The organism is Chryseobacterium oranimense (assembly GCF_900129755.1).
In the GTDB taxonomy this organism is placed as follows: domain Bacteria; phylum Bacteroidota; class Bacteroidia; order Flavobacteriales; family Weeksellaceae; genus Chryseobacterium; species Chryseobacterium oranimense.
Genome location: NZ_FQWT01000002.1, coordinates 115344 through 576716 on the forward strand (window position 1 = coordinate 115344; position 461373 = coordinate 576716).

The following is a 461373-nucleotide window of genomic DNA, read 5'->3' on the forward strand; positions in this document are numbered from 1 at the left end:
ACCGATTATCAATGAACATATTTCCTGGTTTGTGTATGAGAATGAAAAGCCTATTGCCATGTGGATGAATCTTCCGGACGTGAACCAATGGTTCAAATACCTCAACGGTAAATTCGGAGTTCTGGAAAAGCTGAAATTTTTATGGATAAAACAATTCGTCAGGAATGAGAAAATGGTAGGACTGGTATTTGGTGTTGTCCCGGAATGGCAAAAAAAGGGAATTGACGGTTATATGATCTGGGAAGGCACTCAGCATCTGAGAAAACATACGGATTTTAAAACAACAGAACTTCAGTGGATTGGTGATTTCAATCCCAAAATGATCAAAATAGCGGAAAGCCTCGATACCACTGTGACCAGGAAGCTGGTGACTTACCGGTATTTATTTGACCGTAACAAGGAATTTGAAAGACATCCTATTCTTTAAAATAAAAAATCCTGCTGTTTCACAGCAGGATTCCTTTCATTGGTACTCTATTAGAATAGCTCACCGGCTACTTTTTTAATATTATCACTTTTCCCCATGGAGTAAAAGTGCAGTACAGGAACTCCAAAATCTAAAAGTTCTCTGCATTGGGCAATGGCCCATTCTATCCCGATCTGCTTTACAGCTTCATTATTTTTTGCATTTTCCACCTCGGTGATGAGTTCTTCGGGAAGGTCAATTTTGAACACCTGCGGCAGAATTTTAAGGTGTTTTTTCGTGGCAATAGGTTTGATTCCCGGAATAATAGGAACTGTAATTCCCATTTCTCTTGCCTTTTTAACGAATTCTATAAACCTTTTATTGTCAAAAAACATTTGTGTGACAATATAATCTGCTCCGGCGTCTACTTTTTGCTTCAGCCATTTCAGGTCATAATTCATGGAAGGGGCTTCCATATGTTTTTCCGGGTAACCGGCTACCCCAATGCAGAATTTGTTAAGTTCATCACAGACTGTTTCATCATTGTGAAGGTATTTTCCTCTTCCCAGATCATTAATCTGATGCACAAGATCCATCGCACTGGCATGACCTCCCGGCGTAGGCTCAAAGTACTGATGTCCTTTCATCGCATCACCTCTTAAAGCCATGATATTGTCTATTCCGAGATACATACAGTCTACCAGAAGATATTCGGTCTCTTCTTTGGTAAATCCTCCGCAAAGTAAGTGCGGAACAGTATCTACATTATATTTATGCTGGATGGCGGCACAGATCCCTAAGGTTCCGGGGCGCATTCTGGTGATGCGGCGTTCCATCAGTCCGTTACCCTTATCAATGTAAATATATTCTTCCCTGGAAGTCGTCACATCTATAAAGGGCGGTTTAAACTCCATCAGCGGATCTATATTGGTATAAAGATCTTCAATCCCGATTCCTTTCTGAGGCGGAACTACCTCCAAGGAGAATAAAGTTTTCCCATTTGCGTTTTTTATGTGTTCAGTGATCTTCATTTTATAGTTTAATTATTATTTTAGCTTTAATAGTAGTTGATATTTTAATCTGCCAGATTAGGAGACAACCACTTTCTTGCTTCCTGAATGCTACAGCCTCTTCTTTCTGCATAATCTTTAAGCTGATCTTCTGTGATTTTCCCCAGACCGAAATATTTGGCATGAGGGCTTCCGAAATAGTATCCGGAAACTGATGCTGTAGGGAACATAGCCAGGCTTTCAGTAAGGAAAACCCCTGTATTTTCTTCTACCTGTAAAAGGTCCCAGATGGTTTTCTTTTCCAAATGGTCCGGACATGCAGGATATCCCGGTGCAGGACGGATTCCCTTGTATTTTTCCGCGATCAGTTCTTCATTGCTTAAATTTTCCTGATTGGCGTAGCCCCAGTATTCTGTTCTTACTTTTTTGTGTAAAAATTCTGCATAAGCTTCTGCAAATCTGTCGGCAAGGGCTTTGACCATGATAGCGTTGTAATCGTCATTGGCTTTTTCGTATTCTTCTGCAAGCTCATCTGTTCCGAAGCCGGTAGTCACACAGAAAGCTCCTACATAATCTGTTTTCCCTGAATTTTGCGGAGCGATAAAGTCACTTAACGCCAGATATTCTTTTCCTTTGGATCGTTGAGCCTGTTGTCTCAGCGTCAGGAATTTTGCCTGTTCCTGATTATTTTCGTCAAAGATTATAATATCATCCGTTTCATTGGAATTGGCTTTGAAAATACCAAAGACCGCTTTTGCCTTCAACAGTTTTTCGTCAAGGATTCTTTTCAGGATAACCTGAGCATCTTTAAATAATTCTTTAGCCTGAACTCCTACCACCTCATCTTCTAAAATATTCGGGTATTTCCCGTGGAGATCCCAGCTTCTGAAAAATGGCGACCAGTCGATAAAAGGAAGTAATTCTCTCAAATCCTGATCTTCAATTACGGTCACCCCTAAATTATTGGGTGTAAAAATCTCTTCGTTTACCCAGTCGATAGAAAAGTGATTCTGCCTTGCCTCTTCAATGGAAACATAGTCTTTATCAACCTGCCTGTTCAGGAATTTTTCGCGGAAATCGGAGTATTCATCTTTCAGTTCCGAAACATAATCCTTGTTTCTGTCCCCTAATAATGAACTCACTACATTTACCGCTCTTGAAGCATCATTAACGTGAACGACAGCATTTTTATATTTTAAATCAATCTTTACGGCGGTATGTGCTTTTGAAGTGGTCGCACCACCGATCAATAATGGAAAATTGAGGTTTTGTCTTTCCAGCTCGGAAGCAATGTACACCATCTCATCAAGACTTGGGGTAATCAGTCCGCTTAATCCGATGACATCCACTTTTTCTTCAATAGCAGTCTGAATAATTTTTTCTGCCGGAACCATTACTCCAAGATCTACAATCTCATAATTGTTACAGCCTAGTACAACACTTACAATATTTTTTCCGATATCGTGGACATCACCCTTTACCGTAGCCATCAGAATTTTTCCGTTGGCAGGCCTTGAGCCATCTTTTTCTGCTTCAATAAAAGGCTGCAGGTAAGCAACGGCTTTCTTCATTACCCTTGCAGACTTTACAACCTGGGGAAGGAACATTTTTCCGCTTCCGAATAAATCTCCTACCACTCCCATTCCGGTCATCAGGTTAATTTCAATGACGTGGAGAGGTTTTTCTGCCTGTTGTCTGGCTTCTTCCACATCTTCTTCGATAAAACGGTCAATTCCTTTTACCAGGGCATGGGTTATTCTCTCCTGTAAAGGCCTTGTTCTCCATTCCAGGTCTTCAACGATTTCTTTTTTTACGGATTTATGCTTTTCAGAGTAGTCAAGAAGTCTTTCCGTAGCATCATCTCTTTTATCAAGGATCACATCCTCTACAAGTTCCAGAAGCTCTTTATTGATCTCATCGTATACTTCCAGCATGGACGGGTTTACAATCCCGATATTCATTCCCGCCTGAATAGCATGGTAAAGGAATACGGAGTGCATCGCTTCTCTCACCGTATCATTTCCACGGAACGAAAAAGAAACATTACTTACACCACCACTCACAGAAGCATAAGGAAGATTCTGTCTCACCCATCTTGTAGCCTCAATGAAATCAATGGCATTTCTTCTGTGTTCCTCCATTCCCGTTGCTACAGGGAAAATATTAAGGTCGAAAATAATATCTTCAGCTGGAAAACCGACCTGATTAACCAGGATATCATAGGACCGTTTTGAAATTTCAGTTCTGCGTTCAAAATTATCCGCCTGACCCGTTTCGTCAAATGCCATTACGATCACGGCAGCACCATATCTTTTAACAGCTCTTGCCTGTTTGATGAATTCTTCTTCGCCTCCTTTCAGACTGATGGAATTGACCACGCATTTCCCCTGTGCCACCTGAAGTCCGGCTTCAAGTATCTCCCATTTGGAAGAGTCTATCATGATAGGAATTCTTGAAATATCCGGTTCTGAAGCAATTAAATTCAGAAATTTAATCATGGATGCTTTTCCATCGATCAATCCATCATCGAAGTTGACGTCAAGAATCTGTGCTCCCCCTTCTACCTGGTGGCGTGCAATATCGAGTGCTTCAGAGAATTTCTCCTCTTTTATAAGTCTTAAAAATTTTTTAGATCCGGCAACATTGGTTCTTTCGCCAACGTTGATGAAATTACTCTCCGGGGTTATAATAAGGGGCTCGAGGCCGGATAATCTTAAATACTTCATTATTTGTTTATTCTTCTAAAATATAATAGGCATTGTTCGCATTCTGCCGGAGCAGATCCACATGTTTGCCTAAAGCAGTGAAAATTGGAAATCTTTTGTAGGCTAAATGATGTTCTTTTGCAAATTCTTCGATCTCTTCTGTGATCTCATTATAATACATATAGCTATAATTTGGAAAAAGATGATGGGCGACATGGAAATTAAAGTTTCCTAAAATATTTCTCACGAACCAGTTGTTTTCTTTCAAATCATTGGTTACCTCAAACTGGTGGCGAAGCCAGCTGAACGGAAGCCCGTTTTTTTCATCCAGTTTTGGAAAAGCATTATCAGGAAGCGGATGAAGAGGCAGCAGAACAAACAGCGCAAAAATACTTGCCGCTATTACCTGAAGAAACCATGCTCCCAAAGCCAATCCTATGGATACTTTAAAAAACAGGACAGGAACTGCAATCTGGTAAAAGAAATAGAAGAGTTTGTAGCCTACCATTTTTACTTTTTCAATAAAGGGAATCGAGCCCTGAGTCTTTAAAATCACTCTTTCATTATCAAAAAAATCCCTGAAATCCCTGATAAACATCCAATTAAAAAGATAAAGAGGATATACCAGAAAGAAAAACCTGTGCTGAAACTTCTGAACACCTTTTGCCTTAATCCAAGGAATAATTAAAAGCAGGCCACTCTGCTCTATATCCGTATCCCAGCCATCTACATTAGGATAGGCATGATGGCTGGCAATATGTCTTTTTTTCCAGATGTATGAATTGGCCCCTACAAGATCAAACATATGCAGCACAAGCGAATTCAGCTTCTTACTTTTATAAATGTTGTTATGGGCCGCTTCATGGATCAGGTTTAAATAAATCAGCACCAGGGAAATTCCCATTAAAATAAAACTTCCGATGTACATCCAGGATTTGTCTGCATTGAACAAAGCGAAGAAATACAGCGCAAAATAGACCAAAGGCAGAATAACTGCTTTGATCTGAATATAAATATCTCTGTTTTCGGGAATTTTGTCTATACGCTGATTCACTTTATGTCTTAGTTCATTAAAAAGTTTTATATCATCTGAATTTTTTAAGTAACTAGGCTTTTCCATAATGTTAAATTTTGTGACTTACTTAAAGTTAACATTTATAATCAAGCACTTACTTGAAATTTTAATAAAAAAAATCTATTAAATCATGCAAATTTCTTCAATTTCCTTGGGGAATATCCCGCTACCAGATCTGCTATAGCCTTGATGTGATCGGGAGTTGTTCCGCAGCATCCGCCTATGATATTGATCAATCCTTTTTCTACATATTCTTTAATCTGCCTTGCCATATCTTCCGGTGTTTCATCATATTTCCCGAAAGCGTTGGGAAGTCCTGCATTAGGATAAGCAGATACATAGAATTCTGCATTATGGGCTAAGGTTTCCAGATATGGCGTTAGCTGATCGGCACCGAGGGCACAGTTGAAGCCCACACTCAATAGATCCAGATGTGAAACTGAAATGAGGAATGCTTCCGCAGTCTGCCCGCTCAGGGTCCTTCCTGAAGCATCCGTAATCGTGCCTGAAACCATAATCGGAATCTTTATATTTCTCTCTTCCTGAATTTCATCAATGGCAAACAAAGCAGCTTTTGCATTCAATGTATCGAAGATCGTTTCTACCAGAAGGATATCCGAACCTCCATCCAGCAAAGCTTCACACTGCTGTTTGTAAGCAACTCTCAGCTCTTCAAAAGTAATAGCTCTGTACCCGGGATCATTAACATCCGGACTTAAGCTTGCCGTTCTGTTGGTAGGTCCTATTGAGCCTGCAACAAATCTTGGTTTATCCGGGTTTTGAGCGGTATACTCATCACATGCTTTTCTGGCAATCTTCGCAGACTCAAAGTTCAGCTCATACACCAGGTCTTCCATGTGGTAATCTGCCATTGCAATAGTGGTTCCGGAGAAGGTATTGGTTTCTATAATATCTGCTCCGGCTTCCAGGTATTTCTTATGAACTTCCTCAATGGCCTGAGGCTGCGTAAGAGAAAGGAGGTCATTATTGCCTTTTACCGGATGTTCCCAGTCTTTGAAACGTTCGCCACGGTAATCTTCTTCTTCAAACTTGTAACGCTGAAGCATGGTTCCCATGGCTCCGTCAAGAATTAAAATTCTCTCGGATATTGCCTTGTATAATTGTTCTGAATTTTTCATTGTATAAATTTTAGCTAAAGGTTAGCCCGTTTCTATTGAATTAATCTAGAGCCTGTCTTAAATCTGCAATAATATCATCAACATGTTCAAGACCTACAGAGCAACGTACCAGTCCTGCGGTAATACCTACTTCATTTCTTTCCTCATCGGTCAGTTTAGAATGAGTAGTAGATGCAGGATGGGTTACAATAGTTCTGGTATCTCCAAGGTTGGCAGAAAGTGAACATAATTTTATTTTATCCAGAAAGTTTCTTCCACCGTCTATTCCTCCTTTGATTTCGAAGGCAACAATATTCCCGCCCAGTTTCATTTGCTTTTTAGCGATTTCATAACTTGGATGGGAGGCAAGGAACGGATATTTCACCAGCTCTACATTGGGGTGATTTTCTAAAAACTCTGCTACTTTCAAAGCATTTTCGCAATGTTTTTCAACACGGATCGCAAGCGTTTCAAGACTTTTTGATAATACCCATGCATTGAAAGGTGACATTGCAGGCCCCGTATTTCTTGCGAAAAGGTAAATTTCTCTGATTAAATCTGCTTTACCGACCGCTACCCCGCCCAGTACTCTTCCCTGGCCGTCAATAAGTTTCGTTGCAGAATGAACAACAATATCTGCACCATATTTGATGGGCTGCTGAAGATAAGGTGTTGCAAAACAGTTATCTACAATAAAGATAAGGTTATGCTTTTTGGCAATCTGTCCGAAAAATTCAAGATCCAGAATTTCAATGGCCGGATTGGTAGGAGTTTCCAGGTATAGGATTTTTGTATTAGGCTTAATATATTGCTCAACATTTTCAGCATCCCCAGCCTTAAAATAGGTAGTTTCTATATTCCATTTCGGAAAATATTTGGTAAATAAAGTATGGGTAGATCCAAATACCGACTGGCAGCTTACGATGTGATCACCGGCATCCAATAAAGCAGCAAAAGTTGAATAAATAGCTGCCATTCCTGTGGCAAAAGCATATCCGGCTTCTGCTCCTTCCATTTTTGCAATTTTATCCGTGAATTCAGTTACGTTCGGGTTTGAAAAACGGCTGTACAGGTTCTTAGGTTTTTCTTCTGCAAAACTTGCCCGCATATCTTCCGCATCCTGAAAAATAAAGCTGGAAGTAAGGTATAAAGGGGTTGTATGTTCATCAAACTGGGTTCTTTCAGTCTGGGTTCTTATTGCTGATGTTTCAAAATTTTCCATATAGTTTTAATTTGATAATTTAACAGTGTATAAGTTTAACAATGTAACAATGAGATTATTGGTAAACCAGTACATTGTTAAATTGTTATATTAAATTATTATTTCGTTTCACTTACTCTCAGAATATCTCCGAAAACTCCTCTTGCTGTTACCTGGGCTCCTGCTCCCGCTCCCATAATCACAATAGGGTTTTCACCATAACTTTCTGTATAAATTTCAAAAATAGAATCTGAGCCTTTCAACTGTCCTAAAGCTGAGCTTCCCGGTACGGAAACCAGTTTTACATCAAGCTGTCCTTTATCTTTCTGAAGATCACCGTGAAGATCACCTACATAACGAAGCACATGCCCCGGCTCCTGATTTTCTTTAATTGTCTGATATTCTTCATCCAGCTCATGTAATCTTGAAAGAAATTCTGATTTTGAAACAGAAAGTAAAGTTTCAGGAACCAGATTCTGAATGTTGATATCATCAAATTCATTGATTAAATCCAGCTCTCTCGCCAGAATTAATAATTTTCTGGCTACATCATTCCCTGATAAATCTTCCCGTGGGTCCGGTTCTGTATAGCCTTTTTCCAAAGCTTCATTGACAATTGTGGAAAACTTATCATCTCTCAAAGAAAAATTATTGAAAACGTAACTCAATGTTCCAGAGAATACCCCTTTTATTCTTGTAATATTTTCTCCTGAAAGGTGTAAAAGTTTTATGGTATCAATCAGCGGAAGCCCTGCTCCAACATTGGTTTCATACAGATAGCGTCTGTTATTTTTATTCAACGTATATCTTAGTTTACGATATTCTTCAATAGGAAGAGTATTAAAAATTTTGTTGGATGAAACCAGGTCAAAGCCATTTTCAGCAAGCGCATGATAATTCTTTACAAAATCTTTGCTCGCTGTATTGTCAACTACGATAAGGTTTTCCAGCTGATTTTCTTTGGAAAAGCTGATCAGTTCCTCAACATTTGACGGGTGTTCTGCCGTTAAAACCTCATCGCTCCAATTGGTATCGAATCCTTTTTTATTGAAGGCAATTTTTCTTGAGTTAGCTACTGCAACTACTTTAAGATCGATTTTCTTACGTCTTCTGATTTCTTCGGAAGACTGTAAGACCTGTTCTATTAATGTTTTTCCTACATTTCCATGACCTATGATTGCTAAATGAACCGTTTTAGGCTTTTTGAAAATTTCAGATTCAATGATATTTTTCGTTTTCTCGTCCTGAGAAGATGTAACCACAATATTGACTCTTTTTTCTGCCGCTACCTGGTTTAAAAGTAGAGGGAATACATTATTTCTTGCCAGCTCTGCAAGGACTTTATTAAGATCTTCCGCTACAAATCCAAGTACGGAAACATTATTAATGCTATAAATCTGTGAAACTTTGCCTGACTTTCTTTCGGCTTCAAACTCATCGATCAGGCAGGTAACTGCTTTTTCTGCATCCGCTTCATTTACAAGGATAGATATCCCATTTTCAATAGCCTGCTGCGAGATCACTCCCACACTTATACGCGCCAGAGTAAGCGCCTTAAAAATCCTTCCATCGATCCCAATTTCCCCCAGGAAATCTTCTCCTTCAAATTTGATAATTGATCTGTTCTTTAAAAACTTTATTTCGTTAGCATTTCTCATTCTACAAAATATTTTTTATGATTGTATTTAATTGTTCATATTCCATCAGGAAGGCATCATGCCCGTGAATTGACTGTATTTCATGATAGAAAACCTCTTTCTTTTTCTCTTTAAGCTGCTCAAAGCACATTCGGATTTCTGATGCCGGGAAAAACAGGTCTGTATCAACAGCGATAAGATGCATTCGGGCATCGATTTTTTCCAGCCGGTGTTCTTCCGTATTAATACTCATCAGCAAATGATTCATCAGTTTATAAGCTTTTAAACTAAATCTTTCGTTTAATGCGTCTCCATGATAAATGAGCCAGTCTTCAGATTCTAATCTCTGATTTTCAAGGTCATATCTATTTTGAAATCTGTTATTTAAAGATTGAGGTGTTCTATAACACAGCATCGCATGGATTCTCGCTTTTTGCAGAGGCTCATCATTTCCGTTTAAGAGGAATTTCTGAACCAGACATTGTGCATGAAGCCAGTCGTGAGTTTTGAAATCGCAGGCAATAGGGATAAAGATTTCTGCCAGTTGTGGTTGCCTGACAAGCATTTCCCATGCAATTCCTCCTCCGAGGGAGCCTCCGATAATGGCGTATAAATTTTTGATATGCAAAGTTTCAAGACCTTTCAGGAATATTTCAGCAATGTCTGAAGGCGTGAAATCTTCGTATTCGTCAATTAAAAAGTCATCAAATCCGTTTCCGGGGATATTGAAACACAGAACTGTATATTTTTTTGTATCAATGACCTGATTTTCTCCGATCAGCTGTTTCCACCATCCTTTTTCTCCGGAAACATTTGAATTTCCGGTTAAAGCATGATTGACCAGTATAATGGGAGCTGAAAACAAGTCTTGCCCGAAGATCTGATAAGTCAACGGGATATGGTATTCCTTTTGGGAATTAGTTTGATACGAAAGATTAATATAGTTTAGTTCTGTTTTCAATTCTATTATTTTAATACAATTGAAAATGCCACAGGAAATGGCTGAAAAGAACTTCAGTGAGTTATCTGTCCAAAATAAATTGGTAGAACGTAGCACCTTCTCTGCTTGCACAAAGGGTTGCTAAGGTTTCATAGGGTCTAATCCCTCAACCTTTCTTGATAACATTTTCAATATTTGAATGAACGCACTGCAAAGATATGTTTTTTCTTTTAATTTTTTCAAAAAAAATATTTAATATCAAAAAATCCAGTAATAACAAGTGATTCAAGGCTATATTAATAATTATTCAGATGGAAGGAATTGGAATTATTTTTCAAAAAAACTAACTTCGTACTTGAAATTGATGAAATATGACTGTTGAAAAAGAAAGATTACAAGATTCTAAATGGAAAAACTGGGGGCCATACGTCAGTAACCGGCAATGGGGGAATGTACGTGAAGATTACAGCCCGAATGGAAATGCCTGGAATTATGCCAACCACAACAATGCGGAAAGCTATGCCTACCGCTGGGGTGAAGAAGGGATCGCAGGGATTTCCGATGTAAAACAGCTCTTCTGTTTTGCCTTTTCCTTTTGGAATAAAAAAGATAAGATTATAAAAGAACGTTTTTTTGGATTAAGCAATCCTCAGGGGAACCACGGGGAGGATATCAAAGAAATTTTTTATTATTTAGATAATACACCCACTCATAGTTATATGAAAATGGTGTATAAATACCCGATCAATGCATTTCCTTACGATGATCTTGTTGCCGAGAACGGCAGACGAAGCAAAAAGGAACCTGAATATGAGCTGTTTGATACGGGAATTTTTGACCATGATGAATATTTTGATATTTTCATTGAATACTGTAAGGGCGACCATAATGATATTCTTGCAAGGGTAAGTGTTCATAACAGGAGTAAAGAGGATGCTCCCATCGTTATTGCCCCGACTGCCTGGTTCAGAAATAACTGGAAATGGGGATACAATACGTATAAAGGACAGATGAATGCTGCGTATGACGGATGCATAGATGTTAACCATGACAGTATTTCAATCAAGAAAATTTATTCAAGAAACAGGACTGCCCAAAGTGCTTTCTGTGAAAATGAAACCAACACGCCTAAACTATATGGAGCTCCTTATCCGGGTAATACCTATTTTAAGGACGGAATCAATGACTATATCATTTATGGAAGCAATACGGTAAATCCTGAAAAAAAAGGTACCAAAGCATCTTTTATCATTGATGAAATAATTGGCGCGGGACAATCCAAAGTTTTTGATTTCAGGCTGTGTCCAGATGAAACGGATGAACCTTTTGTCGATTTTGATGAAATTTTCAGCACAAGAATTGCCGAAGCTGATGAATTCTACAACGAAGTTCAGAGCGAAACTACGAATGAGGATGAAAGAAATGTGCAGAGACAGGCATTTGCAGGCCTTCTGTGGAATAAGCAGTTTTATCATTACAATGTAGGAAAATGGCTGAAGGGTGATCCGAACCATGAAGCTCCGAGAAATTTTAATGAATATGTAAGAAATACGGAGTGGAACCACCTTCACAATAAGGATATTATTTCCATGCCTGATAAATGGGAATATCCATGGTATGCAACGTGGGATCTGGCATTTCATTGTGTTCCTTTTTCTATCATTGATGCAGAATTTGCAAAAGGACAGCTTCTGCTTTTAACCAAGGAATGGTATATGCACCCGAACGGACAGCTTCCCGCTTATGAATGGAACCTGAGCGACGTAAACCCGCCGGTACACGCATGGTCCTGTTTCCGGGTTTTCAAAATTGATGAAAAACAAAACGGGAAGCCTGATCTTTTATTCCTTGAAAAAGTATTCCAGAAGCTTCTCCTGAATTTTACCTGGTGGGTAAACCGTAAGGATAAAAACGGTAAGAATATTTTTGGCGGCGGTTTCCTTGGTCTGGATAATATTGGAGCTTTCGACCGTAATATGGAGCTGAAAGACGGCCAGCACCTTGAGCAGGCAGACGGAACAAGCTGGATGGCGATGTATGCTCTCAATATGATGCGGATTGCCATGGAACTTGCTCAATACTATCAGGTATATGAAGATATGGCCATTAAGTTTTTTGAGCATTACTTATATATTGCAGAAGCCATGGAAAACTTGGGAGACGGTAAAGAAGGCTTATGGAATGAGGAGGATGGATTCTTCTACGATGTTTTGCAGCTCGGCAACGGAGACAGTGTTTCTTTGAAACTGAGAAGCATTGTCGGATTGATTCCTATGTTTGCGGTAGAAATCGTAGATCATCATCTGTTAGATAAAATGCCGAATTTCCAGGCAAGAATGGAATGGGTATTAAAAAACAAACCTGAGCTTACGAAGCTGGTTTCTCACTGGGACGAGGAAGGGCAAGGCAGAAAGCACCTGATGAGCATTTTACGAAAGAACAGGCTGACAAAGGTTTTGAGAAGGATGCTTGATGAGAATGAGTTCCTAAGTTCTTATGGTATACGCGCCATGTCCAAAGTATACGAGGAAAATCCGTTTGTATTTTCTGTACACGGTACGGAAAATGTAGTTTATTATACCCCTGCGGAGAGTGACAGCAGGATGTTTGGAGGTAACAGTAACTGGCGGGGACCGATCTGGTTTCCGATCAATTTCCTGATCGTGGAAAGTTTACAGCGTTTTCACTTTTACTATGGTAACAGCTTAAAAGTTGAACTTCCGACCGGAAGCGGTGAGAAGAAGAACCTGGATGAAGTGGCACAGAATATCAGCAGAAGGCTATGTTCCTTATTTCTGAAGGATGAAGATGGACAAAGGCCTTTCAATGGAGGCAATGCCAAGTTTAATTATGACGAACATTTTAAGGATTATATCACTTTCTTTGAATATTTTCACGGAGACAACGGCCGCGGTGTAGGAGCTTCCCATCAGACGGGATGGACGGCTACGGTTGCGAAGCTTATGAAACCAAGACTAACAGTATAAATAAAGAGTCCGGCCCGAATGGGCCGGACTCTTTTAATTTCTTATAGTTCATTAAACTTTTTCTCCGTTAACAAGAACTTCGTATCCTATTTCTACGTTCGGTTCTAAAGTTTTTGATACGGAACAATATTTTTCAAAGGATAATTCTGCTGCTTTTAGTGCTTTTTTAGGATCTATATTTCCTTCCAGAAGAAATTTCACCTTGATCGATTTAAAAGGTTTTGCATCCTCCACCTGGACTCTTTCCCCTTCTACTTCTGCCTGAAAACCTGTGATTTCCTGGCGCTGTTTTTTCAGAATTGAGACTACATCTATCCCGCTGCATCCGGCTACGGCCATCAATACGCTTTCCATAGGAGAAACCCCTTTAGCTCCCGGCTGAGAGGTATTGTCCAAAAGTATTGAGTTCCCCTGGGAATTGGTACATTCAAATAAAAAATCGTCGTTTATTCTGTTCAGTGTAATTTTCATTGCTTATTGCTTATTGCTTATTGCTTATTGCTTATTGCTTATTGCTTATTCAAAATTATAAAATTCCTCTCGCTTTTATCTCAAGATATTTATTGATAACGTCAATATTTAAATTTTCAGGAAGTGTATAGACAGTATAAATTCCATACTTCCGGAGTTCCTGAATGATCAGTTTCTTTTCGAATTCAAATTTTTCAGCGATAACCTCATCGTAAATTTCCTGCATATTATCAGGGTTTTTATGAATAAGGGTCTGTAATTCTGAATTTTTAAAAAATATAACCACCAGCATATGATTCTTGGCAATGCCTCGAAGATATTTCAATTGACGGTTTAATCCATCCAGGGTTTCAAAATTGGTAAAAAGTAAAATAAGGCTCCTCTGATTCAGAGAATATTTTACATCCTGATACAGGCGGTTAAAATCACTTTCAAAAAAGTCGGTTTTAATATTGTACAATGCCTCGGAAATCTTTTTCAGTTGGCCTGATTTGTTTTCAGCAGCGACTTTATTTTCGGTCTTTTTGGAAAACGTCATCATTCCGGCACGGTCGCCTTTCTTCAAAATAATATGAGACAAGGCCATAGCTGCATTAATGGAGTAATCAAGCAGACTCAATCCGTTGAAAGGCATTTTCATCGTCCTTCCCTTATCAATCAGAATAAAAATACGCTGCGATTTTTCATCCTGAAACTGATTGACCATCAATCTGTTGGTTTTGGAAGTCGCTTTCCAGTTGATCGTTCGGATATCATCGCCGGGAACATAGTCTTTGATTTGTTCAAACTCCATGGTATGTCCCAGTTTTCTGATCTTTTTAATACCTCCCAGCATAAATTCGCTCTGTAGTGCCATCAGCTCGTATTTCCTGAGATGAACAAAAGATGGATAGGCAGGCAACATCGCATCTTTCTGGAAATTAAATCTTCTGGCTACAAATCCTAACGGTGAAGAAGCATACACATTCAGGTTTCCAAAACTGTACTCTCCTCTTTCTTTAGGTTCCAAACTGTATTGGAAATAAGTATTTTTGCCCGGTTCAATGATTTTTGTGATCAGGAAATCTCTCTTCTGGAACTGAAAGGGTATTTCATCAATGATCTTTGTACTGATGTTGAAGCTGTAATTATTTTTAATATCAATTTTTACAAAATTTTCATCCCCGTTGGACAGTTTTTCCGGAAGTATCCTCTGGGCAAGCAAAGCATTCTTTTGGTTAAACAGCAAAAGATAGTCTACCATTACCGCAAGAAAACACAATAACACCAAAATGTGGGCAACCCACATCAGGACCGGAAAGAAAAATGCAAGGACATACACAATTCCCACTCCGATGAGCGAAAAGAAAAATCGTGTATTGATGTATAGGTTTTTCATATTTTTAAGGTAGCAGATGGTAGATCGTAGGTGATAGGTTTGGGGTTAAACTGGTTGAAGTGAATTTATTAAACCATTCAGCATTTTTGAAATCTCTATAATATTGTTATTTAATTTTTGATAATTTTCTTCATTTAAATAATTAAGATTTTTGGAAATCATTAACTGAATTTCTACTTCAGCACAGCTTCCTCTGGCTATTTTCAGAAATTGCAAATAGTCTGGTTTGCTTCTTCGGGAGTTGCCTTCAGCAATATTTGATGGTATAGAAACCGAAGCTCTTCTGATCTGCGAAATAAGCCCATACATTTCATCTTTCGGAAAAGAACCTGTACTTCTATAAATATCCGTAACAAAATCAATAGATCTCTGCCAAACCAAAAGTTCCTTAAAATTAGCCATAAAGTCTCATCATTTTAATAAAAAACAATTGTAAGTACATCATTCTGCATTTAGCACCTGCAACCTTTTACCTAATATCTGCAACTATCTGGGAATCTCTATCCCCTCCAGGATCTGTCGTATAATTTCATCTGCAGTAAGGCCTTCCATTTCTCTTTCCGGAGAAACGATTACCCTGTGTCTTAGTACTGCATAACTTGCTTCTTTGATGTCCTCAGGGGTTACAAAATCTCGTCCTCTAAGCGCAGCGAAAGACTTGGAAGCTGTAAGCAGAGCCAGTGAAGCTCTTGGGGACGCCCCCAGGTATAAAAACTGGTTTTCCCGTGTATTGACAATAATTTTAGCAATATATTCCATGAGCTGAGATTCTACAATGATCTCTTTCACCAAATGCTGGTAGTTTTTCAGCTGTTCCGCCGTAATTACACGGTTTACGCCTTCTGTCTTATCTTCTTTTTTACTTTCGTGCTGGTTTCTTATGATGGCGATCTCCTGTTCAAGATTAGGATATCCAACATTTATTTTGAAAAGAAAACGGTCAAGCTGTGCTTCAGGAAGCCTGTAAGTTCCTTCATGCTCTATAGGGTTCTGGGTAGCCACTACCAGGAACGGTTCGTCCATAATGTAGCGGGTTCCGTCCATCGTGATCTGTCTTTCCTCCATTACCTCAAATAATGCAGCCTGTGTTTTAGCAGGCGATCTGTTGATCTCATCAATGAGTATGAAGCTGGAAAAGATGGGTCCTTTTTTAAATTCAAATTCGGAATTTTTTACACTGAAAACAGAGGTTCCCAAAATATCCGAAGGCATAAGATCCGGCGTAAACTGAATCCTGCTGAATCCTACGTCAATGGTTTTAGCCAGAAGCTTAGCCGTAACGGTTTTGGCTACACCGGGAACACCTTCTATCAGGACATGGCCGTTCGATAAAAGAGCGGCAATAAGATGTTCCACCATGCTTTCCTGCCCTACAATTACTTTGGCTATTTCTGCTTTTACTTTTTCCAGGCTGGCACGGAGTTCAATCATATCAATTCTGGATTGAAACTGGTCTTCTTTTTTATTTAAATCGATCGAGCTTTGATTTTCTACATTTTCGTTTTCAAGGTTTTCCATAATTTTTGTCTTTGGTTTTTATGGGAGCCGGTTTTCTTCTCCGGTTTTTATTAAACTTAATATGACCGGCTTATATCCGATCCTTTGCTAAATTGTCCTACTGGAACTCTTATTTATGCAGTCTGTTTCCTAACTGAACTTTACAAAAAACATTGTTACATTGTTATATTTATATCAATATTTCATCAAGAAGCTTATTCATCCTTACGAGGTCTTCTTTCATTACACTTGCATAGGGATCCTGCCCTTTTTTGATCAGTGCTATTGCCTCATCAATCATTTCTATTGGTTTTCCTGTTTTCAGATGCAGTTTATTGGCAAATTCCGCATCCAGATTGCGGGTATCAATCAACAGATCCATTCTTATTTTATTCAGGAAATACTGAGCCTTTTTAGCCATCATATCATGGAAATTTCCTTCCTGAAGATAAAGATTTCCAATGCTTTTCACAAAATCTACCGAAGTATTCCTCAGCGGTTCCAAAACAGGCACTATCCGCTGTTTTCTTTTTGCATTAAAGAAAATAAACAGGACCAGACCTCCTAAAAATACCCACCAGGCATATTTGAGGGCAGGGTTTGAGAGGATAAATCTCATAAAGAACCGCGAAACCTTAGTATCATTTTCTACAAACCAGATGGTTTCTCTGTCTTTAAGATACGAAAAAATATCCTGGGCATATTTTAAGCTGCCCGGTTTCAAAAGATAGTAATTGGTAAGGAAAAGCGGTTCGCTGTGTACATAGATCGTTCCTTTCCCAAATTTTGTTTTAATAAAATTCGCCTGGTCTGAATTATCTTTTTCAACTGTTTTTCCTAAAACCTCCACCTGCGGTTTAATGTATGAAAATCCCCTGCCTGAGGGAAATTTATCCAGCTTAATAAAATCATTCTGGTATTGTTTATCCGTAAGTTTCAGCATATTTTCCTCAGCAAAAGAAATATCCGAGCTATGGTAACCGATACTGTCTGAGATATCTTTTGGAGTATTGCTTATCAGGATCATGGCATCCGAACCGTTTGACACCTGTTCCAGAATTTTTTTCCAGGACTGATTATCCAGGTCTTTTTCTATAACAATAATGTTATGAGGATCCTTTTTCCTTTTGCTATAATAGTCGTAAGGTGTCTCTTCGGTTCTTTTCAGATTATTTTTAAACAGATGTTTGGCTTCGTTATTAAAAACAAACAGTCCGAAAGGAGACTTTTCGTTAATATTAAAATTCTTACGCCAGCTGACCGTTTCTTTTTTATTGACTTCAAGCAACGCCAGAATAACCATCACAACGATGAATATCACAGCATATATTTTGAAGGTTTTTTTCATGGTTATTTCGGTGGTTTAATTATGGTTTAAATGCCTGGTATTGATTTTTAAATGTCTGGTAAGCCTGTTCATCAATACTGAACTCTCCGTACCAAACATAATCGAAGATATAAGACAGCTCAGAAAATTCTTTTTTCAGATGCTCTGCTTTAAGTTCCATCAGATAATCCTTATTGGTCTTTTCAGGGTTCCAGCTGATCTGCTTTTTGTCGCTCAGCTTTTTCAGAACAAAAAGGAACTGATAACGCACCGCTGAACGGAAATCTCCTTGCCTTTCAAATTTTGAAATGCTTTCCGGAAAATTGATCTCGTGGATATTTTCATGAAGTTCTTCCGCATTAATCTCTACTTTTCTGTTTTTCTTACCGAAGAAAAGGTTTCCCTCTTTGCCCATCAGATAATTAATGATAAAATATAAAAGGAACCCTACCAGGACAATGGCAAACAGACGAATAAGGATGGTGGTAATCTTAGCAGAATTGGTAAAGGCCGTTTCACCAAAAATACTTTGCAGGATTTTGTCTATCCTTCTCATCAGCTTTTGGAAGAAAGACTCTCTCGGCTTCGAAACCGAATAATCAAATTCATTTCCTTTATATCTTGACTGAAGATTTTCTTTAAATGTCTTGGGATACAGCGTATTTTCCGAAACCGGCTTCCGGATCAGCACAGAATCTGCACGAAGCATGTTCCGGTAATGTCCTGTCACTAGGGAGTCAACAATATAGTCTTCTACCGTTGCAGGCTCATTCTCATCCTGTGCACGAACAGGACAAACAGAGAAAAAAAGCAGCAGAAAAAGAAGAATTTTATTCATTGATGCCTATGGTTTCTATTTCTTCAAGTTCAACTTTCTGGTGAAGATCCGTCCTGCTGTCATAATACATCAGCCCTGCATTGATGTACATCAGGTTGGAAAGCAATAATGAAGCAAGCATTGAAAATCCATAAAATATAAAGAAAATGACTCCGGCAACTCCGGCAAAAGGATTCTCTTCAAAGTTTCCGTTTGGAGTGGTTGTCAGAAGTGATCCGTAAAAAAAGAACATTGGAATCAATGTAAAAACCGAAGTAATCATATACATAATAATGAACATGATAATGGATGCTCCCCAGTATTTCCAGTAAGGGGATTTTTCGTTTCCGTTAGGATAAGAAAACTGGGATCTTATGGAATAACTTAAGCTTTCTATAAAGCCTCTTTTTGTATTAAAATAATCATACATCAGAAATGCCGAGACATTGAATGCCGTAGGGTAAAAAAGCAGCATCAGGAAGAAGCCAATGATGATGAACATCAGCAAATAGGAAAAGCCTAAAAGGATCATCATAACAGGCAATACAAGAAAGAGCATTCCTATACCCATTTTGGCAATTCTTCCGGCGTTTTTTTTGAAATCTCCCAGGATCTCATCCGTTTTTACCTTTTGAGCACCTTCAGTAATTCTTTTCAGATAAAAAACCGGATACAGGTAATTAATGATCATCAGAAGAGCAAAAAGTATAAAAATAAGTATTGCAGAAACAATGAGCATTCCGGCATTTTCTGAAAAATATCTTTCAAAATAATAGCTTTCTCCCCCTACATTGGAACCGATAAGCTGTCCGAAAATTTCTCTGAATCCGAAAATCACTACCGCAATTGTTAGCGTTAGCAGTAATCCGTTGATAAGGATATAGTTTTTAAAATAATTTTTTCCGTATAATTTGAAAAAATTAAAGCTGTCACTGATGAAAGCTCCGAATTCTCTTTTTTTATAAAACTGCATGATTGGTCTGGTTATTAATTCTTTTATAAACCACCGAAGGATAAACGAAATAGTAAAATCCTATAATGGCCAGTGAACTGAATATGATAGCTAAATTTACCACCAGCGGCATTTTCAAAGCATGTCTTGTCACATAGCCTTCGATAATTCCTGCACAAATGGTAAATGGTATGGTACTGAGAAAAATTTTAAAAGAGTCCTTGAACCCTGTTTTGAAAGAATTAAATCTTGAAAATGTTCTGGGAAACAGAATGCTCGCTCCAAGGATTAGTCCGCACATAGCTTCCACAACCATTGCGAAGATCTCGAAAACCCCATGAAGCCAGATTCCTCTTGCGCTGTCTTTCAAAGCCCCGTAATCGTAGAAAAAATATTGAAAAGATCCCAGCATGACACTGTTGGAAAGCAGGGCAAACAAAGTTCCCACCCCTCCGGTTATGCCATAGATATACAGTTTCGCCCCCACTCCGATATTATTGAAAATAATCCCGATGGTACTTCCCCAGGTGGAGCCGCTCTGATAGATTCCGACAGCATTTCCCTTTTTAATATTCTCTATTGTCTCATTTACATAATCTTCCCCAAGAATGATCTTGGCAAAATCTTTATCATAAGCCCCGGAAAGCACTCCTATTGAAGTAAACAGAATAAAAAAGAGAAAAGCATACATAAGATATCTCCTGTACTGATAGATCAGCAGGGGAACTTCTGTTCTGAAAAAATAAAACAGCCTGTTCTCTTCTACTCTTTTCGTTTTATAGATCTTCTGAAATATCTGTGAAGACAAATGGTTCAGATATACTGTTGTATTGCTTTTAGGATAATAGGTCTGTGCAAATGAAAGATCGTTGATCAGGTTGATGTACAACGAAGACAGGTCATCAGGATTTTTTTTTATTTTCCCTTGAATAACCTGTTCAATTCCCAACCATTTTTCTTTATTTTGTTTAATGAAATAAACTTCTCTCATAATTGTAAGGCTAAAATAATAAAAATTATGTCTCAAATTGCGATAAATACCTCACAAAATGTAAATATTAACTTTACTATTGCAAGTGTTGGAGAAAGAATGCTCGCCTTCATTATCGATCTGTTGATAAAGGTTGCCTATGCCGTGATTATATTCTATCTTTTCTTCAATGTTTTTGATCTGGGGTATTTATTAGCCGGGCTTGATCAATGGTCCGTCATGGCTGTTTATATTGTGCTTACATTCCCCGTTTACATTTATCCGGTCGTCCTGGAAAGCCTCATGGAAGGGCAGACTCCTGGAAAAAAGCTCATGAAAATCAGGGTAGTGAAAATTGATGGCTACCAGGCCAGTTTTGGTGATTACCTGATCCGTTGGATGTTCAGGCTGATTGATACTTCATTCGCCGGTGTCGTAGGTCTTATTTCTATGATTGTTTCCAAAAATAATCAACGTCTGGGAGATATTGCTTCCGGCACTGCTGTAATTTCTTTAAAAAACAATATCAATATTTCCCATACCATTTTGGAAAATATTCATGAAAGCTATGTCCCATCGTTTCCTCAGGTCATTGCCTTAAGCGATAATGATATGCGGATCATCAAGGATAATTATACCAAAGCCCTGAAAGTTGACGACCGCCAGATCATCAGCAGACTTTCTGACAAGATTAAAAGCATTCTCAAGCTTGAAATAGACCCTGCAAAAATGACGGAGAGACAGTTTATTAATGTAGTGATCAAGGATTATAATTATTATACAGGGAAAGATAATTAATGAAGTATTGTTGTCAATGGTCAAATTTTACTTCGCAAATAAACACTTAATTTAACGTTCAGAAATCGTTTTTCAATTTTTTCGGATTAAAAATTGACTGCGAAAAAGATATACTATTGACAATTCACAATCAGCCATTACCTATTACTCATCATTTATTACTTATAATAACTCGTCGGTGTAGTTTTTGTATCTTTAAAAACAAAGGTTTGAATTATGAAATTTGAAAACAATAAATCAGGAAACGGCGGCGTGATTACGCTGAACAATGAGATTAAAGAAGTAGGAAGACTTACATACACCATTTTTCCGGAAGATAATAAGTTTATCATTTCTTTTGTCCTGGTACATCCGGAATTTGAAGGCAGGGGAATGGGTAAATACCTGGTTGAGGAAGCCATAAAATTTGCCAGAGAAAATAACTGGAAAGTATATCCTCACTGCTCTTATGCAAGAGCGGTAATGACAAGAATGAATGATGTAGATGATATTTTTCTAAAGAACTAAAACTTCTTTCACCAGAATCTCTTCAATATCATCCGGGTAATCTACTCTTAAGTGATGATCTGCCGCAACCCATTGCATAATCTCCTGAAGATTCAGCACTTTAGAATTTGGGATTCCCATAAGATTTAGGGCACTCGCATTGCATTCCTGCTCATATTGATTATGAATAGGAATCACAAACAGCTTTTTATCTAAGAAAAGTGCTTCTGCAGGAGTTTCAAAGCCGGCATTGCATAAAATACCGTCACAGCTTTCAAAGTATTGCAGATAACGCATTTCATCAATAGGGAAAATTTCTACATTTTTTATTTTAACCTGAACTTTGCTGTACTTTGAAAAAACTTTCCATTCTACAGGAATCTGTTTCAGGACCTTGATGATATTTTCGTCTGCAAAGCTGGGAAGATATACAAGATAGTGCCCTTTTTTATCCGGATTAAGATTTCGGATTTTATGCCTGATCACTGGTTTTTTGATCTGTGGATGGTAATTTTCAAAATGGAACCCGATTTTCCTTTCACTGGGAACATAGTATTTGAGAATCAGCTCACCAAAAAAATCTTTCTTTTCAGGCTTTGGTGTTTCAGGGAAACTCATCGATGCCTGATGGCTCAGTTCAATCATCGGCAGTTTTTTGAGTTTTCCTGCCCAGCCGGTAAGAGGTTCATAATCATTGATGATCAGATCGTACTGTGAGAGTTCCAGTTCCCTGATGTTTTTTACCGCTTCAAGAAATTTGTTTTCAGTAAATGTTTTACGGTAAGATAAACCGCCTGTTTTGTTATAAAGAAGGGAAATACCCCTGTATTGAAAGTTAATGTCAAAACCGGCCTTTAATTGTGACTGGTGACCGCTGATCAATGTATCGACCGAAGCATATTTTTTGAGTATAGGAATAATTTCCTGCGCTCTGGCAACATGTCCGTTTCCTGTTCCCTGAAATGCATACAATACTTTCATTTAAGAAAAATTAGTTACTATTTTCAGAAGTTCGGAACTGTCCATATCCTGAATTTCTTCTGCTTCGTCGTCTTTAAGAGAATCTTTATGATCATCATAATAAAATATTTTCCATTCGTTATTATGATACTCAAGAGCGGAAAGATTTTCGATCCAGTCCCCGGAATTAAGATAAGTACACGATCCTTTTTTAGTAACAACTTCCCGGATCTGAGGCTGGTGGATATGTCCACAGATCACATAATCATAATGATTATCAATAGCCAGTTCTGAAGCAGTCAGCTCAAAGTCCCCGATGTACTTTACCGCTTTTTTTACATTATTTTTGATCTTTTTGGAAAATGAATACTTTTCTCTACCCATTTTCTCTAAAAACCAGTTTACAATGTTGTTAATGACAATCAGAAGATCATACCCTTTCCCACCAAGTTTTGCAATCCATTTAGAGTGCTGAACGGATGCATCAAAAACATCTCCATGAAATATCCAGGTCTTTTTTTGATCAATATCAAGACAGATCTTGTTACAAACTTTTAGTTTACCCAATTCAAAATCGGTAAACTTACGGAACATTTCATCGTGATTCCCTGTAATGTAATAAACCTGTGTGTTTTTAGTAGCAAATGAAAGGATCTTTTTGATCACTTTCAAATGAGGTTTAGGGAAGTAAGACTTTTTAAACTGCCAGATATCAATAATATCACCGTTTAAAACCAGTGTTTTAGGCTGGATAGAATTGAGATACCGTAACAGCTCTTTAGCCTTACATCCATAAGTTCCCAAATGAACATCCGATATGACAACCAATTCAACGTTTCTTTTCATAGTTTTATGCAAAGAAACTAATTGAAAGTTAACTGTATATGAATGCTATATTATTTTTTTACAGAGAATTCATCAATTCATCCGTGATCTCCATATTATGATAAACATTCTGTACATCATCATCATCTTCGAAACGCTCAAGCATTTTCATATTGGCTTTGAACTGCTCTTCACTAACTTCTTTGGTATTGTTTGGAATTCTTTGAAGTTCAGCGCTTTTTGCTTCAATTTTCAATTCGTCTAATTTATGCGACAATGAACCGAAATCCTCAAAAGCTGTAGTAATCATTACTTCCTCTTCATCCTTTTCCACATCTTCAGCACCACCGTCGATCATTTCCATTTCAAAATCATCCCAATCCATCTTGATCTGGGCCAAATCGATTGTAAAAATTCCTTTTCTGTCGAAGATGAAGGCTAATTCCCCATTTTTACCAAGGTTACCGTCAAATTTATTGAAGATAGCTCTTACGTTGGCAACAGTTCTGGTTGTGTTGTTGGTAGTACATTCAACAAAGAAAGCAACACCACCCTGTCCATATCCTTCGTAGGTAACTTCTTCGTAGTTCTCCGCATCCGCACCACTTGCTTTTTTGATAGCTCTTTCCACATTATCTTTAGGCATATTAGCCCCTTTGGCATTCTGAATACATCTTCTTAAAGCCGGGTTGGCTTCAGGATCTGCACCTCCCGCTTTTACTGCCAGTGCTATGTCTTTACCGATTTTGGAGAAAGTTTTGGCCATTTTATCCCATCTGGCCATTTTAGAAGCTTTTCTATATTCAAATGCTCTTCCCATTTTAATTTTTAAATTTCAACAAAATTAATTAAAAGTCAACAAAAAAAAAATACCCCCGAATAATCGGAGGTATTTATTATTTAGAAAAATTAATTATTTTTTCTTTTTAACTACTTTTTTCTTAGCCGGAGCTTTTTTAGTAGCTTTTTTTACTGGAGCATCTTCGTAATCTTTTTTCTTGATTGCGTTCCACTCGTTAGCATCTTCGATAGCAGTTACGATAACTTTTCTATCTGCTTGTCTTTCAGCATCAGAAGCTTTTTCAGAAACTGTAGCTTTAGTTTCACCAACTCCGATTGACTTAAGAGCATTTACATCAACTCCTCTAGCTTCTAAAGCAGCAACTACTGAAGCAGCTCTTTGTCTAGAAAGTTTCAAGTTGTAATCAGCAGAACCTTTAGCATCAGTTTGACCTTCAACTAGGTAGTTACCACCGTCAGTTTTGATAATCTTCGCAGCGTTATCTAGTTTAGCGCTAGATTCTGGTCTGATAGTCGCTTTGTTGAAATCGAAGAAGATACCTTTAAGAGCTTCTGTAGTTTCAATAGCAGTTTGTTTCTTAGGCTTAGGACATCCGTTGTATTCTGGAAGACCTGGAACTGTAGGACAAGCGTCATCTTTATCTAAGATTCCGTCACCGTCTGTATCTGGCCAAGGACAACCGTTGTTTTCAGCAGGACCTGCTACTGTAGGACAAGCATCATCTTTGTCGATAACACCGTCACCATCTGTATCTGGCCAAGGACAACCGTTGTTTTCAACTGGACCAGCTACTTCTGGACATTGATCGTCTTTATCTGGAACTCCGTCACCGTCAGTATCAGGACATCCTTGGAATTCTGGTAGACCTGGAGTATCTGGACAAAGGTCATCTTTATCTAGGATACCATCCTTATCTCTATCTCTGTTACCAAATCTGAATAAGATTGATGCAGAAGCTTGCCAGAAGTTAGCATAGTTTGCTTTATCTCCAGGAGTTGATACATAATCTCCCTGAATACCAAGACCGAAGTTTTTAGTTACCCAGAAGTTAGCACCTGCACCTGTAGAAACTGTAAAGTGATTAGCTTTACCATTTTCATTACCACCGTCTCCGTTAGTAATAAGCTCTCCTCTGTAATCATATCTAGGGAAAGAAAGGGCAGTGTAGTCATGTCTCAGGTAGTTAGCACCAACTCTTAAATATGGATCGAACCAAGATTCTTCATCCCATAAAAGACCAGCTGCTTTAGCCTGGAAACCAAGACCTGTCATTAGGAAAAATTCTTTTCCCATGTTAAATCTCTTGTTATCTACATTACCTACGGAAGTCTGCCAGTCGATAACTAAACCTTTACCGATGTTTCTAGCAACTGTTAATTTAGATAATGGAGGTGTAATAGAGAAGTTGTTCACATTGAACATTGTCTTCGTTAAATTATTAGCAGAGAACGTATTACTAAAGTTGTTTCTCTGTGCCTTGTGATTTTCCGCATGAGCACCAACTCCGATCAACCACGGATTATTGGTAGTCTGGGCAAAGACAGTAGAGGCAACCGTAAGCGCCAATGCTGAAATTCCTAATTTTAGATTTTTCATAGAATTAAATGATTAAATAATTGATAATGCAAAATAAATATAATTTTTCTTTATATACAAAGTTTTTTGAATGATTTTTAACTTTTCTTTAATATTCTGTCCAGGTTACGTTTATTTTCTCTATCTTTTATCGCTTCCCTTTTATCAAAGAGTTTTTTACCTCTACCAAGCGCAATGAGCACCTTTGCTTTACCCTTGTCTGTGATATATAATTTAAGAGGTATAATTGTGTTTCCAGCATCCTTTAACTTTTTTTCAAGTTTCTGCAATTCTTTTTTGTGCAACAGCAATTTCCGTTCCCTTTTTGTTTTGTGATTGTAAAAAGTTCCTAATTTGTACTCGTCAATCATCATATTAATAATGTACAATTCCCCATCAATAAACTGACAGAAGGATTCTGTAATAGATGCTTTGGACGAGCGTAAAGATTTTATTTCTGTACCCGTTAATACCATCCCTGCTTCAAATTCTTCAAGGATTTCGTATTCAAAACGGGCTCTTCTGTTTAATATATTTACTGTTTTTTCGATCTTCATTGTAAAAAATTCGTGATTAAAATGGATTGGAATATACTCCAATCTTTACTTAGCAGCCTTTCCGGACTGGTCTTTGTTTATTTCGTTAATGAAATATAGAAAAAATACCCCATATTTAAAAACTTGACTATTACATTATTACGAAATACCCAAATTCTTTTCGTATTTTTGCGCCAAATTTACAAAACTATATGTTAACAGTATCTAACTTATCTTTACAATTCGGGAAAAGAGTTCTTTTTGACGAGGTAAATATTATGTTTACCAAGGGAAACTGCTACGGGATTATCGGAGCAAACGGTGCGGGGAAATCTACATTCCTTAAAATATTAACAGGAAAGCAGGATCCTACTACAGGGCATGTATCTTTGGAGCCGGGGAAAAGAATGTCAGTATTGGAGCAGGATCACTTTGCTTACGATCAGTTTACTGTTCTTGAGGCTGTTTTAAGAGGAAACAAAAAATTATTTGAAATAAAAGAGGAAATGGATTCTTTATATGCTAAAGAAGACTTTTCCGATGAAGATGGAATCAAGGCAGGAGAATTAGGTGTAATTTATGATGAAATGGGTGGATGGACTGCTGAATCTGATGCACAGACCATGCTATCCAATGTAGGTATTAAAGATGATATGCACTGGCAGATGATGAGTGAACTTGAGAACAAGGACAAAGTAAAGGTTCTTTTGGCTCAGGCTCTTTTTGGAAATCCAGATGTACTGATTCTGGATGAGCCTACGAATGACCTTGACATTGACACAATTTCATGGTTGGAAGACTTCCTTGCTGATTATGAAAACACAGTAATTGTTGTTTCTCACGACCGTCACTTCCTGGATACCGTTTGTACGCATATCGGGGATTTAGATTATGCTAAACTTAACCTTTATACAGGGAACTACTCTTTCTGGTATCAGGCTTCACAGTTAGCGACAAGACAAAGAGCACAGGCGAATAAAAAAGCAGAAGAAAAGAAGAAAGAACTTCAGGACTTCATTGCAAGATTCAGCTCCAACGTTGCGAAAGCGAAACAGGCTACTGCAAGAAAGAAAATGATCGATAAACTGAACATTGATGATATCAAGCCTTCTTCAAGAAGATATCCGGCTATTATTTTCGAAATGGAAAGAGAAGCAGGAGATCAGATTCTTGATGTAAAAGGTCTTGAAAAAACAAAAGACGGGGAATTGTTATTCTCAAACATCGACTTAAATCTTAAGAAAGGAGATAAAGTTGCCGTTCTTTCCAAAAACTCTCTTGCTATTACTGAATTTTTCGAAATTCTTGCAGGAAATGTTGAAGCTGATAAAGGAACAGTGGCCTGGGGAGTTACTACCAACCAGTCTTACATGCCTTTGGATAACACCAATTTCTTCCAGGAAGATTTAAGCCTGGTTGACTGGTTGAGACAATTCACTAAAAACGACGAAGAGCGTCACGAGGAATTCGTAAGAGGATTCCTGGGAAGAATGCTTTTCTCAGGTGATGAAGCTCTGAAATCATGTAAAGTGCTTTCCGGAGGTGAAAAAATGAGATGTATGTTCAGCAGAATGATGCTTCAGAAAGCAAACGTTCTTTTGCTGGATGAACCTACCAACCACTTAGACCTTGAAAGTATCACAACATTGAACAATTCATTGTCTAACTTTAAAGGAAACCTTCTGTTAGCATCTCATGACCACGAAATGCTTTCAACAGTCTGTAACCGAATCATTGAGCTGACTCCAGCTGGAATCATCGACAGAGAAATGACTTACGATGAATATCTTGCTGATAAAAAAGTGAAAGAACTTAGAGAAAAAATGTACTCATAATTTCTTAGACAACATTAAAATTCATTATAAAAAAAATTCCTCAAAGTAGCTTTGAGGAATTTTTATTTTATTAAATAGTTATTTTATTTCGTAAGCTTTGTTTTAGGAAGAGCCACTGTTCCGGGATCTTTCCATAATCCGTCTTTTTCAGCTCTCTTCTTGATAGCCTGAGCTCTTTTTTCACTATCCGGATGGGAATTGAACATTTTTTCAAAACCGGTCTGTGTACTACCTTCAGAAAGTAATGCCAGTTTTTTGAATGCTGAATAAGCTCCTACTACATTATAATTATTCGCTTTCATGAAATCATAAGAGTAAGTATCCGCTTCAGATTCCTGCTTTTTGCTGTGAGAAGCATCCAGGAATTCGTTAGCCATTTTTCCCACCTGACTGTCATTTAAGGCCGCTACAGTTCCTGACGCTGACGATGCTGCATCCAGGGCTGCTGCTTTTAAATAAGCAGATTTAATCGCATCTTTAGTATCCTGATTTTTCACGTGACCGATCTCATGCCCGATTACTGCTAAAAGCTCATCATCCGTCATGATATCCATTAACGAAGAAAAAACGCGGACACTTCCGTCTGCACATGCAAAAGCATTGATATCCTTTACTTTGTAAACCTTGTAATTCAGGACCAGCCCATCCTGAGACTTGTGCTTTCCGAAAAGTTTGTTAAGTCTTACAGTATAAGGATCCTTTGGCCCTGCTACCGGATTGTTTTTATCCATCCAGTCAACAGATTCTTTTGAAAGTTTTACGGCATCTTCGTTGGTAAAAGTAAGCGCTTTTGCTCCTTTCGAAACAACACCGGCAGCTTTTCCAAGATTGATTTTCTGTGCCGATACAGCATTCATAGCCCCTAAGAATAGAAGGCAGAGTGTAATTTTTTTCATGATTATTTTTAATTTGGACCGCGAAGATAGATATTTTTTTTCAACAATCAGGAAGTCAAGTTCATCCTTAATCATTTCAAAATGCTATTTTTTTTCCTTATTTTTGTGAAATGAGTCAGAAATGGATTTATAAGCCCGAACCCGATGAGGAAGTTGTGGACAGATTAAGTTCGTCACTTGGTTTTGGTACTTTTGAATCTAAACTCCTCGTTCTAAGAGGAATTGACAATTATCAAAAGGCCAGAGAATTCTTCAAACCGAACCTCAACGATATACACAACCCGTTCTTAATGGCAGATATGCAGAAAGCTGTAGAGCGCATTGCCACAGCCATTGAAAACGGTGAAAAAATACTGGTTTATGGAGATTACGATGTAGACGGAACCACAGCCGTTGCCCTCATGTACCTTTACCTCAGCAAAATTGTTGAGAAAAAATATTTAGATTACTACATCCCCGACAGGAATTCTGAAGGATACGGAATTTCTACCGAAGGTATTGATTTTGCCAAAGAAAACGGTTTTTCCCTGATTATCGCTCTAGACTGCGGTATCAAAGCAACCGACATGGTAAAATATGCCCAGGACAAGAATATTGATTTTATTATCTGTGACCACCACCTTCCGGGTGACGAGATCCCGAATGCAGTAGCTGTTCTGGATCCGAAAAGAAATGACTGCAGATATCCTTTTAAAGAACTTTCAGGATGTGGTGTGGGCTTTAAGCTGTGCCAGGGACTGAACACCATCTATAAAATTCCTGAATCCGAATTATTTGAACTTACGGATCTTCTGGCAATTTCCATTGCTGCAGATATTGTTTCGATGACCGGCGAAAACAGGGTTCTGGCCAAAATGGGCTTGAAAGTCCTCAGAAAAACCAGAAACCTGGGGTTAAGACTATTAATTCCTGAAGATAAGCTTTCTCACTTTGAAATTTCAAATATCGTTTTTGAGATTGCTCCAAAAATTAATGCTGCCGGAAGAATTTCACAGGGAAAAGCTGCAGTGGAACTTATGGTTTCGGACAACCTGAAACATGCCAACCAGATCGTTAGCGACATTATGAATCTTAATGACGAAAGGCGCGAACTGGATATGAATTCCACACTTTCTGCGTTGAACCAGATCGTTGAATCCCAGCAGCAGACAAAATACTCCACCATTGTTTACCATCCTGAATGGAACAAAGGAGTAATCGGGATTGTAGCTTCAAGGCTTATTGAAACCTATTATAAGCCGACACTTGTATTTACAGACGGAAACAATGGGGAAATGGTAGCTTCTGCAAGATCCGTTTCGGATTTTGACGTGCATGAAGCCCTGGACATGTGTTCTGAGTTTTTCCTGAAGTTCGGCGGGCATCATGCTGCGGCCGGGCTTTCCATGGAAAAGGATAAATTTGAAGCTTTCAAAATAAAATTTGAGAAAATCGTCTCCGAAAAAATCCAGGAACACCAGCAGGAACCTTCCATCACGATTGATTCCGAGATTAAAATTGATGAGATCAACCGGGAATTTATCAATTTCCACAGAAAACTGGCACCATTTGGTCCTCATAATATGAAACCTATTCTTACATTAACTGACCAGAAACTCTCCGGCTATGTAAAAACAATGGGAAAAGACAACAATCACCTGAAATTTTACATCAAGCAGGAATCCACCGGCAGAAATATAGAATGTGTCGGTTTTAAACTCGGACAGTATGTGGAAGATTTTAAAAATAAAAACTTTGATCTTGCCTTTACTTTAGAAGAAAACCATTGGAAAGGCAATGTAACGCACTACTTAAATATAAAGGATGTAAAATTTAGGGATTAATTACTGCTACCTGCAACCTATCATCTACTACCTAGCAATCAATGAAAAAAATCGGTTTATTTTTTGGTTCCTTTAATCCTATACATATCGGACATTTAATTCTGGCTAATTATATTCTGGAAAATTCCGATATGGATGAATTGTGGTTTGTAGTAAGTCCACAGAATCCATTTAAGGATAAAAAGTCTCTTCTAAAAGATCACAACAGGCTGGATATGGTACAGCTTGCCGTGAAAAGCTATCCGAATATGAGGGCTTCAAATGTAGAGTTTTCACTTCCTAAGCCGAGCTATACGATTGATACGCTTACCTATCTTCATGAAAAATATCCGGATTATTCCTTCAGCCTGATTATGGGTGAAGATAATTTAAGCAGTCTTCACAAATGGAAAAACTCTGATCTTCTGATTAAAAATCATCACATCATTGTATACCCAAGGGTTTTTGAAGGGGAAAAGAAAGATTCCGAATACCTGCAACATGAAAATATTTCTATGATAAAAGCTCCCGTAATTGAACTTTCTGCCACAGAGATCAGAAATATGATCAGAGACGGAAAAAATGTACGTCCGATGCTTCCACCGGAAGTTTTTGATTATTTGGATGGAAGCAGTTTTTATAAGTAATTTTGTCAATAAGAAGTTAGAGTCTATAAATTAGATTCTATATGTCCACTTCCTTTCATTTATATCTTAAAATATGGAATTCATCGAAAAATTTTTCTCAAAATATCCTCAGGAAAAGGTCATCAAATGGTTTAAGCTCATTTGTCTGGCTGAGGCTGTTTCGTGGTTTTTCCTATTTACAGCGATGACCTGGATACGTATTGATCCGGAAGGGGTTCTCCCGATTGTTTACATCAGTACTATCGGTAGTATTCACGGATTCTTCTTTACACTATACCTGATATTTCTTCCTGCCATAAGAAAAATATATGAATGGGATGATGAAGACAGCGTTTTTGCTTTAATTGCTGCATTTTTCCCGTTTGCCACTATTTGGATAGATAAACAATTAGCCCGATTCGACAGAGAATAACATAATATAACATAACATCAAAAAGGACCATTCTGGTCCTTTTTTTATTGAAGTGACATCCCGTATAAATATCTTATACCATCACCATCTTTTATTAAACTTTACTTACTTCTTTTAAATTTTGACCAAATTTTAATCTTCGGTGTAACAAAATCTACTATTGAATTGTCTAATTAGAGAAAGTTAAAGATAAACTGAAATTTTAAATTAAAATTTTATTAACTGATAATCAATAACTTAAATTCAATTTAAAAACATTTTAAGTACTTTGTATTGCATGATACTGTTTTTATTATATATCTTTGCTATGTTAAATAATAACAAATACAAGCTATTAAACAACTAAAATAAAATAATCATGAAAACTCAAATCTTTATTGCCGCCTTATTTTTCAGCGGACTGGCAGCTGCCCAGCAGTCAAAAGATACCCTGAAAGTAAAAAACATTGAAGCTGTCAATATCAAGAAACAGGTTTTCAAAAAGCAGAGTGACCGTTTCATTTACGATGTAGCTTCTTCCCCGATCGCAAAGGGAACGAATACCTTCAATCTCCTGAAACAAACTCCTATGATTTCAAGCATCGACGGAAAATCGTTGAAGATTATGGGAAAATCTGATGTGGTGGTTTACATCAACAACAAAAAAACCAATATGGATGCTGAAGCTCTTATAGAAATGCTGAAAGGAACTCCATCTGAGGATATCCAGAAAATTGAAGTGATTACTACGCCGGGAAGTGAATTCCAGGTAGAATCCAATGAAGGCGTCATCAATATCGTAATGAAAAAGAAAAAAAATGACGGCTACAACGGAACTCTGAAAATGAACAATGAACAGGCTTACTACAACAATCCTTCCGCAGGAGTTTCGTTTAATTTCAGAAAAAACAAATGGTCTGTAAACTCCAACTTTAATACAGGAAGCTGGACAGACAGAGAAAGATATACACTTTCCAACGGAGATTCCACATTCAGAAATGAGTCTCTTGGTTACAATGATGATCCTAATAAAAATCTCGGCGGAAGCGTAAATATTGATTATGAGATCAATAAAAATCACAGCTTAGGATTTACCTACAATATGAGGTATAATAAGAGTTTCAATTCTATTCTTGATGTAACGAACTGGCAGAATGGTACTCTTGTCAACAGAACCATCAACAACGAGAATGCCCAGACAAGAAACCACTCTTTTAATCTGAACTATGAAATAAAAACAGATTCTATCGGCAGCAAAATTACTTCCAACATTTCTTATTTATGGTTCAACAGGGATAAGATGAGCATCAACGAAAGCTTCCCATTAAATAATGATCCTAAGAACGAATACAGTGCTTTACAGCAGTCGGTACCCCAGATCATTAATAATTATGCTGCAAATATTGACTATCTGAAGAAGACTTCCAAAGGCAGCACATGGCTGATGGGACTGAGCTATAACCATACGAATACAGATAATGATACCAGACAGGACGATATTGTAGATAATGTGATTATTAATGACGTCAACCAAACGAATCACTTTATTTATAAGGAAAGAATCCTGGGGGCTTATCTTACTTATGAAAGAAAACTGAGCGAAAAGTTTTCCGGGAAAGTGGGCGCCCGCTATGAAATGACCAGAAGCAGCGGCGAAATTCTGGATAAAACAAGTTTTGACAGAAATTATAATAACCTTCTTCCCTATCTTAATTTGAATTACGCCATCAACTCAGATCATAATCTTAGCTACAGCTTCTCCAGCAGGATCAGAAGACCGAGATTCTGGGAACTGAACCCTTCAAGAACCTATTTTACTCCTAATAACTATACTCAGAATAACCCTTTCGTACTGGCTTCCAAGTTTTACAATCAGGAAATCAGCTATATGTACAAAAATGCATTTTTTGCCAATCTGAGCTTTAATTATGTAGAAGATGCTTCCAACCAGATACCGCTTCAGGGAACAGTAACCAAACCTGAAAAAGATGCCAATGGAAATCCTGTGATGGTTACCACCAAATTCTTAAGATATATCAGAACCAATTATGGAAATAACAAACAGCTGGGACTGACCCTGGGAATGAACAAATCCTGGTTCAAAGAGATCTGGACAACCAATTATTCTGTGAATTTAGGATACAGCATCTATAAAGGAACCGTATCTGAGGACCCTACTTCAGTTCCGGTTCCCGGACAGACAGAGGTGGTCAATCCTTATGTCATTGATTTCAAAAACTTTAATATATCCGGTAATATCAACAACACCATTCGTCTGTCTTCCAATAAAGACTGGTTCCTGGGACTTAATTATTACTACGGAAGCAAGGTAAAGATTGAAAGCGGAACTCTTGGGGTAAGACAGAGCTTTGATGTAAGCTTAAAGAAAATTATGGGCAACTGGACGTTTGTAGCGGAAGTATACGATCTGTTCAACCAGAATTTCAACAGCATTCAGGGCGTACAGCCGAACGGAAGCTATAACAATGTGGTGAACTTCGAATATCCAAGAATCCTGAACATCGGGGTAACCTACAACTTCGGAAACCAGAAGCTTAAAAAGGCCAGAGAAATGAAATCAGCAAATGATGCCATAAAATCAAGAACCTAAGCCATTATAAAAATTTACACCCACAGCCACACTTAAATAAGAAGAATCATGAAAAAGATCATCATATTGGCCGCAGCCATCTCAGGAAGCGTAGTTTTCGCTCAGGAGAAAAAATCCGACACTATAAAAACAAAATCCATAGAAGGAGTTACTATTACCAAGCAGGTTTTTAAAAAGCAAAGCGACCGTTTTGTATACGATGTTGCGGCTTCTCCGGTAGCCAAAGGAAATACCACTTTTGACCTGCTGAAACAGACACCGCTTCTTTCTTCAACAGATGATAAAACATTAAAGATTGCCGGGAAAAATAATGCCCTGATCTACATCAACGGAAGAAAAACCAATATGGATGCTGAATCACTGGTTCAGTTCCTGAAAAATACACCGGCAGAAAATATCCAGAAAATTGAAGTGATTACGGTTCCCGGAAGTGAGTATCAGGTAGAATCTTCGGATGGGATCATCAACATCGTTTTAAAGAAAAAAATGAGCGACGGCCTGAGCGGAAATATGAGAATGTCCAATTCACAAAACAAATATAATGCAAGCTCCGCAGCCTTTTCCGTCAATTACAGGAAAGATAAACTGGGAATCAGCGCCAATCTTAACGGCGGTGAAAGTATAGAGGCACAAACCTATACGTTAAGAAACGGAAACAGCCTTTCTTCCAACGAGTCCAAAGGAGACATCAATGATCCGAATAAAAATTTAGGCGGTTACCTCAACATTGATTATCAGCTTACAGACAACAGCAACCTGGCACTAACATGGAATACCTGGGCCAACAGAAGCTATAATTCTACCGTAGATCTGTATAATACCATCCGTTCCTATGATGCAGACAGCAAAGATTATATTTATAATTACAGCAATTCAAAGAATAATGAGAATTCACGTTCTTACAACAACTCATTGAACCTGAACTATGAGCTTAAAACAGATTCTTTGGGAAGTAAATTAAATCTTAACGCAGCCTATCTGAATTATAAAAGATTCCAGTATACCGACAACAGGACTCTTCTTCCGGATACTTCCGGAAATTATACTCTGCCGGGCAGGCAGGTGATTCAGGACCTTCCTCAGATTATTAATAACTTTTCGGGAATGGCTGATTATATTCAAAAGTTTAAAAATGATTTCACGGTATCTGTAGGTGGTAATTATAACAAAACCAAAACAGACAACGATACTAAAAACTACACCTATGAATTCGATAAAAAAGGTCAACCGATAAAACAAAAACCGGAACCGAATCATTTTATTTATGATGAAAGTATTTATGGCGTTTATTTAACACTTGAAAAAAAGTTCTCCGATAAATTGTCAGGAAAAGTAGGAACCCGATATGAAATCACACACAGTTTAGGAACTTCAGATAATGCTCCAACTGCCGATCTGCAAAGGATAGAGAGAAATTATAACAATCTTTTACCTTATCTGAGCCTGAATTATGCTATCAATGATAAAAACAATATTTCCTATGCCTTTTCAAGCAGGATGAGAAGACCGAGCTTCTGGGAGATCAACCCGGTAAGGAATATCCTGACTGAGAATAATTATACGCAAAACAACCCTTTTGTAAAAGCATCATCCACTTACAATCAGGAGCTTACGTATATGTATAAAAATTCATATTTCCTGATTTTAAATCATTCCTATTTTAAAGATGTAATTACACAGGTTCCTTTGCAGAGAGACATTCTGAAACCGAGAATTGATGCCCAGGGAAATCCTGTCACTGGTCCAGATGGAAACCCGATTATGGATCCTCACACCCAGTTGAGATACATCCGTACCAATTTTGGAGACAAACAGGAGATGTCTGCAATGGTAGGAATACAGAAATCCCTTTTCAAACAATACTGGACGACCAACTTCAATATCGGTGCACAGCATAATATCAACAACGGAAGTTTAAGTATAGATCCTACTTCGGGAGATGTTTTCCCTACTTATGAAAACAAAAGAAGGTCAACGAGCATTGTTATCCAAACCAACAACACTATCCGTCTGGATAAAAAGAAAACATGGTTTGCCGGAGTTAATTACTTCTTTGTAGATAAGCAGCAAATTGAGCTTGGGGTATTAAGAAACCTTATGAGCCTTGATCTAAGCCTAAAAAAAATCTGGAACGACTGGACATTTGCCCTGAATGTAAATGATGTTTTAAAAACCAATATTATTGAAATTGAAGATTACCAGGACAACGGAAACTATAACTATATCCATCAGAACAGATATAATAGAGGCATGACATTAAGCATTACCTACAATTTCGGAAACCAGAAAGTGAAAAAGGTAAGAGACATCGAAGGTGCTTCTGACGCCATTAAAAGCAGAACAAGATAGAACTATCATTCTTCATATTCAATTATTTTTTGTGGTAAAGCCCGCCGGAATTTCCGGCGGGTTTTTCCTATCTTTATGAGTATGAATAAAGAGCCCCTAATCAATAAACAGCTCGATAAAAAATAAACGCCTTGATAATCTCAAAGCGTTTATATGTAGTATGATTTTAAATCAGCTTCATCAACCAATTTGAAAAATTAATTTTTCTTTGCTTTCTGAAATCTAACGGAGGGAAAATGAATCTCTGCATTAAAAAAAATTCTCGCAGATTGATCTGAGATCGCAGATTTTTTAATTTCTAGTATTTTATTATTCAGACTTTACGATTTCTGTTCTTTCTGAAATTCCGTTGGCATTGAAGGCTTCGATCTGGAAATAGTAGGCATCAGTTCTATCCGCTCCGGTGAAGAAATACTCATTTTTTCCATACACCATGATGCTTCCGTATAATTTATCCGGAGATTTACCCCAATAGATCACATACCCGTCTGCATCCTGGTTTTGCTGCCATTTCATCCAGATGCTTCTTCTTTCCCCATATTTTTTAGGATCGGCTCTCAAAGGGACAAATCCTTCTACCTTTTCAGGCTTTTCTCCCGCTCCTTTTCCAAACACTCTGAAACCGCTTAATGCAAATTTTCCGGTAGGCATTTTAAGGTTTTCCATTTTCAGGAAACGGGCTTTGGCAGGCTTTTCAAGTTCTACGTAATCGTGCGGGACATCCTTTGTATTTTTGCTTTTATCAACAATCACAGTCCATTTTTTTCCGTCATTTGAGCCGTAGATCTTATACTGATGCATTTTGCCCAAGGTTTTCCCCATAAATTCAGCATCCTGATCCGCATAATTGATCTGGATAGCGTTGATGGTAGAAACTTCACCAAGATCTGTCTGGAACCATTCTCCTGAATTGCCTGTTTTTGCGCTCCAATAGGTCTTAATATCCTCATCCACCGCTAAATTCGGCTGATATCCTCCTAATGTAGAGGAAACCTGAACCGGCTTGTTGTAATTTAGCAGCATCCAGCCTGCAAAAAGACCTTTTGAGAAATCTTTTCCCTGTGCATACTGCGGAAGGAAAGTCGGATAATCCCCGTAGGCCGTATTGGTATACATTACATCATCTTTATCAAATCCTGCCGGCCAGATCCCGAGCCTTCTTTCAAAATTGTTTTTAGTGGAAATGAAAATGGTTGAAACATGCCACCAGTTTTTGTAATTGTCTTCAAAAGTGGCTCCGTGCCCTGCTCCTCTTGCAAAACCTCCGGGTTTATAAGAAAAAGGATTGTGCTGCTGGTACTCGAAACCTTCCAGAGGATTTTTGCTGACATATACTCCATCAGAATATCCGCTGAATTCTGTAGCCGGAGCTCCATACTGCATATAATATTTTCCATTGTGCTTGGTCATCCAGGCCCCCTCTACAAACGGCTGAAGAAAAACATTATCATTGTATTCCCCGAACCTTTCCCAGCCGTGGTCTTCAGGCTTTAGTTTTATAATTGGTTTTACGAAACCTTCCGACTGCAGGTTTTTAACCTTTACTTCGGTTCCCAACAACGGCCATTCATTACTGGACCCCCAGTACAGATACAATTTATTTTTATCCTCATCATAATGGAATGCAGGATCCCATGCACCAACTTTTAAAGTATCCACAGCTATTTTCCAGTCATCTTTAGTAGGATTGGTACTTTTCCAGATCGGGAAATCCTGCTCCCAGGTTGATCCGTAAACATACAGGGTATCTTTCATGGCCCAAACTGCCGGAGCATTCAGGTCATGGATGTATTTGTTGTCTCTAAGGAACTTCCTTTTCACAAATTTCCAGTCCAGCATATCATCGCTGTACCAGTATCCTTCCTGGTTGGTGGAGAAAAGGAATAATTTATTTTTAAAATTTACGATTACCGGATCAGCGGTAGCCCGATGTTTCCCCTGTTTTGAAAAAACTTCGAAAGGAGTATAGCCGTAATCAATATTAATAGGGTTACAAAATGTCTTTTGCTGGGCACCGACGAATATCCCAAGCAAAACAGCGAATGTTAAAAAGTACTGCTGTATCTTCATAGTTTTTGCTTAAGTCACAAATTTAGGTAACTTTTTTGTCTTTTGTCTCAATTTGAAGAAATGAAACCTTCCAAAAAAGATTCCGGCCCTGTTTCAGGGCCGGAATCTTATTCCAAATAATGGACGGGTATTATTTTTTCGGAAGGAAAACTTCTGCAAGCATACATCTTGCGCTACCTCCCCCATTCACTTCAATGGTATTCAGGTCTGAATAGATGATTTCACAGTATTTTTCTATCGCGGCAACTTGTTCAGAAGTTAAAGACTGATAAGCCGTTTGGCTCATCACTAAAAACTTCCGGCCTTCTTTATTCTGAACCTGAAGCATGTTTCCGGCAAACTGCTGCATCTGATCTTCTGAAATTTCAATAATTTCTTTTTCTGAACTTTTGATGGTTTCAATTACTTTTTCTCTTTCGAGTTCATCATCGATACAGTCCAGACAGATCACCACAAACTGGTCTGCGACACACATCATAACATTGGTGTGATAAATGGGAAGCCTTTCTGTTCCCACAGTCTGGTAAGAATGGAAAACAATTGGCGTAAAACCATATTTTTTACAAAATTCCCTGAATAAATTTTCGTCAAGTCTTAAAGAAACAGAACCATAAGCAATCTTATTGTCGTGGTCAAAGATCATACTTCCGGTTCCTTCCAGGAAATGTCCCTGGGTTTCAGAGAATGACCAGTCATCGATTTCATCTACTTCAAATCCCTGGTTTTCGATACTTTCAATAATATCCTCTCTTCTTTCCACTCTTCTGTTGGAAGCGAACATCGGGTATAAAACTACTTTCCCGTCTTTATGGAAGCTTACCCAGTTATTCGGAAAAATGGAATCCGGCGTATGGGGATCCAGCGTATCTTTTATAGTGATAACATTTATGCCTTTGCTTCTGAGTTTTCCAACAAAGGTGTTGAATTCTGCCAAAGCTTTCGACTGAATGTCAGAACCTGTCTGTTCTACCTGAAAGTAATTGTTTTCTGCCGTTTCTGCATTATAACCGAATGCAATCGGCTCTATCATAAGTACTGTATCTGTTGTCTGCATTTTTTATAAGTTTGAGGATTCTAGTGTATTAGAGTTTGAGAGTCTGAACAAAGATTCACAAATTATTCTCTCCTTTATTAATCTGAGAGAATGAGCACCACTTTTCCGACTGTCTCATCATATTAACTAACATCCCTATTATTTGGTTATATTGTTTGTGTAAATTATCATATTGTTGTTCATTGATATAATTACAGGCAAAAGCAAACTGAAGCCATGTTTGGGTTTCTCTTGCTTCTCCCTCTGAATCTGTAAGTTTAGCTATGAAGGATTTTTCATATTTCCTTTTCCCCCAGGCCTCGCTAATATTTGCTGTTACAGATCTTGATAATCTTCTTATCTGATCTGTAAGCGAATAAAGTTCTTCTTTTGGATAAGATTTTGAAAGTTCATAGATCAGCTGTGCTGTTTCAAATGATTTTTGAAAAACTTTTAGGTCCTGATGAAATTTAATCGTTGACATACACTAATATTTTTTTAAAATTAAAAAAATATTCAAATACATCAACACTCTAACTCTCAAACCCTACCACTCAATTATTCTCTTACAAGCGGCATTGTAGAGCATCTCAACAAACCGCCCATTTTAGAAATTTCACGATAAGGAATTTCTTCTACCGTCATTCCCCATTCGTTTCTCAGGTGGTTGTTCATTCTTGTAAATGTTTTGTCTGATACTACCACTTCAGGGGAAATGGAAAAAATATTCGGGAACATTTCAAACATTTCCTCATCATTGAGATGGAAACAGTTTTCTTCCCCGAAAATATCAACGATCAGGCGGTAATCGCTTTCGTCAACAAATCCGTTTTTATAAATCAGGCATTTATCCTTTCCTACCGGATTGAAGGTACAGTCCAGATGCAGGATACCTTCGAACGGAACTTTATCGTTCTTTTTTAATTCAAGATCGATGATTCTTTTCTTCGGAAAATATTCTTTCAGAATTTCAATGGCGTATTCGTTGGTTCTTGCTGTTTTATAGTTTCTGTAATCTTCGCTGAAGCATGTCCCAATGAAAAGGAAATCGTCCCATACAATTACGTCTCCCCCTTCAATGTGGGCAGTTTCCGGAAGGTTAATTATTTTTCTCCATGCTACTTTTTCAAAAACTTTTTTATACGCGTCCTGCTCGTCAGCCCTGTCTGCGATTACATTTGAAATGATCATTTTATCGTCAATCACAAAAGCTACATCTCTTGAAAAAACCTGATTGTAGTCTTTAATGATGCTTGGCCGAAGCACTTCTACGTCATATTTTTTCAATATCGCTTCAAAGGCATTCATTTCGTTGATAATATCCTCTTCTTTGGGATACATATTGTGTTCGATGGAGTAATACGATTTGGCATCGTAACTTTCCTCCAGTGTTGGGACGGGTCCCATTGAATTAGGCTGGCCTAGAACAACAGATTTCAGCCTTCCCGTTTCGTTTTTAATGTTTAGTTTCATAAAGATTTATGCAATACTACAAATATAAGTAAAGGTCTCTATCTGGAAAACTTTTGCTTTGTTTTATGCATAAATTTGAATTTAGGGATGTTTATTTTCAACCCTCTGTTCTATATTTCAGGATAAAATTTCACATTTAGCCATAAAATCATATTGAATTTTCTTTTATCACCGATTCACAACTAGCTATCTTACACATATATAAGTCAAAAAAAATATCATATTTTTTAAAATAAATTCATATCTTAGTGATATAATTTTTCGGAATTATAAAAACTAAACTATTTATTAACACCAAAAATCAAAATCATGAACAAGAAAAATCCTGTGCTTAAAAACGCACAAAAATTAGGAAGAAACGAGCAAAAATCAATCGTAGGAGGTGTTGGTCCTATTAAACCAAGATACTGCTGCGAATGGAACGATGACGGAAGCTGCAGAATCTGGACCTGCGGAAACTGCGTTTGTCCTTAGTTAGAAAAATAAAAATCCCAAAGCAAGCTTTGGGATTTTGTTTATGATAAAACAGAATATTATCTGTTTGTAATATCGATGTAATCTCTTTTCTGAGCACCCTGGTAAACCTGTCTTGGTCTTCCGATAGGATCTCCTTTCAGTCTCATTTCTTTCCACTGAGAAATCCATCCCGGAAGTCTTCCTAATGCAAACATTACTGTGAACATTTCTGTAGGAATTCCCAGTGCTCTGTAGATAATACCAGAATAGAAGTCTACGTTTGGATATAGCTTTCTTTCTACGAAGTACTCATCTTCAAGAGCCACTCTTTCTAACTGCATGGCAACGTCAAGAGCTTTATCCTGGATACCTAATGCATTAAGGATATCGTCAGCAGCTTTCTTGATGATTTTCGCTCTAGGATCAAAGTTTTTGTATACTCTGTGTCCAAAGCCCATCAAACGGAAGCTGTCATTTTTATCTTTTGCTTTAGCCACCCATTTGTTAACATCTCCTCCATCTTTTTCAATCAGTTCAAGCATTTCGATCACAGCTTGGTTAGCACCACCGTGAAGTGGTCCCCAAAGTGCGGAAACACCAGCAGAAATAGAAGCGAAAAGACCTGTGTGAGCAGATCCTACCATTCTTACAGTAGAAGTAGAACAGTTTTGCTCGTGGTCAGCGTGAAGGATTAATAATTTATCTAAAGCATCTACTACTACCGGATTTACTTCAAATTCTTCGTTTGGTAGTCTGAATGCCATTTTGTAGAAGTTTTCCACATAGTTCAGGCTGTTGTCTCCGTGGTTAAGCGGAAGCCCCTGAGTTTTTCTGTAGGTCCATGCACAAAGGTGAGAGAACTTAGCAATCATCAATTCTGCAGCGTGGTCCATTTCTTCTTTAGAGTTTACGTTAACGGCTTTAGGATTGAAAGCAGTCAAAGCGGAAGTTAAAGAAGATAAAACTCCCATAGGATGAGCAGAACGAGGAAAAACATCAATGATCTTTTTCATCTCATCTGCTATAAAGTTATATTTTTTAATGTTATTGTTGAAAGAACTGAATTGGTCTTGAGTAGGCAATTCACCATGTAGTAAAAGGTACATTACTTCTGTGAAGTTGGATTTTTCAGCAATCTGCTCGATTGGATAACCTCTGTAGAATAATTCTCCTTTATCTCCGTCTAAGTAAGTGATGTCGCTAATGGTAGCTCCAGTATTTTTGTACCCTAAATCCAGAGTGATTAAACCTGTCTGGTCTCTTAATTTTGAAATATCAATTCCTCTGTCTCCGATAGTACTATCCACGATTGGATATTCATATGAATTACCGTCGTAATTCAATATTACTTTGTTGTCTGACATTATTTATTTTTTTTCTAAATATACTACTTATTACAAAATACGGCAAACAAAAATTATCGCTTGCCGTTATTTATAATTTCAATTATCTTTTGATTTTAAATGCGTCTAAACCTGGGAAAAAAGCTGTATCTCCCAACGCTTCTTCAATTCTTAACAGCTGGTTGTATTTCGCCATTCTGTCTGATCTTGAAGCAGATCCTGTTTTGATCTGTCCGCAGTTCATCGCTACTGCCAGGTCAGCAATTGTAGAGTCTTCAGTTTCTCCTGATCTGTGAGACATTACTGAAGTGAATTTGTTATTCTGAGCCATCTGTACAGCATCCATTGTTTCGGAAAGGGAACCGATCTGGTTTACTTTGACAAGGATTGAGTTGGCGATACCTTCTTTTACTCCTCTTGAAAGTCTTTCTACATTGGTTACGAATAAATCGTCACCTACAAGCTGTACTCTGTCACCGATCTTATCTGTAAGCATTTTCCAACCTTCCCAGTCATTTTCCTGCATTCCGTCTTCGATGGAGATGATCGGATATTTAGCTGCTAATTCAGCAAGGTAAGAAACCTGCTCGCTGCTGGAGAACTGAGCTGCATCCGGAGTCTGGAATTTTCTGTAATCGTAAATTCCGTCTTTGTAAAATTCTGAAGCCGCACAGTCAAGAGCCAGCATAATATCGTCACCAGGCTTGTATCCTGCTTTTTCGATAGCCTGAAGTAAGGTATCCAAAGCGTCTTCCGTTCCTTTGAAAGTAGGTGCAAAACCTCCTTCATCCCCTACTGCTGTTGAAAGACCTCTTGAGTGAAGAATAGATTTCAGGTTATGGAAAATTTCTGTTCCTTTTCTCAAAGCGTGAGAGAAAGAATCTGCTTTTACCGGCATAATCATAAATTCCTGGAATGCAATAGGCGCATCAGAGTGAGATCCACCATTGATTACGTTCATCATAGGAACAGGAAGTGTATTGGCATTAACACCACCTACATATTTGTATAAAGGCATTCCCAATTCAGCTGCTGCTGCTCTGGCTACAGCTAAAGAAACACCCAAAATTGCATTAGCACCAAGATTTCCTTTGTTTGGAGTTCCATCTAGATCGATCATAATCTGATCAATAAAGTTCTGCTCAAAAACCGGCTGCCCGATTAAGTTTTCTGCAATTATTTCTTTTACATTTTCAACAGCTTTCAGGACCCCTTTTCCCATATAATCCGAACCACCGTCACGTAATTCTACTGCTTCATGTTCACCCGTAGATGCTCCTGAAGGAACTGCAGCACGCCCCATGGCTCCGCTTTCTGTAAATACATCTACTTCAATGGTAGGATTACCTCTGGAATCCAAAATTTGTCTTGCTTCTATGAAAGAAATTGCACTCATATTGTTTAGTTTTAAACCTTCTGCAAAAGCTTCAGGCTGTTTTATTAATAATTATACTTGATCACAAATTTAATGAAAAAACTAACCTGATGAAAAAACTGGGCTTTAATATTTGGTAATAAATAAAAATTCTCCGGTGTTTTTTATGACATTGGAGAATTATAGTTTAATTTTCAATTTAAATAGCATTTTACTTGGCCAAATAATCTTTTTTGCTTGGATTTACAGCAAATATTTCTGTTCATTTTTACAACTTCAGACTTTTATACCGTAGCCTTAAAAACAATATGAGTTCCGGGACCGTCTTTTAAAATTTGGCATTCCCCTTTCTGTTCCTCCATTCTTCTTTTCATATTCCGAAGTCCGTTTCCTTCGTGATGTTCTTCCGGAATCCCATCGCCGTCATCCGATATTTTCATAATAAAAGTATTTTTTTCCTGTAAGAACGAAATTTTTAGTTTATTTGCTTGACTGTGTTTATAAGCATTATTAACAGCTTCTTTTAAGCACAAGAACATATTTCGCCTTAACTCTGTAGAAATTGGAGTTTCTGGTAGTATATCCTCACTTTCTGACCAGACTTTTATTCTTGTTTTTTTCAGAAAGTTGCTGGTATATTGTATGGCATAATCTATAAAACTACCCAGGGTATCGTTTCCTGAGTTCAGGCTCCAGAGCATTTCTCGCATGGAAAGGTTCATTTCTTCCGAGGTTTTCAGAAGTTCATCTATATCATTTTGCAGGTCGTCATCATCTGCTTTTTGTTTTAAAAATTCTGCCTGAAGTTTTAATGCAGAAATGCCTGCTCCAAGGTCGTCATGCATGTCATGGGAAATTCTCTCGCGCTCCTGTTCTAGGAGTTTTTGTTTTTCGAGCTCTTTCTGGAGAAGCTGGTTTTGGTATTCGGCTTCTTTGAGCTGTTGCTCTTTAATGTATAAAAGTTGCTTTCTGTTGTATACTATAACAACGAAAACAATGAAAAGAATAATCAAAATTAGTATGCAAAAAAATATTGCATATGTCAGTTTAACTTCATACGGTAGGTTTTTCATTTTCCTCAGGTGTGTTTGTTGATTTCAGAAGAGCTACAAAAACTAAAATATAAAATACAATATTCACAATATAAAATATACTTCGAAGCATTTTTTGAAATTCTTCATCAATCTTTTCAAAAAGATACATAGGGATTGACCTTAATATAAAAAAAGAACTCCAGAGGATAAGTCCAACGGAAATCCAAAACTCAGGATGTGCAGTAATTTTCCGATTATCAACATTTACAATCCTGTAAGCCATCCAAAATAAAGCTGAACAGATATAAAATAAAGCGAGAATAATACCTATTCTATAATCATATTCAAAATTCAAAAAGTTAGTAAAAATACCAACACATGCTAAAGCTAAACAAAATAGGCAAAAAAAAATGGACCTACTTTTCTTAGTAAAGCACCTAATATAAAAGAAATAAAAAAAGCATAGACAAAACAGGGAATAACAATTGTAAATTATTCCATTAGTTGACAAATCAAGATATGACCTTCCAATAAAGGAAATTAATTCGATAACATTAGTAATAAGCAGATATGCAAAAAGGTATTTTTGGATGGTATTTTTATGTATACCACCCAAAAATATACTGTATAGAAATAATGAAATAATTTCTACCTGGTAAATAATTGCCAGAGCCTCCATACTTACGGATACAGGTGCCCCATATTATAATAAAGTTTTCCAGCAGCAGACGGTTTGTAGACAGGACTAATAACATTCGCATCATTAGTCTCTAAAATTAAATTTGGCCGAATATTTCCATGATAATCACTACCACTTACAATAATTTTAGAAGAGTTGTCAAAATTCTTAAAATTTTTCTTTATCCTATCCATTGAAAAAATAATATATTTTGAAAACTGATTAATATTGTATGTAGTAATAAAATCGTTTTCAAATCTTCTGATTGAATCAATAATATTAGGATAGTTTGCCATTGCTACTTTATCTAATCTTCCCCCAGCCCAAACATATAGATTATTGTTTGTTCCAAAGTCTAAAAGATTTCCCAGATAATATTCATTTTTAAACAATAGAGCGATACTAATTCTAGCACCGTCATTTATAAAATAAATATATAGATACTTTTTAAATCCTAAGTTTTCAGTAATTATATCTTCTAAATTCTCAACTAGAAATTCATCAGGAAAAGTTTGAAAATTTTCTATTTTAGCTGAAACCTGGGCTTCTTTCTCATCCTCAGGAATTGGCCAATCAAAAAAAGCTTTTGCCTTCGCAATGGCATAATGCTCAATTCTTAAATCCCCCATTACTAGAGATTTAAGATTATCATACTCTAGCGTTTTGATTTTTCGCATCAATTCAATCTCCAAATCATCACGAGATGGTTTTTCTTGTACTTGTTTTCCCATAGTTTTTTAGTTTTTAAAATGGTTAAATTTATTGATTGCTTCTACTTTATTACTGACGTGCAGCTTTCGGTAGATGTTTCCTACATGTTTTTTTACGGTATCAATGCTGATGAATTTTTTATCGGCAATTTCTTTGTAGAGGAGTCCTTGTGAAAGAAGTTCGAGAATTTCTTTTTCGCGGTCAGTGAGCTCGTCAAAACCTTTAATTTCGGGAAGCTTTTTTTCGAAGTGACTCAAAACTTTTCGGGCAATGGAAAGGCTCATAGGAGCTCCGCCATTGTATACATCACGGATGGAAGAAAGGATCTTGTCCATACTTTCCCCTTTGATGAGATATCCCATGGCACCTGCTTTTAAGGAATTGAATATTTTCTCGTCGTCTTCAAAGCTGGTACACATGATGAACTGTGTTTCAGGCATTTCTTTCCTGAGCTTTTCAATGATTTCAATACCCAGCATATCCTGCAGCTGAATATCCATCATGACTACATCCGGAGAAATTTCCGAGAGATTTTTCAAAGCATCGTTTCCATCAAAGAACTGGGCAACTACTTTCATGTCATCCTGATAATTGATAACTTTCTTCAACGCATTGTTGTAGTTTTTTTCGTCTTCTACTATGGCGATGGAAATGCTCATTGTTTTTTTGTTTAAGACAAATTTCAGCAGAAAACAAGACGAAATCAATTACACTTTTGTGTAATTTAGGGGCTTGAGTTCAGGGTTATTGGTTTGTTTTTTGTTTCTATTAATTTACTTAAATTTTTGTTACAATAAAACAACAATTAATATCCCATCTATTAAAAAATAAATATCATGAGAAAAAGCCTTTTAGTCGCAATTTCAGCTGTGGCATTACTGTTAACAAGCTGCAAAAAAAGTGAAAGTGGAAACAAAAGCATTATTAAAACCGACAGTTCTGAAACTGTAATCACAGATAATAATGGAAAAATTGATTCTGTAACCCAAAGCTCTTCAACTACTGAAGTGAATGGGCAGAAGACAGAAAAGACAGATTTTGTTTATAAAGCTACAGACGGATCATTAGTGAAAGTAGTATTCAAAAATGACCCTAAGGAAAGTAACGTTGCCATCACGAGCAATAAAAAAACGTTTACATTACCAAAAACTGAAACAAAAGATGGAGAAATTATTTATAAAAAAGATGATATGACCGCAAGGGTAAAAGGGGATAGCATTCATCTGGAGCAAGGGAATAATGTGATTGAACTGAAGAGAACGAAGATTTAACCAGGTTTCTGGGATCCGTATTGATTCGGAGTTGAAATAATAAAAAAGCCATCCAAAATTTGGATGGCTTTTCATTTATATCTGAATGAATATTATTCTTCAGTTTTCTCTTCAGCAGAGTCAGTTGCTGCAGCCTTAGGCTCTTCAACTTTCTCTTCTGCTTTTGGAGCTTCAGCTACTACTGCTTCAGCTTTTTTAGCAGTTGTAGATCTTCTGCTTCTTCTTGTAGCTTTTTTCTCCTCTGCATTCGGGTTGTAAAGCTCGTTGAAATCTACCAACTCGATAAGAGCAGTATCAGCCGCATCACCTGGTCTGAAACCAGTTTTGATGATTCTTGTATAACCACCGTTTCTTTCAGCGATTTTCGGAGCTACAGTTCTGAATAATTCAGCAACCGCAAATTTATTTTGAAGGTAAGAGAATACTATTCTTCTGTTGTGTGTAGTATCTTCTTTTGCTTTTGTTAATAGAGGCTCAACATATACTCTTAAAGCTTTAGCTTTAGCTACAGTAGTGTTGATTCTTTTATGCTCAATTAGAGAACAAGCCATATTAGAAAGTAAAGCACTTCTGTGAGAAGCCGTTCTTCCTAAGTGATTGAATTTTTTACCGTGTCTCATTATTAATTATTTATCAGCGTCTAACTTATATTTTGCAACGTCGAAACCGAAGTTAAGACCTTTTGAATGCACTAATTCTTCTAGTTCTGTCAAAGATTTTTTACCAAAATTTCTGAATTTCATCAAATCAGACTTACTGTAAGAAACCAATTCTCCAAGAGTTTCTACTTCAGCTGCTTTCAGACAGTTAAGGGCTCTTACGGAAAGATCCATATCTGCTAATTTAGACTTAAGTAATTGTCTTGTATGAAGAGTTTCCTCGTCATATTGGATAGATGCTTTTACAGCTTCAGTTTCAAGAGTGATTCTCTCATCGGAGAACAACATGAAGTGATAAATTAATATCTTAGAAGCTTCAGTTAAAGCATTTTGAGGACTGATGGAACCATCAGTTTCTATATCTAATACAAGTTTTTCGTAGTCTGTTTTTTGCTCTACACGATAATTTTCAATGCTGTATTGTACTTTCTTGATTGGCGTGAAAATAGAGTCGATAGCAATAGTACCTACAGGTGCATTGTTTGACTTATTCTGTTCTGAAGGAACATATCCTCTACCTTTTTCAATATTGAAAGTAATTTCGAAAGTTACATCACTGTTCAGGTTGCAGATCAAAAGATCAGGGTTAAGAACCTCAAATCCGTTGATAGACTTTCCTAAATCACCAGCAGTAATAACCGTCTGACCCGAAACTTTAGCAACTACCTGCTCGTTAGCCTGTCCTTCTGCTGAAGCTTTTAATCTTACCTGCTTAAGGTTAAGAATAATTTCGGTAACATCTTCGATTACTCCTGGAATGGTTGAAAATTCGTGCTCTACACCTTCTATTTTGATAGATGAAATAGCATATCCTTCCAGAGAAGAAAGCAACACTCTTCTCAAAGCATTACCGATTGTAAGCCCGAAACCTGGTTCTAGAGGTCTGAATTCGAATTGACCTTTAAATTCATCAGAGTTAAGTAAAATTACTTTATCGGGTTTTATGAATTGTAAAATTGCCATATTATTGGGTTGAGCAAAAATTTGATTAAAAAATTATTTAGAGTAAAGTTCGACGATAAGCTGTTCCTTGATTTCCTCCGGAATCTGGATTCTGTCAGGAGCAGAAACGAAAGTACCTTCTTTCTTCTCATCGTTGAATTGTAACCACTCATAATTTGCTTTAGAAGCTAATGCATTTGAAACCACTTCAAGAGACTTAGACTTTTCTCTTACAGCGATTACATCACCTGCTTTAAGCAAATAAGATGGAATGTTTACCAGTTCTCCGTTCACAGTGATGTGTCTGTGAGAAACCAATTGTCTAGCAGCAGATCTTGTTTTAGCAAAACCTAATCTGTATACTACGTTATCCAATCTAGATTCGCAAAGTTGTAATAGTACTTCACCGGTTACTCCTTTGCTTCTGTGTGCTTTTTCAAATAAGTTAGCAAACTGTCTTTCTAAAATACCGTAAGTATATTTAGCTTTTTGTTTTTCAGCTAGCTGAATTGCATATTCTGATTTTTTAGCACCTCTTCTTTTGTTAGGACCATGTTGTCCTGGCGGTTGGTTTTTTCTTTTCTCGAAGTTTTTATCATCTCCGTAGATTGCAGCACCAAACTTTCTAGCAATCTTAGTTTTAGGTCCAATATATCTTGCCATAATGGGTAAATTCTAAAAATTAAACTCTTCTTCTTTTTGGTGGTCTACAACCGTTGTGTGGCATAGGAGTCACATCTACGATTTCGCTAACTTCAATTCCTGAATTGTGGATAGTTCTGATTGCAGATTCTCTACCTGCACCAGGACCTTTCACATACACCTTCACTCTTCTTAATCCAGCTTCATGAGCTACAGCAGAGCAATTTTCAGCTGCCATTTGAGCAGCAAATGGAGTATTCTTTTTAGAACCTCTGAAACCCATTTTACCGGCAGACGCCCAAGAGATAACTTCTCCGTTTTTATTTGTTAAAGAAATGATGATGTTATTGAAAGAAGCTTGAATATGTGCTTCACCAATAGCTTCAACTTTTACTTTTCTTTTTTTAACTACTTTAGTTTGTTTTGCCATAATTCCTAACGATTATTTACTAGCTTTTTTCTTGTTAGCAACAGTTTTTCTCTTTCCTTTACGGGTTCTAGAGTTGTTTTTCGTTCTCTGGCCTCTTAAAGGTAGTCCTAGTCTGTGACGTATTCCTCGTTGGCATCCTATGTCCATCAATCTCTTGATGTTCAATTGCACTTCAGATCTTAATTCTCCTTCTACTTTAATGTTTTCAGAGATATATGTTCTGATTGCAGCCAATTCATCGTCATTCCATTCGTTGACTTTCTTGTCTTCGCTGATACCGGCAGCTTTAAGGATTTCGGAAGAAGTACTTCTTCCAACTCCGTAGATGTAAGTTAAACCGATAACACCTCTTTTGTTTTTTGGTAAATCAATACCTGCAATTCTCGCCATAATTTAATGTTAGCCTTGTCTTTGTTTAAATTTTGGGTTCTTCTTGTTGATTACGAACAGTACACCTTTTCTGCGTACGATCTTGCAATCAGCACTTCTTTTTTTAATTGATGCTCTAACTTTCATTTGAAATATTTATTTTTTTTACTGACCAATGGAATCTTGCGATTTCATTCTGATAGTATTTATTTTCAACAAGAGCCAAACGGAACATACATCCCATTTGGCATTTGTTTTTAATATCTAAATGTGATTCTCCCTTTGGTTAAATCATAGGGAGACATTTCTAGTTTTACCTTATCTCCAGGTAAAAGTTTAATATAATGCATTCTCATTTTACCTGAAATATGAGCAATAAGTATATGCCCATTCTCCAGCTCTACACGGAACTGGGCGTTCGAAAGTGCTTCCGTTATAACGCCGTCTTGTTCAATATGTTTTTGTTTTGCCATAAATTAATATCCAGTCGTTCTTGACAATTTAGACTGCATTAAGCCATCATAATGATGGTTCAGCAGATATGTATTAATCTGTTGAACGGTATCTAAAATTACGCCCACCATAATCAATAATGATGTTCCCCCGAAAAATAGGGCAAACGCATCTGTCTGAACAAAGCTTCCATGCACTATTGCTGGAAGGACTGCAAAGATAGACAAAAATATTGCACCTGGCAAGGTAATTTTTGACAAAATATCATCTAAATAATCAGCTGTTTCTTTACCGGGTCTTACTTTCGGTACTAAACCTCCATTTCTCTTCAAATCATCAGCCATTTGGTTTACCGGAATTGTAATTGCAGTATAGAAAAATGAGAAGATAATAATTAATAGCGCGAACAATACGTTGTACTGCCAGCTAAAAACATTCTTGAAACCTGCAAGAAAAGTATTGGACTCATCGAATTTGGTCAATAACCCTGGTACGAACATCAATGCCTGGGCAAAGATAATCGGCATTACACCAGCAGCATTCACTTTCAATGGAATCCATTGTCTTGCTCCCTGCATAAGATTTCTGTTTACACCTCCTCTTGCTTGAGCTCTGCTTACATACTGAATAGGGATTTTTCTGACAGCTACAGATAATACTACAGCTAAAAGAACTACCAGCATCCAGAATATTACTTCAACAAGGATCATGATAGATCCCATTCCTCCTTTTCCGTTCTGCACTGCCATTTCCTGTACGAATGCTTCAGGTAATCTTGAAAGGATCCCCACCATAATAAGGATGGAGATACCGTTTCCGATACCTTTGTCGGTGATTTTCTCACCCAACCACATTGCGAATACTGAACCGGCAACCAGGATAACAATACTTGGAAGCCAGAACATGATGGAATTCGGCTCTACATAATATGCAGATGAGAACTGAGCATATGGTAAGAATAATTGAGTAATAGAAGTTAAATAAGAAGGTGCCTGTACTAAACAAACTCCGATAGTTAACCATCTTGTAATTTGATTCAATGTATTTCTACCTGACTCTCCATCCTTCTGAAGTTTCTGAAGATAAGGAATAGCCATCCCCATCAACTGAACAATAATAGAAGCAGAAATATAAGGCATGATTCCCAACGCCATTACGGAAGCGTGGCTGAAAGCTCCCCCCGTAAACGACGAAAGCAAGCCAAGGAGACCTGCTCCTTGCTTGTTACCGCCTTGATTTTTATAATGCTCTAAGAGATCTCCCACTTCAGCAAGGTTAATTGCAGGAAGCGAGATATAAGATGCGAATCTATACACAAGGATAATACCTAACGTAAAGAGAATTTTGTCTCTTAATTCCTTTAGGCTCCAAATATTTTTAAGGGTTTGTATAAATTCTTTCATTAGTAAGTATTATAAGGTAATTGCTTTTCCACCTGCTTTAGCAATAAGCTCTTCAGCAGATTTAGTGAACTTGTCAGCAGAGATTGAAACCGCAGATTTCAATTCTCCTCTACCCATAATTTTCACTAATTCGTTTTTAGAAACTAAACCGTTTTCTACTAAAACTTCTTTCGTGATGTCTCCGGTGATGGATTTGTTCTCGATTAATGTTTGGATAGTATCAAGGTTTACTCCTCTAAACTCTTTTCTGTTTACGTTTTTGAAACCGAATTTAGGTAATCTCCTTTGTAAAGGCATCTGTCCACCTTCGAAACCGATTTTCTGAGAATAACCAGCTCTAGCTTTCTGACCTTTATGTCCTTTCGTAGCAGTACCTCCTTTTCCTGTACCTTGTCCTCTACCAATTCTTTTTGAATTGAAAGTAGAACCTGCAGCAGGCTTTATATTGTTTAAATTCATTTTTTTATTGATTTAAAGATTAAATAATTTAAAGATTAAAAAATTCCGGCTAAGATAGAAAGAAAATTTTAATCTTTTAATCTTTGAATTTTTAATTATTTCTGAACTTCAAGTAAGTGACTAACTGCAGCTATCATCCCTAAAATGGAAGGTGTAGCTTCGTGCTCTACAACTTGGTGAAGTTTCTTAAATCCTAATGCTTCAAGCGTTCTCTTTTGGGTTTTTGTTCTTCCAATAGCGCTTCTTACTTGTTTTACTTTAATTGTTGCCATTGTTCTAATATTAACCGTTAAACACTTTACTTAGAGAAACTCCTCTCATTCTAGCGATCTCTTCAGGTCTTCTGATATCCAATAACGCTTTGAAAGTAGCTTTCACCACGTTGTGAGGGTTAGAAGATCCTTTAGATTTTGAAAGGATATCGTGAATACCAGCAGACTCAAGTACCGCTCTTACCGCACCACCGGCGATAAGTCCTGTACCGTGAGAAGCAGGTCTTAAGAAGATATCTGCACCACCGTATCTAGCAGTAGTTTGGTGAGGAATTGTGTGGTTCATTACAGGAACTTTCACAAGGTTTTTCTTAGCGTCTTCAACAGCTTTAGCGATTGCAGAAGCTACTTCTTTAGATTTTCCAAGACCGTGACCGATTACTCCGTCTTCGTTACCTACTACTACGATAGCAGAAAATCCGAAAGCTCTACCTCCTTTGGTTACTTTTGTTACTCTGTTAACAGCTACGAGACGATCTTTTAATTCTAATCCTCCCGGTTTTACTCTTTCTATATTATCTAGTCCTAACATATTTTCCGAAATTTTTATGATTAGAATTTAAGTCCACCTTCTCTAGCACCGTCAGCAAGAGCTTTCACTCTACCGTGGTACACGAATCCGTTTCTGTCAAATACAATACTTTCGATTCCTGCAGCGATAGCTTTAGCAGCGATAGCTTTACCTACAGCAGCAGAAACTTCAGTCTTGGTACCATTAGCGTCAACACCTTTTTCTCTTGAAGAAGCGGAAACTAAAGTTGTACCATTTTTATCATCGATTAACTGAGCGTAAATTTCCTTATTACTTTTATATACAGATAATCTTGGCAATTCAGAAGAACCGGAGATTTTCCCTCTCACTCTTCTTTTGATTCTTATTCTTTTTTCTAATTTACTTAATGCCATAATACTTATAATTTATTAAGCAGATTTACCAGCTTTACGTCTAACAATTTCTCCTACGAATCTTACACCTTTTCCTTTGTATGGCTCAGGCTTTCTGAAAGAACGGATCTTTGCAGCTACCATTCCTAGAAGTTGGTTGTCGTGAGACGTTAAAGTAATAATTGGGTTTTTACCTTTTTCAGTCAATGTATCTACTTTTACTTCGCTTGGAAGTTCCAATACGATACCGTGAGAGAATCCTAAAGCTAACTCAAGTTTTTGACCTGCGTGTGAAGCTCTGTATCCTACCCCTACTAGTTCCAGTTTCTTTTCGAAACCTGTATTAACACCAGTGATCATGTTGTTGATCAACGCTCTGTAAAGACCGTGAAGTGCTTTGTGTTGTTTAGAATCAGATGGTCTGTTAACGTTAAGTTCGCCATCTTTTTGTTCTAAAGTAATTCCTGCCGTAAGTTCCTGAGAAAGTTCTCCTTTAGGCCCTTTTACAGTTACAATACTGTTATTTTCAGTGATCGTAACTCCAGCTGGAATTGTTATAATTGCTTTACCAATTCTTGACATTTTCCTCTGATTAAAAATTAATAAACATAGCAGATTACTTCACCGCCTACTTTTTCTTCTCTAGCTTTCTTGTCAGTCATTACTCCTTTAGAAGTAGAGATAACAGCTATACCTAACCCGTTCAGTACTCTTGGAAGTTCAGCAGAACCTTTGTACTGTCTCAAACCTGGTCTAGAAGCTCTTTGAATAGACTTGATAGCCGGTTTGTTAGTTTGCTTGTCATACTTTAAAGCGATTTTGATCGTACCTTGAACAGCGTTATCTTCAAACTTGTAGTTTAAGATATACCCTTGATCAAATAAGATCTTAGTAATCTCCTTTTTGATTTTCGATGCAGGAATTTCCACCACTTTGTGGCCTGCGCTTTGTGCGTTCCTTACTCTTGTTAGGAAATCTGAAATTGGATCTGTTACCATTTTTCTATTTTAAATTATTGGTTAAAGACAATCAGTATTGCAAAGACTTGAAGAATAAAATATCAGACTTCAGAATTTCTTAGGTCTGATATTTTTTATCTTTAGTATCTGAACAACTTAATTGTCCCGATTAATTAGTAATTATTACCAACTGGCTTTTCTTACTCCCGGGATAAGACCGTTGTTTGCCATTTCTCTGAAAGTTACTCTGGAAATACCAAACGTTCTCATGTATCCTCTAGGTCTACCTGTTAGTTTACATCTGTTGTGTAATCTTACAGGAGAAGCATTTTTAGGTAATTTCTGAAGTGCTTCATAATCACCAGCTTCTTTTAAAGCTTTTCTTTTATCAGCGTATTTAGCAACTAGTGCTTCTCTTTTGCGCTCACGCGCTTTCATTGATTCTTTAGCCATTTCTTAGTTCTTTTTAAATGGTAAACCGAAGTGAGTTAATAAAGCTTTCGCTTCTTTATCTGTTTTCGCAGTTGTTACGAAAGTGATGTCCATCCCCTGGATTTTTTTCACTTTGTCAATTACGATTTCAGGGAAGATAATCTGCTCAGTAATACCTAAGTTGTAATTACCTCTACCATCGAACCCGTCTGCCTTGATACCAGAGAAATCTCTGATACGTGGTAAAGCAGAAGAAGTAAGTCTGTCTAAGAATTCGTACATTCTTTCAGCTCTCAACGTTACTTTTGCACCTACAGGCATTCCTTTTCTCAATTTGAAAGCAGCTTCGTCTTTCTTAGAGATCGTACCTACTGCTTTCTGACCTGTAATCATTGTTAATTCTTCTACAGCGTAATCAATGATTTTCTTGTCTGCAGTGGCATCACCTAATCCCTGAGAGATAACGATTTTTTCCAATCTAGGTACCTGCATTACAGATTTGTACCCAAATTCTTCCATCATTGCAGGAACAATTTTCTCGTTGTATATTTTTTTGGGTCTTGCTATAAATTCCATGTGTTAATTCAAATTATAAAGTTTCACCCGTTTTTTTGTTGATTCTTACTTTCTTATCTCCTTCGATTTTGTAACCGATTTTGATAGCTTTTCCGTCTTTACCAACTAAAGCTACGTTTGAGATATGAATAGAAGCTTCTTTTTCAGTGATTCCACCTTGAGGGTTGGAAGCTGAAGGTTTAACGTGTTTTTTAACGATGTTAAGTCCTGCAACGATAACTCTTGGGTCTTTTCCTTCTTTTTTGATCACTTCAATAACTTCACCTGTTTTACCTTTGATATCTTTCTTACCAGTAGTAATGATGACGTTATCTCCTCTTTTTATTTTTAACTTTGACATTTTCTTTTAAAAATTTTTAAAATTAAAGTACTTCAGGAGCTAATGAAATGATTTTCATATATTCTTTGTCTCTCAACTCACGAGCAACCGGTCCGAAAACACGTGTTCCTCTCATTTCTCCTGCTGCGTTTAGTAATACACAAGCATTGTCTTCGAATTTGATGTATGAACCATCTTTTCTTCTTACTGCTTTTTTAGTTCTTACTACTACAGCTTTAGATACCTGACCTTTTTTAGCGTTCCCTGATGGTGTAGAATCTTTGATAGTAACAACGATTTTATCACCAACTGAAGCATATCTTCTTCTGGTTCCTCCCAGAACTCTGATAACCAATACTTCTTTAGCACCTGTGTTATCAGCAACTTTTAATCTTGATTCTGTTTGTAACATTATTACTTAGCTTTTTCAATGATTCTTACTAATCTCCATCTCTTGTTCTTGCTCAAAGGTCTAGTTTCCTGGATAAGAACTGTATCACCTTCTGTGCATTCGTTGTTCTCGTCGTGTGCAGTATATTTTTTCGTTTTTAGAACGAATTTACCGTACATCGGGTGTTTTACTCTCGTAGTCTCACTTACAACAATGGTCTTTTCCATTTTATTGCTGGAAACTATTCCGATTCTTTCTTTTCTTAAGTTTCTTTCCATAATGTATGAAAATCTTATTGTTGTTTAGTGGTTAACTCAGTGTTTAATCTCGCGATTGTTCTTCTCAAATCTCTGATTTGGATCGGGTTTTCAATTGGACTGATCTTGTGAGCCAATTTCAGTTTTGAATATTGAGCTTTCAATTCAGCAAGTTTTGCTTGAATATCACCCGCGCTTAAATTTTTAATATCAGCTTGTTTCATTATATCAAAGATTAAAGAGGTTTAACAAAATCGTTAGCAACTACGAATTTAGTAACTACCGGTAATTTCTGAGCTGCAAGTCTTAAAGCTTCCTTAGCTACTTCGTAAGGTACACCTCCAACTTCGAACATAATTTTACCTGGTTTTACTACGGCTACCCAATATTCCACGGCACCTTTACCTTTACCCATACGTACTTCGGCTGGTTTCTTAGTAATTGGTTTATCCGGGAAGATTTTGATCCATAGCTGACCTTCTCTCTTCATATATCTTGTCGCAGCGATACGGGCAGCTTCAATTTGTCTTGCAGTGATCCAAGCACCTTCTATAGCTTTGATTCCAAATGTTCCGTAAGCCAGTTGATTACCTCTCTGAGCAATCCCCTTCATCTTCATCTTATGAACTCTACGGAATTTGGTTCTTTTTGGTTGTAACATAATTTCTAAATTTTAGATTTTAGATTTTAGATTTTAGATTTTTTATATTTTAAAAAAGTAACGGTAATTTAAAATTCAAAATTTCTAACCTAAAATTTTTAATTATTATTGTTATTATTGTTATTTTTTCTAGGTCTTCTGTTGTCTCTGTCTCCTCTGTTTCCGCCTCCTGAAGGACCTCCTTTTTTCTGTTGTCCCACTAGTGGAGCAAGTTCTCTTTTACCGTAAACTTCCCCTTTCATGATCCAAACTTTTACTCCTAATCTACCGTAAGTAGTGTGAGCTTCTGCCCAGTGATAATCGATATCAGCTCTGAAAGTAGACAATGGGATTCTTCCTTCTTTGAAAGATTCGCTTCTTGCCATTTCAGCTCCGTTCAATCTACCAGAGATTTGAACTTTGATACCTTCAGCACCCATTCTCATTGTACTTGCCATCGCCATTTTAACAGCTCTTCTGTAAGAAATTCTGTTTTCGATCTGCTTAGAGATGCTGTCAGCCACTAATACTGCGTCAAGTTCAGGTCTTTTGATTTCGAAAATGTTGATTTGAATATCCTTACCAGTAAGTTTCTTCAATTCTTCTTTCAATTTATCAACTTCCTGACCTCCTTTACCGATGATAAGTCCCGGTCTGGCAGTAGTGATTGTCACTGTTACTAATTTTAGTGTTCTTTCAATATAAATTTTTGAAATACCACCTTTAGATAATCTAGCCTCAAGGTATCTTCTGATTTTGTAGTCTTCCGCGATTCTGTCTCCATAATCGTTTCCGCCAAACCAGTTAGAATCCCATCCTCTGATGATACCTAGTCTGTTACCAATTGGATTTGTCTTCTGTCCCATACCTTGATTAATTTTCTTTATTACCTAAGATTAATGTAACGTGGTTAGATCTTTTTCTGATTCTGTACCCTCTTCCTTGCGGAGCTGGTCTTAGTCTCTTCAATTGTCTTGCACTATCCACGAAGATTTCTTTAATGATAAGGTTTGCTTCTTCGATATCAGCACCCTCATTTTTCACCTGCCAGTTTGCCATAGCAGAAAGAAGTAATTTCTCTAATTTGTTAGAGGCTTCTTTTTTAGAATATTTTAGGATATAAAGAGCTTTATCTACCTGCTCTCCTCTAATGATATCAGCAACTAATCTCATTTTTCTTGGAGATGATGGGCAGTCATTTAATGAAGCCTTTACAACGTCTTTGTTAGCTTCTTTTCTTGCGATTGCGCTATCTTGTTTTCTTGATCCCATGATTATCTGCTTCCTTTGTTTTTGTTACCACCATGACCTCTGAAAGATCTTGTTGGAGAAAATTCGCCTAACTTGTGACCTACCATGTTTTCTGTAACATATACAGGGATAAAAGATTTCCCGTTGTGTACAGCGATAGTTTGTCCTACGAAGTCCGGAGAGATCATCGATGCTCTAGACCAAGTTTTGATAACTGTCTTCTTACCAGACTCTATATTTGCCTGAACCTTCTTATCTAAAGTATGATGAATGAACGGTCCTTTTTTAAGTGATCTTGCCATAATTATTTTCTTTTAGATACGATGTAACGGTTAGACACTTTGTTTTTCTTTCTAGTTTTGTAACCTTTAGCTGGTTTACCGTTTCTAGATCTTGGGTGACCTCCAGAAGAACGTCCTTCACCACCTCCCATTGGGTGATCTACAGGGTTCATTACAACGGCTCTTGTTCTTGGTCTTCTACCTAACCATCTGCTTCTACCAGCCTTACCTGATACAGTTAACTGGTGGTCAGAGTTAGAAACTGATCCAATCATTGCAAAACATTCAGTAAGGATCATTCTTGATTCTCCTGAAGGCAATTTGATGATTGCGTATTTTCCGTCTCTTGAAGTTAATTGAGCTGAAGAACCAGCACTTCTTGCTAAAATTGCACCTTGTCCAGGCTTCATTTCAACACAAGAGATTACAGTACCCAATGGAATGTTTTTCAATTTCATTGCGTTACCTACGTTTGGTTCAACGCTTTCTCCTGAAACTACTTTCTGATCTACTTTGATACCGTTTGGAGCGATGATATATCTCTTCTCTCCGTCAGCATACTCTAATAAAGCGATAAATGCAGTTCTGTTTGGATCGTATTCTACAGTTTTAACGGTAGCTTCAACGTCATGCTTGTTTCTTTTGAAGTCGATAATTCTGTATTTCTTTTTGTGTCCACCTCCGGTGTAACGCATGGTCATTTTACCAGTTTGGTTACGTCCACCTGACTTTTTAATACCAACTGTAAGAGATTTCTCTGGTTTGTTGGTAGTAATTTCCTCAAAATTGTTTACAATTCTGAATCTCTGTCCTGGGGTGATAGGTTTTAATTTTCTAACAGACATTACTATTATTTATAATTATAATTAATTTACAGCAAAAATATCGATTACTTCCCCTTCAGCAAGAGTGATAACCGCTTTTTTCAATTTGTTTGTCTTTCCTACTTGAAGACCTTTTTTAGTGTATTTCGAAGAAACTTTAGGCGCATAAATCATGGTTCTAACGTCTGCTACTTTCACACCGTAAGCTTCTTCCACAGCTTTTTTAATCTGGATTTTATTCGCCTTAGGTTCAACTAAGAAAGAATAAGCACCTCTTAAATCTGTAAGATAGTTAGCCTTTTCTGAAATAACTGGTTTAATAATAAGTGACATGATTTATTTCTTTAAATTTTCCTGGAATTTTTCAACTGCACCTTCGAAGAATACGATCTCACCTGCATTGATCAAATCATAAGAAGAAATTTCGTTATAATTCAATACTTTAGTTTTAGGTAAGTTTCTTGAAGATAAATACACATTCTTGTTTGTTTCAGGAATGATGAATAAAGACTTTTTCCCGTTTAGTTCCAAAGCATCCAATACAGTGATGAATTCTTTAGTCTTAGGAGCGTCAAAACTCAAATTCTCTAAAACTTTAATGCTGTTGTCTCTCAATTTCTGAGAAAGAACAGATTTTTTAGCTAATCTCTTAAGAGCTTTGTTCAATTTGAATCTGTAATCTCTTGGTTTTGGTCCGAATACTCTACCTCCACCTCTGAAAGTTGGAGATTTGATATCACCATATCTAGCAGAACCAGATCCTTTTTGCTTCTTAAGTTTTTTAGTAGAAGCAGTAATTTCGCTTCTTTCTTTTGCTTTATGAGTTCCTTGTCTTTGTGCAGCAAGGTACTGTTTAACTTCTAAGTAAACCGCGTGCTGATTTGGCTCAATTCCGAATACTGTTTCGTCTAGAGTTACTTTTCTTCCGGTCTCTTTTCCTGATGTATTTAATACTACTAGTTCCATTTTCTGATAATTACATAAGAATTTTTAGCTCCCGGAACAGCACCTTTTACTACTAAAAGATTTTGTTCTTGATCCACTTTTAATACTTGAAGGTTTTGTACAGTTACCTGCTTACCTCCCATTCTACCCGCCATTCTCATTCCTTTGAATACTCTTGAAGGATCCGATCCAGCACCGATAGAACCTGGAGCTCTAAGTCTGTTGTGCTGACCATGAGTAGCTTGCATTACACCTCCAAAGCCATGTCTTTTAACAACACCCTGGAAACCTTTACCTTTTGAAGTTCCTGTTACGTCAACATATTCACCTTCAGCGAATAGATCAACTTTTACTTCTTCTCCTACTTTCACCTCGTCTACGAATTCTCTGTAGAATTCTACCAACTTAGCTTTTGGAGCAGAACCAGCCTTTTTGAAATGGCCAGCTAACGCTTTACCTACGTTCTTTTCACTCTTGTCATCGAAACCTAACTGAACTGACTTGTAGCCGTCCTTTTCAATGGTTCTGACCTGTAAAACCGAGCATGGACCAGCCTGAATAACTGTACAAGGAATGTTTTTTCCTTCTTCGTTAAACAAAGACGTCATACCGATTTTTTTACCAATAATACCTGACATTGTTTATGTTATAATAAAATTTATCCTTTATTTATCGTCATTTTCCGGAGGTCTGAAGTAATTTCTACTTTTGATATAGGCATACTACGCCCCTAAAATGAGTGTGCAAATTTATGAATAATTTTATAACTGGCAAATATTTACAGCAAAATATTTTGATTTTTAATCAATTAGCAATTCCAGAAAAAAAACTATCCGAAATTTTGAAAATATTCTTTGAAGTTCAAAAGAAAATCATTAATATATTTTTTTCTGATATCTGATTTTCTTACTACCAGATAATGTTTCCTTTTCAAACCATTATTCCCGAGTTTTTTAAACTTCAATTCATCAGATAGCTTGAATGAATGTAATGCCCATTTCGGCATACAGGTAATCCCTATATTAGCCTGTACCATTTCCAAAGTAACTTCAGTTAAGGGAACCGCAGAAATTTTCGCCGGAGCTATTCCGTTCGGATTTAGAAATTCCTCATAAACAGAAACCGTTTTTAACGGAAAAGAATGAATGATTAAGTGAGCATCCAGAAAATCATCAGCAATCAGGTATTCCGAATTATTCAGATGATTCTCCTGATGAATAACCGCAAAAATTTCATCCTCAAAAATCTCAATGCTTACCAATTCTTTACTGACGGAAGGTTTTGAAGTGACGACTGCAATGTCAATTTCATTGGAGATCACTTTCTCAACGGGTTTATGAGTCGCTTCCAGCACCAGATCCACCTCAATTTCAGGATACAGCACTTTCATTTTCTGAATAAATAATGGCAGCCCCTGATAGAATGAATAACATTCTGTGCTGATTTTTATTGTACCCGCCGCCCCGGCTCTTATCTGTTGAATAGCATTTAGACCACTCCCAATACTATCGATTACCGTACATGCAGTTTTGTAAAGTACATTCCCCTCTTCAGTTAATTCCCATTTGTTCCGCGTTCTGTAAAATACCTTGAAACCAAGCTGAATTTCCAGATCCTTAAGCTGATGACTTAATGCTGACTGTGTCAAAAAAAGCTTTTCAGAAGAACCGGCAATACTCCCCTCTTCCGCAATTGTTTTAATAAGTCTTAAAAACTTGATTTCCATAATGCAAAGTTAGCAATATAACAAAAAACAATACCTGAAAATATTTCATTGATAACTGCAAAGCATTCAACTTCAATCTTAGGAGAGAAAGAAGCCTGAGCATAATTTTGCCCTATAAACAATTTAAAATTATGCAAGAACAAATTGAATTCTACCGGAAAAAATTATCGTATGAAATAGATCCTTCAGATTTATATGAGTTATTTCAAAACAGTACAGATTATATAGCAGTAGACACCCGAAAACCAATCGGCTATAATAAAGAACACATCCCATCTGCCATTAATCTTCCTCATCGGGAAATGACAGAAGAGAATACCCAGCATCTTGACAGGTCAAAAACATACGTCTGCTATTGTGACGGAATCGGCTGCAATGCTTCTACAAAAGGAGCTTTAAAAATGACTCTGTTAGGATTTAAAGTCCTTGAATTAATGGGAGGAATTGAATGGTGGAAGTTTGATGGCTATGCCACAGAAGGAACTACCCCCACAAATGGCTCCACATTCGTATGTGCCTGTTAAATTATTAATAAAAAATATGAAAATAAGATTTGCAGAGGAAAAAGACCTGAGCTCCATTATTGAACTGTGTAAAGCCCATGCACAGTATGAAAGAAGTTCCTTCAAAGAAGAAAACAAGAAGGAACTGCTTTCTGAACACCTCCTCAATCCTGACTCAAATATAAAATGCCTGGTTGCTGAATCCGACACTGAAATAATAGGATATGCAACATTCTTCAAACAGTTTTCAACCTGGGATGCCGGTTATTATATGTATGTTGACTGTCTATTCTTAACAGAAAACGCGAGGGGAAACGGAACAGGAAAGCAAATAATGGAATTAATAAGGGCCCACTCAAAAGAAGAAGACTGCTCGGTAATTCAATGGCAGACCCCGAGTTTTAATACAGGAGCCATTAAATTCTACACCCGGCTTGGAGCGGAAAGCAAAAATAAAGAAAGATTTTTCTGGAAAGTATAAATCAACTACTTAATTTAAAATAGGGACTTTCTGAAACCAGACTGTCTCTATTTTGAATATTTGAATAAGTTAAAGTACACCTTATTTTACAATGACTGTAACTCCCCTTTCCTCCAATGCAGATTGATCTTCCTCACTAATCCCGTTATCCGTAATCAGATAATCCACCTTGTCCAAAGGAGCGATTTTTCCAAAACCTTTTTTATTCAGTTTTGAAGAATCCCCAAGAATAACCACTTTTTCAGAACATTCTATCATAAGCTGATTAAGGTGAGCCTCCGCAGCATTGGAGGTACTGATTCCGAATTCAGTATCAATCCCATCCACACCCAGGAAAAGCTTATTGCACGAAAACTGCTTGAGGATCCCCTCAGAAATGGAACCTACAATTGAAGTTGAGCTCTTTCGCACTTCACCTCCTAATTGTATGATATTAATATTAGGATTATTGCACAGCTCTATGGCTACTCTTAAAGATGAAGTCAGAACCGTAAGCGGACCAAAGTTCACCAGCATCCTGGCAAGATAATGCATCGTCGTTCCGGAAGCCAGAATAATACAGTCATTCTCGCGGATCAGTTCCAGAGCTCCTTTTGCTATACTCTGTTTCGCTTCTACATTGATGTTTTCCTTCTCATCCACATTTCTTTCATAGGCATACCTTACATGCTTGCTTGCTCCTCCATGGTTACGGAAAAGCAATCCCAGGCTTTCGAGATAATTCAGATCCTTTCGGACCGTAACTGACGAAACATTGAATTTCTCGCACAGATCCTGTACAAGAACATGACCTTTTTCATCCAGTTCTTTTAATATATCATTATGCCTTGGTATTAACTTTTCCATTCTGATTCTTTCATCAAAAATACCATTTTTTTTCGAGACCGATAAAATTTCATTTATTTTCTTTTTAGTTTCATTTTTAATTTATACATTTGAAAACGAAACATAAACGAAACATTTATGAAACGAAACGAAGAAATAAGTAAATTAACAAGTATTCAGGAATGGGACTTCATCGTGATTGGTGGCGGCGCCAGCGGTCTAGGATCTGCACTGGATGCAACCAGCAGAGGATTTAAAACCCTTCTTCTGGAATCACACGATTTCGCAAAAGCAACATCCAGCCGAAGCACCAAACTGGTACACGGCGGTGTAAGATATCTTGCCCAGGGAGATGTAGGCCTTGTAAAAGAGGCATTGAAAGAAAGAGGGCTTCTTGCTCAAAATGCAGCACATGTAGTAAAAAACCAGTCATTCATTATCCCCAACTATACATGGTGGGGAGGAATTTACTATAAAATAGGTCTTTCTATTTATGATTTCCTTGCAGGGAAACTAAGCCTTGGTAAAACAAAATACATCAGCAAGGCTAAAACCGTTGAAAAGCTTCCGACCATTGAGCAGCACAATCTCGCAAGTGGTGTAGTGTACCAGGACGGGCAATTCGACGATGCACGGTTAGCCATTAATTTAACCCAGACTCTTATAGAAAAAGGAGGCAGTGCCATTAATTATATGAAAGTAACCGGGCTCCTGAAAAATGATTCCGGGAAAATAAACGGGGTAAAAGCTGAAGACCAGTTCTCCGGCCAGCAGTATGAGCTTCGTGCAAAAGCTGTGATCAATGCAACAGGGGTATTCACCAATGATATTCTGAATATGAATAACCCTAAGCATGGCAAATTCGTTGTTCCAAGTCAGGGTATCCACCTGGTTCTGGATAAATCTTTCCTTAAAAGTGACGATGCCATCATGATTCCCAAAACTTCTGACGGCAGGGTTCTTTTTGTCGTTCCATGGCATGACAGGGCATTAGTGGGAACAACAGACACCCTTCTTGAAAATCCAAGCTTTGAACCTCATGCTTTGGAATCCGAAATCAGTTTCGTTTTAAATACAGCCAGACAGTATTTAGCTAAAAAACCCACAAGAGAAGATGTAAAATCCATGTTCGCAGGCTTACGTCCCCTTGCCGCTCCAAAAGAAGGAGGTAAAAGTACCAAGGAAGTTTCCCGAAGCCATAAAGTCATTACTTCCGATACCGGATTAGTTTCCATCATTGGAGGAAAATGGACTACTTACCGTAAAATGGCTCAGGACACTATTGATAAAGCAGTAGAGATCCTTCATTTGAACGGAGGACCTTCTCAAACGGAAAACCTTTCCATTCACGGTAATATGAAAGCAGAACTTGTAGACCGTACCAATCATCTTTATGTTTATGGGTCAGATATTCCGGCTATAAAATCATTGCAGAGCAGTGATCCACAATATTCCCAAAAGATCCATCCTGATCATGCGTTCACCATTGCAGAAGCAGTTTGGGCTATAAGACATGAGATGGCAGAAACTATAGAAGATATCCTCGCCCGAAGAGTACGTCTGTTATTCTTAGACGCAAGAGCTGCAATTGACAGCGCACACAGCATCGCACAACTCATCGCCAAAGAAAAAGGACATTCCCAGGAATGGGCCGATGCACAGGAAAAAGAATTTATTGAACTGGCAAAAGGATATTTGCTAACACCTTACACTCCCAAAACTATTACTCATAACTAAAATTTGCAGTATGAAGGAAAAACTGATTCTCGCTCTGGACCAGGGGACCACATCCTCCAGAGCCATTTTATTCAACCACAGCGGAGCTATAGAATATGTCTCCCAGAAAAACTTTGAACAGATCTTCCCTACTCCCGGGTGGGTAGAGCATGATCCCAACGAAATATGGTCATCCCAGATATCTGTAGCCGCAGAGGTTATCGCTAAAGCTGGCATTTCCGGATTGGAAGTAGCTGCCATTGGTATCACCAATCAACGTGAAACAACCATTGTTTGGGATAAAGAAACCGGCGAGCCTGTTTATAATGCTATTGTATGGCAGGACAGAAGGACATCTAAATATTGTGATGAACTGAAGGATCAGGGCTACGCTGAAGTTATCAAAGAAAAAACAGGACTTGTTCTGGATGCTTACTTTTCGGCAACCAAGTTAAAATGGATTCTGGATAACGTAGAAGGCGCGAGAGAAAAAGCAGCAGAAGGAAAAATCTGCTTCGGAACTGTTGATACATGGCTGGTGTGGAAACTTACCCGTGGAAAAATGTTCATTACCGATGTTTCCAATGCCAGCAGAACCATGCTTCTCAACATTCACACCCTGGAATGGGATCAGGAGCTTCTGGATTTATTTGACATTCCAAGATCTGTACTTCCTGAAGTAAAACAAAGCAGTGAGATCTATGGAGAAACAGCAACCACTTTATTTTCTACCAAAATTCCAATTGCAGGAATTGCAGGGGACCAGCAGGCAGCCTTATTCGGGCAGATGTGCATCACTCCGGGAATGGTAAAAAATACTTACGGAACAGGCTGCTTTCTTTTAATGAATACAGGAAAAGAAGCTGTTTCTTCCAAAAATAACCTTCTGACTACTGTTGCATGGAAGATTAACGGAGAAGTAAATTATGCCCTGGAAGGAAGCGTATTTGTAGGCGGAGCAGCTATCCAATGGCTGAGAGATGGCCTTAAGCTTATCCATTCATCAGAAGAAGTGAATGATCTTGCCGCAAGTGTTGAAGATAACGGCGGGGTTTATTTTGTGCCAGCATTAACAGGACTTGGCGCTCCTTACTGGGATCAGTATGCCAGAGGAACTATTGTAGGTGTAACCCGCGGAACCACTAACGGACATATCGCAAGAGCCACTCTGGAAGGAATTGCATTCCAGGTATATGACATTGTAAAATCTATGGAAGCAGATTCCGGAAGACCAAGTCTTGAACTGAGAGTAGACGGAGGTGCTTCTGCCAGTGACCTTCTGATGCAGATACAGTCAGATCTTTTCGGATTTAAAATCACGCGACCAAAAACTCTTGAGACCACAGCTTTAGGAGCAGCTTATCTTGCAGGTTTAGCTGTCGGATACTGGAAAGATATCAACGAGATCCAGTCTCAGTGGGTTGTGGATGAGGATTTCCACCCAAAAGTAGACAAAGAAAAAGCAGATAAGATGATCCATTTCTGGAACAAGGCAGTAAAGCGTTCACAAAGCTGGATCGAAGATTAAATTCTAACTTAAAAAAACTACTTATGACCCCATTTACCGCAGAACTTATAGGAACCATGCTTCTTATATTATTAGGCAACGGCGTTGTAGCCAATGTTGTCTTAAAAGATACTAAAGGAAACAACTCAGGATGGATCGTCATTACGACGGCCTGGGCTTTGGCTGTTTTCGTAGGCGTTACCGTGGCAGGCCCGGCAAGTGGGGCCCATCTGAATCCGGCTGTGACCATCGGACTTGCTGCTGCAGGAAAATTTTCCTGGGACCTTGTTCCCACTTACATTGCAGCACAGATGCTTGGCGGAATGCTTGGTGCTTTCCTGGTATGGCTATTTAACAAAGACCATTTCGCCATTACAGAAGATGAAGGGGCCAAACTCGCATGTTTCAGTACCGGGCCGGCAATCAGAAATACATTTTCAAACCTGATCAGTGAGATCATTGGTACATTTGTACTCGTGTTTGTCATATTTCACTTCTCAGATCCAAGCATTTCTCTGAATGCTGATCCGACTGCCAAAGTGGGACTGGGTTCTGTAGGAGCGCTTCCGGTTACTCTACTGGTTTGGGCTATCGGTTTATCTCTTGGCGGAACTACGGGTTATGCCATTAATCCTGCAAGAGACCTGGCACCAAGAATCATGCATGCCATACTTCCTGTAAAAGGCAGCAGTGGCTGGGGTTATGCCTGGATTCCGGTAGCAGGTCCGATTCTAGGTGCTGTAATCGCCGCCGTTCTTTTTGGAATAATACATTAAAAATACCCGATGAAAATTTTAAAAATTGTATGCCTGATGATTTTGGGCACAGGAAAGCTATTCTCTCAGGAGAACCAGGAAGCTAAGGAAAACAACAGGCTGGATTTCACGGTCAATCTTCAGAACAACCACCTTTGGAGAGGATTGATTATCACAGACAAACCAGTGGTAATGGGAAATCTTTCTTATGCTTTGGACGCTGAAAAGAAATGGAAGATTGGTATCTGGGGTGCATCGGCATTAGCTGACGACAAAGACGGCACTCATTACAAAGAGATCAACTATTACATCCAATACTCCCATAACCGTTTTTATATCGGGCTGTGGGACCTGTATAATTCGAGGAACATTAATACGGCTGTAGCTGCGGATGATATTTTCAGTTATTCGCAAAGGAGAACTGCTCACATCATCGACCTTAGAACCAATTATACTTTCGGACCGTCGTTCCCGCTTAACATTGAAGCTGATATTATGCTGTATGGTGGCGCCAACGCCGGTGAAGTAGTATTGGAACCTGATGGAAGCTATAAAAAGAATAAGTATTCAACCTATGTTCAGGCAAGTTACCCGGTGATTGCAGGACAGAAAGTAAATCTGGATGCTTTTGTTGGGGCAGGATTTGCCCTCAACGACAGCCGCTTTCTCTATGGAAACGGAACCAATAATTTTGATATTGTGAATGTAGGGCTAAAAGCCAGCAAGACCTTAAAAATTACAGATCATTACAGCCTGCCGGTTGCTATGATGGCTATGTGGAATCCTTCCAATAAATATGCAAGGATCCAGCTTGCCGCTACTGTATTTTAATCCAGTTTTAAATGAATTACAGAAAGACCACTTCAAACGAAGTGGTCTTTCATTTAAACCATTAAGGTAATACGAAGTTTTAAGACCATTAAAAATAGCTAGAGTTTGAGATAATGCTTAAAAGAATTGGATTTTCCTCTTAATCTTAATATCAAAAATCTTATGGAAATTCTTTCTGCGCATCCAATCACCGGGTTTTTACGGTTCAGTTATTGCAGAAATCTTATTACTTTTGAAAAAAAATACATGAAAAATATTTTCAGCTTAGTGATCTTCTGCATCAGTATTTTGTCTTTTGCGCAGACAAAAACTCCTTTTACCGGATACAGAAGTTTTGATATTGTACAGGGATACAGCGGATCCGGAACTCCTCATTATTATCTTGAGGCAAAGAAAAACGGAGATGTACATTTCGGGTATGTTCAGGTAAACCAGGCAGACCAGACTGAAACAACAGAGGAAATGAATGCCGGGAAATACAATCCAAAAGTAATGAAGGTAACCTTCAAAAAATACAAAGAAATTTTTTACGTGAAATTTGACAAGAATAAGATCTACCTGACCGATAAGGATGGGAATATTCAGAAATCCGAAGACTGCTGCTCCAGTATGGAAAGTGCAACACAAGATACCTGTACCTGCGAAAGCGAACTCTATCAACGATGAAAGTACTAAAAATTCTGCTCACTCTCTTTATTGTAGCCTCATGCAGCGGGACAGAGAAGCATCCTTATACTTTCTATTACTGGAAAACCCATCTTAAGCTTGATCAGGAAGAAAAAAAGGTACTGGATCAGGCATCGGTTCCTTATCTGTACACCCGATTTTTTGACATAGACAAATCCAGCGGAAAATTCCAGCCGGTAGCTGCCATTACCCTGGACAAGAGTTTTAAAACCGATAAACAAATTGTGCCGACTGTTTTCATTACCAATCAGTCTATGTATCATATTTCAGCTGAGGAAATCAGGTTCCTTGCAAAAAATGTTCATGATCTGGTTCAAAAAAAAGCCACGGAATACCATTTAAAGATAAGTAATGAAATTCAGATCGACTGTGACTGGACAGCCGGAACACGGGACGATTATTTTAAATTCCTGAAGGAGCTGAAGAAGGTTTCAGGAAAAGAAATTACCTGTACCCTGCGGCTTCATCAGGTTAAGGATAAAAATGAAACGGGGATTCCGCCAGTAGAAAAAGTTTACCTGATGTGCTACTCTACTTCATCCCCACTTAAAAAATCCAGCAAAAACTCTATCCTGGATGTAAATGTTTTAAAAAGCTATCTTTCCAGACTGGAGGATTATCCGATAAAAAACATGGAGGTGGCTTTACCGATTTATTCCTGGGGAATTGTGACGAATCATCTTGAAAAGCATAAATTAATTAATGCCTTATCCAGAAAAGACCTGGAAAATCCAGGATTTAAAAGAATCTCGGATGATGAAGTTGAAGTCATCAAAGACGGTTTTTATTTCGGAAGCTTTCTCAGCAAAGGTTTTAGAATCAGGGTTGAAGAAATATCTGATGATCAGCTGCAGGATGTTACCCGTTTCCTTGAGAAAAAAATACCACATTTTAATATAATTTATTATCAATTAGATAGTAAATTTGTAAGTAACAGAGTTTTTTAAAGTCATGTTCATGGCTGGCTGATCAGCTTCGAGAATTTAATTTTTACTGAATTCAGTTATAAAACTAAAAACACCCATCAACTATATGAAAAAATACATTCTTTCATTGGCGGTTCTATCGCTTTTCTATACAAAGTCTGACGCCTGCGCGTGGTCGGACCCTGATTATGAATATTTCAACCTGTTTACCCAGAGCATCATTAAGGATAAATCTTACCTTCCTTTTCTGCTTACCTATTCCAACAGGTTCTATGGTGACTATAAGGGAATGCAGATTCCGGATGATAATATAGAAACCTGGAAAAAGTTTTTCAATAATCAACTGAATTATGCGGAAACAGAGAATCTGGTTTACAAGATCAGTATGAATGACCTGAATGCATTGAAAAATGGAGCACCAACCAATCCATTACTGCAGAAACTGGGCGCCGGATTCTATCAGAAATACAGAGAAGGCATTGATTATTTAATTGAGGCTAAATATCTGGAGCCTTATATGAGCATCAACTATGTGGAAAGTAAGGACTCATTTTATAGTAATGGTCCTTCAAACAATGTGAATGCCACTTCCATAGATTACGCTAAAACAGTGAATGCATTAACTTCTCTGTATAATGCGGCAAGAAACCCGGAAATCAAACAACGTTACGGATATCAACTGGTAAGATTCAACCACTATACGAGAAATTACGATGCGGCTCTTGAAGCTTTCAAAACCTATATAGAACCTATTAAGCAGAAAGGTACGGTTTATTTCATGGCACTGGACCAGCTTGCGGGTGCCCAGAGAGGAAAAGCAATGAATGCTGATGCCAACTGGAACTTTTTCCAGGTATTTATGCACAGCAAGGACCGTAAGGAATCTGCTTTTGTCTCAATGAAGCTGTCGGACACGGCTTCTTTCAGCAATATTATGAAGCGGGCCGGTACCAATGATGAGAAAAATATGGCTTATTTCTTACTGGGCTATGAAGGCTTTAATAATCCTATTCCTATTATGGAAAAGATGTACGACATCAACCCGGATTCTGAGATCCTGAAAGTAATGGCGGTAAGAAGCATCAACGAACTGGAAAGAAGCTATCTTCCGATCTATTATTACACATCGGATGCTACGGACAATGTCTATATACAGAGAGGAAATACGGATGATCACGATAAAACTTCCACATTTTCGAAATCCGGACCTGCAGAAGTAAAAAGAGAAGAGAAGCTTTCGTTCTGGCAAAAGATCGTAAGATTCTTTAAAAATCTTTTCGGAGGATCGAAATCTGAAAGCAATGGCGGAGATAAAAATGATCAAAGCGATGACGAATTGCTGAACAATCCTGACAGGATTCCTTTCTATACCAAAACCGGCTATGGATATGATGAAAAGACTCAGGACTACCTGAACGACCTCGAAAAATTTACAGAGAAAACCAAAAAAGTATCTAAGGATGAATACTGGCAGATTGCCGATGCCTATCTGAAGTTTCTGAAAAAAGACTATAAAGCAAGTTCTGAAGTTCTGGAAGACATTAAAACAACAAACCCGGAATACCTGGAAGAGATCAAAAGGATGAAGGTCCTGAATGATATAGTTTCGCATCCTAAGATTGACGCGGAATATGAAGATCATTTAATGAAAGATTATGCCGATTATTTCGTTAAAAAAGAAGTAAAAAAAGACAGCACGAATACGGATTACGATTATTATGGTGAAACTCCGTCTACAGTAGACTTCCTGAAAGACGTCCTTGCCAACCGCTACTTCCTCCAAGGTGAGGACGGAAAATCGTTCCTGATGAACAATAAGCTTTCGGATCTTCAGTATAACCCGAATTCAAGCCTGGTAAAAAGCGTTGAAGACTTCTACAAAAAACCCAATAAAACCCAATTTGAGCAGCAAATCATCGCTAAAAACATGGATAATGTAGGAAATATTGATGCTTTCTTCAGCATGATCTATGGAGACAGGGCTATGAAACTGGCAGATTTTGAAAAAGCTAAATCGTATTACGAAAAAGCCCAGGGCTTTGCAGGAATTCCACGAATGAATTATGACTGGACCGATAAAGGGGAGAAAATCACTCCGAAACAATATGCAGCAGGTGAATATAACGGATTCAGAGATATTTCGAATCTTGTTTTCGGGCATAATGTATGGGAAAGTTTCGGAAGTCCGGAAACTGAAAGTATGGAGGCCGAAGATTATTCTGTATTCCCTTTCATTAAAAGCAGGATGAATAAATTGGAACTGGCAGATGCCCTGATCCAGCTTAAAAAGATCAGCAATGGAACGGATGAAAAAGCCGCCGCAGCCAGCCAGCTGATCGGAAACCTGCTGTACAACACTTCAAGCCTGGGATATTACCGCCAGCTTTTCGTGATGGATATTGATAACAGCAACGGAGGAAAGTATGATTTCTGGAATACGGACCGAAAAAATCCTTACAAATATTATTACAAGAATTTCCTTGATACAACTTATATTGAACCTGATAATTTTGATCTGGCCATTAATTATTATCAAAAAGCCTTAAAGCTTTCAAAGAATAAGGAACAGAGAGCCAGGGTTCTTTTCCAGATGGCCAGCGCAGAACAAGGGAAGTATTATCAGTATGAAGCTAAAAATGCATCTCAGATAAGCTACTCGGATCCTCAGTACTCTGAAAAGGAACAGGCTCATCAGGCTGAACTGGACAATATCAGAAACCAGAAATACAGAACCTATTTTGCCCAGCTGAAATCTCAGTATGCAGATACTGAAACAATGAAGGGGCTGGCCGGAAGCTGCAGCTATTTCGGATATTTTCTGAGAAAATAATCAGGCATTTATTTATATATAAAAAGGAATCTTTACGATTCCTTTTTTTCTTGCTGTTTCTGAAGCCACTCTTCGTGTTTATGCTTAAAAAATTCATGCTTGTAATCCTGATTTCTCTGAGCTGCATCTATAGAATGTGAAGTGTGGATATCTGCGTCTTCTTTGGCAAATTTAGCCAGCTGCTCATAGTAGCAGTGAAGCTGATCGAGCTCTTTTTCAGTAAGGTCCTCAATATCTACAATCCTGTTGCTTGCTTTTTCATGGGCTGCAATAAGTTCATTAAGCTTGATCTGAATTGCTTTTGAATCCTTATTCTGAGCTTTCTGAATTAAGAAAACCATTAAAAAAGTAATGATTGTAGTTCCGGTATTTATGACCAGCTGCCAGGTTTCGGAGTAGTTGAAAACAGGTCCTGAAGCTGCCCAGACAATAACGATGAGCACGGCTCCGATAAATGCGTGTGAACTTCCTGTAAATTTGGTTGCCCAATCTGAAAATCTCTCAAAAAGATTACTATTTTTATGGCTCATGACGTCGATTCTTTTAATGGCTAAATGTATTGAATTAACTTGAATTGAGGGATAAAATTTAGAAAGAACAACAGGAAGAATGATTTTCTTCCTGACGTTGCTTAAAAACAAAAACATTAAGACAGAAGTCCTGCCTTAATGTTTTCTAATTAAAATTTGATATGAATGTTCTTTTTATTATTTCTTCCCGAAAGTAATTTCTTCAGATAGTTTATACATCTGCATGGAAGGCAGATCTTTTCCGAACCAGATAGGTTTTATTCCCGGAGGCATTCCGGTATTCACCCAGGGATTATTCCAGTTATTCCACTGGTATAGATTATTGATGGTATTAAATCTCATTGCTTCAGTGGCAGCCTTTAGTTCTTCTTCTGAAAGTTCCGTATCGGAAGCACAGGATACTATGGCTGTTCCAAAAACCACTGCATAAGCTATTGCTCTTATATTTTTCATGATGAATAATTAATTTTCCCGATTAGAATTTATAATTAACCTGTACGGCAAAGTTTCTCGGCTGGATCTGATCGATGTATCCTCCTCTGAAATAAGAGCTGTACCCTACCGAATCGAAGATGTTATTAAAGAATACCCTTAATCCCAAACCATTTTTCAGGGTATATCCTGCCTGGGCATCTACTGTTGTATATTCCGGCATGTTAAACGGTTTCGTTCCCGGACTTATACTATTGGCATGACCTGCAGTGAAAGTTTTCTGAGTCCATTCATCAACGGGTCTTTTTCCTACGTAATAAATTCCGGCTCCTATATCAAGACCTGTTAAGGCTCCTGTATTAAATTTATAATTCAGCCAGCCGTTTGCTGTATGTTTAGGGGCATTCATTGGTGCTGAACCGTTCACGTATGCAGGACTGTTCTGATACTGAGCATCCAGATAAGCCCACCCTGACATTACCTGTAAGTTTGGAAGGATTCTACCGATTAATTCTACTTCAATTCCTTTTCTCCTTAGCTCTCCGGCAAGACCGTACATAGTCTGCTTATTGATCACGACAGGGTTATAATTTTCATCAAGGATGGTAAAAGACAGATGGTCTGTTTTAATGTCAAACAATGTGATATTAAATCTCAAACGTTCATTGAACCAGTCGGATTTAATACCTGCCTCCCACTGTTTGGTTGTGGAAGCTCCTACATTTCCTCCTGCTAAAAGAACATTATTGGCTGATCTCAACGAAGTGGTTGTAGTGTAAGACCCAAAAACATTAACGTTTTCTACAGGGAACAGCATCAGTCCGAATGAAGGGTTCCATGCATCGCTTACATTATCGCCTGCACCGTTTACTCTGCTATAACGAACACCGGCATGTGCTTTTACATATTTCCCGAAAGACATTACATCCTGTGCCATTGCTCCGAAAGTAGGTGTTCTTACCACTCCGGGCTCTTTAGACTGATCGTATACTACGTTTACCGGTAATGTGTTTGAAATTCCCTTCATCACATCAAATGAATCCAGTGGGTTATTGGCATTGATAAGATTAGCCTGAGAAATAGAATTTTTGTAGGCATTAAAAGCATAGGTAGTCACTTCGCTTTCCTTCCAGTCTACTCCTACCTGAAACGTATGCCTGATGAACCCGGTCTGAATATTTTCTCCAATGAAGTCTGCCTGGAACACTCTGTTCGCATCAATACTTCTGCTTTTTCCTATTGTTCTGTAACGTTCGGTCCAGGGAGTGTTTTTAGCATGGGCTATAGATGATGCCTCACTGTTTACTTCTCTTTCTCCGGAAATATAGGCTGCTCTTAACTTCAACTTATCGGTAAGCTTTCTTTCTACCAGAGTAGAGAAGTTGAATGACTGTACTTTTGTGAAATCTGAAGTGTATCCCAGAAAAGCTCCTTTAGGCATTGTGTAAAGAGCCTCTACATTTCCTTCTGCAAGATTGATTGTTCCTCTGTCCGGAGTTCTTTTGTCATGAAGATAATCCATTTCAACAACAATCTGTGTTTTATCGTCAGGACGATAAGCTACGGATGGGTTGATATAAATTCTTTCCCCTTCCACATGAGACCTGAAAGAGTTGTTGTTCTGATAGGCACCATTAAATCTTACAGCAACTTTCCCCTGGGAATCCAAAACTCTCTGTAAATCTACAGTCGGTCTGTAAAAATCCCAGCTTCCATATCTGAAACCGACATTACTTTTATTGACAAACTGAGGCTTTTTCGTTACCACGTTGATGACTCCACCTGCTGAACCCAGCCCATTTCCTATGCCCTGCGTAACCGCCGCTGAACCTTTCAGGACCTGGATGCTTTCAACTCCCTGCATATCGGTGATCATTCCGGCTGTACGGAAATCGGAATCCATCTGAACACCATTTTTCAGAACAGGTACTCCACGGTACCCCCGGATAGACATACTTTCGTTTCCACCACCGTAGCTTGAAAACAATGTAACCCCCGGCACGTTTTTAGCCACATCTGTTATCGTAAGGCTTCCCAATTCTTCGATTGCTTTATGAGAGATCACGGAGATACTCTGGATCTGGTCTCTGGTCTTCAAGGGTAATCTGGTAATGGCTTCAAGCCCCGCAGGCTGTTTCTTTTTTTCACCAAATAACTCTACTTCATCAATTTCTTTTGATTTTTTAATAGAATCATTCACTTGCTGTGCGTTTACAAAAACCCCACCCAATACAAGCAGAGAAAAGGATACTACTTTATTCATCTGATAATTTTTTACAAAATTATTATTTTTATTAATTCTAAATAAATAAAGCAGACTGACATATCTCACCTGCCATGATTCAGCATTATCAGATTATAAATGAGTTTTAAAGTGAAGTGAGGATCCCTTAATAATCGGCAGAACTCATTATAGGTACCAAAGCAAATCCGGTTTAAAGGTATAAGGGAGAAAATAATATTACGATGTATTTTTTATACTGTGTTGGCCGTATCGGACATTTCAATTTTTATAAACAAAAAAAATCCGTTCCTAAAAAGGAACGGATTCTATAATCATTGCAAAGTATGCAGTTATCACACTTTAATTTCAACGTCTACACCGCTTGGTAACTCTAATTTCATTAGAGCATCAACAGTTTTAGAAGAAGAAGAGTAGATATCCATCAGTCTCTTGTGAGCTGAAAGCTGGAACTGCTCTCTTGCTTTCTTGTTTACGTGCGGAGATCTCAACACTGTGAAGATTCTCTTATTCGTTGGCAATGGAATTGGCCCGTTTACAACAGCACCAGTAGCCTTTACCGTTTTTACGATTTTCTCAGCAGACTTGTCTACCAAGTTGTAATCGTAAGATTTTAGTTTTATTCTGATTCTTTGTGACATTTCTTTAATTTAAAAATTAACCTTTTGCTTTAGCAATGATTTCTTCAGCAACGTTTTGTGGAGTTTGTGCGTATTTCTCTAATTCCATAGAAGAAGTAGCTCTTCCTGATGAAAGTGTTCTTAGAGTTGTTACATATCCAAACATTTCAGAAAGTGGAACAGAACCTTTGATTACAACAGCTCCGTTTTTCTCTTCCTGACCGCTGATCGTACCTCTTCTCTTGTTAAGGTCACCGATGATGTTACCCATATACTCTTCCGGAGTTACAACCTCCAGTTTCATAATAGGCTCCATGATCACTGGCTTAGCAGCTTTACCTGCTTCTTTGAAACCAAGCTTAGCAGCCATTTCGAAAGAAAGAGCGTCAGAATCCACTGCGTGGAAAGATCCGTCTTTAAGAGTAACTTTAATACCTTCAACTTCGAAACCAGCTAATGGCCCGTTCTTCATTGCAGCTTTAAATCCTTTTTCAATTGCAGGAACGAATTCTCTAGGAACGTTACCACCTTTGATCTCATTGATGAATTCTAAACCAACTTTACCTTCGTCTGCAGGTCCTAGTTCAAATACAATGTCAGCAAATTTACCTTTACCTCCAGATTGCTTTTTGTAAACCTCTCTGTGGTTGGCAACTCTTGTTAAGTTTTCTTTGTACTCTACCTGAGGTTGTCCCTGGTTTACTTCAACTTTGAATTCTCTCTTCATACGGTCAACAATGATATCCAAGTGAAGCTCACCCATACCAGAGATAATCGTTTGTCCAGAAGCTTCGTCAGTTCTTACAGTAAATGTAGGATCTTCTTCAGCCAATTTAGCTAGAGCGTTACCCATTTTATCCTGGTCAGCTTTAGTTTTAGGCTCAACAGCGATACCAATTACCGGATCAGGGAATACCATCGATTCTAGAACGATTGGGTGTTTCTCATCACACATAGTATCACCTGTTTTGATAGACTTGAATCCTACAGCAGCACCAATATCACCAGCTTCAATATATTCTACCGGGTTTTGCTTGTTAGCGTGCATCTGATAGATTCTTGAGATTCTTTCTTTATCTCCAGAACGAGTGTTCAGGATATAAGAACCAGCATCAAGTCTTCCAGAGTAAGCTCTGAAGAATGCTAATCTTCCCACGAACGGGTCAGTAGCAATCTTAAATGCTAATGCAGAGAAAGGCTCATCTACAGATGGTTTTCTTGTAATCTCAGCATCTGTTCTTGGGTCAGTACCTTTGATATCATCTTTATCCAATGGAGAAGGCAAGTATTTACATACTGCATCCAACATAAACTGTACTCCTTTATTTTTGAATGAAGAACCACAAGTCATTGGGATAATAGATAAATCGATAGTTGCAGCTCTCAATGCAGCATTGATTTCTTCTTCTGTAATTGAATCCGGATCTTCAAAGAATTTCTCCATCAAAGTTTCGTCATATTCAGAAACAGCTTCAACTAATTTCTCTCTATATTCAAGAACTTCATCTTTCATGTCTTCAGGAATTGGAACTACCTCGAAAGTAGCACCTTGTCCAGCTTCATCCCAGATGATCGCTCTGTTTTTAATTAAGTCTACAACTCCTTTGAAATCTTCTTCAGCACCGATTGGTAAAACGATTGGAACTGCATTAGATCCTAACATTTCTTTTACTTGTTTTACAACGTTCAAGAAGTCAGCACCCTGTCTGTCCATTTTGTTTACGAATCCCATTCTCGCAACTTTGTAGTTGTCAGCAAGTCTCCAGTTTGTTTCAGACTGAGGCTCTACTCCATCTACTGCAGAGAAAAGGAATACCAATCCATCCAATACTCTTAAAGATCTGTTTACTTCTACAGTGAAGTCAACGTGTCCCGGTGTATCGATGATGTTGAAGTGGTAAGGTTTAGTTTCAGCAACAGGTTTTCCTTGATCCGTTGGAAAGTTCCAAGAACAAGTAGTTGCAGCAGAAGTAATAGTAATACCTCTTTCTGCTTCCTGCTCCATCCAGTCCATTGTAGAAGCACCATCGTGAACTTCTCCAATTTTGTGGTTTACCCCTGTATAGAATAAAATTCTTTCTGTAGTGGTAGTCTTACCTGCATCAATATGCGCAGCAATACCAATATTTCTTGTAAATTTAAGATCTCTTCCCATTTCAGATTAGAATTTAAAGTGTGAAAACGCTTTGTTAGCTTCCGCCATTTTGTGAGTATCACTCTTTTTCTTGTAAGCAGCACCTTCTTCTCTTGAAGCAGCTACAACTTCGTTAGCTAATTTCAAAGCCATTGACTTATCATTTCTAGCTTTTGAATATTTGATTAACCATTTCATCGCCATAGAAATTTTTCTGTCAGCTCTGATTGGCATTGGGATTTGGAAGTTAGCTCCACCTACTCTTCTAGAACGTACTTCTACGTGAGGCATTACATTAGTAAGTGCATCTTTCCAGATTTCTAGTGCAGTTTTTTCGTTGTCTCCTTTTTTAGTTTCTACGATATCTAATGCATCATAGAAAATTTTAAATGCGATTGACTTCTTACCGTCAAGCATCAGGTTATTTACGAATCTGGTTACCAATTGATCATTAAACTTCGGATCTGGTAACAACGCTCTTTTTTTAGCTTTTGTCTTTCTCATTGTCTTGTACCTTATTTAATGATTATTTTTTCTTTCCTTTTGCTGGTGCAGCAGCTGCCTGACCTGGTTTAGGTCTCTTAGCTCCATACTTTGATCTTCTCTGTGTTCTTCCATTTACACCTGCAGTGTCTAATGCACCTCTTACGATGTGGTAACGTACTCCCGGTAGGTCTTTCACCCTTCCGCCTCTTACCAATACTATCGAGTGCTCTTGAAGATTATGTCCTTCGCCCGGGATGTAGGCGTTGACTTCTTTCCCGTTAGAAAGTCTTACCCTTGCTACTTTTCTAAGTGCAGAGTTAGGTTTCTTAGGAGTGGTAGTATATACTCTCGTACATACACCTCGTCTTTGTGGACAAGAATCAAGGGCAGCCGATTTGCTCTTCTTGGCAAGCGTGGCTCTTCCTTTTCTTACTAATTGTTGAATAGTAGGCATTTAATTGCTTTTTATTTTAGGGTGCAAAAATAGGAATATTTTTTTAATCTACAAATACTTATATAAAAATTAAAATCAAACACTTACATAAAAATGTGGAGGCATTTGAGGAACAGAATAACAGACTGCCGATGTATAGTGAAAAAATATAAAAAAGTTTTCTTTAACAGCAGTTTATTAAATAATTGTAAAATCAAGTATGTCTATGGCTCATTGTACATTATATTAATGTTATTAATTAACCATGTGATAATTCCAAACTATTATAAAAAATTTCCTCATAGTTATCTTCTATGGATTTTAAAGGTTTTTCGGCACAATATTTTCTAATTTTGTTTACATAAAAAAATAAACATATGAAAAATGCAAGCATTATTGGCCTGAAAGAAGCCGATTGTAAAAATATCTCAGAAAAGTTAAATATTTTATTAGCCAACTATTCAGTATTTTACCAAAACACAAGAGGTTCACACTGGAATATTAAAGGAGATCAGTTTTTTACGCTTCATCCTAAATTTGAAGAATTGTACAATAGCCTTGTATTGAAGATAGACGAGATTGCAGAAAGGATTCTTACATTAGGCGCAACTCCTGCCCACAATTATTCAGATTATCTGAAAGTAGCTACGATCAAGGAAAGCAAAGAGGTAACGGACGCCAACAAAAGCGTTGAACTTATCCTGAACTCCTTCAAAGTAGTAATTGATCTGCAAAGAGAACTTCTGGACATCACAGATGCTGCAGGAGATGAAGGAACCAATTCCCAGATGAGCGACTATATTACTGAACAGGAAAAAGAAGTATGGATGTACAACTCTTATTTAGGCAAGTAACAGACAAAAATCATCCGATTAATAAAAAAATCGTCTTACATTTAGGCGATTTTTATTTTAAATAACTATATTTGCGTTAAAATTACACATATCATGTACGGCGTTCGATTAAATTCCATTCTGGATAACGATTTCTATAAAATAACAATGCAAAATGCAGTGGTAAAACTTTTTCCAAGCTCCATTGTAAAATATGAATTCATCAACAGGGGAAAGCACCAGTTTCCGGAAGGTTTTGATGTAGCCCTGAAAGAAGCTGTTAATAAAATGGCAGAATTAAAGCTTACCAAGGAAGAAAAAAAATTCATGGCAAGAACCTGCCCTTATATAGACCTTCCCTATCTGGATTTTTTAGAGGGCTATCATTACGACCCGTCCGAAGTAAAAATTCATCAGGAAGGCAGCGATCTTTCCGTAACCGTTGAAGGGCTTTGGTACAGAACTATTCTCTGGGAAGTCCCTCTTCTTGCTTTAATCAGTGAGCTTCATTATGAAATGAATCATATGGAAAGGGATTCCAATGAAGTTGTTATGAGCAAAACCCTGGAAAAAGCAGACTCTCTTGCAAGACTCGGAGTAAATTTCGCTGAATTCGGTACCAGAAGGAGACATTCTTATAAGGTACAGAATCTGGTTATGGAAGCTTTAACGCAAAATAAGGAATCCACTTTCATAGGAAGCTCCAATGTTCATTTTGCGATGAAGTACGGAGTAAAACCTATTGGCACTCATGCACACGAATGGTTTATGTTCCACGCAGCTGAATATGGATTTAAAATGGCCAACGAAATGGCCCTTGAACATTGGGTGGATGTATACAGAGGTGATCTTGGAGTTGCCCTGTCCGACACTTATACTACCGATGTTTTCTTCCAGCAGTTTGATAAAAAATTCGCCAAGTTGTTTGACGGTGTGCGCCACGACAGTGGTGATCCTCTGGAATTTGCAGACAAAACAATAGCTCACTATAAAAATAACGGAATCAACCCTTTATTTAAATACATTATCTTTTCCGATGCCTTAAATCTTGAAAAAGTAGAAGAAATCACCAATTATTGTAAAGGAAAGATTGGAGTTTCATTCGGAATCGGAACCAACCTTACTAATGATGTAGGCCTGAAACCAATGAATATAGTAATGAAACTTATCGGCGTACAGGCACCGAATAAAGAATGGATTCCAACGGTAAAACTATCCGACGAGCATGGAAAATACACCGGTGATCCTAAAATGATTGAGCTGGCAAAAGAATTTTTAAGAATAAAAGATTAGATATTAGATTTTAAAACATACATTATGAGATTAAAAATTTATTTATCCCTTACCCTTTTGGCGGGAATTTTATCTTTCGCCCAGGTAAAAAAAGAAGAAAAGACAACATTCAACCAGGAACTGGCCACTTCACTCGGAGCAGATAAATATGGTATGAAAGCCTATACTATGGTTATGCTCACCACGGGCTCTGCAAAAGTAGATGACAAGGCCAAAATGGGCGAACTGATGAAAGGCCATCTTGCTAATATCGGAAAGCTTGCCGATGAAGGAAAAATAATTGTGGCCGGACCATTTTTAGAAAAGAATAAAGAAAACTACCGCGGCATGTTTATTTTCAATACAAAATCTAAAGAAGAAGCTGAACAATGGGTAAAAACTGATCCTGCAGTACAGGCCGGTGTGTTCGGTTATGAAATTTTTCCATGGTATGGATCTGCTGCGCTGCCTTTGTATCTGAAACATCATAAGGAAATTTCTAAAGAAAATCCATAGAGATGGGATTTTACAGCAATTTTTCAGAAAAAGACCTGATTGAATCATACACTAATCAGATTGATTATCAAGGGAAAGCTGATAAAGAAATTATAGCTGAAATTTTAAGCAGAGGCTCTTTAGAAAAGTTTCAGGCTAAAATTAATATTCAAAAGTCAATTTTAAATGAACAAAACAGGGTGATAAGAGAAATTCATGGTTACTACATGAACAAATTATCAAAACAGGAGTGCTTACAATTAATACATTCTGATTTACTCACTGATAAAACTATTAACTTTCTGGTAGAGACAAAGTACAGTCAAATACACAAAAATGTTGAAAATTTAAAAGTTGATTCTGAAACAGTAATTAAAGCTATCCTGGGGACTTTTGTCTCTTCAGCAGTCAGCTCAGTTATTATTTTCATTCTTCTTTATAATTTTAATTTTTTAATTGCTTTTAATTTATTTTTATTGATCCCTGTTTATGTCATCAACTATTGGATCATAAGATTATTTACGGGTAAAACAAGGGTGAATCTGGCTGTATTTATTGCCTCATTTGCAGCTACAGTACTTAATTGTATTTACTTCTTTTTAATTGTTGCATAATTTGTACCTTAACTCAAGAAAATATTAATTTAAACTTAAAAAAATCACTATGCTGCAGTATAGTGATTTTTCATTACATTACCCCCTCATTTGCAGACCTATGCGGTCCGGCTAATCCTAATACAATAAATGATAATGGGTATCAATAAATTTCTCTTAGTAACGGTGTACATTAAAGTTCTTTTTTCTTGCTCTGCACCAAGGCAGTCTGTAGGGAGACAAAAAGAAGATTATGCTCAAAAAACCTCTGATCCTTTCTATCAGGAAATTCAGAAAACAGGCTTAGAAGCTTCTCAAAAAAATAATGTACCCGGAGTAGCAGTTGCTTTCATTGAAAATGGAAAGATTGCATGGATACAAGGCCTGGGATACGCAGATCTGGAAAGCAAAACGCCTGTTACAGCGAAAACTATCTTTAATATTGGCTCCATCTCAAAGGTAGTATCTGCTTGGGGGTTCATGCAATTGGTGGAAAAAGGATATATACGGCTGGATGATCCAGTCAACCCGTCGTTAACCCGATGGAAGCTTCCTTCCTCCTCATATGACATATCCAAAGTTACCCTGCGTCGCATACTCAGCCATACAGCGGGGCTTTCTGTGCACGGATATGGAGGTTCTGAACAGGGAACCCCTTTACTCACCCTTGAAGAATCTCTTGACGGAAAAACCAAAAGGAACAGAGAAAGCGTACGCCTTATCAGTGAACCAGGAACAAAATGGGAATATTCAGGTGGCGGCTACACCCTAGCCCAGCTTTTACTGGAAGAAAAAACTAAAGAGAAATTTGCAGACTATATGACAAAAAATATCTTCAACCCTCTTGGATTAAATCATACCAATTACCAATGGACAGATGAAATGAAAGCAGCGTCCGCATCCGCTTATGATACTTTAGGGAAGCCGATAAAGAACAGAATATTTACAGAGCAGGCCGCCGCCGGATTACAAACAACAATATCAGACCTGGCCCATTTCGCTGAGTTATCTCTTACAGCTGATCCTAAGTTTTTAAATCAAGTATTGAAGCCTGAAACCATACAATTAATGGAACAGCCTGTATTGCCATCATCTGATGAAGGAGAAAGCGGTCTGGGATACCGGTTTATGAATTATGAAGGCTTCCGTACAATGGGACACACGGGTGAAAATGCAGGATGGAGCGTTGCTCTGTTTTTGCATTCCTCCACAAAAAGCGGTCTAATCGTACTTTGTAACGGATCCAATGGTGATCGTGTATGGTACCCTGTTTATCAGGCCTGGATAAAAAAAGTAAAAACTATACAGGGAAACATTAAATAAGAAAAAAGCCTAATACTGTGTAATCAAATGATCCCTTTCCAGATTTATTGGTAATGAATTTCATTTTCATTATTTCCTGATATATAACATTATAGTGATTTATTTTTCATATATTTAAATATTCATTTTCAGTACTATACAAACAAAAACTAACTAAAAAATTAATTCCATGAAAAAAACAAACTTAACAAAAATTTCAAGAAATGAATTGAGAGATGTATTCGGCGGGTATTTATATCCGGCACAATGTCCCGGTGGATGCCATGGCGAAGCTATGATCAGATGTCCCGACGGCTCAACCACTATGACCAATTATATATGCATGGGTGGAAGATGCGAAGTGAATACAGGATTCTGTAAGCCTTTGGTTTTAGATCCGGGAACCGTTGATCCGGGACCAGTCCTACTTCCATAATCAGAGTTTAAGATATAAACTTACAGTGAGTCTTTTCGGCTCACTTTTTTACTATATTTAAACAAACAACAATGAAAATGAAAAGGTGTTTATAATTTCAATAAAAGCCCTACTATACAACACAATTACAATCATGAAAAAAAATTTAAGCATATTTCTATTATTTTGTTTATCACTTTTCTGTGCAGGCCAGAATAAGAAATATGCTCATAAAAATCCGAAAAAGCTACTATTATTAAAAAACAATATTCCGTTTCAGATTCATTTAATAGATATTGAATATTACAAATAATAAGATCAAATTTCAACAAAATTGTCTGACCTCAAATAATTGATCATGCCGGAAATTTTAACGGTTTCCCGTAAAAGAAATCAATTTTTCTTTTCGTAATTTTGAAACATGGAGATGACCTATTTAATTATTGGATGTATTGCCGGCGGAATTCTTGGAGCCGTTATTTTGTATTTTGCCTTAAAATCGTCTACGGTTTCAAGAAGTTCATATGATGAACTGAATAATCTGCACATCAAAAACCATTCAGATCTTGAAAATCTCAACCTGAAAGTTCAGGAGCTGAACCAAAGTATCACGAAAGAAAAAGAACTGAACCAGCAGCAAACTGATCTGCTGAATGACCTGAAAAATGAATATGCCAAAATTTCTGCCGAATATGCTTCCCTGAACTCACAGTTTCTGGAGCAAAAACAGCTTAATGCCAAACAGACTACTCAAATCGAAAATCTGATTTCCGAGAAGCAGCATATTTTTGCTAAAAACTCCGAGCTTTCCGCTAAAAACGACAGCATGCAGCAGTCTCTTGATACCCAGAAGGAGGAAATTGCCAAAATTCAGGAAGAATCAAAACTGCAGTTTGAAAATCTGGCCAATAAAATTTTAGAAGAAAAGACGGAAAAGTTTACCACTTTAAATCAAAATAACTTAAAAACCATTCTTGAGCCTTTCCAGGAAAAGATTGCCGATCTTAAAAACAGGGTAAACGAAGCCTACGAGAAGGAAAACAAGGAACGTTTTTCCCTTGCTGAAAAAGTAAAGGAGCTTGCTGAACTGAACCAGCAGATATCCGAAGATGCCAAAAAACTGACCAGAGCTTTAAAAGGAGAAAGTAAAACACAAGGAAACTGGGGTGAAATGATCCTTGAAAGCATCCTTGAAAAATCAGGATTAGTAAAAGGAAGAGAATATTTCCTTGAGCATGAACTTCGTGATGAGGACAATAAAGCCCTTTTCTCCGAATTTTCCGGTAAAAAAATGCGTCCGGATGCCGTGGTAAAGTACCCTGATGAAAGAAATGTCATCATTGATTCCAAAGTTTCCCTTACTGCCTTCACAGAATTGGTGGATGAAAACGACCAGGATGTTTACGCCATGAAGCTTAACCAGCATTTAGGCTCTATCAAGAACCACATCCTCCAGCTGAGCCAGAAGGCCTATGACGACTATGGGAAATCACTGGATTTCGTCATGATGTTTATTCCTAGCGAACCAGCTTATATTGCAGCTATGCAGGCAGATCAGAACCTTTGGAATTTTGCCTACGAAAGAAGAATCCTTCTGCTGAACCCAAGTAACCTGATCACTTCCCTGAAACTTATTGCAGATCTATGGAAACGTGAATACCAGAACAGAAACTCCATGGAAATTGCCGACCGCGGAGCAAAGCTCTATGATAAATTTGTCGGGTTTGTGGAGAACCTTGAGAAAGTAGGAAAAAACCTTGATCAGGCTAAAAATGTATACAATGATGCCTACAAACAGCTTTCTACCGGAAATGACAACCTTGTGATCCAAACCCAGAAACTGAAATCTCTGGGAATTAAAAACAAAAAAGACCTGCCACAAAGCCTTATTGATAATAGTAACTTTTTGGAAACGGAAAACTAAAGCATGCCTAATCACAATTTTTGCATAATTTTGCAGCATGTTGATAGAAAGTTTTCAAAACGATAAAATAAAAAATGTCACCAAGCTTCTGGCAGACAACAGATTCCGCAAAAAAGCCAAAGTTTTTGTTGTTGAAGGACAGCAGGAAAATGAAAGAGCTTTACAGTATGACTTTGAACCTGTAGAGTTTTTTATCTGCGAAAACATCTTCAAAGGACAGCTTCCGGAAGGCAGAATTCATTATGTAAGTGAAAAAGTATACGAAAAAATAGCCTACAGGGGAAGCTCTGAAGGAATTATTGGCATTTATAATACTAAAGAAAATCTTCTTTCATCTTTTGTCCCTAAAGAAAATTCAACCGTCATTATTGTGGAAGGAGTAGAAAAGCCCGGTAATCTTGGGGCAATCCTGAGAAGCTGCGAGGCTTTTGGGATTGATGCCCTGATCGTTGCCAACGGAAAAGCAGACTTTTATAACCCTAATGTGATCAGATCAAGCGTCGGATGTCTGTTCGGAATGGAAGTTTATGATGCTGAAAATGAAGAAACCCTTGAATTTCTACAGAAAAATAAGTTCAATATCTACACAACACTGATGGATGAGACTGCTGAAGATCTTTATAAAAGAGATTTTAGCCAACGTTCCGCCGTATTATTCGGGACCGAGCATTCCGGTTTAAGCGATTTCTGGATCGGGAAAGGAAAAAACACCCTGATTCCTATGGCGGGAAGCATTGACTCTTTAAACCTGAGTAATGCCGTAGCCATTACATGCTATGAGTCACTGAAACAAAAGAAAGGATAATATTCAGAGGAAGGAAGCCTGATGCCGGAAGAGAGAAGTTATTATAATTCATTAAAAGAGCATTAGTAACATCTATCTTCAAATCTTCCGTCTCCTAACAATAAAGCATAAAAAAACCGTCTCACAGGGTGAAACGGTTCTTTTATTGTTAAGCTTATGCTAGAATTATTTCTTAGCAGCGTCTTTAACTTCTTTAGCAGCGTCTTTTGCAGCACCTTTAGCAGCATCAGCAGCACCTTTAGCAGCGTCAGCAGCAGCTTCAGTTGTAGCTTTAGCAGCATCAGCACCAGCAGCAGTTGTAGCAGCAGCAGCATCTTTAGTAGCGTCAACAGCAACGTTAGCAGCTGAATCAATTACTTTAGCAGCAGAATCAGTAACTACAGCAGCAGAATCAGCTACGTTAGCAGCAGCAGAATCAGTAGCTCCTTCAGTAGAAGTAGTTTCAGTTTTTTTACAAGCAACTAGAGAGATTGCAGCGATAGCAGCTACGAATAATGACTTTTTCATAATAAATTAAATTTAATTTTGTTAATATTGTTTTTATAAATTTTCTTCTGTTCTGTTATTTGAACAAGACAAAGGTAGAGCAGATACAAAAGTTGTTTATGAAAAATAATTGTAATACATTTGTAAAATTGTTTTACAAAAAAACAATACTGATAATCAACAATTTAATTATTTTATAAAAATTGACAGATTTAGATCTATTGCATTTTGAACAGTTAAAAAAAGATGTTCAAACAGAATATTTAAAAAAATCTACTCCCTCTCATGATGAAATTTCAAAATGGAAGGGAATAGATATTATATATTTCCAGGAAGACCTCCGCAAAAAGGCCAAAGGCAACATCAGCGAAAAATCTTTTTACACTTATTTTAAAACTTCTCCGGTGACTAAATTACCGCGCATTGATATGCTCAATTTACTGAGTGTTTATGCGGGATACGAGTCCTGGTACGATTTCAAGAAACAGCATCTTTTTGCAGGCGAACTGCTTCAGGAAAATGAAGATCTTGAGCCGGAAGAAGTAAAAGAACTGGAAAAAACAGTCTCTCTATCTCCTGAACTTCCAAAAACTGAGATTTCTACTAAAAAAATTGAATATCAGGTTCAGGAAAATGATGATTTACAAAAATCAACAACTGATAATCAATTAATTAAAGAAAATCCAAAAATATCAGCTCATACAGAAATACAACCAGCAGCACCAAGGAAAAATATCCTTAAAAAAAATGCCTGGGCCATTATTACCACCATTTTAATTGCCGTTACCGGAGTGCTTGGTTTTAAAGATGAAATTTTTTCAAAAACCTATAAATATTGTTTTACCGATAAAGACCGCGGTGTTTCGGTGATCAATACCCTGGAGATAAGGATCATCAAGGAAAATGAATCTCCACTCTTATATAAAATAAAACCTGGTGAATGTTTTTATTATTCTACCAAAGATAAAAACATCAAAATGCAGATCAGCGCTCCTTTCTATGAATACCTGGAAGTGAACAGAAATCTGGAAAACGCTCCTGAAGAGGAAATGATAGAGCTGAAACCTGACGATTATAAAATGGCTGCCTATTATTTCTCCATTAAAGATGTAAAAGGCGGTAATTCTGCTGAACAGGTGGCTCTTATCAAGCAGAAAAGAAATCAGCTGGAAAGTCTTATCAGTAACAATGCGGTTATTTATCAGGTATATGATAATAATACATACGGTATAGAAAGACTTGACAAGCAGAAGTATATTACACTCGTTACAACTCCAACCACATCTTTGAAAAATCTTAGTGTTATTGAGATGAAAAAGGACAATAAAGGAAAAATAGTCTCCATTAAATTTAAAATCGCGTCTACAGATGAAAAAAATAAATAAATTCCTAATCTTCGCAGTACTTTTTTTAGCATTTGTTTCCTGTAATAATAAAAATAAAGAAGTAAGCGATCTGGATATGCTCAGAAACAGCAATAATATAAAAAGCTATCCGGCTGTACAGATGGACAGCATGCAGGCTATCAATTCCATTACGAAGCAGAAAGTACAGGAACTCCTGGATCTTTCTACCCTATACCTTTCCGGCAACAGAAATACAGAAGTAGACACTTTTATCTATTCCCAGATGGAAAGTTATTTCCACAAGCCCGATTCTACAACGTTTAAAAAGCTATTCCATGAGCTGGACAGCCTTAAAGTAAAATCGGTAAAAGTAAACAACCTGAGTGTTTATAAAGAATTCTATAAAAAGGATACTCTTGATTACGCCAAGTTCAATCTTGAATACTTTGACGCGAAAAATAAATCGCTGGGGACCTTTGAGAAAAATGCCCAGTATATCCTGCTTTCTACCCCGATGATTAAAAAAGAATTTAAGTTTTACTTCTTAGATTTCTATTCCGATCCGTTAAAGAAAGACAGTACTTCTGTAGGCGTAACCAAATAATCTAAAGGAATATCATTTTCCCAGGCATCATCGATTGTTTCATCAGGGCTAAAGTAATTGACTCCAATTTTTTTGGATGCAGCGGAAATACTTTGGAAAAAGGCATCGTAAAAACCTTTTCCATAGCCTATCCTGTTTCCTTTATGATCGCAGTAAAGTAATGGAGTAATCACAAAGTCAAAATGCACTTCCTGTGAGTCTTCGTTGGAAAGAGGTTCTGAGATGCCCCAGCTGCTGGTCTCAAAGACCGTATCTTTATTGATCTCCACTGAAATCAGGGTATTTTCAACAACCTTTGGTACGAAAACACGGATATCCGCCTTCAAAAAAGCATCAATAAAAGTTCCTGTGTCAATTTCCTTAAACTTTTTTATAGGCATAAAAATATGAGCCTTCTGCCCTTTTTCAGGTTTAAAATAAGCCAGGAAATTAGTCAGGATCTTTTCAGATAACAGGAAAGCCTCATCAGATGACAAGGCTTTTCTTTTTTGCATATATTCTTTTCGAAGTTCAGCTTTAAACATAGCTTATCCGTTTTCAGGCTGCAATATTTTATATAGTTTATCAGACAAACGAACTCTGAACGGAAGTTCAAAAGTAATCTGATCCCCCACTTTTGCAGTTTCGCAAGGACCTCCGTTGGCATAAATTTCTGTAATGGTAACTTCCTGCTCACCGGTTGTAGGTCCAGAAATCAGGACTTTATCACCTACTGAAATCTCTTTGTTTTCAATTAAAAACTGGGCAATCTTTGATTTTGAATAATAGTGTTCCGCCTTTCCGATCAGTGTCTTTTTAATTTTGATTTTCTGGCGAATATCTTTTGTTTCTGCCTTTGCTACTTTTCCTAAAGGCTGGGCAGATAAATCTCCTGATTTTTTAAATTTCAAAGTTTCGGATTTTCCTTTTCTGAAAACTTTATTTCCGACCTGCAATCCCTTTCTCAGTTTTAACTGCTCTTCCAAAGGTAAATGTATTATTTCCAGACATTCTGTGGAGCAGCAGTTTTCCATAGCTGCTTTACATTCATCACATTGAATGAACAGTAAATGACAGGCATCATTGGCACAATTGGTATGGTTATCACAAGGCTTTCCACACTGGTGGCACTGAGAAATAATATCATCAGTAATTCGTTCTCCCAAACGGTGGTCAAACACAAAATTCTTCCCTATAAATTTACTTTTTATACCTTCTTCTTTGATCTGGCGAGTATATTCAATGATTCCGCCTTCCAGCTGGTAAACATTTTTGAAACCCTGATGCTTGAAGTAAGCGCTGGCTTTTTCACAACGGATTCCTCCTGTGCAATACATCAAAAGGTTTTTATCTTCTTTAAAATCCTGCAGCTGCTCGTTTATAATCGGTAAACTTTCCCTGAAATTTTCCACATCAGGAGTAATAGCTCCTTCAAAATGCCCTACTTCACTTTCATAATGATTTCTGAAATCCACTACAATCGTATTAGGATCTTCAAGCATATTATTAAATTCCTGTGCCTTTAAATGGATTCCTTTATTGGTCACATCAAAAGAATCGTCATTCAATCCGTCAGCAACAATTTTGTGTCTAACTTTTATGGTCAGTTTCAAAAAAGAATGATTGTCTTGCTCAACCGCTACATTCAGGCGAATACCCCTCATAAAATCATATACTTCCAGCGTATCCCGAAAAGCCTCAAACTGATCTGCAGGAACGCTCATCTGAGCATTAATTCCTTCATGGGCAACATAGATACGGCCAAGCGCATCAAGGGCATTCCAGGCTATAAATAATTCGTCGCGAAATTTTTTGGGATCTTCAATTTTGGCATACGCATAGAAAGACAATGTAAGGCGTTCCTTACCGGCTTCATCAATAAGTTGAGCTCTTTCTTCTGCGCTTAAGGTGTTATACAGTTGCATGCTATAAACGTTTTAAGTGAGAAAAATATTTCTGCAAATATAATCATTTTTCAAATGAGTCCGTGTATGAGCAATGTCATGGTTCGATGAGCTGGCCGATCCCTGCAATAATCATTCATAGTACTTAAAAAAATTTCGTATCTTATTGCAATCATTTGACGCTGTGCATTTGTAAAAATGTCAGTTTTTCTTTAATAATATTTTAAGTTTTGTTAATGCGTGTATTTAAGATTATGACATAATGTATAAAATGACACAATAGCCGTTAAATTTTAGTTAAAATTGAAACGCAGCATGCTAATTGCATACTTATTTAGCATTAAATTTGTTTACGATAAAACAAAAAATCAATAAATAAAAAGAAAGATATACAATGAAGAGTACTTTAAAAAAACTATTACCATTTGCAGTAGTGGGAGTTGTCTCAGGAGCTACTACCGTTGGGACAATACAATATTTCGGTCAACATTCCAATAACGGCGACCAGTCTTATTTTACAGCCGCCGCACCTAATGCATCATTCGTAGGAATGAATACGGGAGCTGTAGGTGACGATTTCGTAAAAGCATCGAAAACAACAGTACCGGCTGTGGTTACCATTAAAAATTACCAGAGCAGATCAACAAGCAGAGCTTCAGAGCAGGATCTTTTTGATTTCTTCTTCGGAGATCCGTTCGGAGGAGGAAGAGGCCAGCAGAGACAGAAGCAGCAGGCACCGGACAACATGCCATCAGGAATGGGTTCGGGGGTGATCATTTCTCCGGACGGATACATCATATCTAACAACCACGTTGTAGCAGGAGCCAACAAACTGGAAGTTGTTTTAAGCAACAAGAAATCCTATATCGCAACGCTGGTAGGAACCGATCCAAATACCGATATCTCTTTATTGAAGATTGAAGAAAAAGGACTTCCGTATTTAAATTTTGCCAATTCAGACAATATTGAAGTAGGACAATGGGTGCTTGCCGTAGGAAACCCGCTTGGATTAAATTCAACGGTTACTGCGGGAATTGTTTCAGCCAAAGGCAGAGGAATCGGAATCCTTGGAGGTCAGGGAAAAGCAACCAACCCAATTGAAAGTTTCATCCAGACCGATGCAGCCATCAACCCTGGTAACTCAGGAGGTGCACTGGTTAACGTTAACGGAGACCTTATCGGGATCAACTCTGCGATCCAGTCTACCACAGGGTATTATCAGGGATACGGATTCGCCGTTCCTTCCAATCTGGCAAGAAAGATTGTTGAGGACATCAAGAAGTTCGGAATTGTACAGAGAGGATTCTTAGGCGTATCATCATTAGATCTTTCCAACGATCAGCAGGTAGCTGCCTACAACCAGCAGTTTAAAACCAGCATCAAAGCAGGATCAGGGGTATACGTAACCGGATTCGGTGATAACAGCGGTGCAGAAGATGCAGGACTGAAAAAAGGCGATATCATCACTAAAATAGACTCTTATGATATTACTGATTTCGCTGACCTTTCCATGTCCATCGGAAGCAAACGTCCTGGTGATAAAGTTCAGGTAACTTATTTAAGAAACGGTAAAGAAAATACCACTACAGTAACCCTGAAAGATCAGAAAGGAGGAACTTCCACTAGAACAAAAGCTGATCTTAGCGTGGCTGAAAAAATAGGGGCAGAATTCGATCCGCTTAGTGAAAAATTCAAAACAGAATACGGATTGAACAGCGGTGTTGTTGCTAAAAATGTAAGCGAAGGAAGCGAGATGGCCAAGATCGGAATTGTAGACAATTATATCATTATAGAAGTGAACGGCAAACCGGTTAATTCGCAGAAAGATGTAGAGAAAATCCTTGATAAATACCAGGGTAATGTACAGGTGAAATTTGTAGATGATTACGGAAGAATTTATACGAAAGGATTTAAGATGCCTTAATAAACACTAACAATAGTCTTTTATATTATAAAAAAACGCTGCAGAATCTGCAGCGTTTTTTTTATTTGGATTTGTTCATTTTCTCGGCAATCCTCCTTTTACTTTTCCGTTCATAAATAACCGCTACAATTTTTCCCCCAATCCACGAAAATGGGAAAAAGGTCAGGAAAATAGAGATCTTATAAAACGTTGGATGGTATGGAAATACAATAACATCCAGCATGGCTATGAAAAGCATAATGAATCCGATAAGAATAGCATAGGCCACCTTAGCATACTTTACAATAAGCGCTGTAGCAACTCCTCCTATCGTAGTCCCAAGACCAGAAATAAACAGCAGAAATCCGAAAAACGCATTATCGCCTCTCATGCTGTAAAGAAATCTCTGCCAGTGCTCAAAAGGGGCAAAAGCTTCGAAAGTGATCCATTGCGGAAAAACCCTTATACCAAGAGTAATAGTAAGCCCAGCTATGGCAAGACCTACAAGAACCGCAATTGTATTTCTTATAAAATTCATTAATCCTGATGTGCAATCATGGAAATTTCGATATCAACATTCTTCGGCAGGCAGGAAACCTGTACTGTTTCACGGGCCGGATAGCTGTCTGCATCAAGATATGAAGCATAAATATCATTCATTACTGCGAAATCGTCCATACTTTTAAGGAAGATAGTAGCTTTCACCACATTTTTGAAGGTTAACCCCGCTTCTGTAAGAATCGCCTCAAGGTTTTTCATTACCTGATGTGTTTCCTTCTCAATTCCCTCTACCAGTTTACCAGTTGCAGGGTCTACAGGGATCTGTCCGGAAATATATAAAACTCCGTTTGCCAGATTAGCTTGTGAATAAGGCCCGATTGCAGCAGGTGCATTAACTGTGTTAATTATTTGTTTCATAAGTGGATATTTATTTTTTTCCAATTTCATATGTAATCACTATCTGTTGTAAAATTTCGTCAACAGCGATTCATTAGAATTTATTTTGGTTGCAAATATAAAATTTATATTTACAATTGTCAATCTGATATTAGAAAGGTGCGCCAGGCTGTGTAAAACTTCTGTCCTTGTATTTCAAAGCATCACTCAGGATATTAGCTTTAATACCGATAAAGAAGTCATATACCTTATACTGCCCGAAAGGCACCCAGTTGAAATTGATCGTGAAACTTCGCTGATCTCTGGAGAACCCGATTCTTGTGTAGGCAAGATCTTTGGTTACCAGGTCAAAATGCGTGCTTCCGTTGATATTCCAGTAAGGAGTAAGTTTAATACTTCCATCCAGACCTATAGAAGCAATCTTTGTACCCAATGCAGACAATCCTTTTGAATAAGCATAGTTGGCATTGATATTTAAAGTCCAGGCCTGATCGAAATGGGCATAATTATCATCATCAAAATAATAATTTTCATTCCTTATTTCTCCTTTTGCAGGATATTTTTTAGAATAGTCAGTTTTTTCGCCAAAGAGCTCGCTGCTTAAAGGATAGGATAGCTGTACATTGAATCCCTGCACACTGAAGTGGCCAAACTGTTCTGTTCTTATTCCCTGTGTGGCACCCGGTTCAAAAACAATTTTATAAGGTTCCAGTGAAAGACTGGTATTAACGTTTAATTTATTATTAAAGAAAGAAGACTGTCCGTTGATGCTGAACACAGACCAAGGATGGTCCTTAGCTGCGAAATTGTAATTCCCTGAAAGGTTAAGGGATTCGAAGATCTTTATTTTCTTTACGCCGGTAGAATCACTTTTGGATTTTACTTTCATTTCAATATTGTTCCCGATATTAAAACCTAGCGCTCCTACCACACCGCTTGACGGACTTCCTACAATTCCTTTTTCAAAAATAGAATAAGGGGTCAGCGCTCCTTCTGCGTTATAATAATTTCTGTAATATCCAAACCCGGGACTCGAGAAGTCCGGTGAATAAGTGAAGCTAAGACTTGGCGTCATCATGTGTCTTACTGCTTCTACTGCAGAGCCTTTTTTAAATTTCAGCATCCCGTAAAGGGTCGTCTGGAGACTGGCAGATGTTGAGAACGTAGAGTATCCTGCAATGTTTTTCTGGATTTCATCCACGTCCGCATTTTTCACAGGATCATAATATTTCTTTAGAGTTTTTGTAGTTAAAGCATTATCAACAGTTGCGTTTAAACTGAAAGTAAAATATTTGGCCACCGTTGTATTGGTTCCCAGGGCAATATTATTTTTAAGTCCAGTTTGCATCTTGTCCCACATCGCTTTTGTAAAAAGTTCATTTTCCTGTGTCGTTACAAAGTTGGTCAGGTTAAAACCTGTATTCACCGTAATATTTTCAAGAAGCCCTTGTCTTACTCCCGTTTTCGATTTAAACAGATAAAACTGGTTGATGGCTACATTCAATTGAGGAAGACGAAGATCCGCAAGCCCGGTCGCAAAATTTTGGGAGTATGATGCCGTTCCCGTAATTGTTGCAGGAAGCTTTAAGAATCTTTTCGTAACCGTTACCGCTGAACTCTGCTGCGTATTCAGAACGTTCTGGTTGAAAATATAATTATTGTTAAGCGGGTTGTTATAAAATTTGGTACTTACGACATCCACAGAAGCACTGAAAGTCAGGAAAGGGTTTGCCTTGGTATCCTGCGTGTGGGTCCATGCAATTCTGTAGGTACTGTTTTTCGTATAATCATCCAATCCTTTAATCCCTCTTACCATTGTTCCCACATCTGCTGTAAATGTTCCGGAATAGCGGTATTTCTTCAGATAATTCATCTGCGGCCTCAGGTTCCAGCTTCCTTTGGTATAAATATCGGCAAGTATTTTAAGATCAAAATGCTCCCCTATTGGCTGGTAATATCCTAATCCGTTGAGGAAGAACCCCACATCTTCCCTTTCCCCAAAACTTGGAATAAGGATACCTGCTGCCCTCTTCTCCGAAAACGGAAGAATGGCAAACGGAAGGATAAGAGGCGTAGGAACCCTCTCTATATACATTTGAATAGGTCCGGTAACAATCTGTGACTTGTTTTTGGTTTTGATCAGCTTGATGTTAGATGCCCTCATAAAGTAATCCGAAGCCGTATCTTTCTTCTTGATATAGTATTCGTCCGTAGTATAATCCGCATTCCTCATGGCGAAAACGGAATCATTATACTTCTTTGTTTTCTGTGCTGTGATGACCCCTTCACTTTCTTCTGTCCTTGCATTGAAAGCTATCGCCTGCTTGGTTTTGGTATTGTAGCTGAACTCATTGGTTTCATACTTTTTACCGGCCTGAGTTGTAATTACAGGTTCAATAATTTTGCCTAAGGAGTCCTGCTTCCCTCGTGCATAGATGAGATTTTTATTGTCATCGATAGAAATATAATCTGCATCGATCTGCATGTCCTGGTATTTTACCTGGGCATTTTTATTCAGGAACGTCATTTTCTTTGGAACATCTCTTCGCTGGTCATCTGCTTTTGTGCGGAGAACATCATCTAAAGCTTCCTTTTTTACTACAATGGTATCCTTTTTGGAAATAGTATCATTAACCGCATTTTTAGGCAATTTTTCAGGCGTTTTCTGTGCTAAAAAATTGTTAAAAATTAGGATAATTAAAATTTGTAATATATTTTTGAGGACGGTTTTGGCCAATTTTATTCTATAATTATGGCTCAAAATTAGTATAATTTTTAAAACTGTAAGATGTACAAACAAAAATTTAAAATAATTTTATCATTTCTCCTCATCCTTCCCAGCATTTTAATTTTTTCGCAAAAGAAATTTACGATTGTTTTGGATGCCGGCCATGGGGGGAGTGATCACGGAGCGAACAGGACTTATTCGGACATCGGAAGAGTTGCCGAAAAAGATGTTACGCTTGCCGTTACTTTAAAAGTAGGGGCAATGTTGGAAAAAAACAGAGATTTCAAAGTTATATATACCCGTAAGTACGACGAATATCCTTCTCTTTCGGACAGAACCAATCTGGCCAACAGGAGCAAAGCCGATCTTTTTGTCTCGATCCACTGTAATTCTTCACAAAGACCAACAGCCTACGGAACGGAAACTTATGTACAGGGACCTAACCAGAATGATGAAAATCTCGAAGTGGCCAAAAGAGAGAATGATGTAATCTTTCTTGATGAAAAAGACAGACAAACCTTCGGGTCCTACAATCCAAGCTCTCCGGAATCTCTCATCGCACTGAAACTGCAGCAGAACAAATATCTGGAATCCAGCCTACTGCTTGGCGGACTGGTAGAAGGTAACTTCGTTAATAAAGACAAAAGATTTTCAAGGGGAGTATTCCAGAAGAACCTTCACGTACTGCGTATGAATGCAATGCCGTCAGTACTTATTGAAACGGGGTTCATCAACCATCCTGAAGAAAGCCATTATCTGGCCTCCGAAAAAGGACAGAGTGAAATTGCGGAAAGTATTTATAATGCCATTATCGATTATAAAAAAGCAATTGACAGGAAAACAGGAGGATCTTCCATTGCCACAAGAAAACCGGAACCTGAAAAACCGGCTGAAACTCCTTTAAAAAATGATTTCAGAATTTTACTGTTGAGCTCCCCTAACAAATATAATGACGGAGATCCTGCTTTAAAAGGCTTAAATTATATTCTGCCTATCAAAGACAATGGTCAGTATAAATATTACTACGGAGTAACCAATATGGCTTCTATAAAAGACATCAACCTTAAAACAGCTAAAGATGCAGGATTCAGGAATGCTTATGCGGTAGGATTTATGCCGAATCAAAAGCTGCTGACCGGATATTATACCATAGAAGTTTATACGGGCGAAAAACTGAATGGCAATTCGTTTATTCTTCAGACATTGAAAGATGTAGAAAGAAATAAAGACAATGGAGTGTTCTATTACACCTATGGCAAGGTATATACATTAGAAGATGCTGTAAAGCTTCAAAAAGACCTTGAATCCAAAGGAATCAAGAATACCATTATCCAAAAAGTTTTTAAATAACGTTAAAAATAATTTTGAAGTTAAAAAGTTAATTATTACTTTTGCAACCTCAAAATTTGGCCTATTCGTCTAGTGGTTAGGACTCAAGATTTTCATTCTTGCAACAGGGGTTCGATTCCCCTATAGGCTACCAAATTTGAATATCATGCCGGATTTAAAAATACAAGAAGCAAAGCTTCTTTTTAAGAAAATCCACTCTAACCCAAAAAGTTACGATTTACAAATCAATGAAGACGGGATTACAGGCAGGGATGATAAAATAAGTTTCAGACTTTACAGGACTGGAGAAAGGTTTGCCTTTGAGGTAACAATTGATGGGCTTTCCTTTACCAATACTACGGGAGAATGGAACAACGCGATGGTTATGCTAAGCAGCACAATCAAGAAAATAGAACGAGAACAAGAGAATTTAAAAATAGAACAAGCAATAGATAAACTCAGAAAATACCTGTCCGAAGAAAATTGAAAAATTTTAAAAAATAATTTGGCAGATTAAAAAAAAGTTTATAGTTTTGCACTCACATTTGAACGATATGGCAAATCATAAATCAGCATTAAAGAGAATTAGACAAAACGAAGTTAGAAAAGTTCGTAACAGATATTATCACAAGACTGCAAGAACTGCTCTTAAAGTTTTGAGAAATGAAGAAAACAAAGCTGCTGCTACAGAGCAACTGCCAAAAGTTATCGCTTTATTGGATAAATTAGCTAAAAGAAACATTATCCACAAAAACAAAGCGGCTAACTTGAAAAGCAAATTAACAAAACACGTTAATAAATTAGCGTAAAAGTATAGTTGGCCCGTTCGTCTATCGGTTAGGACCTCAGATTTTCATTCTGGTAAGAGGGGTTCGATTCCCCTACGGGCTACTAATTTAATCACTGCTAACCAAGTGGTTAATAATAAGAGTTGTAAACTTATAAAAACAAAAATCTAACACACTATCTGATAGTGGAAGATAGAGGGCCCGTTCGTCTATCGGTTAGGACCTCAGATTTTCATTCTGGTAAGAGGGGTTCGATTCCCCTACGGGCTACTAAACAGGAAAAATGATTCATATCGTTTTTCCTGTTCTCTTTTTAGCCATTGTTCTTTATTAAAGTCTATTTCAGAACCCCGGAACACAAAATGACTTTCAGTCACTGTATTTACAATCCCTTTTATTAAATTGCATTCCGATAATTCATTAAATCAGACTAGATCCATTGAACGGTTTGCAAAAATTAACTGATACCATTTCCAAGCACGTTAAACTCACCAATGAGGAACAGGTGCTTTTCGGCACTTTATGGTCAGCAAAGACTTTGGAAAAAGGCGATTATCTTCTTTGAAACGGGGAAATCTGCCGTACGGATAATTATATTGTGTCCGGAACGCTGAAGGCATTCTGCATTAATGCCAATACCGGTAATGAGGAGATTCTGTACTTTGCCATTGACGAATGGTGGGCAACGGATATGGAGAGCTTCCGTAAACAGGAGCCTTCCATGTACAATATCCAGGCTTTGGAAAAAACTGAAATTTTACAGATCAATTTTCATGCTTTTCAAAACATGCTGAAGCAAATTCCTTCCCTCGAAAGATACTTCCGTATCATTTTAGAGGGCTATCTTGGAGCACTGCAGAAAAGAATAATCTATTCCCATATTTATGATGCAGAATACCGCTACCTGGATTTTTTGCAGAACTATCCCCTAATTGCAGCCAAAATACCACAGTATCTTATTGCCTCCTATCTGGGCATCTCACCAGAATTTCTGAGCAGGATCCGGAAGAAAAATAAAATCCATTGAACTAGATCAATATCTTCCATTTTTTTAGTTCAGAGCTTTGTATTCATAAATTAAAGAGATGAACAAGCTACTTATCATTAATGCAAGCATTAGAAGTGAAAGATCATACAGCAGAAAACTGACACAGTTATTTGTTGACAACTGGAGGGGTAAACATCCTTACGATCATTTCACCTTCAGAGAAACGGGGCTGGAAATCATTAATCCGATCAATGAAAAATGGATTGCCGGAGCATTTGCAAAACCGGAAAACCGCTCTGAGGAAGACCAGCATGCCTTACAACTAAGCAACGAGCTGGTCAGGGAATTAAAAGAAAACAATATTTATGTCATCGGAAGCCCTATGTACAACTGGTCTGTTCCAAGCGGATTAAAAGCATATATTGATCAGATAATGAGAATCAATGTAACCTGGAGATTCCGGTCCGGAAAACCTGATGGAGACTATGTTGGATTGCTTGAAAATAAGAAACTCTTCATTCTTTCCAGCAGAGGTGATACAGGTTACGGCGAAGGTGAAAAAAATGAGCATATGAATTTCCAGACGACTTATTTAAAGTTTATTTTCGGAATCATGGGAGTTAAAGATGTTACTGTAATTTCACTGGATAACGAAGAGTTCGGAGGAGAAATATTTGAACGGTCAAAACAGAAAATCTTCCAGGCTATCAACGCTATTGAATAATATTCTGTCAAAAAGCTGAAAGAGATTTTTTATTAAGATCTCTTTTATTATCCTCCCATTTTAATTTTTAATTAAATTTTAGGATACATTCTGGAAAAGCTATACCTTTGCATTCATCAGATGATAAGATGTATTTATGCAAATTCAAAGAAGAACATTAGCCCAGGAAGTTGCGGAACGATTGATTGAAGGGATAATCAACGATCAGTATCCCATTGGTGAAAAGCTCCCGATTGAACCGGAACTGATGAAAATTTACGGTGTAGGGCGTTCCAGCATCCGTGAAGCCATAAAAATATTATCTATAAAAGGGGTATTAAGCGTCCAGCAAGGTGTGGGAACATTCGTAACTTCTAAAAATGTGCAGGAATCACTAGAAACCAAGATCGACAAAGCGGAAATAGAGGAAGTATATGAAGTACGTTCTGTTCTGGATTCTAAGATTGCAGCGAGGGCAGCTATTCATCGCAGCGAAGAAGATTTAAAAAAGATGAAAATGTATCTCGATCTCCGGGAAAAACTGGCTGGAGAAAACCAGGCACTGGAATGCTATCAGGCTGATATTAATTTTCACATATCCATTGCTGAAGCATGTGGCAATGCACTGCTGAAAGAAATATATAAAATAACCAGCAAACATATTCTCCGAAGTTTTGAGAGCAGCCATAACAACAATACAGACTCTTTCAAAATTTCACAAAAAATACATATGGACCTTTATCAATGTATAGAAAATAAAGATCCCGAAAACGCAGCCCGTATTGCACAGCTCATTGTAGATAAAGTACACTAAAAATAATTTTTTAACAAAATTCATCAGATGACATGATGAATTTGAAAATAGCAATTCATGGAAAATATTCAGAAACAAGCAATTGATACTACTAAAATTGTCTACCCGATCCTGTTTATGATCAGCTTTTCTCATTTTTTAAATGACCTGATCCAGTCTACCATTCCTTCACTATATCCAATTTTAAAGGGTGAATTCGGTCTGTCGTTTGCGCAAATTGGTATTATTACATTGGTATTTCAGCTTACGGCTTCCATTTTACAGCCATTTGTAGGAATTTATACTGATAAAAGGCCCAATCCAAGATCTTTGGCTATAGGAATGGGACTGTCGATGGCAGGACTTCTCCTTTTGGCATCTGCCCATCAATATTATATGATCCTGGTTGCGGTAGCATTAATCGGTATGGGATCTTCTGTTTTTCATCCTGAAGCTTCCCGGGTGGCTCAGCTGGCATCGGGCGGTCAGAAAGGACTTGCCCAATCCATTTTTCAGGTAGGAGGAAATTCAGGAAGTGCTATCGGTCCTTTGCTGGTCGCATTAGTTGTACTTCCATTAGGACAAGGTTACGTGGGACTTTTTGCCATTGCAGCTTTTATAGGTATTTTGTTATTATGGAGAATCGGAAACTGGTATGCGGAAAGGCTCTCATTAAAAAAATCCGCTAAACATCCGAATGATATTATTGAAATTCAGCTGTCCAGAAAAAAAATTATATTTTCTGTCACAATTCTGCTGGCTCTGGTATTTTCCAAATACATCTACCTGGCATCAATGACCAACTACTTTACTTTTTTTCTTATTGATAAATTTCACATTTCTGTAAAGGATTCCCAGTTATATTTATTTATGTTTCTTGCGGCAGTTGCTGTAGGTACAATCCTTGGCGGAAAGCTGGGTGACAAATACGGCAGAAAGAAAATTATCTGGATTTCCATTTTGGGAGCTGCACCTTTTACACTCTGCCTTCCCTATCTTCCTTTGGTATGGACCATAGTATTTGCAGTTTTAATTGGTTTAATCATCGCATCTGCATTTTCTGCCATCCTTGTGTATGCTACGGATCTTATGCCTAACAAAATTGGATTGGTGGCAGGTTTATTTTTCGGATTTATGTTTGGAATGGGCGGTATTGGTTCTGCTGTCCTGGGAGCATTAGCAGATGACACCAGCATTGAATATGTATTTAAAATCTGTGCGTTTTTACCTCTTATGGGTATAATAACTGCGTTTTTACCTAATATTAAAGGAAAGAAAAAATAGTTATCCGGCTTAGCAAGACTTATTAGAATAAAAAAGTTCCTGACGATTATATTGAATTAAGAAATCTTACATAATTCACACTAAATAGAAATAATATTGCTTGCATATACTTTTATGTTTAAATTTGGATAAAACATTAACCAAAACTTTATTACAATATGAAATCTATTTTCCTTTCAAAAGACCTTCTTTTTCAGGCTGCCTTATTTATGTCTTTTTTATTTCAATCGAGTAACGTACAGGCACAAAGCAGAATTTATGCGAATGACCAGCTTTCCAATGTATATGGTGTATGCCTTGGATGCGCCGTACAGAATCCTCTGAATGCCGTGGGAGATAATGAAGAAAACTATTCCACCATGGTTATGGGTACCGTTTTATTGGGAGGCGTTGAACAGACCCTGAGGTTCCCGGAAGTGAGAATCAACACTAAATTGGTGATCGGTATCGGCACCAATAACATTCCTCTTACAGTTCAGCTTTTAAGCGGTATTTACATAGAAACAATGAGCGGCACAACAGCCAATAATGACAGTCAGATGATTACCGGTAATCTGCTGAAGCTAACCGATAATCCTTCCAGAGCAACGATAGAACTTATTCCTGCCAGCTCTTATAACGCAGTTAAAATAAGACTTAGCGGAGGTGTACTTAGCTTAGGCGGCGGATTCAGAATTTATTATGCTTACCAGGATCCACTGAGCAGCATAATGGCTCACAGCCAGAACGGTCAGGTTACTCTAGGAGGAAATGTTGCGTTAGAAGGTTCAGAAGTAACATTGTTCAATACTTACGGAAAAGAAGTCTTTCGTTCTATATTAAAGTCAAACACTTTTGAACCCAGACAGCCTGAAGGTGTTTATATCATGAATGTACACACTAAAGAAGGAAAAACATATTCCAGAAAAATTTCAATCAAATAATTAAATGAAAAATAAATTCATAATCATAAATATCAATAAATTATTAACAATTCACATAAATATGAAATAAAATATACAACATAATCATTTTATTTATAAATTTATAAAAAACTAAAACCCAAAATTTTATACATATGAAAACTCATTTATTACCGGTGCAACGCACGATGAAAGCAGCAGTTCTGGCATCATTTCTAGTTTTAACAAGCACGATGACTTTTGCACAGATTGTGAAGACCTATGCAAGCAGCCAAACCAATCAGGTATTTGGAGTATGCTTAGGTTGTGGAGTATTGAATCCTCAAAATGCAGTAGGAAGCAACGAAAATGACTACTCAACTATGCAGGTTTCAGTAGGCCTTTTGGCAAGAACGGAACAGACCTTAATCTTTCCAACGACCAATATTGCCAACAATACCAACAAGCTTGTGATTGGAATTGGTTCAAATGGCACTCCAATATCTGCCCAACTATTGGGAGGAGTATCCATTGAAACATTTAACGGTGATGTTTCCAACAACGATTATCAAACTCTTAACAGTGGATTGATCAACCTTGGAGCCGGAGACCCAAGCAAAGGTGAGATTGAGCTTACCATGAACATTCCTTTTGACCGTGTTAAAATCAATGTGAACTCAGGATTATTGAATATAGGCGGTGAGCTTAGAGTATATTATGCTTATCAGTACAAAGATCCGTATATTAATTTCATGGCTCACAATGAGAACGGACAGTTTACTCTTGACAAAAATATTACTGCAGCAGGTTCGGAGGTTACTTTAACCAATGCTTCAGGAAAAGAGGTATTCCGTTCCAAGCTGACATCAAATACATTTGAAACAAAACAGCCACAGGGAGTATACATCATGAACCTTACCACAAAAGAAGGAAAAACATATTCTAAAAAGGTGGTTATCAAATAATAAAAGAAACATAACAGATCAGATCAAGCAGGCTTTCAGTCTATCGAATTTTAAAACATTCTGATAATGCCTAAAAAAATCGGCGGCCCGTTCGGGCCGCCGATTCATTGAAATATAAAGATGTGATAAGGTTTTATTTCTTGATCAACTTTTGCTGATATACAGCTTTATCTGTTACAGCTTTTAAAATATAAATACCTTTTGGAAGTGCACTAACATTGATCTGCCCATTGTTCAACTGCGCATTGACAATTTTTCCTGAAGCATCATATATAGTCACGTTCAAGATCTTTTCTTGGGTTTTAAGAGTCAGAATATCTGTTACCGGATTCGGATAAATGCTGAATTCAATTTTCTTCACTTCTGCTGTAGCCAAAGTAGAAGTTGTGCTGGTAACCGTAAGCACTTTTTCAACTACTTTCCCGTTTGAATTGAAACTGATCTTAATATCAGCTGTTCCGGAAGCTAGCGGAGTCAAAACAAGTTCATCATTGGCATTGATCACAACAGAAACAGCCGCCGGGTTGGAATTCGATTTAATCGATTTTACAATGGCAGATGAAAGATTGTCTTCGTCAGAAACTACCGTTTTCAGGTCAATCACAGAGGCATTACTTACGTTAACCTGTGACGGGAACGTACTGCTTACAACCGGAAGAGTATTATCCGGGAATACAGCCATAGCCGGAAACCAGTAATAATCATTAAGGGTTTTCGTATTCGTAAGTGTTCCGTTAACATCAAAAGTATGGATCCAGTTTTTTTGATAATGCGCACCATAACCGCTTTCAGTTGTATTCAGGATCAGCTCATCAGTAGTTGGATTTACACGGAGTCCCGCTCCGTAAGGAATTTGTTTGTAAGTACCTGTCTGCCCCGGAATCGTTGCAAAAGTTTCGTTAAATACTTTAGTAGTTACATCAAATTTTACAATTTGGGTCCCCGAAACAAAGCTGTTAACCGAATTGATCCAGTATAAAACATTCTGTTTGCTGCTCGCTGAAAAGCTTCCCGCATTCCATGCTCCCCACGAACCTAAATATTTGGTCGTTGGGATATTATAAGAAGTGGTTGCAAAAGTCGTAGGATGAATATTCACCACTTTCTGATCCTGAATGGCCCAGATACTTCCATCTTTAGCCTGTACAATAGAATGGAAAACTGCGGGAATCGTGCTGATCAGAGTATCCGTAGCAGGATCGATTACTAAAATTCCAGCAGACTGCTTTACTGCAAATACATATTTTGAAGAACGGATCATATTTCCGATCTGCCCGGCATACTGACCGCCTCCGCCTGTTCCGGCAATTAAACTTCCAACCTGTAAATTGGCAATATCAAATACATAAACACCGTTGGAAGCTCCGATGTACCCTTTATTTTCGTTTACTCCTACAAATGATCTTCCGTCTCCGCCACCAATATTATTAAATCCTGCAATTTTCTGCATCGTATGCGCATTGGCTACAACCAACCTTCCACCAGGCGTATATTGTGTGTCACCGCCATCTGCAGCCTGTTTCGAGATAAAATAAAACTTATCACCATAGATTGTCCCGTATTGAGTAGTAGCACCAAAGGCATGGTTGTTATTCGTATTGCTGTAAACACGGTAATTAACCTGCCCGTTATTATCAATAAAATTGACAGAACCGTTGGTATGCCCGTACCATTCTTCATTCACCATAAAATAGCCGTTGGTAAAATTGGCAGCGGAAACATAAGCCGAAACCGGTGTTAATGTAGAAGAAACAGGAAAAGAATTCATTCCTGGATTAAAATTCCACACATCCCATGAACCGTTCTGAAGCACACGGGAAGTCGCTCCTACCCCTGAATATCCGAAATCAGTATCTGTAGGATCTTTTACCCAATAAGACCAGTAGCTGTTGTACCATCCGGATCCCCAATGATCCGCAGCATCTGCTGCAGTATAATCATCAAAATCATAGGCCGAGGTATTTAGAACACCGCTTACAGGATAAAGAGGATAGGTTGTATTGCCGTTTTTGTAAAGAGCATTGGTATTCTGCCCGTTCAGGTCAAAACCGAATCCTCCGATTGCCGTCCCGAACTGGGTTCCGGGATAAAGTAAAGTAAAAAATCGGTGATCGGCCTGGGCAATTGCTCTCAGCATATCTTCACCGGTTGCATTTCCGTTCCATCGGAATCCCCATACCAGGGCATCAGGATTTTTACTGTCGTTCCACTGAACTACGAAAGCCGCTTCATTCGTTCCGCTTCCCACCCAATACTGAATATCGGAAAAGTTGATATTGGTGGTTACTGTTGTATTCAGCTGGTTGCTGCTGATCCCCTGAATATCATTTCTGGGTACTCCCTGTACTGTCACCTGGGCATTCGTAAAGAACGCAAAAAGGAACAGCATGGTTAAAAGGTAAAACTTTTTCATTTTTTCGAATTATATATTAAAATTTATTTTACTTAAGATGAAGGTCATAAGCTCCCGCCACTTCTGTAGAAACCTCTCCAAGCCATCCTGCTTCCTGATTAATACCGGTGTATACCTTGATGAAATCGATGCCGGGTAGCTTTACATAGTTCCCGTTTCTATCTACTGCCCAGGAAATATCGATATTGGAAGCTTCATCATTGTTCGGTGCATTGTCTGCATACCCATAATCGTAAGATGTTCCCACCCAATAAGCCCCCGTTCCGCTCTGGTCGTAAAAATTATCCTTCAGCCTGGTTCCCGTAAGGCTGTAAGAAGCACCGGAAAGCCATAAAGGATAATAGCTTTGCGTATGGAAGGTATTTTTAGTTTTAAATCCTGAATTCCCAAAATTATCCTGCCATTTGATGTACTCCACATCAGTCTGCCAAAACTCACTTCCGGGAACGGGGGGCTTATTTTCATTGGGTTTGAAGTAAGTTATCGTATAATTTTTTGTTGTAGAATTTTTAAAGTATTCGCTGCCTGCAATTTCATACCATTCATCTTCGTCCGGTTTGCCGTTTTTATTCTTATCGTAGCCTACCATGATAATGCCGGGTTCACATGATCCTGACCGGGTGATATTGGCACTGTTTCCCCAAAAAGCATTTCCAAGGATTTTAAAATCTCTTCCTTCAAGGTTGGGAATGGTATGATCGAAGCCAAATGTAACATAGCCTCCGAAACCTCCCAGCGTAATCATGGTAGAATTTTCGCCTACTAAAGATTCTTTGGCTTTTTTGATCATATCAGCCTCTGTATTTCCGTTTACGTATTCAGGGATCTCATTGATGAACTGTCCCGTCGCCGGACGGAAATCGAAAACATTGGATATGTATTTGCTGTAAGGGGTCAGCTCTTTATTAACGATGATAGATGATTGGTAAGTTTTCACAGCGCCTTTCAACTCCACTTTCAATGTCAGGGGATACGTTTTCGCATGAGAACTTACGAAATCCAGCTGAAGATGATTGGAAATAACAGAATCATTAATGCTCCAGGTCAGTTTTCCTTCAATTTTAGGGTCTACATTCAAAAGTTTGAGCCTGTCAACCGTATAAGATTCTTTAAGAACTTCCGCAGGGAAAATCACTTCTTCTGCTACTTCATCAGTATCGCTCTTACAAGCTGCAACGCCAAGCAGAATTGAACAGAGCAATATGTTTTTTAAAATAGGTCTGGTTTTTCTTTCCATTTTTTCTGATCTGATTATTTATATAAAAAAGCAAAATGAGCAGGGATATTTCCGCCTTCCGTTTTCCATTTGAATTTGCCGGTTTTATCAAAGCAGTAAACATATCCGGTAGTGACGTAGTTTTTGGCATCCGTCAGATAGATATCTTCGGTGTAAGGATTTACAGCAATTCCGTAAGGGGCTTTAATCTCATCAGCGTATTGCTGGTCTATGATTTTATTCGCAATAACCTGCTCTGTCTTGACATCAATGATTCCAAAGGTTTTGACATAAGTATGTGTATTGTAATTAAATTCATTCCCGTAATAATACAGCTTGTCCTTTACGATGGTCATTCCGCTCACTGCAACATGGAAATCTTTTTTCACTGTTCCTGTAGTAGCATCCACCAGAAACAGGCTGGATGGGATATTGTAATAATCTCCTCTGGAACTCACATACAGATCTCCGTAGTTATCTTTCTTGATACGGTGAAGATTGATAGCTACATCAATTTTTTTTGTTTCCGTGAATGTATTAAGGTTGATGACAGAAACAGTTTTATCATAATTCGGGAACCTGTACCCTCCGGAATTGGCGACAAAAAGCTGATCTCCCATCACTTCTATTTCTTCCGGCTGATAACCTACCACGACCTGTCTTTCAATAGCAAGTGAAGCAGTATCAATTTCCACCACTTTTCCGGGTGGAGAGTTGGGATTCAGTTCTACAGGGCCTGCATAGCTGCTGGCATAGACTTTATTGCCTTTAAAAGCCAGATAACGGCAGTTCTGCAGTTGTATGGTTTTGATTCTTTTGGCTGTTTTTGCCTCCAGTACTTCAATTTTATTTGAAACATTGACAACGACATACATTTTGCTTCCGTAGATCATGATATGATTTCCTACGTCTCCCAGCTCCTTTACCACATTCGGATTGGTTTCTCCATAAATATTCTTGCGGTAAGTTCCCGTAGCGTAATCGAAATAATCGAGCGTACATTTGTTGCTGCCCATATTTCCTTCGTTCAGAAGATAAAACCCTTTTATAGGGGTATCTTCACCGCTACTTACGTCTTTCGTTTCCGAAGGAACCACATAATCGTCTGTCCGGCATGAGAACAGAATCAAAAGAGCAAATGCCAGCAGGCAAAAGTTTAGTTTTTTCATAATGTAAAGCTTACAATAAGTTTAAAATTTCTTCCGGGCATCGGATAATTCCTGACCACGTCATAATATTGATCAAGCACGTTATTGACCTCAAAACTGGCCTTAAACTGATGGGAATGCCAGTTGAATTTTTTCTGAACAGATAAATCGTGGGTATACCATGGCTGCAGATAATTGGCCCGGATATTATTCAGCTGTGCATCATAACGTTCTCCGGTATACACAAAACTGTAATTGAAACTCCAGTCTTTATAATCTGCCATCATGGTAAAGGTTGCAGCATGCCACGGCACATAGGAAATCTGATCACCGTAGTAATCATCTTTTTTATCGGTATAGTCTCCGGCACGCTGATAGGTATAGCTCACTAAAGGTTTCAGCTTTATTTTATGAATATCAAATTCAGCCTGAACATTCACATCTGCTCCAATGATTTTTACTTCACCTAAATTCGTCATCATCCATCTGAACAGATTGGTGGTAGGAACAGCGATAATTTTATTCTCTACTTCGTTATAATAACCATCCACTTTTACATAAATTCCTTTAAACACTTTATGATCATATAGCTTCTGATAGGTAAAGCCTACATCATACTGGTTGGTGTATTCCGGTTTCAGCATTATATTACCGATCATCGTGTAATAGAGATCATTGAAAGTCGGCATCCTGAAAACCCTTTTGTAGAAGGCCCGAATAGTAAGATCTTTGGACTCAAAAGGCTGATAACTCAGGAAGGCTGAAGGTGTCCATTCGGTTTTATCAGGAGATTTTGCATTCTTTTTTACTTCTTCATGTACGAAAGTTCCCAGAACACTTCCCAAAAATTTAAACCGGTTCCACTGATAGGTTGAAGCAAAGGCAATGAGTGAAGTATAGCGGGTAGGATATGAAAAATCCCTGAGACTGGCATTCAGATTATTATACTGAAAATCAAAGCTTGCACTTATATCCCAGTTTTTATTAATGGAATAAAGATTCGAATTGGAAAAATACAGTTCCCTCTGAACATAAGAATTATCTATGGGCAGGACGGTTGTTGCCACATTCACCGTATCTAAAAACCGGGTGTAGTCATAGGCAAATTTAGCCTTGAACTGGGTTTCAAATTTTGGGAACAGCTTTTTACGGAAACCGGCCTGGACAAAATAATTTTCATCCAGCATCTGCTGACCTTTCGGCCCAAAGTTATTATTAACAATAGCAGTGGGAACTCCACGATCTGAAATATAGCCGTAGCCGCGAACACTCCAGCTTCCGTCATTAATAGTCCCGTTTAAAGCAGTTTCAAAACGTTTTGCACGGATGTAAGAATCGTATCTTCTGGCAATGGTATCATTGGCAACAGATCCGTCAGAATTTTTCTTTTCGTATTTATATTTATACAATCCGTCACTCTGTACAAACTCCGAACTGAAACTTGCCGAAACTTTATCTGAAATCTTCTGTTCCAGACGAAACGAAGGATTAAATAAACTGATGGAGCCTAATTTTAATTTTAGCGTTAAGTTGGTCTTATGATCTCCTTTAAAAATGGGGGTTTTAGGCTGAAGATAGATAGATCCGGAAGATCCGAAATCCTTTGCAGGCTGAAAAATTTCACTTTTCTGGCCGTTGTACAGGGAAACCGATTCCATATCATCCAGTGAAAATTTTCCAAGATCCACAATTCCGTTCTGAACATTTCCCAGTTGGATCCCATCATAGAAAACGCCCACATGCTGGCTGCCCATGCTACGGATATTCACTGTCTTCAGGCCGCCCATCCCACCATAATCTTTGATCTGAACACCTGAAAAATACCGTAAAGCATCAGCTACCGACTGGCTGTTCAGTCTTTCCAGCTGTTCGCCGGAAAGGATCTGGGCAGGAAGAATTTCTTTAAAATCTTTTTTGTAAATCTGAATCGGAAGAATGGTTTTTGTCCGGATACTGTCGCCGGATTGTGAGAACAGAAGCTGAAATGCTGCCACAAATAATGTGATAACACTTTTCTGAAACTGTGAAGCAGTAAGTTTTCTGACCATTAGCTCGTTTAGAATAATGTAGACGCTAATGGATATAAGATAGCAAAGATAAAGCACAGCTGTCACTGCACAGAATCCTTGTTGTCCTAAGCTTTATTCCACGAAAGCATCAAACGTTCATCCTCCGGCAGGTCTTCTGACTTACTCCGTTTTTGAAATCCTTCCCATTAAAAAACAGTGGATATACTCTTCAAAAACTTTGATGTGGAGCTTACAGCAGCGGGTCTGTTCCGGATTTTCACCGGATTCCCTTTTAAGTGCTTTTTACAGCGCACCAGATTGCGGCAAAGATAGAAAATTCTTCATAGAATCAAAATCGATTTAACAAAATGATTTTCAGCAACAAAACCCAGCAACTTCAGAATTTCAGTCGCCGGGTTGATTGGCTAACGGTGGCTGAGGCTCCCGAAGCCACCATTGCTTAAATTCCAAAATTGATAAAGACACTGAACCTTGATTTCGCTTCAATATCACCACCGGCCAGATGGGAATAAACAGGCAACATTACTTCACTTCCCAGGCTGATTTTTTTATAGGATGCCTCAAAACCGAGTTTTCCATATAAAGCGCTACCTGCCGTATTGGGCAAAGCTTCATTAAACTGTTTGTTCTGATCATAAACTTCGCCCTGAAGTCCAGTTTTAGCAGAAAAAATAGTGTTTTTGTTTCCTGCAAGCTGGTAAAAGCCTGTTGCTGCATAATTCCACTGGTTTCCGAACCGGTAATTTTTTCTGTTTTCAGTTTTTATGGTGTAATCTGTATTGACCAGTACTGCCAGCTTATTCTTTTGAAATTTATAATTTAAAGCGGCCTGATAATCCCAGCTTCCAGTTCCGAGCTGAAAACTTGGATTGACGCCGGAAGCTCCCTTCTCATCAAATCTCCCTAAAGGAATTTTCACTCCTAAACCGCCATTAAGCTGATGAAAACTATCCTTGGAACTGATGATCCGGTAAATTCCCATCAGGTTCAGATCTCCGATCCCGTTAATATTGATGTCGCCCTGTATTGTTTTCTTTTCATGAAAATGGAACGGCAGGCTGGCATATACACTCAGTTTTTCCGTCAATGGAATTTTCCCCCAAACCTGCAGGGTATTAAAATACTGATCCTGTGTAAGGTCTTTTACAAAAAGGTTTTCTTTGGCTTTATAATGCTGTGCAAAATATTTGACCCCGATAAACTGGGGATTCAGTAAAGACTCAAAACCGGAGGAACCGTTTCCTGCTGCACACCCGCAGGCATCACAGTCATCCGGCAGAATTCTGTTAATATCATGTTCCATATAAAGTCTGTCATTAATGGTTTTAGCCTGACAGACAACCGATACAGCTAAACTTAGTATAAAAATTATTTTTTTCAGGTTCATGAGGTTCATTCTGCAAATTTTGGATTAGAAATAAAGTTTTTATCGGATAAGGATTTCAGAAAAGCAATGATAAACTGCTTTTCCTGGGGATTCATCGCAATTCCGACATGCCCGTTCTTTTTCAGCTGCGGATCAAGGTTGGGATTATCTTCTACTTGATCCGAATAGAAATTAAGAACTGCTTCGAGTGTATAAAATCTTCCATCATGCATGTATGGAGCTGTATATTCTATATTTCTCAGGCTCGGCACACGGAATTTCATCCAGTCATTCTGATCGAGGGTTACACGGTAACGTCCGGCATCCTTAAACTGAATGTTGTAATACATTCCTGTATTCCTGAAACTTTCATCGGTGAATAACTCCCCGCTGTGGCAGGAGGCACATTTCTGCTGAAAGAGAGCCATTCCCTTGGATTCTTCAGAAGTAAACGCTTCCCTTCCCTGTCTAACCCTGTCGTATTTGGAATCTGCGGAGATCATACTCACCATGAACTGTGACAGGGCTTTCAGTACTCTTTCCCCTGTTATATTTTCATCACCATAAGCCGCTGCGAAAAGCTTTTTATACTTTTGATCTGCTTTCAGTTTTGGAATTATTTCAGGCATTGAACTGTCCATTTCATTTACATCTGTGATTGGGCTGATGGGCTGTTCATTCAGGTTATGGATCACTCCGTCCCACATATACCTTTTGAGGAATGCCATATTTTGAATGGGCGGTGCATTACGGATTCCAATCCTGTCATCCACTCCGTGACTTACGGTATGCCCGTGATGCGTAAAAGCATTTTCCTGAATATGGCAGAAACCACATGAGATGGTATTGTTCCTGGAAAGTCTTCCTTCATAGAACAGTTTCCGGCCGAGTTCTACTCCATTTTTGGTTACGGGATTACCGGAGGCGTCAAAAGTCATTTCAGGGAAATAGGAGGGAAAACTGAGGGAATAGGCCTCATCTTTTTCCAGAGGCTCGATCACCTCATCTGAACAGGAAAGGCAAGCCCAAAAGGGAATGACAACCAGCATTATTTTGAATACAAACCTAGTCATTGTGAACGTGATCTACTTTAAACATGGCCGTAAGGTTATTGGTAACATCCACCAGATGCTGGCTGGAGCCCATCATCATATTGTTTTCTGTAGTAAGGGAAAGAGTTTTGCTTCCGCTCAGAAACTGATTTAAATCTGCAAGAATATGGATTGAAGGCTTTATCTGTGAGCTTACTCTTGCGGTAGTTGGAAGATTCAACGTAATTTCCCGGTAAAGATCTGGGGTATTATTAGCCGTAACATTTCCCATGTTTCCGGTATGATTCATAAATTCTGTATCTGCTGCCGTATTACCGTACTTCCCTTCCAGTTTTACAAAAACATATCCTGCTGCCCAAGACCAGGACATTCCCTTCTGTTTGGCCCTCGTCCAGAATTCTGCCTGCCCGTCCTGCCCCAGCAGGTAAGCATTCTGGCTGATCCCCAGCCCGAATTTCACTTTTTTATAATTGTTTTTAGGAATGCCATTAAGATTGATATAAACAATACCTGCAACAGCATCGGCCTGATCTATGATGAAAGCGCCTTTATCGGGATTGTTTTCGTTGTATTTGAATTCTTTTCCGCTCTCGTCAATCAGTGAGATATTGCTGATGACATATTTCAGGGCTGAAAAGCTATGCTTCTGCCCTGCTGCTGAAGTTTGTACCGTTTGGTTCAATACAATATCACCCAGATTATTGAATCCGTTCTCAAACTTGATCTGGAGATTTCCGGTTGAAGTATCCTGCGGATCGTCGTCATCGCTATTCTGACATGAGGATAAAGTAAACAGGCTAAAGGCAATGAATAATAATGATAAAAATTTATAGGTTTTCATTTTGATTTTTTAAGTTGAATTGTTTGAAATAGAAATGTGTTTGAATGAATGAACATTCAATTTTTTTAACTGCAGAAGACACAAAAGTTTTTTAACACTTTAGGTATTTAAAGTGTATATAAAACTGCTTAAGAAAATTCTTTGTGGTCCTTGTGGTGGGTAAAAATTAAAATTGAACTTAAAAAACCGGTGGTTTGAAAATGTTTTTCAGAAACAGAAAAGCATAGGCTGTTTCGTAGAGGAAATTAAAATGGAGAGAAGGGAATGTATTTGTATTCTGAACTGATACAATGTCAGGAAGTGTACAGATATCAAGAATTTTCTGTCCTGAGCTTTTGGCTTTGTTTAAAGGCGAAGAATCCGTATCATTCGTTTTTGCAATTTCTTTGCTTACGTAGCATTTTCCGTTGCAATGGAGTTCCGGTTTGTTTTTGTTGATACAGAGAACGGTGGAAATATAATTATAATTTACAGCATACTCCACCAATGGGATCAGAGGTCTGAACGCCATATAAAGGGTGAGGAATATGCTGCAAATTAAGTTCATCTTTTATTTTTTGCTTATCGCTTCATCATATCTTCTGCTTACTTCTTTCCAGTTAAGCACATTCCAGATGGCAGTAAGATAGTCTGCTCTTTTGTTCTGATATTTCAGGTAATAAGCATGTTCCCAAACATCAATCCCTAAGATAGGTGTTCCTTTTTCTTCCACCACATCCATTAAAGGATTATCCTGGTTAGGGGTAGAAGATACAAACAGTTTCCCGTTCTTATCCACAGAAAGCCATGCCCATCCGGAACCAAAACGGTCTGCACCAGCCTTGCTGATCTTTTCTTTGAATGCATCCATGCTTCCGAAAGTTTCAGTGATCGCTTTAGCCAGTTTTTCAGAAGGCTTGGTATCTTTTACAGGGGTAAGAACCGTCCAGAAAAGCTCGTGGTTGTAATGCCCTCCTGCATTATTTCTTACTGCCGGCGTAAGTTTAGAAACTCCTGAAAGGATCTGGAACAAAGTCTGCTTCTCCTGTGGCGTTCCCGCAATGGCTTTATTCAAATTGGCTACGTACGCAGCAGCGTGCTTTGAATAGTGAATTTCCATAGTCTGTGCATCTACCGAACCTTCCAGTGCATTATAAGCATACGGAAGCGGAGTCTGCTTAAACTGCGCAAAAGCGAACTGTGCGGCAAATACGGCACTTAAAGCTGCTATTTTCAAAATCTTCATAACGTTTTGTTTTTATGGTTTAACAATATTTCTTTCTTAAAAGAAGGGATGCAGGAAGACATTTTCTGCATCAGGATTACTTTCCTTCACCTTTACTACTTCATTCGTAATTTCATTCATCATTCCCTACCATCAACTTCCAGCTTCATTCTTCCGTCTTCCAAGCCTGCTCCCTGTCCTATTTTAATAATTTCTTAATATCCTCGATCAATATTTCCCGGTCAGGATGGTATTTCCCGTTAAGCTTTGGAGTTTTCCCCTCCGGGTCTTCATAATTCAATCCGGAATAATACAGGATCGGCATATTGTCTTTATTGTATCGGCAACGGATATTTCCTTCCTTATCTACCAAAGCGATCATCCCGCTGTGGTTCAGGCTTTCACTGTCGTCTTCTTTATCACCCACATAGATATTAAACTGGTCTGCCAGTTTTCCGATATAGTCTCTGTTCCCGGTAAGAAAATGCCAGTCCGGAGATTTTGCCCCTACGCTTTTAGCATGTTCTTTCAAAGCAGCTGGGGTATCGTTTTCAGGATCAATGCTTATAGAAATGATCCCGAATTCCGGGTTGTTTATCTCATCTTCGATAAACCTCATATTCCGGTTCATCACAGGACAAATCGTAGGACATCTGCTAAAGAAAAACTCTACCAGATATACTTTTCCCAGCATATCTTTATTGGTGATTTTTTTATTATTCTGGTCGGTGAGTTCAAAATCGGGAACCTTCATTACAGTGTACAGGTTCTTCTTAAAATATCCCATTCCAACCCCTATTCCCAGAAACAGTAGAGCAAAAATTGCAATCGGAATGATCACCTTTTTCTTTGCACCGTTGTTGGTCTTATTATTTTTGGGCATATTTCTCAGGATTTTTTTTGAACTCGTCTTTGCAATAGCTACTGCAAAAACCGTACGTTTTATTTTTATAGACTGCCGTATCTTTCATATCGTCTTCTGTTTTCATATGGCATATCGGGTCTTCTGCGTTGACAAATTTGCTTTTCTTCACAATAGATTTCGAAGAAGCAGTACTCTTTTTATGCTTTACTTTAGGTGTTTCCTGGGCACACGCAAATAATGAAACTGACAGTAATGCAGTTAAAATAATTTTTGATTTCATTTTAATGATAAATTGAAATTAATCGTATGATGAATATGTGAATAAATTACTAACTCAAAAGTTATCATCATTTAATGCTGGTTGTTAAAAAACATCTAACAATTAAATAGAGATATCCTTGAGAAAAAACTAAAAGAATAGTTGAAAATTATACCAAGGGAGGATGGAAGATCCGTGCGAAATATTCTGAATAATGATCATTGATATAATCTGAATATTTGACTTCCCTTTCAGGGTCAGATCCTTTCTGACCTAAAAAGGAAAGGATGTCGTTGGAAACAAAAACATCCAGGCCGGATATTTTGACCACCTGGGAATTGCCGGACTGCTTTTCCGTTTTAGCCAGTTCTTTGCTGACATAGCATTTTCCTTTACAAGTAGACTGAAGGATATTTCTGTTCTCACAAAGGTTTTTTACAATATAATCATAGTTCACCGCATAGTTGATCAATGGCAAAACGGGGCGTAATGCAATGGTAAAAATGATGAATATGGAAATAAAAAATCTCAATGATCCGTTCTGTTGTACAAATATACTACTGAAATTGGGTTTATGCATTATTTATGATGAATGTCATTGTTATTTTTGAGTGGATACGGGGTTTTGAGTTATTCTTTCTCTCGCGGGTTGTGGTGATTTTGCAGTTTTTTTTAAATGAAAAACCTTATAGATTTTGGAAATCTATAAGGTTTGAGTGTTTTTATTTTTAAATGGATGATGTTGTGTTTTTTAATCGAAGGCGCGAAGAATATTACAAAAAAAGATGCTTTAGGGCGCAAGGATTTTATCTCCGATAAAATTTTATAATCCTAATAATGGCTCGTTTTAACCTAGAAGCTATTGTTTGGCGCCTGCTAGCTGAAATCTATTATCAACCTAGTTAAACTTCATTCTCTGGATTCTCACTGCATTTAAGATCGCCAGCATCGCTACTCCCACATCTGCGAATACAGCTTCCCACATGGTTGCCAATCCTCCTGCACCAAGAGCTAAAACAACAGCTTTTACCGCAAAGGCCAGAACAATATTCTGCCAAACGATCTTTTTGGTCTGTTTACCGATATTGATCGCCATTGGAATTTTGCTCGGTTTATCGTCCTGAATAACTACATCTGCAGTTTCAATCGTAGCATCACTTCCTAGCCCGCCCATGGCAATTCCAACGTCGCTGAGTGCAACTACAGGGGCATCATTCACTCCATCTCCTACAAAGGCAACGGTTTGATTTTTGGCTTTGATGTCTTTTACTTTATTCACTTTGTCTTCCGGCAAAAGATCTCCGAAGGCATTGTCGATACCCAGTTGATCTGCCACATATCTGACAACGGTACCTTTATCACCGCTGAGCATAGTAGCTTTCACACCCATTCTGTGCAGACTTTCAACGGTTTCTTTTGCATCTGTTTTAATGCTGTCCGCAATGGTGATATAGCCAGCAAATTGTTTATCATAAGCTATGGCAATCAGAGTATACACAATATTAGCATGGTTGATATCATAAGGGATACTGAATTTATCCATCAGCTTAAAATTACCTACCAGCAATTCTTTTCCGTTAACGGAGGCTTTCAGGCCATGCCCTGCAATTTCTTCCACATTTTCCAGAGGAACGGAATGATCGATCTCGCCTGCATAATTGTGGATAGCTGTGGCTACAGGGTGTGTACTTTTATTTTCAAGGGCATTAACCAATTTCAGGATTTCATCTTTATCGAATTCGGGTTTAATGCTTACTTCCTGTACTTTGAATACGCCTTCCGTCATGGTTCCGGTTTTATCCATCACCACATTCCGGATTTCTGCAATGCTGTCCAGGAAATTACTTCCTTTAAACAAGATCCCGTTTCTGCTCGCAGCTCCAATCCCTCCGAAATACCCCAGCGGAATAGAGATCACCAATGCACAAGGGCATGAAATCACAAGGAATATCAAAGCTCTGTACAACCAGTCTCTGAATATATAATCATCTACAAAAAAGAAAGGCAGCAGACAGATTCCTATCGCCAGAAATACAACAATGGGGGTGTATACTTTTGCAAATTTCCTGATGAATAATTCAGTCGGGGCTTTTTGGGCTGTGGCATTCTGGACCATTTCCAAAATTTTGCTCAGCTTGCTGTCTTCATAGGCTGTATTTACTTTGACAAGGGCAATGCTGTTCATATTGATCATTCCTGCCAGTACGATTTCTCCTTTTGCTTTAGTGTCCGGTTTACTTTCACCGGTGAGCGCGGCGGTATTGAATGAAGCCGATTCGGTTATCAGTTCACCATCCAGAGCCAATTTCTCACCGGGTTTCAACTGAATAATGTCTCCTATTTTGGTTTCTTTGGCTTTAATGGTTCTCGGCTGACTGCCTTCCATAACAGTGACCTCATCAGGACGCTGATCCAGCAGTGCTTTAATGTTTCCTTTGGCTCTTGTAACAGCCATCCCCTGGAATACTTCTCCCACAGAGTAGAAAAGCATTACAGCAACACCTTCCGGGTATTCACCAATGGCAAATGCTCCTATCGTGGCGATTCCCATCAGGAAAAATTCGGAAAAGACATCTCCCTGGATGATACTTTCATAAGCTTCCTTCAAAACCGGAAGACCTACAGGAACATAAGCTGCCAGATACCATACTAATCGTACCCATCCTGTAAACCATTCGGTTTTTATATAATTGTCCAGTGCTATTCCTATCAGCAACAGCACAAAAGATATTATAGCAGGAAGAAACAGCTGAAAGGTTGTTTTATCCCCTATATCATGGGAGTGGTCGTGTCCGTCTCCTTCGGAATGATCATGTTTATGAGGTTCTTTATTTTTAGGTTTTGTGCTACAACATTCTTCCATAAATACTATTTTGATGTAAAATTAAGACTAAACTCAATGCAATACTATTGCAAATTTTCGAGGCAGTTCTCACAGATTCCTTTGGCAAAAAGTCTTATTTCATCTATTCTGAAACTGGTCTGAACATTTTCAGGGAAGGAAATATCTTCCCGGCAGGTGGTCTGCTTGCATATTTTGCAGTAAAAATGAAGATGCCAGTCTTTGTGCGTTTTCTCATCACAGCCGTCATCACATAATTTATATTTTGTGGTGGCATTTTCCTGGATGCTGTGGACAATTCCTTTTTCTTCGAAGGTTTTCAAAGTACGGTAAATGGTAGTTCTGTCCGCATTTTCAAAATGGTTTTCAACTTCCGAAAGTGAAAGGGCTGCTTCCTGTGTACTTAAAAAATCATATACCAGAATCCTCATACTGGTGGGCTTGGTATTTTTATCGATAAGTTTGGTTTCTATATCTTTTTTCATTTTGTAATTTCTTTTTTAAAGGTGTACTTCCTGTTCTTCATAACCTTCTTCTTCAATCTGAAAAGTGGTATGAGAAATTTTAAAATTTTCTTTTGTAACGTCCGTTAAGGTTTTGAGCAAATGATTCTGCCCTGTTTGCTTGTCTTTCACGATGTGAGCACTCATTGCATTTACACTTGAGGTCAGCGACCACACGTGAAGATCATGAACGCTTTCCACACCCGGAATTTTTTCTAATGACTGACGAAGCTGATGAATATCAACATCTTTTGGAGTTCCTTCCAGCAGAACATTGACTGCTTCCTTCAACAAACGCCATGTTCTTGGAAATATCAAAAGCCCGATAACCGCTGAAATAATCGGATCTGCGTAATACCAGCCTGTCGTCAGCATAATAACTCCTGCAACCATCACTCCAATAGAGGTCAGCATATCAGAAAGTACTTCAAAATAGGCTCCTTTCATATTCAGGCTTCCTTCTGAATCTTTTCTCAGGATCATCATTCCGATAATATTTACTACCAATCCTATTCCGGCTACAACCAGCATGGTTTTACTCTGAACTGCCGGAGGATTCTGGAATCATTGGTAAGCTTCATACAATACGTAAAGGGAAATTCCCAATAATACCACGGCATTGATGACTGCTGCCAATATTTCTGTCCGGTAGTACCCGAATGTTTTGGAAGCATCAGCTTTTCTTTCTCCTATTTTGATAGCAATAAATGCAAGAAGCAAGCCTACAACGTCTGTCAGCATGTGTGCTGCATCTGCCATCAGGGCAAGACTTTGGGTAATGAGGCCGCCGATCACTTCAGCAATCATATAGGCTCCGCTTAACAGCAGAACAAAGAGTAAATTCTTTTTGTGTCTGCTGGCCGGTGAACCTGTCTGTATTTTTATTTCTTCCATGTTTTTTTGAAATTTTAACTGATTACATTACGTAATACAAAGGATTTTCTTTTCTAACAGGAACATACTGATCTCCTGTCATTTGTTTTATATTCATTTCAATAGTCTGTGCCAGTGAAGTCACAGGCGTATCTACAGGTCCGTTTTCAAAAGGATCCTGCATGATGATGGATGTCTTCTCTATGGCAAGAAACATGACCGGAATAAGGAAGGTGATTACTATTTCAACAGCCAGCTGAGAATCATCCAGTCCAAACGGAAGGATAGCGGCAAAAACATAAATCAGGGTATGCAGTAAAATACTGTAAGATCTTGGGAAAACCGTATTCTTCAGTCTTTCACATTTTCCCATGCTGTCGCATAGCCTGGTGATGATGTCATTCAGCTGCATTTGCTGAAAGTCTGTTAATCCTTTTGAAGATGCTGTTTCTTTGAGCTGTTGGGAATGGGCATCCAGCAGCGCATTCGGAATATTGTCTGCTTTGATCTGATGCTGACCCAGATAGTTTTGAACCTTATCTGAAAAAGGCAGCCTTCTCAGAGATTCACCAAGAGCATAGGTCCAGATGATTTGTCTTTGGGCAAATTCCTGGATGATTTTATCTTCTCCTGCCGGAAAAAACTGGATGATTAACCTCATCAGAGTTCTGGAATCATTAACTATCGCTCCCCAGACTGTTCTGGCCTCCCACCATCTTTCGTAAGATTGGGAAGTACGGAATGCCAGCAGTAATGATACGGCTGTTCCCAACAGTGCCGGAATATTAAGGGGAAGTGAAATTTTCCTGAACCATGGAAGAAGGTCCAATAATCCTATGGATACAGCAAATATTGCCATAAACAGGATCTGAGATCTTATTTCACGGATGAAATACCAGATGGATATTTTCTTATTTAACAGCATAACTGAAATGGTATATTAGAATGTTCTTATTCTGTTTCTGAAAATGTACCGTAAACCCCTCTAATTTAGGCATAAAAATCGGCACCTTTTCCGGTCTGTTCTTATAAATTGCTTATCATTTCCCGTTTTTAATGCTCATGCCCTCCGGAATTGGAAAGTTTTGCATTAACAAAAAATGCTCCCTTCACTACTATTTTAGCATCGGCAGGAACTTCTTTCACAGGGGTAATTGCTGTATATCCCATATCTGAAGTTCCTTTTACTACTTCCACCTTTTCAAAATTGATAGTCTTTTGTTTATGCTTAGGCTCCTCTCCCTCTTTCTCGCCGTCCGCTTCTTCATGTGCTTCAGCCTTTTTGTCGGTCTGAACAAACACATAATATTTTCCGTCTGCTTCTACGATGGCTTCATTGGGGACTGCGGGTGTAGTGTTTTTATCTAAACTGACAATTCCGGTGATATTCATTCCGTCGATCAGTCCTGCTTTATTTCCGGTGACTGTGCCATGTACTGAAACGGTTTTGCTTTCGTTTTCAAATGAGGAACCTACACTGTAAACCATGGCGTCATATTCGGTTTCAGGGTTATTGGTCAATTTGAAATGAACGATCTGCCCTACTCTCATTTTGGGAAGATCTTTTTCAAAAACCTGAAGATCCAGATGGATAGAATTGTTATCAATAATTTCTGCCACAGGTGACGAAACATCTACATAGCTTCCGATCTGTGCTGAAATACTGCTGACCGTTCCGCTGATCGGTGCTGTAATCACTAAGCCGGATCTCATATTGCCATTACTTACTTTCCCCGGGCTGATTCCCATCATCTGAAGCTGTCTTAAAAGGGAGGCTTTTTTAGTCCTCAGGGTTTTAAGCTCTGCATCTGAGCTCTGCAGGTTTTTCTTCGCGCCGGCATCGTTGTCAAAAAGTTCACGCTGTCTTCTGTACTCCTGCTCTGCGTAGGTAATTCTGCTGTTCGTTGTTAAATATTCTTCCTGTAGCCGGATAAATTCAGGGTTTGCAATAGTTGCAATCACCTGTCCCTTTTTTACGATGCTTCCTACCTGTACATTCAGGGTTTTAATTACTCCGCCATAGAGGGAAGTTATGGTTGCCTTATTATTATTGGGAACCCTCAGAAGGCCGTTTGCTTTAACTGTTGAGGTAAGTTCTTTCATCTCTACAGGGCTTAAGGATATCCCAACTGATTTGATTTGTTCTTCCGTTAATGACGCAATGGTCTGAGGGACTTCTTCATGACCCGCTTCTGCCTTTTCAGTTTTTACTTCGGACGTTCCGGCCTGAACCTCTTTTTTCCCACAGCTTACAAGTAAAAGTACTGTGACGGTCAGATATATGATATTGTGCTTTATTTTCATGTTATTTATTGATGATTGAATTAATGGTAACGACAGACTGATTGACCTGCTGGATGGATTCAAGGTATTTTAACTGAATATTGGTAGCAGTCTGAAGAGCAAAAAGATATTCTACATAGGAAATTTCTCCTGTTTTATAGCCTAATTGGGCTGTTTTGACAATTTTTTCAGCATTAGGAATTGCCTGCTTGACATAATACTCATACTGCTGCGTATCCTGCCGGTATTGTTCAAAAGCATTTTCAAGCTGTGCTGAAAGCTGGTTCTGTTTCATTTTTGCATTGGTTTCGGCGGCCAGCTTTTCATATTCCAGGGACTGCATTCTTGCTTTTGTCGCTCCAAATGTCAAAGGAATGGCAACGCCTACAGAAAACGAATTGAAACGATCTCCGGCATTATAGAATTTCTCCTGTCCGTTTTTGGTATGGAACCCAATCAGTGACTGGCTGGTCAGTCCAATGCTGAATTCGGGAAGTCCCTGTGATTTTTCTACGCTTTTATTCTTTTCAGCAATTTCCATTTCATGATAAAAAGCTTTGACCGCAGGATTGTTGGCTACCGATGAGCTGTCCAGAATATTTTCGGTCTTCAGGGGTTCATAATTATTTTTAAAAGGCACTTCAATATCCTCAGAAGTATTCAGTAATGTCTTCAGGTTTTTATAAGCATTGTTCAGATAGACTTCGTTCTGTTTCAGCAGCAGGCTGATTTCTCCTTTTTGGGTTTCTGCTGTATTAATTTCAATCTTTTTGATATCCCCTGCTTTAAATCTTACAGTGGCAATCCTGATAAAATCCTGGTAAAGACTGTCAAGATCTTTCAGTTTGAATTTATTATACTGAAGGTACTCGATCTGATAATAATATGACCGAACCTGCTTTGTAAGCTCATTGACAGAAATTTCCTTATCGATCTGACGGCTTTTTATATTTTCCGCAATCAATTCTCTTCTTGCCCTGAATAGTGTAGGGAAAGGAATGCTTTGCGAAATGGCAAACGACTGGTCAAATTTCGGGCTGTTATATTGCCCCAGCTGGGCTTCAAAATTTAATTTGGGAAGCTCTTTTGCTGTGCCTTTCAGGGCTTCCGCAGATTTTATATTGAGATCTTTTGATTTTAATGCCAGATTATTTTCTGCAGCCATTTCTACTGCCTGATCCACGGAAATCTGTCTGGCTTGCGCTTTAAAGGTCTGCCCGACCACCAGAAATCCAAGAATAATAACTGTAGTGATAGGTTTAATTTTATTCATCTTTCGAGGAATCTTTGTATTAAAAATGATATACAGCATCGGCAGGACAAATAAGGTAAGGAATGTAGCAGTTACCAATCCTCCGATTACTACGGTTGCCAAAGGTTTCTGTACTTCGGCTCCGGCTCCTGTGGAAATTGCCATCGGCAGAAAACCCAATGAAGCTACTGTTGCGGTCATCAGAACGGGTCTTAATCTGGCTTTTGTCCCTTCATATACTCTTTTCAATACATCTGTTTCACCATCTTTCTCCAATTGATTAAAGGTTCCGATTAAAACAATTCCGTTAAGAACTGCCACCCCAAAAAGAGCGATAAATCCGATACCGGCGCTAATACTGAACGGCATATCCCTCAAAAGAAGGGCAAATATACCTCCGATGGCACTCATTGGAATAGCTGTAAAGATTAATGCGGCCTGCTTGAAGGAATGGAAAGTGAAATATAAAAGCATAAAAATCAGGAAGAGGGAAACCGGGACTGCGATCATCAGACGTTTGCTGGCTTCCTGTAGATTTTCGAACTGTCCGCCATAGGTAAAATAATATCCGGAAGGTAATTTGATCTGCTGATCCAGTTTAGTCTGAATATCTTTGACTACACTTTGTACATCACGGCCTTTTACATTAAAACCGATTACAATTCTTCTTTTTCCTTCTTCACGGCTGATCTGTGCCGGCCCCAGTTTATAGCTGACATTAGCTACCTGGGAAAGCGGGATCTGTGTACCTGCTCCCGTTGCGATCATTAAATTATTTACATCATCGATACTGGTCCTGTGCAGACTGTCGAGACGGACTACAAGGTCGAAGCGTCTTTCGTTTTCAAAAACCTGACCGGCCGTTTTACCTGCAAAGGCGGTACTTACGGCATTGTTTACATCTTCTATATTTAATCCGTAATTCGCCATTCTCGTTCTGTCGTATTCTACATTGATCTGTGGAAGCCCGCTTACTCTTTCAATCTGTGGAGCAGTTGCGCCTTCAACAGTCTGGATAATTTTTCCAACTTTATCCGCATAAATAGAAAGTGAATCGAGGTTTTCTCCAAAAATTTTAACGGCAACGTCCTGTCTGATCCCGGTCATCAGCTCATTGAAACGCATCTGGATTGGCTGGTTCTTTTCAAAAAACACTCCGGGAATGGTTTCTAATTTTTCACTGATCTCATCAGCCAGTTCTGTATATGACTTTTTGGATTTCCATTCGCTTTGCGGTTTTAAAACAACGATCAGGTCGGAGGCTTCGGGAGGCATCGGATCGGTAGGAACCTCAGCGGAACCGGTTTTCCCTACGACCATTTTCACTTCATCAAACTGTTTGATCATTCTTGAAGCCTGCATGGAGGTTTCGATACTTTGACTGAGGGAGCTTCCCTGAGGCAGGATACAGTGGAATGCATAATCCCCTTCCTGCAACTGTGGGATAAATTCTCCTCCCATGTTCTTAAAAATAAAAGCACTGATGATAAAAATGAAAACCGTAGCTGATACAATGATGTATTTTACTTTCACTGCTTTCCGCAGCAGCGGCTGATAGATTTTCTGCAAAAAATTCATCATTTTGTCTGAGATAGTTTCTTTATGTGAAATCTTTTTAGACAAGAATAATGCGCTCATCATCGGAATATAAGTCAATGAGAGGATCAAAGCTCCTAAAATGGCAAATCCTACTGTTTTAGCCATTGGTGTAAACATTTTCCCTTCCACACCGGCCAATGTAAGGATCGGAATGTAAACGATCAGAATAATAATTTCTCCGAAAGCAGCACTACTCCTGATCTTCGATGCGGAAAGAAAAACTTCTTCGTTCATTTCACTTTGGGTAAGCGTCCGCATAGATTTTCTCAGCCCTAAATGATGTAAGGTGGCTTCCACAATAATTACTGCGCCATCTACAATCAACCCGAAGTCTATTGCTCCAAGGCTCATTAAATTGGCACTCACTCCAAAAACATTCATCATTCCCAAAGCAAAAAGCAGCGATAGTGGAATAGCTGAAGCCACAATAAGTCCCGCCCTAAGGTTTCCAAGGAAAACCACCAGTACAAAAATGACAATTAAGGCACCTTCAATAAGGTTCTTTTCTACAGTGTTAATTGCTCTTCCAACAAGATCTGTTCTGTCCAGGAAGGGCTCTATGACCACATCATCCGGAAGTGACTTCTGAATGGTCGGGATTTTAGCTTTAATACGGCTGACCACTTCGTTACTGTTGGCTCCTTTCAGCATCATGACTACGCCGCCTACTGCATCTACTTTTCCATCGTAAGTCAATGCCCCGTAACGTACAGCATTTCCAAGACGGACATCTGCAACATCTTTTATAAATATGGGAACGCTTCCGGTTTCATTTTTTACGGAAATATTTTTAATGTCTTCCAGTGAGGCCACAAGGCCAATTCCGCGGATAAAATAAGCATTTGGCTTTTTGTCGATATAAGCTCCCCCGGTATTCTGGTTATTTTTTTCCAACGCTGTAAATATGTCGGTAATACTTACCCCCATCGCTTTAAGGCGGTCCGGGTTTACACCTACCTCATACTGTTTCAGTTCTCCTCCGAAGCTGTTAATTTCTGCAACGCCCGGAGTTCCGTTCAGCTGTCTGCGGACGATCCAGTCCTGCATGGTACGGAGTTCTTTGGCCGAATATTTCTTTTCGCTGCCTTTTTTGGGATGAAGGATGTACTGATATACTTCCCCGAGGCCGGTACTTACAGGGGCAAGTTCCGGTGTCCCTACTCCTTTGGGAATTTCTTCCACGGCCAGTTTCAGCTGTTCATTGATCAGCTGTCTGGCAAAATAAACATCTACATCTTCTTTGAATACCACAGTGATTACGGAAAGCCCGAACCTGGAAATACTTCTGGTTTCTTGGATATCCGGAATGTTTGCAATACTCTGCTCTATAGGAAAAGTTACAAGCTGTTCCACTTCCTGTCCTGCCAGAGTAGGACACGCGGTGATGATCTGCACCTGATTGTTGGTGATGTCAGGAACGGCATCTATGGGAAGTTTTGTAGCACTCCATACTCCCCAGATGATCAAAAGCAAGGTCATAATACCGACGACCAACTTGTTTTTGATACTGAATTTTATGATTTTATCTAACACAATCTGTATTTAATTTTAATTGGTAATTACTGCATACGGCGGTAATGCCGATGCAAAAATATCACGAAGACCTCTGCAATAACATTGCAAAGTTCAATAGATCAGAAAGCATAACTTTCTAATAATCAGTAAAATTAAATTTTAGGAGGTTGCCAGATATGATCATACATCTGGTAAGCAAAATTGTTGTTATGAAAAAGAATTTTCTTTGAAAAATAAGCCTGAACATGGCTCTGAATTTGAAACAAAGGATCCATTTTGAAAGAAGACACAGTCATCTGACAGCAGCTACAGGTACACAACGGTGAGCATATATCTCCCTGATCTTTGGAATGGGACTCCTGGATATTGAAAGACAGTCTTGTCTCTGAAGTTCCTGAAGAGCGGTGCACATCTTCACAAGGCATCAGTGATAATGCCATGAAATAGAATGCAAGTATCCATCTTAACAGGTTCATATGGACAAAGGTAGAGTTTTTTTCTAAAACGGAAAGTATTTATTGTATTCTTAACATCATATTGATTTTTTAAAAGAGGTGTATATTTTCTTTATTTTTGAGATATGGATTATATCCAAAATAACCTATGAAAAAACTTTTTTTAATTCTTTTATGCTTAGTTTTATTCTGCTGCGTAGGATCTGATACTGAGTTTCTACCTCAGACTGTTTCTGAAGCTAAGAGCAGACATCTTTTCATTAAGGAATATCTTCCCACAGAAAATAAGGTGATCATCAACCAGGGAGAATATGAGATCGTAGAAGCCTTTACTTCTTTCAAGTTTAATTCAAAAAATGATCAAACAATCAATAAAAATTTCTTCGCATTCAGTGTAAGAATTAAAAATCTAAAAACAGGTAAGGCAGGTCTTTCCCTTGAAGACAGTGATCACAGTCAGTTCCTTGATTTTCACTGTGATTTCTGCGGAGGTATCAATAATGATAATCTTGTGCTCTATTATAATGATATTAGCAAAAGGGAGAGTCTTGACAGTATTAAGATCGGTTTTAAAGATAAGAATGGAAATGAGAAGATTGTTTATTTTGTGAAAGAATAATGACAATTCTTTGGTAAAATAAAAGGTTTGTCTCTTAATTATCTTTTTTCAAAATCTCTAATAAAATTACATTACGAAAAATATCTACCTCCAAATACCGAACAATTACTAAAAAAATAAGAACTCTTATTCATTTCTATAACATCTCGAAATTATAATTTAGTATTTATAGTAATAAAAGTACTATCATTTTGATGGGAAAATAAATACACCAAATTTTAACGTTTCATAAAATATATTTACACTTACAGTTAATCAATTGTAAAATATTAACTATGAAAAGATTCATATAATCATCGATCAAATAAATCTTTTTATTGTGAACTAAAAAGGATAATTTTGTAAAAACATTTAACATATTTTAAGATTATTATGATGGAAAAAAAATTACTGATGTCCTCCCTATTGATATCATCTTTTAGCTTTGCACAGCTGGCTGTTCCCTCTGGACAGGTGCAAGCAACTACAAATACATCTACGGGGAACATAGGAATTGGCACGAATAATCCTCAAGCTAAATTTGATATTGTTTTTGGAGGAGAACCGAAAACAATAAAGTTTTTAGAATCATCAAATGCTGTCAATTCTATGAATTCAATGTTACGTTTTACTTGGTATAATGATACAGCAGATTTAGGAATTGTGAGAAGTGGTAGCGAGCCTATAGAAGCAATGGCAATAAGATTCAATCAAAACGAAGTAGCAAGATTTACGCCAAATGGAAATGTTGGGATAGGAATTAAAAATCCATTATATAATTTAGATGTACAGGGTACATTTAGAATAGGTAATGCAGGACGCTTTACATTCAATGGAGCTGCAGATTTATGGCTTCAGTATCCAGACAGAGGTTCAGGCGGCCGTGCTATGGTACACGACGGGGGCAACGTACTTACGTTAAATTATGCTAATGATTTCACCGGAGGTACCCGCTTAGGCACAAGTTTTTTAGTCAAAGATGAGAATGCTTCTTTACAAGGGAAATTAGAAGCCAAAGAAGTAAAAATAACTCTTACACCAACAGCAGATTTTGTTTTTGATGATAATTATAATCTTCCAAATCTCGAAGATGTAGAAAAACATATTAAAGAGAAGAGACATCTCCCCGAAATTGCTTCAGCAAAAGTGATGGAAAAGGAAGGCGTAAATGTGGGTGAATTTCAAATTAAGCTATTGCAAAAAATAGAAGAGCTTACCCTATACTCAATAGAGCAAAGTAAGCAAATAAAATTACAATCAGAACAAATTAGGTTGCTTAAGGAAGAAAATAAAACTCTAAACATACAATCTGAAAAACTGGAAAAACAACTGGAAAAACTTTTTTCTGAAAAAAAATAAACATTATGAAACAAAAATTATTATCATTAGCCCTATTGGCATCATCTTTTTCTTTTGCACAATTATACACTCCAGCTGGCACACTACAAACCTCTTCAAATAACAATGTTGGCATCGGCACAAATGCTCCTGAGGGAAGCCTTGATATTAATGCCAACAGCGGGATTCCTATTATTAGAGGTAATGGAGATTATATTCCTACCGGACTGAGATTTATTGATGATTCATATACACAATCCGGCCAAGTAAAGGAATGGAGTATATGGAAAGGAAATACTTGGGCAAAAGGGTTGGGATTCATGAGATATGATGCAGTCAACCGTTGTGCGGGTGGAATTTGTGATGTGCCTTTATTCTTGTCAGACAATGGCAATATCGGTATAAATACACCCTCGCCCCAAGAGAAACTTTCGATTTTTGGGAAGCATTATACTTCTACGATCTTATTGCATGCAGACAATGATGGTAATGCTCCTGCTGATTTAATGATTTGGGCTTCTGAGCCAGGATTAACCTATTCCGGAGTAGGAATTGGAAATAATATGAAAAATTTTTTGAATGGGGGCAGTATGGAAAGAATAAATCCTTCAAAAGGAGGTTCATATATTCGATTATTAGATAATGAGATTAATTTTAACTTGGTATCCGGTACAGGGCTTAAGCAACAGACTTTTACCTTACATTCCAACGGCAACGCCTCACTGCAAGGTAAATTTGAAGCTAAAGAAGTAAAAGTAACTCTTACACCAACAGCTGATTTTGTTTTTGATGATAACTATAACCTTCCAAATCTCGAAGATGTAGAAAAACATATCAAAGAGAACAGACATCTTCCCGAAATTGCTTCAGCTAAAGTAATGGAAAAGGAAGGCGTAAATATGGGTGAATTTCAAATTAAGCTACTGCAAAAAATAGAAGAGCTCACTCTATACACAATCGAGCAAAGTAAGCAAATAAAATCTCAATCAGAACAAATTAGATTACTTAAAGAAGAAAATAAAGCTCTAAACATGCAATCTGAAAAGATTGAAAAAATTGAAGCACAACTGGAACAACTTCTTTCTGAAAAAAAATAAACACTTATGCAAAAAAAATTACTTTCGATATTCTCATTATTTGTAGGTTTCTTTGGATATTCCCAGACAGAGGTCTATTTCAAATATGATGAAGCAGGAAACCAAATATACAGGGGGCCTAACGCTACAGGTAAAAATGCACCTGCTGAAGCGGCTAAACAAGAAACTAAAACAGTAGCTCCACTGCAACAGCAAGAAGTTCCTGCTATGGATGAAAAAACTTTCTTAAAACAGATCAGACTTTATCCTGTACCGGTAAATGATGTTCTCACCATCGACTGGACGCAAGAAGCTGATGACCTTATAGAATCTGTTTCATTATATCAGCACAGTACAGTACACTGGAAATTCCAGCAACAGAATATTCCGGGGTTAAACCGTCAGCTTAAGATTAACATGACAGGTTATGACTGGGGCGTTTATATCCTACGTTTTACTCTGAAAGACGGAAGAGTCTTCAGCAGAAATGTGACCAAACGATAAGCTATTTTCTGATTCATTATTTATCAATTTATTAACACAAAGAAAAGAATATGAAAATTTTCTATTCATTCATTATATCCTGTATCTCAATATTGGGATACTCTCAAACGATATTATACCAAACTGAAAGTACCTCGCGAACAGTTCAGGATCCACAGACTGTTGTGCTTGCACAAGGATTTCATGCAACATCAAATGTATCCAATCCCTTTATTGCTAAAATTGGTCCGGGTACTGAAAACCTGGGCGGTGGGCCTGCAGATTCAGATGCAGGCGCAACCAACCCATCAGGAACAACTGCTCCGGCAGGACAGAGTTTTCATGACACTAAAGGAAATATAGAAGTCAGTGGAGCAGGGCAATTGCAATTTACCCTGCCGATTGATCTGCCTCAGGGTGTGAAAACTGTTTCTCCCAATATGAGTTTAATCTATCTGAGTAACTCCGGAAATGGAATTGCTGGTTTTGGATGGGCTTTATCAGGCGTTACTACTATTTCCAGAAGTGGAAAAAATATTGAAAAAGACGGAGAGTTAACCAGTGTAAAATTAAACTATTCAGACTATTATAGTTTTAACGGGCAGAGACTGATTCTAAAATCCGGAGAATATGGTAAAGATGGCGCAGAATATGTTACGGAGAAGTACTCAAATATCAAAATAAAATCAGTTGGGGCAATCACAGGTCAGACATGGCAAGGTCCCGAATACTGGGAAGTGACTTTTGAAGACGGTTCGCAGGCTTGGTATGGCGGTATTACTTCGGGAGCAAGTTTAGCCAGAACCCCTATTGAATACAATATTGCTAAATGGAGAGATGCTCAGGGAAATTATATTATATATAACTATGTACAAACTGCATCTAAAAATGTAGCTTCAGTTTCTAGCATTCAATGGGGAGGAAACGAAGTATTAAATACTCCTGTAATCAATGAAATCACATTTAACTATATGCCTAGAACTTTGTCTGAGCAGTATTATGTTGCTGGAGTTTCATTGATTCAGGACAGGATATTGGATAATATTGTTGTGAAAACGAACAACAATTCCTATAAAAAATATACTATTGAATATGGCAACAATGGTACAAGCTATCAGTTTGTTAATAAAATTACGGAATACAATTCCGAAGGAGCTGCTGCCAATCCTATAGCATTTGATTATCCTCAACCCGTTCCTGCTTCTGTGGATCCAGACTATTTACCCAATAGTGATCCGTTTAGCGACGTAAAACTGACAGGTGACCTCAATGGGGATTCCTATATCGATTTTGTTATGTCAAATGGTACTGTGAAATTAGGCGCATTTAATAATGACACTTTTACGACGATTATCACCAATAAATATTTTGAAACTAATGCAAAAGTAGTGAGTACATTACTGGACGAAGAAGGACAAATCTATAATGGGAATGGAATTGTACAATATGAAGAAGGTAAAATTGTAGGTTATATCTTCAGAAATAACATTTTTGTCAAAGTATTTGAAAAATTAGTTTATGATGAATCCGACTGTATTACAGGTAATGAACCTCCACCTGCGGGCTGTCGCATAGAGGTTTCGTCATTGAATGAAGGTGACATTAATGGGGATGGTATTTCGGATATTTTTTTGACTTTAAAAAAAAGAATTTGTGAATGGATACCAGATCCCGCTTGTAATAATATTACTCCAAATGAAACTACGAACCGTCCCGATCCGTGTACCATTCTCAGATGTGCGACATATGATGTAGGGAACTTTATTGTAGATTTAAAAAATCAGAATAATCCAGTTGCTACTTATACAATTGATGCAGGAATTAATGAAAACATTCTTTATAACCAGCAATATATGGATATAGATGGAGACGGAAAGGTTGAAACCATCAATGTCTCCAATAATGATTACAAAGTATTTGAATTTGTAAAAACGGCTCCGAATCAATATCTCAAAAAGATTAGGTTTACAAGCAATTTGGTTGAAACCAAAGATCCTGAATTCCCTGTACTATTTGGTGATTTTAATGGGGATGGTAAATTAGATTTTACAATTCCTGTAACAGATACGGCTATTGGTAAACCAGATAATTGGAGATTCTATATAGGAACAGGGACAGGATTCAATAATTTTCTTAAAATAGAATTTTTCTCTTATAGAAAACGTCAGACAGAGACTACGGGTAACTATAATAAATTTGCAAAACAGTATTTCTTTTCTATTGCTGATATAAATAAGGATGGAAAATCTGATGTTTTACAGATTTTCTCATATAATCAGATTAATCCTTACAGCGCACAAGGATATAGGGATTTCGGTTATGTCATAAGTACAAAATTGGCTAATGGAGCAGCTTCTGATGGTACGCTAAATTTCCAGCCCATACCATCCTTCGTTAGCCAAACTTACCAAGTACAGGATATTCAGGATCTAACATTGTTTACTCCTTTGACTAATCCAATAAAAGCAAATAATAACTACTATAATGTTTTTCTATATTGGAAGGAGCATCTACACAGAATAAAAGCACCTACACCACTTTCAGAATTGGCAAGGATTAAATCTATTAATCAAGGAAATGGGAGTATTATAACGGGAATTAGTTATTTGGAAGCAGTTTCTAATGGAACTAATATTTATAAGAAAGTTAAGAAAGAGCTTTATCCTTATTTTTCGTTAGAAAGAGTAGATCAGACCTTCGTTGTTTCCCAACTTCAGCAGGTAGGCAGAAAGCAGGATTTCCGATACAGAGGAATGACAGGGCATTTGCAAGGAAGAGGAAGTATTGGGTATCACCAAATGGCTCGATCTTCATGGTATGCAGATGGTTTTGAAAACACAAAAATATGGAGCGGTGTTGAAATGGATGCCCAAAAATTTGGTCAACAGGTAAAAGAATGGTCAATCAGAACTAACGACGAAAACCTGATTTTCCCGACAGATATTTCCGTTAATAATACTCAGTTATTATCATTTAAACAAAATAATTATACTATTCAGCAACTGCCTAACAAAGTTGATATAATTCTTCCTGAAATCATTATTGAAAAAGATTTCTTAAAAAACATTACTTTAACGAAATCAGTAATTTATAATAATTATTACTTACCAAGTTCCACCCAGATCAATATCAATAATAATTTTTCAACAATAAAAACTACTTTTGAATATATCCATAACCCAACAGGGATAGGCTCCAATTATTATATTGGTCGACCAGAGTCTAAAACTGTTATAACACAGGCTTATGGTGATACAAAATCTACAAAAGAAGAATATGTTTATGAAAGTAATCTTTTAAAAACACTTAAAACGTGGAACAGGGATAATACAGAATATTTACAGGAAACCTATAATTATGATGGTTTTGGAAACATGATTCAAAAAGTTATCACTAACAGTGTAGACTCTCAAACCCAAACCCGTACATCTAAATATGAACCTACAGGAAGATTTGTTGAAAAAAATACAGATAATCTCGGACTAGCGACCAGCTACACATACAATGATAGGGGACAAATCCTTACCCAGACGGATCCGTTGGACAATAAGCTCACCAATATCTATGATGGTTGGGGTAAACTAATGAAGTCTAAAACCAATCTCGAAGGAACAACAACATATCAATATGAAAGAGATAACCAATCAAATATAACTATTACTCAGTATGACCCTGATGGTGATGTGTCAAAAAAATTCACCAACAAATTAGGACAGGATTATAAAACATCTACAAAAGCATTTGGACAAGGACAATTTATATCACAGGAAACTCAATATGATGTTTTAGGTAGGAAAACGAAAGAGAGTGAACCTTATTTTGAAGGTGGAAATATAAGCCAGTGGAATGTCATTGCCTATAATGATACTTTTTATCCCGCTAAGATCACAGCAACGGCATTAGCAACCTTAAATAATGTAGGAGAAATATCTTCATTCTTGGGTAAGCAAATAGAAACCGTTACTTCTGGAAATACCATCTCCGTAACAGAAGTTAACGGATATGCAAGAACAAATAGTAAAACCACTGATGCTTTAAATAATGTTATTTCCAGTACAGATAAGGGAGGAACTGTCAATTTCTCTTACAATGCTGCGGGCGAACAGATAAAGGCACAATATGCCGAAAATATTGTTACCACCAAGTATGACTCGTGGGGAAGAAAATCTGAGTTCAATGATCCTTCCAACGGATTGTACAAATATGAATATGATCCTTTCGGACAAACTAAGAAAATTATAAGCCCCAAGGGAACTAAGGAGTATATTTATAATAATTTAGGTCAGCTTATTTCTCATGCAGAGATCTCTACAACAGATGGAGGGCAGGCAACCAATAAAATAATTTCTTATTCCTATGATAGCAAAGGAAGGATAATTTCAAAAAGCGGAACATCTAAAGGAAAAACTTATAGCTCAAATGTAGCCTATGATCCGCAGGGAAGATTATTATCTTCGTCTGAAAGCAGCAATGGAAGGTATTATATACAAAAAGGTATTACTTATGATGATAAGGCAAGGGTAATTTCTTACGAAAAACAATTATATTCTTCCGGTATTTTGACCAAAGTTACTGTAGAAAATGTATATAGTGCCTGGAATGGAGAGCTTTATCAAGTAAAAGATAAAAACTCAGGTAAAGTTTTATGGGAACTTAAAGAAACCAATGCTAAAGGTCAGGTTGTAAGAGCCAAATTAGGAGTTTCAGATATTAATAATACATATAATGATGCAACTGGATTCTTAACAGAAATCAAACATATTTCTCCTGTACAAAGTATTCTGAACATCCAGTATAATTTTGATGTTATTAAAAATGAACTTAAGTTGAGAAAAACTTTAGGTGATTTTAATATAATCGAATCATTTGATTATGATGACAATAACAGATTAATCAGCTGGACAAATCCTAGAACGGGACAAAACTCTCAAAATAGCTATGATACTAAAGGAAGGATTATAGAAATTGACCAGGTGGGGACAATCAAGTATGAAAACTCTACTAAAATCTATCAGCCAACAGGGATGACACTGAATGCAGCAGGTAGTCAGAATTATAATAATGACCTGATTCAAAGTATTGCCTATAACGAAAACAATGATCCTGTATTTATTAATGGTGAAAAAGGAGATGTAGCTTTTCAGTACGGCTTGACTAGTATGAGACAAAAAGTAAGCTATGGAGGAAATTTTGATCCTGATCAGGAAGGTAAATTTACTAAGTTCTACAGTGAAGACGGAAGTTTTGAAATCGTAAAAGACAATACAACAGGTAAAGAAAAACACGTTCTTTATATTGGTGGAAATCCATACGAAAGCAATATCATTTACCTGAAGAATTATGATGAAGCCAATGGATCTTACAAATTTTTACATAAAGATTATTTAGGAAGCATCTTGGCCATTAGCGATGAGGCAGGAAACAAACTGGAGCAAAGACATTTTGATGCCTGGGGTAATTTTACACATCTTCAAATAGGAAATGGAGCGATTATCACTGATAAGAATATAATTGACAACACTTCGTTATTATTGGAAAGGGGATATACAAGCCATGAACATTTTGCAGAGGTTGGAATCATTCACATGAATGGAAGACTGTATGATCCGTTACTGAGAAGATTCCTGAATGCAGATGAAAACATACAAGATCCTTACAATACACAGAATTATAATAAATATGGGTATGTAATGAATAATCCACTGATGTTTAATGATCCGAGTGGGGAATATTGGGAAGCAGGAGTCTTTTTAACTGCTGTAGCCATTGCGATACAAGGCGCCATAGTAGGTACAATAATTGCTGCAGGATTATATATAGTAAAATCCTTAGTTACAGGAAATTGGTCTTGGGGAGGTTTTGCTAAAAGTTTACTTTTAGGGGCTGTCACAGGAGCGGCAACAGGAGGACTCACCGGAGGAATGTCTGCCAGTGGCTTTAATGGAGCCGTAATTGTAGGAAGTATGACTGGTGCTATTTCAGGAGGAATAGATGCAGTATTTAATGGACAGAACTTCTTTACCGGTCTATATAGAGGTGCTGTAATGGGTGCTGCTATTGGTGGTGCCGGATATGCTATAAATTATTTTGTAAATGGTAGTTATAAATCTTATTATACAACTGATAATGGGGTTATGCAAAATGGTGAAAGCTATGATCCCACAATTAGTAATGAGACAATGAATAAAAATATAAATACTAAAAGAATAAATAACTTCACAAAAGATGAAATTCAAGAATTTGGTATTGGAAAGGAATATGTTGGAAAGCCAACATTAGATGGGCATTTATTACTAGGTAATGATAAAGGGGTTTTAGGATGGACAAAGCCAGTAGACTTTTTAACAGGAAAATCGGATATCGTTTATTCTCCTTTGGCTGCTCAAAATGACGTTTTACTAGGTAAAGTAATGGTTCACGAAACAGCACATGCGTTTTCTCAACGATTTCTTTCTTTAAGTATTGATATTAATTCCGGTTATGACGTAAGATTAAATACAACAGATCATTTGGCAATATACAAGTTAGAACATTTATACGCTAAAAAACAATTATATTTCAAAAACGGATATGTTGATATAACAAAGATAAAAGGAGTTTTTATGGAAGATATTGACCTTACATATAATGCTCTATCTCCTTTTGAGAAAAGTTTTTTTAATAAAGCTTATAATAGCTTTTATAAAATATTTAATAGATCAATGAAATAATATGATGAAAATAATTAAATTACTATCAATGCTATTCTTATTGAATTGCAAAGCACAACAGGTCCCAGATAGTATTACTTTGACTTATCAAAGAACTATTTTTAACATATCAGAAAATTACATCCAGTTTATGTTTGACAGCAATAAAAATTATTTATTGGTAAATAACAAATCTGCAGGATTACAAAAAGAGGTAAATATTAATCTTTCACAAGAAGAACTTAAAAGCATTTTTAATGTTTATAAGAAATTTAATCTGCCTGCAGAAGGAATTAACTGTTTATATAATGATGACGGCACTGTTTTAAGTAAAACAATTATCAGTTTTAATAAAAAGCCGAAAGAAGTTTCATTTCAAAAATGTTATCAGGCAGAACAAGATAAAAAGAATTTTCATAATATTGAGATGCAACTATTAAAACTATTAAAATCTAAACCTGAGTACCAAAATACCTTTCCTTGGGAATTTGAAACTTTATAAAGCTTTAAGATATTGTTATAACAAATTTTGTAAGTAATTTCACTTACTTTCTACTTTTCGAGAAATTGATTCTTTCTTAGTAAAAATTTGGGTTACCTCATTAATTAACGGAGATAATTTCTCAAAAGATTAAATCATCTATATTAATGATTTTGAATAGTATAAAATCAAAAAAGGGATAAGTGATTAAAAGAAGCTTGAAAAATCTTTTTATAATACTATACATTATGGTAGGTTCTTTTTGCGAAAGAATCTAGCTATAAGATGGAACTTAAAAAATATAAATAAAAACCACGCTTTTGGGTGTGGTTTTATTTATAAAGTGGCTGACATTCACAAAAAAGCCACCGCAAAACGATGGCTAAAAAAAAATCAAATCTAAATAAAACTATAAATTCGGGTTATTCTCCACCTCCTTCTGCGGAATACTAAACAGATAATACTTACTGTTTGGTGCAAAAGCAGTTTGATCCGGGAAATTAAAGACCGAGTGTCCTCTTCCGTTCACTGTTTTTATCGTTCCGTCCGGATTGGTGACCTGTACTTTTATCGGCTGGCCGCTGGCATCTACGTAAGGTTTTCTTACTACTGTACCTTGCGTTCTGATAATATCTGAAAGAGAGAATCCTTCCCCGAAAAGTTCTTTTCTTCTTTCGATCAGGATTTCTTTTACCACCTCATCATGGGCAAGAGATCCAGTGTAAGGATTGGCATTTCTTGCCGTTTTCAACTGGTTTAAAACCGCCACAGCATTGGCGATATTTCCGTTTCTTGCTTCAGCTTCGGCCTCGATAAGATACATTTCTGCGGCTCTCATTAATACAATATCTGCAATAAGACCGGTTTTAAATTTAAATTTGGAATACCTCAACAGCCCTTCTCTGCCTGGAAGACCGTCCCACTGAAACAGCTGGGATCTGATATCATTGGTATCAAATAAATTTTTGAAAAACGGATCCGCCATGAAACTGTAGTAATAACTTCCCGAAGAAGACACATCCAGATAGTGGAAAGCATAGCTTGCCCCCGACTGTTCCTGAGTTTGCCCATGTCCCCAGATCCATTCGCCGTTGCTGATGTCATTGAAGCCTTCCTTATATTTTTCAGCCGTCATGAGCGGATAACCTGTTCTGGCAATCTTTGCAGCCGCAACCGCTTTACTCCACTCTCCCGTATTCAGGTAAGTTCTTGCTAAAAGTCCGTTTACCACAGCTTTATTGATCTTATCTTTATTATTTCTGGTATAATTGGCCAATAAATTATCTGCTTCCGTAAGATCACTTTTAATCAAGGTATAAATTTCCTCCAGACTAGCCCTTTTCTTTGGAACTGAACTTATGGTTGAAGGTTCCGTATAGATAGGTGCTGTAAGAGCTGTTTTGTCTTTTAAATAACTGAACTGGTAAAAGCTGGCCAGGTTCAGATAACAGAAGGCCCGCAATGCTTTAGCCTGCCCTTTCACCTGGTTCTTTTTCTCCTGGCTGCCCTCGGTCTGATCAATACGGGTGATCACATTATTCATATTATTAATGGTTGAATATAATGTCGACCATATGAACTGCGGTCTCGAAGCTGTACTATTGATCATTTCCGTAAAAGCATAAGCAGACGGAAACCCGTATTTATTGGTCAGAACCGCCACATCGCTTCCCATAGCATCACTTGTCCTCAAGACTGTTGAATAACCGATATTGGCATAAGTGGGTCCGTCATCATTCAGTTTTGCCCAGGCACCATTGATTACGGTTTCTGCGCTTTCTGCCGTTTTGAAAACCTCTGCACCATTAGCCTGGTCTGTAGGAGCCGTTTCCAGTTCGTTTGCACAGCTTGTCAGTGACCATGCTGCAATCAGGGCAAAAGATATATATTTTAATTGTTTCATTGTTTCAATTTTAAATGGGTTAAAGAGTTGCCTGAAGACCGAAAGTTATCGTTCTCATGGCAGGATATCTGTAATAGGTTGTTCCATCCAGTGCCTGTTCCGGGTCCATTCCTTTATGTTTGTAGAAAGTCAGGAGATTTTCTGCCTGAACATAAATTCTGAATTTTTTCAGTCCTAACTTTTCAAAATAATCAGAAGGAAGAGTATAGCCCAGGCTCACATTTTTAAGTCTGGCATAAGTTCCTGAATATAAAAACCTTGAAGAGGTGGAAGTCCAGTTATTCGTTGTTGTACTTAACGCAGGAACATCGGTATTGGGGTTTTCCGGAGTCCATCTGTTCAGCATTTCGGCACTCCATGCACGTCCGCCGGCGCTTCCGTTCGACATTAATGATGTATAATCCGTATCAAGGATTTTCCCACCGATACTGAAGGTCAGCAATCCTGAAAGATCAAAGTTTTTATAAGCAATACTTGTGGTAACCCCTCCCATTACTTTAGGCAGTGCGGACCCCTGTACCGTTTTGGTTGCTTTGGCATACTCGGAAGTGGTTCCGTCCACTGTATTTCCATTCGCATCCTGGTAAATGTATCTCCAGAGAGGTTTTCCGTTGGAAGGATCTACTCCCATCCATTCAGGAATAAAGAAATCATAAATAGAACCGCCTACTTCAAGACGTTTTGTTCCTGTGATGACGGATCCTTTAGGCAGCTTTGTTATTTTATTGGTCAGAGTACTCAGATTGACATCCACATTCCATTGGAAATTATCATTTTTAACCGGTGTTGTGAAGAGTGAAAATTCAAAACCGGTGTTCTGTATTGTTCCTACATTAAAAGGAAAATCACTGATTCCCAGAGATGGGGCAACCGGCATATTAAACAAAAGATCCTGGCTCTTACGTTTAAAATATTCTATATTCCCTTTCACCCTGTTATTAAGGATGGCAAATTCAAGACCTACGTTTAAATTAAGATTGGTTTCCCATTTCACATCATTGGTTTGCACTTTTTCCAGGACTGTTCCCGGCTCTCCAAGGTTATTATAAAATTTATACAATTCCTGGTAAGCATAGTAAAGAGAAGATCCGTTAGGTCTTCGGAGCTTATCATTACCCTGACCACCATAACTGGCGCGAAGTGTCAACTGGTTGAAGATGTTTAAATTTTTGATAAAGTCTTCATTTGAAACTTTCCATGAAGCTCCTACTGACCAGAATTTCCCCCATCTGTTATCAGCAAAGAATCTTGAAGAACCATCTGCCCTTCCGGATACTGATAAAAAGTAAGTATTATTAAAATTATATTCTGCTCTTCCCAGGAAACTCAACAAAGAGAATTTGTCGCTGTTACCACTAAAGCTCCCCAATAAAGCAGCTGCATCTGGTTCATAATAATAAGGAAGAGAAAACTGGCTTCTGGAGCCTGATATCGTCTGATAATCATATTTGTAGAACTCCTGCCCTCCCAGAACATTCAGGTGATGTTTCCCGAACTTTTTGTCGAAAGTCAGAATATTACTGGTTGTATAGGAAAGTGTCCTGCTGTTTGATTTCGTTACAGAACCGCCAATTTCACTTCCTTCCCCGAGAAGCGGATTGGAATAGTAATGACCGTTATAATTCACCAAATCAACGGAAAAGCTGGTTTTAAACTTCAGTTCCGGAAGGAAAGTAAACTCTAAAAACCCTTTTCCTGAGAAATTGTCCTCTTTATTTTCGTTCTTGTCCAAAGGTAATGTCGCTGCAGCATTCTGGTTCTGCAATGCGCTGGTAGGCCTGTATTTTCCGAAATCGTAAACGCGGTTTCCTTCTGCATCCAGCACATAACTTCCATCTGCATTTCTTTCATAATATGGATAGAAAGACGGAATAACCCTTGCTGCATTGATGATATTGTCAGTTCTCGAGTCTGAAGAAGGCGGCGCATTCTGGATACTGTTGGTGTAGCTTAAATTGGCACCTGCATTCAGCCATTTCTTTACTTCAGAATTGATTTTTAACCTGGTGGAAAATTTTTGAAATCCAGATTCTATAGCGATTCCTTTATCATCAAGATATCCTAATGAAAAGAAGTAATTGCTTTTCTCGCTGCCTCCGCTGATATCAAAATCTACCTGGCTTCTGGAAGCTGTTCTCTGAAGAATATTTCTCCAGTCATCATTCCACAAAGCTTTTGCTCCGGGAACAAGTTTTCCGTCTGTTCCTACAGGGTTGGGAAAACCGGCTCCGTAAGGATTGATCCCCAAAGCAGTTGTGAGATTATCACTCGCCATCTGTGCTGCCTGCTGTGAGGAGATCTGCCCCGATTTATAACCGTTTCTCAATGCTTCCCAATATAACTGGAAATATTGATCCGTGCTTACCTGCTTATAATCTTTTACCGCTCTGCCGGAAAATCCCTGGCTGATATTAAAATTGATTCTGGATTCTCCTTTCTTACCGGATTTTGTTGTAATGATAATGATTCCGTTAGCTCCTCTTGAACCATATAATGAGCTTGCGGTTGCATCTTTCAAAACACTGATCGATTCAATGTCATTGGGGCTGATGGAATTGATATTTCCGTCAAAAGGAATTCCGTCTACCACGTATAATGGATCACTGGAAGCACTTATGGAGCCAATTCCTCTTATTCGTACAGAAGCGGTAGAACCCGGCTGTCCGGAGGCACTTACTGCCTGAATTCCCGGAACCTGCCCTTCCAGCGCTTTTGTAATATTGGTCACCGGTCTGTTATTGATTTTATCACTGGATATAGTAGCTACTGAACCGGTGTAGCTTGTTCTTTTAGCCTTACCATAAGCAATAACCACTACCTCATCAATTTCCTTTTCCTTAACAGTATCTTTTTTAGTTTGGGTCTGTCCCTGTACGCTCATTATTCCTAAGAAAAATACAGCCACAGGTGGAATCCAAATTTTAGAATTAATTAAATTTTTACTAATCATAATCAATTTTATTTATCATATATTAAAAATTTGCCCTTTGCAGAAAAATCAGCAAAGGGCATCGCTCAATACGATAAACCAAGTGCTTATTTTTCCTTTATAGGCTGAATGTAACACCTTGCACTGGGCAGGTTGTTAAGATTTCGCAGGGTCAGTTCCCTCCATCTTTCTTTATAAGCCGATCGAAATATGTTTGCAAATCTAAAAACAATTAGTCTACAAAACAAGTAGACTTTAAAATTTATTATGAAATATTTTCAAAAATTAACTTAAATTTTATTCAAAACTTAGAATTTCAAAGGCTTACAGAATTACGAAATATTTAAACATGATAAATATCATTACATATAATGCAATGAAGCAAAATTGATAATTAGTATAAAAAAAAGTTCTATAATCGAACTAAACTATTTAAATTTATAACATGAAAGTTTTAATTATCAACGGCCCTAACCTCAATTTACTGGGAACCCGTGAACCTGAAATCTACGGAACTGTTTCCATGGAAGAATATTTTGAGAAATTAAAGTCTGAATTTTCTTCTCATGAATTAAAATATTATCAGTCTAATATTGAAGGAGAGATAATCAACAGGTTACAGGAAGATGATTTTGATGCTTTGGTCATTAACCCCGGAGCATATACTCATTATTCGTATGCTATCTCGGATTGCCTGAAAAATATCAGAAAACCGAAAATAGAAGTTCATATCAGTAATATTTACAAAAGGGAAGAATTCCGTCAGAAATCTGTAACGGCAGCCAATACAGATGCGGTATTATCCGGTTTTGGGATGGATGGATACAGACTGGCAATTTTAAGCTTTAAATAATAATCAGAATTGCAATGTTTTTAGAGAAAATGCTTCGACTCCGCTCAGCATGACATTTCTGATAACAATATAAAAAAAGCCTCATTTTCATGAGGCTTTTTTATATTAAGTAGTCTGCTGCTGAAGCTGCGGTCCTGAAGCAATCAGCTTCTTCCCTTCTTCAGTATTGCAATACTGTTCAAAGTTCTTGATATATCTTGCAGCAAGATCTCTTGCTTTTTCTTCCCATTCTGCAGCACTGCTGTATGTTTCTCTAGGATCCAGGATACCTTCGGAAACATTCGGAAGCTGTGTAGGAATTTCAAGGTTCATAATCGGAACCTGAGTTTTAGGAGCATTTTCAATAGAACCGTCTATGATTGCATCAATGATGGCTCTTGTATCTTTAAGAGAAATTCTTTTTCCAGTTCCGTTCCATCCTGTATTGACAAGATAAGCTTTAGCTCCGTGCTCTTTCATTTTCCCGATCAATGTTTTAGAATACATGGTTGGGTGAAGGGTAAGGAAAGCTTCTCCGAAAGCAGGAGAGAAAGATGGTTCCGGCTCAGTGATTCCTCTTTCTGTACCCGCCAGCTTTGAAGTGTACCCACAAAGGAAGTGATACTGTGCCTGGTTTTCATCCAAAATAGAAACCGGAGGCAATACTCCAAATGCATCAGCAGAAAGATAAACGATTTTTTTAGCATGCCCCGCCTTAGAAGGAAGAACAATTTTATTAATATGATAAATCGGGTAAGATACTCTTGTATTTTCCGTGATAGATCCGTCTTTATAGTCAGCAACTCCGTTGTTCACCACTACGTTTTCAAGAAGCGCATCTCTTTTGATCGCTCTGAAAATATCAGGTTCTTTTTCTTCTGAAAGATCAATAACCTTAGCATAACATCCTCCTTCATAGTTAAATACACCATTATTATCCCAACCGTGCTCATCGTCACCAATCAGGAATCTTTTAGGATCTGCAGATAAAGTTGTTTTTCCAGTTCCCGAAAGACCGAAGAAAAGAGCTACGTCACCATCTTCACCTACATTGGCAGAACAGTGCATAGAAGCCATCCCTTTTAAAGGAAGATAGTAGTTCATCATGGCAAACATTCCTTTCTTCATTTCGCCACCATACCAGGTACCTCCAATGATCTGTAATTTTTCAGTAAGGTTGAACATGATGAAGTTTTCAGAATTCAAGCCCTGGGCTTCCCAGTTCGGGTTTGTTGTTTTGGAACCGTTGATTACTGTGAAATCCGGCTCGCCAAAGTTTTCCAATTCGTAATGAGACGGGCGGATAAACATATTGGTAACGAAATGCGCCTGCCACGCTACTTCAACAATGAACCTTACTTTTAGCCTGGTGTCTGTATTGGTACCACAAAAAGCATCAACTACATAAATTTTCTTAGCTTCGGAAAGCTGGTTCAGCACTAATCCTTTACAAGAATCAAAATTTTCCGCTGTTGTAGGAAGGTTTACTTTCCCATCCCAGAAAATTGTGTCTCTCGTAACATCATCCTGAACTATATATCTGTCTTTAGGTGAACGACCTGTGAAAACTCCGGTTTTTACTGATACTGCACCGGATTCCGTAAGTTCAGCTTTCTCAAAGCCTTGATTTTCAGGAGCTATTTCAGCCTGATATAACTCTTCATAAGATGGGTTATAGATGACTTCATAATTTCCTTTAATCCCTAATTTTTCTAAATCCTGGATGATTTTAGCGTGTTTCATTTTACTTATATTTTCTATTTCTTTATTGGGTTCAACAAAATTAATATTAATTATTTGTTAAAGGTGGTTTAAATATAATGATATAAGTCAGAATGACAAATAAAAAAACAGGATTGTAAATTACTGATTATAAATTAATTATATCAGACCATTCAAAAACAGTATTGAAACCTTTTCCCCAAAAATAGTCCTTATAGCCGTGAAATTTGGCACTCATTACAAAATCTCCCCCCCAGGCTCCCAAACTTTTAACGAAAACAGGACAGTCTGCGAAAAACCTTTCCCTAACTGTGGGAATTTCAAGGAATTTTGAAATTTTTTGCTCATGAATCATCATCAGTTCAGAAAAATTTTCCAATTCATTGCATAATAAAACTTTTCTTGTGATATCCGAAAATTCATCAACCAGAATCTGGGACTTCGATTTGGACTTGTAAAAACTGATGCCTTCTCTGCTATCCTGCTTCTGATTTAAATGAATAAAAATCAGTTCATTTTTGAATGGAGGATTGAAATCTACCTTTTCATAAGTAATCATTGGTTTACTTTGAAAAAGAACGGCAGATTTCTCTTTGGCCACTGCAATATCATAACCGCTTCCTCCCAGGCTGATGCTGTTAAGGTAGAAAGGATCAATACCCGCCCACTCTGCAAGATTGGTCATTAAAGTGGAGCTGCTCCCCAGTCCGTAATCTGCAGGAAACTGGAGATTGGTTTTCAGATGATAGGTAAAATTGCTCTTGAATCTGGTTTCAGAAAGCTGCTGAACGTTTTTTAAGGTCTTCAGAATAAATTCAGCGCTTGAAGGAAGGTTGGTTTCGAGGATCTGCCAGTTTTTATAATCAATGACAGCTCTCAGCCATAATTTGTTCTGATGATGGGCTTCCCAAAAGATCAATGATTTTTGATCGTCTTTTTCATCAAAAAAAAACTCTTGTCCAAGCTTAGTGGGTACCGCCAGGACAAGAGCTCCGTCTATTGCGAAATATTCTGAAGTAAGCATAAGCTTTCCCGGTGAAAATATTCCGCTCATCGTATTAATTATATTGCAGAGGCAACGTCTACAGAAGGATCAATTTTCTTGATCAGTCCCTGAAGTGTTTTTCCAGGACCTACTTCTACAAAGTTAGAAGCGCCGTCTTTGATCATATTCTGAACAGACTGCGTCCATTTTACAGGACCTGTAAGCTGAGCGATCAGGTTTTGCTTGATCTCCTCAGGATTAATTACTGCTGTAGTGGTAATATTCTGGTAAACCGGAATAGTTGCTTTTCTAAATTTTGTTTTTTCAATAGCTGCGGCCAGTCTTTCTTGTGCCGGCTGCATCAATGGAGAATGGAAAGCTCCGTTTACAGGAAGTAATAAAGCTCTTTTTGCTCCTGCTTCTTTAAGCTTTATGCATGCTTCTTCTACGGCAGGTGTTTCTCCTGAAATTACCAATTGCCCGGGGCAGTTGTAATTGGCAGGCACTACAATTCCACTGATCTGTGCACAGATTTCTTCAACTTTAGCATCTTCAAGACCTAAAATTGCAGCCATGGAACTTGGATTGGCATCACATGCTTCCTGCATGGCTTTTGCTCTTTCGAATACCAGTTTCAAACCGTCGTCAAAGGACAATACTCCATTGGCTACTAAGGCTGAAAATTCGCCTAAAGAATGTCCTGCAACCATTTCGGCTCCAAGACCGTTTACTGCTTTTAAAGCAGCAACTGAATGTATAAAGATTGAAGGCTGGGTAACCTCTGTTTTTTTAAGATCTTCATCTGTCCCATTGAACATCAGGGAAAGAATATCGAAACCTAAAATTTCATTGGCAGATTCCATTAAGTCCTTAATGTCTTTTCTAGAATCGTACAATTCTTTTCCCATTCCTACGAACTGAGAACCCTGCCCAGGAAATACAAGTGCTTTCATGTATTGAATTAAATATTATGCAAATATAAAGATAATGTTAAAAATATTCCTTTAAAAAGGCATAAATCGGTTAAGGAACTAGTCTGATCACACGGTATCCTGTGTTTACATAAGCTCCGTTTGCTTTGGATTTTACAAATTCAAACTTGGTAGCAAGCTGAGTCTGAACTTTATTCATCTGTTTAAAGATCTCTCCTTTTTTATTTTCCCTCGTCAGCATGTCATTCACGACATCAAACCCTACGATGGCATATTTTGGAGGTGTTTTACAGTATTTACTTTTATAGGCAGCCAGAATTTCTTTCTCAAAACTACCTTCTGCATTAATTTTTCTGTCCATCAGGTAAACAAGGCTTGCCTGGCTCAGTTCGTCCACTTTCTTCTCGAAAACCGGAGAATAATACATACTGAAGGCTTTCATTCCCTGTACTTCTTTAGAAAGAGCAATGGTTTTGTTGGCAAAAGCTTCTCCGGCGGCATCGTTGTCACTGGCCAGAATTGCAATAACAGGAGCAGACTGCCCGGTCATCATGTTCTTATCCAGCTGGATTTCTGAAGGAGAGTTGACAATAATGATATTTGGATTTTTAACTGCTTTTTCCAAACCGCCTTTAATATAGTTGGCAATTTCTTTTTTACTGTCTGCTACTACATATATTTTCTGATCTGAATAAACAGCTTTTACTTCTTCAACAATTTTATCTGCGTAGGTCTGGTCATTGGTTTCAACAATGATCAGGTTACTGTAGTTGTATAGTTCCGGTGAGTTGGCAAATGGTGCTACAACCGGTATTTTCTGGTTTCTTGTAAAATCAAGGACGTCAATCACATTGGATTTGAAGAATGGACCAATAATCAGGTCCGTATTCTCAGGATTGATCTGGGTCATTGAATTTTTAAATGAGGCTTCGTTTCCTGAATCTACAATTTTAATGTCAAGTTTCTGTCCGCCACTGGCATTTCTTTCAATGGCCAGTTTAGCTCCGGTAAGGAAATCCAGTGCCATAGATCTATACTGAGTTTCGTTGGTGCTGTACCCAAAAGGCAGCATTAAAACAACGCTCAATGCATCTCCGTTTTTCTTAACATAAGCAGGATCCTGTTTTTTGATCTTTAAGACCATCCCTGTTTTCAGTCCTTTGGAAAGTTCAGGATTCAAAGCGATCAGCTCATCAATTGAAACTCCGAACTTATTAACAATGGAGAACACAGTATCTCCCTGCTGAACGGTGTAAGTAACATAATCATCAACAATAGAAGTTACTGTTGCCGTGGAAGCTTTTTCACTTCCTGAATCTATTTTAGTTTTCGGATTTGCAGGTTCGGAAACCACAGCTGCATCCGTATTTGATTTTTTTACTCTGATGGTTTCACCCGGCTTAAGACCTTTTTCTTCTAACCCAGGATTCAGGGCAAAAAGTTCCTGCTGGCTGATTCCAAACTGTTTTGTTATTCTGTAATAATTATCTTTTGACTGGATCACATAAGCTTCTCCTTCTGCAGATGTTGTCACTGCTGCGGATGTTTCCGTATGGGTTTCTGCAGATTTGGTAACTACAGCAGCAGGAGCAACCTGTTGTTCTCCGCCATATTTTTTAATGCTTTCAAGAGGTAAAGCGATCTCGTCTCCTATTTTCATATGAGAATCGAGTTCAGGGTTCAGCTTTCTTAAATCGGTTTCAGAGATGCGGTATTGTTTGGTAATTCCGTAAATGGTCTGCTTAGGCTGAAGGATAATTTTTCCAACCTGACCTACTGAACCGGATTTTACTTTTTCAGCAACAGCAGGTTTAGAAGCAGGAGCTGTATGTTTCTCAGCTCTCACCGTAACAACGTCGCCTATCGCCAGCTTACCGTCTTTATATTTAGGATTTAGCTTTAACAATTCATCTACAGTAATTCCGTATTTTTTTGCAATATTATAGGGATTATCTCCTTTTACAACGGTGTGAGAGTTCTGGGCAGATACCCCCAAAACCATACATAAACTGGACAAAATAAAAAACCTCTTTATCATACTCGATAATTATAATTTACAAAAATACTTCTTTAAAATTAAATGGCAACAATTATTAATTTGGATTCTTGAACCACCATTTCTTCCCAACAATTTTCAAGCCATGTATAGCCATAGTCTGAAAAGAATACGCTAAAGTTATAGACTCTCTCCTGCCATGTTTTTGAAGGGTGGACATCTAAAAACAGTTTTTCGAGTCTTTCAAGCAGCTCGCCCTGTTTTATTTTTTCTGCATGAAGCAGACGTTTTTTCATTCTTTTAAATGATTTCAGCTGTCTTACTTCTTCTGCCTTCACCATATTTCCGAAGGAACGCTCTGTGGTTTCAGCAATTGCTTTCAGCTCGGAGAAGTTTTCCTCCAAAAGAAGTTCTTTTTCTTCAAGCAATGACAATACGCTGCTATCCTGTAAAATTTTCTGATTGGTAATTGCCGTAAAGTTCCCAAAGAAATCCTGGATATTCAGGTCCAATTTTTCAATTTTCTCAACTGTTTTTTCTTTGATGAAAAGCATTGAATTTCTTGGGATCAAAACAGGGAAAGGGATATTGACCGCTTTAAAGTAGTCTTTAAGCTCCAGCCAATACATGATTTCAGCATTACCTCCAATATAAGCCAGGTTAGGAAGTACTTTTTCCTGATAAACCGGCCGCATTAACGCATTCGGACTGAACTTTTCAGGATGGTTTTCGAGTTCCTGAAGGATTTTTTCTTTTGTAAATTTGGTATCAGTATCTACTACGGTATATTTTTCACCGTCAAAATCGATTCTGTCTCTTGTTCCGGAAAGATAAAAAAGATTGATATCCCGTGGATTAACCTGTACCTTTCCATATTTCTCAGTCAGAAAATCTACTTTCTCTTTTGAGTTCTTCTGTAAACTGAAATTCAGCAGTTCATCTTTAAAAATCTCTTTAACCTGATGTTTAAGCTCTCTGGAATCTCCGTCTATGATCAGTAATCCAAATTCGGAGAAAAGCCTGTTTACTAATATTTTAATTGCCTGCGTAAGAGTATTTCCTGTTTTATACGCTTCTTTCATCATCAGGATCAATTCTGTTCCGAACACGGAATCTTTGAATTCTTTTTCAAATTCTGAAATAAAAAAGGTATCGCTGATGGTGATTTTACCTACCGGTCCGCCAGATTTCTCATTGATCTCATAATAATTATGCTCTGTTTTGAAATGATTGATTTCGGCAAAATCATGGTCTTCCGAAGCCATCCAGTACAGGGGCACAAAATTAAAATCCGGGAAGTTCTCTTTCAGGTAAGCACATGTTTTAATGGTCTGCAAAATTTTGTAGACAAAAAAAACAGGTCCTGAAAAAAGATTCAGCTGATGCCCGGTGGTAATAGTGAATGTGTTGGGCTGCTTCAGGTTTTTCAGATTTTCTTTCTGTTTTGATGAAAGAACAAGTTCTGAGAGCTGTTTTTCCAGTGCATCAAAAAGAATATTTCTCTGATCCCGTGTAAAAGAGTTCTGCTTAAGATGGATCTGATCTTTAAAGTGATCTAAAGAAAAGGTATTGTTTTCAAAGCCCTCAATTTTTTGATTCAGAAAATCTTTTACCAGCTGAGGAATGCTTTCTATATCGTTGAATGATATTTTATTTATTGTTTTCAACCTGTTTTGCTTTTAGTTGAACAAATACCACACAATACCAATATTCAACCTGAAGTCGTAAACCGGATAATGTGGAAATGCGTATGCTTTATTGTTGGAAAGAACGGTTCCTATCTGCTGCCCCTCTACATAGAAGAACATTTTTTTAACCTTCATATTGATATAAAGATCTGCGATAGGCTGTCCTCCGATAGAAAATGAGTCTGCATTAGGCAGAATATATTCGTTTAGGATTGGGAAGTAATCTCTTGAGGCAAATTTTGAGAAGTAATACATTTTCAATCCTGCCTGGATTTCTGCTGCTTTTTTGAATGCCTGACTCTGGAAGAAGAAATTGGCTCTCCCAATAAAGCCTGGCATTGGTAGAAGTTCTTTATTGGTCAGTGCATTCTGGAAATGAACTCTTGTATTCAGATGGAATTTTCCGAAACTGAAAGTGGCATCACCTCCGATCTGAGAAATATTCAGCGAGCTGCTGCTCTGTTGCGGAGCTCCGTCAGCATTGAAATAGGTATAATTATCTATTCTGAAATAGTTGGCGAAAATTTCGGTTTTAAACCATTTAAGATTAACACTTCCTCCAATTTCTGTTACCGTCTGGTTTTTGGCATTTTCAAGGTAATAGTTGTATTTACTGTACACCGAAGTATTCAGAAGATAATTAAATGATGGATAAGCACTCTGGAAATTTACTTTTGCATTCACAAAATAATCTTTTACCGGCTCAAACTTTATGTTATTGGTTGTTCTGAGATAGCTCCCGAACTGGCTTCCGTTGGAAAATTCCAAAAAGGATTTCAGCTGAAATTTATCCCAAAGTTTCACCTGAAGATTTCCTACTGCACCTATTCTGTTTTCTTTAAGTTCAGTAGGAAGAGTCACTCCATTTATTGTCATAAGATCTCTAACGCCAAATTTCAACATCTGATAACGTACTCCACCATCAAGCTTGAATTTTTCATTATTAAAAACAAGGCTTACCGTATTGCTGAAGTTATCAGAATATTTTTTGGTCGTAAGGGGAAAGCCACTGATGAGTTCGGTAGCGGCATCATCATACCAATACGTTTCTACTGCTCCCTGATTGTAAAAATATTTGTTCCCCTGATGAGATAAGGTATGCCGTATGCTAAAAGGAAATTTTTCCGAATTAAACGGGGTAAATTGATGACTCAAATAATACCTCCTGTACGAAAACTGTGAGCTTGATGAAGCCAGATTCACCTGAGCATTCTGTCTGTTACTGTAGTTGCTGTCACCACTCTGAAAGAGATCATCCTCCGTAATTCCTCCACTTTCCTGATTGTTTACATTCTGGTGGAGATAGTGGGCAAACAACTCATAATTTCCACTTTTGGACACATAATGTCCTGAAAATAAAGTATTGTTATTGGAAGCTAATGAGTTTCTGTAAAATCCCTGAGAACGAAGTCCCATATACTCCAATGCAAAGTTGAATCTTTTCCCGATATTCTGGGTATAGGTAGATTTTAATGCAGCCCCATTCTTCATCGCCGTATGGTAAATGAAAGCGGCTGTTGGGGTTTTTACATCGTAATATTTTACATCATCAGCACCGATGATCATGTATGATTTATTGGAAGGAAGCAGAGAAAGGTTCTGCTCAGGATTAACTTCATAAACCAGAGGATTGAACCCTGCTCCTATATTGGCAACCTGGGCTCTACCGAAGTTATCCGTATTATTATATTGTGAAAAGATATGAGTTTTATCAAAAGTCATCACCGTATCAAAAATCTTCTTTTCAGAAAACTGGGTCTGATACTGATAATCATTAATGGTAGGCTTAAAAATCTTCAAAGAATCTTTTTTTCCAGTATCTATAACAAGGGTATCTTCTTCTTTTTGGGGTTGCTTAATATCTGTTTTATTAACGACCTGCGCCTTCGCAACGTATCCAAAGAAGATGATTATAATAAGGATATACTTCATGTGTTCATTTATATTGTTCAAAAATCACATGGAACCCAAAGGTTCATTGTTGATTTTGGTACAGCAAAAATAAGAAATAAAAGGAAACAAAAACCCCTGCATTTCGCAGGGGTCAATATATGGTATTTACTTGTTTATGAATTCTACCAGTTTTATCATATCCGATTCTTTGTTGAAATTGATTTTATTCGATTTCACAAAATTATCCAGATCTTTCTTGTCTACTGAAAAAATTGCAGCAGCATCTGCTGAGTTTTTAGGGAATTTGAAAAACTTTTTGTCTTTAGCTATTAGATAAAGATCCTTATCTTTTTCATAGTAGTCATTAGCGTCTTTAGTAAAACCATTATTACTTTTCGTCCCTCCCATAAGCTCCATTTTTTCTCTTTTATATAAAGAGAATTTAGGATTATCTACTAATATTACCAGATATCCTGTTTTTGTCTTCCCCTCATAAGAATATGTAAGAGATTCATACGTTTTTTTAAGAGCTGGGAAATGAATTTTAAGACCTTCTGTTTTATTGGCATTATATAACTCTTCCCCCATCTTGAATTCCATTTCATCCTGATAAGCATTATAACGGAGATCCTGAACATTTTTGCTATAATCTTTTATAGTAACTTTTTCGAACTTGTCTCCATTTATATATGGAGATCCATCGATTTTACGATCCTCTTTATGTACTCTTCCTGGCTTACTATAGAAACCGTCTGGTGTTGTAACAACATTTAGGATATCGGTGTTTTGGGAAAAAAGACTTTGTCCTACAAGTATTGTGATAATAAAAGTAATTTTTTTCATATTAATATTGATCTTTAAATTTAAAAAGCCGCTCTAGGAGCGGCTTTTCTTTATATTAATTACCAAACCCTGGGTTAGGTGTTACTAATGTTCCAGGAACGTTGATTTCAGCTCTAGGAATAGGGAAAGTTAATAATTGATTCCCTACATTTCTAATAGTACCTGCTGTACCATTTGCACTTCTTTGAATAATAGGTTGGTTTCTTCTTAATAGATCCCAATAACCAAATCCTTCACCAACAAGTTCTTTTTGTCTTTCAACGTAAATATCATTCAATGTTACTGCTGTTGCTGCTGGTAATGCACCTGTAGCTTTACCACGTTTAGCCTGTATTAAGTTATAATATCCCAAGGCTACGGTAGCAGATCCACCATTAAGCTCAGCTTCAGCTCCGTTTAATAATATTTCCTCATATCTGATAAGGTGAATATTATCAAAGCTATTTACGTATTTACCATTAAGAACATTTGCTGCTGTAATAACAGATCCTCTTACATCATCTGCTGCATATGAAGTTCTTAGAGCAGGTAATACTTTCATGTTTCCATATCCTGCAGGAGCAACGTTTAATTTATTAGCAATAGATGTAGTTCCTAAATCGTTAGTTGAACCTACTGCAATTTCAAAAATTGAGTTACCTGCAGAATTTGCTTTTGAGAAGCTACTTGAAAAATCTGCTGCTGGAATAACAGAATATCTGTTTGAAGCCACAATCTCCGCCACTAAGGTTCTCACTTTTGCAAAATCTCCTTTATAAAGGTAATATTTAGACATTAATGCTTTAACAGTGAACTGGTTAATTTCTGTTCTGTTCGTATGCACAGATGCTGTTGGAGTTCCCATTAAAGAAAGTGCTTTATCAAAATCCGATTCGATTTGAGCTCTGGTTTCAGCTACTGTAGAACGAGCTTGCTTAGCATCAGGATTATAAACCGTAGGAACAACCACTCCAGTAGTTCCTCCTGCATATTCTTGGCCAAATAATCTTAGAAGATCAAATAAAGCTAAAGCTCTGGCAGCGTAAGACTGACCTTTCAAATAATTAGCTCTTGCCTGAATAACTGCCGGATCCTGAGATGATTTCCATGTCAGCTGACCTGAAGGCACATTGTTAATTACAATGTTAGCCTTTGAAATCACCTGATACATATTCATGTATGGGCCTGAAGAATACTGATCACCAGCTGTCATTGAATATGATGCTACTGTTTGGTAATAGCCTGCACCATTAGCAAAATCAGAATACATATTATTACTTCTTACTTCTCCAATCATTAAGAAATCACATCCATAATAAGATGCATTTCTCATTGAAACATATTGTCCTTTTACAAAAGAATCTAATTCTTCAATCGTATTCAAAGGGCCTTGCTGAACTTGCTGATAAAACTCAGTTTCGATGAAATCATCGCTACAAGAAGTTAATGCTGCAGTCGATAAAACTGCTAACATTCCATATTTTAAAATATATTTTTTCATTTCTTTCTAATTAAAATTGAAGATTAAACCCTAATGAAACTGTTTTCTGTACTGGTAAGTTAAGGTTATTAGTTGCATTTAAGTTGTTCTCTGGGTCAAACTTAAGATTTTTATCATAACGGTGAGTTAAGATGTTGTTCCCTTGAGCATATACTTCAAATCCGTTAAGACCTGTTCCTTTTAACATACTACTTGTAAACTTGTAACCAACTCTAATATTACTCAATCTTAAGTAATCTGTTTTAGCCAAAAATCTTGTAGAACTTCTATTTGAGTTTGTTGCATTTAAATATACAGGCTTTGGATTGGCAGCATTAGGGTTTGAAGGTGTCCAGAAATCAAGTGCGTCTGTGGAACCTGGATAAGAAAATACATACTGGCCATCAGATTGTGTATAAGAAGCCCAGTCATTTAATACTTTACCACCGAATCCGAATGTTCCTAAAGCTGATAATGTAAAGTTCTTATAAGATACATTAAGATTCACCCCTCCAAATACATTTGAATATGATCTTCCTTGCACAGCAAGTCCTGCCTCAGCATATTTGTTAGTAGTTTCTCCATCCATACCGTTTTTATACCATAATGGATCTCCATTTGTAGGATCTACCCCAGCCCATTTTCTGATATAAAAGGTTCCGATACCTTCACCTTCTCTAAGGATAGTGGATCCTGTAATTACATCCTGACCTCCATATAATGAGGTAATTTCATTTTTCAATGTACTTAAGTTACCTCCGATGCTTAAATTAAAGTCTTCTCCTCTAACTACATCATAATTAACTGTAAATTCAAAACCTTTGTTCACTAGTGATCCAACGTTAACATCTTTAAAAGGATATGTTAAAGTACTTTCTGATGGAATTGGTAAACCTTGAGACATTTGTAAAGGTACACTAAATACTAAATCTTCTGTTTTCTTGTTATAGTACTCTGCAGTAACAGTTAATCTGTTTTTGAAGAAGCCCATATCAACACCTAAACTTAAAGGTTTTACAGTTTCCCATCTTAGATCGGGATTGTATACATATTTTAGTGTTGCAGCAGGATTATCATTATAGTTTCCTGTATATTCATATAGAGAATATGGAATACTACTGATTGTATTTCCTACTTTACCATATGATCCTCTTAATTTAAATTGAGAAATTTTTTCCCAATCTTTTACAAATTGGAGTCTCGCTAAATCAACTCCTACTCCTACTGAGTAGAAAGTTCCCCATTTTTGACCTGGGGTAAAGTTTGACAATGCATCTCTTCTTACGGAAGCATCAACTAAGATTAATTTATCATAATCATAGTTCACTACTGCTGCATAACCATTTCTTGAGCTTACAGACTTTTCACCTCTTGCATATACCGGCTTAATAAAGTTGCTCAATGTTTCCAAGTTTGGAGAACCTACATTTACACCTTGTCCAGCAACATATCTCATGTTTCTTTGATAAGCTTCCTGAATAGCAGAGATATTGAATCTGTTTTTATCACCAACTTTAAAGTTGTAATTAACGATATTTTGTAAGTTCCAGTTAAAATATCTCGTTGTAGATTCCGTTTTTCTACCATTTACCTGATAGCCATCTCCATGGATTGGATTATAATAAGTATCGTTTTCTATATTATTTAGTTCAGTTCCAAAAACTACTCTATATGATAAGTTTTTTAAAATCTGATACTCTCCATATATATTCCCAAAAACCCTTGCAGTAGAAGCTCTGAAATAATTGTTATCTTGAACATATCCAGAGTTAAATAGGTTATTACTTAATCTTCCACTGTTTCCTAAATAATATGTTCCATCTGCATTATATCCAGGGTCTGTAGGTCTTGCAAATAATTCAAATAAAATTGGATTTGCAAATCCTCCTCCATTTGGCAATGTATTAATTCTACTGTATGAAAGTTGAATATCAGTTCCAAATTTAAATTTATCTGTAGCTTTATAATCAATTTTCGAAGTAAAACCTAAACGCTTGAAGTCAGATCCCTTAAGTTCACTTTCCTGAAGAAAGTAGTTAGCAGAGTTATAATAAGTAATATTATCATTTCCTCCACTAATTGATGCATTTACAGAGTTCTGATATCCGCTTCTGCTAGTTACATCTCTCCAGTTTGTATTGTTAGAAGTCGTATAAATATTTTGTGCTACAGCACCATATCCTCCTGTTGCTGCATCTGCATAAACTTCTTCAGGAGTTACACCGTCATAATTGGCTAAAGCATTAGCAAGTAGATATCTATACTGCTCTGTATTTAACCCTCTCATTCCTTCAATCGCACGTGAGTTTGTTCCAGATTCAAAGTTTAATGAAATCTTTGGTTTTCCTTTCTTTCCGGATTTCGTTGTAATAACAATTACCCCTGCCCCTGCATCTGCTCCATATACTGCAGTAGATGCAGCGTCCTTAAGTACAGTCACACTTTCGATATCATCACTATTTAGGTTAGCTAGAATATTCGCAGTTGTTGCTCCAGTTGTTAAATCTCCACTCTGTACTCTGACTCCATCTACTACATAAATTGGATTTACACCACCATTTACAGAAGCAATACCTCTTACACGAACCGATGCAAAACCTCCTGGCTGCCCCGATGCATTCCCCGTCTGAACACCGGAAACTCTACCTTGAAGCATTTTATCCACAGACGCTACAGGAACGTCCTTTATTGCATCACTTTTCATTGTACCTACAGCTCCAGTTAATTCCTTTACAGCTTTTTTCTGTCCGAATCCAACCATTACTACCTCATCAATTTCTGTAGTAGCTGTGTCTTTTTTCGTTTTTTGTGCAAAAGCAGTAGTTCCAATGAAGAACAATGCCCCAACACTCAATACACGTAGTTTAACATTCATATTAACAAATTTTAATATATTTAATTAGCAAATATGTTAATAAATATTAACACTGACAAATATAGCGTCTTAGGAAACCGTAGGTTTGTTTTGCTTTTCATTTTTAACTATCTCGTGAAATAATCTCCATTAAGTAATAATATCTCCCTTTATTTGTATAAATATTTTTTTTTCACACATGTCTTTTTTTTTAACAAATTATTATTAACATAAAAAATATTATTTAGAACAAATATAAATTACGTTAAAATGGAATAGTACTCCGAAATCCCTACAAAAAAGGATGGTTATCATACACTTATAGTTATTAAAAAATTATTGTCAAATTGCATTTCTTATAGTTCTCATATCCTTTTTATGTACACCAATTGCATTACAGCCTTACATTTACATAGCATAATTTAGACACTTTTAAGTGTTTTATGCTTTAGTTCAGGGTAATTTTAAGATTTGTCTTATTGATTAAATTCGACACCATAGATCTTAAATATTCTTTTTGGTGTCTTAAATAATAACAATCTTTTTACATTTAAATTATCAATTTAAAAAACAATTTAATCAAACAATAAAAATTATATAAATACAAAGAAGAGATAACAAAAAAAACCACTTTCCATAGAAAAGTGGTTTTTTATATTTATACTAAAAATTTTTATTTTAGTTTTTTCTTAACAGCTACTTCTTCATAGACTTCAAGAATATCTCCGATTTCAATGTCATTATACCCTTTAAGGTTTAATCCACATTCATAACCTTTGGTTACTTCTCTTACATCATCTTTGAAACGTTTCAAGCTTTCCAGTTCGCCATCGAATTTAACGATACCATCTCTCAATACTCTTACTTTCGAGCTTCTGGTTACTTTACCTGAAAGAACCATACAGCCGGCAATTGTACCTACTTTAGAAATCTTGAATACTTCTCTGATCTCTACGTTACCGATTACCTGTTCCTTAATTTCAGGAGAAAGCATACCTTCCATCGCTTCTTTAACCTCATCGATGGCAGCATAAATTACCGAGTATGTTCTGATCTCGATTTCTTCCTTCTCAGCCAATTCTTTAGCATTAGCACCTGCTCTTACATTAAATCCAATGATAATTGCATCAGATGCGGTAGCCAAGTTAACATCAGATTCGGTGATCTGCCCAACTCCTTTATGAAGAATATTTACATTGATTTCTGCTGTAGATAATCTCTGTAACTGATCAGATAATGCTTCTACAGAACCATCCACGTCACCTTTAAGGATAATATTCAATTCCTTGAATTCACCTAAAGCAATTCTTCTTCCAAGTTCCTCAAGCGTAGTATGTTTCTTGGTTCTGATCGAAAGTTCTCTTTGTAACTGCTCTCTCTTATTGGCAATAGTTTTAGCTTCACTTTCATCTGCATATACCTTGAACTTATCACCTGCTGTAGGAGCCCCATCCAATCCAAGAATAGTAACCGGAATTGAAGGACCTGCTTCTTTAAGGTTTCTACCTCTTTCATCCAGCATTGCTTTTACCTTACCGTGGTTTTTACCTGCCACTACATAATCTCCTACTCTTAAAGTTCCTGTTTGTACTAACATGGTCGCAACATATCCTCTTCCTTTATCCAGTGATGCTTCAATAACAACACCCTGAGCTGCTCTATTCGGATTAGCCTTAAGATCAAGCATTTCCGCCTGAAGCAATACTTTTTCCAAAAGAATATCCATATTATTACCAAACTTAGCAGAAATTTCCTGCGACTGAACATTTCCACCCCATTCTTCTACCAGAATATTCATTCCGGAAAGCTGCTGACGGATATTATCAGGGTTTGCATTTGGTCTGTCCACTTTGTTTAATGCGATAATCATTGGAACTCCTGCAGCCTGTGCGTGAGAAATTGCTTCTCTCGTCTGAGGCATTACATCATCATCGGCAGCAATTACAATAATTGCGATATCGGTGATCTGAGCACCTCTGGCTCTCATCGCGGTAAACGCTTCGTGACCCGGTGTATCTAGGAATGTAATTCTTTGTCCGTTTTCTAATTTCACATTGTAAGCTCCAATGTGCTGGGTAATACCACCTGATTCACCAGCAATAACATTGGTTTTTCTGATGTAGTCAAGTAAAGATGTTTTACCGTGGTCTACGTGACCCATTACCGTAACGATTGGTGCTCTTGGAGAAAGATCCTCCTCGCTATCCATATCTTCTTCAGACTCTATCTCTTCCAGATCAGCATCTGAGAATTCAATTTTAAATCCAAATTCGTCGGCAACCAACAATAAGGTATCGGCTTCCAGTCTTTGGTTCATGGTTACCATTACACCAAGGGAGAAACAAGCAGAAATAACTTCTGTAGGAGAAACATTCATTAAACTCGCCAATTCACCTACTGTGATAAATTCGGTTACTTTTAAAGTTCTGTCCTGAGCATCAATCTCCTGCTGACGTTCGTCCTGTTCTCTACGGTAAGTTCTCTTGTCTTTTCTGTGTTTTGCAGATTTAGATTTACCTCCTTTGTTGGTAAGTTTTTCAAGAGTTTCCTTGATCTGGTTTTTAACCTGCTCATCAGTAAGCTCGACAGGCATTGTTCTTTGTCCAGGTCTGTTGTTGTTTCCACCCGGACCTTTTTTGAATCCGCCTCCCTGTCCTGGTGGACGGTTTCCTTGATTATTTCCAAAGCGGTTTCCACCTTGACCTCCCTGACCTGGCGGACGGTTCCCTCCAGGACCTCCCTGTCCCTGCGGACGGTTTCCTCCAGGACCTCCGTTATTGTGAGGACGGTTTCCTTGACCACCTTGGTTATTGTTATTATTTCCTGAGTTTTGGTTATTACCCTGGCCTTGTTGGTTATTCGGGCCTCCAGGTTTTTCAATTCTCTTTCTTTTCTTTTTAGCTCCTGAACCAGGTTTTGGTGCAAATTGAGTCAAGTCAATTTTTTCACCCACGATCTTAGGACCGTCCAGTTTCTGATAAACAGTTTCTATTTTTTGAGGCTCCTGAGAATCAGACTCAGTAGTTTGTTGAGGCTCTGCCTTATTTTCTGCAGGCTCAGGCTGCTTTGGAGTTTCTTTCACAGGTTCTGCCGGTTTTTCCTCTTCTTTTTTCTCCTCCATTTTTGGTTTATCTTTTTTTACAGGTCTATTTCTGGATTCTATTTGGGACAGATCTATTTTATCCAGAACTTTGAATTCCTGTTTTTCAGGAGCTGCTTTAACTTCCGGTTCAGCCACAACTTCTTCTTTCTTTTCTTCAACCGGTGCTGCTACAGGCGCTGGCGCTGCAGGAGCTTCTTCAACTTCAGGAGCTTTAGATTCAAGATCTATTTTACCTAAAATTTTAGTTTCTGGTTTATTTGCTTTAGCTCTTATTACTTCAGGGGTTTTCTTTTCCTCAATTTCCAGCTTTTCTTCCGGAACTTTGGTGATCACCACCTCATGGGAAGCTTTTCGCTGTTCGCCGTCTTTGGCAAACTCAGCCTCCAATGCAGAATATGCCGCTTCTTCTAATTGAGCGTTAGGATTGCTTTCAACAACGAAGTCTTTGGATTGTAAAAATTCTACTAATCTGGACATCGAAATATTGAATTCCTTAACCGCTTTATTTAATCTTATTTTTGGCATCTATATTATTTACTATTTTTTTTAATTCTTAAAATTAAAGTATTTCTTTTTTACTGTTTATTAAAATTCATTAAAATCTTAATCTTCAAATTCTTCTCTCAGAATTCGCTTTACATCTTCGATAGTTTCTTCTTCAAGATCTACCATATTTAAAAGACTCTCAGTATCTTTATCCAACACCGATTTCGCAGTAGTAAGACCTACTTTCTTAAATTCATCCAAAATCCACTGCTCAATATCGTCATTGAATTCTCTCAAATCAACATCGTCATCCTCGCTGGATTCTCTATAAACATCAATTTCATATCCGGACAGCCAGGAAGCCAGTCTGATATTCTGCCCCTGTTTTCCGATTACTTTGGAAATCTCTTCAACCGGAGTATAAACCAGTGCATAGTTTGCCTCCTCGTTGATATCAATTTTATTGATGGTAACATTTCCTAAAGCTCTCTTTACCATGATTTCAGGGTTTTTAGACCACTGAATCACATCGATGTTTTCATTTCTCAACTCTCTTACAACCCCATGAATTCTGGACCCTTTTACTCCCACACAAGCACCTACAGGATCTATTCTGTCGTCATAAGCATCTACTGCAATCTTCGCCTTCTCACCAGGAATTCTCACTACTTTCTTAAGCATAATCGTTCCGTCCTGGATTTCAGGAATTTCCAGCTCTAATAACTTCTCCAGGAATTTAGGTGCAGTTCTGGAAATAATAATCTGAGGTTTTGAACCTTTAAAATCTACTGTTTCAACAATAGCTCTGATATTTTCGCCTTTTTTAAAGAAGTCGGACGGGATCTGGTTTTCTTTCGGCAAAATGAATTCATTTTCTTCATCATCCAATAAGATCACATGCTTGTGGCGGATGTGGTGGATCTCACCGATAACAATTTCCCCGATCTTATCTCTGAACTGCTCATAAAGCATGGCATTGTTATGCTCCTGAAGCTTGGTAGCCAGGATTTGCTTTAAGGTCAGAATATTTCTTCTACCCAATTGGGCAACAGGAATTTCCATTGTAAAATCTTCACCTACCTCAAAAGTAGGGTCAATTTTTTTAGCTTCAGAAAGTTCAATTTCCAGATCATCATCTTCAGACATTTCGTCTTCTACAATCGTTTTATTTAAAAATATCTGAAAATCTCCCTTATCAGGATTCACAATTACATCAAAATGATCATCCGAATCATATCTCTTTCTTAGAAGAGTTTTCAGTGAATCCTCAATAATCGCCATAAGATCAATCTTACTGATCCCTTTTTCGTCTTTAAAATCACCAAAGGATTCAATCAACGCTATATTATCCATCTATTCTTTTTTCTTTTAAAATTTAATTATTACTAATGCCTTTTTTATCTCAGAGTAAGGAATTTCTTTTTCCTCCTCCACATCCACTTTCCCTTTTCCGATATCTTTCGGCTTACGGTAGCGTAAAATAAGTGTGATCTTTTCATCATCAACTTTTGCCAGTTCTCCTTCAATCTTGGAAGCATCGTTCAGCAATACTTCAATTTCTCTTCCTATATTTTTCCTGTATTGTCTTGGAGAAGAAAGCGGTTCGCTTAATCCTGCAGACATTACCTGAAGGCTGAAGTCATGCTCTTCCCGATCCATATTAAACTCTACGGCACGGCTTGCATCAAGGCAGTCCTGAAGAGTCACCCCATTATCACCATCCAGGATTACAGTGATATCATCTCCTGCGGAAATTTTCAGATCCACAAGAAACAAATCCTCTCTGCTTTCGAGGAATTCATTTAATAATTCTTCAATTCTTTTTTTAAACTCCATACATTAATTGTCTTGATTTACCAGTACGAAAAAAGGCTTTCTTCCGAAGCCTTCCCATTTTTTCCTGTAAATCCACTGCAAATATACGCATTTTTTCTAAAAAAGCAAAATCTACTTCGTTATCAAGTAAATACCTTAAATTTTTCATTAAACCAAATTAAACAGGTGGGTGAAAGTATTTTTATTATTTTTGCCTTAAAATTTAAAAACAGACATTGTGAATATAACAATTGTAGGAACAGGTTATGTAGGGCTGGTTACAGGTACTACCCTGGCAGAACTTGGCAATTCAGTATACTGTGTTGACATTGATGAAAAGAAAGTAGAAGGTATGAAAAACGGCGTAGTTCCCATCTATGAGCCGAACCTTGAAGAAATGTTTTTAAGAAACATTCAATCTGAAAGATTATTTTTCACCACCAATCTTAAAGAAGCTTTGGACAAAAGTGAAGTCATATATCTTGCCCTTCCAACGCCACCGGGAGAAGATGGCTCTGCAGATCTTTCATATGTTATCCAGGTTGCCAACAATATCGGAGAAATGATGACGGAATATAAGGTTATCGTAAATAAAAGTACAGTTCCTGTAGGAACGGCAGACAAAGTAAGAGAAGTGATCGCTTCTAAAACAGACATTCCTTTCGATGTGGTTTCTAATCCTGAATTCTTAAGAGAAGGCTTTGCTGTGGAAGATTCCATGAACCCCTCAAGAGTGGTTGTAGGAGCCAGTTCCGAAAAGGCAAAAAATATAATGTCCCAGATTTACCAGCCATTTACCAATACGGGAATTCCGATTATTTTTATGGATGAAAAATCGTCGGAGCTTACAAAATATGCCGCCAATTCATTCCTTGCCGTAAAAATCACCTTCATGAATGAAATAGCCAACTACTGTGAGAAAGTAGGTGCTGACGTAGACAAGGTAAGATTGGGAATGGGAAGTGACGACAGAATTGGGCACCGTTTCTTATTCCCTGGAATAGGATATGGTGGAAGCTGTTTTCCTAAAGATGTGAAAGCACTCATCAAATCCGGAATACAGGAAGATTTCAATTTCCAGATTCTAGAAGCTACAGAAAAAGTAAATACGGCACAGAAAGTAATTCTTGTTTCGGAGATCGAGAAATATTTCGGAGGAAGCATCAGCGGAAAAAAAATTGCAATGTGGGGATTAGCCTTCAAAGCTAACACAGATGATATCCGTGAAGCCTCTTCTCTGGACAATATTGCACTTTTGTTAGAAAAAGGCGCAAAAATTGCTGCGTATGATGCGGTAGCAGAAAGTAATGTAAAAAAACTGCTGGGTGATAAGATACAATATGCAAAAGGAATGTATGATGCTCTTGAAGATGCAGATGCCTTATTTATTGCCACAGAATGGCCCGAGTTTAAAAATCCGAATTTTGAAATGATGGCTAAAAAAATGAAAAATAAAGTCATTTTCGACGGAAGGAATATGTATCCGCTTGAAATCCCGGAACAAAATGGATTTCATTATAAAAGTATTGGAAGAAAAACCATAGAAAATTAACAGATGAAAAATATAATTATTACCGGCGGAGCCGGATTCATAGGTTCTCATGTTGTAAGAGAATTTGTAAAAAACAACCCGGATACTAAGATTATCAATCTTGATGCCCTCACTTACGCAGGGAATTTAGAAAACCTTAAGGACATTGAAAATGAGCCTAATTATGTGTTTGAAAAGGCAGACATTACAAAACCTGAAGAGCTGAGAAAAATATTTGAAAAATATAATCCTGATGCCGTAGTCCACCTGGCCGCAGAAAGCCATGTAGACAGAAGTATTACAGACCCGATGGCATTTATTAACACGAATGTAAACGGAACAGCCAATCTTCTTAATTTATGCAAGGAATTCTGGACTCTCAACCCGGATCATACCCACGGAAGATTTCCTGACGAAAAAAGAACCAATTTATTTTACCACGTTTCTACGGACGAAGTATATGGAAGTCTTGGCGAAACCGGTTTCTTTCTGGAAACTACCGCTTACGATCCACAATCACCGTATTCTGCATCCAAAGCAGCTTCTGACCATTTGGTAAGGGCATATGGAAATACTTATGGAATGCCTTTTATCATTTCCAACTGTTCAAATAATTACGGCCCGAATCATTTCCCTGAGAAATTAATTCCCCTTTGTATTTCAAATATCATTAATGAAAGACCATTGCCGATTTACGGTGACGGGAAATATACAAGAGACTGGTTATTTGTAATTGATCATGCAAAAGGTATTCATCAGATATTTAATGAAGCCAAAACCGGTGAGACTTATAATATCGGAGGATTCAACGAGTGGCAGAATATTGATCTGGTAAAAGAACTGATCAAGCAAATGGATTCCAAGCTTGGAAAACCTGAAGGGTATTCTGAAAAATTAATCACTTTTGTAAAAGACAGACCGGGACACGATAAGCGCTATGCTATTGATGCTACCAAGCTTAATAAAGATTTAGGCTGGAAACCGTCTGTGACTTTCGAAGAAGGACTTTCTAAAACCATCGACTGGTATCTTGAAAACAAAGAATGGCTTGAGAATGTCACTAATGGTGAGTACCAAAAATACTATAAAAATCAATATAATTAACAAGCACAAAAAAATGAAAGGAATTATATTAGCCGGAGGATCCGGAACAAGACTTTACCCTCTCACCATTGCCGTAAGCAAGCAGCTGATGCCTGTTTACGATAAGCCAATGATCTATTATCCTCTTTCCACGTTATTACTGGCAGGTATTAAAGATATTCTGATCATTACAACTCCACACGATCAGCCAGGATTTATTAAGCTTTTAGGTGATGGCTCCCAGATCGGATGCAACATTGAATACGTAGTGCAGCCAAGCCCAGACGGACTGGCGCAAGCCTTCATTTTAGGAGATAAATTTATCAGTAATGATCCTGTGGCACTGGTGCTTGGAGACAATATCTTCTATGGTTCTGAAATGGGCACCCTGCTAAAGAACAAAACTAACCCTGATGGCGGAGTTGTTTTCGCTTATCATGTTACCGATCCTGAAAGATATGGGGTTGTAGAGTTCGATGATAACTTTAAAGCAGTTTCTATTGAAGAAAAACCTTCAAAACCAAAATCGAATTATGCGGTTCCCGGCTTATATTTTTATGATAATGAAGTAGTTGAAATAGCCAAAAATATCAAGCCTTCCGCAAGAGGAGAATTGGAAATTACGGATGTCAACAATGTGTATCTAAGCAAAGGGAAACTAGAGGTAGGAGTCCTGGACAGAGGTACTGCCTGGCTTGACACCGGAACATTTGATTCCTTGAATGATGCTTCTGAATTTGTAAGCGTTATTGAGAAAAGACAGGGCTTTAAGATTGGATGTATTGAAGAAATTGCGTTCAGAAATAAGTTTATCAATGAAGAGAAGCTGCTTGAAACAGCTGAAAAATACGGCAAAAGCGGTTATGGGGAATACCTGAAACAGCTTGTCAGAAAATAAAAAATTATAATTTATAAAACTTCAGCAACTATTGGCTTTATGGCTAATAGTTGTTTTTAATATAACACCTTTCTGATCCGGAACATATGAGGCATATTTTCCAAATATAGGTAGATAATGGCAACAGGCTACGGTCCGATAGTAATTTTATAATTAACTTTGAGGCTTTAAAGAATTTTTATCACATTAATGGAATACAATAAACCAAAAATCATCACATTCGATAAAATAGGGTCCTCTCAGCTGGGCTATATCACCATTGCCGAAACGCAGAACAATGTTCCTTTTGAGATAAAACGCGTCTACTGGACTTACTACACTCCCCATGATGTAACCCGAGGCGGCCACGCCCACAAGGCCCTGCAGCAAATGATATTTGCAGTCTCAGGAACCATCACTTTTAATACGGAAGATGAAAACGGTCATAAAGAAACTTTTACCTTAGACCATCCTACGAAAGGTTTATATATTCCCAAACTGGTATGGAGAGACATCCAGTTTTCCCATAATGCAGTATTGCTTTGCCTGGCTTCGGAAGTATATGATGAAGAAGATTATTTCAGGGATTACGAAAGCTTTAAAGAGGCCATTCAACAAAAATAATTTTCATAAAACAGCAGAAAATGACAATTGAATATAAAGGAATTAAACTAAGATTTGTTGAGGCTGATGATGCTGAATTTATTGTATCCATCAGAAACGATGAAAAAAAATCAAGATTTATTTCAAAAACTTCTCAGGATGTGGACGCTCAGAAGAAATGGATCTCGGATTATAAAGAACGTGAGCAGCAGAAAAAAGAATATTATTTTATTGCTGTCGATGAAAAAAATGAAGATTATGCAACCTACAGGGTTTACAAAATAGAGTCCGGACTGCCTGAAATAGGAAGCTGGGTTTCGAAACCTGATTATTCTAACATCAAGAATTCTATAAAAGTAGATGTTGCGGTAAAAAATTTCGTACTGAACGAATTAAAATTCGACACTCTTCAGTTTGAAGTAAGAAAACAGAACACATCAGTCAACAGTTATCATAAACTTTTTCAGCCGGAACTGGTAAGAAGTGATGACGAAAATAATTATTATCTGCTGAAAAGAGAAACTTTTAACAGGATACTTCCGGATATTCTTAAAAAATTTAAAATATAAACTTATGTCAATCAATGAATTTATCAAAAATTTCCAGTCTCAGCTGGAAAATACAGATACAGTAATAGAACCTGAAACTGCGTATAGCCAGGAAAGCTACTGGGACTCGCTCACGGCTATGGTTATCAAGGTAATGATCGAGGATGAATATGGAGTAGATATTGAGCCCGAGCAGATCACATCGTTCAAAAACATCAATGAACTTTACTCTTTTATTGTTGAGAAAAAACAGTAATATAAGACAATGGCTTTTATAAAACATATTTCAACATATATTCCTGAAAAGGTCATTTCCAATGAGGAGATCTCGAAAAAATTTCCTGACTGGGAAAGTGATAAAATTCTGGAAAAAATAGGGATCAGAAACAGAAATATTACCGGGGAGGATGAATTCACCTCAGATATTGCGGTTAAAGCTCTTAATAAACTCGTTGAGGAATACCAGCTTGACAAATCTGCAATAGATTATCTCATCGTCTGCACACAGAGCCCGGACTATTTTCTTCCTGCTACAGCTTGTATAGTACAGGCTCAGGCAGGACTGAATACTACTTGTGGAGCAATAGACATCAACCAGGGATGCTCAGGATATATTTACGGATTATCCTTAGCCAATGCCCTTATCGACTCCAAAATGATGAAAAATGCAGTGCTGATAACGGCAGAAACCTACTCAAAACACATTCATGAAGACGACAAAGGCAATATCAGCCTTTTTGGAGATGCAGCCACCGCAACCCTGATCTCTGAAGACGGAGATTATGAAATTCTGAAGTTCTCTGTGGGAACTGATGGTGAGGGGGCTAAAAACCTGATCGTTAAAAACGGGGCCGTCAGAAATCAAAAAACAGAAGACAAACAGGATAAAGACAATTATCTTCATATGAACGGTCCGAAGATTTTCGATTTCACCTCAAAAGCTATTCCCGGCCTTGTAGAAGAAAACCTGAAAAAAAACGGTTTTGAAAAAAGTGATATTGATACTTTCATTTTCCATCAGGCCAACACCTTCATGCTGGATTTCCTGAGAAAAAGAATTAATATTCCACAGGAGAATTTCGTGATCGATATGCTGGATTATGGCAATACCGTATCATCGACCATTCCTATTGCTTTTAAAAATTCATTTGCAACAAGAGATTCCAAAAATGTAATGCTTGTAGGCTTTGGCGTGGGTTACTCCTGGGGAGCAGTCTGTCTTAGAAAAAAATAATTGAGCGTTAAAAAATATTATTATGATAAAATTCCTTGATCTTCAAAAGGTCAATTTACAGCATCAGGAAGAAATTGAAAACAGGCTTTTAAGTGTTTTCCGAAGCGGATGGTATCTGTTAGGAAGCGAACTTAAAAACTTCGAAACCAATCTGGCTTCATATATCGGTTCAGAATACGCTTTGGGAGTAGCCAACGGACTGGATGCTTTACGCCTTATCTTCAGAGCCTATATAGAATTAGGGTTCATGCAGCCTGGTGATGAAGTCATAGTACCGGCCAACACTTATATCGCTTCAGTACTTGCTTTATCAGATAACGGACTTGTTCCTGTATTTGTAGAGCCGGATGCCAATACCTATAACATCGACATTTCAAAAATTGAAGAGAAAATAACGCCTAAAACCAAAGCTATTTTGATTGTTCATCTTCAGGGAAGAATTGTTTTTTCAGAGGAACTTAAAAATATAGCGGCAAAACATAACCTGAAAATTGTAGAAGACAATGCCCAGGCTATTGGTGCAGAATGGAAAGGAATCAAATCAGGAAATCTCGGTGATGCTGCAGGTTTCAGCTTTTATCCCGGAAAAAATCTAGGAGCAATAGGTGACGCAGGCGCTGTAACCACAAATGATAAGGAATTGTTTGAAGCCATACGTGCAATAGCCAACTACGGATCCAACCAGAAATACGTTAATATTTATAAAGGATTAAATTCCAGACTGGATGAAATTCAGGCTGCTGTTCTGGATGTGAAGCTGAAACATATAGCCCACGAAAATGGCACCCGAAGAGAAGTAGCAAAGCGTTTTATTGCTGAAATCAACAACCCGAAAATCATCCTTCCCGAAAATCCTGCCGATGAAAATGAACATGTATGGCATGTTTTTGTGATAAGAACGGAAAAAAGGGACAAACTACAGGCTTATTTAACTGAAAAGGGGATCAGCACCATTATCCACTATCCTATTCCACCGCATAAACAGGAAGCTTACAAAGAATACAACCATCTTTCATTCCCTGTTACAGAAAAAATGCATGAGGAAGTACTGAGCCTTCCTATTTCTTCCATTTTAGAAGAAAAAGAGATCCAGGCAATCATAGAAGCCGTTAACAGCTTCTAGGTGAAGTGAATAATCCAGAATAGGTTATTACGGAATGTGTCTAAACATCCGTCTCCAAATAATAATTCGCATTATAAATTTAAAAAACTATTGGCTTTACAGCTAATAGTTTTTTGTTCATAATAACAAATATTAATATATTAGTTGTTATTTTCTACTTTATGTGAACAATTTTTCACTCCCCAAAAAGTTGAATAAGAATTAATTATTTTAAATTTGCAAAAACCTTATACAAATGAATGAAACACAACAAAAGCTGGATAAAACCGACAGGGTCCATAATTATTTCAGAATCTTTCGAAAATCTCTACGAATGTAGCTTTAAATTCATCTCATTCCCACGTTTCCCAATACAATATCATAATTTATGAATTATATGCAATTGAAAAATAATTTGTCCTTCAGATAAGAAAACCATTTTTCAGAAAGACAAGGATTTAAATCAATTGCATAGTTCATTAGCCAATGAAGGCAAGCTGCATGAAACAGCCGAAAAGTTGGAAAGCGGACAGGGGTGAATAGCTAAAATCATCAATAAACAGCAATTCTATTTTAAATATTTACAAACCATTTATCGTTATGATTAATAGTTTCTACCTGTAACAACAAATACCCGTACATTAGTTGTTGTTTTCTGGTTTACATAAACAATACTCTATAAACCTGAAAATGTGAAGATATTTAATTATTATAAATTTGTAAAAAAAATCTACTTTGAAAACCGTAGTATATACATCTGATAAAAAAACACATTTTTTCAAGGAGCTTAAGTCAATTTGGCGGGATATTAAATCCTCTAATTTTTTAGCCTATCAAATGACCAAAAGAGATATACAATCTCAGCACAGACAGTCTTTGCTGGGTTTCTTTTGGATCCTGGCCCCTGTCATTATAAATTCCCTGGTTTGGTTATTCCTGAATGGCGCAGGCGTGGTAAAAGTAAGTACTCCTGAAGGAACACCTTATCCTGTTTTTGTTATTCTAGGAACCACCATATGGAGCATCTTCGCGGAAACTATCCAAAGTCCTATTACTTCAGTAAATTCAGGAAAATCGATTATTTCAAAAATCAATTTTCCAAAAGAAGCGTTGTTAATGAAAGGTTTTTACACCTCTATTTTCAATTTAATTATAAAAATGGTGCCTATTATAGGGATTCTGATAATTTATAATATCTCTCCTTCCTGGAATTTGCTTCTTTTTCCTTTTTACATTTTAGCAATAACCATCTTCGCTTTTACCATAGGCCTGATTATCACACCGTTAGGATTAATCTACACAGATATAAGCAAAATATTAATTACGGGCATTCCGTTTTTAATGTATCTTACGCCTGTTGTATATGCAGTACCGACAATAGGGGTTTTTAAATTTTTATTTAAGTTTAACCCATTAACTTATTTAATTAATGATACCCGAAATACTTTGGTAGGAGCAGAAATACATTCTTTGATGTTCACAATTATTTTAACGGCCGTCAGCTTTATTGTTTTATTAATCGGTCTGGTTATTTTTAGAAAATCGATGCCAATAGTTATTGAAAAAATTGCAGGATAATGGAAAAAGAAAGAGAAGTATTAGTTTCGGTACAGAACGTATCTAAAAAATTCAGCAAAAACCTGAAGAGTTCACTTAAATATGGGGCTTCAGATATTATCCGCAGTACACTTGGTTTATCAATAAACAAAGAATTACGCCCCCAGGAATTCTGGGCTGTAAAAGATGTCAGCTTTGAACTGGCAAGGGGAGAATGCATTGGCTTGATTGGCCATAACGGTGCCGGAAAATCATCTCTTTTAAAGGTTCTAAACGGCTTATATGCTCCGGATAAAGGGCAGATTGTCATGAAAGGAAAAATAGGAGCACTGATAGAATTAGGCGCCGGTTTTAATCCGATACTTACAGGTCGGGAAAATATATATAACAACGCCTCTATTTTAGGATTTACTAAAAAAGAAGTTGAAGAAAAGATACAATCTATAATAGATTTTTCGGAAATAAGTGATTTTATAGATACTCCCGTGCAAAACTATTCCTCAGGAATGAAGGTGCGTTTAGGTTTTGCTGTTGCAGCTCATCTTGAGCCGGATATTCTTATTGTTGATGAAGTTTTAGCAGTTGGAGACTTAGGGTTCATTTTAAAATGCTTTAGTAAAATTGACGAACTGCTTCCTCATACAGCCGTAATCTTTGTTTCCCACAGTATGCCTATGATTTCCCGCATCTGCAACGAAATAATCTTAATGGATCATGGTAAAGTTGAATATCAGGGAAACGAAATAGGAAAAGGAATACAGCTTTATTACAACAAGTTCTCAAACAATAGCGAAAATAAAGTATACGACAATGGTATTTTAGAATTGATCTCCGTACAAACGGATCTTATCAATAATGAAATACACCGTAATCAGGACTTTAATCTTGCTTTTGAATTCAGGATCAACAAACCTATTGATGAATTACCGACTTTATATCTTGAATTTAAAGATAAAGAACAAAAGCCAATTGCCGGAATCTCTGTTCAGGAATACCGGGGAGATATAAAACAATCCACCAAAATTGTTTATAAAACGACTGTAAAAAATCCTCTTTTTACCTTAGGAAAATATATTATGGATGTAGGGTTGTATAATCCTGCCACAGAATCCCCTTATCTTCGGATCAATAATATTCTGGAATTTACGATAGGTGGAGAAAAAGAACAATGGATACCGTTTGAGCTTGATAGCGAAAATATCATAACTTTACAATAAAATTTATTTATGATTCCCGTAACACAACCCTTTCTTCCACCTCAGGAAGAATATGAAAAATATATAGACGGTATCTGGAAAAGAAACTGGCTTACCAATATGGGGCCACTGGCCAGCCAGCTTGAAATGGAGCTTAAAGATCATTTAAAGCTCAATCATGTGCTGTTTGTAACCAACGGAACTGTTGCCATCCAGATGGCAATAAAAGCATTGGGAATTTCGGGTGAGGTAATTACTACTCCGTTTTCTTTTATTGCAACCACCAGTTCAATTGTCTGGGAAGGATGTACCCCTGTTTTTGTTGACATCGATGCCGAAAGCTTATGTATAGATCCTAAAAAAATTGAGGAAGCCATCACGGAAAAAACCAGCGCAATTCTCGCAACCCATGTTTATGGAAATCCATGTGACGTGGAAGCAATAGACATAATTGCAAAGAAACATAATCTAAAGGTGATCTATGACGCAGCCCATGCTTTCGGAGTAGAAATAAACGGCAGATCCGTTTTCGAATATGGAGATATCTCCACCTGTTCTCTGCATGCTACAAAACTTTACCATAGTATTGAAGGAGGTTTATTAATTACAAAAGACCCTGAATTATTAAAAAAGCTGGCTTACATCAGAAACTTCGGAATTGCAGGCTTCGATTCATTCTCGGAATTGGGTCTTAATGGTAAAAATTCAGAATTTCATGCCGCCATGGGACTTGTTAATCTAAAATACATTTCCCAGATACACGAAAAAAGAAAAGCACTCGCAGAGCTCTACAATGAAAAACTTAAAAATTTACGTTCTATAAGACCTCTCTGGCATTCAAAAGCTAATAATAATCATTCTTATTATCCTGTTGTTTTGGAAAGTGAGGAATTATTATTGAAATTAAAAAATGAGATGGATAAACAGGAAATTTTTACAAGAAGATATTTTTATCCGAGTTTAGCTTCCGCATTGCCGTATTTGCCAAAACTGGAACTTCCCATTACCGAAGATATTGCCAAACGGGTTTTGTGTCTTCCGTTTTACTATGATCTCACATTTGAAGAAGTTGAATATATTGCAAGATTAATGTTAAGAATACAAAATAACGATTAGTATGAAAGTAGCGATAATGCAGCCTTATTTTTTACCATATCTTGGCTATATAAGTCTTATTAAGCATTCTGATCTTTTTATTCTTTTTGATCCTGTTCAATTTATAAAACATGGCTGGATAGAAAGAAATAGAATCCTGAAACAAAATGAAGGCTGGTTATACGTACAGGTACCTTTAGTAAAAAGTCCCCGGGAGACCCTTATAAAAGATTGTTTTATTGATAATTCGCAAAACTGGAAAAACAAAATTTTATCTCAGTTGGAGATTTACAAGAAAAAGGCTCCTTATTATTACAAAACGCTTAAGGTAATAAATCAAATATTTGAAGAAGATTACAATGACATCGTTAGCTTAAATAAAAATTCATTAGAAAAAATATGTGAATATTTAGGATTCTACAAAGATCTTCCTGTATTTTCCAAGATGAATCTTGAAATTGAAAAACCTACTGCACCTGATGAATGGGCTTTAAATATCTGTAAAAAACTTCCGGTAAATGGTAATTTACACTATATAAATCCTATTGGCGGAATAGATTTTTTTGAAAGAGATAAATATAAAGCTAATAATATAGACATTTCTTTCCAAAAAATGGAACTTCCTCATTATGATCAAAAAAGAGAGTCCTTTGAAAGTGGCTTATCCATAATAGATCTAATGATGTTTAATTCTCCGGAGGAAATAAATGATATGTTGGACAAGTTTGAATTAATTTAATGAGTACAAAATCAATAGGAGGATATTTTGAGCTGGAACTTCCCAATACAATAAATAATTGGGATAAGGATTTTATTGAGTTAAACTCTGCCAGAAACTGTCTGGAATATATTCTATTGGCGAGAAAAAGCACAAAAATTTATCTTGCATATTATACTTGTGATGTCCTCTTAGAACCCATCAAAAAACTTAACATTAACTACGAATTCTATGATATAGATTTCAACCTGGAACCAATATTTGATTATTCTAAAATAAAAGATTCTGAAATATTTTTGTACACTAACTATTTTGGGATAAAAGATAAATTTATCAATATTCTGTGTGAAAGATTTCTTAATAAAATAGTAATAGATAATGCTCAGTCGTTTTTCTCTTTACCAATAACAGGTGTAGATACCTTTTACTCTCCAAGAAAATTTGTAGGGGTAGCCGATGGCGGTTTTTTAAGTAGTGATAAAAAAATTAATTCGGATTTTGAAAGAGATCAAAGTTATGATAGAATGAGCCATCTTTTGAAAAGAATAGATCTGTCTGCTGAAGAAGCCTACATTGATTTCTGTGCAAATGATAGATCATTGGAAAACCAGCCCATAAAATTAATGTCCAATCTTACCAAAAAAATTCTTTCTACCTTAAATTTTGATGATATAAAAAAAAGAAGAAAAGAAAATTTTGCATTTCTAAATGAAAGATTAAAAGAAAATAATCTTTTAAAGATTGATATTTCAGAAGATTCAGTCCCAATGATCTATCCGTTTAGAACTAAAAATAAAGATCTCAAAAAGCAACTTATCAATAAGAAAATTTATTGTGCCACTTATTGGCCCAATGTTTTTGAATGGTGTAGTGAAGAGACCAACTCCTACATTTTGGCAGAAGAAATTATAGCACTTCCTATAGATCAGCGATACTCTATTAATGATATGAGAAAAATTTTAGAAAATGTATAATGTTTTAATCAGACCTCTTCAAAAAGAAGATGCACTTATTTCATATCAGTGGAGAAACGATCCGGAAGTTTGGAAATATACAGGCTCCCGTCCCGATATAGAAATTACCAAAGAAATAGAATCCGAGTGGATTGTGAAAGTTCTTCAGGATGAAAAAAGTAAAAGGTTTGCTATTTTATGTGATAACGAATATATCGGAAATGTTCACCTTAATAATATTGAAAATAATGCTGCTGAATTTCATATTTTTATCGGTAATAAAGACTTTTGGGGAAAAGGAATCTCCCAATTGGCAACCTACCAGATACTTTACTATGCTAAAGAAGTATTGAAGCTTTCTGAAATATATTTATATGTAAAGCCTGAAAATATTGCAGCTGTAGAATCCTATAAAAGGAATAATTTTGTAGTTATTGAGGAGAATCCGGGTAATGTTAAAATGTTATTACGGCTTTCCGAACTTAAAAACACTACCGTTAGCATATTTGTAATGGTATATAATCATGGGCAATATTTAAAAGATTGTCTTGATAGTTTACTGGAGCAAAAAACAAATTTCAACTATGATATTGTAGTTGGAGAAGATTGCTCAAAAGATAATTCCCGAGAAATTTTACTTAGCTATCAAAAACTGTATCCGGGAAAATTTAAGCTTTTACTTCATCCTAATAATATAGGAGCAGCAGAAAATCAACGTATAGTTTTAGAGAACTCTCAAGGAAAATATGTCGCTATTTGTGAGGGAGATGACTACTGGACAAATCCTTTAAAACTCCAAAAACAAGTCGATTTTTTAGAAAGTAACATTGATTATGTTTTGTGTTTTCATAAAGTTAAAATTCTAAAACCTACAGGAGAAGTTGTTGATGATTTTATCACAAAAATTCCTGAAAATTATGAGCTAAGGAGAACCTTGGCAGAAAACTCTAATTATATCCATACTCCTAGTGTCGTTTTCAGAAATATCAGTCTTACTGAATATCAAAGCTTAGAATTCAGAAATTCCCCTATCGGAGATTATTTTCTATATTTGGCTCTCGCCAACCATGGTAAAATGGGATACCTAGATGAAACAATGTGTGTATATAGATATGGTGTGGGAATTTTCAGTTCATTAGATAACTTTAAACAACTTAAAGCAAATATCTCACTTTATGTTAATCTATATTCTAATGAAAAAGATCCTATTATAAAAACAATATTTTATAGAAACTTCCAAAATGCAATGTCTCAGGTTGAATATCAATACATAATAAATGACAAATTATTAAAAACAAGGAGACATAAAATTGTCGAAAAAATTTATAAAAGGTTTAAAAAATAGACAATGGATAAAATCATAGATATTAATAATAGAAGTAATAATTTTGATTTTCTTCGTCTACTTTTTTCCAGTTTGGTAATCATATCACATTCCTATCCATTAACCAATAAACCTGAAATCATTGATGAATTAACTAAAGGGCAGTTAAGTTTAGGGTCATTATCTGTAAACTGTTTTTTTATTATGAGCGGCTACCTTATTATGACAAGCCTACAACGCAGTAAAACCCCACAAGAATATATGTGGAAACGGATATTACGTCTTTACCCCGCTTACCTAATATTATTATTGCTCACTATGCTATTTCTTCCTATAGTGTATCAGGGTAAAAACATATTTCATGAAGAAACATATTGGAGCTATTTTCCAAATGCACTTTCATTATACAAAATACAATATGAGGTAAAGGGTATTTTTGAGAGCAATCCTTATCCAAGGGCAATTAATGGTAGTCTCTGGTCTTTATCCTATGAATTTACCATGTATATTGCTTTATTGCTTTTATTTCCTCTTCGTAAATACAAGTATCTCAAAGTTATAGTTATCATTATTTTTCTTTCATCTTTTTATTGTTCGATTACTGAAACTCACTTTTTAGGAAATACAATGAAAAAAATATACCTGTTGCCTATTGAATTTTACAGACTTTGTACTTATTTCATAGCAGGAAGTGTATTGGTATTTATTAAATTTCAGAAAATTAATAATTTTTTGGTAAGATGCTTGCTTTTTGCATCATTAATAATGTCTTTGTATTTTGGATTCTATAAATATGTAAGCCCGTTTCTTTTACCTTTATTAATTTTACTCATTGGAGTCAACAAAGATAAATATATAAGCAGTATAGGTGAGAAAATAGGAGATATTTCTTATGGCGTATACATTTATGCATTTATAGTTCAGCAAGCGCTCATGTATTATTTTGGACTTGGAACACTACCATTAATGTTGGCAAGTATAATCATCACCTATATTCTAGCGTATGCATCATGGCATTTGATTGAAAAGAAAATGTTAACCTATAAAAATTTAGTGAGATGACATTACGGAATCATCAAAACAAACTTGCCATAGTTATTCCTTACTATAAAATAGATTTTTTTGAGGAAACCATTAAGTCTGTTGCAGCACAAACCAACAAGAATTTCGTTTTATATATAGGCAATGATGCCAGCCCCAATGATCCCATCAGCATCATTGAAAAATACCTTCAGCCTGAAAGCTATTTTTATTTCAGTTACAAGGATAATCTAGGTGGTAAAAACCTAGCCCTGCAATGGGAAAGAATATTAGAAAATGTGAAAGAAGAATGGTTCCAGATTCTAGGGGATGATGATATGATCTCTGAAAATTTTGTGGAGGAATTCTATAAAAATATTCAAACAGCTGAGAATAAAAATATCTCCGTTATAAAGTTTGTCCATGAATGGATTGATGAGAATAATAAGCATATTGAAACATTTGACTATAAAGTAGATATTTTAAATGCTGTAGAATTTATAATTAAAAAATATAAAGGCTTAGTTAAAAGCAGCCTTTCAGAAAATATATTTAAAACGAAAATGTATTACAAATTTCGTTTTGAAAAAATACCTCTTGCTTGGGGGAGTGATGAAATTGCTTTATTATCTTTTTCTAATTATAAAGATATTTTATACTGCCACAATTCGAAAGTCTTAGTGCGAATTTCAGGATCAAGTATATCAGGCTCTGAAACAATGGATCAACGAAAGAAAGCAGCCTACAATCATTTCCGCGAACTAATTATTATCAAACATTCAAAATATTTCCCTGCATCTTTCATTCATTTATTAATTTCTGACTACTTAAACTACTGTCATTATAACGGTCTACCTGCAAATTACAAAGTTGCCTTATATAATTTTCGGAATCTACATTTTATGCAATTTCTTAAAAATATTCGTAAAATATATTATCTTAATCAGATGTATAAATTGAAACAAATCTAAGTTTAATTTCTAAACTACTTTTACTAGGTATAGTATAAATGTAATTTCAGCTTATAATTTTTAATATCTTTGTTTTACAAGACACAATATGCCCTCACCATTTATTTCTGTAATAGTTCCTTGCTACAACCAATCGCAGTATTTGGATGAATGCCTGCAATCTGTATTCGACCAGACTTATCAGCATTGGGAATGTATTATTGTAGATGATGGCTCTCCTGATAATACTGAGCAAATTGCAAAAAACTGGATTGAAAAAGATCCCCGTTTTATATATCTAAAAAAAGATAATGGCGGAGTTTCATCAGCAAGAAATTTGGGAATATCAACAGCACAAGGAGAATGGATCCTGCCGCTTGATGGTGATGATAAAATTGGGAAAAGCTACCTTGAATTTGCCTCGAAACATTTTCATCAGAAGATGGACATCATTTATTGTAAAGCAAAATATTTTGGCACTCGAAATGATGAATTTTTATTGGATGAATTTCAAGTTCCAAAAATGCTCTTGGAGAACCAAATTTTCTGCACTGCATTTTTCAAAAAAGAAGATTGGCATAATATAGGAGGCTTCGATGAGTCAATGCATGAAGGTTATGAGGACTGGGATTTTTGGATATCTCTTATTGCATCAAAAAAGGGTTTAATTAATACCTTTAAAATCGACTATTTTGGTTTTTTTTATAGAATAAAAGAGATTTCCAGAAATACAGAAGCTATGAAAATTGGTGATGACAGCCTGCGAAAATATCTTTATGAAAAACACCAGTCTTTATATCTAGAAAATATTACAGGGTTTAAGAATATTCTTCATGAAAATAAAAAATTGAAACAAAGAAATAATAATCTGGAAAAAATTATAAATAGTAAGAGATATCGATTCATCAATAAAATTCTTAATATTTTTAAATTATGAAAGTATCTGTAGCCTTATGCACCTATAATGGCGGGCAATATTTAAACGAACAACTGAATTCTATCCTCAGCCAAACTGTAGAAGTGGACGAAGTTGTTATTTGCGATGACGGCTCAAACGATAAAACCATAGAAATACTTTTTAGCTATCAAGAAAAACATCCCGGTATTTTCAAGATTTATCAGAATGAAACTAACCTTGGATTCATTAAAAATTTTGAAAAAGCAATCAAGCTCTGTTCCCATGAAATTATTATTATCTGTGATCAGGATGACATTTGGGAAAAAGATAAGGTAGAGGAAACTATCCGCTTTTTTGAGAATAATTCTCAATTTGACGGTGTTTTTCATGATCTAAAGCTGATTGATGATGATAAAATACATCCTTCCTATTTAAATTGGAAAGGCATATCACATGAAGAAATTATCCGCGAAATAAAAAATGATAACCTTTTTGTGGCATTAGTTCAAAAAGGAAGTTTTGTTTTAGGCTGTGCATTGGCAATAAAAAAAGAATCTTTGAAAAAATATGAAATGGAAGATTTTCCTATTGCCCATGATTACTATATTGCTCAAAAATTAGCTTCAAAAAATACTTTAGGATTTATTTCAAAATCCCTGTCTTCATATAGGCTTCATTCAAACCAGGTGTATGGTTTGAGATATAAATCTGACAAAAAAGAGGAGAAAATATCTGAAACTCAAAAATATTTTAAAGAATATGTTTGGTCATACCTTCAGATTCTTAAAAGATATAAGGAAATGAACCCTAAAGAAAACGAGAAACAAACAAAAATCTATTCTGTTTTTATAAAAAATAGAAATTCTTATCTAATGTCTTTAGGATTTTTAGAAAAGAAAATATATATTTTAAAGTGTATTCGTCACAAGTATTTGGATTTGGGAATAGCTGATTTATTTAAAATTTAAACGCAAAATATGGATGTAAGCGTTTGTATTACAACTTATAAACACGAAAAATATATTAAACAATGTCTTGAGAGTATTTTCGCTCAGGAGTTTTTGGGTGCATATGAAATTATTATTTGTAATGATAATTCTCCTGATAATACAGAAGAAATTATTAATGAAATAATAGCATTACATCCAAAAGGTGATAAAATAAAATATTTTAAGAATGTTCCTAATTTAGGATATGTAAAAAACACTTTATTTTCTTTCTCAAAAGCTTCGGGCAAATATATTTCTATCTTAGACGGTGATGATTACTGGATAGATGCTTCCAAATTACAGAAACAATTTGATTTTTTGGAAAAAAATCCTGATTTCTCCGGAGTTGGTACAGATTCCATTGTGATTTATGAAGACGCACCAATTCCCAGTCATGGTTTTTCGGGACACTTGGGGCAGGAACTTACTAAAGATAGTCTCACAGATAGAAACATTTGTCAAACATCAACATTTTTCTTCAAAAAAAGTATTTTGAAGGATGATTTTCCGACAAAAATTATTTCAGCAGACAGGTGTCTTTATCTTTTGGCCGGATGTTATGGTAAAATCAAAGTTCTTCCCGAGCAAATGAGTACTTACAGACAGTTTTCAGCAAGTATTTCAAAAAATGTAACATATGAAATGATGAAGGGAGATTTTGCCATCATCCCCTTTATAAAAAAATATAATCAGGATTATAAAACCTCAAAACTAAAAGCTTATTTTTATTATACATTGATGACATATTCTAATGTAATCACGAAATCTAATTTTAATAAAGCGGCTACAGGATATTTTTTAAACAATGTTTTATCAAAATTCACATTGAATCCCATAAAATTATACCTGACAATAAAATGGAGCATACACACAATTAAACAAAAATATCAGATAAAATCACAAAATAATAGTTTTATCTAAAACACACATAAATGATTATAGGAAACGGACTTATTGCTAATTCATTAAGAAATATCGATTCAGAAGATCATCTGTTCTTTGCTTCCGGTGTTTCAAATTCCCTCGAAACCAAGAACTCCGAATTTGAAAGAGAATTCAACCTTCTGAAAAATACTTTGGAAAAATACATCCAAAGCAAATTCATCTATTTTTCAACACTAAGCGTACATGACCAGTCGAAACAGGATAGTCCCTATGTCTTGCATAAGCTTAAAATGGAAAATTATATCAAAGACAATTCCCCGAACTATCTTATTCTCCGTATTGGAAATATCGTAGGGAAAGGAGGGAACCCCAATACCTTGTTCAACTATTTAAAGACCCAGATTACACACGATCATAAATTTAACGTTCATAGCCATGCCAGAAGACTGCTGATTGATATGGACGATATCAATAAATTTTTAGTGGAAATCTGCCCTTCTATACAGAATAAAACCATCAGCTATGCTTTCCCGTACTATTATAATTTACAGGAAATTATAGGAGCTATTGAGAAAAAAGTAAATAAAAAAGCCGTTTACGATACTATAGACGAAGGAGATTTCTACCAGGTTTCCTTTGAAGAAAATGTCAATCAGTTCTTCTCCGGTATCAATCCTGAAGACTATATAGAATCTTTGGCCAATAAGTACATATAAGCTGCAAAAAGATGAAGATCTATTTTATTATTGTTACATACAATGCCATGAAATGGGCGGAAAGATGTTTTACAAGCTTAAGGAACTCCAGCATTCCCATAAAATCAATAGTTATTGATAATGGCTCCGGCGACGGAACTCAGGAATATATTAAAACCAATTTTCCTGAAGTAGATTTTATACAGTCTTCCGAAAATTCCGGCTTCGGAAAAGCCAATAATCTGGGAATTGAAAAAGCCTATAAAGAAGGAGCTGATTTTGTATATCTTATGAATCAGGATGCCTGGATTTTCCCTGACAGTGTAGAACAATTACTGGAAGTTTACAATCATTATCCGGATCAGGACAAAATTGGGATTTTAAGCCCGATGCATATGGATGGGACTGGAAAAAAATTTGACCTTCATTTTGAAAACTATCTTGCACAGGACTGTAAGAACAACAGATTCCTTTCCGATGTTTTCCTTCATGCAGTAAAGCCCTTTTATGAAATAAAGTTTGTGAATGCTGCTCATTGGTTTATTCCCAGAAAAGTGCTGGAAAAAGTGGGCGGATTTAATCCTTATTTCTTTCATGGTGCCGAAGATTACGATTACATTAACAGAATTACTTATTTCGGGTTAAAAATCCTTGTTTGCCCGAAAAGTAAAGTGGTGCACGATGCCAAAGTCCAGGATTTCCAGAAAGAGGAAATGAAAGATCCTGCCGAAGTATTGGCAAGGAAAAGGCTGTCCATGCAGATGCAACGGGAAACAAGATATATGAATCCCAATTTTGATTACAATATCGGACGGGAGAAAAAAGCTTTCATCACCTCTCTTATGAAACATGGTATCCAGAGAAATACCGGCGAATATAAATTTTACCTGGAGCAGTACAAATTCTTTTCAAAAAGATTTGATGAGATCGAAGCTTACAGAAAACGATCCATGAGTGGTAACCACCCTTATTTGAATATTTAAAGCATTTAAAATGGCAAAGTTACCCGTAAGCATCTGCATTCTCTCCTGGAAAAGTGCCGCCAATCTTAAAAACACCTTAAGATCATACAAAAAATATGGTCTTCTGGATATGGTGGATGATATTACGATTCTGTTTCAGGAAGTCAATGAAGATGATAAAAAAATAGCAGAAAAATATAAGATTAAATATATCGGTTTAAAGGAAAATGTAGGAATAGGAAAAGGGATGAAAATGCTTGCTGAAAATGCATCTGCCCAAAACATCCTTTTCCTTGAGCATGACTGGGAACTTATTGAAGATCAAAATACTCTGTTTTCTGAACTCAAAGGCGGATTGGATCTGTTAAATAACGGATTTGATGTCGTACGCTTCAGAAGCAGAAAAAATCCCGGCTACCCATTGATATCCATTAGAAATAAAGGCAAAGAGCTGGATTATTATGACGACTGGCACGAATGTACCTCCCCTCACCTGCTGGAATCCCTGCATTGGCTGGATCCGGCAGCAGAATTCCCCGATAAGATACAGAAACAGGGAGTTTTTTTTGTAACCACATCACGGTGGGCCAACTGGACGAACAATCCTTATCTGGTCCGAAAAAACTTCCTTCTTGAAAAAATTCTGCCTTTCGCAGGAGAGTCCGTTTCACTGGAGAGAAATATTGCTTCATGGTGGGTGAAACAAGACTTTAAAATAGCACAGGGTGAAGGACTTTTCACTCATAAGGACCTTGTAAAGTATCCAAAGAAAAGCCTGTTCCGGAAAATACTTAACCGACTAAAAAATAAATTAAAATAAAGACGAATGAGAATCCTTTTCCATGAGAATGAACTCAATTACAGAGGGACTTCCATCGCATTATATGACTACGCAGATTTCAACGAAAGATATCTGGGGAATGAATCTGTTATCGTATACAATAAAACCCTGCCTACCAACCATCCGCTTGGAATTGAAAAATTTGAAAAAAGATTTCAGGTATTCGGCTATTCGGATTTCAAAGAGGTGGATACCATTATAAAAAACAATAATATCGACTTGTTTTATGCTATTAAAAATGGTTTTTATGATGATATAGAAACTAAAGAATGTAAAACAGTTGTTCACAGTGTGTTCAAATATTTTGAACCTCACGGAGACATTTACGCTTATGTCTCAGAATGGCTTAGTGAAGAAATGACGCAAGGCAGATCTCCGTTCGTTCCCCACATGGTTAATTTTGAAAACGAAACCCACGAAGATCTCAGAACTGAACTGAACATTCCTAAAAACGCCAAAGTATTCGGGTATTACGGAGGCGGGCAAAGCTTCAATATCGGTTTTGTACAGAAAATCGTGGAAAAGATTGCCTCCGCATACAAAGACATTTATTTTATCTTCATGGGCGTTGATCCGTTTGTGAAAAAAAGATGGTGGAAATCTGTTCCGTCCAATATTAAGTTTTTACCTCCAAGCTCAGATGTGCTGATGAAGCTTAAATTCATCAATACTTGTAATGCTTTACTTCATGCCCGCGAAAGAGGGGAAACATTCGGGATTACTGTTGCAGAATTTGCCATCAAGGGAAAACCTGTTATTACTTTTGCGGATTCCCCTGAAAAAGCCCATATCAATCATCTGAAAGATCAGGCTTATTATTATAAAGATGCAAAGGAACTTAAAAATATACTTCTGGATTCCGATTTAAGTTTGTCTGCCAGGGAATTATATGAGAAATTCCTGCCTAATCCGGTAATGGATAAATTTAAAAAGGTGTTTATTGATTAAATATGAAATCAAAGATCATTAATTACATCATCAGCATCCTGTTTCTTATATATTATTTTATTAGTATACAAAATTCCTATCTTCAGGTTGTAACTTATAAAAACGGCTGGTATTTAGGCGAATGGATCATTAATTACCAAGATGGAGGCTTTAAAAGAAGAGGACTGTTCGGCAGTATATTCATATTCCTGAATGAAATTACTCACATTAAAATTGAATATTTGGTATTCTCATTCCTCTTTGCCATCTATACAGTCTTTTTTTTCCTATTGGTAAAACTGTTCTGGAAAAATAACAACAGCCTCATGACGATAGCTATTCTGCTGCTTCCTTCAGCGTTCGGCATGCTTTTAAAAGATCCTACCATTGCAGCTAAAAAGGATATCTTTTTCATGTTGTTATATCTTGTATACTTTATGTCGTTAAAGGCAAAAATGATTATTCCTGACTTTATAATAGCCTTTTTCATTATAATTTGCATTTTAAATCATGAAGCATCCTTTTTCTATTTACCATTTGTAGCGTTTACTTATTTTATTAAAAATAAAGCTCCTGCAATTAGCAAGCTCAAGAAAATTTTTATATTTCAGATACTGCCTGCCATCATAACAATGGGCATTCTTTATAAATTCGGAATGGATATAAGAACAAATGACTCCGTTACATTTTTAAAAGCGCATGGCCTTCAGCTTGGGCAATTAGGAATCTATGAGTATGATCCTAACTTTGATGTCCTAAATTTTTATAAAAAACATATTTACGGTTACCAAACTTACAGCATTAGTCTTTTAATAAGCTTAATCACTTTTGGAATATACTATAAATTTAATGAGCTTAAGATTAACTTTAGATTCATTATAGTACAGGCCCTTTTTTTAATACCTTTATTTTATATAGCATATGATTGGGGAAGATGGATCAACATTGTTTTCTCATTATTAACAATATACGTTGCAGGTGAGAAAACGCTGGCAAGCAGTACCAAAAAAGATATAATAGCTCTTATAGTAATTGCCTTTAATTTTTTATGGAGTATGATGGTCCTGCATCAGGGTTTCGCAACTTTTCCTGCTCTCGATTCTTTTATAAAAAAACTGTATTACTTTATCTTTTATAAAATTCAGAACATTTTTCAGCTGTAGAACCCAATCAATTTCCTTTTAACACAAATAAGAAATAATTTTCAAAATCTATCGTAAATTTACTTATCCGAAATTAAAATTAATGATGAAAAACGATATATTAAAACACCGTATATTTTTTGTACTCTTGGGTGCATAACCTAAAATATATCTGGCTTTTAATTACAAATTATATTGACAAAAATTTATTTATATGACAAACTATCTAAAATCCCTCAAAAGTATCCTCTTTCAAGAAGGTCCAATAAATTTTATTAACAGAAAATTAAATATCTCCTATCTTGATAATAGAAAACTTTATACAATTAACTACAACAACCAGAAAACGAAAATTTATCTCAATAAAAGATTCGGATATGTAGATTTTCATATTTTTGAAAATGGAATTTATGAGCAACATATTGTTGACGATATAAGAAATGTTCTTTCAAAAGATAAAGTTTTATTAGACATAGGAGCTAATATTGGACAACACAGCTTGCTTTTAGCCCCTTATTGTAAACAAATTTTTGCGTTTGAACCTATTCCAGATGTTTATCATGAGTTTAGTGAAAGTATTAAAAAAAATAATTACAAAAACATTAAGCTATTTAATGCTGCAATCGGTGATCGTTCCGAAACAAAATCATTTAATTTTATGACCGGGCATGCAGGGATGAGTTCTTTTGTAGAAATCGATCATCCTGGAAAGAAAGTAATTACTGTTCAAATAGAGCCTTTAGAAAAAATTATAAACAATGCTAAATTTGATGTAGTAAAAATGGATGTAGAAGGATATGAGGCTGTAGTAATATTAGGCAATAAAGATATTTTCTTAAAAAACAGACCTATCTTTTTCATGGAATTTTGTCCTGCGGCAATCGATCAACAAGGCTCTCATACCTCTCGCGAACTTTTAAAGTTCTTTTTAGATAACAACTTTAAAATATACAGCAGAGTGCTTAAAAAAGATTTTTACAGCTTAGAAGAAGAACTTTTCATAAATGATAATCTAGTTATTTCACCAATTTAATTTTAATAGCAAATCTTAGTCAATCAGAATTCACATTTTTTTTACATCCTGATGACCATTACTTTTTCAATTGTTTTAATGCGAAAAAAGAGATTTAAAGATGATACGATTGAAGATATTTTTTGAACCGTTGGTATAGAATATTTAACCGAAAAAGCAAGAAAGGAATTTCAGGATAAATTTAATGGGTAAGGATCAAATCAACAGCAAATTTTCCAAATAAGAAGTATGTTATAAATCTGTCGTAAATTTGTCTATCCGAAATTAAAATTAATGATGAAAAACAATATATTATGTGTGGAATAGCCGGAATAATCACCAATAACGCCCGAAATTACCAGAATGAAATTCAAAGAATGACGGATGCCATTGCTTATCGCGGCCCCGATTCTTCCCATCACGAATTTTATGATAACGCAGCTTTAGGCCATCGACGGCTTTCTATTATAGATCTTTCCGAAAACGGAAAACAGCCCATGTTTTCCAGTACAAAAAAGGAATGTATTGTGCTGAACGGTGAAATTTATGGCTACCAGGCCATAAAAGATCAGTATTCCGATTACCCGTACCGGGGAAGTTCAGATACTGAAGTAGTTCTTGCCATGTATCAGAAAAAAGGGAAAAACCTCATCCATGATCTTCCCGGAATGTTTGCTTTTGCGATCTGGGATGAAGAGAAACAAGAACTGTTCTGCGCAAGAGACCGCTTCGGGGAAAAGCCATTTTATTATACCATCGGGAAAAACGGTGAATTTATTTTTGCTTCCGAAATCAAGGCTATTCTGGCATCAGGGCTTATAAAACCTGAAATTGACAAAGCACAGATCGCCTATTATCTGAAAAACGGATACATTCATCCTCATAAAACGATTTATAAGAATATTTTCAATCTTAAACCTGCCCATACGCTGGTTTTTAAGGATGGTAAAACAGATATAAAACCTTACTGGACTATTCCTGCCGAGACCTCAAAACTGAGTCTGGACGAAAGCATCGAGAAATTTAAACATCTTTTGGACAATGCCGTAAAGAAACAACTGGTAGCAGACGTTCCAGTAGGCTCTTTCCTTTCAGGAGGCCTGGATTCCAGTACCATTGTTGCGGTTGCATCAAAATATAAAGAAAATATAAAAACACTGGTTTACGGCTACGAAAGCGGCGATCTGAATGAAATGCCCTATGCACAGGCCATTGCAGATAAATACAAAACAGACCACCACATTCTTTTAGATAAAAAGCAGAAGATTTCCGAGACATTGCAGGAAGTGTATTCTTACATGGATGAACCATTAATGGATTCTTCCCTTCTTCCTACGCATCTTATTTTCAAGGAAGCTTCAAAAGATCTGAAGGTAATCCTTTCAGGAGACGTGGGTGATGAACTGTTTGGAGGTTATACCTTCTATAAATACAACATCAATCTTTCTCAAAAAGGCTATTATCCGAATTATCTTTCCAAAATGCTTCTTTTAGCCGGAAAATTTAAGGATATAGGTTCTGAAAGACGCCTCAGAGCAGAATATAGCGATACAATAGATTATCATCAGAATAAAGTCCGGAATCATTTTTCAGTTGCTGAAATCAGAAAACTGGGAATCAATGATGAAATTCCCGGGCAGGATTTCAGCTTTAAGCCTACCAATGAGGATTTCAATGACCTGATGAGGATAGACCTTGAAAAATATGTTCCCGCCAATATGCTTCTTAAAGGCGACCGGACTTCCATGTACAATTCTGTAGAGGTAAGAATTCCGTTTTTGGATATTGATTTTGCTGAATTCTGTATTCAGATGCCATGGCAGTACAAAGTTAATTCCACAGAAGATAAAATTATACTGAGAAAAGCTTATGCTCACGCCTGGACGGAAGAAATTGCAGTCCGCAAAAAGAACGGTTTCGGAGCTTCCGTAAAAGAATGGTTCAAAGAACCTGAACTTCAGAATTTAAGCCGGGAACTGCTTGAAAATAAAAACAGCTATATATTTGAGTTTTTAGACTTTGACGAAGTGCAGAAAAAGCTTAACAGGCATCATCAGCACTGGAGTTTACTGATTTTGGCCCTTTGGTTTCAGAACAATAAAAATCATTTGCAGTAATTATGAAAATAGGACTGACACAAAATGATTATCCCATCAAAAGAAATATTTTGAATAAAGTTTCTGATTGTGAGTATGTTTTTTTGAGAAAGAACAATAATCTTTTTCATTCATTATCTACATTAAAGAAAATTGTATTGAGGAAAAAAACGGATATTGAGGGGAGATATTTCTTTTATCAGAAACCTAAGATCGATATCCTCCATCTTTATAACGATATCAATTATTCTTCCCAGAAATGGGTAACTTCTTTTGAAACCCTGGTTCCGAGGTTTCCTGAAACTAAAAATGACCACCAGCAGACTGAACCTCAGCATATCCGCAATAAAAAAACGGAAAACGCACTCAGGCAGATTGGCAAAAAAAGCTGTCTGGGAATCATCTCAATTTCCCAGGCTTCCGCAAACATCCAGCTGGAGCTTCTGAAAAACTATCCTGATTTCCAGGAAATAGTACAATCCAAGCTTTCCGTGATTCATCCTTCTCAGAAAATTATCCTGAGAGATTCGCAGGAAATTTACCAGAACACTGAGAGCTTTAATCTCGTGTTTGTAGGAACCCAGTTCCATCTGAAAGGTGGAGTCGAAATGATAGAAGTTCTGAAAAAGTTAAGAGAAAAATACAAATTCAGGCTCAGCATTATTTCATCCTTTAAAACAGATCATTATGTAACCAAAGTCACTGAAAAGGAAGCTCTGGAAACCAAAGAAATGTTGAAAAAAGAGGATTGGATCGAAATTTATGAAAATATCCCCAACGAAAAGGTGATAGAACTTATTAAACAGGCACATGTCGGCCTTTTACCCACATGGTCCGATACCTATGGATTTTCAGTTCTGGAAATGCAGGCAGCAGGTGTTCCTGTGATTACGACGGACATCCGGGCGTTGCCGGAGATCAATAATGAAAGCTGCGGCTGGCTTATCCATCTTCCTCAGAACCGTTTGAAACAGGCACTTTATTTCACAGCCGAACAGCGGGAAGAGCTGAAAAAAACGCTGAAAGTACAGCTTGAAAATATCCTGGAAGATATTTTCACTCATCCTGAACAGCTGCCGGAAAAATCAAGAAATTCAGTGGAAAGAATCAGGAAGGATCACGATCCTGTTATTTTCAGTGAAAAATTAAAAGCAATATACAGTAAAGCATGAATATCTCAGTAATTATACCAGTTTACAATGCCTCCGAGTTTCTGGAAAAGGCTGTAGATTCTGCTTTGCCTTTTGAGGAAGTAAAGGAAATTGTACTCATTGAAGATCAATCTACTGACGATTCGTTGGAAATCTGCCGCAAACTGGTTTTTAAGGATCCAAGAATCAAATTATACCAGCATCCTGATAAAGGGAACCACGGGGCCGGAGCCACAAGAAATTTAGGCCTTGAAAAAGCAGGCTGTGAATTCATATCCTTTTTAGATGCCGATGACCATTATCTTCCCAATCGTTTTGATGCTGAAAGAGAAATTTTTAAAGACCAGAAAATTGAAGGCGTTTTTGGGGCTATTGGCGTAGAATATTTATCCGAAAAAGGGAGAAAGGAATTCCAGGATAAGTTTAAAAATGTTTCTTTAACGACGGTCAATTTCCCTGCAGAAGGCGAAGAGGTTCTGAAAGGATTACTAGGTTTAACGTCTAAAGTTTTCGGAACTTTTTTCCATTTAAATACGCTGACCATCAGAAAAACAGCGTTGGTAAAAAGCAATCTCCGTTTCAACGAAAATCTCCGTGTACATCAGGACTCCGACTTTATTATCAAATTAGCCTATCACTGCTATTTAAAATCCGGAATTATAGATAAGGCGATCGCGATAAGAGGTGTGCACGACAATAACAGGATTACCAAAATCATAAGATATTCACCACAATATAATCAGAGGCAGTTTCTTTTATGGAAATCGTTATATGAATGGGCGGATGCCAACCCGTTACCGCCTGATGGCAAAAGAAAGATTTATTTAACTTATAAATCATTTGATTTGTCTTTAAAAACAGGATTCAATAAATATTTTTGTACCTTTTTAGAAGTCATTAAGAATCCTCAGATATTAAAAACACAATACCGTTTTACGTACCTCAACCGATAAGAATGAAAATATCCGTAATAATTCCCGTTTACAATGCTGAAGAATATGTTTCACAAGCCGTAGAATCTGCTCTGCAGTTCGAAGATGTATATGAAGTCATTCTAATTGAAGATAAGTCTCCGGACAATGCGCTGGAGGTTTGCCGGAAGCTGGAAGAAAAGCATGACAGAGTGAAGCTTTACCAACACCCTGATAAAGGAAACCATGGTGCGGGGGCTTCCAGAAACCTGGGTATGGAAAAAGTGACGGGGGATTTTGTAGCATTCCTGGATGCAGACGATTATTATCTGCCCAACAGATTTGATGCGGAAAGAGAACTTTTCAAGAACCCTGAAGTAGAAGGTGTTTATGGCGCAATCGGGGTGAAATATTATTCGGAGAAAGCCAGGGAACAGTACTACCCTATTTACAAGGATAAACTGGATACGGTTTACAAAAAAACCAGGCCTGAAGATGTGTACCAGGGACTGATCAGTTTACGGGGCACCTTCGGACTTATTCATCTGGATACTTTAACCCTGCGAAGATCTTCCCTTTCTAAAATGGACCGGTTTTTCGAGACTTCTCTCCGCCTTCACCAGGATTCGGAAATTACCATACGTCTTGCTTATTACCTTAAGCTTTATACAGGGATTAACGATAAAGCGATTGCCTTAAGAGGAGTTCATGAAAACAACAGGATCACAAAAGTGGATTCAGGAAAGATAAATCCGGCCCAAACCCGTGTTTTACTCTGGAGAGAATTGAATCATTGGGCAGAGAACGAGAAAACTGTCCCGGATCATGTAAAACTCCACATCAGAAGGATGCTTCGCAGCTTTGAGATTGCCATCGCTCCTCCAGTCAAAAAATGGGCTATGATCGGTAAATACCTGATTACGGATTATCCGAGCATCCGTTCGGGCTTATTCAATATCAATTTCAGGAAAAATCTGTTTTAAGCAGGATATCAGTTATTTTTCTTATCCAAAAGAATAGAATCAGCGATCCGGGCAGTAAATACTTTCCCGGATTCTTTGTACATATGGTTTCCGTCTGTAAAGATATATTGATCGGATTGATGGGAAAAGTCGAAAAATCTCACTCCTTTTTTGTAAGCAATTGATTCTATTCTTTTGCTAAAATCCGGAGAATATTTGTTTTCTATTTCCATAATTCCTTTAAAACCAGGAATTCTTACAATATAAACGGTTCCTTTAGTTTTAAGGTAGTCAATGATATCTTCAAATGCATCCAGTCTGTATCGGGATATTTTCTGGCTCTTTACAAATTCTGTATAATCAGCTACCTTTCGGTCCTGTCTTTTCTTTAAAGTATCGGGCTCCACATTTACATTAACTTCCATCCATCCGTTTTGATGCAGATACGTACTGGATCTTGCTAATGCTTCCCTGTCTCTGTAAATATTAAACCAGGTTTCAGGATAATGCTTCAGAAGATATTCATAATTAGGTTTTACATCATAAAAATGCATATCTGCCAATGCGGAATTATTTTCTGATAGATCTTTTGTCTCTTTCACATTTTTATCTATAGATAAGTTCCAGGGATCAACAGTAAGAATAAAAATACCGTCTTTTGTATCAGGGTTAAGCTTTTTCTTTATGCCTTCAAAGTAGATATGTCCGTAAGGTGATTCGGTAATATTCAGGGAAAAATTATTGAATTTCCGGCCTTTCAGCTTATCATCTAAAATATTAGGGATAACAGCCTGAGAACCTCTGGAATCTCCCATAATCATATCAGAAGGCTTCGGACCTGTAAAGTGTAAATAATTATCATCAGTGTTGCCGTCTGCATAAGTTCCTAAAAACAGCAAAATGGCAATAATCCCAATAATATAAAACGATATTTTGAATAGAAATTTTTTCATACCAGATTAGAATTGTTGATAAATAAAACTGCTATCTCCAAAAACCCCAAAATACATAATCATCAAAATAAGGAAAATGTAAAATGCTCTTCTTACTACAGGTTTAAATCTGCTGATTTCTAACCCATGCTCCTGATCCTTATTAATCCAGTCGATCAGAATGATAATTCCTATCAGCCCTAAAATCTTAATTTTTATAAACTGTGGAACAGAGAAAAATGACAGGCTGAAAATTTTCCCATACATTCCAAAAGCGTCTTTTAAGCTTGGAGCTACAAACAAAATCAATGCAAAGCACACTAAGGCCATTGTATAGATAATATTTCCCAATTCTTTAAATGTAGGAATGGTTTTGGACAGCTTTTTCTTTTTATTGATCTGGTTATTAACAACCAGGGGAACGTAATACAATCCCTGCAGACATCCATAAACGATAAACGTCCAGTTGGCACCATGCCAGAAACCAATAATGACGAAATTGAGAAAAACAGCAAGCATCAATCCTTTTTTATCATAATCACGGAAAGCAATGACAAGAGGAGTAAATACATATTCTGTAAGCCATGAGGTAAGGGAAATGTGCCATTTTCGCCAATAATCTGCAATATTCTGGGCAAAAAGCGGAAAAGCAAAGTTCTTAGTGGTTTTAAAGCCTAAAAGTTTTGCAAAACCTATGGCCATATCGGAGTATCCTGAAAAATCTGCATACATCTGGAATAAGAACAGTATGGCTCCAAAAGCTATAGTACTTCCCGAAAGATGCTCATATCCCTGGAATATCTTTTCTGTAACAGGAGAAATAGTATTGGCAACTACCAGCTTTTTAAATGCGCCCAGAAGAATTTGCCTGGCTGCGTCAGAACCGTTTTCCAGGGTAAAAACCCTTTCTTTTTTCAGCTGCGGAAGCAATAAGCCTCCTTTATCAATAGGGCCGGATGTCATACTCGGAAAGAAGGCAATATAGTTGAAAAAAGCCAGTGCATCTGTTTCAGCTTTAAGTTTAGTATTCTTTATATCAAGCAGATAGCTAACCATTCTGAATGTATAGAAGCTGATACCCAGAGGTAAAATTATATTTAAAGTCAGATTATTTTTAATTCCGAACAAATCTGTAAAAGATTGAATGAAGAAGTTAAAATATTTAAAATAAAGCAGTGTACCAACAGAAAAGATCAGACCTAAATTCAGCCACAATTTTTTTCCCGAATTTTCACTCCGGGAAATTTTCAACCCTAGATAATAGATAATTGCTGAACTTCCGATCAAAAGTATTAATAACCTCCAATCCCAATATGCATAGAATACGTAACTGCCTAATAATAAAAATACATTCTGGGCTTTAAGATTTTTCCCAATAATCCACCAGTAGACAGCAAAAAAAACAGAGAAGAAAAGTATAAATACCAATGATGTGAACTGCATGATAACTTATTTATTTAAAAGTTCAACAATTCCATAGGAAAGCATTAAAAAAGCAACCTTTCTGTTGTTGAAAAGTATAGCTTCTTTGGGAGGGGAAATAAGCATTCCTCCATTTTCGGTAAGGTTTTCAATGGACTGGTCAATATCATCCACCTCATAACAGATATGATAGTAAGATATCCTTTTTTTCAAAAGATTCTCCACGGGCGTGCCCGAAACAAGTTCAATATTCAAACCGTCTTCTACGGTGATCATACAAAGTTCTGCCTGTTGATTTTCATCAAAAACAACAGGAGTTTCCTCAATGATCTTATGGAGCTTTCTTATGCTTTGGAGTTCTGCCTGTATGTCTTTACAGGCAACTCCTACATGATGAAACTTCATTATAATTTTGACGCGATAGAATCTACCATTTCACCTATATTGTTCCAGCTCTGAATTTCAGAAGAGGTAAAACGTATGCCGAAAGCTTTTTCCACAGCCACAATTAACTGGATGTGAGAAAGAGAATCCCATTCTTCAACATCATTGGCCGTAGTTTCTTCAGTTAAGGTAATTTCTTCATTATCCAGCTCTTCACGGAAAATTTCTGATAATTTTGATAAAATTTCGTTTTTGTTCATAATATTATATGTTTTTTATTTTTAAAAATGAGGCATACATCGTGGCGACTTTTCTCTTTTCCGCCTTTTCCAGTTCTATGTCTTCACTTACAAAGTATCTTTCATCAACAATTTCAAGTCCTGCTTCATGAATCAGGTCCCTGATTTCCTGAATAGTGTTAAAAAGATAAATATGATCCATAGAAGGTGCATTGGTAGGGGTGGTAATGAAGATGGTGCCATCCGGCTTGATCAGACTTTTGATTTTATTCAGCAGGGCCAGCGGGTCTTCCACATGCTCCAGCACTTCTCCCATTGTAATAAAATCTTTCTTCTCATCTTCATCTGTATAATCGAATACGTTTTTAAGGTGGTAAACCACTTTTTCACTTTTAATTAAGCTTTTGGTAAGCTCAAGTGAAGATTCGCTGATATCGAGTGCCTCGAAAGTACAGTCTTCTCCAATTTTCTCCATCGCAGCCTCAAAATATAAGCCATGTCCTGCTCCTATTTCAAGATAGGATTTCACAGGAAGATACTGTTGGATGGTCGTTTTAAAATATTGATAAACTGCATAATGATGCTTCCATAAAAACTGAGAAAGCAATAAGCCATGCATATGGGAAACCATTACATCCGGATTATTGTACATTGCCTGATTTACCTCTTCAAATGATGTATTCCTGTATTTATTGGTTCTTATAAAATCCAGCATCTCCTCATTAAAATCACTGATCATTTTAAGATAATAATTAATGGCATCATTAAATGTCAGATCCTTTTTCTCAAGTATTACTTTGTACTTGGTGATGAAGGTATTATAATTTTTTATGTAATTTTCGTCTTCCGAGAGTGAGGCAAAGTTTTTCTGGAGCTTTTTACCATGAATAGCATTTTTTGCAGAGATACTTTCAATAAGGTGTTCTATTTTCATATTTTATTGTTTATGTAGACTTCTTTTAGCTGGTAATCGTCAACATTCAACACCCATTTATCATTCTCTTTTTCAAATCCTAATCTTTCATAGTGATCTTCTACCATCTGGTTTTTTGCCGTAGGAAGATATTCTCCTACAATATTTTTAAAGCCATGTTTTCTGGCGGTTTCCACAATAGTATTGAGGGTAAAATCTTCCATTCCTCTTTTCAGTACGCGGCAGCTCATCAGCCATGTATCTATGAAAATGGTATCCGGGTCCTTTTTTTCCAGCACAATGACACATATCAGTCCATTGTCGCCATATTTATCTTCAAGGGTAAAGGAAAGCGTATAATGTTCTTCAGAATTGATCAGGCGGTCTACATCCTGTTCCGTGTATCTTACCGTTCTTAAATTAAACTGGTTGGAACGCTGGGTAAGCTGAGAAACTCTTGGCTTTGAGAAATTGTCGAAAGACTTCACATCAGAAGTCATATTCATACTTTTCAGAAAATCTTCCACATTGGTAAAGCTGTCCAGATCGACTGCCCGCTGCGCTTCCACCTGGTACTGCCTGGTACGCTCCGCATCATTTTCAGAAAAGCTGGAGGTTTCAAAAAGATTCAGGCCGTACAGATATTCCAGATATTCTGCCGGATCTTCGGGCAATTCAGGAACACAAACTTCAGGAAGGTTTTCGCGTACGATATTTCTTTCAAACGGATTATCATCAAGAAACACCATAGAATCAAAACCTATATTCAGAATACTTTGGATCTTTCTGATATTATCCGCCTTGTTGTCCCAGTTAGCCACAAAAACAGCAATATCATCCATTTTAAGTACCATATCGGGATGCTTTTCGAAAGGTTCCTTTGCCTTGTCTTCATCATTCTTACTACAAACGGCCAGGATCACGCCTCTTCTCTGAAGGGCTTTAACCCAATACTGGAATTCGGTAAATGCTTTTCCTATTCCAAGGCTCCCGATCTGAATTTTTTCAAGGCCATCATCACCAATAATCCCGCCCCATGTCGTATTATCCAGGTCAAGGATCAGGCATTTCTTAAATTTGCCTTCCAGAGAGGCAATAATACTGGTGATATGGTGAGCAACGATCGGAAGGGCATCCAATGAAATCACCATTTCCGTATTTACATAGATGTTCGGAGAAAACATGAAATCTCTCCCCCATTTATTTTGAATGGAAAGAATATCTGCAATAAAGAAATTATCATTTTTCACTGCCAGTTCCGCCGAAAGCAGGTAATTCAGTTTATTCAGCTGAAAAACAAAAGAAGACTCTACCTTATTTGAAAAATTTCCAAAGATCTGGTTATTGATCACCGGAAAATTACAGTAGATGACCCTGCTTTTCGTTCTGTTCTGAATATTTCTGTACAGGTCTTCAATATAGGAAAGCTTGTTCTCTGCAAATGCAGCTTGTGTATCGTAAGATTTATAGTACTGGTTTAGTAATTTATGAGATGACTCAAAAATGATGGTATAATCCGGATTAAATTCATAGTATTCTGAGGTAGGATCAAGAATCTGACGGGAAATCTGACCGAAATCTGCTTCAAAAATTTCAAATTCAAAGCCATCATTTACAGCAGTCCCTTTCAAAGCAACATTAAGAAACTGTGTAGCGGTGTCACCCAGTAATGCCACCCTGATCTTTTTAAATCCGGAAATATCTTTGCGGAGTTCTTTTTTCAGTTCAGAAAACGTTTTGTACATGGATTCCCTTTATTTTATTAAAATGAATGTACCGGTTCTCAATTCTGTCAGTTCCGTATTATTCCTTTTAAAGGCTTCCGGTAGTATCGGATCTTTAGTATAAATGCATGCAGCATATGCCTTGGGAACATTCGTATTTTTTTTCATCGTGTTTTTGTTTGTACAAAAATAAAAATTTTATCTGACATTTATCTTTTTAAGATAATCTCTGAGCGGTTTTTCAATAAATTGATAAAAAAATATCGAGGTAATGATAAGAACAGCCATATAAATCCAGAACACACTGTTGATATTGAGCTTATAATTTTGCCATTTCAGAATTTCTCTCAGAATATACAAAATAGGGATATGGGTAATATAGATAGCATAGCTTGCTTCACCAAGATATTCCAGAGGCTTCAATGATAAAATTCTTGTCAGCAGCCCATTATTCCATGAGATTAAAAGGATAAGCGGAATAAAAAGTACTGCCATGAGCCCGTTATGATAGAAAAGAGGCACAAAGATCAGCGAAAGCATCACAGCGGCAAAAACCAGGATTACAGGAACATCATAATTCTTCTGTTTAGGATGGTTCACGAAAAACAATCCGGCAAGGTTGCCTACCAAAAATTCGCTTACATGCATCAGCGGAAAATAATACAGAAATTCGTGGCTTTCCGTATGTGGACCTTTATAAGAGGGTGAGGCTTCATAAAGATGGGAAAACACCTGGGTAACAATCCATAAGACAATTCCCGCTACCCAGATACTTTTATTCTTTCTGGAATAGAAATAATTGTACAGCACGGGGAAAATCAGGTAAAAAAGAAACTCCACCGAAATAGACCATCCCGGAAAATTCAAGATCATTGCCTTGCCCGGAATCCAGCTCTGCAGCCCGAACAGGTACAGAAAAGAATCACCAGGATTAAAGTTCGAGAACCTGGTTACCAGATAAAGCAGCAATCCCACCACGTATAGCGGATAGATCCTTGCAAATCTGTTCTTATAATATCCGAAATACTCAATTTTATCTTTCTTATGATAAGCCACAATCATGATGAAGCCGGAAAGGATAAAAAAGTAACTCACCCCTACATTGGCTTTCAAAAAGATATTGGAAATATAGTCTGTCTTATAGACAAACATATCTTTATTAAAATGAGAAATAACGATGGCTACAGCGGCAAGGAATCTGGTAAAGGTAATCTGGCTTATCTTCATTCTCAAAAACTGTTCAGCAGTTTTACAATAGTTGGTTATTATAAAAAACACTTTTTACTGCGGTCATGAAAACAACAGTACTCAAAAGCACTGCCGGCAATACACAACAGAATATGGCGTTCTTTAAAAACTATTTGACAAAAACGCCGATATATTTCCCTTCATATTCCACTACCATAGTTTCTATGCTGTTTTTTTCACAGAAATCCTGATAGGCAGAATTATCCCCGATATCATCACTGATAAACACTCCTCCTTTCTTCAGGTGTTTATACAGCTCATTATAAGCCCATATTCTTCCGTTATAGCTTTTATCAGAGTCATAATGAAGAACATCAAAAACTGAATTTTCAGCAAAAATTTTCGGTAATGATTCTTTGTCTGCAAAACGGAATAATTTCCAGTTGCTTTTAAGATTCTGCGGTACTACGTAACCTACGTACTGGTCTCCGTCCTGTGCCAGATAAGGCATATCTGAACTGTACAGTGTTCCGTTCCTTTTAGCAAGGGAAAGAAGTGAAGCCAATGACGACCATCCATAGGCAACGCCTGTTTCAACTACATTCTTTGCATTTGTAAACTCACAGGCATAGTAGATCAGCTCCAGTGCTCCGGGGCCGCCCATTTTTACCGGACATGCTTTTTCCTTCTGCTCTGCTGTTCTTAAAACCTCTGCATAATCTTTACGGAATGCACCCGTTTCAAGGCCAAATAGTTTTAAAACAGCTTCTTCCTGGGAAATAGCTCTTTCTGCAGCCCAGGAATTTGTTTTTTCCTTACCTTTGAAAGCATTGCCTCTGTTCACTGTATTTTTAATGATTTTCCGGCCCAGTTCCGGGTAAAGATCAGGCCTTTTAAGATACCCGATAAATGTTTTGAGAACTCTTGTTATTTCACTCACTGTGTTGTCTTTAATTCCGCAAAAATAAATATTTTTTTTTCATTTATCTAAAAACAGATATATTTGTGTTACTCAAATGATCATGAAAAAAATAAAAACACTACTATGTTCTACAGTTTTTTCGAAAAAATCTACAGAAAACAGCAGCTTTCCAGCCTGAAAAAAAATCCAAAAGTATTTTCTGAAAATATCCGGCTGGGTGTAGGCAACCGCTTTGTTCTTGACAAGGATTTGAAAAAAGTGAGCATAGGCAAATCCGCAGAATTTAGAAATTACACCTGCATTCTGGTAGCAAAAGATGCCAGCCTTGAAATAGGAGACCGTTTTTTTATGAATAACTTCTGCTCGATCAACTGCCTGGAGCATATTTCAATTGGTGAAAATACTTTGTTCGGTGAAAACGTCAAATTGTATGATCACAACCATGCTTATGAAACTTCTCCGGAATTCAGGCTTCACCCGTCAAAATTTACAAAGGCACCTATAAAAATAGGCAATAACTGCTGGCTGGGAAGCAACGTGACAGTACTGAAAGGCGTTACGATTGGCGACAACTGCATTATCGGGGCAGGATGTACCATATACAAAGACATTCCGGCTAATACACAGGTAGTTAATAAACAGGATTTAATATTCAATTCCCTTTAAATTCAGATGAAATTTTCCATACTTATTGCTCATTATAACAATGCCTCGCTTTTTAAAGACTGCTACAGTTCATTACTCGCCCAAACCTACAAAAACTGGGAGGCCGTGATTCTGGATGATGCTTCGTCTGAAGATGAGAAAGAGCAGATCAAAGCTATCATTGCAGGAGATGAACGGTTTAAATTTTTTGAAAATGAAAAAAACTCCGGTGTAGGCATTACCAAAAGTACACTTATTGAGCTTGCTTCAGGAGACATCTGTGGTTTTGTAGATCCTGACGATGCCATTCTCCCTGAAGCTGTTGAAAAAGCCGTAAAAGTATTTACACAGAAAAAGAATGTTGTGCTGGCCTATTCCAGATTTATGAGCTGTGATAAGGATCTGAAACCTATTGCCCCTTTCAGATCTGCTATGCAGGTTCAGAACAGGGATCCGTATTTCTTTAACTATCCAATCCAGATCGCTCATTTTGTGACGTTCAGAAAAGATATTTATGAACAGACTGAAAAAATGAATCCTGAACTTAAAATTTCAGAAGATCAGGATCTTTATTTAAAACTATATGAAAAAGGTGACGTTTACTTCATCGACGACACCAATTATCTGTACAGAACACATCAGGGAGGCATATCCCAGAATAATAATAAATCTAAATCTTACGAATATTTCTCGACGGTAGTTTTTAACGCTATGAAAAGGAGAAATATAAAAAGTATTAATGGAGTGAAGATTCCTGAAACTTATCCCGGACAAGAGCAAATTTTCAAGCTTCTTGAATATCAGAATTCGGTTCCGTATAGGATAAAAAGAAAAATCTCCATTACTTTACAAAAACTTTTCAGGTAATGTCAGCAGAAAATCAGAAAATAAAAGTTCTTTTCAGACACCGTTCCATGGAAATGGGTGGTGTGGAAAAAGTAATCCTCAGCATCCTCAATAATCTTGATCCTGAAAGATTTGACATCACCGTTTGCCTGAATATGAATCAGGGTGAACTGAGAAATGAATTTCCGAAACATATTAAAAAGATCTATTTTACGGACGGAAGGGAAGATTTTTCCAAGAATCCGCTGATCCATAAGCTACAACTTGTCCGAAGAAGTCTGAAACTTTCCCGGGTGCTGAAAAATCATAAAATATCTGACCGTCTTTTAGGAAATAAAAAATTTGATATCGAAATTGCCCCTTCCTATTCCACATTTTCATCCGTCACTGGATCCAGCAACAAAGCCTCCAGGAAAATCGGATGGTTTCATTCGGAAATTAATCTGCCTGCTATGCAGCCGCTGGTGCCTGGTATTCTTGAAAATTTCCCACAGTTTGATCATATGATTTACTGTTCACAGAAAATCAAAGATCTGATGCATATCTATTATCCGGACCTTAAATATCCTGAAGAAAGTGTGGTGATTAATGCTATTCCTATTGAGGAAATCAAGAGAAAAGCACAGGAAAAGATAGAAGACCTGCCTGAAGGACCTGTTTTTGTTTCAGTAGGACGCCTGCACAGCAGAAAAGGTTACCATAAGCTGATTGATGCCCATAAAAAATTAATTGATGAAGGATTTCACCACAATGTTATCGTTGTGGGAAGCGGTGAGGAAATGAAAAACCTTACGGAACAGATCCGCATCAATAATGTTCAGGATACATTTATTTTAAGCGGCAACAGGATGAATCCATATCCTTATGTAAAAAATGCAGATTACTTCATCCTTCCGTCCGAATCCGAAGCATGGCCGTTGGTAATTGCTGAAGCCTTAATTCTTCAGAAGCCTATCATTGCTACCGATACAGGAGATGTAGGACAGATGATTAAAGACCGTGAAACCGGTTACCTCATCAATTATGAAACAGATGAAATGTATGCCGCCATGAAAGCATTTCTGACTGACCCTGAGCTCATTACCAGAATCAGAAAGAATCTGGAAAATATCGAAGACCAGTTTGACAACCAGAAAATTTTTGATGCGGTGGAAGGAATTCTTGAAAATCTTTACCAAAAAAATCAGTAATTGAATTAAGATTTTAGCAAGCAATACATTTAGCGATCATTTAAAGCATTCTACAGAACAGCTTCTCCCGGTACCGGAAGAAGCATCTGTATAGGATCGTTTTTATCTTTTAAGAAATGGATTCATTAATCTTCAAAATTTTCTCTGCCAATAACATCCATCAGATCTGAAACTGTTTTCACATCCTTGAAATCCTTCGTGTCAATTTTTTTATCGAAATTTTCATCAGCAAACGCAATCACGGAAAGCAGACTGATAGAATCATAGCTTTCGAGCTGTTCCAGGTTCGTTTCAATGGTTAATGTTTCATCTTCTCCTAATTCTTCTTGTAATTTCTCTAAAAAAACGGATATTTTCATATTTTAAAATTTTACGACTTCTACTTATATTTTAAATTTCCAGCACGGTTGCTCCCCAGGAATATCCTACTCCGAAACCGGCCATTAATACTCTTTCACCTTCTTTCAGTATCCCTTTATCCATCATATTTTTCAAAGCGATGGGAATGGTGGCTGATACTGTATTCCCTGTGTTTTCCATGTCAACATAAAACTTTTCTGCCGGTATTTTGATCTTTTTCCTTAAATAATTCAGCATAAAAGAATTGGCCTGATGAAAAACAAAATGATCCACATCTTCCATCGTCAGCCCGTTGGTTTCCAAAGTTTCTTTTACCAATCCCGGAATATTTTCAATGGTGAAATTAAAAATCTCCGGACCGTTCATATAAAGATTTTCCGGGTAAAATTCATTTTCCGGATTGAGTTCAAAATCTGTTTTGAAAGCTCCTTTCTTTACAATAAGGTTTTCGGCACCGCTTCCGTCTGTTCCCAGGCAGAATTGGTAATCCCCTGCATTTTCATCTTTTTCTACAATCACCGATGCAGATGCATCCCCGAATATGCTTCGGTTAGCCTTGTCTTTCGGATTGATATGCTTTGTATAGGTTTCTGATGTGATCAGTAAAATACTTCTTGCAATACCTGCTGCTACTAATCCTTTAGCAAAAGCCAGTCCATAAATGAATCCGGAACAGCCAAGATTAAAATCCATGGCTCCTATATTTCTTCTGAGACCAAGCCTGTCCTGAAGAATACAGGCAGTTGTGGGAAGAAAATAATCCGGGCTTTGGGTACAGAAAAGAATAAAATCTACTTTATTCCTGTCATAATTTTCAAAGATTTTCTCGGAAGATTTTACGGCAAGCTCCAGTACGGTCTCGCTGTCTGAAGAAATATGTCGCTGCCTGATCCCTATTTTTTCCTGAATCCTCTCTGAGCTCCATTCTGGAAATTCCTTTTCAAGGTCCTCATTTGTAAGAACCTGCTCAGGTAAATAATATTCTATTTTGGAAACTTTTATCATAGAAATTCTTTTTCTTTGTAAAAATAAAAAACAAATTCACAATAATGATGCTCCTATTCAGAATCATCTTGAAAGTCCGTTCCCTATATGAGGACATGGTGAAAAATGCCGCTATAAAGGTAGCGATACATAAGGGTATGAAAGTTGGTGACAATCTGTATGTTCAAGGTATTCCAAACTTCGGCTCGGAATGTTTTCTTATAGAGATGGGTGATAATGTAACTATTGCGGAAGGGGTCTCTTTCATTAATCATGGCGGAGATGGCCGGGTCACCAAAAGAATTGAAAAATATAAAAACGGAAGGACTTTCGGAAGAATAAAAATCGGGAATAATACCTTTATTGGAAAAGGTGCTATTCTTTTACCCGGGGTTTCTATCGGAAACAATTGTATTGTAGGATCATTAAGTGTTGTCAGCAGTTCAATTCCTGATAATTCGGTTTATGCAGGGGCACCAGCAAAATTTATCTGCACCATTGAACAGTATGGCGAAAAATTACTGACCAACAACACCGTTTATCCTTTGGAACTAGAGGCTGACCGATCTGCCTTAGAAAAATACCTCATCAACCATCTCCCTCACCATTATAAACCTGTAAAAAAATAAATGCCACAAAAAAAGAAAGTCCTTATTCGTATAGGCTCTCTCCGACATGGCGGTGCAGAAAAAGTTCTTGTTAACTTTCTCAAAAACCTGCCTGAGGACAAATATGAAATTGATCTGCTGATTAACCTGTATACCGGAATGTATATTAAAGAAGTTCCGTCATGGGTTAATCTCCATTATCTGCTTAAAGGAGAAATGATTACCACCAACAAGCCTCATGAAATTCCGGTAAAGGCATTCAGAGTGCTGTACCAGAAAATGTTCCTATGGTTTCCGGATCTGCTTTACCGGTTTGTTCTGAAGAATAAAAAATATGATGTGGAAATAGCAGCTATTCATGGCATGTACAGAGAGCTTCTTTCCAGCCCGCAGAAAGATTCAAAAAAAATCATCTGGATCCAGAATGATATTTTTAATCTGAAGGAATATACACCGGATGTGATCAGACAGCTTTTTAAATTCGATAGAATTTTAGTTATTTCCAACAAACTGAAAGAGGAAATGCAAAAGTCGGCGAAAAACGACGAAGAAAAACGGGCTGTTATTAAAATATTTAACCCGATAGATAAGGACGATACTATAAAAAAGGCAAATACGGTAATTGATGATTATCCTTTTTCCGGTAATCTTCCTACTTTTATCACCATTGGAACTGTTTATCCGCAAAAAGGTTACGACAGGCTTCTGGATGTACATAAAAAACTGATCGATGAAGGGCTGAAGCACCAGATTATCATTATTGGCGACGGCTTCGATTTTGAGAATATCCAGGCAAAGCTTAATCAGCTTGGTCTCCAGGACACGGTGAAAATGCTTGGTTTCAGAAGCAATCCTTATCCATATCTTAAAAAAGCCGATTTTTATATTATGTCTTCAAGACATGAAGGTTTCCCTACCATTATCGCAGAAGCTTTGATCCTGAATAAACCTATTGTTTCCACAGATGTTTCCGGAATTAAAGATCTTCTTCAGGATGGAAAATTAGGCATTATTACCCCAAATTCAGAAGACGGAATCTATGAAGGAATGAAGAAGATCCTTACTCATCCTGAACTTGCAGATCATTACCAAAAAGAAATTGCGATGACTGACCTGCCTTTTGTTCTTCAGAAGTCCGTAGCACAGCTTCAGGAAATCATTGATGAATTATAAAAAGACTAACATGAGCTATACAACTATACAGAAAGATTTTTACAGGGAAAGCGGAAAATGGCTCTCTTCATGGGAGATCCTGAAGAAGTGCATCAATCCTAATCTGCATTTTATTTATGTTTTAAGAAAAGCTCAGAAGTATAACAACAAACCTGTTTCAGGGATATTCTGGAAGTTCGTCCTGAGACATTACCAGATAAAATACGGTTACCAGATTTATCCTGAAACCGAAATCGGGGAAGGTTTCTATTTGGGGCATTGGGGAAGTTTAGTGATCAATCCTAAAGCTAAAATCGGCAAAAACTGCAATATCGCACAAGGAGTAACTATCGGTCAGCAAAACCGCGGTAAGCTTCAGGGCTTCCCTACCATTTCTGACGAAGTCTGGATAGGAGCCAATGCTGTTATTGTGGGTGGGATTACCATTGGAAGCAATGTCCTGATTGCTCCCAATTCATATGTTAATTTTGATGTTCCTGCCAATTCTGTAGTGGTTGGAAATCCTGGAGTAATTTATCCAGCAGAAAGCGCTACAGAGTCTTATATCAATAATAAAATATAAAAAAATCATCCATATATATTTATAAATTCATACAGCATTTTTTCTCAAAATTAAATTTTCTGTTGCAGGAAAATATTTTTTTATCGACTTTTGCTTTAAGATAATTAGAATTAAGTTTTGATCTGGATTTTAATTATCATTACAAAAACACAACAAATTAAAACACAATAACATGGAAAAAAATTATGCTCTTAATACAGGCAGTCTTCTGTATTGCCTCATCTTCATTTTATAGCTTAATATACGATACCTGAATACTTTAAGATTCATATAATTCAACCCCGTTAGTCAACTTGGGATTGGCATCAGTTGTATAAATCTTAAGCATTCAAATATCCTTTATAATACTATTCATTCATAAAAACACTTTAATTCTAAACGTATGAAAAAAAAATCGACATTAAAGATTTTTGCTGCAGTATTTTGTATTGCATCGTCTCATGCATTGGCAAAGGCAGCTTCTGTCCCCTGGCCTGGTGAGACCAGTATTGGATCCAAACTTATGGCACCCCTTCCCCCAAGTGTCTATGATCTGGATCCTCTTATCGTTATTTCACAAAATGTGAATGAGAAGGGATTGGTAGTAATGAAAGGAAACTTTCAAAAACCCGTTACCTCCGGAGATGTAAAAATTACTATCAAATACAAGGATGCCCAAAACAACTGGGTCTCTTTGTGGTGTAAAACTTTTGCCGGCAACTATGATTATAATGAAGACCTTACAGCCAATTTTGAACTACCTCAATCGGCTTTGAATACGCATTCCGTTAAGGTTGAATTAAGCTCAGACGCTACTATTACCAACTGGCAGTCCATCATATGGGACAAAACCGTAAGCCATTACAAGCAATCGAATTATGCTTACGCCAATTGTGACCTGGATGAAAACCAATACACCATTCTATTCACCCCTAAAAAAAACGGGACCGTTTTATACAACTCCAACGGAACTGTTTCGGGTGTAAAAGACAGGGTAACTTCCCAGCATTTGGTAAGAAAACTGGATGACATCGTTTTATCTTTTCAGGGAAATGCAACATTGGATAATGCCAACGCCAATTCACCGGTTGTTAATATTACCAACCCTAATAATCTTGCTACTATAGCTAGCTCCCAAAAATATATTTATCAGAATAGTGATACAAGTCCTTTCGAGTTTTCGTATCACGATCCTGTTTATATGTTTGCAGGAAAATTTTCGAACGAAAGTTTCTTTATAAACTTCAGTAACTGGTTTTTGCCTCCGGAAGAAGGAGGAGAAGCCTGGGGAAGAGGTTATCTGGATTTTACCAATCCTAATGCCCTTGTTAACCGGTATTATAATCTTTACAATTATATTAATGAAAAACTGGGTGATGTTTTTGCCAACCAGCAGCCTGTCGTTATTGTGATCAGTAAAGTCACAGGACTAAGGGTTTATAAGGCTAACGGACAGTATATTTCCCTTAATGCCCTGAGCAATTATAATACTACTAATGATTTCGGGTATCCTCCACTCAATGACAAACAGAGAGGTCCTGGCTCGGAAAACTTTTCCTTGAGCAATACCTCTCAGGCTTCATTATATGGTGTGGGTGCCATTAGAAACAGAAAAGTGATCCCTGGATGGAATGGTCCTTCAAGACCTTTGATGGATATAGAAACTGAGATCAATAAATTTATAAAGTATGTAGGAATTTTCACGAATCCAACCACGGAAGAATGTCCTGTTACCTGCTTTACCATCAATGCCGGTGCCCAGTCTGACTATGCTGACTGGACCAAAGCACCGAACAGCTATATCTTCACCGGTAAGGATAAGAAAAATAATAATGCCAATGTAGACGGTCTTTATATTCCTGTAAAAAAAGCTTATGAAATGTGGTCCAAGGGTGGCGACTTTATGAAGGATGACACAGGCAATTATACTCGTATTCCCGACGAGGGACTTGCAAAAGCAGGACTATACTGGGAAGATGAGCCGGGGCTCATAAAATCCGTTGCTTTAGAAGGTACAGGAGAAAATGCCAGGATCAAAGTAATGGTCAATAAGGTAAAAGAAGGTAATGCAGTAATATCATACAAGGTAAATGACAAAATATACTGGTCATGGCACGTATGGGTTACCGACGATCCTGAAGACGGAAGCACTTACCATCATGGCTTCGAAAAAGATAAAAACGGAAATGTGGTAACGAACTGGAAATGGATGGACAGAAACCTGGGTGCCACAAGTGCTAATTTTGTAGGAAATGAATGGCACAAATCGGCCGGGCTACAGTATCAGTGGGGAAGAAAAGACCCGTTCCCGCCATTCGGACTTAAAGACTTAAGCCTATATCCAATTAGTGGAGAGATCAATCTGAATTATAACGATCCGGCGTTCCAATCTAAATTCATTAAGGTAAGAGGTAATAAGTACTCTTCCCAGATCAATACAGGAACAGATACTCCCAACGGAAACATCAGATTCTCTATACAGAACCCGATCAGCTTTATCGCAACCCCAATTTATGTGGCTACAAAAGATCAGGCATTATTAAATGATGGCGAAGACTTTTTAAAGCAAAACAGCAATGACAGCTGGACGTCAGTGGGAATCACCACATGGTTCTCAAAACAAAAATATAAGAAATATGAACCTCCTTACCGTGAAAATATTGTTGCATGGGATCTTTGGGGAGACACACGTCAGGGTAACTATTCCGATATAGATGATGCTGCTGTTGGAGAAGCCAGTACCAGATATGCCTTGAAATCACCATATGATCCATGCCCATGTAACTGGAGAGTTCCTTCAAGCTACTTCTCAGGAGGAAGAAACTCCTCTACTCCAATGCCTGATGAAAACAGATACAGCCCTTGGGGGAAACATACCGGCAATACCGTTGATCCGGAATTTAATGCAACTTCATTGAATGCCGATTATCCAGGCATAAAGGTTTATCCTCAGTTTGGATTCGATTTCTCAGGAGTTTCCGGGATGAATCTTGGTAAATTCCCTATCAACGGAAATTATGAATCTTATCCTAACGCGACAGGACCTCTAAAATACGGAACCGGATGGATCACACCTGTTCTTAATTTCCAGGACCAGAGTGCTGATGGAGGTTTATTGACTTCCACATTCATGACTGCCTCTGAAGTAATCAATGGCGTACGCTATCCTTCATTTGGAGCTGCCGGATTAACTTTAATATCAGATCCTTTAAGTGGATCCAAACCAAGACCGGGATGGCATAGATTCTCAAGCAGTGCTTATACAGGCAGCGGAGCTGTTCGTTGTATTTATGACCCTAACGCCGCTTCTATGTCGCAGGAGTTTGATACCCAATATGTTTATTCAAGCGAGACTTATTCTACTGAAACTTTAAAATCATGGACCAAACTTCCAAACAGTTATGTAGAATACACCAATCCTACACTGGTTACGCCTAATCCAAACGGAAATAAGGTAGATCCAAACAAGGATAACGACAGAATTATTGAAATTCCTTTGAGAAAGGCATATGCCATGCATAAGCTTTATTTGAGCACAGACTTTTCTTTCCCTGCAGAAAGCACTAAATCTTCCTCTGTAGTATGGACCAACAATACATCTCTTATTCAAAAAATGGAAATCGTAGATGGTCCTATAGATACTGCTGTGTTAAAAGTAACTTTAAATCCAAATGCAACAGGAAATGCTGTGGTTGCATTCCATGTCGGAAGCGGTACATGGACTGCCAATAAACATAACGATCCTGTAGTATGGAGCTGGCATATTTGGGCACCAAGATCCGTGATCGAAACTTACACATTCGATCCTGAAAATTCAGGTAACGGGGGAGTTATTCCTGCTAATGAGCAGTTTGTAGATCCAATGACCAGTGCCGGAGTTCCTATGAAAACTACTTTTATGGACAGAGATCTCGGGGCAAGGCTACCGTTTATCAATGAACATATTTACGGATATAATACAGCTGCTTATACAGGACCTCTGGGTTCTTACAACAATAATAATCCTGCTGCTGTAGCCAGACTAGATCAGATGCATGACAGTGGTGGACTTCACTTCCAGTGGGGAAGAAAAGATCCTCTGCCTGTATTTTACAATCCGGGAATGTTCTATAACCACGTAGTGAGTGGCAAAAGGCCATTTAATGACTATTTTGTGTATAGGCAAAACAATCCTGCCAACCCAACAACAGGGGTTATTCCTTACGCAGGTAATATGCTGGAGTCTGAATACCTTAATAACTATACCCAGCCTTATACCTCCTATTCTGCAGCTGCCAATGTTTCAGCATCCGATTCTCAGGCAGATAAACTTAAGAAAGTGGTAAAATATTCTGTGGCAAACCCATTAAGCTATTTATATCAGTCTGATGCTGCCAAGCTGGATTGGGTTTCAGATGAGAATGGCACTATGCCGGAAAGATGGGGGCATGCTACCGAAAAATCGCCTTATGATCCTTGCCCTGCAGGCTGGAGAATAGTAGATCTTGAAAGCGTTTCCACCGGAATTATTCTTGGTAATTTTATTTCAAAAGGAAATACTCCATGGTTCTATAATGCAAAATTCACTAATGTTTATGGTATAGATCCTGGTAACATAAATGCTTTTGTTAATAATGAAGCTTATGACACTAATAAAATGAATTATCTGGGCAGCTTTGTTTATGGAAATGCTTCAGGTGTTGGGTCATTCCGATACGGATTTGTTTTAACCAAGCCTGAATACAACATCGGAACATTCCCTAACAACGGGATCAGAGGGTTCAATGGAGGAAATACTCTTGATGCCACCAAACTTGGTGGAAATCCAGATACATTTATGAAATCCGGGATTTGGACCGCTGCTAATCAAGGAGGTGCAGGATCTTCTTTAGGGATGTTGTTTAATGCGGTGATTACTCAAACGGTTGGTGCTAATGATAAATTGTATTATTTAACTCCAACATTCGGTTTCCGTCCTCAGGCAGCTATGTCCTGTCGTTGTGCTGAAATTAAATACGATGCCAATGGAAAAGAAATCGGAAGATATGATCCATTTGCTATCCCTGTTGCGCCAAATGCTTTAGCTAAAGCAAATAATGTTCTTGCAAAATCAGTGATCGTGGAAAAAGTTGCTCAGAACAAACTTGAGTTCTTCCCGAATCCTGTGAAGAATATGTTGTATATCAAAGGAAATGATATCGCTAAAGAATATTATTATCAGATTTACAACCTGTCCGGCCAATTGGTAAAGTCAGGGAAATTTGAAAACGAAAGAACAGATCTTTCATCTTTAGTATCAGGAGCTTATGTGGTAAGAATCAACAATTCTGAAACAGTAGTAAAAATTATTAAAGAATAGTAACTACATACTGTAAATTAAGCCGTCACAATACATTTTGTGGCGGTTTTTTTATAGAATTAATAATATTTTAATCTGCATTTTCCATTTTATCATTTATAGTTTGTACTTTTATATGAGTTTTTGAGTTTGAATTATTGTTTTTCAACCTTTACTTAGTGAAGAAATACCGTAAAACAGGTACTTTAAATATGATTTTAAGCATATTTTAATATTAAACTTTGTTAAAAGTATTTGTCTTTACCGCAAAAATTATATTTTTGTATGATTATTGATTTGATCTATTGAATTTAAAAATAATTTAAACGAAATAAATAATTGCAATCTTTTAATTTGAATTTATGTCACAATCGTACGAAGTTATTTTCGAAAACAATAGAAAATGGGTAGAATCAAAAGTTTCAGAAAATCCGGAATTCTTCCATGAGCTGGCAAAAACCCAGAACCCTGATTATTTATACATCGGATGTTCGGACAGCAGAGCTACAGCGGAAGAACTGATGGGTGCAAAACCCGGCGAAGTTTTTGTCCACAGAAACATTGCTAATGTTGTTAATACTTTAGACATGAGTTCCACTGCAGTTATCCAATATGCGGTAGAACATCTTAAAGTAAAACACATTATCGTATGCGGACATTACAACTGCGGGGGTGTAAAAGCAGCGATGACTCCTCAGGATCTGGGATTATTAAATCCGTGGCTGAGAAACATCCGTGATGTTTACAGATTGCACCAGGCTGAACTGGATACTATCGAAGACGAAGGAAAGCGTTATGACAGACTTGTAGAACTGAATGTTCAGGAGCAGTGCATCAACGTGATCAAAATGGCCTGCGTACAGGAAAGATATATTTTAGAAGAATATCCTATCGTACACGGCTGGGTATTTGACCTCAGAACGGGTAAGATTATTGACTTAAAGATTGATTTCGAGAAAATCTTGAAAGACATCCAAAAAATCTACAACCTTACAAGTTCCGATTGGGTAATGAGCAGAAAAACAGACTAGTTTTTCTAAAATGAATGTAAGATGAAATTCTGGAGTATTATTGTATTAACCTTTTTTCTGAACTTCACAGCACTGCCGGGCATTGCTGCGGTTGCAGGCTGGGATATTGCAAGAACCAATGTTATCATCAATGAAGAAGAGCCACATTCTCACCCATCCTCTTTTATTGTTTACGAAAAGACCCTTCCGAAAACTTTAGACGTATTCGACTATGTGAAGTTTTCCGAGCCCGATCTTCAGGGCGTGTCTTTTGAGCTGATCGATGATTCCTTTCATCTGTCGCCACTACTTACCATATTTTCTCCGCCTCCGGAAGCTTAATTTTTATAGCCAGATTTTATAGTATTCATATCAACACTGATATCGGATACGTGTGCTTAAAAATTAAAATTTCCAATCTTTTATAATTGATTATCTAAGGACAGATCGATCGGTTATAGTATTTTTCAAAAACATCATGAAAAAAACATCATTTATAGGAGGAATCAAGGAGAATTTCCCTTCAGGACTCGTTGTATTCTTAGTTGCGCTTCCATTATGTCTCGGAATCGCTTTAGCATCAGGAGCACCGCCATTGTCCGGTGTGATCGCCGGTATAGTAGGCGGATTAGTCGTGGGATTTATCAGTAATTCAAATATATCAGTATCCGGTCCGGCCGCAGGTCTTACAGCCATTGTTTTAACGGCTATTACTGATCTGGGAGCTTTTGAACTGTTCCTTTGTGCCGGAATCATTGCCGGGCTTATCCAATTGGTTTTAGGATTTATCAGAGCCGGAAGTATTTCCAATTATTTTCCGAATAACGTTATTGAGGGAATGCTTGCCGCTATCGGGATCATTATTATTTTAAAACAAATCCCTCACGCCATGGGATTCGACAAAGATTACGAAGGGCACGAATCTATTTTTGATAACGGCCTTAATTTCGGATATTTTACAGAACTATTAGGGGCAGTACACCCGGGAGCTATCCTGGTAACACTGGTTTCGGTAGGTATTCTTATTGCCTGGGATAGAATTCCGGCTTTAAAAAGAATGAAAATGCTTCCGGGAGCACTGGTAGCAGTAGTGGCAGGAATCCTTTTAAATGAGGCATTCAAACTGTCCGGAAGCTCATTGGCGATCGGTAGCCAGCATCTGGTTTCACTACCCGTTCCACAATCATTGGATGATTTCAAAAATCTTGTTACGATGCCTGATTTTAATGGATTCACCAATCCAAAGGTATGGATAGTAGGGGCAACCATTGCCATTGTAGCTTCTATTGAAACACTGCTTTGTATTGAAGCATCAGACAGGTTGGATAAACAGAGAAGAATCACTGATACCAACCTTGAGCTTAAAGCGCAGGGAATCGGGAATCTGGTAAGCTCATTTATCGGAGGACTGCCTATGACATCCGTAGTGGTAAGAAGTTCTGCCAATGCCAATGCAGGGGCTACGTCCAAAATGTCTGCGATGATCCATGGTTTACTGCTTCTGGTCTGCGTGCTTAGTATTCCGTTTATCCTTAATTTAATTCCGCTTGCTACGCTTGCTGCGGTACTGATTCTGGTAGGATATAAACTGGCAAAACCTGCTACCTTCAAACATTTCTGGCATCTTGGTAAATTCCAGTTCATTCCGTTTGTAGCAACTGTAGTAGCCGTGGTAGCTACCGATCTTCTCAAAGGAGTAGGTATTGGTCTGGCTATTTCGATCTTCTATATCCTTCAGGGAAATATGAAACGGGCGTACTATCTGAGCAGGGAAAAGCTGGATGATGCGGACGGAATCAATATAAAGCTTGCTGAGGAGGTTTCTTTCCTAAATAAAGCAGCGATCAAAAAAACATTAAAAAACATCAAGCCCAATTCCACTGTAACCATAGATGCAAGAGGAACTTCATATATTGCCACGGACGTACTGGAAATGATCCAGGATTTCGCCAATATCAGGGCAAAAGAAGAAGACATTAACGTCGAGCTGATAGGCTTCAAAACTTCATACAAGGATTATGAAACCGATGAAGATTCTCATATCCTTATTACACACAGAAGAGCTATGTAAGCTCAAAAACCATAATTTTTAACTTCAAAAAGAATAAATCAATCATATGAAAGCACATACATACGAAACTCAATCTACTATCACCCCTGAAAAGGCATTAAACTTTTTAAAAGACGGGAACCAAAGATTTGTCAATAATCTGAAGGCCAACAGAGATCTTTTGGAACAGGTGAATGCTACACGTGAAGGGCAATGGCCATTTGCAGTCGTTTTAAGCTGTATAGACAGCCGTACTTCTGCAGAACTTATCTTCGATCAGGGATTAGGGGACATTTTCAGTATCAGAATTGCCGGTAATTTTGTCAATCAGGATATTTTAGGTTCAATGGAATTTGGCTGTAATGTTGCCGGTTCCAAGCTTGTTGTTGTTTTAGGCCATACTAAATGCGGGGCATTAAAAGGAGGTCTGGACGCAGCACAGATCCAGGAAATGGGAATGGATAACCTGAACCACTTAATTAATCATTTCGATCCAATCATTAATGAAATCATTGAGGAGGGTGAGGAGCGTTCATCAAAGAACGGTTCGCTTCTGGAAAGATTAAACCAGCAAAATGTAAGAAGCGCAATTGAAGATATCCGTAACCAAAGTTCAACGCTTAAAAAGCTGGAGGATGAAGGCAAGATTAAAATAGTCGGAGCTAATTATGACGTTGAAACAGGGGCCGTTACCTGGCTGTAAAAGATTAAAAACCTGCACATTTATTACATATACATGAAAAATCATGTTATAGTTAGATTGGAAATTAATTTTTAAAAGTGCAAAAGAAGACCATCGGATTTCTCCGATGGTCTTTATTTTAAACTCATATATCCTCTCTTCTATTTTCCGTTGAATGCAGACATCGTATTGTTGATCCCTGCAAATACAAAGGAAAGACTGGCCTTAGAGAATTTTTCAATTCTTTCGGGAAGCTTTTCGGATTCTTCTTCATTCCAGGTTCCCAGCACATAATCTACCTGGCGCCCTTCGGAAAAGTCTGCAGAAATACCGAACCTCAGCCTTGCATAATTTTGGGTATTAAGCATCTCATTAATACTCTTCAACCCGTTGTGGCCGGCATCCGAACCTTTCATCTTCATTCTTAATGTCCCGAATGGGAGGGCAAGATCATCGGTAATAATCAGTACGTTTTCCAACGGAATATTCTCTTTCTGCATCCAGAATCTTACGGCATTTCCGGACAGGTTCATATAGGTATCAGGTTTCAGAACAAAGACTTTTCGTCCTTTATACTTACCTTCTGCCATCCATCCGAAATTGGTGGTATTGAATGATGCTTCAAGTGTTTCAGCAATTTTATCAGCTACTTTAAATCCTATGTTGTGGCGTGTATTTTCGTATTCAGGCCCTTTGTTTCCAAGCCCGACTATTAAATATTTCATTGAGAAATTTTTTGCAAAATTAAGGGATAAAAAATAAAAAGCCCAATCTTACAAAAGATTGGGCGTGATATTTTAAAGATTATTTTTTAGAAAGGCTTGTAAATGTAGTTAACACCAAATCCTTTCGTCATATAAGTCTGTGGATCGTAGTTATAATTGGTCGTCCAGCTGATAGGAGACGGAATTGGAGGTAAAAGATCCGTCACAGACATCTTTTTAGGATTGTTCGGAGACAGGATATGGCTTTCTCTGTCATTCGACTCAGTTGATAAAAGCCTTGAAATTTTATATACCGTAGGAAGCAATGTAAACGGACTGATCTGAGTATCGTAATTTACAAAGTCATACGCAAACCTGCTGGTAGGTCTTCCCATTACACCTCCGGCCATAGGTCCGTAATTTCTTACTACTCTGGATACGTTATCACCTAAATAGGTATACCCTGTTTTGGAATAGCTGATATAGTCAAACGGTGTTCCGGGAGCATCAGGACCATTTTTCATGATGATAGAATCCAGCTTTGCAGTAGAAGCGTTATACTTTATCTCGTAATGGATTTTTGTTTTTCTTAAAAGAGTCTGAGGTCCTGGAGTAGTTGCCGGCGGCACAGGTGCAGGTCTTCTGAATACGGAACGGTTCTCAGAAATAATCTGCAGTTTGTCGTTTGGTCCGTATGTAAACAACTGGCTATAAGAAACGCTGTCTTTATCCAGTTTTCCATTACCATCCAGATCCAGGAAACCATTAAAGGTAATCTGGCTTACTTTGTTACCACTGTATGCAATATTGGTAATTGAAGCGCTATCTGTGATTACTCTTGTTACCAAAAGCCCACTGTATTGATATTCTGCTAATGTATCTTTGTCTGTAATTTCTCTGTATAATGCTCTAGGACCGTGAAGCCCTCCCGTATCGTTCAGATCCAATAAAGGATCCCCATCTTCGTCTAGCATGTCTTTGCAGGAATGTATTGAAGAGAATCCTGCGATTAATAAAATAAAATAGAAAAGCTGTTTCATTTCCAGGTAATTGTTTATTTTTTGACAAATATAACTTTTTTTTGAACAAAAGTTATGTTTTTATTTATATTCTAATAAAACCGATAATCAATTGGTTCTTATAAAGTTCTGTAAACATATTTCAGTATCTGATCTTTATCCGAAACAGGATAGTTATATCCATCATAAAGATACGTCATAGGTGTATTTACTGCCGGTGCAGGACTTGGCGGCATTACATATACGGATGTAGGGTTGTTGGGAGAAATTCTGTAAAAATTCTCGGGACGAACCAGGCTCCATGCTGTAAAGAAAGATTTGGGAAGTGTAGAGAAAGGATTTACTTTAGAATCATAGTTCTGGTAACTGTAAACCGTCATCTTGGCAGTAGCCATATTCGGTGCTCCTGTTCCTGTAAGTGTTCCTTTGGCACATTCTGCCTTAAAGATGTTATCCCCGTTATAGGTAAAAGTGATTTCCGTGAATAAACTGTACGCTGTATTTCCGGATACTTTTCTTTTTTCAAGAATTTTCACCAGTTTTTTACCTGTAGCATCATAAGTAAATGCATAATCACTTACGAAAGAATCTATCAATGCAGAAGCAGTCCCGGTACATGTGGCACTGTATACATTGCCTTTGCTGTCTTCACTGACACTAAAATCATAACTCGTGCTCCCGGCCAGACTTCCAATGAATTTTATTTTATTGATTTTATTATTGATATACGTTACCGTACCTGTATAATAATTATTGGTAGTTCCGTCTTTCAGCATTCCTTTCTGAAGAACAGTCCCGTTAACTGTATATTCTTCCTGAACACTATTGTTTACTGTAATCTTTTCCAAAACTCTGGCCGGAGGAGTTGGTGTATTCCCATTCCCTCCGTCATTGGCACTGGGTTCGAACTGATCATCAGAAGAATTGTTACATGAAACCATCAACCCGAAAAATATTCCGGCAACGATTTTAAAAAGATAGTTTTTTCCCATGAAAAAATATTTTAGTGAGTTGACAAATATAATTCATTTTTTTGATGAAAACGTTTACTTATTCAACAAATTCATAACAATCTGTATCTTTTTTATAAAAAAAACCTAAAAACATTTTGCTTTTAGGTTATTGTTATGATACATCCTGAAATTAATACGGTTGTAATACGGATGTTGTGAGAACAGACTGAGACATTTCATTATTCAGATAATCTGTGTTTACCGCCCTTCCGATTCCTAACGTTCCGGAATTCAGGTTCCTCTTTGTACAGGCTACTTTTACACTGTAATTGTTCTTAGGCATAAGATTCACAAGCGTTGCATTCAGGTTGAATATTTTATAACTTCCTTCGGAACCTAGTAATACATCAGTTCTGACTGCTCTTAAAGTATTATCTACAAAAATACCGCATGCAAAACCGGTAGAGGCATTGCCGTTTCCTGTTTTCTGGGCTGTAGTCTGAAAGGTAAAAGCTACTTTATTAACCGCATTGGTAATAGAAAAAGTATCTGCAGTTCCCGGAAGGACTGTCCAGGCAGAAGAAATTGCCGTCCCTTCCGCGTAAGGGCTGGTACTGCCGTTCGGAGAGGAAAAGGAGGCTCCTGTCTGGTCCGCAACAGTATTCAGTGAAAATACAGACATACTCCCCTGTCCGTCAGCAATTTTTATACTTTTCCAGTCATTTGTATTCAGCTCTGAATTATTATGAAAAATAGTTCCTGCCGCCCCGGCTGAACCTTTTAAAAGGTTTGTTCCACCTGTTCTCAGTTCTTTTCTAACGTTTAAATCCCCATTTACATCAAGCATATTAACGGGATTCGGAGTATTTACCCCAACTTGTGCAGGCATCCATGCAGCCAGCAGCAATAATGATATGATAATAATTTTTTTCATGCCTGAATTAATTTATAATAGGGTTAAACACCTGAGGGATTTCGTATACATCAACCTTCAGGGAAGACTGGGTAATAAAACTGTTGATATTGGTATCTGCATTGATTCCTATAGCCAGTACAACATCACTTGTCGTCCTGTAGGAACCCAGTCTTGAGCAGGCAACACTTACATCATGCTGTCCTTTGGAAAGATTGGCCACCATCCCGATCTGGTTATGGGTAATAAAAGTACTTGCCGCACTACTTGCCTTTAAATTTCTCTGTCTGAGGTTAACCAGTTTGTTATCTACAAAAATACCGCATGCATAATCTATGGAGATATCCGGTGTACCGTTCACGGGAAGATTAGCCTGTACCACTGTTTCAAACTGGAAATACGTCTTACTGTCGGTGCTGAACACACTGATAGGCTGAGACAGACCTGCAATTTTCTTAAACCCCGGAAGGCTGGAGATGTCCGCTCCTTTAATAAAAGCAGTATTTTTAGCAGTAATGCTTGACTGTTCACTGCTTGTAAATTTCACACCCGTTTTATCCGAGAAAGAGTTGTTGAATATCAGATAGAATTTATTCGGTTCATATTCAGGAATACGGAGTGATTTCCAGATCGGAGGATATCCTTCTCCCTGAGAAACAAGGATCTGATCGTTATTACCCTGGGATAAAGTATTGTCTACAACATTCTGAACAACCACTTTATTTCTAAGATTGACATCACCATTAACGTCCAGTTTTGCTTTTGGCGAGTCCGTGTTGATTCCCACCTGGGCAGAAAGAGACAGTCCTGCCACAAGAGACAGGATCGAAATAATATTTTTCATTAATTAATTGCTTTTATAAGTAACGTATTCAATAACATCTATCTTCATGACAGATTCAAGGGTAAATGCATTGGAAACCGTATTCACATCGGATACGTTACGCCCAACTGCAAACTGCGAGTTCAGATTTGATGTATTGATCTTTCTGCACGCCACCTCAAGTTTTTGAGCACCTACAGGAACGTTCTGTTCCGTATAATTAAGCGTGAAAATATAATCCTGGATACCTGATTTCTCTGTATTGTTATTCGAAACAACCTTATCAGGACGTACCGCTACCAATCTTCCGTTTCTGAAAACGCCGCAGGTAAAGGTAACAGACTCGGAAACTGTTGCATCCGGAGCCTTCATCTCTATTCCGGTCTGAAACTGGTACGTAAGTCTGTTTCTCCCGTTTTTAATAACAAAATTGTTTTCAAGTCCGGCAATTTTCGACCACTTTCCTTTCGATGTATCTGTAATATCATCTCCAACATTGTTTTTATAAACATTGTCTGCCGCAATACCGTTTGAAAGTGTCGTAATACCTGCTTGATCCGATGACAGATACGAATTGATCAATTTGTACTGTCCTTCTTCCATAAAGGAAATATTCAACGATTTCCAGACAGGAGGTAACCCTTCTCCCTGTGAAACCAAAACCTGGCCGTTCAGCCCTGCATCTCCGGTTTGGTCGGATGTACCGCCTACTCTAAGTTCTTTTCTTAAGGTAATTTTCCCGTTGACATCGAGAGTGGATTTGGGAGAGCTTGTCCCAATTCCCACCTGCGCGTTGGCACAGAGCGATAAAAGCCCGGCTGCGCAACAATAGATAATTTTTTTCATAATAAGGGTTGCAAAGGTATGAATTTAAATCATAAAAAACCATTTACAAGCCCGTAAATCCGTATGAATAAAGCGATTATGTTGTAGAATTTAATGCACAAAAAAGTAGAATTATTACTACAAAACATTCTTTTTTAATCTGCTTCAAAAGACCGGGATCTCCCGAACTCAATCCCAGCCGCCGGTACAAGATTATTTTTTCTCATCATATTGTGATTTTCAAATGCCTGCCAATCCATAGTCATTCATATTAATCATGGGTAAAAATCATATTTTTTTCAACAGAAAAAGGCTTTAAAAAGTAAATTTTAAAGCCTTTTTTATTTTTTAGTTATTAAAACAAATTATTTTTCTTCTTATTGATGTCCGATAATCGTCTTCAAAAGTACATTAACCTCATCCACATTTTTCACCTTTTCTTTTCTCATCATCAGCAGATTTCCTTCCTTTCCAATCTTTTCTTTAAGCTGGGCTTCTGCAGGATTCTGTGTTAAATATCTGATGATATGCCTGAACCTGTCTGTCTGATAAAACTTATCCTGAGGATTTGCAGGGAAATACCCCAGAAACACACCATTTTTCATAACAATCTTTTCAAAACCTATTTCAGCAGCCAGCCATTTCAATGCAACGCTTTTCAACAGATTTACCGCTTCTTTCGGCAACGCTCCGAAACGGTCGATCAGCTCAAGTTCAAACTGATAGAGATCCTTTTCGTTATCAATCTCTGCAATTTTCTGGTATAACAATAATCTTTCCTCTGTATTGGAAATATAGAAGTCCGGAAGCATCAGCTCGAGATCAGTATCAATATTAACATCTTTTACAGATTTGAACAGTTTCTGCCTGTCTTCTTCATTATCGAAAAGGTTTTCAAAATCTGCATCATCTTTTAATTCTTCCAAAGCTTCCTGCATCAGCTTCTGGTAAGTTTCAAACCCCATTTCATTGATAAATCCGCTTTGTTCCGCCCCAAGAAGATCTCCTGCACCCCGGATCTCAAGGTCTTTCATCGCAATCTGAAACCCGCTTCCAAGATCAGAAAACTGCTCAATAGCCTCAAGCCTTTTTCTGGCGTCGGAAGTCATCATATCATACGGAGGTGTAATAAGGTAGCAGAAAGCCTTTCTGTTACTTCGCCCCACTCTTCCTCTCATCTGGTGAAGATCTGCCATCCCGAACCTTTGGGCATCATTAATGAATATGGTATTGGCATTAGGTACATCCACGCCACTTTCGACGATTGTTGTAGAAACAAGAACATCATATTTGCCTTCCATAAAATCAAGGACATTTTTTTCGAGCTGTTTACCCTCCATTTGTCCATGCCCGGTAATGACCCTGGCATCCGGGACAAGTCTCTGGATAAGTCCGGCAATATCCTTAAGGTTTTCAATCCTGTTGTTGATGAAATACACCTGCCCGTCTCTCTGTAATTCATAAGACACGGCATCTCTTAAGATCTCTTCATTAAACCCGATCAGCTGTGTATCAACAGGCTGCCTGTTCGGCGGCGGAGTTTTTATAACCGAAAGATCCCTTGCAGCCATCAGGGAAAACTGAAGTGTCCTTGGGATAGGAGTAGCCGTCAGGGTGAGAGTGTCTACATTATTTTTCAGTGTTTTCAGTTTATCTTTTACAGAGACTCCGAATTTATGCTCTTCATCGATGATCAGAAGCCCAAGATCTTTAAACTTAACGGAACTGCCTACCAACTGGTGCGTTCCGATAATAATATCTACTTTTCCATTTTTCAGTCCCTCCAATGCTTCCGCTTTCTGTTTGGCTGTTCTGAATCTGTTCACATAAGAAACATTAACGGGAAAATCCTTTAGTCTTTCCTTAAAACTTCTGTAATGCTGAAACGCAAGAATAGTTGTAGGAACCAATACAGCCACCTGTTTTCCGTCTGTTGCAGCTTTAAATGCAGCCCGGATAGCCACTTCCGTTTTTCCAAAACCAACGTCACCGCAAACCAGCCTGTCCATTACCGTATCTGCTTCCATGTCCCGTTTTACATCAATCGTAGCTTTTTCCTGGTCTGGAGTATCTTCATAGATAAAACTGGCTTCAAGTTCATTCTGAAGATAGGAATCCGGTGTATAGGCAAAACCTTTTGCTGTTTTCCTTTCCGCATACAGCCTGATCAGGTCGAAGGCGATCTGCTTTACTTTAGCTTTTGTTTTCTGCTTCAGAGATTTCCATGCGGGGGAACCAAGTTTACTCAGGACAATTTCTTTTCCGTCAGGACCGTTATATTTTGAAATCTTATGAAGTGAGTGGATACTTACATATAATAAGTCGCCGTTTTTGTATGTCAGCTTAAAACATTCCTGTATCTTCCCGTCGTTATTCACCTTTACAAGTCCCATGAATTTCCCTATTCCATGATCAATGTGGGCAATGTAATCCCCGACTTTCAGTGACATCAGGTCTTTCAGGGTAAGCTGCTCGGATTTTGCAAAGGTATTTTTTGCTTTATACCTCTGATAACGGTCAAAGATCTGGTGATCCGTATAGACCAGAATTTTGTGTCCGTTATCTACAAACCCTTCATGCAGTTCAGATTTGAAGCTTTTAAAAGGAAGTTCATGTTCCAGTTCTTCAAATATGGACTCGAGTCTCTCTTTTTGCTTTTCGGTAGAAAAAGAGATCCAGGTATCGAAGCCTTCCGCCTGCTTTTCTTCAATATTTTCTATCAGCAGCTCAAAATTTTTATGAAAAGAAGGCTGCGGAAGCTGTTCCAGCTTTATTTCTGTGGTTTCTTTAAGACCTTCAATAGGAATACTGGCAAAATCAATAGTTTTAAATTTCTTAATGTCAAACAGAAAATCCTGATCTGAAATAAAGAGTTCCTGCGGTGTTCTGTGGGCAATATCTTTATTTAAGGTATCATATTTTTCTAATGATTTTTCATAAAAAGTTCTGATTTTCTGCATTCCGACAGCTCCATTTCTGGAAACCACAAAACTTTCATTAGGCAGCAGCTGTAGTAATGAAACCCGTGTCCCCGTTACCGAAAAATTCATATTGGAAACCAGTTGAAAATCCTTTACTTTATCTATGGAAAGCTGCGTTTCAATATCAAATGTTTTGATATTTTCCACCTCATTTCCAAAGAAGGTAATCCGGTAAGGTTTCTCGTTAGAGTATGAAAACACATCAACTATTCCTCCCCTTACAGAAAACTCTCCCGGCTCAGATACAAAATCTGCCTGCTGAAAACTGTAGTGGTTCAGCAGCTCGTCCACAAAATCAAAATCCAGCTGATCGCCAACTTTTATATGATGAGAGATTGCTTTAAAATCTTCCTTTTTCAATACCTTTTCAGACAATGCACCGGTGTAGGCTACAATCACTTTAGGAGCTTTTCCGGAATTGATCTTATTTAAAACTTCCGTACGAAGCACAAGATTGGCATTCTGGGTTTTTTCTACCTGGTAAGGTTCAAGATGGGTTGCCGGAAAATAAAGCACTTTATCTTTTCCCAACAGATCTTCCATCTCCGTATTGGCATACAGCGCATCTTCTTTATCATCTACCAGATAAAGGACAGTCTTCTTCTGTGTTAAAAAAAGTTCAGCAACAAAAATGGAAACCGAAGATCCAGCGCTTCCCTTTACGGAAATATGCTGGCTTTTTTCCAACTGGGTGAAGATTTCTTTTCCAAATTCTTTCTGAAGCAGGTCGGGAAGGAATTTTTCGTGAATAGGTTTTAGCTGCATAAAATAGTAGTAATATGAACGACAAAAGCGATTTCGGAAGTTTCCGAAACCGTTTATCTGATAACAAAGATAAGGATATTTTTTTCTTTCCTCACAAACAGGAGATTGCAGAAAATACAAGCTAATACCACATTTACATACCCAAATCTTAATTTTTTACCAATTTATTTAATTAAAAGTTAAAAAAATACCAATAATCCGGCATGGCATGGTGTTTGAAAATTCCACCTTATCAAACTTTTTAAAAAAATAAGATTATGAAAAAAGCAATCAGAACTTTAGGAATTTTTATGCTGGTATTTGTTGCCGCATTATCTTTTGCATCGTGCAGCAGTGATGATGATCCTGTAAACAATGATTTTTTTGCGGGAACCTATAAGGGAAGCATCTCGTATAATGACGGATCTACCAACAACAGTACAGATAACGGAAGTGTATTTGTAACTAAGATCGCCAGCGGCACAAAATATAATTTTGCGTTTTCGAACGGCATTCCGGATCTTAACGGAGTGGAATTTCAACAGCAGGGTGACCACACTCTTGTAATGGTTGGCTCAAGCGCCACATCTTACATCAGAATTGACAATAATGAATTGAAAATTCTATACATGAAGGATGGTAAAACATGGACAGCCAACTGTACACGTTAAATCAACTATTCATACTTATAATGAAAGTCTGCCTCTTCAATGGAGCAGGCTTTTCTTATTTTAACAGACTGAGTTTAAGTTTTTTTTAAGCAGTAATAAACTTTAGTTAAGGATTGAAATTACTGATTTTTCAGCCTGTTTTTTGTATACCTTTACTCAAGAAAAACAAACAGTACTCTCATGAAAAAATTTTTAACAGCAATGTCTCTGGCCCTAGGACTAGGATTTGCAACCGCACAGCAAACTGCTCCGGCTACCTCTGCAGCCCCTCATCAAACTACTGCAAAAACAGTAAAAGCTCCTGCAGTAAACACTACAAAACCTGCAGCTAAAATGAAAAAGGACGGAACACCGGACAAAAGGTACAAAGAAAACAAACACCTTAAAAAAGACGGCACTCCAGATAAGAGGTACAAAGTAAACAAGTAAACTTTAACATATAGTTGTTATTTTCATAATCAAATTTCGAGAACCGGTGAACTCATTCACCGGTTTTTTTGTGGCATATCCTGTTGAAAAATAATTTTATATTCTGTACTTATTTATAAATTTGAGGCATGTTAAATTTCTTCAAGAAAAATGTAGCACTGGCCTGGGCAAAAAAACATGTTCAGAAAACAGGGGAATTCAAAAAAAACTCAGTGAGAAATCAGGAGGCTCTTTTGCTGTCTTTAGTTAAAACAGCTCAGAAAACTCTTTTTGGAAGGGAGCATGATTTTGAAAACATTCATTCTATAGAGGATTTCCAAAACAAAGTACCTGTTTCTGACTATGAGGATCTGAAACCTTACATTGAAAGAGTAAAAAAGGGACAAGCGAATATTCTCTGGACCGAAACTCCTGAATATTTTGCTAAAACTTCAGGAACCACTTCAGGCTCAAAATACATTCCTATTTCTAAAGAAGGAATGCCGTTTCAGGTGGCAGGAGCACAAAGTGCATTATTCCATTATATCGCCCGGAAAAACAATGCAGATTTTGTAAACGGAAAAATGATCTTCCTGCAGGGAAGCCCTGAATTACAGGAAAATTTCGGCATAAAAACAGGCCGGCTTTCAGGAATTGTAGCACACCATATTCCTAAATATCTTCAAAAAAACCGTTTACCAAGCTGGGAAACCAATATGATGGAAGATTGGGAAGCCAAGGTAGATAAGATTATCGAGGAAACGGAACATGAAAACATGACCCTGATTTCCGGAATCCCACCATGGCTGGTGATGTATTTTGAAAAGCTTACAGAAAAACACGGAAAGAAGATCAAACAGCTTTTCCCTAACCTGCAGCTTCTTGTTACCGGAGGGGTCAACTATGAACCTTACCGTGATAAAATGAATGATCTTCTTGGCGGAAAGGTTGATATTATACAGACTTTTCCCGCTTCTGAAGGCTTTTTTGCTTTTCAGGATGATTATACGAAAGAAGGATTGCTTCTTTTAACGGATCACGGGATATTTTATGAATTCATCCCTTTGGAAGAATATGGAAAACCTGACGCCCGGAGGCTCACTTTAAAAGATGTGGAACTTAATAAGGACTACGCACTGATTCTTACTACGAATTCCGGATTGTGGGCCTATTCAATAGGTGATGTCGTAAGGTTTATTGATAAGGATCCGTACAGAATTCTGGTAAGCGGAAGAACAAAGCATTTCACCTCTGCTTTCGGAGAGCACGTAATTGCCTTCGAAGTGGAAGAAGCCATGAAAGCCACACTGGAAAAACATGCAGCTCAAATTACAGAATTTCACCTTGCCCCGCAGGTAAATCCGTCAGAAGGGCTTCCTTATCATGAATGGCTGATAGAATTTGAAAAAAAACCGGAGGATTTAGAGTTATTCAGGGAGGAACTGGATCGCCAGCTGCGTGCAAGAAATACTTATTATGATGATCTTATTACAGGAAACATTCTTCAGCCTCTTATCATTACAACCCTGAAAAAGAACGCTTTCCATGAGTATGCCAAATCACAGGGAAAGCTGGGAGGCCAAAATAAAATCCCAAGACTTGCGAATGATAGAAAAATTGCGGATCAATTAGAAATTTACAAACTTTAAAGATATTTTTTCAATTCCAAAAACATATATTCGAAAAAAATTATAAATTTGAAAAAATAAAAAATAATAATGAGAGCATCTGTACTTTTAAAATCATCTTTACTAACATCTTTATTTGTCATTTCATCATGTGCCACCACAAAATACAGCGAGGATATTTCAAAAAACAATTATTCTAATTTACAGGCTGGAAAAATGTATGTTGTTACCATGAAAGATGGTTCTCCGAAAAAGAAAATGCTATTCCGAAATATTGACGGCGACAACCTCATCGGAACTGCAGGCAAAAAGGATAGTGCAGAGGTAATTATTCCTAAATCTAATGTAGCTGCTGTAAAAGACAGATCTAAAGCCAGAGTAACAGCAGGTGCAACTGTAATTGGAGCAGCGGGTGTTGCAGCTATTGTGATCAGTGCATTGAGAGCAGACTAAAATAGATTTTATCTTTCGGGACTTATTTGATTTATCATTTAAAAAACCAATATATTGACAGCCTTAAATGAATATTTAGGGCTATTTTTGTGCATGATTTCCTTTACACCGTTAAAAACATTGCAAAATGTTGAATTCAGGAATCTTCTTACGGGAAGATTTTTTATTGTTTTAGCCTTCAGAATGCTCGCAACTTTACTAGGATGGTGGGTGTATCAGTTAACAAAAGATCCTTTTTCAATTGGCCTTATCGGGCTTTCAGAAGTTATTCCTGCGGTAAGCTGTGCTTTATACGCCGGCCATGTTATTGACATGAATGAAAAAAAACGGCTGTTGCTGATCTGTAATTATGCTTATATTTTCCTGATCGGCCTACTTCTGATTCCTGCATTTTTCAATGTAGAAATGCACTTTAATGGTCATGAAATCACTTATTTCATATATGGTGTTATCTTTTTCACAGGAATTGCCCGGGCTTTCATCGGGCCTATTGTTCCTTCTATGATTCCAAAGATTGTAAAGAAGGAAAACCTTCCGAATGCGGTAACCCTGAACCAGGCCACCTTCCTGATTTCTTCCGTATGCGGACATGCTGTAGGAGGGCTTCTCATAGGCTATTTCGGGGTAAAATGGACCCTCGTTGTGATCATTTCTTTAATATTTGTCGCATCATTATTTTTCTGGCAGCTAAAACAGCAGCATTCTGAATACAAAAAGGAGAATGTGAATGTTGTGGAAAGCATGCGTGAAGGAATTTCATATATTTTTAAAACAAAAGAGATTTTAGGGGCACTATGCCTGGATATGTTTGCCGTTCTTTTTGGAGGAGCCGTTGCCATGATTCCGGTATTTGCCACTGATATTTTAGATGCAGGAGCGGAAGGTTTCGGTCTTCTGAATGCAGCTTCCGATATAGGTTCCATGTGTATTATCACTTTGCTGGCACTTGTTCCGTTAAGAAAAAACCAGGGGAAAATCCTTCTTATTGTGGTTGCCGGTTTTGGGCTCTGCATTATTGGTTTCGGCCTATCCAAACTTTACTGGCTATCCTTTATGTTCCTTGTTATGAGTGGAATGCTTGATGGCATTTCGGTGGTCATCAGGGGAACTATTGTACAGCTGAAAACACCTGATCATATCCGCGGACGTGTACTAAGTGTTAACTCCATATTTATCATGTCCAGTAATGAAATGGGGCAGTTTGAGAGCGGCCTGATGGCAAAATTACTAGGCGTAGTACGGTCTGTAGTCTTCGGGGGAAGTATGACGGTATTGGTAGCTCTTCTTGTGGCAGGTACAAATCCCAAGCTGAGAAAAATGAATTATTAAACAATAATATCCCATTTCTATTAAATATATCACAAAAACTTTAATTTAACTTTAATAATTTTTTATATTTGTCTTTTTTAAATCCCCCTTTATGAAAAAAGCATTACTCGTTTTTCTAATCATCTGCTCACGCATCCTATATGCCCAATCAGATTGTATTAGTGCAATATCTATCTGCGGAAACTCGGATATCTCTTATACACCATCAGGACCGGGAAATGTTCTGGAAGGCATCGGTGTCAATTCATGCCTGAGTGACACTGAAAATGAGCACTTTTCGGTATGGTATAGCTTTACGGCATCAACTTCAGGTACACTTGCATTTACAATTAATCCTAACGTTGATACTGATGACTATGATTTCGCTGTTTATGGTCCTACTACAAACGGCTGTACTTCTTTGAATACCAGTAACATTTTTGTAACACCAGTTAGATGTAACTTCTGGGGTACAGGTAGTTCTCAGGGGAATACAGGTTTGTCATTAACTATACCTCCACCTCCACCTCCAAACACAAACGGAAGTGCAGGAAACCAAGACGAATGGAGCCCTTACCTAGTAGTACAGGCTGGAGAAACATATTATCTCGTTGTGGATAACTACAGAAGTTCTGCAAACGGATTCTCACTGACATGGACAGGTACTGCAAGTTTAAGTTCCGCATTCAACGATCCTTCTTTGGCACCATATCCATTTGTTACTCCGGGACTCCCTGCTGCAAACCCTGCCGATCCGAATGAAGTGACGGTATGTTCACTTGCTACACCATTTAATTTTGCCTCATTAAGTGCAGGAATTGTTAATGGTAACAGTGCAAATTTTAAAGTAACTTATCATAAAAATACCAATGACGCTATCACAGGAGGAAATCCTGTTACGTCAGAAATAGTGAGCCTTACACAAGTTTACTATTATAGAATTGTATATCAGGACCCCGCGAACCCAACAAACCCTATGAACGGTTGTTTTATTACAGGGAAATTTAAATTCAGGGACGGCAGTTTTACTTTAAATAATGCTACGCTTACCAGCTGTAGCAATGACGGTGCGGGTACAGCAATGTTTGATCTTACTACAGCCGCTATAGGAGCGGGACCAACCCATACGTTAAAGTATTATCCTACAATGTTTGACCTGAACGCAGGGACCAATGAGATTACAAGTCCTGCTATATATCAGTTTGTTTCAGCTCAGGGAAAAATATTTGTCAAAGCAACCAATGAATTCGGATGTACGGCAACAGCTGAAATTACCCTTAAATTCCACCCACTGGTACCGGTAACTGATGCTTCTTTAAGATCTTGCTTCCTTGAAAGCAACCCTTCACTGGGAACATTCAACCTAAGCAATGCTACAGTAACGACTTTAACAGGAGCTACTAAAAAATATTATCCTTCTTTAACAGATGCAGTAAACGGAACGAATGAAATTCTAAGCTTCCTTGCTTACACTGCACCATCAGGAGTGATCTATGTAAAAGTATTTAATGCACAGGGATGTTATTCAATCGCAAAAGTAACATTAACTGTACTTTCTCCGGTATATTCAACTGTGCTTCAGGATAAAATTATCTGTGTTGAAGATAAAACGACACTGGATGCAGGTCCGGGATTCAACGGATACGAATGGAGCACAGGAGCTACAACCCAGTCTATTACTAACGTAGGTGTAGGAACCTATTGGGTGAAATTAAAGACCGGAGACTGTATTACCTTACAAAATGTAAAAGTGTACGCTTCCGAGCAGCCTGTTGTTTCAAGCATTGATATTGCCAACACTTCTATAACCGTAAATGTTATCGGAGGAACTCCTGCATACAAATATTCTATGGATAATATTAACTGGCAGGATTCCAACGTATTCACCAATGTTTCAAGAGGAGATCATACAGTATATGTAAAAGATGCTTACGACTGTGAACCTATTGATATAACAGTTGTAGTTCCTAACCTTATTAATGTGATTACTCCAAACGGAGATGGCATAAATGACGTGATAGACTACTCAGCATTATCAGGAAAGCAAAGTCTTGTATTGAGTATTTTCGACAGATACGGAACAAAAATCCACCAGGCCGATAAAACCAACGGATTCAAGTGGGACGGAACGGTAGCCGGTAAAAAAGTTCCTACAGGAACCTACTGGTATTCTGTAACATGGAATGAAAATGATAAAAAGAACACTCCATTCAAGTTCTCAGGATGGGTAATGGTAAAAAACAGAGAATAATATTTCTTATCAAAACAAAAACCGCTCTCCGGGGCGGTTTTTTTAACATAAATGCTGATAACTTATTTACTCAAATCTTGTTTCACAAAAATCATTTTAAACATGAAAAAAACATTACTTCTTTTAATCTTATTTATAGCACAGATTTTCTATGCGCAGTCTGATTGTGTCACGGCAATCCCTCTCTGCGGAAATTCTGAGCTCTCATACACCCCTTCAGGACATGGAAATATTGCGGAGAACCTGTCAACAAACGGATGTCTGGGAAGAAGCGAAAACTTCTCAGTATGGTATACTTTTACTGTTGCAACACCCGGAACTCTAACATTCGTTATTGACCCCAATGTTGATTCCGATGACTATGATTTCGCAGTATATGGACCTACCAGCAATGGATGTTCTTCTTTACAGACGGGGAATAACGTTTTTGTAACTCCACTCAGATGTAACTATAACGGAAGTACACCAACCGGAAACACCGGACTTACCCTTACTTTACCTCCACCTCCACCTCCCAACACGAACGGAAATGCCGGAAACTCAGCGGAATGGAGCCCTTATATGCAGGTACAAGCCGGAGAAACTTATTATCTGGTTGTAGACAATTTCAGAAGTTCTCCTGACGGATTTAAAATGACATGGGGTGGTACCGCTACCCTGAGTTCAGCATTTAACGATCCTGTTCTGGCACCTAACCCATTCCTGCCACCTGGTATCCCGGGAGCTAACCCTGATGATCCTTCAACGGTTATGGTATGCGGACTTCCTTCACAGTTTAACTTTGCCACTCTTACACCTGGCATTATTAATGGTAACAATCCTAATTTCCAGGTTACCTACCATGACAACGTCAATGATGTTATCACAGGAGAAGACCCACTTACCATTGCTACTGTGAATGGGACAACAACTTATTACTACAGAATCCGATATTTTGACCCTGACAACCCGAATAGCGTTATCAACAAATGTTTCATCAGTGGTAAATTTAAATTTGTAAATGCCAGCATCACAGCTAAAAATGCAACTATTTTTGCATGTAACAACAACAGCGAGGGCACAGGAAAATTTGATCTGACCACAGCAGATGTATTTACCGGAACGGTTACGAAAAAATACTATCCTACCCTGGCTGACCTGAATGCTGATACCAATGAGATTACCAACCCTACCGCCTATATTTCACCTGAGAAAATAGTATATGTTAAAGTAATTTCCGCATTCGGATGTACAGCTACAGCAGCTATTACATTATCATTTCATCCGGTAGTCACATTGAAAGATGCGGTAATGGAAGAGTGCTATATTGAAAATGATGTTACGCAGGCTAAGTTTGACCTGACACAAGCTGACGTAGGAGCAGTAGCAGGGCAAACAAAGGCATTCTACAAAACATTAAATGATGCCCAGGCAGAAACCAATCCAATCACTCCTCAGACTGCTTATATCACTTCAAGCACTGAAGTTTATGTAAGAGTAACCAGCGCCAATCAGTGTTATGATATTGCCAAGATCACGTTAAAAGTTCTTCCTCCTGTAAAATCTGCAGTCCTGAAAGATAAAACAATCTGTGCTGAAGATAAAACAACATTGGATGCCGGACCTGGATTTGACGGATACGAATGGAGCACAGGTGATACTACACAATCTATCAACAATGCAGGAATAGGAATTTACTGGGTAAAACTGAAAACAGGAAAATGCTTCACGCTTCAGACTGTCACAGTTTACGCATCTTCACAACCGGTAATCGCCAGCGTAGACATCAGCAACAATACGATCACAGTGAATGCTTCAGGAGGAACTCCACCATACATGTATTCTATTGACGGTACCAACTGGCAAACAACAAATACATTCAGCGGACTTCCTAGAGGAGAAAACAAAATCTTCCTGAAGGATTCTTATGACTGTACTCCAGTACAGATCACAGTTACTGTACCGAACCTGATTAATGCCATCACTCCAAACGGAGATAAGGTAAATGACGAGATCGACTATTCAGCTCTGGCTTATAAGAAAAATCTTGTATTTATTGTTTATGACAGATACGGAAACAAGCTTTACGAAGCTAATAAAATGAGAGACTATAAGTGGGACGGAACTGCTTCCGGCAAGAAGATTCCTACCGGAACTTACTGGTATACAATCTCATGGAACGAGAACGATAAAAACAGTACTGAAACCAAATATTCAGGATGGATATTGGTAAAAAATAAAGAATAAGCTATTCTTCACATCCCAAAAAAGACTGTCGTAACCGACAGTCTTTTTTTATTCACCTTTTATCAATCATACATAAAAACATTTTCATCTTAATGGAGATTACTTATTGAAATTTTTCTATTTTTGAATCCCACTTTTTACTAACATTCACCTTACGTTCTGCCCATTATAAATTAAGACACGATTGCTGATAACTTGTTAGTTACTATTTTTTAATTATTTTTTCTAAATAAACTATCTTTGCATTATGGCGCAGAAAGAAACATTATCATCCCTTACACACGGAAACTTTGCAAGAGAATTGTCTATTGCGGATGGAAAAATGCCTCCCAATGCTGTAGATTTTGAAAGACTGGTAATCGGAACTTTTTTAATAGACAAAAAAGGGCTTGACCACTCTATTGACCTTCTTACTCCTGAGGTATTTTATGACCCGAGACATCAGGTTATTTTTTCTACCATCTTAAAGCTTTATGAAGGCAACCATCCTGTGGATCTGATGACGATTATACAGGAATTAAAAAAAGAAGATAAACTCAACCAGGCAGGTGGTGACCATTACATCATCGACCTTACCATGGGAGTAAGCTCTTCTGCCCATATTGAATACCATGTACGTGTAATTCTTGAAAAATATATTTTAAGAAGCCTTATTAACGTTTCTGCCAATGTGATCGATTCATCTTATAAAGAATCTACTGATGTATTTGAGCTTTTGGATAAGGCTGAACAATCCTTCTTTGAAATCACCAACGGTACCATCAAAAAAGGATTCGATACTGCCAATTCATTGGTAAAACAGGCCATCGACACCATTAAATCCCTTAAAGACAAAGAAGGACTTTCCGGAGTTCCTTCAGGATTCAGAGATATTGATAAAGAAACAGGAGGCTGGCAAAACTCCGACCTTATTATTATTGCAGCCCGTCCGGCGATGGGTAAAACAGCATTCCTTCTGTCAATGGCCAGAAATATAGCCGTAGGCCACAAAATCCCGATGGTACTTTTCTCCCTGGAGATGGCATCCGTACAGCTAATCACCAGAATGATTGCTTCTGAAACGAAGATCTCTTCCGAAAAGCTGCGAAAGGGAACGCTGGATGATGAAGAATGGCAAAGACTGTTCTCCAATGTCTCCGAACTTGAGAATGCCCCGCTTTTTATTGACGAAACCCCTTCCCTTTCTATATTCGACTTCCGTGCAAAATGCCGAAGACTGGTAATGCAGCATGGGGTAAAGCTGATCATGGTGGATTACCTTCAGCTGATGACTGCAGGAGGCGGAGGAAAAGGAGTCGGAAACCGTGAACAGGAAATTTCCATGATCTCCCGTTCGTTAAAGGCTATTGCTAAAGAACTTAATGTTCCTGTTATTGCACTTTCCCAGCTGTCGAGAAGTGTGGAAGCCCGTCCCGGTAAAAGACCTCAGCTTTCTGACCTGAGGGAATCCGGAGCTATTGAGCAGGATGCAGATATTGTATCATTTATTTTCAGACCTGAATATTATAAAATTGCAGTTTGGGATAACGATGAAGAAGGCCAGGAAACCTCAACGGAAAACCAGGCTGAATTAATTATTGCCAAGCACAGAAATGGTGCAACAGCGGATGTGAGACTATCATTCCTCAAACATTTTGCCAAATTCGGTGATATTGAAGCTGCTTTCGATGGAGGAATGGGAGGTTATCCATCTAACTTCGGATCTGGTGAACCTAGTGGTTTTGACAAGATTAAAACAACCATCCAGCCCGGTGCTGCATTTGATCTGCCGGACAGCTCAAAACTTTCCGGATCATCAATGAACGATTTTGATGACGATGATGATTTCCCTTTCTAGTTGTCAGTCCCTATTAAATTAATATAACAGCTTAGTATTCTTCACTTGGTTGAAAACAGAATACTAATTTTATAATATATCTTAAACTTTTGAGAATAGAAATCTACACCGACGGTGCATGCAGCGGAAATCCCGGAAAAGGAGGCTATGGCATCCTCATGCGCGTACCTGAAAAAAACTATCAGAAGACATTCTCGAAAGGATTCAGAAAAACAACCAATAACAGGATGGAGCTACTCGCTGTCATTACTGCTATGGAAAAACTAAAATCTTCGGAGAACGACATTCACATTTATACAGACAGTAAATATGTGGCGGATGCCGTGAACCAAAACTGGATTGCCGGATGGATCAAAAGAGGCTGGAAAAATGTAAAAAATCCTGATCTCTGGAAAAGATTCGTTGAGATGTATAATAAACACAAGCCCCAGATGCATTGGGTAAAAGGGCATGCAGGCCACTTTGAAAATGAGCTTTGCGATAAACTGGCCGTAGCTGCTGCAAGTTCACCTGATCTTGAAATTGATACTTATTTTGAAGGACTGGAAAGCAACTCTCTTTTTTAATAAATATAAATTTAATCCAATATTGTTCATTATTTTACCAGCCTTCTTATCATTTATTAACAAATCATTATCATTTTCAGTAAAATTAACATTAAACAAACATTAATTACCCGGGATTTAATATCTTTACAGCGTCTAATTAAAGTAATCCCACTTCAATGAACAAATCTTTACTGTCGTATATTTCCCTCTTTCTGCTTTTCTTGTCAGGAGGGATGTTTTCCCAAACCTATCAGTTAACCGGAAATCCTGTAAATACCACCGGATGGACAATGGTTGCACCCACCCAGGTAATGGGTGATTTTGTCCAGCTCACTCCGGATACCAATAACCAGTCAGGATCAATCCGGCTTAATGACCAGATCAACTTAAAATATTGTGATAAATGGAGAGTAGAATTCGATTTCAGGATGGATTCGAACCAAACGTCCAATGGAGATGGAATCGCCTTCTGGTATTTAGCCAATCCACCTGTTGCCAGTGTATTAGGCTCCGGTCTTGGTGTTTCTCAAAATGCAGTAGGCTTTATTGTAGGGTTTGACACCTATAACAATACAACAACAGCTACAATGAGTAAGATCCATGTTGCTTACGGACAAGTAGCCAATACAACAGACAGCAATAATGTAGAATTCTTTAACGTTCCCGGAAGTTCTTTTCACTCACCGGACCTGAATACCACACAGCCTTTTCAAGGAACAACATATAAACACGTTGAAGTAACAGCACAGGTAGATCCTGCGATACCTACCAACTGGATTGTTAAAATAACTCTAGACGGAAACACTATTTGTAACCAATCGTTCGCTCCTTCTGGTACAGCCGCCGCAATGACCATTGGATATTTTGGATTTTCCGCTTCTACAGGAGGTGCAAGATCAAGACATTCTATTAAAAATGTAAAAATTTATACAGACAAAGTTCCTATTCTGCAAAATACAGCAACACAATCTTTCTGTCCCAATCCTGCTACAGGATTCGGCTCTGTAAATTTAACGACCTTCAATTCTCAGTTTGTAAATACTCCTTCAAACTATACATTCACTTACCTTCAGGGCTCGACACCTATCACTAATCCAACAAATTTTCAATTTAATACAAATACTACCGTTACAGTAATTGTCAAAGACAATGCGGGAATATTATGTGATAATCCGGATGGAAAAATACTATTGGTCCTTGCTCCGCTTACCCTCACCGATAAAACTTTAACGACATGTAACAATAATAAAGCAGGGACAGGAGTTTTCAATCTTAATAACGCTGCTGTAACGGACGTAGCAGGGGCAACCAGAAAATATTACAAAACACTGAATGACCTGAATGCAGGCACCAACGAAATTGCAAATCCCGGCACATACACTTCAGTACCTGGAGACGTCTATGTAAAAGTTACCACACCACAAGGATGTACAGGAACTGCAAAAATTACATTAACATTTTTTCCTGAAACTCCGGTAAAAGAAGCTACTTTACAATCATGCTTCCTGCAGAATAACATCACTAGTGCCGTATTTGATCTTACCACTGCCAATGTAACCACATTAACAAGCGGTTTTACAAAGAAATATTATACAAGTGTAGCAGATGCTTTAAGTGGAGCCAATGAAATTGTCAATCCTTTCCAATATATGTCTGTAAGCACTGCAGTGTATGTAAAGGTAACAGATTCTAACGGATGTTTTGGTATAGCAAAAGTGAATCTTTTAGTACTGCCACCAGTAACATCTTCTGTTTTAAAGGATAAAATAATCTGCATCGACGGAAGAACCGATCTGGATGCAGGTCCGGGCTTTGACAGCTATGAATGGAGCACAGGGGCAACTACCTCTTCTATTCAAGGCGTAGGAGTAGGACTTTATTGGGTAAAACTGAAAACAGGAAACTGTATTGCACTACAGCTCGTAAAAGTTATTGCCTCTGCAAATCCTGTTATTACAAGCATAGATATAAACAACACAACAGTAACCGTCAACGTTTCAGGGGGCACTCCGCCTTATAAATATTCCTTAAACGGAACCGACTGGCAGGATTCAAATACATTTACAGGTCTCCACAGAGGAGAAGCCAGGGTTTTCGTTAAGGATTTTTACAACTGTTCACCTGTTGAAGTACAGATTACTGTTCCCAATCTCATTAATGCCATCACACCAAACGGCGATAACGTGAATGACTTTATTGATTATTCTGCATTGGCATACAAGAAGAACCTTGTTTTCATAGTATATGACAGATATGGCAATAAACTGTATGAAGCCAATAAATTGAGAAACTATACATGGGACGGAACTGCATCCGGCAAAAAAATCCTTACAGGAACTTACTGGTACTCTATTTCATGGAATGAAAATGATAAAAACAACACTCCTACGAAATATTCAGGCTGGGTATTGGTAAAAAACAGAGAATAATGACCTTATCATACAAAAATCACTTCTTCATCGGAGTGATTTTTTTAATAGGATTGCGCTCCCGGAATAAAGGCTTATCATATCTTAACTTAATAAATTAAATACACTTTATTTTTAACCATTTCTTACAAATTCAATAAATTACTTATAAAATTGACAATTTTTGTTAATCATTTGACAATTATACATTATACATGAGAGAATAAAATGAATATATTTACAGGAATAACCTCAAAAACTAATCGCTTCATATGAAAAGAAAACTACTCCTTTACTATTTAACAATTTTTCTATGCTTTTCAGGACGGCTTTTTTCACAAACTTATCAGCTTGCAGGAAACCCGGTGAACACTACGGGCTGGGACCTTGTTTCCAATGCAGCTGTAGATACCGATTTTATAAGGCTTACCACAGATAATGGAAACCTGTATGGTGCTATAAAACTGGCTACTCCTATCACATTAAGCTATTGTGATAAATGGAAAGTAGAATTCGATTTTAGAATTGATGGAAACGGAACTGCACAGTTCGGAAGAGGAGACGGATTCACATTCTGGTACCTTGCCAATCCTCCAACAGGATTTGTATCCGGTGGCGGACTTGGAATTCCCGGAAACGCATCCGGACTTATGGTAGGGTTTGATATTTTCAACAATACCACAGAAGGACAAATGAGTAAAATACATTTACTCTACGGAACCAACAATACAGCCGGAAACAATATTGAATACAACACCACTCCGGGCAGTACATTTCATTCTCCCGACCTTATCTCCACTCAGCCGTTTGTAGGGCCTACATTCAAACATGTAGAGGTAAACGGAGAAACAGACCTTACCAATCCTACCAACTGGATTATAAAAATCAAACTTGACGGTGTCCTCATTGTTGACCAGTCTTTCGCCCCTTCCGGCGGAGCAATAGGAATGAGCCAGGGATATTTTGGATTCTCTGCAGCTACAGGAGGTGCCAGCGCAAGACATTCTATCAAAAATGTAAAAGTTTATGTAGATAAAGTTCCCATTCTGAATGCTACGGTAACTCCGTTTGTATGTACCAACCCGGCAACCGGGACAGGAACTGTAGATTTAACTTCCTTTAATTCACAGTTTGTTAATAACCCTGCTAATTACCTATTTACTTATTATATTTTAGGAAGCTCCACCCCTATTGCCAATCCGGCAAACTTTGCCTATTCCGGGAATACCACGATCAAAGTTGTCATCAAAGACCCAACCTCCACACTCTGCGACAACGGAGACGGAGTCATACAACTGAATCCAACCCCGTTTGCAGCAACCGATGCCTCGCTTACAGGCTGCAATAACAATAATGCGGGTACTGCAACATTTGACCTTACCACGGCAGCATTAACAACAGTACCAGGCTGTACGATGGAATTTTACAATACAATGGCCGAACTGAATGCAGGGATCAACCAAATTCCCAACCCTACAGCCTATGCTTCAGGAGCTGCCATATTATTCGCAAAAGTGACCACACCTCAGGGATGTGTAAGCGTAGCAAAAGTTACCTTAAACCTCAACCCTATTGTACCGGTAACCGATGCAAATTTAAGATCATGCTTCCTTGAAACCAACCCGTCTCTGGGAACATTTAATTTAAGCAATGCTACAGTAACGACTTTAACAGGAGCTACTAAAAAATATTATCCTTCATTATCAGATGCGGTAAACGGAACCAATGAAATTTTAAGCTTCCTGACCTATACTGCCCCATCAGGCGTAGTGTATGTAAAAGTATTTAATGCACAGGGTTGTTATTCAATTGCAAAAGTGACATTGACAGTACTTTCGCCGGTTTATTCAAGCGTACTTAAAGATAAGATCATCTGTATTGAAGATAAAACCACTCTGGATGCAGGACCAGGTTTCAACGGTTATGAATGGAGCACAGGAGCTACTACCCAATCCATAACCAATGTAGGTGTAGGAACCTATTGGGTGAAACTGAAAACCGGAGACTGTATTACCTTACAAAATGTAAAAGTTTATGCTTCCGAGCAGCCTGTAGTGACCAACATTGATATTTCCGGAAATACAGTGACTGTTTTTGTGAACGGAGGAACGCCGCCTTACCAATATTCAATGGATAACATCCAATGGCAGGATTCCAATATATTTAACAATGTGCCGAGAGGTGAAACTAAAATATATGTAAAGGATAGCTATGATTGTGAGCCTATTCAGATCAACATCACAGTTCCTAATCTTATTAATGTGATTACTCCAAATGGTGACGGGATAAATGATGCTATCGATTATTCGGCACTTTCCAACAAAAAGAATCTGGAAATCGGAATTTTCGACCGGTATGGCTATAAGCTTTTCCAGGCTGATAAATCCAACAGATATGTTTGGGACGGTACTACCAACGGAAGCAAAAAAGTTCCTACAGGGAATTACTGGTACTCTATTACTTGGAATGAAAACAACAGCAAGAATACTCCTATTAAATTCTCAGGCTGGATCATGGTAAAGAACAGAGAATAAATTAAAATTGATTATTTTTTTAATACCCCGGATCACTTCAGATTTGAAGTGATCTTTTTGTTTTCTTATAACGAGATATTTCATTATAAATCCACTTTATTCATATTCAATTCTTAAATTTGTTCTATGAATTATTTGGAAGCTTTAAGCAGAAGATATTCTGTGAAAAAATTTAATCATGAGATTATTCCTCAGGACACCCTTCACAATATTCTTGAGTCGGGGAAGCTTTCTGCCAGCTCACTTGGGCTCCAGCCCTATAAAATACTGGTAGTGGAGAGCGAGGCAATGAAGCAGAAATTAATCCCGGCTTTCTATAATCCATCGCAGATTTCCACCTGCTCACACCTTATTGTTATCATTTCGAAAAAAACAATTGAGGAAAATTATATTCATGGTTATTTTAACCACATTTCTGAAGTAAGGGAAACTCCTGTGGAAAAGCTGGATCTGTTCAGAAAAAGCATTAACCAGCATATCACCCAAAAAACACAGGAGGAGATTTTCAACTGGGCCGAAAAGCAATCCTATATAGTACTGGCCAACCTGATGTACGCCGCCGCTATTGAAAACATAGATTCATGTCCTATGGAAGGCTTCCGCCAGGATCTGATGGAGGAGATTCTCAACATCAATCCGGATACAGAAAAAGTAACTGTAACCCTGGCTTTAGGCTACCGTTCCGAGGAAGACCATTTCCAGCACATGAAAAAAGTAAGAAAACCAAACGAAAAATTGTTTAAATTTATTTAATATTTAAATGATCGTACCTAAAGCAAGCATATGATAAAAGCGGATGTATTAGTAATTGGTTCCGGCATCTCGGGACTTTCCTATGCCATTAAAGTTTCTGAACAGCTCCCTGATGCCAAAATCATCATCGTAACAAAATCTGATGAAGATGAAAGCAATACCAAATATGCACAGGGCGGGCTGGCCGTAGTCACCGATTTTAAAAATGATAATTTCGAAAAACATATTGAAGACACCATGCGCGCCGGAGACGGGGAAAATAAACGTGATGTGGTAGAAATGGTGGTAAGGGAAGCTCCTACAAGATTTAATGAAATTGTAGAATGGGGCGCCAATTTCGATATGAAAAACGGAGAATTTGCTTTGGGAAGAGAAGGTGGACATACTGAAAATCGGATTGTTCACCATAAAGATATTACCGGGTTTGAGATTGAAAGAGCCCTTCTGGCAACAGCCAACAGCAGTCCTAATATTGAGATCCTTGACCACCATTACGTTATCGATATCATCACCCAGCATCATGTTCCGGGAAAAGAAATAAGTGAAGGAGAAATTAACTGCTATGGAGCCTATATTTTAGATGAAAAATCAAAAATCATCAAAAAAATCACTTCCAAAATCACTTTGGTAGCCACAGGCGGCGCTGGACATGTTTACAAAAACACTACAAATCCCACCATTGCTACCGGGGACGGAATTGCTTTCGTAGCCCGCGCAAAGGGTAAAGTTTCCAATATGCAGTACTACCAGTTCCACCCGACAGCTTTATACAGCAAACTGGATGGAATGTTGTTTTTAATTTCGGAAGCCGTTCGTGGAGACGGAGCCAAATTAAGAACCAAAAGAGGTGAAAAATTCATGAACAAATATGATGAGCGCGAAGAATTAGCCTCAAGAGATATTGTTGCAAGAGCCATCGACGCCGAAATGAAAATTACCGGGGACGAATTTGTCGGTTTAGACTGTAAGCAAATGAATCATGAAAGATTCCTAGAACATTTCCCCAATATTTATAAAAAATGTAAAGATGAAGGAATTGATCCCTTCACACAATTGATTCCTGTGGTTCCAGCCTGTCATTATCTGATGGGCGGCATTGAAGTGGACAAAGACGGACAGTCTTCCATAAGGAATCTTTTTGCAGTGGGAGAATGCACCAATTCAGGATTACATGGCGCCAACAGACTTGCTTCAAACTCTTTACTCGAAGGTTTGGTTTTCGGGCATAATGCAGCTATAAAAACAGTTGACCTTCTGAATGAAAACAACTTTAATTTCGATGATTTAAAGGCTGTTCCGGAGTGGAATGAAGAAGGAATGAAGATTATGGATGAAATGGTAATCGTAAGTTACCTCAGAAAGCAGCTTCAGGAAATGATGAGCGATTTAGTAGGTATTGTACGCAGCAACAAACGTCTGAATATGGCATTGCAGAAACATCAGGAAATCGCAGCTGCCGTGGATGAGATCTACCACTATTCCATTCTTTCGCCACAATTATCCGAACTAAGAAACCTTACGACAGTTGCCCACCTCATCATTACCCAATCTATGGAAATGACAGAAAATAAGGGTGCATTTTATAATAAAGATTTAGCTTAAAAGCAAAATATAATGAAAAGACCAAGCTACGCTACAGATAAAGTATTAAAAACATTCATCAAAAATGCCCTGGAAGAAGACATTCAGGATGGTGACCACTCTACCCTTTCCACAATTCCAAAGGATTTGAAGCAGAGCGCCAAGCTTCTGGTAAAGCAGGACTGTATTTTAGCAGGTGTTGAGCTGGCGGAGATTATTTTTAAAACTTTTGATAAGGATTTAAAAGTCGAAATTTTCATTAAAGACGGACAGGCTGCCAAAATAGGTGATATTGCATTCATTGTAACAGGAAGCGCAAGATCAATTTTATCAACGGAAAGACTTGTCCTGAACTGTATGCAGAGAATGAGCGGAATTGCAACCCTTACTCATGACTGGGATTCCAGACTGGTGGGAACCAAAACAAAGCTTTTAGACACCAGAAAAACAACTCCTAATTTCAGGGTATGTGAAAAATGGGCCGTTGCCATAGGCGGTGGAACCAACCACAGATATGGTCTGTATGATATGATTATGCTGAAAGACAATCACATTGATTATAACGGAAGCATTACCAACGCTGTTAAAATGGCAAAAGACTATATCAAGACCAACAAGAAAAAATTAAAAATCGAAGTTGAGACCAGAAGCCTGGAGGAAGTTAAGGAAGCCATTAAAGCCAAAGTAGACAGGATCATGCTTGACAATATGAATGTTGCCATGATGAAGCAGGCTGTAGAAATGATCAATGGGTCATGCGAGTCTGAAGCTTCAGGTGGAATCACCCGGGATATGTTAAAAGAAATTGCATCAGCAGGGGTTACTTATATCTCTGCCGGAGCCCTTACCCACTCTGCTGAAAATATCGATTTGAGTCTCAAAGCCGTGAAATAGCGTTATATTTTTAATAAAAACAGCACCTATTTGTTAAAAACTCAATAATATGATTTTTTTCATGTAAAAATTCAATTATTATTCATTGCATTGAAAACCAATAAGTTGAATCTTATTAAGATTGAGTAAAAATTAACATACAGTTAATATTAGTTAAATTTTATTTCGCGAATTTTGCAGAAAATTAAATCTAACTATTACTAACGATTATGAAATTAATCAACAAATCGATGCTATCCGTAGTGATTACACTATCTACAGCCAGCGTCTATTATGCTCAACAGGTTCAGGATACAGTGAAAACTAAATCCAATGACATTGAACAAGTTGTATTAACTGGTGTTGCCGATATCGCCAAAGATAGAAAAACACCGGTAGCAGTTTCAACAATTAAAGAAGCACAGATTGTTGAAAAATTAGGAAATCAGGAATTCCCTGAGATCTTAAATACGACTCCGTCTGTTTACGCTACAAAAGCCGGTGGAGGATTTGGAGACTCTAAATTAAATATTAGAGGTTTCAGCCAAAATAACATTGCTGTAATGGTAAATGGTATGCCTGTAAATGATATGGAGAATGGTGCTGTATACTGGTCTAACTGGGCAGGACTTTCTGATGTAACTTCAGCAATGCAGGTACAAAGAGGTCTTGGTTCTTCAAAGTTAGCAATTGCATCTATCGGAGGTACAGTAAATGTTTTAACAAGAGCTGCTGATAAAAAACAAGGAGGAATTGTTTCTTTAGGATTAGGTAACGACGACTATGTAAAAACTTTATTCGCCTATAATACAGGAAAATCTGCCAAAGGATGGTCTTCTTCATTCTTAATGAGTAGAACAGCTGGTTCTATGTATGCAGATGGAACTAAATTTGAAGGATATAACTATTATTTTGCTTTAGGATACAACAAACCTGGAGGTAACCATGACTTCCAGTTTACGATCACCGGAGCTCCTCAATGGCACAACCAAAGATCTTTCGCATCAACAATTGACAATTATATTAACTTCAACCAGGATCATGACGGAACACCAGATAGAAGATACAACTCTGACTGGGGATATCTGAATGGTAGAGAGTATTCTGCAAGAGTAAACTATTACCATAAGCCAGTAATGTCTTTAAACTGGGACTGGACGATAAGCGAGAAATCAAAACTAAATACAGTTGTTTACGCTTCTTTTGGTAGAGGTGGTGGTACCAATACTACAGGTAGTGCAAACGGTAAAAGTTTAAATACTTTCAGAGATCCTGTTACTGGTCTTTACAATTTTGATGCAATTTATGCAGCAAATCAAGCTTCAGATCCTTCAAAAGGAGTTCTGATTAGAAATGCTTCTATCAATTCTCATAACTGGTTTGGAGTAATTTCGTCTTTCAACCATACTTTTAATGAAAATTTAAAGCTAAGCGCAGGTATTGATGGAAGATATTATAAAGGATACCATTATCAGGTAGTTAGTGATCTATTAGGTGGATCCGGATATCTTGATAAAAATAACAAGAATATCGGTAACAATATCGTAACTGCAACTGAAGGTACAGATCCTAAATGGAATCCTTTCGGAGGAAAGCTAATGGATATCAATAACAGAATTGGATACAGCAATGATTCTAACGTGCTTTGGTATGGTGCTTTCGGACAATTAGAGTATAATAAAAATAATTTCTCGGCATTTGTACAGGGATCGGTTTCCAACCAAGGTTTCCAAAGAATAGATAACTTTATCATTGATAATGTTACTAAATCCAAGAATGGTACTATTATGCCTACAACAACCGATTATAAAAATTTAGTTGGTTATAATATTAAGGGAGGAGCCAATTATAATATCGACGAACACCATAATGTATTTGGAAATGTTGGATATTATGAAAAACAACCTTTCTTTAACTCAATCTATAGAAGTAACGAGAACGTAGTTTCTCCTGATGCTACTAACGAAAAAATCTTTGGAGTAGAATTAGGATACGGATTTAGATCTGCTAAATTCAATGCTAATGTAAACATCTACAGAACTACTTGGGATGACAGATATCAAAGAAAAACAGGATTATCTTATACAGCCCCTGTAACCAATGTAAGAACTACTTATTATGCAGAGATTAACGGTCTTAGTGAGGTTCACCAAGGTATTGAATTTGATGCTAATTTAACTCTTAACAAATTCTTATCTGCTTATGGAATGTTCTCAGTAGGAGATTGGCATTATAACGGAACTGCAAACGCTTCATTATTCAACGATGCAGATAACTCACCGTTCAATCTACCTGGAACTTCATCTAATGAAACTACTTTAAATTTAGATAAAGTAAAAGTAGGTGAATCTGCTCAGATGACTGCTGCATTAGGTATTACAGTTACTCCTGTTAAAGATTTGAAAATTGATGCTAACTGGAGATATGCAAACAAGCTATATTCTTCATTAGATGTATATTCTTACAGCAGTTCTTCTGCTAAAGGAGCACTACAGCTTCCTGACTATCATTTATTTGATGTAGGTATTTCTTACAAAATCAGACTAAACAATCCTTCTCAATTCTTTACAATCAGAGGGAACGTTTACAACTTGTTTGATACTACTTATATTGCAGAATCTCTTACAGCTATTCATGCTGATGATACCCCTACTGGTTCAACTCAGACTTACGAACAAGCAGGAAGACTATATAATGGTGTTGCTAAGGCTAACCAGGTATTCTTCGGATTCGGTAGAACATGGGCTGCAACATTATCATTCAACTTCTAATAAGATCACAATATTAGATTTTATAAATATCTATCCCGGCTTTTCGCCGGGATTTTTGCTATATTTGTGTACAAAAAATTGAATATGGATTTTTACAAGATTTTGCTTAATGCACACAAAGGATTCGGGTATCTTGAACTTCTTTTGGTCTCATTATTTATTATTGCCCTTTTAGCTACAATGTTCGGCTTCAGTGGTAAAGTGAACAAATTTTTAAAGAAGACAACACTCTTTACGATGATTTTCTTCCACGTTCAGTTTTTAATAGGAATCATCATGCTCGTGATCAATTTCACAAAAGGATTGGATATGGGATCAGTAATGAAAAATGCTGATTTGAGATTCCAATATGTGGAACATCCGTTTTCCATGTTGATCGCTGCAGTATTGATGACCATCATCAATAAAAAAGTGAAGTCCAATGACACAATTTCGTTAGGAATTGTAATTATGGGGCTTATTGCTGCAGGTTTATTTGCATTCGCGTTCCCTTGGACAAGAGTCTTTGGGGCTTAAAACATAAAATACAAAGTGGAGTTGATCACTTTGTAAAAGTTTAACCTTAAATTTTTAATTAAATCAATGAAAGTAGCTGTAGTAGGTTCAACAGGAATGGTTGGACAAGTTATGCTTAAAGTTTTGGAGGAGAGAAACTTCCCTGTAACAGAATTAATTCCGGTAGCATCCGAAAAATCTGTAGGCAAGAAGGTGAAGTATAAACAGGAAGAATTTACCATTGTAAGCATGAAAGACGCTATAGCTGCCAAACCGGATATTGCCATTTTTTCTGCCGGAGGAGGTACTTCTCTTGAATTTGCCCCTCTTTTTGCTGAAGTAGGTACCACGGTGATTGATAATTCTTCAGCATGGAGAATGGACCCTACTAAAAAACTGGTTGTTCCGGAGATCAATGCCAATATTTTAACAATAGAAGATAAGATCATTGCCAATCCGAACTGCTCTACCATTCAGTTGGTAATGGTGCTGGGCCCATTGAATAAAAAATATGACCTGAAAAGAGTGATCGTTTCCACGTATCAGTCTGTAACAGGAACAGGGAAAAATGCCGTTGATCAGCTTAACGCTGAAATAAGTGGAGACGACAGCGTTGCCAAAGTTTACCCTTACCAGATCTTCAAAAATGCTCTTCCTCACTGCGATGTATTCAGCGATGATGACTATACTAAAGAAGAGATCAAATTAATGAAAGAGCCTAAGAAAATTTTAGGAGATGACACATTCAATCTTACAGCAACTGCAGTAAGGGTTCCTGTTCAGGGTGGACACTCAGAAAGCGTAAACATTGAATTCGAAAATGAATTTGACCTTGATGAAGTAAGAAAAATTTTATCTGAAACACCAGGTGTTGTCGTAATGGACAATGTGAAGAACAATGAATATCCAATGCCACTCTACTCCGAAGGTAAAGACGAAGTTTTTGTCGGAAGGATCAGACGGGACCTTTCCCAGCCGAAAACGCTCAACCTCTGGATCGTGGCAGACAATCTGCGAAAAGGAGCAGCAACAAACGCTGTACAGATTGCAGAATACCTAGTAGCAAACAACTTAGTTTAAACTAACAAAATAAAAAAGAGTCTCAGAATTGAGATTCTTTTTTTTATCAAACTATGGAAAATAAAAAGAACATTACCAGCACCAATAAAATAGGATTTCAAAAGCTTATTGCCGTTTTTGGAGTTATTCTGTTCGTAGGAAAGATCATTGCGTGGAAGCTTACCAACTCCGATGCAGTGTTTTCTGATGCCATGGAAAGTGTTGTCAATGTCATCAGTGCTTTTATGGGACTGTATTCCCTTCATCTTGCTGCAAAACCTAAAGATGAAGACCACCCGTACGGCCACGGAAAAGTAGAATTTGTAACTTCCGGAATCGAAGGTGCCCTAATCGCTATAGCAGGGATTATGATCATCTATGAAGGTGTAAACAGCCTTATTATAGGAAAAACATTGGCTAAGCTTGATCTCGGAATATGGATCATTGCGGCAACTGCTGTTGCCAATTACCTTATGGGATATATTTCCATTAAAAAAGGTCAGGCAGAAAACTCATTGGTTCTGGTTTCATCCGGAAAGCACCTGCAGTCTGATACCATTACCACATTGGGGGTTGTCATCAGTTTAGTGGTGGTTTACTTTACAAAAATCTACTGGCTGGATTCCGTTGTCGCACTTATTTTTGGATTTTATATCATCTTTATAGGGTACAAAATTGTCAGAAAATCTTTAAGCGGCATTATGGATGAGCAGGACCCCGATCTGCTCAATCAGATTATCAGAGTACTCGAGGAAAACAGAAGAACAGAATGGATAGACGTCCATAATATGAAGATCCAGCAATTCGGTGCTAATCTCCATATTGATGCCCACATTACCTTGCCATGGTATTACAGCCTTCGGGAAGCCCATGACGAAATGGAAAAAATGATTATCCTTTTGGCTAAAAATACAAAGCGAAGTGTAGAATTCAACTTTCATATGGATGACTGCAAACCGATATCCTGCCCTGTCTGCCAGATCAAAGACTGCCCTGTCCGCGAAAAAGATTTTGTCAAAAGAGTGAAATGGACTCCGGAAAATGTAACCAGCGTAGATAAACACACAGTAGATTAAGTTTGAGAGTCAGAGAGTTTTAAGGTTTGAGAGTTTGTTTGTCAGTTCGAATCACGAAACCCGTATCCCGAAACTTTCTTACTGCTATGTACCTGCTTTTCCCAACTGTTTCCTGTAATAAAACATCGGAACAATCAAAAGCAAAGCCAGTGGCTGAATCACAAATCTTCTCATATAAAAAGAAAAAAGATAGCCAACCTCAAACCGGTCATAGATACAATACAGATAGATCGGAAAAGTAATCGCAAAAATTATGGTAATCAGCAAAGCCCCCTGCACCGTCCATTGACGGTTTCTAAAAAGACACTGAATAATAAGGCAGGAAAAACCAAGATTAAGGATAAACCTGAAAAGATGGCCTGCAATTAATTTTCCCCATACAAACTGCGGAAACGGAATATTTTTATTCGCTTCATGAAAGTATTCCAGGAAAGGATCATAGAACATTTTGTCTTCCAGCATCCGTACGCTTATAAGCCCGCAGATTCCTGCTATGACCAAAAACCAGTTAAGAATTTTCATTTTTTAAAGCAAAGAATTTAATCCATATCAGCCAAAGAACCACTACTGTTCCGTAGATCACTGCCGGAAAAATAAAGTCGTGGAACATTTTTCCATATTCCGCATGATCTACCATGACGATATTCAGGCCTATTATTCGCAGAAGATTCATAATATATAGCAGAATCAGTCCGGCAAGGGCAAAAATGTACGTTTTGGCGCCTTTATAAAATGCAAAAACAAATGCCAGGAATAAGATCATTACAGAAACAGCATTACAACCTTCCACCATCCTCGTTACGTAATTTTTCTTTACATAAAACCAGACCTGCTCGTTTTTCACATCATCATAAAGCAGTGTGGGAAAACCTGTAGTATTCTGTACAGACGCCACCTGGTTGGCAATCATTCGGGAAAAAGGATCCAGCCCTCCCTCTTTACTGACATTCAGGTAAAACTGGTACCCCAAAAGCAGCACCAGATAAATGACAATGAACCTCAGCAAAATGCTTAATACTGGTTTAAAATCCTTTAGCATGATACAAAGATAAAAATTAGACGGAAACCTGAGCTAAAAATGTTTTATTTAGATATCAGATTGCAGATACCAGATATCAGACATAAGATTTTAAATTTATAAAAACTATTTGCTGGCAATTTAAACTCTCAAGCCAACCACGAAACTCGAATCCCGAAACTCGAGACTCGAAACCCGGATCCCAAAACCCTAAAATCCTCAATTTATAAACTCCCATTAAATTAGTATATTTGTTTCCATATTATGACTTCCGAAAACGCAAAACGATTTTTTGAAAAATACCTGAATGAACCATCTTCTGAGTTTGTTACACTGGCTCAAAGCGGTTCTGCGAGAGTAAACTTTCTGGCCAGTTCCGGCTCCCAAAAGTACATTGTCACCAGCAATGAAAATATCCCGGAAAATGAAAGCTTCCTCTATTATTCTGACATATTCTCTGAACTTCACCTTAACACACCTGAAATTTTTGCTGTTTCAGAGGACAGGAAAATATATATCCAGGAATTTCTTGGAGCACAAACCCTATCTGAAATAATTGCAACAGAAGGACTTTCTTCCCAGGTAAAAGCACTGGTAAAACAGACTCTTGAAAAACTTTTTCAGCTTCAGACCAGAACCCAGGGGAAAATTGATTTTTCAAGAACTTTTGAATATGAAAGTTATGATGAGTTTCCTGTGACGCATGACCTGTATTATTTCAAAAATTTTGTCGCTGATGTTCTCGAGCTTGAATACCGTAAGTCCGACCTGTTGAAAGAGTTTAAACAAATTTCCAGGCTTATTGAAAGTCTTGAACCCAGGGGGATCATGATCCGCGATTTTCAGGCAAGGAATATTATGGTGGATGAAGATCATAGAGTTTCATTCATCGATTATCAGTCCGCCATGGAAGGCCCGCTAATGTACGATGTGATCTCTTTTCTTTTTCAGGCTAAAGCCAATTTTCCTGAAGATTTTAAAAATGAAATGCTTGATTACTACATCGGACAATTTGAAAATCAGGAAGTTCAACACCAACTAAGAAATTCGGTAAAACCAATCCAGATGATGAGATTTCTGCAGGTACTTGGAGCTTACGGCTTCAGAGGACTGATCCAAAGGAAGCAGCATTTTATGGCAAGCCTGGAAAAAGGAATTGAAAATATCACAATGTTTGCCCATTCATGGGAACAGATGAACAACTATCCGGAGCTGAAAAAAGTAATAGAACAACTGTCTTCGGAAGAATCGAAAATGAAAGTTAATACAATTTTAAACCATTAACATTCTTTAAGTTTTTAAGAATATTAAGCTGATGACAAAGAAAGAAGTTACACAGTTATCATATGAAATTACGGGCTTTGCTATTAAAGTTCATAAAGCTCTTGGTCCCGGTCTTCTAGAAAGTGTCTATGAAGAATGTTTAAAGATTGAGCTCATGAAAAATGGCTATGATGTAAAACAACAGCTGTATGTTCCAATCAATTATGAAGGAGTAGAAATTGAAACAAAATTGATCGTAGATTTACTTGTAAATGATTCTATCGTATTGGAATTAAAAGCAGTTGAAGAAATACTTCCTATCCATGAAGCGCAATTGTTAACTCATATGAAAGTTCTCAAAAAACCTCAGGGACTATTAATTAACTTTTTCACGAATAATATTACAAAGTCATTAAGGCCCTTTATCAATGAATATTTTAAAGATCTTCCTGACTGAATTTTGATTTATCAAAATCTTAACTTACCTTAAAAACTTAAAGAACCTTAATGGTTCAAATAAAAAAATAAAGAACAATGCTACACATCGACATACACAGCTTTTCGTACAAAAAAGGAGGAATTCCTAAAGATGATTCAGGAAACGGAGGAGGCTTCACCTTTGACTGCAGGGGAATCTTGAATCCCGGAAGAATTGAGGAATATAAAAGCCAGACAGGAAATGACATCGGAGTTCAGGAATACCTTGAAACAAAAACAGAGATGCCAAAGTTTCTGGAGCTGGTAAAATCTATCATCTCAATCAATATTGATAATTATCTGGAAAGAGGTTTTGAAAACCTGCAGATCAATTTCGGATGTACGGGAGGACAGCACAGATCTGTATATTCTGCGATCAAGATTGCTGAATTCATCAAAGAAAAATATCCTGAAGGAACAGAAATAAGTCTTCACCACGATGAACAGCACCAACTGAACGTGAGTAATGGGTAATGAGCAATAAGTAATATTTTACTTATTCATCAGCCCTGAAATTACTCATTACTTATCACTCATTACCCATACTATATGAAAGCTTTAATTTTCGCTGCCGGCAAAGGCACCAGGCTAAAACCCTTTACGGATCACCACCCAAAAGCCCTGGCCAAGGTAAACGGCATACCGCTTTTGGAACGGAATATCAATTATCTTAAAGGCTTCGGAATAAAAGATTTTGTGATCAATATCCATCATTTTGGAAATCAGATTGTTGAATTTTTAAATAAAAACAGTAATTTCGGATGCAACATTGAGATCTCGGACGAAACCGATGAACTGCTGGAAACCGGAGGCGGCTTGATTTTTGCTAGAAAATTCCTCGATCACGGGGAAGATTTTTTAATCATGAACGCAGATATTTTAACGGACATCAATATTAATGACCTTGTTGAGTATCACAAAAAGATAAAAGATTTTGCTACTTTAGCAGTTTCCGACAGGGAAAGCTCAAGAAAACTGCTTTTTAATGATGATATGGTTTTAAGAGGCTGGCTTAATGTTCAGTCGGGAGAACAGAGGCTTGCGGAATTCAATAAAGGCTTTAAGGCACTTGCATTCAGCGGCGTTCACTGTATCAACCCCGTTATCTTTGAAAAAATAAAGAGAACCGGCAAATTTTCTGTTATGGAAGAATATCTGGACCTGATGCAGACTGAGCATATCCACGGATTTGTGCATGACAGCATTCTGGTAGATGTAGGAAGACCCGAATCTGTAATAGTAGCCGAAAAATATTTTAAATAATTTTTGAAATGGAAATGGATGGAACCAGGGATGAAAGTTTAGTAAATCCTGCCCTTGATATAAACGAAACAAAACTTCACAATAGTCTCAGACAGAAAACCTGGGACGAAACCATCACCAAAGACAGCTGGATGGTTTTCAAAGTAATGGCCGAATTTGTAGACGGCTATGAGAAACTTGCTAAAATAGGACCTTGTGTTTCTATATTTGGCTCTGCAAGGCTGAAGCCTGAAAGCAGATATTACGAAATGGCAGTGGAAATTGCTGAAAAAATCACCAAACTTGGCTTCGGAATTATTACAGGAGGCGGACCGGGGATTATGGAGGCCGGAAATAAAGGTGCTTTTAATGCCCAGGGAAGATCTATAGGCCTTAATATTGATCTTCCGTTTGAGCAGCACTTTAATCCGTACATCAACAAATCCTATTCGATGAACTTCGATTACTTTTTTGTAAGAAAGGTAATGTTTGTAAAATATTCCCAGGGATTTGTTGTAATGCCGGGTGGCTTCGGCACGCTGGATGAGCTTACTGAAGCGATGACCCTGATTCAGACCAATAAAATCGGTAAATTCCCGATTGTTCTGGTAGGAAGTGAATTCTGGGGTGGATTACTGGACTGGTTCAAAGCAACACTCCTAAAAGAAGGAATGATTGCTGCAGATGATCTTGACTTATACCGTGTGGTAGATACGGCTGACGAGGCAGTGGCTCATATCAAGGCATTCTACGATAAGTATTCTGTGAATGTAAATTTCTAATTGGCATATTATTTGTGACCTTTATAAAACAAGTATGATTGTAAATCTATTAATTAAGATGAAAAAACTTTTATATATATCGGGAATTTTAACATTTTTTGTGTTAATGAGTTTTACGTATGTAGACTTTTTCTCTTCAATGACAAAAGTTGATTATATAGATGGAAGCAAAACATTGAAGTTTACCACAAAAATAAATACCAGCCATATTTCTGATGCTATTAAAATTAATCCTAATACAGCAGGGTTTGAAGCGGAGGTAAAAAGATATGTGAACAATAATTTTGATGTGTACATCAATGGCTCTCCAAAAACTATAACCTTCACCGGAAGTCAGGTAAGCGGAGAAACTGTATGGGTGTATTTTGAAACCGGCGGCGTGTCGGACATCAGCACTATGAAGATTAAGAATACCATTCTTTTAAGCGCCTTTCCTAAGCAGTTCAACGTAGTGAGCATTGCTTACAAAGGAAGCCAGAAAGTAATGAATTTCCAACGGGGAAAGGAAGTCAATGAAGTTTCTTTCTAAACATGGATAACTTTAAAATAACAAGCCACTGCAGATGCGGTGGTTTTTTGTTTTATCTTTACCTGAACACTTCTTCGTAGGCCGTTTTTAAATCGTATTTTATATCACAAATACCATCGGACATGCCTGTTACAGGAAGCTTATTATATGAAACCATCGCACAAACAGTTTACAGTGCAGGGAATACTATTAATCAGGAAGTAAAATAATTTTATTCAATGAAGAGAGAGAATAAGATTGTCTTAATAATAACAATCTGTGTTATAGGCTGGATTATCTATATGTTAAAGTATAAATCTATAAGCCCACCAACGGCAGTAATACTTAAAAATGCCAAATATACCGTAGGAGAAATAACTTCTGTTTATTATGGAGACAGAGCACATAGAAAAGGAAATGATTTTAGATTTAAGTATGAAAAAGAAATCATAAATGCTCATCAAGACGGAGAGTTTGTTAATGGAAGAAAGTATCTTGTTGTATACGATTCTACCAATATTAGAAATGGATTTCTCATATTAGATAAATTTGACATTACAGATTCTTTAAGTAAATATCATATTTATAAAAATTATAATTATTATGATGTTGGATGGTCATTGCAAAAAATACCATTTCAATATGATAAAAGTGATATTGACTATGAGGTAAAAATGAATCTTAGAAGTGAGTAGATTCAGGTTTGAAGAAACCCAAAATCAATAACGATCATTTATATTAAACTTATTTTAAAACCGGACAAATGAAAAAGGTCGCCTATGAAAGACGACCTATATTTAAAATACCAGATTTAGATTATTGAACCTGGATATTGTCTAATTGAATAGTTGTGGTCACCCCACTTCCGTTTCCTGTATATTCGAATAAGATATACCCGTTTCCTGTCAATGTACTAGGGATAGTATAAGTTCCTGCAGGAGCTAATGTTCCGTAACCACTGGTCGGCGTCTGCGGAATTGTAAATGCAGAGGTGATATCCGTTTTCGTTGCAGCAGTAATATCTCCCAGCGGTGTATAGTTGGTGGTATAATACACTTTTAAAGCATTACCATTCCAGAATCCAACATTCACATCAAATTTCAATGTATTTGCAGCTGTAAAGTCAACCGGTACGATGAAGTAAGTAGTATATGCCCCTGTTCCGGAATTAGCTCCCAATTGGATATATTTATTACCGCTAAATGATTTCAACTGCCAGTATCTGTTTCCTAAAAGAGGATCGTTGATATACTTAGGGAATACCTCCAGGTTGGCAGGAGTGGTTGCATAGCTTTCAAAATTTTCAAGGAAAGATCCTGAATAAGTAATTGCAGTACCTCCTTTAGGCGGAGTAGCATCTATTCTGGTTCCTTTGAAGTTAATGTCTTTCGTATTTCTGATAAGCATCTGCCATGTAGAATTATAACGGCTTACTACGAAAGTAGCATCTCCGTTTCCTGTTGGCAATAATGTAGCTCCTTCAGAGAAGAATGCAGAGTTTCTTATAGTAGCAGAATTTCCTGAACCATCTTCCAGTGTTCTGTCTGTATCTACCCCTGCACCCCCAACATAATCAATATAAGTTTTGTTTACAGGATAAATATCACCGATTGAAAACTGGGTGTTAGGAACTTTTACCAATGTATTGATGTATTGCTCGCTCTTAGCTGCAGCAAGGTTAGGCAATTCAACCGGCTTAATGTTTACTACTTCAAGGCCGCTACCACCACAAACCCCGGAAACGTATCTGCTTACCAAAGAGGCTGGAATTCTTCCGATAGCATAAGTAGGGTCCACAGAACCTATTTTTACCGTTCCCCTGTCGATACCCAGTCTCAATCCTTTGGCATTAATTCTGATGTGTGCTCCTACAGGGAAATCTGCATAGTTACTTGATTTATCAACTTCGATCTGAAGACCGGCAGTAGGATTTTCCGCCTTGTCCTGGAAAGAAATTGTTTTGTAGAAATTTCCGCTTTCGTCAGAAGAAATTACATATCCGTCAAAAATCTGATCATTAGTGATCAAAAGATATCCTGTAGCCGGAGCCTGAGCTTTGAAATCTGCAAGAGAGATGTTCGGCGAAGGAAATTTGTTTTCACACTTAATAGGTGGTGTTTCCCATTCGTCTTTTTGTACACAAGAGGTAATAGCAACGGCTGCAAAGGCAACTCCTGTTACTAAACTTAAGTATTTCTTTATGTTCATCTTAATAATTTTTAAAAGTAGTTAGTTGACTGATTATTAGAATCTAAACTGTAAATTCACAAAATATGATCTTCCCTGGGTGTACCAGTATTTCGGTGCAAACAAAGTAAACTCTCTGTCAAGATCCTGAGAGAAAGTAGGATATTTAGCATTTCTGGTCTGCTCAAATCCACCTGTGATATACTTTCTGTTATCTAAGATATTATTTACAGTCGCAGAAATTAATACATAATATTTACCAATTACCCAGGACTTTCCTGCATTAGCATTTAAGAAGAAAGAGGAGGGTAACATATTCGGCTGTAAAACTCTTCTCAGCTCAGATTCTGTTAAGCCGGAATATGGTGTGTGTGTATTATCATTCTGTACAAATGATTCTGTTCTCACCAATGCTGCAGGATCCAGGTAGTTTTGATCAAAATAGTTCCAGTTGGCACCTACCCACCAGTATTTAGGATTATTGTAGCGGAAACCTAAAGAGAATGCCTGCTGAGGAGTTCCTCCCTGACGGTAGTCTGTAATATATGCTTTACCTAGACTTGCGTAAGGAAGCCCATTGGCAAATGCACCCACAGCATCTGAAGCAAAATAAGTCATTGGATCATTCTTATAAGTATACTGTCCGATACTTGCCAGACCTTGTAGAGATAAAGTAGGTAATACCTTCACATCAACCCCCAGTTCCAAGCCCATGTTTCTTTTCTTCACATCCGTCATGATCTGGGATACAAATGCACTCTGAACGTTGGTTTGGTTACCGTCCGCATCAACACCGTTCAATGGGAGACCGTCTGCGAAGAATCTTTGAACGGTAGTTTCGTTATCCGTATCCACCAAATAACCTGTCAATCTTAATTTCAGGAATGGAGAAGAAATAACATAACTAAGGTCATTGGCATTTACCACCATGTTTTTCACTCCCGGAGCTACGGATCCGTTTACTCTCGGATTAACGAATAAATCTTCCAGATAAGGAGCCTGGGAATAATAAGCACCGTTATAAACAAAGAAGTTTCTTCCGTTTAGCTTATAGATAACCTGTCCTTTCAGACCGTAGTTCCAATAGTTATAATCAGCTCCTTTACCATAAGAGTCTTGGTATAAATAATGTTTGAACAAACCTTCTCTGTTGGAAGATGAATATCCTGCCATGGCAGAAACAAATACATCAAACTTTCCGGTTGAGAATTTCACCCCCGGGTTCACTTTCACTTCCTGTCTTCTGAAGATGTAGTCGTAACCCATTTTGTCGCCTACTCTTTTTGCTACATTATCTTCACCTTCATTAAATAAACCTGATTTTCCCGGCTGGTTGGTAGCAGCAAACGGATCTCTGTTCAGTACAAAATCAGCTCCCAAAAGGTCGTTAACTTCTCTGTACTGCTCAGAATAATAGTTTTGGTAAGATACGTTTAATAAGAATTTAGTAGTATCGGTAAAATTATGGATAAAGTGTGTTGCTGCATTCCAGATTTTATCATCGCTTACATCATTTACCATATAATACAAAGCTCTTTTGCCGGTCTGTCCATAATAGGTTCCCGGAGCCTGCTGCATATTTCTTCTGTAAAGCTTATCCCAATCCAGCTGGGTAACGCTTGTATCTCCTGACTGCCATGCTGCCAGCGCTGTTCTGTAAGCATCCTGCGCAGTGGTGGTTGTTCCATCAGGATTAGTAACGGAAGCATTAGGATCTAAAGAATCGTAATAACTTGGTAAGTTTCTGTAATAGGTAGGAGACGGGTTCTGAACATTCTGCCAGTCTAAACGGGATCCTTTGTCTTTCCCGAACTGATAAGAAACAGATGTCCAAAGACTTGATTTTTTATTGATTTTCCAGAAATCCTGAATCTGGAAGATCGGCTGGAAACCTTTTCTTACCCTTTCGCTTCTCTGCTCTCCGTCCTGATATCCCCAATAAGAGTTATAGTGTACCCCTCTGTAATCATATACTTCCTGGGTGCTCGGGCTTGAAGTGGATCTTCTGTAAGGCGCTCCGATAAAGTTGAATGTCATTGAATGCTTGTCACTAAACTTTTTCTCAATTCCTAAATAAGTTCCATAGGCATCATAGAAAGTTCCGTCCTGGATCCCTTCTTCTGCCCATCTTCTTGCTCCCATCACAGTAAACGCCCATCCGGATTTGCTCATTCCTGAGCTGTATCTTAAAGAAGTTCTGTTTCTGTAATTTCTATTCGTTAAAGACTGAGTAAACTGAAAACCTTTTCTATACTCACTGGCTTTTGTATTTTTATAAACAACCGAACTGTTTCCACCAAATGCGTATTCAGACGGAGAATGGTTGGATGAGATTTCAGGATATCTTGTAATCTCGTTAAGACCTCCCCAGTTTCCGAAATCTACGTTTCCGTTATCTGATTTTACCATGGAAATACCATTAAGCATGGTCTCTCCCATTCTTCCATCAATCCCTCTTGGACGGAACCAATAAAATCCTAAATCAAACGCAGCAATTCTGCTGAAAATGTCCTGAGACGATTGCAGCAAACCTACCGTAGATGCCTGGCCGCTATTGCTGTCTTCATCATCACCATCACTATCAATAATGGCTAGTCCCTGATCTGCACTGGTAAGCGCAGAATATAGAGTAATTGCCCCCAGATCCTTTCTCTTCTCATTGGCTACATCAAACTCCATTACTTTTGTTTCGTAATTCGGCTTGGTAATCACAATTTGGTAATGTCCCGGTTGTAGATCCACAAATTGGAAATATCCAATTTTGTCAGCCGTTACATCATTTTCGCTCCCTTTAAGATCTACTTCCGCCTTTTCAACAGGCTTTCCCTCGGCATCCTTAAGATACGCAAACACAGTAGTCTGCGCAAAATAAAATGATGCAGGAAGTAAAGTAAATAAAGAGACTAATGATAGTTTTTTAATCATGAGTATATTATTTTTTTTAATACTTTTCTTCTTAATTCTCAACAGTTTAAAAGTTGGGGGCACAAATTTAATCAAAATTTGGAATTTCCAATTTTTTTAACATTGTTTTTTCTTAACATTGCAATCTTTTATGATTCATTATGTAAGAGAATTGTTTTATCTTGTTTTAAATTTACAAATATTTAAAATGCATTGAATTAAAAAAAGGTAAATTTGTCGTTTAAATAATTTTAATACTCTAGAGGATGAAGAGATTTATGAGTTTTATGGCTGTTATTTTTTCAATAATGGCTTTTACACAACAGGGGAAGCTTAGAAAAGTGGCTACTGTTGGCTTTTTGAATGTAGAAAACCTTTGGGACACTATCCGTTCTGCAGATTATATTGATGGTACTAAAGATATTAGCAATCCAGCTTTCCACAGAAGCATTCCGCTTGATTCCATTAAATTTTTGGAGGCTGAAAAGTATGACGGTCCCTGGAGCGATGGTGCTTTAAAAGGTAAAAAAGCAGTAAGATACCAAAGCGGATCAGATGAATTTACACCCAACAGTGCAAAGAACTATAATACTAAAGTATATAAGGCAAAACTTGCCAATGAAGCCAAAGTAATTTCCGAAATGGGTGCCCAGTATACAAAAACAGCACCGGCAGTAGTAGGACTTATTGAAGTGGAAAACAGACAGGTAATTGAAGATCTTGTGAAGCAGCCAGCTCTTGCCAAATACGACTACGGAATTATCCATTACAATTCTTATGACTACAGGGGAATTGATGTTGCATTAATTTATCAGAAAAGAAGATTCACCCCAACCAATTCGTTGAAAAAAGAACTGAAAATTTTCGGTGATGACGGTAAAAGGGAATACACAAGGGATATTTTGGTGGTAACCGGCTTCCTTGATAACGAAAAGGTAGCATTTTTCATGAATCACTGGCCATCAAGAAGAGGCGGTGAAGCGGTTTCATTGCCGAAAAGAAATGCGGCTGCCACTTTATTGAAACAGCAGATGGACAGTATAAGAACATTGGACCCTTCTACAAAGCTTTTTGCAATGGGTGACTTTAATGATGATCCTGTAAGCGCAAGTTTAAAAAATTATTTAAAAGCTGTAGCAAGCCCTAAGGACCTGAGCGAAACTACACCTTACCTTAACTTAATGTATCCTCTGTATAAAAAAGGAATTGCTTCACTGGCTTACCAGGATGCTCCCAACTTATTCGACCAGATCATTGTTTCTAAAAATCTAATGTCGGATCAGGTAACAAAAGAATACTCAGTATATAAAGCCGAAATCTTTGCTCCGCCTTATCTGGTAAACAAAGAAGGCAACTACAAAGGTTATCCTTTCAGGTCCTGGAACGGAGACCAGTTTACCGGAGGATACAGTGACCACTTCCCGGCATTTGTAATTCTTCAGAAAGAACCATAAAAAATTAACTTAGGCACTCATTTTGAGTGCTTATTTTATATAATCTTTTATTATGAAAAATCTTATTCTATTGTTTTTCTTAGCTTTAATTCCTTTCAGCTGTTTTTCCCAGGACAGTACTAAGAAGGAAGAAGAAAAATCTGAAATGAAGCCTTCTAAGAATGAAGACGGAGAATGGGACCTTACCGTGATCGATACCCAATTCGATTATTTTCTGAATGCTGTGGCCAAGCCCATAAGCCAATATTCGGAATCTTATCTGAAAACCAAAAACTCATTCCTCGTTGCTGAGTGGAATTCTTACTATAATTCAGGAAAATACCGGAATATTATAGAATCCGGAATAGATTATGATCCCAGAGAAAATTATGGAATTAAGTTCGAATACAAGCTTTATCAGGTTTTTGCCTATGTGAGCTGGAAATACGGATTGAGAATGAACGGACTTTCAGGAAGTGATGCCATGAGATAATACTTTCTTAAACCAAAATAAAAAAGGTTCAGAATTTCTTCTGAACCTTTTTATTTTTATAATAGCTGAAAATTATTTGTTGAATAATTCCTCTACTTTATCCCAGTTTACTACGCTGAAGAAAGCAGCAACATAATCTGGTCTTCTGTTTTGGTAATTTAAATAATAAGCATGTTCCCAAACATCCAATCCTAAAACAGGAGTTCCTTTAACATCTGCAACCGGCATTAACGGATTATCCTGGTTTGGAGTAGAAGAAACAGATACGGAACCGTCAGAATTTTTAACTAACCAAGCCCATCCTGAACCAAATCTTGTTTTAGCAGCCTCAGAAAAATCAGTTTTGAATTTTTCAAGGCCTCCGTAAGCTTCAATAGCTGCTTTTACGTTTCCTACAGGTTCTTTGCTTCCTCCAGGAGTTAAAATTTCCCAGAATAAAGAGTGGTTAAAGTGCCCTCCTCCATTATTTCTTACAGCCGGCTTGTCAGTTCCTGTCTGGCAGATCTCTTCGATAGTTTTACCAGCCAGTTCAGTTCCTTCAATTGCTTTATTTAAATTGTCAATATAAGCCTGGTGATGTTTTGTATGGTGGATTTCCATAGTTCTCGCATCAATGGTCGGCTCTAATGCATCGTATGCATATCCTAATTTAGGTAATTCAAATGACATAATCTTTATTTTTAATGTTATAGTCAAATTTAGCCAATATTTAAGCGATAATCAAAAACTGGGCATTACTTTAATAAATCTTTAACATTGATATATTGATTTAGAATGAATTAATTTTTTTAAAGTAAATAAGTTAAACATTATAATACAGCATGCATTCTAAAACTTGTGATTTTTTTAAACGCAAAGTTTCATGTTAATACTGCAATATATGTGGATGCAAAGTAAAATCAATCTTCGATTGATTGAATAAGCGCTCGCATTACCAATCGCTTAATCAGCGGCGAAGCCGGCATCTTTGCTCTACTTAAAAATAATACGGTTCGGATGTAAAACTCTGCGTTAAAAATCCTTTCGGAATTTAACTTCAATAATTAAAAAAGCACGGAAATCAAAGATTTTCGTGCTTTTATTAACAAACAATTAAATTAATCTATTTATTCATAGACATCAGGAATTCTTCATTATTTAAAGTTCCTCTGATGTTTTTATTTACAAATTCCATTGCTTCCACAGGGTTCATTTCAGAAAGATATTTTCTTAAAATCCACATTCTCTGTGAAGTAACTTCATCTAAAAGAAGATCATCCCTACGCGTACTTGAAGCTACAAGATCAATGGCAGGATAAATTCTTCTGTTCGCAATTTTTCTGTCAAGCTGAAGTTCCATGTTACCAGTACCCTTGAATTCTTCAAAGATTACTTCATCCATTTTGGAACCTGTATCAATTAACGCTGTAGCAATAATAGTTAATGAACCACCTCCTTCAATCTTTCTCGCTGCCCCGAAGAATCTTTTCGGCTTGTGAAGTGCATTGGCATCCACACCACCCGATAAAACTTTACCGGACGCAGGAGTAACGGTGTTATAAGCTCTGGCTAACCTTGTAATTGAATCCAGTAAAATCACCACATCGTGCCCGCATTCAACCATTCTCTGTGCTTTTGCTAAAACCAGGTTCGCAACTTTTACGTGCTTGTCGGCAGCTTCATCAAATGTAGAGGCAATGACCTCAGCATTTACGCTTCTTTCCATATCGGTAACCTCTTCAGGACGTTCGTCGATCAGAAGGACCATCATATAAACTTCCGGGTGATTGGCTGCAATAGAGTTGGCAATATCTTTAAGGAGCATCGTTTTACCTGTTTTAGGCTGGGCAACGATCATTGCTCTCTGTCCTTTCCCTATTGGTGCGAAAAGATCTACAATTCTTGTTGATAAAGTAGATTCATTTCCTGCAAGATTGAATTTTTCTTCAGGGAAAAGAGGTGTTAAATATTCAAATGCAACACGGTCTTTAATGAAGGCAAGGTCACGTCCGTTTACTTCTGTAGGCTTTAATAATGAGAAATATTTTTCACCTTCTTTCGGAAGTCTTACAATTCCTTTAACGGTATCTCCGGTTTTCAGTCCAAAGTTTCTGATTTGTGCTGTAGAAACATACACATCGTCAGGAGATGAAATATAGCTGAAATCCGATGAACGAAGAAACCCGTAATTATCCGGAAGAATTTCTAAAACACCTTCAATACTTACCATTCCATCGAAATTGAACTCTTTTCTGTGTTCCGGATGTTCTTCTGCCTTTTCAGCATGCTGTCTGTGCTGATTCTGGTTCGGATTCTGGTGTTGATTTTGATTTTGATTCTTATGCTGGTTTCCGCTGTTTTGCGGATTATTGTGTCCTTTCTGTTGGGATCTTGCCTGAGATTGAGGGATATTAGGCTTTTCTTCTGATGGGGCAGATTCCTGAGGTTCTGCATTTTTAGGAGCTTCTGCTCTTTCCTGGGGAGTTTCTGTATTGCCTGTATTGGCAGTTACTCTTTTTCTTTTTTTCTTAACCTGTGACGAATTGTTTTCTTCAGGAGCGACAGCTGTTTCAGGCTTAGGCTGTTCTGCTCTTATTTCTTCAGCTGCCGGTACTTTTTCTTCTGCTTTTTCTACAGTTTTCGGAGTTTCTTCCACTGGAGCTTTTACTTCTGCTTTGGGTTTGGCAGGCTGTCTTTTAGGCGCTGCTTTTTTTACAGGGGCCTTGGCAGGTTTTTCTGCCGGTTGTTCTTCAGTATTCATACTGGTTTCTGTGGCGTTGAAATAATCTTTTGCAACTTTAGGGTTAGAAGCCTGAAAGTCAAGAACGGCAAAGATTTTATCATTTTCATTGCTGTTTCTAGCAACTTTAACGCCTAAATCTTTTAAGATTTTAGTCAGTTCCGTTACGGATTTTGACCTTAACGTTTCTATGTTAAACATACTTAATGTAAAAATGTAATTAATTGTGAGTAAGAAAAGTAAGTCCGGTGACTTTTGTTTTCAAGTACATATGTATAATGCAAATCTACACTAATTTTTGAATTGTGCAAAATTTATGTTATTTTTGCCCAGTATTTAATAATCAATGTTACAGAGAATACAGACTATATGGACTCTTTTGGCAGTTTTGGCTGCTGTTTTCCTTTTCATTACAGGACAGGATGTTGATGTTTTTGGCCATATTCCGGTGATCAATATCAGCTGTATTGTGCTTGTTTTGACAGGTGCATTGAGTATTTTCAGTTTTAAAAACAGAAAAAGACAAATTTTGCTGAATACCATCAGCATCATTATAAACGCTTTGTTGATTGGCGTATTGGCGTACTGGTTACTAAACTTATCCGGAGGAATCCAGATTCCTGAGAAGGGTATTGAGCCGGTTTTCCCATTAATCGCGGTAATAAGTCTGCTTATTGCAAACATGTATATCCGCAGAGATGAGAGGCTCGTGAAATCTGTAGACCGACTTCGATAGCCTTACAACGATTTTTTGAGTGAGAACAGTTCCGAAAGGGACTGTTTTTTTTACCTAAGTTTTTTTGACACAAAGTTTCATATTCGAACCGTATTATTTTTAAGTGAAGAAGATGCCGGCTACACCGTTGATTAAGCAGCAGGTAATAAGAGCGCTTATTCAATCAATCGAAGATTGATTTTCACTATGCATCCTTAATTTTTACATTTTTAAATTAAACTTTGCGTTTAAAATAAACCATTAAGGCTTCTTAAGTTTTTAAGAATATTAAGTTCAGCTTCGCTCAAAAGTAAATGATTTTCTTAATTATACTTAATCCCTTCAATCTTCTTAATGGTTCAAATATATGCTCGCCAAATAATTTTATATCATTTTATGCAACTTTTACGTTAAAAGTACGACTGATTTTATAAATTATATCCAAAAATGAAAAAACTAACCTATCTGGCCCTGTCATTCTGCTCAGTATTTACGTTTGCACAGGAAGTTTCAAAAGAAAGAGTAACCACCATACTTTCAACACTGGCTTCAGACGAAATGAAAGGCCGCGAAATCGGGACTCCTGAAAATGATAAGGCAGCAGAATATATTGCCAAACTTTTTAAAGAGAACAATCTGGAGTACTGCACCGGGAACTCTTACCTGATCCCTTTTGAGTATAAAGGAAAGAAGGCTTATAATGTATGCGGAATTAAAAAAGGAAAAACGGATAAATATTTAGGGTTCTCAGGACACTTTGACCATATCGGGACAAGTGATAAAACCGGAGATAATATATACAACGGTGCGGATGATGATGCCAGCGGAATTACTACTTTAGCAGGAATTGCGGATTATTTTAAAAATAAAAACCCGGAATTTTCAATGGTGTTCATGGCCTTCAACGGTGAAGAAAAAGGAATGCTGGGATCAAGAGCGATTTCTACAGATCCCGCTTTGGATAAGATATACAATAATATGACTGCTCTTTTCAATTTTGAAATGGTAGCCACGGAATCCCAGTTCGGAAAAAATGCTCTTTTTATGACAGGTGACGAGTTTTCCGATTTCGATGAACTGTTTAACAAGTATGCCGCAAACGGATTAAAAATCAATCCGGATCCATATGCTGCCCAAAAATTATTTTACAGATCGGATAATGTAAGTTTTGTAAAGAAAAAGATCATAGCTCACTCATTCTCTACGGTTGATATGACGAAAGCTTCCCATTACCATAATGAAAGTGATGATGTGAAAGTGGTAGATTTTGATAATTTAACCACGATTATAAACAATGTAGGAAAAACTTTAGAAAAACTGACTCCCCAGAATTTTGCTCCGAAGTATAATGACAAAGTGAAATTTTAAACAACAGATAACCAACACAAGACCGCCGGAATGGCGGTTTTGTCGTATTCCATATGGTATCTATCACGAAAAATTAAACAACCGTTTGTAACAAAATACAATTGACAGAAACATATTAATTAAAGTAAAACAGGATTAAGAACGTCATTTCCTTTAATTTTACGTAATTTTGCTATCCAATTTTTCATTGAATGAAACCATTACAAAGAATACTTTATTTCGCGAAACCGCATCAAAAATACCTTTTCGGAAGTATGTTTTTCAATATCCTGTACTCTTTACTGAATATCCTGTCGGTGGGAACCATGCTTCCTATTCTGGGACTGATGTTCGGTACAATTGAAAAACAGTCAAAAGAACCGGTATGGAGCGGAGCTTTCGGAGATTATTTCAATTATATTAAAGACAAGGCCTATTATTTTGTACAGGTCCAGATTGATCAGCATGGCGCTGTTTATGTACTTGCTGTTCTTTGTGCGATTACCGGGGTTTCTTTTTTATTAAGAAATATTTTCAGGTATATAGGAGCTTTCCTTCTGGTAAATTACCGTGTGGGGATTACCCGCGACCTTCGTACTGCGATGTATAATAAATTCCTGCAGCTTCCTGTTTCATTCTTTACGGAACAGAGAAAGGGAGATATGATGTCCAGGATCTCCAATGATATCGGAGGTGTGGAAGGTGGAATTATGGGAGTACTGGTAGATATCATCAACGCTCCGTTCATGATTATCTCGTCATTGATTGCCTTATTTTTACTGTCTCCTCAGCTGACGCTGTTTTCACTGGTGGTTTTTCCGGTTATGGGACTGCTGATCTCCTGGACGGGGAAAAGCTTAAAAAAGCAGGCTCATTTTGCCCAGGCTGAACTGGGAAACCTTTTTTCACTGGTAGACGAAACTTTAAAATCTTCCAAAGTAATCAAGATCTTCAATGCAGATAAGATTCTTAAAAACAGGTTCAACGAAACAACAACCAACTGGCAGAATTTCGCCATAGATATGAGCCGAAGAAGGGAACTTGCCTCTCCTATGAGCGAATTCCTAGGTTCTATTACCATACTTATCATTACCTGGTATGCAGGAACTCAGATTTTAGAGGAGCAAACTATGAAACCTCAGGCTTTCCTGGTTTTCATCGGAATGTTCTTCCAGATCCTGGATCCTGCTAAAAAACTTTCCAGTGCAATCTCTTCCATTCAGGGAGGAATGGCCAGTCTGGAAAGAGTGGCTGAAGTCCTTGATTATGATTTAAAAGTGGAGGAAATTGCAGAACCGATTTCTATTTCTACACTGAACAATCAGATTGAATTTAAAAACATTGGATTCTATTATGATAAGGACAATGTAATTCTTAAAAATTTCTCACTGATCATTCCTAAAGGAAAAACCATAGCTCTTGTAGGGCAAAGTGGAAGCGGAAAAACGACAATCGCCAATCTTCTTGCACGATTCTATGATGTCAATGAGGGGGAAATTTTAATTGACGGAATCGATATCAAGCATTTAAAATTAAAGGAATACCGCCAGCTTTTGGGAATGGTAACCCAGGAATCCGTATTATTCAACGATTCGGTTTACAACAATATTCTGATGGGTAAACCTGATGCTACAAGGGAAGAAGTAATTGAAGCAGCAAAAATTGCCAATGCAGATACTTTCATTACCAATCTTCCTGAAGGGTATAATTCCAACATCGGCGATGATGGAAATAAGCTTTCCGGAGGTCAGAAACAAAGGGTTTCTATTGCCAGAGCAGTATTGAAAAACCCACCTGTGATGATTCTGGATGAAGCTACTTCTGCCCTGGATACGGAATCTGAAAGATTTGTTCAGGATGCCCTGGATAAAATGATGGAAAACAGAACATCCCTTGTCATTGCGCACAGACTTTCAACTATTCAGAAGGCAGACTGGATCGTAGTGATGGAGAAAGGAATTGTAGTAGAACAGGGAACACACCATGACCTTATTGCCAAGAAAGGCATGTATCATAAGCTGGTGGAACTTCAAAATTTCGACTAATCGTTTACTGAATTCAATTTCACTTAAATGAACCCTATACAAGAGTACTTCTACAGAATCGATGAGCCTGAAAGAAGTACTCTCTTGTTTTTAAGGAAAATGATCCTGGAATCTGATCCGGATCATATTACAGAAACTTTCAGCTTTGGGCTGCCTTTTTTCAAGTATAAAAAGAAAATGCTGTGTTATCTCTATTACAGCAAAAAGTATAAGCGGCATTATATAAGTTTTTATCACGGGGACAGGATTCATTACCCTGAGCTTATCCAGGACGGCAGAAAGAAGTTCAAGATCCTTTTAATTGATATGGATAAAGACTTACCCGTTTCTTTCATTATGAACATCATTGATGATATAAAACAGTACATCTAGCCCTGTTTTCCGAATCGTTTTTCCTGGATATGGTCATATATTTTTACATAATCCGGGTTTTCAGTTTTCATTATTTTGTCCCAAAATCTGAAATACAACCCGTAATTTCCTTTAAATTTATTGTGATGCATATTATGATAGACGGATGTATTGATAATGTTGAAAAGAAAAGAAGCCCTCAGCCATTTCGGGGCAATTTCATATCCTAAATGCCCATAAATATTGATTGCCAGAGAGCTTATAATAAATATATAAATACTAATGGGGTGCAGAGGAATTATAAATAGCAAAATAGGAACAATCAAGCCTTCACCAACAGCTTCAGCGATATGAAATGAATAAGCAGCAAACGGGCTGGGGTTGGTAGATTTGTGATGAATAAGATGCACGTATTTAAAGATCTTTTTGTGATGTAAAAGCCTGTGCAACCAGTAAAAATAGGTGTCGTGGATAAACAATCCCAAAAAGATGCTTGCGATCAGCCAATATATCGAGTATTCGTCAATATTTCTGTAGAGTTTGGTGTATTGATTCAGAGAAGTGCCGGTTACCAGTAAAATTAAAAACGTCATCACGAGAGATGAGATCACGGAATGAAAAATCTCTCTTATAATATCTCTCTTTTTGATTTCTTTCTGCTGGATTTTAGCATTATACAGTATTTTTCTAAACATGATATAACATATCCAGTAATATAATCCTGCCAGGAAAAAATAATACAGAAGCCCTGTAGAGGTCAGGTCAAAAAAATCTTTTATGTATTTCATGGTTTCTATATTAAAAATCGTAAAACACCAATGCTGCCATAACATTGGTGTTTATCTTTTGTTTTTTATATGGAGAAGCTATCCGGAAACCGCTGTCTATTGCGTATTGATCCCGTTAGTTTCTGCCTGCTTGATAGCCCACGCCAGCATATTTGCAAACAATATTGAATTTTGCACCTGCATGCTTCCTGCCGCATAACCGTTACCGGCAGAACCATATACCGTTTTCTGTACCGGGAAATATCCTCCTGAGCTTGGGGCAACAAACGGCTCTATGGTATTACTTAGATATTGATTCCCATTTGCATTTTCGTTACTTAGAAATCCACCGTCTCCGAACCAGATGAAATTTAATGATGTATGTCTTAATCCTGAAATCCCGGTTCTTGAAGTCACATCATTTATAGGCTGGGCATAGCTGTATGGAATAAAACCACTTGTTAAACCTGATATGTTTATCGTTGTGGAAGCATCTTCACCCCAGTTTTTACCTCTTACATCACCAAAAGGTCCGTTCAGGATTGGATCATTTGTATTTACAAGTGTATACACCGAACCTGCACCGCTTCCGTTGCCAGCAGAGATTGTCGGGTCTGAGAAGATTGCCCGCATCATGTTTCGGGAAGAAGGTGAGTCATCTTCAAATGCAATTACCACTCCTTTATTGTTCAGATAATTTGCAATATATCCGGCAGCAGTCGCATCAGGGGTGTATGGATAACCTATAATTACAATATCCGGTTTAGCGTTTAATGAGGTTAATAACGTAGCATTACTCGGATTGGATCCTAATGAAGTATGGGTATATCCTCCGGATTTTACAATACTGGACACTGTCGTTCCGAAGTTGGTAGGAGAATCCATCAGGCTTCTGGAAGGCCCTGTATAAGCACTATATCCGTAAGCTGTTTCAGCACCGATATGCAGAACTTTTTTTACAGGAATTGTCATTACTACCGTTACATTACATGTTGTTGCGCCGTCTGCACTATTGGAGGTAATGGTCATTACTTTATCTGCGGTAGAAGTCGGAGTTCCTGTACCTGATAAAGTTACATTCTGGTTACCTGTAGCAGTAAAGGTTCCTGATCCACTGAAAGAAATACCATCTATCGTATTTGTTGTGATGGAATAACTTCCTAAGGCAGATACCACGACCGGCAGAGTAATGGTATTACTGGCCGTTAAGGCTGTTCCTTTAGTATATACCCCGTTTACAGTAGCACTTCCACAAGATATTGAATACGTTCCTGCAGAGCTTAAAACATTTACAGTAACAGGAGGTGTACAGGTAACATCTACCCCGTTTGCAGAAAGCCCTACTGTATTTACCTGTACTGCTGCGGGTGTACCTTGTCCGGGAACCTGGACAGTTTGTATACCTGTGTTCAGGAAAACTCCTGTCCCGTAAAAATTATAGCCGTTGGTGGTTGTACCGGTAATTGTATAATTTCCGATTTTAGTTACGTTAACAGATATACTCAGATAATTGGAAGCTGTTAATTCTTTGCCCTGAATATAGGTTCCCATTGCCTTGGAATTCGAGCAGTCTATGGTAAAAACCGATTTCCCGATTTGTCCGCAGACACTTTTCCACTCACTGTCTGCAAGGCTCCAGTAATTGTAGCAGTCTTCACTGGTATTGAAAATGGTAAGGCCATCATCCTTTGCAGGGTTTATAACAATGGCATCTCTTTGACTTTCTGTGAGACGGGGAATCAGAATTCCTTTGTTGTTATTGCCCGATATTACATCCAGCACACTGTTGGCGTTGGGAGAAGTAGTATTAATGCCGACTGCTCCATTGGTAGTTTGTGAGTAAAACTTTCCAAAAACCAGAAACAAACCCAGAAGTATGATTCTGATTTGAATTGTAGATTTTGTCATCATTGTATTTTAATTATTTTGTTATTTGCCGTTTTAACTTTTGTATTGCGTTTTTTAAAAATATATCACCAAAAAATTATTTTGGCTTATGACATGCAAAGTTATCTACAGCTATCCTGGATAACTAAAATATGACTACGCAAGTCTACGCACGAGTAGAAAAACTCATAACAGAAGGCTTATATCTTGAGTATAAAATTGTTGATATTAATATCCGAAGGGATATCCAGCTTCTTTCTTATCCTGTACTTTCTGCTTTCGATTGCCCTTACACTGCTGTTGGTGCACAATGCAATTTTTTTGGTATCAAAGTTCAGTCTCATTAACGCACAGATATGTATTTCTGAACTGATAAGGCCGGAGTTTATCTTCAAAAGGCTGGGCATGAAATCCGGGAAATAGATCTGAAATTTTTCCAGAAAAAGAGGTGAATCCATTTCTGCCAGTTCTAAAATTTCGGCAATATTATCTTCTGTAAGATTATTATTAATGATCTGCTGTTTCATCAATTCATTATTGGTCTTGAGCAGATCTTCAATCGTGGAGTTTTTAATTTCCGTCTCCTTCATTAAACCGTTGATGAGTTTATCTTTTTGGTGGATAAAGGATATATCGATGAGAAATGTGGTAAAGGAAAAAATAATATTCAGCAAACGTATTATTTTAAAGTCTGCATTCATAATATATTGGCTTCTCGGTAAAAAGTTCAGTTCAAAAAATAAACATCCGATGAAGTTTAGGGCAATAATGGCTACGATAAACAATATGGAATGATAATCTTTCTTATAATTGAAAAAGAAAGGAAGCGCAAACAGAATTGAAAAGTAGAAATATTCAACACCGGCGTTCCTGGAAGTATATATGTAGAAAAAACTTACTATAAAAGTCAGGATAATAAAAACGATGATGATGGTCTTTTTTAAAATTTTACGGTACCTGCTGATCTTTCCTTCAATGGATATTAAAACAAACCAGAAAAAAGTAATAACGGTGAGAAATACAGAACTTACTGCATCTCCAAAAAAAAGGATAATAAATACCGAATAAAATAAAAACAGTAAAAAAAGAAATATCAGATAACGGTTGATCAGTTTCGCATAATTCCGTTCAAAATCGTTATCAAAAACCTCATTTTCACTGTTCATTATTTTAGAAATTTTTTTCATCATATTCTAAACATTTAAAAATGGATTTTAAAAAAATACGCAGGTAGACATTTGGACATATAAATTTATAAAATATCAAGATTTATTATTAAAATATTTACAACAAAACATATTTTTCAATAAAAAATCTACAAATCATATCCCTATTAATTGAAAAATATAAACAATTTTATTGCTTTATAAATAAAAAACAAATAAGATTATAAGAAAAAAAATTAAGGTAATAAAGTAAAAAACAACTGTCAATCAGAAGATTATTCTCCCGAAAACAGAGACACAAGAATATTTTCTGGACCAAAAAAAATTCAACCCTAACTGCAAATTGCAGAAATTATATTTTAAATAAACGTTTCCACTTTGAAATGGTGTTGCGGCTCATCTTAAAATGATTGGCCGTTTCCGTATTGTTAAGTTTATTTTTTTTCTGGTATTCAAGGATATTTAATACGGACTTTTGATCGTAGGAACGAAGTTTCTGGTTTCCACACTCCATTGAAAGTTCAGGTTCACCAAAGATCATTCTGTTTAAGGTGATAATATCTATTACAGTGCTGATCCCTTCAATCTTCCGCCTGATCCTGAAATCATCCATTTTTTCCGGGAATTTTTCCTCAATGATATCGGTATATATCTGCTTATAATCCGGTCCCATATCTTTCATGCTTTTTTAATCCATTTATGAAGCGTTGTCTTAGGTATCCTGTATTTCAGAATCACTTCATTCACTGTCATTTCTTTACTGGAGATTTTTTCCAATATAAAATTCTTCACTTCCTCTGTGTATATATTTTTCCTGAAAACAGGCAGATTGCCTTTTTGTTTAGAAGGAGTTCCGGGATTGGCCGGCGGCGCGTAAAGAATCAGATGGGCACTGTATATTCTGAAAAAATTGTATTCCAGCAGCTTGCTCCATCTTAAAAGAAGAAAAGTGTCGATACTGCTTTGAAGATACATATTTTCAATTTCCTCTTCGCTGCATTTCAAAAACTTCTCGATTCTGTCAACAGGCATCTGAAGCTCATTAACCCTTTCATGGATGAGCTTCCCAATATGTATACTTTTTAAATTCATCCTTCATTAGTTTTACCTTTAATAGAAAAATATAACTATTGCTATTGTGTTATCGCAAACAAAATTATCAATACCATTTATATTCTCCCTGTAATGGTATACTCATCACTACGCACGAGTAGTAAAACTCATAGATATCGCGGAGATGAAGTTCATTCAAACTGTCAGCTTCATTAAAACAAAAAAGGAGAAAACTTAATTTCTCCTTTCAATATTTTGATTTGTTTTTTATTAATCTTTCATTCTGGCGATCACATCCAGACCTCCTTTTGTGATATCTCCGATCTTACAGATGATTTCAGTATCTAAAGGCAGAAATACATCCATTCTGGACCCGAACTTAATAAAACCGAACTCATGTCCAGCTTTTGCCTGATCTCCTTCATTACAGTAGAAAACAATCCTTCTGGCTACATATCCTGCAATCTGACGGAAAACTACTTTATGATTGGTTACCGTTTCCACGGCTACCGTAGTTCTTTCGTTTTCTGTAGATGATTTTTCATGCCATGCAACAAGATATTTCCCCGGATGGTATTTTTTATAAATTACCTTTCCTGAAACCGGATATCTGCAGATGTGAACGTTCAGCGGTGACATAAAAATAGACACCTGAATTGCTTTTTCCTTCAAAAATTCAGTCTCATCCACTTCTTTGATCATAACCACTTTCCCGTCTACCGGAGCAATAACATTTTCTCTGTGCTCCAGAATATTACGGTCCGGAACTCTGAAGAACCAAAATACTAAGCTGTAAACCACCAATAATGGCATGATGATCAGTAACGACCACATTTTAAGAAAATAGATAGCCAACACACTTATGATGATAAACAGTATTGTTGCTACCGTAATCGTTCCTTTCGATTCTCTGTGTAGTTTCATGAGATTAAATAAATTTTTCTAAAATAAAGTACAAATATACGACAGGAACGCAGATTAAAAAACTGTCCAGTCTGTCCAGCACTCCTCCATGCCCCGGAATGATGTTTCCGCTGTCTTTTACCCCGAAATTTCTTTTCAACTGACTTTCCACAAGATCACCCAACGGAGCAAAAGCTGCAACAAGGAAACCTACTACCATCCAGTTCCCGCGAAGTTCAGGCTGATAATGCTCTACAAAATAGGATAAAACCAAGGTTAAGACAACGCCCCCGGCATACCCTTCCCAGGTTTTCTTTGGAGAGATTTTTGGGGCCATTTTATGTTTTCCGAAAAATTTTCCGGTAAGGTAGGCAAAAGTATCACTGCTCCATATCAGGATAAACAGGAAAAGAACTTCCAGCGAGAAGGTACCGTCATAACTGGAAAACTTAGGCAATCCTAATGCAAAGCTGAAAGGTAATGCCACATAGATTACTGTGAAGATCAGTTTTCCACTGTCGTAATATAGCTCGTTGGGATATTTGAATAAAGTAACTACTGCAATAACAATAAGAGAGATTGCCAGTATCTCATTCAGCCTGAAATCGAAAAAGAAGTCATGGTTGAAATATCTTTTGGAAAAAACATAATAAATAAAAACTACGAGCGGAAGTACAATCCATTTTTCGTAGCCTTTGCCGAATTTCATAATCTTAATGCATTCCCATGTACCTACCAGCAACAAAAGACTTATCAGTCCGTAATACAGGTATTCCTGCCTGATAAGTCCCGGATGGATCTTGTTGATGAGCTCGGCTCCCAGCGGTGTTGTGCAAAGAATGATAACGGCAACGTAAACAAGTCCGGAAATGGTTCTTTGAATAAGGTTTTTGTCCAAAATGTAAAATTTATAAGTTGATGCTTAATCTTCAAGCAGCAATAAAAACAGTTTTGTATTGGTGTGGGAAGAAGTATCTAAACTTGACTGTCCCCCACTGATGGAAGTAAGGTTTTTAATATTCCCGTTTCTTTTTATTTTCCCCATTGCATCATTGAGGTTATTCACGATTTGTGATACATTGGCCATGATAATGATTTTCCCGGGCAGCCTTGAAGAATGATAATGCAGGATATTATTGTGCGAAAGCATGATTCTGCCGTCATAGGCAATAAGATATTCACAGGTAATAAAAGCTGCATCATTGGAAGTCTCCATTTCTGAAGTAAACGGAGTTTTTACAACGTTCAAAAAGCTTTGAAGTTCTTTATCCCAGCAGAAAACATTGGTGATTCCTTCAATCTTGATAATCTGATTCAAAGTCTGCAGAGCTTCCGCCTCATCGGCACAATAATTAAAAAATCCTCCTGAATGCGTAAACAATTGCGCAAACTTATAGTCAAGATCCGCATTTTTCAGCGAATCCCCGAGCTTCTCCAGACTCTGTTTTTCCTCTTCCTCAGGCTGGTTGGTAAGTTTGCTTACAATCTTCTTGAATAAATTCAACTTAAATTATTTTTAGTCAACTTTATACAAAAATAGAAATAAATTATAATAGATTCTAAAAAACTGCCTTTAAATATGAAAAAACCTGACAATTCTAAGACTGTCAGGTTTTTTTAATATGTTTTGGAAGTATTTTAAAGCTGAGTCGGGCTTTCCGGAGCCTGAATTTCACTGCCTTCTTCCTTGTCTTTAATAATGATCTGCTCCTCCGGTTCTTTTGCCGTAGCAATAGTACTGGTAACAGGTCTTTCTGTTAATTCGGGATCCCACGCTCTTTTACCGAAGATATCCTCAAGGTCTTCACGGAAGATCACTTCTTTTTCCAGAAGCTTATTCGCTAAAGCATCAAGCTTATCTTTATTCTCAGTAAGGATCTGAACGGCTCTTTCATATTGATTTTCGATGATCGATTTGATCTCTGCATCAATTTTCGTAGCAGTTTCTTCAGAATAAGGTTTCCCGAAAGAATACTCAGACTGTCCTGAACTGTCATAGTAAGAAATGTTTCCGATATTCGGGCTTAATCCGTACACTGTAACCATAGCCTGAGCTCTTTTTGTTACAGATTCAAGATCAGATAATGCACCTGTTGAAATATTGTTGAATATCACCTGCTCTGCTGCTCTACCTCCCAGGGTTGCACATAACTCATCCAGCATTTGCTCAGTAGTGGTAAGCTGTCTTTCCTCCGGAAGATACCAGGCTGCCCCTAAAGAACGTCCTCTCGGAACAATCGTTACTTTTAAAAGTGGTGCCGCATGTTCTACCAGCCATGAGATAGTGGCATGTCCTGCTTCATGATAAGCTACTCTCCTCTTCTCAGAAGGCTTGATCGCCATATTTTTCTTTTCAAGACCTCCGATGATTCTGTCTACAGCATCAAGGAAATCCTGTTTTGTTACTGAAGTATGACTGTTTCTTGCTGCAATAAGCGCTGCTTCATTACATACATTGGCAATATCTGCTCCACTGAATCCAGGCGTTTGTTTCGCAAGGAAATCTCTGTCTACATTTTCATCCAGCTTGATTTTCTTCAGGTGAACATCAAATATTTCTCTTCTTTCATGCAGTTCCGGAAGATCTACGTAGATGGAACGGTCAAAACGTCCGGCTCTCATTAAAGCTTTATCTAAGATATCAGCTCTGTTGGTAGCAGCCATTACAATGACGTTAACGTCTGTTCCAAAACCATCCATTTCTGTAAGAAGCTGGTTAAGGGTATTTTCTCTTTCGTCGTTTCCGCCTGAGAAGTTGTTTTTTCCCCTTGCACGTCCGATAGCGTCAATCTCATCGATAAAGATAATAGCCGGAGATTTGGCTTTTGCCTGGGCAAAAAGGTCTCTAACTCTTGATGCACCTACTCCAACGAACATTTCAACGAAATCTGAACCTGAAAGTGAGAAGAATGGTACTTTGGCTTCCCCTGCAACAGCCTTCGCCAATAAGGTTTTACCGGTTCCCGGAGGGCCTACCAACAGTACACCTTTAGGGATCTTACCTCCCAGTTTCGTATATTTTTCTGAGTTTTTAAGGAAATCTACTACTTCCTGTACCTCTTCTTTAGCTCCTTCAAGACCTGCAACATCTTTAAATGTCACCTGAATTCTTTCTTTTTCGTCAAAAAGCTTTGCCTTAGATTTTCCGATAGAGAAGATCTGTCCGCCAGGGCCTCCGCCTCCACCCATCTTTCTGAAAAGAAGGAAGTAGAAAAGTCCTAAAATCGCGATCCATATCAATGCCGAAACCAAAATATCCATGAATGGATTTTTACCAGCTCCGTAATCTTTTGTCGTCGTGATTTTAGCATCTGCTGCTTTTATCTGATCAAATTTCTGAAGGAAAAGCTGAAGGTCTCCGTATTTTACAGAAAAATCTGCTTTTGGAGCCATATCGAATGCAGAAAGAGGATTATTCTGATTGGCCGATTTATTAACCATTGCCGTCTTTGCTGCTTTTGTCAGGAAAACATCTGCTTTCTCTGTGTCTTTGTATATGATAACGTTTTGGACCTTTCCTGCCTGCATTTCCCTAAAGAAAGCATCCTCATCAATAGATTTTGCACTGTCGCCTCCTAAAAAATTGGAACCGAAAAATAACAAAAGAGCCACGATTGCAATTGGAAAAAACCAGTTGAATCCTTTATTGTTCATTTATACTTTTTAAAATTTAAAATTCATTTTCTATTTTGGTAATGGCTGCATCTCCCCAAAGTTCTTCAATATCGTAATATTCACGTATTTCTTTCTGGAAAATATGCACCACTACTGTTACATAATCTACCAAAACCCACATGGAGTTTTCGGTACCCTCTACATGCCAAGGTCTATCTTTAAGATCGTTTCTTACTTTTTTCTCTACACTTCCTGCCAATGCAGAAACCTGCGTATTTGAGTTTCCGCTACAAATTATAAAAGTTTCCGCTACAGAATTTTCAATTTTCGAAAGATCGAAAATCATAATATCTTCTCCTTTTACATCCTGGATGGCTTCAACAATTTTATCTATTAGTGCCTGCTTTTCTGCTGTTTTATTCATTAAAATATCTATAATCTGCAAATTTATTGTTTTTCTTTTACTTTAGCCTTACTTTTAGCCCTTTAAAGTCTTAAAGTTTTCTTAAATGGGTCAATTATTTTATTTAAAAGAGTGTTCTTCTACTAATGACGAAATATCACGGTTTTTACTTTACGGCGATTCAGATTTTATAGCTTTACATACGTTTAATCAAACTAAAGGCCGCGGACAATACGGCAACACATGGGCAGCGGCGACCGGAAAAAATGTAGCATATACCCTGGCTGTAAAGGCTGAAAACGTTCTGCTCTCAGATTTTATATTCAATTACTATACCGCAGTGGTTATCCGGGATTTCCTTGCCAATTTGACTGATCATGATGTAAAAATAAAATGGCCGAACGACATTATCCTTAAAAATAAAAAAATCGTCGGAATTCTGATTGAAAAGAAAAAAATTAATCAAAGTAATTATTTTATCATAGGTGCAGGCTTCAATGTCCTGCAGGACCATTTTGAGGAAATATCACAAGCAGGATCACTCCTGACGCAGACCGGACAGGTTTATGACCTTGATGAATTTGTACTGAATCTTCATGAATATTTATCAGAAAAACTGAAAAATATTCCTTCTGAACAAGAAATTATCGACCTGTTCAACCTGAATTTATACCGTAAAAATGAGATCTCCGTCTTCGAAATTCAAAAAGAGAGACAAAATGGCATCATCCGTAATGCAGACGAAAAGGGCGAACTTTGGGTAGAACTTGAGAAAGACGGTTTAAAATCTTTCTATCATAAAGAAATCAAACTTCTTTACTGATTGGCTCTTTTCAGATAAAGATACAGGGTAAGCGGGAAGAAAACCATATTGGGCAGCCACATCGCAACAGCAGGCGACAAGCTTTTGTTTTCCGAAACTACTTTCAAAGCTTCAAACGAGAAAACAAATACAAAGGCAAGGGAAATTCCTATAGCAAGATTGACACCAAGCCCTCCTCTTTTTTTCTGGGAAGCCAGAGAAAGCGCAAGAAACGTAAGGATAATAATAGAAACAGGCATGGATGTTCTCTGGTGAAACTCGTTAAGATAGGAGTTCAGGTTGCTGTTTCCTTTTTCTTTCTCTCTTTCGATAAATTTTATAAGTTCAGGTGTGGTTTTATTCTGCCCGAGAAGCTCATTCGGGAACAGTTCTTCAGGGGAATGCCCGTAGCTCTTCCTGATTTCAACACCATTGCCTAGTTTTTCAGTATTATCTTTATTGATGGTCTTTTCCAGATAATTGGTAAGAATGAACTGTTTTTTTGCTTTATCCCAATATACTTCTGATGACTTGAGTTCATAAGTCATTTTCCTGGTCTTATCAAATTTCTGATACACAAAGCCTGAACCTCTGGTTTCCCTTTTATTCCAGGAGTTTACGAAAATGTATTCCATTTTGCTCAGCTGGGCAGATGCAGGACCTGTTCCCAGGATCTTCTCTTTATTGGCAGCATTATAGGTATAGGCTTCCAATTCATTTTTCTTGATATTGGCCCATGGAAGCACCATATGGTTGACTAAAAGTGATATCAGGGCGATAAAAAGAGAAGTATACAGGTAAGGCTTTGCAAACCTGTGAAAGCTGGCTCCACTGCTGATTACAGCAACAATTTCTGTATTATTTGCCATTCTGGAGGTGAAATAAATCACGGAAATAAATACCAGGATGGAAAGGAAGGTCACCACAAGATTGATGATCCAGTAAGGATAGAAGTTGATCAGGAAGTACATTAAATCCAGCTTGGGATCCAGAGCTTTTGCGTTTTCTATCCTTGGGATTTTCTGCTGCACATCGATCACCAATACAACAATAGACAGCAATATCAGCATGAAACTGAAGGTTCCAAGGTATTTTTTAATGATATATCTGTCTATAATTTTAATCATGATCTATTTCTGTTTAAAGTCTTTGTCTCAGGACAGGCACTACAGATTTTTTCCATTCATAAAAGTCTCCGGCTACAATATGCTCTCTTGCCACTTTCACAAGATCTAAATAAAATGCGAGGTTATGAACGGATGCAATCTGCTTGGCAAGATATTCTTTTGACACAAATAAATGGCGCAGATATGCTTTTGAATACTCTCTGTCTACATAACTTGTTCCAAACTCATCCAGAGGGGAAAAGTCACGCTTCCATTTTTCATTTTTAAGGTTCATCACCCCCTGCCATGTGAAAAGCATTGCATTTCTTGCATTTCGGGTTGGCATTACACAGTCCATCATATCAATTCCAAGACCGATGGATTCAAGGATATTCCAGGGCGTTCCTACTCCCATCAGGTATCTTGGTTTGTCTTTTGGAAGAATATCCGTTACCTCATCGGTAATTCTATACATTTCTTCTTCCGGTTCGCCTACAGAAAGTCCTCCGATGGCATTTCCTTCTGCCCCGGCTTCAGAAATTACTTCAGCTGAGATTTTTCGCAGATCCGAATAGGTAGAACCCTGAACAATCGGGAATAGTCTTTGCTTATGACCGTAAATCTCTTTGTTTTCTTCTGTCCAGTCAATACATCTTTTCAGCCAGCGGTGGGTAAGCTCCATGGATGATTTGGCCTGGTTATATTCGCAAGGGTAAGGGGTACATTCATCGAAAGCCATGAAAATATCTGCTCCGATCTGTCTCTGGATCTCCATAGATTTTTCCGGAGTAAACATATGATAGCTTCCGTCGATGTGGGACTTGAATTTTACTCCTTCTTCGGACATTTTTCTGCTTTTGGAAAGCGAAAACACCTGGAAACCTCCTGAATCGGTAAGAATCGGCAGATCCCAGTTCATAAATTTGTGCAGTCCTCCCGCTTCCTGCATAATATCCATGGTAGGACGAAGATACAGGTGATAGGTATTCCCCAGGATAATCTGGGCTTTAATGTCTTCTTTTAATTCTCTCTGATGAACGGTTTTTACACTCGCCACAGTTCCTACAGGCATAAAGATAGGAGTCTGAATCTTACCGTGGTCCGTAGTGAGCTCTCCTGCTCGTGCTTTTCCCTCAGAGGTTTTTTCTATATTAAAAAATTTCATTCGTATATTCTTTTATTTCAACGGCGCTGTACCGGACAGAGCTCGTTTCCGCATCATTGTTATCTGTTGAAAACGGGTGTGCTTCCGTTTTTTTTCAGTTTATCCTGGATATATTGATCTGCTTTCGGATCTTTTTTCACTACTATTTTCTGTGCATCCTCCGCAATATCCTTCATTTTGTCTTTAATGACATAATATTTAAAACTTTCTATAAAATCCTGCGATTTTATATTGTGTGCTTTGAGTACAAATCTTGTTCCTGCTTCTAGATTTTTGTTCGGGTATACAATAACCGCCTGATCCGTTATAGAAAGATCGGCCAGGATTTCGGCCATCTTATCGGGCTCGATCAGGTTTTTGGGCTTGTCGATATAGTCGCCGCATGAGAACATGCACAGCATAACGAAAATGAAGATCAGCTTTTTCATAATCTGTTGATTATTGATTTCCATTTTAAATTTAAAACTCCAAACACGGCTTCATGAATAATGCCCCCGTTCATTTTGCTCTCTCCTAAAATTCTGTTGGTAAATATAATAGGAACTTCCACAATTTTAAAACCTTTTTTAAAGGCACGGAATTTCATTTCAATCTGGAAACCGTAACCTTTCAGTTTTACATTATCTAATCCTATTTCTTCTAAAACTTTCCTGGAAAAACAGACAAATCCTGCCGTGGTATCATGAATGGGAAGTCCCAGAATAAACCGGACATATTTGGAGGCAAAATAAGACAGCAATACCCGTCCCATAGGCCAGTTCACCACATTTACGCCTTTAGAATAACGAGATCCGATCGCCATATCCGCATTCAAGCAGGCTTCAAAAAGCTTAGGCAGATCATTCGGGTTATGTGAAAAATCGGCATCCATTTCAAAAATATAGTCATATTTGTTCTCGATGGCCCATTTAAAACCATGAATATAGGCTTTTCCCAAACCGTCTTTCACATGTCTCACCGAAAGATGAAGATGATGAGGAAACTTTTTTTGCAGCTCCCTTACGATATCAGCTGTTCCATCCGGAGAAGAATCATCCACAACTAAAATATGAAAGTCGTCCTCCAATGCAAAAACCGCGGAAATAATATTTTCAATATTTTCCTTTTCGTTATAGGTAGGGATAATGACGAGTTTTTTCATTTCAGTTTGCAAAGATAGTTTATTTAACCTTTTTATTTTATACAAAATAATCTATAATTTTGCAAAAAAATATTCCTTTTGCTGTTATCACAAAATTTCATAAACCATGTAAGGATACCTGAGAATAATGACTGGGTAATCTTTATTTTGATAGGATGCATATTCTTATATGTTTTCATGATGAACATTATCGAAAGAGATGCCAGCCTGAAAGATTTTCTGCTTCAGAAATATTTTGATGCCAGCAATAACCTTCCGAGCTGGATGATCACTTCTTGTGTAACCGCGCTTACTTTATCTGCCTTACTTTCACAATACATTCCTATAGTCCCAAAATATATAAATGATTTGCATATTTTCGGATATCAGCTAAATAAATTCGGATATACTTTACTGGCGGTTATATTTTTTTATGGCTCAAAATCGGCATTGGGGTTTTTATTTTACCAAAGTATAGGTGACGGCAGAAAATGGCCTGTTTTTTATTTTACCTCCACAAAATTTTACTTTATTTTATCATTTTTACTGATAATTTTGTGTGTAACCCACTATTATTTCCCCGTAGACAGAAATAAAATATTTTTATACTATTTCGGATTCTTTGCATTTGTCGCGGTTTTTAAGATTTTCTTCTATTTGTTTCACAAAAACAACATACTTCCCGAAAAATGGTATTATAAATTTTTGTATATTTGCACCCTCCAAATCGCACCTTTATTGCTGCTTTGGAAGTTGTTATTTTTTTAATAAAAGTCAATGATGAGAATAAAGTCTATATTGGTTTCTCAACCAGCGCCTAGTGAGTCTTCTCCATATCTGGATATAGCAAAGAAGGAAAAAATAAAGATTGATTTCCGTCCTTTCATCCACGTCGAAGGAGTTGACAACAAAGAACTCAGAACTCAGAAGATAGATCTGACGCAGTTTACCGGGATTATTTTCACCAGCAAAAATGCGATAGACCATTACTTCAGACTTGCCGAAGAACTGCGTTTTGCCGTTCCGGATACGATGAGATACATCTGCCAGTCTGAGGCGATTGCCAACTATCTTCAGAAACATATTGTTTATAGAAAGAGAAAGATCAGCTTTGGGGAGAAAAACTTCTCGGACCTTCTGCCTCTGTTTAAAAAATTCCCGACTGAAAAATACCTTCTGCCATCTTCAGATGTCTTAAGCCCGGATATTGTGAAAACAATGGAAACGGCCAATGTAGACTGGACAAGAGCAATCATGTACAGAACGGTATGCAGCGATCTTACGGATATCAATGCCAAGGATTATGATATGCTGATCTTTTTCAGCCCGCAGGGAATCAAATCTCTTCAGCAGAACTTTCCGGACTTCAAACAAGAGGAAACAAAAATCGGTGTTTTCGGAAATACGACTTTAGCTGCAGCGGAAGAAGCAGGCTTAAAGGTAGATCTTATGGCTCCTACAAAGGAAACCCCATCGATGACTATGGCCCTTGAAAAGTACATTAAAGCACTTCATAAATAGTCTTTACTATCAAGATAAAAACAGCCGTCTTTTCAATACAGGGAAGATGGCTTTTTTTTAACTAAATTTGAACAAAAATTAATATTGAATAAATACCATCAATAATTCTCAAAAAAAGAAAAAACTGAAAGGTATATCCACCAAGCCCATAAATTAAAATATTTAAATGAAAGCTCCACAGGCAAAAAAAATAGAAAAAATACTGGAAATACACGGCGATAGAAGAATTGACAATTATTTCTGGCTTAATGAAAGAGAAAATCCTGAAGTCATAAAATACCTTGAAGAGGAGAATGCCTACGAAGAGCATATGATGAAAGATACGGAAGCTTTTCAGGAAGAGCTTTTCGAAGAAATGAAAGCCCGTTATAAAAAAGACGATGAATCTCTTCCTTATTTCTTTAACGGATACTGGTACATTGTACGCTATGAAGAAGGAAAAGAATATCCGATCTTCTGCAGAAAGCATAAAAGTCTGGACAATTCCGAAGAAATTATCGTTGACGTTAATATTTTAGCGGAAGGCGAAACTTATTTTGAAGTAGGAAGTGTTGCCGTTTCTCCGGATAATAAGCTGGTTTCTTTTTCTTCAGACAATATAAGCCGCAGAATCTATACCATTAATTTTAAAAATCTTGTAACCGGAGAAATTTTCCCGGACCAGATTCACAATACTACAGGAAAAGCTGTCTGGGCAAATGACAATGAACACGTTTTCTACATCAGAAAAGATGAAAGCCTGCGCGCTTTTCAGGTTTATCGTCATAAACTGGGCACTGATTCCGCAGATGACGTTCTGATTTTTCATGAAGAAGATGATACTTTTGATGTGAATGTTTTCAAAACAAAGTCGATGGAGTACATCTTCATTGCAAGCTCAAGCACTATTTCGGATGAGCACAGATTCATTCCTGCAGACAATGTTTTTGCAGAGTGGAAAATAATTCAGCCCCGAATAGATGATCTGGAATATTCGGTAGAACATTTCGAAGATGAATTCTACATTATCACCAATGCAGATGGTGCGACCAATTTCAAGATCGTAAAGACCAAAATCAACAACTGCGGAATGGAAAACTGGGTAGACGTTATTCCGCACCGCGCTGAAGTTCTCCTGGAAGGCTTTGAAATTTTCAGAGATTATCTTGTCCTTGAGGAAAGAGAAGAAGGGCTTCTGCAGATCAAAATCATTGATGAGAAAACCCAGGAAGCCTACTACCTTCCTTTTTCTGATCCTACCTATACAGCTTACATAGGAATCAATATGGAGTTTGATACGGAAGTCCTTCGTTATGGCTATACATCGCTGACACAGCCAAGCTCCACGTATGAATATAACATGAAGGAGAAAACCTCTCAGCTTCTGAAACAACAGGAAGTGCTTGGAGGAAAATTCTTGCCTGAGAATTATATTTCCGAAAGGATCTGGGCCGAATCCAGAGATGGGGAGACAAGAATTCCTATTTCCCTGGTTTATCATAAAGATACCAAGAAATCTGCAGATACTCCATTGCTTTTATATGGTTACGGAAGTTATGGACATACCGTGGATGCAAGTTTTTCCAATGTAAGACTTTCCATTCTAGACAGAGGATTCATTTATGCTATTGCTCACATCCGTGGTGGAGAATACCTGGGAAGAGAATGGTATGAGGACGGAAAAATGCTTTATAAGAAAAACACTTTCTTTGATTTTATTGATGCCGGAAAGCATTTAATTAAGGAAAACTACACATCTTCACAACATATGTATGCGATGGGTGGAAGTGCCGGCGGACTTCTTGTGGGAGCTGTGGTTAATTATGAACCAAAGCTTTTTAACGGAATTGTAGCACAGGTTCCTTTTGTAGATGTGGTGACCACAATGCTGGATGAAACCATTCCGTTGACAACCGGTGAATATGATGAATGGGGAAACCCGAATGACAAGGAATATTATCAGTACATGAAAGAATATTCTCCCTATGACAATGTAGAAGCGAAAGATTATCCTCATATGCTGATCACAACAGGTCTTCATGATTCCCAGGTACAATACTGGGAACCTGCAAAATGGACTGCAAAACTGAGAGAGCTGAAAACAGATAACAATCTTTTATTATTCAAAACGGATATGAGCTCAGGCCACGGCGGGGCCAGCGGAAGATTTGAATCCCTGAAAGAAGATGCGCTGGAATATGCGTTTCTTTTAATGATTGACAAAAAAATAAATTAATTTTCTGCTTTAAAAACACAAAACCATGTTACTATTAAGTTTCCTTGCAATAACCATTATTTATTATCTGATACAGAAAGATAAGATCCGAAGAGCAGAAAAACGGGAACTTTTTAAAGAAAAGCAGGAAGAGAAACTTCAGCAGCTTCTTAAAAAAGCAAGAGAAGAAGATGCAAAAAAGCTGAAGATAATAAATGACAAATATTATGAATGAGTCCGAATACTGGCAAAAAATAGAACAGTTCTTTATAGAAAATTTTGACACCGAAAAAAATGCACCCATTGAAACCTATTTGTTTTTAATAGGTCTTCAGGAGCTGGGAAGCGGTCAGCAGAAATATACGAAAGATGATAAGGTGAATTTAATCCATATCGCGGTTTGCAGACTGCTGGAACCTTTTGGATATTATAAATTCACCCATTATGATGATGACGGATATCCACATTTTGACAAACTGGAAGAGCTTCCGGAACTAAAGCCAAACGAACAGTCTCTTCTGATGAAAAAAGCAATTATCCAGTATTTTCAGGAAGAAGATCTTATTTGATAAGGTTAAATCAATTTTAGAATTTGAAAATGAGCTAATTTGAAAATTGGGTGACGGTTATTTATTAAATGAATTTCTTAATTCCGAAAGCAAAAAGACAGATTAATCTGCCTTATAAATTTCTAAAGAATACTATGATTTGAACCAAGCACAAAGCCGTTCTCAAATTAACTCATTTTCAAATTCTCAAATTAAATAACTTCTTCAAGCTGTGTCAGACCCATTTTAAATCCCTCTTCAAATCCCATTTCCAGCTGTTGCTTCATAGCTTCAGATGTTGGAAAGTGAATATTGATCGTCACTTTTGTACCTTCTTCCACTCCTGTGAATCCGAACAGCCATTTAGACTGTGCAAAATCTTCATTGATGTTTCCGTTTTCGTCACAGAAAGCATCTACTCCATCAAAGCTCCGGTGCTCCATAATTTCACCGTAATTTACTTTTGCATAATGCCTTTCCCCTTCCGGACCAACCATTGAATACAGCCAGGTTCCTCCATCTTTGAAGTCCTGTGTTTTGGTTTCACATTTCCAGGGTTTCGGAGCCCACCATTGATCCAATAATTCGGATTTGGTAAAATAATCCCATACTTTTGAAACATCAGCATCATATATTTTCATGACATATACGCTGTTCGAATCAAAATCTTTGTTAAAAATGATATCAGATTCCATAAATAATTATTTTTATTAAAGCTAGGTATTTAAACGTTTACAGGACTTTCCATAGGACAAGTTATTTTAAATTCATAAATAATTGTTAAAAAACTCCCTTTTAAGAAAAATTATACAATTTTTTGGCTCGTTTTTTGTTTATGAAGTCTTAAAATAATTAATTTTAACATTCATTTTCCCCAAATATATTAAAATCAAATAATGAATAATAAATTCATCCCAATAATTTCGGTGTTTATGACAATCTCACTGATTGTCTTTGTTACGCTCCAATTTTATTGGCTGAAAAGATATTACAATGTTCTGGAACAGGATTTTTCAAGCAAAGTATATACCGCATTAGAAAGCACTGTAAAAAATGTTTCAGAAATCGAGGTGGAAAAATACATGAATGAAAACAATAAGAATTTCAGAAATAATATTCTTGCCAACAGTAAGCAGCCTTCTCTTACCACAATACAGCAGGTAGAGGATTCCGGTACCCAAAGGCAGATCATTTATTCCAAAAATATTATTGAAAAAACACAGCTTCCCATTTCTCAGAGAGGAGATTCTATAAAATGGACCACTCTTTACAGTGATGAAGCCGCGTACAAAATAAAAAGGGACACCACAAAACCTGAACAGCTTACCGCAGAGATCAATAATGATATTGAAAACGGAGATTATACCATAAAGGAATTTGCTAAAATTTATGGAAATAATTTACCCATTACAAAAAGGGTTGACGACAAGGTTCTTGATTCAGTGATCACCAAGGAACTGAAAATAAGGGGAATTTCAGCAAAATTCGGATATGGAGTTACCGATAAAAACAATAAACTCACCAGTATTGTCAATAAGGCTTATAAAGAAAAAAAGGATAACAATACGTACTCCTATCCTCTTTTCACCGACACAAAAGACCGGACTTTATACAGTCTGGCTTTGGTATTTCCTAAAAAAGAATACTCCCTTGCCATGAACAACTGGCCGATGCTTCTGGGAACTTTCCTGTCATTGCTGACCATTCTTGGAATTTACATTATTTCCATCAATTATATGATGAGACAGAAAAAGCTGGCGGAAGTAAAGACGGATTTTATAAATAATATGTCCCATGAGTTCAAAACCCCACTGGCCACAATTTCTGTAGCTACGGATTCTTTAGCCAATGACAAGATTGCGACCAATCCCGATAAGGTAAAATATTACTCGGAACTGATCAAGCAGGAAAATTTAAGGATGAAGAAACAGGTGGAAAACGTCCTGAATATGTCCAAACTCGAAAGAAACGAGGTAGAGCTGTTCTTAAAAGAAACCAATGTACGGGAACTGATTAAGAAAACAACAGAGTCTTTCAACCTTATTGTTCAGCAGAGAAACGGATCTCTGAGACAGGAATTCAATGCGACCAATTATATTTTTAAAATAGATGAATTTCATATCTCAAATATGCTCGTGAATTTATTGGATAATGCCAACAAATATTCACCTGAAGCCCCTGAGATTGATGTAAAAACGAGAAATGAAGGAGACTGGTACGTCATAGAAATTTCCGATAAAGGAATGGGAATGGAAACCCAGAACAAAACCAAAATTTTTGAAAAATTCTTCAGGGAAGAAACCGGTAACATTCACAATGTAAAAGGACAGGGACTGGGACTTTCTTATGTAAAGAAAATTGTAGAGCTTCATAAAGGACAGATCCTCGTAGAATCCCATAAAGACAAAGGAAGTACGTTTACGATCAAGTTACCAATGAGCTAAAATATAAATGATAAGTGATGAATGATAAAAATTACCGTAAGGAATCAATCATCCATCATCATTTATCAATAATAAAATAGAAACCAAATAACAAAATATAGGAAGATAGAGTGAGAACGTTCATTCTTAATTATTAATTTATAATTATTAAAATCATGAGCAACAGAATATTATTAGTAGAAGATGATCAGAGTTTCGGGGCTGTGCTGAAGGATTATTTAACAATCAACAACTTTGAGGTAACCCTTGCAACTGATGGAGAGCAGGGCTTGAAAGAATTTACAGAAAATGAATTTGATATCTGTATTTTTGATGTAATGATGCCTAAAAAAGATGGGTTTTCATTAGCTGAGGACGTAAAAAAAATCGATAAAAATACCCCTATCATATTCCTTACGGCTAGAAATATGAGAGAAGACATCCTTAAAGGATACCAACTGGGGGCAGATGACTATATCACAAAACCGTTTGATACGGAACTTCTTTTATACAAGATCAAAGCTATCCTGCAGAGAAGCTCTACCCTGGAAAATGAAGAGCAGGAGCAGTTCAAGATCAGCAATATTTTCTTCGACTCTATGCTGAGACAGCTGAAAGTAGGCGATAAAGAATACAAGCTTTCTCCAAAAGAAAATGAACTGCTGAAACTTCTTTGTATCCACAGAAACGATTTCATGCCGAGAGATCTTGCATTGAGAAAAATCTGGAAAAAAGAAAATTATTTTACCGCAAGAAGTATGGACGTATATATTGCCAAACTTCGTAAACTCTTAAAAGATGACGAAGGATTGGAGATCATCAACGTTCATGGTGAAGGATTCAGGCTTTTGGTTAAAAATTAAGCCTAAATACCAATTATAAATATAAAATTAGCAAAACAATTAAAAATGTTTTGCTAATTTTGTTTCATACCGATTGGATATGAAAAATACATTTTTGGGCGTTATTGCCGTTTCAATATTAGCTGTTTCATGCAAAAAGGACGAAAGACCCACTTATATAAAAGAAGAAGCAGGTATTCAGCAGCCTAGTATGGCTATTAATTCAACTTCCAAAACTGCATTGATGGATCAGGCAGGTTTACAGTCCAATTCAAATCCGGTTTCTGCCACAGTAGTTCCGGGAATTAAAAATCCTCCTCACGGGCAGCCAGGCCACAGATGCGATATCCCCGTAGGGCAGCCGCTTAATGTAAATCCGGCGACTATCCAGACAACACCCGGCCAAAACCCTAACAATTCCATTAAAATAGATGCCAATTCCATGTCAGCAGGTAAAGTGGCAACCGATAATAATGCAAAACCTGTTAAGACAGCTCCCGGAATGAATCCTCCACACGGACAGCCGGGCCACAGATGTGATATTCCTGTAGGCCAGCCACTGAACAGTAAACCCGCACCGGCACCACAGCCTGTTCAGAGTGCCGCACAGAACGTTCCCGGCCCGGTAACAGCACCGGCACCAACAGGTGAAAAACCTAAATTTAATCCGGCACATGGAGAGCCATGGCACAATTGTGCTTTAAAAGTTGGTGATCCTTTGTCTTAATTTTTGTATTTTTGCAGAGATGAAGCTGTTTCACTTATTTGCAGTTATTTTTTTTCTGGGAATTTTTTTGGTTCCCAAGGATAGCTTCTACTCTCAATCTATGCAGGATACCTGCTGCAAAGCAGAGACCGGAAAAAGCGACTGTTGCAAAAATCACACTTCAAAAGACAGCAAAGACCACACAACAAAATCATCATGTAATGATGACTGCTGTTCAACATGTGTCGCATGCTATACTTATATAGAAACACCGTTTTCAAAGAATTTACACTTTGAACTGTCTTATTACAAGGCTAATAAGAATCCACAGTTCCACTATTCACCGCCCCATTTATCAGACCGTTTAAAAGAGATCTGGCAGCCACCGAAAATAGGTTAATTATCAAACAGTGAGTTCGTTAAACAATTTTACGGACCGTTTTTAATTAATCTAAATTTTTAAACAAAATGAAATTATATATTTCCAGGTTTATACTTGGTCTAATGATCCTTTCTGTACACTTTATATCTGCTCAAAACCTTTCAAAAAGTCAGTTTAAAGTCAAAGGAAATTGCGATATGTGCAAATCCAGAATAGAAACAGCAGCTAAAAAAGCAGGTGCTAAAAATGCTTCGTATTCTATTGATCTTCAAACTTTAACATTGGAAACCGATGGCAGAATTTCTACAGACGAAATTTTAAAAAAAGTTGCCGATGCCGGCCATGATAATGAAAAATTCAAGTCCTCCGATGAAACTTATAAAAGTCTGCCGGGATGCTGCCACTATGAAAGAGACCTCCAGCCTTCTGCTGCAGAAGCTCACCAGCATCATTCTAAAAAAGAAAATGAGTTTTATGTAAAAGGAAACTGTGCTTCATGTAAAGCGAGAATAGAAAAAACCGCAAAAGAAGCCGGTGCAGATTCCGCAGAATGGAGTGCGGAAACACAAACCGTAACCTTAAATTTTGACCCATCAAAAACCTCTTCGGATAAAATTTTAAAAGCAATTGCCGATGCAGGTCATGACAATGAAAAATACAAAGCTTCCGACGCAGTTTACAAAGGTCTTCCAGCATGTTGCCTGTACGACAGAGATATTCCGTTCGGAGAAGCCAATCCAAATGTTCATCATGAAGATGGCCCAAAACACAATGATCATAAAGAACAAGATGCGGCCCTTAATGAAACTCATGAACAGCACGAGAAAAGTATTGAGGGAGTAACAGTTACCGGTTCAAAAGCAGCGACTGCATTGAGCAAAAAGGAAGCAGGCCTTGTCTTTAATATTGATAAAAAGGAATTACTAAAAGCAGCGTGCTGCAACCTGTCTGAAAGCTTTGAAACCAATGCAACCGTAGATGTTTCTTTCAGTAATGCCGTTACTGGTACCAAACAGCTTAAAATGCTCGGTCTTGACCAAAAATATACCAGTTTAACCAAGGAGCTTCTTCCTGAAATCAGGGGTCTTGCTTCGGCTTACGGGCTGAATTTCATCCCCGGAAGATGGATCGAGAGTATCCAGCTGACAAAAGGCGGGAGTACGGTAACCAACGGCTATGAAAGCATCACGGGACAGATCAATACAGAACTTCTGAAAAATGCCAAGGAGCCTGAAACTTCATTAAATATCTTCGCTGATTTCAACGGAAGAGCGGAAGCCAATATTACCAGCGTTTCCCCTATTAACGAGAAATGGTCGCAAACCTTCTTACTGCATGGAAACGGAACTTTCGGAGATACAGACATGAATCATGATATTTTCCTGGACAGACCCAAAGGAACCCAGATTAATGCTGCTTATCTCCTTAATTATAATGATCTTGAAAAATCGGGGTTCGGATCGCATTTCGGAATTAATTTTATCCGGGACGAAAGAACAGCCGGACAGGTTGGTTTTGATAAAAAGCTGCCTCAGAATGAACAGGGCGCATACGGTGTGGGTATTGATATTTCAAGATTCCAGGTCTGGAATAAAACAGGCTATGTCTTCAAAGGAAAGCCCTACCAGAGCCTGGGATGGATGAATCAGTATGTATACCATCAGCAGGACAGCTTTTTCGGACTTAGAAATTATGCCGGAAAGCAGCATACCTATTATTCAAATCTAATCTTTGAAAGCATTATCGGGAATACGAATCATAAGTACAAGGCCGGGGCCAGCTTTTTATATGACGGATACGAGGAAACGTATTTAACAGACGATATGAAGAGAAACGAAATCGTTCCGGGAATTTTTGCCGAATATACATTGACAGGATTAAAATATACTTTGGTAGCCGGAGCCAGGGCAGATTTTCATAATCTGGCAGGAACCCAGTTTACCCCAAGACTTAATTTTAAATATGATTTCACGCCTCAGACTATTTTAAGGCTTTCCGCAGGAAGGGGATTCAGAACGGCCAATATTTTTGCTGAAAACCAACAGTATTTTGCATCGAACAGAAGCATTCAGATCTTGCCGAATGGCGGGAATATTTATGGATTGAAGCCGGAAATTGCATGGAACTACGGGGCCAGTTTGCAACAGGAATTCAAGCTTTTTGGAAGAAAATCCTCGGTTGTTGCTGATTTTTTCAGAACGGATTTTCAGGATCAGGTGCTTGTTGATCTCGACCGTTCTCCACAACAGCTTACCTTTTATAATTTAGAAGGAAAATCTTTTGCCAATTCTTTCCAGACTCAGTGGGATTTCACACCTTTCAAAAATTTTGATGTAAGACTGGCTTATAAATATTATGATGTTCAGGCAGATTATCTGGATGGTAGAAGAGAAGTTCCGTTCATGGCGAAACACAGAGGCTTTGTGAACCTTGCCTATGCAACAAATAAAAATAACAAAGGAGGATTCTGGAGCTTTGACACCACGCTGAATTGGGTGGGAAAACAAAGACTTCCGGATACTTCAAGCAATCCGGCAGAATTTCAGCTTCCTGCGTACTCTGATTCTTATGCTGTACTGAATGCCCAAATATCAAGGAATTTCAATAAAAAGATCAGAGCCTATGCGGGAGGTGAAAACCTTACGTCTTATTATCAGAAAAATGCTATTATAGATTTCAGGAATCCTTTTGGAAATTATTTTGACGGAGGGATGGTGTACGCACCTATCATGAAAGCTAATTTTTATGTGGGACTGGATGTAACTTTCTAAGTTTTTAATCAAAAGCTTATGATGGATACCGATGATTCCTGTCGATAAACTTCTACAAGCTGTCGATAAATATCGACGCTTTTTATAGGAAATTTTATTTTAGAATATTGTTACTTTGTAACTGTAAAACCAACCCACTAAGAATACTGATCGTAATTCCAAACGGAAGGCTTACAAGAACAAAAATGATGGAATAAAATACAGACGTAGGAATAACCTTAAACATTTGAAAAATTAAAAAAACACAAATATTTAAAAAAGTAAACTTGGTTTATAGGTTATTTTGACACAAAAAAAGACTGTTTTAAAAACAGTCTTTTTTATTTTTATAGACATCTATCTCCCGAAATCATCCTGTACTCTCACAATATCATCTTCATCCGAAGGATTTGAGGCATCCGTATGCTGCCATATTTCAGCCACTATACCCCAGCCGTCTAAACCTATCAGCCTGTGTCTTTCGCCCTGCTGAAGTTTGATCTGATCTTTTGGACGGTATTCTTTCAGCTCGCCTTCTTCATCGGTATTACTGGTTTTTATTCCAACAGCACCTTCTACTACCTGCCAGATCTCGGCTCTGCGGTGATGATACTGCCAGCTTAAACGGGCATTCGGGGCAACAACAAGGATCTTTGGGCTTAGTTTTCCACCTATTTTCAGGCTTTCTACATCAATCCCGTCAAAATACTGATTGGCAAAATCCTGCGCCTGGTTTTCATCGATCACGAAAAAACCACCCCATGGTCTCGTATTATCTTTTGATGCAATAGTAAATCCCTGTGATTCAAGCATTTTTTCTACTTTATCGAATATTTCTGTTTTCTCTGCATTCATAAGCTGTTCCTTTTCTAAATTATTTTTAAAATATAAAGTTTATAGTGATTATTCTTTAGACATCGAATACGGAAAATCTTTTTCCTGTGATCCTCTATCCTTATTAGGCTTATTATCCATTTGGAATTCCAAGACTGCTCCGTTCATAAGCTCCTTGTGACTCAGCCAGTTCTTGAAATAAGACCTAAGATTTAAGTTTAACGATTTTACATATAGATTTTCAGCATTGTTTTCCGGCGCTTTTATTTCAATTTTCTTACCATTCTCCAAATGGATCACAGCTTCTTTGAAAAGCGGTGCTCCCAAAACATATTGGTCTGTAGCTGGGGTTACAGGATAAAATCCTAAGGCAGAAAATACGTACCAGGCGGAAGTCTGGCCATTATCTTCATCCCCGCAATAACCGTCCGGTGTCGCATAATAAAGCTTATCCATCACCTGTCTTGCCCAGTATTGTGTTTTATATGGTGCACCGGCATAGTTGTACAGGTAAATCATATGCTGGATCGGCTGATTTCCGTGAGCATACTGTCCCATGTTCATAATCTGCATTTCGCGGATCTCATGGATCACACTTCCGTAATAGCTGTCATCAAATACCGGCGGAAGTGAGAATACCTCATCCAGTTTGGCTTCAAATTTCTTTTTCCCACCCATCAACTTGGATAAACCGTCAATATCCTGGAAAACAGACCAGGTATAATGCCAGCTGTTTCCTTCGGTAAAGGCGTCGCCCCATTTAAACGGATTGAATGGAGACTGAAATTTCCCATCTTTGTTTTTACCGCGCATCAGGCCTGTCTGCGGATCAAACATATTTTTATAGTTGTATGCTCTTTTTTTATAGATATCAATTTCCGAAGCAGGTTTCCCCAATGCTTTTCCCAACTGATAAATGGCAAAATCATCATAAGCATATTCCAGGGTTCTGGCAGCATTTTCATTAATCTTTACGTCATAAGGAACATAGCCCAAAGTATTGTAATATTCTACTCCCCTACGGCCTACAGCATCGATCGGGCCTTCATGGCTGGCTCCATGTTTTACAGCCTGCCAAAGAGTTTCCACATCATATCCGCGAAGTCCTTTGATATAAGCATCAGCAACCACTGAAGCAGAATTATTCCCGATCATAATATCGGAATATCCTGGACTGCTCCACTCCGGAAGAAACCCTCCTTCTTTGAATGCATTGGCTAAACCTTCCTGCATTTCTACATTCATACTTGGATATACAAGGTTCAGGAAAGGGTAAAGAGCGCGAAAAGTATCCCAGAATCCGGTTCCCGCGAACATTTTCCCGTCCAGAATCTTTCCGTTGTAAGGACTCCAGTGTTTTATATTGTTCTGAGCATCAATTTCATATAATTTTTGGGGAAAGAATAATGTCCTGTACATCGAGGAATAAAATGTCCTCATCTGCTGATCGGTTCCGCCTTTTACTTCAATTCTTCCCAAGGTTTTGTTCCAGATATTCTTTGCATCTGTTTTTACCTGTTCAAAATTCCTGCCCGCGATTTCTCTTTTAAGATTCAGTTCTGCCTGCTCGAAACTGATGAATGAAGAAGCTGTTCTTGCATAAACGCTTTCTTTATCTTTTAATTTAAAACCAACAATGGCACCGGCATGATCACTGGTAATTTCCAGCTGGTTTTTAACAAAAACACTGTCTTTCCATGTGGTCGTCAAATCAAAATCTTTGTCAAACTGGACAACAAAATAGTTTTTGAAATTATTATATTTTCCTCTTGAATATTTAGTGGTGTACCCCAGAATTTTTCTTTCTTTAGGAAGGATTTTGATATATGATCCTTTATTCAGGGCATCAATAACAATATAGGCGCTGTCTGTCTTAGGAAAATCGAATTTGAAGAAAGCTGCTCTTTCTGTGGGAGTAAGCTCTGTGGTCACATTGATATCAGCCAGATAAACGCTGTAGCTGTAAGGCTTAGCAACTTCAGCTTTATGACTGAACCAACTTGCCCGTTCTTCTTCTTTAAATTTTAGTTTACCTACACCCGGCATGATTGCAAAAGCTCCGTAATCGTTCATCCAGGGAGAAGGTTGGTGGGTTTGTTTAAAACCTTTTATTTTGTCTGCATCGTAGGTATATGCCCATCCATCACCCATTTTCCCCGTTTGCGGAGTCCACAGATTCATTCCCCAGGGAAGCCCTATGGCAGGATAGGTGTTTCCATTGGATAAGGAAGGCTTGGACTGTGTTCCCATCAAAGGGTTTGCATAATCGGCAAGAGATCCTTCCTGGCCAAATGCTAAAATATTGAATAGAATAAAAAAACTTGAGAATAAAAACTTCATGATATCATTTTGTTAAATTGATCCTGGCTTTCTTCAAAGCATACCCTGCTGCACCAAGAATGGCCGCATCTTCAAAAATAGCAGAAATTTTAATAGGAAGATTGATTTTATGCTCTTCCAAATGCTGATTTAACCTCTTTTTAAAGTAAGGATACACTTTTGCGATATTTCCGCCTATGACCAGCACTTCGGGGTTATAGTCCTTTACATATTTTATAATGAACCCGGCAAAGGAATCTGCATACTCGTCAAATATCTGAGTCTGTATATCTTCCGGCTCGTCCAGCAGGTCTTTGGTACCGGAAATTTTCTTACCGGTTAAGGCTGCATACTGATTGACAAACCAGCGTGTTGCCAGATAATCTTCACAGATGGAATCTTTGAAAGGCGAATCCCATAAATCTTCATCTGAAGCTGTTTCTCCATTATAGAAGGCTGTTCCGAGACCTGTCCCGAGGGTTACTCCAAAAATCTTATTATATTCCTGTACACAACCTCCAAAAACTTCTCCTTCAAGGAAAGCTCCGGCATCATTTACAAAATGAATCTGATCCGGGGAAACGGAAAGTCTTTGGGCTAGCTCTTCTTTGATATTGACCTTATAGATATCAATAAATTTTCCCTGCTGCATCAGCGATATTCCATTTTCATAATCAAAAGGACCGGGCATGGCTATACCGATCAGAAGCTCGTTTCTGACAAGATCATGGATCACCTTTTCAATGGCTGAGACCCAGGCAGAAAAAATGGTTTCGCGTGTCCCGAAGGAATCAACATGTTCTCTTACATAAGTAGAACTGATGATTTCACGTTTTTCAGGGTCAACCTGTGCCATGGTAATGTGCGAACCGCCGATGTCTATTCCTACTATATTCTGCATTATATTCTTTCTTTATATTCTGTATAAGTTATTCTTTTTCATTAAAAGGGACAGACAGGAAAGTAATTACTTCCCGCCTGCCATCCTAAATCCCCTAATTTTATTTTACTTTTTATACGCCTGTTGAGGATTCAATTTTTACTCTATGATCACCTTTCCCGAAGATTTCATCTGTCCTTCTTTTGAATTGATCTTATAAACATAAGTTCCTGAAGATAAATTACCGGTACTGATCCGCATATCATTTTTATCAATTTTCTTGTTTACGATTAATTTTCCTGCCATATCATATAATGCAATCTCGCTGGCAGTGTTATCTTTAATGGTAAAGTGAATATCATTTCCTTTTTTAACCGGATTGGGGTATGCAGAAGCTATATTATTTTTTTCTGAATCAATATCTTTCGTGGAAAGCGCAGCAGCACAGGCTACATCTGTTCTCCAGTTCGCAGCTGACATATTGATCAGAGTTGCAAAATGAGTATTTGCTGTAGCATCCAGAGCTCCGTTTCCGCTGCCTTCGTTCATTTTCCAGTTCGCTTCAAGATTGGGAGAACCGGCCGGAACGTTGCAGTTGTTGGCAAGAATTTCTGAGGCTGTCAATGCTCTTTTCCAAACTCTGAATTCATCCAGGAATCCGTTAAGGGTACGCGAATTGTCATAGTTTCTGGCCAGATAAAGAATTCCATTTGCTGTAAAGTTTCCGGAAGCCGCTACACTGGCATCAAGCACTCCATTGATATAAATTTTCATGGTTGATCCATCGTAGGTGGCAGCAATATGATTCCATGTATTAGTTGCCAATGCTGCAACACTGTTCAGTTTTACCTGAGAAGATCCGAAGCTTAATATAAACTGCAGCCTGTTATTGGCCAGATTTCCGTCCCCAAACCTGAGCATTGCAGAATTACTATCCCCCACTTCAATGCCAATTACTGATGAAATATAGGGAAACGCTGTTTTAAAAGCATTTACTTTTACCCATCCTTCGAAAGTTATGGCATTTCCGCTAAGATTAAACTGCCCTGCATTCAGGTAGTTGGTGCTTCCGTTGAAAGAGAGGGATCTTGCCCCGGGACTCTGTACAGGAGCAAATCCGCTGTTAAATGCAGCTTCGGCAGAATAGGTGCTTGTATTGCCTCCTCCGCATACAGCCTGTACTTTCCAAACGTAATTTGTATTTTCTGTAAGGCCCGGAAGGGTATAAGAATTTGCAGAAATATTCTGAACATCAATCCATGTAGTTGCTGCAGCTGTTTTGTATTGTAAATTATATGAAGTTGCGCTTGGTACCGCATCCCATGACACATTAGTGGTGGTTCCCAAAAAGCTTCCGGATTTCAGGCCTGACGGTGCCGCGCATCCGTTTCCCGAATTGAATCTCGGTGCAAATAAATAGGTACTTGTGAGTGTTGCGGAGCAATTGGATTGTATTCTCCAGTCGTAATCTGTATTCATTGCCAAACCACTGATGGTAATGCTGCTTCCTGAATAATTATTGGCAGCATTGATCCATGTTGTTGAACTGGCCGGCTTATAATCAATATTATAGGTTATGCTTCCGTTTGAAGTCCATTTTAAGGTGGCTGAAGTTCCTGTAAGGTTAGCCGCTTCCAGCCCAAGAGGCGGATCACAAGCGGTCCCCTGGCTCCAGGAATAAAGCGGCCCGGAAAGAAGGGTATTTTCGTTGTAAAGAATATTCGACCCAGTGCTTAAATAGCTTGCATTATTAACTCCGTTAAGATCATACCACATAAAAACGCCGTAACCGTCATTGATTGTATTGGTAGCCAAAGTGGAAAGTGTAGCAGCAGAAGTAGACTGAGGGTTTGAGTTCTGTATCCATGTAGCAGCCGCAGAAAGTTTAGACTTGGTAAGAGGCGGTACAGAAGGCGCACTGTAAGTTCCATAATAAGGATTCCAGCTGTAATTGATATAATTTCCGGCTGCATCACCATTGTAGCTTTGTCTTGAAGTGGCAGGTCCTAAATAATAGAAAGTGATCAGCTTATCAGGCATGGCCAGTTTAAGTTCCTGTAACAGCATGACAAAAGAGCTGCTATTGGGCTGTCCCGTTCCGTTGTTTCCGTAGCCTGCATATTCATCGTCAAGATCCACCCCATCCAAACCATACGTGTATACAGTATGCGCGAGCTGTTGTGCGAAATCACGTGCAGCTTCCCGGTTCGGGAAATTTGAAATTCCGGCTCCCTGATGGTTTCCGAGAATGTCCAGAAGTACCTTTATTCCTTTCTGCTGTAAGGGACGAACGTAGGTATTGACGTCATTCAGTACTTTGGTTACGTTATTGTTATTCGAAATATAAGCTCTGCTTTTGGAAACATCATAGTTGATATTGGCGGCAAAGATAATAGCCACATCAAAAAGCTGTCTGTTTGTGTTCTGCAAAGTATACGATCCTGCATTCAGCATATTATTGTTGTTCACCTCGACATAGCAGACCCCTACAGGATTGAGCTGCTGAGCTTTAAACAAGGATGCCCCGTGAACGACCAGTAAGATCAGGGCGGCAAGAATAGATTTGTTTTTCATAGTATTAATTTAGTTTCAGTAAAACCGCCGGGCCGGAGCCCGGCGATGGTGATTTTTTTATTTTATAATTAATTTTTCAGTCTGCTTAAGGCTTCCGTTCTGGGATTCAAACTGAATGATATAAGTACCTTCTTTAAGTCTTGAAAGATCATATTGCTGATCTCCTGCATTGATTGTATTTGTGTTCAGAGGGTTGCCGGTAAGGCTATATACCGTTAATTTCCCTTTGTTGTATTCTTCCGGAACTGAAACTGTAAACGGAGAAGATTTGCTTACAGGATTCGGGTATAATTTCACTTGTTTTTTAGCTGTAACTTCCTCCAGGCTTGTATTTTGATTTCTTGCTGTTGTAGAGCCTGCCGGACATGGTATATCTGTTCCCCAGTTGGAAGCATCGATACCGGTAAGCGTCAACGTTACTCCATTTCCTGAGCTGTCCTGAACCGAAGAACCGCTTCCTTCGTTAAATTTCCAGTAGGCAGCAAGAGAGGTGGCCGGTAGGGTCACATTACACATATTCTGGCTGATTTCCGTCTGGCTTAATGCCCTTTTCCAAACACGTACCTCATCTACCTTACCATTGAAATTCCTTGATGTATTATACAAATATCCTACGTTAAATGCTCCGTTGGAATTCACACTTCCCGTCTGGGATTTGCTTGCATCAAGAACTCCATTGATATAAATTTTCATGGTTGAGCCATCATAAGTCGCCGCCACATGATACCATGTGTTGGCATTCAATGCTGTAGCAGCGGTTAGTTTTTGCTGTACATTATTGATACTCAATACAAACTGAAGTTTATTATTGGCAATATTGGCATCGCCCAGTCTTAAAAATGCTGAATTGCTGTCGCTTACCTCCGTTCCCCAAAGAGACGAAATATAAGGTGATGCTGATTTAAAAGAAGATGGCTTTATCCATCCTTCCAGTGATAATGCCGAACCGGTTAAGTTCAGGTTTCCCGCAGCACCTGATTCTGTGCTTCCATCAAGTGAAAGAGAGGTAGATCCGGAAGGAGCCGTTCCTGTCCCGCTGTTGAATCTCGGGGCAAACATATAGGTACTTTTTACGCTACAGTTGGTTCTGATTCTCCAGTCGTATTCCGTATTGGCTGTCAATCCTGAGATGGTTACCGACGTAGCAGTTGTAGCAGTTGCAGCATTCGTCCATGTGGCAGAAGTAGCCGGTTTATAATCCACATCATAAGTGCTGGTTCCTACGGCTGACCAGTTTAATTTTGCACTTGTACCCGTAAGGTTGCTGGTAAATAGTCCGATAGGAGCATCACAATTGGTCCCCTGTGTCCATGACTGTAAAGCAGTGCTTAAGACAGTCTGCTCCCCATATAATGTCTGTGTTCCTGCTGAAAGCTGTGATGTTTCATTGGTTCCATGAAGATCATACCACATAAATACTCCGTATCCGCCGTTCTTCGTCTGGGTAGCCAGGCTGGTTGTAGTGGAATTGGAAGTATTTCCCAGCCATACTGCTGCCGGAGAGATCTGTGCATTGGTAAGGGGCGGAACATTAGGTGCAGAAAAAGTTCCATAATTGGCATTCCAGCTGTAGTTGACATAGTCTCCTACTCTAAGTCCGTTCCATGAAAGTCTTGAAGCTGCCGGGCCATAGTAATAAAAAGTAATCATTTTATCCGGCAATAAGGCTTTTAATTCCTGTACAAGCATCACAAAAGAGCTTGCATTGGGCTGTCCTGTTCCATTATTTCCATAATCAGAATATTCATCATCAAAGTCGATTCCGTCCAGACCGTAAGTATTCACAGTGTGGGCAAGCTGTTGGGCAAAATCCCTGGCCGATTCACGGGTAGGAAAATTACAAAGGCCTGCTCCCTGATGGTTTCCCAAAATGGTCAGCACTACCTTCATTCCTTTTGCCTGAAGCGGTTTTATGTAGGTATCTGCATTGGTCAGTACTTTTGTAACGTTATTGTTACAGTACAGGTAAGGTCTGCCTCTGCCTGTATCGTAATTGATATTGGCTGCGAAAATATTGACAACATTAAACAAATATTTACCTGATGTCTGCAGCTTGTATGAGCCTGCATTCAGGATATTGTTGTTGTTTACTTCCACGTAGCATATTCCCGTAGGGTTAAGCTGCTGCGCATTCAGCACAGGAATGGCATGAATGATCATTACGATCAACATAGTAATGGCTTTTTTCATAATGTTTTTTTTAAGTTGTTTTGATGTATTGATATCTATTCATCTTTCTCCTCTCCGGAAAGGAAGAAAAATGATCAGCTGCTGACCGAAAAATTTCATATGAGATTCCTTCAATGAAATTTTTGTAAAACACTGAAACTAAAAAAACGGGAATAAAGGGCATGCTGCCACCTGCTGCAAATATCGAATCTAAGTCAGTAAATCCTGATTCTCGTTAAAGGTTTTCCATAACAGTTCTCCAAACAATGTGTTGGCCCAGGCAAACCATTCCCTAGTAAATTTCTTATCGTTGTCCTTGTGGAAGGATTCATGCATAAATCCTGTTCCACCGTGGGTTTTCTGTAAAGTTTCTATACACCATTTTATCTCCTTCTTGTCGTTGGAAGTAAGTGCTTTCATGATGATACTCATCGGCCATATCATATCAAGCCCAATATGTGGTCCACCAATTCCTTCTGCCAGTTTTCCTTTGAAGAAGAACGGGTTGTCTTTTGACCAAACGTATTTTCTCGTATTCAGGTAAACGGGATCGTCTGCTTTTACAGCATCCAGATAGGGTAATCCTAGCAAGCTCGGACAGTTGGCATCATCCATCAGGTTGTAGCTTCCGAATCCGTTGGTTTCAAAGGCGTATATTTTTCCGTATTCCGGATGATCGTAGATTCCGTATTTTTTGATGGCGGCATCTACCTCATCGGCAAGGCTGTTCAGCTGCTGGGCAAGCTTTTGCTCATTTTTAATCTTGGAAACCATTTCTGCCGCCTGGCGTAGGCTTACTACCGCAAATAAATTGGATGGTATCAGGAAAGCGTAGATGGTAGCATCATCACTCGGACGGAACATGGAATTGATAAGTCCACCCGGATTTGTAGGATAACCGTATCCTCCCATTGGAATTCCGTCTGTAGCCCAGGCTGTTGTACGTTCAAATTGATAAGGTCCTAAACCTGTTTTTCTCTGCTGTTCTGTAAAGGTCTGTAAGGTAAGCTTGATTCCCTGCAACCAGTTGGTATCAAATGGTTTGGTATCCCCTGTTGTTTTCCAGAAATGATACGCAAGACGGATAGGATAGCAAAGTGAATCTATTTCCCACTTTCTTTCGTGGATGCCCGGCTTCATATCTGTATGATCGTATTCTTCCCATTTGCTTATTTTATTTTCATCGTTATAAAAAGCGTTGGCATATGGATCTTTCAGGATAAATTCTGTCTGTTTATGGATGACTCCTGAGATGAGTTTATGTAATTTTTCGTCTTTTTTTGAGAACTGCAGATAAGGGAAGACCTGTGCAGAGCTGTCGCGAAGCCACATGGCATCAATATCCCCGGTAATTACATAAGTATCCGGAATTCCGTTGGTCTCTTTATAAAAAACGGTAGTATCTAATGTATTGGGGAAACAGTTTTCGAAGAGCCAGACAAGTTCCTTATTTTTCACTTTCTTTTTAAAAGCTGCAATTGCACTTTCTACCGCTTCACTGGTAAAATGTCTTTTATCTTTGGTAACACGGACAACAGGGAAATCTTCTGTACCCAGCGTTTTCGCAAAAACGTTCTGAGTAAAGAGTAATCCCGCTCCTGCCAGCGCACTTGTCTTTATAAAATTTCTCCTTTCCATTATACTTTTATTGATTTAATTTTTTATTGATTTATTTTACGGGCTTGCTTCCCATTACAAATTTCAGTTCACCACCGTTCATGATATCGCTGTGGCTGATTTCCCAGCTTTTGAACTCTTTACCATTCAAAAATATTTTCTGAACGTAGATGTTTTTATCTGATATTTTATCTGCAATGACGGTGAATGTTTTCCCGTTTTCCAGCTTTAAAGATGCTTTAGGAAACTGTGGTGCTCCAATGGCATAAACAGGCTTTCCCGGAGTTACAGGGTAAAATCCTAATGATGAGAAAATATACCATGCAGACATTTGGCCACAGTCTTCATTATTGACAATTCCGTCCGGTTTTGCTGCGTACATATTGTCGCAGATGAATTTTACCATTTTCTGGGTTTTGTAAGGACTTCCTGCATAATTATACAGGTAAGGAACATGATGTCCCGGCTCATCACCAAATCCCAGAGAGCCGATGAATCCTGAAATATCCACATGCTGCTCCCCCTCCATTTTTAAAGCTTCGGTAAAGGTTTTATCCAGTTTTTCTTCAAAACCTTTTTTTCCGCCATACAAATTCATCATTTCATCGATCTGATGGGGAACAAAGAAATCATAAGCCCAGATATTTCCGGAAACCCAGTGTGGCTGCAATTTTTTCCAATCGTTTAGTTTAAAATCAGCAAGGAATTCACCGTTCTTCTGTCTTGGCCAGAAATGACTGTTTTCTTTGTTGAAGGTATTCAGGAAGTTCATGGAACGTTTCTTATAAACTTCCGCTTCTTCTTTTTTACCCAGTTTCTCGGCAAGTTGCTGGATACACCAGTCATCGTAGGCATATTCCAGGGTTGCAGAAACTGAAGCTCCGTTTTCGGATGGTGTATAACCTAGTTTGATGTAATCATTAAGACCTCCGCCTCCATCGCTGCTGCTCATTTTATCTGTTAAGGAAGCATCTTTCATCGCTGCAAAGGCTTTTTCCTGATCTATTCCCGGTACGCCTTTGGAAATGGCATCCCAGATTACCGATACGCTGTGATATCCGAGCATACAGAAATTATCATATCCGCACAGTTCCCAGATCGGCATATGATCTTTACGGTCTGTATACCTGCTGATCAGGGAATTGGCAAATTCTTTCGTATGTTTCTGATCCATAATGGTAAGCAAAGGGTGTGTTGCCCTGAAGCCGTCCCAATAGGAATAGGTACTGTAGTTGGTAAACCATTTGGTGTTCATGTTTTCCTCTGCGGCAACATAATCTCCGTTGGTATCCATATACAGGTTAGGTGCTATGAAGGTATGATACACTCCTGTATAGAAAATTTTTCTCTGGTCATCTGTACCTCCCGTCACCTGGAATCTGCTGATAAGATCTCTCCATGTTTTCTGGGCAGTTTCTTTAGCTTTTGCAAAGTCTACGTTTTTTGCTTCAGTATCAAAGTTTTGCTGTGCCCCTTCCGTGCTTTCCGGAGACAGGGATACTTTAACTTCTATGCTCTCATTTTCCTGAGTAGAAAATCTTACGAAAGCTTTGGCGTCTTTGGCAAGTGCAATCTTTTCGTTCTCTTTTATCTTTCCTTCCGAATACGTTCCGTAAGATTTGAAAGGTTTTGAAAATTCCATCACAAAATAGGCGAATCTTTTTCCTCCCCAGCCGTTGCTGTAGCAGTATCCTTTGATCTTATTGTTTCCTTCGATGCTTACCAGTGTATGATAAATATTTCCGAAAATTTTATTGGTAGGATCTATGATTATATTTGCTTCATCACTTTTCGGGAAAGTATATTTGTGAAATCCTACCCTTGGGGAAGCGGTCAGTTCGGCCTTAATTCCGTAACTGTCCAGCATAACTGAATAATATCCCGGTGAAGCAGTTTCTTTATCATGACTGAATGATGAACGGTAGCCGCTTTCCGGTTTGTCTTCTGTACCCGGAACCATTTTTATATTTCCTACGGTTGGCATCACCAGGATATCCCCAAGATCTGCCCAGCCTGTTCCGCTGAGATGATTATGGCTGAATCCCATAATGGTTTTACTGCTGTAATGATATCCCGAACACCAGTCCCAGTCACCGCTTTTAGTATTCTGGTCCGGGCTAAGCTGGATCATTCCGAAAGGAGTGGTAGCCCCCGGGAATGTATGGCCATGTCCGCCGGTTCCTATAAAGGGATCTACCCAGGAAAGAATATCATCTTTCCGTTGCTGGGCATTTCCGGTATGGGAAACGAGAGCAATTAATAAAAATACAAGCAGTTCTTTTTTCATAATCATAATACGGAAATCTTAAAAATTCCTCAAGATAGGAGTTTATTTAACAATATAAAAACCTCAACAATGATTTCAACAAGCGGAAAAATAAAGTTGACGGGCATATTCCATTGGTTTTTAATCCATTTAGAGTGAGTTCTTTTTCATGAAATCAATGATTTCTGAAATATATCCAAACGCTATAGCTACAACGGTATCCGCCGCACCATAATATACTGTCACCTTATCTCCTTCTGAAAGTGCCGCGCACGGAAACACTACATTCGGGATGTCTCCTGTAAGCTCATACAATTCAGCCGGAGCCAGTAAGTAAGGTTTTGTTCTGTACAATACTTTTGACGGGTCTTCAAGATCCAGCAGCGAAGCTCCCATAGAATAACGGAAACCTCTGCAGGTATTGATTACACCATGATAGAAAAGCAGCCACCCTTCTTCTGTTTTGATAGGAACAGGTCCTGCTCCGATTTTTGTACACTGCCATGCGCTGTCTTCAAACGGAGCCACTTTCATTACACATCTGTGCTCGCCCCAGTATTTCATATCCGGGCTGTAGCTGATATAGATATCTCCGAAAGGGGTATGTCCATTATCACTCGGTCTGCTCAGCATTGCATATTTACCGTTTATTTTTTCAGGAAAAAGAACTCCGTTTCTGTTAAATGGTAAAAATGCATTTTCGCACTGAAAGAATTCTTTAAAATCAAAAGTATAGGCAATCCCGATCGTTGGTCCGTGATATCCGTTGCACCATGTGATCCAGTAACGGTCTTCTATAAAGGCAACACGGGGATCGTATTTATAATCGGATTCTATCATTTCGGTATTTCCGGCTTTCATGTCGATAGGCTCGTGGTTGATTTCCCAATTGATCCCATCTTTACTGAAACCTGCAAAAATATTCATCTGTACCGCTTTGTTATCGCAACGGAAAACTCCTGCGAACCCATCCTCAAAAGGAACTACTGCACTATTGAAAATACTGTTGGATGTAGGGATCGCATATCTGTTGATAATAGGATTTGCAGAGTAGCGCCACATAATATCGCGGCTGTCTTCCGGACGATCCTGCCAAGGGATCTTTGCTGGTTGAAATGTCATAAAGTATTTTTACTTTTTATTTAATGTATTTGATAAATGATTTAGTGTTCTTTTGGTTGTTCAGGATATGAGAACGGAACGAGCAGTGTCGCGGCAAATGCCGGTATGGTAGCAATCAGGACCCAGATAAAAAACATTTTGTAGCCTACCCAGTCGCTTATCATCCCGCTGAACATTCCGGGAATCATTACTCCAAGGTTCATAATGCCAGTAGCAAAAGCATAATGGGCTGTTTTGTGCTCGCCGGGTGCAATTTGCTGCATGATATAGAGCATCAGCCCTACAAATCCGAATCCGTAGCCAAAATATTCCACAACTACTGCAATGCCCACCGGAAGCAACTCCGACGGCTGAAAATGAGCCAGTAATGCATAGACCACAAATGGAATATTAAAGGCCGAGCACAGCCAGATCAATGATCTTTTCAGTCCTCTTGCTGCAATGAAATAACCTGCCAGCACGGATCCTAAAATAAATGCCGCTGAACCATAAGTTCCATAAATAAGCCCGATATCCGACGTGGATAACCCAAGGCCTCCTGAGGTTCTCGGCGCTTTGAAAAATAAGGGTGCAATCTTTATGGCAAACCCTTCTGCAAAGCGGTAAAGAATAATGAACAGTACAGCCCACAGGATATTCTTTTTTTGGAAGAAAGAAGTGATCACTTCCAAGAGTTCTTTGCGAACATTTCTTGATTTTCTTAATTCTTTTGGCTCTTTACTCTTATTTTCTTTTGGCAAAACAGCGTAATGGTAAACAGCTAAAACCAAAAACAGAAGCCCATAAATCCCCATGATGATCATCCAGGCATTCGTTACCCCATGTGTTTTTTCCAGAACTCCGGCTAAATAGACCAGAACCCCACTGCTGATAATCTTTGCCAGGTTATAAAAAGCGCCCTGCCAACCGATATATTTTGCCTGTTCTTTATTCGTCAGAAAATTGATATAAGTTCCGTCTGCAGCTATATCGTGTGTAGCACCACAAAATGCAACGACTGCAAAAAGGGCGATGCTGTACCTGAAAAAATCCTGCATCGGTAAGCTTAGAGCAATGAGCGCGAATAGAATCCCTATGGCAAACTGGGTGGCTACAACAAAGAATTTCTTTGTTTTATAGATTTCCAGGAAAGGGCTCCAAAGAGGTTTCAATGTCCAGGAAAACATAATCAGGGCGGTCCAGAATGTGATTTTGGAATCTGAAATTCCCATGTCTTTGTACATGATCCCGGAGACTGCATTAATAGTTACAAAGGGAATTCCCATTGCAAAATATAATGTTGATATCCAGAATATCGGTTTTACCGACTGATTTTCAGAGCTGTTGTTTCCCATGTTTATACTAATATTAAAGAAAAAGAGAGCCTCTCAAAAGGATCATCCCGCATTGAAACGAAACTAAAATTGAAGAATCTAAACTAACGTATATCAGAAATTTCTTCTACCGGAATGAAAAAACCAAAATTAAATCTAACTTTTGAGACGGCCTCTTTATCTTTATAATTGATCTGCCAAAATTATTACTTTTTGTCCCACCACAACTTGGTTCCACCTGTATCAGGGCCTCCAAGATATTGCAGCGCCTGGGCATAGTTCAAAGTATTGTTTCTGTATTTGGTCGGGATAGGAACTCTTCTGATCATAGCATCAGTACTGATGGTCCCCTGGCTGTCATTGAGAACGTTTTTGAAAATAACAGGATATCCGGTTCTTCTCTGTTCTGCCCATGCCTCAGATCCGTCAGGATAAATAGCGATCCATTTCTGGGTCATAATCCTTTCTAATTTTCTTTCAAAAGAATCACCTTCGTTCCATTTGATGGTAATGGTGCTCAGCATCGGGCTTCCCGCAAGAATACTGTTTGATGCATTTTTAGGATCAATGTAAGGGGCCTCCTTAGAAACAGCATCTGCTACATAAGTTGCATAGGATGCACTTTTCCCCCATTCAGCAAATGACATTTCGATGCCTTTGTTGTAGTTTGTTCCTGCATCTCCTGCTCCGGCATAGCCTCTGATGGCAGCTTCCGCTTTCAGGAACCATATTTCTGCGGCAGTAAACACTTTATTTTTACCATTGCTATTCGAAAAGTAGTCTCCGTTGGCAGATGCAGCGATAGGCTGGGAGAAGTCTCCATATCTATCTTTACTTCCTCCCATATCAACTCCTTGTCTTATTCCTATATATTGCCCGGCTACACTAGGATCGGTAGCTGGTTTGGCATAAGCAGATCTTCTCGGATCATTAAAACCATTCATAAATGCCATTAATGGTGCCCCGATTTTACAGTCTCCCCATGAATAAATAATATCGCTGAGAGGAGAAGCTCCTCCATAGTTAATCAGTGCATTGGCAGAATTGTCATCAATAAAACCAGCAGGAGATGCTAAAGCTTGTTCTGCATACAATCTTGATTTGGCAGGGTCGGCATAACTCATTCTCATGGCAAATCTTAATTTTAAGGAATTGGCAAGTTTTGCCCAGTTGGCCAGGTTACCGCCATATATAAGATCCGATTTAGTGATAACGGCCTTATCTTCAACGCCCGGAGTCTGCTGCAGGTCTGAAATGGCAGAGGTAAGGTCTGCAATGAAATTGTTATAAGCTTCCTGCTGTGAATCGAAATCGGTAATTCCTGTTGAAGGATTAGGGGTTTCAAATTTACTGTAAATGATAGGTCCGTGTGCATCTGAGACTTTACTTGCAGAGATTACTTTAAGAATTCTTGCAACAGCAAGAGATGCCTTAAAATTGATCCCCGGGTAGTTTTCTTTGATCACATTGTTGATGGTCTTTGATTTGTCAAAAACATCCTCCAGCTGTGTCATCATAATTCTTTCGTTCCAGCCATCCATAATAAAATACGTGGTATTATTTCTTCCTCCGTTATAAGGTGTAGCTGTACTGAATAATCCGCTGTACATGTCCGCGTTAAGGTTGGTCTGCAGCTGATAGATCCAGTTGGTAGAGCTTTGCTGGTTTCTCTGCATCAATTTCAGGGGATTTACAATCTGGGTGAAATCGGCATTGAAATTCTCAGGCCCTCCGATGTACTCCTGATTATATTTATCAAATTCGCTCGTGCAGCTTATAGCAGAAAGCAGCATGAATGTACTGATTGATACGGCTTTAATATATGATATTTTCATTGTTCTTAAAATTAGAAGTTAGCTTTTAATGACAGACCAACTGATCTGGTAATCGGCATTCCAAACATATCGATACCTACCCCTCCAGGATTAACTCCTGATACTTGTTCGGGATCAAACGGAGCATCTTTATAAAAGAAAAACAGATTGCTTCCGATTAAACTTATCGTTGCATTTTCCATGTATTTTGAATTCACTCCAAATGTATATGAAATTGAAGCCTGTCTCAGACGCACGGCTGTTGCTTTATACATGTATGGCTCATCAATAGATCCTGATACTTTTGAATAGTATTTTTCGGCATCAGTCAATCCTGTATAAGGAGTACCGTTTTCGTAAACTGCATTTGGAATGGATACTCCTCCGTTATCACGGGCATCCGCGGTAGCCTTGCTCACTCCATACTGATCATTTTTAGCCTGGGTATAGCCTAATACTTTTCCACCAAATTTTCCGTCAATAAGGAAACTGATTCCTAATTTTCCTATATTGAAAGAGTTGTTGAACCCAAGGATAAATTTAGGGTTCGGATTTCCAAGATACTGAACCTGGTTCTCATCTCTTAACGGAACACCGTCTGCATCTACAATAATTCTTCCCTGACCATCTCTTTTGAATACTGATCCGTAAATATCACCGAATGACCCTCCTACTTTTAATCTGTTATATCCCCCTCCTGCAAGCACAAAGGTTTTGTCTGCAGGAATCTGTAATCTGGATGGGAAAAGTTCTTTAATCGTATTTTTATTAGCAGAAGCATTTATCGTGGTTGTCCAGTCAAATTTACTTCCTGCAAATACTTTATAAGATAAACTGGATTCAAATCCTACATTCTGAATTTTTCCGGCATTAACATCAAATCTTCCGGTTCCAAATCCTAAGTTGGAAGATATTTCCACTGCCTGTAAAAGCTGATTGGATACTACTGAATTATAATAAGTGAAGTCAAAGCTTAACCGGTTATTTAAAAGTTTAAGTTCTGTTCCTGCCTCAAAAGTTTTGTTAAGTTCCGGTTTCGCAAAGAGTTCAGAAAATTCCGGGTTGGTAACCGGTGATGAATTAGGCGTAATCATAGTCCCTGCATTTACCTGGTAACGGTAAATATTAGGAGCTGTCAGGTTGGAATACAGCCCGTTTCCAACTTCTGCATAGGAGGCTCTCACCTTCCAGAAATTGATGGATTCTGAAATATTAAAGATTTCTGATAAGATCGCATTTAAACCAATCGATTCATAATCAAAAGAAATCCTGCCGGTTCCTGAAAGCGTAGAGTCCCAGTCATTTCTAAATGTAAGATCAAGATATAGGAATTTTTTATATCCTAAGTTGGCACTTGCAAAAACGGACTGGGTCTGTTTTTTTGTTCTGTATATTACGTAGCTTACTCCATTTCCATTCTGGCCCGGCCATTGTAAATTATTCAATTCAAACAAGTTAGGAATCACCAAAAGGTTATTCTCTAAGCTGCTTGATTCATATCTTTGTGTATTTATACTTCCACCTACCGTAAAATCCAAAGAAATATCATCGGTAATTTTCGGGCTTCCGATTAATAATGCATCTCCGTAAGTAGATGTGCTTTCAATCACATCTTTGTAAATCTTACCGTTATCATTTCCACCCAATAAAACAGGTAAGGAATAAACGGCCACATTACGCTGGCTGTCTGAGGTAGTATAGTTGTAATTTCCTCTTACCCTGGCAGACAGCCAAGGATTAATCTGATAGCTCAATGTCGCTGCACTGTAAAGATTTTTATTCTTTGTTGTTACAGGGTTTTTGTAAAGAATCCAATACGGGTTTTGAGATTCCACGCTAAAACTTCCATCTGGTTTTATTGCCCACCAGTTCTGTGCGGGAAGCAGTCTGTTATTATTCTGATATGCATAGTTTGATCCGCTGAACTGATCGAAATCAACACCTCTTGGCAGCCAATACAGGTTTACAAGCGGGGAATAATAAGAACCCGGAGTCAGCCTGTTTTTGCTGTTTTGTAAAGATCCCATGAAGTTGGCATCAAGGGTCAGCTTATCATCAAGAAATTTACTCGAATTTCTGAAATTAATATTGTACTGATCAAATACTGATGTAGGAATGATCCCTTTATTTGTCGTATTCCCTATAGAGAAAAAGTTATTGGATTTTTCATTTCCTGACTGGAATGAAAGATTGTTAACCCATGTAGTTCCGGTCTGTAAGAAATCTTTGAGATAATCTTTTGAAGCTCCTTTTGCTCCCCAGCTTTGCTGAGAACCTGTTTGTCCTGCCGCATGGTCGTAAGGAATACTCTGCAGATAACTGTACTGTAGTTCAGGAAGGCTATAAGCCCGGTCAAGGGTTAAACTGGTTGTATAAGATAATTTACTTCTACCTGTCTTTCCTTTTTTAGTCACAATCAAAACAGCACCGTTACCTCCCGCAGCCCCATATAATGCTGCTGCTGAAGCGCCTTTAAGGAAGTTGATGCTTTCAATATCCTCGGGATTGATTGTACTTAATACATCTCCTGTATCCGGCATGGAAGCAAAAAAATCTACATTGGGCCCCTTTGTGTTGTTAATGATTGGAATCCCATCAATTACATACAACGGCTGGCTGTTTCTCGTAGATTTATCTCCTCTCATTACCACCCTCACGGATCCACCTACACCACCATTGGTTTTATTAATCTGTACATTGGAAACCTTTCCGTTGATTGAATTCAAAAGATTGGGTGTTTTTACTTCTGTCAGCTCATCCCCTCCTATCTGCTGGCTGGAGTACGTTAAGGACCGTACCTGCCTTTTTATCCCCAAAGAAGTAACAACCACCTCTTCTATTTTGGTTGTTTTAGCAGTATCTGCCGTTTTTGTTTCCTGTGCGTAAGCAGATAAAGAAATAGCTAATAAAACCGGTATAACAGTTTTTCTCATAAGGTTAGTTTTATTAAGATTTATTTGAGAATCAATTACATCGCTTTAAATATTGTATGCATTTCAAAATGATATTTATCTTCATTTTTCAGCAACATTTGCATCAAATAATTAAAGTTTTGTTAAGATTTAATTCATATTAGCAAATCTAAATTTTGTTGACAGCCAGATATAATGCTATTTTATCATAAAACGATATTATTTTTTCACATACTTTCAAAAGCACGCATTTAAAAGCTGATTTTCAGCAAAATAAGATAAACAAACTCTATGACTTACAATCAGTAATATGATGCTTTTTTTGCATTTTTTGATTAAAATACATTGGATAACATAAAAAATCCGGATATAATTACCCGGATTTACTGACAGAAACGTACATTTTCATTAACGTATTATTCTATTTTTTTAACTCCTTTAAAAAGTTCTTTAAATTCAGTAGGAGTTGTTTTTTTAATGGATTTGAAAACTTTATTAAAATTAGCGATATTATTGAAGCCTGCCTCAAATGCAGTTTCAAAAACGGTGAGATTCTTCTCCATCAGCCATCGTGCAGCATAACTGATCCTGATCTCGTTTAAGTAATTCACAAAAGTCTTGCCCGTTCTTTTCTTAATGAACCTGTTGAAAGTCACACTGCTCATATTAATAAGGGATGCCGCATCATGAAGTGTTATTTTGCTTTCAAAATTTTTATGGACAAAATCATGGACAATCTTCATTTTATCATTATCAGCAAAGGTCTCCAACTCTATACTGTAGGAAGATAAAAGGGTTTTGTCTTCTGCGACAGCCAGCTCGTTGAGAATCTTCATGATCTCGATAAAGGATTCAAAGCTGTTCATTTTGGACAAATTGAAAAAAGAATCTTTAAGCTTTTCCGCCGTTTCCTGGGAAAACAGTATTCCCCGAATGGATTCTTTCATCAGATTACTGATAGGCTTCAAAATATTTTTGTCCATCATGGACTGATTAAAAAAGTCCTGATTGAACTGAACCGTAATTTCATGGGTCTTCCTGTTTTTGCATCTGTAATTCGCCCAGCAGTGCGGAAGATTAGGTCCTACCAAAACCAGTTCAATATCGTCGATCTCACCGGTGTGGTCACCAATCATCCTGCGATATCCCTTGCCTTTGCTGATAAAATTGATCTCGATCTCCGGATGATAATGATAGGGAAAATCAAAAGATGCCTTTATCCGGTCAAACACAAGAAAACTGTCCTCTGGAGATAATGGGGTTATTTCTCTCAAAATATTTTCTAGCTTGCTCATCTAATTTTTGAAGAAATTAAAGTTATAATTCAATACAGTATTTTTTTACAAATTTGATAAAAAACCCAATAACTACTATATAATTTTTACTTTTTTTGTTTTTTTATTAAAAAAGTAAAAGAAAAACAGAAAATATCTGTTCCCAAAATTTCCAATTCCAAATTTTTAAAGGCCGGTTTACTTATTAATGCCGGTAAAGTATTCTTTTGTATCTTTAAACTAAAGTAAAAATATGCAGGAGCAACTTATTTTTGAAGACCACTACAAAAAACTCGGACTTGAAATCTTCTCCGAAAAAAATCTGGAAACCATCAATGGGAATAAATTCAGATATGATATTAAGATCCTTTTCATACCGGCAGGCTATGAGCTTACCGTAGATTTTAATCATTATAAAGTTTCAAAACCTTCCCTGTTTTTTCTCACCAGCCAGCACCTGAAAATAGAAAAAGGACAGGAAGACTCCATGCTGCTGTACTACAACCGGGATTTTTACTGCATTCAGATTCATGACAAAGAAGTAGCCTGTGACGGTCTTCTTTTTCACAACGTATTTGAAATTCCTTTTGTAGAGCTTACTGATAAGGAAACATCCGAAATTAAAAACCTATTCGGGAATATAAAGGATGAACTGGAATGGAAAGATTCTTCTGCAGAAGAAATGATCAGAACGTATGTAAAGCAGATCATCATTCGTTCCACCAGAAACTGGAAGAAGCAGCACCTCAACAATACTAACATCAAAATTCCCGGCAGCGAGATGGAGGTGTTCAGAGATTTCAGCAGGTATCTGGAAATTCATTTCCGGGAAAAACACAATGTGTCAGATTATGCAGAACTTCTACATCTGGCGCCCAAAACTTTAACCCATAAATTTAAAAACCTGAATCTGGAATCTCCCAACCAGCTGATCATCAACAGAATTTTACTGGAGGCCAAAAGACTTCTGTTTTATACCGATAAACCCGTTAAAGAAATTGCCTATGATTTAGGCTATGAAGATCCGGCTTACTTCAACCGCCTTTTCACCAGTAAAACAGGAAATACACCGGCAAATTTTAAAAAAAATTACCATTCGGGAAAAAAGTACAACATTTAACCACTTTTATCTATTGAATCAGGCATAGAACCGACATATCTTTGTATCATCGAAATCAACATATTAAAATAATAAAAATCAAACATTATGAGACGTAACGCAACAGCCGTTTGGAACGGTAACATCAAAGAAGGTAAAGGACATTTAACTACTCAAAGCACAACTTTAAACGAAACTCAGTATTCTTTCAACAGCCGTTTTGCAGACGGTGTGGGAACAAATCCTGAAGAATTGCTTGCAGCAGCACATGCAGGATGCTTTACAATGAAACTTAGTGCTGAACTTTCACAGGCTGGTTTCACTCCTGAAGAATTAAAAACAACTTCCGTAATCACCCTTGATCCAAGCATCGGAAAAATTACCAAATCCGAACTGACCCTTACCGCAAAAGTTCCGGGACTTTCTGAAGAAGAATTCCAGAAATATGCAAAAATTGCCGAAGAAGGTTGCCCGGTAAGTGCCGCTTTTAATTTTGAAATCACACTGAATGCTACTTTAGCTTAATCATATCAGAGTTTTTACCTGAACCATTAAGATTTTTAAGGATCAAGGAAAGTTAAGAGGAATATATTTTCATCGTATGATGCCTGTCCACAGGTTCCTAACTTCTCTTTACCACTTAAATGATCTTAATGGTTATTTTTTTAAGAAAGTTGCTATTTGAATTTTTGAAAGTACTTTTAAAATAAAATATACCGATCGGTATATTTTTTGTATATTTGTATTGAAATTTAAATACTTCAATGTCAAAAGCAGAAAAAACCAGACAATTCATTATTGAAAAAACAGCCTCTTTGTTTAATACCAAAGGCTATCTGTCTACGTCTTTATCTGACATTTCAGAAGCTACGGGTCTCACCAAGGGAAGCATCTACGGGAATTTTGAAAATAAAGACGAAGTCGCTCTGGAAGTTTACAAATACAATGCTGCCCTGCAGGCAAAAAACATGACAAGATCTTTCAGTGATGAATTTGTAACGACCATAGATAAACTACATGCTATCGTCAGCTTTTACCGGAAAAACTGGAAAGTGGTATTCGAAAACGGAGGCTGTCCTCTGATGAATGCAGCTACGGAAGCTGATGATATTTTTCCTGAACTGAAAAAACAGGTAACCCGGTCTTTTGAAAGCTGGATTCAAAAAATAACAGCCGTCATTATGGATGGACAGGAAAGCGGAGAAATATATCCGAATATTCATGCTGATGAATACGGATCACTCTTCATTATGCTTATAGAAGGCGGAATACTTCTCTCCAAAACAACAGGAGATGAAAAGTATTTGAACACTGCCTTAAACAGAATAGCATTTATGATCGACAAAGAACTAAAAATATTTCCCTCATAAAATTTTCATTATGGAAACAAAAAAAGTGGCCATCGTAGGATACAGCAGAATTCCTTTTGCCAGAATCAATACCGCTTATGCAGACCTGGACAATCAGGAACTCCTGGAAGCAACCCTTAACGGGCTGATCTCTAAGTATCATTTACAGGGAAAGCTTCTTGGTGAAGTAGCTGGAGGAGCCGTTATCAAGCATATTTCAGAAAGCAACCTCATCCGGGAAACCGTGATGAATACTGCGCTTGATCCTGCAACGCCTGCGTGCGATCTTCAGCAGGCCTGCGACACAGGAATTGAAGCAGCAGTCTACATCGGAAATAAAATAGCTTTAGGACAGATCGAAAGCGGAATCGCCTGCGGGGTTGAAGCCATGAGCAACATTCCGTTTGAATCAGCGCCGAGACTGAGAAAAGCATTATTAAAAGCCAATAAGGAAAAATCGGTATTCGGGAAATTAAAACAGCTTTTAAGTCCAAAACTGAAAGACTGGATGCCCGTTCCTTACAAAGGACAGGAACCGAAAACAGGCCTGGTAATGGGCGGACACACAGAAATTACAGCAAAATATTATCAGATTTCCCGTGAAGAGCAGGATGAACTGGCTTTCAGAAGCCACAAAAATATGGCGCAGGCTTATGATGAAGGATTTTTTGATGATATGATCATCCCCGCCTTCGGTTTGGATAAAGATAATAATCTCCGCAGAGATACTAGCCTTGAAAAGCTCTCCCAATTGAAACCTGCCTTTGATAAAGAAAACGGAACTTTGACTGCCGGAAATTCAACTCCTTTCACCGATGGAGCATCTGCCGTACTGCTGGCCAGTGAAGAATGGGCCAAAGCCAATAATCTTCCTGTTTTAGCCTATATTACATTTTCAGAATTAGCAGGGATAGAATATGTTGAAAATAAACAAAATCTCCTTCTTGCCCCTGTTTTTGCTGCAGAAAAAATGCTTAAAAAAGCAGGAATGAGTCTGGAAGAATTTGATTATTATGAAATTCATGAAGCCTTTGCAGCACAGGTTCTGGCTACCATCAAGATCTGGGAAAATGATGATCTTGCTAAAAAATTCGGCCTCGAAAAAGCATTGGGAAAAATCGATAGAAATAAGTTAAATGTAAAAGGTGGAAGCCTTGCCGTTGCTCATCCTTTTGCAGCAACAGGAGGAAGAATTATCGGGACCCTGGCCAAACTTCTCAATGAAAAAGGAAGCGGGAAAGGTTTTATCTCTATCTGTGCCGCAAGGGGACAGGGCGTTACTATGATTTTAGAAAAATAAAACAAAACAAATATGGACAGATTAGCACAACTGCAGCAATTTATCGGAAAGGAATTTGACCAGTCTCCGTCACCGTTTATGAAATGGCTCAATCCTATTATAGTTTCTGCAGAAGAAGGACATCTCGAATTCAAATATACCGTGAGACCGGAGTGGCTTAATCCCATTGGAAATCTTCATGGCGGTGTAACTGCAGCCATTGTTGATGACATTATCGGAGCCACCATGTTCTCCCTGAATGAAAATTCTTTCATAACAACCATCAATAATGTGATCGATTATTTTTCAACTGCAAAAGAAAATGATAATATTGTAGCCGAAACGAAAATTATAAAAAGAGGCCGGCAGTTTGTGAATGCACAATGCGAGATATGGAACGCAGACAAAACAAGACTGATTGCCAGGGGAACCTCTAACCTATTCAAAATTAATAACTAGATATGAAAAGAGTTGTCATTACAGGTCTGGGCGCAGTAACGCCTTTGGGGAACAATGTCGAAGATTTTTGGCAAAACAGTATTAACGGTGTCAGCGGAGCGGGTTTAATTACTCATTTTGATTCAGAGAAATTTAAAGTGCACTTTGCCTGTGAAGTAAAAAACTTTGATCCGAAAGTTCACCTGACCCACAATGAAATAAAAAGAAGCGACTTATTTTCGCAATATGCTATGTACGCTTCCACTGAAGCTATTCAGGATTCCGGGCTTGAACTGGAAAAAATGGATCCTTTTGATACCGGAGTAATCTGGGGAACCGGACAGGGCGGAATGGTAACCTTTGAAGGGGAAGTCATGAATTTCGCAGACGGTGACGGAACACCCAGGTTTAATCCTTTTTTCGTTCCTAAATTTATAGCCAATATGGCTTCAGGAATGATTTCTATGAAATTCGGACTGCAGGGGATTAACTATACCACCATTTCAGCATGTGCCACAGGAAATACGGCATTGATGGATGCCTTCAATTATATCCGTCTTGGAAAAGCCAAAGTTATCATAAGCGGAGGATCTGAAGCTGCTATCACACCTGCTTCTATAGGAGGGTTTTCGGTAATGAAGGCGATGTCTACCAGGAATGATGATTTTGCAACCGCAAGCCGTCCTTACGATGCAGAAAGAGATGGTTTTGTAATGGGTGAAGGTGCCGGTGCTTTGGTTCTTGAAGAATACGAACACGCAAAAGCAAGAGGTGCCAAAATTTATGCAGAACTGGCGGGTGCTGCCATGACTGCCGATGCTTACCATATGACCGCACCCCATCCTGACGGCATAAGCGCCATTAAAGCAATGCAGCTGGCGATGAAAGAAGCTGGCGCAAACGCAGAAGACATTGATTATCTTAATCCTCATGCCACTTCTACCCCGATTGGAGATGTGATCGAGCTGAATGCAATCAGCAAGCTGTTCGGAGGAAGCAAAAAGCTTGACATCAGCGCAACGAAGTCCATGACCGGTCATTTATTGGGTGCTGCAGGCGCTGCTGAGGCCATCCTATCCATTAAGGCTGTAGAAAAGGGAATTATTCCTCCTACGATCAATCTTCACAATATTGATGAGAACATTCCTAAAGATGTGAATATTGTTTTCGGGGAAGCTAAAGAAAAGGATATTAATTTTGCCTTAAGCAATGCCTTCGGATTCGGAGGACACAATGCTACTCTGGTTTTTAAGAAGTTTAACTAAATAAAATGAAAAAAGCAGTCAGAATTGACTGCTTTTCCATTTTATAACTGGCTCCTGATAATGAAATAAATTTCCTATCAGGTATCAGCAATAAAATAATCCTCTGCATTATCAGCGATCGGAATATAAAGCCTCTCCCATTGATCCCCTTCTATTATATCCCAGCTGTGTCCTTCTCCTTTAGTATCTTCAGCGAGTAAAATAATTCCCGGTTCAATAAGAAACGTAGAACCATCACTTACCCTGAATCTTATATTTCCTTTTAATGTTACAACATATTGCCTTCTTGGAGCCGGATGGGTTACTTTCTCCCATTCTTCAACGGTATTGCTTATCCAAAAAGTAGTTGTATTCATTGGTTTTAGCGTCGGAATTCTCCCTTTTTCGAACGTACATGTTCCATCGGGATTATTCGTCAACCTTACAGCAGAAACAAATTCTGAAGAATCTTCCATTTCAGATCATTATGACTTCAACCACTCTGAAGAAGATAAATAATTCTGATCCGGATAATAGATGAAAAGACAGTTTCGTCCTTTTATCGTATTAATGATCGGCTGCGTCAATGCCTTCGGTATTGCCGGACATCCCCAGCTTCTTCCGATTCTTTTGTGCATTGCTGCAAAATCATCACTTACGTAATCTGCCCCGTGCATTACGATTGCTCTTCTGTACGCTGCATCATTAAAGCCTTTATCCATTCCCAACAGTTTCAAAGAATACCCGTTATCTCCCTGGTAAGTGGCATCCGTGATATAAAATCCTAAGCTGCTCTGCAGCGAACTTTCCGTGTTAGAAAAATTCGTCGCAAATTCCTCGCCTGTATTTTTTCCGTGTGCTACCAGTGAATTGAACAGTACCTTTTTCTCATCAGTATCAATCACCCAAAGCCTTTTTGTATTCGAAGACATAGAAAAATCGCAGATAGTCAGTAAATGCGACTCCGGGTTCAGTAATCCTGCTTTTTTTAAATTTTCAAAACCTGTCAATGCTTTTGCGAAAACTTCGTAGTTCAGTTCATGTTCAGGTTCAAATTGAATTGATTTGTACAATTCTTCTGATGAAGATGCATTTGAAGCCGTCTTCCCAGATTTCGTGTCTGCTACTTTTTCAATTTTTGTTGTGTTGACATTCTCAGTCTTTACAGCCTTTTTTGGCGAAAGATAGAATGAAGTCGTGACCAAGTATAACAGGCCTAATACACTATAAATTCCTTTCATTCAATACTATTAAATTCCAAATTAGTGAGGCAAAATTATAAAAACATAATTACCAGACACTTATAAGTCTACAAAGTTTAACTGAATTTAAGAAACTTTAACGTCCTGATTTCGTGAATTAAAGGGCTGTTTATTCTTGAGAATCTGCAACGAATTCAAGGCTTACAGAGTTCATGCAATAGCGTAATCCTGTTGGTTTGGGGCCATCGTCAAAAACATGCCCAAGATGTGAATCACAGCGTTTGCAAAGCACTTCCACTCTTTCCATTCCATAGGTGGTGTCTCTCTTGTAATAAACCCCTTCCTTGTCGGCTTCGAAAAAGCTTGGCCATCCACAACTGCTGGCAAATTTTGAGGTGGAACGGAAAAGATGGTTTCCGCAAACTGCACAGTAATAATCACCGGTTTCATCGAATTCATTGTATTTTCCGGTAAATGCTCTTTCCGTAGCTGCTTCCCTTGCAACTGCATATAAGTCCGGAGCAAGGATCTTTTTCCACTCTTCATTGGAAATGTTAAGTTTCGCAGTATCTGTTCTGGAATAGTATGGATTGTTTTTTGCTTGGTTTTCCATAGAATTATTTTAAATATTTTTTTGATATGTTTAAAAATAGAACCGCAAAAGTTTTTTTAACACTTAAGTTCTTTTAAATTAAATACATTACACACCAGAGGTCCACTGAAGTTTTTATGAAAATCTCTGATTTTCTACTGAGGTGATCTTTTCCAGGAGGCTAAAACTTTTAAAACTAACGTTTTCTAAAGTGTTTAAATAATTTAAAAGCTTTTGCGACTTTGCGGTTAGAATAAATCATAAGTTCACAACCAAATTTAGTAAATTTGAGAATATGAATGATGAAGCAAAAAGAAAACAGCTGAGAAAATATAAAATGTTTGCCACCGGATTATTTATTCTGATGGCTGTTATTTTCATTGCCACTACCTTACTTCAAAAGTCTAATCCTTCTCATTGGCTGGGTTATGTACGGGCTTTTTCCGAGGCGGCAATGGTAGGAGCACTGGCCGACTGGTTCGCTGTAACCGCCTTGTTCCAGCATCCTCTCGGACTTCCGATTCCCCATACCAATCTTATTGAAAACAGTAAACAGAGGCTGGGCGATAATCTCGGTAGTTTTGTGGTGAGTAATTTTCTTTCACCACAGAATATACGTCCATATATTCAAAGGCTTAAAATTTCAAATTTCGTAGGCGAATGGTTGGTTAAGGAGAAAAACCAGGATATTCTGATCAGAAACCTTTCTGATATTGTTCTTGATATTCTCAATAAGCTTGATGATACTTCCGTAAGCCAGTTCATCAGCAAGAAAGTGTCTGAGATGACGGATGATATCAAGCTAAACAAAGTAGTAGGAAACGGGATCAATTATATTCTGGAAAAAAATGATCACCAGAGAATGGTAACCAATCTTTCCAGACAGATTAAAGATTATATTATCGAAAACGATGAAATGATCAAAGACCGGGTACAGAAAGGAAGTTATTCATTTATTCCCGCTTTTGTTGATAATAAGATCGCCGATAAAATTGCCAGCGGACTTTCAGATTTTTTTAAAGAAATTGAAGAAGATCCGGAGCATGAGATCCGGAACCTTGTTACCCAGAAAATTCAGGAGTTCTCCAATGATCTGAAAGATGATCCTAAATGGGATGAGGAATTTAAAAACATTAAGAACGGTCTCCTGAAAAGTGATAAGCTGGACGAATATTCCAGCGATATCTGGGTTTCCATTAAGAAAACATTAATGAAGGAATTACAGGACGATCAGTCTTCTTTAAAAAGCTATCTCACCAAAAACCTGAACGAGTTTTCCCAAAATTTAAAAACGGATGAAAATCTTCAGAATAAAATAGACCACTGGGTAAGGGTAACCGCCTACAAATATATTCTTAAAAACACGCACCAGTTCGGTAACCTCATCAGTTCTACCGTAGGAAACTGGCAGGGTAAAGAATTAAGCGAAAAACTGGAACTGGAAGTGGGAAAAGACCTTCAGTTTATCCGGGTAAACGGAACGCTTGTTGGAGGACTTGTGGGGCTTATCATCTATACCATTGCCAACTTCTTCCTCTAAAAACGATTCGCCACCAACCATGAAAAAACTATTGAACATCCTATTTCTTTCCTTTTCCGTCGTCGGTTTCTGTCAGAAAGTTGAATTCAAAGCAGTAACAGATTCGTCACAGGTTTTCAAAGGTGAAATCGCAGGAATGCCGGTCACAATGCAACTTTATTTTGCCGGCATTGCAGATTGCAGCCTTCACCAGTATTTTGTGGACGGCTGGTATTATTACAATAAGCACCAGAAGAAAATTCCTCTGACAGGTGTTTATAACTATGGAAAACTGTATTTATATCATTTCGGCAATAAGCAGAAACAGAATTCAAAACTGCTTAAAGATCAGATTACTTCACCCCAGAAAGTGGAAAAAACGGCTGAAATTGCAGAAGCCCTGTCTCCTAAAGAATATATTGTATTTGATCAGGATAATCCTAAAGGAAATAAGATCCCGGGAAACTTTTATCTTAATCAAAAAGTTCAGCCGGCACAATTATTTACCGGTAATGACATGATTTACCGGTATAATAATTACCTGACCTTACCTAACAACAAAAAGATCAATACTTTTGATTTTATTAATAAACACGGCGGCAACCAACTGATTTCCTATGCTTCAGGAAAAAACGGCAACCGGGTTTTACTGTATTTTGAACATTCCTCCAACTTTAATGCCTGCGGAAGATGTGGAGCAAGTGAAGGTGAAAAAGGCTATAGAATCCTGTATTTTACAAAGGACTGGAATTACAAAAACTATGAAGAGTTCCTGACCGAAAGCTGCCTCGAAAACATCTACGACACTACTGAAACAAAATCTAAAGACCGGAAAACGTTGAAGTATAAGATCAGCAAAACCACCACTTCTCCGGCTTATACTCTTACGGTTGATATAAACAATGCTTCTGTGATAAGATCAAAATAAAAAAGAGAGCTTCTCAACTCCCTTTATCTTATCTTGGCAATCTGCCTGCTCTTTTTAAAAGTTCTTTATTGATCTCATTGATCAGTTCCGGGCCTTCGTAGATGAATCCGGTATAAAGCTGCACCAGACTTGCTCCGGCATCCAGTTTCTCCATGGCATCCTTTGCAGAGTGAATTCCTCCTACCCCGATGATCGGAAAAGCTCTGTTGCTTTTATCGGAAAGATATTTAATCATTTTGGTACTTCTTTCACGAATTGGCTTCCCGCTTAAACCGCCGTTTCCGATCTCCGCTAAAATCTCAGGGGAAGTTTTCAGCCCTTCTCTGTTGACAGAAGTATTAGAAACTACAATTCCATCAATTTTTGTTTCAGCAATCAATTCTATAATTTCATCTAATTGATTGTTATTCAAATCCGGGGCGATTTTCAATAAAATTGGCTTCCGTACAGCCTTTGACTGGTTGATTTTCTTTACTTCTGTAATCAGCTCACGAAGGTATTCCACATCTTCCAGCTTGGCATGGCTTCCTACATTCGGGCAGCTCACATTCAGAACGAAGTAATCTACATGGGGATGAAGACCTTCAAAACAGTCCAGATAATCCTGGGTATAGTTTTCCGGTTTTGTGTCGGTATTTTTTCCGATGTTTCCACCGATGATTATTTTTCCTTTGTTGGATTTCAGCTTCTCAATCGCTGCTTCAAGACCATCATTATTGAAACCCATCCTGTTGATAATTCCGCCATCTTCAATGAGACGGAACAATCTTTTCTTAGGATTTCCAGCCTGAGCTCTTGGAGTTACTGTCCCGATTTCTACAAATCCGAAACCTAAATCTCCCAATTCATTAAATAAAACGGCATTTTTATCGAAACCTGCGGCCAATCCGACAGGATTTTTAAATTTCAATCCGAAAACTTCTCTTTCCAGACGTTTATCTTCAATAGGCTTGGGTAAAAATAATCTGGTAAGAAATCCAAAATTTTTAAGCATTGAAAATGTAAAATGATGAACTTCTTCGGGATCAAATTTGAAGAGAATGGGTCGGATGATACTTTTGTACATTGAAAAAAAGTTTTACAAAAATACTCAATTTAAAATTAATGACCGATTAACCTATGATATTTTATCAAAATGCCTTTTATATACATCATCTATAAAGGTAAATTATCCATAAATCAGCATTTTCGACTATTAAGAATAAGTACTCAAATCAAAATTCAGGATATCTCCTACTCTCCTGAACTCTTCATCTATCGTGGCATTTACCGTAATTCTTTCGTTAGAAACAGGATGATTAAAAATCAATTGATGAGCATGAAGCGTCATTTTGTTAATGCCAAATGTTTCCAGCCACAACTTATTTTGTTTGTTGCAACCATGTTTGCGACAGCCCAAGATCGGATGCAGAATATGTTTAAAATGTTTTCTCAACTGATGAAATCGTCCCGTTTCAGGAATAGCTTCCACTAAACAATATCTGGAAGTCTGATGTTTTAAGAAAGGTAAATCAATTTCTGAAGTCTGCAAACGACGATAATAAGTGACTGCATTCTGCCTGACTTCATTTTCATTAACCAAGTCGTAATCAATCGTTTCTTCTTCTTTCGTCCAGCCACGAAGAATAGCTAAATACTTCTTTTCAACTTCTTTTGCAGCAAATCTATCGCTCATGACCCGAAGAGTATCTTTATCTAAAGTAAATAATAAGACTCCCGAAGTTTTTCGGTCAAGACGATGCACCGGATAAACTTTTTGCCCTATTTGCTTTCTCAACTCCTGGATGGCGTAAGTATCTGCCTCTCCCGAATAAAAAGATTTATGAACCAGTAGCCCGCTCGGTTTATTGATGGCAATAAGATGTTCGTCGCGATAAAGAATTTCTAACATGGGGCAAAAGTAGAGATTTTTGACTGATCTATAGCCCTGATTGAGCGGTATGTCTGAGCTCTTTTCTGGATTAGGGTTGCGGCGGCGCTGCCGCCGCAACCCTAATCCAGAAAAAGCGAGTAGCGAAAGCAGGTTCCCGGCTCCTAATTGCCATGTACATAAAAACTTCCATCTTCCATCCTCAACTTCCGGCTTTTTCACTATTTTTGCACATCAGACGTAAAAAAATTATGGCAAAGCAAGAAGATGTTTTCAAGAAAGTGATTTCTCACGCTAAAGAATATGGTTTTATTTTCCCTTCCAGTGAGATCTATGACGGTTTATCCGCTGTTTATGATTATGGACAGAACGGTGCCGAATTAAAAAACAATATCAAACAATATTGGTGGAAAGCTATGGTACAGCTTAACGAAAATATTGTCGGCATTGATTCGGCGATCCTTATGCATCCTACCACATGGAAGGCATCGGGCCACGTAGACGCTTTCAACGATCCATTGATTGACAATAAGGATTCTAAAAAACGTTTCAGAGCAGACGTTTTGGTGGAAGATTACTGTGCTAAAATTGAAGACAAAGAGAATAAAGAAATTGAAAAGGCAGCAAAAAGATTCGGTGATGCTTTCGATAAAGACCAATTTGTTGCAACGAATCCAAAGATTCTTGAATACAGAGCAAAAAGAGAAGCTATTCTTTCAAGACTGGCAAAATCTCTTGAAAATGAAGATCTTGCTGATGTAAAAGCTCTAATTGAAGAATTGGAAATTGCTGACCCGGATACAGGTTCTAAAAACTGGACGGAAGTAAGACAGTTCAACCTGATGTTCGGAACTAAATTAGGTGCTTCCGCAGATTCTGCGATGGATCTTTATTTAAGACCGGAAACAGCTCAGGGTATCTTTGTGAACTTTTTAAATGTTCAGAAAACCTCACGTCATAAACTTCCTTTCGGTATTGCCCAAATTGGTAAAGCGTTCAGAAATGAAATCGTTGCCAGACAGTTTATTTTCAGAATGCGTGAATTCGAGCAGATGGAAATGCAGTTTTTTGTAGCTCCGGGAACTGAGCTTGAGTTCTATGAAAACTGGAAGCAAAAACGTCTGAACTGGCACTTAGCCCTTGGCTTAGGTAATGAAAATTACAGATTCCACGATCATGAAAAGTTAGCTCACTATGCAAATGCTGCAGCTGATATTGAATTCAACTTCCCATTCGGATTTAAAGAATTGGAAGGTATCCACTCAAGAACTGATTTTGATTTAAAAGCTCACGAAGAATATTCAGGAAGAAAGCTTCAGTTCTTCGATCCTGAAAGAAACGAAAATTATGTTCCTTATGTGGTGGAAACATCTGTAGGTTTAGACAGGTTATTCCTTTCCATATTTGCTCACTGTCTGAAAGATGAAACGCTTGAAGACGGTTCAGAAAGAACAGTATTGTCTTTACCTCCTGCATTGGCTCCGATCAAAGCGGCTATCCTTCCGCTAATGAAAAAAGACGGTCTGGCAGAATATGCAGAGAAAATCTTCAACGATTTGAAATACGATTTCAACCTGTTCTACGAAGAAAAAGATGCCATCGGAAAACGTTACAGAAGACAGGATGCCATAGGTACTCCTTACTGTATCACGATCGACCACGATTCTTTAACAGATCATACGGTAACCATTAGAGACAGGGATACCATGCAGCAGGAAAGAGTTCCTGTTTCAGATTTGAGAAGGATCATCGACGAGAAAACGAATTTCAGAAATTTACTTTCTAAAATATAGATTAAAAGCCCCATCATCCGGGGCTTTTTTATTTTTTATTACATCATAACATCTGCGTGATCTGCTAATCCACAAGCATTAAAAAGTTCTCGCAGATTTCTTTTCGGCATTAAAGTATATTCTTATTCATTTGTTTTCACAAGAAATTAACTGTGTTGGCATATTCCTGAATTTATTATTTTTGCCAAAATACACATGATGAAAAAACTATATCTCTTTTTGTTTGGATTATTCCAAACACTAGCCTTTTCCCAAACTCAGGATCTGGCAGTTTTAGCCACCGGAAAATATCTGGGTCTGAAATCCATTCTAGATAATGACAGAAATCTTTTCGGCTACTTTGCACTTTATGATGTAGGAAAAACGGAAAACAATAAAAAGAAAAACAAATTAGAATACATCATTTTTGATAAAAATCTCAATTCTCTTTCCTCCGGAAATTTTGAAACTGACGAGACAGCTATTGAATACTATTCCTATATCAATTCAGAAAAACAATTAGTCATTACCCCTTCTTTCAATGCATATGATTATGCGTTTGACACGTCATTTTACACTCCTTCGGATTTTATTATCAGTCTTAATGATTATAAAATCAAAAAGAAAGATAATCTTCAGTATGACGGAACAAACCTCATTCCTGTACCTGTTTCCAAAACGAATGGAGAACGAAAAGACGATAACAGAAATTTAAAGAAAACTCTCGGATATCAATTAACTTCTGAAGTAATAGAGCTTAATAACAATCAGACCCTTATTTTTGAATACAAATATGACAGGCCTTTATTTAAAGATATTTCCCTTAAGCTTTTCAATGATAAGAATGAAAAACTTTGGGATTATAAATTCTTCGATCAGGATAATAAATACAATTTCGTCAACTTCAAAGTTGTAAATTATGACAATGATATTCTGATCGCTAAAGTGAACAGACATCAGAAAGATTCTTCGGAGTATAATTTTATGATATTTGATTTGAAGACAGGAAAGATAATGTCCGTACTTCCGTTTCCGTATGAAAACAACCTTTATATTACCCTTAACTCTGCAGACGGAGCAATAAACGGTAAATACAATACAACTGATAAACTGACATCTTTATTGAGGTATTCAGGAGGTCCGCTTAATTTTTATAATGAAGGGTTTGTAAAGCTTATTTATGATAAAAGCACCAACCAGCTGACATTTAATGACATTCATCTTCTTGATGATGTGTACAGCAGCCATAAAGATATAGAAGAGCTTAAAGATCCCTTTGATTCGAAAGATATTGATATAAAGTCAGTAAGTTTTTTAAAGAACAACGATATTGTTATTATTTTTCAGAAAATAAGCAGGAAAAACAATGCAGTCTCAGATATTATAATGATGCATCTGGATCCAATGATGAAACTGAAAAACCTCAAAGTTTATCCCACTCAGAAAAATAGCACTTACCTTTTTTCACAATACCTGAATGATAAAAATGATATGGTATTTTTCTATGCAGACACTGAAAGAAAAAACAGAGAAAAGAAATGGAACCTCTTTATCAATACATTTATAAACGGACAATGGAAACAGGAGGTATTACCAATGTCCTCAGAGAACAATATCACTATTCCCTATATAGCAAAAGAAGGATATATTCTCCTTCAGGAGTTCAACGAAAAAGAAAAATTCAATAAAATACGTTTGGAAAGGCTCAATTATTAATATTTCTTTATTTAATTATTATTTTAAACAAAAATTTTATCCATGAAAAAACTATATTTTCTGATCTTTGGATTATTCCAAATTTTATCTTATTCCCAGACTCAAGATCTTACAACTCTTGCAGCCGGCGACCATGTGGGAATGAATGCCCTGTTTGATGATAAAGATAACCTTTACGGCTATGTCTCTCTTTATTCTTACGGAAAAACCGGTGATAAGACCAAGAAATTCGAATACGTAATTCTTGATAAAAATCTTAACCCTGTTGCCAATAAAGAATTTGAAGGAGATATCACAGCAGCTTCTTACCTTGGGTATGTAGATTTTAAAGGACAGATTATCTTAAAGCCATCGATGATGGATTATTCTTTGGTAAAAAGCAGGGAAATCTTCACTCCCGTTTCCATGGTCATCGACCCGAAAACCAATACTATCAAAAGAAAAGTCTACTATGATTATCTAGAAGATGGTACTTTTAAAGAGATCAATGAACCCAAAAACTGGAAAGCACAGCGCAAAGAAAACCGGGATGAGAAAAAAGAAAAGGGCTACAACTATGTTTCGGCTGTAGGAGAAGTGAAAGAAGGCGGCTATTTTGCCATAGAATACAAAGACTACGGAAAATATATAAACAGCAACAGCATCATTAAATTTGATGATAATAAAAAAGAGCTTTGGAGATATAAATATAATACAGACGGGAACAAAAAAGTATTCACCACATTATCCATTCTGGAAAGGGATGAGAACTATATGTACTGTATCATGAAAAAAGTGAACGACGGGCAAAATGCATTTAGTCTTCTTGTCATTGATATGAAAACCGGAAAGGAGGCCTCTAACAAACCTATTGAAGGTACTTTAACAGACAATACCCTTGATAATATTGACTCATATGGAAGACTTGATAACGACAAAACCTTTGACGACAAAGTTGTTCTGTTAGGTAGAAATCTTGACAAGTTTGAAACTATTGGATATGCAAGAATGATGGTTAACAAAGCAGACTTTACCGTAGATACCCGTTGGATCAATTTTGTCCCAGATCTTAAAACTTTTCTTCCAAAAATCAATACCAGTGGCATAGTGGAAAACGGATACATGCTTCAGACCAAAGATATGTACTTCATGAATGACGGAAGCGTAGGAATCCTCACAGAAAAATACAAGCCGGAAGGCCAATACAGTGCCCCTAAAACCACCGATCTTGTTTATATTTACACCGATAAGGATTTCAAGATCAAAAATGTTCAGGTTTTTGAAAAAGAAAAAACAAAATGGGTGAACAGCGATTACCTTTTCTCCCAATATCTCAACGGCGGGAAGGATGTCGTTTTCTTCTACCGTGACTACCAGAAAGACGAAGTCACCAGACAGAAAAAATGGAACCTTTTTATTAATACGGTTATTGACGGAAAGTTCAAGCAGGAAATTATTCCTATTTCCGAGAAAGACAATTATGCCGTTATACCATACGTTGGAAAAGAAGGCTACATTCTTCTCCGGGAGTACAACGAAAAAGAAAAGTTCAATAAGATCCGTTTGGAAAAACTAAACTACTAGAAAAAAGAAGAATCCTGATGATGCATCAGGATTCTTTTATTGGGTAGCCGGTCTGGTAAAAATCTGCTATATTTTTGATGTCGTCCAGGCTTAAATTCCACATAAAGTTCAGGAACTGCTGGTAACTCTCACTTTGGTTTTTAGGCTCTATTCTGTCCAGATAACGGTTCAGGTTATAATTTTTGCGGGCTTCATATATTTTAGCAAAACATTTACCCAGCCAGCCTTTATAATATTTTTCCTCTTCACCATCCTGCAGAAACTGCATGGAGGCATAAATTCCCAGCCCATAATCTTCGGAATGAAAATAATTGGGAAGAATCTCCATTCGGGCTGTTTTCTTTAATGCGGTAAAAGTTTCAGAAGCTTTTTCCGGTTCCGCAGATGTTTTCAGTTCTGTAAAGATTTTTTTGAGCTTTTCGATTCTGCGGGATATTTCGGGGTGTGATGCCAGAGAGTCCTTGTCCAGCTTTTCTTTATAAAAATTATAATTGTACAGCGAAAAATCCTCCTTTTTCATCCACTTTTCATTGAAAGCCTGTTTTGGAAGGTCAAAAAGCTTTTTATAGGTTTCCACCTTCAGTTCGCGGGGAGAAATGGTGTCAAAATCCTGCAGCCGCTGAAGGGCATTAACAAATTCAGACTTTTTAAAATCACTGTTTTTAAAAATCCCATAACCCAGCGAGTCTGCCTTCATTTCCTGTTTCCTTCTTTCCACTCCTTTTTTATAGGCGCGGTTTTTAAGAATATCAAAAGCCTTCTGATTCTGGCTCTGGCTTCGTTTTACCGTTGTTTCCTTCAGGTTTTGAACAGCCGTTTTATCCATTTCATTCTGTTCAATGATGCTCAAAAATGTTTTTAACGAATGTTCATCAATCTTATGTCCTAACTCGTGGGTAATGACTGCTGCAATCTGGTCCTCACTGTTGAGCCAGTTGTATAATCCCATATTGATTACAAAAGTTCCGTCCGCAAGGCAGTAAGCATTGGGCGTATTATCCCTTGCCACCAGAATTTTCAGATCCTGAGGAATATTTGGATTGTTTTTTCTGAGACGTTGGATAAGGCTTTTTATCTCATTTTCAAATTCAGACCTGAAGATAAAATCTTTATTTTTCACCTGCTTTTCGAAATCGGTGCCGAATTCTTTGTAGATCCTGGACAATTCTGAGCCTATCTTCCCGGAATACTGTGATTTTAACTTTTTAATAAAAACCTCATTATTTCCGGCAAAACTTTTTAAAAATTCTTTTCTCTGCAGATAATCTGCGGTGTCGATCATTTTATAGGTCTGGGCGGATCCCATCACTGAAAAAATGAAAAACATACATACAATCAATTTTCTGGTCATATTTTTCATCATTAATCGCAAAAATAGTTTATTTACTGTTCCTTTCTGATTTTCTTATCAAAATTATTTTAAATTTGTTTGAGACTGATACTCATGATTATATGAAGGCATTAAAATATGTTATAGGCGGAGCTGCAGTAGGTGTTGCTGCAGTTTATCTTTTAGGATACGATTATCTATTCAGCGGAATTTCCAAAACCTATCTCAAGGGAAAGCTAAGCGCAAATATCGACGACGGGAATCTTTTTCCGGGAAACCTCATCGCTACTGAAGAACCGGTACTTTGGGCGGAAGACCCCGAATATAATCATAAGGAGTTGCCTGAACATATGATTGAGAATTTAAAGCACTCCAAAACAGCAGCTTTTGTAGTGATAAAAAACGGAAAAATTCTTCATGAGCAGTATTGGGACGGTTATAACCAGCTTTCGAGCACCAATTCATTTTCTATGGCAAAAGCCGTCACTGTCATGCTATTGGGAAAAGCCATGGAAGAAGGTATTATCCGGAATATTGATGAAAAGCTTTCTGACTTTTATCCTGAATTTGAAGAGAAAGAATTTGGATGTGATGTCACTCTTAAAAATCTAGCCCAGATGGAAGCAGGACTTGACTGGGATGAAAATTACAATAATCCTTTTCTGCCCAATGCAAAAGCCTACTATGGAAAAAATCTTGTAAAAGCGACATTTTCCAGAAGATTTAAAGAAGAGCCCGGTACCAGATTTGAATACCAGAGCGGATCTACCCAGCTCCTGGGATTTGCCTTGAAAAAAGCCCTTAACCAAACGCTAGCGAGCTATTTATCTGAAAAATTCTGGATTCCGATGGGAATGGAACAGAATGCCACATGGAGCACAGACCATTACGGGATGGAAAAAACATATTGCTGCATCCATTCCAACGCAAGGGATTTTGCCAAGTTGGGGCAGCTATTTCTGGATAACGGAAAAGTAGGCGAAAAACAAATCTTCAATCCGGATTTTATTGAACAGATGAGAACGCCTACTCAAAAATCCAAAGAAATCTACGGGATGGGCCTCTGGATCAATTATGACAACCCCATTAAACATTATTACTTTTTGGGATTACAGGGACAATATATCATCATGGTTCCGGAACATAATATGGTTATTGTAAGAACCGGCAGCTACAAAAATAACCCCAAAAACGACAGGGGAAGACCGGATCAGGTAAGATTTCTTGTTAACGAAACCGTACAATTATTTCAGTAAAAACCATGGAAAAATACAGCCCTAAAATAGATGCTTACATCGAGAAATCACAGGATTTCGCAAAACCTGTTTTGCAGTATATCCGGGAAACCGTTCATGAATTCTGTCCAGATGCAGAAGAAGCTATGAAATGGAGCTTTCCCAATTTTGTCTATAAAGGAAAAATTCTATGCGCAATGGCTTCCTTTAAACAGCACTGTACTTTCGGGTTCTGGCTGGAAAAAGAAATGAAAACAATGAATGAGATCACCAGGGATATTGAAAAAAATTCCATGTTCAGCCTGGGAAAAATCACAAAAATTAAAGATCTCCCCTCCAAAGCCTTGCTAAAAAAAGCAATTGCTGAAGCGATGGAGCTTACAGATATGGGAGTTACGGTAAAAAAGGCAGCCCCATCTAAGGTGGAGACCGAAGTTCCTGATTACTTTCAGGAAGCCCTGAAAAAAAATAAAGATGCCTTAGCCGTTTTTGAAAAAGGCTCACCTTCTTTCAGAAAAGAATACATTAACTGGATCACGGAAGCCAAAACGGAAACGACCAGAAATAAAAGAATGGAACAATCTTTGGAATGGTTAGCCGAAGGAAAATCCAGAAACTGGAAATACGAAAAAAAGTAAACACAAACACAAATGGAGAAAAAAATTATATTCTTTCTCTTCCTTATTCTTTCAGGCTCATTATTTTCTCAAAAATTTGATTTTGAGGACCAATACCAATATGCCCGGTCACTCACCTCCAAAAATCCGGACAGCTCTGAAATTGTCCTGAATGCTATTATAGACTCTGCGCAGAAGAAAAATGTCTCTAACTATATTGCAAAAGCTTACTATCTGAAATCCTACAACAGCTATTTAAGATCGGATGCAAAAGGGGCTCTTGATTTCGCAGAAAAGGCATTAAAAATTTCTACTGAGAATAATTACGCTCCCGGAAAAGCACTCGCCTACAGAATGCTGGGAACACAGTATGCAAAGCTGGGACTGCTGAAAGAAGCTTCCCAAAGCCTGAATAAAGGCCTCTCTGAAATAAAAAATGAAAACACCGATGAAGGGCACGAACTGAAAGGAATGATCTATAATTCTTTTCTCATTCTTCTAAATCAGAATGAATATCAGAAGAAAGAATTTTACTCTAAAAATGCAGTCCGGGAATTTCAACAGATCAGAAATATTCCGAGAAGGAACGAACTTCTGGTTTCTGCTTACACCAATCTGGGGTACAATTTATCGGAAATCAAAAAATTTGATGAAGCCAAGTCTTTTTTTGTGAAGGCTTTTGCCCTGGTTGGGAACGATAATTATTATCTTAAATCCAATATCCTTCATGATATCGGGTTTTCATTTGCCCAGCAGAATAAGCAGGACAGCGCTGTTTTGTATTATCAGAAAGCTTTAAAAATTGCCAGCCGGTATGGCTTTAACGAAAAGAAAATAGAAATTACAAAAAACCTGGAAGAGGCCTACACCAAACTGAATGACCTTCAGAATGTCCAGAAATATAAATTGAAGAACCTTGAACTGAAAGACAGCGTTGCTTACAATCAGAAAATGGCTGTGAATGCAACCCTCAGCCATAAGGAAGAAAATTTCGACCGGCAGCTGGTTAAAAGCCACAGCCTCTCCAAAGGTCTGATTATCGCCTGCATCATTCTTATTATCGTTTTGGGAGCAGTTATTTTTAATATGTTCAGCCTTAGAAAAAAACACAAAAGATCTGTTGCACAAATTTATCAGCAGGGCATTACTCCTGTTGCTTATGAGGAAGACCTTCAGGAAACCGAAGATCATTCCGGAAACAGTATTACAGCCGACATTAAAATTTCCCCCGAAACAGAAGAACATATTCTGGCAGGATTAAAAGCCTTTGAAGAGAACTCTGACTTCAACAAAAAAAATATTTCACGTTATAATTTATCTAATGCACTGAACGTGAACACAAAGTATTTATCTGCAGTTATTAAAAAACATAAAAATTTCAATTTCAACCAATACATCAATCACCTGAGGATCAATTATGTAATTGAACAATTAAAGAACGAGCCTCAGTTCCGCAAATATAAGATCAACCACCTCGCTGAGATTACCGGATATTCTTCCCACAGCGCTTTCTCACTTGAATTCAAAAAAATTACCGGGATGCATCCTTCCGCCTTTATCAAAGCTCTTGAAGGAATTTCCTGATTACTGTTCCGCTATGGTCAGGTTATTATATCCTCCTGTATTATTCAGTGAAAAACCTGCTGTAGCTGATCCGTTCAGATTAAACCAGATATAAGGCATCAGACGTTGTCCCGTGGTCATATAAAATGAAGCCGTACAGTTGCTCCCTGCATCAATATTCCCGTTGCTGTTTGAAGACATGGTATTGACACATTTTATGGTGTTTACAATATTTGTGGAAAGCAGCCCCGTTGTATTATCGTATAGCTGCCAGATGGCTTCTATCTGGATCGGGTTCAAAGGGTCTGTTGTATAATTAATTGCCAGCGGAGCCAGGTCTGTAGTAAAAGTAGCTACATAAACTCCATTCCGTGGAGCTGTGAAAACTCCCGTTGAAGCGTTGAAGCTGGTTCCGGAATTACTCTCGAAAGCTTTCGTCCAGCCTACCAGGTAATTACTTGCCCGGTTCTGTAGTCCTGTGGTGGTAGCTGCAGCAGGGGTAACCAGTTTTACCGTATTGTCTGTTTTGGCCGCAATAACGATCACCTTACTGACGGCCGGCTGTGCAGTAAGCAGAGGAAGCCACTGATTTCCATTGGAATATTCCATTCCGGAATTGTACCGCACCGCTCCCTCATCTGCTGCCGCTGCTGTAAGTGCAGAGGTTCCAAAGCCAATTGCCCCGTTTCCTGAATTCCTGGCATCCACTTTCACTGCGGGATTGTGTGTTCCTGCTCCTATTCTTCCTTCACTGGTAATTAAAACATCATTACTTTGCTGAGCGGGGGTAAATGAAGTTCCTGACACAGGATTATCTTTCTGCCCATCAGTATGGAGAATACCTCTTGGATTTTGGGTATCGATTCCGACCTGTGAAAAGGTAAAATTAAAGCTCAGTACTAAAATTATTAATAAATATCTTTTTTTCATCATTCCTGTTTTTATAATCCGAAAATACTTAGAGAAGTCAGTGAACCATCGGTATCCAGGGTTTTTGCAGTTCCTAAAGCCTGGTTCAGACTTACCGTGATATTATCCCCCTGATTAAGGTTGAAGATTCCTGAACAGCCTCCTGCCACGCGGTTGGACAGTGAATTTGTTCCCGGATAGCTTCCCACACATTTAAAGACCTTATTCGTTGCTGAAGAGGCCGAATTAGTCTGAATCAAAGTTTCATAGCGTGAATCATTGGCAATAGTTCCTGAAGCCAGTGAAAATGTGAAAGCAACAATATATATCCCTGTTTTGGAGGCAACAAAAACTCCTGTTCCGGCATTAAAATTTCCGTTAACATCTGTTTTTTTCGTCCAGTTTGTAAGAGCCGTCTGGGTTCCACTTGTAAAACTCTGTGCCGAAGAATTTTCTGCATCCACAAAATCATTCGGTGCTTTATGGGCCAATGTAATCCATGAAGATCCATCGGAATAGCTCAGGTCCTGAGTTCCCGAATTGTACCTCATCGCCCCTGCTTTTGCTGCAGAAGCCGTTTGTGAGGTTCCGCCAATACCTAAAGCATTCAGATGCTCATTGGAGCGTAGATCCAGTCTTGTTTTGGGTGATTTTGTTCCGGCTCCCATATTTCCCGAAGAGGTAATCACTACATCATCATAGTAGCTCGCCGGTGTTGCCGAAACAGTATTTTTCTGCCCGTCCACATGAAGAACTGCCTCAGGAGCAGACATATTGATTCCTATTTGTGCCTTAATAAACAGACTTCCGCCCAACATCAAAGCAATTGCCAATCTTTTTTTCATATCAAGTGTGTTATTGTTCTACTATGGAAAGATTTACAAAGCCATACTCATTACTGGCCGGGGTAGTATCGGTCCGCAGACTTAAACTTCCGTTGTATACCGACTGGTAAAGGTGCGGCTGGAAAGTATCTCCTTTATTAAGCTGAACTCCGGCAACGCATGAGCCGGCAACCTGGGCCTGCTTTGAGGTGTTCGAAAAAGATTTTACGCATTTTTTAACGACAGTGCTTCCGTTCACAACGTACCTGGCTTCGGAAAAATAGCCTGAAACAATAGGAATTCTTACAAAATCATAGGTAAAGGAGATTAAATAGACGCCGGTTCTGGGCGCTGTGAAGATTCCCGTTGCCGGTGTAAAATTGGAAGTAGGATCAGAGACTTCTGTCCATCCGGAGATTCCGGTAGAGGTTTGATACGGAACTTTAACAGCGAAATTGGCAGCCTGAAGATTAGCTACTACAACAGCTTTGGTAGGTGAAGAAATCAGATCCTGCCATACAACCCCATCCGAATACTGCATTTTACCACCATTCAGCGGATTGTACCTCATCGCTCCGGATCCTGCCACAGGTGCTGCCTGGGTGGTTTCTCCTATTCCTATAGAATTATCTGAGTTATTGGCAGACCGGACGTCTATTTTTACAGCAGGCGTAAGAGTTCCAACTCCTATTTCACCATTAGACGTGAATACAACATCATTAGCAGCCTGAGCAGCTGTTGGCGCTCCCGAAACAGGATTATCTTTGCCTCCATCAGCGTGCAGGAGGGCTTGAGGATTTGATGTATTAATGCCAACTTGCGCATTAACGATGTTCACCAAAAAACATCCTCCAGCCACTACACCTTTCATCAATGTGTTTATTTTTTTCATGTAGTTTGTGGTTTTTAGAATGTAAAATTCTTCAGCAAAGATAAATTGAAGCAGATCATCCGTACAATACACAAAAAGGCAAACAAAACGTAATTAGCTGGAAACGTATTATTTACAACAATAAAAACAATATCAAAATTCGGAATTTTAATAATTTACCACCACAAGTTTCAATAAAACATGCATTTTTTTAATTAAAAAACACATTAATCAGAAAATTTTAAACACTAATGAAATCTGAAATTAGCTTCGGGAAGGGTATTGTTTTTTAAGAAAGCTTCGTATTCCGGGGAAAGCTGGGCCCGCCCGAATGTGTTTTCCCCGCTCATACTTCCAAGGCGTACTTTATCTTTCCCAAATTTTTTGTTCATGGCATCCATGGCTTTCATAACCGGAAGATGATGATTTTGAGAATCTTCCTCAAAAAGACTGATGAGCCTTTCGTTTTCGGGAACGAAATCATTAACAATGACTCCAGCTTTTTTATAGTGGAAACCATCTTTGTAAATGGTTTCAAAAAGTTCATTTACTACCCTGCCTATCAAAATAGAGGAATTGGTAGGGTTGGAAAGGATCCTTGTGACTGCATTTCTATATTCAGGCAGATCTTTCCTGAAACGGTTGGTCTGAATGAAAACGGTGACCATCCTGCAGCATGTATTCTGCTTGCGGAGCCTTTCGGAGCAGTACATTCCAAAGGTTTCCACCCGTTCCCTTACCTCTTCTTTCCGGGTAAGCATTTCCATAAAGCTTCTGGTTACGGCAATAGATTTTTTGGGCGATGGCGAGTCTAATTCCAGCTGGCGGATTCCTTTCAGCTCATTGATCATTCTCACCCCGTGAATTCCCATTATTTTCCGGACCCACATTTCCGGCTTCTGAAGAAGGTCCCAGGCTTTATAGACTCCGCTGTCGTGCATTTTAGAAGCAAGCTTCCGTCCTATTCCCCAGACGTCGCCTATATTGAGCCATTTTAAGGCTTTTTCAATTTTTTCAGGGGTATTGAGGATATAAACTCCGCCAAACTGGTCAGGAAATTCTTTTACAATCCTGTTGGCCACTTTACAAAGCGTTTTGGTAGGGGCAATTCCTATACTTACGGGAATATTTTCCTGATTTTTGATGTCATCCTTAATTTTAAGACAGTAATCATGAATGTCTACATACTTGAAGCCTGAAAGGTCCAGAAACAGCTCATCTATGCTATATACCTCATAATCCACCACATATGATCTTGAAATATCAATCACACGCTGGCTTTTGTAATTGTAGAGTTCAAATTTTGCAGAGAAACTTTTTACGTCATGCTGCTTGAAAAGTTCTTTATATTTGAAGGCAGGAGCTGCCATAGGAATGCCGAGATCTTTAGCTTCTTTACTTCTGGACACCACACATCCGTCGTTATTGGAAAGTACTACAACAGGTTTCCCCTCAAGAGACGGATCCAGAGTTCTCTCGCAGGAAACAAAAAAGTTATTGCAGTCTACTAAAGCATACATGACAAAAAGATGATAATTTTAATACAAAACTATCAATTTTAAAGATAATTATCCGGTTTTATTTAAAAATTAACATCACATTTAACATACTGAATATGATAGAGTTAATTTATTTAAAACACGTCACGTTTTGTCGTATTAGCGCTGTAATTTGCCTGCCCTGAATTTCTCTTTTCTAAATCATTTTCAACCGTTCTTCCTCCAGATCAATCTGGTACAAGTGCTGGCGAATCACCTCCTCATTAATGGATACGTCTTTATTAAGTTCTGAAAGATACTGCCTCTGGCTTTCGAGCATTTCAACAAAAATAGCCTTGTTTTTTTCATTCATCCAGCCTTCGTCATTGGCTTTGTTTTTTTCTTCCCAATGAATCAGCATCCTTTCTATTCCTGCATGTCCCTGCAGCTCGTTTTCGTGTTTTGTTTTCAGGAAATGGTAAATATGCTGTCTCAGCTCGCGTTTTATTTTCTGCCTTGTTTTTTCTTCCTCTTCTTCGTTCATAAAATCCCGGAAAGCATTGACTTTATTGATGAAATAGGGCAACGTAAGCCCCTGGACCAATAAAGTAAGCAGGATTACAACAAATGTGATGAATAATATAAGGTTCCTGTTAGGAAAAGGAATTCCGTTGTCAAGGGTTACGGGAATTGCTAAGGCAGCAGCCAGCGATACCACGCCGCGCATTCCCGTCCATCCAAGGAAAAGAGGCATCAGGAGAGTCCTTCTTCTGGTAGATGCCCGTGGAGCAACACTTGGCCGGAAGATCATTGTAGCCAGCATAGCAGCATAAGAACTGATTATTCTGGCTAAAATAAGAACAAACGTTACCAGCAATCCATATTGAATAGCGGTCCCCAAAGGAATTCCTTCAGCGCGCAATCCTCCTACAATTTCAGGAAGCTCAAGACCGATGAGCAAGAAAACGATACCATTTAATATGAATACAACGCTTTCCCATACGCTATAACCTTTTATTCTGCTTGCACTATTCAAAAATACCAAACGTCTTGTAGACATATACAGACCTCCCGCCACTACGGCAAGCACACCCGAGCTGTGAAGCTGCTCTGCAATCCAGTACATAAGATAAGGTTCTATAAAGGTCAATGCAATGTCTGAGGACGCATCTGTAGGCAGCCGTTTGTGTACCTGTACAAAGATCCATCCCAGCAGCAGACCTAATCCGGCACCTCCAATGACCATCCATAAAAAGCTAAGGGAAGCTTCCTGCCATACAAACTGTCCGGTACCCACAGCGATGAGCGCAAAACGAAAAATAATAAGAGAAGAAGCGTCATTCAGCAAGCTTTCCCCTTCTAAAATTGCTGACGTGGTTTTAGGAATTTTTACAAATTTCATAATGGCTCCGGTACTTACAGCATCCGGTGGGGAAACAATTCCTCCGAGCAAAAATCCAAGTGCAATTGTAAATCCGGGAATGAAGTAATTGGCCGCTACAGCCACGGAAAGAGCTGTAAAAAATACAACCAGAAATGCAAAACTACCGATAATCCGCCACCATCTTTTCATTTCTTTAAAGGAAATTGCCCAGGAGGCTTCAAAGAGTAAAGGTGGCAAAAATATAAAGAAAATAAGGTCAGGATCTACTTTTACAACCGGAAGGCCGGGAACAAGGCTTACCAAAAGCCCGAATACAACCAGGAGAATGGGATAGGCAATCTTCAGTTTGGTTGCCCACATATTGAGCAGGACAATAGCGGCAATCATTGCCAGAAAAAAGGGTAATAAAGTATGCATGAAATATTGTGTTTTTTATGGCAGCTCATTAATTTTATGAGTTGCTTTATACAAATATACAGTCAATCTGCTTTTATTTTATTAATTTTTTATGATCGTATTTGAACTTAACTTTACCGGGATATAAAAAACATTGTGACTATTAATTTTATGTCTACAATTTTTTGAAACAGCACTCATTATCAAGAGGTAATACGGCACAAAAATTTCTATCTTTAAAATATATTTTTTTATTGCATATTTTTTAATAAACACGTCAAGTTCCGTCGTCCTTAACCTATACTTTTGCTTCATAATAAAAATAATGAATCATGGATAAAGTAACGTCAGAAAGAATAAATAAACTGCATCCTTCTGTAAGAGATGAAGTAAAGCAAATTATCAAAGAATGCGATGAAGCCCTTACCGGAAGAGCCAAAGTAAGAATTACGCAAGGCCTGAGATCTTTCGAGGAGCAGGAGAAATTATATGCCATCGGAAGGATTACTTCCGGAAAGAAAGTGACCAATGCCAAAGCCGGCCAAAGCATTCATAATTACGGACTTGCCGTTGATATCTGTCTGATGATCGACGGAAAGGTAGCAAGCTGGGACACAGCCAAAGACTGGGATAATGATCAGGTAGCCGACTGGTACGAATGTGTAAAAATTTTCGCAAGACATGGCTGGGACTGGGGCGGAAACTGGAAGACCTTTAAAGACCTTCCCCACTTCGAAAAAAAGAATATCCAGACTAAAAAAGGACTGGTAAAAACAAATTGGAGAACATTATCCAAGTTACCAAGAGATAAGCAAAATTATATTCTATTTTAATTCCCTTTTATTTGAAAATAATTATAATACGACAAGTTCTGTCGCTTCCCCGGCCTACCTTTGTTTTATAAGAAAATGTTAGTTAATTGAGCTCTCAACACTAAAACCAGCATCCGCCCTTAAAGGCAGAAAGTTGGTTTTAGTTGTCTCAGGACGTTAGTTTTTTCTTTAAAACCAATACAGCATCACATGAAAAAGACAACCATTCTTTCTTTGGACGGGGGCGGAATAAGGGGTATTATCACCTGCATTATTCTCCGCTACATAGAAGAGCAGCTTCAGTATCATGATAATCCGGGGGCAAAACTCGGCGATTATTTTGATCTGGTTGCAGGAAGCAGTACAGGCGGACTGATTGCTTCTATTATTCTATGTCCCGATGAACACCGGAAAGCGAAATATTCTATCCAGAAGGGATTGGAATTATACGCTGAAAAGGGAGGCGACATATTTCAGGTTTCTTTTTGGGAAAAGCTGGTCAACCCGTTTGGCTTGCTTAATGAAAAAATTTCCCAGGAAGCGCTTGAAAAAAACTTGAATGACTTTTTTGGAAATCTAGAACTTAAAGAATTTATAAAACCATGTTTAATAACCAGTTATGATATTGAAAACAGAAGAGCAAAGATTTTCAATTCTTGGGAAGCCAATCTGAGCACAGATAACTTTTACGTAAAAGATATCTGTAGGGCAACCTCAGCTGCTCCTACTTATTTTAGTCCTGTACAAATCAAATCCATGTATGGACAGATCTTCAGCCTTATCGACGGAGGTATGTTTGCCAATAATCCTGCTTTATGTGCGTATGCGGAAGCCCGGAAAATTCCTTTTGCAGAGGTACTAAAAAACCATCAGAAAGCTAATCATCCGGGTGTGAACGATATGATCATCGTTTCTATCGGAACAGGAATTGAGTCCAGGCCTTATTCTTTCAGAAAGCTTCAAAAATCAGGAAAAATAGGTTGGGTAAACCCGATTATTGATATATTGATGTCTGCCAATGCAGAAACTGTGGATTACCAGCTGTGCCAGATGTTTCAGACGCTAGGCCAGCGGAACCAAAAGAATTATTACCGTTTGAATCCCTCTTTAAAAAATGCATCTCCAAGCATGGATAATGTAAGAAGATCAAATATTGAAAATTTAATTCAGGCAGGACTGAGTTATATTGATGATAACCGGGAAATTCTGAATCAGATTGTGCAGAAACTGATTAAAAATAAAATATAAGCTTTTTACCTTATAAAGGACCCATATAAGCTAAATCGCTAATAGTTTAAAAAATGTAAAAGTTTTTAAAACACGTCAAGTTTTGTCGTCTTCTCCTGCTACTTTTGGAGTATAAACAAAGACACAAAAAACAATCATAAAAATTTTAGAAAGCCTTTGAATTCAACATTTATCAATGCTGGACAGCCAGAAATATGTTTAAAATATAACCTCAACTTTAAAACACAACCCATGGAAGCACCAAACCAAAATCCAGATATACTTTTCGATGAAGATCTCTATACTATTGAATGGAGCGATATCGAAAATGCTGAGATGGACTATGAAAACTATCTCAATGACATTGAAAATTTTTTCCGGGAAGATTTCGAAACCGAAATTTCGGAAGAAAATATATACTAAATAAATTTTAACACGACGAGTTCTGACGCTGTCCGGAATTATCTTTGAAACACCAAATCAAGACACCCGACAACTCCCAATAATTATTCAAAACACCTTTGAAGCCATCATTCACAAAATGCCAGACAGCCAGAACTATGTCTGAAAATCAACTAAAACAATGAAAATGAATCGCAACATCTAACGCACAAAGGGGCATCAGTTCCACTTTAAAAACAAGAACCTTAAGAGCTCTTAAAACAGGCTCTTTCAAACACAACCTATTAATTAACCTAACAAAATCACACAATTTTATTATGAAAACAAAACAAGAATTAAGGCTTAAATTCGAGAACGGAGACAGGCCAAACCAGGAACATTTCTGGGAATGGCAGGATTCCTACTGGCACAAGGACGAGAAAATAGACATGGCTAAAATTGCAGGCCTGGAAAATGGTCTTCCCCGCCTGAATGATTATTATGCAGAGATAGATGAATCAGGAAATGCTTCTTTCGCCCATTTACAAGTCAGAAGGATGTTTATTAAGCCGGGAACCTTGTATATACCTGACCGGTTTGCCGTTGCAATGGGAGTATCGGAACTGACTCTTCCTGACAGTCTTCTCACAATCGGGACTGATGCTTTCAATACCAATCCGATAAAATCACTGACACTTCCTGAGCAACTTACCTCTATTGGCGAGCGGGCTTTTATATCCAATCAGCTTACATCATTGGCTATTCCTCCAAACGTCAGAGAAATTAAGGAAAGTGCTTTTGCTGACAACAAACTTACCTCCTTATTCATTCCGGCCAGTGTCTCAATAATCCGTCCGCAAGCTTTTAACTACAATCCGAATCTATCTACCGTCATATTGGACAAAGCCACCCAGTATTATTCCGACGCATTTGATTCTAAAACAAAGGTGATCGGCGGAACTTTAATCTCTGATATGTAAATAAATCAAATACAGCAACAATGAAAACAAAACAAGAACTAAAACAATTTTTTGAGAACGGAGACATTCCTAATCAGGAACAGTTCTGGGAGTGGCAGGATTCTTACTGGCACAAGGATGAGAAAATCCCTTCAGAAAAATTAAATTATGATTTCTCCCAAAAAGCAGATGCCAATGCATCCAATATAAGCCCGCAAAACGCCCAGCTTTGGAAAGATAAAATTGAAACGCAAACCTCAATTCAGAATCCACAACTGAATGGAAACATTCTGACCATATTTTATACCGGAGAAAATGGCGTTCAGCAAAGTAAAAATGTTGATCTAAGCGGATTAGTAACCAATGATATAAGCATCCGGGATGCCGTATATGATGCTTCGCAAAATATCATTACGATTACCCAGAGTGACGGGTCTTCATTTGCAATCAATCTTTCTGAATTTAGTATTATTCCAACCACAAATGTTGATGGAAGCGTTTCCCTAGTTCAGGAAGGTGTCGAAAAAGTAAAAATACATAAAGTAGGTATTTCAGGCAGCTACAACGACCTTAGTGACAAGCCCGTTTTTGCCGGAAATGATACATTACAATCTGTAATAGACAGAGATAATTCATCTACGAAACCAATCGTATTTAATATCGATCAGGGAAGAGCAGGAGAATTGGGTTTCAATAAAAATACCTATTCGCATTATTGGGGGAATATAAATACGGCCCATACAGGAGTTTATGGTTTAGGAATTGGTTATAATACGCTATCAAAATTAACCACCGGTTCAAACAACGTGGCACTTGGTTCTTATGCTTTAACTGAAGTAACTACAGGAAGATGGAATACAGCCACCGGTATTTCAAGCGGAGCCAAACTAACCACCGGGAATTTCAACGCTTTTTATGGAACTCAGGCCGGAATCGAAACAACAACAGGAACAGGAAACACCTATATCGGAGATGAGGCAGGAAATAAAAATGTAACGGGAACCAATAATACCGCTTTGGGTATCGGAGCCGCCTACGCTTTAACAAACGGAACTCAGAACACTTTCATAGGCGCTTTCTCCGGAACGAATCATGGAAAAGTAACTGGTTCCGGAGCATGGGGTTATAATACATTTATAGGCTATAACGCTGCATCTACCACTCATGCTATGGGTGTTTGGGGTGATAATAATGTAGTGATTGGCTGTAATGCCCCGTTAGGAGGTTCAACATCAAATAAGCTAGTTATTGATTCTTATACAACACCTCAAAGGCATGATTTCATAACGCCTTTTATACATGGTGATTTTGCTGCAAGAACATTGAGTTTTGATGCTGTAGTTACCGCAAGAAGAACACCTCTGGCCGACAATACTTATTCAAGGGTAGCAGTAATGAACTCCAATAATACTATTGGTTATAAAAACCTTTCTGACTTTCAGAATTACCTGCCTATTTCAGGAACAGAGATAAATAAGCCTGTTTCAGGACATATTCAGTTTGAGAGTGGCGACGGGCCAGAATATGAAACTCTTTTGTATAAAACGAATGCTATAGACGAAGTTCAAAACCAGGTAGGCTTTTTCCCAAATGGAGTTGTAATTACTTCAAGCGACCTCAATTATGCTCAGACGTCAAAAATAGATGTAAGCAAAAAAGATGGCGTTTTGGCAGAGGCTTTTGGTGCAAGAATGACTTTAAATGATAGTGGAGCCTCTCTTAGGTATTATTCTTCATCTTCACAAGCAAAGGGAATTATTGTTAGTAATCTGGATGATGAACCAGTTTTGGTTGAGCACCAGGCAGCCAACCCAAGGGGCCTAAGCTCTAACACTTATTTTGGAAACAATGCTCAAAAAAATGATTACATCCAGAAACAGTATGCAGACAAACAGCATTCTTATACCCGTGATGAAGAATTAACCGGCGGAACCTGGATCAATGGCAAGCCTGTCTACAAAAAAACGCTGTATTTAGACCAGATTCCGAGAACCGGAGAGATCGATCTCAGATCCGAATTCCCTGGCCTTGAAACTATTATTTCCAACGAAATGTTTACAGAATGGTATGCCCTGGATACTGCGTTTGCAGGCAACCAATGGCGATCAAAGATCTACATCACTGTAGAAAGAGACAAGGCTACAATTGAATTCTTAGATCAACCGGATTATGATTATTCTGTCATTAATTCATTTACCCTAACCCTTGAATACACAAAAAAATAAAAATCATTAAAACAAAATATTAAAATGGCAACAAACAACAAAAACAACGCATCACAAACTCTTTTCAGATTTGTAAGCTTAAGAAACCCCCAATTAACTGAGACTAAAAAACAGAATCTTGGTTTCATCCACAGGCCGGCCGATATGGCAAGCGCATTTGATACAGCAGTAAATCCCGGCGATACGGCATTAATGAAATTCCAGGCATTGGAACGTGCCGCAAAGTCATTTGCCACTACCGGATATGATACTGAACTTCAGATTGAAGAAAGCTCTCTTTCTGAAGCCCTTAAAATCGGAAGAAAAATCGCCAAAAACGAAACAATCTCCGCGGCTGATGAAAATACAGCTAAAAACCTTTACAACAGCAGTGCCATCCAGGATAAAATGGGACAGGTATGGGATAATCTGATGTACCAGACTGTAACACAGAAAAACTTCTATGTTAAAGAAGCCTTGGTTCATATCCTCAAAGCTCTTCATTTCGGATATGTATGTGATCTTCCTGTAACTCCTGAATTAATAAAAATCAACGGCGACGATTTAAAAGCCAAAGCCCTTGAAGCCAGAGTAGTTCTTCCTATGAAATTTTTCGGGGATGGATATGAAGGCGAAACTTCAGTAACTCTAACCGGACAGCCGTTCACTGTAGCTAAATCTGCTGTTGGAGGGCAGGATGCAATCAATGCCACAAGTACGTCCCTTTCCGTTCCTGCAAAAGAACAGCTTAAGGCTGAAGGAGAGAAGATTCTTGAACTGACCAATCTTAATTTTGAAAAAGACAGCTTAAATACGCTTAAAGTGGAGCTTGAAAAAGTCCAGAAAATCTATCAGAAAGCCAGAAGTAAAGCTTACGATGCCGCTTACAAGGAATATCTTGCCGCCAACGGACCTGAGCTTGACAGATACAGAGAGCGTCTGAAAGAAATTCAATCCCAGATCACAGAAGAAATGACAGAAGCGGAAATCAATGCCTTGTATGCAGGTCTTGAAGAGCCCAATATTCCACCTTTTGTTTTCACTTACAAGAAGGAGATCAATTTCGAGGATTTTACATCGTTGCTTTCATTGGATTCACTGAAAATCTTCGTTGACAAATTTACTGCAAGTAATAGCGTAAAACCGGAGGACGGCTTTGATTTCAGCAGCATTAAAATTATTTCCGACAAGGAATTACAGTTAGGAGAAGCTATTGTATACATCACTGATGAATACGACACTTATCCTGAAGTATTTGAAAAAATTGAAGAAGAGCATTCTGCCAAAGCTCAGGCATTATTCCAGAAGACTCCTGTTCAGGAACAGAAATTTGCAAGTTTAGGAGGAATTTTGGTTCCGGTAACAGATTCTTTCACTCAATATGCCTCCAAAGTAACTCCAAGATCATATTACTTAAAGGCAACTCCGCAGGGAAGTATTTATTCCGGTAGTGCCGCCTATCTTACATTCTACTATCAGGCAGAAAGTTCGGCCTGGGGTATGGCTTCCGCTAAGCTCTTAATTATTTCAGATGTAGGAAATTTTGAAGAAAGCTTTACGAATATTGAACCGGTAGATAACAAAGTGACATTAGCTTCCGTGATGGTAGGCAAATTCAGCAAATACATCCGTAATGTTAAAATCAAAATCTATTTCAACAACGGTAAAGAGGCTTCACTGGATCTTTCAGGAATAGAACCGAACAGTGCATATACTGATATCCTGTATGTGGAAGATATCAAGGATGAAACAGGTTCCGGCGGAGAAAATCCTCAACCCGGAACATTTATACCAAAACATTTCGGTGTTAAAAGATTAGGTATTGCAGATTATCTTAAAGTGGAACAGAGTGTTCATGCTTACGTTCCTGGAGAAGTCTCCAATATTGAAAACGTGATGGCCAGCGAACTTCGTCACAAGTCTTCCGTGGCAAGGGATTATTCTGAAGTTATAGACACTACCTCAGAATCTATTGAAACAGAAAAAATCTCAGATACTACAAAAACTGAAAGAAATGAAATGCAGAGTGAAGTTGCCAAGGAACTGGAAAGAGAACAGAATATCACTGCCAACACCAAATTCACTTATGACACTAAAGTATACAAATTTGAGATCGGAGGAAGCTATGCCAACAATACTTCCCAGCACGACAGTACAAAACAGGCTGTAACCAAATCTCAGGAGATCACCGAACGTGCCATGGAGCGTGTTCTTACGAAGATCAATAAAGAGCGTGTGCAGAAGATCATCAAAGAATTTACGGAAACCAACGTTCATGAATTCGACAACAGAGGCCAGGCCAGCCAGGAAACTCCACAGCACATCACCGGAGTATACAGATGGGTAGATAAGAAAATGAAAAACCAGATCTACAACTACGGTAAACGTACGATGTTTGAATTCATGATCCCTGAACCGGCAAGACTTCACACCCTTGCTACCGCAGTTTCCAGGACAGATACGCTGACCGCTCCTATTGACCCTAGAAAAGCAGAAAAACCATGGAATATGGCCAGCGCTCAGGTAGCCACCAAAGACCAGATTGAATACTGGGCGAATATCTATAATGTGAAACTTACCGAACTTGCGAAATCCCCTATCAATCTTATCCTTGGTAAACAATGGGAAAAAGTGGATGGTAACGAAGAATACAGACACAGAACCATTGATATTCCTGTCAACTACGAAGCAAGCAGCGTAAAAATGTTCTATGGCTTCGAAAGAGACAGAAGGGGGACAAGTACTTTATACACCAGCAACTTTGCCGGAGGAATGGTTCCTTTCTCAAACGGTGGAACTTCAATTGATGCTACCGCTTATTTCACCCCTCAGAATGTGACAGGATCTTATGATTTCGTTTACAAATGTTTCAATATTGATTCCGTAAATATTGCATTCGAGATTACCTGTACACTTTCCCAGGCGTATATGAAATCCTGGATCCAGGAAAACTTTACAGCTATCATTAAAGCTTATGAAGACGCTTATGCCATCTTTATGGAAAAGCAGAAGGAACTGGAAGAGAAAGCGAAAGCAGAGGAAGAAGCAAACAAAGATAAACTGGGCAACTTCTACCGTGAAATGGAAGCTGTCATTCTAAAACACAATTGTATTGCCTACCTGCTTCAGGATTATCTTACAACGCTTGGACAATCCTTTACTTCAGGAAGCCAGATGAGCGACTTTAAAGTAATTCTCAGCGAAAACCTTGAACAGTATACCGCATTGGCAAAATTCATGGAACAGGCATTCGAATGGAGCATCATGGATTATACTTTCTATCCTTACTATTGGGCAGACAGAAAAAGATGGCAGGAAATGTACCTTACACAAAGTACGGATCCATTGTTCAGAAACTTCCTTCAGGCCGGTATGGCAAGAGTAATCGTAACTGTGAAGCCCGGTTTTGAAGACGCTGTACAGTTCTTCATGAGCACAGGAAAAATCTGGAACGGAGGTGAAGTACCGGTTATCGGAGATCCTTTATACATGTCTATCGTAGATGAATTGAGACAACCAACCGGTGAACCTCAGGGTAAATACTGGATCACAAGAATTCCTACTACCTTAACAATTCTGCAGGCTCAGTCTGTAGGTCTGGAAGTAGAAGATGCTCTTCCTATTTTCAAAGAAGATGATCCGAAAAACTGTGAAAACCCGAGAGAACTGGAAACAGAAAGCTCATTCAAATTAATGGACAAAGCAACGCTTGAGGCTGGTACAGAACCAACAACCTTACCAACCAATATTATCAGCAAATAATTTTCATTAACGGCGGCGAAATTTCGCCGCCGTTTTTTTAACCCAAATACAAAATTTTAAAATGAAAAATATAGATATAAGATATCCGGTGGATATTGGTATCGCCGATATTGATGTTCACAAAACCAATAAGAAAAAAGTATTCATTACCAGTGCTAATTATTATGTTAAAGTAAGAACCAAAAGTACCTATAACGGTGAATTTGGTTTTGACTGGATTGATGTAGAACCATCAAGCGGTGATATACAAAAGATTCAGGATATAAGTTTCTCAGACTTAAAATATTTCTATAAGAAACCGGCAAATATAAATAACCCCAGAGATCTTGGAAACATCGTTGAAGCCGGCACAGATCCCACAGGTGCAAAAGACGTCATAAAAGAAAATTACAAAATTATAGAATCCGGTAAGAAAGTTGACATACCATGGATTCTTATTAAACCGGGTGAAAGTATTGAACTTTCTTTGGAAATAAACCTTACAACCACAGCTGCCATTACATCAGAAGCCATAAGTATTATGGGGGATGAATTTTATGATTTCGAAATTATTAGTGGGACCAAAAGCGGAAATAAAACTGAAAAAAGTTTAACTGCCGACAAAGAAATCCTTACTTTAAAAGTAAAATGTCTTAAAGAAAGTCCCGAAAAAGAATACAATATTGTCCAGGAAAGCCCGGGATCAGTTCCATTTACTGTTGGAGGATTTAAAATGATGGAAAATAAAATCCAAAAAATAAAATTCAGAGTTATTGCATTGGTCTCATCAGACAGTTCACCAGCTACAAAAGCAAAGGATATTTTCCAGAAGTTTGTAAAAGCCGACATCATGAAATACCTCAATACCAACTCTTTAAATCAGGCTGGCTATGAAGTGGAAATTGACAACCAAGCTATGTTTGACAGTCTTGCAACAGCTACCATTGATGATTATTATTACGCATTTGATAAAACAGACTGGACAAATAAAAAATATTTTGGAAAAAAAGGGACGGATGATATTCTTGCGGAAAATAAAAAGGATGTAGGTGGGCCGGATGAGTCAAACGATCTGGATAATATCGTTTATAAAGAATATTTGAAAAAGCTTAAAACAAACAAACTGGATTATAATGGCGGTATTATCATACTAAGTGAATATCCATCTTCGGGAACAACAGGAGCGTTTAGCCGCACATCTCCGCTTAATCATTATAAGCTGTTTGTTTATTCTACGAATCTTGAACACGTCAGCACATACGCTCATGAAATAGGTCATATGCTTGGTCTTCCCCATTTGTTTTATCTGACTTTAGAAAAGGACAGTTATGAAATTGATAGAGCCCGGATTATCGGAAACGGTCTTCCGGAAACTAATAGTAAATACATTCCCGGAGTTCTGAAACGTCTGCAGGATGTAGAAAGTTCAAGCGTAGATTACTTTGCAGACATCAGCTTCACTGCTGAAAAAGCAACCTTATCAAAAGCTATTGATAACTTCATTAAATATCAGCAGAAACACCACGATGATACTAAAAAATTGCGAGACGATGTCATTCTGAAATTTAAGGCATTTCCGGATTCCTATAAAGTCACTCCCCAATATACAAAAGCTGAGTATATTGCGCTGTGTAATAAGATTATGAAGGAATGTCAGGATCTCATTACTGAAGAAAAAAAGCCTAAAGAGGAAATTACCGTTAAAAGCATTCCTGGATATTTTACTTTGGAACCTAAATGTTATTTTTTGAAAAAAGATTATATTATTCTTTTAAAACAGAAGTACGAATATCTGAAACTTGTTATCAAGCAGGTTCATGATAATAACCTGATGTTTGAGCAGTATAAAACCCAAAACCTTATGGATTACTCAACAACCAGAATCCGTTTTCTCCATAATCAGATAAAGATTATGAGGGATGACCTGAAAAATTATCAGGATGTCGAAAAGCTTAGTATCGCTCCAAAAGCTCCTGTAAAAAAGAAAAGCAAATAAGTCAATAGTGTGAAATATTTTCACACCGGACAAACCTTTATTATTTTGAGATAATAAAAAGATAATATTTTAACAGCAATCAGTAAGCCACAGAATTTCTTCGGCTTACTGTTTTTTCTTACAAAAATTAAATACAAAAAATAAAACACGACACGTTTTGTCGCATTAAGCCTATATATTTGTCATATAAAATTTTACCATGAAACGCAGTAAAAAGCTGCATAAAAATACAGACGAATGAAAAAAGATTTTTATTTGACAAGGTATGCCTTAATTATCAAAAGATTAGAAAGTTCTCCGGCTACCTATTCCCAGCTGGAGGACTATCTTTTAAACTCTTTCGAATTCCAGGATGCCGGGATTAAGAGCTACTCTATCCGTACCTTGCAGAGGGATATCCGCGAGATTTCTGATCTTTTTAACCTTTCCATTCACAACAAGAAAAAAGGTGATAACCGGTATTATATTGAAAGCCGTCCGATCATGGAAGTGGATGAATACAACCAGAAATTGCTTGAATCCTTCCAGGTAAGCAATGCCCTGAATCTTCACCCGGATTTTTCAGATTTTATCTTTTTTGAAAGCAGAAAACCTACCGGCATAGAACACTTTTATGATCTGTTCTTTGCCATCCGTAACAAGAGAGTTGTAAGTTTTGAGCACTACAACTACAAAAATAAAGTGATGACCTCACGAAAAGTACACCCCCTGGCATTGAAAGAATCGAAAGACAGATGGTACCTGATTGCCATCGACACCAAGGATAAAACCTTAAAATCATTTGGTTTGGACAGGGTCAATTATCTGGATGTAAGCAACAGCAAATTCCGTGAAAAGTATAATTACAATTTCAGGGAACATTTCAAAAATGCCTTCGGGGTGATGAATCTTGCTGAGCAAAACCCTCAGAAAATCATTATGAAATGCAGCAGGCATCAGGGAGAGTATATCAGAAGCTTTCCATTACACCAGTCTCAGAAAGAGACCAAAGAAACACCGGAAGAGATCTATTTTGAGTTCTTCCTCCATCCTACTTACGATTTTATGCAGGAAATTCTATCTTACGGAAAAGAAGTGACCGTTTTAGAACCGAAATGTTTAGTTGATGATATCCGCACCCATCTTCAGGAATCTCTGAACCGGTATTTAGAAAGCTGATCTCAAAGAATAAAAAGCTCATAATTTTTGATTACATTTACATAAATATAACTCTTTTGAAAGCTTTATTTCTTTATCTATTCTGTTTTACTTTCACTTTCTGTTTTTCGCAGCAGAGAGAGGAGTTCCGGCAGGTTAAAAACTATTACAACCAACATAGAAACATGCTGAACACAGAGTTTAAAAAGAAATTTGATGCTGAACCGGATTCTTTTAAAAAAGCCAATATAAAACTCGATTTTATGCTCTTCATGAGGAAGATGGACAGCATTGAAAATGTAGCTATGATAGGAACTCTTTTAAAAGTAAGAAATCTAGAAGACCTTCAATTCCTGAAAAAAAACGAAAACAAAACAAATAATATCATATCTAAAACTTCAGATATTGAAAAGTCGGCAGAATATCCGGGAGGATTCAATATTTTGAGGCAGGAAGTTGCCGATCTTTTTTATACCGGCGGGGTTTATACTGAAACAAAAACGGTAAAGACTAACGTGACTTTTATTGTTGAAAGAGATGGCAGCATCAGTAATGTACATGCGCAGGGTGATAATTTTACCTTCAACAGGCAGGCTGAAATTGCACTGTATTCTGTTTCAGAAAAATTTTCTCCGGCCATTGTCAAAGGAGATCCGGTAAGATATCACCTGAGACTTCCTCTAACTTTAACGATTGAAGACTGAAATGTTTACAGACGAATATTATATGAAAATGGCACTCCAGGAAGCAGAAGCTGCCCTGGAAAAAGATGAGGTCCCGATCGGGTGTGTGGTGGTTTCCAATAACCGCATTATTGCCAGGGCACATAATCTCACAGAAACATTGAATGATGTGACCGCCCATGCAGAAATGCAGGCGATTACCTCTGCTGCCAATTTCCTTGGGGGGAAATACTTAATCAATTGCACCCTTTATGTAACCATAGAGCCTTGTGTAATGTGCTCAGGAGCCCTTTCCTGGTCGCAAATCTCTAAAGTGGTGATTGGAGCGAGAGATGAGCAAAGAGGATTTATTAACAAGCATCTTTCCTTACATCCGAAAACCGAACTGGTAACAGGAGTAATGGAACATGAATGCTCATCTATTGTTAAAGAATTCTTTAAAAGCAAAAGATAACTTTTTATTTCTGACTTTCTGTTACAGCATGTAAAAGAGGACGTAATGCACTCATTCTCTTCCAGTTCAATTCTTTAGCTTTAATGATATGTTTTCCGAAACCGAGCATAAGAAGACTGTCTTTTTTGTTATATGAAAACCGGACACTGATTCTCCCGCCGCTGTAATCTTCGAGAAGAAGTTGGTCTTTTGAGCCTTGGTTATAATGGAAATCCGTCATTTTTTCCTCCTTATCCATTAAAATCATATAATTCTTTCTGTGTAAGAAAATATACCGTATATCTGAATTTTGATCCAGGTTTTCAAAAGCTCCGTGAAGGAAGGGTCTTTTGGCGAGATCATCATTATAATTTCCGTTATTAACGTAAGGAAAAAGTATGGTAACCACCGAAAAACCTATAAAAGCTGTCCGTGAAAAAATCCACAATGGAAGAGCTTTCGTGTCTGGCTCTGTTTCTTCCAGCTGTACCTTCTGCTTTAAAATTAAAAACCGGTATAATGGAAACCATTCATCTTTCAATGCGAAAACTGCCATTGATAAAAGAATCAGAGAGAAGAATTTAACCGAAATATCAAATCCGAGATTGATCAATAAAATATTGACCAGGATTCCAACGGAAATTAACAATCCCAATACCCGAGTTTTACGGAAAATGATCATCAGGGAAGCCAAAAGTTCAACAATTCCCGTAGATATTGAGTAAAAACGGGAGGTTCCCATTACACTCCAGAACAAGATGTCTTTATCCAGATTTCCAAACCGGGAATAAAGAATATTAGGCTCCGGAAGATAAAACTGGGCTTTAAAAACCTTGTCAAGTCCATATTTCATCAGAACAACAGCCAGATATACGATCACAATTTCTTTAGAAAAAAAGAGAATTTGCCGTGAGAATCTCCTTTTTAATAATAATGCTGTTACAAATGATAGTATCAGCAGAACAAATACCAGAACCAACATGGAAATACTGTCTGATGAGAAATCTATTCTTGCATTACCTGTCTTAAATATTTCTTTTGAAATCCAGTTTGTAAGGTTTCCAAACACAAGCAGTGATGTTTCTTTCTGAAAATCGCCGAGAAAATCTAAGGGAAAAAACAGTATAAAAAGCAGGAAAAAAATTCCTGCACCGGTCCAAAACCTACTTCCCATTATTTTTCTTATTCCGTTTCCAGCTGTAAAAACCTGATGCACCGGAAATCATCAAAATGCCGAGTAAAAGTCCTCCTTTCGTTTTTTCTGATTTTTCTTTTTCCGGTTTTGCTGGAGAAGGCTTGATTTCTTTATAAGATTTACTTTCTTTGTCGTATTCTATAAAAACTACACTATCCATATCATTAACAAAGTTGTAGTCTCTTTTCAAAACTGTTTTCACGCTGTCGATATTCTTTTTTGAAAAAAGTCCGTGATTATAGACAGTCTCCTTTCCCGGCTGCCATTCCCTGTCCGCTCCTTTAATGATTCTTTTATGCGCTGAACTTGTTACCAGAATACTTTCTTTTTCATTGAGAATAATTACGGAATCAAGTCTGGCATCTTTTACATATTTCTGCGGAGCTATACCCAGATTAGAAAAATTTGCATCAAAAAGATTTTCTGAAACTGCCTTATTAAAGCTTTCTGAGTGTCCGCTATGGCTTTTAAAGGCAATGAGTTTGGTTTGTGAAAAAAAGGAAATGCTTATAAGTATGGCCAGAAGATTACAGGTTGTTTTCATGGAGATATTTAGAGATTGGATATCTTCTTCCGTGAAAAGTTAAAATCATCACGTGTTTTTTAGAACAGAATACATCTGCACATCAAAGTAACCGTTATCTTTTTTAAGATGCTGTTTGAGTAGGGCTTCCTTTTCCATCCCGATTTTTTCCATAATTCTTCCGGATGCGGGATTGTGTAAAAAGTAGGTTGCATAGATTTTATTGAGCTGCAATTCTTTAAAGCCAAAATCAATGAGAGCGGACGCAGCTTCGGTAATATATCCTTTGTTCCAGAAAGGCTTTCCCATCCAATAACCCAGTTCAGCTTTATCATCATCTCTGTCGTGAAGACCAATAGCTCCCAGAATATTACCTTCCTTATTGCGGACTGCAAAGGTATATCCGGTATTATCCTCAAAAGACTTCCGGGACATTTCAAGCCAGAATTCCGCATGCTCCCGGGTATAAGGGTAAGGAATATTGGAGGTAAGATCGGAAAAGATTTTATCCTGCAGATATTCGGTAACAAAAGGAATGTCTTCCTCCTGCAGCTGCGAGAGAATCAGTCTTTCTGTTTCAATTACCGGAAATTCTTTTAATGCTCTCATGATATAGTTTTATAAATCTTTCCCTAAGAAATAAAGTCCTTTAAGGGTATGCAGCCTGTCCATCACATGAATTTTTTCCGTAAGGGGCTTATAAACATGGGAAACGCCACCAGTAGCCACTACAAAACATTCATCATTCACCTCATCGTTGATCCGGTCTATAAAACCTTCTACCATTCCCAGGAAGCCATATACCATCCCGCTCTGCATGCAGGTTACCGTGTCCAGACCTAGAACAGATTTAGGCTTTTTCAGTTCAATATCTGGAAGCTGGGCTGTCTGGCTGATCAGTGAATTCAAAGAGGTTACAATTCCTGGAGCGATAATGACGCCTAATGTTTCTCCGGATTCCGTTACACAGCTTGCTGTAAGGGCTGTCCCAAAATCGATGACGATCTTTTTCCTGTTTGGGTAAAGATTGTGCGCCGCAACAAGATTGGCATAAATATCTGTGCCCATCTGTTTGGATTTTGCCTGAACGCCTGAAGGTGTAGATCTATCTACAATTACCGGCTGGATACCGTGGATTTTTTTGATCGCTGAACTGATGACTTTAGTAAGCTGAGGCACTACAGATCCTATAATCACTTTACTGATATCTTCCGGCTCTACTTTGTAGGTCTGGTAAAGCATGAGAATCTGCACATACAGCTCATCTACCGTTCTGTATGGTTTTGTATTGATCACCCATGAAATATCACAGTTGTCTCCGTTAAAAAGTCCGAATCTGATATTGCTGTTCCCTACGTTGATTACGATTGAATTCATTTATTTTTTAAGCTAATCTGGGTTAAAAAACAGTTGTAAAAATAAGGCTTTATCCTTAAAAATAAACAATATCTATATGATTTAGCTCAAAGTATATTTTTGTTGTTTTTATAAAATAACTTTATCATTGCAAAATCAATTTAAAATCACATTGAATGAAAAGAACGATCACCCTTATACTATTTGTACAATTTACATTGATTTTTGCACAGAAGCCGGCAAAAATATATTTGGAACAAAAGAAGGATGTAGTGTCCTATTATGTAGATAATGAAGACATTTATCCCATTTCACTCTCATTCCCGCAACAACCTGAAGTTGTCAATATGAAAATTCCTGAAAAGTTTAAACTAATTCAGGTAATACCCCCTCAATCCAAAAAGCACAGAATTGCTTATTTTGTAATTGATAACAAGAAAAAAGGTTGGAAAATCGACAAAATACCGAACTATTATACATTGATTGGAGATGCCACTTTGAAAACCTATGATTCAGATTATATATATGACCTCCCTTTTCAAAAAGGTAAATCTTTTAAGGTCTATCAGGGTTATAACGGAACTTTTTCCCATCAAAACGAAAACTCATTAGATTTCGTAATGCCTGAAGGAACTGAAATTACCGCTGCAAGGGATGGCAAAGTGATCGAAGCTGTTCAGACTAATAACAAAGGCTGTCCTACTATTGATTGTGCTAACTTAGCTAATTATGTTTCTATTTTACACTCTGATGGGTCTATTGCCCAATATTATCATTTAAAACAAAATGGAGTTAAGGTAAATATCGGAGACATCATCAAAAAAGGTGATGTGATTGCATTAAGTGGCAATACAGGCTGGACAAACGGACCTCATCTGCATTTTGTCTGCTATCTACCGGACTTTACAAGCCCAAAACAAAAGAACACCATTAAGACTCTTTTCAAAATAGGGAACGGAAGCAAAACTGAATACATAGAAGAGAAAAAAATTTACACAAAAGAATATTAGCTTTTCTCATAGTTATACAAGGAAATAACCGAACAGTATTTAGAAAATTGCAAACATTTAATTATCTTTAAATCTGAAAATATTTTTATCCCGTTTCCATGAGAAAACTGATCTTAATAGTACTCTTCTGTATTGGCCTGAATACTTCTGCACAAACCGGAAATCAGGTAAAAGAACTGTTCCTGAAAATAAAAAAAGACGCAAAGATTGACCGGAACGATACAGCCGTTTACGATATCATGGATGAATTTTACCAAAAAAATCTTCAGGCTGAAAATGATGAAATGACTCCTGAAACCATTCAGAGAATAGAGAAACTGGCATCCAATCCGGATACGAAGAATCTCCATATCTTATTGCTTTTCCTGATGTATCAGCAGCATATCAGCCGGACTTCCATGGTGGGTAAAGCACCGGATACAGAGTTTCAAACTGAAGCTATGACGCTTCTGGAGAATGAAAGCCGAGAAATTTATGGGAAGGTTCCTGCTATTATTTACGTGTATAAAGCAGAAGCCCTGGATGGAGCGAAAAAAAAGGAAGAGGTTAAAACCGTTTTAGATCAGGGATTAAAAGAATATCCTGACTCGGTTCCTTTAAAAATATACCGCTACCTCAACACAAAAGATGAGGTCTTAAGAAATGACCTTGTAAAAAATCATCCAAATCACTGGATGGTACAGCAGTTTGGAATTAAATAGTCAATGGCGAACAGTGAATTTGCTTCGCAAGTGAATGTTTCCAATAAATAGCAATAATAATCCCACAGAGTTTTTCTGTGGGATTGTTATTTTATGGTATGATCTATTATTTTACTTCCACAACATTATCCTCAATATTGACATCGGCCATTCTCTGACTGAAATCTATTCCCAGAACAGATAGCTGGGCTTTGGTATAAGGAATTGTAAGTGTATATTCTTTCTGAGTCCACGGCCAGTAAGGCATGGTTTTAAAATCTCCGTAAATGTCTTTTTCCTTCCACGTATGGGTCATATTTAAAGGAATCTGGTAAGTTACTATCTTTTTATCGGCAGTCATTACATTGAAATCAATGGGCATGGGAACCTGTCCTTTATTGACCAAAGTGATGGTTGTAGATTTTGCTTCATACTTCACATCTTTGATTCCGTAATCAATAGTTTTTGTAGTGTTGATCCAGTAATTCTGGAACCATTTCAGATCCATCCCAGAAACTTTCTGAGCAATATGAAGAAAATCTCTATCAGACGGGTGCTTCATATGCCATTGGTCATAATACTGTTTCAAGGTTTCTGCAAGATTCTGCTCACCCATAATGTATCCCAGCTGTACAAGGTATAATTCTCCTTTTACATAGGAAGCATAGGTATAAGAAGTCCCGTTGTCGTGGTGATCACCTAACCAAACGGCTGGCTCTTCAATTCCTTTTTTAACAAAATTCCTGTAAGCGTTCACCGTATTGGCAAAAGGATTCGGAAGCTCTTCAGGAAACAACTGGTACATTAAATACCCTTCTGCATAGCTGGTAAACCCTTCATCCATCCATGGGCGTACTGATTCATTGGTTGCCAGCATCTGCTGATACCATGAATGGGCACCTTCGTGAGCCATTAAGCCCATTAAACCTTTTATATCTTTGGCTTCACCGAGGATCATGGTACACATTCCGTATTCCATACCACCATCACCACCCTGGATGAATGCATAGGTCGGATATACATATTTTCCGAAATGACTGTTCATGATCTGGAAATATTTGGTAACGTAAGGCTGAGCTTCTTCCCAAACTTTTGTTTTGTCATTATTCTGGTAAACAAGGAATACTTTAGGTCCTTCCGGAACATCAAAGCTTTTTACGACATAATCCCTGTCTGCACTCCATGCAAAATCCAGTATATTTTTCGCAGACCATTTCCAAGTTGCTTTTTTGCTTTTATCCGTCTTAATATTGGCTGTGGAATCATAACCTTTTACTTCTGCAGGGTTTTCAAGGATTCCTCCGGCCCCGATTACATAATCTTTATTGATTTTAATGGTCACATCAAAATCCGAGAACGGCGCATGAAACTCTCTTCCAATATAATCGAATGTGGCCCAGCCGTCATAATCATATTCTGCAATTTTAGGGTACCATTGCGTCATGGTCATATCCACCCCTTCCTTGTTGTTCCTTCCGCTTCGTCTGATCTGCTGAGGTATCACAGCATCCCAGTCCATGGTAAACGTAGTTGTTGAATTAGGCTGAATAGGTTCTGCCAGGTACACTTTCATGATGGTTTCCTGAATCTCGAATTTCAGATCTTTCCCATTCTGTTTGATCCAATGGATATTTTGGGCGCCTTCCTGGTCCTTCGGAATGGAAGCCAGCCTTGAAACCCCATCTTTCTGTAATCTGGAATCTCCGTTTTTCCCCTGGCCGGCCACTCTCTGATCCATCATTGAATTAGGCTTAAAGGCATTCCAGTAAAGATGAAAATATACCACATTCAGCACGTCCGGCGAGTTGTTGGCATATTCTAAAGTCTGGTTTCCCTGGTAGGTAAACTTTTCAGCATTAACATCAATGTCCATCTTGTATTTCGCAGCCTGCTGATAATAAGCTCCCTGCTGAGCCTGAAATTGTGAAATGATAAACGCAAAAAGGATTGCAGCCGATTTTCTCATTTAAAATTTATTTTTTTTAAAGGTAGGTAATTTATATAAAACCTTCAAATGTGGAGTTATTCTGAAGGGTTCCTGTGATACATTATTAATTTAGATGGGTTTTAATTCTTGTTGTTAAAAAGATTTTTTTGAGATATTATTTTTTCGCCGCTGCTTCATTACTTTAAATTTGACTTCAATAGTTTTTTAATCAAAGTAATTTGGCCTAAATGATAATAGCTGTGTTCAATCATTCCATCGATATTTCTAAGATAAGTCCCATATTTTCCATCTACAAAAACCTCATCCAGCTTACCATCAGGGAGTTCTTCAATTAAACCTGCAAATTTTTCAGCATCCGTCCATAATTTATTTAAAAGCTCTTCCCATTGTTCCGCAGATTCAATGGGTGGAAGATCAAAACTGAATTTGTCTTTTATTTCAAGTTCACCACCTTCCAATACATTGACAATTCCTGCTATATAATAATGTATATGAAATGTCAGCATGGCGATGGTGTTTAAAGAATCCACTTTCGTCACTGCCTGTTCCCAGGTTACATCCGAAAGCTGGTCTTTAAAATTGGTATTGGCAATCCACAAACCATCAAGTATTACTTCTCTGAATCTTTTGGCTAATTGTGATGGTGAGCTCATTGTTATAATTTTCCTAAAGATAATATTTTTTCTCTCGTTGATTTTGATGTAGATTTTTTTGCCACGAATACACGAATTTTAATTGACATTTACATTATTCTATATAGATAAGTATTTATGGAAATTCGTGTATTCGTGGCAAAAAAAACCTTCAAAGTTTTAAAAACCTTGAAGGATTATATTCTTAATCATTTAAAATTATTTTTTAGCCGGAATTTCTTTCTTTCCACTCTGTAAAATCTTTTCAAGGATTCTCAGGGTGATCAGATAAGTAGGTTTTACTCCTGTAAGTCCCAAACCTCCTGAAGAAAGTGTGCTTCCCGTTTCCAAAGGATTATCTGAAGCATAATAAGCATACATCACGAACAGATCCGGTGAAATGTGATGTCTGATTTTAGAAGCTACCTGAATTGCTTTCTGATAATGCGCCCCCTCCATTTCAAGACCGATGGCTTTCCAGGAAGTGTTCATGAAATAAGAAAGAATATCCCTGTTTTGAAGTGAGGTTCCTAATACGGTAATCATTGCACCTTCAAATGCTTTTAACTCATCATCTTTAAAATCATCAAGCTTCAGCGTATTTTCAAATGGATAATTGTCTGCAGTTCCTTCAAAGATGTGGGAGGTAGGGATCATAATATCTCCTTTTCCACCGGCAAGAATTCCTGCCTTACCCATGATAGAAACAGATTTTACCTTCATCATATAAACTTCTCCTTTATGTTCGTAAGGTCTCAACAATTCGTCCATTACTTCATAGGCCTGTTCCCCGAAAGCATAGTCGAAAACCATAATAACATCGTCTCCGCCATATTTTATACCACTGAAAGGAGTATTTTTAAGGTCTGTTTTACTTAGATCAATAATCTGAACATCAATATTACTTCCGCTCTTATCATTAATATAGATCATCCCTTCTTCCAAAGCATATTTGGAAACTTTGTCGCGAAGTTCTTTTTTATCGGAGATATCTCCGTAAAGTTTGTAATCTACTTGTTTGTGATCTTTTCTCTTTAAGGCGTCATTTCCATAAAGCATATTTTTCACGGAGTGCATGTTTGCGGAAATTATGTGCAGAGGTCTCATGTGAAGATCGTTTTCAAATAAAACTTCTTTCACTTTGTTGGCCCATTTCTCACCAAAATAGTGATGCCCTACTCTTTCCTTTAATATGGCACTGAAATGAATTTCTCTTTCTCTCGTCTGCTTTGCATCTTCCAGACTTACTTTTCCTAAGTTGTAGATGATCTTAAATAAACGGTCAGGGTTATTATCATCCCCAAAAGAATTATAGGCGTTCAGGGTTTCTTCAAAAGTTCTTCCTATCAAAGAAGATAAATGGATCAAAGCAACTTCTTTTTCTTTTCTGCTGAATTTCTTTTCACCCTTTACTACTTCTTCGATAATTTTAAAGGCACGTGTCGGTTTCCAGTTTTCATCCTGAATGAAAGCCAGGTTCCTCACTTTATCTGCCTCTATAAACAGGAAGGTTAAGTGGGTAAGAATATCATAAATTTCAGAACGGCCCAAAAGAACTTCAATATTCATCTGGTGCTCGTCTATCCTGTAACAGTTTCTTCTTCTCTTTTTAGGTACAATAGGTTCGAAACTTCCTTTATCAAACCCCTCATCCGATGTAAGATGAATGAAAGCACATTCTTCGATTCCTTCCGGAAGCCTGTCTAAAACATACATCAAACCATCCAATTCCATTTTATTAGGAATATTCATGGTACCATAAATCTCTGGATTGATCGTCTTCAACAAACTTCTGATACTTTCTCCAGAAACACCGGCAGGTTTAAAAAAACCTCTGTAAAAGAGGTGTCTCATAGAAATATACAATCTTTCAATTGCTTCCGTTGTTTCTCTAGCTCTAGAATTTGTCATAAAATAAATTTCACACAAATATACAAAATCTTCATTCATTTATTTTAAGTATCTTTTAACAAGCAGTTTAAATTTGTATCTTTAAAAAATGTAAAATGTTTATCTAAAACTGTATTCATGACAGTATTAAAGGGATAATCATTCCGTTTTACCAATCCAACGCCTCCACCTAAAACTTAAATCATTGTTCGATTTTTCAAGCAAAACCAAAGACACCCCTAAAAAAATAAGGGGTATTTTATTTTCAATCCATTTTTTTTGTAAATTTGCCCTGTAAAAATTAACCTTATTATGTCAACTTTAAGATTCAAAGCGTTAGAAACTTTACCATTTAAGGACTTCAGAAAAGATAATTCTATTGAAGTTCCTGGAAAACTGTCAGAATTATTCTGTCAGAATGTTTTCTCAGAAGAGACCATGAGAGAATATTTAACCAAGGAAGCATTCCAGTCTATTCTGGATGCGATGAAAAAAGGTACTAAAATCCAGAGACACATTGCAGACCAGGTAGCGGTTGCTATGAAAGACTGGGCAATGAGCAAAGGAGTAACTCACTATACTCACTGGTTCCAGCCATTAACAGGAACTACCGCGGAGAAGCACGACTCTTTCTTTACTCCGATTGAAGGAGGAAGAGCCATTGAAAGATTCAGCGGAAATTTATTGATCCAGCAGGAGCCTGATGCTTCTTCTTTCCCGAACGGAGGAATCAGAAACACTTTCGAGGCAAGAGGTTATACAGCATGGGATCCTACCTCTCCGGCTTTCATCATGGGAACTACTTTATGTATTCCTTCTATCTTCATTTCTTATACCGGAGAAACTTTAGATTATAAAGCACCTCTTTTAAGAGCTTTGAATGCTGTGGATGAAGCTGCAACCAACGTTATGCAGTATTTTGACAAAAACGTAACGAAAGTAACCCCTACTCTGGGATGGGAGCAGGAATATTTCTTGGTTGACTCTGCATTATACCAGTCACGTCCGGACCTTGTTTTAACAGGGAAAACCTTATTGGGACACTCTCCTGCGAAAGGGCAACAATTAGACGACCACTATTTCGGTTCTATTCCTACAAGAGTAATGAACTTCATGAAAGAGCTGGAGATCGAATGTATGAAACTGGGAATTCCGGTAACAACAAGACATAATGAGGTTGCACCAAACCAGTTCGAGCTTGCTCCAATGTTTGAAGAGGTAAACGTTGCTGTAGATCACAACTCTTTGTTGATGGACATCATGGCAAGAATTGCTCACAAACATCACTTCCATATTTTATTCCACGAAAAGCCATTTGCAGGAGTAAACGGAAGCGGAAAACACAACAACTGGTCTTTAGCAACAGATACAGGTGAAAACTTATTAAGCCCTGGAAAAAATCCTAAGAAAAACTTACAGTTCTTAACATTCTTTGTTAACACGATTAAAGCTGTATATGAATATGCTGACCTTTTAAGAGCAAGTATCGCATCTGCCAGCAACGACCACAGATTAGGTGCCAATGAAGCTCCACCAGCTATTATTTCCGTATTCATCGGAAGCCAGCTGTTCAGAGTACTGGAAGAACTTGAAAAAGTAACGGAAGGAAAACTTTCCCCAGACGAAAAAACAGACCTTAAACTGAATGTAGTTGGGAAAATCCCTGAAATTTTGTTGGATAATACTGACAGAAACAGAACTTCTCCATTTGCATTTACAGGAAATAAATTTGAGATCAGAGCAGTAGGATCTTCTGCCAACTGTGCAGAGTCTATGACTGTAATGAATACCATCGCTGCAAAACAGTTAAACGATTTCAAAAAAGAAGTTGATGCTTTAATTGAAACAGGTCTTAAGAAAGATGAAGCGATCTTCAATGTATTGAGAGAATACATCAAACAGTGTAAAAACATCATGTTTGAAGGTGACGGATATTCAGACGACTGGGCAAAAGAAGCTAAAAAGAGAGGTTTAAACAACTTAAAAACCACTCCGGAAGCTCTTAAGCAGGAAATGGATAAAAAATTCCTTGATCTTTACGAAGAAATCGGAGTATTTACTCACAGAGAGGTTGAAGCAAGAAACGAAATCAAACTTGAAAAATATTCTACGGTTATTGATATTGAAGCAAGAGTATTGAGTGATATCGCAAGAAACCACATTATTCCTTCTGCCTTAAATTATCAGAACAGACTGATCGAGAATGTAAAAGGTCTTAAAGAAATATTCGGAGACAAAGAATTCAAAACATTAGCAAAAGAGCAAATGAGTCTGATCACTAACATTTCTGAAAATGTTTCTAAGATTAAATTAGGCGTAGAAGATCTTATTAAAGCAAGAGAAGCAGCAAAAGCTGTATCAGATAGTCAAAAGCAGGCAGAAGCTTACTGCAACAAAGTAAAACCTTTATTCGATGGCATCAGAGAAGCTTCTGATGATCTTGAAATGATGGTTGATGATGAACTTTGGCCAATGACTAAGTATAGAGAAATGTTATTTACAAAATAACATCTGTAAAGTTCCATATTAGTTAAACTCTCCGGTTTTCCGGGGAGTTTTTTTAGGTTTATTAACAGCAATGAAAAGTAGAGTTTTAAATCACAAAATCCCATTAACAAAGGAAAAGCGATTAATTATGTTAAAGAATCTTAATAAAAAAAACCGCATACTCGCCAAAAATAGGCGGTTGCGGTTTGTTTTTCTTTAACATACTTAAATAATATGTTAAAATGTGTTAAATAAAGAACCTGACAATAATCATATCAGGGGTCTTTTGATCGGAATTTCTACTTTTGTAATGCTTTTGAAAAATAAATATTCCTTTTAACACGGATAATCAAATATATATGAAGAAAAGAGTTTTGTTTTATTTAGTTGCTTTAGTGTCTACAGTTTCGGTTCAATCATGCGCTACAAATTATGTAGTTTCACAGCCAGCAACTTACACTAAAGAATACAAAACAGATGCCAAACTAGCTTCTATAGACCAGAAGAAAATGGAACTTGATAAGCAAAGACTTATTGATTCTTTTCTAGCAGAGAAGGCCGCATCTATCGCCAACGCGAAAAAAGCTATTAAAAATTCTGAGATTGCAAAAGCAGTCAAATACAATAAAACGATCGACAATATCCTTACAGAAGCTGAAACATACCTTGGAACTCCATACAGATACGGAGGAATGACAAGAAGAGGTATTGATTGTTCAGCTTTCGTTCTTTCCGTATTCGGGGCAGCAGCAGGACTTAGCTTACCAAGAGTAGCAGCTTCTCAGGCTCAGGAGGGTGAAAGTATTGATAAAAGTGAACTTCAGAAGGGAGATTTGATTTTCTTTTCACACGGAAGAAGAATCTCTCACGTAGGTATCGTAGAAAGTGTTACTGAAGACGGTGAAATTAAATTCATCCACGCAGCCACTTCAAAAGGGGTAATGATCTCATCGCTGAATGATTCTTACTGGGGACCTAAATTCAGGTTTGCAAAAAGAGTAATCAACGAGAACGGGGATGCTTATAACAATCTTGCATCTTCTACTCCATCCGCAGCGACAAGTTTTTAATTTTAAATAATTGATTTAAATAATGAAGCCATCAGATCTCTGATGGCTTTTTTATTTGTTTAACGTTGATATTTAACTGATTTGTTGGATGAGGCTCCCGAAGCCAATATGCTTTTAATCTCTATCTATTTCGATATCCAGTTTATAAAGAAGCCCGTGTACTTCTGAAAGGGAAAATTTAGCCTTTTTAAGGCGATTTACGGCAGGATCTATAGAATAATTGAAGGAAGTCCTGAAATCCGCTTTTTCAAGGTTGGTATGGTCGAAAACAGCTCCTGAAAGATCGCAAGTTGAAAACAGGGAGCCGGATAAGTCAGATTCAGAAAAATCGGTCTCAGTTAATCGGGAATTTTTAAATCAGGTCTTCTTTGCTGAGGTTTTATAGAATACTGAATTGTTCAGCAAACATCCGTCAAAGATAAAGGAAAGTCCAAACGGATTACACTCGCTGAACTGAAGACCGAACATTTTACATTCTTTAAAAATAACTTCGTGAAATGCAGTTTTGATCAGTTTGGCCATACTCAGATTGCAGCCTGAAAATTCGCAGTCTGTGAAAGTGAAACCTGAAAGATCTGCATATTCAAAATTGCAGTTTCTGAATATACAATTTTCATATTCTCCTTTTGAGAGCAGGGAAAAGTCTGTATTTTCAAAAGTTTGATCTACAGTATATGCTTCTTTCATATGATTAATGAAATGTTTTTTGCTGAAAGGTATGAGATTTTAAATTTCTTAAACCAAACTGTTCTTATCCGAATAATTCAGTTTAAAGAAAATAAAAGTCATCATTGAAAAGGCAAGCAGCGAGCTTCCTCCATAGCTGAAATAAGGAAGCGGAATCCCTACAGTCGGGAAAAGCCCCATAACCATCCCTAAATTGATGGTAAAGTGCATCATCAGGATGGAAGCAAAGCAATACCCGAATACCCTGTTAAAAGTAGATTTCTGCTGTTCTGCAAGATAATAGATCCGTCCGATGAAGATCATGTAGCATAGCACCAATATTGCACTTCCTACAAATCCCCATTCTTCACCCACCGTACAGAAAATATAATCGGTTTCCTGCTCCGGAACAAATTTCCCCTGGGTTACTGATCCTTCACGGTATCCTTTTCCTAAGAGTCCGCCGGAACCAATGGCTGTTTTTGAATATAATAAGTTGTACCCTGAGGTATCCCTGAATGCTTTTTCACCCTTATAAAGAACTTCAATTCTTTCTCTCTGGTGCTTGGGAAGCTTCTCTAAGATATAAGGTGAGCCGAAAGCCAAACCGCAAAGCAGAAGAATTGATCCCGCGATTCCCGAAATGGAAATGACATCCCAGGACATTCTGTGGTAGTTCATAGCGATCAAAACACCTGCAATAACAACAACCACTAGCGCAACATATACAGGAGGTACGGCCAGTGAAATCAGGAAGACAGCAGCAAAAATAAATCCTACGCCAAAAAGAAGCCCATTTAGCCCTTCCCTGTATAAAGCAATAAAGAATGCTATAAACACAAGCATAGAACCTACATCCGGAATCGCCAGAACGACTACAGCCGGAATCCCGATAATAGCCAGGGCTGTCCAGAGCGATTTTTTAACTTTCAGATTGAAATCAGGCCCGGAAACATAATTGGCCAGCATGAGAGCTGTTCCGATTTTTGCAAACTCAACCGGCTGCATCGTAAAGCTTCCGAATTTGTACCAGTTTTTCTGACCCAGGATTTCTTTCCCGAACGGAAATAGTCCTATCAATAATAAAACTCCTCCGATGTAGATAATCCCCGACATATTTTCGAAGAATTTACTTCTTCCCACAAATATAACAAGTCCTACAAATAGAGATATGCAGAAGAAAATCAATTGCTTTTCTCCTAATTTCTGATCAACACTGTAGATATTGGCAATGGCAAATATGCACAGCAGGAAATACAGTCCAAGACCTAATTTATCTATTCCTTCTGCCCACTTCATTTCTTTATCTTTTTAGTGTTATTCTTTGTCTCTTCTTCTATTTTTTTCTGCAGCTTTGCTTTCTGCTCTTTGATAAAGTTCAGGCTGTCCTGCTTTCTTTTCAGTTTTAGAGAATCTGCTGTGGGATCTTTGTACAGTCCTTTCCGTTTCAAATCTGCAATCCACTGTCTTTTGTACTCAGGCATAAAGCTGGCACCCGTCATTTTCTTGTACAGATTTTCTCTCTTCAGATCTCCGGTGATATACTTTTCAGCGATCACGGTGCAGGCAGGACCTGCCCATGTTGCTCCAAATCCGGCGTGTTCCATTACTGCAGCCACTACAATTCTCGGCTTGTCCGCAGGGGCGATCAAAACGAAGATCGAGTTGTCTTTTCCCTGAGGAACCTGTGCTGTACCCGTTTTGGCAAGCTGGGTAAAGTCGCTGGATTTCAGGCTTCTTGCTGTTCCTCTTAACACTACAGCTTCCATACCTTTCAGTACAGGTTCAAAGTGTTTAGGGTCTACAAGGGTTTTATGTTTTGTTTTAAATCTCGGATCAGGATTAGGTTTACCATCAATGGATTTTACGATATGAGGGGTATAGAACCATCCTTTGTTCGCAATGGCTGCCACATAATTGGCCAGCTGAAGAGGTGTTACCAGAACGTCTCCCTGCCCCATTCCGTTAAAAATAGATCCATTCATCGTGTAGTCCGAACTCCAGTTTTTCTTTCCGCTTCTTTTTTCATAGAATTCACCTGTTGGAATTCTTCCCGGTGAACCTACGGCAATATCATTATTCAGGTATTCTCCTACTCCAAAGCTGCTCATGATTTTTTTCCATTCATTAACTCCTCTGGAAGGATCACCCGGGTACTTATTCATGATAGCAATAAATGCATGGGAGAAGTAACAGTTACTGGAAACCTGGATCGCGGGGATAAGAGGATCTGCACCACCGTGCCCCTTAATTCGTAACCCTTTATAGAAAAAGCCTCCTCCACAAGGGAAAACCGTATTTTCATCCATTACACCCATCTGCATTCCTGCAAGGGCAGTTAACAGTTTGAACGTTGAGCCCGGAGGATAAGCTGCCTGAACGGATCTGTCAAATGTTGGCTTATTTTCGTACAACGTATCCTTTGAAAGTGCATAAAGGTTCTTGGATTTATTAGGTCCCGTAAATAAATTCGGATCAATATCCGGACCCGTTGCCAAGGTCAGGATTTCTCCGTTATTCGGATCAATGGCAACGATTGCCCCATGTTTGTTAACCAGCATTTCTTCAGCAATTCTCTGAAGATCATAATCAATGGTTAACGTAATATCCTTACCGGTTACAACATCTTTATCAAGGGATCCGTTTTTATAGGATCCTATATTTCTAAGTTTGATATCCTTCTGGATGTATTTCATCCCTTTTATCCCTCGAAGATCCTTTTCATAGGATTTTTCAACACCGGTTTTTCCGATGAAGTCTCCGGGAAGATAATAGGTGGAATCTTTTTTAATTTCTCTTTCATTCACTTCACTGGTATATCCCAAAAGGTTACCGGAAGTTGCCACTTCATACTGGCGCTGAGGTCTTGAAACAATACTGAACGCCGGATATTTGAAAATGATTTCCTGTACCCTGGCAATATCTTCCCTGCTGAGGTCCTTTATAAAAGTCATTGGTGTCAGCTTGGAATAGTATTTTTCTTTTTTAATGATTTCAATCCTCTTGATAAAATCAGATTTACTGATCTGCATAAGGTTACAGAATCCGATGGTATCAAAATCAGGTTTCATTAAAGCCTGGGTAAATGATATTTCATAGGCAGGCTGGTTCCCTACCAGAATTTTTCCATTCCTGTCGAAAACAACTCCTCTCTGCGGGATGACGTATTCAATTTTAATGGAAGTATTCGCTGCATTTAAGGCATAACGGTCCGTAAACAGCTGTAAATAAGAAAGCCTCGCTACAAAAATGATAGCGATGACGACAAGAGCAGAAAAGATTTTTAAATAACGTGTGTTCAAACTTTTTGTTTGATTTTAAATATTAATGCGTAAATCACTATAAATATAAAGGAAATTATACTTGTGATCACTACATTAAGTAATATTTCAAAAAAACGGCTAAATTTAAAAAATTCTATGTACTGCACTAAAAGCTGATGCAGAAAGATACTTGAAAACAGAAACAGCAAAAACTGCGCCCACTGAAGGGACTGGAAAGAGAAAAAGTCTGTGGAAGTATCTGTGGAGGTTCTGAAAATCAATGTTCTGAAATAAGCAATAAGAGTGGTTGCAAAAGCATTGATTCCCCATGAATAAAGGAATGCATCTACAGACAGCCCTATTAAAAAGCTTAAAGCCAAAAACTGAAATTTATTTCTGAAAAATGGGTAAAACATGACAAACACCGGGTAAAGAACCGGCGTATACTTCCCGAAAATAGTAATCCTGTTGAGTACAAAAATCTGTAATGCAACCAGGAAGATCATGATCAATATATCGGTAAATAAGGTCCTGCTAATCATTTTCTTTTTTTATCACGGTCTGTAAGGTATCCTGAATTCTCTGCACTTCAGCTTTTTTAAGGTTTTTCACAACGAATACCTTGCTTAAAGCTCCCATTTTTTCACTCAATTCCACTGAAATATCCCAGAAACCTGTTTTATTATCTACAGAATATCCTGCGATGGTACCGATCATCACTCCTTTAGGGAAAATAGCTGATTTACCGTCTGTTACAACAGTGTCACCTACCTTAAGAGCCACATATTTCGGAATATCTGCAAGATGCATCACTCTGGAATTATCGCCGTTCCATGTTAAAGTCCCGAAATATCCGGAGTTCTTCAGTGAAGCGTTGATCCTGATTCTATTAACACTCAGGACAGATTGCACCAAAGCGTAGCTGTCAGTAGAATTAATAACAATTCCTGCGATCCCCTTCGGTGCCATAACGCCCATCTGAGGGAAAACACCGTCTCTGCGGCCACGATTGATGGTAAAATAGTTATTTCTTCTGTTGATACTGTTGAATACGATTTCGCCGTCTACAAAAGTATAGATCTGGCCACCGCCTAATGTATCATGAACTTTTCTGAATACCGGATTCTTTGCTCCTTCTTTACCATACAGCTGGGTCATCAGGGATTTGTTCTGCGCTACCAGATCTTCATTGATCTGTTTCAGCTTCAGATAGGAAACCCCTTCGTCAATATAGCCGGAAACCCACGAATTCAAAGCGGCCGACTGGCCGGCAATCCATGATTTCTGCATGGCGTTTTTAGAGAATATCAGAACCAGAGCAATAATCTGCAGGAATATAAAGAATACAAAAAGAGCATTCTTCGAAAATAATCTCAGCAAAAATCCCATTCAGATATATAGTCGTAAAAAGTTAAAATTATTTAATTAAGAAATTGAATTTATCCATATTCTTAAGGGCAATACCTGTTCCGCGAACGACAGCTCTCAACGGATCTTCCGCAACAAATACAGGAAGACCGGTTTTTTTGTGCAGTCTGTCCGCAAGACCTCTCAATAAAGCACCTCCTCCGGCAAGATAGATACCTGTTTTATAAATATCAGCAGCCAGTTCCGGCGGAGTAAGAGAAAGTGTTTCCATTACAGCATCTTCAATTCTGATAATAGATTTGTCCAATGCACGTGCAATTTCCTTATATCCTACCATGATTTCTTTTGGCTTCCCTGTAATAAGGTCTCTACCCTGTACCGGGATATCTTCAATATCTACATCAAGATCTTCCACTGCAGAGCCTACTTCAATTTTAATTCTTTCAGCAGTTCTCTCTCCAATATATAAGTTGTGATGCGTTCTAAGGTAATAAGCGATATCGTTGGTAAATACGTCTCCTGCAATTTTCACAGATTTGTCGCACACGATACCTCCTAAAGCCACTACAGCAATTTCCGTAGTACCTCCACCTATGTCGATGATCATATTTCCTTCCGGCTTCTGTACATCGATCCCGACTCCTATTGCAGCAGCCATTGGTTCGTAGATCAGCCTTACTTCTTTTGCATTAACTTTCTGAGCAGAATCTCTTACCGCTCTTTTTTCCACTTCGGTAATCCCTGAAGGAATACAGATAACGATTCTTAACGCAGGCTGAATAAATCTCCCTTTGATTCCCGGAATTTTCTTGATAAACTCCTTGATCATGTGCTCAGAAGCATGAAAATCCGCAATAACCCCATCTTTCAACGGACGGATTGTCTTGATATCCTCATGAGTTTTACCCTGCATATGCTTAGCCTGCTCACCGACGGCAATTGGTCTACCCGTAGAGCGTTCAATTGCAACAATTGACGGCTGATCTATAACAATTTTATTATTATGGATGATTAGGGTATTGGCAGTACCAAGGTCTATCGCAATTTCTTGCGTAAACATATCGAATAAACTCATATTTTTCTCCTGATTTTAAGTTTACAAAGATATAAATTTAACACTACTAAAGAAATTTAACACACACATAATTTGGTTAAAATTTTATTAAAATTCACAATTGTTTATTAACTTTTGATTTAATCATTTACGAACTCTGATTTAAACCAAATTAACGGGAACACGTAAGAAGGAAGAAAAGTTAAGAAAGCGGAGAAAAGCTAAGATGCTTATTTGCTGATTTTAAGACCTATAATTTCGTTTTCCCTTTTCTTATTTGTCCCTTTTCAAGCTGATTCGCCTGCCACGCCACAATAGTTTTTCACGATAATTATCATATACATTATCAGAGGAAGGTTAATGAAAAAAAACGTAAATTTGCGACTGCTTATGTTACAGTATTCCAACATTCATCAGACATCAAATTTTGCTGTACTTTCCATTAGCTACGAAAAGGCAGATGTAGAAACGAGAGGGAAATTTGCATTCTTTGACGATAACATTAAAAATTTTGTCTCAAGAATCCATAATGTGGATTTAGGGGATGCATTTGTGGTTTCCACTTGTAACAGAACCGAGATCTATACCACTTCACCGAACTATCTTCTTGTAGCCGAAGAATACTGCAAAACAATCGGAGTGCAGCTTACTGATTTTCTTCAGTTTGCCAATATCCTTACCAAAGAAGAAGCGCTTATCCATCTGTTCAGGGTAGCTGCCGGACTTGAAAGTCAGATTATCGGGGATTTTGAGATCATCGGACAGATCAAAAAAGCATACAGCCGTTTTAAGAAAGAAAGACAGAATTCCAATCCTTACCTGGAAAGAGCCATTAATGCTGCCATCCAGATTTCAAAAAGGATTAAGAATGAAACTGGAATTTCCAACGGTGCCGCTTCTGTGTCTTATGCTGCAGTTCACTATATTTTAAACAACCAGAAAAGAATCACCGAAAAGAACATTCTTCTCTTAGGAGTAGGTGAGATCGGACAGAACACGGTTGAAAATCTGGTAAAACATGTTTACCAGCCAAAAATTAAAATTGCCAACAGAACCCAGGAGAAAGCTGAGAAGATTTCCCAGAAATACAGCATACCTCATGTTGACTATTCTGATGTGGACCAGGAATTGAAGAATACAGATATCCTGATTGTTGCAACAGGCGCCAAACATCCTATTATCAACAAGTCCCACTTCCCGAACGGAAAAGAAACCCTTGTGATAGATCTTTCCATTCCGCATAATGTTGAAAAGAACGTTACAGAGAATGAAAATGTAACACTGATTGATGTGGATGAGCTTTCAAAACAGATTCAGGAAACTATTCAACAGCGTGAAAAAGAAATTCCAAAAGCTGAAAAAATCATCAAAGATCTGATGAAAGAGTTCCTGGAATGGGAAAAAAAGAGAAAGCTGGCACCCAATATTCACCATTTCAAAGCCGTTCTGAAGAATATGGAACGCAATGAAATGCATAATTTTTATAAAAAAAATAAATACATAAACATCACGGACATGGAGCTTTCTGACAAAATGATCCAGAAAATCACCAACCGTTTTGCAAAATTTATCATCGACAATCCTTTAAAAGCCGAAGAAATTAGTAAATTAATGCACGAAATATTAGTTGAACAACCAAACAACGAATTCAATGAAAAGCATTAGAATCGGAACAAGAAATTCCGCATTGGCACTTTGGCAGGCAAGAGAGGTTGCGAGGCACCTTCAAAACCGTAATTATTTAACGGAAATTGTTCCTATTGTCTCTTCCGGCGATAAGAACCTGAATCAACCGCTTTATTCTTTGGGGATCACCGGGGTTTTTACAAGAGACCTTGATGTAGCCTTACTGAATGACGAGATCGACATCGCCGTACACTCACTGAAAGATGTACCTACACAGCTTCCACAAAATATTGAGATCATTGCCTATCTGGAAAGAGATTTTCCTCAGGATGTATTAATAAGAAAGGAATCTGCCCGAAATAAAGAATTCCACGAGCTTAAACTGGCCACCAGCAGCCTCAGAAGAAGAGCATTCTGGTTAAAAAATTATCCTCATGCCGAATTTTCTGATATCCGCGGAAACATCCAGACCCGTCTTCAAAAACTTGAAGAAGGAGATTTTGATGCCACGATCCTGTCTCTGGCAGGAATCAAAAGAATGAAGATGGATATTGATTATGAAATGCTTCCACTGATGATTCCGGCAGCCTCCCAGGGAGTAATTGCCGTTGCAGGACATTCAGACAAAACGGAAATCAATGAGATTTTAGGTCAGATTAATCATAAGAAAACCCAGATCTGTGTAGAGATTGAAAGAAATTTTCTAAGCACACTGGAAGGCGGATGTACTGCCCCGATCGGAGCTTTTGCGGAGATCATTGAAAACCAGATCCGTTTCAAAGCAGCTCTCTGCTCTCTGGATGGAAAGAACTGCATTGCCACCGACGAGAATTTTGAATATAACGAAACTGAAAACTTCGGTGAAAAGTTTGCCAAGATTGTTCTCGAAAACGGAGGAAAAGAATTGATGACAGAAATTAAAAACTCTTACTAAGTTTTTAACCCAGCTATCCCTTTAAATTTCAACTGCAGAACAATGAAAAAATCCTTTTTTTTATTCGTATTCCTGTTTTGTGTATTTATTAATGCGCAGAATAAGTTTGCGCTTCAACTTTCCAGTTCTGCTTTAAGCATAGTTGACAATACCATCAGGTACGATCCGACTTATTTTGTTATTAAATATCCTAATGGAGATGTTCCTTCGGACAAGGGAGTCTGCACAGATGTCATCATAAGAGCATATAGAAAACTTGGGATTGACCTGCAGAAAGAAATACATGAGGATATGGCGAAAAATTTTTCAAAATATCCTAAAACATGGGGACTGAAAAAACCGGACACCAATATTGATCACAGAAGAGTTCCCAACCTTGCGGTCTTTTTTTCTAGATTTGGAAAAGTAAAATCTACTGAGACCAATCCAGCCTTGTATGTTCCCGGAGATATTGTTACATGGATTCTTCCCGGCAACCTTACGCACATTGGGATTGTAGTCAATAAAAAATCTGCGGACGGAAAAAGATTCATGGTGGTTCATAACATAGGAGGCGGACAGGTTCTGGAGGACTGTCTTTTCAAATATACCATTACAGGACATTATCAATACCCGAAATAAGTTGCTATGAAAAACATGATATGTGCTTTATTGGTATTGATGGCATGCTTTACAAAAGCCCAATCCAATGAATTAAAGATAATCAGTAAGCCAATTGATTATTCCCGGGAAAGAATAAATTTAAGCCTGGACTATCTTAAAAGCCATTATAATATGGTACAAAATTCGCCAACCATTTCACCTAAGATAATCGTTCTGCATTATACCGCAGGGGGAACTGTTGAAACGAATTATAAATATTTTAACAGGACACAACTGGAATCTGCCCGGAATACTTTAAAGAAGCAAAGTACTTTAAATGTTTCCTCACAGTTTATTGTAGACAGGGACGGTACGGTTTACCAGCTCATGGAGCCTAACCTGTTTGCCAGACATACCATAGGCCTTAATTATTGTGCCATCGGCATTGAGAATATAGGAAGCAAAAGCCAGCCGCTTACGGAAAAGCAGGTTTTAGCCAATGCCCAGCTGGTGAGGTATTTAACTAAAAAATACAAGATTGAGTATCTGATAGGCCATTCGGAATATGGTGCTTTCAGAGGTTCAAAGCTTTGGAAAGAGACGGATCCGAACTATTTTACCGTAAAAGAAGATCCGGGAAAAGATTTTATGAAAAAAGTAAGACTTCTGGTCACCGATTTAGATTTAAAAGATAAACCTTAGCTGAATGAAGATTCTGTTTACCAAAACCATAGATGCCACCCTGTTATCCAAAGAACTTGGACCGGATATTTCGGCTGAATGCATTGAGGTAATCAGAACGGAACCCATACAGACGGCTGCATTTGATTTAAAAAATTACTCCCTGATCTTCACCAGTGTCAATGGAGTGAATGCTTTTTTTAAAAATCAGTTTAAGCCCAACGAAGATTTTACAGCAAAAAACTACAACAAAATATACTGCGTTGGTGAAAAAACGAAACGGGAACTGAGAAAACACGGTTTCGGGACATTCAAAGTCCTGAAAAATGCCGAAACCCTCTCAAGATTCATCATTGGAAACTGCCAGCACGAACAGTTCCTCCATTTCTGCGGCAATCTTGCCATAGATGTCCTGGACAATGAGCTTCCTTTACAAAATATCAGCTATAAAAAGATCACGATCTACAAAACGGAAGAACTCTACCCTTCCGTACCTGAAAAATATCATGCTGCAGTTTTTTTTAGTCCAAGCGGAGTTCGTAGTTTTGCAAAACTCAATTCTTTAGAAGGAATGAAGATTTTTTCCATTGGCGAAACCACCTCGGGCGAACTGAGAAAGTACACCACAGAAAAAGTGTTCACCTCAGAAGAAAACAATCTGGTGTCTATTTTCGGGTTGATAAAAAAGGAAATTTAAACAGCTGCAAGCCTGGCTGGTAAAAATAATGAATGCCGGTAACGGCTGTATTAGCTTAAATAAATTATGATTAAAAACGACTTATATTTAAAAGCTCTCCGCGGAGAAACTGTTGAAAGACCGCCGGTATGGATGATGAGACAGGCCGGAAGATACCTGCCGGAATTCATTGCTCTTAGGGATCAGTATGACTTCTTCACAAGATGTCAGACCCCGGAACTGGCCTCCGAAATTACCGTACAGCCTATCCGCAGATTTCCTTTGGATGCAGCCATCCTGTTTTCTGATATTCTGGTAGTTCCACAGGCTATGGGAATCGATTTCAAAATGAAGGAAAATGTGGGGCCATGGCTGGATAACCCGATCAGAACGATGGAACAGGTTCAGAACGTTGTGGTTCCTGATGTGAATGATACTTTAGGATATGTTTTTGATGCTATTGAGCTTACATTAATTAAATTAGATAACGAAATTCCGTTAATCGGTTTTGCAGGTTCTCCATGGACGATCCTGTGTTACTGTATAGAAGGAAAAGGAAGCAAGGCTTTTGATATTGCAAAATCTTTCTGTTTCCAGCAGCCGGAAGCTGCTCATTTACTTCTTCAGAAGATTACGGATACTACGATTGCTTATTTAAAGAGAAAAGTTGAAAAAGGCGTTTCTGCCGTTCAGGTTTTTGATTCATGGGGAGGAATGCTTTCTCCTGCAGACTATCAGGAATTCTCCTGGCAGTATATCAACCAGATCGTTGAGGCATTAAGCCCTCTTACCCATGTGGTGGTATTTGGAAAAGGATGCTGGTTTGCCCTGGAAGATATGACGATGTCCAAAGCTTCAGCTTTAGGTGTTGACTGGACAATTACTCCTGAATTCGCAAGAACGTTAACGAATCATACGATGACCCTTCAGGGGAACTTTGACCCTGCAAGATTACATTCTACTCCTGAAACGATTAAGAAAATGGTGACTGAAATGATCAACCGTTTTGGAAAAGACAGATATATTGCCAATCTGGGACATGGTATTCTGCCCAATATTCCTGTTGAAAATGCAGAAGCATTCATCAGAGCGGTTGTGGACTGGAAACCGAATAATTAATCGCATTATAAAAATAACTTTAAAGCTGTTCCGACGAACAGCTTTTTCTATTAACATTAATATCACAATATTTACTGATTAAGGTTACCCGTAATATTTTTTAGTAATAATCTATTTACATTTGTCTAAAGATAATAAAGATGGATAAAATCAACATCGAAAGCTTATTACATGATTTCAATAAAGAAAGAGATGAACTCGGAAAAATCATATTCCCAATAGTAGAGAGATACAATCTTCCTCAAAAAGAATTGATTGAAGTTTGTCAAGTAGGAAAATTTATATATAAACTCAATGAAAATTTAGTTATCCTTGACAAGCCTAATCCGCCAAAGCCAGATTTTATTCTCAAAAATCATTCTAAATTAATTGGCTTAGAGCATACAAGAATATTTTCTGAAAATTCAGAAAAATATAATCGAATTAGGTCTCTTTTTGAGTATTCTGAAAAAGTTTTTGCAAAGCTATATCCTAATGAAACAGTATTTGCTTCTATAAATATTTATAATGATAGCTTTGAATATAAACAATCTCAAAAAAGAGAATTGGCGGAAAATATAGCTCAGTATATCCAATCATTAATAACAAATCAAGAAAGACAAAAGCCGGATTTTATTGAAAATATTAAACTAATGAGACATTCAAATGTAAGTTTTAATTTTGATGAAGCAAATTGGCAAGGTCCTTATTTAACAAATGAAAGATTAAATGAGGAAATAAAAAAGAAAGAAGCTAAATTAGAAATATACAAGAGGAACGAAAGTGAGATTAGTGAATATTGGCTAATTCTCCTTATCGGTTCATTATCATCAGTCTCTTATCAACTAAGTGAAAATGAAGATTACAAAAATGATTCTGAATTTGATCGAGTTTATTTAATGACAGATTTTGATGCAAAAATTATACGAGTTAAATAAAAAATAAAACAGCCTTTCAAATTCTGAAAGGCTGTTTATATGAGTAAAATAATTAATTGATTTCCGTAATGAAATCCTCTTTCGATTTTCTCACTTTCGTAAGGTTTACCAGCCAGTCATTGGATGCATCTCTGTAACCGATTGGCAGTAATAAAACGCTCTTCAGTCCTTTTTCTTTCAGGTTCAGAACCTCATCCACAGCTTCAGGAGAGAAACCTTCCATTGGTGTAGAATCCACTTCTTCAAAAGCTGCAGCAATAATGGCTGCTCCAAATGAAATATAAGCCTGTTTTGCAGCATGGGTAAAGTTCTCTTCAGCTGATCTCTGAGGGTAAGTTCCCAACAGCATCTGCCTGTAGTTTTCCCATCCTTCATTTTTAAAGCCCCTGATCTCGTTGGTAAGATCAAACATACCGTTGATTCTTTCTTCCGTATAATTATCCCAGGCAGCAAACACCAGAAGATGCGAACAGTCCGTGATCTGAGGCTGGTTCCATGCATGAGGCTTAATCTGTTCTTTCACCTCCTGGTTGGTTACCACAATAATCTCAAAAGGCTGAAGCCCGCTGGATGTAGGTGCCAGTCTTGCAGCTTCCAATATTTTATCCACTTTTTCCTGTGGCACTTTCTGACCGTTCATTGCTTTGGTAGCAAATCTCCAGTTCAGTTTTTCAATTAAATCCATAAAATTAAATTTAGACAGAGCAAAATTAAATCAAGAATAAGAACCATGTATCACAAAAATTGCTATTTCAAAGATTGCAAGAATCTATTATTTTACGATCTATTTTGATTGATTTAAAAAGCTATTGAAAGTGGTAAGCTGTATAAATATTCTATTTCAAGAATTTATATTTATATTTGATTACCAACTCTTTAAAACCAACAATATGAAAAAACTAAACAAAGAAAAATTAAAAACCATTGTAGCAGGAGGTGAAATCTGCCTTGAATGTGCTATTGGCTACTATCAGGTCATTATTGACGGAAAATGTTACTGTGTCCCGTGGGAGTAACTATTAAAATAAAAAAGCAGTTGATGATCAACTGCTTTTTATATTTTATTTTTATCCGAGCATTCTCTGAGCTTTTTGTACTCCTTCCACAAGCTTGTCTATTTCTTCAAAAGTATTATAAACAGCAAAGCTGGCTCTTACCGTTCCGGCTATATTGAAAAAGTCCATGATAGGCTGTGTACAATGATGTCCGGTTCTTACTGCAATTCCCATTTTATCGAGGATCATCCCAACATCGGAAGATATACCGACACCTTCAAGATTAAAGGAAACTACCCCTGTTCTTTTGGCTTTTTCACCATAAATCTTTATTCCGTACAGCTCTAAAAGTTTTTTCTGCGCATACTCCAATAATGCATTTTCATGATTCTGAATATTCTGTCTGCCGGTTCTTTCAATAAAGTCAACGGCAGCGCCCAGCGCAATATTCCCTCCTACATTAGGGGTTCCTGCTTCATATTTAAAAGGAAGTCCTGCATAGGTTGTCCCATCAAAAGAACATGTTGCAATCATTTCTCCTCCTCCATGAAATGGCGGAAGCTCTTCCAGAATTGCCTGCTTTCCGTAAAGAATTCCTGTTCCCATCGGGGCATACATTTTATGACCGGAAAACACAAAGAAATCGCAATCCATCTTCTGTACGTCGATTTCAAAGTGAGGTGCGGACTGTGCTCCATCAATAACAATATAGGCATCAGAATTTTTTCTCGTTCTGGCAATGATTTCTTCAATAGGATTCACAATACCCAACGCATTGGAAACCTGGTTTACAGAAACTACTTTTGTTTTTTCACTCAGAAATTCATCCAGATAGTTCAGCTGAAGAATGCCGTTTTGATCAATAGGGATTACTCTCAGCTTTGCCCCGGTTCTTTCACAAAGCAACTGCCAGGGAACAATATTAGAGTGATGTTCCAGATAGGAAATAATGATCTCATCGTCTTTTTTAAGCTTCTGTGTTAAAATATAAGCGATGAGGTTCAGCCCTTCGGTTGTTCCTTTTGTAAAAATAACTTCAAAATCATGCTTAGCATTAATGAATTTCTGGATCTTTCTTCTTGAGAGCTCCATTTCTTCTGTAGCGAGCTGGCTTAATGTGTGGATTCCTCTGTGAACATTGGCATTAAGTTCTGTATAGTATTCATTCCAGATTTTCAAAACAGAATCCGGTTTCTGAGATGTTGCTGCATTATCTAAGTAAACCAAAGGCTTACCATTCACTTCGCGGTTTAATATAGTAAACTGACTTCTTATTTCCTGAATGTCAAACATTTATTAAAATTTTAAATTAGACTGTTCTTATTTAGAACACTTCAAATTTACGGCTTTTTTCTGAGAATGGGCGAAAGGTGAAAAGCAAAAAGGTGAAAGGGTAAAAAAGCTGGAAAACTAACAGGAAAATTTGTGTTTCGCAATTTTTGCTGTTTTGTCTTTTTGCTAAAACAATAAAAAACCTGCCAATAAATTGACAGGTTTTATATTATTTGTGAATAAGCAAATATTATTCTGCTGCAGTTTCTGCTGCTGGAGCTTCTCCTTCAGCTGCAACTTCTTCTTCATCATCTTCTTCAGCTGCGGCTCCACCTTTCATTGCATTTCTAGACATCTTCACAGCTACTACAACTGCATTGTCTGGGTGAACGAAAGAATATCCTTCAGTTTTGATACCTCCAACATAAAGTTTGTTACCAATTCTTAACGGAGTAACATCTACAACGATTTCATCCGGCAAGTTTGCAGGAATCGCTTTCACTTTTAGTTTTCTGAAAGACTGACGTAAAACACCACCAGCCACAACACCTTTAGAACGTCCGGTAATTCTTACAGGAACTTCCATAATTACTGGCTTATCGTCAGATAACTGGTAGAAGTCTACGTGTAAAATTTTGTCCGTAATCGGGTGGAACTGAATATCCTGAAGAACAGCAGGAATTGATTTCCCATCTAGCTCAATAGATACCGTGTGTGCTTCAGGAGTGTATACTAAACCTTTGAAAGCTTTCTCTTCAGCAGAGAAGTTCAAAGGCGTCTCACCTCCATAAACAACACAAGGAACTAATTCAGCATCACGTAAAGCTTTTGTAGACTTTTTGCCCACGCTTTCTCTTTTTGTACCTTGAATTGTAATAGATTTCATTTATAAAAAATTTAAAAAATTGTTCAATTTAATTTTGCAAACTACTAAAAATCAATTAAATAACAAACTTACTGCTAATTGATTGATGCTCATGAACCATCTTCATAACGTCCGCAAATAACGGGGCGCAAGATAGCACTTTTATTTTAGATGACAAATTATTTTTAACAGGAATTGAGTCAGTTACAATAACTTCCAATAGCTTGGAGTTCTCAATATTCTCGTAAGCCTTTCCGGAAAGCACTCCGTGAGTTGCCATTGCTCTTACTGATTTTGCTCCTTTTTCCATCAGGATTTCTGCAGCTTTACAAAGCGTACCTGCCGTATCGATCATATCATCAATAAGGATTACGTTTTTGCCTACCACATCCCCGATCAGGAACATTTCTTCTACAACGTTTGCTTTTTTTCTTTCCTTGTAAGCAATTACTACTTCGGCGCTTAAGTGTCCTGCATAGTTTTTAGCTCTTTTCGCACCCCCCATGTCCGGAGAAGCAATGGTAAGGTTATCTAAATTCAGAGACTTGATATGGTCTACAAAAATGGTAGAAGCATACAGGTGGTCTACAGGAATCTCGAAGAATCCCTGAATCTGGTCTGCATGAAGATCCATCGTCATTATTCTTGTTGCTCCTGCAGCAGTTAACAAATTAGCTACCAGTTTGGCACCTATCGGAGCTCTCGGCTTGTCTTTTCTGTCCTGTCTTGCAAGCCCGAAATAAGGAATTACTACCGTAATGCTTTTTGCGGAAGCTCTTTTTGCTGCATCAATCATCAATAGAAGCTCTAGAAGATTGTCTGCTGGCGGGAAGGTAGACCCGATTAAGAAAACTCTTCCTCCTCTTACTGATTCATCCAGAACTGGCTCGAATTCCCCGTCGCTGAACTCCTGAAAGTTGATTTTTCCTAACTCTTTCCCATAATGTTGGGCAATTTTTTCTGCCAAGTCCTTACTGGTTCTTGTACAAAATAGATAACTTAACTGATCGGCCATTTTTACTTTTTAAAGATTTTGCAAATTTAAAAAAAAACCACAAGAATTACTCTTGTGGTTTCTAAGTTTTTATTTTCCTGTATCATTACGGGAATTTCACTCCTGAATATTTGTTAATATCTACCTGTGGTAAAGTAGAGTGATACTTTTCATTAATAGATTTGATAAACTCATTGGCAATAACCGCATACCCTCTTCCTGTAAGGTGAACCCCATCAAGAGAGAAGGCACCACCTGTTACAAATTTGGCCGTATATCTTACCCCGTCATAGATGATCCCTGACTTTCCGTTAAGCTCAACCATTTTGGTATTGCTGTTCACAAAAGCTAATCCATAAGAATCAGCAAGTGATTTTATAGAATTATTATAGGCATCTACAGCTGTTTTCACATAACCCGCTTCTGTTTTTGTTAATACATGCTGGTTTTGTAATGGATAAGAAATTCCGTAAACATTTACAGGAGCTGGTGCTCCAGGTGCAGTGGTTCCGATTAGAGAACTTGTTGTCAGAAGGATATAATCTTCAGATGTAGCTTGTCTTGCCTGCCCGAAGATTTGTCCGAATGCAGCAGCTGTAGGAGCTCCTAAAGAAGGCGTCAGGGCAACGGTAAGCTGTGCAGACAGATCCGTAAGAGCAACATCTTTTATTAAAACAGGATTTGCGGAAGTGGAAGAAAGCAGATTAATTCTGTCTCCGGCTCCGAAAGCAGTAAGCGCCTGCTTTAACGGTCCGTACAAACTTGCATTAAGTGTTGCTAAATTCGAACCTAAAGTTGTTGGCGTTAAAGGATTGTAAGGAACTGTTGTAAAGAAAGGAATTGAAGTAACATAAGGAATATTGGCAATAACACCCTTTGTGGTTCCTACGCTCTTAAGACCATCCAGTACGTTTTTAATAGATCCCGCTACAAGGTTAGGATCAGAAATATCATTTGATCTATAAGTTAATGGATTTACATTATTAGTCTGTACAACTGCGGGAGTATACGTAGTAACACCACCTACCGTCTGAGAATTGGTTCCTCCGTTGGTAGCGTAAGACAATACATCGTTATTCCCAATCCAAAGTGAGAAGAATGTAGCTTTTTGAGCTTTTGCGTCAACTAAAACACTCGCTGTTGTAGAAGAAGCAAATCTCACAAAGTATGGGTTGGCTGCTCCTAAGGCAAGATTAGCCGCGCTTCCGTACCCTGGTGCAATCAGATGGAAAGACTTCGCTCCCGGAACTCCCATATTCTGGTAAGGCCCACCGGCAGCCACATTATCCAATGCAGCAGCAGGAGCGCTTGCCACAGGACTTAAGCTTCCGTTCGCCGCTACCTGAAGAGTTAATTTACCCGGAAAACCTGGCAATCCTATAAATCCTCCTACATCATTCGGCATCAAAGGCTGTTTAAATGCCCCACCCCCTGCAAGCTGCATCTGAGCTGCGATGATACTTGGATAAGATTCGTTCTGCCCGCTGCTGTAAAGCGCTCCGTCTCTGTATCCGGAGGTCAGGGAGTTTCCTAAAGAAATATATTTTGAGAAGTTTGCTTCTCCACTAGTTACCTGAACATCTTTTACATCAGTATCGAAATCAGTCTCACAGCTTGTTGTAAAAAGAAGTGCAGAAACTGCAAGTGTTGATATTATAATTTTTTTCATAGTCTTCAATTAAAAAGGGTTGTACGATAAACCTAAACCAAAGTAAAACGCTCTGGCTTTTGCCTGTCCGTTAAAGCCAAGAGTTGCATTTTTCACATCTCTTGCCTGAGGAAGTGCATATCCCCCTGCTATATCAACTCCGAACTGCTTTAGTTTAAAGCCAAGACCTCCGGTAATCACATAAGTGTTGAATGATGGAGTTTCCGGAATAAAGTTTTCGTCAGTATAAGGAGATTCGTCATAGTAAGCACCCAGACGTCCGAAGATCATATCTGTAAAAGCATACTGAGTTCCCAATCTGAATGTTTTGGAGTTCCTGAAGTTTTTAGGCGCTACCAATACAGTAGGATCTGCCTGATTCCCTACAGGAGCATTGGCAAAATCTAAAGTCAGCTTGCTGTATCTTTCCCATCCGTGATAGTTAAAATCAGCTGAAATCAACCATTTTGGCGTCACTTTATAAGTTAAACCGATTGTATATTCTTCCACCAAAGGAAGAGTTGCCGTAAATTTATCCTGTCCTGTGCTTGGATCCAGTCCTAGCAATGGGTAAATAGCTGCAGACGGGAACTTAAATGTTGCAGTTCCTTTTTTAGCCTTCATATCTATAGGTGAACGGTAAGCTATACTTACGTCCAACTTTGGATCCGGTCTGAAATAGAAACCGAAACCGTAACCATGTCCGCTTGCCTTTTCGTCTTTGATATTTAATTCGCCGCCAAACTGTGTTACCGCTTTATCCCAGTCTACTTTACCTTTTGCATAAATGTAGCTTGCCCCGAAAGACACCCATGGAGCCAGCTTCACAGATACCATCGGCTGAAAATAAAAGCTTTTAAGCTCCAGTTTTTGTACCATTTCTTTCCCTTCCCAATCATTTGGCCACTGAATGGTACTTCCGAAAGGAGTTGTAAAACTGAAACCAACAGATAAGTTCTCTATCGGCTTATAAGCGACCGCAGCATACAGCGGAGTACCAAGAGGATTATCTGTTTCTGTACTCTGTAAAGTATTCAGATTTTGAAAAGTAACTTTATTACTTGCACCGAACCCTCCTGCCACTATACTCAGTTTTGAAGGGATGAATGACATACCCGCCGGGTTAAAGAATGCCACACTTGCATCTTCGGCATGAGCACTAGTATGCGCCATTGCCAATTGTTTCACTCCCTGCAGAGATACCCTGAAGCCTCCTGCGTAAGATAAAACACCCGCCAATAAAGCAGTTGATACTAATATTTTTTTCATAGACTATTATTATATAACCCAAATATAAAATTATTTTGAATAGGTCTGTTAATATTTCTTAATATTTTAAACAATATCCCAAAAGAAAATTATGTTTAAAATAGCACTTTGAAATATATCAGCATAAATCTATAAATCATAGTAACTTATACCCTTTTGCCATTCAATATATTTTTCACGTTTAATGTTAAACAATAACGATATTGAATATTTAAGTATTTTAGAATTGCATAAAGATAAATTTACATAAATTTGCAAGATTATAAAAAATAGTTATATGAGTTGTGGATGCAAAACATCCGGCGATTCTGCCCATTCATGCGGACCAAAGAAAACCGCGAATGGCTGTGAAAATGTAAATACCTGTGGTAATAGTTATAAATTAAGTGTTTTCGACTGGCTTTCTAACATCAACAATCCCGCATCGAACAGGTGTGATATTGTAGAAGTTAGATTTAAAAATGACAGAAAATCGTTTTATAAAAATGTAAATAATATCCCTTTACATATAGGTAGCGTAGTAACAGTAGAATCAAGCCCGGGACACGATGTAGGTGTTGTAAGCCTTACCGGAGAATTAGTAAAGATTCAGATGAAAAAGAAAAAATTTCCTGAAGAATCTATACTCAAAATATACAGACAGGCTAACCAGAAAGACCTTGAGGTCTGGCAGGAAGCCCGAAAAAAAGAAGACAGCGTAAAGCTTGAAGCAAGAAAGATCGCCCACAGGATAGGCCTTGAGATGAAGGTCACCGACGTGGAATACCAGGGTGACGCCTCAAAGATCACCTTCTACTATACGGCTGATAACCGTGTGGATTTCAGACAGCTGATCAAAGAATACGCAGGCGCTTTCAGAACAAAGATCGACATGAAACAGATCGGGTTCAGACAGGAAGCTGCAAAAGTAGGTGGAATAGGATCATGCGGAAGAGAACTCTGCTGTTCAACATGGCTTACAGACTTCAGATCTGTCAACACGAACGTTGCGAGATATCAGCAGCTAAGCATTAATCCTCAAAAACTTGCAGGACAATGCGGTAAGCTGAAATGCTGCCTTAATTATGAACTGGACAGCTACCTTGATGCATTAAGCAACTTCCCTTCTTCTTCAACCACTCTGGACACAGAGAAAGGAAGAGCATTCTGTATTAAAATAGACGTTTTCAAAAAGAAAATGTGGTTTGCTTATGTAGACAGTTCTATGGCATGGTATGATTTTGATATTGACCTTGTTAAGAAGTTAATCGCCAAAAATAAAAGAGGTGAAAAAATCCTTCCTTTAGAAGATCTTAAGCAGCCGGACATCCCTGTACATACTATTGACCTGATCCAGGAAAACAATGTAGACCGGTTCGAAAAGAAGAACAGAGGCAACAACAGGAACAGAAACCAGAACAGACCGAACAACAACGGGCAGGCTCAGGGGCAGCAAGGACAGGGTCCAAAGAAAAACAAACAGGAAAGATCAGAAAGACCGGAGAGATCGGAAAACCCAAATACCAATTCCGGAAACCAGCAAAGACAGCAGCAAAGGCAACAACCTAAGCCGCAGCCAAAAGCACAAACGGAAAAAACAGAGACCTCTTCTGATCCTGAAAAAAAACAACAGAACCCAAACAAGAAAAATTTCAAAAAGAAATATCCTCCAAAAAAAGATAAAAATGCGTAAAATTTTAGGATTATTACCTCTTATCCTTTTCTTTAGCTGTCATTCTTCCTCAGGAGAGAATGTCATCATGAATTCCGTGAACAATAAATGGAACAAGAAAAGTGAGCAAAAATTTAATCTTGAAGTTTCAGATCCGCAGAATCCTAAAAATATTATATTTGTTGTAAGAAATAACAATACTTATCCTTACAGTAATATAAGATTTATTGTCAACTTCACCAATCTCCAGAACAAAAAGAAGGAAACAGATACCCTGAACTATGTACTGGCAAAACCAAACGGAGAATGGCTTGGTACAGGTTTTGGTGATACGAAGGAAGCATTATTTCAGTATAAAATGAACTATAAATTTCCGGGAAAGGGAAAATATGAAATCAGCCTGATCCAGGCCATGAGGAATGACAACCTTCCGGGAATTGAGGACGTTGGAGTAAAAGTAGAAACGGCTAAACCGTAATCATAAATGGAAGACAACAGACAAAATGCAGGAAACAAGGGAAAAACATTCCCCCTTCCTCCCAAAAAAAAGAAAGATACCTCTTGGAAAAAATGGGTCAGATTCATCTGGATTGGGCTCATTGCAGTGATTTTAGGTATTTCAGGACTTTTCTTTGCTGTTTCCCAGGGATTTCTTGGAGAAATGCCAGATGTAAAGGAGCTGGAAAATCCGGATATCTATGTTGCTTCTGAAATCATTTCATCCGACGGTGTTTTACTGGGGAAATTTGAAAAGGAAAAAACACAGCCAATTACCTATAAACAGCTACCTCCTTATCTTATCTATGCTTTACAGGCAAAGGAAGATGAACGTTTTAAAGAACACTCCGGAATCGATTTAAAATCTATTTTAAGAGCAGTCAGATACGGTGGTGACAGAGGTGGAGGTTCTACCATTACACAACAGTTGGCTAAACTATTGTTTACCAAAGAACCATCCAAAAACCCGATCAAAAGGGTTATTCAGAAACTGAAAGAATGGTCTGTGGCAGTAAGCCTTGAAAAGCGGTATACCAAAGAAGAAATTATTACACTCTATTTCAATAAGTTCGATTTTACTTACAACGCGAACGGTATTGAAATGGCATCCAAAATTTATTTCAACAAAACAACTTCCCAGCTTACTCTTCCGGAAGCGGCGGTTTTTGTAGCCATGCTGGAAGCTCCTATCGCCAATAACCCGATGAGAAACCCTGAACGGGCCAAACGAAGAAGAGACGTTGTTTTACAGCAGATGCTTGAAACGGGTTATATAGACCAACCTACTTATGATAAGGCAATTAATACCCCTGTTGAGGTAGATTATCATCCGATCAAAAACATCAATGATGACTACTCTGCTTACTATAAATTCTATTTAAGAAAAGAAATCGACAAGTATCTGGAAGGCTATGAAAAAGAAACCGGAAAGAAACTTAATCTTTACAAAGACGGATTAAAAATATATGTAACCCTTGATTCCAAAATGCAGAAATATGCGGAAGAAGCAATCAAGGAACACTTAACAGATCTTCAGAAAAGATTTGATGCTGAGCAGAGAGGTAGAAAAAACAGGCCTTTCTACTATCTGACAGATAAGCAGGTAAACAGTGTAATGACTCAGGCTATGAAGAGAACCGGCCGTTACAAACAACTGAAAGCCGCAGGAGTTTCTGAAGATTCTATTCTATTGGAATTCCACAAGCCAATCAAAACTTCCCGTTTTACTTGGGCTGGTGAGGAAGAAGTTGAAATGTCACCTTGGGACTCTATCAGATACCACAAACAGATTGCACAGGCAGGTTTAATGTCTATGGTTCCCGGAAGTGGAGAGATCAAAGCATGGGTAGGTGGTATAGACTGGCAGCATTTCCAGTACGACCACATCAAGCAGGGTAAAAGACAGGTAGGATCTACCTTCAAGCCTTTCGTATATGCTACAGCGATTATGAAACTGGGAATGACACCATGTTCAACTGTTTCTAACGGGACTTATGACCACAAAGGATGGCATGTACCGGGAAGAGGCGGAATGCTAACCCTGAAAGATGCATTGGCTCACTCTCAGAACCCGGTAGCCGCACGTCTTATTGAAATGACTGGGGTAGACGCCGTTATCCAGACTGCAAGAGATCTGGGAGTGACAGAAGATATTCCCAGAAACAATACCATTGCTTTAGGTTCATCAGATATTACCATCTATGAAATGCTTGGAGCTTACAGTACTTTCGCCAACTACGGAAACTACAATAAACCGGAAATGATCTGGAGAATTGAAGATGCCAACGGAAGGGTGATTAAAGAAGTAAACGTAGAACCAAAAGAAGTAATGAACCCGATGTACGCCTACACCATGATTGAACTCATGAAAGGAGTTACACAGTTCGGTACCGCTTCAGGAGAGCTGGGAAGAAAGGGAATTTCAAAAGCAGTGGAAATTGCCGGTAAAACTGGTACTACACAGAACAACTCAGATGGTTGGTTTATGGGAATTACTCCAAAACTGGCAACAGGAGCCTGGGTAGGATGGGAAGACAGAGCCACCCACTTCTTCGGAACAGGTGAAGGTCAGGGTGCAAAAATGGCATTGCCGATCTGGGCTATATTCATGAAGAAAGTATGGGCAGACAAATCTCTGGGAATTACTCCTGATGATAAGTTCACCAGACCTTCTGACTGGAAAGACGGATGTTCCAACCTGAAAGGCCTCGGTGAAGGATACGGAGACGACGGAGGACTTCAGACCATCGACGAGATCAAAAATCCAAGACCGGTAGATCCGACTCCTAAACATAATACAGAGAAAAAAGAAGAAAACGTTAATGAAAACCTTCACTCCGGTGATGAGGTAGATTTCAATAAATAAATTCTCTTTTACAAATACACAAGACCTTTCAACAATTTGAAAGGTCTTTTCTTTTATAATTAATACCTTTGACCTATGAATATTGAACAGATCAGACAACCCCTTACCGATATATTTCCGGGTGACCTCTCAGGTAACACAATGCAGAGAAACACCCCAAAAGTTTTATTTGCAACCGTAAAGCCGGCAGGTTTTGACGGACCAAAACTTATTGCATTCAATGAAAGCCTGTCTGAGGAGATAGGACTGGGAGAATATGAAGAAAAAGATCTGGATTTTCTCGTAGGAAATAACCTTCCTGAAAATGTAAAAACCTACGCCACCGCTTATGCCGGCCACCAGTTTGGAAACTGGGCAGGACAGCTTGGAGACGGAAGAGCCATCCTTGCAGGAGAAATCATCAGCAAAGAAGGAAAAAAGACGGAAATCCAATGGAAAGGTGCAGGAGCAACCCCTTATTCCAGGCATGCAGACGGAAGAGCTGTACTGAGGTCTTCTGTTCGTGAATACCTGATGAGTGAGGCGATGCATCATCTGGGCGTTCCTACCACCAGAGCTTTAAGCCTGGCCTTTACCGGCGAGGATGTGGTAAGGGATATGATGTACAACGGAAACCCGCAGCTGGAAAAAGGAGCCGTTGTGATCCGTACCGCTGAAAGCTTTTTACGTTTCGGGCATTTTGAACTGATGTCTGCCCAGAGAGAATACAATACGCTACAGGACCTCGCAGATTTTACCATTGAAAATTACTATCCCGAAATCACTTCGGACGGTGATCAGAAATACAAAGACTTCTTTAAAAATATATGCACCAGAACAGCAGATCTGATGGTCGAATGGTTCCGCGTAGGATTTGTTCATGGAGTTATGAATACCGATAACATGTCCGCTTTAGGCTTAACTATTGATTATGGTCCTTATTCCATGATGGATGAGTATGATCTGAACTTCACCCCGAATACCACCGATCTTCCCGGAAGAAGATATGCCTTCGGAAAGCAGGGCCAGATTTCCCAGTGGAACCTTTGGCAGCTTGCCAATGCCCTTCATCCGCTTATCAAAGATGAAAAATTTTTAGAGGATACTTTAAATCATTACGGAACTTATTTCTGGGAAGCCCATGACAAAATGCTCTGCAGAAAATTTGGTTTTGATGAACTCAGGGAAAGTGATGAAGAATTTTTCACCAATTGGCAGGGATTAATGCAGGAACTCCATCTGGATTACACCTTATTTTTCAATCAGTTGGAAAAATTAAATGAAAACAGTGATATCAAAACTCTTTTTGAAAACATTTCCTATTCCGTATTAAACGACGAGAAGATAAGAAAACTGGAAGATTTTGTAAAGAACTATAAGGCCAGATTATCGTCCAATACCATTTCAAAAGAAGAATCGCTATCCCTGATGAGGCAAGCCAACCCGAAATTCACATTGAGGAACTATCTTCTCTACCAATGCATTGAAGAAATCAGCATCGGGAAAACAGAAATGCTCGAAAAGCTGACCCGCGCTTTAGAAAACCCTTATAAAGAGCTGTATCCTGAGTTTTCAGTGAAACGACCTTCTATTTATGATGATACAACCGGATGTTCCACCTTATCCTGCAGCTCATAGCAATTAAGAATATGATAATATTAAACTCACCGGATCCGGTGAGTTTTTTTATTCTATTTTTGTAAAAAATTGACCGTGTCTTTTATTAAAGCAAAACTCATAGCCCTTTTAAAGCAGGTATTTCCTGCATCCTATACAGAACTTGCTGTCTTTCTGTTATTTCTGATTTCTTACGGAACATTAGGCACTTATATAGCACTTCATTACCGCATCATTTTCGATATCCGGATTCCCTGGGATGCCTACTTCAGCTTTGACAATAAAGCCATCGTAATGACCGGCGGAAGTTTCGAGAGACATCCCCTTGCGTATTATTTTTTCAACTGGATCCGGGAATTTTCCCTTTTTATTTCAGGAGGAAAAATGGATGTTACATTCAGGCTTGCCCTGGCATGGCTCAGCAATATTGCAATAAGTTTGTGCGTTGTACAGATTTTCAAATACCTTAGAAACATTACCCAGCTGCCGTTGAAGTTCGCTTTATTGCTCGTTTTGTTTTTCGGAGTATTTTCCACACCTATTATTCTTTCTTTTACCCCTGAAAATTTTACTTACACCCTTCTTTTACTCAGCATTTACAATTACTATGCAGCCGTAAAGCTTAAAAAGAATGAAAAAATACCGGGATCCGCTTTAGTACTTGCCGGAATCTCCATTGGAGGCATTACTATCACCAACCTGGCAAAAGTTTTTATCCCTGTATTATTTGAAAAGGATCTTTTCAGAAGCTGGAAAAAACTGGGAAATGCTGTTTTTCGTGTAGTTCTTACCACAGCTTGTTTTGTATTTCTCTATCTGCTGCGGATCGATTTCAAATATGAAAATATATTCTCAAAGACCAATCAGCAGTATGAAAAATTCTCCAATGTAGAATCAATTCCGGACTGGGACATGATGCTTTCTTACTTTTTCGGGGGTAGTATTCTGTTTCCGAGTTTTATGACAACAGATAAGCATAATATGAAAGGTTTTGATTTCAAAGGACTTCTCATGGAACCATATTCATCCGTTTTTTGCTATGCTTTTGTCATCATATTGCTAATCCTGATTTTGTGGAGTTATTTAAAAAATTTCAGGAACAGACTGGTACAGATTATTGCCATCTCATTTCTGATTGACATTGTGATTCATTGTGTGATGAGGTTCGGGCTTCATACCTCGTACATCTATGGAGGGCACTTTGTTTTTGTGTATCCGGTTCTTTTAGGATGGCTGTTTTACGCCTACAGGTCAAAACCGGGAATTCTCTCATTTTTGACGGTAATAACAGGTATTTTATTTGTTTTCTTACTAGCCAATAACCTTTTCAGAATGTCAGATTTCTTCCAGTTTCTGGAAAATTACTATCAATAAAAAAAGCTGAGAAAATTCTCAGCTTTACTTTTATATTTTGTATAAATCCTTATTTGGCTTCAGAACAGAAAATCCTGTACTGTACAGCAATCGCAGATTTGAAGTATTCTCTTATTTTGGAAAGGTCTGATGCTGCACTCTGCTTTGTAAAGTAGCTTCCTGCAAGAATTTTGTAATTAGGTCTTAAAGAAGCATCTGTTTCCACCTTCAGGTTCGGGAATCTTTTTCTGAAGTAAGATTTCACCTCATTCGCCTCCTCATTACTTTTTACCGTTGTGATCTGGATTTTAAATCCTAAAATCCTCGGGTTTTTACGACAGATTTCCGCATTTGTAAGTTCCCTGCTCGGAACATAAATCTTCGGAGGTTTTGGTGCACCCACAATTCCACTGTCTGTATTATTTTCTCTTACCGAATTGCCACCGGTTGTTTTGGAACATTTTCCTTCAATTCCTTCCAAAGCAGCACTTACTTTAGGGTCCATAGTCATAATCAGCTCTGTTCCCGAAAGAGTATCTCTTTGAACAACCTGCTGGGCTTCAACACGATAAAACCCAAATAACGATAATATTGAAAATATTTTGATTAAATTTCTCATTTAAACTTGTTTCCGCAAATTTATACAAATTAAAAAATTATACCAAACAACACTATTTAGAATCAATACAAATTAAACGTAAATGATATTTTCCCTTTTCCATATACCGTTAAATTCCTGTTAAAAATATTATTTTTGCGGAATTGATTGGTTCAATATTTTACTAACATAAGATAATTTAAATGATTAGTTGGAGAAAGCATTATAAACAAACGTTGATCGCGATAGGCTTATTGCTATCAACCAGTGCTTCAATTTACGGGCAAGACGGCGATCCTAAAAACGGCGAAAAACTTTTCAAAGCGAATTGTACTGCATGTCACGCGCTGGACAAACAAGTAATAGGGCCTCCTTTGAAAGGGGTCGTAGAACGAGTAAAGACAGAAGGCGGTGTAGACAAAGATTGGCTTCACAAGTGGATCAAAGACAACAAAGCTCTTAGAGCTTCTGGGGATAAATACGCCAATGAGATTTTTGAAAAGTTTAATAAAACTGAAATGTTGCAGTTTCCGAACCTTACAGACAAGGATATCGACGACATTTTAGCATATACAACTAATCCTCCGGCTCCTGAGCCAGCCAAAACTGACGATAAAGCAACTGCAACAGCAGGAGCAGCATCAGCAGCACCGGCAAACAACACTACAACAAGCGTTGTAATCATTTCACTTATTGCAATAGCAGGTTTATTGGTTTGGATCTTAATCAAACTGAGACAATTGGTTAAATTAGGCCAGTCTGAAGACCTTGCAGGACTGAACGAAACAAGAGTGAAGTCTTTCAGTGAAATCTACGAGAAATACCATTATGTAGGTAAAGCAATCCTGGGTATCCTTGCCATTCTTGCCGCTTATGGAGTTTGGAACTGGATCATGTGGATCGGGGTTTACAAAGGATATAAGCCGGAACAGCCTATCTACTTCTCTCACAAAATTCACGCTGGAGAACAGAAAATCGACTGTCAGCTATGTCACTCCAGTGCCAAATACGGAAAAGTATCCGAAATACCTTCCATGAACGTGTGTATGAACTGTCACAGAACTATTTCTGAGTACAATGCAGATCACTACATGGAGCCAGGAAAAGATAAAGCATTCTACGACGGTGAAATCCAGAAGATCTACGCAGCTACTGGCTGGGATCCTGCAAAACAGCAGTACACTGGAAAAACACAGCCGGTTGAATGGACCAGAATCCACAATATGCCAGACTTCGTGTACTTCAACCACTCTCAGCACGTAATTGCTGGGGAGCAAGCCATCATCAATTCTTTCAACAAAAAGAATCCTAACAACAAAATTGATGTTGTATGTAAAGCTTGTCACGGAAAAATTGATACAATGAATGTTGTTCAGATGGCTAATGACTTCACGATGGGATGGTGTATCGAGTGCCACAGAACTACTGAGGTTGATATGAACAACGGTTATAATAAAGAATACTTCAAGAATCTACATGACAAGTTGAAAAAACAATATCCTAAGGATGGCGGTAAGATCACTGTAGATGCAATTGGAGGTCTTGAGTGTGGTAAATGTCATTATTAATAACTAAAAAATTAGAAGTATAAATGGCTTCAAACAAAATACAATTTAGAAGTATTCATGAACTTAAAGATCCGGCTTTGAACAACAAGCTGGCTCAGAAAGAGTTTCAGGAAGAAATTCCGGTAGAAGATTTCCTTGGAGATGCTGAACAGAACGGATCCAGTACTTCAAGAAGAGATTTCTTAAAAATATTAGGATTCTCTACAGCAGCAGTAACATTGGCTGCCTGTGAAGCACCGGTAATCAAAACGATTCCTTATGTGGTAAAACCACATGACATTATTCCGGGGGTTCCGAACTATTACGCTTCAACATATTTTGACGGATTCGACTTCGCCAGCGTTTTAGTAAAGACCCGTGAAGGAAGACCTATCAAAATAGAACCAAACCCTACAGCAGGTGACTTGGGAAAAACTAACGCAAGAGCTCAGGCAAGTGTACTTTCTCTTTATGATAACGATAAAGTAAAGCAGCCTAAACTGGACGGTAAAGACGAAACTTTCGATAAAGTAGACAGTTTTGTTCTTAAAGGTCTGGCAGATGCCAATGCAGCAGGTAAAAAGATTGTGCTTTTGTCACACTCTTTACCTTCCCCTACTTTCAAAAAGTTATTTGCTGAGTTCAAAGCTAAATATCCGACTGCTGAACTTGTAACTTATGATGCTTATCCTCACTCTGCAGCTTTAGATGCTGCTCAGGAAGTATTCGGACAGAGAGCATTACCAGTGTACGACCTTAAAGGTTCAGAATTGGTAGTTTCTTTCCAGGCCGATTTCTTAGGAGATTACAACGCAGCAAGCTTGGAAACATCTTACGCAGCAGCAAGAAAGCCGGGAGCAAACATGTTGAGACACATTCAGGTGGAATCCAACATGTCATTAACAGGTGCTAATGCTGACTCAAGATACAGATTAAAGCCAAGTGCAGTAAACAAAACTTTAGTTGAAGTTTACAACGCAATCGTAGGAGGTGGTACTTCTGATAAAACCGCTTCTGAAATCGCAGCTGAGCTTAAAGCAAAAGGCAGCAAAGCTGTTGTTTTTGCTGACGGTTCTAAAGGGGCACAGGTTTTAGCACACTTAATCAACCAGAAATTAGGTTCAGTAGCTTTCACAGGTAAGGCTAACTTCCTTAAAGAATTTGATAAAGCAAGATACCAGGAATTCCTAGGATGGATAAATGCAGGTCAGGTTGGCGTATTGATCGCGAACAATGTAGACCCTATCTACTCTCACCCGAAAGGAGAAGATTTCAAAAAATCTTTAGCTAAAGTTGCTTGTGTAGTAGCTGTAGCTGATAAGAAAAATGAAATGTACAAAGCAGCGAAAGCTGTAATTCCTGTAGCTAACTGGTTAGAGTCTTGGGGTGATATTGAACCTCAGACAGGAGCCTATTCATTAATGCAGCCTACCATCCAGAAAATCTACAAATCAAGACAGATCGAAGAATCTTTATTGGTTTGGAAGAATGGTAAAAACAATGCTGCCAACAATTATTATGATTATCTGAAAGCGAGTGCAGCTTCTATTCTAGGAGGTACTTCTTTCAACAAAGCTTTATATAATGGTTTCACTACTTCAAGCAATGCAACTTCATTGTCATATGCAGGAGGTAATGCAGCTCAGGCTATTGCTGAATTAGGAAGCTTTAAGCCTTCTGAATTAGAACTGGTATTATACACCAAGCCTTCAATGGGTGACGGTACTCAGGCCAACAACCCTTGGCTTCAGGAATTACCGGATCCTATCACAAGAATGTCTTGGGATAACTATCTGACTATTTCTCCAAAAGATGCAGAAAAGTTTGCCATCGATAACGATCTTAATGCAAGAATGCAGCTGGACGGTTCTATCGTAAACCTTACTGTAAACGGAGTAACAATAAAAGATGTTCCTGTATTCATCCAGCCGGGGCAGGCAGAAGGATCTGTAGGTCTTGCGCTTGGATACGGTAAAAAAGATTCAGGAGCTACTGCCGATACCGGAGTAAACGCTTATCCTTTATTTGACGGTTCTAACCTTGTTGTTTCAGGTGTTAAGATCGAAAAAACAGGAGAAGACCATGAATTTGCTGGTATCCAGTTACAAAATACCCTGATGGGACGTTACGAAATCGCTAAAGAAGTTCCTTTGGCAGAATTCTTAAACGTAGCATTTGATGATGAGCACAAAGGATGGAACAAGCCTTTGGAGTACCACACCATCAGTGGAGCCCTTCCTGCAAGAAAGATTGACCTTTGGGATGCTTTCGATGATACGGACGGACCTCACTTCAACCTGTCTGTTGACCTGAACTCTTGTACAGGTTGTGGAGCATGTATCATTGCATGCCAGGCAGAAAACAACGTTCCTGTTGTAGGTAAGAAAGAAATCAGAATGTCTAGAGATATGTATTGGTTAAGAATTGACCGTTACTATTCTTCAAGACAGAAAGTAGAAGTATACGAAGGATTGAAAGAAGGAATGGCAGTACCGGAATTGTACGGTACAGCATTCGGAGACGGAGGTGCATTAAACCACCCTGCAGACAATCCGGATGTGATCTTCCAGCCGGTAATGTGCCAGCACTGTAACCACGCTCCTTGTGAAACGGTATGTCCGGTAGCGGCTACTTCACACGGTAAGCAAGGTCAGAACCACATGGCTTACAACAGATGTATCGGTACAAGATATTGTGCAAACAACTGTCCGTACAAAGTAAGACGTTTCAACTGGTTTACTTATAACCTGAATGATAAGTTCGATTTCAACATGAACAATGATTTAGGCAGAATGGTACTTAACCCGGATGTAGTTGTAAGAACTAGAGGGGTAATGGAGAAATGTTCAATGTGTATCCAAATGACTCAGAATACTATTCTTGAGGCTAAGAAAGAGGGAAGAAAAGTGAAGGATGGAGAATTCCAGACTGCTTGTTCTAAAGCTTGTTCTACAGGATCATTGACATTTGGAGACATGAATGATAAAGATTCTTCAATCAGAGAGCAGTATGCGTCTAACAGAAGATATTACTTACTGGAAGAGATCGGAACCAAACCAAACGTGTTCTATCATACTAAAGTAAGAAACAGAGTAGAAAAATAAAGTTTAAATAATAAATAGGTAAAAAATGTCAGGACATTACGAAGCTCCGATAAGGGAACCTCTAATTATTGGTCACAAAACTTATCACGATATCACAGAAGATATTGCACGACCTATCGAAGAAAGAGCAGGTAAACTATGGTGGATCTCACTATACGCAGCCTTAGTTCTATTCATCTACGGATTTGGCTGTATCGCTTATACTATCGGAACAGGTATTGGAGCATGGGGGCTTAACAGAACTATTAACTGGGGTTGGGATATTACCAACTTCGTATGGTGGGTAGGTATCGGTCACGCCGGGACCCTAATCTCCGCAGTATTATTATTATTTAGACAGCGTTGGAGAATGTCTGTAAACAGATCTGCAGAGGCGATGACGATCTTTGCGGTTGTACAGGCAGCGATCTTCCCTGTAATCCACATGGGTAGAGTTTGGGTAGGATATTGGGTATTCCCTTTACCAAACCAGTTCGGTTCTCTTTGGGGGAACTTCAACTCTCCTCTACTTTGGGACGTATTTGCAATCTCCACGTATTTCTCAGTATCAACTGTATTCTGGTTTATGGGACTGATCCCTGACTTTGCAATGATCAGAGATAGAGCTAAAACGCCTTGGACTAGAAAAATTTATACATTCCTTGCATTCGGATGGGGTGGTAAGGCAAAACACTGGCAGAGATTCGAAGAACTTTCTTTGGTTCTTGCAGGTTTAGCAACTCCACTTGTATTCTCGGTACACACTACCGTATCTTTTGACTTCGCAACTTCGGTTATTAAAGGATGGCACTCTACAATCTATCCTCCTTACTTCGTTGCCGGTGCGATCTTCTCAGGATTTGCAATGGTACAGACCCTGTTGCTTGTAGCAAGAAAAGTTTGTCACCTTGAAGAATACATCACTATGTATCACATCGAAATCATGAACATCGTAATCATCCTTACAGGAGGTATGGTAACTGTAGCTTATGCTACTGAATACTTCATCGGATGGTACTCAGGTTCAAGATTCGAAGACTTCACATATCTTTCTCCAGGTGCTGCCGTAGGACCTTACTGGTGGGCATTCTGGTCATTGATCATCTGTAACCTTGTAGTTCCGGCTTCATTCTGGTTCAAGAGACTAAGAACGAATATTATCTGGACTTTCATCGTTGCTTTGATCATCAACATCGGTATGTGGTTTGAACGTTTTGATATCATCGTTATCAACCTTTCAAGAGACTACTTACCTGGATCTTGGACCATGTTTAAACCAACTATCATTGATGTGGGTGTATACTTAGGAACTATCGGATTCTTCTCTGTATTATTCTTATTATACGCAAGAACATTCCCTGTAATTGCACAGGCTGAATTAAAATCGATTCTGAAAATTTCAGGTGAAACTTATAAAGCAAAAGAAGGAGATGAGCACCACTAAAATTGTATACGGACTTTATGCTGACGACGACGATTTAATGAACGGCGTTAAAGCATTCAACGATAAAGGGATTGCAATAAACGAAGTTTATACTCCATTCCCGGTTCACGGACTTGATAAAGCTTTAGGGTTAAGAAAAACCAGAATTTCTGATGCCGCATTCATCTACGCCCTTTACGGAGTTACCATTGGTGCTACTGTAACATGGTATGTGATGAATCATGACTGGCCTCAAAACATTGGTGGTAAACCTGCTTTTGACTGGGCACACAACATGCCTGCATTCGTAGTTCCAATGTTTGAATTAATGGTATTCTGCGCAGCTCACATGATGTCTTTAACTTTCCTTGTTAGAAACAAAATGTATCCGGGAGCTCCTGCTCAGAATCCTGACCCAAGAACTACTGATGATAAATTCATGATGGAATTTGTAACTGATGACGTAGAGTCTGTAAAACAGTTGCTGATTGAAACCGGAGTTGAAGAAATAACTGTTAAAGATGCTTAAAATGAAAAAGAATGTATTAAAAATTACAGCTGTTTTAGGTTTAACAACGGTTTTACTTAATTCTTGCGGACCAAAAGAAAATACACCACTGGTATATTTTCCTGATATGTACTTTCCTGTAGCCTACGATCCATTGATGAAAGCTCAGGATGCCTATTCAGATCATGAAAATGAAATTCCTGCATTCGTTAAAAATAGTTTTGCAACAGGTCTTGCTCCAGTAGAAGGATCGGTTGCTCAAAATAAAGACGGAATCTTTGAAGAAAGCCTTCTGCCTAAAAATGTAGATGAGTATAACGCAGGTTATGACGCCTCTAAAACAATGACAACATCACCTCTTAACCCAGCTAATGCTGCTAAGGATATAGAAAGAGGAAAAATATTGTTCGATCATACTTGTGCTGCATGCCACGGAACTGGCGGTGACGGACAAGGACCAATTGTACAGAGCGGAGCTTTCTCTGGTGTACCAAACTATGCTGACAGAGAAATTACTGTAGGATCTGTTCATTATGTATTAACTAACGGTAGAAATGCAATGGGATCTTACGCTGGACAGCTTAACGCTGGTGACAGATGGAGAGTAGCAATGTATGTAATGAGTGCCTTTAAAAAAGCAGCGGCAGCACCTGCAGCAGCTACGACGGCAGCTGCTACACCAGCACCGGCCGCAGATGCAAAAGAGACTACTACCGAAACTAAAAAATAAGAAAAGAAATGTATAGTTTTTCACCAAAATTAAAATCAACTTCTATAATCCTTCTTGTTGTAGGTTTAGTTCTATTTGCTATCGGTTTCTTTATGAATAAAGGACTTTCCACTGAAAAAATAGAGCACATGATGGAAGCGGTTCACGCTTCCGGTCATACTGCCCCTACACACTCCAGTGAAATGGTAGGACCACAGGACCATGCTGCTCATTTAGAGCATGCTGAGCTTCAGGTTCACAACCAGCCACTGGCATCGCTGCACTTTGTAGCAGTATTTTTCTTTGGAATTAGCTGTGCTGTATTATTCTTTTACTGTATTCAGCACGCTGCCCACGCAGGTTGGCCTATTATTATTACAAGAGTAATGGAAGCTATTGCTTCTTATATCCCATATGGTGGTGCAATTCTGGTTATTCTGATGATATTGAATATCACGCACAATGGCCACTTATTCCACTGGATGGATCCTGAATTAACAGATCCTAACTCTGCACACTTTGATGTGATCCTTTTCGAAAAGAAAAGATTCTTAAATATTCCTTTCTATGCGATCAGAACTTTGATCTATGTGATCGGTGCTTCTTTCTTCGCCTGGAAACTTAAAGCTCAGTCTAAAAAAGTAGACGAAACCAAATCTAAAGTAGATTATCAGATGCTTTACAGATGGGCGGTAGGATATATTGCTTTCTTCGGATTTGCTTCTGCTGCTTGGGCTTGGGACTGGTTGATGTCTATTGACCCTCACTGGTATTCTACAATGTATATCTGGTATTCAATGGTAAGCTGCCTTTCAAGTGGTATCGCTGTGATCATCCTTCTAAGTGTTTACCTGAAGAAAAACGGTTTCTTACCTCAGTTCAATGACAACCACTTACACGATTTAGGAGTATTCCTTTTCGCTACAAGTATGCTTTGGACGTATACATGGTTTGCGCAGTTCATGCTTTACTGGTATGCGAACGTTCCGGAAGAGGTTAACTACTTCTTTGGAAGATTCCAGCACTACGGACCAACATTCTTACCAATGCTGATCATCAACTTCCTGTTACCTCTATTGGTATTGGTAAGTAGCAGCATCAAGAGAAACTACAAAGTAGTAACAACAATGGCTGTAGTAGTTATATTAGGTCACCTTTTAGACTACTTCAATATGGTAATGCCGGGAACGGTAGGACCTTACTGGAAAACTCCTGAAGTATTCCTGTTAATTGCAGGAGCTGTTCTATTCGTAGCAGGATTATTTATGTTTACTGTATTAACTGCTTTATCTAAACTGAAGCTGATTCCTACAGGAAACCCATTCTTACACGAATCTGAAATTTATGAGTATCCTTTCTAAGGACTTGTAACAGATATAAAATAAAAAAGACTGATGTAATGATCAGTCTTTTTTTGTGCAGTTAAGTGAACATTATAAAAATTCTCAGGCAACCATTTTCAATTTTGTGTGTCTTTATAATGAGACCCATGAATTATTTTAATCAAAAAATAATAATATGAAAAGAAATTATCTGATAACCATCCTGTTTGGTTTCCTTCTGAATTTCATTCAGGCACAAACTATAACTTTTGTTTCCGAACTGACCAATAAACCCTTACCCAAAGTTTCAGTTTTTGGAAATGACGGAAGCATCCTCGCTTTTTCCGATATTGATGGCAAAATTGATAAACAGGCAATATCTCCCTCCCAGGAAAAGTTCCAGCTGGTATACAATAATTTTCCGGTTGCCACTCTCACCTATTCGGAGCTTAACCAGGATATCATTAAAATCAATGACCAGGTTAAAGAAATAGAAACCGTTGTCATTAAGAATACAAAGCCCGCAAAATATATTGTCATCAAAGGAAACTTTAATGCATATGTAACTGTGAACAATAAACTGAACAGCTATGCAGATGGGATAGTAACCTATGTTTTCGACAACAAAACCAAAAAGCTGAAAAGTTCAAATGTTGAGCAATACAGGGTTTTCAGATTGGAAGTTAAAAATGAGAAAAAAGAAACTTCCACATGGGACTATGGCAGTTCACTACAGCTTCCCAAACTGAAAAACGTAGGAAATCCCGAAGAGTATAAAACCAAAAGAAACACCATAAAAGAATTAAAGGGTGATCGTAGGGACCAAATAGAAGTATCTGGTGCTGCCCTTCAGGAAAAAGAGTTTTCTTTATTTGGTTTCAGGTTCTTTGACATCCGTACCATCCTGAATATGTCTTTCGAAAAAAATTCAGGAAAAAGCCTGAAAGATTTCCTTGAATATAATGAAGTTGCCTTTGTAAAACTTAAACATAAAAGTGAGCCTAGTTACAATCAGATCATTCTCTACAACAATTTTTATCCTGCAGAATTTAGTTTCAGTAATGATGATGATTTAGAAAAAGTAAAATTTGACAAAGCCAACAGCAATTACAAAACAAAATACTGGCAGGAATCTTCTTTCCCGAATATGCAGACGATTTTCAGTTCCTTTTTTAAAGATGATCTGAAAGAACAGCAGAATAAAACCAAAAATTAACTGTATTGACGGACTCACAGAAACTTAACCTTATACTATAAATAATTTTAATCCCGAACAAAAGAGAAATAAAAACTTACTATTAATAAAGGTTTTATTAAATTTGTAGCAAACCCAATTAAAATGAAAAAGTTTTCTTTTCTACTTGTTTTCAGTCTGTTGCTTTTTACAGCATGTAAGAAAGATCATGTAGATGCTACGAATACTAAAACGCTGCAGTCAAGTATCAATGACATGACTTCCAGCCTTTCAACCATTAAACAGATCAAATTTAATGAAGCGCTTTATATACTAAAGACGTTTGGCGTAGAAGCAGACGGCGATGTGGAAGAGCTGAAAGCCCTTGGAAAGCTGATTGACGGGAAAAAAGTTCCTGAAATCCTTGCCATGGCGGATGAAGTGGCACAGAAAAACGGCATTGAATGGGCCAGTACCGCCCCTCCTTCTCTTGGAGAGATGAATATCTTCGGTGATGATAAGGCTAAAGAAACTGATCCTAATGATGTAAAAGCAAATTCATTAAGTATTATCACCAGACCAACCGGGGATGACGGAACCGGGGCGCCTACAGCCATTCAGGTGGTTCCAAGGCTTGTAGATACTGCAGGAAACCCTGTATCATTTACCGGAGCCGGGCTGGAAGCTACTTTAGAAGTCTTCAGCAATGGAGTGAAGCTTTCTACGGCTAAAAACCTTATGCAGGATAACAACTTTAAAGGATTCAATTTAAAATTCTCCTCAATTCCTGCTGCTAAAGTAGTGGATGGTAAGATTGATATCACTGTTTCAGTAAAAACCACAGCTAAGACATTCAAAATGTCCAAAATCGGGCTTGAAGTAAATTCATCAGCTTTAAAAGTCCCTGCGGTACCTAAAACTGATTCAACAGCTGTAACGCAGGATCCTAACGCTGTAATTGATCCTAATAATCCTACAGCTGCCCCAACAACACCTGCAGATCCAAATGCTGCTGCAACTACTACTCCAGCTGCTCCAAAACAGCCGGCAGCAGACCCTAAAAATACAGTAAGCAAATTCTTAAGCAGTGTAAGTTCACAAAATCTTAAGGCAGCATATGATGCTTCCAGCAACCCTAGCTGGGGAAGCTATGAATCATTCTCCAATCCTACCTCAGGTTTCGGATCGGTGAAAAATGTAAATGTAAAAAACATTACAACCAATGGTACAACTGCCAACGGAGCCAGTGTAAATGCAACATACGATGTAACAGACAAGAACGGAAAAACCACTTCTTTAAAAGTAACTTTCGGACTTAAAAATGTAAACGGAGACTGGAAAATTTCCAGCTATAAAATAAACCCATAATGGCTTCACAAGAACTGATCAAAAAACTGGAAGAAACCATTGAAAATGTCCCTGATTTTCCGATCCCCGGAATTCAGTTTAAGGATATTTCACCCATTTTCCTGAACCCAAAGCTGTATGAAGAAGTCATTGCAGACCTTGTTGCTTTCAGCAAAGGAAAGATAGATGCCGTATGCGGAATTGAAAGCAGAGGTTATCTCTTTGGAATTGCCATTGCAGTAGCACTGGAAGTTCCTTTTATCCTGATTAGAAAAGCAGGAAAACTCCCGCCACCCATTATTTCAGAAAATTATGACCTTGAATATGGAAGTGCTGTCATCGAAACCCGCGAAGGACAGATAAAGCCGGGACAGAGAATTCTGATCCATGACGATTTATTGGCGACAGGAGGAACTACAGAAGCAGCAGCAAAACTTGTGGAAAAACAAGGGGCAACTGTTTCCCAATTCAGCTTCCTCATTGGTCTGAAAGGTTTGAACGGGGATGAAAAACTGGAAAAGTTCAATGCAGAAATATATCATATTTTAGAATTTTAATTTTGCAGATTATAAAAATGCTTCGACTCCGCTCAGCATGACTTAGTTATTAGAAAATGTCATTCGTAGCAGAGTCGAAGCTTTCTTTTTTAATAAATTCATCATTCACAATCGACAATTCACAACATTTCATTAATAATACTCACAAAGTATTTTGTAAATCATTCAGAAACAATTAAATTTGCAGTTCAATTTTTAAGAATTTATGGCAAAATTGGGAAAGAATGCTCAGAACGAGCAAGAAGGTAAAGAAACGGTTGAGTTCTTTAAAGACCTTGACAGAGAGGCATTAAACACTGAAAGATTCCTTGAGAAATATTCAAAGCAATTGGGTATTGTATTCGGGGTATTGGTTTTGGCTGTTTTAGGATTCTTTGCTTACAAACAATTTGTAGTAGCTCCTCAGAATGTTGAAGCTGTAAAAAGTTTCCTTGCTGCTCAAAAAAACCAGACCGAAGGGAAAGATAAAGAAGCTTTGGGAGGAAATTCTGCAGCAAATCCTGGTTTTTTAGGAACATATAACGAATATTCAAATACAAAGGTTGGTGAACTTTCTGCTTACAATGCAGGGTTATTAAAATTCAAGGCTGGAAAATTCCAGGAAGCTTACGATCTTTTAGACAAATTTTCTTCTGCTAACAAAACATTAATGGCATTGAAATACGGTGCTATGGCAGATGCAAAATCAGGTCTTAACCAAAATGATGAAGCTTTATCTTTACTGGACAAAGCATCAACTGCTTCTGATGATCCTTATACCACTTACTATTTCACAAGAAAAGCAGGTATCTTAGCATTAGGATTAAAGAAAAATGCGGAAGCTAAGAAATACTTCTCTGCAATTGACGAGAAATATCAGGACTACGACAACGGAATGTCTGATTCTTATATTGAAATGACTAAATATTTTTAAATAATGGCAACAGTTAATCTTTCCGATTACAAGCCACTTCATATAACCAATGCCGAAGATTTTTCTATCGGCATTGTTTTTTCTGAGTGGAATGATTTTGTAACTTACAATCTTCGTGATGCAGCTTTGGAAATTCTTGAAAAAGAAGGGGTAAACCCGGAAAATATTAAACTTTTCCCGGTTCCGGGCGCTTTTGAACTCACCTATGCCAGCATGCAGCTGTGCAAAGAAAGAAAATATGACGCAGTAATTGCCATCGGATGTATTATCCGTGGTGAAACGCCTCATTTTGACTTTGTAAGTGCCGGAGTAGCGCAAGGAATCAAAGACTGCAATGTTCTTACAGATACCCCTACTATTTTCTGTGTACTAACCGATGATAACAAGGAACAGTCTATCGCAAGAAGCGGCGGGGATTTAGGCAATAAAGGCGTTGAAGCAGCCGTAACAGCTCTGAGAATGATCGATTTCAAAAGAAAAATTTCCGACAAAAAAGGCAACATTGGCTTCGGACAATAATCTTTAATGCACTTTAACAGTATACGGGACTATTTTTTAATAGTCCTTTTTTGTTAATAACCCTTAATCAGGTTACGTCTTCATTATAATTGAAAGAAATGGTATGCTTTCACTTTTTTTCACTAAAAGTTATATAAAAAACTATCTTTGTGTAAATTAATTTATACATTACGTATATGCTTCCAAGTAAAATAAAACCGTTCTTGTATTTAGGGATTTTTTATCTTATCATCTCGTTAATCATACGGATTGTATTTCTTTTCCACCCTATTACGACAGCCAGTTTCGGATTTTTTGAAGTGATAAAAGTCCTGTCCATTGGTTTACTGAATGATATTTTTGTTTTTACTATCGCCAGTACATTATTGGCCGTTTACTTTCTGTTCCTCTCAAATTCCAAATATAAAAAGCCTTACGGATATATAATTTTTGGAGCCTTAATCCTGTTTTTCCTTTATATTCTAGTCATTCCGAATAATATTTTCAATCAGTACGGAGGGTCAGTTTCAGAAATAGCTTTAGCTTTTGTGGGAATAAAAGCTCTTTTCTTCGGCCTGATGCTTTTTCTTCCTTCCAAAAGAATCAAGATCCGCAATGTACTGTATTTCATTACCTTATTGCTATATGTCCTTCTCATTATTTTCAATGCTGTAAGTGAGTATTTCTTTTATAATGAATTTGGGGTACGCTATAACTTTATTGCTGTTGATTATCTGATCTATACAAACGAGGTAATCGGGAATATTATGGAAAGCTATCCGGTTGTCCCTCTGTTTTCTGCCATTCTTATTGTTACGTTAGCTATCACATGGTTTATCTATAAAAAAACAAAAGACGAACTGCTGGAACTGCCTAATTTTAAGCAAAAAATGGTATTGCTGGGAACTTTTATTGTGATGGTCAGCCTCAGTATTCTGGGTGTATCTTCCTTAATGCAGATCCGTTCAGACAATGTTTTTGCTGATGAAATTGAAAACAACGGACTTCCGAAGTTCTACTGGGCATTTACCCATAATGAATTGGATTATTTCCAGTTTTATCCTCAAATTAACCAGCAGGAAGCTGAAAAGAACTTTTTGAGTCAGTATTCAGAGCCGGCTTTACAGAGAAATATAATTCCTGAACAGCCTGAGCTTAAAAAAAATGTAGTTCTTATCTCTATAGAAAGCTTATCCGCAGATTTTATGGAACATTACGGCGGCACTTTAAAGATTACTCCTTTTCTGGACAGCCTTGCCGACCGATCAATGATGTTCACCAATCTGTATGCTACCGGAAACAGGACCGTAAGAGGACTTGAGGCACTTACCCTCTGTATTCCTCCTACTGCCGGAGAAAGTATTATTAAAAGAGACGACAACAAAAATAAATTCACAACCGGAAGCGTATTCAAATCCAAAGGATACAATGTGAAGTTCCTTTACGGAGGCTACAGCTATTTCGATAACATGCAGGACTTTTTTGCCGGAAACGGTTATGATATTGTCGACAGGAATAATTTTAAACCTGAAGAAATTACCTTTGCCAATGTTTGGGGCGTTGCTGATGAAGATATGGCTAAAAAAGCGATTCAGACTATGAATGCTGAGGCTAAATCCGGAAAACCTTTCTTCAATCACTGGATGACGGTTTCCAACCACAGGCCTTTTACCTATCCTGACGGAAGGATTGACATTCCCGGAACAGCAAAATCCCGTGATGGAGGGGTAAAATACACAGATTATTCACTCAGAATGTTCTTTGAAATGGCTAAAAAACAGGACTGGTACAAAAACACGGTCTTTGTGATCATAGCAGACCACTGTGCATCCAGCGCAGGAAAAACAGAGCTTCCTATGGATAAATACAGAATTCCGGCAATGATTTTCTCGGAAGGCTTTATTGAACCTCAGAAGTTTGACAAGCTGATGTCCCAGATCGATGTAATGCCAACCCTTTTCGGACTGCTGAATTTCAATTATCAATCTAAATTCCTTGGCCAGGATGTCTTTAAAAAAGAATTCCAGCCTAAAGCCTATATTGCCACTTACCAGGATCTTGGTTTGGTAAAAGACGACCATTTAACCATTATTTCACCTGTTAAAAAGGTAAAACAATATTCTTTACAGTTGGAACCAAGCAGCCTTGCTCCTGAATTCAAACTGCATTATGACGAAAAGCTGATCAGGAATCCAGAACAAAAATTAGTCAATGATGCTATTTCTGCCTATCAGTCCACATCATTCTGGCTTAAAGAAAAGAAACTTAACCGATAAGGTGAGGTACAAAACGGCTTTCGTTATTAGTGATCAGGTGAACACTTTCCCTGATCCCGATACCGGCAGGCTCCTGCCCTATCACCCAGCTGCCGATTACCGGATAATTGCCCTCAAAATCGGGAAGATCAAATAACTGCTGGTAAATAAAGCCTTCTTTACCATAGATACCGTCATTCTCCTCAACAGCGAGGTTATTTTTGTGCAGGATTACATTTGCCCCTTCTCTCGAATAAATAGGTTTTTTTGCGAAATCTTTCAGGTGGCGCGGCTCAAAATAAGATTCCAATAAATATGGATGATCGGGATACATTTCCCAAAGTACCGGCAGAATAGCTTTTGAAGAAAGAAGAATTTTCCAGGCCGGCTCGATCCACTGGGACCTGAACCCGTTTTTTACCAGCTTTTCTCCGAAACCGTCCGCAAGAATCCATTCATAAGGATAAAGCTTGAAGATATATTCCATGATGGAACTATCTCCGGCTATAAATTCTGAAATATCCTCAGCCCAGCCGATATCCTGAACAGGAATGAATTCCGTATCAAACCCCGCCTGTGAAGCACAGTCACGCATATATTCCACATTGGTAACATCTTCAATATTGGTAAGGGATGCAAAATAAATGTGATGCGGATTCATATAATTCTTAAGATGCTTCCAGTAACCTACCAGTTTCTCATGAATTGAATTGAACTGATCTTTATAGGGAAACAGCTCCTGAAGCCAGTACCATTGGATAACCGAACCTTCATAGAGTGAAGTTGGGGTATCTGCATTAAATTCAAGCAGTTTCAAATTCTTGCCGTCAAAACCAAAATCAAACCTTCCATAGATCGAAGGATGATCTTCTTCCCAGCTTGTGATAATATAATTGCGGAACCATTCAGGAATACTGAACTTATCCCAAAGTTTTTTTGTAATAATATAGTCAACCGCTTCCAGGCACATCTGCCATAGTTCGGCAGTGGCACTTTCTATCTTATCAATTTCTTCTGTGCTGAACTGGTAATAATGACTTTCATCCCAATAAAGCCCGTCAAGAGAGTGATATCCGAAACCCAGATTTTCAAGTTTATGCTGCCAGTTTTTCCTGAATTGTGACTGAATTCTTTCCATAATTTATGATGATGCACTGAAACCGCTTCTTCCCAGCTGTCCCCTTACAACGTTTCCTTTGAAATTATTTCTTCCGATATTGGACTTGGAACTTATCGCATCACTGTAGTAGCCAGCTTTCTGGTAAGATCCATAACTATAAGCACCATAAGGCCTGAATGCATGGTACAACAAAAGACCTGTCATAAAACCATGAGTTCTTGTATAGGAAGCCGTAGTATCAGATCTCATATACACTTTCTTTTCAGTCTGATCTTTAGGCTTTTCCTGAGAGCACGCTGCTAATACCCCTGTTACGAAAAGTAATTTTATAGAGCCGGACTTTTTCATTATTGCACCGTTATAAAAAATTCATAGTCCTTTTTTGTCTTGGCAATATGCTCATTGCCATCACTGTCCTCTCCCCCTACAAGGGTATCTCCCAAACTCGGAATAGTATCCTTTTTAATGATTTCTTTGAAAAGCTTTTTATCTTTCCAGATCTTGTGCTTGGTGATAAGAATATCTGCAGTATCCATATGTTCCACGGAAAGTTCTGTTTCAATAGAACCAGTCTTATCCACACTGTTCACGGCGTCTTCTTTTTCTTTTTCACAGGCTGTAAATGCTATTACTCCAATTAATAAAAGGGAAAGTCTAATTTTTTTCACGTAAGTCTTAATTTTTCACAAAAATAGTCATTTAGTAATGATATTATTTTAAATTTACAAAGCAAAAAAATTTATTTATGAAATGGACAGACGATAGAGGCGGAAACGTAGACGACCGCCGTGGTTCTGGTGGTAGCGGAGGTATGATTGTAGGTGGAGGGCTCGGAACTTTGATTATAGCTGCAATTGTTTTCTTTTTGGGAGGTGACCCTTCCGGTATTCTAAGCTCCGGCAGTGTACAATCTTCCGGAAACGGACAAAAACGGGAGCTCAGCGCTGAAGAGAATAAAATTGGAGAAATGGTTGACATGATGAGCGGATGGAATACTATTACCTGGGAACAGATTTTTAAAGAAAACGGGATGACGTATACCAAACCGGGAATTGTTCTTTTTGAAGATACTACACAATCCGGATGCGGAACTGCTCAGTCTGCCATGGGACCGTTCTACTGTCCTGCCGACCAAAAGATCTATATGGACATGAGCTTTTTTAATGAACTTCAGCAGAGATTTGGGGCAAAAGTAACAGAATTCACTGTAGCCTATGTCTTGGCTCACGAAGAGGGGCACCATATCCAAACCCTTTTGGGAACCACTCAGAAAGTAGATGCCTTAAGAAGAAGTGGAAGATATTCCGAAGCAGATCTGAACAGGGTATCTGTAGCCACAGAACTGCAGGCAGATTTCTATGCCGGAGTATGGGCAAAAAGAACAAATGATACAAAAGGTATTCTGGAACCGGGTGATATTGAGTCCGCTATAGAAGCAGCTGAAGCTGTGGGTGATGATAATATCCAGAAAAGATCCCAGGGCTATGTAAATCAGGAAAGTTTTACCCATGGTTCATCTGCACAGCGTAAAGAATGGTTTATGAAAGGCTACAATACGGGAGATATTAAGCAGGGAGATACTTTTAACCAGCTTTTAAAATAAGCTCTTTAATATAATTTAAAACCCTGAAGGATTTCTTCAGGGTTTTCTTTTTTTATTGCAGTTCAATCGGGTTGCTGTTTTTCTTCGCTTCCTCTTTTACCCTTTCCTCCATTCTCTTCCTCATGTCAGCAGGATTTTGATTTCCTCCTCTTCCACCTGACATCGGGGGCGCAGGAAAGCCTCCACCTCCGCCACTCTGCATGAACGACATCGGGTCTGCTTTAAATTTAGCCTGCTGTTTCAAATAATCCGCTCTTTTTACCTTTAAAGTATTTCCGAACTGATTTAATGTTGCGACTTCTGCAATTTTATAGTTCTTCATTAAATCAAAAGAATAGTCACCTTTATCGTCTTCCACCTTTACAATCAGTCCCGGAAGTCCTCCGAATTTATAAGGTCCGTCCTGATAAGGCAGATCCGTTGTGAACCAGGCCGTCCATTGTCTTCCAGCAAAATCCGTGGTTGCTTTTTGAACTTTATACTCGCCTATCTTCGTGGTTTCAGAAGACATTTTCCAGTTCAGGGGACGGTCTTCCTCGTAAGAATAAAGATCTCTGCCAATTCTGTCCTTAAAGATTGTTTTCTGGTTGGCTTTATCCTTTTCAACGGAATAGTTGATATTCGTTCTCACCCCTTCCATCTGCTCCCTGCTAATGGAAGCTCTTCCTCCGCCGCCCTGGAAAGCTTTCTGCAGAATGGAATCTCTTTTATACCTGTTTTCAGAATAAAAAAGAGATTTTTCAGCAGAGATATCTAAATATGCATTTTCAGTTTTAATATCGCTTTTGTTTTCTGCATCCGGCTTCATAGTCACCTGATATACAAAACGATTGCTTTGCGCAGCAATATGCTGCATAAACAACGCTAAAGCAAGAATTCCTAATTTTTTCATTTCTGGATTTTTATTTTAACTCAATTGGATTTTGACTTTCATTATTTTTTAAAGGATTACTTCCAAGGCCTGCATCATGCATAGGAAAAGCACCATCATTACTTCCGTCAGGACGCATTCCTCTTCCTCCGTTCATTCTGCCTTCGCCCATTCCGCCACCTCTCATACCACCATGTCCTTTGCCCCCAAAATTCATTCCCCCTTTTTCATAACCTTCCGGCAGCCTTCTGTTTTTACCTGTCTCAAGCATCAATGCTGCCTTGTCACCGTTAAAAGCAACCCTTGTACTTTGTTTTGCATTGGGATCAACCGGCTTTTCAAAAGCATTCTGAATTTTGATCTTTTTAACGAGATCGAATTTATAGTCACCATTTTCATCTTCCAGTTTCACAATAAGTCCCGGAAGTCCGGAAAATTTATATGGCCCATCGGAAATATTAATGTCTTTAGTGAACCAGGCTGTCCAGACCCTGCCTCCAAAATTTGTAACGGCTTTTTGAGCAGGATACCCATTCTGGTTTTCTTTGGCATCGGTTATCTCCCATTTCAAGGGTCTGTCTTCCTGATAATAGATCTCCCTGCCGGCCACTCTGTCGTAATAATAAACCTGGTGCTGGGGAATATTTTTAATGATGTAATTTTCAAAAAAAGCAGGTTCAGAAGCTTTCTTTATGCTCACTTTTTGTAAATCTTTTCCCTTCATTTTATGATCTTCTTTATCTTCATGCCTGAAAGCCGACATCAGGGAATCTTTAATCAGCTTACTCTCACTGATAAACAATGACTTATCTCCTTTTATATCAAGAAACGTTCTTTCGTGTTTCATGCTTACCAGATTGATCGAGTCAGGATTCACCGAAGTCTCATAAATATATCTTTCGGTTTGCCCGTAGGTAATGGTTACTAAAAGCAACAAAAAAAAGACAATTAATTTTTTCTTCATTATTACGCCTTGTGGTTGTTTCATTAGGATAAAAAATATGATTCAAAGTTAAATCAAAAAGGGAATCATCTTATTTATGAAGATAATATTGGCTAATTTTTAACATCCGGATTCCGGTCAGCATGTAAAATCATGAAAATAGACACCATCGATTTGAGATTGCGGAAATTAGTTCGTATTTTTGCATCATTAAATCATTCTAAATAAATACAATGATAAAAGTATCAGACCAAGCAAAGGCAAAAGCCATCCAGCTGATGACAGAGGAAGGCTTCAACCCTGCTGAAGATTATATAAGAGTGGGGGTAAAAAGCGGAGGATGCTCTGGTTTAGAGTATGTTTTAAAGTTTGACAACTTAAAAACAGATACTGATCAGCTTTTTGAGGACAATAATGTAAAAATTGTTGTTGATAAAAAATCTATCCTCTATTTAGCAGGAACTACCCTTGAATATTCAGGAGGTTTAAACGGAAAAGGGTTTGTTTTTAACAATCCTAATGCATCCAGAACATGCGGATGTGGAGAATCTTTCAGTCTTTAAGACTGATTAAAAGATTTAGAGATTAAGAAATTTAGAAATTATGACTGTCTCATTTGAAAATTTCCCGATTTATAAAAAGGTAATTGCATTTACAGTTAAAATTTTTAAAATTCTTGATAACGAAAATTTACAAAAAGAATTTTCACTCAAAGATCAGCTAAAAAGAGCGACTTTATCAATAACTAATAATATTGCTGAGGGCTCAGAATATGGAAGTAACAAACAATTTATCAGATTTCTTTGGATTGCAAAAGGAAGTTGTGCAGAAGTCAGAAATATGCTGTTTGTTTTATACAGTTTAGAGAAAATCAATGATGAAATTTTCAATTCACTTAATACTGAGTGTATGGAAATAACAAAAGAGATTTATCATTTTATAAAATATCTTGAAAAGAGCACTTTAGACGCTAAGTAATTTTTAAATTTCTTAATTTCTGAATCTCTTAATAAATTATGAGCAAATACACTGAAGACGATTTAAGAGTCGATCTAGAAAATAAAAAATACGAATTCGGGTGGGAAACGAAGATAGATTATGAAGACTTTCCAACCGGCCTGAATGAAGATATTGTCCGTGCGATCTCCGCGAAAAAAGAGGAGCCCGAATGGATGACAGAATGGCGTTTGGAATCTTTCAGGATCTGGCTGAAAATGACAGAACCTACCTGGGCTAACATTAAATACGAAAAACCTGATTTCCAGGCTATCCGTTACTATGCAGCCCCGAAAGCCAAACCGGAATTAGAAAGCCTGGATCAGGTAGATCCTGAACTTTTAAAAACTTTTGAGAAACTTGGAATCAATATCGAAGAGCAGAAAAGACTTTCTGGAGTTGCTGTAGATATCGTTATAGATTCAGTTTCTGTAAAGACCACGTTTCAGGAGACCCTGATGGAAAAAGGAATTATTTTCTGTTCCATTTCTGAAGCTATTAAAAACCACCCTGATTTAGTAAGAAAATACTTAGGAAAAGTTGTTCCAAGAGGGGATAATTTTTATTCAGCACTGAACTCCGCAGTTTTCTCTGACGGAAGTTTCTGCTATATCCCCAAAGGGGTAAAATGCCCTATGGAACTTTCAACATACTTCCGTATCAACCAGGCAGGAACAGGACAGTTCGAAAGAACCCTTGTCATTGCTGATGAAGGAAGCTACGTTTCTTACCTTGAAGGATGTACAGCACCATCAAGAGACGAAAACCAGCTTCATGCTGCAGTGGTGGAACTTATCGCAATGGATGATGCAGAAATTAAATACTCTACCGTTCAGAACTGGTATCCGGGGAATGAAGAAGGAAAAGGAGGAGTATTCAACTTTGTAACAAAAAGAGGACTTTGCGAAAGAAATGCAAAAATTTCATGGACACAGGTAGAAACAGGTTCCGCCGTAACATGGAAATATCCTTCCTGCATCCTGAAAGGAGATAATTCTATCGGTGAGTTCTACTCTATTGCTGTGACTAATAATCACCAATATGCAGATACCGGAACCAAAATGATCCATATTGGAAAAAATACCAGATCCACGATCATTTCAAAAGGTATTTCTGCAGGAAAATCCAATAATTCCTACAGAGGATTGGTAAAGGTAATGCCTTCCGCTAAAGGGGCAAGAAACTTCTCCCAGTGTGATTCCCTGCTGATGGGTAATGAATGCGGTGCGCACACTTTCCCTTATATTGAGATTAAAGATCCTACCGCACAGCTGGAACATGAGGCTACGACCTCAAAAATCGGGGAAGATCAGATCTTCTACTGTAACCAGAGAGGAATTGACACCGAAAGAGCTATTGCATTGATTGTGAACGGGTTCAGCAAAGAAGTATTGAATAAACTTCCTATGGAATTTGCCATTGAAGCTCAAAAATTACTTGAGATTTCTCTGGAAGGATCTGTAGGATAATCTATAGTTTATGTATGGAAGTCACTGATAGATTAATTTTAAGAAAAACCGAAAAAGAAGATTTCGAAAGATTTTTTGATATTAATAAAGATCCTGAGACCAATCTGTACAACCCGGGTGGCCCTATGAGCTTTGAAAAAGCTGAAAATACATTCAAAAGATGCAGGAACACTGGGATCAGCACCATTTCGGAGCATGGACCATTATAGCGAAGGAGAATGAAAGTATTATAGGTTTCGGAGGTCTGAGCTATAAAAAATATGGAGAGGATGAAAAATTAAATCTTGGCTATCGCTTTGCAGTAGAAGCATGGGGAAAAGGATATGCGACAGAATTCACAAAAAAGGCTGTGGATTTCGGATTTAATCATCTTGATAAAGAAGAGATATTCGGACTTGTCCGCCCGGATAATATAGCTTCTGTTAAAGTTTTGGAAAAGGCAGGTATGACGCAAATCGGGACTCTTAATGACGTACCCGGTCAGCCTGAAAGTTTAGTATATAGAATTCAAAAATAATTTGTTTAGCAAATAAAAATGTTAGAAATAAAAAACCTACACGCCAGAATTGAAGATGGCGCAGAAATTTTAAAAGGGATTAATCTTGAAATAAAACCTGGGGAAGTTCATGCCATTATGGGTCCTAACGGAGCTGGAAAATCTACTCTTTCTTCTGTAATTGCAGGAAAAGAAGATTATGAAGTTACAGACGGAGAAATCATTTTTGGAGGAGAAAACATCATTGAGGATGCTCCCGAAGAAAGAGCACATAAAGGAATTTTCCTTTCTTTTCAGTATCCAGTGGAAATTCCAGGTGTTTCTGTAACCAACTTCATTAAAGCTGCTTTAAATGAAACAAGAAAGGCAAACGGTTTGGAAGATATGCCGGCAAAAGAAATGCTTGGGCTTATCCGTGAAAAATCTGAGCAGTTAGGTATAAAAAAAGATTTCCTTTCAAGATCACTGAACGAAGGTTTCTCAGGAGGTGAGAAGAAGAGAAACGAAATATTCCAGATGATGATGCTTAATCCTAAGCTGGCGATCCTTGATGAAACCGATTCAGGATTGGACATTGATGCCCTAAGGATTGTTGCGGATGGTGTAAATGCTTTCAAAAATGAAGGAAACGCAGTTCTTTTGATTACCCACTATCAGAGATTGCTTAACTATATCCAGCCTGACTTCGTTCACGTTCTGGCTAACGGGAAAATCATCAAAACCGGTGATAAATCCCTTGCCCTGGAGCTTGAAGAAAAAGGTTACGACTGGCTTCTTAACTAAGAAGAAACCCTTTCAGCAGGAATTTTATCAATCCTTCTGAAAATGCGGAAAACCCGCAGTAAATTAGTATTTTTAAATATATAAAATTAGGTGTGATGGCCGAAATATCAGTAATGGCTTTATACGATCAGATTATTGACAATCACGGTGAATTTTTGGAGAGTCTTCGTCACAGATTTCTGGATGAAGATAGAAAAGCTGCTCTTCAAAAGTTCGAAAACTTAGGTTTTCCGACAAAAAAAGACGAAGAATATAAATATACCGGCATAAAAGAAATTACGGAAAAAAACTACAATTTTTTCCCTAAAGAAAGTCACAATATTACCAAAGAACAGCTGGATCAGCTGCATTTGGGTGAAGAAAATTTTGACTGGATTGTTTTTGTGAACGGCAAACTTCATAAAGAGCTTTCAAAAGTTTCTATCGAGAATGTAGAATTTCTTTCATTCAACTATGCTTTGAATGATGAAAAACATAAAGAAGTATTCGAAACTTATTTCAATACCATTGCTTCTAAGGATACTGCTTTCACCAACCTGAACCTTGCATACTGCAAATACGGTTTCTTTTTGAAAGTACCAAAAAATGTGGTCATTGAAAAACCGATCCATATTTTCTATATCTCTCAGAACCAGGAAGAAAATACATTCTACAATACAAGAAACTTACTGATTGTAGAAGAAGGCGCTAAAGTGGAAGTTATAGAAAGCCACCATAATTTCGACAGTACGTATGTACTTACAAATTCTGTGACGGAAATCTTTACCTATCCGAATGCAAAAGCAGACTGGCACAAGCTTCAGAATGACAACAACACGTCATATCTTATCGACAGCACTTTTGCAAGACAGGAAAAAGACAGCTTAACTACTGTAAACACCTTCTCTTTCGGAGGAAAGCTGGTAAGAAACAACCTGGATTTCATTCATAACGGAAGCAATATCAATTCTTTCATGAACGGGATTACGATCATAGGAAAAGATCAGCTTGTGGACCACCATACGGCAGTTCACCACAATTTCCCGAACTGTGAAAGCTACCAGAACTATAAAGGTATTTTTGACGGAAATGCACACGGTGTTTTCAACGGAAAAGTTTTCGTAGACAAAATTGCCCAGAAAACCAATGCTTATCAGCAGAACAACAATGTATTGCTAAGTGAAGGCGCTACTATTGACACCAAGCCTCAGCTGGAGATCTTTGCTGATGATGTAAAGTGCTCCCACGGCTGTACAGTAGGCCAGCTGAATGAAGATGCCCTGTTCTATTTAAGAGCAAGAGGAATCTCCAAAAAAGAAGCTCAGGCGTTACTTTTATATGCCTTTGCCAATGATGCGATGCAGAACATTGACATTGAACCGCTTAAAGAAAAAATTTCAAAACTTTTAGCTGAAAAGCTGCAGGTTGATATAGAATTTTAAGACTAATATAAATTGATACCAAAAAAGCACTTCTTTTGAAGTGCTTTTTATGTTGTTGATATTCTAAACGGAATTATTTCAGCCAGGATTGGTTGTCTTTCTTATCGGAACGTTTTTTCCCGTTATCTATATTATAGGCAAAGCCTACACCCAAAGTCTGTTTCAACTGTGTCTTCTGAATTTGATTATGATCATACAGCAGATCCAGCGTAATATTCGTTGAAATGAACTTATTGATCTTCATATTGAGAACCCCGCTGTACCCAAGCACCAAGTGGTCAGGATGATCAAGGTAGTTTGAAAATACCGAAGCTGTATTCGTCAGGTTAATATTTTCCATGATTTTGATCTTATAGATAGCTGTGCCCAGGAAACCGAACTGGAACAGGGAAGAATCTCCGTCGTTCTTAAGTCCGTAAGTTCCCGCCGTCTGGAGATCTTCATCCAATACAAACGTCCATCTCGCATTCGCAGGACGAAGGGTCATGGTAAAGTTATCATTCGGACGGTACGTAACCCCCACACCTATATTAAGGTATCCCGGAGCCATAAAATTCGAGATCTTTTTTGCTTCAGGATTATTCCCGTCTTCATAACCGCCTGCAAACTGGGTCTGAAGACTCATCCCTCCTGAAAGGTACCAGTTTTTAGCAAATTCGCGCCCGTAATTGGTAGACAGATTGATCACATCCTGTGTTTTTCTGGTTCCGATGCCCTTTGTATTATTCTGACCGTATCCTAAAATAATGATGTTTTCCCAGAGATCTTTTCCTTTTTCATAGGTAAGATTATAGTTTACTCCGGCAAGCCAGCCCACATTATTGGCCCCACCGCCAACCCAGTTTGAAAAGGCAGCCTGGTTGAGCATCAATGTATTCTGGCCCTGAATGGACCATGCTTTCACAGTATCTGTTGTAGCAGCTTCAGGCTTAACTTCCTGAGCCATTGCGCTGATTCCAAAGGAAATGGTAGCGGCCAATAAAATTTTTTTCATAGAATAAGGATTTTCGTTACAAAAATATACATATATTTTTTGGTAAAAAACTAATCACCCTCATTTGAAATATTAAATTGCTATTTAAAGCATTAAAAGACTGCAAAATACCTCTGAAAACCATCAAAATGAACTTATCTCAACTTAAAATGTTCCCTGGCAAAAAAAGCACCTCCCCGGGAAGCGCTTTTAGATTTAAAATAAATCCTACTTATTTTTTAATCCACCACTGGCTGTCTTTTCGGTCAGACCGTTTTACACCATTATTTAAAGTGTAGGCAAAACCTATCCCTAGTGTCTGCTTTAGCTGTGTTTTCTGGATCTGGTTATGATCGTACAGCAAGTCGAGAGTAATATTTGAAGATATAAATTTATTGACTTTAAAGTTTAAAACGGCACCATAAGCAAGAACCAGTCTTTCCGGATGATCAAGGTAGTTCGAGAATACGGAGGCGGTATTGGTGATATGAACATTCTCCATCAGTTTTACCTTATATAAAGCTGTTCCCAGAAAACCGAACTGTAAAAGTGAAGTATCGCCATCATTTTTCAATCCGTAACTTCCGGCAAGCTGAAGTTCTTTATCCAGAACAAAAGTCCATCTGGCATTGGTAGGCCGTAAGGTTACCGTCAGATTATCGTTGGGCCTGTACGTGATACCCATACCAAGGTTCAGATAACCGGGAGCCATAAAATTGGAGATCTTTTTTGCAGAAGGATTGTTTCCATCCTCATATCCTGCAGCAAATTGCGACTGAAGACCAGCTCCCATAGAAAAATACCAGCTTTTTGAAAATTTCCTCCCATAATTGGTAGATACATTGATCGCGTCCTGTGTTTTTCTTACCCCGAGCCCTTTGGTATCATTCTGCCCATAATCCATCACGATAATATTTTCCCAAAGATCATTGTTTTTTTCATAGGTAATATTGTAATTCACTCCGGCAAGCCAGCCCACGTTGTTGGCTCCCCCGCCTACCCAGTTTGAAAAGGCTGCCTGATTGATCATCAGAGTATTTTTTCCTAGTACCGACCAGTATTTTACCGTATCCACGACTACTGAATCTTTTTTCAATTCTTCTTGTGCACTCGCATAAATCCCCATAGAAAAGGAAAGAATCAATAAAAACTTCTTCATTATTTTACATGATTTTCATTACAAAAATATTAATATAATTTTTTTTAAGGCAAATATTAGCCTATAAAAAGCCTGAATCCGCATCTTTTTTTCTTCAGGAAACCAAAAACAAGCCACTTTCATACATTATATTTCAAAAAAGATCTATTAATTTTAAAAACTGAAACCTTTTGTCTTAAAATAAACAGCTCTCTCTCAAATACATCGCCAAATTTTCCGAAATTTATCATTGGCTTTTGATTTGACGTAAATTGACCATGTTTAAAAATATAATTTCCAAAAGAGCTGTCATAACCCCCTTGCTCATGCTTTCCGCAATGTGGTTGGGTTATTTTCTCCAAACACAGGGCTTTTTTCAAAGCTGTTTTGGAGCCATTATACCTTTATTGCCGGAAGGCTTACTGGGAATTATTACTTCTCCCCTTCTGCATGGAAATATGGATCACATCATCAGCAACTCTATCCCGATAGCTGTACTTCTGTTCCTTTTGTATCAGTTTTACCCTTTGGTAGCCAATAAGGTTTTTATTATCGGCTGGCTGGCCACAGGATTTCTGGTATGGCTTCTGCCTCCGATAGACATTCTAACTGGAGATTATATGTACACCTGTACTATCGGAGCCAGTGGTGTGGTGTATGTTCTTGCCTTTTTCCTGTTCTTCAGTGGGGTTTTCAAATGGAATATGAAACTGCTTACCATTTCGATGCTTGTGGTCTTATACTATGGAAGTCTGGTTTGGGGTATGTTTCCTGAGGAATTGTTTTCCAATCTCCAGGAACCGAGCAGGATCTCATGGCAGGCTCACCTTTCGGGAGCTGTTGTGGGCAGCATCATTGCTTTTGCTTTTAAAAATGTTGGGGAAAAGAAAAAAAAATACATCTGGGAATTTCCAAACTATTACAGCGAAAAAGACGATAAACTATGGCAGGAATATAAAGAAAACCATCCGGAAGATTTTCTGGAGCTGCCTTATAAAAAAAGAGATGACATCTGGGATCATTTGGATGAATTAAGAAAAAGATAAAGCTTATTTCATTACATTTGAAAAAAAACACACATGATCACTGAAGAATATCTCTATGCAATTGCCCTGCGCGAATGCAGCCTGATCGGCGATATTAATTTTCAAAAGCTTATAAAATCCTTTGGAAGTGCCGAAGAAGCCTGGAAGAAAGCAAAAAAGGATTATTCAAAAACCGACGGCCTGGGGAGAAAAACAGTGGCTGATATCGGCAACATAGATTACCTGAAGTTTGCAGAAAAAGAAATCCAATTCTGCGAAAAGAATAATATCCGTATTAAGCTCCGCCATCTTCAAGGGCTTCCCAGCCTGCTTAACGAATGTGATGACGCTCCTGCAATCCTTTATCAAAAAGGTAATTTTGATGATTCCCTGCAAAAGCTGAGTATCGTAGGAACCAGGAACATGACTTCGTATGGTAAACAATTTATAGAAGATTTCTTTGAAGCATCACAATCCTGTAAATACATATCTGTGAGCGGATTAGCTCTTGGAGTAGACAAGGAAGTTCACGAGCAGTCTCTCCAATATAAAATTCCAACCATAGCGGTCCTTGCCCACGGATTTCACACCTTATACCCGTCCAAAAACAAGAAATTGTCCGAAAGAATTCTTCAGGAAGGCGGCTCATTAATTACAGAATTCAATTCTTCCCGGAAACCGGACCGTGAAAATTTCATTCAGCGAAACAGAATTATAGCCGGAATCTCTCCTTCAACCATAGTGGTGGAAACCGGATTTGGAGGAGGCTCAATAAGCACTGCATCCTTTGCCAATGATTATAACCGTGAGATATTTGCTCTTCCCGGAAAGATAACGGATCCTCACAGCCAGGGTTGTAATCATCTGATTTTCCAGAATAAAGCAGCAGCCATTTCCACCATTAAAGATCTGATGGATTCCCTTGGCTTCAATCTCTCAAAAGAAAAAACCGGGGAGCTGTTTCCATACAGCGAGACAGAGGTTCAACTTACTGACACTCAAGCATCCGTATATCAGACGATCAAAGCCCATCCTCAGGTATCTCTGGACGATCTGGCAGAGAAGATTTCAGTACCTTCTTATAAAATTCTTCCTACAATTTTAGAATTGGAGCTTTTGGGGAAAGTAAAATCGTTTTCCGGGAGGCAATTTGTAGCAATCTGACATTTAACGATTTCTTAATATTGCATTATTTGAGACTTAACTTTTAATTTTTAATAAAATTTACACAAGAATTATCAATTTAATAATATTTCGATACATTATTATTTAATTTTCAACAATGTTGAAATACAGTATTGTGAATCTTGAAAAAAAAATTAAATTTGTTGACAATAATATTCAACCCTAATATATGGAACAATATAATATTGACCAGAAAATCCAGGAGTTTATTGCCAAGATTGAAGCAAAAAATCCTAATGAACCAGAATTTTTACAAGCCGTAAAAGAAGTAGCTGTGACTGTAATTCCGTTTATTATGACCAAGAAGGAATATACAGGAATGAAGCTTCTTGAGAGAATGGCTGAAGCTGAAAGAATTATTATCTTCAGAGTTCCATGGGTTGATGATAAAGGAGAAATCCAGGTAAACAGAGGTTTCAGAATCCAGATGAACTCTGCGATCGGACCTTACAAAGGAGGAATCCGTTTCCATCCTACTGTAAACCTTTCAGTTCTTAAGTTCTTAGCTTTCGAGCAGGTATTTAAAAACTCATTAACCACTCTTCCAATGGGTGGAGGTAAAGGAGGTTCAGATTTCGATCCACAAGGTAAATCCGACATGGAAGTAATGCGTTTCTGCCAGGCTTTCATGACTGAATTATGCAAACATATCGGCCCTGAAACAGATGTACCTGCAGGAGATATCGGTGTAGGAGCAAGAGAAATCGGTTACCTTTTCGGTCAGTATAAAAAAATCAGAAACGAGTTTACAGGAGTACTTACAGGAAAAGGACTTGCTTACGGAGGTTCACTGATCCGTCCTGAAGCTACAGGATACGGAGTAGTATACTTTGCAGAGCAAATGCTTAAAACAATCGGACAGGATTTCAAAGGAAAAACGGTAACGGTATCAGGTTTCGGAAACGTGGCCTGGGGAGTAATCAAAAAAGCAACTGAGCTTGGTGCTAAAGTGGTAACAATTTCCGGTCCTGACGGCTATATCTATGATAAAGACGGTATCAGCGGTGAAAAGATCGATTATTTACTTGAATTGAGATCTTCAGGAAACAACAGAGCTGAGGATTATGCCAAAAAATATCCTTCTGCAGAATTCCACGCAGGAAAACGTCCTTGGAGCATAAAATGTGATGTAGCATTCCCATCTGCAACTCAAAACGAACTTGATCTTGAAGATGCTAAAATTTTGGTTGAAAACGGATGTCTGTGTGTTACTGAGGCTGCCAACATGCCTTCTACATTAGATGCCATCAATTATTTCTTAGATAATAAAGTATTGTTCTCTCCAGGTAAAGCTTCCAACGCAGGAGGTGTTGCCACTTCAGGTCTTGAAATGACACAGAACTCTATCCGTCTTAACTGGACTTCTGAAGAGGTTGATGCAAGACTGAAAGAGATTATGATCGGAATTCACAAAGCCTGCAGAGACTACGGAAAAGACGAAGATGGCTACGTAAACTATGTGAAAGGGGCAAATATTGCCGGATTCGTGAAAGTTGCGGAAGCAATGCTGGCTCAGGGAGTCGTATAAAAAATAAACAAAGGTTGGGAATGTTCCCAGCCTTTTTTGATACAGCCTGTTCCCGGGATAATGGGAAAAAAGTAAAAAGTGAAAGGAGAAAGCGCAGTATTCGTACAGCGCTTTTTTTTATTTTTATACTATGAAAAACAATTTTAAAAACAGTAATGAGTATATTCTTTTGTTTCCTGAAGAAGTTCAGCAGAAACTTATTGAATTAAGAGAAATTATTCACGCTGAAGTTTCCGGTCTTGAGGAATATATCGGTTATCAGATGCCGGCATTCAGATATAAGGGAAAGCCTTTGGTTTATTTTGCTGGCTATAAAAAGCATATTGGTTTTTATCCTGGAGCTGAAGGCATAAAAGTTTTTGAAGAAGATTTTAAGCAAAAAGGGTATAAATTTTCAAAAGGGGCCGTTCAGTTTCCTTTAGATCAGGATATTCCGGCAGAGCTGGTCAAGAAAATTGTACAGTTCAGAGCCACTAAAATAGAACACAAAAAATCCTGAGACTTAACGCCCCAGGATTCCCTTTCTACTTTGTTCAATATTTACTTAGAGGACTTTGCTTTTTTCTTAGCTTTTCTTTCTTCTTTAGTTGCTTCTGCCGGTTTTGTAGCATCTGTAGCAGATTCTGCATTCACTGTGGCTGTAGCATCAGCTGAAGCAGCCGGGGCTGCCGCATCTACCGTAGCTGTTGCTGTGGTATTTTGTGTTTGAGTATTCGCATCTGTAGAAGTAGTAGTCTGTGGTTGAGTCTGAGTTGTCTGGTTATTAGAGGTGTCGGCTGGTTTCTGAGTCTGTGTCTGAGCCGATACTGCGATTACGCCGACTAAAGTAAACGCTGCTGTTAAAACTAATTTTTTCATAATGTAATATTTTAAATGATTGTTTAACTTAAACGACACTTTAATTACTAAATTATGTGTAATAATCTTATTTAACGGACTTTATAATTATTTAAGATATTTTACCAAAGAGATTATTTTGAAATATTCTTCATCATTTTTTCTACAAATTCAAATGCAGCGGGACATATTACCGTGTTTTTCAGCATGAGATGATTGATCTGGTAGATCTTTTTGCGGTCGGTATGGGGATATTCCCGGCAGGCTTTCGGCCTTACTTCATAAATTGAACAGGTATTGTCACTATTAAGGAAAAAGCAGGGAAGATTCTGGAGTACCTTATCATTATCTTCGTCCACTCTTAAAAATTTGGCCTCAAAATCAGCCTGCTTCATTCTCAGATGCTTCGAGATACGCTCAATATCTTTTTCCGTGTATAAAGGCCCGGTCGTTTTACAGCAATTCGCACATTGAAGACAGTCTACTTCATTGAAAACCTCATCATGCGTTTCCTGAACTATATAATCGAGGTTTTTGGGCGGTTTTTTCTTCAATCCGTCCAGAAACTTTTTATGCTCTTTCTGCTTCTGTAAAGCCTGTTTTTTATAAAGGTCTAAATTCATTATTCGGGATCTCCGGCCATAACGGGAAGATCTGCTTTTTGATAGTCATTAATTTTATCCAAATCCAGTATCGTCGTAAGATCGCTGTTATCCGGATAGTACATCAGGGTAAATTTTGCTCCGTAAACAATTTCTTCCGAAACATAAGAAGATCTCTGAACCACGGTATTGGAAAAAACTTCATCAAATGCACGGACCTGAACAATAATCTCAATATTTGTATTCTTAAAATCTTCTTCAGAAAAGCCGTAAAATGGCGAGTTTTCATCTATTTTATGAACTACCGTCCAGTTGAGTGCCAACGTATTGATCTTGCTAAGGTGAGTGTCCAGCCTGTAGAAATTATTCTTTGCAACCCCATCTTCAACCACTTCAATAGCTGTTGAAAGGATTACATCAGCATCTGTGAGTGCATTATTCTTATAAGGAGCCAGCCTGAACATTAAAGCGGTACTATCCTGAAAAGGAGCCACCACCGCAATATCTGAAAACCTTAAATAGGCTCTCGGCCTTGAAAATCTTCCATAAAAAAGTCCGGTTGCAATGGCAAAGGTAAGCAATCCCAGAAAAGCTTCAAAAGTAGCCACCAGACTTGCCATAAACCCGACAGGCGCTATTCTTCCGTAGCCTACCGTGGTAAAGGTCTGAGAACTAAAGAAGAACACATCAATAAACTCGTTCAGCGGATCACTCTTATCAATTCCGGTAAGGTGTTCGACCCCGATCACATAATAGATGAGCGCAAAAAGCAGATTAACGAGGACATATGCGATAATCAGGTAGGATAAGAACCGGAATGTGGACAGATTGAGCATGGTATGATACCAGCTCAGCCGGTTAAATACATTCACTCCTTTTCTTTTTACATTCGGAAGCCCGTCTCTGTTGATGAATCTTCCGGATGCATTACTTCCAAAGCCGCTGTTCTCGGTGTTTTTCTGACGGATCTTCTGTCTGAAGCCTCTTGCCATTTTTATATCATTTAGTTTTTACAGTGCAAAGATAAAATAATGTTTCTATGAAATTTATCAAAAGCTTTTGATAAACTCAGTTAATGATAATGGCGATGCTTTTGCACAAAATATAGTAGGCTTTGAACACACTTTCCTCATATCATGCAAGAGGTGCTCCATGACTTTTAAATTAGCATGAAACACCTCTTTTATACTTAGTAATATAATCCTATTATTTACTTTTTAATAATTTTATGCTGAGATTTTCTCCCATTTTCAAAGGTAAATTCTACGAAATAATTTCCATGAATCAATTTATTCATATTTATTGAAGTGATTTTTTTGTCCTGAACAGATTGTACCAGCTTACCATCAACAGCATAAATAATGACTTTCATCACATTTATTTTTGAATTAATATGTAGGATATCATTTACCGGATTAGGAAAAAAATTAAAATCATTATCATCAGAAGCTTCGTTTACGGACAGACAATTCGAGTTTACAGTAACAGCTAAACGGGTGGTACTTTCGCAGGCTCCTACGACTTGAGAAGCATAGTAAGTGGTCCCATTTACTAACGCGGTTGTACCGGGAAGCAAATTCCCTCCCGTAGCAGCATCATACCATTGTATGTTCGTTCCTGTAACAGCAAGATTTGCCAAGGTCTGGGATGAACAAAAATTTTGTGGTGAATTTCCCGTAGGAGCCGGAGTATTTCCGTCACATATCTGAAAAATTACATGGTCTAGAAAAGCAAAATTTCCAGCCTGATTCACATTATTTTTTACCCCTTTAAAATTTACCCTGTTCGTTCCTGCGGGAAGCAGGATATTTTTGGTGACCCACTGTTGGGATGTTGGTGTAAAGAAAGAGGGAATCGTACCGCCTGTATTTAATTCTCCTGTCCGGCCAATCTCATAATCGTGCATTAGCGTATAGGTTTGCCCTCCGTCCGTTGAATACTCCAGTAAAATGTGATCATCTGCGAAAACCGTCTGAAGAGCTGCAGGCATGGTGTATCTATTGGCCGCCGCAAATTGAAATGAAACCCCGACAGGTGCATTAGTAGGATTATTTAACACCGGAGATTTGACATTATAAGTAGAAAGCCCTAAACTATTATAAAAATTATACATTAAACTTCCTCCTGTTCCTCCATCAGGAGAATCCACTGATGTGTTTTCAACAACGATTGTCACAGGATTAGAATAATCCCATTGAGACTGAGTTGTACTTCCGCCAAAATCTTCAGTGTAAGGAAGATTAACCTGCGCGCCAATGACTACCGGACAAAATGCTAAAAGCTTCAAGAAACGAAAATAATTCTTTTTCATATCATATGACAATATTTAAATTAATGAAAACAATATTAGCATTCAGTTGGGCTATTTAAAAGAAGTTAGCTTTCAAAATTCGTGAAATACAAAAGGATTGGATTGGTAAGAAGCTATAAATCAGATGGTTTTACCGTAGCATATCAAAGTATTTGCTTTCTGTTTTATAATCATTTTTTTAATGTAGATATCTTGTAAAATGGAAAAAGCCAACTTTAAAAGTTGGCGTTATGATTAATGGATTATAATTTGTGAGATAAGCTCATTCATTTGGAGGATTATACCAATAAAAATATAATCCATCACTATCCATTTTAAATATTTCAACACCGGCAAAAATTAGCTCATCTTCCCAGCTTATAGCATACTTTAAAATATCATTTTTATTAGAATTAATCAATAATATAATATTTCCCAAATAAAATTCTTCATCATCTATTAATAATTCTAATCCTTTGTTATCAATCTTAGATCTATAATAATAGTAATAAATATTTTGATAAGTTCTTATTTGCTCATATTCTTGTGAAAAATTTGCCCCAATCGAGTCTTTAAGTTTGTATCTACTCAAAAAAGCTATTTCATTTTCTTTAAGTCTAGTAAAAATGATTGAAAATATTTTTTGCTTCCAAATTTCATCAAATGATTGAGTAAAACAACTCAAAACGCAGTTTTTATTAAGATTTATCACTTTCTAAATTTTTGATTTTTAACATCTTTAATACCCTGCAATCCACCGTCTGTAACAGAATTATTCTTGTCCTGTATGCTACAATCTTCACATCTTCTATCTCTAAACATATTGTCTACAGCCTTTTCGCCATATATACCTCCAACTATGCCACCCGTTAATCCTCCTGCAAAACCACCAATAGGAACGGTTATTTCAGCATAAGGGCCTCCAAAAAGCCCTAATTCGGCACCTGCTGAAGCTCCAATTTGAGCTCCTATATAAGCTCCTCCCCAACCTGCACCAACTTTTGTTGTTGTCATAATTGTATTTTTTCCAATTTGGCCTCCATCTTCATAAAATGCATTTCCAATTCTATATGCATCAATACCAATTGCTAATGGTTTTGCTACTTTATTTAAACCATCCATAGTTTTATTTGAAAGCTCTAAAGCTTTTAGGGTTTTATAACCACCTGGAATTTTTGTATGTGGATCATTTGGTGAAGCTATATTAATATGTGGATATTGAGTTTTTTTGTCAGCTTTATCAAACCGAACAACGGGCACACCTCTTCTTCCTAAAGTTCTATCAACTATTGCAGCTCTAGTATCACCTTGATAATTTCCTTTATAGGTTGTTGTGTATTTATTATATACATTATTCATATGAGTTCCTTTAAAAAAATCCGCAAGTGTCTGGGTTTTATCCACTTGTTTACCATCCGGATCTATAAATCGTATAGGGTTTTGATAAGTATAAATATATGGATTAAGATTTCCCCAGTTAAATACTCCCCCATTATGCTGCCCATCTCCATAAAACTGAGTTTCCATTACAGGATTATAGACTGCCAACGGATCCACCCCATACCAAATACTCAATTTTGGATTGTAGTACCTTGCTCCATAATAATAAAGACCTGTTTCGCTGTCTAATTCTTTTGCATTAAACTTATATGGATTAGCATAGGCTGTTGGTTCCTGCTGCTCCACCATAGTCTCCCCGAATGGTAAATTTAAGAAAAATTGCGTAGGCTCTGCATATTCGTTAGTAACATATGTTGCAGTACCTAAATGATCGCCGTGCAGGTAATAAATACCACCCACAGGTGCAATAGGAGCTCTGCCAAATTCCTTCTCTATTTCCGTTTTTTCGTAGCCTGCTTTTGACAGGTAGTTTTTAAAGTCATTTTCGGCAGCGGATTCTTGATTTTTAGGATCTGCAGCTTCTTTATTTCCTATAGATGATGCCTGTCTGTTGTTAAACATACCACCTACATCTTTAATATTGCTTGCTATACGCTGACTACCTGCAAAATAATGTTTGGTAAGTATACCATCTGATGTATATACGGCGTAAGGGTTAGGATACACCTTAAAATTATCAAACACTAACCCATTATCTACCATTTCACCATTCTGATACAGTTCTGCGTCATTCTTCAAATTAGCTTTGATGGTACGTTCACCTTTATCATCGTAAACATAATATTGGAATGAGCCTATTTCCGGTGTATGAATAGCCCTCAACCTGTCCTGTTCGTCCCAATAAAAATCAGTAGGACCTGACTGTACTGTCATCTGATTGATCACGTTTCCATTACCGTCGTATTTAAAATACTCTTGATTCCCAGTAGAAACATCCGTAACTCTATCTACCATGTGGGTTCCCTTAACATACTCATACTTATTTTCATAAGTATTATTTGCATTCACTATTCCGTCCTGTTCATGGTGCTGCACCTTTGTATCTATCCCACTGCTCATGTTATACAATAAGGTAGTTTCATACATTGCATTTATACTTCCTACAACCGGGGTTGGTGGTAAACCATCTTTTCTTCCCGGCTCGGCATTACCCGAAGAACTTACAAGCCTGTTAAGAGTGTCATATCTATATCGAAGACCATAATTACCTCCAAAACCTGCGTTTGTGGTTTCGCTTGTATTTTCAATTCCTGTAATATTGCCTGCATAATCATACTCATAAGCGCCATTCAATAACGGTGTATTGTTGGAATCAAGCAGAAGATGGTTTTGCAGCTTTCTCATACCTGGTTCATAGGTAAATGTGGAAGATGTTTCATTACCGAAAACAATATTGGTACGCTGCTCGTAATGATCATATTTAATCGATTTTACATATTCATAACCCGCATCATTGGATATTTTCTTCAGATTTCCCCCTAAATCGTATTCGTACTGTACTTTTTCATTATCAGGATAATTGATGGTTCGGATCCTGTTCCAGTTATCATAGTCGTAAGACGTATCAAATTTCAAATTAGGCATGTAAAAACCATAAATATACCGGATTTCATTAATCAACTCTCCCATCTTGCCATACTCGTACTGGCTTGTACCGGTGCCGTCCTGTTTTTCTATAATTCTACCCGTGTTGTTTCCTGAACCTGAACTACCATAAATATAAGATACATTGGCAGGATTTGGACCTGATGGTATATCCGGAAGATCGATATTTGTAAGTCTGTTGTAATAATATTTATAATGAATCGGAACACCTCCATTGTTGTTAAGGTTGTTGTTCAAAACATAGGTAAGTTGTCCTGCCTTGCTATAGGTATACGAAGTTTCACCACGGTCCGGATGTGCCTGAGTTAATCTCCTTCCGCCCATATCATAGCTGAAACTGGTTTCCAGACCTTCAGGATCTGTAACGTTCATGATTTCTCCAATTTGACTATATGAGAAAAATGTATGTAAAACCTCTGCCGGCAAATAGTTTCTAGTCTCTACGGTCTTCCCTTCGGCATTGGCAAAAATTTCTGTTTTGATCTGATCCGACGCATTCTGCATCTGGGTAGTTTCAGTTTTAAATCTTCCGTTTTCTATAAAAAATCTGTTGTCAACAGAATTTCCGGCTTCATCAATAGAAGAAACATTCCTGTCTTTATAATCATAACTTGCAGAACTATGATATGGAGCAACAGTAAGGCTAAGTTTATTATTTAGTGCGGTATCCTTATTTTCGAATAACGGATGATATTGCAGAACCGTTCTTCCCAAATTATCATTGATTGCCCTACCTGAAACCGACATTTTTTCTTCGTCATCAATCTCAATATCTTTTTTCACCTGGATTACTTTACCTGTAATGTCGGCAAAGGAAATGGTTTCAATATCGTTACCAGGATGATACGGATCAAGATGCGATGTCTGGGCTGTAAAAAGGTATATTTTGTTACCATTACTAAGGGTTACCGGTGTATCAAAATAATGATACATAATGGTATTAGCCTGCGACTGCCAGTCATTTGGGCTGACTATTCTAAGGGGTCTTCCGTATCCGTCATGCTCATAAGTCATCTTATTGCCTGTAGCATCAGTAGATTCTACGACCGTATCCATAAAAAGATCATAGGTCGCATAAGAAGACAGGTTAAAAATAGGATCCTTCACCTGGATTACATATTTACCCATAGGGTCGTAAAAATATTCCAGTTCAGATCTTTCATTAAATTCATTAGGCGGATATTTAACCGTTTTAATATTTCCAAAAATATCATACGTAAGATCTGTTTCAGCAATTTCTCCTGAATTAAGCCAAACTTTAAATTTAGAAATATCTCCGGTGTTTAAATTTGTAATCTCTGTTGAACGTTTACGCAAAGGATTCACAGAACCCGTTCCCGGATAAACTGTGATAATGCTCGGCGCATTCAGGATATTATTATTGAGATTGGTATGATAAGATATCACACTGTTATAGCTCGCGGACGGGCTTGTGTACTGGTATTTGGTAAGCTGCCCCTTGCTATTATAAAATAACTGGCTTTGCGTAGAAATCGAATTTCCGCTTTCATAAGTTGTCTTTGTAGTACCGGATAATAATACACGGCCCATTTTTTTACCTTCTGTACCGCCTACGTCATAAGTTTCAAACTGAGCTGAAGACAATTCTACCAAGTCGCTCATAGACGGATTAAACTGATAAAGTTTATAACTGTTGACAGAAGTTGACAGGAGATTTGATGTCCCTACTCCTCCATAAGTTTCTACTGACTTTAATAAGCCGCGAATAAAATAATTCTGGTTATAAAAGTTTTGGACGGTTGTACGATAGATGGTTGAATTATCTGACATTTCGTACGTCTTAACTTTTCCAAATCCATATTTCTCACGTTCTCGTCTGTCGTACCTGGAGCTTTCATAATCAAACCGGCTGATCATATCTTTACCACTTGTATTCTGTGTATAAGTACCGGAGAAGGCATCGGGATTTGGTATCGTCACTTCAGACATCACCAGCTTTGCCTGCGGGTCGTTATAGGATGGTGTAGAATATTTATAGTCAATGGTAAATGCAGCACCCAGGTTTGATGGAGCATCTCCACCATAGGATTCGGCATAAGAGACTTTTTTAAGTTTATTGGTTTTACCGATCTGAGAGTAATATATTTTTAAACCGCTATTGGTGTTAACCACAAGATCTGGAAGACCATCTCCATTCACATCTCTAAGCCCTTTATTGATTTCAGACACAGATAATCCTACGTTGGCAGAAAGATCCGCTCCAAAAGGTTTCAGGTACAAAATAGGGATACCAAAAATAACAATAATTGGGACGTTGATGTAATATCCTCCATTTAAGTTTGCATACCCGCTGTGTGTTTTTGTTTCTTCTGCAAGACTGGCATTTAAGCCAACAGGGCTGGCAAAGCGGTTACCTAAGTTATATTTTACACTGGTTTGTCCGGTATTTTCATCTACCTGAACGATATCTACCAGTCCGTCACCATTTACATCCAGGAAAGATCGTTTTGAAGTGGCAGTAGAAGATCCTCCTCCCACTCCTCCGGAAATAGCTATTCCCAATTCAACGCCCTGAACGGCATCAATGACAGAGTTTATACCTCCTCCGATTCCAAAAGATGAAGAATATACAGGCTTGGATACAGGCTCTTCAAAGCCTGCAAAAGCTCCTGTTGATCCCGGAATACTTCCATTCACCAATCCGGTTCCGAAGTTTAATTTGTAATTATTTCCTTCGATCTTATCAGGAAGGCCATCTCCGTTAATATCCATCCAATATTCTGAAGTTTTATTGTAGGAATTCGGATAATTGGATGTTCCCACGCTCATAGACCAGGAAACAGATGTATCTCCTGTGGCATTACTATCATTATTACCAGTCTTTCTGCCTACTGATTTGCTTCCTGAAGGGCCAAATGCTACAGATTTAGTGTTCATAAAATCTTCCGTTCTTGTGATCACTTTATCTGATCCCTCTATACCTGGCTGAGCGCCTTTCAAACCACCCAGAATACTGGTTTGCTGGGATTGGGTTCTGTACAGCATATCAGGATAGTTATCACCATTCACATCAAAGAAGTCCTGAGTCTGGATATTACCAATATTTCTCAGCTCTGAAGTTGAGTTTGTAAAGCTAAGGCCAATACCGATTCCTGCATTTTTTGTTTTTGACTTGCTTTTCTGTTTTTTAGAAATAGCAAACATCCTTGTATTAGGGTTATTGGCTACTTCAATATCATCTTCATCAGTATCACTGTCTAAAAATGGCGAGGTTGGTGTTTCATCATCTTTAAAGCTGCCAATTTTTGAATATTGCTCATGAAACATTTGGTTAACCCATTTATGCTCTCTTACTTTTTCGGTTTTAAGTGGGTTTAGCGGTGTAAACGGAGATGCAGCTCCGAATACCTGGTTATTGGCATAATTGTTCTGAAACTCATTGGCAAGCTGATCTCCTACACACTCTCCATATTGCTGAGAATTGGTAATCCCGGAGCAAGAAGGAAAGTTTAAATTAAACTGGAAAGGGTTTTCAAGCGTTGCATCATTAATTAATGCACCATACTGATCTTTTGGTGTATTTGGGTTGGTAGTATAGGCCGGAGCAGTGCTTCCGCTAGGTCCTGTCGGAATAATAATACAATCGTTTTCCTTACGGGGCTCGCAACCCGGAATCAAAGGAGGCTGCTGATTGGTACTCCCAGGAGCAGGAACAATATCTTTAGCTTCGTTATAAAGGAATTGTCCCCAGTTATGATAAACAGCACTTACTCCGTTATACTCTCCTGTGTTGATTGATGTCTCGGTGGTATGATTTAAAAGAGAACTTCCTGACTGGTTGTAAATATTGAAGATATTATCATTCAACTGCAACTTAAGAGCTTCATACGCAAGCCTGTCTTTATTCGTATCACAAAAAATCAGGATATTCAGCTTTTCATGGTCATTAACGCCATGTGAAGGATCTCCATGATAAAAAGGTATCGGATCATCACCATTAATAGGATTATGATCTATTGTATACTCTTTTAAAGTGCCATTGGATATTTCTACAATTCTTTTATCAAGAAAAAGACCTTTTTGCTTGATCACATACATAAATCTTCCTGGGACAGAAGGATTGAAGCTAAAGTTCTTATTGATGGATATTGCATAATCATCATTACCATTCGGTAAATTATTCAGAGTGGAAACATCAAATTTATTTTTCAGGTTTCTGATATGATAAGATGGATATTGAGCTACAGCATGATGTCTGTGAGAGGCGTTAGGATATCCTTCAACCAAAATATCATTCCACTCAATTTCTTTATTGATGTGGGAATCGGTTTCCACTAAAAATTTCAGGTGCCATGCTTCACCCGACGCGCTTGGAGCAGGAACGGAATAATTAAGATCCACCGGTGAAACCGTTACAGGCTGTCCAGGTGAAGGATCAATGGTTTCTTCATAAATAACATTAATGGCCGTCTGCTGGTTTTGTGCCACACTGGTATCTTCCTTAATGAGAACGATGGAATATTTTACCCTGTCGGATAGTGCAGATATGGTAAACTCCGGAATTGTAATGTGGATGTCAGCCTGTTCCGTAAATTTAAGTGACTTCGTCAGATTGTTCAAAAAGAACTTATCATTGTAATTGGTTTGGTTCGGCATATAGCCATCCTGTTCCTCAACAAATTCATCTTGCAAAGGATGCCCTCCACTATCAGTATAAGTAACTACAGGATTGGTATTTACAATATAATTGGTGCCGGATCTTTTATGCAGTCTGAAATACACTTTTTCCCCGGACTTTACATAGAGCCTGGAAGAATTACTTACTCCCAGCGGAGTTCCCGGATAACTGTCATACTGGCGTATCGTAATACTTTCATTGGATGTGTTAATGAGTTCCTTTAAATATAACCTGCAGTTTTTAGATACAGCATTCGGATTTTTAATCTCTATGGAATAGACTGCTCTCGCAGAAGGATCCTGACCAAGATCAATAGCAATTTCATCCGAAATTTCTATAAATCCGTTTTTGGGAGCAATCCAGACTTTGACCACATCATTCTTTGGTTTTACAGGATCAATGTCATCGGGATCTTCAGGCTCTGTATAAGGCTGGGGATCGTTATCGGTAATAACCATATTTTCCGTTAAATCACTGGTAATCACCATTTCCTGAGCATTTCCGTTTCTTCGGTTAAACCAGACTTTATCATCTTTAATAACATCCGGCAGTCCATCAGAATTGGCATCCATCATATAAATAGGAGTTTCATTCTCACTTTCAGAATTAATATATGAAAAGTCGAATCCTATTTTAAACCAGTTAAATACAACACTTCCTCCCAGATTCCATGTTGTACCTGTTGAATGTGAAAAATTACTGTTCAGGTTTCCTACGGACTGTTGCTGGCTGTTGAATACCAGCTGCCCATTGCTGTCAATGCTTCCGGGAATCAATTTAATGCCGTTATCACCATTTCTTTTTCGGTACAGAATATCTGCGATTCCATCTCCATTGAAATCTATCAGCTCCTGCCCTCTTTTCATTCGGGGATAAGAAGCACCTCCGAACAGGGAAAGCATAAAGTTTTTTACCCCTCCCAATTGTGGTCTGAATAATGCCAAACCACCTCCGGTTCTCAGGGACCATCCCCATTCGAAATTATTGTCAGCACTTATTTTGGAAGGAGTAGTGATGGAACTTACCACATCCGAGAATGCATCAGTCCCCGGGGTGGCTATATTGGTAGGAGACCCGAAAACGGTCCCGTTGTCATAGTATTCAAAATTATAGTCAAATGCTGCACCGTCCGTGCGCGGATTAACTACCTTCATTTTCATTTTGCTCAGAAGGCTTTTCTGAAATATCCCGGTATTATAGGTGAAGATATAAGACCTTATGTTTTGCTGCAGATTATTTGCATTTTTAAAATCTACATTTATTTTTGTGAGTAAATAAGGTTCAATTCTTTTAAGGATACCCTTAGCATTAATTTGTTTATCTGGTCTTGGGGTATCATTAAAAAATGTTATAATATAAGGCCCTTTCTGGCCATTCCTTCCTGAATAGAAAATTTTATCAATATGAAATACCCATCCTGCATTAAGGTTCTGGTCATCTCCCGTAAAATTATTGATTGGCTGATTTTTGTATTCATAAATCATATTATTCCCGTGAACATCCTCTACTTTCCAGACTCCCCATTGAATAATATTCCCGTTCGCATTTTTCAAAATGGCATTGTCAACAAGTGTCGATTGATCACCACCATAATAGGTTTTTGTCCCGTTTGTAGAGGTCACAACCCATCTATAATCTGTCGTGCCGGTTCCAAATCTCTCAATTTTTGTAAAATCATGGTTCTTTCTCAGATAGAAGTTTTTGGCTCCGCTTCTTGTCTGCCGGGAAGTATCAAATGTACCATTTGGATTTACTTTATTATGTCTGTGAGGAAGGTAGCCCTCAGGATATACCAGCATTTCTCCATCCAATGAATACAATTCTGTTTCCTGGCCGGGTGTAAAAGTCGGAGTTCCCCATCTTGTATCCACTGATATTGATGATAAACCTCCGATATTCCAGCCTTCTCCCATCCAGCCGTTGCCGTTGCCACTGCTATAAGTAACAGATAATGATGGCTGCATCCCAGAGGTACCTGCCGGCAACATTAATGGATAATTGATGTTGGCATCTCCTGTCTGGTTTGCCGAAGGAGCTTCCATTAAGGGAGCACTTACCGGATTTGCTGCTTTCAGACCGCTGATCGTAGTTGGAGTAAAAGAATTCAGCTGTGGTGATTCCGGAGCCGAAATAATACCGTTGATATAATCGCCGTCTCCGTTGCCCTCAAATGTTACCGTCTTATTCTTCTGATCTACATTTGCTGTTTCTACAGCTTTCCATTGTCTTCTATTATAGTCAAATGAAAAAACCTTGATCTCTTTCGGAGAAAAGAGACCTAATTTTTTTTCGTCATAAGGAATTGTAATCTTAACTTTCTTATTCAGTTTTCCTGAAATTATTGAAAAACGATATGCTGAATTGTTCGGTGTAATATTTTTAAGACCGCTTGAAGTGGAAGGAATATCTTTTTCTCTTAGCTTTAAAATTTCAATATTCGCTGCTTCAGAGGTTTCCTTTTCTATTTTCAAATTTAAATCTTCATATTGAATATCAAATTCTTTGTCATTGGAAACAGCAATCCTTTTGGAATTAAAATAGTTATTGTTTAAAGTCTTAAATGATTTTATATCTGCAGGAATTTTATAGGATTGAGTAATTCCATTGGCTGTTACCGAAAAATGCCCGGCCAGCTTATCTTTTTCTGATAAACGGATAATTTTTTCGAACTCCCCGTTTGCAGTATTAACGTAATTACTATTTATATTCAGATCCTGAAATCGTCTGTTGACTCCTTTAACATATAGCTCATCACCTGAAAGAACAGCATTAATAATCAAATCTTTGGATATACTTCTGTTTTTTTCAAAAACAACTTTCAGGTTTTTGATTTTGTATTTTACTCCTGTGGAAGGCGAAGTAAACAGAACAGTATTTATTCCTTGTTTAATAAGTTCTGAACTTAATTCTTCTTTCTGATGGCTCCAGGTTGCCTGAGGTACAATAATCTCACCACCGATCGCCAGGTTATGATTCAGGGATCTCGGTACCGACTGATGCGATGCCAGACCAAACAGATCATACTCTAAATAAGCAATGGTATTCTCTTTATTTAAAGCAGGAATATCAACCGTAAAGAAATTATCCGAAATCCGGTCTTCTTCCTGGTCTGAAAATACTCCAACCGTTCCTTCTTTTTCTTTAGCAGAATAAACGTTCATGACATTCGGAAGCTTTTCTTCAGAACCAGCTACTGTACCAGATATAGGATCTATGTTTAAATCTTCTGAATTTTTATAAGGTTCAGATGGATATTGATCTGTTTTTTTTGTAGTAGATTGATGTTCAAATGAAATCTTATCTGAAGCGGCAATTGACTGATTTGTATCTTTTTTATCTATCAGCTTGCTTATAAGGTGCTTTCTCCATTCGCGTACTTTATATCTGTCTTCTTTCGTAAAACTTGCAAAAACAAACATGGTGGCAAAAAAACACACCAGCAGAACTGACTTCTTTGTAAAAGGAAGTTGTAAGGATCTTATTTTCATGATTTGGTTTTTAGTCGACGATTAATTTGAATGTTTTGATTATTTTTCCGTTCTGGGTAAGACTGACCAGATACGAACTTTGAATGTCAAGCGAACTGCTGTACGATCTTGCATGATGGTCTATTTTCTCTAATTTAACCAGTCGCCCTCCACCATCATAAATTGCTACAGATAAGTTTTCCATTTCAGGAAACTTGATCATAAAACTTTGTCCTTTTTTAACAGGGTTTGGATACAGAACAATTTTATCGATATCTAAAGCAAGCTGATTTTCATTAATTGATGATGAGCCTGAGTTGATCTCATTATTACTTGCATCCCGTAAAGGACTCACTGCAAATGTAAAATGATCAAAAATTTCTCCTTTCTCCTTATAAAAATCCACTTTACTGAAATCTATATAATTCTCATTTTCCATCCCTTGCACTTTCATTAACTCGCCTGCGGAGTTTTTTAGAAACATCCAGTAAACAAGTGGGAGCGAATCGGGATTGATGGCCTTTTTATCCACCCTTACTTTATAATCTGTTTTTGGAATGGTAGATCCTATGAAATTAATTTCCCAGTTTCTTTCGAGGACTTTAAAGTTGCCTTCGGTCTTCATCGCCATTTCTTTATTATCATCAGACCACATGACAAAATTATTGTGATCAAAAAGACTCAGGTTTTCTACATTGGTCTTTTTTATATCTGTTTTTCCGATCGTTAGGAACTGATCTTCCTGATTGGAAGATTGTTTTTGGTACAATTCGTTTCCATCATCCCGTCCCAATCCGGTAGGCCTGTATTTGAATTCTTTATGTTTTTCAGGGTCCCAGATCACTTTTCCATCACTGCTGTAATACTTTCCCTTTTCCAAAGAAATTCCATACTTGATCGAGAGGTAAGAATGAATTTTATTAAGATCCATTTTGTTTGCTCTTCTTGGGATGAAAATCATTTCATAGAGATTGCGGTCTTCCAGCTTTATTTTAATACTGTCCGGTTTTCCGTCTGGCTTTCCGGCATTATCAGTAAAAGTAAAAATACTTGGCCTTTTACGGATTTTGATATTTTTATCCGCCTTTTTCTTTTCATAAATATTGTTACTCAAAGAGATATTTCGTTCTTCATTCTCCCATATTTTTTCATCCTCCCTTGAAGTATGGACAAGAGTCAGGGTATGGCTCTTATTTTTACTGTGTTTAATATATTTTTTAAGGATTTTATCCTTAATTCCATAATGGAAGTTGAGTAGGTTCTCATCTTTTAAATTGGAGACTTCACGAAGGTTAGGTCTTGACTTTTCCCATATCTGGACATCAGATCCAACTAATTGAGAGTAAGCACTGGCTGAATATAGCAATACAAGTACAGTGACCGTTTTATGGCACAGAAATTTTGACATAATAATTGGAATTATGTGGAACAATAAAAGAAATGAAGTATAGCAATCTTAGAACTTAAGATTGTTATAATAGTACGGTAAACTATCGTTTGTCAGGTAAAAAAGTAGTTGTAGTTTTCATAAGTTTCTTAGTGTTTTTGATTATTTAATTTCAAATTTATAAAAAAAAATAACATATCATAAAAAAAGTATAAAAAATATTAAAAAATGTTAACGAATAGTCACACAATTGAATATCAACACATTCTCCTTGTCGCATTATTACTGGATAAATCCTCATTAAAACCATTATTTTAATTTTTCAACACCTATATACAATTAAGCTTTGACTATAAACAAACTTTCAATAAATGAAATTTATCAAGCCGCTTTTTAAATTTTTATTTTGATTTTACTGTACATTTGAAATATGAAAAAGTTGGAATCAAGAGAAGATATCGAGCATCTGGTGAATTCATTTTATGCAAAAGTCGTTAAGGATGAAACCATTGGTTTCTTCTTTAATGATATAGCTAAAGTAAACTGGGACAAACATCTTCCAAAAATGTATTCTTTCTGGGAATCTATCCTTTTTGGACAGATGAGCTATAAAGGAAACCCTATGGGCGTTCATTTCCCGATTAATGAGATCCGGGCAATGGAGCAAAAACATTTTGACCGCTGGCTTGGGCTTTGGAAAACAACGGTTGAAGAGAATTTCGTCGGAGAAAATGCCGACATGGCTATTTATAAATCCGAAAACATCGCCAAGCTGATGGCTTTCAAAATGGAGCTGGCGAGGAGACTCTAGTTCGGGTTGCGGATTTGGGTTGCGGGATTCGGGTTACGAGTTATAGAGTTAGTTCGGGACGTAAAAAATAATTAGGGAACGATAACGGTAAAAATATAAGCGGCAAGATTGACAAGCAAAACGGTTCCGTACAAAACGTTCGTTTTTCCCCGGCTTAAAGAAAGCATTACTATAAATACAGACAGGGAAAGCAGAATAATATCTTTTTTATCAAGCCCTAATACCAATGGAATATCATAAAGAATACATACAACTGATACGGCAGGAATTGTAAGTCCGATACTCGCTAAAGCTGACCCTAATGCCAGATTTAAGCTGGACTGTATCTGGTTGCTTCTTGCCGCACGGATAGCAGCTACTCCTTCAGGAAGGAGCACGACTCCTGCAATAATTACCCCTACCAGGGATTTTGGGGCGCCAATACTCTGTACCATATTTTCAATGGTTCCGGAAAGTCCTTTAGCCATCAGTACAACAATAATCAGGCATACCACCAGAAAACCAAAGCTGATCAGTGTTTTTTTCAATGAAGGAATATAATGTTCTTCGGGATGCTCGTCAGGAACAATAAAGTAACTTCTGTGACGTACAGTCTGTACCATCAGGAAAACACCGTATATGGCCAGACATGCGATGGAAATGAAAATAAGCTGTGCTTCATTATAGAAAGGTCCGTTGACACTTGAAGTAAAATTGGGAAGGACAAGGGTAAGCACGAGAATGGAAACAATACTTACCAGATAAGTAGTAGCTGAGGTTCTTGCGAAGAACTGTTCATGATATTTTACGCCGCCTACCAGGATACAGATCCCCAGAATTCCGTTAAGAATAATCATGACGGCAGCAAAAACGGTATCTCTGGCCAGCGTGATCGCCTGATCTCCGCCGGCTACCATCAGCGAGATGATAAGCGCCACTTCAATAATAGTGATACAGAGTGCGAGAATAATGGTTCCGAACGGCTCTCCTACTTTATGGGCCACCACTTCTGCATGGTGCACCGCAGACAAAACACTTCCGGTAAGCAGAAGCCCCGCAATAAGGTCATACAATACTCCGGTTCCCATGAGTCCGGAAAAATAATACCCCACAGCCAGGACAGGGAAAATATACGTATAATGTAAAAATTCTTTTAATCTCATAAAGCGTCTACAAAATACAAAAAATCTATTAAATTTGAAATATCAAAAGAAAATATTAATAATATTTTAATCGGAATGAAGCCGCTTCCGTATTTATTCTCTAAACTTTCTTCATTAAATTATTGACTGTAATAATCGAACGCTAGCATTCACCCTCTCTTTTCCTGCTTCTTTCCTTAATGCATCCACATGTTAAAATCCAGAAAATCCGTAAGCATATGAAACAAAAGACCAACGGCTACAATTCTGATATTTCCTTTGAAAAACAGCAGCAAAAAATACACCGCAATGGCGTAGTAGGAATGTAAAATATGAAAACCAATACTATTTCTTGAAGGATCAAAAACAGGATTGGCAAAAATATGGTCCAGGTCTACCAGCATGGTGGCCAGCATGATACCATAAGCCTTTTTCCAGTTGTCACGGAAAAAAACCAGCGCAATGAAAACCGGGAAAACCAGATGTAAAAAATAATGTGTGCCTGTTTTGAGCAGAGCAATGTCAGATAGACCCATTAATATTTATTTATTTTTAAAATTGCGGCTTTACCATCTTAAAATCAGCGGTAATTCTTCTTTCTTAGCTTTGATACTCACCTGATAGTTCTGTCCTTTATTTCTGTAGAATATATATTCAATATCAGAAAGGATTTTTTTCTCCGTTGAGGTTAAAGTGCTTAAAGAAGATAGCAACAGCGAACTGTTTCTGATGAAGATATAGTTTTCCTTAAGTTCCGGGGACGATGCTATAGGTTTCCGGGTAGATTTTATAATGATACTCCCCTCATTTCTTTCAATCTGATTCGGCTGAAAAGGAATCGCGGTGAACTGGTTCTGGGCATTGATCCATTTTTTATATTGAAAATAATCCCAGGTTTTTTCGGGAGCAGAACTGCGGAGGTCGATAATATAATTAGGCTGAATAATCTTCTGAACAGTCTTTTTTTCTGTTTCATTAAAATTATCGTCATACCCGTAGCTGATAATCGTATCATTTACCTGCTCAAGATCTGCAGTTGCTTTAAAATAATTGACCTGAGCTGAATCTACCAGATTTTTATTAAAAAAACGGGCATAGTTTTTTATATTCTGCCCGTCTAATTCGGCTTCTAAAAAATGATTTTTCCTCTGCATATCTGAAATTGCCGCTGCAAAGGATATTGCTTCTGCCGCATTTTTTATTTCAATTTCATCAGCCTTCAGTTCAATGGAAAAATTTTGAATTTTCTTTCCGGAAATAAAGGATATGCTTCCTAAAGAACTGCCTATAAACCGGTCTGCAGTAAAAGTCTTTTTGCCGGAAGGTTTGGAAAGCAGCTGCTGTATAGCTGTAAAAGCTGTTTCGGAGGTTCCCAGGATACAGTTTTCACCTTCTATTTTAATGAATACCTGATCTTTACGGAATATGTCCTGGCCTTTGTTGATAAACTGATGACTTTTCAAAAAGGTTAAAAATTTCTGTGGGTCTTTCAGTTCCACCACGCTGTACCATTCTGAAAATTTAGCTCCTTTCAGGTGAAAAACCTGCAGAAAATCCGGGATTTTTATTCCTGAATCTTTTAACGGAATTGTTTTTTTATCTTTCTTTTTGCTTTCTGACCATTTGGACGGATGGGCAACTAAGCTTGAAATATATTGTCCCGTCAGTTTTTTTACATCAATTAAGACAACCACATCTGCATTTTCAGGAACAAACTTCAGGGCTTTGTTTTTATAAAAAAACACAAAATAGACCGCGGCTGCGAGTAAAACAAATAACGGGACAATAAGTTTCTTTTTGTTCATCTATAATATTTGAGGCTTCTTTTCTTGTTCTTTAATTTTAAAAATCTCATCAAATAGGTCAAAAAAGTACATTAAGCTGTTCTCGGAAGAGTTTTTAATGTTGTAATCTATTTCTGTTTCCACGCTGTCACCTTTTACCTCCGTTTTATAATACATTTCACCTACATTTTTTCTGAACAGATCCAGTGTTTTTCTTTCGGAAGGGGTTTTGAATTCTTTTTCCAGACCTATTAACAGCCTCTGAACATCCAGTCTGCCGGATAGAGGATATTTTGATGAGTCTTTTGCCCACTGTTTGGAAACCGCTGATTGCGCCTGTGGAGTAAGATTTTCAGTAGAGCTCGTAAGGTAAACAATACCGTCTTTTACAACGAAGTACAGCTGATCCATATAGCCATCCCCTTTTTCATCCTTAAAAGAGTAAATATTGCCGTTCTTTGAGAATTTCTTGGCTAAATTCTTATTGGTAGACAATACATTGAAAACACGGTTCCAGTAGCCTTCATTTTCCGTTGCAAAAGCAAACGTAAAATCGGGAACAGCTACATCTTTGGTTTTCTTAACTTCTTTTTCATTATAATCATCATCATATTCATAGTCCGTATAGTCTACTTTTTTGGATACCAGCTCATTCAGGACGAAAATTCCGTTTCCGGGAGCTATTTTAGTAATAGCTTCTTCATCCAGAATGATCTTCATGGTTTCCATCATCAGCTCCATTTCTTTTTTGTATTCGCCGTCTCCGGAATCCTGAAGCAGGTCATACATCATATCAAAAGTTTTTGCTCCGTTGAGATTCATCACATAATAACCGATGCTTTTTTCATTGATAAGCGCAGCCAGCTTTTTGTTTTTCTTTCCTTTATAAACGGATGAAACTGTTTTCTGAATGTCCGGATTTTTATGCTGATAATTGTTCACCAGCTTTACTTTGTCCTTATCAAAATATAAATTGTAGTATGAATTTGAATTGTATGTATTTCTTAAAAACTGCCCAAATTCAAAATGCTTCATCATTTTACCATAAACTCCGTCATTCACCATTCTTCCGTAATCTGTGTAAACATACGCATCGGAGTTCGGATCTCTGAAGCTGAGCATCGCCTTCGGAACATCAAGCTCCAGATTTGAATTGAAATACTGGTCGAAACGGTCTTCTGCAATCTTCTTGACGATTTTGAAATTTTCAATACGCATAGAATCCAGTTCTTTCTGATATGCTGTATCTATTTCAGCTTCAGCGTATTCCTCTTCTCTCGGATACACTTCAGTTTCACCTTCGGAATGCTGGGTGTCCACATTCTCTTTCGGATATTTATGGTTCTTTTCCAGATACTTGATATCTTTCTGAATTCTGGTAATTTCTTTATTATTATCCCTGATCTCGTCTTTTAAATATTTAATTTCCTCCTTCAGGTTTATTATTTCTTCTTTATAATCAAAAGGCTTTTCAGGTTCTATGGCATAAGCACTGTCAACAGCTACTGCAGCACTATCTGCAACAGCTACAGCACTATCCGTTACAACATCATCGCTCCAGATATCTTTATAAGGCTTTGTATAGCTTACCATGCTCAAAACAGCACGGTCGCCGTTCCAGGCAACAAAAATATTATCATCGATATCTACGTAAGAGTAATTCTTTTTCTTTGAAATTTCCAGTCCTTTTTTCTTCGTCGAGTTGATGAATTCCTGGAACTTTTCTTTGTTATCTACAATAAAATGAGTGGTATACGTTTTTATGGAGTCATTAAAGCTTGCATAATGATATTGTGTCGCATCATATTTGATCCCCGTTTTGGAATAATCATTCCACGAAGATTTCTCTTTGCTTTTTTTGCTTAGCTCATGCAACAGCGGATTGAGTTTCTCCCAATTAATTTTCTGATTAAGCTGTTTTCCGTTAATTTCCATATAAAATACGGCATCAGTGGGAAGTTTCATGCTTTTTTGGGCAAAAACCAGCATAAAACCAAAAAGAACAAGACTCAGTGTTTGTGTTTTTAATAATATAGATTTCATGGTCGAGTGTAGAATTTATTGAAATAATATAGTGTTTTGTAATTGTTTCTTTTGAAAGATCAGGTCTAAAATATCCGCTTCCAGCTTCACAGCTTTTTTATTCGGAGCCAGGAGATAAGCGCTGTTGGTCTGAGATTTTACAGTATTTTCAAACTGCATGACAGAGGTATATCTGGCGTTATTAAAGATTTCTTTATCTGCCTTTCCCAATTTGTCGTAATCTGCTTTAAAGGTATTGACTTTGTTTCTGGTCAGTGATTTTTTCTCAAGGTTCTGGCTGTAAATCTGTGTTGGGATCATTTTTCCGAGAATATTTTTAGCTTTGAGCTGTTCCAGCCCGGCATTGATATTTTCTATTTTTTTAAAATTACAGCTCAGTTTGATGATATAATTGTCGAAATCCATGGAGGTTTTCACATTGCTGATTCCCGGAGTTCCTTTAAAAATCCTAGCTGCTTCATTGATTTTACTTTCAATTTCAGCCTTTTTCGGAACCTTTTTTCCGTTAATGGTCTCCATTTTTGAAATGGACGCCAGTCTCGTTTTGCTTTTACTGGCATTAAGGATAATGGTATATTCTCCTGTTCCGTCAGCTTTGACATTCACTTTATCTAAAATATCAAAACAGCTTGTCAGCAATAAAAATGGAAAAAAAAGCATCAACAGCTTCAGAAAATTTTTCATAATTCGGCTTTAAAGCACAAAACTACTTAATTCCGTTCGAAAATACTTTATGGACGCTGTTATTTCACTGAAAACAACCATTTTTAAATCCTTCCTTTCAGGTAATCCTGCCGTACTTGTTCGTCCAGCTTTTCGATGGCATATCTCAGGCTGGTTCTGGGCATATCCTGATAATGTTTATCGAGAAAGTTAATCAGTTCGGTTTCATTTTTCTGTCCCATTTCCCGGAGAAGCCAGCCATTTGCTTTATGCATCAGGTCGTGTGGGTGTTTCAGGTTTTTAATGACGAATTCTTTAGTCAGTTCAAAAGATCCTTTTTTTACATAATGCATGGTACCCACCACAGCGATTCTCTTATGCCACATTTCTTCGGAATCCGAAAGGTTTCTTAAGAGCTCTTCCTTACCATTTTCAAAGGCATATCTGCCTAAAATTTTATAGCAGCTAGAATCTACCAGATCCCAGTTATTCACATGCGGAAGATGATCCAGGTAAAACTGTATAATTTGTTCTTTAACGGCTTTATCCTTTGCTTTCTCAAACTTGGAAATCAGCATAAAAAGTGCGGTAAGCCTGTACTCATGGTATTTTGAAGACAACAGGACACTCAGATCGTCCAGGCTTATTTTTGAATAATATTCTTTAGCCACCGATCTCTGATCCGGAACTTTTACGCCTAAAAACACATCGCCTTCCCCATATTCTCCTTTTCCGGTTTTGAAAAATTTCGGGAAGAATTCTGCTTTTTCAGGGATGGACAAAACCGCTAATGCTTCTTCTATTTCTTTGATAATATTGCCCATACAAATCTTTATTTTATAAAATTTGAATAATTCCAGTCAATAATTACCTTAAGCATGTTCATCCGCAACAACGCTCTCCTTTTCCTTCTCTTCCTTTGCAATGGCTTTCGGATTGGCAACTTTAGCAATGGTAAGTCCCTGAACAATAATAGAAAAGACTACTACACAGTAAGTAATACTCAAAATAATCTCGCTGTACTCACTTTTAGGAATCGACATAGCCAATGCTATGGAAACCCCTCCCCTGATTCCTCCCCAAACCAGAACTTTTACCGTTTGCGGGCTAAACCTGGTTCTCAGGGACATAAATTTTGTAGGGATCCAGATCGAAATAAAACGGGCAATTAAAACCACCGCAATCGCCAGAAGCCCAGGAATCATAAAAAACCTTAAGTCCTTGATCATCAGAAGCTCAAATCCTATAAAGAGGAACAGCACAGCATTCAGGATTTCGTCAATCAGTTCCCAGAATTTGATGAGGTAATCCTGGGTAATGGATTTCATTTTAAACCTTACGTTGAAATTACCCATGAATAAACCTGCAGCAACCATTGTAAGAGGTCCGGAAATATGCATCTGTCTTGCAATAAGATATCCTCCCATCACTACGGAAAGCGTTACCAGAACGGAAATAATATAATCATCCACTTCGCGCATCAGCCTGGAAGTGATCCATCCCAATAAAACCCCGAGCAAAATTCCTCCACCGGCTTCTTTCATCAGAAGCAATCCGATACTTTCAACCCCCAGATCCACTTCTTTTCCTATGGCAAGCTGCATAACAACTGTAAAAACCACTACGGCCATACCATCATTAAAAAGAGATTCTCCCGCTACTTTTGTTTCCAGGGATTTGGAAACATTGGCCTGCTTTAAGATACTTAAAACAGCCACCGGATCGGTAGGCGAAATAAGCGCTCCGAAAACCAGACAGTAAATAAACGGAAGGTGAATTCCTAAAAACGGCAGCAGATAAAACATCCCGAATCCTACCACAAAAGTAGAAATCACCACTCCAGCCGTAGAAAATATAAGGACGGGCCGGAACTGCTCCTTAAGATCGTCGATATTGATATGGATCCCTCCCGCAAAGAGCAGGAAATTAAGCATGGCACCCATCAGAACTTCCGTGAAGTCTATACCGTTCATTAAATTATTAAGATGCCCAAAGGTTTTTGGCAAAACAGTTTCTCCAAACATAACCAGAAAAATGGAAACCACGATAGCAATTACCATGATCCCGATGGTGCTCGGAAGTTTCAGAAATCTGTAATTAAGATAGGCGAAAATCGATGCCAGTACTATTAAGGCTGAAAATGAATAATATAACTCCACTAAGTGTTTTTTAATTAATTTATAGGTTTAAATAAAGTATTTTAATGTATAATTTATGACCGTCCTTCTCCCAGATATCAAACATGCCGTCTTTGGCTATTTTTGATCCTCTTACATAATCTTTCCCGATATTCAGGATATTCAGGAGGATGTATTCATCTCCTACAGAATTGACGAGATAGGCCGTTTTTTCAGAAGCTCCGTCTCCGGAATTCTTTATTCCTTCCGTAAGCGAGCGGAACTGGTTCAGGTGATGCATAAAGTTGTTTCCGTCTTTCATGGAATCATATGCCCTGAGAAGAACAAGAAGAATATCCAGGTTCGTAGGATCTTTATCATAAAGTACTTTGCCAAGCTTGATGCATTCTTCAAAATTATCCTGCTTAAAAGCATCCGCCAGCTCCTTAAAACTGTCATCCAGTGTAGAAACTTTATCATCCCTGAAATTTCTTCCGTAGTAAAGATATTGGGTTTCAATACTATCCAGGGATTTAGGATATCCTTTGTATTTAAAAATCAGCTTCTCATAGTTGTAGGGAGAATCCGGATTTTTAAGACTTTTCTCAATATTTTTCAAATCGATTTTTGATTTCTGGCTGAAGCCAAAAACCGAAAAGAGAACCAATAACAGGAAAAAGTGGTACTTCATTAATCGTTGTTTTCTTCTTCCTCGTCGTTATCGAAATATTCGAAAAGGAAATCGTTGTATGGGAATCTGGAGATATGGATCTTCATCACCTCATCATAAATCATTTTTTTCATTTCCGGGAAATTTTCTTTCGTCAGGGCAGAAATGAATACCGTTGGATATTTGGATTTACCCATCCATGTTTTCTTCCACTCTTCCAGGGAAATATTCTTTTTGGTGGATGGAGTAAGATCATCTTCATCTTTTTTGTGGTAGCTGAAATCATCGATTTTGTTAAAAACCATGATCATTGGCTTCTGATGTGCATTGATCTCCATAAGAGTCTGATTAACAGATTCCACCTGATCTTCAAAGCTTTCATGGGAAATATCCACTACATGAATAAGCAGATCTGCTTCACGAACCTCATCCAGGGTAGATTTAAAAGACTCCACAAGCTGTGTAGGAAGCTTTCTGATGAATCCTACCGTATCGGTAAGCAAAAACGGTAAATTTCCGATAACTACTTTTCTTACCGTAGTGTCAAGTGTTGCGAATAATTTATTCTCAGCAAAAACTTCAGACTTGGAAAGCGCATTCATCAGGGTAGATTTTCCAACGTTTGTGTACCCAACCAAAGCTGCGCGAACTACTTTCCCACGGTTGTTACGCTGGGTAGCCATCTGCTTGTCAATGACTTTCAGTTTGTCTTTTAACAGGGAAATCCTGTCACGGATAATACGGCGGTCAGTTTCAATCTCTGTTTCTCCGGGTCCTCTCATCCCGATTCCCCCTTTCTGACGCTCAAGGTGGGTCCACATCCTTGTCAGACGAGGTAAAAGATACTGATATTGAGCCAATTCCACCTGAGTCCTTGCATAAGAAGTCTGTGCTCTCTGTGCGAAAATATCAAGGATAAGATTAGTCCTGTCCAGAATTTTTACTTCTATTTCTCTTTCAAGATTTTTCAGCTGGGAAGGAGACAGTTCATCATCGAAAATAATGGTTCCTATCTCATTTTCCTTTACATATTCTTTTATCTCCTGCGCCTTTCCACTCCCGATAAAGGTTTTGGAATCCGGCTGGGTTAATTTTTGAGTAAATCGTTTTTGAACCGTTGCACCCGCCGTAAAGGCTAAAAACTCCAGTTCATCCATATATTCCGTAAGCTTATCCTCATCCTGATTCTGGGTAATAACCCCCACTAAAACTGCTCTTTCGTAATTATGTTGTTTCTTATCTAGCATTAATTTCTGTCTATGTTTATGATTTTCACAAGATACCAATTTTCAGGAAAAAAAACAAAATCATTTTTTATTCTTCGATATTTTTTAATGTTAATTTAAGTTTACAATACCATTGATTTATAAAAAATTAATACCTTTATAAAGCAGATTTACAAATAATAAACATCAAAATTTGTAAATATTGTAAAAACTAACACCTATTGCCATGAATTCCCATATTAAATGTATGATCATCGATAATGATGAGCTGGACAGACTGGTCCTTCAGCATCATATCAGGCAATATGATCATATTGAGATTATTGCTTCCTTTAATTCGGCAGAAAAGGCAGTCCCCTACCTGGAATTCCCCATGGATCTGCTGATCTGCGAAACCAATCTCCAGGGCATTAATGGCCTGGAATTCAGGAAACTAGCCCATAAAATCCCAGCCTGCATCTTCATAAGCTCTCAACCGGAACTCGCCGCAGAAGCTTTTGAAATTGAAGTACTTGACTTTATTACAAAACCCTTTAAAACAGAAAGATTTCAGCATTCCATGGAGAAAGTCTTCAGCTTTTTTGAAATGAAAGAAAAATGTGAATGCTTTGATGCCCTTCTTGGCGAAAACTGCATTAAAATAAAAGAAAACGGTAATATTTCCCAGGTAAGGCTTACCGATATCCTTTACCTGGAAGCCCTGAAAGATTATACCCGGCTGGTTACCCATGAAAAAAAACACTGTGTCCTGGACTCCCTTGGAAATCTGCTTCATAAAAGCTTCTTCGACTCTTTTATAAGAATACACCGCAGCTATGCTGTTCCCCGTCATTTCATCCGTGGAAAAAGCAGCAATGAGATAGAGCTGATCCATCAGATCAGACTTCCTATAGGCAGAACTTATAAGGAAAGCCTCTCTTTTCTTAATCCATAACTCCTACATACCCACATTTTTACAATAAAATGCTGTTGGTCGATTTTTTTTGACGTTAGTCTATTTTCCTTCAATCCGGTTGCGATATGTGGTAATTTAGTGTTCACAAATTTTCACCTGAAAACTTGTAAAACCAATTAATAACCACAAAATTATTTTACATGAAAAGAACATCTATTCACTGCTTCTTTCTCATTCTGTTTACCTTTTCCGTCAGTCTTCTGAATGCTCAGTCAGCAGTTCTGGCCACAGGAACAAATGCATCAGGAGGCAACGGCTCGGTTTCGTACAGCGTAGGCCAAACAGCATACCTGTATAAGGGAGCAAATTCCGAAATATTGGAGGGGGTACAGCAAGGCTATGAAATTATAGCGCTCTCTACCAGCGAAACCTTATCAAAGCAAGAAGGTATTTTACTTTACCCGAATCCTACCAGAGATTACCTGTATATAGATTTTACTTCGCTTCCTTACAAAGGATCAGAATATCAGCTATATGATGCACAAGGTAAGCTGGTCAAAAAAGATGTGATCTCACAGTCGAAATCTGAGCTTAATCTTTCTTCCCTTCCTTCAGCGGTCTATATTATCAGGATCAATCAGAAGGGAGAAAATCTAAAAACATTTAAAGTCATCAAAAAATAACGCCATGAAAAAAATATTACTTTCTCTGGGGATCATGCTGGGCTTATTCATAGCACAGGCACAGGCTCCGGAAAAAATGAGCTACCAGGCTGTCATGAGAAATGGATCGGGTCAGCTTCTTATCAATCAAAGCATTGCCGTCAAAGTAAGCATTTTACAGGGTTCTCCTGCCGGAACGCTGGTTTATTCTGAAAGACTGACCGGAAACACAAATCCTAACGGACTGATCAGCATGGAAATAGGAACAGGAACTGTACTTTCAGGAACCTTCTCTGCCATAGACTGGCCTACAGGAAGTTACTATCTAAAAACCGAGACCGACCCTGCCGGCGGTACCAATTATACGATAACAGGAACAAGTCAGCTTTTAAGTGTACCTTATGCCATGTATGCCAAATCTGCGGGCGGAACCGGCGGAAGCTTCACGATCCCTTATACCAACACTGTAAACAATGCTTCCACTTTATTTTCTCTGATTAATGACGGGGATGGAACTTCTGTGGAGGGGATCAATAATACAACCACCTCAAGTATTTCTTCGGTAAGGGGGATTGTAAATAATGTATCTCCAGGTGGATTTTCCAGTGGTGTCCGGGGTATCAATAATGGAACCGGCGGACTCGGAGTTGGGGTCTGGGGAAGTCAAAACGGAAGCGGCTGGGGGGTCTACGGCGTTACACCTAACGGATTGGGAGTATATGGAAATGCAAGTGCCAACGGAACCGGAGTATATGCCAACAGCAACACAGGAACCGGACTTACTGCAACCAGTAATAACGGAATTCCTGCAAGCATTTCTATTTTCAATAATGCCAATAACAATAATGCCCTCAATGTTTCAAGTGTCGGAAACGGAACTGTTGTGAATGTAACCACTACAGGCAACGGAGCCGGAGTCCGAAGTTCTACTGCTGCCGGATTCAGTCTGCACGGAATTACAAGTGCACAAACCTCTGCCGGTGTCGTAGGTGACAATAACGGAAATGGTGAAGCGGTGGTAGGAAGAACAACCAGTGATATTGCAGGTGCGGTGGTAGGACGTAATGACGGAGGAGGCTATGGTGTAAGAGGTTTTGTAGCAACGAATACTACCGGTACTTCCATCGGTGTCTTCGGACAGGTTGGCCTTAATAGCGGAAAAGGAAGAGCAGGAAGGTTCGAAAACGTTAATGCAACGAATGATTTTAATACTTTAGAGGTGGAAACCAATGGTGCCGGGAACATTCCTGATAATACAGAGGGTAATGCATCTTCATTTCTTGTAAATAATACGAACAGTGTAGGTGCTGCAGTAAGAGGTGAAGTGAAAACAATTTTTGGGAACTTCGGTGCTGCCGGTATTTTTGGTATCTCATCCGGAACAGGAGGTTTCGCAGGTTTATTTCATGCGAGTAATACCTCCGGGAATGGGCCAGCATTAGTGGCTATTACCGATGGAAACGGAAATGCCATTACCGCAAATGCCAGCAAGGACGGAAATGCCGTAGAAGCCAATATAGACGGAGCAGGAAATGCGCTTTATGCATGGGTTCCTTCTTTTGCAACCGGACGTGCAGGAAGATTCAACATTTTCAATGACGCCAATACCAGCGATGTTATAACAGTAACCACCGTAGGGAACGGTACTGCAGGAAATTTTAAGGTTGACAAAGTAACGGGTACTTCACCAGCTGTAAAAGGTGAAGTCAATTCACAATTCGCCAATTTCGGAACTGCCGGTGTCTATGGATTATCCTCAGGAACAGGAGGTTACGGAGGCCTTTTCTATGCCAGCAACCCATCAGGAAACGGGCCTGCCCTGATCGCCATTGCAGACGGAAACGGAAACGGGATTACTGCTAACGCATCCAATACCGGTGATGGTGTAGAAGCTACTGTAGATGGATCAGGATCCGCAATTTATGGATGGGTACCGAACTTCGGAACAGGAAGAGCCGGCCGGTTTACCAATTTCAATACCGCCAACGGCCAAACCGTTCTGGATGTTCGTAATGACGGTACCGGAGCT

At 37.9% G+C, this 461373-nt stretch carries 409 protein-coding genes, 3 tRNA genes, 2 pseudogenes and 3 riboswitches (2 of these 417 running past the window's edge); of the genes and pseudogenes, 201 read left to right on the top strand and 213 right to left on the bottom strand.

Features of this window, described 5'->3' with window-relative positions; translation table 11 throughout:
- Positions 1-427: the 3' end of a hypothetical protein gene (locus BUB03_RS07030; protein ID WP_073061515.1), read on the top strand. 728 nt of this gene lie to the left of the window's left edge; only the last 427 of its 1155 coding nucleotides appear in the window; its start codon lies off the left edge, out of view; its stop codon occupies positions 425-427.
- A gap of 50 nt (positions 428-477) precedes the next feature.
- Here BUB03_RS07030 and metF read toward each other — a convergent pair whose 3' ends face one another.
- The 7 genes from metF to BUB03_RS07065 form a co-directional block, all read right to left on the bottom strand.
- Complete coding sequence (gene metF / locus BUB03_RS07035) at positions 478-1437, bottom strand: methylenetetrahydrofolate reductase [NAD(P)H] (protein WP_040993605.1); 960 nt, start codon at positions 1435-1437, stop codon at positions 478-480.
- 44 nt (positions 1438-1481) lie between these two features.
- Positions 1482-4142 (bottom strand): methionine synthase, encoded by a 2661-nt coding sequence (metH, locus tag BUB03_RS07040; protein WP_073061517.1) that lies wholly within the window; start codon positions 4140-4142, stop codon positions 1482-1484.
- A gap of 7 nt (positions 4143-4149) precedes the next feature.
- Positions 4150-5241 (bottom strand): fatty acid desaturase family protein, encoded by a 1092-nt coding sequence (locus tag BUB03_RS07045; RefSeq protein ID WP_073061519.1) that lies wholly within the window; start codon positions 5239-5241, stop codon positions 4150-4152.
- Between the two features lie 83 nt (positions 5242-5324).
- Positions 5325-6335 carry a homocysteine S-methyltransferase family protein gene (locus BUB03_RS07050; RefSeq protein WP_040993601.1) on the bottom strand — a complete coding sequence of 337 codons (1011 nt, stop codon included), beginning with the start codon at positions 6333-6335 and terminating at the stop codon, positions 5325-5327.
- A 40-nt stretch (positions 6336-6375) separates the two neighbouring features.
- Positions 6376-7536 carry an O-succinylhomoserine sulfhydrylase gene (locus BUB03_RS07055; RefSeq protein ID WP_073061521.1) on the bottom strand — a complete coding sequence of 387 codons (1161 nt, stop codon included), beginning with the start codon at positions 7534-7536 and terminating at the stop codon, positions 6376-6378.
- A gap of 98 nt (positions 7537-7634) precedes the next feature.
- The gene (locus tag BUB03_RS07060; RefSeq protein ID WP_073061523.1) at positions 7635-9173 is read right to left on the bottom strand and encodes an ACT domain-containing protein; all 1539 of its coding nucleotides are present in this window, start codon (positions 9171-9173) and stop codon (positions 7635-7637) included.
- A 1-nt stretch (position 9174) separates the two neighbouring features.
- Positions 9175-10113, bottom strand: coding sequence for an alpha/beta fold hydrolase (locus BUB03_RS07065; protein WP_073061525.1), 939 nt, complete (start codon positions 10111-10113; stop codon positions 9175-9177).
- A 58-nt stretch (positions 10114-10171) separates the two neighbouring features.
- A riboswitch (SAM riboswitch) is annotated at positions 10172-10278 on the bottom strand.
- 185 nt (positions 10279-10463) lie between these two features.
- On the opposite strand from BUB03_RS07065, the gene BUB03_RS07070 reads away from it, so the two are divergent.
- Complete coding sequence (locus BUB03_RS07070; RefSeq protein ID WP_073061528.1) at positions 10464-13079, top strand: MGH1-like glycoside hydrolase domain-containing protein; 2616 nt, start codon at positions 10464-10466, stop codon at positions 13077-13079.
- A gap of 51 nt (positions 13080-13130) precedes the next feature.
- On the opposite strand, the gene BUB03_RS07075 is transcribed toward BUB03_RS07070, so the two are convergent.
- The 8 genes from BUB03_RS07075 to BUB03_RS07110 form a co-directional block, all read right to left on the bottom strand.
- On the bottom strand, positions 13131-13550 hold the full coding sequence (locus BUB03_RS07075; protein WP_040993591.1) for an OsmC family protein: 420 nt from the start codon (positions 13548-13550) through the stop codon (positions 13131-13133).
- A 55-nt stretch (positions 13551-13605) separates the two neighbouring features.
- Positions 13606-14928 carry a DUF58 domain-containing protein gene (locus tag BUB03_RS07080; protein ID WP_073061531.1) on the bottom strand — a complete coding sequence of 441 codons (1323 nt, stop codon included), beginning with the start codon at positions 14926-14928 and terminating at the stop codon, positions 13606-13608.
- Between the two features lie 45 nt (positions 14929-14973).
- Positions 14974-15330, bottom strand: a complete 357-nt coding sequence (locus BUB03_RS07085; RefSeq protein ID WP_073061534.1) for a four helix bundle protein — start codon at positions 15328-15330, stop codon at positions 14974-14976.
- Between the two features lie 84 nt (positions 15331-15414).
- Positions 15415-16446, bottom strand: coding sequence for an AAA family ATPase (locus BUB03_RS07090; RefSeq protein WP_040993585.1), 1032 nt, complete (start codon positions 16444-16446; stop codon positions 15415-15417).
- 169 nt (positions 16447-16615) lie between these two features.
- On the bottom strand, positions 16616-17773 hold the full coding sequence (locus tag BUB03_RS07095; protein ID WP_073061537.1) for a DUF4350 domain-containing protein: 1158 nt from the start codon (positions 17771-17773) through the stop codon (positions 16616-16618).
- Between the two features lie 19 nt (positions 17774-17792).
- Positions 17793-18590, bottom strand: coding sequence for a DUF4129 domain-containing protein (locus BUB03_RS07100; protein ID WP_073061540.1), 798 nt, complete (start codon positions 18588-18590; stop codon positions 17793-17795).
- Entirely contained in the window at positions 18583-19542 is a 960-nt protein-coding gene (locus tag BUB03_RS07105; protein WP_228417793.1) for a DUF4013 domain-containing protein, read from the bottom strand. The genes BUB03_RS07100 and BUB03_RS07105 overlap by 8 nt, the downstream gene beginning before the upstream one ends.
- Positions 19529-20512, bottom strand: a complete 984-nt coding sequence (locus BUB03_RS07110; protein WP_073061545.1) for a stage II sporulation protein M — start codon at positions 20510-20512, stop codon at positions 19529-19531. The genes BUB03_RS07105 and BUB03_RS07110 overlap by 14 nt, the downstream gene beginning before the upstream one ends.
- A 27-nt stretch (positions 20513-20539) precedes the next feature.
- On the opposite strand from BUB03_RS07110, the gene BUB03_RS07115 reads away from it, so the two are divergent.
- Together BUB03_RS07115 and BUB03_RS07120 are read left to right on the top strand one after the other, a co-directional pair.
- On the top strand, positions 20540-21289 hold the full coding sequence (locus tag BUB03_RS07115) for an RDD family protein (protein ID WP_040993581.1): 750 nt from the start codon (positions 20540-20542) through the stop codon (positions 21287-21289).
- A gap of 216 nt (positions 21290-21505) precedes the next feature.
- Positions 21506-21796 (top strand): GNAT family N-acetyltransferase, encoded by a 291-nt coding sequence (locus BUB03_RS07120; protein WP_040993579.1) that lies wholly within the window; start codon positions 21506-21508, stop codon positions 21794-21796.
- On the opposite strand, the gene BUB03_RS07125 is transcribed toward BUB03_RS07120, so the two are convergent.
- From BUB03_RS07125 to smpB, 5 genes are all read right to left on the bottom strand, one after another.
- Positions 21785-22756: a glycosyltransferase family protein gene (locus BUB03_RS07125; protein ID WP_073061548.1), complete on the bottom strand. Its 972-nt coding sequence runs from the start codon at positions 22754-22756 to the stop codon at positions 21785-21787. The genes BUB03_RS07120 and BUB03_RS07125 overlap by 12 nt on opposite strands.
- Positions 22757-23581 carry a UDP-2,3-diacylglucosamine diphosphatase gene (locus tag BUB03_RS07130; RefSeq protein ID WP_040993576.1) on the bottom strand — a complete coding sequence of 275 codons (825 nt, stop codon included), beginning with the start codon at positions 23579-23581 and terminating at the stop codon, positions 22757-22759.
- A 58-nt stretch (positions 23582-23639) separates the two neighbouring features.
- Positions 23640-24380, bottom strand: a complete 741-nt coding sequence (locus BUB03_RS07135; protein ID WP_040993574.1) for a YebC/PmpR family DNA-binding transcriptional regulator — start codon at positions 24378-24380, stop codon at positions 23640-23642.
- A gap of 93 nt (positions 24381-24473) precedes the next feature.
- Positions 24474-25958, bottom strand: a complete 1485-nt coding sequence (locus tag BUB03_RS07140; protein WP_073061550.1) for an OmpA family protein — start codon at positions 25956-25958, stop codon at positions 24474-24476.
- Positions 25959-26035: 77 nt separating this feature from the next.
- Positions 26036-26494, bottom strand: coding sequence for an SsrA-binding protein SmpB (smpB, locus tag BUB03_RS07145; RefSeq protein ID WP_040993570.1), 459 nt, complete (start codon positions 26492-26494; stop codon positions 26036-26038).
- 191 nt (positions 26495-26685) lie between these two features.
- Here smpB and BUB03_RS07150 point away from each other — a divergent pair, with 191 nt between their 5' ends.
- Entirely contained in the window at positions 26686-28308 is a 1623-nt protein-coding gene (locus BUB03_RS07150) for an ABC-F family ATP-binding cassette domain-containing protein (protein WP_040993568.1), read from the top strand.
- Between the two features lie 83 nt (positions 28309-28391).
- On the opposite strand, the gene BUB03_RS07155 is transcribed toward BUB03_RS07150, so the two are convergent.
- Positions 28392-29204, bottom strand: coding sequence for a M48 family metallopeptidase (locus BUB03_RS07155; RefSeq protein WP_073062686.1), 813 nt, complete (start codon positions 29202-29204; stop codon positions 28392-28394).
- A 110-nt stretch (positions 29205-29314) separates the two neighbouring features.
- Here BUB03_RS07155 and recJ point away from each other — a divergent pair, with 110 nt between their 5' ends.
- The 5 genes from recJ to BUB03_RS07180 all read left to right on the top strand — a co-directional run bounded on the left by recJ (position 29315) and on the right by BUB03_RS07180 (position 37004).
- Positions 29315-31027 (top strand): single-stranded-DNA-specific exonuclease RecJ, encoded by a 1713-nt coding sequence (recJ, locus tag BUB03_RS07160; protein WP_073061553.1) that lies wholly within the window; start codon positions 29315-29317, stop codon positions 31025-31027.
- A gap of 41 nt (positions 31028-31068) precedes the next feature.
- Positions 31069-31653, top strand: a complete 585-nt coding sequence (gene nadD, locus BUB03_RS07165; RefSeq protein ID WP_040993566.1) for a nicotinate (nicotinamide) nucleotide adenylyltransferase — start codon at positions 31069-31071, stop codon at positions 31651-31653.
- A 73-nt stretch (positions 31654-31726) separates the two neighbouring features.
- Positions 31727-32065 (top strand): DUF3817 domain-containing protein, encoded by a 339-nt coding sequence (locus tag BUB03_RS07170; protein WP_040993564.1) that lies wholly within the window; start codon positions 31727-31729, stop codon positions 32063-32065.
- A 358-nt stretch (positions 32066-32423) separates the two neighbouring features.
- Complete coding sequence (locus BUB03_RS07175; protein ID WP_073061555.1) at positions 32424-34655, top strand: outer membrane beta-barrel family protein; 2232 nt, start codon at positions 32424-32426, stop codon at positions 34653-34655.
- Between the two features lie 48 nt (positions 34656-34703).
- On the top strand, positions 34704-37004 hold the full coding sequence (locus BUB03_RS07180; RefSeq protein WP_073061558.1) for a TonB-dependent receptor domain-containing protein: 2301 nt from the start codon (positions 34704-34706) through the stop codon (positions 37002-37004).
- Positions 37005-37313: 309 nt separating this feature from the next.
- Here BUB03_RS07180 and BUB03_RS07185 read toward each other — a convergent pair whose 3' ends face one another.
- The 4 genes from BUB03_RS07185 to BUB03_RS07200 all read right to left on the bottom strand — a co-directional run bounded on the left by BUB03_RS07185 (position 37314) and on the right by BUB03_RS07200 (position 41580).
- Positions 37314-39074: a discoidin domain-containing protein gene (locus tag BUB03_RS07185; protein WP_083538877.1), complete on the bottom strand. Its 1761-nt coding sequence runs from the start codon at positions 39072-39074 to the stop codon at positions 37314-37316.
- A gap of 130 nt (positions 39075-39204) precedes the next feature.
- Positions 39205-40128 carry a citrulline utilization hydrolase CtlX gene (gene ctlX, locus BUB03_RS07190; RefSeq protein ID WP_073061561.1) on the bottom strand — a complete coding sequence of 308 codons (924 nt, stop codon included), beginning with the start codon at positions 40126-40128 and terminating at the stop codon, positions 39205-39207.
- A 55-nt stretch (positions 40129-40183) separates the two neighbouring features.
- Positions 40184-40591: a four helix bundle protein gene (locus BUB03_RS07195; RefSeq protein WP_073061563.1), complete on the bottom strand. Its 408-nt coding sequence runs from the start codon at positions 40589-40591 to the stop codon at positions 40184-40186.
- A 74-nt stretch (positions 40592-40665) separates the two neighbouring features.
- Positions 40666-41580 carry a dimethylarginine dimethylaminohydrolase family protein gene (locus BUB03_RS07200; RefSeq protein WP_073061566.1) on the bottom strand — a complete coding sequence of 305 codons (915 nt, stop codon included), beginning with the start codon at positions 41578-41580 and terminating at the stop codon, positions 40666-40668.
- A 309-nt stretch (positions 41581-41889) separates the two neighbouring features.
- On the opposite strand from BUB03_RS07200, the gene BUB03_RS21835 reads away from it, so the two are divergent.
- A complete protein-coding gene (locus BUB03_RS21835) occupies positions 41890-42054 on the top strand; it encodes a hypothetical protein (protein WP_165579264.1) in 165 nt (54 codons plus the stop codon).
- A gap of 59 nt (positions 42055-42113) precedes the next feature.
- On the opposite strand, the gene BUB03_RS07205 is transcribed toward BUB03_RS21835, so the two are convergent.
- The 5 genes from BUB03_RS07205 to BUB03_RS07230 all read right to left on the bottom strand — a co-directional run bounded on the left by BUB03_RS07205 (position 42114) and on the right by BUB03_RS07230 (position 47837).
- Positions 42114-43400, bottom strand: coding sequence for a citrate synthase (locus BUB03_RS07205; protein WP_040993556.1), 1287 nt, complete (start codon positions 43398-43400; stop codon positions 42114-42116).
- A gap of 82 nt (positions 43401-43482) precedes the next feature.
- On the bottom strand, positions 43483-44775 hold the full coding sequence (gene eno, locus BUB03_RS07210) for a phosphopyruvate hydratase (protein ID WP_040993554.1): 1293 nt from the start codon (positions 44773-44775) through the stop codon (positions 43483-43485).
- A 263-nt stretch (positions 44776-45038) separates the two neighbouring features.
- A complete protein-coding gene (locus tag BUB03_RS07215) occupies positions 45039-45767 on the bottom strand; it encodes a sensor histidine kinase (protein ID WP_228417795.1) in 729 nt (242 codons plus the stop codon).
- 702 nt (positions 45768-46469) lie between these two features.
- Complete coding sequence (locus BUB03_RS07225; protein WP_073061574.1) at positions 46470-47198, bottom strand: hypothetical protein; 729 nt, start codon at positions 47196-47198, stop codon at positions 46470-46472.
- A gap of 6 nt (positions 47199-47204) precedes the next feature.
- Positions 47205-47837 carry a response regulator gene (locus BUB03_RS07230; protein ID WP_073061576.1) on the bottom strand — a complete coding sequence of 211 codons (633 nt, stop codon included), beginning with the start codon at positions 47835-47837 and terminating at the stop codon, positions 47205-47207.
- Between the two features lie 177 nt (positions 47838-48014).
- Between BUB03_RS07230 and BUB03_RS07235 the strand changes: the two genes are divergently transcribed.
- Positions 48015-48449, top strand: a complete 435-nt coding sequence (locus BUB03_RS07235) for a hypothetical protein (protein ID WP_040993546.1) — start codon at positions 48015-48017, stop codon at positions 48447-48449.
- A gap of 92 nt (positions 48450-48541) precedes the next feature.
- Here BUB03_RS07235 and rplQ read toward each other — a convergent pair whose 3' ends face one another.
- The 29 genes from rplQ to BUB03_RS07380 all read right to left on the bottom strand — a co-directional run bounded on the left by rplQ (position 48542) and on the right by BUB03_RS07380 (position 63564).
- Positions 48542-49069, bottom strand: coding sequence for a 50S ribosomal protein L17 (gene rplQ / locus BUB03_RS07240; protein WP_040993544.1), 528 nt, complete (start codon positions 49067-49069; stop codon positions 48542-48544).
- Positions 49070-49075: 6 nt separating this feature from the next.
- Positions 49076-50071 (bottom strand): DNA-directed RNA polymerase subunit alpha, encoded by a 996-nt coding sequence (locus BUB03_RS07245; RefSeq protein ID WP_040993543.1) that lies wholly within the window; start codon positions 50069-50071, stop codon positions 49076-49078.
- 33 nt (positions 50072-50104) lie between these two features.
- Positions 50105-50713, bottom strand: coding sequence for a 30S ribosomal protein S4 (rpsD, locus tag BUB03_RS07250; RefSeq protein WP_040993542.1), 609 nt, complete (start codon positions 50711-50713; stop codon positions 50105-50107).
- 19 nt (positions 50714-50732) lie between these two features.
- The gene (rpsK, locus tag BUB03_RS07255) at positions 50733-51122 is read right to left on the bottom strand and encodes a 30S ribosomal protein S11 (RefSeq protein WP_040993541.1); all 390 of its coding nucleotides are present in this window, start codon (positions 51120-51122) and stop codon (positions 50733-50735) included.
- A gap of 12 nt (positions 51123-51134) precedes the next feature.
- Positions 51135-51512 (bottom strand): 30S ribosomal protein S13, encoded by a 378-nt coding sequence (rpsM, locus tag BUB03_RS07260; RefSeq protein WP_040993540.1) that lies wholly within the window; start codon positions 51510-51512, stop codon positions 51135-51137.
- 9 nt (positions 51513-51521) lie between these two features.
- Positions 51522-51638, bottom strand: coding sequence for a 50S ribosomal protein L36 (gene rpmJ / locus BUB03_RS07265; protein ID WP_007839480.1), 117 nt, complete (start codon positions 51636-51638; stop codon positions 51522-51524).
- Between the two features lie 110 nt (positions 51639-51748).
- Complete coding sequence (infA, locus tag BUB03_RS07270; protein ID WP_034684855.1) at positions 51749-51964, bottom strand: translation initiation factor IF-1; 216 nt, start codon at positions 51962-51964, stop codon at positions 51749-51751.
- Positions 51965-51967: 3 nt separating this feature from the next.
- Positions 51968-53347, bottom strand: coding sequence for a preprotein translocase subunit SecY (gene secY / locus BUB03_RS07275; RefSeq protein WP_040993539.1), 1380 nt, complete (start codon positions 53345-53347; stop codon positions 51968-51970).
- 9 nt (positions 53348-53356) lie between these two features.
- A complete protein-coding gene (gene rplO / locus BUB03_RS07280) occupies positions 53357-53806 on the bottom strand; it encodes a 50S ribosomal protein L15 (protein WP_040993538.1) in 450 nt (149 codons plus the stop codon).
- A gap of 95 nt (positions 53807-53901) precedes the next feature.
- A complete protein-coding gene (gene rpmD / locus BUB03_RS07285) occupies positions 53902-54078 on the bottom strand; it encodes a 50S ribosomal protein L30 (protein WP_007839493.1) in 177 nt (58 codons plus the stop codon).
- A gap of 10 nt (positions 54079-54088) precedes the next feature.
- Positions 54089-54610 (bottom strand): 30S ribosomal protein S5, encoded by a 522-nt coding sequence (rpsE, locus tag BUB03_RS07290; RefSeq protein WP_034703137.1) that lies wholly within the window; start codon positions 54608-54610, stop codon positions 54089-54091.
- A gap of 20 nt (positions 54611-54630) precedes the next feature.
- Positions 54631-54984 (bottom strand): 50S ribosomal protein L18, encoded by a 354-nt coding sequence (gene rplR / locus BUB03_RS07295; protein ID WP_034725976.1) that lies wholly within the window; start codon positions 54982-54984, stop codon positions 54631-54633.
- Positions 54985-54999: 15 nt separating this feature from the next.
- Entirely contained in the window at positions 55000-55545 is a 546-nt protein-coding gene (rplF, locus tag BUB03_RS07300) for a 50S ribosomal protein L6 (protein ID WP_040993537.1), read from the bottom strand.
- A gap of 17 nt (positions 55546-55562) precedes the next feature.
- Positions 55563-55961 carry a 30S ribosomal protein S8 gene (rpsH, locus tag BUB03_RS07305; protein WP_040993536.1) on the bottom strand — a complete coding sequence of 133 codons (399 nt, stop codon included), beginning with the start codon at positions 55959-55961 and terminating at the stop codon, positions 55563-55565.
- A gap of 144 nt (positions 55962-56105) precedes the next feature.
- Positions 56106-56375, bottom strand: coding sequence for a 30S ribosomal protein S14 (rpsN, locus tag BUB03_RS07310; protein ID WP_040993535.1), 270 nt, complete (start codon positions 56373-56375; stop codon positions 56106-56108).
- A gap of 3 nt (positions 56376-56378) precedes the next feature.
- Positions 56379-56930 carry a 50S ribosomal protein L5 gene (gene rplE / locus BUB03_RS07315; RefSeq protein ID WP_040993534.1) on the bottom strand — a complete coding sequence of 184 codons (552 nt, stop codon included), beginning with the start codon at positions 56928-56930 and terminating at the stop codon, positions 56379-56381.
- A 13-nt stretch (positions 56931-56943) separates the two neighbouring features.
- On the bottom strand, positions 56944-57270 hold the full coding sequence (rplX, locus tag BUB03_RS07320) for a 50S ribosomal protein L24 (RefSeq protein WP_040993533.1): 327 nt from the start codon (positions 57268-57270) through the stop codon (positions 56944-56946).
- A gap of 22 nt (positions 57271-57292) precedes the next feature.
- Entirely contained in the window at positions 57293-57661 is a 369-nt protein-coding gene (gene rplN, locus BUB03_RS07325; RefSeq protein ID WP_007839504.1) for a 50S ribosomal protein L14, read from the bottom strand.
- A 2-nt stretch (positions 57662-57663) separates the two neighbouring features.
- Positions 57664-57921, bottom strand: coding sequence for a 30S ribosomal protein S17 (gene rpsQ / locus BUB03_RS07330; RefSeq protein ID WP_034669456.1), 258 nt, complete (start codon positions 57919-57921; stop codon positions 57664-57666).
- A gap of 11 nt (positions 57922-57932) precedes the next feature.
- Positions 57933-58121: a 50S ribosomal protein L29 gene (gene rpmC / locus BUB03_RS07335; RefSeq protein WP_040993532.1), complete on the bottom strand. Its 189-nt coding sequence runs from the start codon at positions 58119-58121 to the stop codon at positions 57933-57935.
- Between the two features lie 11 nt (positions 58122-58132).
- Positions 58133-58558 (bottom strand): 50S ribosomal protein L16, encoded by a 426-nt coding sequence (rplP, locus tag BUB03_RS07340; RefSeq protein WP_040993531.1) that lies wholly within the window; start codon positions 58556-58558, stop codon positions 58133-58135.
- Positions 58559-58656: 98 nt separating this feature from the next.
- The gene (gene rpsC / locus BUB03_RS07345) at positions 58657-59403 is read right to left on the bottom strand and encodes a 30S ribosomal protein S3 (protein ID WP_040993530.1); all 747 of its coding nucleotides are present in this window, start codon (positions 59401-59403) and stop codon (positions 58657-58659) included.
- A 7-nt stretch (positions 59404-59410) separates the two neighbouring features.
- Complete coding sequence (rplV, locus tag BUB03_RS07350; RefSeq protein ID WP_048501143.1) at positions 59411-59809, bottom strand: 50S ribosomal protein L22; 399 nt, start codon at positions 59807-59809, stop codon at positions 59411-59413.
- A 2-nt stretch (positions 59810-59811) separates the two neighbouring features.
- On the bottom strand, positions 59812-60090 hold the full coding sequence (rpsS, locus tag BUB03_RS07355) for a 30S ribosomal protein S19 (RefSeq protein ID WP_002983209.1): 279 nt from the start codon (positions 60088-60090) through the stop codon (positions 59812-59814).
- 2 nt (positions 60091-60092) lie between these two features.
- A complete protein-coding gene (rplB, locus tag BUB03_RS07360) occupies positions 60093-60914 on the bottom strand; it encodes a 50S ribosomal protein L2 (RefSeq protein ID WP_040993528.1) in 822 nt (273 codons plus the stop codon).
- Positions 60915-60935: 21 nt separating this feature from the next.
- Positions 60936-61226 carry a 50S ribosomal protein L23 gene (rplW, locus tag BUB03_RS07365; protein WP_040993527.1) on the bottom strand — a complete coding sequence of 97 codons (291 nt, stop codon included), beginning with the start codon at positions 61224-61226 and terminating at the stop codon, positions 60936-60938.
- 3 nt (positions 61227-61229) lie between these two features.
- Positions 61230-61859: a 50S ribosomal protein L4 gene (gene rplD, locus BUB03_RS07370; RefSeq protein WP_040993526.1), complete on the bottom strand. Its 630-nt coding sequence runs from the start codon at positions 61857-61859 to the stop codon at positions 61230-61232.
- The gene (gene rplC / locus BUB03_RS07375; protein WP_007839520.1) at positions 61850-62476 is read right to left on the bottom strand and encodes a 50S ribosomal protein L3; all 627 of its coding nucleotides are present in this window, start codon (positions 62474-62476) and stop codon (positions 61850-61852) included. Before rplC ends, rplD begins: the two co-directional genes overlap by 10 nt.
- A 191-nt stretch (positions 62477-62667) precedes the next feature.
- Positions 62668-63564: a LysR family transcriptional regulator gene (locus BUB03_RS07380; protein ID WP_073061579.1), complete on the bottom strand. Its 897-nt coding sequence runs from the start codon at positions 63562-63564 to the stop codon at positions 62668-62670.
- Between the two features lie 131 nt (positions 63565-63695).
- Between BUB03_RS07380 and BUB03_RS07385 the strand changes: the two genes are divergently transcribed.
- Positions 63696-64088 carry a rhodanese-like domain-containing protein gene (locus tag BUB03_RS07385; protein ID WP_073061582.1) on the top strand — a complete coding sequence of 131 codons (393 nt, stop codon included), beginning with the start codon at positions 63696-63698 and terminating at the stop codon, positions 64086-64088.
- Between the two features lie 16 nt (positions 64089-64104).
- Positions 64105-64548 (top strand): GNAT family N-acetyltransferase, encoded by a 444-nt coding sequence (locus BUB03_RS07390; RefSeq protein ID WP_073061586.1) that lies wholly within the window; start codon positions 64105-64107, stop codon positions 64546-64548.
- An 81-nt stretch (positions 64549-64629) separates the two neighbouring features.
- Here BUB03_RS07390 and BUB03_RS07395 read toward each other — a convergent pair whose 3' ends face one another.
- The gene (locus BUB03_RS07395; protein ID WP_073061589.1) at positions 64630-65394 is read right to left on the bottom strand and encodes a DeoR/GlpR family DNA-binding transcription regulator; all 765 of its coding nucleotides are present in this window, start codon (positions 65392-65394) and stop codon (positions 64630-64632) included.
- A gap of 117 nt (positions 65395-65511) precedes the next feature.
- Here BUB03_RS07395 and BUB03_RS07400 point away from each other — a divergent pair, with 117 nt between their 5' ends.
- The 7 genes from BUB03_RS07400 (at position 65512) to BUB03_RS07430 (ending at position 74625) form a co-directional block, all read left to right on the top strand.
- Positions 65512-67110 carry a glycerol-3-phosphate dehydrogenase/oxidase gene (locus tag BUB03_RS07400; RefSeq protein ID WP_073061592.1) on the top strand — a complete coding sequence of 533 codons (1599 nt, stop codon included), beginning with the start codon at positions 65512-65514 and terminating at the stop codon, positions 67108-67110.
- A 10-nt stretch (positions 67111-67120) separates the two neighbouring features.
- On the top strand, positions 67121-68617 hold the full coding sequence (gene glpK / locus BUB03_RS07405; protein WP_073061594.1) for a glycerol kinase GlpK: 1497 nt from the start codon (positions 67121-67123) through the stop codon (positions 68615-68617).
- A 23-nt stretch (positions 68618-68640) separates the two neighbouring features.
- A complete protein-coding gene (locus BUB03_RS07410; RefSeq protein WP_073061596.1) occupies positions 68641-69372 on the top strand; it encodes an MIP/aquaporin family protein in 732 nt (243 codons plus the stop codon).
- Positions 69373-69408: 36 nt separating this feature from the next.
- Complete coding sequence (locus BUB03_RS07415; RefSeq protein WP_139258816.1) at positions 69409-70182, top strand: hypothetical protein; 774 nt, start codon at positions 69409-69411, stop codon at positions 70180-70182.
- A gap of 246 nt (positions 70183-70428) precedes the next feature.
- Complete coding sequence (locus BUB03_RS07420) at positions 70429-70848, top strand: hypothetical protein (RefSeq protein WP_073062691.1); 420 nt, start codon at positions 70429-70431, stop codon at positions 70846-70848.
- Complete coding sequence (locus BUB03_RS07425; protein WP_073061598.1) at positions 70845-71816, top strand: hypothetical protein; 972 nt, start codon at positions 70845-70847, stop codon at positions 71814-71816. The genes BUB03_RS07420 and BUB03_RS07425 overlap by 4 nt, the downstream gene beginning before the upstream one ends.
- 85 nt (positions 71817-71901) lie before the next feature.
- The gene (locus BUB03_RS07430) at positions 71902-74625 is read left to right on the top strand and encodes a hypothetical protein (RefSeq protein ID WP_073061601.1); all 2724 of its coding nucleotides are present in this window, start codon (positions 71902-71904) and stop codon (positions 74623-74625) included.
- Between the two features lie 32 nt (positions 74626-74657).
- Here BUB03_RS07430 and BUB03_RS07435 read toward each other — a convergent pair whose 3' ends face one another.
- From BUB03_RS07435 to rpsL, 7 genes are all read right to left on the bottom strand, one after another.
- Positions 74658-75155, bottom strand: coding sequence for a low affinity iron permease family protein (locus BUB03_RS07435; protein ID WP_040993931.1), 498 nt, complete (start codon positions 75153-75155; stop codon positions 74658-74660).
- A 177-nt stretch (positions 75156-75332) separates the two neighbouring features.
- Positions 75333-75608 carry a hypothetical protein gene (locus BUB03_RS07440; protein WP_073061603.1) on the bottom strand — a complete coding sequence of 92 codons (276 nt, stop codon included), beginning with the start codon at positions 75606-75608 and terminating at the stop codon, positions 75333-75335.
- Between the two features lie 22 nt (positions 75609-75630).
- Complete coding sequence (locus BUB03_RS07445; protein ID WP_073061606.1) at positions 75631-77850, bottom strand: TonB-dependent siderophore receptor; 2220 nt, start codon at positions 77848-77850, stop codon at positions 75631-75633.
- Between the two features lie 314 nt (positions 77851-78164).
- Positions 78165-78470 (bottom strand): 30S ribosomal protein S10, encoded by a 306-nt coding sequence (gene rpsJ / locus BUB03_RS07450; protein ID WP_002661363.1) that lies wholly within the window; start codon positions 78468-78470, stop codon positions 78165-78167.
- 16 nt (positions 78471-78486) lie between these two features.
- The gene (gene fusA / locus BUB03_RS07455; RefSeq protein WP_040993518.1) at positions 78487-80604 is read right to left on the bottom strand and encodes an elongation factor G; all 2118 of its coding nucleotides are present in this window, start codon (positions 80602-80604) and stop codon (positions 78487-78489) included.
- Between the two features lie 6 nt (positions 80605-80610).
- Positions 80611-81087 (bottom strand): 30S ribosomal protein S7, encoded by a 477-nt coding sequence (gene rpsG, locus BUB03_RS07460; protein ID WP_040993517.1) that lies wholly within the window; start codon positions 81085-81087, stop codon positions 80611-80613.
- Positions 81088-81109: 22 nt separating this feature from the next.
- Positions 81110-81523 carry a 30S ribosomal protein S12 gene (rpsL, locus tag BUB03_RS07465; RefSeq protein ID WP_002983146.1) on the bottom strand — a complete coding sequence of 138 codons (414 nt, stop codon included), beginning with the start codon at positions 81521-81523 and terminating at the stop codon, positions 81110-81112.
- Between the two features lie 356 nt (positions 81524-81879).
- On the opposite strand from rpsL, the gene BUB03_RS07470 reads away from it, so the two are divergent.
- From BUB03_RS07470 to BUB03_RS07505, 8 genes are all read left to right on the top strand, one after another.
- Positions 81880-82356, top strand: coding sequence for a Dps family protein (locus BUB03_RS07470; protein ID WP_040993515.1), 477 nt, complete (start codon positions 81880-81882; stop codon positions 82354-82356).
- 93 nt (positions 82357-82449) lie between these two features.
- Positions 82450-83628: a nicotinate phosphoribosyltransferase gene (gene pncB, locus BUB03_RS07475; RefSeq protein ID WP_073061608.1), complete on the top strand. Its 1179-nt coding sequence runs from the start codon at positions 82450-82452 to the stop codon at positions 83626-83628.
- A 24-nt stretch (positions 83629-83652) separates the two neighbouring features.
- Positions 83653-84123 (top strand): YciI family protein, encoded by a 471-nt coding sequence (locus tag BUB03_RS07480; RefSeq protein ID WP_040993513.1) that lies wholly within the window; start codon positions 83653-83655, stop codon positions 84121-84123.
- A gap of 2 nt (positions 84124-84125) precedes the next feature.
- The gene (locus BUB03_RS07485) at positions 84126-84716 is read left to right on the top strand and encodes a hypothetical protein (protein WP_073061612.1); all 591 of its coding nucleotides are present in this window, start codon (positions 84126-84128) and stop codon (positions 84714-84716) included.
- A 135-nt stretch (positions 84717-84851) separates the two neighbouring features.
- Positions 84852-86018, top strand: a complete 1167-nt coding sequence (locus tag BUB03_RS07490; RefSeq protein ID WP_073061614.1) for a serine hydrolase domain-containing protein — start codon at positions 84852-84854, stop codon at positions 86016-86018.
- 169 nt (positions 86019-86187) lie between these two features.
- A complete protein-coding gene (locus tag BUB03_RS07495; protein WP_073061617.1) occupies positions 86188-86433 on the top strand; it encodes a hypothetical protein in 246 nt (81 codons plus the stop codon).
- Positions 86434-86833: 400 nt separating this feature from the next.
- Positions 86834-88336: a DNA recombination protein RmuC gene (gene rmuC, locus BUB03_RS07500; RefSeq protein ID WP_394363662.1), complete on the top strand. Its 1503-nt coding sequence runs from the start codon at positions 86834-86836 to the stop codon at positions 88334-88336.
- 37 nt (positions 88337-88373) lie between these two features.
- The gene (locus BUB03_RS07505; RefSeq protein ID WP_073061620.1) at positions 88374-89141 is read left to right on the top strand and encodes a TrmH family RNA methyltransferase; all 768 of its coding nucleotides are present in this window, start codon (positions 88374-88376) and stop codon (positions 89139-89141) included.
- Between the two features lie 165 nt (positions 89142-89306).
- On the opposite strand, the gene BUB03_RS07510 is transcribed toward BUB03_RS07505, so the two are convergent.
- Positions 89307-89648, bottom strand: a complete 342-nt coding sequence (locus BUB03_RS07510) for a hypothetical protein (protein WP_040993509.1) — start codon at positions 89646-89648, stop codon at positions 89307-89309.
- A 182-nt stretch (positions 89649-89830) separates the two neighbouring features.
- Between BUB03_RS07510 and BUB03_RS07515 the strand changes: the two genes are divergently transcribed.
- The gene (locus tag BUB03_RS07515) at positions 89831-91012 is read left to right on the top strand and encodes a hypothetical protein (protein ID WP_073061623.1); all 1182 of its coding nucleotides are present in this window, start codon (positions 89831-89833) and stop codon (positions 91010-91012) included.
- Positions 90996-91577 (top strand): hypothetical protein, encoded by a 582-nt coding sequence (locus tag BUB03_RS07520; protein WP_040993507.1) that lies wholly within the window; start codon positions 90996-90998, stop codon positions 91575-91577. Before BUB03_RS07515 ends, BUB03_RS07520 begins: the two co-directional genes overlap by 17 nt.
- On the opposite strand, the gene BUB03_RS07525 is transcribed toward BUB03_RS07520, so the two are convergent.
- Together BUB03_RS07525 and trhO are read right to left on the bottom strand one after the other, a co-directional pair.
- Complete coding sequence (locus BUB03_RS07525) at positions 91526-92101, bottom strand: 5-formyltetrahydrofolate cyclo-ligase (RefSeq protein WP_073061625.1); 576 nt, start codon at positions 92099-92101, stop codon at positions 91526-91528. The two genes, BUB03_RS07520 and BUB03_RS07525, sit on opposite strands and share 52 nt — an antisense overlap.
- Positions 92102-92104: 3 nt before the next feature.
- Positions 92105-93481, bottom strand: a complete 1377-nt coding sequence (gene trhO, locus BUB03_RS07530; protein WP_073061628.1) for an oxygen-dependent tRNA uridine(34) hydroxylase TrhO — start codon at positions 93479-93481, stop codon at positions 92105-92107.
- A 373-nt stretch (positions 93482-93854) separates the two neighbouring features.
- Between trhO and BUB03_RS07535 the strand changes: the two genes are divergently transcribed.
- A complete protein-coding gene (locus BUB03_RS07535) occupies positions 93855-95384 on the top strand; it encodes a trypsin-like peptidase domain-containing protein (protein ID WP_040993504.1) in 1530 nt (509 codons plus the stop codon).
- Between the two features lie 61 nt (positions 95385-95445).
- Here the strand turns inward: BUB03_RS07535 and BUB03_RS07540 are convergent, their stop codons facing one another.
- From BUB03_RS07540 to BUB03_RS07550, 3 genes are all read right to left on the bottom strand, one after another.
- Positions 95446-95901 carry a hypothetical protein gene (locus BUB03_RS07540; protein WP_040993503.1) on the bottom strand — a complete coding sequence of 152 codons (456 nt, stop codon included), beginning with the start codon at positions 95899-95901 and terminating at the stop codon, positions 95446-95448.
- Positions 95901-96281 carry a RidA family protein gene (locus tag BUB03_RS07545; RefSeq protein WP_040993923.1) on the bottom strand — a complete coding sequence of 127 codons (381 nt, stop codon included), beginning with the start codon at positions 96279-96281 and terminating at the stop codon, positions 95901-95903. Before BUB03_RS07545 ends, BUB03_RS07540 begins: the two co-directional genes overlap by 1 nt.
- A 130-nt stretch (positions 96282-96411) precedes the next feature.
- On the bottom strand, positions 96412-98997 hold the full coding sequence (locus tag BUB03_RS07550) for a putative LPS assembly protein LptD (protein ID WP_394363665.1): 2586 nt from the start codon (positions 98995-98997) through the stop codon (positions 96412-96414).
- Positions 98998-99048: 51 nt separating this feature from the next.
- On the opposite strand from BUB03_RS07550, the gene BUB03_RS07555 reads away from it, so the two are divergent.
- The 12 genes from BUB03_RS07555 to BUB03_RS07610 all read left to right on the top strand — a co-directional run bounded on the left by BUB03_RS07555 (position 99049) and on the right by BUB03_RS07610 (position 106719).
- On the top strand, positions 99049-100338 hold the full coding sequence (locus tag BUB03_RS07555; protein ID WP_073061631.1) for an N-acetylmuramoyl-L-alanine amidase family protein: 1290 nt from the start codon (positions 99049-99051) through the stop codon (positions 100336-100338).
- Positions 100339-100396: 58 nt separating this feature from the next.
- Positions 100397-100471 (top strand) — tRNA-Glu (locus BUB03_RS07560).
- Between the two features lie 12 nt (positions 100472-100483).
- Positions 100484-100804 carry a hypothetical protein gene (locus BUB03_RS07565; protein ID WP_040993502.1) on the top strand — a complete coding sequence of 107 codons (321 nt, stop codon included), beginning with the start codon at positions 100484-100486 and terminating at the stop codon, positions 100802-100804.
- A gap of 67 nt (positions 100805-100871) precedes the next feature.
- The gene (gene rpsT, locus BUB03_RS07570) at positions 100872-101126 is read left to right on the top strand and encodes a 30S ribosomal protein S20 (protein ID WP_040993501.1); all 255 of its coding nucleotides are present in this window, start codon (positions 100872-100874) and stop codon (positions 101124-101126) included.
- Between the two features lie 10 nt (positions 101127-101136).
- Positions 101137-101208 (top strand) — tRNA-Glu (locus BUB03_RS07575).
- Positions 101209-101303: 95 nt separating this feature from the next.
- Positions 101304-101375, top strand: a tRNA-Glu gene (locus BUB03_RS07580).
- A gap of 328 nt (positions 101376-101703) precedes the next feature.
- Positions 101704-102132 carry a Crp/Fnr family transcriptional regulator gene (locus BUB03_RS07585; RefSeq protein WP_228417797.1) on the top strand — a complete coding sequence of 143 codons (429 nt, stop codon included), beginning with the start codon at positions 101704-101706 and terminating at the stop codon, positions 102130-102132.
- 58 nt (positions 102133-102190) lie between these two features.
- Positions 102191-102817 carry an FMN-dependent NADH-azoreductase gene (locus tag BUB03_RS07590; protein WP_073061634.1) on the top strand — a complete coding sequence of 209 codons (627 nt, stop codon included), beginning with the start codon at positions 102191-102193 and terminating at the stop codon, positions 102815-102817.
- Between the two features lie 136 nt (positions 102818-102953).
- Positions 102954-103610, top strand: a complete 657-nt coding sequence (locus BUB03_RS07595) for a FadR/GntR family transcriptional regulator (protein ID WP_073061637.1) — start codon at positions 102954-102956, stop codon at positions 103608-103610.
- Between the two features lie 57 nt (positions 103611-103667).
- A complete protein-coding gene (locus BUB03_RS07600) occupies positions 103668-104873 on the top strand; it encodes an MFS transporter (protein WP_073061639.1) in 1206 nt (401 codons plus the stop codon).
- Positions 104874-105031: 158 nt separating this feature from the next.
- A complete protein-coding gene (locus BUB03_RS07605; protein ID WP_073061642.1) occupies positions 105032-105796 on the top strand; it encodes a T9SS type A sorting domain-containing protein in 765 nt (254 codons plus the stop codon).
- Positions 105797-105930: 134 nt separating this feature from the next.
- Complete coding sequence (locus BUB03_RS07610; protein WP_083538879.1) at positions 105931-106719, top strand: T9SS type A sorting domain-containing protein; 789 nt, start codon at positions 105931-105933, stop codon at positions 106717-106719.
- 133 nt (positions 106720-106852) lie between these two features.
- On the opposite strand, the gene BUB03_RS07615 is transcribed toward BUB03_RS07610, so the two are convergent.
- The 19 genes and pseudogenes from BUB03_RS07615 to BUB03_RS07710 form a co-directional block, all read right to left on the bottom strand.
- Positions 106853-109132, bottom strand: coding sequence for a DUF5074 domain-containing protein (locus BUB03_RS07615; protein WP_073061648.1), 2280 nt, complete (start codon positions 109130-109132; stop codon positions 106853-106855).
- A 28-nt stretch (positions 109133-109160) separates the two neighbouring features.
- Positions 109161-110369 (bottom strand): cell surface protein, encoded by a 1209-nt coding sequence (locus BUB03_RS07620; RefSeq protein WP_073061650.1) that lies wholly within the window; start codon positions 110367-110369, stop codon positions 109161-109163.
- 14 nt (positions 110370-110383) lie between these two features.
- Complete coding sequence (locus BUB03_RS07625) at positions 110384-111517, bottom strand: YncE family protein (protein ID WP_073061653.1); 1134 nt, start codon at positions 111515-111517, stop codon at positions 110384-110386.
- Positions 111514-113544: a TonB-dependent receptor gene (locus BUB03_RS07630; RefSeq protein ID WP_073061656.1), complete on the bottom strand. Its 2031-nt coding sequence runs from the start codon at positions 113542-113544 to the stop codon at positions 111514-111516. The genes BUB03_RS07625 and BUB03_RS07630 overlap by 4 nt, the downstream gene beginning before the upstream one ends.
- 109 nt (positions 113545-113653) lie before the next feature.
- Positions 113654-113838: riboswitch (cobalamin riboswitch) on the bottom strand.
- A gap of 127 nt (positions 113839-113965) precedes the next feature.
- Positions 113966-114922, bottom strand: a complete 957-nt coding sequence (locus BUB03_RS07635; protein ID WP_228417799.1) for a transporter — start codon at positions 114920-114922, stop codon at positions 113966-113968.
- On the bottom strand, positions 114919-115965 hold the full coding sequence (locus BUB03_RS07640; protein ID WP_073061659.1) for a cytochrome-c peroxidase: 1047 nt from the start codon (positions 115963-115965) through the stop codon (positions 114919-114921). Before BUB03_RS07640 ends, BUB03_RS07635 begins: the two co-directional genes overlap by 4 nt.
- Entirely contained in the window at positions 115958-116785 is an 828-nt protein-coding gene (locus BUB03_RS07645; RefSeq protein WP_073061662.1) for an MbnP family protein, read from the bottom strand. Before BUB03_RS07645 ends, BUB03_RS07640 begins: the two co-directional genes overlap by 8 nt.
- Positions 116786-116963: 178 nt before the next feature.
- Positions 116964-117332: a hypothetical protein gene (locus BUB03_RS07650; protein WP_073061665.1), complete on the bottom strand. Its 369-nt coding sequence runs from the start codon at positions 117330-117332 to the stop codon at positions 116964-116966.
- 3 nt (positions 117333-117335) lie between these two features.
- Complete coding sequence (locus BUB03_RS07655; protein ID WP_040993488.1) at positions 117336-118010, bottom strand: superoxide dismutase; 675 nt, start codon at positions 118008-118010, stop codon at positions 117336-117338.
- A gap of 178 nt (positions 118011-118188) precedes the next feature.
- On the bottom strand, positions 118189-118872 hold the full coding sequence (locus tag BUB03_RS07665) for an SCO family protein (RefSeq protein WP_073061671.1): 684 nt from the start codon (positions 118870-118872) through the stop codon (positions 118189-118191).
- Entirely contained in the window at positions 118859-119134 is a 276-nt protein-coding gene (locus tag BUB03_RS07670; protein ID WP_073061673.1) for a YHS domain-containing protein, read from the bottom strand. Before BUB03_RS07670 ends, BUB03_RS07665 begins: the two co-directional genes overlap by 14 nt.
- A gap of 148 nt (positions 119135-119282) precedes the next feature.
- Positions 119283-119693: a hypothetical protein gene (locus tag BUB03_RS07675; protein ID WP_228417801.1), complete on the bottom strand. Its 411-nt coding sequence runs from the start codon at positions 119691-119693 to the stop codon at positions 119283-119285.
- A gap of 318 nt (positions 119694-120011) precedes the next feature.
- Entirely contained in the window at positions 120012-121976 is a 1965-nt protein-coding gene (locus tag BUB03_RS07680; protein ID WP_073061678.1) for a heavy metal translocating P-type ATPase, read from the bottom strand.
- A 44-nt stretch (positions 121977-122020) separates the two neighbouring features.
- A complete protein-coding gene (locus tag BUB03_RS07685) occupies positions 122021-122440 on the bottom strand; it encodes a Fur family transcriptional regulator (RefSeq protein WP_073061681.1) in 420 nt (139 codons plus the stop codon).
- A 15-nt stretch (positions 122441-122455) separates the two neighbouring features.
- Positions 122456-123352 (bottom strand): annotated as a pseudogene (locus BUB03_RS07690) (cation diffusion facilitator family transporter).
- A 22-nt stretch (positions 123353-123374) separates the two neighbouring features.
- Positions 123375-124256: a bestrophin family protein gene (locus tag BUB03_RS07695; protein WP_040993482.1), complete on the bottom strand. Its 882-nt coding sequence runs from the start codon at positions 124254-124256 to the stop codon at positions 123375-123377.
- Between the two features lie 128 nt (positions 124257-124384).
- Complete coding sequence (locus BUB03_RS07700; RefSeq protein ID WP_073061684.1) at positions 124385-125635, bottom strand: efflux RND transporter periplasmic adaptor subunit; 1251 nt, start codon at positions 125633-125635, stop codon at positions 124385-124387.
- Between the two features lies 1 nt (position 125636).
- Positions 125637-129998: a CusA/CzcA family heavy metal efflux RND transporter gene (locus BUB03_RS07705; RefSeq protein WP_073061686.1), complete on the bottom strand. Its 4362-nt coding sequence runs from the start codon at positions 129996-129998 to the stop codon at positions 125637-125639.
- 134 nt (positions 129999-130132) lie between these two features.
- Positions 130133-130456, bottom strand: coding sequence for a DUF6660 family protein (locus BUB03_RS07710; RefSeq protein ID WP_073061688.1), 324 nt, complete (start codon positions 130454-130456; stop codon positions 130133-130135).
- A 127-nt stretch (positions 130457-130583) separates the two neighbouring features.
- Here BUB03_RS07710 and BUB03_RS07715 point away from each other — a divergent pair, with 127 nt between their 5' ends.
- The 6 genes from BUB03_RS07715 (at position 130584) to BUB03_RS07740 (ending at position 141121) form a co-directional block, all read left to right on the top strand.
- Positions 130584-131054 carry a hypothetical protein gene (locus BUB03_RS07715; protein ID WP_073061691.1) on the top strand — a complete coding sequence of 157 codons (471 nt, stop codon included), beginning with the start codon at positions 130584-130586 and terminating at the stop codon, positions 131052-131054.
- Between the two features lie 375 nt (positions 131055-131429).
- The gene (locus BUB03_RS22065; RefSeq protein ID WP_073062701.1) at positions 131430-132392 is read left to right on the top strand and encodes a hypothetical protein; all 963 of its coding nucleotides are present in this window, start codon (positions 131430-131432) and stop codon (positions 132390-132392) included.
- 5 nt (positions 132393-132397) lie between these two features.
- Entirely contained in the window at positions 132398-133468 is a 1071-nt protein-coding gene (locus BUB03_RS21545; RefSeq protein ID WP_139258798.1) for a hypothetical protein, read from the top strand.
- Positions 133469-133474: 6 nt separating this feature from the next.
- Positions 133475-133951, top strand: coding sequence for a hypothetical protein (locus BUB03_RS07730; RefSeq protein WP_073061692.1), 477 nt, complete (start codon positions 133475-133477; stop codon positions 133949-133951).
- A 50-nt stretch (positions 133952-134001) separates the two neighbouring features.
- Complete coding sequence (locus BUB03_RS07735) at positions 134002-140640, top strand: RHS repeat-associated core domain-containing protein (RefSeq protein WP_073061694.1); 6639 nt, start codon at positions 134002-134004, stop codon at positions 140638-140640.
- A gap of 1 nt (position 140641) precedes the next feature.
- Entirely contained in the window at positions 140642-141121 is a 480-nt protein-coding gene (locus tag BUB03_RS07740; RefSeq protein WP_073061696.1) for a hypothetical protein, read from the top strand.
- A 388-nt stretch (positions 141122-141509) separates the two neighbouring features.
- Here the strand turns inward: BUB03_RS07740 and BUB03_RS07745 are convergent, their stop codons facing one another.
- A complete protein-coding gene (locus BUB03_RS07745; protein ID WP_073061698.1) occupies positions 141510-143003 on the bottom strand; it encodes a RagB/SusD family nutrient uptake outer membrane protein in 1494 nt (497 codons plus the stop codon).
- A 19-nt stretch (positions 143004-143022) separates the two neighbouring features.
- Positions 143023-145884 carry a SusC/RagA family TonB-linked outer membrane protein gene (locus BUB03_RS07750; protein ID WP_228417802.1) on the bottom strand — a complete coding sequence of 954 codons (2862 nt, stop codon included), beginning with the start codon at positions 145882-145884 and terminating at the stop codon, positions 143023-143025.
- Between the two features lie 152 nt (positions 145885-146036).
- A riboswitch (SAM riboswitch) is annotated at positions 146037-146133 on the bottom strand.
- Between the two features lie 244 nt (positions 146134-146377).
- Here BUB03_RS07750 and BUB03_RS07755 point away from each other — a divergent pair.
- The gene (locus BUB03_RS07755; RefSeq protein ID WP_073061703.1) at positions 146378-146785 is read left to right on the top strand and encodes a type II 3-dehydroquinate dehydratase; all 408 of its coding nucleotides are present in this window, start codon (positions 146378-146380) and stop codon (positions 146783-146785) included.
- A 105-nt stretch (positions 146786-146890) separates the two neighbouring features.
- Here BUB03_RS07755 and pckA read toward each other — a convergent pair whose 3' ends face one another.
- The 13 genes from pckA to BUB03_RS21840 form a co-directional block, all read right to left on the bottom strand.
- Complete coding sequence (gene pckA, locus BUB03_RS07760) at positions 146891-148507, bottom strand: phosphoenolpyruvate carboxykinase (ATP) (RefSeq protein ID WP_073061706.1); 1617 nt, start codon at positions 148505-148507, stop codon at positions 146891-146893.
- Positions 148508-148634: 127 nt separating this feature from the next.
- Positions 148635-149540 (bottom strand): GYDIA family GHMP kinase, encoded by a 906-nt coding sequence (locus BUB03_RS07765; protein WP_073061709.1) that lies wholly within the window; start codon positions 149538-149540, stop codon positions 148635-148637.
- Positions 149541-149548: 8 nt separating this feature from the next.
- Positions 149549-150424, bottom strand: a complete 876-nt coding sequence (gene fabD / locus BUB03_RS07770) for an ACP S-malonyltransferase (protein WP_040993469.1) — start codon at positions 150422-150424, stop codon at positions 149549-149551.
- Positions 150425-150494: 70 nt separating this feature from the next.
- Positions 150495-152441 carry an amino acid ABC transporter substrate-binding protein gene (locus BUB03_RS07775; protein ID WP_073061712.1) on the bottom strand — a complete coding sequence of 649 codons (1947 nt, stop codon included), beginning with the start codon at positions 152439-152441 and terminating at the stop codon, positions 150495-150497.
- A gap of 38 nt (positions 152442-152479) precedes the next feature.
- Positions 152480-154066 (bottom strand): bacillithiol biosynthesis cysteine-adding enzyme BshC, encoded by a 1587-nt coding sequence (gene bshC / locus BUB03_RS07780; protein ID WP_073061715.1) that lies wholly within the window; start codon positions 154064-154066, stop codon positions 152480-152482.
- Positions 154067-154078: 12 nt separating this feature from the next.
- Entirely contained in the window at positions 154079-156019 is a 1941-nt protein-coding gene (locus tag BUB03_RS07785; RefSeq protein WP_073061718.1) for a putative porin, read from the bottom strand.
- Between the two features lie 126 nt (positions 156020-156145).
- Positions 156146-156823: a hypothetical protein gene (locus tag BUB03_RS07790; protein WP_052352556.1), complete on the bottom strand. Its 678-nt coding sequence runs from the start codon at positions 156821-156823 to the stop codon at positions 156146-156148.
- 55 nt (positions 156824-156878) lie between these two features.
- Positions 156879-158303 carry a RagB/SusD family nutrient uptake outer membrane protein gene (locus BUB03_RS07795; protein WP_040993465.1) on the bottom strand — a complete coding sequence of 475 codons (1425 nt, stop codon included), beginning with the start codon at positions 158301-158303 and terminating at the stop codon, positions 156879-156881.
- A 10-nt stretch (positions 158304-158313) separates the two neighbouring features.
- Positions 158314-161157, bottom strand: a complete 2844-nt coding sequence (locus BUB03_RS07800) for a SusC/RagA family TonB-linked outer membrane protein (RefSeq protein ID WP_040993464.1) — start codon at positions 161155-161157, stop codon at positions 158314-158316.
- Positions 161158-161809: 652 nt separating this feature from the next.
- Positions 161810-164764, bottom strand: a complete 2955-nt coding sequence (gene infB, locus BUB03_RS07805; RefSeq protein ID WP_073061720.1) for a translation initiation factor IF-2 — start codon at positions 164762-164764, stop codon at positions 161810-161812.
- Between the two features lie 78 nt (positions 164765-164842).
- Entirely contained in the window at positions 164843-166078 is a 1236-nt protein-coding gene (nusA, locus tag BUB03_RS07810; RefSeq protein WP_048501215.1) for a transcription termination factor NusA, read from the bottom strand.
- 15 nt (positions 166079-166093) lie between these two features.
- Positions 166094-166561 (bottom strand): ribosome assembly cofactor RimP, encoded by a 468-nt coding sequence (gene rimP / locus BUB03_RS07815; RefSeq protein WP_040993462.1) that lies wholly within the window; start codon positions 166559-166561, stop codon positions 166094-166096.
- Positions 166551-166709, bottom strand: a complete 159-nt coding sequence (locus tag BUB03_RS21840; protein WP_155859075.1) for a hypothetical protein — start codon at positions 166707-166709, stop codon at positions 166551-166553. Before BUB03_RS21840 ends, rimP begins: the two co-directional genes overlap by 11 nt.
- Before the next feature lie 69 nt (positions 166710-166778).
- On the opposite strand from BUB03_RS21840, the gene BUB03_RS07820 reads away from it, so the two are divergent.
- From BUB03_RS07820 to BUB03_RS07960, 29 genes are all read left to right on the top strand, one after another.
- Positions 166779-168092: a UDP-glucose dehydrogenase family protein gene (locus BUB03_RS07820; RefSeq protein WP_073061723.1), complete on the top strand. Its 1314-nt coding sequence runs from the start codon at positions 166779-166781 to the stop codon at positions 168090-168092.
- A gap of 3 nt (positions 168093-168095) precedes the next feature.
- Positions 168096-169175, top strand: coding sequence for a dTDP-glucose 4,6-dehydratase (gene rfbB / locus BUB03_RS07825; protein WP_073061726.1), 1080 nt, complete (start codon positions 168096-168098; stop codon positions 169173-169175).
- Between the two features lie 13 nt (positions 169176-169188).
- Positions 169189-170052 (top strand): glucose-1-phosphate thymidylyltransferase RfbA, encoded by an 864-nt coding sequence (rfbA, locus tag BUB03_RS07830; protein WP_073062703.1) that lies wholly within the window; start codon positions 169189-169191, stop codon positions 170050-170052.
- A 189-nt stretch (positions 170053-170241) separates the two neighbouring features.
- On the top strand, positions 170242-170655 hold the full coding sequence (locus BUB03_RS07835; RefSeq protein ID WP_040993459.1) for a sugar 3,4-ketoisomerase: 414 nt from the start codon (positions 170242-170244) through the stop codon (positions 170653-170655).
- Positions 170656-170675: 20 nt separating this feature from the next.
- Positions 170676-171203, top strand: a complete 528-nt coding sequence (locus tag BUB03_RS07840; protein ID WP_040993458.1) for a GNAT family N-acetyltransferase — start codon at positions 170676-170678, stop codon at positions 171201-171203.
- Positions 171204-171207: 4 nt separating this feature from the next.
- Complete coding sequence (locus BUB03_RS07845) at positions 171208-171438, top strand: acyl carrier protein (protein WP_040993457.1); 231 nt, start codon at positions 171208-171210, stop codon at positions 171436-171438.
- A gap of 9 nt (positions 171439-171447) precedes the next feature.
- A complete protein-coding gene (locus BUB03_RS07850; RefSeq protein WP_073061729.1) occupies positions 171448-172416 on the top strand; it encodes a ketoacyl-ACP synthase III in 969 nt (322 codons plus the stop codon).
- Between the two features lie 22 nt (positions 172417-172438).
- Complete coding sequence (locus BUB03_RS07855; RefSeq protein ID WP_083538880.1) at positions 172439-173539, top strand: DegT/DnrJ/EryC1/StrS family aminotransferase; 1101 nt, start codon at positions 172439-172441, stop codon at positions 173537-173539.
- Positions 173540-174355: 816 nt separating this feature from the next.
- Positions 174356-175096, top strand: a complete 741-nt coding sequence (locus BUB03_RS07860) for an ABC transporter permease (protein WP_139258800.1) — start codon at positions 174356-174358, stop codon at positions 175094-175096.
- Positions 175096-176292, top strand: coding sequence for an ABC transporter ATP-binding protein (locus BUB03_RS07865; RefSeq protein ID WP_073061734.1), 1197 nt, complete (start codon positions 175096-175098; stop codon positions 176290-176292). The genes BUB03_RS07860 and BUB03_RS07865 overlap by 1 nt, the downstream gene beginning before the upstream one ends.
- 9 nt (positions 176293-176301) lie before the next feature.
- Positions 176302-177387: a DegT/DnrJ/EryC1/StrS family aminotransferase gene (locus tag BUB03_RS07870; RefSeq protein WP_073061736.1), complete on the top strand. Its 1086-nt coding sequence runs from the start codon at positions 176302-176304 to the stop codon at positions 177385-177387.
- 1 nt (position 177388) lies between these two features.
- Positions 177389-178105, top strand: a complete 717-nt coding sequence (locus BUB03_RS07875; protein ID WP_073061739.1) for a WbqC family protein — start codon at positions 177389-177391, stop codon at positions 178103-178105.
- Positions 178105-179058, top strand: a complete 954-nt coding sequence (locus BUB03_RS07880) for a hypothetical protein (protein ID WP_073061742.1) — start codon at positions 178105-178107, stop codon at positions 179056-179058. The genes BUB03_RS07875 and BUB03_RS07880 overlap by 1 nt, the downstream gene beginning before the upstream one ends.
- Positions 179051-180382, top strand: coding sequence for a GNAT family N-acetyltransferase (locus BUB03_RS07885; protein WP_073061745.1), 1332 nt, complete (start codon positions 179051-179053; stop codon positions 180380-180382). The genes BUB03_RS07880 and BUB03_RS07885 overlap by 8 nt, the downstream gene beginning before the upstream one ends.
- A gap of 3 nt (positions 180383-180385) precedes the next feature.
- Entirely contained in the window at positions 180386-181423 is a 1038-nt protein-coding gene (locus BUB03_RS07890) for an acyltransferase family protein (RefSeq protein WP_073061748.1), read from the top strand.
- A complete protein-coding gene (locus BUB03_RS07895; RefSeq protein WP_073061749.1) occupies positions 181420-182352 on the top strand; it encodes a glycosyltransferase family 2 protein in 933 nt (310 codons plus the stop codon). The genes BUB03_RS07890 and BUB03_RS07895 overlap by 4 nt, the downstream gene beginning before the upstream one ends.
- An 88-nt stretch (positions 182353-182440) precedes the next feature.
- Positions 182441-183268, top strand: a complete 828-nt coding sequence (locus BUB03_RS07900; protein ID WP_073061752.1) for a glycosyltransferase family 2 protein — start codon at positions 182441-182443, stop codon at positions 183266-183268.
- The gene (locus BUB03_RS07905; RefSeq protein ID WP_073061755.1) at positions 183265-184197 is read left to right on the top strand and encodes a glycosyltransferase; all 933 of its coding nucleotides are present in this window, start codon (positions 183265-183267) and stop codon (positions 184195-184197) included. The genes BUB03_RS07900 and BUB03_RS07905 overlap by 4 nt, the downstream gene beginning before the upstream one ends.
- Positions 184198-184206: 9 nt before the next feature.
- Positions 184207-185139: a glycosyltransferase family 2 protein gene (locus BUB03_RS07910; protein ID WP_073061758.1), complete on the top strand. Its 933-nt coding sequence runs from the start codon at positions 184207-184209 to the stop codon at positions 185137-185139.
- A gap of 11 nt (positions 185140-185150) precedes the next feature.
- The gene (locus BUB03_RS07915) at positions 185151-185819 is read left to right on the top strand and encodes a Rossmann-fold NAD(P)-binding domain-containing protein (RefSeq protein ID WP_073061760.1); all 669 of its coding nucleotides are present in this window, start codon (positions 185151-185153) and stop codon (positions 185817-185819) included.
- A gap of 11 nt (positions 185820-185830) precedes the next feature.
- Positions 185831-186781, top strand: coding sequence for a glycosyltransferase family 2 protein (locus BUB03_RS07920; RefSeq protein ID WP_073061763.1), 951 nt, complete (start codon positions 185831-185833; stop codon positions 186779-186781).
- Positions 186782-186791: 10 nt separating this feature from the next.
- Positions 186792-187580 (top strand): glycosyltransferase family 2 protein, encoded by a 789-nt coding sequence (locus BUB03_RS07925; RefSeq protein WP_073061766.1) that lies wholly within the window; start codon positions 186792-186794, stop codon positions 187578-187580.
- 6 nt (positions 187581-187586) lie between these two features.
- Positions 187587-188549 (top strand): glycosyltransferase family protein, encoded by a 963-nt coding sequence (locus BUB03_RS07930; protein WP_073061768.1) that lies wholly within the window; start codon positions 187587-187589, stop codon positions 188547-188549.
- Positions 188550-188551: 2 nt separating this feature from the next.
- Complete coding sequence (locus tag BUB03_RS07935) at positions 188552-189691, top strand: hypothetical protein (protein WP_073061771.1); 1140 nt, start codon at positions 188552-188554, stop codon at positions 189689-189691.
- A 193-nt stretch (positions 189692-189884) separates the two neighbouring features.
- Positions 189885-190703 (top strand): FkbM family methyltransferase, encoded by an 819-nt coding sequence (locus BUB03_RS07940; RefSeq protein ID WP_073061773.1) that lies wholly within the window; start codon positions 189885-189887, stop codon positions 190701-190703.
- Between the two features lie 293 nt (positions 190704-190996).
- Positions 190997-192799 carry an asparagine synthase (glutamine-hydrolyzing) gene (asnB, locus tag BUB03_RS07945; RefSeq protein ID WP_073061776.1) on the top strand — a complete coding sequence of 601 codons (1803 nt, stop codon included), beginning with the start codon at positions 190997-190999 and terminating at the stop codon, positions 192797-192799.
- Between the two features lie 2 nt (positions 192800-192801).
- The gene (locus BUB03_RS07950; RefSeq protein ID WP_073061779.1) at positions 192802-193950 is read left to right on the top strand and encodes a glycosyltransferase family 4 protein; all 1149 of its coding nucleotides are present in this window, start codon (positions 192802-192804) and stop codon (positions 193948-193950) included.
- On the top strand, positions 193947-194882 hold the full coding sequence (locus tag BUB03_RS07955; RefSeq protein WP_073061782.1) for a glycosyltransferase family 2 protein: 936 nt from the start codon (positions 193947-193949) through the stop codon (positions 194880-194882). The genes BUB03_RS07950 and BUB03_RS07955 overlap by 4 nt, the downstream gene beginning before the upstream one ends.
- 2 nt (positions 194883-194884) lie before the next feature.
- On the top strand, positions 194885-195823 hold the full coding sequence (locus BUB03_RS07960; protein WP_073061785.1) for a glycosyltransferase family 2 protein: 939 nt from the start codon (positions 194885-194887) through the stop codon (positions 195821-195823).
- A gap of 8 nt (positions 195824-195831) precedes the next feature.
- On the opposite strand, the gene BUB03_RS07965 is transcribed toward BUB03_RS07960, so the two are convergent.
- The 9 genes from BUB03_RS07965 to BUB03_RS08000 form a co-directional block, all read right to left on the bottom strand.
- Entirely contained in the window at positions 195832-196755 is a 924-nt protein-coding gene (locus BUB03_RS07965) for a hypothetical protein (protein ID WP_073061787.1), read from the bottom strand.
- Positions 196756-196761: 6 nt separating this feature from the next.
- A complete protein-coding gene (locus BUB03_RS07970; RefSeq protein ID WP_073061790.1) occupies positions 196762-198177 on the bottom strand; it encodes an MBOAT family O-acyltransferase in 1416 nt (471 codons plus the stop codon).
- 6 nt (positions 198178-198183) lie between these two features.
- A complete protein-coding gene (locus BUB03_RS07975) occupies positions 198184-198561 on the bottom strand; it encodes a VOC family protein (protein WP_073061793.1) in 378 nt (125 codons plus the stop codon).
- On the bottom strand, positions 198561-198800 hold the full coding sequence (locus BUB03_RS07980) for an acyl carrier protein (RefSeq protein WP_040993437.1): 240 nt from the start codon (positions 198798-198800) through the stop codon (positions 198561-198563). Before BUB03_RS07980 ends, BUB03_RS07975 begins: the two co-directional genes overlap by 1 nt.
- Before the next feature lie 4 nt (positions 198801-198804).
- The gene (locus BUB03_RS07985; protein WP_073061796.1) at positions 198805-199713 is read right to left on the bottom strand and encodes a class I SAM-dependent methyltransferase; all 909 of its coding nucleotides are present in this window, start codon (positions 199711-199713) and stop codon (positions 198805-198807) included.
- Complete coding sequence (locus BUB03_RS07990; RefSeq protein WP_073061799.1) at positions 199710-201437, bottom strand: HAD-IIIC family phosphatase; 1728 nt, start codon at positions 201435-201437, stop codon at positions 199710-199712. Before BUB03_RS07990 ends, BUB03_RS07985 begins: the two co-directional genes overlap by 4 nt.
- Before the next feature lie 9 nt (positions 201438-201446).
- Positions 201447-201584: a hypothetical protein gene (locus tag BUB03_RS21845; protein WP_155859070.1), complete on the bottom strand. Its 138-nt coding sequence runs from the start codon at positions 201582-201584 to the stop codon at positions 201447-201449.
- A gap of 30 nt (positions 201585-201614) precedes the next feature.
- Complete coding sequence (locus BUB03_RS07995; RefSeq protein WP_073061802.1) at positions 201615-202643, bottom strand: acyltransferase family protein; 1029 nt, start codon at positions 202641-202643, stop codon at positions 201615-201617.
- A gap of 130 nt (positions 202644-202773) precedes the next feature.
- Positions 202774-203544, bottom strand: coding sequence for a class I SAM-dependent methyltransferase (locus tag BUB03_RS08000; protein WP_073061805.1), 771 nt, complete (start codon positions 203542-203544; stop codon positions 202774-202776).
- Between the two features lie 105 nt (positions 203545-203649).
- On the opposite strand from BUB03_RS08000, the gene BUB03_RS08005 reads away from it, so the two are divergent.
- The 3 genes from BUB03_RS08005 to BUB03_RS08015 are packed head-to-tail and all read left to right on the top strand — an operon-like array spanning position 203650 to position 206207.
- The gene (locus BUB03_RS08005; RefSeq protein ID WP_073062707.1) at positions 203650-204192 is read left to right on the top strand and encodes an acyltransferase; all 543 of its coding nucleotides are present in this window, start codon (positions 203650-203652) and stop codon (positions 204190-204192) included.
- A 6-nt stretch (positions 204193-204198) separates the two neighbouring features.
- Positions 204199-205038: a glycosyltransferase family 2 protein gene (locus BUB03_RS08010; protein ID WP_073061807.1), complete on the top strand. Its 840-nt coding sequence runs from the start codon at positions 204199-204201 to the stop codon at positions 205036-205038.
- A complete protein-coding gene (locus BUB03_RS08015) occupies positions 205038-206207 on the top strand; it encodes a glycosyltransferase (protein WP_073061810.1) in 1170 nt (389 codons plus the stop codon). The genes BUB03_RS08010 and BUB03_RS08015 overlap by 1 nt, the downstream gene beginning before the upstream one ends.
- Before the next feature lie 125 nt (positions 206208-206332).
- Here the strand turns inward: BUB03_RS08015 and BUB03_RS08020 are convergent, their stop codons facing one another.
- Both BUB03_RS08020 and BUB03_RS08025 read right to left on the bottom strand, forming a co-directional pair.
- Positions 206333-206566, bottom strand: coding sequence for a phosphopantetheine-binding protein (locus BUB03_RS08020; protein WP_040993432.1), 234 nt, complete (start codon positions 206564-206566; stop codon positions 206333-206335).
- 31 nt (positions 206567-206597) lie between these two features.
- Positions 206598-207572, bottom strand: coding sequence for a 3-oxoacyl-ACP synthase III family protein (locus BUB03_RS08025; RefSeq protein WP_073061813.1), 975 nt, complete (start codon positions 207570-207572; stop codon positions 206598-206600).
- Between the two features lie 44 nt (positions 207573-207616).
- On the opposite strand from BUB03_RS08025, the gene BUB03_RS08030 reads away from it, so the two are divergent.
- The 8 genes from BUB03_RS08030 to BUB03_RS08065 all read left to right on the top strand — a co-directional run bounded on the left by BUB03_RS08030 (position 207617) and on the right by BUB03_RS08065 (position 218953).
- Complete coding sequence (locus BUB03_RS08030; RefSeq protein ID WP_073061815.1) at positions 207617-208180, top strand: DapH/DapD/GlmU-related protein; 564 nt, start codon at positions 207617-207619, stop codon at positions 208178-208180.
- On the top strand, positions 208181-209332 hold the full coding sequence (locus BUB03_RS08035; protein ID WP_073061817.1) for a glycosyltransferase: 1152 nt from the start codon (positions 208181-208183) through the stop codon (positions 209330-209332). It abuts the gene before it with no gap.
- Between the two features lie 10 nt (positions 209333-209342).
- Positions 209343-209894: a serine acetyltransferase gene (locus tag BUB03_RS08040; RefSeq protein WP_073062709.1), complete on the top strand. Its 552-nt coding sequence runs from the start codon at positions 209343-209345 to the stop codon at positions 209892-209894.
- A 382-nt stretch (positions 209895-210276) separates the two neighbouring features.
- The gene (locus BUB03_RS08045; protein ID WP_073061820.1) at positions 210277-215211 is read left to right on the top strand and encodes a T9SS type A sorting domain-containing protein; all 4935 of its coding nucleotides are present in this window, start codon (positions 210277-210279) and stop codon (positions 215209-215211) included.
- A gap of 341 nt (positions 215212-215552) precedes the next feature.
- Complete coding sequence (locus BUB03_RS08050; protein ID WP_040993426.1) at positions 215553-216221, top strand: carbonic anhydrase; 669 nt, start codon at positions 215553-215555, stop codon at positions 216219-216221.
- Positions 216222-216242: 21 nt separating this feature from the next.
- Positions 216243-216542, top strand: coding sequence for a hypothetical protein (locus tag BUB03_RS08055; RefSeq protein ID WP_040993425.1), 300 nt, complete (start codon positions 216243-216245; stop codon positions 216540-216542).
- Between the two features lie 136 nt (positions 216543-216678).
- Positions 216679-218271 carry a SulP family inorganic anion transporter gene (locus BUB03_RS08060; protein WP_073061823.1) on the top strand — a complete coding sequence of 531 codons (1593 nt, stop codon included), beginning with the start codon at positions 216679-216681 and terminating at the stop codon, positions 218269-218271.
- A gap of 46 nt (positions 218272-218317) precedes the next feature.
- Positions 218318-218953: a carbonic anhydrase gene (locus BUB03_RS08065; RefSeq protein ID WP_040993423.1), complete on the top strand. Its 636-nt coding sequence runs from the start codon at positions 218318-218320 to the stop codon at positions 218951-218953.
- A gap of 140 nt (positions 218954-219093) precedes the next feature.
- On the opposite strand, the gene pth is transcribed toward BUB03_RS08065, so the two are convergent.
- The 7 genes from pth to mfd all read right to left on the bottom strand — a co-directional run bounded on the left by pth (position 219094) and on the right by mfd (position 227915).
- On the bottom strand, positions 219094-219657 hold the full coding sequence (gene pth, locus BUB03_RS08070; protein ID WP_073061824.1) for an aminoacyl-tRNA hydrolase: 564 nt from the start codon (positions 219655-219657) through the stop codon (positions 219094-219096).
- Positions 219658-219743: 86 nt separating this feature from the next.
- On the bottom strand, positions 219744-220676 hold the full coding sequence (locus BUB03_RS08075) for a hypothetical protein (RefSeq protein WP_040993421.1): 933 nt from the start codon (positions 220674-220676) through the stop codon (positions 219744-219746).
- 98 nt (positions 220677-220774) lie between these two features.
- A complete protein-coding gene (locus tag BUB03_RS08080; RefSeq protein ID WP_073061828.1) occupies positions 220775-221647 on the bottom strand; it encodes a hypothetical protein in 873 nt (290 codons plus the stop codon).
- A gap of 151 nt (positions 221648-221798) precedes the next feature.
- Positions 221799-222542 (bottom strand): hypothetical protein, encoded by a 744-nt coding sequence (locus BUB03_RS08085; protein ID WP_073061830.1) that lies wholly within the window; start codon positions 222540-222542, stop codon positions 221799-221801.
- A gap of 7 nt (positions 222543-222549) precedes the next feature.
- Positions 222550-223365 carry a hypothetical protein gene (locus tag BUB03_RS08090; RefSeq protein WP_073061832.1) on the bottom strand — a complete coding sequence of 272 codons (816 nt, stop codon included), beginning with the start codon at positions 223363-223365 and terminating at the stop codon, positions 222550-222552.
- Between the two features lie 3 nt (positions 223366-223368).
- A complete protein-coding gene (locus BUB03_RS08095; protein WP_073061835.1) occupies positions 223369-224190 on the bottom strand; it encodes a hypothetical protein in 822 nt (273 codons plus the stop codon).
- A 356-nt stretch (positions 224191-224546) separates the two neighbouring features.
- The gene (gene mfd, locus BUB03_RS08100) at positions 224547-227915 is read right to left on the bottom strand and encodes a transcription-repair coupling factor (RefSeq protein ID WP_073061837.1); all 3369 of its coding nucleotides are present in this window, start codon (positions 227913-227915) and stop codon (positions 224547-224549) included.
- A 257-nt stretch (positions 227916-228172) separates the two neighbouring features.
- Here mfd and BUB03_RS08105 point away from each other — a divergent pair, with 257 nt between their 5' ends.
- The 18 genes from BUB03_RS08105 to BUB03_RS08190 all read left to right on the top strand — a co-directional run bounded on the left by BUB03_RS08105 (position 228173) and on the right by BUB03_RS08190 (position 252774).
- Positions 228173-228565, top strand: a complete 393-nt coding sequence (locus BUB03_RS08105) for a hypothetical protein (RefSeq protein WP_040993416.1) — start codon at positions 228173-228175, stop codon at positions 228563-228565.
- A 180-nt stretch (positions 228566-228745) separates the two neighbouring features.
- On the top strand, positions 228746-228994 hold the full coding sequence (locus BUB03_RS08110) for a hypothetical protein (RefSeq protein WP_073061840.1): 249 nt from the start codon (positions 228746-228748) through the stop codon (positions 228992-228994).
- A 128-nt stretch (positions 228995-229122) separates the two neighbouring features.
- Positions 229123-230622 (top strand): GH3 auxin-responsive promoter family protein, encoded by a 1500-nt coding sequence (locus tag BUB03_RS08115; protein WP_073061842.1) that lies wholly within the window; start codon positions 229123-229125, stop codon positions 230620-230622.
- A gap of 69 nt (positions 230623-230691) precedes the next feature.
- Entirely contained in the window at positions 230692-231054 is a 363-nt protein-coding gene (locus BUB03_RS08120) for a hypothetical protein (protein WP_040993413.1), read from the top strand.
- Positions 231055-231147: 93 nt separating this feature from the next.
- Positions 231148-232383 carry an MFS transporter gene (locus tag BUB03_RS08125; RefSeq protein WP_040993412.1) on the top strand — a complete coding sequence of 412 codons (1236 nt, stop codon included), beginning with the start codon at positions 231148-231150 and terminating at the stop codon, positions 232381-232383.
- Between the two features lie 91 nt (positions 232384-232474).
- Entirely contained in the window at positions 232475-234613 is a 2139-nt protein-coding gene (locus tag BUB03_RS08130; protein ID WP_073061844.1) for a T9SS type B sorting domain-containing protein, read from the top strand.
- Positions 234614-234715: 102 nt separating this feature from the next.
- Entirely contained in the window at positions 234716-236839 is a 2124-nt protein-coding gene (locus BUB03_RS08135) for a T9SS type B sorting domain-containing protein (protein WP_073061847.1), read from the top strand.
- A gap of 247 nt (positions 236840-237086) precedes the next feature.
- Positions 237087-238676, top strand: a complete 1590-nt coding sequence (gene dnaB / locus BUB03_RS08140; RefSeq protein WP_073061849.1) for a replicative DNA helicase — start codon at positions 237087-237089, stop codon at positions 238674-238676.
- An 89-nt stretch (positions 238677-238765) separates the two neighbouring features.
- Positions 238766-239242 carry a ribonuclease HI gene (gene rnhA, locus BUB03_RS08145; protein WP_073061852.1) on the top strand — a complete coding sequence of 159 codons (477 nt, stop codon included), beginning with the start codon at positions 238766-238768 and terminating at the stop codon, positions 239240-239242.
- A gap of 158 nt (positions 239243-239400) precedes the next feature.
- On the top strand, positions 239401-241653 hold the full coding sequence (locus tag BUB03_RS08150; RefSeq protein WP_073061855.1) for a T9SS type B sorting domain-containing protein: 2253 nt from the start codon (positions 239401-239403) through the stop codon (positions 241651-241653).
- A 251-nt stretch (positions 241654-241904) separates the two neighbouring features.
- Complete coding sequence (locus BUB03_RS08155; RefSeq protein WP_052352552.1) at positions 241905-244166, top strand: T9SS type B sorting domain-containing protein; 2262 nt, start codon at positions 241905-241907, stop codon at positions 244164-244166.
- A 126-nt stretch (positions 244167-244292) separates the two neighbouring features.
- A complete protein-coding gene (locus BUB03_RS08160; RefSeq protein ID WP_040993409.1) occupies positions 244293-244919 on the top strand; it encodes an NAD(P)H-dependent oxidoreductase in 627 nt (208 codons plus the stop codon).
- A gap of 30 nt (positions 244920-244949) precedes the next feature.
- Positions 244950-246521, top strand: coding sequence for an L-aspartate oxidase (gene nadB, locus BUB03_RS08165; protein ID WP_073061858.1), 1572 nt, complete (start codon positions 244950-244952; stop codon positions 246519-246521).
- A 12-nt stretch (positions 246522-246533) separates the two neighbouring features.
- Positions 246534-247394: a carboxylating nicotinate-nucleotide diphosphorylase gene (nadC, locus tag BUB03_RS08170; RefSeq protein WP_073061860.1), complete on the top strand. Its 861-nt coding sequence runs from the start codon at positions 246534-246536 to the stop codon at positions 247392-247394.
- A gap of 209 nt (positions 247395-247603) precedes the next feature.
- Positions 247604-250144 carry a TonB-dependent receptor gene (locus BUB03_RS08175; protein ID WP_073061863.1) on the top strand — a complete coding sequence of 847 codons (2541 nt, stop codon included), beginning with the start codon at positions 247604-247606 and terminating at the stop codon, positions 250142-250144.
- An 84-nt stretch (positions 250145-250228) separates the two neighbouring features.
- Positions 250229-250660 (top strand): hypothetical protein, encoded by a 432-nt coding sequence (locus BUB03_RS08180; protein WP_040993398.1) that lies wholly within the window; start codon positions 250229-250231, stop codon positions 250658-250660.
- A 66-nt stretch (positions 250661-250726) separates the two neighbouring features.
- Complete coding sequence (locus BUB03_RS08185; protein ID WP_073061866.1) at positions 250727-251719, top strand: aspartate-semialdehyde dehydrogenase; 993 nt, start codon at positions 250727-250729, stop codon at positions 251717-251719.
- Between the two features lie 53 nt (positions 251720-251772).
- On the top strand, positions 251773-252774 hold the full coding sequence (locus BUB03_RS08190) for a cation diffusion facilitator family transporter (protein ID WP_073061869.1): 1002 nt from the start codon (positions 251773-251775) through the stop codon (positions 252772-252774).
- Between the two features lie 84 nt (positions 252775-252858).
- On the opposite strand, the gene BUB03_RS08195 is transcribed toward BUB03_RS08190, so the two are convergent.
- Both BUB03_RS08195 and xrtF read right to left on the bottom strand, forming a co-directional pair.
- The gene (locus BUB03_RS08195; protein ID WP_073061871.1) at positions 252859-253296 is read right to left on the bottom strand and encodes an exosortase F system-associated membrane protein; all 438 of its coding nucleotides are present in this window, start codon (positions 253294-253296) and stop codon (positions 252859-252861) included.
- Complete coding sequence (gene xrtF, locus BUB03_RS08200) at positions 253283-253813, bottom strand: exosortase family protein XrtF (RefSeq protein WP_073061874.1); 531 nt, start codon at positions 253811-253813, stop codon at positions 253283-253285. The genes BUB03_RS08195 and xrtF overlap by 14 nt, the downstream gene beginning before the upstream one ends.
- Positions 253814-254056: 243 nt before the next feature.
- On the opposite strand from xrtF, the gene BUB03_RS08205 reads away from it, so the two are divergent.
- The 7 genes from BUB03_RS08205 (at position 254057) to BUB03_RS08235 (ending at position 258759) form a co-directional block, all read left to right on the top strand.
- Positions 254057-255076, top strand: coding sequence for an aminoglycoside phosphotransferase family protein (locus BUB03_RS08205; protein ID WP_073061876.1), 1020 nt, complete (start codon positions 254057-254059; stop codon positions 255074-255076).
- A 31-nt stretch (positions 255077-255107) separates the two neighbouring features.
- Positions 255108-255512: a GxxExxY protein gene (locus tag BUB03_RS08210; RefSeq protein ID WP_073061879.1), complete on the top strand. Its 405-nt coding sequence runs from the start codon at positions 255108-255110 to the stop codon at positions 255510-255512.
- Between the two features lie 77 nt (positions 255513-255589).
- A complete protein-coding gene (locus BUB03_RS08215; protein ID WP_073061881.1) occupies positions 255590-256006 on the top strand; it encodes a RapZ C-terminal domain-containing protein in 417 nt (138 codons plus the stop codon).
- Between the two features lie 75 nt (positions 256007-256081).
- Positions 256082-256795, top strand: a complete 714-nt coding sequence (locus BUB03_RS08220) for a nucleotidyltransferase family protein (RefSeq protein ID WP_073061884.1) — start codon at positions 256082-256084, stop codon at positions 256793-256795.
- Between the two features lie 8 nt (positions 256796-256803).
- Entirely contained in the window at positions 256804-257556 is a 753-nt protein-coding gene (locus BUB03_RS08225) for an LOG family protein (protein WP_081780138.1), read from the top strand.
- Between the two features lie 106 nt (positions 257557-257662).
- Positions 257663-258085: a DUF6702 family protein gene (locus tag BUB03_RS08230; protein WP_317041469.1), complete on the top strand. Its 423-nt coding sequence runs from the start codon at positions 257663-257665 to the stop codon at positions 258083-258085.
- Between the two features lie 218 nt (positions 258086-258303).
- Complete coding sequence (locus tag BUB03_RS08235) at positions 258304-258759, top strand: hypothetical protein (RefSeq protein ID WP_073061889.1); 456 nt, start codon at positions 258304-258306, stop codon at positions 258757-258759.
- 121 nt (positions 258760-258880) lie between these two features.
- On the opposite strand, the gene BUB03_RS08240 is transcribed toward BUB03_RS08235, so the two are convergent.
- Both BUB03_RS08240 and BUB03_RS08245 read right to left on the bottom strand, forming a co-directional pair.
- Complete coding sequence (locus tag BUB03_RS08240) at positions 258881-260272, bottom strand: M949_1556 family lipoprotein (protein ID WP_073061892.1); 1392 nt, start codon at positions 260270-260272, stop codon at positions 258881-258883.
- A gap of 36 nt (positions 260273-260308) precedes the next feature.
- Positions 260309-263176, bottom strand: a complete 2868-nt coding sequence (locus BUB03_RS08245) for a carboxypeptidase-like regulatory domain-containing protein (protein WP_073062712.1) — start codon at positions 263174-263176, stop codon at positions 260309-260311.
- A gap of 245 nt (positions 263177-263421) precedes the next feature.
- Here BUB03_RS08245 and BUB03_RS08250 point away from each other — a divergent pair, with 245 nt between their 5' ends.
- Together BUB03_RS08250 and BUB03_RS08255 are read left to right on the top strand one after the other, a co-directional pair.
- Positions 263422-264609 (top strand): endonuclease/exonuclease/phosphatase family protein, encoded by a 1188-nt coding sequence (locus BUB03_RS08250; protein WP_073061895.1) that lies wholly within the window; start codon positions 263422-263424, stop codon positions 264607-264609.
- Positions 264610-264661: 52 nt separating this feature from the next.
- Positions 264662-265081 carry a DUF6146 family protein gene (locus tag BUB03_RS08255; RefSeq protein WP_073061898.1) on the top strand — a complete coding sequence of 140 codons (420 nt, stop codon included), beginning with the start codon at positions 264662-264664 and terminating at the stop codon, positions 265079-265081.
- 72 nt (positions 265082-265153) lie between these two features.
- Here the strand turns inward: BUB03_RS08255 and BUB03_RS08260 are convergent, their stop codons facing one another.
- A complete protein-coding gene (locus BUB03_RS08260) occupies positions 265154-265750 on the bottom strand; it encodes a superoxide dismutase (RefSeq protein ID WP_073061900.1) in 597 nt (198 codons plus the stop codon).
- 433 nt (positions 265751-266183) lie between these two features.
- Positions 266184-268001, bottom strand: coding sequence for a transcription termination factor Rho (gene rho / locus BUB03_RS08265; protein WP_040993385.1), 1818 nt, complete (start codon positions 267999-268001; stop codon positions 266184-266186).
- Positions 268002-268146: 145 nt separating this feature from the next.
- Between rho and BUB03_RS08270 the strand changes: the two genes are divergently transcribed.
- From BUB03_RS08270 to BUB03_RS08285, 4 genes are all read left to right on the top strand, one after another.
- The gene (locus BUB03_RS08270; protein ID WP_073061903.1) at positions 268147-268536 is read left to right on the top strand and encodes a DUF4293 family protein; all 390 of its coding nucleotides are present in this window, start codon (positions 268147-268149) and stop codon (positions 268534-268536) included.
- 426 nt (positions 268537-268962) lie between these two features.
- On the top strand, positions 268963-269883 hold the full coding sequence (locus BUB03_RS08275; protein WP_073061906.1) for a M28 family peptidase: 921 nt from the start codon (positions 268963-268965) through the stop codon (positions 269881-269883).
- Positions 269884-270074: 191 nt separating this feature from the next.
- A complete protein-coding gene (locus BUB03_RS08280) occupies positions 270075-271907 on the top strand; it encodes an ABC transporter ATP-binding protein (RefSeq protein WP_040993382.1) in 1833 nt (610 codons plus the stop codon).
- Between the two features lie 27 nt (positions 271908-271934).
- Positions 271935-272279, top strand: a complete 345-nt coding sequence (locus tag BUB03_RS08285) for a DUF1801 domain-containing protein (RefSeq protein WP_073061909.1) — start codon at positions 271935-271937, stop codon at positions 272277-272279.
- On the opposite strand, the gene BUB03_RS08290 is transcribed toward BUB03_RS08285, so the two are convergent.
- From BUB03_RS08290 to rsfS, 10 genes are all read right to left on the bottom strand, one after another.
- Positions 272276-273046: a sterol desaturase family protein gene (locus BUB03_RS08290; RefSeq protein ID WP_073061912.1), complete on the bottom strand. Its 771-nt coding sequence runs from the start codon at positions 273044-273046 to the stop codon at positions 272276-272278. The two genes, BUB03_RS08285 and BUB03_RS08290, sit on opposite strands and share 4 nt — an antisense overlap.
- Positions 273047-273142: 96 nt before the next feature.
- Positions 273143-274933, bottom strand: a complete 1791-nt coding sequence (locus BUB03_RS08295; RefSeq protein WP_175547492.1) for a hypothetical protein — start codon at positions 274931-274933, stop codon at positions 273143-273145.
- Positions 274934-275112: 179 nt separating this feature from the next.
- On the bottom strand, positions 275113-276102 hold the full coding sequence (locus BUB03_RS08300; RefSeq protein ID WP_083538882.1) for a helix-turn-helix transcriptional regulator: 990 nt from the start codon (positions 276100-276102) through the stop codon (positions 275113-275115).
- A 328-nt stretch (positions 276103-276430) separates the two neighbouring features.
- Complete coding sequence (locus tag BUB03_RS08305) at positions 276431-276760, bottom strand: transposase (RefSeq protein ID WP_073061917.1); 330 nt, start codon at positions 276758-276760, stop codon at positions 276431-276433.
- The gene (locus tag BUB03_RS08310) at positions 276757-277170 is read right to left on the bottom strand and encodes a transposase (RefSeq protein WP_073061919.1); all 414 of its coding nucleotides are present in this window, start codon (positions 277168-277170) and stop codon (positions 276757-276759) included. The genes BUB03_RS08305 and BUB03_RS08310 overlap by 4 nt, the downstream gene beginning before the upstream one ends.
- Before the next feature lie 231 nt (positions 277171-277401).
- Positions 277402-278055, bottom strand: a complete 654-nt coding sequence (locus BUB03_RS08315) for a phosphatidylserine decarboxylase family protein (protein WP_073061921.1) — start codon at positions 278053-278055, stop codon at positions 277402-277404.
- Positions 278056-278059: 4 nt separating this feature from the next.
- Positions 278060-278932 carry a phosphatidate cytidylyltransferase gene (locus tag BUB03_RS08320; protein ID WP_073061923.1) on the bottom strand — a complete coding sequence of 291 codons (873 nt, stop codon included), beginning with the start codon at positions 278930-278932 and terminating at the stop codon, positions 278060-278062.
- 24 nt (positions 278933-278956) lie between these two features.
- Entirely contained in the window at positions 278957-279538 is a 582-nt protein-coding gene (locus tag BUB03_RS08325) for an LUD domain-containing protein (RefSeq protein ID WP_040993373.1), read from the bottom strand.
- A gap of 134 nt (positions 279539-279672) precedes the next feature.
- Entirely contained in the window at positions 279673-281688 is a 2016-nt protein-coding gene (gene ftsH, locus BUB03_RS08330; RefSeq protein WP_073061924.1) for an ATP-dependent zinc metalloprotease FtsH, read from the bottom strand.
- Between the two features lie 16 nt (positions 281689-281704).
- A complete protein-coding gene (rsfS, locus tag BUB03_RS08335) occupies positions 281705-282073 on the bottom strand; it encodes a ribosome silencing factor (RefSeq protein WP_040993372.1) in 369 nt (122 codons plus the stop codon).
- 85 nt (positions 282074-282158) lie between these two features.
- On the opposite strand from rsfS, the gene BUB03_RS08340 reads away from it, so the two are divergent.
- A complete protein-coding gene (locus tag BUB03_RS08340; protein ID WP_073061926.1) occupies positions 282159-282875 on the top strand; it encodes a biotin--[acetyl-CoA-carboxylase] ligase in 717 nt (238 codons plus the stop codon).
- On the opposite strand, the gene BUB03_RS08345 is transcribed toward BUB03_RS08340, so the two are convergent.
- From BUB03_RS08345 to BUB03_RS08360, 4 genes are read right to left on the bottom strand one after another with little or no spacing between them, the layout of a single operon-like run.
- Positions 282869-283978, bottom strand: coding sequence for an LptF/LptG family permease (locus tag BUB03_RS08345; protein ID WP_040993882.1), 1110 nt, complete (start codon positions 283976-283978; stop codon positions 282869-282871). The two genes, BUB03_RS08340 and BUB03_RS08345, sit on opposite strands and share 7 nt — an antisense overlap.
- A 16-nt stretch (positions 283979-283994) precedes the next feature.
- Positions 283995-285125, bottom strand: a complete 1131-nt coding sequence (gene tgt / locus BUB03_RS08350; RefSeq protein ID WP_040993370.1) for a tRNA guanosine(34) transglycosylase Tgt — start codon at positions 285123-285125, stop codon at positions 283995-283997.
- Between the two features lie 59 nt (positions 285126-285184).
- On the bottom strand, positions 285185-285553 hold the full coding sequence (locus BUB03_RS08355; RefSeq protein ID WP_073062716.1) for a DUF4296 domain-containing protein: 369 nt from the start codon (positions 285551-285553) through the stop codon (positions 285185-285187).
- The gene (locus tag BUB03_RS08360) at positions 285550-286266 is read right to left on the bottom strand and encodes a polyprenol monophosphomannose synthase (protein ID WP_040993369.1); all 717 of its coding nucleotides are present in this window, start codon (positions 286264-286266) and stop codon (positions 285550-285552) included. Before BUB03_RS08360 ends, BUB03_RS08355 begins: the two co-directional genes overlap by 4 nt.
- Positions 286267-286344: 78 nt before the next feature.
- On the opposite strand from BUB03_RS08360, the gene BUB03_RS08365 reads away from it, so the two are divergent.
- The 5 genes from BUB03_RS08365 (at position 286345) to BUB03_RS08385 (ending at position 290529) form a co-directional block, all read left to right on the top strand.
- Positions 286345-287013, top strand: a complete 669-nt coding sequence (locus BUB03_RS08365; RefSeq protein WP_052352551.1) for a DUF4271 domain-containing protein — start codon at positions 286345-286347, stop codon at positions 287011-287013.
- Positions 287014-287025: 12 nt separating this feature from the next.
- Entirely contained in the window at positions 287026-287766 is a 741-nt protein-coding gene (locus tag BUB03_RS08370) for a uroporphyrinogen-III synthase (RefSeq protein WP_034724052.1), read from the top strand.
- 166 nt (positions 287767-287932) lie between these two features.
- Complete coding sequence (locus BUB03_RS08375; RefSeq protein ID WP_073061928.1) at positions 287933-289981, top strand: S9 family peptidase; 2049 nt, start codon at positions 287933-287935, stop codon at positions 289979-289981.
- Positions 289982-290006: 25 nt separating this feature from the next.
- Positions 290007-290195, top strand: a complete 189-nt coding sequence (locus tag BUB03_RS08380) for a hypothetical protein (RefSeq protein ID WP_073061929.1) — start codon at positions 290007-290009, stop codon at positions 290193-290195.
- Entirely contained in the window at positions 290188-290529 is a 342-nt protein-coding gene (locus tag BUB03_RS08385; protein WP_040993367.1) for a hypothetical protein, read from the top strand. Before BUB03_RS08380 ends, BUB03_RS08385 begins: the two co-directional genes overlap by 8 nt.
- A 191-nt stretch (positions 290530-290720) precedes the next feature.
- Here BUB03_RS08385 and BUB03_RS08390 read toward each other — a convergent pair whose 3' ends face one another.
- The gene (locus tag BUB03_RS08390; RefSeq protein WP_073061931.1) at positions 290721-291203 is read right to left on the bottom strand and encodes an SRPBCC family protein; all 483 of its coding nucleotides are present in this window, start codon (positions 291201-291203) and stop codon (positions 290721-290723) included.
- A 201-nt stretch (positions 291204-291404) separates the two neighbouring features.
- On the opposite strand from BUB03_RS08390, the gene BUB03_RS08395 reads away from it, so the two are divergent.
- The 5 genes from BUB03_RS08395 (at position 291405) to BUB03_RS08415 (ending at position 297632) form a co-directional block, all read left to right on the top strand.
- Positions 291405-292952: a sensor histidine kinase gene (locus BUB03_RS08395; RefSeq protein ID WP_073061934.1), complete on the top strand. Its 1548-nt coding sequence runs from the start codon at positions 291405-291407 to the stop codon at positions 292950-292952.
- A gap of 155 nt (positions 292953-293107) precedes the next feature.
- Entirely contained in the window at positions 293108-293794 is a 687-nt protein-coding gene (locus BUB03_RS08400) for a response regulator transcription factor (RefSeq protein WP_002982671.1), read from the top strand.
- Positions 293795-293873: 79 nt separating this feature from the next.
- Positions 293874-294500 (top strand): hypothetical protein, encoded by a 627-nt coding sequence (locus tag BUB03_RS08405; protein WP_073061937.1) that lies wholly within the window; start codon positions 293874-293876, stop codon positions 294498-294500.
- Between the two features lie 100 nt (positions 294501-294600).
- Complete coding sequence (locus tag BUB03_RS08410) at positions 294601-294879, top strand: hypothetical protein (RefSeq protein WP_228417804.1); 279 nt, start codon at positions 294601-294603, stop codon at positions 294877-294879.
- 68 nt (positions 294880-294947) lie between these two features.
- Complete coding sequence (locus BUB03_RS08415) at positions 294948-297632, top strand: TonB-dependent receptor domain-containing protein (protein WP_073061943.1); 2685 nt, start codon at positions 294948-294950, stop codon at positions 297630-297632.
- Positions 297633-297968: 336 nt separating this feature from the next.
- Here BUB03_RS08415 and BUB03_RS08420 read toward each other — a convergent pair whose 3' ends face one another.
- The 12 genes from BUB03_RS08420 to BUB03_RS08475 all read right to left on the bottom strand — a co-directional run bounded on the left by BUB03_RS08420 (position 297969) and on the right by BUB03_RS08475 (position 318726).
- The gene (locus tag BUB03_RS08420) at positions 297969-298466 is read right to left on the bottom strand and encodes a cupin domain-containing protein (protein WP_073061946.1); all 498 of its coding nucleotides are present in this window, start codon (positions 298464-298466) and stop codon (positions 297969-297971) included.
- 48 nt (positions 298467-298514) lie between these two features.
- Positions 298515-300785 (bottom strand): GH92 family glycosyl hydrolase, encoded by a 2271-nt coding sequence (locus tag BUB03_RS08425; RefSeq protein WP_073061948.1) that lies wholly within the window; start codon positions 300783-300785, stop codon positions 298515-298517.
- Between the two features lie 4 nt (positions 300786-300789).
- Positions 300790-301665: an ROK family protein gene (locus tag BUB03_RS08430; RefSeq protein ID WP_073061950.1), complete on the bottom strand. Its 876-nt coding sequence runs from the start codon at positions 301663-301665 to the stop codon at positions 300790-300792.
- Between the two features lie 138 nt (positions 301666-301803).
- A complete protein-coding gene (locus BUB03_RS08435) occupies positions 301804-304218 on the bottom strand; it encodes an endo-beta-N-acetylglucosaminidase H (RefSeq protein ID WP_073061952.1) in 2415 nt (804 codons plus the stop codon).
- Between the two features lie 57 nt (positions 304219-304275).
- Entirely contained in the window at positions 304276-306408 is a 2133-nt protein-coding gene (locus BUB03_RS08440; RefSeq protein ID WP_073061955.1) for an endo-beta-N-acetylglucosaminidase H, read from the bottom strand.
- Between the two features lie 189 nt (positions 306409-306597).
- Positions 306598-308025 carry a glycoside hydrolase family 125 protein gene (locus BUB03_RS08445; protein WP_073061957.1) on the bottom strand — a complete coding sequence of 476 codons (1428 nt, stop codon included), beginning with the start codon at positions 308023-308025 and terminating at the stop codon, positions 306598-306600.
- Positions 308026-308056: 31 nt separating this feature from the next.
- The gene (locus tag BUB03_RS08450; RefSeq protein ID WP_073062718.1) at positions 308057-310291 is read right to left on the bottom strand and encodes a GH92 family glycosyl hydrolase; all 2235 of its coding nucleotides are present in this window, start codon (positions 310289-310291) and stop codon (positions 308057-308059) included.
- A gap of 129 nt (positions 310292-310420) precedes the next feature.
- A complete protein-coding gene (locus tag BUB03_RS08455) occupies positions 310421-311392 on the bottom strand; it encodes a glycoside hydrolase family 130 protein (protein ID WP_073061960.1) in 972 nt (323 codons plus the stop codon).
- A gap of 41 nt (positions 311393-311433) precedes the next feature.
- Complete coding sequence (locus tag BUB03_RS08460) at positions 311434-312726, bottom strand: MFS transporter (RefSeq protein WP_073061963.1); 1293 nt, start codon at positions 312724-312726, stop codon at positions 311434-311436.
- 185 nt (positions 312727-312911) lie between these two features.
- Positions 312912-314540 (bottom strand): SusD/RagB family nutrient-binding outer membrane lipoprotein, encoded by a 1629-nt coding sequence (locus BUB03_RS08465; RefSeq protein ID WP_073061966.1) that lies wholly within the window; start codon positions 314538-314540, stop codon positions 312912-312914.
- An 11-nt stretch (positions 314541-314551) separates the two neighbouring features.
- Positions 314552-317452 carry a SusC/RagA family TonB-linked outer membrane protein gene (locus tag BUB03_RS08470; protein WP_175547493.1) on the bottom strand — a complete coding sequence of 967 codons (2901 nt, stop codon included), beginning with the start codon at positions 317450-317452 and terminating at the stop codon, positions 314552-314554.
- Positions 317453-317847: 395 nt separating this feature from the next.
- Positions 317848-318726, bottom strand: a complete 879-nt coding sequence (locus tag BUB03_RS08475; RefSeq protein WP_073061969.1) for an AraC family transcriptional regulator — start codon at positions 318724-318726, stop codon at positions 317848-317850.
- A gap of 232 nt (positions 318727-318958) precedes the next feature.
- On the opposite strand from BUB03_RS08475, the gene BUB03_RS08480 reads away from it, so the two are divergent.
- From BUB03_RS08480 to fabF, 6 genes are all read left to right on the top strand, one after another.
- Positions 318959-319825, top strand: coding sequence for a helix-turn-helix domain-containing protein (locus BUB03_RS08480; protein ID WP_073061971.1), 867 nt, complete (start codon positions 318959-318961; stop codon positions 319823-319825).
- A gap of 87 nt (positions 319826-319912) precedes the next feature.
- Entirely contained in the window at positions 319913-320329 is a 417-nt protein-coding gene (locus BUB03_RS08485) for an OsmC family protein (protein WP_040993352.1), read from the top strand.
- A 239-nt stretch (positions 320330-320568) separates the two neighbouring features.
- Positions 320569-321174: a TetR/AcrR family transcriptional regulator gene (locus BUB03_RS08490; RefSeq protein ID WP_073061974.1), complete on the top strand. Its 606-nt coding sequence runs from the start codon at positions 320569-320571 to the stop codon at positions 321172-321174.
- A gap of 10 nt (positions 321175-321184) precedes the next feature.
- Entirely contained in the window at positions 321185-322453 is a 1269-nt protein-coding gene (locus BUB03_RS08495) for an acetyl-CoA C-acetyltransferase (protein WP_073061976.1), read from the top strand.
- A gap of 12 nt (positions 322454-322465) precedes the next feature.
- Positions 322466-322891 (top strand): PaaI family thioesterase, encoded by a 426-nt coding sequence (locus BUB03_RS08500; RefSeq protein ID WP_073061979.1) that lies wholly within the window; start codon positions 322466-322468, stop codon positions 322889-322891.
- A gap of 2 nt (positions 322892-322893) precedes the next feature.
- Complete coding sequence (gene fabF / locus BUB03_RS08505; protein WP_040993349.1) at positions 322894-324135, top strand: beta-ketoacyl-ACP synthase II; 1242 nt, start codon at positions 322894-322896, stop codon at positions 324133-324135.
- 77 nt (positions 324136-324212) lie between these two features.
- On the opposite strand, the gene BUB03_RS08510 is transcribed toward fabF, so the two are convergent.
- From BUB03_RS08510 to msrB, 3 genes are all read right to left on the bottom strand, one after another.
- A complete protein-coding gene (locus tag BUB03_RS08510; RefSeq protein WP_073061982.1) occupies positions 324213-324590 on the bottom strand; it encodes a cupin domain-containing protein in 378 nt (125 codons plus the stop codon).
- A gap of 9 nt (positions 324591-324599) precedes the next feature.
- A complete protein-coding gene (locus tag BUB03_RS08515) occupies positions 324600-325355 on the bottom strand; it encodes a murein L,D-transpeptidase catalytic domain family protein (protein ID WP_040993347.1) in 756 nt (251 codons plus the stop codon).
- Positions 325356-325485: 130 nt separating this feature from the next.
- Positions 325486-325929, bottom strand: coding sequence for a peptide-methionine (R)-S-oxide reductase MsrB (gene msrB, locus BUB03_RS08520; RefSeq protein WP_073061985.1), 444 nt, complete (start codon positions 325927-325929; stop codon positions 325486-325488).
- 274 nt (positions 325930-326203) lie between these two features.
- Between msrB and BUB03_RS08525 the strand changes: the two genes are divergently transcribed.
- Positions 326204-327448, top strand: coding sequence for a DUF445 domain-containing protein (locus BUB03_RS08525; RefSeq protein WP_040993345.1), 1245 nt, complete (start codon positions 326204-326206; stop codon positions 327446-327448).
- Positions 327449-327467: 19 nt separating this feature from the next.
- A complete protein-coding gene (locus BUB03_RS08530; RefSeq protein WP_073061987.1) occupies positions 327468-328355 on the top strand; it encodes a hypothetical protein in 888 nt (295 codons plus the stop codon).
- 28 nt (positions 328356-328383) lie between these two features.
- On the opposite strand, the gene BUB03_RS08535 is transcribed toward BUB03_RS08530, so the two are convergent.
- Both BUB03_RS08535 and BUB03_RS08540 read right to left on the bottom strand, forming a co-directional pair.
- Entirely contained in the window at positions 328384-329421 is a 1038-nt protein-coding gene (locus tag BUB03_RS08535) for a quinone-dependent dihydroorotate dehydrogenase (protein WP_040993343.1), read from the bottom strand.
- Positions 329422-329550: 129 nt separating this feature from the next.
- On the bottom strand, positions 329551-330447 hold the full coding sequence (locus BUB03_RS08540) for a pseudouridine synthase (RefSeq protein ID WP_228417806.1): 897 nt from the start codon (positions 330445-330447) through the stop codon (positions 329551-329553).
- A gap of 29 nt (positions 330448-330476) precedes the next feature.
- Here BUB03_RS08540 and BUB03_RS08545 point away from each other — a divergent pair, with 29 nt between their 5' ends.
- The 3 genes from BUB03_RS08545 to BUB03_RS08555 all read left to right on the top strand — a co-directional run bounded on the left by BUB03_RS08545 (position 330477) and on the right by BUB03_RS08555 (position 335276).
- Positions 330477-332018 (top strand): glycine--tRNA ligase, encoded by a 1542-nt coding sequence (locus BUB03_RS08545; protein ID WP_040993342.1) that lies wholly within the window; start codon positions 330477-330479, stop codon positions 332016-332018.
- A 198-nt stretch (positions 332019-332216) separates the two neighbouring features.
- Positions 332217-333713: a hypothetical protein gene (locus BUB03_RS08550; protein WP_073061990.1), complete on the top strand. Its 1497-nt coding sequence runs from the start codon at positions 332217-332219 to the stop codon at positions 333711-333713.
- A gap of 42 nt (positions 333714-333755) precedes the next feature.
- Positions 333756-335276: a hypothetical protein gene (locus BUB03_RS08555; protein ID WP_073061992.1), complete on the top strand. Its 1521-nt coding sequence runs from the start codon at positions 333756-333758 to the stop codon at positions 335274-335276.
- 25 nt (positions 335277-335301) lie between these two features.
- Here the strand turns inward: BUB03_RS08555 and BUB03_RS08560 are convergent, their stop codons facing one another.
- The gene (locus tag BUB03_RS08560) at positions 335302-336603 is read right to left on the bottom strand and encodes a M48 family metalloprotease (RefSeq protein ID WP_228417808.1); all 1302 of its coding nucleotides are present in this window, start codon (positions 336601-336603) and stop codon (positions 335302-335304) included.
- Between the two features lie 125 nt (positions 336604-336728).
- Between BUB03_RS08560 and BUB03_RS08565 the strand changes: the two genes are divergently transcribed.
- The 3 genes from BUB03_RS08565 to BUB03_RS08575 are packed head-to-tail and all read left to right on the top strand — an operon-like array spanning position 336729 to position 340042.
- Positions 336729-337862, top strand: a complete 1134-nt coding sequence (locus BUB03_RS08565; RefSeq protein ID WP_073061995.1) for a serine hydrolase domain-containing protein — start codon at positions 336729-336731, stop codon at positions 337860-337862.
- Between the two features lie 5 nt (positions 337863-337867).
- On the top strand, positions 337868-338479 hold the full coding sequence (locus BUB03_RS08570; protein ID WP_073061997.1) for a YdeI/OmpD-associated family protein: 612 nt from the start codon (positions 337868-337870) through the stop codon (positions 338477-338479).
- 12 nt (positions 338480-338491) lie between these two features.
- Positions 338492-340042 carry a tetratricopeptide repeat protein gene (locus BUB03_RS08575; RefSeq protein WP_073062000.1) on the top strand — a complete coding sequence of 517 codons (1551 nt, stop codon included), beginning with the start codon at positions 338492-338494 and terminating at the stop codon, positions 340040-340042.
- Here the strand turns inward: BUB03_RS08575 and BUB03_RS08580 are convergent, their stop codons facing one another.
- From BUB03_RS08580 to BUB03_RS08600, 5 genes are all read right to left on the bottom strand, one after another.
- Positions 340043-340951 (bottom strand): hypothetical protein, encoded by a 909-nt coding sequence (locus tag BUB03_RS08580; protein ID WP_139258804.1) that lies wholly within the window; start codon positions 340949-340951, stop codon positions 340043-340045.
- Positions 340952-340962: 11 nt separating this feature from the next.
- On the bottom strand, positions 340963-341775 hold the full coding sequence (locus tag BUB03_RS08585; protein ID WP_073062006.1) for a hypothetical protein: 813 nt from the start codon (positions 341773-341775) through the stop codon (positions 340963-340965).
- A gap of 10 nt (positions 341776-341785) precedes the next feature.
- Entirely contained in the window at positions 341786-342646 is an 861-nt protein-coding gene (locus tag BUB03_RS08590) for a complement C1q domain-containing protein (protein WP_073062009.1), read from the bottom strand.
- A 227-nt stretch (positions 342647-342873) separates the two neighbouring features.
- Positions 342874-344145: a Y-family DNA polymerase gene (locus tag BUB03_RS08595; RefSeq protein ID WP_073062012.1), complete on the bottom strand. Its 1272-nt coding sequence runs from the start codon at positions 344143-344145 to the stop codon at positions 342874-342876.
- A 175-nt stretch (positions 344146-344320) separates the two neighbouring features.
- Positions 344321-345904, bottom strand: a complete 1584-nt coding sequence (locus tag BUB03_RS08600; protein WP_073062015.1) for a Na+/H+ antiporter — start codon at positions 345902-345904, stop codon at positions 344321-344323.
- A gap of 311 nt (positions 345905-346215) precedes the next feature.
- Here BUB03_RS08600 and BUB03_RS08605 point away from each other — a divergent pair, with 311 nt between their 5' ends.
- The 10 genes from BUB03_RS08605 (at position 346216) to BUB03_RS08645 (ending at position 359477) form a co-directional block, all read left to right on the top strand.
- Complete coding sequence (locus BUB03_RS08605) at positions 346216-346716, top strand: M15 family metallopeptidase (protein ID WP_048501346.1); 501 nt, start codon at positions 346216-346218, stop codon at positions 346714-346716.
- A 189-nt stretch (positions 346717-346905) separates the two neighbouring features.
- The gene (locus BUB03_RS08610) at positions 346906-347943 is read left to right on the top strand and encodes a patatin-like phospholipase family protein (RefSeq protein WP_073062018.1); all 1038 of its coding nucleotides are present in this window, start codon (positions 346906-346908) and stop codon (positions 347941-347943) included.
- A 231-nt stretch (positions 347944-348174) separates the two neighbouring features.
- Positions 348175-348345: a hypothetical protein gene (locus BUB03_RS21850; protein WP_155859063.1), complete on the top strand. Its 171-nt coding sequence runs from the start codon at positions 348175-348177 to the stop codon at positions 348343-348345.
- Positions 348346-348641: 296 nt separating this feature from the next.
- The gene (locus BUB03_RS08615; RefSeq protein WP_052352544.1) at positions 348642-349283 is read left to right on the top strand and encodes a leucine-rich repeat domain-containing protein; all 642 of its coding nucleotides are present in this window, start codon (positions 348642-348644) and stop codon (positions 349281-349283) included.
- Between the two features lie 20 nt (positions 349284-349303).
- Positions 349304-351487, top strand: a complete 2184-nt coding sequence (locus BUB03_RS08620; RefSeq protein ID WP_073062021.1) for a hypothetical protein — start codon at positions 349304-349306, stop codon at positions 351485-351487.
- Positions 351488-351511: 24 nt separating this feature from the next.
- Positions 351512-355228, top strand: coding sequence for a hypothetical protein (locus BUB03_RS21675; RefSeq protein WP_073062023.1), 3717 nt, complete (start codon positions 351512-351514; stop codon positions 355226-355228).
- 61 nt (positions 355229-355289) lie between these two features.
- Complete coding sequence (locus tag BUB03_RS08630) at positions 355290-357203, top strand: zinc metalloprotease (RefSeq protein ID WP_073062026.1); 1914 nt, start codon at positions 355290-355292, stop codon at positions 357201-357203.
- Between the two features lie 237 nt (positions 357204-357440).
- Entirely contained in the window at positions 357441-358361 is a 921-nt protein-coding gene (locus BUB03_RS08635) for a helix-turn-helix transcriptional regulator (RefSeq protein ID WP_040993314.1), read from the top strand.
- A 164-nt stretch (positions 358362-358525) separates the two neighbouring features.
- Complete coding sequence (locus BUB03_RS08640) at positions 358526-359044, top strand: energy transducer TonB (protein ID WP_073062728.1); 519 nt, start codon at positions 358526-358528, stop codon at positions 359042-359044.
- A 1-nt stretch (position 359045) separates the two neighbouring features.
- Positions 359046-359477: a nucleoside deaminase gene (locus tag BUB03_RS08645; protein ID WP_073062028.1), complete on the top strand. Its 432-nt coding sequence runs from the start codon at positions 359046-359048 to the stop codon at positions 359475-359477.
- Positions 359478-359481: 4 nt separating this feature from the next.
- Here BUB03_RS08645 and BUB03_RS08650 read toward each other — a convergent pair whose 3' ends face one another.
- The 4 genes from BUB03_RS08650 to BUB03_RS08665 are packed head-to-tail and all read right to left on the bottom strand — an operon-like array spanning position 359482 to position 362551.
- Positions 359482-360630, bottom strand: coding sequence for a hypothetical protein (locus tag BUB03_RS08650; protein ID WP_073062031.1), 1149 nt, complete (start codon positions 360628-360630; stop codon positions 359482-359484).
- Positions 360620-361195, bottom strand: a complete 576-nt coding sequence (locus BUB03_RS08655) for a hypothetical protein (RefSeq protein WP_073062034.1) — start codon at positions 361193-361195, stop codon at positions 360620-360622. Before BUB03_RS08655 ends, BUB03_RS08650 begins: the two co-directional genes overlap by 11 nt.
- A gap of 48 nt (positions 361196-361243) precedes the next feature.
- The gene (locus BUB03_RS08660) at positions 361244-361783 is read right to left on the bottom strand and encodes a GNAT family N-acetyltransferase (RefSeq protein WP_073062036.1); all 540 of its coding nucleotides are present in this window, start codon (positions 361781-361783) and stop codon (positions 361244-361246) included.
- Between the two features lie 9 nt (positions 361784-361792).
- Positions 361793-362551: a type III pantothenate kinase gene (locus tag BUB03_RS08665; RefSeq protein WP_040993310.1), complete on the bottom strand. Its 759-nt coding sequence runs from the start codon at positions 362549-362551 to the stop codon at positions 361793-361795.
- Between the two features lie 155 nt (positions 362552-362706).
- Between BUB03_RS08665 and BUB03_RS08670 the strand changes: the two genes are divergently transcribed.
- Both BUB03_RS08670 and BUB03_RS08675 read left to right on the top strand, forming a co-directional pair.
- On the top strand, positions 362707-363540 hold the full coding sequence (locus tag BUB03_RS08670) for a M23 family metallopeptidase (RefSeq protein WP_073062038.1): 834 nt from the start codon (positions 362707-362709) through the stop codon (positions 363538-363540).
- A gap of 98 nt (positions 363541-363638) precedes the next feature.
- Positions 363639-364241, top strand: a complete 603-nt coding sequence (locus tag BUB03_RS08675; RefSeq protein WP_073062041.1) for a hypothetical protein — start codon at positions 363639-363641, stop codon at positions 364239-364241.
- A 106-nt stretch (positions 364242-364347) separates the two neighbouring features.
- Here BUB03_RS08675 and BUB03_RS08680 read toward each other — a convergent pair whose 3' ends face one another.
- The 3 genes from BUB03_RS08680 to BUB03_RS08690 form a co-directional block, all read right to left on the bottom strand.
- Complete coding sequence (locus BUB03_RS08680; RefSeq protein ID WP_073062044.1) at positions 364348-366186, bottom strand: M1 family metallopeptidase; 1839 nt, start codon at positions 366184-366186, stop codon at positions 364348-364350.
- A 158-nt stretch (positions 366187-366344) separates the two neighbouring features.
- Positions 366345-366821, bottom strand: a complete 477-nt coding sequence (locus BUB03_RS08685; RefSeq protein WP_073062060.1) for a DinB family protein — start codon at positions 366819-366821, stop codon at positions 366345-366347.
- A gap of 198 nt (positions 366822-367019) precedes the next feature.
- Positions 367020-368711, bottom strand: a complete 1692-nt coding sequence (locus tag BUB03_RS08690; protein ID WP_073062731.1) for a DUF6909 family protein — start codon at positions 368709-368711, stop codon at positions 367020-367022.
- A 291-nt stretch (positions 368712-369002) separates the two neighbouring features.
- Here BUB03_RS08690 and BUB03_RS08695 point away from each other — a divergent pair, with 291 nt between their 5' ends.
- Both BUB03_RS08695 and BUB03_RS08700 read left to right on the top strand, forming a co-directional pair.
- Positions 369003-371198, top strand: coding sequence for a glutamine synthetase III family protein (locus BUB03_RS08695; RefSeq protein WP_040993305.1), 2196 nt, complete (start codon positions 369003-369005; stop codon positions 371196-371198).
- A gap of 338 nt (positions 371199-371536) precedes the next feature.
- Entirely contained in the window at positions 371537-372247 is a 711-nt protein-coding gene (locus BUB03_RS08700) for a C40 family peptidase (protein WP_040993304.1), read from the top strand.
- A 114-nt stretch (positions 372248-372361) separates the two neighbouring features.
- Here the strand turns inward: BUB03_RS08700 and BUB03_RS22070 are convergent.
- The 7 genes and pseudogenes from BUB03_RS22070 to BUB03_RS08730 all read right to left on the bottom strand — a co-directional run.
- Positions 372362-372583, bottom strand: a pseudogene (locus BUB03_RS22070) (pentapeptide repeat-containing protein); the annotation flags it as partial.
- Between the two features lie 21 nt (positions 372584-372604).
- The gene (locus BUB03_RS22075) at positions 372605-372934 is read right to left on the bottom strand and encodes a pentapeptide repeat-containing protein (protein ID WP_228417810.1); all 330 of its coding nucleotides are present in this window, start codon (positions 372932-372934) and stop codon (positions 372605-372607) included.
- Positions 372935-372982: 48 nt separating this feature from the next.
- The gene (rodA, locus tag BUB03_RS08710; RefSeq protein WP_040993302.1) at positions 372983-374212 is read right to left on the bottom strand and encodes a rod shape-determining protein RodA; all 1230 of its coding nucleotides are present in this window, start codon (positions 374210-374212) and stop codon (positions 372983-372985) included.
- Positions 374209-376215 (bottom strand): penicillin-binding transpeptidase domain-containing protein, encoded by a 2007-nt coding sequence (locus tag BUB03_RS08715; protein WP_040993301.1) that lies wholly within the window; start codon positions 376213-376215, stop codon positions 374209-374211. Before BUB03_RS08715 ends, rodA begins: the two co-directional genes overlap by 4 nt.
- Positions 376212-376718, bottom strand: a complete 507-nt coding sequence (locus tag BUB03_RS08720) for a hypothetical protein (protein ID WP_040993300.1) — start codon at positions 376716-376718, stop codon at positions 376212-376214. Before BUB03_RS08720 ends, BUB03_RS08715 begins: the two co-directional genes overlap by 4 nt.
- Entirely contained in the window at positions 376711-377565 is an 855-nt protein-coding gene (gene mreC, locus BUB03_RS08725; RefSeq protein WP_073062062.1) for a rod shape-determining protein MreC, read from the bottom strand. The genes BUB03_RS08720 and mreC overlap by 8 nt, the downstream gene beginning before the upstream one ends.
- Before the next feature lie 28 nt (positions 377566-377593).
- Positions 377594-378619 carry a rod shape-determining protein gene (locus BUB03_RS08730; RefSeq protein WP_034700899.1) on the bottom strand — a complete coding sequence of 342 codons (1026 nt, stop codon included), beginning with the start codon at positions 378617-378619 and terminating at the stop codon, positions 377594-377596.
- Between the two features lie 369 nt (positions 378620-378988).
- Here BUB03_RS08730 and hemA point away from each other — a divergent pair, with 369 nt between their 5' ends.
- The 7 genes from hemA to BUB03_RS08765 all read left to right on the top strand — a co-directional run bounded on the left by hemA (position 378989) and on the right by BUB03_RS08765 (position 385133).
- Positions 378989-380263 carry a glutamyl-tRNA reductase gene (gene hemA / locus BUB03_RS08735; RefSeq protein WP_040993298.1) on the top strand — a complete coding sequence of 425 codons (1275 nt, stop codon included), beginning with the start codon at positions 378989-378991 and terminating at the stop codon, positions 380261-380263.
- Positions 380250-381158, top strand: coding sequence for a hydroxymethylbilane synthase (hemC, locus tag BUB03_RS08740; RefSeq protein ID WP_073062064.1), 909 nt, complete (start codon positions 380250-380252; stop codon positions 381156-381158). The genes hemA and hemC overlap by 14 nt, the downstream gene beginning before the upstream one ends.
- Positions 381159-381200: 42 nt before the next feature.
- Positions 381201-381779, top strand: a complete 579-nt coding sequence (locus tag BUB03_RS08745) for a DUF1287 domain-containing protein (RefSeq protein ID WP_073062067.1) — start codon at positions 381201-381203, stop codon at positions 381777-381779.
- A gap of 6 nt (positions 381780-381785) precedes the next feature.
- Complete coding sequence (locus BUB03_RS08750; protein WP_073062069.1) at positions 381786-382442, top strand: peptidoglycan recognition protein family protein; 657 nt, start codon at positions 381786-381788, stop codon at positions 382440-382442.
- 4 nt (positions 382443-382446) lie between these two features.
- Positions 382447-383118 (top strand): uroporphyrinogen-III synthase, encoded by a 672-nt coding sequence (locus BUB03_RS08755; RefSeq protein ID WP_073062072.1) that lies wholly within the window; start codon positions 382447-382449, stop codon positions 383116-383118.
- Between the two features lie 66 nt (positions 383119-383184).
- Positions 383185-384216 carry a uroporphyrinogen decarboxylase gene (gene hemE / locus BUB03_RS08760; RefSeq protein WP_073062075.1) on the top strand — a complete coding sequence of 344 codons (1032 nt, stop codon included), beginning with the start codon at positions 383185-383187 and terminating at the stop codon, positions 384214-384216.
- Between the two features lie 140 nt (positions 384217-384356).
- Positions 384357-385133, top strand: a complete 777-nt coding sequence (locus tag BUB03_RS08765) for a hypothetical protein (protein ID WP_073062077.1) — start codon at positions 384357-384359, stop codon at positions 385131-385133.
- 52 nt (positions 385134-385185) lie between these two features.
- Here BUB03_RS08765 and BUB03_RS08770 read toward each other — a convergent pair whose 3' ends face one another.
- Entirely contained in the window at positions 385186-385818 is a 633-nt protein-coding gene (locus tag BUB03_RS08770) for an NAD(P)H-dependent oxidoreductase (RefSeq protein WP_073062079.1), read from the bottom strand.
- 205 nt (positions 385819-386023) lie between these two features.
- On the opposite strand from BUB03_RS08770, the gene BUB03_RS08775 reads away from it, so the two are divergent.
- Positions 386024-386149, top strand: a complete 126-nt coding sequence (locus BUB03_RS08775; protein ID WP_073062082.1) for a GNAT family acetyltransferase — start codon at positions 386024-386026, stop codon at positions 386147-386149.
- A 51-nt stretch (positions 386150-386200) separates the two neighbouring features.
- Here BUB03_RS08775 and BUB03_RS08780 read toward each other — a convergent pair whose 3' ends face one another.
- The 5 genes from BUB03_RS08780 to BUB03_RS08800 all read right to left on the bottom strand — a co-directional run bounded on the left by BUB03_RS08780 (position 386201) and on the right by BUB03_RS08800 (position 392176).
- Positions 386201-387421 (bottom strand): cysteine desulfurase, encoded by a 1221-nt coding sequence (locus tag BUB03_RS08780; RefSeq protein ID WP_073062085.1) that lies wholly within the window; start codon positions 387419-387421, stop codon positions 386201-386203.
- A gap of 229 nt (positions 387422-387650) precedes the next feature.
- A complete protein-coding gene (locus BUB03_RS08785) occupies positions 387651-388286 on the bottom strand; it encodes a 50S ribosomal protein L25/general stress protein Ctc (RefSeq protein WP_040993291.1) in 636 nt (211 codons plus the stop codon).
- A gap of 55 nt (positions 388287-388341) precedes the next feature.
- The gene (locus tag BUB03_RS08790) at positions 388342-389280 is read right to left on the bottom strand and encodes a ribose-phosphate pyrophosphokinase (protein WP_040993290.1); all 939 of its coding nucleotides are present in this window, start codon (positions 389278-389280) and stop codon (positions 388342-388344) included.
- A gap of 85 nt (positions 389281-389365) precedes the next feature.
- Positions 389366-390928, bottom strand: a complete 1563-nt coding sequence (locus tag BUB03_RS08795; protein WP_073062087.1) for an SGNH/GDSL hydrolase family protein — start codon at positions 390926-390928, stop codon at positions 389366-389368.
- Positions 390929-390937: 9 nt separating this feature from the next.
- The gene (locus BUB03_RS08800) at positions 390938-392176 is read right to left on the bottom strand and encodes an OmpP1/FadL family transporter (RefSeq protein WP_073062090.1); all 1239 of its coding nucleotides are present in this window, start codon (positions 392174-392176) and stop codon (positions 390938-390940) included.
- 277 nt (positions 392177-392453) lie between these two features.
- Between BUB03_RS08800 and BUB03_RS08805 the strand changes: the two genes are divergently transcribed.
- The 5 genes from BUB03_RS08805 to BUB03_RS08825 all read left to right on the top strand — a co-directional run bounded on the left by BUB03_RS08805 (position 392454) and on the right by BUB03_RS08825 (position 399660).
- Complete coding sequence (locus tag BUB03_RS08805) at positions 392454-393848, top strand: PSP1 domain-containing protein (RefSeq protein ID WP_073062092.1); 1395 nt, start codon at positions 392454-392456, stop codon at positions 393846-393848.
- Positions 393841-394305, top strand: coding sequence for a gliding motility lipoprotein GldH (locus tag BUB03_RS08810; protein ID WP_040993286.1), 465 nt, complete (start codon positions 393841-393843; stop codon positions 394303-394305). The genes BUB03_RS08805 and BUB03_RS08810 overlap by 8 nt, the downstream gene beginning before the upstream one ends.
- A gap of 6 nt (positions 394306-394311) precedes the next feature.
- Positions 394312-396690 (top strand): penicillin-binding protein 1A, encoded by a 2379-nt coding sequence (locus BUB03_RS08815; protein ID WP_073062095.1) that lies wholly within the window; start codon positions 394312-394314, stop codon positions 396688-396690.
- Between the two features lie 75 nt (positions 396691-396765).
- Complete coding sequence (locus BUB03_RS08820) at positions 396766-398307, top strand: protein adenylyltransferase SelO (protein WP_073062097.1); 1542 nt, start codon at positions 396766-396768, stop codon at positions 398305-398307.
- Positions 398308-398382: 75 nt separating this feature from the next.
- Entirely contained in the window at positions 398383-399660 is a 1278-nt protein-coding gene (locus tag BUB03_RS08825; RefSeq protein WP_228417812.1) for a DUF6080 domain-containing protein, read from the top strand.
- 49 nt (positions 399661-399709) lie between these two features.
- Here BUB03_RS08825 and BUB03_RS08830 read toward each other — a convergent pair whose 3' ends face one another.
- A complete protein-coding gene (locus BUB03_RS08830; protein ID WP_073062100.1) occupies positions 399710-400258 on the bottom strand; it encodes a sporulation protein in 549 nt (182 codons plus the stop codon).
- A gap of 182 nt (positions 400259-400440) precedes the next feature.
- Between BUB03_RS08830 and BUB03_RS08835 the strand changes: the two genes are divergently transcribed.
- The 12 genes from BUB03_RS08835 (at position 400441) to BUB03_RS08890 (ending at position 415594) form a co-directional block, all read left to right on the top strand.
- Positions 400441-401805: a c-type cytochrome gene (locus BUB03_RS08835; protein ID WP_040993283.1), complete on the top strand. Its 1365-nt coding sequence runs from the start codon at positions 400441-400443 to the stop codon at positions 401803-401805.
- A gap of 23 nt (positions 401806-401828) precedes the next feature.
- Positions 401829-404888 (top strand): TAT-variant-translocated molybdopterin oxidoreductase, encoded by a 3060-nt coding sequence (locus BUB03_RS08840; protein WP_040993282.1) that lies wholly within the window; start codon positions 401829-401831, stop codon positions 404886-404888.
- Positions 404889-404913: 25 nt separating this feature from the next.
- On the top strand, positions 404914-406311 hold the full coding sequence (gene nrfD / locus BUB03_RS08845) for an NrfD/PsrC family molybdoenzyme membrane anchor subunit (RefSeq protein WP_040993281.1): 1398 nt from the start codon (positions 404914-404916) through the stop codon (positions 406309-406311).
- Complete coding sequence (locus BUB03_RS08850) at positions 406298-406819, top strand: DUF3341 domain-containing protein (RefSeq protein ID WP_040993280.1); 522 nt, start codon at positions 406298-406300, stop codon at positions 406817-406819. Before nrfD ends, BUB03_RS08850 begins: the two co-directional genes overlap by 14 nt.
- Entirely contained in the window at positions 406812-407528 is a 717-nt protein-coding gene (locus tag BUB03_RS08855) for a c-type cytochrome (RefSeq protein WP_040993279.1), read from the top strand. Before BUB03_RS08850 ends, BUB03_RS08855 begins: the two co-directional genes overlap by 8 nt.
- 8 nt (positions 407529-407536) lie before the next feature.
- Entirely contained in the window at positions 407537-408868 is a 1332-nt protein-coding gene (locus tag BUB03_RS08860) for a hypothetical protein (RefSeq protein ID WP_040993278.1), read from the top strand.
- A gap of 157 nt (positions 408869-409025) precedes the next feature.
- Positions 409026-410045: a hypothetical protein gene (locus BUB03_RS08865; RefSeq protein ID WP_073062102.1), complete on the top strand. Its 1020-nt coding sequence runs from the start codon at positions 409026-409028 to the stop codon at positions 410043-410045.
- 123 nt (positions 410046-410168) lie between these two features.
- On the top strand, positions 410169-411371 hold the full coding sequence (locus BUB03_RS08870) for an NTF2-like N-terminal transpeptidase (protein ID WP_073062105.1): 1203 nt from the start codon (positions 410169-410171) through the stop codon (positions 411369-411371).
- Positions 411371-411907 (top strand): adenine phosphoribosyltransferase, encoded by a 537-nt coding sequence (locus BUB03_RS08875; RefSeq protein WP_073062107.1) that lies wholly within the window; start codon positions 411371-411373, stop codon positions 411905-411907. The genes BUB03_RS08870 and BUB03_RS08875 overlap by 1 nt, the downstream gene beginning before the upstream one ends.
- Before the next feature lie 205 nt (positions 411908-412112).
- The gene (locus BUB03_RS08880) at positions 412113-412820 is read left to right on the top strand and encodes a YfgM family protein (protein ID WP_073062110.1); all 708 of its coding nucleotides are present in this window, start codon (positions 412113-412115) and stop codon (positions 412818-412820) included.
- Between the two features lie 3 nt (positions 412821-412823).
- Entirely contained in the window at positions 412824-413339 is a 516-nt protein-coding gene (gene ribH, locus BUB03_RS08885; protein WP_073062113.1) for a 6,7-dimethyl-8-ribityllumazine synthase, read from the top strand.
- 176 nt (positions 413340-413515) lie between these two features.
- Positions 413516-415594, top strand: a complete 2079-nt coding sequence (locus tag BUB03_RS08890) for an LTA synthase family protein (protein WP_073062115.1) — start codon at positions 413516-413518, stop codon at positions 415592-415594.
- On the opposite strand, the gene BUB03_RS08895 is transcribed toward BUB03_RS08890, so the two are convergent.
- From BUB03_RS08895 to BUB03_RS08905, 3 genes are read right to left on the bottom strand one after another with little or no spacing between them, the layout of a single operon-like run.
- Entirely contained in the window at positions 415584-416711 is a 1128-nt protein-coding gene (locus BUB03_RS08895) for a glutathionylspermidine synthase family protein (RefSeq protein ID WP_175547494.1), read from the bottom strand. The two genes, BUB03_RS08890 and BUB03_RS08895, sit on opposite strands and share 11 nt — an antisense overlap.
- Before the next feature lie 3 nt (positions 416712-416714).
- Positions 416715-417041 (bottom strand): hypothetical protein, encoded by a 327-nt coding sequence (locus BUB03_RS08900; protein WP_073062118.1) that lies wholly within the window; start codon positions 417039-417041, stop codon positions 416715-416717.
- Positions 417041-417361: a hypothetical protein gene (locus BUB03_RS08905; protein WP_073062120.1), complete on the bottom strand. Its 321-nt coding sequence runs from the start codon at positions 417359-417361 to the stop codon at positions 417041-417043. The genes BUB03_RS08900 and BUB03_RS08905 overlap by 1 nt, the downstream gene beginning before the upstream one ends.
- A 77-nt stretch (positions 417362-417438) precedes the next feature.
- On the opposite strand from BUB03_RS08905, the gene ypfJ reads away from it, so the two are divergent.
- On the top strand, positions 417439-418296 hold the full coding sequence (gene ypfJ / locus BUB03_RS08910) for a KPN_02809 family neutral zinc metallopeptidase (RefSeq protein ID WP_040993269.1): 858 nt from the start codon (positions 417439-417441) through the stop codon (positions 418294-418296).
- 52 nt (positions 418297-418348) lie between these two features.
- On the opposite strand, the gene BUB03_RS08915 is transcribed toward ypfJ, so the two are convergent.
- The gene (locus BUB03_RS08915; protein WP_040993268.1) at positions 418349-419188 is read right to left on the bottom strand and encodes a GLPGLI family protein; all 840 of its coding nucleotides are present in this window, start codon (positions 419186-419188) and stop codon (positions 418349-418351) included.
- A 10-nt stretch (positions 419189-419198) separates the two neighbouring features.
- Entirely contained in the window at positions 419199-420131 is a 933-nt protein-coding gene (locus BUB03_RS08920) for a GLPGLI family protein (protein WP_073062121.1), read from the bottom strand.
- A 212-nt stretch (positions 420132-420343) separates the two neighbouring features.
- Between BUB03_RS08920 and BUB03_RS08925 the strand changes: the two genes are divergently transcribed.
- The 6 genes from BUB03_RS08925 (at position 420344) to sufD (ending at position 425275) form a co-directional block, all read left to right on the top strand.
- A complete protein-coding gene (locus tag BUB03_RS08925) occupies positions 420344-420673 on the top strand; it encodes a HesB/IscA family protein (protein ID WP_040993267.1) in 330 nt (109 codons plus the stop codon).
- A gap of 40 nt (positions 420674-420713) precedes the next feature.
- A complete protein-coding gene (locus BUB03_RS08930; RefSeq protein WP_040993266.1) occupies positions 420714-421088 on the top strand; it encodes a four helix bundle protein in 375 nt (124 codons plus the stop codon).
- Positions 421089-421126: 38 nt separating this feature from the next.
- Positions 421127-422575: a Fe-S cluster assembly protein SufB gene (gene sufB / locus BUB03_RS08935; protein ID WP_040993265.1), complete on the top strand. Its 1449-nt coding sequence runs from the start codon at positions 421127-421129 to the stop codon at positions 422573-422575.
- A 160-nt stretch (positions 422576-422735) separates the two neighbouring features.
- Positions 422736-423092: a GNAT family N-acetyltransferase gene (locus tag BUB03_RS08940; RefSeq protein WP_228417814.1), complete on the top strand. Its 357-nt coding sequence runs from the start codon at positions 422736-422738 to the stop codon at positions 423090-423092.
- A gap of 18 nt (positions 423093-423110) precedes the next feature.
- Positions 423111-423854: a Fe-S cluster assembly ATPase SufC gene (gene sufC, locus BUB03_RS08945; RefSeq protein WP_040993263.1), complete on the top strand. Its 744-nt coding sequence runs from the start codon at positions 423111-423113 to the stop codon at positions 423852-423854.
- 113 nt (positions 423855-423967) lie between these two features.
- Entirely contained in the window at positions 423968-425275 is a 1308-nt protein-coding gene (sufD, locus tag BUB03_RS08950; RefSeq protein ID WP_175547498.1) for a Fe-S cluster assembly protein SufD, read from the top strand.
- Positions 425276-425348: 73 nt separating this feature from the next.
- Here the strand turns inward: sufD and BUB03_RS08955 are convergent, their stop codons facing one another.
- Positions 425349-426269 (bottom strand): DUF3078 domain-containing protein, encoded by a 921-nt coding sequence (locus BUB03_RS08955; protein ID WP_073062123.1) that lies wholly within the window; start codon positions 426267-426269, stop codon positions 425349-425351.
- Positions 426270-426480: 211 nt separating this feature from the next.
- Entirely contained in the window at positions 426481-427407 is a 927-nt protein-coding gene (locus BUB03_RS08960; RefSeq protein ID WP_040993262.1) for a DUF3078 domain-containing protein, read from the bottom strand.
- A gap of 257 nt (positions 427408-427664) precedes the next feature.
- On the opposite strand from BUB03_RS08960, the gene BUB03_RS08965 reads away from it, so the two are divergent.
- The 4 genes from BUB03_RS08965 (at position 427665) to BUB03_RS08980 (ending at position 431623) form a co-directional block, all read left to right on the top strand.
- The gene (locus tag BUB03_RS08965) at positions 427665-428432 is read left to right on the top strand and encodes a rhomboid family intramembrane serine protease (RefSeq protein WP_073062125.1); all 768 of its coding nucleotides are present in this window, start codon (positions 427665-427667) and stop codon (positions 428430-428432) included.
- Between the two features lie 33 nt (positions 428433-428465).
- On the top strand, positions 428466-429575 hold the full coding sequence (gene dprA / locus BUB03_RS08970) for a DNA-processing protein DprA (RefSeq protein WP_073062127.1): 1110 nt from the start codon (positions 428466-428468) through the stop codon (positions 429573-429575).
- 190 nt (positions 429576-429765) lie between these two features.
- Positions 429766-431124 (top strand): NADP-specific glutamate dehydrogenase, encoded by a 1359-nt coding sequence (gdhA, locus tag BUB03_RS08975; protein ID WP_040993259.1) that lies wholly within the window; start codon positions 429766-429768, stop codon positions 431122-431124.
- Between the two features lie 130 nt (positions 431125-431254).
- Positions 431255-431623, top strand: coding sequence for an iron chaperone (locus BUB03_RS08980; RefSeq protein ID WP_073062129.1), 369 nt, complete (start codon positions 431255-431257; stop codon positions 431621-431623).
- Between the two features lie 41 nt (positions 431624-431664).
- Here BUB03_RS08980 and BUB03_RS08985 read toward each other — a convergent pair whose 3' ends face one another.
- The 7 genes from BUB03_RS08985 to BUB03_RS09015 all read right to left on the bottom strand — a co-directional run bounded on the left by BUB03_RS08985 (position 431665) and on the right by BUB03_RS09015 (position 447373).
- On the bottom strand, positions 431665-431982 hold the full coding sequence (locus BUB03_RS08985; RefSeq protein ID WP_073062131.1) for a hypothetical protein: 318 nt from the start codon (positions 431980-431982) through the stop codon (positions 431665-431667).
- A gap of 113 nt (positions 431983-432095) precedes the next feature.
- Positions 432096-432584, bottom strand: coding sequence for a YkgJ family cysteine cluster protein (locus tag BUB03_RS08990; RefSeq protein ID WP_073062133.1), 489 nt, complete (start codon positions 432582-432584; stop codon positions 432096-432098).
- Positions 432584-433555 carry an ion channel gene (locus BUB03_RS08995; RefSeq protein WP_073062135.1) on the bottom strand — a complete coding sequence of 324 codons (972 nt, stop codon included), beginning with the start codon at positions 433553-433555 and terminating at the stop codon, positions 432584-432586. Before BUB03_RS08995 ends, BUB03_RS08990 begins: the two co-directional genes overlap by 1 nt.
- Before the next feature lie 218 nt (positions 433556-433773).
- On the bottom strand, positions 433774-434874 hold the full coding sequence (locus BUB03_RS09000; protein WP_073062138.1) for a T9SS type A sorting domain-containing protein: 1101 nt from the start codon (positions 434872-434874) through the stop codon (positions 433774-433776).
- Between the two features lie 262 nt (positions 434875-435136).
- Positions 435137-435565, bottom strand: a complete 429-nt coding sequence (locus tag BUB03_RS09005) for a hypothetical protein (protein WP_073062139.1) — start codon at positions 435563-435565, stop codon at positions 435137-435139.
- The gene (locus tag BUB03_RS09010) at positions 435562-445986 is read right to left on the bottom strand and encodes a SpvB/TcaC N-terminal domain-containing protein (protein ID WP_083538885.1); all 10425 of its coding nucleotides are present in this window, start codon (positions 445984-445986) and stop codon (positions 435562-435564) included. Before BUB03_RS09010 ends, BUB03_RS09005 begins: the two co-directional genes overlap by 4 nt.
- A 10-nt stretch (positions 445987-445996) precedes the next feature.
- Positions 445997-447373, bottom strand: a complete 1377-nt coding sequence (locus BUB03_RS09015; protein WP_073062145.1) for a T9SS type A sorting domain-containing protein — start codon at positions 447371-447373, stop codon at positions 445997-445999.
- Positions 447374-447782: 409 nt separating this feature from the next.
- Between BUB03_RS09015 and BUB03_RS09020 the strand changes: the two genes are divergently transcribed.
- On the top strand, positions 447783-448163 hold the full coding sequence (locus tag BUB03_RS09020; RefSeq protein WP_073062147.1) for a group III truncated hemoglobin: 381 nt from the start codon (positions 447783-447785) through the stop codon (positions 448161-448163).
- 71 nt (positions 448164-448234) lie between these two features.
- On the opposite strand, the gene BUB03_RS09025 is transcribed toward BUB03_RS09020, so the two are convergent.
- The 9 genes from BUB03_RS09025 to hflX form a co-directional block, all read right to left on the bottom strand.
- Positions 448235-449305, bottom strand: a complete 1071-nt coding sequence (locus tag BUB03_RS09025; protein WP_073062150.1) for a calcium:cation antiporter — start codon at positions 449303-449305, stop codon at positions 448235-448237.
- Between the two features lie 176 nt (positions 449306-449481).
- Complete coding sequence (locus BUB03_RS09030; protein WP_073062153.1) at positions 449482-449820, bottom strand: DUF6122 family protein; 339 nt, start codon at positions 449818-449820, stop codon at positions 449482-449484.
- A 30-nt stretch (positions 449821-449850) separates the two neighbouring features.
- Positions 449851-451089, bottom strand: a complete 1239-nt coding sequence (locus BUB03_RS09035) for a hypothetical protein (protein WP_073062156.1) — start codon at positions 451087-451089, stop codon at positions 449851-449853.
- Positions 451090-453111 (bottom strand): hypothetical protein, encoded by a 2022-nt coding sequence (locus BUB03_RS09040; protein WP_073062159.1) that lies wholly within the window; start codon positions 453109-453111, stop codon positions 451090-451092.
- Between the two features lie 15 nt (positions 453112-453126).
- Positions 453127-453795, bottom strand: coding sequence for a hypothetical protein (locus tag BUB03_RS09045; RefSeq protein ID WP_073062162.1), 669 nt, complete (start codon positions 453793-453795; stop codon positions 453127-453129).
- 83 nt (positions 453796-453878) lie between these two features.
- Complete coding sequence (locus BUB03_RS09050) at positions 453879-454598, bottom strand: DNA alkylation repair protein (RefSeq protein ID WP_073062165.1); 720 nt, start codon at positions 454596-454598, stop codon at positions 453879-453881.
- A 48-nt stretch (positions 454599-454646) separates the two neighbouring features.
- Positions 454647-455933, bottom strand: coding sequence for a cation:proton antiporter (locus BUB03_RS09055; protein ID WP_073062168.1), 1287 nt, complete (start codon positions 455931-455933; stop codon positions 454647-454649).
- Positions 455934-455952: 19 nt separating this feature from the next.
- Positions 455953-456582, bottom strand: coding sequence for a DUF4919 domain-containing protein (locus BUB03_RS09060; RefSeq protein ID WP_073062171.1), 630 nt, complete (start codon positions 456580-456582; stop codon positions 455953-455955).
- Positions 456582-457808 carry a GTPase HflX gene (gene hflX / locus BUB03_RS09065; protein ID WP_040993238.1) on the bottom strand — a complete coding sequence of 409 codons (1227 nt, stop codon included), beginning with the start codon at positions 457806-457808 and terminating at the stop codon, positions 456582-456584. The genes BUB03_RS09060 and hflX overlap by 1 nt, the downstream gene beginning before the upstream one ends.
- A gap of 205 nt (positions 457809-458013) precedes the next feature.
- On the opposite strand from hflX, the gene BUB03_RS09070 reads away from it, so the two are divergent.
- The 3 genes from BUB03_RS09070 to BUB03_RS09080 all read left to right on the top strand — a co-directional run.
- Complete coding sequence (locus BUB03_RS09070; protein ID WP_073062173.1) at positions 458014-458721, top strand: LytR/AlgR family response regulator transcription factor; 708 nt, start codon at positions 458014-458016, stop codon at positions 458719-458721.
- Between the two features lie 161 nt (positions 458722-458882).
- Positions 458883-459365 carry a T9SS type A sorting domain-containing protein gene (locus BUB03_RS09075; protein ID WP_073062176.1) on the top strand — a complete coding sequence of 161 codons (483 nt, stop codon included), beginning with the start codon at positions 458883-458885 and terminating at the stop codon, positions 459363-459365.
- 4 nt (positions 459366-459369) lie between these two features.
- Positions 459370-461373, top strand: the 5' portion of a protein-coding gene (locus tag BUB03_RS09080; protein WP_073062178.1) for a beta strand repeat-containing protein. The gene runs 543 nt beyond the window's last position; only the first 2004 of its 2547 coding nucleotides appear in the window; the start codon lies at positions 459370-459372; its stop codon lies off the right edge, out of view.

Bases quoted from the DNA above. Each gene is read 5' to 3' on its own strand.
- metF (WP_040993605.1), bottom strand. From the start codon at position 1,437: ATGAAGATCACTGAACACATAAAAAACGCAAATGGGAAAACTTTATTC.
- metH (WP_073061517.1), bottom strand. From the start codon at position 4,142: ATGAAGTATTTAAGATTATCCGGCCTCGAGCCCCTTATTATAACCCCG.
- BUB03_RS07045 (WP_073061519.1), bottom strand. From the start codon at position 5,241: ATGGAAAAGCCTAGTTACTTAAAAAATTCAGATGATATAAAACTTTTT.
- BUB03_RS07050 (WP_040993601.1), bottom strand. From the start codon at position 6,335: ATGAAAAATTCAGAACAATTATACAAGGCAATATCCGAGAGAATTTTA.
- BUB03_RS07055 (WP_073061521.1), bottom strand. From the start codon at position 7,536: ATGGAAAATTTTGAAACATCAGCAATAAGAACCCAGACTGAAAGAACC.
- BUB03_RS07060 (WP_073061523.1), bottom strand. From the start codon at position 9,173: ATGAGAAATGCTAACGAAATAAAGTTTTTAAAGAACAGATCAATTATC.
- BUB03_RS07070 (WP_073061528.1), top strand. From the start codon at position 10,464: ATGACTGTTGAAAAAGAAAGATTACAAGATTCTAAATGGAAAAACTGG.
- BUB03_RS07075 (WP_040993591.1), bottom strand. From the start codon at position 13,550: ATGAAAATTACACTGAACAGAATAAACGACGATTTTTTATTTGAATGT.
- BUB03_RS07080 (WP_073061531.1), bottom strand. From the start codon at position 14,928: ATGAAAAACCTATACATCAATACACGATTTTTCTTTTCGCTCATCGGA.
- BUB03_RS07085 (WP_073061534.1), bottom strand. From the start codon at position 15,330: ATGGCTAATTTTAAGGAACTTTTGGTTTGGCAGAGATCTATTGATTTT.
- BUB03_RS07090 (WP_040993585.1), bottom strand. From the start codon at position 16,446: ATGGAAAACCTTGAAAACGAAAATGTAGAAAATCAAAGCTCGATCGAT.
- BUB03_RS07095 (WP_073061537.1), bottom strand. From the start codon at position 17,773: ATGAAAAAAACCTTCAAAATATATGCTGTGATATTCATCGTTGTGATG.
- BUB03_RS07100 (WP_073061540.1), bottom strand. From the start codon at position 18,590: ATGAATAAAATTCTTCTTTTTCTGCTGCTTTTTTTCTCTGTTTGTCCT.
- BUB03_RS07105 (WP_228417793.1), bottom strand. From the start codon at position 19,542: ATGCAGTTTTATAAAAAAAGAGAATTCGGAGCTTTCATCAGTGACAGC.
- BUB03_RS07110 (WP_073061545.1), bottom strand. From the start codon at position 20,512: ATGAGAGAAGTTTATTTCATTAAACAAAATAAAGAAAAATGGTTGGGA.
- BUB03_RS07115 (WP_040993581.1), top strand. From the start codon at position 20,540: ATGTCTCAAATTGCGATAAATACCTCACAAAATGTAAATATTAACTTT.
- BUB03_RS07120 (WP_040993579.1), top strand. From the start codon at position 21,506: ATGAAATTTGAAAACAATAAATCAGGAAACGGCGGCGTGATTACGCTG.
- BUB03_RS07125 (WP_073061548.1), bottom strand. From the start codon at position 22,756: ATGAAAGTATTGTATGCATTTCAGGGAACAGGAAACGGACATGTTGCC.
- BUB03_RS07130 (WP_040993576.1), bottom strand. From the start codon at position 23,581: ATGAAAAGAAACGTTGAATTGGTTGTCATATCGGATGTTCATTTGGGA.
- BUB03_RS07135 (WP_040993574.1), bottom strand. From the start codon at position 24,380: ATGGGAAGAGCATTTGAATATAGAAAAGCTTCTAAAATGGCCAGATGG.
- BUB03_RS07140 (WP_073061550.1), bottom strand. From the start codon at position 25,958: ATGAAAAATCTAAAATTAGGAATTTCAGCATTGGCGCTTACGGTTGCC.
- smpB (WP_040993570.1), bottom strand. From the start codon at position 26,494: ATGAAGATCGAAAAAACAGTAAATATATTAAACAGAAGAGCCCGTTTT.
- BUB03_RS07150 (WP_040993568.1), top strand. From the start codon at position 26,686: ATGTTAACAGTATCTAACTTATCTTTACAATTCGGGAAAAGAGTTCTT.
- BUB03_RS07155 (WP_073062686.1), bottom strand. From the start codon at position 29,204: ATGAAAAAAATTACACTCTGCCTTCTATTCTTAGGGGCTATGAATGCT.
- recJ (WP_073061553.1), top strand. From the start codon at position 29,315: ATGAGTCAGAAATGGATTTATAAGCCCGAACCCGATGAGGAAGTTGTG.
- nadD (WP_040993566.1), top strand. From the start codon at position 31,069: ATGAAAAAAATCGGTTTATTTTTTGGTTCCTTTAATCCTATACATATC.
- BUB03_RS07170 (WP_040993564.1), top strand. From the start codon at position 31,727: ATGGAATTCATCGAAAAATTTTTCTCAAAATATCCTCAGGAAAAGGTC.
- BUB03_RS07175 (WP_073061555.1), top strand. From the start codon at position 32,424: ATGAAAACTCAAATCTTTATTGCCGCCTTATTTTTCAGCGGACTGGCA.
- BUB03_RS07180 (WP_073061558.1), top strand. From the start codon at position 34,704: ATGAAAAAGATCATCATATTGGCCGCAGCCATCTCAGGAAGCGTAGTT.
- BUB03_RS07185 (WP_083538877.1), bottom strand. From the start codon at position 39,074: ATGAAGATACAGCAGTACTTTTTAACATTCGCTGTTTTGCTTGGGATA.
- ctlX (WP_073061561.1), bottom strand. From the start codon at position 40,128: ATGCAGACAACAGATACAGTACTTATGATAGAGCCGATTGCATTCGGT.
- BUB03_RS07195 (WP_073061563.1), bottom strand. From the start codon at position 40,591: ATGTCAACGATTAAATTTCATCAGGACCTAAAAGTTTTTCAAAAATCA.
- BUB03_RS07200 (WP_073061566.1), bottom strand. From the start codon at position 41,580: ATGAAACTAAACATTAAAAACGAAACGGGAAGGCTGAAATCTGTTGTT.
- BUB03_RS21835 (WP_165579264.1), top strand. From the start codon at position 41,890: ATGAACAAGAAAAATCCTGTGCTTAAAAACGCACAAAAATTAGGAAGA.
- BUB03_RS07205 (WP_040993556.1), bottom strand. From the start codon at position 43,400: ATGTCAGACAACAAAGTAATATTGAATTACGACGGTAATTCATATGAA.
- eno (WP_040993554.1), bottom strand. From the start codon at position 44,775: ATGAGTGCAATTTCTTTCATAGAAGCAAGACAAATTTTGGATTCCAGA.
- BUB03_RS07225 (WP_073061574.1), bottom strand. From the start codon at position 47,198: ATGGGAAAACAAGTACAAGAAAAACCATCTCGTGATGATTTGGAGATT.
- BUB03_RS07230 (WP_073061576.1), bottom strand. From the start codon at position 47,837: ATGAGCATTTCCATCGCCATAGTAGAAGACGAAAAAAACTACAACAAT.
- BUB03_RS07235 (WP_040993546.1), top strand. From the start codon at position 48,015: ATGAGAAAAAGCCTTTTAGTCGCAATTTCAGCTGTGGCATTACTGTTA.
- rplQ (WP_040993544.1), bottom strand. From the start codon at position 49,069: ATGAGACACGGTAAAAAATTCAATCACTTAGGAAGAACGGCTTCTCAC.
- BUB03_RS07245 (WP_040993543.1), bottom strand. From the start codon at position 50,071: ATGGCAATTTTACAATTCATAAAACCCGATAAAGTAATTTTACTTAAC.
- rpsD (WP_040993542.1), bottom strand. From the start codon at position 50,713: ATGGCAAGATATATTGGACCTAAAACTAAGATTGCTAGAAAGTTTGGT.
- rpsK (WP_040993541.1), bottom strand. From the start codon at position 51,122: ATGGCAAAACAAACTAAAGTAGTTAAAAAAAGAAAAGTAAAAGTTGAA.
- rpsM (WP_040993540.1), bottom strand. From the start codon at position 51,512: ATGGCGAGAATTGCAGGTATTGATTTACCAAAAAACAAAAGAGGTGTT.
- rpmJ (WP_007839480.1), bottom strand. From the start codon at position 51,638: ATGAAAGTTAGAGCATCAATTAAAAAAAGAAGTGCTGATTGCAAGATC.
- infA (WP_034684855.1), bottom strand. From the start codon at position 51,964: ATGGCAAAACAAAAACATATTGAACAAGACGGCGTTATAACGGAAGCA.
- secY (WP_040993539.1), bottom strand. From the start codon at position 53,347: ATGAAAGAATTTATACAAACCCTTAAAAATATTTGGAGCCTAAAGGAA.
- rplO (WP_040993538.1), bottom strand. From the start codon at position 53,806: ATGAATTTAAACAATATAAAGCCTGCTGCAGGTTCTACTTTCAATTCA.
- rpmD (WP_007839493.1), bottom strand. From the start codon at position 54,078: ATGGCAACAATTAAAGTAAAACAAGTAAGAAGCGCTATTGGAAGAACA.
- rpsE (WP_034703137.1), bottom strand. From the start codon at position 54,610: ATGTTAGGACTAGATAATATAGAAAGAGTAAAACCGGGAGGATTAGAA.
- rplR (WP_034725976.1), bottom strand. From the start codon at position 54,984: ATGGCATTAAGTAAATTAGAAAAAAGAATAAGAATCAAAAGAAGAGTG.
- rplF (WP_040993537.1), bottom strand. From the start codon at position 55,545: ATGTCAAGAATTGGTAAAGCAATTATAACAATTCCAGCTGGAGTTACG.
- rpsH (WP_040993536.1), bottom strand. From the start codon at position 55,961: ATGGTAACAGATCCAATTTCAGATTTCCTAACAAGAGTAAGGAACGCA.
- rpsN (WP_040993535.1), bottom strand. From the start codon at position 56,375: ATGGCTAAAGAATCAATGAAAGCGCGTGAGCGCAAAAGAGAAGCACTA.
- rplE (WP_040993534.1), bottom strand. From the start codon at position 56,930: ATGGAATTTATAGCAAGACCCAAAAAAATATACAACGAGAAAATTGTT.
- rplX (WP_040993533.1), bottom strand. From the start codon at position 57,270: ATGTCAAAGTTAAAAATAAAAAGAGGAGATAACGTCATCATTACTACT.
- rplN (WP_007839504.1), bottom strand. From the start codon at position 57,661: ATGTTACAAACAGAATCAAGATTAAAAGTTGCTGATAACACAGGTGCT.
- rpmC (WP_040993532.1), bottom strand. From the start codon at position 58,121: ATGAAACAAGCTGATATTAAAAATTTAAGCGCGGGTGATATTCAAGCA.
- rplP (WP_040993531.1), bottom strand. From the start codon at position 58,558: ATGTTACAACCAAAAAGAACCAAATTCCGTAGAGTTCATAAGATGAAG.
- rpsC (WP_040993530.1), bottom strand. From the start codon at position 59,403: ATGGGACAGAAGACAAATCCAATTGGTAACAGACTAGGTATCATCAGA.
- rplV (WP_048501143.1), bottom strand. From the start codon at position 59,809: ATGGGATCAAGAAAACAAGATAGCGCAATCGCAAGAAAAGAAGCTAAC.
- rpsS (WP_002983209.1), bottom strand. From the start codon at position 60,090: ATGGCAAGATCACTTAAAAAAGGACCGTTCATTCATCATACTTTAGAT.
- rplB (WP_040993528.1), bottom strand. From the start codon at position 60,914: ATGTCTGTTAGAAAATTAAAACCTATCACCCCAGGACAGAGATTCAGA.
- rplW (WP_040993527.1), bottom strand. From the start codon at position 61,226: ATGTCACTTATTATTAAACCAGTTATTTCAGAAAAGGCTAACTATCTT.
- rplD (WP_040993526.1), bottom strand. From the start codon at position 61,859: ATGGAACTAGTAGTATTAAATACATCAGGAAAAGAGACCGGAAGAAAA.
- rplC (WP_007839520.1), bottom strand. From the start codon at position 62,476: ATGTCAGGTATTATTGGTAAAAAAATCGGTATGACGTCTTTGTTTAAC.
- BUB03_RS07380 (WP_073061579.1), bottom strand. From the start codon at position 63,564: ATGGAAATCAAGTTTTTAAGACTTATTAAAACAATTGCGGAAGAGGGG.
- BUB03_RS07385 (WP_073061582.1), top strand. From the start codon at position 63,696: ATGCAAGAACAAATTGAATTCTACCGGAAAAAATTATCGTATGAAATA.
- BUB03_RS07390 (WP_073061586.1), top strand. From the start codon at position 64,105: ATGAAAATAAGATTTGCAGAGGAAAAAGACCTGAGCTCCATTATTGAA.
- BUB03_RS07395 (WP_073061589.1), bottom strand. From the start codon at position 65,394: ATGGAAAAGTTAATACCAAGGCATAATGATATATTAAAAGAACTGGAT.
- BUB03_RS07400 (WP_073061592.1), top strand. From the start codon at position 65,512: ATGAAACGAAACGAAGAAATAAGTAAATTAACAAGTATTCAGGAATGG.
- glpK (WP_073061594.1), top strand. From the start codon at position 67,121: ATGAAGGAAAAACTGATTCTCGCTCTGGACCAGGGGACCACATCCTCC.
- BUB03_RS07410 (WP_073061596.1), top strand. From the start codon at position 68,641: ATGACCCCATTTACCGCAGAACTTATAGGAACCATGCTTCTTATATTA.
- BUB03_RS07415 (WP_139258816.1), top strand. From the start codon at position 69,409: ATGATTTTGGGCACAGGAAAGCTATTCTCTCAGGAGAACCAGGAAGCT.
- BUB03_RS07420 (WP_073062691.1), top strand. From the start codon at position 70,429: ATGAAAAATATTTTCAGCTTAGTGATCTTCTGCATCAGTATTTTGTCT.
- BUB03_RS07425 (WP_073061598.1), top strand. From the start codon at position 70,845: ATGAAAGTACTAAAAATTCTGCTCACTCTCTTTATTGTAGCCTCATGC.
- BUB03_RS07430 (WP_073061601.1), top strand. From the start codon at position 71,902: ATGAAAAAATACATTCTTTCATTGGCGGTTCTATCGCTTTTCTATACA.
- BUB03_RS07435 (WP_040993931.1), bottom strand. From the start codon at position 75,155: ATGAGCCATAAAAATAGTAATCTTTTTGAGAGATTTTCAGATTGGGCA.
- BUB03_RS07440 (WP_073061603.1), bottom strand. From the start codon at position 75,608: ATGAAAAATATAAGAGCAATAGCTTATGCAGTGGTTTTTGGAACAGCC.
- BUB03_RS07445 (WP_073061606.1), bottom strand. From the start codon at position 77,850: ATGAATAAAGTAGTATCCTTTTCTCTGCTTGTATTGGGTGGGGTTTTT.
- rpsJ (WP_002661363.1), bottom strand. From the start codon at position 78,470: ATGTCACAAAGAATCAGAATAAAACTAAAATCTTACGATTACAACTTG.
- fusA (WP_040993518.1), bottom strand. From the start codon at position 80,604: ATGGGAAGAGATCTTAAATTTACAAGAAATATTGGTATTGCTGCGCAT.
- rpsG (WP_040993517.1), bottom strand. From the start codon at position 81,087: ATGAGAAAGACAAAAGCTAAAAAAAGAGCGTTGTTACCAGATCCGAAG.
- rpsL (WP_002983146.1), bottom strand. From the start codon at position 81,523: ATGCCTACTATTCAACAATTAGTAAGAAAAGGAAGAGCCACGCTTGCC.
- BUB03_RS07470 (WP_040993515.1), top strand. From the start codon at position 81,880: ATGAAAAATGCAAGCATTATTGGCCTGAAAGAAGCCGATTGTAAAAAT.
- pncB (WP_073061608.1), top strand. From the start codon at position 82,450: ATGTACGGCGTTCGATTAAATTCCATTCTGGATAACGATTTCTATAAA.
- BUB03_RS07480 (WP_040993513.1), top strand. From the start codon at position 83,653: ATGAGATTAAAAATTTATTTATCCCTTACCCTTTTGGCGGGAATTTTA.
- BUB03_RS07485 (WP_073061612.1), top strand. From the start codon at position 84,126: ATGGGATTTTACAGCAATTTTTCAGAAAAAGACCTGATTGAATCATAC.
- BUB03_RS07490 (WP_073061614.1), top strand. From the start codon at position 84,852: ATGGGTATCAATAAATTTCTCTTAGTAACGGTGTACATTAAAGTTCTT.
- BUB03_RS07495 (WP_073061617.1), top strand. From the start codon at position 86,188: ATGAAAAAAACAAACTTAACAAAAATTTCAAGAAATGAATTGAGAGAT.
- rmuC (WP_394363662.1), top strand. From the start codon at position 86,834: ATGGAGATGACCTATTTAATTATTGGATGTATTGCCGGCGGAATTCTT.
- BUB03_RS07505 (WP_073061620.1), top strand. From the start codon at position 88,374: ATGTTGATAGAAAGTTTTCAAAACGATAAAATAAAAAATGTCACCAAG.
- BUB03_RS07510 (WP_040993509.1), bottom strand. From the start codon at position 89,648: ATGAAAAAGTCATTATTCGTAGCTGCTATCGCTGCAATCTCTCTAGTT.
- BUB03_RS07520 (WP_040993507.1), top strand. From the start codon at position 90,996: ATGAAAAAAATAAATAAATTCCTAATCTTCGCAGTACTTTTTTTAGCA.
- BUB03_RS07525 (WP_073061625.1), bottom strand. From the start codon at position 92,101: ATGTTTAAAGCTGAACTTCGAAAAGAATATATGCAAAAAAGAAAAGCC.
- trhO (WP_073061628.1), bottom strand. From the start codon at position 93,481: ATGCAACTGTATAACACCTTAAGCGCAGAAGAAAGAGCTCAACTTATT.
- BUB03_RS07535 (WP_040993504.1), top strand. From the start codon at position 93,855: ATGAAGAGTACTTTAAAAAAACTATTACCATTTGCAGTAGTGGGAGTT.
- BUB03_RS07540 (WP_040993503.1), bottom strand. From the start codon at position 95,901: ATGAATTTTATAAGAAATACAATTGCGGTTCTTGTAGGTCTTGCCATA.
- BUB03_RS07545 (WP_040993923.1), bottom strand. From the start codon at position 96,281: ATGAAACAAATAATTAACACAGTTAATGCACCTGCTGCAATCGGGCCT.
- BUB03_RS07555 (WP_073061631.1), top strand. From the start codon at position 99,049: ATGTACAAACAAAAATTTAAAATAATTTTATCATTTCTCCTCATCCTT.
- BUB03_RS07565 (WP_040993502.1), top strand. From the start codon at position 100,484: ATGCCGGATTTAAAAATACAAGAAGCAAAGCTTCTTTTTAAGAAAATC.
- rpsT (WP_040993501.1), top strand. From the start codon at position 100,872: ATGGCAAATCATAAATCAGCATTAAAGAGAATTAGACAAAACGAAGTT.
- BUB03_RS07590 (WP_073061634.1), top strand. From the start codon at position 102,191: ATGAACAAGCTACTTATCATTAATGCAAGCATTAGAAGTGAAAGATCA.
- BUB03_RS07595 (WP_073061637.1), top strand. From the start codon at position 102,954: ATGCAAATTCAAAGAAGAACATTAGCCCAGGAAGTTGCGGAACGATTG.
- BUB03_RS07600 (WP_073061639.1), top strand. From the start codon at position 103,668: ATGGAAAATATTCAGAAACAAGCAATTGATACTACTAAAATTGTCTAC.
- BUB03_RS07605 (WP_073061642.1), top strand. From the start codon at position 105,032: ATGAAATCTATTTTCCTTTCAAAAGACCTTCTTTTTCAGGCTGCCTTA.
- BUB03_RS07610 (WP_083538879.1), top strand. From the start codon at position 105,931: ATGAAAACTCATTTATTACCGGTGCAACGCACGATGAAAGCAGCAGTT.
- BUB03_RS07615 (WP_073061648.1), bottom strand. From the start codon at position 109,132: ATGAAAAAGTTTTACCTTTTAACCATGCTGTTCCTTTTTGCGTTCTTT.
- BUB03_RS07620 (WP_073061650.1), bottom strand. From the start codon at position 110,369: ATGGAAAGAAAAACCAGACCTATTTTAAAAAACATATTGCTCTGTTCA.
- BUB03_RS07625 (WP_073061653.1), bottom strand. From the start codon at position 111,517: ATGAAAAAACTAAACTTTTGCCTGCTGGCATTTGCTCTTTTGATTCTG.
- BUB03_RS07630 (WP_073061656.1), bottom strand. From the start codon at position 113,544: ATGGTCAGAAAACTTACTGCTTCACAGTTTCAGAAAAGTGTTATCACA.
- BUB03_RS07635 (WP_228417799.1), bottom strand. From the start codon at position 114,922: ATGAACCTCATGAACCTGAAAAAAATAATTTTTATACTAAGTTTAGCT.
- BUB03_RS07640 (WP_073061659.1), bottom strand. From the start codon at position 115,965: ATGACTAGGTTTGTATTCAAAATAATGCTGGTTGTCATTCCCTTTTGG.
- BUB03_RS07645 (WP_073061662.1), bottom strand. From the start codon at position 116,785: ATGAAAACCTATAAATTTTTATCATTATTATTCATTGCCTTTAGCCTG.
- BUB03_RS07650 (WP_073061665.1), bottom strand. From the start codon at position 117,332: ATGAACTTAATTTGCAGCATATTCCTCACCCTTTATATGGCGTTCAGA.
- BUB03_RS07655 (WP_040993488.1), bottom strand. From the start codon at position 118,010: ATGAAGATTTTGAAAATAGCAGCTTTAAGTGCCGTATTTGCCGCACAG.
- BUB03_RS07665 (WP_073061671.1), bottom strand. From the start codon at position 118,872: ATGCCCAAAAATAATAAGACCAACAACGGTGCAAAGAAAAAGGTGATC.
- BUB03_RS07670 (WP_073061673.1), bottom strand. From the start codon at position 119,134: ATGAAATCAAAAATTATTTTAACTGCATTACTGTCAGTTTCATTATTT.
- BUB03_RS07675 (WP_228417801.1), bottom strand. From the start codon at position 119,693: ATGCATAAACCCAATTTCAGTAGTATATTTGTACAACAGAACGGATCA.
- BUB03_RS07680 (WP_073061678.1), bottom strand. From the start codon at position 121,976: ATGGAAGAATGTTGTAGCACAAAACCTAAAAATAAAGAACCTCATAAA.
- BUB03_RS07685 (WP_073061681.1), bottom strand. From the start codon at position 122,440: ATGAAAAAAGATATAGAAACCAAACTTATCGATAAAAATACCAAGCCC.
- BUB03_RS07695 (WP_040993482.1), bottom strand. From the start codon at position 124,256: ATGCTGTTAAATAAGAAAATATCCATCTGGTATTTCATCCGTGAAATA.
- BUB03_RS07700 (WP_073061684.1), bottom strand. From the start codon at position 125,635: ATGAAAATAAAGCACAATATCATATATCTGACCGTCACAGTACTTTTA.
- BUB03_RS07710 (WP_073061688.1), bottom strand. From the start codon at position 130,456: ATGAACCTGTTAAGATGGATACTTGCATTCTATTTCATGGCATTATCA.
- BUB03_RS07715 (WP_073061691.1), top strand. From the start codon at position 130,584: ATGAAAAAACTTTTTTTAATTCTTTTATGCTTAGTTTTATTCTGCTGC.
- BUB03_RS22065 (WP_073062701.1), top strand. From the start codon at position 131,430: ATGGAAAAAAAATTACTGATGTCCTCCCTATTGATATCATCTTTTAGC.
- BUB03_RS21545 (WP_139258798.1), top strand. From the start codon at position 132,398: ATGAAACAAAAATTATTATCATTAGCCCTATTGGCATCATCTTTTTCT.
- BUB03_RS07730 (WP_073061692.1), top strand. From the start codon at position 133,475: ATGCAAAAAAAATTACTTTCGATATTCTCATTATTTGTAGGTTTCTTT.
- BUB03_RS07735 (WP_073061694.1), top strand. From the start codon at position 134,002: ATGAAAATTTTCTATTCATTCATTATATCCTGTATCTCAATATTGGGA.
- BUB03_RS07740 (WP_073061696.1), top strand. From the start codon at position 140,642: ATGATGAAAATAATTAAATTACTATCAATGCTATTCTTATTGAATTGC.
- BUB03_RS07745 (WP_073061698.1), bottom strand. From the start codon at position 143,003: ATGAAACAATTAAAATATATATCTTTTGCCCTGATTGCAGCATGGTCA.
- BUB03_RS07750 (WP_228417802.1), bottom strand. From the start codon at position 145,884: ATGAGCGTACAGGGACAGACCCAAACTAAAAAAGATACTGTTAAGGAA.
- BUB03_RS07755 (WP_073061703.1), top strand. From the start codon at position 146,378: ATGAAAGTTTTAATTATCAACGGCCCTAACCTCAATTTACTGGGAACC.
- pckA (WP_073061706.1), bottom strand. From the start codon at position 148,507: ATGAAACACGCTAAAATCATCCAGGATTTAGAAAAATTAGGGATTAAA.
- BUB03_RS07765 (WP_073061709.1), bottom strand. From the start codon at position 149,540: ATGAGCGGAATATTTTCACCGGGAAAGCTTATGCTTACTTCAGAATAT.
- fabD (WP_040993469.1), bottom strand. From the start codon at position 150,424: ATGAAAGCACTTGTATTTCCTGGGCAGGGTTCTCAGTTCGTAGGAATG.
- BUB03_RS07775 (WP_073061712.1), bottom strand. From the start codon at position 152,441: ATGATAAAGAGGTTTTTTATTTTGTCCAGTTTATGTATGGTTTTGGGG.
- BUB03_RS07785 (WP_073061718.1), bottom strand. From the start codon at position 156,019: ATGAAGTATATCCTTATTATAATCATCTTCTTTGGATACGTTGCGAAG.
- BUB03_RS07790 (WP_052352556.1), bottom strand. From the start codon at position 156,823: ATGAAAAAAATTACTTTTATTATCACAATACTTGTAGGACAAAGTCTT.
- BUB03_RS07795 (WP_040993465.1), bottom strand. From the start codon at position 158,303: ATGAAAAAATATATTTTAAAATATGGAATGTTAGCAGTTTTATCGACT.
- BUB03_RS07800 (WP_040993464.1), bottom strand. From the start codon at position 161,157: ATGAATGTTAAACTACGTGTATTGAGTGTTGGGGCATTGTTCTTCATT.
- infB (WP_073061720.1), bottom strand. From the start codon at position 164,764: ATGCCAAAAATAAGATTAAATAAAGCGGTTAAGGAATTCAATATTTCG.
- nusA (WP_048501215.1), bottom strand. From the start codon at position 166,078: ATGGATAATATAGCGTTGATTGAATCCTTTGGTGATTTTAAAGACGAA.
- rimP (WP_040993462.1), bottom strand. From the start codon at position 166,561: ATGGAGTTTAAAAAAAGAATTGAAGAATTATTAAATGAATTCCTCGAA.
- BUB03_RS21840 (WP_155859075.1), bottom strand. From the start codon at position 166,709: ATGAAAAATTTAAGGTATTTACTTGATAACGAAGTAGATTTTGCTTTT.
- rfbB (WP_073061726.1), top strand. From the start codon at position 168,096: ATGAAAAATATAATTATTACCGGCGGAGCCGGATTCATAGGTTCTCAT.
- rfbA (WP_073062703.1), top strand. From the start codon at position 169,189: ATGAAAGGAATTATATTAGCCGGAGGATCCGGAACAAGACTTTACCCT.
- BUB03_RS07835 (WP_040993459.1), top strand. From the start codon at position 170,242: ATGGAATACAATAAACCAAAAATCATCACATTCGATAAAATAGGGTCC.
- BUB03_RS07840 (WP_040993458.1), top strand. From the start codon at position 170,676: ATGACAATTGAATATAAAGGAATTAAACTAAGATTTGTTGAGGCTGAT.
- BUB03_RS07845 (WP_040993457.1), top strand. From the start codon at position 171,208: ATGTCAATCAATGAATTTATCAAAAATTTCCAGTCTCAGCTGGAAAAT.
- BUB03_RS07850 (WP_073061729.1), top strand. From the start codon at position 171,448: ATGGCTTTTATAAAACATATTTCAACATATATTCCTGAAAAGGTCATT.
- BUB03_RS07855 (WP_083538880.1), top strand. From the start codon at position 172,439: ATGATAAAATTCCTTGATCTTCAAAAGGTCAATTTACAGCATCAGGAA.
- BUB03_RS07860 (WP_139258800.1), top strand. From the start codon at position 174,356: ATGACCAAAAGAGATATACAATCTCAGCACAGACAGTCTTTGCTGGGT.
- BUB03_RS07865 (WP_073061734.1), top strand. From the start codon at position 175,096: ATGGAAAAAGAAAGAGAAGTATTAGTTTCGGTACAGAACGTATCTAAA.
- BUB03_RS07870 (WP_073061736.1), top strand. From the start codon at position 176,302: ATGATTCCCGTAACACAACCCTTTCTTCCACCTCAGGAAGAATATGAA.
- BUB03_RS07875 (WP_073061739.1), top strand. From the start codon at position 177,389: ATGAAAGTAGCGATAATGCAGCCTTATTTTTTACCATATCTTGGCTAT.
- BUB03_RS07880 (WP_073061742.1), top strand. From the start codon at position 178,105: ATGAGTACAAAATCAATAGGAGGATATTTTGAGCTGGAACTTCCCAAT.
- BUB03_RS07885 (WP_073061745.1), top strand. From the start codon at position 179,051: ATGTATAATGTTTTAATCAGACCTCTTCAAAAAGAAGATGCACTTATT.
- BUB03_RS07890 (WP_073061748.1), top strand. From the start codon at position 180,386: ATGGATAAAATCATAGATATTAATAATAGAAGTAATAATTTTGATTTT.
- BUB03_RS07895 (WP_073061749.1), top strand. From the start codon at position 181,420: ATGACATTACGGAATCATCAAAACAAACTTGCCATAGTTATTCCTTAC.
- BUB03_RS07900 (WP_073061752.1), top strand. From the start codon at position 182,441: ATGCCCTCACCATTTATTTCTGTAATAGTTCCTTGCTACAACCAATCG.
- BUB03_RS07905 (WP_073061755.1), top strand. From the start codon at position 183,265: ATGAAAGTATCTGTAGCCTTATGCACCTATAATGGCGGGCAATATTTA.
- BUB03_RS07910 (WP_073061758.1), top strand. From the start codon at position 184,207: ATGGATGTAAGCGTTTGTATTACAACTTATAAACACGAAAAATATATT.
- BUB03_RS07915 (WP_073061760.1), top strand. From the start codon at position 185,151: ATGATTATAGGAAACGGACTTATTGCTAATTCATTAAGAAATATCGAT.
- BUB03_RS07920 (WP_073061763.1), top strand. From the start codon at position 185,831: ATGAAGATCTATTTTATTATTGTTACATACAATGCCATGAAATGGGCG.
- BUB03_RS07925 (WP_073061766.1), top strand. From the start codon at position 186,792: ATGGCAAAGTTACCCGTAAGCATCTGCATTCTCTCCTGGAAAAGTGCC.
- BUB03_RS07930 (WP_073061768.1), top strand. From the start codon at position 187,587: ATGAGAATCCTTTTCCATGAGAATGAACTCAATTACAGAGGGACTTCC.
- BUB03_RS07935 (WP_073061771.1), top strand. From the start codon at position 188,552: ATGAAATCAAAGATCATTAATTACATCATCAGCATCCTGTTTCTTATA.
- BUB03_RS07940 (WP_073061773.1), top strand. From the start codon at position 189,885: ATGACAAACTATCTAAAATCCCTCAAAAGTATCCTCTTTCAAGAAGGT.
- asnB (WP_073061776.1), top strand. From the start codon at position 190,997: ATGTGTGGAATAGCCGGAATAATCACCAATAACGCCCGAAATTACCAG.
- BUB03_RS07950 (WP_073061779.1), top strand. From the start codon at position 192,802: ATGAAAATAGGACTGACACAAAATGATTATCCCATCAAAAGAAATATT.
- BUB03_RS07955 (WP_073061782.1), top strand. From the start codon at position 193,947: ATGAATATCTCAGTAATTATACCAGTTTACAATGCCTCCGAGTTTCTG.
- BUB03_RS07960 (WP_073061785.1), top strand. From the start codon at position 194,885: ATGAAAATATCCGTAATAATTCCCGTTTACAATGCTGAAGAATATGTT.
- BUB03_RS07965 (WP_073061787.1), bottom strand. From the start codon at position 196,755: ATGAAAAAATTTCTATTCAAAATATCGTTTTATATTATTGGGATTATT.
- BUB03_RS07970 (WP_073061790.1), bottom strand. From the start codon at position 198,177: ATGCAGTTCACATCATTGGTATTTATACTTTTCTTCTCTGTTTTTTTT.
- BUB03_RS07975 (WP_073061793.1), bottom strand. From the start codon at position 198,561: ATGAAGTTTCATCATGTAGGAGTTGCCTGTAAAGACATACAGGCAGAA.
- BUB03_RS07980 (WP_040993437.1), bottom strand. From the start codon at position 198,800: ATGAACAAAAACGAAATTTTATCAAAATTATCAGAAATTTTCCGTGAA.
- BUB03_RS07985 (WP_073061796.1), bottom strand. From the start codon at position 199,713: ATGAAAATAGAACACCTTATTGAAAGTATCTCTGCAAAAAATGCTATT.
- BUB03_RS07990 (WP_073061799.1), bottom strand. From the start codon at position 201,437: ATGTACAAAACGTTTTCTGAACTGAAAAAAGAACTCCGCAAAGATATT.
- BUB03_RS21845 (WP_155859070.1), bottom strand. From the start codon at position 201,584: ATGAAAAAAAATACGAATGTTCCCAAGGCATATGCTGCATGCATTTAT.
- BUB03_RS07995 (WP_073061802.1), bottom strand. From the start codon at position 202,643: ATGAAGATAAGCCAGATTACCTTTACCAGATTCCTTGCCGCTGTAGCC.
- BUB03_RS08005 (WP_073062707.1), top strand. From the start codon at position 203,650: ATGTTCTACAGTTTTTTCGAAAAAATCTACAGAAAACAGCAGCTTTCC.
- BUB03_RS08010 (WP_073061807.1), top strand. From the start codon at position 204,199: ATGAAATTTTCCATACTTATTGCTCATTATAACAATGCCTCGCTTTTT.
- BUB03_RS08015 (WP_073061810.1), top strand. From the start codon at position 205,038: ATGTCAGCAGAAAATCAGAAAATAAAAGTTCTTTTCAGACACCGTTCC.
- BUB03_RS08020 (WP_040993432.1), bottom strand. From the start codon at position 206,566: ATGAAAATATCCGTTTTTTTAGAGAAATTACAAGAAGAATTAGGAGAA.
- BUB03_RS08025 (WP_073061813.1), bottom strand. From the start codon at position 207,572: ATGATAAAAGTTTCCAAAATAGAATATTATTTACCTGAGCAGGTTCTT.
- BUB03_RS08030 (WP_073061815.1), top strand. From the start codon at position 207,617: ATGATGCTCCTATTCAGAATCATCTTGAAAGTCCGTTCCCTATATGAG.
- BUB03_RS08035 (WP_073061817.1), top strand. From the start codon at position 208,181: ATGCCACAAAAAAAGAAAGTCCTTATTCGTATAGGCTCTCTCCGACAT.
- BUB03_RS08040 (WP_073062709.1), top strand. From the start codon at position 209,343: ATGAGCTATACAACTATACAGAAAGATTTTTACAGGGAAAGCGGAAAA.
- BUB03_RS08045 (WP_073061820.1), top strand. From the start codon at position 210,277: ATGAAAAAAAAATCGACATTAAAGATTTTTGCTGCAGTATTTTGTATT.
- BUB03_RS08050 (WP_040993426.1), top strand. From the start codon at position 215,553: ATGTCACAATCGTACGAAGTTATTTTCGAAAACAATAGAAAATGGGTA.
- BUB03_RS08055 (WP_040993425.1), top strand. From the start codon at position 216,243: ATGAAATTCTGGAGTATTATTGTATTAACCTTTTTTCTGAACTTCACA.
- BUB03_RS08060 (WP_073061823.1), top strand. From the start codon at position 216,679: ATGAAAAAAACATCATTTATAGGAGGAATCAAGGAGAATTTCCCTTCA.
- BUB03_RS08065 (WP_040993423.1), top strand. From the start codon at position 218,318: ATGAAAGCACATACATACGAAACTCAATCTACTATCACCCCTGAAAAG.
- pth (WP_073061824.1), bottom strand. From the start codon at position 219,657: ATGAAATATTTAATAGTCGGGCTTGGAAACAAAGGGCCTGAATACGAA.
- BUB03_RS08075 (WP_040993421.1), bottom strand. From the start codon at position 220,676: ATGAAACAGCTTTTCTATTTTATTTTATTAATCGCAGGATTCTCTTCA.
- BUB03_RS08080 (WP_073061828.1), bottom strand. From the start codon at position 221,647: ATGGGAAAAAACTATCTTTTTAAAATCGTTGCCGGAATATTTTTCGGG.
- BUB03_RS08085 (WP_073061830.1), bottom strand. From the start codon at position 222,542: ATGAAAAAAATTATTATCATATCATTATTGCTGCTGGCTGCATGGATG.
- BUB03_RS08090 (WP_073061832.1), bottom strand. From the start codon at position 223,365: ATGAAAAATATTATTTCGATCCTGTCTCTTGTGGCAGGACTGTCTCTT.
- BUB03_RS08095 (WP_073061835.1), bottom strand. From the start codon at position 224,190: ATGAAAAAAATTATCTATTGTTGCGCAGCCGGGCTTTTATCGCTCTGT.
- mfd (WP_073061837.1), bottom strand. From the start codon at position 227,915: ATGCAGCTAAAACCTATTCACGAAAAATTCCTTCCCGACCTGCTTCAG.
- BUB03_RS08105 (WP_040993416.1), top strand. From the start codon at position 228,173: ATGAAAAAAGCAATCAGAACTTTAGGAATTTTTATGCTGGTATTTGTT.
- BUB03_RS08110 (WP_073061840.1), top strand. From the start codon at position 228,746: ATGAAAAAATTTTTAACAGCAATGTCTCTGGCCCTAGGACTAGGATTT.
- BUB03_RS08115 (WP_073061842.1), top strand. From the start codon at position 229,123: ATGTTAAATTTCTTCAAGAAAAATGTAGCACTGGCCTGGGCAAAAAAA.
- BUB03_RS08120 (WP_040993413.1), top strand. From the start codon at position 230,692: ATGAGAGCATCTGTACTTTTAAAATCATCTTTACTAACATCTTTATTT.
- BUB03_RS08125 (WP_040993412.1), top strand. From the start codon at position 231,148: ATGATTTCCTTTACACCGTTAAAAACATTGCAAAATGTTGAATTCAGG.
- BUB03_RS08130 (WP_073061844.1), top strand. From the start codon at position 232,475: ATGAAAAAAGCATTACTCGTTTTTCTAATCATCTGCTCACGCATCCTA.
- BUB03_RS08135 (WP_073061847.1), top strand. From the start codon at position 234,716: ATGAAAAAAACATTACTTCTTTTAATCTTATTTATAGCACAGATTTTC.
- dnaB (WP_073061849.1), top strand. From the start codon at position 237,087: ATGGCGCAGAAAGAAACATTATCATCCCTTACACACGGAAACTTTGCA.
- BUB03_RS08150 (WP_073061855.1), top strand. From the start codon at position 239,401: ATGAACAAATCTTTACTGTCGTATATTTCCCTCTTTCTGCTTTTCTTG.
- BUB03_RS08155 (WP_052352552.1), top strand. From the start codon at position 241,905: ATGAAAAGAAAACTACTCCTTTACTATTTAACAATTTTTCTATGCTTT.
- BUB03_RS08160 (WP_040993409.1), top strand. From the start codon at position 244,293: ATGAATTATTTGGAAGCTTTAAGCAGAAGATATTCTGTGAAAAAATTT.
- nadB (WP_073061858.1), top strand. From the start codon at position 244,950: ATGATAAAAGCGGATGTATTAGTAATTGGTTCCGGCATCTCGGGACTT.
- nadC (WP_073061860.1), top strand. From the start codon at position 246,534: ATGAAAAGACCAAGCTACGCTACAGATAAAGTATTAAAAACATTCATC.
- BUB03_RS08175 (WP_073061863.1), top strand. From the start codon at position 247,604: ATGAAATTAATCAACAAATCGATGCTATCCGTAGTGATTACACTATCT.
- BUB03_RS08180 (WP_040993398.1), top strand. From the start codon at position 250,229: ATGGATTTTTACAAGATTTTGCTTAATGCACACAAAGGATTCGGGTAT.
- BUB03_RS08185 (WP_073061866.1), top strand. From the start codon at position 250,727: ATGAAAGTAGCTGTAGTAGGTTCAACAGGAATGGTTGGACAAGTTATG.
- BUB03_RS08190 (WP_073061869.1), top strand. From the start codon at position 251,773: ATGGAAAATAAAAAGAACATTACCAGCACCAATAAAATAGGATTTCAA.
- BUB03_RS08195 (WP_073061871.1), bottom strand. From the start codon at position 253,296: ATGAAAATTCTTAACTGGTTTTTGGTCATAGCAGGAATCTGCGGGCTT.
- xrtF (WP_073061874.1), bottom strand. From the start codon at position 253,813: ATGCTAAAGGATTTTAAACCAGTATTAAGCATTTTGCTGAGGTTCATT.
- BUB03_RS08205 (WP_073061876.1), top strand. From the start codon at position 254,057: ATGACTTCCGAAAACGCAAAACGATTTTTTGAAAAATACCTGAATGAA.
- BUB03_RS08210 (WP_073061879.1), top strand. From the start codon at position 255,108: ATGACAAAGAAAGAAGTTACACAGTTATCATATGAAATTACGGGCTTT.
- BUB03_RS08215 (WP_073061881.1), top strand. From the start codon at position 255,590: ATGCTACACATCGACATACACAGCTTTTCGTACAAAAAAGGAGGAATT.
- BUB03_RS08220 (WP_073061884.1), top strand. From the start codon at position 256,082: ATGAAAGCTTTAATTTTCGCTGCCGGCAAAGGCACCAGGCTAAAACCC.
- BUB03_RS08225 (WP_081780138.1), top strand. From the start codon at position 256,804: ATGGAAATGGATGGAACCAGGGATGAAAGTTTAGTAAATCCTGCCCTT.
- BUB03_RS08230 (WP_317041469.1), top strand. From the start codon at position 257,663: ATGAGTTTTACGTATGTAGACTTTTTCTCTTCAATGACAAAAGTTGAT.
- BUB03_RS08235 (WP_073061889.1), top strand. From the start codon at position 258,304: ATGAAGAGAGAGAATAAGATTGTCTTAATAATAACAATCTGTGTTATA.
- BUB03_RS08240 (WP_073061892.1), bottom strand. From the start codon at position 260,272: ATGAACATAAAGAAATACTTAAGTTTAGTAACAGGAGTTGCCTTTGCA.
- BUB03_RS08245 (WP_073062712.1), bottom strand. From the start codon at position 263,176: ATGATTAAAAAACTATCATTAGTCTCTTTATTTACTTTACTTCCTGCA.
- BUB03_RS08250 (WP_073061895.1), top strand. From the start codon at position 263,422: ATGAAGAGATTTATGAGTTTTATGGCTGTTATTTTTTCAATAATGGCT.
- BUB03_RS08255 (WP_073061898.1), top strand. From the start codon at position 264,662: ATGAAAAATCTTATTCTATTGTTTTTCTTAGCTTTAATTCCTTTCAGC.
- BUB03_RS08260 (WP_073061900.1), bottom strand. From the start codon at position 265,750: ATGTCATTTGAATTACCTAAATTAGGATATGCATACGATGCATTAGAG.
- rho (WP_040993385.1), bottom strand. From the start codon at position 268,001: ATGTTTAACATAGAAACGTTAAGGTCAAAATCCGTAACGGAACTGACT.
- BUB03_RS08270 (WP_073061903.1), top strand. From the start codon at position 268,147: ATGTTACAGAGAATACAGACTATATGGACTCTTTTGGCAGTTTTGGCT.
- BUB03_RS08275 (WP_073061906.1), top strand. From the start codon at position 268,963: ATGAAAAAACTAACCTATCTGGCCCTGTCATTCTGCTCAGTATTTACG.
- BUB03_RS08280 (WP_040993382.1), top strand. From the start codon at position 270,075: ATGAAACCATTACAAAGAATACTTTATTTCGCGAAACCGCATCAAAAA.
- BUB03_RS08285 (WP_073061909.1), top strand. From the start codon at position 271,935: ATGAACCCTATACAAGAGTACTTCTACAGAATCGATGAGCCTGAAAGA.
- BUB03_RS08290 (WP_073061912.1), bottom strand. From the start codon at position 273,046: ATGAAATACATAAAAGATTTTTTTGACCTGACCTCTACAGGGCTTCTG.
- BUB03_RS08295 (WP_175547492.1), bottom strand. From the start codon at position 274,933: ATGACAAAATCTACAATTCAAATCAGAATCATACTTCTGGGTTTGTTT.
- BUB03_RS08300 (WP_083538882.1), bottom strand. From the start codon at position 276,102: ATGATGAAAAAAATTTCTAAAATAATGAACAGTGAAAATGAGGTTTTT.
- BUB03_RS08305 (WP_073061917.1), bottom strand. From the start codon at position 276,760: ATGAAAGATATGGGACCGGATTATAAGCAGATATATACCGATATCATT.
- BUB03_RS08310 (WP_073061919.1), bottom strand. From the start codon at position 277,170: ATGAATTTAAAAAGTATACATATTGGGAAGCTCATCCATGAAAGGGTT.
- BUB03_RS08315 (WP_073061921.1), bottom strand. From the start codon at position 278,055: ATGAAACTACACAGAGAATCGAAAGGAACGATTACGGTAGCAACAATA.
- ftsH (WP_073061924.1), bottom strand. From the start codon at position 281,688: ATGAACAATAAAGGATTCAACTGGTTTTTTCCAATTGCAATCGTGGCT.
- rsfS (WP_040993372.1), bottom strand. From the start codon at position 282,073: ATGAATAAAACAGCAGAAAAGCAGGCACTAATAGATAAAATTGTTGAA.
- BUB03_RS08340 (WP_073061926.1), top strand. From the start codon at position 282,159: ATGGGTCAATTATTTTATTTAAAAGAGTGTTCTTCTACTAATGACGAA.
- tgt (WP_040993370.1), bottom strand. From the start codon at position 285,125: ATGAAATTTTTTAATATAGAAAAAACCTCTGAGGGAAAAGCACGAGCA.
- BUB03_RS08355 (WP_073062716.1), bottom strand. From the start codon at position 285,553: ATGAAAAAGCTGATCTTCATTTTCGTTATGCTGTGCATGTTCTCATGC.
- BUB03_RS08360 (WP_040993369.1), bottom strand. From the start codon at position 286,266: ATGAAAAAACTCGTCATTATCCCTACCTATAACGAAAAGGAAAATATT.
- BUB03_RS08370 (WP_034724052.1), top strand. From the start codon at position 287,026: ATGAGAATAAAGTCTATATTGGTTTCTCAACCAGCGCCTAGTGAGTCT.
- BUB03_RS08375 (WP_073061928.1), top strand. From the start codon at position 287,933: ATGAAAGCTCCACAGGCAAAAAAAATAGAAAAAATACTGGAAATACAC.
- BUB03_RS08380 (WP_073061929.1), top strand. From the start codon at position 290,007: ATGTTACTATTAAGTTTCCTTGCAATAACCATTATTTATTATCTGATA.
- BUB03_RS08385 (WP_040993367.1), top strand. From the start codon at position 290,188: ATGAATGAGTCCGAATACTGGCAAAAAATAGAACAGTTCTTTATAGAA.
- BUB03_RS08390 (WP_073061931.1), bottom strand. From the start codon at position 291,203: ATGGAATCTGATATCATTTTTAACAAAGATTTTGATTCGAACAGCGTA.
- BUB03_RS08395 (WP_073061934.1), top strand. From the start codon at position 291,405: ATGAATAATAAATTCATCCCAATAATTTCGGTGTTTATGACAATCTCA.
- BUB03_RS08400 (WP_002982671.1), top strand. From the start codon at position 293,108: ATGAGCAACAGAATATTATTAGTAGAAGATGATCAGAGTTTCGGGGCT.
- BUB03_RS08405 (WP_073061937.1), top strand. From the start codon at position 293,874: ATGAAAAATACATTTTTGGGCGTTATTGCCGTTTCAATATTAGCTGTT.
- BUB03_RS08410 (WP_228417804.1), top strand. From the start codon at position 294,601: ATGCAGGATACCTGCTGCAAAGCAGAGACCGGAAAAAGCGACTGTTGC.
- BUB03_RS08415 (WP_073061943.1), top strand. From the start codon at position 294,948: ATGAAATTATATATTTCCAGGTTTATACTTGGTCTAATGATCCTTTCT.
- BUB03_RS08420 (WP_073061946.1), bottom strand. From the start codon at position 298,466: ATGAATGCAGAGAAAACAGAAATATTCGATAAAGTAGAAAAAATGCTT.
- BUB03_RS08425 (WP_073061948.1), bottom strand. From the start codon at position 300,785: ATGAAGTTTTTATTCTCAAGTTTTTTTATTCTATTCAATATTTTAGCA.
- BUB03_RS08430 (WP_073061950.1), bottom strand. From the start codon at position 301,665: ATGCAGAATATAGTAGGAATAGACATCGGCGGTTCGCACATTACCATG.
- BUB03_RS08435 (WP_073061952.1), bottom strand. From the start codon at position 304,218: ATGAAAAACAAATCTATTCTTGCCGCCCTGATCTTACTGGTCGTTCAC.
- BUB03_RS08440 (WP_073061955.1), bottom strand. From the start codon at position 306,408: ATGAAAAAAGCCATTACTATGTTGATCGTAATGATCATTCATGCCATT.
- BUB03_RS08445 (WP_073061957.1), bottom strand. From the start codon at position 308,025: ATGGAAAGGAGAAATTTTATAAAGACAAGTGCGCTGGCAGGAGCGGGA.
- BUB03_RS08450 (WP_073062718.1), bottom strand. From the start codon at position 310,291: ATGAAAAAAGAACTGCTTGTATTTTTATTAATTGCTCTCGTTTCCCAT.
- BUB03_RS08455 (WP_073061960.1), bottom strand. From the start codon at position 311,392: ATGACATTTCAACCAGCAAAGATCCCTTGGCAGGATCGTCCGGAAGAC.
- BUB03_RS08460 (WP_073061963.1), bottom strand. From the start codon at position 312,726: ATGGGAAACAACAGCTCTGAAAATCAGTCGGTAAAACCGATATTCTGG.
- BUB03_RS08465 (WP_073061966.1), bottom strand. From the start codon at position 314,540: ATGAAAATATCATATATTAAAGCCGTATCAATCAGTACATTCATGCTG.
- BUB03_RS08470 (WP_175547493.1), bottom strand. From the start codon at position 317,452: ATGAGAAAAACTGTTATACCGGTTTTATTAGCTATTTCTTTATCTGCT.
- BUB03_RS08475 (WP_073061969.1), bottom strand. From the start codon at position 318,726: ATGAGCAAGCTAGAAAATATTTTGAGAGAAATAACCCCATTATCTCCA.
- BUB03_RS08480 (WP_073061971.1), top strand. From the start codon at position 318,959: ATGCAGGAGCAACTTATTTTTGAAGACCACTACAAAAAACTCGGACTT.
- BUB03_RS08485 (WP_040993352.1), top strand. From the start codon at position 319,913: ATGAGACGTAACGCAACAGCCGTTTGGAACGGTAACATCAAAGAAGGT.
- BUB03_RS08490 (WP_073061974.1), top strand. From the start codon at position 320,569: ATGTCAAAAGCAGAAAAAACCAGACAATTCATTATTGAAAAAACAGCC.
- BUB03_RS08495 (WP_073061976.1), top strand. From the start codon at position 321,185: ATGGAAACAAAAAAAGTGGCCATCGTAGGATACAGCAGAATTCCTTTT.
- BUB03_RS08500 (WP_073061979.1), top strand. From the start codon at position 322,466: ATGGACAGATTAGCACAACTGCAGCAATTTATCGGAAAGGAATTTGAC.
- fabF (WP_040993349.1), top strand. From the start codon at position 322,894: ATGAAAAGAGTTGTCATTACAGGTCTGGGCGCAGTAACGCCTTTGGGG.
- BUB03_RS08510 (WP_073061982.1), bottom strand. From the start codon at position 324,590: ATGGAAGATTCTTCAGAATTTGTTTCTGCTGTAAGGTTGACGAATAAT.
- BUB03_RS08515 (WP_040993347.1), bottom strand. From the start codon at position 325,355: ATGAAAGGAATTTATAGTGTATTAGGCCTGTTATACTTGGTCACGACT.
- msrB (WP_073061985.1), bottom strand. From the start codon at position 325,929: ATGGAAAACCAAGCAAAAAACAATCCATACTATTCCAGAACAGATACT.
- BUB03_RS08525 (WP_040993345.1), top strand. From the start codon at position 326,204: ATGAATGATGAAGCAAAAAGAAAACAGCTGAGAAAATATAAAATGTTT.
- BUB03_RS08530 (WP_073061987.1), top strand. From the start codon at position 327,468: ATGAAAAAACTATTGAACATCCTATTTCTTTCCTTTTCCGTCGTCGGT.
- BUB03_RS08535 (WP_040993343.1), bottom strand. From the start codon at position 329,421: ATGTACAAAAGTATCATCCGACCCATTCTCTTCAAATTTGATCCCGAA.
- BUB03_RS08545 (WP_040993342.1), top strand. From the start codon at position 330,477: ATGGCAAAGCAAGAAGATGTTTTCAAGAAAGTGATTTCTCACGCTAAA.
- BUB03_RS08550 (WP_073061990.1), top strand. From the start codon at position 332,217: ATGAAAAAACTATATCTCTTTTTGTTTGGATTATTCCAAACACTAGCC.
- BUB03_RS08555 (WP_073061992.1), top strand. From the start codon at position 333,756: ATGAAAAAACTATATTTTCTGATCTTTGGATTATTCCAAATTTTATCT.
- BUB03_RS08560 (WP_228417808.1), bottom strand. From the start codon at position 336,603: ATGTTTTTCATTTTTTCAGTGATGGGATCCGCCCAGACCTATAAAATG.
- BUB03_RS08565 (WP_073061995.1), top strand. From the start codon at position 336,729: ATGAAGGCATTAAAATATGTTATAGGCGGAGCTGCAGTAGGTGTTGCT.
- BUB03_RS08570 (WP_073061997.1), top strand. From the start codon at position 337,868: ATGGAAAAATACAGCCCTAAAATAGATGCTTACATCGAGAAATCACAG.
- BUB03_RS08575 (WP_073062000.1), top strand. From the start codon at position 338,492: ATGGAGAAAAAAATTATATTCTTTCTCTTCCTTATTCTTTCAGGCTCA.
- BUB03_RS08580 (WP_139258804.1), bottom strand. From the start codon at position 340,951: ATGAAAAAAAGATATTTATTAATAATTTTAGTACTGAGCTTTAATTTT.
- BUB03_RS08585 (WP_073062006.1), bottom strand. From the start codon at position 341,775: ATGAAAAAAAGATTGGCAATTGCTTTGATGTTGGGCGGAAGTCTGTTT.
- BUB03_RS08590 (WP_073062009.1), bottom strand. From the start codon at position 342,646: ATGAAAAAAATAAACACATTGATGAAAGGTGTAGTGGCTGGAGGATGT.
- BUB03_RS08595 (WP_073062012.1), bottom strand. From the start codon at position 344,145: ATGTATGCTTTAGTAGACTGCAATAACTTTTTTGTTTCCTGCGAGAGA.
- BUB03_RS08600 (WP_073062015.1), bottom strand. From the start codon at position 345,904: ATGCATACTTTATTACCCTTTTTTCTGGCAATGATTGCCGCTATTGTC.
- BUB03_RS08605 (WP_048501346.1), top strand. From the start codon at position 346,216: ATGGATAAAGTAACGTCAGAAAGAATAAATAAACTGCATCCTTCTGTA.
- BUB03_RS08610 (WP_073062018.1), top strand. From the start codon at position 346,906: ATGAAAAAGACAACCATTCTTTCTTTGGACGGGGGCGGAATAAGGGGT.
- BUB03_RS21850 (WP_155859063.1), top strand. From the start codon at position 348,175: ATGGAAGCACCAAACCAAAATCCAGATATACTTTTCGATGAAGATCTC.
- BUB03_RS08615 (WP_052352544.1), top strand. From the start codon at position 348,642: ATGAAAACAAAACAAGAATTAAGGCTTAAATTCGAGAACGGAGACAGG.
- BUB03_RS08620 (WP_073062021.1), top strand. From the start codon at position 349,304: ATGAAAACAAAACAAGAACTAAAACAATTTTTTGAGAACGGAGACATT.
- BUB03_RS21675 (WP_073062023.1), top strand. From the start codon at position 351,512: ATGGCAACAAACAACAAAAACAACGCATCACAAACTCTTTTCAGATTT.
- BUB03_RS08630 (WP_073062026.1), top strand. From the start codon at position 355,290: ATGAAAAATATAGATATAAGATATCCGGTGGATATTGGTATCGCCGAT.
- BUB03_RS08635 (WP_040993314.1), top strand. From the start codon at position 357,441: ATGAAAAAAGATTTTTATTTGACAAGGTATGCCTTAATTATCAAAAGA.
- BUB03_RS08640 (WP_073062728.1), top strand. From the start codon at position 358,526: ATGCTGAACACAGAGTTTAAAAAGAAATTTGATGCTGAACCGGATTCT.
- BUB03_RS08645 (WP_073062028.1), top strand. From the start codon at position 359,046: ATGTTTACAGACGAATATTATATGAAAATGGCACTCCAGGAAGCAGAA.
- BUB03_RS08650 (WP_073062031.1), bottom strand. From the start codon at position 360,630: ATGGGAAGTAGGTTTTGGACCGGTGCAGGAATTTTTTTCCTGCTTTTT.
- BUB03_RS08655 (WP_073062034.1), bottom strand. From the start codon at position 361,195: ATGAAAACAACCTGTAATCTTCTGGCCATACTTATAAGCATTTCCTTT.
- BUB03_RS08660 (WP_073062036.1), bottom strand. From the start codon at position 361,783: ATGAGAGCATTAAAAGAATTTCCGGTAATTGAAACAGAAAGACTGATT.
- BUB03_RS08665 (WP_040993310.1), bottom strand. From the start codon at position 362,551: ATGAATTCAATCGTAATCAACGTAGGGAACAGCAATATCAGATTCGGA.
- BUB03_RS08670 (WP_073062038.1), top strand. From the start codon at position 362,707: ATGAAAAGAACGATCACCCTTATACTATTTGTACAATTTACATTGATT.
- BUB03_RS08675 (WP_073062041.1), top strand. From the start codon at position 363,639: ATGAGAAAACTGATCTTAATAGTACTCTTCTGTATTGGCCTGAATACT.
- BUB03_RS08680 (WP_073062044.1), bottom strand. From the start codon at position 366,186: ATGAGAAAATCGGCTGCAATCCTTTTTGCGTTTATCATTTCACAATTT.
- BUB03_RS08685 (WP_073062060.1), bottom strand. From the start codon at position 366,821: ATGAGCTCACCATCACAATTAGCCAAAAGATTCAGAGAAGTAATACTT.
- BUB03_RS08690 (WP_073062731.1), bottom strand. From the start codon at position 368,711: ATGACAAATTCTAGAGCTAGAGAAACAACGGAAGCAATTGAAAGATTG.
- BUB03_RS08695 (WP_040993305.1), top strand. From the start codon at position 369,003: ATGTCAACTTTAAGATTCAAAGCGTTAGAAACTTTACCATTTAAGGAC.
- BUB03_RS08700 (WP_040993304.1), top strand. From the start codon at position 371,537: ATGAAGAAAAGAGTTTTGTTTTATTTAGTTGCTTTAGTGTCTACAGTT.
- BUB03_RS22075 (WP_228417810.1), bottom strand. From the start codon at position 372,934: ATGAAAGAAGCATATACTGTAGATCAAACTTTTGAAAATACAGACTTT.
- rodA (WP_040993302.1), bottom strand. From the start codon at position 374,212: ATGAAGTGGGCAGAAGGAATAGATAAATTAGGTCTTGGACTGTATTTC.
- BUB03_RS08720 (WP_040993300.1), bottom strand. From the start codon at position 376,718: ATGATTAGCAGGACCTTATTTACCGATATATTGATCATGATCTTCCTG.
- mreC (WP_073062062.1), bottom strand. From the start codon at position 377,565: ATGGGATTTTTGCTGAGATTATTTTCGAAGAATGCTCTTTTTGTATTC.
- BUB03_RS08730 (WP_034700899.1), bottom strand. From the start codon at position 378,619: ATGAGTTTATTCGATATGTTTACGCAAGAAATTGCGATAGACCTTGGT.
- hemA (WP_040993298.1), top strand. From the start codon at position 378,989: ATGTTACAGTATTCCAACATTCATCAGACATCAAATTTTGCTGTACTT.
- hemC (WP_073062064.1), top strand. From the start codon at position 380,250: ATGAAAAGCATTAGAATCGGAACAAGAAATTCCGCATTGGCACTTTGG.
- BUB03_RS08745 (WP_073062067.1), top strand. From the start codon at position 381,201: ATGAAAAAATCCTTTTTTTTATTCGTATTCCTGTTTTGTGTATTTATT.
- BUB03_RS08750 (WP_073062069.1), top strand. From the start codon at position 381,786: ATGAAAAACATGATATGTGCTTTATTGGTATTGATGGCATGCTTTACA.
- BUB03_RS08755 (WP_073062072.1), top strand. From the start codon at position 382,447: ATGAAGATTCTGTTTACCAAAACCATAGATGCCACCCTGTTATCCAAA.
- hemE (WP_073062075.1), top strand. From the start codon at position 383,185: ATGATTAAAAACGACTTATATTTAAAAGCTCTCCGCGGAGAAACTGTT.
- BUB03_RS08765 (WP_073062077.1), top strand. From the start codon at position 384,357: ATGGATAAAATCAACATCGAAAGCTTATTACATGATTTCAATAAAGAA.
- BUB03_RS08770 (WP_073062079.1), bottom strand. From the start codon at position 385,818: ATGGATTTAATTGAAAAACTGAACTGGAGATTTGCTACCAAAGCAATG.
- BUB03_RS08775 (WP_073062082.1), top strand. From the start codon at position 386,024: ATGAAAAAACTAAACAAAGAAAAATTAAAAACCATTGTAGCAGGAGGT.
- BUB03_RS08780 (WP_073062085.1), bottom strand. From the start codon at position 387,421: ATGTTTGACATTCAGGAAATAAGAAGTCAGTTTACTATATTAAACCGC.
- BUB03_RS08785 (WP_040993291.1), bottom strand. From the start codon at position 388,286: ATGAAATCTATTACAATTCAAGGTACAAAAAGAGAAAGCGTGGGCAAA.
- BUB03_RS08790 (WP_040993290.1), bottom strand. From the start codon at position 389,280: ATGGCCGATCAGTTAAGTTATCTATTTTGTACAAGAACCAGTAAGGAC.
- BUB03_RS08795 (WP_073062087.1), bottom strand. From the start codon at position 390,928: ATGAAAAAAATTATAATATCAACACTTGCAGTTTCTGCACTTCTTTTT.
- BUB03_RS08800 (WP_073062090.1), bottom strand. From the start codon at position 392,176: ATGAAAAAAATATTAGTATCAACTGCTTTATTGGCGGGTGTTTTATCT.
- BUB03_RS08805 (WP_073062092.1), top strand. From the start codon at position 392,454: ATGAGTTGTGGATGCAAAACATCCGGCGATTCTGCCCATTCATGCGGA.
- BUB03_RS08810 (WP_040993286.1), top strand. From the start codon at position 393,841: ATGCGTAAAATTTTAGGATTATTACCTCTTATCCTTTTCTTTAGCTGT.
- BUB03_RS08815 (WP_073062095.1), top strand. From the start codon at position 394,312: ATGGAAGACAACAGACAAAATGCAGGAAACAAGGGAAAAACATTCCCC.
- BUB03_RS08820 (WP_073062097.1), top strand. From the start codon at position 396,766: ATGAATATTGAACAGATCAGACAACCCCTTACCGATATATTTCCGGGT.
- BUB03_RS08830 (WP_073062100.1), bottom strand. From the start codon at position 400,258: ATGAGAAATTTAATCAAAATATTTTCAATATTATCGTTATTTGGGTTT.
- BUB03_RS08835 (WP_040993283.1), top strand. From the start codon at position 400,441: ATGATTAGTTGGAGAAAGCATTATAAACAAACGTTGATCGCGATAGGC.
- BUB03_RS08840 (WP_040993282.1), top strand. From the start codon at position 401,829: ATGGCTTCAAACAAAATACAATTTAGAAGTATTCATGAACTTAAAGAT.
- nrfD (WP_040993281.1), top strand. From the start codon at position 404,914: ATGTCAGGACATTACGAAGCTCCGATAAGGGAACCTCTAATTATTGGT.
- BUB03_RS08850 (WP_040993280.1), top strand. From the start codon at position 406,298: ATGAGCACCACTAAAATTGTATACGGACTTTATGCTGACGACGACGAT.
- BUB03_RS08855 (WP_040993279.1), top strand. From the start codon at position 406,812: ATGCTTAAAATGAAAAAGAATGTATTAAAAATTACAGCTGTTTTAGGT.
- BUB03_RS08860 (WP_040993278.1), top strand. From the start codon at position 407,537: ATGTATAGTTTTTCACCAAAATTAAAATCAACTTCTATAATCCTTCTT.
- BUB03_RS08865 (WP_073062102.1), top strand. From the start codon at position 409,026: ATGAAAAGAAATTATCTGATAACCATCCTGTTTGGTTTCCTTCTGAAT.
- BUB03_RS08870 (WP_073062105.1), top strand. From the start codon at position 410,169: ATGAAAAAGTTTTCTTTTCTACTTGTTTTCAGTCTGTTGCTTTTTACA.
- BUB03_RS08875 (WP_073062107.1), top strand. From the start codon at position 411,371: ATGGCTTCACAAGAACTGATCAAAAAACTGGAAGAAACCATTGAAAAT.
- BUB03_RS08880 (WP_073062110.1), top strand. From the start codon at position 412,113: ATGGCAAAATTGGGAAAGAATGCTCAGAACGAGCAAGAAGGTAAAGAA.
- ribH (WP_073062113.1), top strand. From the start codon at position 412,824: ATGGCAACAGTTAATCTTTCCGATTACAAGCCACTTCATATAACCAAT.
- BUB03_RS08890 (WP_073062115.1), top strand. From the start codon at position 413,516: ATGCTTCCAAGTAAAATAAAACCGTTCTTGTATTTAGGGATTTTTTAT.
- BUB03_RS08895 (WP_175547494.1), bottom strand. From the start codon at position 416,711: ATGGAAAGAATTCAGTCACAATTCAGGAAAAACTGGCAGCATAAACTT.
- BUB03_RS08900 (WP_073062118.1), bottom strand. From the start codon at position 417,041: ATGAAAAAGTCCGGCTCTATAAAATTACTTTTCGTAACAGGGGTATTA.
- ypfJ (WP_040993269.1), top strand. From the start codon at position 417,439: ATGAAATGGACAGACGATAGAGGCGGAAACGTAGACGACCGCCGTGGT.
- BUB03_RS08915 (WP_040993268.1), bottom strand. From the start codon at position 419,188: ATGAAAAAATTAGGAATTCTTGCTTTAGCGTTGTTTATGCAGCATATT.
- BUB03_RS08920 (WP_073062121.1), bottom strand. From the start codon at position 420,131: ATGAAGAAAAAATTAATTGTCTTTTTTTTGTTGCTTTTAGTAACCATT.
- BUB03_RS08925 (WP_040993267.1), top strand. From the start codon at position 420,344: ATGATAAAAGTATCAGACCAAGCAAAGGCAAAAGCCATCCAGCTGATG.
- BUB03_RS08930 (WP_040993266.1), top strand. From the start codon at position 420,714: ATGACTGTCTCATTTGAAAATTTCCCGATTTATAAAAAGGTAATTGCA.
- sufB (WP_040993265.1), top strand. From the start codon at position 421,127: ATGAGCAAATACACTGAAGACGATTTAAGAGTCGATCTAGAAAATAAA.
- BUB03_RS08940 (WP_228417814.1), top strand. From the start codon at position 422,736: ATGCAGGAACACTGGGATCAGCACCATTTCGGAGCATGGACCATTATA.
- sufC (WP_040993263.1), top strand. From the start codon at position 423,111: ATGTTAGAAATAAAAAACCTACACGCCAGAATTGAAGATGGCGCAGAA.
- sufD (WP_175547498.1), top strand. From the start codon at position 423,968: ATGGCTTTATACGATCAGATTATTGACAATCACGGTGAATTTTTGGAG.
- BUB03_RS08955 (WP_073062123.1), bottom strand. From the start codon at position 426,269: ATGAAAAAAATTTTATTGGCCGCTACCATTTCCTTTGGAATCAGCGCA.
- BUB03_RS08960 (WP_040993262.1), bottom strand. From the start codon at position 427,407: ATGAAGAAGTTTTTATTGATTCTTTCCTTTTCTATGGGGATTTATGCG.
- BUB03_RS08965 (WP_073062125.1), top strand. From the start codon at position 427,665: ATGTTTAAAAATATAATTTCCAAAAGAGCTGTCATAACCCCCTTGCTC.
- dprA (WP_073062127.1), top strand. From the start codon at position 428,466: ATGATCACTGAAGAATATCTCTATGCAATTGCCCTGCGCGAATGCAGC.
- gdhA (WP_040993259.1), top strand. From the start codon at position 429,766: ATGGAACAATATAATATTGACCAGAAAATCCAGGAGTTTATTGCCAAG.
- BUB03_RS08980 (WP_073062129.1), top strand. From the start codon at position 431,255: ATGAAAAACAATTTTAAAAACAGTAATGAGTATATTCTTTTGTTTCCT.
- BUB03_RS08985 (WP_073062131.1), bottom strand. From the start codon at position 431,982: ATGAAAAAATTAGTTTTAACAGCAGCGTTTACTTTAGTCGGCGTAATC.
- BUB03_RS08990 (WP_073062133.1), bottom strand. From the start codon at position 432,584: ATGAATTTAGACCTTTATAAAAAACAGGCTTTACAGAAGCAGAAAGAG.
- BUB03_RS08995 (WP_073062135.1), bottom strand. From the start codon at position 433,555: ATGGCAAGAGGCTTCAGACAGAAGATCCGTCAGAAAAACACCGAGAAC.
- BUB03_RS09000 (WP_073062138.1), bottom strand. From the start codon at position 434,874: ATGAAAAAGAATTATTTTCGTTTCTTGAAGCTTTTAGCATTTTGTCCG.
- BUB03_RS09010 (WP_083538885.1), bottom strand. From the start codon at position 445,986: ATGAAAATAAGATCCTTACAACTTCCTTTTACAAAGAAGTCAGTTCTG.
- BUB03_RS09015 (WP_073062145.1), bottom strand. From the start codon at position 447,373: ATGTCAAAATTTCTGTGCCATAAAACGGTCACTGTACTTGTATTGCTA.
- BUB03_RS09020 (WP_073062147.1), top strand. From the start codon at position 447,783: ATGAAAAAGTTGGAATCAAGAGAAGATATCGAGCATCTGGTGAATTCA.
- BUB03_RS09025 (WP_073062150.1), bottom strand. From the start codon at position 449,305: ATGAGATTAAAAGAATTTTTACATTATACGTATATTTTCCCTGTCCTG.
- BUB03_RS09030 (WP_073062153.1), bottom strand. From the start codon at position 449,820: ATGGGTCTATCTGACATTGCTCTGCTCAAAACAGGCACACATTATTTT.
- BUB03_RS09035 (WP_073062156.1), bottom strand. From the start codon at position 451,089: ATGAACAAAAAGAAACTTATTGTCCCGTTATTTGTTTTACTCGCAGCC.
- BUB03_RS09040 (WP_073062159.1), bottom strand. From the start codon at position 453,111: ATGAAATCTATATTATTAAAAACACAAACACTGAGTCTTGTTCTTTTT.
- BUB03_RS09045 (WP_073062162.1), bottom strand. From the start codon at position 453,795: ATGAAAAATTTTCTGAAGCTGTTGATGCTTTTTTTTCCATTTTTATTG.
- BUB03_RS09050 (WP_073062165.1), bottom strand. From the start codon at position 454,598: ATGGGCAATATTATCAAAGAAATAGAAGAAGCATTAGCGGTTTTGTCC.
- BUB03_RS09060 (WP_073062171.1), bottom strand. From the start codon at position 456,582: ATGAAGTACCACTTTTTCCTGTTATTGGTTCTCTTTTCGGTTTTTGGC.
- hflX (WP_040993238.1), bottom strand. From the start codon at position 457,808: ATGCTAGATAAGAAACAACATAATTACGAAAGAGCAGTTTTAGTGGGG.
- BUB03_RS09070 (WP_073062173.1), top strand. From the start codon at position 458,014: ATGAATTCCCATATTAAATGTATGATCATCGATAATGATGAGCTGGAC.
- BUB03_RS09075 (WP_073062176.1), top strand. From the start codon at position 458,883: ATGAAAAGAACATCTATTCACTGCTTCTTTCTCATTCTGTTTACCTTT.